The sequence below is a fragment of the Ruminococcus sp. AF17-22AC genome, assembly GCF_003460065.1.
Taxonomy (GTDB): Bacteria; Bacillota; Clostridia; order Lachnospirales; family Lachnospiraceae; genus Blautia_A.
On the sequence record NZ_QRXT01000003.1, the window covers coordinates 57,672 to 425,877 of the forward strand.

The following is a 368,206-nucleotide window of genomic DNA, read 5'->3' on the forward strand; positions in this document are numbered from 1 at the left end:
GGAATCAGCTGCTGCGATAAATGTGGACAAGGTGCAGGAGAAAATGAATCTGGTGTGGAAAAAACGGTGACGACCGGAAGTGTCCAAATGGAAAAAACAAATTCAGACGCGGTTGAGATCTACGTTGATGGAAGCTACCATGTTGGCACGAAAGAATTTTCTTACGGAATGGTTGTTCTGATCGACGGAAAAGAGGAAAAATTTTCTCAGAAGATGACAGACCCGGAGCTTGCACAGATGCGAAATGTAGCAGGTGAGATCAAAGGAAGCGAAGCCGCGATGCAGTATGCACTGGATCACAGAATTCCTTCTATTATTATATATCATGATTATCAGGGAATCGCGAGCTGGTGTAACGGGGACTGGAAAGCCAACAAACCGGGGACAATCGCATATCGTGATTTTTATCAGAAGGCAAAAGAAAAGGTACACATCGAATTTCGGAAGGTCAAAGGTCATTCCAACGACAAATACAACGATATGGTTGATGAACTTGCAAAAGAAGCACTTGGAATCCATTGACAAAATCCGCTTAAAAGACTTATACTATCACTGTCTCCGGTATAACCGGAGAACATGTACTTTTTGAGGAGGATAAAATCATGAAAAACAACAGCAGTATCAAAACCGTTGTTGCCGTCGGAATCGGCGCAGCACTGTTCTTTGTACTGGGACGTTTTGTTGCAATACCAAGCCCGGTACCGAACACAAACATCAGCCTTCAGTATGCAGTACTTGCACTTCTGGCTGCAATGTACGGCCCGGTAGCAGGTGGTCTGATCGGCTTCATCGGTCATGCACTGATCGACCTGTCATGGGGCGGAAGCCCGTGGTGGAGCTGGGTAATCACTTCCGCATTCGTTGGTGTGGTTATCGGCCTGTTTGCCAAGAAACTGAACGTTCAGGAAGGCGAATTCGGTAAAGGCAAAGTTGCTGTATTCGTAGTTTCCAACGTGATCGCACATGTGATCGGCTGGGTAGTTGTAGCTCCGGTACTTGACATCCTTATTTATGCAGAGCCTGCAAACAAGGTATTTGCTCAGGGTGTATTTGCCGCAGTTTCCAACACAGTTACAGGTGTGGTTGTAGGCGGACTTCTGATTCTGGCATACACAAAGACCATTGCAAAGAAAGGTTCCCTCGATCAGGAATAAGATATGATGACAAAGCCTTCTCATGTAGCTTTAATGGCTTGTGAAAAGGCTTTTTCTATGCTGTTGTTTTGGATTGTTTTATTTATGATAATAAATTTGAGGTGTTTAAATGACTGAAAAAAAATCCCCTGTTATTTCATTCAAAGATTTTTCATTCCAGTACCGGGCGCAGAAGAAGCCTACACTGACAGGAATCAATCTGGATATTTATCCGGGCGAAAAGGTGCTGATAGCAGGACCGTCCGGCAGTGGCAAGAGTACGCTTGCAGGATGCATTAATGGTCTGAATCCTTTTTCCAATCCGGGAGAATGTAAAGGTACGCTGACCGTGGATGGTGTGGATGCACCGCACAGCAGTATTTTTGACCTGTCTGCCCACGTGGGAACGGTTTTGCAGGATCCGGACGGACAGTTTATAGGACTGACAGTAGGTGAAGACATTGCTTTTGCACTGGAAAACAGTTGTACACCTCAGGATGAAATGCATGCGATCACCCGTCATGTCGCAGAGCTTGTCGGAATCGAAAATCATCTGGATTATGCACCACACGAGCTGTCCGGTGGACAGAAGCAGAGGGTCAGCCTTGCGGGTGTTATGGTTGATCAGGTCAAAATCCTTCTATTTGATGAGCCACTGGCAAACCTTGATCCGGCAGCCGGCAAGCAGGCAATCGAGCTGATTGATGAAATTCAGAAAAAAACAGGCACGACGGTTCTGATCATTGAACATCGCCTTGAGGATGTACTCTGGCGAAACGTGGACCGTATCGTGCTGGTCAATGACGGAACGATTCTTGCGGATCTGACACCGGACGAGCTTCTTTCTACGAGCCTGCTCAGTGACAATGGTATCCGTGAGCCGCTTTATGTGACAGCAATGCGTTACGCAGGGATTGAAATTACGAAGGAAAAGAAACCGGCACATGTAGATTCTGTTGTACTGGATGGGACGGATCGTAAGAAACTTAAGGAATGGTTTGAAGCACAGCCGCTTCCGAAAGATGAAGGAGAGCGTGAAAAGCTTCTGGAAGTGAAGCATTTAAATTTCGGATATACGAAAGGGCAGCAGACACTTCGAAATGTCAGCCTGTCGATTGACAAGGGAGAGATGGTCAGTATTGTAGGACGAAACGGTGCCGGTAAATCGACGTTTTCCAAGCTGATCTGCGGATTTGAAGATCCGGATTCCGGGGAAGTGATGTTCCACGGCAAAGATCTTCTGAAAGAAAATATCCGCCATCGTGCAAAATATATCGGATATGTTATGCAGAATCCAAATCAGATGATTTCCAAAACTATGATCTATGATGAGGTGGCGTTGAGCCTTCAAAAGGCTGGGCTGCCTGATGCGGAGATTCGTCAGAAGGTAGAAGATACTCTGAAAATCTGCGGACTTTATCCGTTTCGTAACTGGCCGGTATCAGCACTTAGTTTCGGACAGAAAAAGCGTGTGACGATCGCAAGTGTGCTGGTGCAGGATCCGGAACTGATCATTCTGGATGAGCCGACGGCAGGACAGGATTTCAAACATTATACAGAAATCATGGAGTTTTTGCGTAAGCTGAATGAACGTGGCGTGACGGTTGTGATGATCACTCATGATATGCATCTGATGCTGGAGTATACACCGCGTGCACTGGTATTCTCAGATGGACAGCTCATTGCGGACCGCAGGGCTTCGGAAGTTCTGTGTGATCCGGAACTGATCGAGAGAGCAGCACTGAAAGAAACCAGTCTGTTTACGCTGGCAAATCAGTGTGAGATCACACCGCCGGAAGCATTTGTAGAAAGATTTATCGGAGAAGACAGGGAGGTGCGCAGCAATGGCCGCTAAGACTGTTTTGAATTATCTGGATCGCGACAGCGTTGTACATAAGATGACAGGAACCACAAAGCTGGCCTTTTTCCTGTTGTTCACGTTCGCAAGTATGATCACATACAACACATGGGTGCTGCTAGGGTTGTTCGCAGTAAGTCTTGTTGCATTCAAACTCAGCAAGATCAAATACCGGGAAGTCCGTTTTATGATGATCTTTATGCTTGTTTTTCTGCTCCTGAATAATTTGTTCATTTTCTTATTTGATCCGAATCAGGGAACGAATCTGTATGGAACGAGACATGTGCTCTGTCATCTTTTCTGGAGATACGATGTGACGGCGGAGCAGCTGTTTTATATGCTGAATATTTCACTGAAATATTTTGTGGCGCTGCCGGTAGCAATTTTGTTTATCTCGGCGACGAATCCAAGTGAATTTGCAGCGAGCCTGAACAGTATCGGAATCTCCTATAAAGTAGGATATTCTGTGGCAATCGCACTTCGCTATATTCCAGATATCCAGAGAGATTATCACAGTATCAGTCAGGCGCAGCAGGCGAGAGGCGTGGAGCTCGGAAAGAATGAGCATTTCTTCTCACGATTGAAAAACTCGGTCAATATCCTGCTTCCGCTGATCCTGACGAGCCTGAACCGGATCGATACTATTTCCAATGCCATGGAGCTTCGTGGATTCGGAAAGAATAAGAAACGTACATGGTACACCAGAAGACCATTTGCTGTAGGGGATTTTGTGGCACTTGGGATCGGTGTGGTGCTGCTGGTGGTGAGCCTTATAGTAACCATTAAGTTTGGACGATTCTACAATCCTTTCTAGGGGACTGCCCTGGAATCCGTCAATTTACATTGACATGTAAAGAAGACCGCAAAGGGGAACTCGCCGTTCCCCTCTGCACACCCCTGGGCTTTTTAAGCCTCCGAGGGTGTATAAGTATGCAGGAATATGAGAAATGCCAGAATCCCTGGTCTCCGTATGGGGAAGGGAATTCTGGTATTTTTTCATTCTATGGGTGTGAGGTGACTGAGAGAGAAGTAAGTAGTGGAGGAGTCAACGGAATTTGGGAAGATGAATTGCCCCGTGGATGGGAAAGGCGTCAGGGGATCAATGAAATTGAGAGGATGAATTGCCCTGTGGATAGGAAAGGTGTCAGGGGATCCACGAAATTGAGAGGATGAATTGCCCTGTGGATGGAAAGGTGTCAGGGGATCAACGAAATTGAGAGGATGAATTGCCCTGTGGATGGAAAGGCGTCAGGGGATCAATGAAATTGAGAGGATGAATTGCCCTGTGGATAGGAAAGGTGTCAGGAAGTCAATGGAATCTAGGAAAAATGGATGACTTAGAGAAGAATAAATCTGACAAGAGTCAACGGGGCGCATGAAAATGGATGATCTGGAGAAGAGTAAGTCTGACAAAGGTCAACGGAATACATGAAAAGGGATGACTTAGACTACGGAAACTTGCTTGAAAGTCATTGAAGCAGGAGCTGGAAGATGACTCGGTTTGTGGGAGCGGAGTTCCAGGTCAACCAAATTTGTGGAGAAGAGCAGGAGACCAGGAAAATAACAGCAGAGTAGCAGCAGAATAAATATCAGAACAATGCCGACTAATTACTGACATAGTAACCAGCAGAATGAAAAAACAGCAGGACATCTTCTCCATAAGGCAGAGAAGAATCCCGCTATTTTTATATACAGCAATATCATTTATACGAAAAATTGCTGATCTGAAACACCAGGAGAATTTTTCTAAGGGTGCTACATAAGAAAAAGTCTCCGTCTTACATTTCGCCCAGGGGTTGCAAGGGGACTGGCAAGTCCCTTTGCGGTTTTTCTTTACACTTGCAAGTGTAAACTGGCGGGTTACAGGGAAGTACCCTGTGAAACTGGCGGGTTACAGGGAAGTACCCAGTGCTGCCTTCTTTACCTGAGTCAGTGCTTTGGACACTGCAGGAATAGAGATCACGATCACGGTGATGATTCCTTCTGCAAGCAGGTAGCTGTAGTTATATACGATCGGGTAGATAGCTGTGAGTGATTTCGGGAAATTATCCGGCATGTAGCTCATCCAGTACAGGTATCCGCCGAGTGCGTGGAAAAATCCTCGTGCGATCACAGCTGCGATGTAACCTTTCAGAAGGCCGTGGCTCTGTTTTGCAAAGAAGCCGGCAATACCAAGAGCGGCGAATGCAAGGATGTAATCACAGCATACCTGGAAAAAGGAAAGTACATATGGTTCCTGAATGAACTGCAGGATTCCGTAAGCAAGACCAACGGTGATGCCGGTGCCTACGCCATACCAGTTAGCAACCAGTACGATGAAAAGCATACTGCAGAGTGTGACGCTTCCGCCCCATGGAAGGGTGAAGATTTTAAGATAAGAAGTAACAAAGGCAAGCGCCATTGCTACAGCACAGAAAACAAGCTGTCTTGTTGTGAGTTTTTTCTTTTCTGAATTTTTGCCTGCAAAGTAGATTGCGGCGAGGAACAGAACGATTCCTGCGATGATCGCAATGGCATATCCGGCTGTTGTCAGTCCGCCTTCGCTTGTTACCATAAAGCTGAACATAAAATAAGACCTCCCTCGTCTTCGACTGAAAACAAAAGAGATCATAAAATATCACGCCTCCCCGTAACCGGGTAAAATGCACTTCAAATCATCTAACGCATCCCTACGCTGGCATTATCCAAATCAGGTTATGGGTCGAAGTTACAAACTTCCTCTCAGCCTGTGATACAAGCTCCCCTGTCATCAATCTGTATGTAATTTGAAATGTCTGAATAAACAGTATTCATCAGACAAGCCTATTATAAACAAACATGCTGTAACCGTCAAGTACTGCGGGAGGGTATGACAATGAATCTTAGATTATTTAAAGTTTTTGACTTTAAACCCCAAAAGTGCTTGTGTTTAAGGGGTAATATGGGCTATACTGAGATAGTATCTGCCCGGAGTTTTTTTGGGTATGTGAGAAATGGAAGAGGGTTTAAAGTATGATCGTTAATTTGATAGAGAAAGTATATAGTTTTTTGTGGGGGGATCTGGTGCAGATTCCACTGCCGGGCGGCAGCACTCTGGGGATTTCGCTTCTAATTATATTATTGATTCCCACAGGAATTTATTTTACAATTCGGACGCGTTTTCTGCCGATCCGGTTATTTCCGGATATGGTGCAGGCACTGGTCGAGAAGAAACAAGATAAAAACAGTTTGTCTTCATTTCAGACACTGATCGTTTCGACGGCAACCCGTGTCGGTATGGGAAATCTGGTCGGTGTTGTCGCGGCGATTTCAGCAGGCGGCGCCGGTGCGGTTTTCTGGATGTGGGTGACGGCAATTATCGGTTCATCGACAGCTTTTATTGAAGCGACGCTGGCACAGCTATACAAAGAAAAAGACCCACTGTACGGTGGTTACCGCGGCGGTCCGGCGTATTATATTCATGCATATGTAGAAGAAAAACAAAAGAAAAAGAGAAACAAAGTGGTAATTTCTGTGTTGTTTGCAATCTCCGGTCTGATCTGCTGGTGCGGTATCAGTCAGGTGATCAGTAATTCCGTTGTCTCTTCTTTTAAAAATGCATTTTCAATTCCGCCGATCTATACGACGGTAGTACTCGTTGCTGTGGCTGCTGTGATCGTGCTTCGTAAAGATGCGACAGTTAAGATTCTGGATATGGTAGTGCCGGTCATGGCGGTATGCTATTTTGCAATCACGATTCTGATCATTGTGATGAATATTGGAAGTCTGCCAGGTGTTTTTGCAAGAATTTTTGCGGAAGCATTTGGATTCCGACAGGCTGCAGCAGGTGGTTTTGGCGCAGTTCTTATGAATGGAATCAAACGTGGATTGTTTTCGAATGAAGCAGGTTCCGGGTCTGCTCCGTGTGCGGCAGCAGCAGCGGAATGTGATCAGCCGGTCAAAGCCGGACTGGTTCAGGCGCTCGGTGTATTTGTCGATACGATCGTGATCTGCAGCTGTACAGCATTTATTATGCTGCTCGCACCGGAAGAGAAAGTTGTCGGACTTTCCGGAATGGATCTTCTGCAGACGGCTATGGAACATCATCTTGGGCGGTTTGGCGTGATCTTTATTGCGGCAACGCTGTTTTTATTCAGTTTTTCAACATTCCTTGGCATCCTGTTTTATGCGAGAAGCAATGTTGCATACCTTTTCGGAGATAACTGGGCTTCGCAGACTGCATACAAAGTACTGGCGCTTGTGATGTTGTTTATCGGCGGTCTTGCAGCTTACACATTTGTGTGGGATCTGGGTGATGTCGGAATCGGACTGATGACGATCTTTAATATTATCATTTTGTATCCGCAGGGCGAGAAAGCTCTGAAAGAACTCAAAGAATACGAAAGAGCAAAGAAAAAAGAATCCCCCACTCAGTGATGAGAGAGGGATTCTTTTGAGGTTAAAATCAATAATAATCAACTGCTGTCACAACTTCGCTTCCAGAAGTGAAGTCTGTTGTAACGGAGAAGTCGTTGTAGGAATAAACACCACCTACTTCGTTGCCGTTTGCATCATATGCCGGCTCATACTCGATCGGTGTACCGTATGCATCCATGAAGGAAGTGAAAGAATTTCCTACAGAGGAAGAAGCATCTCCTGAAGAAGTACTTGTACTGGAAGCGCCTGTATCAGAGCCTGAGTCAGTACCGGCAGATGCATCAGAGGAAGTGCCGTCTGCAGAAGCCGATCCGTCAGAAGTAGTTCCATCGGTTGTAGTTCCGTTTGCAGCTGTTGTGCCTGCAGCAGCGCCATCAGCGGAAGCGGCAGGAGTTACGGTCGGGGCCGGTGTAGCGGTAGGAGCAGGAGTGGCTGTAGGAGCCGGTGTAGCGGTGACTTCTGCTTCTGGTGTTATGGATACAGCTTGGCTGTCAGCAGGATCTTCTGCGGAAAAACCACAGCCCGCCATGGTGATCGATGCGGCAGCGATTGCTGAAAAAAGCAAAATGTTTCTTTTTTTCATAAGATAATCTCCCTTACTTAATAAATAATATATACCTCCCATTATGCGTTCTTTTTTCAACTTGTCAATATAATATGGAAAAAGTTTAGAAATAAAACACAAAATGTACATAAGAGGTTATTGTTGGCAGGTAATATTCCGCGAGGTGTTTTGCCATGAATATGGCAAAATCCCGAGACATACAGGGCAAAATGCCATCACCGAAGGTGATTTGAAACGCATTTTGACCAGGTTACTGTGAACGGAGTGAACAGTAATCATAAAAGAATCCAGCCGTAACGCCAGGGAAGACTTGCCGACAACTGTCGGAAATGATATATTAGTAGAGAATGCAGGAGGTAGGGATATGTTTAAAGAAATCGGAGACGAGCGGACGTTTAATGGAATATTGGACCAGATCACGGATAATATCCAGAGCGGACGTCTGAAAGCGGGGGATGCGCTTCCGGCAGAACGAACGATGGCAGAGACAATGGGAGTGTCCCGACCGGCAGTACGTGAGGCTCTCAGAGCGCTGGAACTTCTTGGAATCATCAAACCGGTACCGGGCGGCGGTAATTATATAGCAGATGATCTTGATAGCTGGCTCATCGGGCCGTTATCGATTCTTTTTAAATTGAACAATGGTTATATCAGACAGAACCAGCAGCTTCGTGCAGCACTCGAAAGAGAATCGGAGATCCTTGCAGCAAGGAAATGTACACCACTGGATGCAGCAGAACTTCTGCGTATTCTGGCTCGGATGGATATGGCAGAGGATGAGAAGAGTCGCGGAGAGATTGATAAAGAATTACACACAAAGATTGCAAAGATTGCCAACAATCCGATGATCTTCAGCGTGCTTACGGCGGCAGATCAGCTTACAGAGAATACAATTTCCGGAATCCGGGATTATATTATGCAGAAAGATCACTCGGAAGTGCAGATCGATGAGCAGCATCGTCGGCTTGTAGAGGCGATAATAAATAACGATGACAGACAGGCAGAACTCTGCATGTCAGAACATATGGATACGATTGAAAAATGCATAGATGAAATGCAGCAAAAATAAACCGCAGAGATATGCAGGAGGAAAATAAGATGGATTATGCCAAAGAATCACTGAGACTGCACAAAGAATGGAAGGGCAAGATTGAAGTCGTTACACGTGTACCGGCAGAAAATAAAGAAGACCTTTCTCTGGCCTATACACCGGGCGTAGCACAGCCATGTCTGGAAATCCAGAAGGATATTAATAAATCTTATGAACTTACCAGAAGATGGAACATGTGTCTGGTCGTTACAGATGGCTCCGCAATCCTCGGACTTGGCAACATCGGACCGGAAGCCGGAATGCCGGTTATGGAGGGCAAATGTGCACTCTTTAAAGCATTTGGTGATGTTGATGCTTTTCCTCTGTGTATCAAGAGCAATGATGTTGATGAGATCGTTAATACAATCTATCTGATCTCCGGGTCTTTTGGAGGTATCAACCTCGAAGATATTTCTGCTCCGAGATGTTTTGAAATCGAAAAGAAACTGAAAGAAAAATGTGACATTCCGGTATTCCATGATGACCAGCATGGAACTGCAATCGTCGTGGCTGCCGGTCTTACTAATGCACTTCGTTATGTACACAAAGAGTTTTCCGAGGCAAAAGTTGTGATCAACGGAGCAGGTTCCGCAGGTATTTCTATCTGCCGTCTCCTTCTTGCGCTGGGAATCGGTGACGTGATCCTTGTTGACCGCAACGGTATCCTGGCACCGGGTGAAGAATGGATGAATCCGGCACAGAAAGAAATGGCAGAGATCACAAACAAAGAGCGTCTGCACGGCGATTTGAAGACTGCCATGAAAGGCAGAGATATTTTTGTCGGTGTATCTGCACCGAATATCGTAACTTCGGAGATGGTAAGCACGATGGCAGATGATGCAATCGTATTTGCAATGGCAAACCCGACACCGGAAATCATGCCGGATGAAGCAAAAAAAGGCGGCGCGAAGGTTGTGGCAACCGGACGTTCCGACTTCCCGAACCAGATCAATAACGTACTGGTATTTCCGGGTGTATTCCGTGGTGCATTTGATGTGCGGGCAAGTGATATCAATGAAGAGATGAAGATTGCCGCATCAAAAGCAATTGCGGCACTGATCAGTGATGAAGAGCTGAGTGCGGACAACATCATTCCGAAGGCTTTTGACAAGCGTGTCGGACCGGCAGTAGCTAAAGCTGTTGCAGAGGCTGCCGGAAGAACAGGTGTTGCACGCATCTGATTTAATAAAGAAGGGACAGACTTTAGAATGAACAACTGGGAAAAAAATATCCGCAAGGTAGTTCCGTATACACCGGGTGAGCAGCCGAACCAGCCGGATATGATCAAATTAAATACAAACGAAAATCCATATCCTCCGGCACCGGGTGTAGCAGAGGTGCTTAAAAATACAGAGACAGATGCACTGAGACTTTATCCGGATCCTGCCGCAAAGGATCTGGTTCATGCGATCGCGGCTGAATATGGCATTTTGGATGAGCAGGTGTTTGTAGGCGTCGGTTCAGATGATGTGCTTGCAATGAGCTTTCTGACATTTTTTAACAGTGAAAAACCGATCCTCTTTCCAGATATTACGTATTCTTTCTACGATGTATGGGCAGATCTGTTTCAGATTCCGTACGAGCGTCCGGAACTGGACGAACACTTCCATATAAAGAAAGAAGATTATTTCCGTGAAAACGGCGGCATTATTTTTCCAAATCCAAATGCACCGACCGGTGTGTCTCTGCCGCTTGATGAGATAGAAGAAATTATCTTACATAATCAGGATGTGATTGTGATCGTAGATGAAGCATATGTAGATTTTGGTACAGAATCAGCACTTTCCCTGATCGATAAATACGAGAATCTGCTGGTCGTTCAGACATTTTCCAAATCAAGATCCATGGCAGGTATGCGTATCGGATTTGCAATGGGAAGCCCGAAACTGATCGCTTATCTGAATGATGTGAAATATTCGTTCAACTCTTATACGATGAACCGCACATCGATTGAAGCAGGCGTGGCTGCGATCAAAGATCAGGCATATTTTCGTGAGACCTGCGATAAAATCATAGAGACAAGAGAATGGACAAAGCAGGAACTGAGAAACCTTGGCTTTACTTTTGAAGACTCAAAAGCCAACTTCATTTTTGCGTCCCATGTGAACTGTCCGGCAAAACAGCTGTTTCAGGCACTGCGGGAACAGCACATTTATGTACGTTATTTTCCGGGTGGAAGAACAGATAATCACCTGCGCATTACAATCGGAACAAGAAAAGAAATGCAGACTTTCCTTGATTTCGTAAAAGAGTATTTCAAAAAGGAGAATTTATGGAAGTTTTAGTTCAGTGGTTTACGGATAACCTGTCACAGCATATTTCAAAGGAATTGATCATATTTATCATTTCCATGATCCCGATCCTGGAGCTTCGAGGAGGGCTTCTGGCTGCATCACTTCTGAAAGTATCAGCAGCAAAAGCCATCCCAATCTGTATTATGGGAAATATTATTCCGATTCCGTTTATTCTGCTCTTTATCCGTCAGATTTTTAAACTGATGAAAAAAACAAAGGTTTTCCGCGGACTGATCGAAAGACTGGAAAATCGTGCCATGGGAAAGAGCGACCAGATTAAACGATATGAATTCCTCGGACTACTTTTGTTTGTGGGAGTACCGCTTCCGGGAACCGGTGCATGGACGGGTTCTCTGATTGCTTCACTTCTGGAAGTCGACATCAAGAAATCATCTATTGCAATTTTGTGTGGACTGATCATGGCAACTGTGATCATGTATGTGGTTTCTTACGGAATCGTAGGCAACCTGATCCACTAAAAATTACTGTGATCGGGATTTTGCCATTATTCATGGCAAAACACCTCGCGGAATACTACCTGTGAACAGTAACATCTAAACTTCTGTTCTATCTGCTGGACAGAAGTTTCAAGTTGTGATAAAATATCTTCAAGTATCCAAAAGAAAACTCTTTCAGAGTTTTCTTTTGGCATTCTGAAATTCATGTCGAGTCAGACAGATATTCCTGAATAACTGGTATCAAATAAATAGGCCTTGAAAAGACTGAGAGGATTTTTATATGAGAGAAAAATATGAATCATTGTCCCTTGCTACATTAAAAGACCTTGCAAAGGCAAGAGGATTGAAGGGGATTTCTACTTTGAGAAAGCCGGAACTGATAGAGCGCATGCTCGAAGAAGACGAAAAGGAAAAGGCGTCTGCAGGCAGTGCGGAATCTAAGAATACTGAACACAGACAGGAAGAGTCCGCCAGAGAAGAAAACCGTGTTCGGGAACCACGTGCTTCTTATGATACATCAGAGAGAAAAAATTATCAGGAACGTACAGAGTACACCTACAAGAATCCGGCGGAGACAGCCCAGCTTGACAGCGGCGAGAAAGCAAATGGCATTCTGGAAGTACTTCCGGATGGATATGGATTTATTCGCTGTGCCAATTATCTGCCGGGTGAGAATGACATTTATGTATCTCCGTCCCAGATCAGACGTTTTAACTTAAAGACAGGAGATATCGTTCAGGGAAGCATCCGCATCAAGACACAGGGGGAGAAGTTCAGTGCGCTTCTCTATGTAAATTCCATCAATGGTTTCCCGCCGAGCGAAGGACAGAGAAGATATAATTTTGAAGATATGACCCCGATCTTCCCGAATGAGCGTCTGCGTATGGAGCGTCCGGGCGGTACAGTCGCAATGCGTATCATGGATCTGTTAAGTCCGATCGGTAAGGGACAGCGAGGCATGATCGTTTCTCCTCCGAAAGCAGGTAAGACGACACTTTTAAAGGATGTTGCAAAGTCTATTCTTAAGAATAATCCGTCCATGCATCTGATCATTCTTCTGATCGATGAGCGTCCGGAGGAAGTTACCGATATCAAAGAAGAAATCAAAGGCGATAACGTTGAAGTTATTTATTCTACATTTGACGAGCTTCCGGAGCACCACAGACGCGTTTCTGAGATGGTGGTTGAGCGTGCGCGCCGTCTGGTAGAGCATAAGCAGGAAGTAACGATCCTTCTTGATTCCATCACAAGACTTGCCAGAGCATACAATCTCTGCGTGACACCGAGCGGAAGGACACTGTCCGGCGGTCTTGATCCGGCAGCGCTTCACATGCCGAAGAGGTTTTTTGGTGCAGCCCGTAATATGAGAGAAGGCGGAAGTCTGACGATCCTTGCAACAGCACTCGTCGATACCGGAAGCAAGATGGACGATGTTATTTACGAGGAATTCAAGGGAACCGGTAACATGGAACTTGTACTTGACCGTAAATTACAGGAAAAGAGAGTTTTCCCGGCAATCGACATTCAGAAATCCGGAACGAGACGTGAGGACCTGCTTCTGACGAAGGACGAGCAGGAAGCCGTGTATAACATGCGCCGTGCACTCAACAGCCTCAAGGCAGAAGACGCGGTAGAACAGATTCTGAACATGTTTTCACGTACCAAAAACAATGCCGAATTTATACAGACTGCAAAAAAACAGAAATTTTTATAAACAGCTTGCATTTGCATATTGAGTGTGTTATAATCAGAAAGCTGCGAAATAGTAAATTCGTCAAATTAATACGAATAGAAAATAGAAGAATTATAGAGAGGTGAAAATCATGCGTGAAGGAATCCATCCAAACTACTATCAGGCAACTGTAACCTGCAACTGCGGAAACACATTTGTAACAGGATCTACTAAGAAAGATATCCATGTAGAAATCTGCTCCAAATGTCATCCATTCTATACAGGACAGCAGAAAGCAGCTCAGGCTCGCGGACGTATTGATAAGTTCAACAAGAAATACGGCTTAAACAAATAATCAGACAAGATAACGAAACAAGAGACAGGTTGAGGTTGGGGAAATCTCAGCCTGTTTTTGCTTTTCTGCCAAAATATGCAGGAGAAGCTGCCGGTGGCAGGTTCTTTGTAAGAGAATATATTTTTTATGGAGTGATATATGAAACCATCGAATATCGGCGGTCAGGCGGTAATGGAAGGCATTATGATGCGGCATAAGGATAAATATGCTGTTGCAGTGCGACGTCCTGATAAAGAAATAGAAATAAAAGTAGAAGACTATAAATGTACCTTCGGTAGAGCCGGATTTCTGAAATGGCCGATCATCCGCGGTGTGGTAAGTTTTGTGGATGGTCTGGTTGTTGGCACGAAATGTCTGATGTATTCTGCAGAGATTGCAGGAGATGAAGAAGACGAAAAAGAAGCAGCCAAAAACGCTGCACTTTCCGAAGAAGAACTTTCCGCAAAGAAAGCCAAAGAAGCGAAGCAGTTCCAGTGGCTTCTTTACATAACTGTGGCAATTTCAATCATATTTTCCATAGCTGCATTTATGTTGCTGCCATATGCACTGGCGAGTCTTCTCCGCAGGATCGGAGCATCCGAATTCGGAGTGACGGTTGCCGAAGCATTTGTGAAGCTTGCGCTTTTCCTTGGGTATATGTTCCTGATCTCCAGAATGAAGGATATCCAGAGAACTTTTATGTATCATGGAGCAGAGCATAAGTGTATCAACTGTGTGGAACACGGACTTCCGCTTACGGTCGAAAACGTTATGGCAAGTTCCAGACAGCACAAACGCTGCGGTACAAGCTTTCTGTTTCTGGTCATGCTGGTAAGTATCTGCCTTCATTTTGTGTTTGTACTTGTTCCGGTTTACTGGGTGCGTCTTTTCGGACGTCTTCTGATGGTGCCGGTCGTATCCGGTATTTCCTTTGAGATCATCCAGTGGGCCGGCAGAACCGACACGAAATTTGCAGACATGATGAGCAAACCGGGTCTTGCAATGCAGAAGCTGACAACGAAAGAACCGACTGCCGATATGGTTGAAGTAGCAATTAAGGCAGTTGAAGCGGTTTTTGACTGGAAAGATTACCTGAAAAGAGAATTCGACTGGGTTGACCCGGAAGAAAATAATGGAGAAGAACATGCGGACATATAAAAAGGTACTGGAGGATGGAATACATCTTCTGGATGCGGCCGCGATCGAAGAAGCCGGGTTGGACGCCTGGCTTCTTCTGGAGTATGCGGCAGATATCAACCGTGCCTGGTATTATGCACATATGGATGAAATGCTGGATAAAAAGACAGAATCACGTTATCTGGAGATGTGTGCCAAACGTGCACAGCATATTCCATTGCAGCATATTACCGGCAGGGCTTATTTTATGGGATATGAATTCTGCGTAGATGAGCGTGTGCTTGTGCCAAGACAGGATACGGAAGTACTGGTTGAAACGGCACTTACTCATTTGAAGGAATGCCGTGCGCCAAAGATTCTTGACATGTGCACCGGATCAGGCTGTATTTTACTAAGTTTTCTGATGGAGAGACCGGATGCAGTGGGAACCGGTGTGGATATATCGGAGGGGGCACTTGCTGTTGCAAAGCAGAACAGAGTACACCTGCAGCTTGAAGATCGTGCAGAATTTGTGCAGAGTGATCTGTTTTCCGGTGGCTATTTTAAGAAAAACAGTGGAAATACAGTCACAGAATATGATATGCTTATCTCGAATCCGCCCTATATCCCGTCGGGAGAAATTCCGGGGCTTATGGAGGAGGTGCGTTCCCATGATCCGGTGCTTGCGCTGGACGGGAAAGAGGACGGACTGTTTTTTTACAGAGAGATCACCGCACAGGCAGGGAAATATCTGCGAGCGGGCGGCTGGCTGATGTATGAGATCGGCTGTGATCAGGGAGAGTCCGTTTCGAAAATCATGAAGACAGATAATTTTATCAATGTAGAAGTGATACAGGATCTGGCAGGACTGGACAGAGTTGTGATCGGACAGAAAAAGTAAATACAGGAGGAACAGGATGTTTGATAAATTAGAGGATCTGCTTGTTCGTTTTGAGGAAGTTCTGAATGAGCTTGGTGAACCGGGAGTGACTGACAATCAGGAGCGTTTTCAGAAGCTGATGAAAGAACAGAGCGAACTGCAGCCTATTGTAGATACCTATAAAGAATACAAAGAAAATAAAGAAACCATTCAGGACAGCTTATCGATGCTGGAAGAAGAAAAGGATGAAGAAATGCGTGAAATGCTGAAAGAAGAACTTTCTGATGCAAAAAAACGTGTGGAAGAACTGGAAAAAGAATTAAAGATTCTTCTTCTTCCGAAAGACCCGAATGACAGCAAGAACGTTATTGTTGAGATCCGTGCAGGTGCCGGCGGAGATGAGGCAGCCCTGTTTGCAGCGGAGATTTACCGTATGTATGTCAAATATGCAGAATCACGTCGCTGGAAGACAGAGATGATGAGCCTCAATGAGAACGGCATCGGTGGATTTAAAGAAGTTACCTTTATGATCCAGGGGCAGGGCGCATATTCCAGACTGAAATATGAGAGTGGTGTGCACCGTGTACAGAGAGTTCCGGAGACAGAATCCGGCGGACGTATCCATACATCCACCTGCACCGTTGCAATCATGCCGGAGGCAGAGGAGATTGACTTCCATCTGGATATGAATGACTGCAAATTCGATGTGTTCCGTGCATCAGGAAACGGTGGACAGTGTGTCAACACCACAGATTCTGCGGTACGTCTGACACATATCCCGACAGGAATCGTAATTTCCTGTCAGGATGAAAAATCACAGCTTAAAAACAAGGATAAGGCGCTGAAAGTTCTGCGTTCCCGTCTGTATGAGATGGAACTTGCGAAGCAGCATGATGCAGAGGCAGAAGCGAGAAGAAGCCAGATCGGTACCGGAGACCGCTCTGAGAAGATCCGTACCTACAATTTTCCGCAGGGTCGTGTGACGGATCATCGTATCAAACTGACACTGCACCGTCTGGATGCGATTCTCGGCGGAGATCTGGATGAGATACTCGACAGTCTGATTGCAGCGGATCAGGCAGCAAAACTCAGTACTTTAAATGAAGAACAGTAAAAGAATGTAATATGTATGTGTAAATGATGTGGGAAAATATTTACACTATGTAACAGGAGGGAATTTACATGAAAAAAACAGCATTGGTAATCATGGCAGCAGGAATCGGAAGTCGCTTCGGAAAGGGCATCAAGCAGCTTGCACCGGTAGGACCGAATGGTGAGATCATTATGGATTATTCCATTCATGACGCGCTGGAGGCAGGATTTAATAAAGTTGTCTTTATTATCCGTAAGGATCTGGAAGAAGAATTCCGCCGTGTCATCGGAGAAAGAATCGAAAAGATCACAGAAGTAGAATATGCATTCCAGTCACTTGAGAATCTTCCGGATGGATTCAGCAAACCGGCAGACCGTACCAAACCATGGGGAACCGGCCAGGCAGTCCTTGCCGCACGGGAAGTGCTGGATGAGCCTTTTGTTGTAATCAATGCAGACGATTACTATGGAAAGGAAGCATATGTAAAAGTACATGAATATCTGGTACAGGAACAGCCGCAGGATGATAAAATCCATATCTGTATGGCAGGATTCCGCCTTGGAAACACACTGAGTGATAACGGAAGTGTTACACGTGGTGTGTGCCACATCGAAAATGGTGCACTGACAGGTGTTACAGAGACACATAATATCTTTAAGACTGCTGAAGGCGCTGAAACACGCAGCGATGACGGTACAGTAGAGAAACTGGATGTTAAGAGCCTGGTTTCCATGAATATGTGGGGACTTACTCCGGCATTTATGGATACACTGGAAAAAGGTTTTGTTGAATTTCTTGAGGATCTGAAGCCAGAAGATATTAAGAAAGAATACCTTCTTCCGGTTATGATCGACGAGCTGATCCAGAAGGGAGCAGCAACTGTCGATGTACTGGAGAGCAGGGACACCTGGTTCGGTGTAACTTATCAGGAAGACAAGGCTTCTGTGACAGAGGCTTTTGCTGAACTGGTCAAAAAAGGAGTTTATCCGGCTGATCTTTACAAATAAGCAGGACAACGCATTAGATATGCGCGGATAAGGAGGAAAATAATGGGCAAATATTTTGGAACAGATGGTTTTCGTGGGGAAGCAAATATACAGTTAACAGTAGATCATGCTTTCAAAGTCGGCAGATATGTTGGCTGGTATTATGGTCGTGAACACAAAGCCAAAATTGTAATCGGCAAAGACACCAGACGCAGCAGTTATATGTTTGAATATGCGTTGGTTGCCGGTCTGACTGCTTCCGGAGCAGACGCGTATCTGCTTCACGTAACGACAACACCGAGCGTTTCCTATGCAGTCCGCACAGAGGATTTTGACTGTGGAATTATGATCTCTGCAAGCCATAATCCATTTTACGATAATGGAATCAAGCTTCTGAACGGCAACGGACAGAAGATCGAAGCAGAAGTAGAGGCAAGAATCGAGGCATATCTGGATGGCAAGATCGAAGATCTTCCATATGCAACACGCGAAGATATCGGACGTACCGTGGATTATGCTTCCGGACGTAACCGTTATATCGGTTATCTGATTTCTATTCCGTGCCGTGACTTCAAAAACATTAAAGTCGGACTGGATTGTTCCAACGGAAGTTCTTCTGCAATCGCAAAAAGTGTATTTGACGCACTTCGTGCAAAGACTTATGTGATCAACAATGATCCGGACGGAACCAACATCAATCGTGGCTGTGGTTCCACGCATATCGAAGTACTGCAGAAATATGTGGTTGAGAATGGGCTGGATGTCGGTTTTGCCTATGACGGAGATGCAGACCGCTGTATTGCGGTAGACCATAAGGGAAATATCATTGATGGTGACAAGATTTTGTATGTATGTGGTAAATTCCTGAAATCACAGGGCAAATTAAACGGCAATACTGTTGTTACGACCGTTATGTCCAACATGGGACTTTATAAAGCATTTGAAAGTGAAGACATCAACTATGAGCAGACTGCCGTAGGTGACAAATACGTAGCAGAAAATATGCTCGAGAACAATTACAGTATTGGTGGCGAGCAGTCCGGACACGTGATTTTCAGCCGTTATGCAGCTACCGGTGACGGAATCCTGACTTCTCTTATGATCATGGAAGCCTGCGTAGAGCAGAAAGCAACTCTCTGTGATCTTGCAAAAGAGATGAAAGTATATCCGCAGATCCTGCGCAATGTGCGTGTAGCCGATAAGAAAACTGCAAGAGAGAACCCGAAGGTTGTCGAAGCAGTAGAAGCAGCTGCAAGAGCACTGAGTACAGAAGGACGTATTCTTGTAAGGGAAAGTGGTACAGAGCCGCTGATCCGTGTCATGGTAGAAGCCGGAACAGAGGAAATCTGTGCAGAGCACGTAAATAATGTAGTACGTGTCATGGAAGAAGAAGGACTTATTGTAGAATAAAGGATATTGATGAATAAAAAAAATATTATAAAAATGGGAACAGCCGGTCTCTGTATGCTCATGCTGACCGGCTGCGGGGGGCAGAATAAGAAGACTTACGACCAGGCTGTAACAGATCTTGAGCAGGGAAGTTATGACTATGCGCTGGAAGGTTACAAGTCTTCGATCACTGCCGGATATAAAAGTGCGCAGTCGTATCGTGGGGCAGGTATAGCAAGCCTTCATCTCGGCAATTACCAGGATGCGATCGACTATCTCACCAGTGGACTGAATGATGAAAAAGCAGGCAAAACATTGAAAAAGGACATGCTTGCTTATCGTGCGACTGCAGAGATGAAATCAGGGCTTTTTGATGCTGCAATGGCAGACTGCCAGACCATCGCCGAAGATTACGCGATGGATGCAGACACGTATTATCTGACTGGCTGTGTGGCACTTGCCATGGATTCTTATGATGAGGCATCCACTAATTTTACTGATGCGTATGATGCCGATGCGTCCTATGAGATGGCGATCGAGATCTATGAGGCATATCTCGAAAAAGACATGGAGGCAGACGGTACACGTTATCTGGAGACTGCATTACAGACAGAAGCCAAAACTGCAGACGATTACTGCGACCGGGGAAAAGCTTATTACTATATGCAGGATTACAGCAATGCAAAGAAAGAACTGACAGAAGCGGTCAACAAAAAGAGCACAGAGGGAATCCTGCTTCTCGGTATGGTTTATAAAGCACAGGGCGATACAGCCAATGCACGCGCCATGTACCAGCAGTATATTGAGACGGAGGGAAGCTCTCCGGCAAAAGGTTACAATGGTCTTGCACTCTGTGATATTGATGACGGCAATTACGATAATGCACTGACAGATATCACAAATGGTCTTGCAGACGCTTCTACAGAGGAAATGCAGGATCTTCTGTATAATGAAGTTGTGGTTTATGAGAAAAAACTGGATTTTGCCACAGCATTGAGTAAGATACAGGAGTATCTCAAGATGTTCCCGGATGATGAAAATGCATCCAAAGAGCTTATTTTCCTTCAGTCGAGAAACGGAGGCTGAGTATGCAGTTTTACGAGTTTAAAGATATAGAAGAACGGGTCGTTCTGATCGGCGTGCAGACAAGCGAAGACGAGGATGTCGCCGTATCTCTTGACGAGCTGGAAGAACTGGCAGAGACTGCCGGTGCAGTGACTGTGGCAAAGGTGATACAGAATCGTGAGGCAGTCCACCCGGGTACCTATATCGGCAAGGGTAAGATCGAAGAAGTTGCGGCACTTATTCAGGCATATGACGCAAACGGTGTGATCTGTGATGATGAACTTTCGCCGGCGCAGCTCAATAATCTTGAGCGTGAACTGGACTGCAAAGTAATGGATCGTACACTTCTGATTCTTGATATATTTGCGGCGCGTGCAGTAAGCAGTGAGGGAAAAATCCAGGTCGAGCTGGCACAGCTCCGCTATCGCGCGGCGCGTCTTGTCGGCTTACGTGAATCTCTGTCCAGACTCGGTGGTGGAATCGGTACGCGAGGACCCGGTGAAAAAAAACTGGAAACAGACCGACGTCTGATCCGAACCAGAATTTCAGCACTGAAAGCCGAGTTATTTCAGGTTGAGAAGCACAGAGAACTGATCCGCGGTAAAAGAAGTCGCGGCAATTTAAAGACTGCAGCGATTGTCGGCTACACGAATGCCGGTAAATCTACTCTTTTAAATACGCTGACCGGAGCAGGAATCTTGGCAGAGGACAAGTTATTTGCGACACTTGATCCGACGACAAGAGTACTGGAATTAAAAGACGGGCAGCAGATCCTTCTGACCGACACTGTAGGGTTTATACGGAAGCTGCCGCATCACCTTGTAGAAGCCTTTAAAAGCACGCTGGAGGAGGCAAAGTATGCCGACTATATCATTCATGTCGTAGACGCGTCAAATCCGCAGGCAGAGCTTCAGATGCACACAGTATACGAGACACTTCGTGAACTCGGTGCAACCGGAAAAAAGATCATCACTCTTCTGAACAAGCAGGATCAGGTAAAAGATATCCAGATCCGGGATCTTCAGGCAGATTATACTGTAAAGTGTTCTGCACGTACAGGAGAAGGTCTGGAAGAGTTTAAAGACGTTCTTGCAAAAATTCTTGCTGAGAGCCAGATTTATCTGGAAGAATTATTTTCTTACAAAGAGGCAGGAAAAATTCAGCTGATACGTGAATATGGAAGCCTTATTTCAGAGGAATATACAGCCGACGGAATAGCCGTAAAAGCCCGTGTTCCTGCGGAAATCTTCGTTTCCGTGCTCCCTGAAAGTCACTGAAAATACAAATAAAAAAGTTTTTTGGATAACACCATATAGTTGTGAAAATGATGAAATGACACAATATATGGTGTTTTTTGTGTATTGACGAAACGAAGAGAGTTTGCTACAATAGGTCTACAGCGCATAAATCATATGGGAACATGTGGTCGTAAATAGATACAGATGCAGCAGTAGAGGGAGGTTTGATTTAGGTATGTTTCAGGTAGTTAAGCGTGATGGTGAGATCGCGGAATTTCAGATGTCAAAAATCACTGCAGCGATTGATAAAGCATTCGATGCCAAAGAAAAAGTTTACAGCAAGGATATGATCGATCTGATGGCACTCCGTGTGACCGCAGATTTTCAGAATAAGATTACAGACGGCAAAGTAACAGTGGAAGATATTCAGGACAGTGTAGAGAATGTTCTGATCCAGGCCGGTTACAGTGATGTGGCAAAGGCTTATATCCTTTACCGCAAGCAGAGAGAAAAGATCCGTAACATGAAATCCACAATCCTCGATTACAAGGAAATCGTAGACAGTTACGTAAAGGTTGAAGACTGGCGGGTAAAAGAAAACTCCACCGTAACTTATTCTGTCGGAGGGCTGATCTTAAGCAACTCCGGTGCTGTAACCGCAAATTACTGGCTTTCCGAGATCTATGACAATGAGATCGCAGAGGCGCACAGAAATGCAGACATTCACATTCATGACCTGTCCATGCTGACCGGCTACTGTGCAGGATGGTCCCTGAAACAGCTGATTCAGGAAGGTCTTGGCGGAATCGAGGGCAAGATTACTTCCGCACCGGCGAAGCATCTGAGTGTACTGTGCAATCAGATGGTTAATTTCCTCGGCATCATGCAGAATGAATGGGCCGGTGCACAGGCGTTTTCTTCTTTTGATACTTACCTTGCACCATTTGTCAAGGTGGATAACTTAAGCTATCATGAGGTAAAAAAATGCATTGAAGCATTTATCTATGGTGTCAATACACCGAGCCGCTGGGGTACACAGGCACCATTTTCCAACATCACTCTGGACTGGACGGTTCCGGATGATCTTGCAGAGCTTCCTGCAATCGTTGGCGGCAGGGAAATGGACTTCAAGTACAAAGACTGCAAGAAAGAGATGGATATGGTCAATAAGGCATTTATCGAGACGATGATCGAGGGAGATGCCAACGGACGTGGTTTCCAGTATCCGATTCCGACCTACTCCATCACGAAGGAATTTGACTGGTCCGATACAGAGAATAACCGTCTGTTATTTGAAATGACTGCGAAATACGGAACACCGTATTTTTCCAACTATATCAACAGTGATATGAAACCGAGCGATATCCGCAGCATGTGCTGTCGTCTCCGTCTTGATCTTCGTGAACTGCGTAAAAAGAGCGGCGGCTTCTTTGGCTCCGGTGAGAGCACCGGTTCCGTTGGTGTCGTAACGATCAACATGCCGCGTATCGCATATCAGTCAAAGACTCCGGAAGAGTTTTACCGCAGACTGGATCGTCTGATGGATATTTCAGCGAGATCTCTTCATATCAAACGAGAGGTCATCACGAAACTTCTGAATGAAGGTCTGTATCCGTACACCAAACGTTATCTGGGAAGCTTCGATAATCATTTCTCCACCATTGGTCTGGTCGGAATGAACGAGGCAGGACTGAATGCAAAATGGCTTGGCTGCGATATGAGCGATGAGCGTACGCAGAAATTCACAAAAGAAGTACTGACACATATGCGTAACCGCCTTTCTGATTACCAGGAAGAATATCCGGGTGAACTGTTCAATCTGGAGGCAACTCCGGCAGAGTCCACTGCATACCGCCTGGCAAAACATGACCGTAAACGCTGGCCGGATATCCGTACCGCAGGAAGCAAGGGTGATACTCCGTATTACACCAACAGTTCCCATCTTCCGGTGGAATTCAGCTCCGATATCTTTGATGCACTGGATATTCAGGATGAGCTTCAGACTCTGTATACATCCGGTACTGTATTCCATGCGTTCCTCGGTGAAAAACTTCCGGACTGGAAAGCTGCTGCATCTCTTGTACGTAAGATCGCAGAGAACTACAAGCTTCCGTATTATACGATTTCTCCGACCTACTCTGTATGTAAGGAGCATGGCTATTTAAGCGGTGAGCATTTTACCTGCCCGAAATGCGGTAAAAAAGCAGAAGTTTACAGCCGTATCACCGGATATTACCGCCCAGTACAGAACTGGAACGACGGTAAGGCACAGGAGTACAAGAACCGTACATTATATGATGTGCTTCATTCCAAACTTAAGAAAGTTCATACAAGTATGGTGACACTGACTGACGATGATGTAAAGATCGAACCGTTGGAAACGCATAAATATTTGTTTACTACAAGTACCTGTCCGAACTGCCGCATGGCAAAGAAGATGCTGGAGGGTGAAGACCTTGAGATCATCGATGCAGAGAAAAATCCTGATATGGCACGTCAGTTTGGAATCATGCAGGCACCGACGCTGGTTATTACCGATGGTGAACACCTTAAGAAATATGTAAATGCATCCAATATCCAGAAATATGTGGATGAAGAGCTGGATGCCTGATCCGCTGTGTGGATAAGCATAAGGAAATAATACTTAATGAAAGAATATGAATCCTCGTGGGGCAAGAGTGCTTCACGGGGACCTTTTTACGTTACAGGAAATTACTCCGTAATGTTTCTGCAAAGGTTTACATTTAGAAAAAACGTGAGTATAATGATATTCATTGGTATATTATGCAATATAGACTAATTTTTATGCGAGGGACGAGGAGAGAGAATAATGATTAAACAGAACATAGTATTTATTGAAAATAAAGCAGGAAGTCTTCAGAAAGTAACCGGTCTTCTGGCAGAAGCAGGTATCGATATTTATGGATTTGCATGCTTTGATGCACCGGAATTTGCGCTTTTTCGTATGGTGACAAACCAGGCAGACGAAGCAGAAAAAATCCTCACAGAGAACGGATATATGAACCGTGTGACAGAAGTTATCGCCGTAGATCTCAAGGATGAAGTCGGCGGACTGAACACAGTACTGCAGGTACTTGGCAACTGTAATGTAAATCTGGATTATATTTATACATCCTATCACAGAGGAAACAGTCTTCCGATCATGATTCTTCAGACAGACGATGTATTTGTAACCGAAAATGTGCTGAGCAATAATGGATTCCATGTATTAAATTCTCTGGAGGGCTGAAACCGTCATGAATAAATCCGCTTTTCAGAAGGGATTGAAAGATGGAATACCGATCGGACTTGGGTATTTTGCAGTCTCTTTTACGTTTGGTATTATGGCAATACAGGCGGGCTTGAGTGCATGGCAGGCTGTACTGATCTCTCTTACCAATCTGACATCAGCAGGGCAGTTTGCTGGTATCGGGATCATTGCTGCCGGTGGTTCACTCTGGGAGATGGCACTGACTCAGCTGGTCATCAATCTTCGGTACTGTCTGATGTCTTTTTCACTGTCACAGAAACTGGAAAAGGGTGTAGGAAACGGTTACCGTCTGACAGTTGCTTTTGGTGTGACTGACGAGATTTTTGGTGTCAGTGCAAGCCAAGAGGGAAGAATCAGTCCATGGTATAATTATGGTGTGATGTGTGTGGCAATTCCGGGATGGACACTCGGAACTCTTGCCGGTGCCATATCGGGAAATCTGCTTCCGGATTTTCTGGTCAGTGCACTGAGCGTTGCAATCTATGGCATGTTCCTTGCCGTCATTATTCCGCCGGCAAAGAAGAACCGTGCCGTGCTTGGTGTTGTGATCGGTGCTATGGCACTAAGCACCCTGTTTGCAACGGTACCTGTACTGAATAAAGTATCGACCGGTTTTGTGATCATCATCACGACCGTACTTGTGGCAGGAATTGCAGCATATTTCTGTCCGATCGAAGAAAAGAAGGAGGCAGACTGATATGAAACCGAATGTATATATCTATATTCTGGTGATGGCAGGTGTGACCTATCTGATTCGTATGCTTCCGCTTGTACTTTTTAAGAAAGAGATCACCAGTCCTTATATAAAATCTTTCTTATATTATGTGCCGTATGCCTGCCTTGCCGCAATGACATTTCCGGCAATTCTGACTGCGACAGCAGGCGGTATTATTTCCGGTGCTGCGGGACTGATCGTAGCACTGATCGTGGCATATCGTGAAAAAAGTCTTCTTACGGTTGCATTGTTTGCATGTGCGGCAGTGTTTGTGGCAGAGAGGATCATGGGATTTTTGATGTGAATAATATAGTAGGAAAATATTCCGGCTTTGCCTCTGGCAGGGCCGGATTTTTTACGTTACAGGAAATTACTTCGTAATGTTTATATACGAAAAATGTGCTCCTTTTTCGAAAATAGTTAGTTCGGACAAATATTCTTGACAAAACGGGGTAGTCTGAACTAACATAAGTATAGATATGGCTAACTGAAAAAATTAGTCAAAAATCGAGGGAAAAAGGAGAAACGTATGTTTTTGGAAATAAGAGGAATCAAAAAGTCATTCGGTTCAGGTGACAGCAAAGTCGATGTGCTGCGTGGTCTGGATCTGGATATTGCGAAGGGAGAGTTCTGTGTTCTTCTGGGACCGTCCGGTTCCGGTAAGTCCACGCTTTTAAATATTATCGGCGGAATCGAAAGTGCCGATGATGGCAGCATCTCCATTGAGGGAGAACGACTTGCCGACATGAAAGAAAAGAAGCTGTCACAGTACCGCAGAAAACATCTGGGCTATATCTTCCAGATGTACAACCTGATCCCAAATCTTACTGTGCGTGAAAATATCGAGGTCGGGGCATATTTGAGTGACCGTCCACTGGATGTGGATGAACTTCTGCATACACTGGGACTTTTTGAACATCAGAGAAAACTTCCGAACCAGCTGTCAGGAGGCCAGCAGCAAAGAACGGCAATTGGCCGTGCCATCGTAAAGAACCCGGATATCCTGCTTTGCGATGAGCCTACGGGTGCACTTGATTACAATACATCCAAGGAAATTCTGAAACTGATCGAAACCGTTAATCAGAAATATGGAAATACGGTCGTCATGGTTACGCATAATGATGCAATCAAAGATATGGCGGATTGTGTAGTCAAGCTTCGAGACGGTATGATCCGTAAGAATTATCAGAATGAACATAAGATTCCTGCGATGGATCTTGACTGGTAAGGGGGCGATAATATGAAAAGTCCTCTCAGAAAAAGGATTCCCCGTGAACTCAAAGGAGAAATCGGAAAGTATCTGGTTGTTTTTATCCTAATGGTCGCAACGATCGGACTTGTTTCCGGTTTTCTGGTTGCAGATGGAAGTATGATTCATGCATACAATGAAGGCTTTGAGAAATATAACATCGAAGATGGCAATTTCCGTCTCGGAGAGCGTCTGTATCGTGGACAGAAAGAGGCAATCGAAGATGAAGGCATTAAAGTCTATGAGAGCTATTATATAGAAGATTCTCTTTCAAATGGCAGTACGATGCGTTTCTTTAAAAACCGTACAGATGTCAACAAAGTCTGCCTGATGGAAGGCAAACTGGCAGAAAAAACAGGCGAAATTGTGATCGACCGTATGTATGCGGATAATAATAATCTGAAAGTCGGAGATACGATCGATGACGGTACAAAGAGCTGGAAGATCACCGGGCTGGTTGCTTTATCTGATTACAGCTGTCTGTTTCAGAACAACAGTGATACCATGTTTGATGCCGTAAAATTTGGTGTCGGTGTTGTGACAGAAGAAGAATTTGATACTCTGGATCAGGATAAACTGCAGTACAATTATGCATGGGTATATGATAAGAAACCACAGACAGAGCTTGAGGAAAAAGAAGTTTCTGAAGACTTGATGAAAGCAATGGGCAAAGTTGTTACACTGGAAAGTTTTGTGCCACAGTATCAGAACCAGGCGATCATCTTTACCGGTGATGACATGGGAAGTGACAAAGCAATGATTGCAATGCTTCTTTATATCATTATTGTGATCATGGCATTTGTATTTGGAATCACGACCAGCAATACGATTGCAAAAGAAGCCGGTGTGATCGGAACACTCCGTGCATCCGGTTATACGCGGGGAGAACTGGTTCGTCATTACATGACACTGCCGGTTATCGTAACGCTTATAGGGGCACTGGTCGGAAATATTCTGGGTTATACCGTATTCAAATATGTATGCGCCGATATGTATTATGGAAGTTACAGTCTTCCGACCTATAAGACAATCTGGAATGCAGAAGCATTTGTTCTGACAACAGTGGTGCCTGTGGCGATCATGTTTGTAGTTAATTATGCAATCCTGCATCACAAACTGAAACTGTCACCGCTTAAATTTCTGCGAAGGGATCTTTCAACAAGAAAGCAGAAACGTGCTCTTTATTTAAGTCCGAAACTGAAAATATTTTACAGATTCCGTCTGCGTGTGATATTCCAGAATATCAGCAATTATCTGGTGCTCTTTGTGGGTGTTGTTTTTGCAAATCTGCTTCTGATGTTCGGACTTCTGCTTCCGTCGGCACTGGATCACTATCAACTGGAGATTCAGAATAATATGCTGGCAAAATATCAGTATATGCTTTCGGTTCCGGTCAGTGTGATGGGTGGAAGCAATAAGCTTGAGGGAATGCTGGATATGTTTCTTTTTTCTCATGATACAGAGACAGATAATGAAGATGCGGAGGAGTTCAGTGCATATTCATTGAATACACTTCCGGGCAAATACAAAAGCGAAGAAGTTACTATCTATGGAGTCCACGATGACAGTAAGTATATTGACGCGGATTTTTCAGACGGTGTTTACATCTCGCAGGCATATGCGGACAAGTTTTTGCTGAAGATCGGGGACTCGATCACTCTTAAGGAAAAATATGAGGATGATGAGTATACGTTTAAGATCGGTGGGATCTATGATTATGATGGCGGGCTTTGTATCTTTATGCCGCAGGAGGAGCTGAATCAGATGTTTGATCTGGGAGATGATTACTTCAGTGGTTATTTCAGCAACAGCGAGATTACGGATATAGACAGCAGTTATATCGGTTCGGTGATAGATCTGGATGCCTTGACCAAGATTTCCAGACAGCTCAACGTATCAATGGGAAGTATGATGGGACTGGTCAATGGGTTTGCAATCGCAATCTACATGATCCTGATCTATCTGTTGTCCAAGATCATTATCGAAAAAAATGCACAGTCGATCTCAATGACAAAGATTCTGGGTTATACCAATGGTGAGATCAGCAGACTGTATATTATGTCAACGTCAATTGTCGTAGTTCTCTGTCTCCTTATCAGCATGCCTATTGAGGCTGCTGCCATGAAGGTGCTGTTCCGGGAAGTGATGCTGCAGAGTATTTCCGGATGGATTGCTCTGTGGATCGATCCGATGATTTATGTGAAGATGTTTGGGGCTGGATTTGTAACTTATGCCGTAGTAGCACTTCTGGAATATCGCAGGATACGTAAAGTACCGATGGGCGAAGCACTCAAGAATGCAGAATAAAATTTAGGTTTTTTAGAAAAATCCCCACTTTATATTGTTAACGCGCTAAATAGCTGTTATAATAACGATAAATTTGTTTATATAGAGAGGGAACGATACATATGAATCAATTGGATATACTCAGAGAAAGTCTCGGACAGTGTGATGAGATTCTTCTGGATGCACTTCTTATGCGTAACAGAATCGTAGAAGACATCATGGTTTACAAAGAAGCAAATGATATTCCGATCCTGCAGCCGGAGCAGGAAGCGAAGCAGAGAGAATGGCTGAACCGCAGAATGGAAGGCAAACGCCATAAAGATGAAGTGACAGCTGTTTTTGAAGAAATTACCAGAAACAGTAAAAAGATTCAGGCACGTAAGCTGTTTGATTACAATATTGTTCTGATCGGATTTATGGGTGCCGGTAAATCCACAATCTCTGATTTCCTGAGAACTGTTTTTGCAATGGAAGTTGTAGAGATGGATCAGATCATCGCGGAGAGAGAAGGCATGTCCATCTCCGATATTTTTGAGACCTACGGAGAAGAATACTTCCGTAATCTTGAGACAGAACTTCTTATTGAAATGCAGTCCAGGAGCAATGTGGTCATCTCCTGCGGTGGTGGTGTACCGATGAGAGAGCGCAATGTAGTTGAGATGAAGAAAAACGGCCGTGTCGTTCTTCTTACCGCAAAACCGGAGACAATCTTAAACCGTGTCAAAGACAACCATGACAGACCGCTTCTCGAGGGAAATAAGAATGTTTCTTTTATTGGTGACCTTATGGAAAAACGTCGTGAGAAATATCAGGCAGCAGCTGATATCGTTATCGAGACAGACGGTAAGGATAAGCTTGAGATCTGTGAAGAACTTGTACACAGACTTCGTGCACTTGACTCACAGAGTGGACAGTAAGTAACATACAGAGATATATTGGTTGAGAATATCCTGCGCGGTGTCAATAGCACAAATTTGATAAAATAAAAAGCAGATCTCAAAAAAGTCCAGACGCGTGTCGTCTGGACTTTTTTTGAACGCAAAAATTGAATGGTGCATCAAAAAACAGTCCATTTTGTTTAAAATATCCATATGGTATTATAATCTCATCAAAAAGCTATACGAAATAGCTAAAGAGCGAAAACAAAAATGGGAGGTTTCTTTTATGAAGAAAAAATTAGTTTTAGCAATGGCAGCAACAATGGCAATCACATCCTGTGCAGTTCCTGTATTTGCAGATGATGCAGCAGCCGAAGGCGGAAAAATCGGTATCTCAATGCCGACTCAGTCTCTGGAGCGTTGGAACAGAGATGGTTCTTATCTGGAAGAACAGTTTAAGGCAGCTGGATTCGATGTTGAGCTGACATACTCTGATAATGAAACAGACCGTCAGGTAAATGATATCCAGAACCTGATCTCCGACGGAGTTAACCTCCTGGTAGTTGCAGCTATCGATGGTGAAGCACTTAACACAGTTATGGATGAAGCAGCAGATGCAGGAATCCCGGTTATCGCTTATGACCGTCTGATCAAATCCGATGCAGTTTCCTACTACATCTCCTTCGATAACTATACAGTAGGTACTCTGCAGGGTCAGTACGTAATTGATGCTCTGGATCTTGACAATGCAGGTGATAAAACCTACAACATCGAGTTCACAGCAGGTGACCCGGCTGATAACAATGCAGGATACTTCTTCAACGGTGCTTATGACACTCTGAAACCGTATCTGGATGCAGGCACACTGAATGTAGTTTCCGGACAGACTGATTTCGATTCCGTAGCAACAGCAGCATGGGATACACAGACAGCTCTGGAAAGAATGCAGAACATCCTCGCTTCTTACTATGCAGACGGAACACAGCTTGATGTAGCTCTTTGCTCCAATGACTCTACAGCACTTGGTGTTACACAGGCTATCGAATCTGACTATGCAGGCAAAAACGACGTTCTGATCACAGGACAGGATGGTGACGAAGCTAACCTTGCAAACATCGTTGATGGAAAACAGTCCATGACAGTTTACAAAGCAGTTGCAAACGAAGCAGTTGTTACTCTTGACCTTGCAGAAGCAATGCTGAAAGGTGACACAATTGATGATTCTCTGATCACAAACTCCAAATGGGATTTCGATTGTGCATATGATACAGAATCCTATGAAACATCCGAAGGACATAAATGCCCATCCTTCCTGCTTGTTCCTACAGTTGTAACTAAGGACAACCTGAAAGAAGAACTTGTTGACACAGGATACTATACACAGGACGATGACGGATACCTTCATCCGGCAGAATGATGACTGAGTAGAGTCAGATAGATATCAAAAATATAAGAACTTGAATTTTAAGGGCGGGGTGAAAAGCCCCGCCCTCTTTTTGGAAAGGGGGCGCCATTTTGGCAGACAATATTTTGGTAATGGATCACATTACAAAAGAGTTCCCCGGTGTCAAAGCTCTGGACAATGTAAATCTTGAAGTCCAGCGAGGAGAGATTCACGCGCTGATCGGTGAAAACGGTGCGGGAAAATCCACACTGATGAACGTTTTAAGTGGTCAGTATCCATATGGAAGTTATACAGGTACCGTTACCTATGAAGGTGAGGAATGTAAGTTCAAAAACTTAAATGACAGTGAAGCAAAAGGTATTGTTATCATTCATCAGGAACTTGCGCTGATTCCGTTGCTTTCTATTGGAGAGAATATGTTTCTCGGAAACGAGATTAAGAATAAAAGAGGCAGCATTGACTGGGACAGAACATACAGTGAAGCAGAAAAACATATGGCACAGGTTGGCCTTCATGAATCTGCACAGACACTGATCAAAGATATCGGAACAGGTAAACAGCAGCTGGTAGAGATCGCAAAGGCATTCTCAAAGAAGGTTAAACTTCTGATCCTTGACGAGCCGACTTCTTCCCTGAATGATGAAGATGCAAAAATGCTTCTTGATCTTCTGATGGAATTTAAGAAAAACGGGCTGACCTCTATCATCATCACACATAAACTGAATGAGATCATTTACTGTGCAGACCGCTGTACGATCATTCGAGATGGTACTACGATCGAGACACTGACAAAAGGTGTAGATGATTTAAGTGAAGACCGCATCATCAAAGGTATGGTTGGCCGTTCCATGGATGACCGTTATCCGTCAAGAAAGCATAAAGTCAGCAACGAAGTTATGCTGGAAGTTAAAAACTGGACGGTTCACCATCCGCTTTATCCGGAAAAAATTGTCGATGACAGTATTTCCTGTAAAGTACATAAAGGAGAGGTTGTCGGTTTCTCAGGATTGCAGGGTGCAGGACGTACGGAATTTGCAATGTCTGTATTCGGAAAGAGTTACGGAAGCAATATCTCCGGAGAACTTTATATCAAAGGCGAGAAGGTAAATCTCAAAAATCCGCAGGAGGCAATCCGTCACGGACTTTCTTATGTAACAGAAGACCGTAAGACAAACGGACTGATTCTCGGAGAATCCATTCGTTTTAATACAACTCTTGCACGACTTTCCAAAGTCTGTGAAAAAGGCATCATCAACACAGATATGGAAGTGCATATGGCTGATGAGATGACAAAGGAAATGGGCACCAAAACTCCTTCCAATGAGCAGAAGATAGGTAACCTTTCCGGTGGTAACCAGCAGAAAGCACTGCTTGGTAAATGGATGTTTACAGAGCCGGATATCCTTATTCTGGATGAGCCGACGCGAGGTATCGATGTAGGTGCAAAATATGATATTTACTGCCTGATCAACAAAATGGTAGAAGAAGGAAAATCAGTTATCATGATTTCTTCCGAAATGCCGGAACTTCTCGGTATGTGTGACCGTATCTATGTTATGAGTGAGGGCCGTATAGCAGGTGAATTTACTGCAGAAGAGGCAACTCAGGAACGTATCATGGCTTCGATCATGCAGGAGCAGAATAAAAAGTAAGGCGGCTGAATGAAATTTCTACCGGGAAAGGGGTAAGAAAATGAAATTTAATGTAAAAGACTTCTTAAGAAAATATACAATGGTCATTGCACTGGTGATCGTATTTATCCTGTTCTGTGGACTGACAAACGGAAGACTTCTGTATGCACAGAACATGTCAAACTTAATGCTTCAGAATGGTTATGTACTTGTCCTTGCCTGTGGTATGTTGTTATGTATCTTAACAGGTGGTAACATCGACCTTTCTGTAGGTGCTGTTATCTGTCTGGTTGGTGGTCTTGCAGCTGTTATGATCAGCAACAAAGGCATGAACCCATATCTGACAATCCTCATCTGTCTGGTAGTTGGTCTTCTGGTAGGTATATGGCAGGGTTATTGGATCGGTTACAAACGTATTCCTCCATTTATCACAACACTTGCAGGTATGTTCATCTTCCGTGGATTCGGACGTCTGATCCTGGATAACAAGACTGTATCTATCCAGAACAAAGATTTCCTGAAAGTATTTACATCCTATATCAACATTCCTGGACTTGATGATACTGCAAACTATTCCGCACTGATCGTTGGTGTTGTAGTAGCTGTTTATGTAATCTTTAATGTTATTCGTTCCAGAGCAAACAAAGCGAAAAAAGGATATCGTCAGAATACAGCATTTTCTGATTACAGCAAAGCAGTGATCATTGCAGTTGTTATCCTGTGGTACTGCTACAAACTGTTCCAGTACAAAGGTATCTCCGTTATGTTCATCTGGGTAGTTGCAATCTGCCTGATTTACAGTTTCATTACATCCAAAACAGCATTCGGACGTTATTTCTACGCAATCGGCGGTAATGAGAAAGCTACACAGCTTTCCGGTATTGATACAAACAAAGTTTACTTTATTGCATACGTAAACATGGGACTTCTTGCAGGTCTTGCAGGTCTTCTCTGTGCAGCACGTGTAGGTTCTGTAAACGGTAGTACAGGTACATCCTTTGAGATGGATGCAATCGGTTCCTGTTTCATCGGTGGTGCTTCCGCATACGGCGGCAGCGGTACTGTAGGCGGTGTAGTAATCGGTGCTCTTCTCCTTGGTGTCATCAACATGGGTATGTCAATCATGGGTATCGGTGATTCCTGGCAGTACGTAGTAAAAGGTGCCGTACTTCTGATTGCAGTTGTATTCGATGTATTATCCAACAGAAAGAATGGATAATGAAAATCAGATGAATGTTAAGGGTCATTGCGTGTGGCGCAATGGCCCTTTTGAAGTATCAGAAAAAATGTGATACACTGATAGAAAGAAAAATAATCAGAAAGAATGGAAACTATGAAAAAATCTACACTGACAATCTTTTGCATATTGGCTGGGTGTATCTTTTTTCTCTCGGGAATCTGGATCTATTTTCAGAAAAATCTGGATCGGGTCGAGCTGGGAGAAGGAGAGCGTGCTACAGCCTACCAGCGGCATTATCTGATGATCGCCAACGATAAGGATACCGGCATGTGGCAGTCAGTCTATGAAAGCGCCTCAAAAGAAGCAGAAAGCAAAGATGCATATGTGGAACTGCTCTCTCCGGAACAGATGAATGGATACTCGCAGGCGGATTGCCTTAAGATCGGGATCGCCTCAAAAGTGGATGGAATCATTCTGGAGGCGGACGGAAGTAAAGAAGAACAGCATCTGATCACAGAGGCATTGAAGGATGGAATCCCGGTTGTTACAGTTATGACAGATGATACTGCGACGAGCCGCATCAGCTTTGTCGGACTGAACAGTTATCAGATGGGAAGTGCCTATACAGAACAGATTCAGGGGATGCTGAAAGATAAAGGTTCTACAAGTGTGATGTTTTTATCGACATCCAGCTCAAAAACGCAGGAAACAAATCTTGTTTATTCTCAGGTCAAAAAAGAACTGGAATCCCGGAAAAAAACAGGACAGTCGGTAGATCTGACGGAATACTGTGTGGACAGCAGTGCAGACTTTGATACAGAAGAATTTGTGCGGGATATGTTTGTCAGTGATGAAAGCCTTCCGGATGTGATTGTCTGTATGGATGAGGTTGTAACAGAATGTGTCTGTCAGGCACTGGTAGACTATAATCAGGTTGGTAATGTAAAAGTAATCGGATATTATTATTCTAATGTAACCCTGAATGCGATCGATAAGGGAATTATTTCTTCTGCAATTGCTCTTGATATGGAAGAAATCGGAAGGTACAGCATCAATGCACTGGACGAATATATATCTTTTGGACATAGCAATAACTATTATAGTGTTGACCAGCATGTGATCACGAAGGAAAACACCAGGGAATACAGGACGGAGGATGAGAAATGAAAGATGAAAAAGAATTCTCCGCTGTAAAAAATTCCATACAGACCAGACTGAGTGGAGTTATGCTTCTGGTCCTGATTTTTGCGCTTGGTATCAATGTGTTTATTTTTGCCCAGATCCGTACGGCGGTGGGAAGAATTGATGCGGTTTTTTCCAGCAATACGGCTATAAATGAGCTTTCAGATTCTATTGAACAGGTGGAAAGTACCGTTTATGAATATCTGAATACAAACAGTTCGCAGGCGCTGGAAAATTATTACCGCTATGAACAGAATTACAGGAATCTGCTCGAAGACCTGAATGACCGAAATCTGGATAATGAAGCAAAAATGCTTGAAAAAAATATCCGAAGGATGTCAGAAACTTATCTGGATCAGACAAATGAAACGGTACAGGCAAAGCGAGGCAGAAATGTTGAGAAGTACAAGACCTCCTATGAGGAAGAACATGAACTGTATGAATATATCAATTCATATAGCTATAACCTGAATAATCTGCGGTTCAAGATGAACTCTGCAAACTATCAGCTCCTTTTATCGGCGATGAATGTATTGTACAAAATGTGTATCGCGGTCATGCTGGTGGTTTATGCACTTGGCCTTGTAGTAACGACACTTCTGGTACGCAACATGATCCGGCCGCTTACCGCACTGTCCAATACGGCACATGAAGTGGCGATGGGAAATTTAAATGTCCCGCAGCTTCCGGTTGTGGTAGAGGATGAAGTTGGAATTGTAACCCGAAGCTTTAACCAGATGCTGGAAAGTATCCGTCAGAATATTGAGCAGCTGAAAGACAGTATGGAGCGTCAGGCACAGATGAAAGAACGGGAGCTTCTTATGGAAACACATCTTAAAGAAGCACAGCTCAAATATCTGCAGGCACAGATCAACCCGCATTTTCTGTTTAACAGTCTCAATGCAGGAGCGCAGCTTGCCATGATGGGAGATGCAGACAAGACAGGTATTTTTCTGGAAAAAATGGCAGATTTTTTCCGATATAATGTACGCAAGATGGAAGAAGATGCGATGCTCTGGGAAGAAGTAGAGGCTGTTGATAACTATATTTATATTCTGAATGTCCGTTTTGCGGGCGACATTACTTATATCAAAGAAGTAGATGAAGGAATCGAAAATATCCGTATTCCGAGTATGATCCTTCAGCCACTTGTTGAAAATGCGGTGCAGCATGGTATTCATGACTGTATGGAAACAGGATGGATCCGGATGTCGATTCATCAGAATGAAGATATGCTGGATATTACGATCAGTGACAATGGCGCCGGAATGACAGAAGAAATGATTGCAAAAGTAATGTCAGGAAGTGCTTCACAGGATAATGAAGATCGTTTTTCGACGGGAATTGCAGTTCGAAATGTAATCGACAGGCTGCAGCTTTATTATAAACAAAAAGAGTTTTTTACGATTGAAAGTGATGGTCCGGATACCGGAACCACAGTTCATATTATGATTCCTGTTGAAAAAGATGACACGGAGATTCCAAAAGACGGAGAATAGAAATCAGACAACAGAAGGTAAGCAAAAGGGGAAATGAGAGTATGTATCGAATCTTGGTAGCAGATGATGAGGGAATTATGCTGGAAGCATTCAAAAGTGTCATAGCCGGTGCATTTGGAGAGGAATGTGTCGTTGAGACTGCAAAGACCGGAAGGGCAGTTACAGAGATTGCCGAGACTTTCCATCCGGATGTGGTGTTTATGGATATTCATATGCCCGGAATCAACGGTATTCAGGCAATGAGGGAGATACGGAAATTTAATACCACAGCACTGTTTTATGTAGTATCGGCATATGACAAATTTGATTATGCAAAAGAAGCAATCGATCTGGGTGTAGAACGTTATCTGACGAAACCAATACCCAGAGCAAAGATTATTGCGGCTGTAGAGGAGGCAATTGGAAAAGTTGATGCAAAACGAAATCAGAGAAGCAATCTCTTAAAGATTCAGGAAAAACTGGAGACGGTTATTCCGGTTGTGGAGAGCAGCTTTGTCGGAAGTCTGCTTTTTCAGCAGGAAATGCAGGCGGCAGATTATTACCAGCAGCTTCTGGACATTGAAGACAGTCAGGGATATGTCATGATCCTGCAGTTTGGTCAGTCTTATGAGAATGGCAGACTGGTCAGCCAGGTCGGCATGAATGTAAAAGCACAGGAATTTTACGGAGAAATTCGGGATATTGTGAAATCTTATTTTTCCTGTGCAGTTGGTTCTATCATGTCCAACCGTATTCCAATCGTTGTTCCGTGTCCGATTTCGGCAAATTCTTATGAGGAGAGAATCGACCTTGTAGAAAGTTCGAGGAGTCTGATCTCGAAGCTTGAGGGAAGGATTGAGGCAAAATTCCGAATCGGTATCGGAAGGGTGCGGGAAATGCAGGAAATGGAGCGCTCTTACCGTGAGGCACTTCGTGCATTGAACGGAAGCAAGAGCCGCGTGATACATATTGAAGACCTTTCTCAGAATGGTGTATATGATGAAGAATTTCCGGTAGAAATGGAAAAAAGTATTTTTCGCTATCTGGAAGAAGGGAAAGAAAAGGAATGCGTACAGGAGATGAATGACTTCTTTGACTGGATGCTGGCGCATTATGCGGAGGACATGAACAACATCCGTCTGAAAGTACTGGAATATATTATATGGGGCGAAAAGAAAGCATTTGAGGCGGGCGCAGTCAATTATGGATTCAGTTATCGCCGCGACTATCTGGACGTGGCGATGGCCTGCAAAAACTATGAAGAACTCCGTAAATGGTTCCTTGATAAAATGGTCAATGCCTGCCGGGCAATCCGGGATCAGAAGGAAGAACGATCCAATTCTGCAGCAAAGAAAGCAATGCTGTATATTCAGGAAAACTACAGTAAAGATATTTCACTTGACGATGTTTCGGGCCTTGTGAATATCAGTCCGTATTATTTCAGTAAGATTTTTAAAGAAGAGACCGGTGAAAATTTTATTGAATATCTGACGAAGATCCGTATTGAAAAAGCGAAGGAACTTCTTGTAAAACCGGATATCAGTATCAAGGAAGCCGGAATACGGAGTGGTTATACAGATCCGAACTATTTCAGCAGAATTTTTAAGAAACAGACGGATATGACACCAAGTGAATATAAAACGAGGTATGGGGAATGAAAAGAAAAACAGGTATTTTTCTGATAATTGGAGTGTTGGTGTTGATTCTTCTGACCGGATGCGGAACCGGAACAGAAGAAACTGCCAGTGAAGATTCAAAAGAAGATGATAAACTTCAGATTGGGCTGAGTTTTGATTCTTTTGTTATTGAGCGATGGCTGCGTGACCGCGATATGTTTGTATCGACTGCACAGGGGCTGGGGGCAGAAGTAAATGTGCAGGTCGCCGGCGGTGTTGTGGATGAGCAGATTTCTCAGATCGAGTATTTTATCCAGAAGAAGATGGATGTGATCGCAATCATCCCGATTGACGGTGACGCACTGTATGATGTTGTGAAAGAAGCAAAGAGCAAGGGGATTTATGTTATCTGCTATGACAGAATCACACCTAATGTAAATGCAGACCTGTATATCACGATCGACAATGAGATGGTTGGAACGCTGATGGGAGAATCTCTGATCAAAGCCTGCCCTGATGGTGGAAATATCTTTGCCATTTACGGGTCTCCGACTGATAAGAATGTAGAGGAAGTTGAGAAGGGCTTTAAAGAAGCCTTAAAAGACAGTAATCTGGATATAGTTTACAGTGGGTACTGTGATAACTGGCTGGCAGAGCTGGCGGCTGCACATGTAAATAAAGGACTGGAGATTACGGATGATGTTGTCGGGGTTATGTGTGGAAATGATGACCTTGCAAGCCAGGCGGTAAAAGTGCTGTCAGAGAACCGTCTTGCCGGACAGGTGGCTGTTGTAGCACAGGATGCGGACCTTGCAGCATGCCAGCGGATCGTGGAAGGTACCCAGACAATGACGGTGTACAAATCAATCGAGCAGGAAGCTTCAACGGCGGCAGAACTTGCCGTCAGACTTGGAAACGGAGAGGATATCAGTAAGGAAAAAAATGGGATTTCCGTTAAAGAGACTTTCAATGACGGTTCGAATGACATACCGTATTACAAGATCACACCTGTGGCCGTGACCGCGGAGAATATGGATGAAGTGATCATAGATGGGGGATTCCATACAAGAGAGGATGTATATCTGAATGTGAAGTGAGATCGCAGTCGGTGTATAAATGTGTTGGCCTTCGGTTTCAGCAGATGATTTTGTAAAGCTGAAAGTGCTAAATATAAGAATGTGCGTCTCGTATCTGATCTGTCAGGACGGTTCAAAGATCTGGAAGTACTAAGAGAAGAAAAGCTTACAAAAACGCTCCGAAAAAATGACAAACTCGCTATCGCTCAGACAGTGTCATTTTTCGAAGCAATGTAATCTTTTATTCTCTAAGTACTTCGAGCAGATCTTTTCAAGTCCTGTAAATCAGATACGAGACGCTTTTTCTTTGTATTTAGACATTGTTCAGAGGGGAAAGTGAGAGCCGGAGAGTCAGAAAGTGATAGTCGAAGGAAGACCTGAATTTGCTATGTGAGGGGAGAAGGGGAATACAGTAAAAAAGAGTATCCTGTCTGGGTTATGCAGGCCTTGAGAAAATTCGAAGATATACTTTGGAAATAAAATACTACTTTGTCCATCAAAATGACACTGTTTGAGTGTAAGCGAGTTTGGCATTTTGATGGACGTTTTTTGTAGGATTTTCTTTCCTTAGTATATCCGAATTTTTGAAACCGCCTGTAGAAATCAGACAGGATACTACTTTTTTGGAACTATATTACTATTCTTCAATACCATCCATGTAAGAATTATAGATTGCAGGATCAATCACTTCCCTGATCGATTCATACACACCCTTTGATGCATCACGGATTTCTTTCCGTGTCTTATCGGACAGTGTAATAATCTCTGTTCCGCTTTCTTCGATCGTTGCAATCTTATCTGCAATTCGTGCATCAGACTGTTCTCTTGCATACTCTGTAGCAAGCTGTGCAGCCTCCGTCATGATTTCCTGCTCATCCTTTGGAAGGTCTTTAAAGAACTCATCATTGACAATCAGGGAAATAAGATGCGGCAGATGATTCGTCTCTACGACGTAATCCTGCTGCTCATACAGATTGTTGGAAACAATGACTTCATACGGGTTTTCCTGCGCATCAATCGTGTGCTGCTGCAGACCGATATACACCTCACTGAAACTCATCGGAGTCGGGTTTGCACCAAGCGCTTTCCAGAATGCCAGATGATAACTGTTTTCCATGGTACGGATCTTCTGACCCTTGAAATCTGCAAAACTGTTGACTGGTTTATTTGTACTCATAACACGGAATCCCTGATCTGCCATACCAAGCAGATGATAGCCGCCGTCTGTATAAACATCACTGATCAGACTGTAAAATTCCGGATCATCGATCTTTTTACGGCAGTCATCCAGAGAATCGAACACGCATGGAAGGTCAAAGACTGCCAGATCACTCATGAAAGAAACCTGCGGAGCTGTATTCTGTACGACAAACGGGATATCACCGTCGGAACAGGTCTCCAGGAGGTCACGGTCGCCTCCGAGTGTGGAGTTTGCGTATACCTGAATTTTCATTTTGCCATTACTTAAGTCAGAAACTTCCTCGGCGAATTTTTCTGCAAAAAGCTGTGTGACGGTATCTTCGGGGCTTGCAGTTGCCAGTGGCCAGGAATAACGCTGCACTTCCTCATCGGAAGAACCACATCCGGCAAGAACAACGCTTAAGATTCCGGCAGCTGCCAGCACCGGAACCGCACGGAGGATGCGACGCTTTTTTATGTCTGTAGTAGCTGTAGTAAATTTTTTCATGTCTTTCCTCCTATAAGATTCCAATAGAAAGTGCCGGGATGAAGGTGATCAGCAGGAGTGCAACAAGGAAGAAGGCGATCATTGGCATGGCTTTCTTTGCAATCTGCATAACCGGAACATCCGTCAGAGAACTTGCAACAAACAGGTTAACACCGATTGGCGGAGTAACAAATCCGATCGCAAGGTTGACAACCATGATAACACCAAACTGGATCGGGTTCATTCCGATGGCTTCTACGATCGGCAGAAGAATCGGTGTAAGGATCAGGATTGCCGGTGTGGTATCCATGACCATACCGACGATCAGCAGGAATACGTTGATGATCAGCAGGATCGCAACCGGGCTGTGGAAGTTGTTCAGGATAAATTCACTGACAGTCTGTGGTACCTGCATCAGAGTAAGGACTCTGGAAAAGGCGGTAGATGCTGCCAGAATGAAAAGAATCGGTGTAAAGGTACGGATTGCCTCCACAAGGATCGGCCAGATATCACGGATCTTGATACTCTTGTATACAAACAGGCTGATGATCAGTGCATAGAATACAGAGATAACGGCGGCCTCAGTCGGAGAAGCAACACCGGTATAAATACATCCGAGAATGATGACCGGACTTAAAAGGGCGAAGAAACTTTCTTTCAGAACCTTCAGAAGACCTTTGTCGTGAAGCATCTGTACTTCGCTGTGAATCTTTTCTTTGTCTTCACCGTAGCGTTTGCAGTGATAGATGGCATAGACCATAAGGAGTGCGCCGATCATCAGTCCCGGGATGATACCTGCAAGGAACAGATCACTGACAGAGGCACCGGAAGCCATACCATACATGATAAACGGAATACTCGGTGGAATGATAACACCGAGACCGCCGGCTACGGCTACGATCGCAGTAGAAAACGTAAGGTCATATCCCAGCATTGTAAGGATCGGGATCGTCATACTTCCGACCGCGGCAACAGTTGCAGGAGCAGAACCGGAGATCGCACCATAGAAAAGGCAGGTGACGATAACAGCACACGGCATACCAGCGGTGAACTTTCCGAGGAAGTATGCAAAAACATCAAACAGTTTTTTGGAAATACCACCTTTTGCCATGATGATACCGGAAAGGACAAACATCGGAACCGCAAGGAGCGGGAAAGAGTCCAGACCGCCGAACATGGCACGGATCAGATATTTGGCACCGACAGTAAAGGACGGATCAAACACGGACGGAAGAACAGATGTAATCCCAAGAGTGATGGATACCGGAACTGCGATGACCAGTAAGGCTACAAAGATAATAAATAAAACTACGACTGGCATTAGCGTTCCTCCTCATTCGAATTTTTGATGGTATTGATACGGTTGTCGATACCGGATTCCAGCGCATTTTCGCCGAGTGATTCGGCATTTGCCTGGATGAAGGACTCAGGAGTATTGCGTTCCGGATGAGCCGGATCAAATACATTTTCGCCGCGTGCAACACGGAACTCTATGATCCAGCGTTGCAGGACACGGAAGGCAACCAGAACAAAGGAGACAAGAGGTGCTGCCTGTACATAATACATTGGAATACCACAAGCCGGTGAAAGCTGTCCACTGTGAACAGAAGACATCATATAAGACCAGGCAAATGGAATCATATAGATGAAAAAGATCAGCTCAAAAGTATGGTTGACTACTTTAAATAAAGCTTTACCACGACGGGGAAAAATCGCAACGAACTGCTCGATTTTGATAGAAAGACATTTTTTGCTGCAGTAGCTGACGCTCAAAAATCCACACCAGATAAAGAGGTATCTGGTAAGTTCCTCAGACCAGGACAGGGACATGCCAAGAACATATCTGCAAAAGACCTGGACACCCATGATCAGCGTCATGGCGATCAGGAAAAGAACAAGGATAAATTCTTCGAGGTTCTCGTCCAGCCAGTGAAGTATTTTTTTCATGAAGGACCTCCCTTAAAAATTAAGTATAGATATTTTTTCACGAATAACTGTTTAACGCTTTACAGTTATAAAAAACACCGGTACTTTTATTTTAAATAAAAATACCGGCATTTTCAAGAAGTAATTATAGCTGCATTACATTGCGCTATGAAGAAGTCCAAGGACTGTATTCAGATCATTTACTCCCATCTGTCCCGGTGCGGAGGCTTTCTTTGCAGCACCAAAGGTCATGGAAGAACCGAATACTTCACCGCAGAGACGGCTGATAACGCCGGTACCTGCCATTGACATGGTGATGATCGGTCTGTCTGCATAGTTTGTGGTCATTTCTTCTGTAGCAGCGAGAAGTGTCAGAACGTCTTTTTTATTCTGAGGCATAACTGCAATCTTCGGAATATCAGCGTTCATATCCTGCATCTTGCGGAGACGATAGATGATATCTGCTTTTGCAGGAGTTTTGAAGAAGTCATGGTTGGAAGCGATGACTTTGACTCCGGCTGCGTGAGCACCGTCGATGATTTTTTTTACGATATCATCTCCGGTAAAGATTTCAACATCAACGAGATCTACATATCCGGTCTGTGCAGCTTTGATGTTCAGTTCAGCATAAGCTTCCGGTTCGATAGCTTTTTCGCCACCTTCTTTGGAAGTACGGAAAGTCATAAGAAGCGGGATGTTTCCAAGAATCTCGCGAAGGTTTTTCAGTACATCTTCTACTTTTGCAAAATCAAATACACCTTCAAACCAGTCTACACGCCATTCAACAACGTCGATCGGAATAGAATCAAATGTTTTTGCTTCTTCAATGATGTCTTCTTTTGTGACGCCAACGATCGGAACGATGATCTTCGGTGCGCCTGTACCAATCTCAATGTCACGGATTTTAACTGTATTCATGATGATTTCCTTTCTTTTTGAATTTTCACCCTGATATTATTTTAATTGTCTGCCTCAGCAAGAGCAACCATTTTTTTGTAACGAATGTTTACAAAGAGACCAAGTACAACACCTGCTGCAGTAAGTACGATGTTCATGATCATAACCTGAGAAGGCTGCATTTTGGATGCTGCTGTCAGGATTGTGTAGTTACACAGAGAAGATGCAATCATAACAAGTGCTGTAACAGTTCCTTTGATCTTAGGGAACAACATGTTGCATACGGATGTTGCAATCTGAAGAAGTCCGCCTGCACCTGCCCATCCGATGATAAATGCACCGGCGATCATCAGTGTCTGGCTCTGGCCTGTAAGAACAACGATCAGAGTTGCAAGGCAGATAACCGGGTAGATAACGATGAAACGAACATCTTTGATTTTTCTTGTAAGGAGAGCAGTTACTACAAGTGCGATCAGAGTACCTGCAGAGTAGTATGTCTGCATGATGGACGGATCAGCCCAGCCAACATTTTCTTTTGCAAAGTTCTGTGCACAGTTCAGCCATAACTGGAAAGTACCTGTACATGTGAATCCGATCAGGATCATTGCGATGGATTCGAAAGAGAAATGTGTGTGTTTCAGGCTGTCGATAAGTCCTTCTTTTTTGCCGGCTGCTTTTTGGTCAGCATCCGGAAGCGGAAACAGGAATACAAGTACAAAAAGTATGATATAGATAATACCGCATCCGTAGAACAGGCGGTTGTAGGAAGTAAGTCCTGCAGCTGTTGTAGCTACTGTAGCGCCCAGTACGAATGGAAGAAGCATCTGTGCGATTGCGATGAAGAATTTGATTCCCATAGTTGCAACGCCTGGAGCTTTGTAGATGATCTCGGAAACTGCCGGGTAGATACCTGTATCAAGGAAGGAGTTTGCGATACCACCGAGGATTGCACATACATAAGCGATGGTGTAACCACCGTTTGTTCCGGCATTAAATGCAAGTGCAAGACCGATCAGGTAGATTGCATAAGAAGCACTTCCGATTGCTGTGGAAATGCGGCGGCCAAGTTTGTCTGAGAGCGGTCCTGCGAATGGAAGTGCGATCAGACGGCCGAGACCGAGTGCAGCAGAGATTGCTGTGATTGCCATTGCCTCAACGCCCCATGCGCCTGCAAGCGCGTCCTTAATAACTGCTTGTCCCAGAATAGAGCATCCAACACCGTGGATGAAGTAGTTCAAGTACAAAATCAATGCACTTGGCAGATATTTCTTGTTCATGTTGTTCTCCTTTTCTTAAAAAGTGATTTCGGTTTTCTTTGGGTTCTGTCACAAACTTTAGAAATGCCGTGGTGAATTGTGTTAAAAAAATAACATTTAACTGTATTTTAACAGGTACAATGCATGTGGTCTAATGCTTTTAAAGGGAAAAACTAATGCATTGAATGCATTAATGGTGGTGTGGTATAATAATCAGAAAAGGTAATACGGGGAATTACCGGAATATGGGAGATTATATACAGGAGGAGAAGGAAATGACACTGAATCAGATTCTGTATTTTCAAAAAGTAGCAAGACTGGAAAACTATCATCAGGCAGCGGAAGAACTCTATATTTCACAGCCGTCTTTGAGCCGTTCCATGGCGGCGTTAGAGAGTGAACTCGGTGTGGCTCTTTTTGAAAAGAAAGGCAGAGGAGTGACGCTTACAAAAGCAGGATACCTTTTTCTGGAGCATGCAGACCGGATCGCGGGTGACTGCGATGTAGCGGTCGGTAAGATGCAGGAGCTTTCTTCAGATGGCGGGAAGATTGATATCGGTTATATTTTTCCGCTTGCGGGGCATTATATTCCACATAAAGTACGAAAATTTTTAAATAAAGAAGAAAACAAAAATGTGGTGTTCAATTTCTGGCAGAATCATACACCGGCAATCGCTGCAAAGGTGCGGACCGGCGAGCTTGACGTTGGATTTGGCGGCTATCTTCAGAAAGATGATATGGAATTTTTTCCACTCAGTGCTCAGGAGCTGGTTATCATTACACCGAAACAGCATCCACTTGCCGGAATAAGGGAAGTACCGCTTGCAGAACTGAATCATTATCCGGTAATTGGCTATGAGAAGGAATCCTGGATGGGGACGTATGCAAAACATCTATATAAGAAATATCAGGTCAGTCCAAATATGATTGTAGAATGTCCGGATGAATATTCGATCGTATCTCTTGTAAGGGAAAATTTCGGAATCGCACTGATGCCAAGGACGGATATATTGGAGCAGGCAGAGGGAATCAATATTCACAGTTTGAAGGGACTGGAAATCTATCGTCAGGTATTTATGTTCTGGATGAAAGACCGTTACCGGCTGCCGGCTGTTGAGCGTTTTATTGAATATATGAAGACACAGCAGGATGAAGATGCGAATGATACCGAAAACGTATCAAAAATTTATCTGAAAGATATTGTTAATTTTTAATACAAAGAGTTATGATAATTGTGTCACAAACAAAGGATTGCCACTCGAGTTTATGAATGTTATTTGTGAATGTTACTTACTGATAAGGAGATAATTTCATGAAGAGTGAATACCCAAAGATTTTTGAACCGATCACAATTAAAAGAACTACAATTAAAAACCGTATTGCAATGACCCCGATGGGAACCAACTACGGTGAGACAAGCGGTGAGATGAGTAACCGTCATATGAATTATTACTCACTCCGTGCAAAAGGCGGCACAGGTCTTATCATTCTCGAGAATGCAAATATCGAATATCCGGCAGGATCCAATGGTACAAGCCAGATCCGTATTGACCATGACAGCTTTATGCCGCGCTATTATCAGCTCGTAGAAAACCTTCATAAGAATGGTGCTACAGTCGCAATTCAGGTAAACCATGCCGGTGCTTCCGCATCTTCATCAAGAACCGGAATGGAAACAGTTTCTTCTTCGAACATCCCGACAAAAGCCGGCGGCGAAACACCGCGTCCGATGACAAAAGAAGAAATCCTTACAACTGTTAAAAAATATGGAGAGGCTGCAAAGCGTGTTCAGGCAATCGGATTTGACGCAATCGAGATTCACTGTGGACATTCCTATCTGATGAGCCAGTTCATATCCCCTTACTATAATAAGAGAACAGACGAGTTCGGCGGTTCTGTAGAAAACCGTCTGCGTTTCCCTCGTATGGTACTTGAAGAAGTACGTAAAAATGTAGGACCGTGGTTCCCGATCATCGTTCGTATCTCTGCAGAAGAGAGAGTACCGGGTGGAAATACTCTGGAAGATACACTGGAATATCTGGAGTATATCGATGAGTTTATTGATATGTACGATGTTTCCTGCGGTCTGAATCCATCTCTTCAGTATCAGATCGACTCCAACTATCTTCCGGATGGATGGAGATCTTATATGGCAAGAGCCGTAAAAGATAAATTTAAGAAACCGGTTATCAATGCAGGTAACTACCGTGATCCTGAAGTTGTCGAGAAAATTCTCGAGAGCGGCGACGTAGATATCGTCGGAATGGGACGTGGTCTTATCGCAGACCCGAACTGGGTAAAAAAAGTAGAAAACGGCGAGGAAGATATTATTCGTAAATGTATCTCATGTAACGTGGGATGTGCCGGAAACCGTATCGGTGTAAATCGTCCGATCCGTTGTACAGTTAACCCGGCTGTACCGGAAGGCGATATTTATAAAGCACTCAAAGTTAACAAAAACTGCAATGTTGTAGTTGTAGGTGGTGGTACAGCGGGGCTGGAAGCTGCATGTACAGCGGCAGAAGTCGGATGCAACGTATTCGTTCTGGAAAAGAAGGATCACCTTGGAGGTCTCTCCACGTTTATTTCAGACCTTCCGAGCAAGACCCGTATGAAAGATTTTCCGAAATATCTGGAAGCACGCGCTGCCAGACTGAAAAATCTTTATGTTTTCCTGAATACAGAAGCAACTGTCGAAAAAGTAAAACAGTTTAAGCCGGACATCGTTGTAAATGCAACCGGTTCTGTACCGCTTGTTCCACCGATCAAAGGTCTCAAAGAAAACATCGAGGCCGGAAACGTGGCTACAATTTTTGATATGATCAACAACCTGAATGCAGGCAAATACCCGGATGAAGCATGCAAGGACAAAAAAGTCGTTGTTGTCGGCGGCGGATCCGTAGGACTTGATGTAATCGAATATTTTGCACCTCGCGGAGCAGAATGTACGATCATTGATATGCTTCCTCAGATTGGTATGCTTGCAGACCCGATCACCAAATGCTCCATGCGTGAAACACATGACAAATATGGCGTGAAGGAATATGTAAACACAGCACTTCAGGAAGTAAAAGAAAATGCATTTACTGTAAAACTTCCGGACGGACAGATTAAGGATATGGAATTCGATCTTGGCTTCAACTGCCTTGGAATGCGTTCCAACAACCCGGTACTTCCGGAACTTGAAGAAGCATTTAAGGATACAGACACTTATGTATACACCATCGGTGATTCCGTACGTGCCCGCCGTATTATGGAAGGAACCATGGAAGGCCGTGCAATCCTGAACGTGCTGGAATCCCAGGGATACCTGCACTTAGAGCCACTTGAATAAATGATATCAAGGGAGAAAAGGTCCAAATGTCGGTCATGCCTGCATGGCAAGACATTTGAACTTGGATCCCGCTCAAACATGAGAAAGCAGCGATTTATGAAATATAAAGAAAAGAGGAAAAAATCATGCCAAACGTAACAGGACATACAGAATTAGTAGGATTAATGGCTTACCCGATCCGTCATACACAGTCACCGACAACACACAACCTTGCATACGACAAAAACGGTGATGACGTTATTCAGCTTGCATTCGAAGTAGACAACGATTCCCTGAAAGACGCTGTTCAGAGTATCCGCGCTCTCAAAATGCTCGGCTCCAACATCTCCATGCCAAACAAAACTGTTGTTCATAAATATCTGGACGAAGTTGACGAAGCAGCAAAATTATGTGGTGCGATCAACACAGTTGTAAACATGCGTGATGAAAACGGACAGGTTACCGGAAAGCTTAAAGGCTACAACACTGACGGTATGGGATACTGGCAGGGACTCAAAGAAGAAGGCATTGATTTCAAAGGAATGAAGATGGTTCTGATCGGAACCGGCGGAGCTGCAACTGCAATCGCTGTACGTGGTGCCCTTGACGGAATCGCAGAGATTGAAATCTTCAACATTAAAGATAAATTCTACAGCCGTGGAGAAGAAATCGTTGATCTGATCAACAAAAACACAAACTGCAAGGCTACTATGAATGACCTTGCAGATCATGATCTCCTCAAAGAAAAAATGCACGCAGCAGATCTTTTCTGTGATGCAACAGGTGTAGGTATGCACCCGCTGGAAGACCTTTCCAACATCCCGGATACTTCTTTCTTCAAGAAAGATCTGATCGTAACAGATACTGTTTATGCACCACGCGAAACTGTTATGATGAAACAGGCAAAAGAAGCAGGATGTGAAAAAGTTTACAATGGTATGAGCATGATGCTGTTTCAGGCACTGATTGCCATCAAACTTTACACAGGAAAAGACACACCGGTAGATTACATGAAAGAAAAACTTGGAATCTAAGTAATCTCAGATTCTGAACATATTTTTGAAGACTCTCCCTTGAGTCGTGTAATTCCATAAGGACTGCGCACTGGCATGAGACCGGTGCGCGGTTTTTTTATGTAATAGGAAATTACTCCGCAATGTTCCTATTACATAAAAATTATGCGCTGAAAGCTGTTGACATCTGATTCACAGGAGAATACTATGAAATCTATCGGTGCTTTTTGGGGGGAGGATAATTCAAATGATAAAACTTGTTGTCAGTGATGTAGACGGTACTCTGGTGAAGGATGGAACGCTGGAAATCAATCCGGAGTACATGGATGTTATAAAGAAACTGAGAAAAAAAGGAATTTACTTTGCAGTATGCTCGGGCAGACAGTACAGCAGCGAAAGCCAGCTTTTTGCGCCGGTAAAAGACCAGATCTTTTTTGTATCAGATGGTGGAACATTGATCCGTACATCAGAAAAAATACTGAAAATCCACACGCTGCCGGACGAGATCTGGAAGAACATGGCCAAGATGGTTAAGACAGAGCTGCCGGAATGTGATTATTTTATTTCGGGACCAGACAGATGCTTTGCAGAAAATTCCAAAAGCAAGATGTTCCGCTGGCTCAGGGATTCCTATGGATATGATATCCGTGAGGTTCCGGATATGATGCATCTTGAAGGTGAGCAGATCATGAAGATCGCAGTGTATCATCAGGAACGATGCGAAGAATTGTGTGCACCGGTTTTTACACCATACTGGAAAGACAAGATAAATCTTGCAGCAGCCGGAAAAGAGTGGATGGACGGAACACCGCTTGGTGCCGATAAACGAAGTGCGGTGGCATTTCTTCAGGAATATCTGGGGATATCGCCGGAAGAAACCTGCACCTTTGGGGATAACATCAATGATATCGCGATGCTGAAAGATTCTGGATTCAGCTATGCAGTGGCAAATGCCAGAGAAGAAGTGCGCATGGCAGCAAAAGCCGTATGCCCGTCTTATGCAGAAGATGGTGTGTTGAGTGTATTGAAAACGTTGCTGTAAGCAACTGCCGGATAAAGATTGCGGGAATGTAGTTTTATGTCAATTTATGCCAAATGCCGTATATAAAAACCATGACGAAACATGATAAAACACAGCCTTGCTTTATCACTTTAAATCGTGTATAATAAACCACATGTAGAGGCGAGAGGAAATTGCCAAATTTTTAGACGCGGAAAGGAAAATGGATTATGTCAAAACATATCACAGGACACACCGGATTATTATGTTTACTTGGAAGCCCGGTTGCACACAGCGTTTCCCCGGAAATGCACAACGAAGCATGCGATCAGCTCGGGCTGGATTATACATATCTTGCATTTGACGTACCGGAGGATAAAATGCCGGAAGCTGTTCAGGGACTTCGCACAATGGGAGCCAGAGGCTGGAACATTACCATGCCGGGCAAGAACATCATGTGCAAACTTGCTGACAAAGTATCTCCTGCATCCGAGATCTCCGGAGCATGTAATACGATCGTCAACGACAATGGTGTACTGACAGCTTATACGACAGACGGCGTTGGATTTATGAGAGCGGTTGCCGAAAATGGTGTCGACATCATCGGTAAAAAGATGACACTTCTCGGTGCCGGCGGAGCTGCAACAGCAATTCTTGTACAGGCTGCACTGGATGGCGTGGCTGAGATCAACGTATTCAACGTAAGAGACAATTTCTTCAGCAGAGCAGAAGAAATCGTTGCCAGATTGAATGAACGGACAGAGTGCAAAGTTACTCTGCATGATTACGATGATCCGGAAATCCTCCGTGCATCCATCGCAGAGAGTGCGATCCTTGTAAACGGTACTTCCGTAGGTATGGCGCCGAATGTGGACAGAACAATCATCACTGATACCAGCATGTTCCACAAAGATTTGTTTGTATTTGACGTAATCTATAATCCGCAGGAGACAAGACTTCTCCGTGAAGCAAAAGAAGCCGGCTGCAAGACCGGAAACGGTATGTACATGCTTCTGTATCAGGGAGCTGCTTCCTTCAAGCTCTGGACCGGAGAAGATATGCCGGTAGAGATCATCAAAGAAAAATATTTTTCATAAAAATTATAAGAATAGCAGGATATCTGCTCCATATGAGAGAAGAATCCTGCTGTTTTCTTATTTGAAGCATACGAATCTAAGCTATTGGTATAATCTAATAGCTTTTGAAAATCTAATGTTGCCATTTTGAATCCGAAGAATAACCGGGTACGTTTTTGCCATGCACAGGTATCTTGTCCACATATTATGAAGTATTTTAAATAAAAAAGAAACCCCTTATCCCCTCATGAATGAGGGGGCAGGGGAGCTGAAGCACAGCCGCTCTGTGAAGAATTATTCTAAAATAATCAGAGTTCCATTAATCCCAGTCACTTTCTGCTTCTGCCAGTTTGCATTGCAGAGTCTTTTCGAGATCGGTAAAAGCTGGCAGAAAACTGTCGCGTATCAGCATGATCATTTCATCAATTTCAGCTTCGTTATATATATGGACAGATGTATTTCTTTTCTTTAACATTAATAGCCAGACAGACGAATCATTTATAAAGCCAACTTTATAAGCAAGCTGCAGAAGCTCTCTTGGAGAACCGGTATCAGAGCCCTGTACACCATGTAGTCTCATAATTTCCTGCAGAGCTTTCCATGCAAGTTCAAAAGATAAATTAAATTGGCCGATAATGCCTGTACGATAAATGTCATTAGTTTCGGCTAATTTAAAATCAGCGTTTTTCAGTATGGACAGACAATTTGAAAAATTATCAAGTTTTTTCATAGATTACGACACCGTCCTTTTTAATTTCTTTTTTCAGTTCATCTGAAATCTGAGAATCAGCCTGAATTATATCAAAAATCAAAAGAGAATTTATTTTTTCTTTAACATCCCAATAGAAATCTTCAAAATTTCCACCATATACAGCTATGTCAATATCACTTCTTTCGGTATTTGTTCCTCTTGCACGGGAACCGAACAGAATGATTTTTGTAATTGAATATTTACGGGCCAGTGCAGAGAGTTCCCGAAAAACTCTGTCCGGTAAATTATACTTCATTCAACTGCCTCCTGATGATATGACCTGTTTAAGAAAGTATATAAAATTATATTCTATTTTTCAAGAGAAGATACATCAATCTCCCCGTCAAACACAGTAGTTGCCGGACCGGTCATGTATACGAGATTTTCCTGGCGGTTCCACAGGATCTGCAGGTCGCCGCCGAGCAGTTTTACGGTAACCGGCTTGTCTTCATCTACCAGACCGTTAAGGGTGGATGCAACAGCGACTGCACAAGCACCTGTACCGCAGGCAAGTGTCTCGCCGGAACCGCGTTCCCAGACACGCATCTGCAGGGTGTGGCGGTCAATGACTTTTACAAACTCGGTATTGATACGATCCGGGAAATTAATGTGATTTTCGAATTTCGGACCGAGTTTTTCGATGTCAAGGTTTTTCAGCTCATCCATGTATACGATCGCATGTGGGTTTCCCATAGAGACAGCAGTGATATGGTAAGTTTCGCCATCCACATGCAGAGGTTCATTGATTACCTGTTCTTTGGTAGAAACAACAGGAATTTGTCTGGAAGTCAGAATCGGTGCGCCCATATTGACTTTTACGAGGGCAACCTTACCATCTTTGCCGAGAGTAAGATCAAGATATTTGATTCCGCTTTTTGTGGCAACGGAAATACTTGTCTTATTGACAATGCCGTAGTCGTAAGCATATTTTGCGACACAGCGGATGCCGTTTCCGCACATGGCGCCCTGAGAACCGTCGAGATTGTACATGTCCATTTCGCAGTCTGCGATGTCGGATGGTTTGATCAGAATCAGTCCGTCCGAACCGATACCGAAATGACGGTCACTGACAAATTTTGCGACGGCAGACGGATTGGAGACGGTCTCCTCAAAACAGTTTACATATACGTAATCGTTGCCGATACCATGCATTTTTGTAAATTTCATAAAATAAATCCTCCTATTTAAATTAATATTCTCCCTGATATAATACTTCCCTTTTTTCTTACGAGTTTCCAGTATAACCCCAAAATGTTATGTCTTTGTGAAACTAAGTTAAAATTTTTCCAGTCATTTTAGAAACGGAATATAAACAAACCTTAAACCAGTTTCTGCATCTCCGGGAATGGTCCGAGACTCCTTTTCAGAATTCCGGTTACCTGAGCGATCAAAAGACCATAGTTTGTGATCGGCACACCCTGATCACGGCAGCAGGCAATGCGATATTTCATTTCGCGTTCATTCAGCATACAGCCACCGCAGTGAACAACCATTTTATAGGAAGAAACATCGTCAGGAAATTCCGTGCCGGAAGTAAATTCAAACACAGGTTTCTTTCCTGTATAGTTCCGAATCCAGTTCGGAATCTTGCAGGTTCCGATGTCTCCGCACTGGCGATGGTGTGTACAGCCCTCTGCTATCAGAATACGGTCGTCGTCCTGAATGGAAGAAAGTGCAGCAACACCTTCAAGCTGTGTTTCCAGTTCGCCTTTGTATCTTGAAAAAAGAATCGAAAACGAAGTTAAGGTGATGTTTTCAGGCACGTCTTTCGAAACACGGGCAAAAGCCTGACTGTCTGTAACGACCAGCTTCGGACAGACACCCTGCGCCAGAAAATGATCCAGAGTACTTTTTAACTCGGTATCCCGCACAACGAGCGACAGCGCTCCCCGTTCCAGAATATCGCGGATCGTCTGCTGCTGCGGCAGGATCAGACGGCCTTTTGGTGCGGCTTTGTCGATTGGGACAACAAGAATAACGAGATCCAGTGGCTCGATCAGATCCTGAATCAGCGGATATTTATGCGTGTCCTCAGGTTTCAGCGTGGCGATTTTTTCTTTTAATTCCTGAATATTCATGCCATCTGCGGCACTGACCAGAACTTCACCTGGCCGGACGGACATGGCAAGATCTTTGATTTCTTCGCCGGAAAGCAGGTCAATTTTATTATATACGACAAGATATGGAATTCCTTTTTTGTGAAAGCGGTGGATCAGAGCAAGCTCTTCTTCACCTTTACCGGTCGTACTGTCGACAACCAGAATCGCAATGTCGGTTTTATTCAGTACCTGATAGCTTTTGCGGACGCGAAGTGCACCAAGTTCTCCCTCATCGTCAATCCCGGGAGTGTCAATGATCATGACAGGGCCAAGCGGCAGAAGTTCCATGGTCTTATATACGGGATCAGTTGTTGTACCCCGGACAGACGAAACGATGGCGAGATCCTGCCCGGTCACGGCATTGATGACGCTTGATTTTCCGGCATTTCTTTTTCCGAAAAAACTGATATGTACCCGTTCGGATGCGGGTGTCTGATTCATTCCCATAGAGCAGTCCCCCTTATATCTGTCAATATAGTGACAACCAAAATTCCAGAACAACAGAAATTTAACACAATAAAATATGAAAGAATATTTCTTATTATATAAGACTTTGGGCGTTTTAACAAGGTAAAAAGGGAATGCATAAAAAAATTTGTATACTTATAAAAGAAAGTAGTGCTTGTAATTTTGAAATAGTGTGATACAATAAGAAAAATGAAAAGAAATTATGCATTTTCATGCATAAATATTCTCAGTGAAAATCGAGGAGGAAGAGAAGATGAACTTAAAGAAAATTACAGCAATTATGATTGGTGCAGTTATGGCTGTTTCTATGGCAGTTCCGGCAATGGCTGATGATAAGGTAGAGACTGTTACAGATGGCAAGCTTACAGTTGCAACAAGCCCGGACTTCGCACCATATGAATTCTATTCAATCGACGAAGATGGCAACCCGACACTTTCCGGATTTGATATGGATCTGGCTCAGTACATCGCAGACAAGATGGGACTGGAACTGGAAGTAGTTCCGATGGACTTCGACGGTGTATTAAGCGAGCTTTCACAGAAAAACGTTGACCTTGGCATGGCAGGTCTTTCACCGGACCCGGCTCGTGCAGATGCTATGGAGTTCTCAGATCTGTATTACAAGGGCGGACAGTCTTTCGTAACAGTAAAAGACAAAGCTGATCAGTTCAAGACTCTTGAAGATGCAAACAACAAAGATTACTCTATCGGAGCACAGACCGGTTCTATCCAGCTTGATCTTGCAAACGAAAATACTCCGGATGCAGATATCGTATCTCTGCCGAAGGTTACAGACCTTATCACAGAGCTTCTGACAGGTAAAATGGATGGCGCATTCATTGAGACAGCTGTAGCAGAAAGCTATCAGAAAAACTATCCGGATCTTGAGATCGTATGCGACGTACCATATGATACAGAAGGTTCTGCAATCGGTGTTTGTAAAGGAAATGAAGAACTTCTCAAAGCTGTAAACGAAGCAATCGCAGATGCTCTTGATGATGGTTCCATGGACAAATTCATCGCAGATGCAACAGAGCTTGCAGCAGGTCAGACATATGAAGGAACACTGGACGCAAACGGCGCAGTTCCGGAAGCAGACGACGCTGAATAATCCAGACCGATTTTGAGTCATATAAAGTGATACAGAGAGCCCGCCACTGGCTGCTTCTCTCGCATACTTTGGCATAAATAATGGATTCCTGCCCGTTTGGTGGCAGGAATCCATATTGTCGTTCCAAGGTAATATTTATATGGTGGATAAAAGTAACCTGTGACAGAGGATTATTGTTTATCTGTCCGTTATTTTCTGCTATAATACATAAGAATTAACGATATCATGAAAGGAGTTTTTATGGACAGTTTTATTAAATTATCCAATTTTGGCAAAATTGCCCCATATGCACAGTTATTCAGACAGGGCCTCCTTGTAACCGTATTGCTGTCAATGTTTACGGTTGCCATCGGTTTTGTACTTGCGCTGATTCTTGCGCTGATGCGTATGTCAAACATTCGTCCGTTCCGTGCCCTTGCGGTAGACCGTAATGGACATCTGAGAGAGGGAGGACCGCTGGTGTGGCTGTCCAAATTCAATCCCCTTTCTTTTATAGCAACTGCTTATGTGGAAATCCTTCGTTCCACCCCGGTACTGGTACAGATTTTTATCATCTACTACGGTGTGTTCGGAATGATCGATCTTCCGTCTTTCCAGATGTTTGGATTTATTAAGTTCAATCGTTTCTTCCCGGGTGTTGTTGCACTTGGTATGAACTCCGGCGCATATCTCTGTGAGATCATCCGTGCCGGAATCCAGTCTATCGATCAGGGACAGACAGAAGCTGCACGTTCTCTGGGGCTTTCCCAGACTATGAACCTGCGTTATATCATTCTTCCGCAGGCACTCAAAAATATCCTTCCGGCGATCGCAAATGAGTTTGTTGTTATCATCAAGGAATCTGCAATTACCTACACCATCGGTGTTCAGGATATTATGTCTGCCGTAAACGCAGTCAAGGGAGCAACCTTTATTATCATCGAGCCGCTGCTTGTTGCGACAGCAATTTATTTCTGTCTGTGCTTCCCGACCTCCAAACTGATTGCATATTTTGAAAGGAGAATGAGCCATGGCGACAAGCGATAGTCTGATTCAGGTAAGAAACCTTAAGAAACATTATCACAGAGGCGCGATCAAGGCTCTGGATGGTGTAACCGCAGATATTAATAAAGGTGATGTTATGGTAGTGATCGGACCTTCCGGATCCGGTAAATCTACTTTTCTCCGAAGTCTGAACCTCCTTGAAGAGCCGACAGACGGTGAGATCATTTTTAACGGCGTAGATATCACAAAGAAAAAATATGTCGATGCTTCCGGAAAGAAAGTAAAATTGGACATCGACAGCCTCCGTCAGAAGATGGGCATGGTTTTCCAGCATTTTAACCTGTTCCCACATATGACGATCCTGGATAATATGACACTTGCACCGATGAAAGTAAAGGGTGTTTCAAAAGAAGAAGCGGAGAAAAAAGCACTGGAGCTTCTGGACCGTGTCGGTCTTGCTGACCGTGCAAATGCATATCCGATCCAGCTTTCCGGTGGTCAGAAGCAGCGTGTGGCAATCGTAAGGGCCCTTGCGATGGAGCCTGACGTTATGCTGTTTGACGAACCGACTTCTGCTCTTGATCCGGAGATGGTCGGTGAAGTTCTGGATGTTATGAAAGAGCTTGCCAAAGAAGGCATGACCATGGTGGTCGTAACACATGAGATGGGATTCGCACGTGAGGTAGGAAACCGTGTGCTCTTTATGGCAGACGGTAAACTTCTTGTAGATGGAACACCGGAGGAAATTTTCGAAAATCCGACGAATCCGCGTCTGCAGGAATTTTTATCTAAGGTGCTGTAAAATAAAAAAGGTGACCGGAAAATCCTGGTTGCCTTTTTGAGTTTATACAACAGGAAGTCAGAAAGTATGAAACGGGCTTATCCGATTGGTTTTTAATCTACAGAAAGAAGGTACGATACTATGACAGCAGAAAAACAGTCTGCATTGCAGACAATTGAGGAAAAGCGCGATCTGATTACAGGAATCGCCGATAAAATCTGGGAATTTGCAGAGCTTTCCCTGCAGGAGTTCAAATCCGCAGCCGCTTACTGCGAAGCACTGGAAAAAGAGGGCTTTGAGGTAGAGCGTGGAACCTGTAATATCGAGACTGCATTTGCGGCATCCTACGGACATGGTCGTCCGTATATCGGCATTTTGGCAGAGTATGATGCACTTTCCGGACTTTCACAGGAAGCAGGGTTGATTGAGCGTAAAGCGATCCAGGAAGGCGGCAATGGTCACGGATGCGGACATAATCTTCTGGGTGCCGGTGCGTTTGCGGCGGCACTTGGCGTCAAAGCATATCTGGAAAAAAATGAAATGGAAGGAACTGTGATTCTTTATGGATGCCCGGGTGAAGAGGGTGGCGCGGCAAAAGCGTTTATGGCGCGTGACGGTCTCTGGAAAAAGCTGGATGCAGCACTTACCTGGCATCCGGAAGATGTCAATGAGGTAGCAACCGGTTCTTCAAACTCCTGCATTCAGACGCAGTATAAGTTTACAGGAACGGCTTCTCATGCAGCAGGAGCACCTGAGATGGGAAGGAGCGCCCTTGATGCAGTGGAGCTTATGAATATCGGGGTACAGTTCCTGAGAGAGCATATGAGCAGTAAGGCGCGCATCCATTATGCAATCACAGATGCCGGCGGATGCAGTCCGAATGTTGTACAGCCAAAGGCGAGCGTTTTATATATGGTGCGTTCCAATCATGTGGCAGAAGCTGTGGAGCTTCAGAAACGTGTGGACAAGATTGCCGAAGGTGCGGCTCTTATGACAGAGACGACTTTTGAGAAAAAATTTATTGACGGTCTGGCAGACACGGTAAGTAACTTTGCGCTGGAGCGCGTTCTTTATAAAAACTTTGAGGAGCTTGGTGTCCCGCAGTATACCGAAGAAGAAAATAAATATGCGGATGCGCTGGCAGAAACTTATGATCACAGCGCAATTCCGGGAGTGGCAGCCGAAAACGATGAGGCGGCAAGAGAAGCGGTAGAAAAGATGCAGAAGGAGTATGGTCATGCAATGAATGCATTCCTTGCACCACTTTATCAGAAGGATGCGTTCAATGCCGGTTCTACTGATGTAGGTGATGTAAGCTGGCTGACACCGACGGCACAGATCCATGTGGCAGCATGGCCGAATGGATGCCCGGGACACAGCTGGCAGAATGTTTCCTGTGACTGCACCGAGATTGGACACAAAGCAGTAATCCATGCGGGTAAGGTGATTGCAGCGACTGCAATCGATCTGTTTGAAGATCACAGCCTTCTGGATGAAGCAAGAGCAGAGTTTGAAAAACGTACAAAATCCGGATTCGTATGCCCGATTCCGGCAGATGCCGTACCGGTAATTCCGGATTAAATCTGGATACAAAAAGGCCGATTTCCTGATGTATATGAATACACGGGAAACCGGCTTCTTTTATTATTCGGATGTGTCCTGCTTTTCGTGCAGGGCACTTAATTTTTTCATTTCTTTGTAGCAATATTTGATAATTTCTTTACGGGTGATGATTCCGATAAAGGATCCCTTGTCATCGACGACAGGAACATAGTTCTGATTGATGGCACGGTCCAGCAGGTCTTCCATATCTGCATCAGCATGTACCGGCTTATAAGTGGCACGTCGCGGAATCGCCATGATCGAAACATTTTCCATTTCTTTGAGATCAGTGCTGTTGATATTGAGGAGCTTGATTCCCCATAAGAGGTCTCCCTCGGAGATCGTTCCGGTGTACTTTCCTTCTTTATTCAGAATCGGGATACAGGAGAACTTGCGGTGCTCCATCTTTTCAACAGTCTGTCGCAGAGTCTCGTCTTCATATATATAAGCTACATCACTTTTCGGTGTCAGAAAAAATAAAATATTCACAGTTGGTACCTCTGTCTTTCCTATATGTTTACTGATAAATGTTCAGGTCAGTTGCTACTGATATGATAGTATGAAGGTACCTGTCTGTCAATAATTCAATTATTAAAATTTGGTGAATTTTTACTATAGAAGGACTGCTTTAAAGTCAATCTTATGGCAAAATGTCGGCTTATGTCCTGATTACAGCAGATTTACTCCTGTTTCCGCAGCAGTCTCTGTGACTTCTTCCGGCCACAAGGATACATGAACTTCGCCGATGTGTGCTTTACGAAGGAAGAACATACAGATACGGGACTGTCCGATTCCGCCGCCGATAGTATATGGCAGTTCTTTATTCATGATTGCTTTCTGGAATGGAAGCTCTCTGCGGTCATCGCAGCCTGCCTCTGTAAGCTGGCGGTCGAGTGCTTTCTCGTCTACACGGATACCCATGGAAGAAAGTTCAAGAGCGATATCCAGTACCGGGTAGTAAACGAGAATGTCGCCGTTCAGTTCCCAGTCGTCATAGTCCGGGGCACGTCCGTCGTGGCGTTCACCATTGCTTAAGGTCTTACCTACCTGCATAAGGAAGACCGCACCTTTTTCTTTGACAATCTTGTATTCTCTTTCCTTCGGAGTGAGATCCGGATACATGTCAACCAGTTCCTGTGTGGAAACAAAAGCGATCTCTTTCGGAAGGATTTCCTCGATATAGTCATACTGTACAGCCATGTATTTCTCTGTTTTGCGAAGAACACTGTAGATAGAACGTACCGTGTTGATCAGAGTTTCCATAGTGCGTTCTTCTTTAGTAATAATCTTCTCCCAGTCCCACTGGTCAACGTATACAGAATGGATGTTGTCCAGATCTTCGTCACGGCGGATCGCGATCATATCTGTATAAAGTCCTTCACCATGAGCAAAACCATATTTCTTAAGTGCATAACGTTTCCATTTTGCAAGGGAATGCACGATCTCAGCGTTTTCGTCCTGACCTTTGATGTCGAAGCTTACCGGGCGCTCCACACCATTCAGATTGTCGTTCAGGCCGGATGACGGGGATACAAAAACCGGAGCAGAAACACGGAGAAGATTGAGCTTCTGAGCCAGAGTCTGCTGGAAAAAGTCTTTGACTGTTTTAATTGCAACCTGCGTATCATGCAGATTCAGATCTGAATGATAGCCGGCAGGAATTTTAATTTGTTCCATAATAGCCTCCTCAAATTTAATAGAAACATTATAGCAAGAAAAATATGGGATTGCAATTTTAACCTTGTAAGATTTATGGAAAAAGGCTACAATAATACATACAGCGATAAGATGAGGGGGTGTTGTCTATGAGATGTCCTTTATGTGACGGATCTGTTGTGAATGGAAGATGTAAAGACTGTGGTATGCCGTACCGTAACGATGAGATTTTATATCATTTGAATGAAAGCCGAAGAGATCATTACCAGCATGCGTCTGATAAGGCGCGTAAGATCATGCGCGAACAGCAGAGACCGCAGGACACACCGAAGAGAATGAACGGTGCTGCGAAGAGTGCGGCCGGCCGGACAACTGTATCCAGACAGGCAATTCAGGACCAGCAGAAAAAGATCCGTCAGGATGCAATGCAGAAGATGTCTGCGCCGCGAAATACTGCCGGAACGACGGAGAGATACACCAGAAAGCCGAAGAAACGTTCGAAATTTGTATGGGTATGGATACTTTTTATTCTTGTGATGTCACTTGCACCGGCATTTGGCGATTTTAAAGACATGATTCAGGATGTTGTGAACAGCCAGTCGGACAGTGGGAATACATATACAGATACCGAAGAGCTGGATACATATTTTTCTGCCGAGCAGGATGATGATGGATATATGTTTTATTCACTTGCAGCCGGGAATGGTCCGGTAACAGCAGGTGTGCAGATCGAAGCAGGAAGATACGGAATCTATACCATTGATGAGAAAGCAGTGGTTGTAGTTACTTCCAAAGACGGAACGAAAAAAGAGCGTTATCCGCTGAAAACAGGCGATGACACCTTGCTTGTGATGCTGGATGAGGGTGATACGATCGAGGTGCAGTCCGAAGATGATCCAAATGCAAGCATCTATCTGATGGAATGGGTAAACTGAAATAGTGTTTTAACTGATTCTTTTTTGGTAAGATTTCAGACAATAAAAATTGAAATTCACTCTTTTATTTCACATGATATTGTGCTATACTCTCATATGCAACACAATATATGGGGAGAAAGTAATGGGGAGCAAGAAACCTCATAAAAGCAGCAAACAGGAGAGACAAGGTATGATCTATGTAATCAAAAAAGATGGAACAAGAGAAGAATTTGATCCACAGAAAATAGTGAAAGCGGTAAACAAGTCAGCCGCACGAATTCTTTATACATTTTCTCAAGAGGAGAAGGATTTTATCTGCCGTTTTGCGCAGGAGCATGCAGATTCCCTCGGCAAAAACGAGATTGAGATCCAGGAAATGCACAATATCGTAGAAGGCGCTCTGGAGCGTGTAAACCCGGCAGTTGCCAAGAGTTATCGTGATTACCGCAATTACAAACTTGATTTCATCCATATGATGGATGATGTATATACCAAGAGTCAGGCAATCCGTTATATCGGTGACAAGAGCAATGCCAATACAGACAGTGCGCTTGTAGCTACAAAGCGAAGCCTGATCTTTAACGAACTAAATAAGGAACTTTACAGAAAATTCTTTATGAACCGCAATGAACTGCAGGCATGTAAGGACGGTTATATTTATATTCATGACCAGTCTGCACGTCTGGATACGATGAACTGTTGTCTGTTTGATGTGGGTGCAGTCCTGCGTGGCGGATTTGAGATGGGAAATGTCTGGTACAACGAACCAAAGACTCTGGATACCGCATTTGATGTTATGGGAGATATCATCTTAAGTACAGCGGCACAGCAGTATGGTGGATTTACTGTACCGGAAGTGGATAAGATCCTCGGACCTTATGCGCAGAAGAGCTATGACAAATATATCAGTGAATTTTTGAAATATGCTGATGAGAGCTGGAGCGGCAGAGAAGAAAAAGCAATCGAGTATGCGCTTGACAAGGTGCGCAGAGACTTTGACCAGGGATGGCAGGGAATTGAGTACAAGCTCAATACTGTAGGTTCTTCCCGTGGAGACTATCCGTTTGTCACAGTGACACTTGGTCTTGGAACCGGTCAGTTCGAGAAGATGTGTAATATTTCTCTTCTTGAAGTGCACAAGGGCGGACAGGGCAAGAAAGGCCACAAGAAACCGGTACTGTTTCCGAAGATTGTTTTCCTCTATGATGAGAACCTTCACGGACCGGGCAAAGCGTGTGAAGATATTTTTGAAGCAGGTGTAGACTGTTCTGCAAAGACAATGTATCCGGACTGGCTTTCTCTTACCGGTAAAGGCTATATCGCCAGCATGTACAAGCAGTACGGCAAGGTGATCAGTCCGATGGGATGTCGTGCTTTCTTAAGCCCATGGTATGAGCGGGGCGGCATGTATCCGGCTGATGATCAGGATAAGCCGGTATTTGTCGGACGTTTCAATATTGGTGCAGTCAGCCTTCATCTTCCGATGATCCTTGCAAAAGCAAGAGCGGAAAGCAGAGATTTTTATGAGGTGCTGGATTTCTATTTACAGATGATCCGTAACCTGCATATTCGTACGTATGAATACCTGGGACAGATGCGTGCATCCACGAACCCGCTGGCATACTGTGAGGGCGGTTTCTATGGAGGACATCTGAAACCGAACGAAAAGATCGGTAAACTTCTGAAACCGATGACAGCTTCCTTTGGTATCACCGCACTGAATGAGCTGCAGGAACTTTATAATGGCAAATCTATTCGTGAGGACGGCCAGTTCGCGCTGGAAGTACTGAAATATATCAATGACAAGGTAAATCAGTTCAAGCAGGAGGATGGTTACCTCTATGCAATCTACGGCACACCGGCTGAGAGTCTCTGCGGTCTGCAGGTTGAGCAGTTCCGCAAGATGTACGGAATCGTAGAAGGCGTATCCGACAGACCGTATGTGAGCAACAGTTTCCACTGCCATGTAACAGAGGATGTGACTCCAATCGAGAAACAGGATCTGGAAGGACGCTTCTGGGAACTCTGTAATGGTGGTAAGATCCAGTATGTACGTTATCCGATCGGCTACAATAAAGAAGCCATCCGGACACTGATCCGCAGAGCAATGGACCTCGGATATTATGAGGGAGTCAATCTTTCTCTGGCATATTGTGACGACTGCGGTCATCAGGAACTTGAGATGGACGTCTGCCCGGTATGCGGCTCCCGCAACCTGACAAAGATCGATCGTATGAATGGTTATCTTTCCTACAGCCGTGTGCATGGTGATACACGACTGAATGAAGCAAAGATGGCAGAAATCGCCGAAAGAAAGTCGATGTAAAATGGTAACTATTCAGAAGGTAGTATCCCGCGAGGCGTTTTGGCATGTTTTTTGCCAAAATCCCGAGACATATAAGGCAAAATGCCATCACGAAGGTGATTTGGAATGCATTTTGACTCGTAACTGTGAGGGTACTGAACAGTTACGTAAAATGCAAATAATGAGGAGCATATCAGGAAATTGATATGCTCCTTTTTGCTGGCGTTATTTTTTCTTAGGTGTTACCGGTGGCAGGTCGCAGTAATAAGCGATGCCGAGTGGTGTCACGAGAAGCGGATGAACCGGGCGGTAGACCGGAAGGCCGAGCTTCTTTTCGAATACAGTGGTGAATTCACGAAAGCTTGCAGAACCGCCAACGACATAAACTGCCGGAACCTGATATCCGTGGAGGAATTTCTCTGTGATCGTAGCCATTTTTTCGATTACGGCTTTGATGACAGGGAAGATTTCGTCTTCTTTTTCCGGAGTGGTCTTGAGGACTTCGGCTTCTTCGTATGGGATGCGGTAATGTCCGGCAACGGTCATAGTCATATGGCTGCCGCCTGTGGCTTCGTCGTCTGTGTAGATGACTTTGCCATCTTTGAGGATGCTGATGCCGGTTGTACCGCCACCGACATCGACAACAGCTCCATCGGTGATCTTCAGCACAGCAGCAGCGGCTGTCGGTTCGTCTACGATGTTGGTGACTTCAAACCCGGCACCTTCAAGTACATATCCGATGCTTTTGACGCTACCTTCGGAAACTCCCGGAGGGATCGCAGCAGCGGCATAAGGAAGTTCAACACCAAGTCTCTCTTCCAGTTCTGCTTTGAGCCTGGTGACAAGCTGGACGGATTCATAATAGTTTACGATCACACCATCCTGAATCGCATGAGACGGTGCGGAAATACCTGCGATTGGGCGATTATTCGTATCGACAACGGCAAGGACTGTATTGGCAGTACCAAGGTCGACACCCACTTTCAGGCGTCCCCGGAATTTCTTGCATTCGCCGGATTCTACCAGCTCTGCAAAATTAGATAAAGTTCGGTTTTTCAGTTCCATGTATGTAGCTCCAATGCTGTTTATTTGATGATTGTACCTGTTTTTTCACGATAACCGTCTCTTGCATGGGCGATGTCGGTGATGATAGTGCGGTGACCGCTGCCTTTGGATGCAAAGGATACGGCTGCTTCGATCTTTGGAAGCATGGAACCTGCAGTGAACTGATTTTCTGCGATATATTTGTTGGCATCGTCCACAGAAACAGTATCCAGCAGAGTCTCATTGTCTGTATCTTTGTTGAGGCTGACTTTTTCGACGCTGGTGAGGATCAGAAGTGTATCTGCATCAAGTTCTTCTGCAAGAAGCTCACTGGCAAGGTCTTTTTCGATGATGGCACTTGCACCGTGAAGGTCGATGCCCTGCTCCATAACCGGGATTCCGCCGCCGCCGGCAGCGATAACAACCTGTCCTGCATTTGCAAGAGTGCGGATGGTTTCGAGCTCGATAATTTTCTGCGGTTTAGGTGCTGCAAGGATTCTGCGGTATTCACCTTTGGCAGTCTCTGTAACGAAGTTACCTTTTTCCTCTTCGGATTCAGCTTCTTCGGAATTAAGAACTCGTCCGATGATTTTTTCCGGTTCGCCAAATGCTTCATCATATGGATCGATGACAACCTGTGTCAGGATAGTTGCAACCGGCTTGTAGATACCGCGGGAAAGTAATTCTGCGCGGATCGCGTTCTGAAGGTCATAGCCGATATAACCCTGACTCATGGCAGAGCATACAGACATCGGAGCAAAGGTATAGTCCGGATGTGCTTTTCCGAATTCATTCATTGCGGTATGGATCATGCCGACCTGTGGTCCGTTGCTGTGGGAAATGACAACATTTGCGCCTTCTTCAACAAGGTCTGCAATTGCTTTTGCTGCTTCACGGGTAGCCGTTTTCTGTTCAGGAAGTGTTGTGCCAAGGGCTTTGTGACCAAGAGCAACAACAACTGTTTTTTCGCTCATATGGATTCCTCGTTTCTTTTCATTTTTGCTGTAAATGAAGCTGTTTTCTATAATTTTCTATTATAAAAGAATGGAACCGGAATTGCAATGGAATTAAGGTAAAAAGATAGAAACCGTTACTGTTCACAGGTAACTAGAAACCTTGTGGCGTACGTGCTATACTGAGAGAAAATAAGGGGGTGCAGTATGAATTATAAAATCAGTAATTCAAAATTATCTGTAGAAATTTCCTCAAAAGGAGGAGAACTTCGTTCTATACAGGATGCAGAAGGAAAAGAATATCTGTGGCAGGGAGATGCGGATTCATGGACGGACAGAGGGCCGAATCTTTTTCCGTATATCGGGCGGATGACGGACGGACAGTATCGTTATCAGGGAAAGACGTATCATATGTATATCCATGGATTTTTGCCATATATGGAGATGAATCTGGTGGAGAAAAAAGAAGACGAGCTGGTTCTCAGGCTTCAGAATACACCGGAGACGGAGCTGTGTTATCCGTTTTTGTTTGAACTGGATATTTGCTGGAAACTGATAGAAGATACGCTTCAGATTACATATTATGTCAGAAATAAAGATATAAAGACGATGTATTTCGGTATTGGCGGTCATCCGGGATTCTGCGTGCCGATTGCGGATGGACTGGCATTTGAAGATTATCGCATTGATTTTGGAGAAAATGCGCAGTTGAGCCAGGTGGTTTTGTCAGATGACTGTTTTGTGACGGAAAATACGGTGCCGGTGCCGCTTGTTGATGATCGTTATCTGCCGTTGCAGCATGGATTGTTTGACAGAGATGCGATCGTTTTGAATGAGATGCCGAAAAGCCTTATGATTGAGAGCAAAAAAGACTGTCGGAAGATTCGCGTGGTTTATGAGGATATGAATTATCTCGGAATCTGGCACTGGCCAAAAATGGAAGTAAACTATGTCTGCATTGAGCCGTGGAGTTCTCTGCCATCCCGAAAAGGAATCACAGAAGATCTGGAGACACAGCCGAATCTGCTTCATCTGGACAGTGGTTGTGAATACAGAAATACATGGAGCATTACCATAGAAAAGTAAAAAATGAAAAGAGCAAAGGAAAAGCCGCCTGTACGCAGGCGGCTTGTTTCCTTAACTTTTTGAGGGGGGAGATAGAGAGTGGTTATTCATCTATCCAATACCTATTATAAGCAGGAAATATGTTTAAACTGTGTACTAAATCTAAAAGAAAAATAAAACTTCTAAAGAAAATTTAAAGAAACTCTTTAATTTTTACAGGCTCTTGTAGCCTGGACCGAAACGTGCTAAAGTGTGCTTATCTGAATTTCAGTTCTTTGAAATTCATAACTTTCAATCGTCATTTCGACAATGATCCCATGAAGAATGCAATGTGAAAGGGGAAATGCCTATGGACTGAGGAACAATGCCGGTGTTTTATTATTTGAAACTATTTGACAGAAGTTTTTTGAAGTGAAAAGGAGTTCTTTATGAAAAACAGAATAATGAGAAAAATAGCGGCGGCAGGTATGGCAGTTTTCCTTGTCGGGATGTCGGCGGGAAGCGGATATATGTGGAAAGATGTGTCAGTTTATGCGGCGGAGGCAGGGCAGAGGAAAGAGGCGTGCATAGACGCAGGGGACAGTATGAAGCAAAGTGCGGGGACGGAGAAGCCTGCAGTGAGAGAAGATAAAGAAACAGTCAGTGAAGCGAACGAAATGAATGTAATGGAAAATGTAACAGAGGAAATTGTGGGCGCATCAGAGACTGTGGGTATAGAATCAATTCTGGACGAAGCAGAACTCCCGGATAATGCATTGCCGCGGATTGGAAGCGAAGATTCAGAGGAAATTTCAGACAATCTATTTTCGGAAAATGAAAATGCGGATTCATTTTCTGATAGCAGTGGTGATACAGATACAAATTTACAGGCAGATCTGAGCCTGTCAGTTCAGGCTGAGGATGATACGATAAAAGCCGGAAGCGATCTGGTATATACGATAACTGCCGAAAACACAGGGGAATGCGACCTTAAGGATCTGAGGATCAGCTACAATTTTTCAGAGAAAGGTCTGTCCGGAGAGTGGTCGGAAGGAGCAAAAGATGCAGTGGGAAATACTGCATATATAGAGAAACTTGAGGCAAGTGCGACGAAGATTGTGTATCTGACGGTGCATCTGCCAGAGGAAAGGACAACGGCCGTTTCTTTAGCGCTGACAGCAGCAGCCGGTAAAGTATCAGGAGATAATGATACAGGAGAAGCAGAAGAAATCGTAAAAAATGCAGAGCTGGTAACGCAGATTCAGGCGTTGCAGGCTACATTTGAAGTGACCAAAACTGCAGACCGTTCTATGGCAGTTCCGGGGGATGAGATCCGTTTTCTGATCTGTATCAGAAATACCGGAGAGCGCACATTGCATTCAATTGTTACGACGGAGCGTTTTCAGCTTGGAAATGTACCGGTGAGATTTCTGGAAAAAGATGGTGTCAGACTGAATAAATCCAAAACAAAGGCAAAGATTGAGCAGATCGAACCCGGGGAAGCTTTCGGTCTGGAGGCGGTCGTGACACTGCCGGAAGGTCTGGAAGACCAGAATCTGGTCAATGAAGTTTCGGTGACGACTCTGGAAACAGGGGAGCAGACAAAAATTGCACAATCTGAAATACAGGTAAAAGCAGCGGAAGAAGAAAAACAGAAAGAGACAAATGCCGATATTGATGGAGAGATGGGAAGTGAGCAGGATGAGAGCAGGCCGGCATCCACACATCCAAAAACCGGAGATCCATATCAGCCTTTTCTGTGGCTTTTTATGATCCCCGGTTCTGTGCTGGCTGTCGGTTGGCTCCGCAGCCGGATGTGAAATTTTAAAATATTTGCTTTATCAGCAGAAATTAAAGGATGTCGATGTGCTCACCGGCAAGTGCTTTGTTCATGCTGCGGACAGCACAGAATTTACCGCACATGCTGCAGGTATCGCTGTGGTCATCTTCCGGCAGACGGTCATCGCGGATTGCTTTGGCAGTTTCCGGATCGAGTGCACATGCAAACTGAGCATCCCAGTCGAGGACACGGCGTGCATCTGCCATTTTATCATCAATGTCTCTGGCATGTGGGATCCCTTTTGCAATATCAGCAGCGTGTGCAGCGATTTTTGAAGCAATAATGCCCTGTTTTACGTCTTCTACATTAGGAAGAGCGAGATGCTCTGCAGGTGTGACATAGCAGAGGAATGCTGCACCATTCATTGCGGCAACGGCACCACCGATGGCAGCTGTGATGTGGTCATAACCAGGTGCGATATCGGTAACAAGAGGTCCGAGTACATAGAAAGGAGCACCCATGCAGATGGTCTGCTGAACTTTCATGTTTGCAGCAACCTGATCGAGCGGAACGTGTCCCGGACCTTCAACCATAACCTGAACATTGTGAGCCCATGCACGTTTGGTGAGTTCACCCAGACGGACAAGCTCTTCGATCTGGCAGACATCTGTGGCATCAGCCAGACATCCTGGACGGCAGGCATCACCGAGAGAGATAGTAACGTCATGTTCTTCGCAGATATTAAGGATTTCATCGAAATATTCATAGAACGGGTTTTCTTCGCCGGTCATGCTCATCCATGCAAAGACAAGGCTTCCGCCACGGCTTACGATATTCATTTTACGTTTGTGTTTTTTGATCTGTTCGATGGTTTTTCTGGTAATTCCACAGTGAAGTGTGACAAAGTCTACACCGTCTTCAGCGTGGAGACGGATGACATCAATGAAATCATGAGCAGTCAGTTCAGAGAGATCACGCTGGTAGTGGATCACGCTGTCGTACACCGGAACGGTTCCGATCATGGCAGGACATTCGTGTGTAAGTTTCTGACGGAATGGCTGTGTGTTGCCGTGACTGGAAAGATCCATGATTGCTTCTGCACCGAGATCAACGGCTTTCATGACTTTCTGCATTTCGATATCGTAATCCTTGCAGTCTCTGGAGACACCGAGGTTTACGTTGATCTTTGTGCGGAGCATGCTGCCGACACCTTCCGGATTCAGGCAGGTATGGTGTTTGTTGGCACAGATCGCAACTTTGCCTTCTGCGACCAGTTCCATCAATTTCTCAACCGGCATATGTTCTTTTTCTGCAACGGTTTTGATCTGCGGAGTTACAATCCCTTTGCGGGCAGCATCCATCTGTGTTGTGTAAGTTGTCATATAATATTTTCTCCTTTTATGTAAATGATAAGTGTTTGCATTGAGAGACGATAAATCCTGTGGTGGATTATCGTTAATTGATTCGTCCGAGCGTGTGATCAAGGGGACCGGAACCATGACCGAGGTTCATCTGCGATTTCAGAGCATCAGTGAGATACTGTTTGGAACGACGCACAGAAGCTTCGAGAGAAAAACCTCTGGCGAGGTTCGTGGCAATTGCGCTTGAAAGTGTGCAGCCGGTACCGTGAGTGTTTGGATTATCGACGCGTTCACCATGTATCCAGGTACTATGTCCGTTCGCATAAAGAAGATCGTTGGCATCATTAATACAGTGTCCGCCTTTCAGAAGGACGGAAACATGGAATGTTCCATAAAGTGCACGCGCTGCGTTTTCCATAGAAGCGGCATCTGTGATCTGCATTCCGGTGAGGGCTTCTGCCTCTGGAATATTTGGGGTGATGACCTCGGCGAGTGGAAAAAGCTCTTTCTGGAGAGTTTCTTCTGCGTCTTTGTTCATCAGGCGATGACCACTGGTAGATACCATGACGGGATCCAGAACGATGTGGCGGGCCTGATACTGACGCAGCTTGGAAGCTACGTGTCGCATGATTTCAGAAGAAGAGAGCATTCCGATTTTGACGGCATCCGGAAAAATATCAGTAAAAATGCAATCGAGCTGATTATCGAGAAATTCAGACGATGTTTCCTGAATGCCGTAAACACCGGTCGTATTCTGTGCAGTCAGGGCGGTGATCGCGCTCATTGCATAAACACCGTTCATAATCATTGTCTTGATGTCGGCCTGGATACCTGCACCACCGCTGCAGTCACTGCCGGCAATTGTTAATACAGTTTTCATAATGTTTTTGTCCTTATCATGTTTAGATATATTCAAAAGCTATATCGTTTTCAGCTGTTCGAGCAAACGTCTGACAGCGGAAGTTTTGTCTGCTGGTTTGAAAAGTCCGCTGATGACAGCTGCTCCGGCAATTCCGCTTCCGGCAAGGTATGGAAGATTGTCACTGTTTACACCGCCGATCGCCACGACAGGAATCTTTACGGCCTGACAGATCGCTTTCAGGGTTTCGATGGGAAGCTGTGATACATTGGTTTTGGTCGTACTTCCAAAGATGGCACCGCATCCGAGATAATCAGCTCCGGCAGCTTCGGCGGCAAGAGCTTCTTCAACATTATGGGCACTCCCGCCAATAATGAAATCTTTTCCAAGAAGATTTCGTGCTTTCTGGATGCCCATATCGGAAAGACCAACGTGAACACCGGAAGCACCGGATTTCTTTGCAAGATCCGGGCGGTCATTGATGATCAGAGGAACCTGATAACGATCACATAAATCTTTCAGAAGAGATGCTTCTGTCAGGATTTCTTCATCGGACATATGCTTTTCACGAAGCTGTACACAGGTAACGCCTGCTTTCAGAAGCTCTTCTGTGACAGAGACCAGTGTTTCACCTGGTTTCAGCCAGCTCCGGTCAGTGACAGCATATAAATTTAATTGTCTGGCATTGATTTTCATAGATTTGTCTCCGTGTCAAAAATTTTTTCTTCCAGTACATCAAAAAGCTGTGTATGGAAAGTTCCGATACCACCATGGACGGCATCTGTCCGCTGTCCGGCACAATAAGCGACCTCTCTCCAGAGAGTTCCGGCGGCACAGGCTGCATCAAACGGTGAATCTGCGGTGCACAGGAATAAAGTGCAAAGTGCGGAAAGCATGCATCCACCGCCTGTAATGCGGCAGATTCTGGAATCACCGCCAGTAAGAAGCTGCGTGTTTTCTCCATCAGAGACAACGTCCATAGCTCCGGTGATCAGAACAGTTGTCCGAAAGAGATTTGCGGTTTGCTTTGCAGTAGAACAGACATCTGATTCGGTAAGATGCAGGGCACTTTCAACTCCACCATGGGAGCCGGGAGTAACACTGTCAGAAAAAAGGGCACAGAGAACGGCCGCTTCTTCCTGATTACAGCGGATCAGATCCGGGTATACCTGATCGAGCAGTTTTTTTATAGCTTTCTGACGAAAGATGCTGGCTCCGACACCGACCGGATCCAGTACTACGGGATGCCCGAGAACATTGGCTTCTTTTCCGGCATGGATACAGGCTTTGATTTTTGCATCGTCAGGAACTCCGGTGTTCAGGAGAGTTCCCTGACAAAAGCCCGTGATCTCTGCCGCTTCTTTGTCATCCTGCCCCATAACGGCACTTCCGCCGGCGGCCAGAAGAAGATTGGCAACATCCTGCATAGTCACCGGATTGGTGAGACAGTGGATTTTGGGCGCTTTCCTGCGGATATTTTGAAAAATTACTTCTATATTAGTAACGTGCGGCATAGATTATCTCCTGACTGTATGAAGTATCTGGCTTTTTTCAAAAACGCGAAGCAGTACAAAAGCGAGGACACTTCCTGCGAAGGTTGAGATAAAAAATGGAAGCATATACACTGTGAATCCAGCCGGTGCAAGTCCCATAAGCAGTTTTGCGACAGGGTATGCGGCAAGTCCGCCGAGAATGCCGGTTCCGAGTGCTTCAGCAGCACAGGTAGGAGCAAGTTTTCCGGTCAGGCGGAATACCAGTCCGCAGCACAGTGCACCGAACATACTTCCCGGGAAAGCAAGCAGGCTTCCGATGCCGAGAAGATTACGGATCAGGCTTGCGCAGAATGCGATTCCGACACCCCACCATGGACCGAGGATGACGGCGGCAAATACATTGACCATGTGCTGGACAGGGGCGCACTTGCTTCCGGCAACCGGGACGCTGATCAGACTTCCGGCAACTGCAGCAGCAGTCAGAACGCCGGCAATGGCAAGTTTCTGGGTTGATGTTGTTTCATTTTGGTTCATAATAACCTCCTGTTTTTCCTGAGGATAGATGGCAACAAAAAAGAAGATACCGCGCAGGTACCTTCTCAACTTGTCTGATATCAAAAAGAAAATCCAGATGGAAACTCTTTATGGGCATTCGGTATATCCCTACGTTGGCATTATCCAAATCAGGTTAAGGGTCGAAACGAAGAAGTTTCCTCTCAGCCGGCTTAAGGCCAACTCCCCTGTTTTTATTTACAGATATATTATATAGCCGGAAATGACAGATGGCAAGAAAAAAATCTGCTGCATTGAAAATAGAATGCACTTGTGCTATTCTGTAATGGAATATATCCGTTGGGAGAAACGGAGTAAATAACACATATATCCCGAGGCAGAGGAGGAAAATATGAAAGTATCAACACTATTAGAAGGTTTGGAATATATCTGCTGTCAGGGCAGTACAGAACAGGAAGTTACTACCGTTGTGTATGACTCCCGCAAAGTAGAAGAAAATTCGTTGTTTATCTGCATCCGTGGTGCGGTTGTGGACGGACACAAATTTGTACCGGATGTCATCGAAAAAGGTGCAAAAACTCTGATCGTTGAAGAAGAAGTTGAGGCTCCTTCAGATGTAACAGTGATCAAAGTTGCGGACACCCGTTATGCGATGGCATTTATTTCTGCGGCATATTTCGGTCATCCGGCAAAAGAACTCAAAACTATTGGAATTACCGGAACAAAAGGAAAGACAACGACAACTTACATGGTAAAATCGATTCTGGAAAATGCCGGTTATAAAGTTGGTCTGATTGGAACAATCGAGGCAATCATCGGAGATAAGCATATTCCGGCACACAATACGACACCGGAATCATATCTGGTTCAGGAATATTTTCGCAAGATGGCAGATGCCGGCTGTGACTGTGTAGTTATGGAGGTTTCATCACAGGGACTGATGCTTCACCGTACACAGGGATTTGTTTTTGACTATGGTATTTTTACAAACATTGAACCGGACCATATCGGACCAAATGAGCATAAGGATTTTGACGATTATTTAAGATGCAAATCCATGCTGCTCCGTCAGTGTAAAGTCGGAATAGTCAATCGCGATGATGAACATTTCGAGAGGATCATCGAGGGACATACCTGCACACTTGAGACTTACGGATTTTCTCCGGAGGCAGATCTGCGGGCCGAGGATGCACATATGGTAGGTGGCAGAGGCTATCTTGGAATTTCCTATCAGCTCAAAGGTCTGATGGAGTTTCCGGTAGAGATCGACATTCCGGGTAAATTCAGCATTTACAATTCTCTGACAGCAATTGCAATCTGTCGTCATTTTAATGTTTCACAGGAAAACATCATTAAGGCGCTGAAAGTTGCAAAAGTAAAAGGTCGTATCGAGATGATCAAAGTATCTGATGAATTTACATTGATGATCGATTATGCACACAATGCGATGGCACTGGAGAGCCTTCTGACGACACTTCGTGAATATCATCCGCATCGTCTTGTATGTATGTTTGGATGTGGAGGAAACCGTGCAAAATCCCGCCGCTATGAGATGGGGGAAGTTTCCGGAAGACTTGCAGATCTGACGATCATCACATCCGATAACCCGAGATATGAGGAGCCACAGGATATCATCAATGATATTAAGATCGGTATTTCAAAGACAGACGGCAAATATGTCGAGATCTGCGACCGTAAGGAAGCAATCGCATATGCGATCCACCACGGAGAACCGGGGGATATCATCGTTCTTGCAGGAAAAGGCCATGAGGATTATCAGGAGATCAAAGGCAAGAAATACCCGATGGATGAGAGAGTGCTGATCGAAGAAATCCTTCAGGAGGATAAAGAAAGAGCAGAAAAATAAATGACTTATGCGGATATTATCGTGGACATATCCCACGAAAAAGTTGACCGCAGTTTTCAGTATAAAGTTCCTGAAGAACTGCAGTACAAACTGCAGGTGGGAATGGTGGTGACGATTCCTTTTGGAAACGGAAACCACGAACGAAAGGGCTATGTGATCGGTCTTTCAGATACACCGGCATTTGATACATCACGTATGAAAGAACTTACGGGTATCTGCAGCAGTGAAGAAACTACGGAGGAGAGGCTGATTGCGCTTGCCGTGTGGATGAAAAAACAGTATGGCTCCACCATGGTTCAGGCACTGAAAACCGTTCTCCCCGTGAGAGAAAAGGTCAAAGCCAAAGAAAAACGATATATCATATTGAATGTCAGCGAAGAAGAGGCGGAAAAAATTGCAGGGAAGCTGGAGAGTGGACGATGTAAGGCAAGGGCAAGGCTTGTGCGGGCGCTTCTTGAGGAAAAGAAACTCGATTATACAAAAGCATCCAAAGAATTTGGTATGACTGCCTCTGTTCTTCGTCTGCTTGCGGATGAGGGAATTGTTCAGGTTGTGCAGGATGAAGTTTACCGCATGACTGTAGACGGGGCGAACATTCCGCATGAGGAACTTTCAATTCTTACAGAACCGCAGCAGGAAGCTTTTGACCAGATTCAGGAAGAATGGAAAGCAGACCCTCCCCGGCCGGTTCTGATTCATGGAGTCACCGGAAGCGGCAAGACACAGGTTTATATGAAACTGATCCGTCAGGTGATCGATGAGGGAAAACAGGTTATTGTGCTTGTTCCGGAGATTGCGCTGACATATCAGACAGTTCGGAGATTTTACGGCTGGTTTGGTGAAAAGGTTTCCGTACTGAATTCCCGTCTGTCCGCCGGAGAACGCTACGACCAGTTCAAAAGAGCCAAGCGCGGTGAGATCCAGATCATGGTAGGACCGCGTTCGGCGTTGTTTACACCGTTTTCAAATCTCGGTCTTATTATTATAGATGAAGAACATGAGCAGTCCTACAAGAGCGAAAACAGTCCGAGGTATCATGCGAGAGAGACTGCACTTTACCGTGCACAGATGGAAAATGCCCGCCTTGTCCTCGGTTCGGCGACACCGTCGCTGGAAGCCTATACGAAAGCGAAGAATGGTGAGTTCCGTCTTGTAAAGCTTAAAGCCCGGTTTGAAGACCGACCGCTTCCGAAGGTAAGCGTTGTAGATCTCAGAGAAGAATTGCGGGAGGGAAATCGTTCGGTTTTGAGCCGCAGTCTGACAAATGCTATCGAAAACCGACTGGAATGCGGAGAACAGGCAATTCTTTTTCTGAACAGGAGAGGGTATGCAGGATTTGTTTCCTGCCGTTCCTGTGGTGAAGTTCTGAAATGCCCACATTGTGATGTGGCTTTGACGGAGCACAATAATGGCAGACTGGTCTGTCACTATTGCGGATATGAACAGCCACGGGTGGAAAAATGTCCGGTATGCGGTTCGCCTTATATCGGAGGATTTAAGGCAGGAACGCAGCAGATCGAGCAGGTTCTGCACAAGAATTTCCCAAAAGCGCGTATCCTTCGTATGGACTATGACACGACCAGAGCAAAAGGCAGCTACGAAAAGATATTGTCTTCATTTGCAGCGCATGCGGCTGACATCCTCGTCGGTACGCAGATGATCGTCAAAGGACACGATTTTCCGGACGTAACACTGGTAGGGGCGCTTGCAGCAGATCTTTCCTTAAATGCAGCAGATTACCGTTGTGCGGAGCGGACGTTTCAGCTTCTGACACAGGCGGTAGGCAGATCGGGACGTGGAACGAAGCCGGGTGAGGCAATCATTCAGAGCTATCATCCGGACCATTACAGTATCCGGACCGCGGCAGAACAGGATTATGAAGCGTTTTATCAGGAAGAAATGGCATACCGCATGCTGATGGATTATCCGCCGGCGGCGCATATGCTTTCCGTGCTGGTATCAGGCGAGAATGAAGAGCTTCTGGAGCAGGGAATGGATTATCTTGCGAAGTTTGTGGAGCGGATCGCTTCCAGATATCGGATCCATGTGATTGGCCCTGCGTATGCGGCGGTTGGAAAAGTAAATGATATTTACCGTAAGGTTCTGTATCTCAAGCACCGGGATGAACGCATCCTAATGGATATCAAAGATAAAACAGAAAAGTACATTGAATTAAATTCCGGATTCAGGAGACTGTATATACAGTTTGATTACACTTAGGGTTAGAAAGTAGAAAATTACATAAGATAAAAAAGAGAGGAAGAAATAAAAATGGCAATCAGAGTAATCAGAACAGAAGAAGACCCGGTTCTGCGCAAGATCAGCAGACCGGTAAAAGAAGTAACACCGAAGATCATAACTTTGATCGACGATATGCTTGATACAATGTACGAGGCAATGGGCGTTGGTCTTGCAGCACCGCAGGTCGGCATCCTGAAACGTATCGTTGTAATCGATATCGGCGAGGGACCGATCGTTCTGATCAATCCGGAGATTCTGGAAACTTCCGGAGAGCAGACCGGCGATGAGGGCTGCTTAAGTGTTCCGGGAATGGCTGGTCAGGTAACAAGACCAAACTATGTAAAAGTAAAAGCCATGGATGAGGACATGAATGAAGTGATTTATGAGGGAACCGAGCTTCTGGCACGTGCATTCTGCCATGAGATCGACCACCTCGACGGAAAAATGTATACCGACCTGGTTGAGGGCGAACTGCACAGAACCAGTTATGACGAAGAAGACTGAGCTGGTATTTACAAGCAGACCCGTGTATTACGGAGAAAAGAGGAGCAGACTACTATATGAAGATTGTTTATATGGGAACACCGGACTTTGCAGTGCCGCCGCTTGCCGCACTTGTAAAAAACGGATATGAGGTTACCGCTGTAGTAACGCAGCCGGACAAACCAAAAGGAAGAGGAAAGACACTTCTGCCGACTCCTGTCAAGGAAGAGGCAATGAAACATGACATCCCGGTCTATCAGCCGCTTAAGGTACGTGATCCGGAATTTGTAGAAACATTAAAAGAACTTGAGCCGGATATGATCGTGGTTGCTGCATTTGGCCAGATTATTCCAAAGACGATTCTGGATATGCCCAAATATGGATGTCTGAATATCCATGCATCCCTTCTTCCGAAATACAGAGGAGCCGCACCGATTCAGCAGGCTGTGATTGACGGAGAAAAAGAATCTGGGGTGACGATTATGAAAATGGGTGTCGGACTGGACACCGGAGATATGATCTCCCAGGGAATCGTACCGCTTGCTGCGGATGAAACGGGTGGAAGCCTCTTTGACAAACTGGCAGAGGAAGGCGCTGAACTTCTGATCCGTACGATCCCGTCTATCGTGGATGGAACTGCGGTCTATACGAAACAGCCGGAAGAAAGCCCGACTCCGTATGCGGCAATGATCAGTAAAAAAATGGGGCTGATGGATTTTTCAAAGAGTGCCACAGAGCTGGAGCGACTGGTGCGTGGAATGAATCCATGGCCGAGCGCCTATACTTTCCTGAACGGAAAGACACTGAAGGTGTGGAAATGCTCTGTTGAAAGTGAAAATTGTGGAAAAGAGGCACCGGGAACCATCACCGGTGTGGATAAAAAAGGAATTCATGTAGCCTGTGGAACAGACAAGCTGGTTCTTGAAGAAGTACAACTGGAAGGCAAGAAGCGGATGGAGACAGATGCTTTTCTTCGCGGCTATCAGGTAACAGAAGGTATTATGCTGAAAGATCATAAGGAGTGATGCGGATGTACGGATATGGTTATGGATATTACGGATTCGACTGGACTTATATACTGCTGATTATCGGAATGCTGCTGTCACTTGCTGCATCCGCAAGGCTGAAGAGTACTTTTTCCTGTTACAGGAGAATACGGAGTGCTTCAGGGCTTACCGGTGCAGAAACAGCAAAAAGAATCCTGCAGGCAGCCGGTATCACAGATGTGCATGTACGTGCAATTTCCGGAAGTCTGACGGACCATTATGATCCGCGGACAAAAACAGTAAGCCTTTCCGAAGATATTTACGGACAGACTTCACTGGCGGCTGTGGGTGTTGCTGCCCATGAATGCGGACATGCCATTCAGCATGCGATTGGTTATGCACCGCTTGAATTCCGAAGTGCGATTGTTCCGGTGGCAAACTTTGGAAGTACACTTTCCTGGCCGCTTTTTCTGATCGGGCTTTTTTCAGGAATCCGTCCGCTGGTGACAGCAGGTATTGTACTTTTTTCACTGGCAGTACTGTTTCAGCTTGTGACACTTCCTGTTGAGATCAATGCATCCTCACGTGCATTAAAGATGCTGCAGAGTACCGGAATCCTCGGGACAGACGAGACACGCGGGGCAAGAAAGGTACTGACCGCAGCTGCAATGACTTATGTGGCAGCGCTGGCAGCTTCCATATTACAGCTTTTAAGACTTTTGATACTTGCAGGAGGACGAAGAAGGGATGACTAACGGAATTAATACGAGAGAGATGATACTGGAGATTCTTCTTCAGATCAATGAAGAGGGAGAACACAGTCACATTGCAATTCGCAATGCACTCTCCAAATATCAGTTCCTTCCCAAACAGGAGAGAGCTTTTATCACAAGAGTGTGCGAGGGAACACTGGAATACAGAATACAGATTGATTATATTATTAATTCCTTTTCGAAAATTCCTGTTGATAAAATGAAAGCACCAATACGTGAAATATTACGAAGTGCTATCTATCAGATGAAATTCATGGATCGTGTGCCGGACAGTGCCGTCTGCAATGAGGCGGTAAAACTTGCACAGAAAAAAGGTTTTTATAATCTGAAACCTTTTGTAAACGGCGTTCTTCGGACTGCGGCAAGACAGATGAATGAACTGGAATACCCGTCAAGAGAAGAGAATCTTGTCCGTTATCTGTCCGTTCGTTATTCCATGCCGGAGGAGCTGGTAAACCGCTGGCTGGAAGATTATGGTGAGGAAACTGCCGAAAAAATACTTGCAGATTTCCTTAAAGAAAAACCAGTGACCATTCGCTGCCGTACATATTTGAATTCTGTTGATAAAATTTGCGACAGCCTGAAAAATCAGGGAGTTACCGTCGAACCGGCGCCATATCTTCCTTATGCAAAGCGCATTTCAGGATACAATCATATCCTGGCGCTTGATGCATTTATTCAGGGGAAAATCCTTGTACAGGATGTAAGTTCCATGCTTGTGGCGGAGATTGCAAACCCGTCCAGAGGAGATTATGTCATTGACATGTGTGCTGCACCGGGCGGAAAGAGTCTTCATATGGGAGATAAGATGGAAGGGTTTGGTACAGTAGATGCCCGTGATATCAGTCAATACAAGGTGAATCTGATCGAGGAAAATATTCAGAGAACCGGTTCTATCAATGTGCAGGCAAAAGTGCAGGATGCCACACTGTTTGATGTAGAATCCGAATGTAAGGCAGATATTGTTCTTGCAGATGTACCATGCTCCGGCTATGGTGTGATAGGCAAAAAACCGGAGATCAAATACCGTTCTACTGCTCAGAAGGAGGATGAACTGGTCATTCTCCAGAGAACAATCCTTGATAAGGCGGCAGAGTATGTGAAACCGCGCGGAGTGCTGATCTTCAGTACCTGCACGATCGCAAAAGAAGAAAACGAAGATAATATGATGTGGTTTATGAATAACCATCCATTTAAGCTTGAAAGCATAGATGACTGTATTCCGGAAGAACTTCGCTCTGAGACGACTGCACTTGGTTATCTGCAGCTGCTTCCGGGAGTGCATGGAACAGATGGCTTCTTTATTGCAAAATTCAGAAGGAAATAATTATGACAGATATTAAATCAATGAATATGGAGGAGCTGAAAGAGCTTATGACGCAGATCGGTGAAAAACCGTTCCGCGCAAAGCAGATCTATGGCTGGCTGCATGAGCATCTTGTTACCTCCTATGATGAAATGGCAAATATTCCGAAGAGTCTGAAGGAAAAACTGAAAGATTATCCTATTACAGCCCTGGAAGAGCTGGATGTACAGACTTCAAAAGTAGACGGAACCAGAAAGTATCTGTTTCGTCTTTCGGATGGAAATATGATTGAAAGTGTCCTGATGCGTTATAAGTATGGAAATTCTGTCTGCATTTCTTCTCAGGCAGGATGTCGCATGGGCTGCCGTTTTTGTGCATCTACGATCGGTGGTCTGACGAGAAATCTTCTTCCGTCGGAGATGCTGGATCAGATTTACAGGATACAGACTTCCATCGGAGAGCGTATTTCCAATGTGGTGGTGATGGGAACCGGTGAGCCGCTTGATAATTATGATAATCTTCTCAGATTTATCCATATTCTGACAGAAGACGGAGGAATTCATATCAGTCAGCGAAATCTTACGGTATCTACCTGCGGGCTGGTTCCGAGAATTTATGAGCTGGCAGATGAAAAGCTCCAGATGACACTTGCAGTATCGCTTCATGCACCGAACGATGAAAAGAGACGGGAACTGATGCCGATCGCCAACAAATATTCCGTGGATGAACTTCTTGAAGCATGCCGATATTATTTTGACAAGACAGGACGCAGGATCACTTTTGAATACAGTCTGGTGGCCGGTGTGAATGACAGTAAAGAAAATGCACAGGAACTGGCCGGCCGCCTGAAAGGCCTGAACTGTCATGTAAACCTGATTCCGGTCAATCCGGTGAGGGAGCGTTCTTTCGTGCGTTCGACCCGTCAGGCAGTGGAGAATTTCAAAATAAATCTTGAAAAATGCGGAATTAATGGTACTATTAGAAGGGAAATGGGCAGCGATATTGACGGTGCCTGTGGGCAGCTAAGAAAAAGATACATGGAAAAAACAGAAAGTGAGAAGTGACATGAGGGTATATTCAGCTACGGATGTAGGCCAGAGAAGGAAAATGAATCAGGACTATGTGTTCGTTTCCGAAAACCCGGTTGGAAATCTTCCGAATCTGTTTGTCGTCGCTGATGGAATGGGCGGACATAATGCAGGGGATTATGCATCCTCACATGCAGTTCAGACTTTAGTGGACGAGATTCGAAGAGACGCGGATTTCAACCCAATCAAAGTGATTCGTCATGCCATCGAGACTGCAAATACGAAGATTCTGGACCGTTCCCGAAGTGATGAAAATCTGCGGGGAATGGGTACAACCATGGTAGTCTGCACGATCGTGGGACATTATGCATATGTGGCCAATGTCGGAGACAGTCGTCTGTATGTGGTACAGGGGGAGATACATCAGGTAACAAAAGATCACTCCCTTGTACAGGAAATGGTCCGCATGGGTGAGATTAAACCAGAGGAAGCCAGAAACCATCCGGATAAAAACATTATTACAAGAGCACTTGGTGCAGAGCGTACCGTAGATATTGACTTTTTTGACCTGAAACTGGAACCGGACAGTACGATCCTTATGTGTTCCGATGGTCTGAGCAATATGGTAGAGGACAGTGAAATCGAAAAAATCATACTGAACCAGACAGAAGAACTGCCGCAGAAGGGTGAAAGACTTCTGAGAGAAGCCAACCAGAACGGTGGTAAGGATAACATAGCAGTCATACTGGTAGAACCATTCACGAATGAGGTGGAAAAATGTTAAAAACAGGAATGATCATAGCAGAGCGCTATGAAATCTTAGGGAAGATCGGCACCGGTGGGATGGCCGATGTATATAAGGCAAAAGATCACAAACTGAACCGTTTTGTAGCGGTTAAAGTATTAAAACCGGAATTTCGGGAGGATACTACATTTATCCGTAAATTCCGCAGTGAAGCGCAGGCAGCTGCAGGACTGACACATCCGAATATTGTCAATGTGTTTGATGTAGGGGATGACGAGGGAGTTTATTACATTGTAATGGAGCTTATTGAAGGTATCACTCTGAAAGAATACATTGCCAAAAAAGGCAAACTCTCTATTAAAGAAGCAACCAGCATTGCCATTCAGGTATCCATGGGACTGGAAGCTGCGCATAACCACGGAATTGTACATCGTGACGTAAAACCGCAGAATATCATTATTTCAACAGATGGCAAAGTCAAGGTTACTGATTTCGGAATTGCAAGAGCAGCGTCCTCCAATACTATCAGTTCCAATGTTATGGGGTCTGTACATTACAGCTCACCGGAACAGGTACGTGGCGGATATAGTGACGAAAAAAGTGATATCTATTCACTTGGTATTACTTTATATGAAATGGTTACCGGACGTGTTCCGTTTGACGGAGACACAACGGTGGCAATCGCAATCAAACATCTTCAGGAAGAAATGGTTCCGCCGAGCGTGTATGCGGAAGAACTGCCATACAGCCTTGAGCAGATTATCCTTAAATGTACACAGAAGAGTGTAAACCGTCGTTACGGCAAGATGGAAGATGTGATTGCAGACCTGAAGCATTCTCTGATCGAACCGCAGGGAGATTTCGTTAAATTATCTTCTGTAGATAATGAGGCAAAGACTGTTGTGATTTCTGATGAAGAACTCGGAGAGATCAAGCACAGTCCGAAGAAACGTACATCAGACATCGCACAGCTTGAAGATGAGGAATACGACACTGATTATGATGACGGTGAAGATGATTATGATGACGATGGTGATTATCGCCGTAAGCGTTCCTCCGATAAGAAATCCAGGAAGAAACATAAAGCACCAAATACCGGTCTTACGATCCTTGCACTTCTTGCAGGTGCGGCTGTTCTGGTTGCTGCAATCTTCTTTATCGGCAAAGCAGCCGGTATCATTGGCGGTGACAGCAGTGCAGACACTTCACAGACAGGACAGAATACCGATGCTTCGACAGATGAAGAAGGAATGGTGGTTGTTCCGGATCTGGTAGGCAAGACTGAAGAAGAAGCAGCTGCACTTCTTGAAAAAGAAAAACTCGGCAAGCAGATGATGGGAGAAGAAAGCTCCACACAGGAAAAGGGACGCATCTCTTCTCAGAATATCGCAGCCGGAACAAAGGTTGAGCAGTATACAACTCTGAAATACTACATCAGCAAGGGACAGCAGGCTGTTACAATGCCTGACCTTTCAGGAGAGAGCGGAGTGGATGCAAAACAGACACTGGAAGATCTCGGACTTAAAGTAAATATTCAGAAAGCATACAGTGAAGATGATGGAAGTGGTTATCCGCTGGTAAATCCGGGATATGTAGATTCTTATACACCGGAAGCTGGAAGCAGTGTAAGTGCAGGCGATGAAGTAACTCTGGTTGTCAGCCGTGGTCTTGATTATGGCAACAGTGTATCCGTACCGAGTGTTATCGGCATGACAGAAAACGATGCGATCACTACACTTGGCAAATGGATCGATGTTCAGGTAACAGAGCAGCAGAGTACAGATGTGGCAGCAGGAGAAGTTATTTCTCAGAATCCGGAAGCTGATACGACAGCAGATCCGGATCAGCCGATCACAATCGTAGTCAGCAGTGGTAATGAGGCACCGGCAGCGCAGACAGATAATACAGCTTCTGCAGCAGATACTCAGACAGATAATACGGCAGCAACACAGTCAGCAGCTGATACAAGCGCACAGCAGAGTGCTGCTGTGGCAAATGGTGAAGTATGGAAATGTACACAGACTTTAAATACACCAACCGGTTATCAGGGCGGAGCAATTCGTCTGGAACTGATTCAGGAAGTAAATGGAGAGATGACATCTACACAGGTTGTGGACGGAGAAAAACTTACTTTCCCATATACACTGGATATCACCGGTGCACCGGGAGTCAGTGCCGGTACATTGTATGTATCTGAACAGATAAATGGTACCTACCAGCAGCTTGGACAGTACCCGATCACTTTCCAGAAAGCCGAGTAATCCATGCAGGGAAAAATCATAAAAGGAATTGCCGGTTTCTATTATGTATACGGAGAGGATGAGATGCTTTATGAATGTAAGGCAAAAGGAATCTTCCGTAAAGATAACCAGAAACCGCTGGTAGGCGATAATGTGGAGATTACAGTTCTTGATGAACAGGAACACACCGGAAATCTGATCAGGATTCTTCCACGTAAGAATTCGCTGATCCGTCCGGCTGTGGCAAATGTGGATCAGGCATTTGTGATCTTTGCAATGGAAAATCCAAAACCGAATTTTATGCTTCTGGACCGTTTCCTGATCATGATGGAACAGTCAGATGTTCCGGCAGTGATCTGTTTTAATAAAAAAGATCTTGCATCGGAGCAGGAAGTGACAGAGCTTTATGAAACTTACAAAAACTGCGGTTATCATGTGATTCTGTCCAGTGCCCTCGAAAAGGAGGGGCTGGAGGAAATCCATGAGATTCTGAAAGGAAAGACAACTGTAGTTGCCGGGCCGTCCGGAGTCGGAAAATCATCACTGACCAATCTTTTACAGGGAGAGGTGCAGATGGAGACGGGTGAGATCAGTAAGAAACTGAAAAGAGGACGTCATACGACACGCCACTCGCAGGTTATTCCTGTCGGAGAAGATACGTTTCTTATGGATACGCCGGGATTTTCTTCCCTGTATCTGACAGATATGGAAGAGCAGGATCTGAAAGATTATTTTCCGGAGTTTCGAAAATATGATGAAGAATGCAGATTTCAGGGATGCAGGCATATTCATGAACCGGGATGCAGAGTAAAAGAAGCATTCGAGGACGGAAAGATCAGCAGCATCCGATATGAAGATTATCTTAGTTTATATGAAGAATTAAAAGAGAAAAGGAGATATTAAATGGAGTATCGATTGTGCCCCTCAATTTTGTCCGCAGACTTTAATCGCCTGGGAGAACAGATTCAGACTCTTGAAAGGGCCGGAGTCAAATGGCTTCACATTGATGTAATGGACGGAGATTTTGTACCAAGTATTTCATTCGGAATGCCGGTGATCAAATCAATCCGCAAAGAATCCAGAATGTTTTTTGATGTACATCTGATGGTTTCTGCACCGGAGCGCTACATTCAGGATTTCGTAGAATGTGGAGCGGATTCTATCACAGTACATGCAGAGGCCTGTGAAGATCTTGAAAGGGCAATTGAACTGATCAAGGATGCCGGTGTAAAAGTCGGAGTATCCATAAAGCCTGCTACACCGGTTAATGACATCAGTCACCTTCTGGAAGATGTTGATATGGTACTGATTATGACAGTACAGCCGGGATTCGGTGGACAGAAATATCTGACAGAGTGTACAGAAAAGATTGAAGAACTGAAAGAAATTATTGACAGAGAAGAGCTGAATGTTGATATAGAGGTAGATGGCGGAATCAATGATGAAACGATCGAAACCGCTATGAAAGCAGGGGCAAATGTTCTTGTTGCAGGTTCTTATGTATTCAACGGTGATCTGGAGTCCAACGTGCATAAGATCCAGAAAAGAATGAAAGAGATCAGCGAAAAGATCGATTGAGGAACAATATGAAAGATGTGATCATCGTAAGCGGGGGCAATATCCAGAGAGATTTTGCCCTCGATTTTTTACAGAAAAATAAAAAAGAAAATGCATGCCTGATTGCAGCAGACAAAGGGGTGGAATTTTTTGTCGGAACAGACTGGGTACCGGATGTAGCTGTTGGAGATTTTGACAGTCTTTCTTCTGCCGGAGAGAAGTACCTGAATACTTTGAAGGAAACAGAAATCGTACGTCTGAAACCGGAAAAAGATGATTCTGATACGCAGTCTGCGGTGAACTTTGCAATTGACAGAGGGGCGAAAAACATCACGATTTTTGGAGCAACCGGTAATCGAATCGACCATCTGATTGCAAATTTCGGACTGCTGGTGCTTGGCAGAGAGCGTGGCGCAGATATCACGCTGATCGATCAGTGGAATTATATGAAACTGATAGAGAGTGGCACTGTGCTTAAGAAGAAAACGCAGTTTGGAAAATATGTGTCATTTTTTTCTCTTGAGGGCGATATGCCGGGGCTGACGCTTGTGGGATTTAAGTATCCGCTTAATCACTATCATCTCAGAGTTTCGGACAGTGGACTGACTGTCAGCAATGAGATCGAAGCGGAAGAAGCAGTCGTGTCATTTGATGGAAAAACTCTTCTGATGCTGATGACAAGAGACTGACAACAGAACGGAGTGGAAAAAGCTTTGACAGAATATGAGCTGATACGTTCCAGAAGAAAATCTCTGGCGATTCAGGTAAAGCCGGATGGCGGCGTGATCGTACGGGCACCGCTTCGTCTGGCGAAATATAGGATAGAGAGAGTTATAACGGAGCATGAAGACTGGATTCGGATGCAGCAGAAAAAGGTTGAAAAATACAGAGAACAGATACATATCATTACAGAAGAAGAGCAGCAAAATGGTATACTACGGGCAAAGGAAATTTTTCCGGAGCGTACGGCATATTTTGCGAAGCGTATGGGAGTTACGTATAACCGCATTACGATCCGGGAGCAGAAGACCCGGTGGGGAAGCTGCAGTTCGGCCGGAAATCTGAATTTTAACTGGAAACTGGTTCTGATTCCGCCTGAACTTCTGGATTATGTAGTTGTTCATGAACTTGCGCACCGCAAAGAGATGAATCACTCGCCGCGTTTCTGGGCAGTAGTCGAAAAAGAACTGCCGGATTACCGCGATCGGCGGGAAAAATTAAAAATACTGGGAAGACAACTGGGATGACCCATTAGGAAAAGAGGGAGAATATGCCGGGAACAATTATCTGCTATGGAGATTCAAATACGTATGGTTATGATCCACATGATCAGATGGAAGGACGCTATCCGAAGGATGTCCGCTGGACTGGAATCCTTGAGACGGAGACATCCTGGAAGATTGAGAATCACGGAGTGAATGGAAGAAGTATTCCACATACTGTAAGCACTGTGAAGTTTGCCTGTGATCAGGTAAGGGACTGGCACAGACGTCCGAATTCGGTGTGGCTCTGGGTAATGCTCGGGACAAATGATCTTCTTGAGAATCCGGATTTTACAGCGGCAGATGTGGCAAAACGTATGGAACGTTTCCTGAAAAGGCTTATGGAGGAAGCGGGGCTTGCAAGCCGTAAAATGAAACTCCGGCTGATTGCGCCTCCTGCGATGCAGGAAGGAGCGTGGGTGGACCGGCCGGAACTTCTTACGGAATCCCGGAATCTCGGAAAAGAATATCAGAGGATCGCGCGTCGGGTAGGTGTTGCTTTTACAGATGCAAGTGGGTGGGAAATTCCGACCATTTATGATGGAGTGCATTTTACGGAGGAAGGACACCGGATGTTTGCCGAAAAGATCCGCGAGGAGATAAAGATATAAAATGAAAAGCAGAGAAAGAGGAGCAGTATGGTAAAGGTAGATCTGATCACAGGATTTCTCGGATCGGGAAAGACTACATTTATAAAACAATATGCGCGCTATCTGATGGAACAGGGACAGAATATCGGGATACTGGAAAATGATTTCGGGGCGATCAATGTAGATATGATGCTCCTCCGGGAACTGGAAGGCGCGAACTGCGAACTGGAAATGGTTGCGGGCGGATGTGATAAAGACTGTTATCGGAGACGTTTTCGCACAAAACTTATCGCAATGGGAATGTGTGGATATGACCGTGTGCTGATCGAACCGTCAGGGATTTTTGATGTTGATGATTTTTTTGACGCATTGAACGAGGAACCCCTTGATAAATGGTATCAGATCGGAAATGTCATTACCGTGGTGGATGCGTGTCTGGAAGAAAATCTTTCAGAAGGTGCGGACTATATTCTGGCATCGGAAGCGGCAAATGCGGGCTGCATTTTGCTGAGCCGTACGCAGCAGGCATCAGAGGGACAGATAAAGGCAACGGTTGCGCATATCAACCGTGCTTTAGAGAAAATTCACTGCAAAAGAGCTTTGAAAGATGAAGTGATCTGTGGAGACTGGGAAGATTTTTCCGAAAAAGATTACAAAAAAATTTTGGAATCCGGTTATCAGGTCGAAGATTATGAAAAAATGTATATAGAGCAGGACGAGATCTTCCAGTCACTGTTTTTGATGGACGAAGGAATTTCTCCAATGAAAGCCAAAGAGGCGGTAAGGGAGATTTTTGGAGACCCAGAATGCGGACAAGTCTTCCGTATCAAGGGATTTTTGAAAGACGAAAATGTATGGCAGGAGCTGAATGCGACAGTCCATGAGCTGACTATGCATCCGCTGGAAGCAGGGCAGGATGTGCTGATTGTCATAGGCGAACAGATGAATGAAGAAAAGATACGAGGATATTTGAAAAAATGAGTGTAAGAGTTTTATTTACAGATCTTGATGGAACATTATTAAACGATGCAAAAGAAGTTACCCCGGGAAATCAGGCGGCTATCGATGAGGCCCTCGCAAAGGGACACAAGATCGTGGTCTGCACGGGAAGACCGCTTGCAAGTGCCAAGGTCTGTGCTGCAAAGGCGGGACTTGATAAAGAAGGCTGTTACGTGATCTGTTTTAATGGCGGACAGATTTATGATCCATATCATGAAAAAACCGTTTATGGTAAGACTTTTTCGAAAGAAATTGCAGTGAAGATCATAAATGAGGCACTGAAACGTGATCTGCACATTCAGGGATATAATGATACAGAGATTCTTGCTGTACGGGATACGGAGGAATTAAGAAAGTATTCGGCTGTGAACCACCTTCCATATAAAATTGTGGCGGATGCGGCGGCAGTGGTACCGAAAGATCCATATAAGCTTATTGCAATCTCTTCCTCAGGAGCAGAGGAAAGAGCTAAAAATCTGAAATTTCAGAGAGAAGTAATTGAACCGCTGACAGGAGAAGTGCACAGCTTTTTTTCCAATGACCGTTATCAGGAGATTGTCCCGGAAGGTATTTCAAAAGGCTTTGCGGTCAGATGGTTCTGCGATTATGTGGACGTACCGATTGAAAATTCCGTTGCAGCCGGAGATGCGCAGAACGACATTGAAATGCTGAAAGCTGCTCATGTCGGTGCCGTTATGTGTAATGCATATCCGGGTATCGCAGAATATGGAAATTATGTTACTGAGCATGACAATAATCATGATGGTGTGGCAGAGATCATACGTAAGTTTATTCTGAGAGAAGACTGAAAGCCGGACAGGAGGGAGATATGGACTTTTCTTCCGGTGTGTGATAAAATTGTATGAGTATAAATTTCAAATAATAAAATACGAAATGGAGAAATATAGAAAATGAAACTTGGAATCGTAGGTCTGCCAAACGTAGGCAAAAGTACACTGTTTAATTCACTGACAAAAGCAGGAGCAGAATCCGCAAACTATCCGTTCTGTACCATCGACCCAAACGTCGGTGTGGTTACTGTTCCGGACGAAAGACTGAAACTGCTCGGAGATTTTTACCACTCTAAGAAGGTGACACCGGCTGTTATCGAATTTGTTGATATCGCGGGTCTGGTAAAGGGTGCATCCAAGGGTGAGGGTCTTGGCAACCAGTTCCTTGCAAATATCCGTGAAGTAGATGCAATCGTACATGTAGTGCGCTGCTTTGAAGATCCGAATGTCATTCACGTAGACGGAAGTATTGATCCGCTTCGCGACATTGAGACGATCAATCTTGAGCTGATTTTCTCTGATATCGAAATTCTTGAAAGAAGAATTGCAAAAGTAACCAAGACTGCACGTATGGATAAGGAAGCTGCCAAAGAGCTTGATTTCCTTCAGAAAGTCAAGAAACATCTGGAAGACGGTAATATGGCGATCACTATGGAACTTGAGAGTGAGGATGAAGAAGGATGGATGGGAACATACAATCTTCTTACATGGAAACCGGTGATCTATGCCGCAAATGTAAGCGAAGATGATTTGGCAGATGACGGTGCGTCCAACGATTATGTACAGGCAGTAAGAAAGTACGCAGCAGAGCAGAAGAGCGAAGTTTTCGTAATCTGTGCAGAGATCGAAGAAGAAATTTCCGAGCTGGATGATGACGAAAAGAAAATGTTCCTCGAGGATCTCGGACTGAAAGAATCCGGTCTTGAGAAGCTGGTAAAAGCAAGCTACAGTCTTCTGGGACTGATGAGCTTTCTGACATCCGGAGAAGATGAGACACGTGCGTGGACGATCAAAACCGGAACAAAAGCACCTCAGGCAGCAGGTAAGATCCACACAGACTTTGAAAGAGGATTCATTAAGGCAGAAGTTGTCAATTATCAGGATCTTCTTGACTGTGGTTCCTATGCAGGTGCAAGAGAAAAAGGTCTTGTACGTATGGAAGGTAAAGAATACATCGTGCAGGATGGTGATGTGATACTGTTCAGATTCAATGTATAATGGATTGCAGATAAAGGATCTTGGTTAAGATCCGGAATAAGGGAAGGTGTTTTATGAATCTTTCAATTCGATTTCCTAATATCAGTGCTTATTTTGAGGGGATGAATAAGTCGTTTACGGTTTTCGGATTTGAGATCACAGTATATGGGATACTGGTAGCGGTTGGAATGCTTTTCGGACTTGCAGTTATAATGCTTCAGGTCAGAAAGCATAAAGAAAACCCGAATCTCTATCTGGGAATGGTACTTATCTCACTGATCGGCGGGTTGATCGGTGCAAGATTGTATTATCTTGCATTTTCGTGGGAGTCTTTCAGCGGAAAGCCATGGACAGAACTCATCAATATCCGTGGGGGCGGACTTGCAATATATGGAGGGATCTTCGGCGGCGCGCTGGCAGGATTTATTTACTGTAAGATACGTAAAGTTTCTTTTGGGCAAATGGCAGATACTGTCAGTATAGGATTGCTGACAGGGCAGATAATAGGTGTATGGGGAAATGCATTTAACAGAGAGGCCTTTGGTGAGTACACAGACAGTCTGTTTGCAATGCAGATTCCACTGGAATCGGTCCACAGCAGCGCAGTGACCAAACAGATGAGGGACAATCTGGTGATGGTACTTGATGAACCTTTTATACAGGTACATCCGCTGTTTCTCTATGAGAGTATCTGGTGCCTTCTTCTGCTGATCGTTCTTTTGATCCTTGGCAGAAGAAAAAGTTTTCAGGGAGAAATTTTTCTTTGTTATCTTGCCGGATACGGACTGGGTAAATGTGGAATCGAGTGGCTCCGCACGGACAGCCTGTATATTCCGGGAACTAAAATATCCGTTTCCCTTCTTGTATCTGCAGTGCTCTTTCTGGTCTGTGGAGTGACGGCTTCGGTACGTCATATCCTCTCCAGAAAACGAAATGCACTTCGCAGCCGCAGGAGAGAGGAGGCATATGTGCCGGACGAAAACACAGATGAAAGCAGACTCGGGAATGTTCAGAACTTTGAAAATGTTCAGGATGAATTTAAAGAAATTCTGGACAGGCCGGAGACTTCGGCACCTTCAGAGCAGACTGAACCGGAAGATCAAAAGCAGGAAGGATCTTCAGAAACAGCTTCCGCTCAGCCGGAAACTGGATCGGATCATGATCAAACTGAATAAATGAGCAAAAGGTTCTCCATGTTTATGACGTGGGGAGCTTTTTTTGTGTAACAGGAAATTACTCCGTAATGTTCCTGTTACACAAAAACGCTCCGCGAGGATGCGACCAGATGCATGAGGAATATGTCTGCTAAAGCAGACTGCATCTGGCGCGCAAAGCGTAGCAAGTCCCTCAAAGATTGAGGGATTCAGGGAGTTTGAAGCGGACTTGTCCGCTTTGTTCTAACAGAACCAAAATAATACTTTCAAAGTACTGAATTGTTTGGAAAAAATCTACGATTCCCACTTGTAATTTAGGGGTAAATAGGGTAGAATGGCAATATAAGTGGTAGAAAGTGGTGAATAGTGGTGGCAGATGGAGGGAATGTGGCAGATTCCACCGTTTCCATCCGAGGATACGAAGGGGAGAATCGTATCTGAGAGAGTAGGTGAGTAAAATGTTCATGGGCGAATACAATCATACAATCGACGCGAAGGGGCGTCTGATCATCCCTTCCAAGTTCAGGGAACTCCTGGGAGAAGAGTTCGTACTGACCAAGGGACTTGATGGTTGTCTTTCTATTTATCCGATGGACGAATGGAAAGCCTTTGAAGAAAAACTCAGAGCCTTACCACTTACAAATAAAAACGCCAGAACCTTCACACGTTTCTTTGTAGCAGGTGCGACAAACTGTGAACTGGACAAGCAGGGGAGAATCCTTGTACCACAGACGTTACGGGAATTTGCTGGTCTGGAAAAAGACGTTGTACTTACCGGAAATCTGAACCGCATTGAAGTTTGGAGCAAAGAAAAGTGGAGCGAGAACTGCGATTATGATGATATGGACAGTATCGCAGAGGGAATGCAGGATATGGGTATCATCATCTAAGCATTACGCCGGAAAGAAATCCCACAGGAGACGGATATGGAATTTAAACACAAATCTGTATTACTGGATGAAACCATTGAAGGTCTGAGTATCAGACCAGATGGCATCTACGTGGATGGAACTCTGGGAGGAGCGGGGCACGCAAGTGAAGTGTGTCAGAGACTTTCTGCCAAGGGGAGATTTATTGGCATAGATCAGGACCAAGATGCGATAATTGCTGCGAGTGAAAGACTGGCTGCCTATGAGGACAGAGTGACGATCATTCGCAGCAATTATTGTTACATGGTAAATGAACTTAAGAATCTGGGCATTCAGAAAGTCGATGGAATCGTTCTTGATCTGGGAGTTTCATCTTATCAGCTGGATAACGAAGAACGTGGCTTTACCTACAGGGTAGATGCACCGCTTGACATGAGAATGGATCAGAGACAGAGTCGCACAGCTGCTGACATTGTCAATGGCTACGACGAAAAAGAACTTTACCGGATCATTCGTGATTACGGAGAAGATAAATTTGCAAAAAATATTGCGAAGCATATTGTGGCTGCGAGAGCAAAGGCACCGATTCAGACAACCGGAGAACTGACAGAGATTATCCGTCAGTCCATTCCGATGAAGATTCAGGCGACCGGAGGGCATCCTGCAAAGAGAACTTTCCAGGCAATCCGAATCGAACTGAACCGTGAACTGGATGTCCTTCGAGAATCCCTGGATGGTATGATTGATCTGCTTGATGATGGCGGAAGAATCTGCATCATCACTTTCCATTCACTGGAGGACAGGATCGTAAAGACGATTTTCCGCAAAAATGAAAACCCGTGCACATGTCCGCCGGATTTCCCGGTATGTGTATGTGGTAAGGAATCCAAAGGAAAAGTCATTACAAGAAAACCAATCCTGCCAAGTAAGGTCGAGATGGAAGAAAATCCGCGATCAAAAAGTGCAAAGCTGAGAATTTTTGAGCGAAGATATAAGAAATAGAAGTAAGAAGTAATTTAGATAGAAAGTTGTGAGTCAGAGATGGAGAGGACAAACAGAGCGGTCACATCCAGAAAAAACAGAACAAACGCAGGAAATGTCCGCGGAATGTACGTGGACGGAAATGCCGCACGGAGACTTCAGGAAGTACCTGCAAGAAAATATCAGACAGCAGGAGTGCAGACAGCCAAACGTGTCCGCGAGGAACGCGCAGCAGAGAAATCCCGTCAGCTCAGCCGGGAGACACAGAGAAACAGAGAGAAAGCAAAGAGTATGGGACGTGGTTTTGTACTGTTCCTTGCAGTTGTCAGTGTGGCAGTACTTTTTTGTTGTGTGAATTATCTGCAGCTCAAATCAGATCTTACAGGCAAAATGAAGACTGTCGCAGTTCTGGAGACAGAATTATCTCAGGTAAAAGAAGATAACAATGCATACGAAAGTCAGGTGACTTCTGATGTAGACCTGAACACCATCAAAAAACTCGCAATCGGTCGTCTGGGTATGAATTATCCGACAGATGACCAGAAAAAGACATACAGCATGCCGAGTAACAGTTATGTAAGACAGTATCAGGATGTGCATTAAACAAGAGGTGAGAATTTGAGTAATACCAGACAGAGGAATCACAGGAAACCTCAGAAAAAAATTAATCACTTGATGAGAGGAAAGCTAGTAGGACTATTTGCAGTAGTGTTACTAGCTTTAGTTTGTTTGCTGGGGCGAATCACATACATCAATGCTACAAGCGGGCAAAAATACAAGAAACAGGTGCTGACACAGGCGCAGCAGAAATACGAGAGCAATGTGCTTCCGGCCAAACGTGGTGATATTTACGACCGGAACGGCAACATTCTTGCAACGAGCCAGAAGGTTTACAATGTGATTCTGGATTGCAAAACCGTCAATTCCGATGAGGATTATGTAGAGCCTACCGTGAGGGCGCTGGTGGATGTTCTTGGGCTGGACGAAAAAGATATTCGTTCGAAGCTTTCGGCAGAAGATACAAAAAACAGCCAGTACCAGATAATCAAAAAACAGATTTCCATGGATGAAAAGAAAGCATTTGAAGATTATCAGACACCGGGAGAGGACAGCGAACTCTCAGATGCACAGAAAGCAGAGCGTAGCAATGTCAAGGGCGTATGGTTTGAAGAAGATTATCTTCGTACTTATCCTTTTAATGATCTTGCATGCGATACAGTAGGATTTACTCTGGCACGTGACACCGCCGATGTAGGTCTGGAAAGCTACTATAACAGTACTCTGATGGGCGCTGATGGCCGCCAGTATGGATATATCAATGACAATTCCGATGTAGAGCAGACAATCATCGATCCAAAAGACGGACAGAGTATAGTCACTTCACTGGATGTCGGTGCACAGCAGATTGTTGAAAAATATGTCAATGGATTTAAAACTGCAATGGGAGCTAAGAATATCGGTGTGATCGCAATGAAGCCTTCGACGGGTGAAATCATTGCCATGGATGGCGGTGACCGTTATGATCTGAATAATCCGCGTGATCTGTCCGGTAAACACAGTGAAGAAGAAATCGCCGCGATGAATGATGAGGAGACGGTAGAAGCGCTGAACTCCATGTGGAGCAATTTCTGCATTACCGAAACCTATGAGCCCGGATCTGTAGTAAAACCGATCGTCATGGCAGGGGCGCTTGAAAAGGGTAGAATTTCTGAGTCAGATACATTCAACTGTGACGGTGGACAGACATTTGGTGCAAATGGTGATACATACATCAAGTGTGCGGTATGGCCGGATGCGCATGGTACAGAAGCGCTTCGTGATGTAATCGCGAACTCCTGTAATGATGCAATGATGCAGATCGCAGCCAAAATGGGAACGGAACAGTTCCTGAAAGCGCAGACGTTATTTAATTTCGGATCCCGTACCGGTATCGATCTTCCAAATGAAGGTTCCGGTGTAATTCATACAGAAGAGACAATGGGAGAGACCGAGCTTGCCTGCTCTGCATTTGGACAGGGATTTACCTGTACGATGCTCCAGGAGATCAATGCGATGTGTTCGGTTATTAACGGCGGTTCCTATTATCAGCCGCATCTCGTGACAGAAATTCGTGACAGCAGCGGTTCCACGGTCAAAAAGATCGATCCGATTTTGATGAAACAGACTGTATCTTCTGAGATTTCCGCAGATATCCGTTCTTACATGGAAGCCAGTGTGCAGGAAGGTACCAGCCGTACGTCTAAGGTAGAGGGATACAGTTCAGGCGGTAAGACCGGTACAGCAGAAAAACTTCCGCGAGGCAACGGCAAATATCTGGTTTCTTTTATTACATTTGCACCGGTAGATGATCCGCAGGTACTTCTCTATGTCGTTGTAGATGAACCAAATGCAGAAGATCAGGCAGACAGTAAATATCCACAGTATATCGCACAGGGTATTCTTTCAGAACTTCTTCCGTACCTGAATGTCGCTCCGGATGAATCCGAAGACGGAAGTGTACCGGAGACAGAACTCTGGGAAAAATTCAAAGGAAATCTGGTAGATGTATCCGGAAGTAGTGTAGATGAACAGGGGAATCTCGTAGACGGAAACGGAAACCGTGTGGATCTGGAAGGCAACCGTATCGATGAGAATGGCTATCTGTTGGATGACAACGGAGAACATAAGCTTGACGATAACGGCGAGTATATTTTATCTACACACATTATCACATCGACGGGCGATTCATCGTCCGGAGACACACTGAAAGAGGCAATTTCCGATACAAATGTACCGGCCCCTCCGGAAGAGGATGAGTCCGAAACAACAGAGAACAATGATATGGAAAGTGAAGGAATTACCAACGAAGAGGCCGGACTTGACTAAATAAAATAACAGAAGTATCCTCCGGGAACGTGTCATATATTATTATGACATTGCCCGGGGGATTTTTTGTGCAAAAAAAGAATGCATTTTATAAAAGAAATTATACGTTTCACAAAAGAAAAGTATGGATCGTCTTTTTACTTTGCATGGCGATGACGGCGGGACTCATTGGAAGGCTAGTCTATCTGATGGGATTCCGATCGGATTATTATTATGAAAAAGCAGAGAATCTGCATGAGAGGGAGCGTGACATCAAGGCTGCAAGAGGAAAGATCCTGGATACGACCGGAAAAGTACTTGCGGCGAACAAAACTGTATGTACGGTCTCGGTGATACACAGTCAGATAAAAGAGCCGGAAAAAGTCATCCACCTGCTTACGGAAAAACTGGGGATATCGGAAGAAACTGTGCGCAAAAGGGTGGAAAAAGTTTCTTCCATCGAGCGGATCAAAACAAATGTGGAGAAAGAGACCGGTGATGAAATCCGAAATGCCGGACTTGCCGGGATAAAAGTGGATGAAGACTATAAGCGTTATTATCCGCTTGGGGATCTGGCGTCCAAGGTATTGGGATTTACCGGCGGTGATAATCAGGGCATTATCGGACTGGAAGCAGAGTATGATGAAATCCTGAAAGGAGAAGCAGGCAAGATTCTGACGACAACAGATGCCAGAGGGATTGAACTGGACGGAATCGGTGAAAACAGAGAAGAGCCACAGCAGGGATACAATCTTCGGATCAGCTTGGATGCATGTATTCAGGAATATACGGAACAGGCAGCAAAAAAAGTTATGGAAGAAAAACAGGCAGAGCGCGTTTCTATTCTGCTTATGAATCCGCAAAATGGAGAAATTTATGCCTGTGTCAATGTGCCGGAGTTTGACCTGAATGAGCCGTTTACACTGAATACAGATGTCAGTACTGATAGAATGAGTGAGAAAGAAAAACAGGATCTGCTCAATCAGATGTGGAGGAATCCATGTCTGAACGATACGTATGAGCCGGGTTCCACATTTAAGATCATCACGATGTCTGCCGGACTTGCAGCAGGTGTCGTTTCTGTCAATGATTCTTTTTACTGCCCGGGCTATAAGCTGGTAGAAGACCGGCGAATCCATTGTGCAAACCGGCGGGGGCACGGAGCACAGAACTTCATACAGGGAGCGGAAAATTCCTGTAATCCTGTGTTTATTGAAGTGGGACTGCGCCTCGGAGCAGAAAGATACTACAGCTATTTCCGACAGTTTGGTCTTTTGAAGAAAACTGGCATTGACCTTCCGGGTGAAGCGGGAACGATTATGCATAAGATGGAAAATATGGGAGAGGTGGAACTGGCAACGGTTTCTTTTGGTCAGTCATTTCAGATCACACCTATCCAGCTTGCAACAACCGTATGTTCCCTGATCAACGGAGGACGCCGCATCACTCCGCATTTTGGAGTGGCAGTTGAGAATCCCGGTGGAGAAACAGTCAGAGAACTTGAACACCCGGTGGAGACAGGAATCCTTCCGGAAGATATTTCGGCAACTGTGCGTATGATACTGGAAAAAGTCGTATCCGAAGGTTCAGGCAAAAATGCTGCAATTGAGGGGTACCGGATCGGGGGTAAAACTGCAACTTCCCAGACACTTCCACGAAGCGCAAACCGTTATATTTCCTCATTTCTCGGATTTGCACCTGCCGATGATCCGAAGGTGCTGGCACTCTGCATTATCCATGATCCGCAGGGAATCTATTATGGAGGCACGATCGCGGCACCGGTCGTACGGAGCATTTTTGAAAATGTACTTCCATATCTTGGAATCGAACGGCAAAAAACAGTGGAAATCACAGACAGTCCGGCACGTGAGGGTTGATAAATCTACGTAAAAGCCGTATAATCAAACGTGATAAAAAACGAAAGAATGATAAGAGGTGTGAGGATGAATATTCAAGTTGTATTCCCGGTACTGATCTCATTTGTAATCAGTGTGATTCTGGGACCGATCGTCATCCCGTTTCTGAGAAGACTCAAGATGGGACAGACAGAGCGTGTAGAAGGTGTACAGTCACATTTAAAGAAGGCAGGTACTCCGACCATGGGAGGTGTGATCTTCCTGATCGCAGCCGTGGTGACGACCCTTTTTTATGCAAAAGATTATCCGAACGTGATTCCGGTACTGTTTCTGACACTGGGATTTGGTATCATCGGTTTTCTGGATGATTATCTCAAGGTAGTACTGAGACGTTCTGATGGTCTTCTGGCATGGCAGAAATTCGGTCTTCAGGTTGTTGTAACCGGAATCTTTGTATATTATATACTGAACTATACAAATGTGGATCTTGCGATGCGTATCCCGTTCTGGCCGAATCATTATCTGAATCTTGGCTGGCTGGCGATCCCGGTTCTTTTCTTTGCTGTGATCGGTACCGTAAACGGTGTAAACTTTACAGACGGACTTGACGGTCTGGCATCCAGCGTAACGCTGATCGTTGCAGTTTTCTTTACTGTTGTTTCCATTGGTATGGGAAGTGGTATCGAGCCGGTGACAGGAGCGGTAGTCGGAGGACTGATGGGATTCCTTCTGTTCAATGTATATCCGGCAAGAGTTTTTATGGGTGATACAGGATCTCTGGCTTTGGGCGGATTTGTTGCAGGTGCTGCTTACATGATGCAGATGCCGCTGTTTATTCTGCTGATCGGACTGATCTATCTTGTAGAAGTGCTGTCTGTTATGATTCAGGTTACGTATTTTAAGGCAACTCACGGAAAACGTATCTTTAAGATGGCGCCGATCCATCATCACTTTGAATTGTGTGGATGGTCAGAGACAAGAATTGTTGCCGTATTTTCTGTGATCACCGCAGTTATGTGTCTGATCGCACTTCTGGCAATGTAAATGTCACAAGGAGGAATTATTATGAATTTACAGGGAAAAAAGGTGCTTGTATTCGGTTCCGGCAAAAGCGGGATCGGTGCAGCCGAGCTTCTCGGACAGGTTGGTGCAGAGCCGATCATCTATGATGGAAATGCAGACCTCGACAAAGAGGCTGTAGTACATAAAGTAAAACACTGTAAAGATATCAGCGTATATGCGGGAGAGCTTCCGGAAGAAGTAAGAAAAGCACTGGATCTGGTTGTATTAAGTCCCGGTGTACCGACTGATATCCCGATCGTAAAGAGCTTTTATGAGCAGGGGCTTCCGGTCTGGGGAGAAGTCGAGCTTGCTTATCGCACAGGTAAGGGAAGAGTGCTTGCAATTACCGGAACAAACGGTAAGACAACGACAACTGCACTGCTTGGTAAGATCATGAGAGATGCAGAAGATTCTGTTTTTGTTGTCGGAAACATCGGTACTCCATATACTTCCAAAGCACTGGAGATGCAGGATAATACTACGACAGTAGCGGAGATCAGCAGTTTTCAGCTTGAGACAATCGAAGAATTTGCACCGAAGGTCAGCGCAATCCTTAATATCACCGAAGACCATCTGAACAGACATCATACGATGGAAGAATATATTCGTGTAAAAGAACTGATCGTTAAGAACCAGACAGCGGATGATTTCTGTATCCTGAACTATGAAGATCCGGTCCTTCGTGAGTTTGGTCAGAATATTACTCCGAAGGTTGTATATTTCTCAAGTGTACGTAAGCTTGAAGAGGGAATTTATCTGGATGGTGATCAGATCATCCTGAAAACTTCTGAAGAAGAGATTCCGCTGGTGCATACCGGAGAGCTCAAACTTCTCGGACAGCACAATTTCGAAAACGTCATGGCTGCATCTGCAATGGCATATTATGCAGGTGTTCCGGTGGAGAGCATCCGTAAGAGCATCTGTGAATTTACTGCAGTGGAGCATCGTATCGAATATGTAACAGAGAAAAATGGTGTTGCATATTATAACGATTCCAAGGGAACCAATCCGGATGCTGCAATCAAAGGCATTCAGGCAATGAACCGTCCGACACTTCTGATCGGCGGCGGTTATGACAAAGGTTCCAGCTATGATGAATGGCTGAATGCCTTCGACGGCAAAGTACGTTATCTGGTATTGATCGGCCAGACACGCGATAAGATCAAAGAGGCAGCAGAGCGCCTCGGTGTATGTCCGTGCATCTTATGTGAAAACCTTGAAGAGGCAGTAAAGGTATGTGCAGAAAAGGCAAATCCGGGAGATGCCGTTCTTCTTTCACCGGCATGTGCAAGCTGGGGACAGTTTGACAACTATGAACAGCGCGGAGATATGTTTAAAGAATATGTCAGAAACCTGTAATCGCTGTGGCAGGGCAATAAATATTGATTTCATAAGACCAGATTCCGCTTGGAAATGAACGGGATCTGGTCTTTTGCATATAATAACAGCAAGAGTCCCTGAGGGAGTGGAATGTTTGGATGAAATTCACGTAATCGGGGGAAACTGTCTTCATGGAAATATAACCGTTCAGGGTTCTAAAAATACGGTGCTGCCGTTGATGGCGGGAGCGCTTCTTTATCGTGGCATCAATGTACTGAAAGCCTGTCCGCGAATTACGGATGTTTTTTATATGGAAGAAATTTTACGCGCGCTGGGGGCGGAAACATGGTGGGAAGACCATGATTTGTATCTGGACTGTACCCATGCAGACGGAAGTCATGTGCCGGAAATATACAGCGGCAGGATGCGCAGTTCAATCATTCTTCTGGGACCGATTCTTGCCAGAAATCAGCAGGCGGAGATAGGCTATCCGGGCGGCTGTGTGATCGGGAAGCGACCGGTGGATCTTCATCTTTATGTATTAAGGCGTTTTGGGGCGGAAATAAAAGAAGAAGAGAAAAAAATAACGGTCTCCTGTAAAAAGCTTTGCGGGACGGAAATTGTTTTTTCGAAAAGGAGTGTCGGGGCAACAGAACAGGCGATTCTGTGTGCGACGCTTTCAAAAGGTACTACCACGCTTCGAAACTGTGCCAGAGAGCCGGAAATCGTATGGCTCTGCCGTTTTCTGAATGCAATGGGGGCAAAGATCGAAGGAGCAGGAGAGGATTGTATCTGCATCGAGGGAACAGAAAAACTTTGTGGTACGAAGATGCAGATTCCGGCGGACCGGATCGTGACCGGTACGTATATCTGCGCAGCCGCCGCTACCAGAGGACACATCGTGATCGAGAATGCACCGGAGGGGGAACTGGATACCTTCCTTCAAGTATATAGGAAAATGGGTGGACAATATGAATGGAACAGTGGTAAACTAATAGCGGACGGAAGCCGGGTATGTTTTTCCCTTCCGTTTCTGGAGACAGAGGTCTATCCGGGATTCCCCACAGATTTGCAGTCACCGCTTCTGGCGGTTCTGGCAACTGTTCCCGGTAAAAGTATAATAAAAGAAAATATATTTGAAAACCGTTTTAAGGTCTGCCATGAACTACGCAAAATGGGCGCAGATATTCGGGTGGACGGAAACACAGCAATTGTCTGCGGAGGAAAGCTGCATGGAAACTGTGTTTATGCAGAGGAACTGCGGGGAGGCGCGGCACTTCTGGTGGCGGCGCTTGCAGCAGAGGGAAGTTCTGTGATACGCGACTGTTCTTTTATCCGGCGCGGATATGAGGACATAGGCGGCGACTTTAAGAAATTAGGCGGTTTGATAACAGAGGATACAGGTACTGTTTTTTATGAGAACATCCAATTATAAAAAATTTAAATTAACAAAAAGTGCAGCGAAAAAGACCGGGCTGGCAGTTGGGGCAATTCTGCTCACCGGGATTATTTTTTTCTTTTCTTTTTTTCATGTAACGCATGTCGAAGTTATGGAAAATACCCACTACAGCAAGAAAGAGCTGAAGAAAATGATTCTGACAGGGGCATTTTCCTCGAATTCAATACTGGCGCCGATCACATGCTCCAAAGCAAAAGTGGAGAATGTGCCATATGTGGAATCGTATTCTGTAAGCCGTTCCGGAAGAAATTCCATCGTGATCGGTGTGAAAGAAAAAAACGTAGTCGGCTGTATTCCATATCTTGACAGTTATATTTACTTTGACCGTAATGGCAAATTTATTGAAAGCAGCAGGACGAGAGATGAATCTGTACCGTATTTCGAGGGCATTACCGTCAAGAAGACTGTTATGAATGAGAAGATTCCAATCAAGGATACAGTACTGAATACAGCAGTTGCGTTATCCACAATCTTTGCAAAAAATGACATGATACCGGATTATATTGAACTGGATGAAGATTACTCGATTAATCTGATATACGGTGATATTACGGTAAAACTTGGCAAGGACCGCTATCTGGAGGATAAAATGAGTCGGACGATTGCAATCCTTCCGCAGATCACCGGTGAGAAGGGAATCCTTCATATGGAGAATGTCACGGAATCTTCCAAGACCGTTACCTTTGAGAAGGAAGAGGAAGAAGTGACAGCCGAGAACTGGACAGGCGGTTACGACGAGAATGGCGATTATACCGGTGACGGTGAATATGATGAGAATGGCAAATACGTCGGAGCGAAACCGAAGACAGAGCTTGATTATGCAAAAGAAAACTGGATTGGTGGCTATGATGAAGAAGGCGATTATACAGGTTCCGGTGAATATGACGCGGATCTGAACTACGTTGGCGCAGAACCGACACAGGAACTGATCGACAGTTTCGGAGACTGGAAGGGCGGCTACAACGAATCCGGCGGCTTCGACGGTGTCAGCGAGTATGACCGGGACGGCAATTATGTAGGGCCGATGCCGGACAATGCGGGAAACAGCGGTACGGATTCCACCGACAGTTCTGATGGGTCTGAAAACGATAACTCGGATGAAACGGATGAAGACCAGGATTATTCAGAAGATGACAGTTACAGCGATGAGTCTTACGGAGAGTATGATGGATGGGATTCCGGATACTCAGATGAAAGTGATTACGAATAGCCGTACATGGCGAATAATCGTGAAAAAAGTATAAAAAAACCAAAATAGTGGTTGATTAATTCAAAAAAAAAATATATGATATATCTATATGTAGCCTGATACGCTAATGTCAGGAAAATAAAGGAGGAAGTACATTGTTAGAGATTATGTCGAATGAAGCTGAGTCCTCCGCTAAGATTATTGTAATCGGCGTGGGCGGAGCTGGAAATAATGCAGTAAACAGAATGGTTGAAGAAGCCATCGGAGGAGTTGAATTTGTTGGTGTAAACACTGATAAACAGGCTCTGACACTTTGCAAGGCTCCAACAGTACTTCAGATTGGTGAAAAGATTACAAAGGGTCTCGGCGCAGGCGCACAGCCGGAAGTTGGCCAGAAGGCAGCCGAGGAGAGCATAGAAGAAGTTAAACAGTTGATTGAAGGCGCTGACATGGTATTCGTTACCTGTGGTATGGGCGGTGGTACCGGTACAGGTGCTGCTCCGGTAATCGCAGCAGCAGCCAAAGAAATGGGAATCCTCACCGTAGGTGTTGTTACGAAACCTTTCCGTTTCGAAGCAAAGACACGTATGAACAATGCTCTTTCCGGAATCGAAAATCTGAAGAAAGCTGTTGATACACTGATCGTCATCCCGAATGACAAATTACTGGAGATCGTAGATCGCCGTACAACGATGCCGGAAGCACTCCGCAAAGCAGACGAAGTTCTGCAGCAGGCAGTTCAGGGCATCACAGACCTGATCAATCTGCCGGCACTGATCAACCTTGACTTTGCCGATGTACAGACAGTTATGACAGATAAAGGTATTGCGCATATCGGTATCGGAGAAGCAAGAGGAGACGACAAAGCCATGGAAGCTGTTCAGCAGGCAGTAGCTTCCCCGCTTCTTGAGACAACCATCAAGGGAGCAACTCATGTTATCATCAATATTTCCGGTGATATTTCTCTTATGGATGCAAACGATGCAGCAAGCTATGTACAGGAACTGACAGGCGAAGATGCAAACATCATCTTTGGTGCCATGTATGATGATTCTGTTGCAGATTATGCAAGAATCACAGTTATTGCTACCGGATTATCCGATACAACAGCAAAGGCAACTCCATTTGGAAGCAGAAGTAATACGACACCATTTACCGTACGTAAATCCACAACAGGTTCTGCAGCTCCGGCTGGCAATATGACTATGCCAAGCTTCAGCCTTCCGACTATGAACAGTGGTTCTTACACAGGTAAAGTCCCGACCAGCACTGTACAGAAAAAGGACATCCAGATCCCGGATTTCTTAAGAAACAGATAAATCAATTCGACAGACAAAGAGACGCTGTATCAACAGCGTCTCTTTTTTTTGGCATTACATCATGGTATTTGATTTTCAGCATTTACAGGCAAAGGTGCTGCATTTTGTTTCGTTACAGCCATCGGTACTGCATCCCGTTACATCAATGGCGGAGGCGGTGCAGTTACATTTGTTGTTGTAGGTGCATTCCTGTGCTTTGCAGTCAATGTTGATCTTTTCGCAGCCGCAGTGTTCGGCACCGCTGTTTTGCATGGCAGCTGTCGTACGGTCGCGGAAGCTTCCGCAGCTTGTTTCATCAGCACGGTGTGCGTTGTCACCGGTGATTTCGATATCACCGCGGGAACAGAGTTTGTTGTCGTTGTAGATACATTTTGTTGCAGAACAGTTCAGAATAGTCATGTTTGTAACCTCCTTGATCAGATAAAATAACATAATCATAAAGATCCATGCAAAAAGTAGTATTTGCAGGTCGAAGAAAAATATACAAAAAATAATATAATAAAAACTTGACATCATATAAAAGACATGATATCTTATACAAGTACGTGGAGAAAACAAAGCAGAGTTACACTCTCACCTCAGCGCACGTGTTGATGCGGCTCGGGTTTATATATCGCAGCACAGCAGTTAATGCTGTAGACGTCACATGATTTTTTGTGCGTCTGGATATAGTAGAGTGTGGAGTCTGTCCATACTCTTTTTTGTTTTCGCAAACGCAGAGGGTGACTTGAGAGTCAGGTTTATCATTTACAGGTATGGAGGTGTACTACAATTAGCAATTTAATGATTAACGAACAGATCAGAGACAAAGAAGTACGTTTGATCGGACCGGACGGAGCACAGCTCGGTATCGTGTCTTCCAGAGAAGCATTTGCAAAGGCACAGGAGGCCGGACTGGATCTTGTAAAGATCGCGCCACAGGCAAAACCACCGGTGTGCAAGATTATCGACTACGGTAAATATCGTTATGAGCTTTCCCGTAAGGAAAAAGAAGCTAAGAAAAAACAGAAAACAATCGACATCAAGGAAGTACGTCTTTCTCCTAACATTGATACAAACGACCTGAAGACAAAAGTCAATGCAGCGAGAAAATTCCTCTCCAAGGGCGACCGCGTAAAAGTCACATTACGTTTCCGTGGAAGAGAGATGGCACATATGTCAAGCAGCAAACATGTTCTGGATGATTTTGCAGAACTTCTCACAGACATCGCAGTCGTAGAGAAAGCTCCGAAGATCGAAGGAAGAAGCATGACCATGTTCCTCAGTGAAAAGCGTTAAGCAGTTATCAGAGATAACGTGTTTCACACACATATTTATGATAATATAAAATAAAAAACAGAACCACGAATTAAGGAGGATTTTATTATGCCTAAGATTAAAACCTGTAGAGCAGCAGCAAAACGTTTCAAAAAAACCGGAACCGGAAAAATCATGAGAAATAAAGCTTACAAGAGCCATATCTTAACAAAGAAATCTCAGAAGAGAAAGAGAAATCTGAGAAAAGCTACTGTTGTAGATTCTACAAACCTTAAGAACATTAAGAAAGCACTGCCTTATTTATAATAAGCAGCAGACGATATCGGAAGACGAACAGGAGGAAAATAAGAAATGGCAAGAATTAAAGGCGGATTAAACGCAAAGAAAAGACATAACCGTACATTAAAACTGGCAAAGGGTTACAGAGGAGCCCGTTCCAAACAGTATAGAGTAGCAAAACAGTCTGTAATGAGAGCACTTGCAAGCTCCTATGCAGGACGTAAACAGAAAAAACGTCAGTTCAGACAGCTCTGGATCGCTCGTATCAACGCAGCAGCAAGAATGAACGGACTTTCCTACAGCAAAATGATGCACGGACTGAAAGTTGCAAACGTTGACATCAACAGAAAAATGCTTGCAGAACTTGCAGTAAACGATGCAGAAGGATTTGCAGCACTTGCTGAAATTGCTAAAAAAGCAGTTGCATAATAGCTGATTATATGAATAAAAGACCACAGCGCCGCGATCGGACTGCGGTCTTTTTTATAACTAAAAATGTCCGTATAAGAAAGACAGTAGTTTTTGCTGAATAAACAAATCCTAAAGAAATTCTAAAATTTTGCTTGCAATCGTAGAAACTGAATGCTATAATCAACTACATTAAAGCTTTAGCAAATGAAAGTAAAGCGAGCTGATTATAAGATAGGAGGATCTTATTATGAAAAATATGAAAAAAGTACTTGCTGTAACAGCAGCAGTAGCCATGACAGCAACAATGATGCCGACGGCTGTATTTGCGGATGATGCGGAGACATTCAAGATCGGTGTAATCGGACCTATGACAGGTGACAACGCACAGTATGGTCTTGGTGTATACCACGCAGCACAGGTTGCAGCAGAGGAAATCAACGCAAACGGTGGATTCAACGGATACAACGTAGAAATTCTTGACGCAGGTGATGATCAGGCTGACCCGGAGAAGGCAGTAAACGCATACAATGACCTTCTTGACAAAGGAATGCAGATGCTTTGCGGAACTGTAACATCCGGTTCCTGTATTGCAGTCGGAGCAGAAGCAGCAGAAAGCACATTCATGTTTACACCATCTGCAACAGCAGTGGACAGTATTACAGCAGGAAGCAACGAATTCCGTATGTGCTTCACAGACCCTGCACAGGGAACAAAATCCGCACAGTACATCGGTGAGCATAGTCTTGCTACAAAGGTAGCAGTTCTCTATGATTCATCCGCAGACTACAACTCAGGTATCAACGATGCGTTCGTTGCAGCAGCAGAAGAAAACGGTCTGGAAATTGTAGCTGATGAAGCATACACAGCAGACAGCAACACAGACTTCTCTGTACAGCTTAAGAAAATCAAAGACAGCGGTGCAGAACTTCTGTTCCTTCCTAACTACTATGCAGACAATGCTCTGATTCTTCAGCAGGCACATGATGCAGGTATGGACGACGTTAAGAAATTCGGTGTAGACGGTATGGACGGTATCCTCGGAGTAGAAAACTTCGATACATCTCTTGCAGAAGGCGTTATGCTTCTGACACCATTCTCTGCTACATCAGAAGATGAGAAATCTCAGGCATTCGTTAAAGCATACGAAGATGCTAACAAAGATGAGGTTCCGAACCAGTTCGCAGCAGATACATATGATGTACTCTATGCAATGAAAGCAGCGGCAGATGCAGCTGAGATCACACCGGATATGTCCAACGAAGACATCAGCGCAGCTATGTCTGAGGCAATGCTGAGTGTAGAGCTTGATGGTCTTACAGGTAAAGCAAAATGGACAGAAGACGGCGAGTGCGATAAAGAGCCAAAAGCTTTCGAAATCCAGGACGGCGCTTACGTAGAAATGGAATAATCAGATTAAAATAATGTAATCAGAGGACGGGGGACGGTTGCCTGTTATCACAGGGCCGTTCCCCTTTCTTGCACTAATATGACAACTATTTAAAGAGGTGCATTATGAGTTTTTTATCCTATTTAAAAGATGGAATCAGTCTGGGCAGTATCTATGCAATCATTGCCCTGGGGTATACAATGGTATATGGTATCGCTAAAATGCTGAACTTCGCTCATGGTGATGTCATCATGGTCGGTGCATATGTGATCCTTACCGCTGTTACCAGAGGAGGCATGTCTCCGGTGCTGGCTGTTGCACTTTCTGTAATCTTCTGTACCGTTCTTGGTATGGTGATCGAGAAAGTAGCGTACAGCCCGCTTCGTAAGGCGTCATCCAACCTGGCTGTACTGATCACAGCGATTGGTGTCAGCTATTTGCTTCAGAACCTGGCACTTTTGATCTTCGGTGCAGATGCCAAGAGTTTTGTAACTGTTATTGATGTACCGTCGGTGTCTTTATTTGACGGACAGCTTGTTATTAAGGGAATTACGATCGTAACAATCCTGAGTTGTATTGTGATTATGGCCGGTCTGATGCTTTTTGTACAGAAGACAAAACCGGGACGTGCCATGCAGGCCGTTTCTGAAGACCGTGACGCAGCACAGCTCATGGGTGTCAATGTCAATGCGACAATTTCGATGACATTTGCAATCGGTTCCGGACTTGCAGCAATCGCAGGACTTCTTCTCTGTCAGACCTATCCGACACTGACTCCGTATACAGGCGCCATGCCTGGTATCAAGGCATTCGTAGCAGCTGTATTTGGTGGTATCGGATCCATTCCGGGAGCCATGGTCGGCGGTATTCTTCTCGGCGTGATCGAAATCTTCGGTAAAGCCTATATTTCTTCTCAGGTTGCAGATGCGATCTGTTTTGCGGTTCTGATCGTGGTACTTCTTGTAAAACCTACCGGACTGTTCGGAAAGAACATCCAGGAGAAAGTATAAGGGGTGGTCAGAATGAAAAAAACAATGAACAAAACAACAAAAAACAATTTTATCAACTATGGAATTGTAATCGCAATTTTTGTGATTGTAGAGATCCTTTCCGGAACAGGAAACCTCTCAAGACTTCTTACAGGTCTGCTGGTTCCGCTTTGCGTTTATACGATTGCGGCAATCTCTCTGAACCTGGTTGTAGGTTTTTCCGGTGAGCTGAGCCTTGGCCATGCAGGATTCATGTGCGTTGGTGCATATTCCAGTGCATTATTTTCTCACATTGCAAGTGATATCCCGCAGGTGCCGAGATTTATCCTTGCAATTCTGATCGGTGCAGCAGTAGCAGCAGTGTTTGGTGTGATCATCGGTATCCCGGTACTTCGCCTTCGTGGTGACTACCTCGCAATCGTAACGCTGGCATTCGGCGAGATTATCAAAAACCTGATCAATATCCTGTATGTCGGTTTTGATGAAAACGGACTTCATGTTGCAACAAGTTCTGCAAATCTCAAGCTTGCAGCAGGCGGCAAACAGATCCTCAAAGGTGCACTTGGTATTTCAGGAACAGGTGCTCTTTATAAAGACGTAAAGCATTATTTCTTCCCGATCGGAATCATTCTGGTATTGCTTACACTGTTTATCGTACAGAACCTGGTAAACTCCAGAAGCGGACGTGCGATCATGGCAACCAGAGATAACCGTATTGCGGCAGAATCTGTAGGTATTGATGTGACGAAGTTCAAACTTCTTGCATTTACTATTTCAGCAGCTCTTGCAGGTGTTGCAGGCGTACTGTATGCACATAACCTTTCTATGTTAAAGGTATCCGGATTTGACTACAATATGTCTATCCTGATTCTGGTATATGTCGTGCTTGGTGGAATCGGAAACTTAAGAGGTTCTATGATCGCAACGATCATCCTCTATGCACTTCCGGAACTCCTCCGTGGATTTGCAAACTACCGTATGCTGATCTATGCGATTGTCCTGATCGTTATGATGCTCTTTAACTGGGCACCGGCAGCAAGAAACTGGAGAGCACGTGTCATGGAAAAAATCAGAGGCACTAAGAATAAAAAGGAGGCAGCTTAACTATGGCAATGTTAGAGGTAAATCATCTGGCTATCCAGTTCGGCGGTCTTCGTGCAGTTGACGGATTTAATGTATCCATCGAAAAAGGTCAGCTGTATGGTCTGATCGGACCGAACGGTGCCGGTAAAACAACAATTTTCAACCTTCTTACAGGTGTATACAAACCGACAGAAGGTATCATCAAGCTTGACGGACAGGATATCACAGGAAAGAGTACGATCGAGATCAACAAAGCCGGTATCGCGCGTACTTTCCAGAACATTCGCCTGTTTAAGGATATGCCGGTTCTTGACAATGTTAAGGTCGGACTTCATAACCATCATTCGTACTCTACACTGACCGGAATCTTAAGACTTCCGAAATACCACAAAGTAGAAAAAGAAATGAACGAAAAAGCAATGGAGATCCTTAAGGTATTTGATCTCGACAAAGAAGCGGATACACTTGCAGGAAACCTTCCATATGGTAAGCAGCGTAAGCTCGAAATCGCCAGGGCGCTGGCTACCAATCCGAAGCTTCTTCTGCTGGATGAGCCGGCAGCAGGTATGAACCCGAATGAAACACAGGAACTGATGGATACTATCCGTTTTGTACAGAAACATTTTGGTATGACCATTCTTCTGATCGAGCATGATATGAAACTGGTTGGAGGTATCTGTGAAGAAGTAACCGTACTGAACTTCGGACAGGTGCTTGCACAGGGCGAAACACTGAAGGTTCTGAAAGATCCGGCAGTTGTTACTGCATATCTGGGAGAATAGGAGGAAGATCAAATGTCAATGTTGGAAGTAAAAGATCTCCAGGTTTATTATGGTGTCATTCAGGCGTTGAAGGGGATTTCCTTTCATGTAGAACAGGGAGAAGTTATCGCACTGATCGGTGCAAACGGAGCAGGTAAAACAACGACACTGCAGACACTGACCGGAATCATTCCGGCAAAAGCAGGAAGCATCAGCTTTGGAGGCAAAGATCTTACAAAGACACCTGCACATAAGATTGTTGAGATGGGTATGGCGCATGTTCCGGAAGGAAGACGTGTCTTTGCAGATATGTCTGTATACGAAAACCTTCTGATGGGAGCCTACACAAGAAAAGATAAAAATGAGATTGCACAGAGTCTTGAAATGGTATACAAGAGATTCCCACGTCTGAAAGAACGTACAGGACAGCGTGCCGGTACACTTTCCGGTGGTGAGCAGCAGATGCTGGCTATGGGACGTGCTCTGATGAGCAAACCAAAGATCATTCTGATGGATGAGCCATCCATGGGTCTGTCCCCGATCTTTGTAAATGAGATCTTTGATATTATCAAAGAAGTAAGTGAAAGTGGCACAACCGTTCTTCTGGTTGAGCAGAACGCAAAGAAAGCCCTTTCTATTGCTGACAGAGCGTATGTTCTTGAGACAGGAAGTATCACTCTGGAAGGAAAAGCAGATGATCTGCTTCATGATGAATCTGTCCAGAAAGCATATCTGGGAGAATAAGGAGGAATCGATATGGATCAGGTTGTAATCACAATTGCAAGACAGTATGGAAGCGGTGGACGTACCGTTGGTAAAATGCTGGCAGAACGTCTGGGAATATCTTTTTATGACAAACAGATCATTCAGATGGCATCTGATGAGAGCGGAATAGATGTGAAGCTTTTTGGAAAAGTTGAGGCCGGCGACAAAGTCAAAAGTTCTCTTTTCGGAAGTAAAGACAGCATTTACAAAGGTGGGCTGCATCAGCCGGGCAGCAAGGATTTCATCTCTGATGAAAACCTGTTTAATTATCAGGCGAAGGTAGTGAATGATCTTGCGGAAAAAGAATCCTACGTTATCGTAGGACGCTGCGTAAACTATGTATTTAAAGATCGTCCGAATACATTACGCGTATTCATCCATGCGCCTTGGGAATTTCGTGTGGAGAAGGCTTCTGAGAAGATTTCCGGATCAAGAGAAGATGTCGAGAAATTCCTTCTCAAAGACGACAAACGCAAACAGGATTATTACCGTAAGTTTGCGGGCGGTATCTGGAACGATGCGACAAACTACGATCTCTGTCTGAACAGCGGAAAGCTTGGATTTGAGAAATGTGTGGATGCGATCGAGGCACAGCTTAAGATTATGTTGAATAAATAGTAACTATTCAGAAGGTAGTATCCCGCGAGGCGTTTTGGCATGTTTTTTGCCAAAATCCCGAGACCTATAAGGCAAAATGCCATCACCGAAGGTGATTTGGAATGCATTTTGGCTCGTAACTGTGAGGGTACTGAACAGTTACAATAAATAAAGAAAATGGCACTGGAGGCTTTTTATCTTCCGGTGCTTTTTTTGTGCATTCTTTCATATACTGAACAGAGCCTGAATCTGAAAATCAAAGAAAGCCCGGGAACCTTAATGAAAAAAAGAAAAGTATGTGTTTTACTGATTTTGATAGTGGTATTTGTGCTTGCTGTCGGCTGGAAGCGTACAGATCCGGAAGTTCGGCGTACTTCCGGAAAAGCGATCGCAGCAAATATAGCAGGTCAGGGGATGCTCAGGCTGGTAGAACAGTCCGTGGAACATCCAAAAGCTGCACTGACTTTTGATGACGGACCGGATGCACGGTATACCAGCGTGCTGCTTGACGGACTGCGCGCAAGAAATATAAAAGTCTCATTTTTTCTTCTGGGTGAAAAGGTAGAGCAGAATCCGGATCTGGTCAGACGTATGCAGGAGGAGGGACATCTGGTCGGAAATCATACTTATCATCACGTTCAGCTTGATAAACTGAGTGATGCAAAAGCGAGAGAAGAAATCTTAAAGACGAACAACCTGATCTATGAAACAACGGGAAGATATCCGCAGTATATGCGTCCTCCGTTCGGGGCGTGGAAAAAGAATCTGGAACTGCGTGTGGAGATGATGCCGGTATTCTGGACGATTGACACGCTGGACTGGAAGGTACAGAATACTGAACAGATCATAAAGACTGTAGAGGAAAAGATAAAAGATGGTTCTATCATTCTGATGCATGATGAATATAAGACGACAGTAGAAGCAGCACTCAGACTTGCGGACAGTCTGAAAGAAAAAGGGTATGAGCTTGTCAAGGTAGATGAGCTGATTATGCCGTAGCTTCCTGAGAATATTATAGACAGAAAACAACTGTTTGGGTTTTGATTGCTTTTTGTGGAGATTTTCGTTATACTATTTATCAGAGACCGGTGTTATCCGGAGAAGAAAAAAGGAGCGATACACATGGGACGTATTTTTGATATGGACAATAAATTTTTCAGGTTTATGAGTAAGGTGGCGGATCTGTGTATTCTGAATATTATCTGTGTGGTCTGTTGTATTCCGGTCATTACCGCAGGTGCATCGATTACAGCCATGTACTATGTGACACTGAAAATGGTACGTAATGAAGAAGCGTACATTTTAAGAAGCTTTTTTAAATCTTTTAAGCAGAATTTCAAACAGGCAACGATCATTAATCTGATCATGCTGCTGATCGGTGTGGTCCTTTATGTAGACCTGAATGTGTCAAAAGCAATGCAGGGAGGAGCCGGACAGATCTTTCAAATTATCTTTATGGCATTTGTGCTGATTTATTTTATCCTGTTTTTGTATGTATATCCGGTGCTTGCCAGATTCTATAACACGATCAAAAATACGATCAAAAATGCTTTGTTTATGGCAATCCGACATTTTCCGTATACGGTTGTCATGGTAATTATTGCTGTATGCCCGCTGTTGCTTCTGCTTGTGAAAAGTTATCAGATACAGTCGACACTGTTTGTGCTGTTTCTGCTTATGGGATTTGCACTGATCGCATATTGTAATTCCTATTTCCTTGCGAAGATTTTTGACAACTATATGCCAAAAGAAGAAGCCGGGCAGGAAAGTGCAGGCGAGTCTGTATGAGTGAAAAGACGGTTGCAGGGCAGAGTATAAGAAACTGGAACGGCAAGCCGTATCATTCTCTGGACTATATGCTTAAGCAGACGTTTGGCGAAAAAGTCTACAAAGTTACTCTGAATGGCGGCATGTCCTGTCCGAACCGGGACGGTAAGCTGGGAAGCCGGGGCTGTATTTTCTGCAGTGCCGGAGGAAGCGGCGATTTTGCAGCAGATCCGACGTTTTCCATAACCGATCAGATTGACAGCCAGATCGAGATGCTTCGTGCGAAACGTCCGATTCACAAATATATTGCTTATTTTCAGGCATACACGAATACGTATGCACCGGTCGTATACCTTCGGAAGATTTTTTCGGAGGCAATCCGGCATCCTTCCGTAGTAGCATTGTCCATCGGGACAAGACCGGACTGCATCGGAGATGAGGTTCTTGCACTTCTGGATGAGCTTAATCAGATCAAGCCGGTGTGGATCGAACTGGGACTTCAGACGATACATGAGCGGACTGCCGCTTATATCCGAAGAGGATACCCGCTTTCCTGTTTTGAGGAGACAGTACATCGGCTCAGATCACATGGAATACAGGTTATCGTTCATACGATACTGGGACTTCCGGGAGAATCTGATGCAGATATCCTCGGGACGATGGACTATCTGAACGGAAGGGATATACAGGGTATCAAGCTGCAGCTGCTGCATGTACTTCGTGGGACGGATCTGGCGGATGATTATCTCGCCGGGAAGTTTCATGTTTACGAAAGAGAAGAGTATCTGAATCTGCTGATTGAGTGTCTGGAACATCTGGATCCTTCAATCGTGATTCACAGGATGACGGGAGACGGACCGGCGGATCTTCTGATTGCGCCTCTGTGGGCAAGCCGTAAGAGAGAAGTTTTGAATCTTCTGCATCATGAGATGAAGATACGGGGAAACTGGCAGGGCAGACAGTTCAGACATCAGACAGTATGAGAAGTATGAGAAAGAGGTGACTGAAATGGCAGAACCATTCACAACGTACAAGCTGATCGTCTTATATATGGCGAAACATGCAAAGGAAACACTGACAAATTCTCAGATTTCAGAATTTATACTTGACCGTGAATACACGGATTATTTTCAACTGCAAAAGGTGCTTTCGGAGCTGACCGAAACAGAATTACTCCGGAAACGTACAATCTCCAACAGCTCCTATTACGAACTGACGGAAGAAGGAGCGAAGACACTTTCTTATTTTGAGAAGGAGCTGTCCGGAGAAATCAAAAATGAAATAAAAGAATATCTGCAAAGTCATGGCGGACAGAGGCAGGAACGCATCCTGACACCGGCAGATTATTATACGACACCACAGGGCGCACATGCAGTGCGCTGTCAGATCATTGAGAAAGAATCGACGGTTCTGGATCTGACACTGGTAGCTCCGGGAAAAGAAGCGGCACAGGCCATCTGCAGTAACTGGCCGAAAAAGAGTCAGGAGATTTATGAGAACCTGATGGGCGAGCTGATCTGAGCTTCTCAGGCAATGAGAAAGGTAAATAATGATAAGCAAAAGGCGGGGAATTCATTCCCTGCCTTTAATTCTGTGCATATAAGCCTTGATCTCTTTCTCATAGCCAAGGTCTCCCGGTTCATAGAAACGCTCTCCCTGGATTTCGTCCGGGAGATACTGCTGTTCGACATAGTGGTTCGGATAGCTGTGGGCATATTTATAACCGATACCTTTGCCGAGTTTTTCGTGCCCGCCGTAATGTGCATCCTGCAAGTGAACCGGTACAGTGGTGCGTGTGCGTTTTACGGAATCCATTGCGGCAAAGATCGCATTGACTGCGGAATTACTCTTCGGGGCGCATGCCATATAGGTGACTGCCTGAGAGAGAATGATCTGTGATTCCGGCATACCGACACGCTCAACGGCCTGTGCTGCGGCAACTGCGACAGAAAGCGCCTGCGGGTCTGCGTTTCCGATATCTTCGGAGGCAAGGATCATGATACGCCGTGCAATAAACTTGATATCTTCGCCGGCGTAGAGCATTTTGGCAAGATAGTAAACTGCAGCATCCGGATCGGAACCACGCATACTCTTGATAAAGGCGGAAATGATGTCGTAGTGGTTATCACCTTTTTTATCATACTGGACAACGCGCTTCTGGATACATTCCGAAGCAACTTCCAGCGTCAGGTGGATATGTCCGTCAGTACTCTTCGGGGTGGTGAGGATGCCAAGCTCAACAGCGTTTAATGCGCTTCTTGCATCACCACCTGCCATATCGGCGAGAAAATCAAGAGCATCATTGTCGATCACAGCACCGTAATTGCCCATGCCCCTGTCACAGTCGTTGACTGCACGGAGAAGCAGCGTACGGATATTTTCGGTACTCAGGGCTTTCAGTTCAAAGATGATGGAACGGGAAAGAAGAGCCCCGTTGACCTCAAAGTATGGATTTTCGGTCGTAGCCCCGATGAGAATGATTGTTCCGTCCTCTACAAAAGGAAGAAGATAATCCTGCTGTCCCTTATTGAAGCGGTGGATCTCATCGATAAAAAGGATGGTCTTGCGTCCGTACATCCCAAGATTATTCTGCGCTTCCTGTACAACCTGCTCCATGTCTTTCTTGCCGGCAACGGTGGCATTGATCTGGGTAAAATTGGCACTGGTCGTATTGGCAATGACTTTGGCGAGAGTTGTCTTGCCTGTGCCGGGCGGACCGTAAAAGATGACAGAAGTCAGCTTATCGGCTTTGATAGCACGGTATAATAATTTGTCTTTGCCGACGATATGTTCCTGGCCGACCACTTCATCCAGCGTCGTCGGACGAAGACGGGAAGCCAGAGGTGATTCACGGTCAAGGGTTTTTGATTTGGCATATTCAAACAGATCCATAAGAGATCCTCCATTCTATTACATAAATGCGTACATTTGTTCTTATTATACTTTAGACTGATAAAAAATTCAACAGAGTATCTACAAAATGAAAAAAAGGTAGTATACTGGTTATTGTTTACAGACAGCATACAAGAAAGACGAGGACAGATGAAATGAGATACGAAACCGTGATGGATCTGCATACACATACAATTGCAAGCGGTCACGCATATAATACGCTGCGCGAAATGGCAAAAGCAGCAGCAGACAGGGGACTTGAGATTCTGGGAATTACAGAACATGCGCCGATGATGCCGGGAACCTGCTATAATTATTATTTTCATAATCTGAAGACAGTTCCGAGGGAACTTTACGGAATACGACTTTTGCTGGGAGCGGAGCTTAATATCCTGAATCCACAAGGTGAGGTTGATCTGAAGGAAGAGGAACTTCGGGGAATAGACATCGGAATCGCCAGTCTTCATCTGCCGTGTATGAAACCGGGCTCACGTGAAGAGAATACAAGTGCCTATCTGAATGTGATGAAGAATCCATATGTCAATATTATTGGACATCCGGATGACGGGCGCTATGAAGTGGATTATGAAGCTCTCGTACAGGGGGCAAAGGAATATGGTAAGATTCTGGAAGTAAACAATCATTCACTTGTACCGACTTCATTTCGGCAGAATGCAAGGGAAAATGATGTAAAGATGCTTAAATTCTGTATGAAATATCAGGTCCCGGTCGTGATGGACAGTGATGCACATTTTGACACACACATTGCGGAATTTGATGCGGCAAGGGGACTTTTGGAAGAACTGGATTTTCCGGAGGAGCTGGTTGTGAATCGTTCTGTGAATGCATTGAGGGGATATATTAATGCGTTAAAATAGTCCTTGCTTTTCGTATGTTAAAGTGTTAAAATACGATGTATATGAATAAGACACAAAACAGAAAACAAGACTAAAACAAAATGGAACTAAAGGAGAAGGGATCATGGGTAAAAAAATCAGAACAGAAGAGGTTGACCATTTATTTGAAGCAATCCTTTGTCTGAAGAATAAAGAAGAGTGTTATACATTTTTTGAGGATGTATGTACGATTAACGAGCTTCTTTCTCTGTCACAGCGTTTTGAAGTTGCAAAGATGCTGACAGACAAGCGCACATATCTGGATATTTCTGAAAAGACCGGTGCTTCTACCGCGACGATCAGCCGTGTAAACCGTTCTTTGAATTACGGAAACGACGGTTATGAGATGGTATTTGCCAGAATGAAAGAAAAAGAAGCAGAAGGCAAGACAGAAGAATAAACGACATAATCAAAGAAAGATCACATAAGAAAAAGAGGAACAGATTATGGAGCAATGTAAACTCCGATAACCTGTTCCTTTTCTATTGTCTGTCTGAACTGTTCAGAAGTTGTTTTATTTCCGGGAGGTCATATACTGATAGACATCCGCGGAAATCTTTTGGATGGTTTCCTGTGCGCTTGAATTGTTCCGGATGTTGTTTGAGAGTACACAGATGACATAGGGATGCTCCTTGTCAAAAACAATCGCAATGTCGTTTTCGACTACACCGAGACCGTCACCTGCAGAAAGTTCACCGGTTTTGTTGGCGGTTTCCACACCGGACGGAATGCCGGATGGGATTTTGCCGGTGCGTGTCTGAGCTTTCAGAAGTGTCAGCATGTCGGAGGAAGCATCTGCGTTTACCATGCTTCCGCTGTAAATGTCAGACAGGAGACGGCAGCAGTCGGAGGCACTTGTATAATTGTCATCGGTCGGGTTGGAAGCCAGAAATTCCCGCCCGAGATGTGTAGATGCATATCCGTGTTCCTGACAGAATTCATTTAAGACAGATGCGCCTTTCTGGAAATCCCCGCCGCCAAGTCTGCGTGCAAGCTCATTTGCGGCGTCGTTGTCACTGACCGTGATCATCTGGGTCAGGAGAGATTTCAGACTGTTTTCATAATCAGAAGAAGGTTCCGTCGCTCCGCCAGTGTAAACAAGTTTATCGAAGACAGCAGCCATGATGAAAGCTTTGATCACACTGGCAGACTGCATGGATACTTCCGCATTTACAGTACTGTAAGCATGGTCGCTCAGATCCATGGCAGCAATTGCCCAGGTTTCATTAGCTGCTTCAAGTGGATCGACATAAGTCTTTTCAAGTGTATCGGTCAGATCGGAAAGATGTTTTCCTGATCCGGTGAGATCAGATGCAACGATGTTGAAGTACTCATCAATTCCGTCGGCGATTCCTTTTGCCATTGTTTCGTGGTGGGAAGTATCGGTGATGTACATGTCATCACTTTCATTGCTCATAAATCCCATTTCCAGGATCGCAACAGGTACAGTACTCCAGTTGGTACCGGTCATATTGTCAGCAGAGATCACGCCTTTGTTGGCAAGTCCGGTGGCAGAACAGTAGCTGTTTATGACACATTCGGCCAGAGTATTACTTTTTTCGATAAGGTCTGTATCAAGATACTGGTTGGCGCTGGTCGGTGCCATAGTAAGTGCTCCGGCAGCGGATGCGCTGTTGTCGCTGTTTGCATGGATGCGGACGGTAATATCTGCACCCTCAGAGGTGGCAAATTCCGCACGTTCTTTGTTGCTGATCGCTTTATCGTTGTCTTCTCGTGTCATGACGACTTTATATCCGCGGGAAGTCAGTTCCTTTTCAAGAATCAGAGATACCTGTAGATTTACTTCGTATTCCGGAACTTTGGAATAGTTGCCGGTGGTGCCGGTCGTCGCTTTGTTTTTGGTCTGGGAAGAGCCGGGAGCCATCGGTTCCTGTGCGCTCATGTCGACCCAGCTGCCCTGATGTCCCGGATCGATACATACGGTAAAGCCTGAGTTATCGGAAGTGGCGCGGGAGGCTGTATTTGCGGCTGACCAGTCAATTCCGGAAGAAACAGTATCTTCGTCGCCTTCTGAACTGTCAGAATCCGAACTGTCCGCATCATCGGCTGAATCAGTGGAATCTCCGCTGCCAAACACAGATGAAGAGGGAGCTTTGATCATAGCCTGTCCCTGCTCACTTTCATAAGTAGTTTCTGCTGAAGCCCAGATCGTAGCCGGAAGCAGAAAAATCAGGCATCCGGCGAGAAAAAGGGATAAAAATTTTCGCATTTTTGTATCCTCCTGATGAATTAATTTTACAGAAAGTAGTTTCATATATGATATAATATAATAAAAAATTTGACAAGAACAGTTAAGCGTTTGTCGAAAGAAAAAAGGGGGCTATACTATGAGGAAGAATCGTAAATGGATGAAACAGGCAGTGAGATCTCTGCTGGTGCTGATGCTTACATTTGTTCTGGCAGTACCGGTTATGGCAGAGGCAAAAGCAGTTGACTATTGTGCAGAAGATATGAATACGTATTCGGTTGCTGTTGCGAGCGGTTATCTGGCACTTCGTAATGCACAGGCATATAACGATGCCAATGAGATCGGGAAACTGTACAGCGGAGACACGGTAGATGTGATGAATGCAAGTGACAGTACTTACTGGTATGTTTATTCTCCGAAGCTTGATAAGTATGGTTATACGAACTGTAATTATCTTGCAAATTCTGCATACGAATGCAATGTCCGTGTACAGAGCGGTTATCTGGCACTTCGTACAGAAAAAGCGTTCAAATCTTCTAACGAGATCGGGAAGCTGTATACCGGAGATACTGTACAGATTGCGGATTCCAGCGACAGTTCCTACTGGTTGGTATATGCACCCGGACTTGGCAAGGGTGGATATGTGAATAAGGATTATCTTGTTGACGCAGTCAGTGTGATCCGTAAGACCGTTAAGGTAACGAGCGGATATCTTGCTCTTCGAAGTGAGATGGCATATGATGACGAGAATGAAATCGGCAGACTGAACACCGGTGATATCGTACAGATTGCAGATTCCAGTGACAGTACTTACTGGAGAGTGTACTCTGAACGACTTGGAAAATTTGGTTACGTAAATAAAAATTACCTGCAGTGATGCAGGTAATTTTTTGCAGAAAGCAGGAAAGTTAAGTTCTGCATATTATTTCTTGGATTTGTGTTTCGGATCATGATCCGTCGAAGCACGAAGATCGTCGATCATCTGTTCAATGAGCATCTTTTTGACATAAACGTCAAAGCTTAAGAGACAGATAAAGGAAAATAACTTAAGAAAATCTTTGTCTTCTTCCGGCGCATCCTCAAAAGTCTCCTGTGCAATCTCATAACGTTCCAGCAGTTCTTTTTGGAGGGCCTCAATCTGGCCTTTTTCCATACTGAATACTTCTGTGTAAATAGAAGTAAGATCCATGTTTCCTTCTGATTTAAAGTATTTGTCGGTCAGCGGTCCGAGCAGTGTCTGGATATCGTTGATCGACAGAATGTTTTTAAAGTAGTAGATAAAGATCAGGACCAGCAGATGCTCTTTGGAATAACGCTTCTTCTCGGGGGAAGGGAGCAGATTATTCTTTGCGTAGTTGTTGATCATGGTCTTGGTGAGGATTTTGTCGTCTTTATAACGCTTTGAATGTGCAAGCTGTGCTTCCATAAAGGTGGTTACCTGATCCATATAAAGATCTATATTCGGAATGTCCTCTGGCTTCACATAGCCGATTCCGGAAACGCGTTCCAGAATATTGCGAATCATAGATTCTGTAGTTACTGACATATATTCATCTCCTTTGCCTGGATGAGCAGGCAGAATGTTGATTCATCACCTATAGGCTTTATTATATAGTTTTAAATACTACTTGTAAATGGTTTTTTTAAAATTCCTTTACCCCGTGAGGGCTTTCATGTATAATAACAAAAGACATGAAAACATCAGTTCGACATACTGAACTGACCAATGAGAGACAGGAGAAATCTGATGAGCATATATGATACATTAAATGACCGCCAGAGGGAGGCGGTTTTCTATACAGAAGGACCGCTTCTGATTCTTGCAGGAGCAGGGTCAGGAAAGACCAGAGTACTGACACACAGGATCGCATATCTGATTGTGGAGAAAGGAATCAATCCGTGGAATATACTTGCGATCACATTTACAAATAAGGCTGCGCACGAAATGCGTGAGCGTGTCGACCGGATCGCAGGCAACGTCGGTGGAGGCAGTGTGTGGGTATCCACTTTCCATTCTACATGTGTGCGCATTCTGAGACGTCATATCGATCGCCTTGGTTATGATAATAATTTTACGATCTATGATGCAGATGACCAGAAAACCCTGATGAAAGAAATCTGCCGCAAGATGAACATCGACACAAAGAAAGTTAAGGAACGCGCACTTCTGGCGCAGATTTCCCATGCGAAGGATGAGCTTCTGAATCCGGATGAGATGGAGATGAATGCCGGAGCAGATTTTAATCAGAAAAGAGCTGCGCAGGTTTATCGTGAATATCAGGCGGCGCTTCGAAGAAATAATGCGCTCGATTTTGATGATCTGATCGTAAAAACTGTTGAGCTGTTTCAGAACTGCGATGATGTACTGCAGACTTATCAGGAGCGGTTCCGATATATCATGGTTGATGAGTATCAGGACACGAATACTGCACAGTTTAAGTTTGTAAGCCTTCTTGCATCCAGATATGAAAATCTTTGTGTAGTAGGTGATGATGACCAGTCTATTTACAAGTTCCGCGGAGCCAATATCGGCAACATTCTGGGATTCGAGAAAGTATTTCCGAATGCAAAAGTCATCCGCCTTGAGCAGAATTATCGTTCCACACAGAATATTCTTAATGCGGCAAACGGTGTGATCTCCAATAATACCGAACGTAAAGAAAAGACTCTCTGGACGGAGAATCCGGAAGGAGAGAAGATACATTTCCGTCAGTTTATGAACGGCTATGAAGAAGCAGAATATGTTGTGGGTGATATTGCGAAGCGCCACCGTGACGGCACGGCAGATTACCATGACTGCGCAGTACTTTACCGTACAAATGCCCAGTCACGACTTTTTGAAGAAAAATGTCTGCTTGCCAATATTCCGTACAAGATCGTCGGTGGTGTAAATTTCTATGCACGAAAAGAAATCAAAGATCTTCTGTGTTATTTAAAGACTGTAGACAATGCAGCGGATGATCTTGCCGTACGGCGTATCTTAAATGTACCGAAGCGTGGCATTGGTGCAACGACTGTCGGCAGGGTGCAGGATTATGCGGATATGATGAATATCAGTTTTTATGATGCCCTTCGTGTGGCGGAGGAGGTTCCGTCAATCGGAAGAAGTCTGTCAAAGATCGAGGGCTTTGTGACTTTTATTCAGTCATTAAAGAGCAAAGCACAGGCATATTCTGTGTCAGAACTTCTTGAAGAGATCATTGACCTGACCGGTTATGTGGATGAACTCAAAGCCGAGGATACTGATGAGGCAAGAGCAAGAATCGAAAATATTGATGAACTGATTTCCAAGACGGTTTCTTATGAAGAAGCCATGAAGGATGAAGAACGCGAAGCGACTCTGTCCGGCTTCCTTGAGGAAATTGCCCTGATAGCGGAGATTGATTCAGTTGATGAAAATCAGGATTATGTGATTCTGATGACCCTTCACAGTGCAAAGGGACTGGAGTTTCCGTATGTTTATCTTGCCGGTATGGAAGACGGGATGTTTCCGGGCAGCATGAGTATCTTTTCGGGAGATCCTTCCGACATGGAAGAAGAGCGTCGCTTGTGTTATGTAGGTATTACCCGTGCAATGAAAGAACTGACACTGACCAGTGCGCAGCAGCGTATGGTACGTGGGGAGACGCAGTATAACCGTGTATCCAGGTTTGTGAGGGAGATTCCGCGTGAACTGGTAGAACTCGGAAATACTGTGCAGGAGCGCAAACCGAAGATGCCGGAGACGAAATCTTCACTGAACAGTTATCTTCAGATGAAGAAGAATTTCCATACGAAGGCATTTCAGCCACAGAACTTCAAAGTGACCAAAGCGGATTCCCTTGATTACGGAGTCGGTGATACCGTGCGCCATGTCAAATTCGGTGTTGGCATCGTTAAAGATATCGTAGAAGGCGGCAGAGATTATGAGGTTACCGTAGATTTTGACCGCTTTGGTACAAAAAAAATGTTTGCAGCATTTGCAAAGCTGAAAAGAATATAACTTTTTTCTTAAGAATTCTTAATGTTTTCGTACTTTAGTTGCCTCACCTGTCAGGGAATGCTATACTGTTTTATATGAAAAACGAAGGGAGTACATTATGCAAAAGCTTTTAAAAGGTCTTACGAGAATACTCCCTGCTTATGGAGTTTTTCCGGTTATATTTTCTTTTGTATTTAATTGTCTTGTCTATTCAGGTTCAAGGATGATCGCAGGCGGATGGTATCATCACAATATCGAGACAGGCGTGGACAGAAGATTCCCTTTTGTCCCGGAGTTTCTGGTGATCTATTTTGGCTGTTATGTCTTCTGGGCTGTCAATTACATTCTTATTGCAAGGCAGGATCGGCGCAGTGTCTATCAGTTTTTTACAGGAGATTTTATATCGAGATGTATCTGCCTTGTGTTTTTTCTTGCATTTCCAACGACAAATACAAGACCGGTGATCACAGGGGGCGGTTTGTGGAATCAGGCAGCTCTGTGGCTGTATTCGATTGACGCGGCAGACAATCTATTTCCATCCATCCACTGTCTGGTAAGTTGGTTCTGTTATCTGGGAATCCGTGGCAGGAAAGAAATTCCGCGCTGGTATCAGAGAGTGTCCATGGTAATTGCGATTCTGGTATTTGTATCCACACTTCTTACGAAACAGCATGTGATCGTAGACGTGGCAGGAGGAATCCTTCTTGCTGAATCCTGTTTCTTCATCGGAAGAAAGACAGATCTCTACAGGATATACGAAAGATTCGGCAGCAGGATCGAACAGAAAATTCGCAGGCTGACAGAAGGGTGAGCTACTTATGAAAAAAAATAAAAAAGTGATCTTCAACGGGGTCTTTCTGGTGACTGTATTTGCACTTACCATCTACGGAGTATTTCATGGAGAAGATCTTGAATCTATGATGGATGCCATACGCAGTGCAGATAAGCGCTGGCTTGCACCCGGGCTTGCGCTGGTCGCATTTTTTATCTGGGGTGAATCGATCATTATATGGTATATGATGCGTTCGTATGGAATCAAAGTAAAAAAGAAAACATGCTTTCTTTTTTCATCGGTGGGTTTTTTCTTCAGTTGTATCACACCGTCTGCAAGTGGCGGACAGCCGATGCAGGCATACTACATGAAAAAGAAAAATATACCCATACCGGTATCCGCCGTGATTCTTATGATAATTACGATTACATACAAACTGGTGCTTGTTGTGATCGGAATCGGCGTGGCGGTATTTGGAAGAGGATTTTTACATCAGTATCTTGAAGGGATACTTCCGGTATTTTATCTTGGACTTGCGCTGAATATTTTCTGTGTGACTTTTATGACAATACTGGTATTTCATCCGCTCCTTGCAAGAAGCTTTATGGTATGGGGACTTAAGATACTGGAGAAGCTTCACATTCTCCGCAGGAAAGACGGAAGACTTAAGAAGCTGGAAGACTCTATGGATGCATACAGAGATACGGCGGCGTATCTCAAAACTCATTCAAAAGTGATCGCAAATGTAATTGGGATTACCTTTGTACAGAGAATGGCAATGTTTGCGGTGACCTGGTTTGTATACAGATCCTTTTCGCTGTCGGGAACAGGATTCTGGACGGTGCTGTTTCTGCAGGCGGTGATTTCTGTTTCTGTTGATATGCTTCCTCTTCCGGGTGGCATGGGAATCAGTGAAACACTGTTTCTGACGATTTTTACACCGGTTTTTGGAACACTGCTTTTACCGGGAATGGTTCTCAGCAGAGGACTTGGATATTATGGGGAGCTTTTGATCAGTGCTCTTTTTACCATCGTGGCACAGCTTACGATCGGACAGGAGCATGACAGCAAAGAGAAGGAGAGTTACGAATGATAGGATTTTATGATTATACGGTAGTGGTTACATATATCAGTCTTGTTTCTTCGATAGTGGGTATGTTCTGTGCAATCGATGGGAAACTTACGGTGGCAGTTTTCTGTCTGGCATTCTCCGGACTGTGTGATATGTTTGACGGAAAAATAGCGAGAACAAAGAAAGACAGGACAGACGACGAGAAATCCTTTGGCATTCAGATAGATTCTCTGTGTGATATTGTCTGTTTCGGAATTTTTCCGATCATCCTTGGATACAAACTTGGCATGTGCAAGCTTTACAGTGTTGTTATACTTGCGTTCTATGGTCTGGCAGGCGTGATCCGTCTGGCATATTTTAATGTAATGGAAGCAAAGAGACAGAGTGAGACAAGCGAAAACCGTAAATATTATCAGGGACTTCCGATCACCTCGATGGCTGTGATCATGCCGTTTCTGTTTGTGGCATCTATGTTTTTTCCGGGATTCCGTTATTTTGTAGGATTGCTCCATGCTGCAATGCTGATCGTTGGATTTTTGTTTATACTTAATTTCCGTTTCCGTAAACCGACAAATAAAGAACTGGTTGTTCTGGTTTCGGTTGTGGCAGTAGCAGTCTTCTTTATTCTTTTCTATAAGGAAGCATGGTGGGCTCGTCATGGTGTTGTGACAAAACTGAAAGGAGTGGCTCCGTGAGCAGCTATACAGCAGACAGACAGGGACATATCTGTAAAAATGATTCCGGGCAGGACCGCCTTCTTGAGAAGATGTACGGCTGTGCACCTGGCAGGGCAGTATTAAAGCCACTGGTAAATCCGGTTTTATCTGAGCTTGGCGGCAGGATCCTTGATTCGCGTCTTTCGGCTCTGGCAGTACCGGCATTTATCCGTCATGCCGGAATCGACATGCGGGATTATGAAAAGAGAAAGTTCCGGTCGTACAATGACTTCTTTACAAGAAGGATCCGCGAGGGTGCGAGGCCGGTCAGTATGGTACCGGAGCATTTTGTAAGTCCGTGTGACAGCCGGGTGAGCGTCTATCCGATTGATGAAAATTGCCGGGTGAAAATTAAACACACCCCGTATACGGTTGCGGAACTTCTGAAGAATCCGGTACTTGCGAAGCGTTACGAGGGCGGTTATCTCTGGGTATTTCGACTCTGTGTAGATGATTACCATCGATATATTTATATTGATGATGGTTTTGAATCAAGGAGAGTGCACATTGATGGTGCGTTGCACACCGTTAATCCGGTGGCAAACGATGTTTATCCGATCTATAAAGAAAATACAAGAGAATATGCGCTGCTTAAAACTGTCAATTTCGGCACGGTCCTTATGATGGAAGTGGGTGCCCTGATGGTTGGCAGAATCGAGAATGTTCCGCTTCGGGGCAGAGTGAAGCGTGGTAAAGAAAAAGGCAATTTTGCTTTCGGAGGTTCTACGATCGTACTGATGACGCAGAAGGATCGTGTATTGCCGGATCCGGATATTTTCCTGAATTCCGAAAAAGGAATCGAAACAAGAGTACATCTGGGAGAAAAAATCGGTGTATCAGAAGTAAAAGATGATGGTGGTTACATCGGCGAAAATTTATGAGAAGATATGGTAAAATGAAGGAATTCGTGGTATACTATGACCTATAAATGAGTTTGAACGAGAGGAAGGTGCCCATCATGAATCTGAATCATTTATTACAGAACGAAAAAATTGAAGATTTACTTGCTGCCTTAAAGAAAAAAGAGGACGAAAAAGACAAAAATACAGTCCTTTGGGTACTGGCGATCATCGGTGCTGTTGCAGCAGTAGCAGGTATTGCGTTTGCAGTATATCGTTTCTTCGCTCCGGATTATCTGGAAGATTTTGAAGAGGATTTCGATGATGATTTTGATGATTATTTCGAAGACGAGGAAAAGTAAGAGTAGCATGAATCAGCAGCTCCGGCAGATAACCGGGGCTGTTTTACTGCTCTGTCAAAGACAGAGCAGCACGCTCCGCGAGGATGCGACTAGATGCAAGTGGAATATGTCTGCTAAAGCAGACTGCATCTAGCGCGCAAAGCATAACAAGTCACTCAAAGATTGAAGTAGTTGTGTAGTTTGAGGAGACTTTTCTGCTTTGATTTAAAATAGATGAGGAATAATTGAAATGAAAAAAGGTGAAATTTACGAAGGTGTAATAGAAAAGGTGGACTTTCCGAATAAAGGTTATGTCTGTATCGACGATCAGAAAGTGCTGATCAAAAACGGAATTCCGGGACAGAAGGTATGCTTTATGATCCAGAAAAAACGTTCCGGCAGAGCGCAGGGACGAATCCTTGAAGTCCTGGAAAAATCTCCTCTTGAGACAAGAGAGGCGGAGTGCAGCAATTTTCCGGCATGTGGTGGCTGCATGTATCAGACGATGTCTTATGAGAATCAGCTGGCAATGAAAGAAACACAGATAAAAGAACTGCTGGAGGATGCACTGGTACAGGGTGGTCAGGTAGATGAGAACGGTCTGGCGGATTTCGAATGGGAAGGCATCCATGGAAGTCCGATTGAGTTTGGCTATCGTAACAAGATGGAATTCTCTTTTGGAGATGAGTACAAAGACGGTCCACTTTCTCTGGGACTGCACAAGAAGGGTAGCACTTATGACATCTTAAATACGGATGACTGTAAATTGGTGCATAAGGATATGACTGATATTCTGACCTGTGTACGTGAGTTTTTCAGAGAAAAAGGAGCTTCTTATTACAGAAAACTGCAGCACACAGGCTATCTCCGACATCTGATGCTGCGCCGTGGTGTAACATCAGGTGAGATTCTTGTACATCTTGTTACGACCACGCAGGAGGAATATGATCTGGAACCACTGAAAGAACAGCTTCTGGCCCTTCCGCTGGAAGGAAAAATCGTCGGGATCATGCACATTCTCAATGATTCTCTATCAGATGTCGTGCAGAGCGATGAGACAAGAATTCTTTATGGACAGGACTATTTCTACGAGACGCTGCTCGGACTGAAATTCCGAATCAGTACCTTTTCTTTCTTCCAGCCGAATTCCCTGGCGGCGGAAGTACTTTATAATATTGTAAGAGAATACATTCAGAATACCAGCGGTATGGAGGTATTTGACCTTTACAGTGGTACTGGTACGATCGCACAGCTTCTTGCGCCGGTGGCAAAAGAGGTGATCGGAGTAGAAATCGTAGAGGATGCAGTGGAAGCTGCAAGAGAAAATGCAAAGCTGAACGGGCTGGATAATTGCCGTTTCATTGCAGGCGATGTTCTGAAAGTTCTGGATGACCTGACGGAAAAGCCGGATGTGATCGTGCTGGATCCGCCGCGTGATGGTATTCATCCGAAAGCACTGCCGAAGATCCTTTCCTACGGTGTGAACCGTATCGTATATGTTTCCTGTAAGGCAACCAGTCTCGCACGTGACCTGGAGGCATTTCTTGCAGCAGGCTATCGTCTGGAAAAGGCATGCTGCGTAGATCAGTTCTGTGAAACAGTATGGACCGAAGCAGTGGCCCTGCTTGTAAAAGAATAGAAAATTCCCGGAGTATCTGGATGGTATTCCGGGATTTTTTACGTTATAGGAAATTATTACGTAACCAAATATCTGATAAAATTCTTGAAAATTTATCGGAAATATATTGACATATGTGACCGGAATGTTATAATACAATCAAACATATGAATGATTGTTCATATGAAAGAGCGAGAGAAAAGAATAAGCATATAAAAGGAGAATCCCACTATGAAGAAATCTTACAAAATCGAAGTTGACTGTGCAAACTGTGCAAACAAAATGGAAGAAGCAGCAAAGAACACTGCAGGTGTTAAGGATGCAGCCGTAAACTTTATGATGCTGAAAATGAACGTAGAATTCGAAGAAGGACAGGATCCGAAGAGTGTTATGAAAGAAGTCCTCAAGAATTGCAAGAAGGTTGAAGACGACTGCGAAATTTATTTATAAGAATGAACCTGATTGCTCTGCTGCGGCTGCGGCAGAGCGATTTTCAAAAAGGAGAGAAAAGAGATGAATAAAAAGCAGAAAAAAATGATGACACGTATTATCATAGCAGCGGTACTACTGGTCGTTCTGCATTTCATTCCGATTACAGGAATTCCGAGATTCATCTGTTATCTGGCGATTTATCTGGAAATCGGATATGATATTTTGAAAAAAGCTTTCAAAGGAATCAAAAACGGGCAGGTGTTTGACGAAAACTTCCTGATGGCGATTGCCACAGTCGGCGCTTTCGGACTGGCAGTTTATGAGAAGAGTGGAGATTATAATGAGGCAATCGCCGTTATGCTCTTTTACCAGATAGGTGAACTTTTCCAGAGCTATGCAGTAGGCAAAAGCCGTCGCAACATCAGTGAACTGATGGATATCCGTCCGGATTATGCAAATATCGAAAAAGACGGCAAACTGGAACAGGTTGATCCGGATGAAGTCGAGATCGGTTCCATGATCGTAGTACAGCCGGGTGAAAAAGTTCCGATCGACGGTGTGATCATTGAAGGAAGTACAACTCTGAATACAAGTGCCCTGACCGGTGAGAGTCTTCCGAGAAATGCAAAACCGGGAGATGAGATCATCAGCGGATGTATCAATATGACAGGTGTGCTGAGAATTCGTACTACAAAAGAGTTTGGTGAATCTACTGTATCCAGGATTCTGGAACTTGTCGAGAATTCCAGTTCCCGTAAATCCAGATCCGAAAACTTTATTTCAAAATTTGCACGATATTATACGCCGGCAGTCTGCTATGGTGCGCTGGCCCTTGCGTTACTGCCGCCGATTGTAAATCTTCTTTTCCTCCACAATCCTGCGCAGTGGGGACAGTGGGTCTACCGTGCGCTGACCTTCCTGGTAATCAGTTGCCCGTGTGCACTTGTTATCAGTATTCCGCTCAGTTTCTTTGCGGGAATCGGTGGTGCAAGCAATGCCGGTGTCCTGGTCAAAGGATCAAACTATCTGGAAACACTGGCGCAGACGAAATATGTTGTATTTGACAAGACAGGTACTCTGACAAAAGGTGTGTTTGAAGTTGCCGGTGTGCATCACAATACTATGGAAGAAGCAAAAATCCTTGAATATGCCGCACTTGCAGAAAGCTTTTCCACACATCCGATCAGCCGCAGCCTGAAAACTGCTTATGGCAAAGAAATTGATCAGAATCGTGTAACAGATGTAGAAGAAATCAGTGGAAATGGTGTTACCGCAAAAGTAGACGGAGTTTCTGTGGCAGTCGGCAATGCAAAACTGATGAAACGTATCGGAGTAGAAGCAGTCGAATGTCATCAGGTAGGAACGGTCATTCATGTGGCAATCAACGGTGCTTATGCAGGACATATCCTGATCGCTGATGTGCCGAAACCGACATCAAAAGAGGCAATCGCAAATCTTAAGAAACACGGCATCAAAGAGACAGTCATGCTGACCGGAGACATCGATAAAGTTGCTCAGCAGGTAGCAGGTGAACTGGGCGTGGACCGTGTATACAGTGAACTTCTGCCGGCTGATAAAGTAACAAAGGTAGAAGAACTCCTTGCAAAAAAGACAGCGAAAGAAAAACTTGCCTTTGTTGGTGACGGTATCAACGATGCACCGGTACTTTCCAGAGCCGATATCGGTATTGCAATGGGAGCGCTTGGCTCAGATGCTGCGATCGAAGCCGCTGATGTCGTCCTGATGGATGATGATCCGCAAAAAATCGTCAAAGCAATCCGCATTGCGAAGAAATGCATGCGTATTGTTTATGAAAATATTTATTTTGCAATCGGTATCAAGGTTATCTGCCTGATTCTCGGCGCAGTTGGTATTGCCAACATGTGGGTTGCAATCTTTGCTGATGTCGGAGTTATGGTAATTGCTGTCCTGAACGCGATAAGAACCCTTTTTGTAAAGAAATTGTAACTACAGGTTACAAAGATGGGTTGAAAGAAAGAGAGATATATATGACAGAAGAAAGAGAAGAATTAAGCTGTGAATGTCAGGAAATCCATGAAGACCTTCTGAAGATCGTAAATGAGACCATGCCGGACGAGGAAGAATTGTATGATCTGGCAGATCTGTTCAAGGTATTTGCAGACTCTACCCGTATCCGCATTCTGTTCGTGTTATTTGAATCAGAAGTGTGTGTCTGCGATCTTGCGAAAGTCCTGAATATGACACAGTCTGCAGTTTCCCATCAGCTTCGCATCCTGAAGCAGAACAAGCTGGTGAAGAACCGCAGAGAAGGAAAATCTATTTTTTATTCCCTTGCAGATGATCATGTACGAACGATCATCTCAATGGGAAGAGAACATATTCTGGAGTAAAGTATGGATTATTTGTCAAAGAATGTAGCGGCAAATTTAAAAAGAATAAGAAAGTCAAAATGCATGAGTCTGGACCAGACCGCAGAACAGACCGGAGTCAGCAAAAGCATGCTTGCACAGATAGAGAGAGGGACTGCCAATCCCTCTCTTGGCGTACTCGGAAAGGTCACAAGTGGACTTCGAATCGAATTTCAGGAGTTGATACAGCCGCCCCGGGAAGACTGTCTCCTTGTAACTCCACAGGAACTGCTGCCGACCAAAGAGCTGGAAGGGCAATACCGGGTATGGACCTGTCTGCCGTATGAAGACACAAGACTTGTAGAGGTATACCGGATCGAAGTGGAGCCGGGCGGGGTTTATGTCAGCGGAAGCCATGGCGAAAAGACACGGGAGTATCTGGCGGTCACGGAAGGAGAACTGACAGTGGAATGCCACGGGCAGAGTTATTGCATTCATAAAGACCAGATATTTAAATTTGAGACCGACCAGGAGCATGTATATAAAAATACAGGCAGCCAGAAAGCCTGTTGCACTTGCTTTTTCCTTGATTATCATGGAAAATAGAAGAAAGCACCGGAAGGTTATTTATGTCCGAAAGAAACATCAGAACAGAAAAGGGGACAGCATATGATAAAAGCAGTTATATTTGATCTGGATAATACATTATACAGCTATGATGCGAATCATATTTACGGTATGGAAGCACTGGCAGGCTACTGCAGGGAAACATTCGGCATAACAGAAGAGGAGACGCGTGAATATTACAGAAAAGCCGGATATATTATGGCGAACAGGATCGGTACAGATACCGCTGCGATCCACAGCCGTATGCTGCGTCTGCAATGTATGATGGAACTGCTGGAAAAGCCTCTTTTTCCGCATGTACAGAAGATGTACCATATTTACTGGGATGCATTTCTTCAGCATATAGAACCAAATCCGGGAGTCCTGGATTTCCTTATGGAACTCAGAAAAAGAAAGATACGCATCGGAATCGGTACAGATATGACAGCCTATATCCAGTACAAAAAACTCGAAGCGATCGGTGCGGAGGTCTATATTGATTTTATGGTTACCAGTGAAGAAGCCGGTGTGGAGAAACCACATTATCATTTATTTGAACTCTGCGTGGAAAAAGCAGGTGTCCGGGCGGAAGAGTGTGTATTCATCGGAGATAATGTGAAGAAAGACATAGAAGGTGCATGGGAGAGCGGCCTTAGAGGTATCTGGTATACGCAGGAAAAAGAACCAACGGAACGCAGATATTTCCCGACACTGCGCTCATTTACAGAAATTAATGTGGATGATTTCCTTACGCAGCAATAAGAGTGCAGAATGGTCGGGAAAAGAAAATGGAATAATATAGAAAAACGTTTTGTACAATATAATGCACAGAATGAATGGCTGTAAATATAACCTGAAAATTCAAAAAGTCTTTTAAAATCAGCAAAAATCTTTTTTATAAAAATACTATTGACAAACAATACTGTCAGTGATATTGTAATGTTGTACAAAATAATACACGAAAAATTAAGCAAAGGCGCTTACCGGAAACGGAAATCTGCCTTTGCTTTTTTTATTTTAAGGATACAGGGAGGAATCAGCCATGAAATTAAAAGACACAGGATTAACTTTTCAGGACATCAAAGACAAAGTAAACAAGTATATGATCGAGACTTATGAGCGTTTTGATTTTCTTGCTGAAACAGCAGAAGGCATGTATATCTATGATGAGAATGGAACACCATATCTTGACTTTTATGCAGGTATTGCAGTAAACAGCGCAGGAAACTGTAACCCGAAAGTAGTGGCAGCGGTAAAAGACCAGGTAGAAGACATCATGCATACATTCAACTATCCATACACGATTCCGCAGGCATTACTTGCCGAGAAAGTGTGCGAGACGATCGGCATGGACAAGATCTTTTATCAGAACTCCGGTACAGAAGCAAACGAAGCGATGATCAAAATGGCACGTAAATATGGCATAGAAAAATACGGACCGAACCGTTACCATATCGTAACTGCAAAGATGGGCTTCCATGGAAGAACCTTCGGTGCCATGTCCGCAACCGGTCAGCCGGGAAACGGATGCCAGGTTGGTTTCGGACCGATGACATACGGATTCTCCTATGCACCGTATAATGATCTGCAGGCATTTAAAGATGCATGTACCGAAAACACCATTGCAATCATGGTTGAGCCGGTACAGGGAGAAGGCGGTGTACATCCTGCAACAATGGAATTTATGCAGGGACTTCGTAAATTCTGTGATGAGAATGATATGCTTCTTCTGATCGATGAGGTACAGACCGGATGGTGCAGAACCGGTGCAGTAATGTCTTATATGAACTACAGAATCAAACCAGATATCGTTTCCATGGCGAAAGCACTTGGCGGCGGCATGCCGATCGGTGCGATCTGTGCGACAGCAGAAGTTGCAAAAGCATTTTCGGCAGGTTCCCACGGAACTACATTCGGCGGACATCCGGTAAGCTGTGCGGCAGCACTTGCAGAAGTTAACGAACTTCTTGACAGAGATCTTGCAGGAAATGCGAAAAAAGTCGGTGACTACTTTGCATCCAAACTGGAAAAACTTCCACATGTAAAAGAAGTAAGACATCAGGGACTTCTGGTTGGTGTGGAATTTGATGATACAATCGGTGGTGTAGATGTAAAACACGGCTGCCTGGATCGCAAACTTCTGATCACAGCGATCGGAGCACATATCATCCGTATGATTCCACCGCTTATCGTGACAGAAGAAGACTGCGACAAAGCAGTTGCGATCATTGAAGATACGATCAAATCCCTGGAAAAATAAATAAGAACGAAAAAGTGACAAGGGCGTCGCGGATCATTATAAGTGGTTCGCGCGCTTTTTTTGTAATAGGAAATTACTCCGTAATGTTCCTATTACAAAAAATGCTCCGCGAGGATGCGACCAGATGCATGAGGAATATGTCTGCTGAAGCAGACTGCATCTGGCGCGCAAAGCGTAACAAGTCCCTCAAAGATTGAGGGATTCAGGGAGTTTGAAGCGGACTTGTCCGCTTTGTTCCTATTAAGAGGAAATGAATAACAAAATTCGTGTGAGAGGAAATCGGTATGAGACATCTGGTAATAACGATTGGCTGTGAATACGGCGCCAAAGGTAATGCCATAGGCAGAAAAATAGCAGAAGACCTCAATATCAAATTTTATAATCGTGAACTCGTGGACGAGATCATCGAAGAGGTCGGAATACCAAAAGAAATTATGGAAAAAGTTGAAGAAGGCGGCACGATCGCAGGTAAAGGTGCAGAGGGTGATGTCAGAGGATCCTTTTCAAAATATGCGGATCTGACAGATCGTGCGATTCATGTGCAGAAGCAGATTATCCGCAAACTGGCAGAGAAAGAATCCTGTGTGATCATCGGACGTTCTGCGGATTATATTCTCAAAGATTCCGATAAGATCAATCTTCTGAGGGCATTTATCTATGCTCCGGATGATGTAAGAATTCACAACATTATGGAGAGCCATAATCTTACAGAGAAGGATGCCAGAATTCTGCTTCTGGAAAAAGATAAACGATATCACAAACGTCATCTGGCACTGACAGGAAGCAACCGTGGTGACCGTCACAATCGAAATATCCTGATTGACAGCTCTTATCTTGGGATAGAGGGAACAGCAGATTACATCGAGGAACTTGTCAGAAGAAAATTCGGAAGCGGGGAGGAATGAGTCTATGGGACAGAAAAAATCAGAATTTGATAAAGTATTCAGTGCATGGGATATTCTTGTGATCGCTTTCGGAGCTATGATTGGCTGGGGCTGGGTCGTATCTTCCGGAACATGGATCGATGCAGGCGGTGTTGTCGGTGCAGCACTTGCATTTGCGATCGGTGGTGTCATGATCTTTTTTGTCGGTCTTACATACGCAGAACTGACGGCTGCCATGCCACAGTGTGGCGGGGAACATGTATTCAGTTACAAGGCAATGGGGGCGACGGGTTCTTTTATCTGTACATGGGCAATCGTTCTCGGATATGTCGGTGTTACCTGTTTTGAGGCATGTGCATTTCCGACGATCATTACCTATCTGTGGCCGGGATTCCTCAAAGGTTATCTTTATACGGTAGCAGGATTTGATATTTATGCATCCTGGCTGATCGTGGCAATTATCGTAGCATTTTTCATTATGATGATCAATATCCTGGGGGCAAAAACAGCAGCAGTACTCCAGACTGTTCTGACCTGCATAATCGGTGGCGCAGGAATCCTTCTGATCGTAGCATCAGTGATTAACGGTAATGTAGACAATCTGCAGGGACAGATGTTTATGGGTGAAACAACGGGAACAATGGCAAAAAATGTATTGAAAGTTGCCGTTATCACACCGTTTTTCTTTATTGGTTTTGATGTTATCCCGCAGGCGGCAGAAGAAATCAATGTACCGCTTAAAAAGATAGGTAAGATGATGATCCTGTCTGTTGTACTGGCAGTTGTATTTTATTCTTTCGTAATCTTATCTGTAGGATATGTCCTGAACCCGGCGGAAATAGCACTTTCCCAGAGTACGACAGGCCTTGTTACCGCGGATGCCATGGCGAAAGCTTTTGGAACATCCGTGATGGCGAAAGTCATCATTGTAGGCGGTATGTGTGGTATCGTGACTTCATGGAACTCCTTTATGATCGGTGGTTCCCGTGCTTTATACTCCATGGCAGAATCCTACATGATTCCGAAGGTGTTTGCAAAACTTCATCCGAAGCACAAAACACCGGTAAATGCACTGATTCTGATCGGTATTCTTACCATGCTTGCTCCTTTTGCAGGACGTGTCATGATGGTGTGGATCTGTGACGCAGGAAACTTCGGCTGCTGTCTTGCATACTGTATGGTTTCGATTTCATTCCTGATTCTTCGGAAAAAAGAACCGGATATGCCAAGACCTTACCGTGTTCCGGCGTACAAATTTGTCGGAACCATGGCGGTGATCCTTTCTGGATGTATGGTACTCGTATACTGTATTCCTGGTTCCGGCGGTACTCTGATCATGCAGGAATGGATGATGGTTGGTGCGTGGAGCCTGCTCGGAATTGTGTTCTTTGCAGTCTGCAAACTGAAATATAAAGAAAAATTCGGCAGTCTTATTGAGATCATTTCTGATGAGGATGCAGCATCTCTGATGCCGGAGGCTGATGATAAAGAACTTGATCTGGTTATTGATGCAGCAATTGATCGTGTACTCTCGAGAATGCCGGCATGACGTCAGATAAAAATAGATATAAAATGAGAAAAGAGGCAGATTATGAATCCGTTTGAATTTTTTATACCACAGAATATTATCGTTGGGGCAGGTACGCTTGTGCGGCTTCCGGAATGTGCACAGAAACTGGGAGGAACCCATGCCATGCTGCTGTCAGGACCGACACTTCGTAAGATGGGAATTGTGGATAAAGCAGCAAAATATCTCGAAGATGCCGGCATGAAGGTGGATATCTTTACGGAAATAGAAGCAAACCCGTCAGTAACGACTGTAGAAAAGGCAACAACTGCATTTAAAGAAGCCGGGGCAGATTTTATTGTGGCGCTGGGCGGCGGCTCTCCAATGGATGTTGCCAAGGCTGTCGGTGTAACCGCAAAATACGGTGGCAGCATTACAGAATATGAAGGGGCACATAAAGTACCTGGAAAAATTATCCCACTCATTGCGATCCCGACGACAGCAGGCACCGGTTCAGAGGTCACTGCGTTTTCGGTTATCACAGATCACAGCAGAGATTATAAACTGACAGTATTCAGTTATGAACTTTTTCCTTCTTATGCAATACTGGATCCGGAGCTTCTGACATCTGCGCCGGCCTCTGTGGCGGCAGCATGTGGAATCGACGCATTTATTCATGCAGAAGAGGCATATGTTTCTACAGCAGCCTCTCCGTTTTCGGATGCCATGGCTGAGAAAGCGATGGAACTGATCGGTAAAAATATCCGCCGGTTTGTCGCAAGACGTACAGATCTGGAGGCAGCAGAGGCAATGCTGACCGGTTCACTTTTTGCCGGAATTGCTTTTTCCTTTGCCCGTCTTGGAAATGTACATGCAATGAGCCATCCGGTAAGTGCTTTCTTTGATGTACCACATGGAGTGGCAAACGCAGTACTGCTTCCGGTGATCGCAGAATACAATGCACTGGCAGATCATGGCAGATATCTGACCATCTATAATTATATCAGTCCGATTCCGGCATATGAGGATGAATTTGAGCCGTTGATGCTGGTAGATGCAATCCGTGAACTGAATAAAGATATCGGAATTCCGGAGGATCTGACAACAGCGATCCGTCAGGCGGCAAAAGGCAGAGAAGTTTCTGATGAAGAAATCGAAAGCAAGATCGATGCCATGGCAGATGATGCGATGAAGAGCGGAAACATTGCCGTCAATCCAAGAGCTTCACAGAAGCGGGACATCGTAAAACTTTATCATAAGGCAATATAATAAGAGGGAAGAATGCCGAGGCATTTTTGAAAAGTATTTTTGTGACATGCAGATATATTTCATGTGAGATGTATCTGCATGTTTTGTTCTTGCAGGAAAGACATGGGAGATGGTATACTTTTGTCGATAAGATAGAAAAAAGTTCACAGGGGGGAAAACATGGAGCTTTTTGAATTTTATAATAAAATAGAAGAATATCAGAATCAGAAAAACAATATTTTGGCTACGGTGCTTGAAGGGGAAAACAGCGGAAGCCGCTATTTCTTTTCAAAGGGAGACCTTATCACAGTGTACGGTGACGGTGCGATCCCGGATGAACAATTAAAAGAGATCGCACAGGCACAGCAGAGCCGGATCACAGAGGCTGATGGTCAGAAAGTATTTGTGGAAGCATTGAAACAGCCGGCGCATCTGGTGATCTGTGGGGCAGGACATGTATCGCAGCAGGTGATCCTGCTTGCAGCCAAAGTCGGTTTTCATGTGACAGTACTGGAAGACCGTCCGAGTTTTGCCGGAGAAGCAAGAAGAATGGGGGCGGATCGGGTGATCTGCGACAGTTTTGAGCATGGACTTGATCAGATTCCGGACAGAGAAGATACGTATTTCCTGGTTGTGACCAGAGGACACCGGTATGATAAGGAATGTCTGGACATTATATTGAAAAAACCACACTGCTATGTTGGTATGATGGCGAGCCGTGGACGTGCGGCACTTCTTAAGAAACAGATGGAAGAAGAAGGTATCGACAGGAAACTGCTGGATGGAATCCATACGCCGGTAGGTATGCCGATTAATGCCGAGACACCCGAAGAGATTGCGATATCTATCGTATCTGAACTCATTCATGAAAAGAACAGTCTTCGCAAAACAAGCGGATACAAAAAAGACCTGATGGAATACCTGACCGGAAGAAAGAAAGCAGAAAACGGAATGGCACTTGCAACGATCATTGAAAGACGGGGATCGGCACCGAGGGAAATCGGGACAAAGATGCTGGTCCTTGCCGATGGAACGCTCATCGGCACGATCGGCGGCGGCTGTATGGAGAGCGAAGTGCAGCATCAGTGTCTGCGCCTTATTCATGACGGAGACAGAAAAGGAAGAATCTTTAAAGTAGATATGACCGTTTCCGAGGCAGAGGAAGAGGGGCTTGTCTGCGGCGGTACCATACAGGTATTTCTGGAAGTTCTGTAGATTTCTTTGAGGCGAAACATTTGTTCGAAAATAATAAAATTTAAAATACAACTATATACAGAACTGTGCTATAATACATGTATTCAATAAAAGAGATACGTAATCGCAGGGAAAGCAGAAGATATTTTCCTGTGAAGAGAATATGGAGGATGAAGATATGAAGAAAAGAAACTTAATGGTTGCGTTACTTTGCAGCATGTGTCTGGCAGTCAGCTCTCCTGTCCCGGCAATGGCTGACGGCACGAAGGTCGTAACGCTTGGTGCAGACCTTACACAGGATCAGAAGAATACAATGATGAACTACTTTAAGGCAGATTCCAGTCAGGTACAGGTCATCACTGTTACAAATCAGGATGAGCGCGATCTTCTCGGTAATTATGTTCCGAGTGAACAGATCGGAACAAGAACTTTAAGCTGTGCTTACGTAAAACCTACCCAGTCAGGCGGTATCAAGGTTCGTACCGCGAACCTCAATTACGTAACCTGTAATATGATCGCGACAGCACTTTCTACAGCAGGTGTTAACAACTGTGAAGTTGTTGCGGCATGCCCGTACGAAGTATCTGGTACAGGTGCGCTTACCGGTGTCATGAAAGCATACGAATCTGCAAGCGGACAGGCTCTGGATTCCACAAAGAAAGACCTGGCTGCGAAAGAAGTCGTTGTTACAGGAAATGTCGGACAGCAGGTTGGCCAGGACAATGCAACCAATATCATCAATCAGGCGAAAATGCAAATCATCGGTGACAATATTCAGAATGCTGATGAGATCTACAACATTGTAAACAACATTGCTGTTCAGAACGGAATCACTTTAAGCCAGGATGAGCTTGACACGATCGTTTCCCTTCTGCAGCAGATCGCACAGCAGAACTATGACATTCAGGAAATGAAGAAAACTCTGGAAGATATCCAGCAGAATCTTGAAGACAGCAAGAACGGAACTTCTTCTGATGACAGTTCAGATGACGATGCAGTGGATGAAGGCGAGGACATTACACAGGACGTTGACAGCGGGGCGCTTGGAGATGATGTTAAACAGACTTCCACAGAGGATGCTAATCTTGCAAAAGATACAGGTGCAGATACCAACCAGACCGAGAATACAGATTCTTCCGATGACAGCGGAGATTATAATATTCCGGAAGCAACAGGTGATGGAACAGACGCAGGAACAGACGAATCCGGTGAAGGTACAGATGAAACGGCAGACAATACAGAAGATACTTTAAATACAGATGATCTTTCCGAAGAAAGCAAGGCAAAATTTGACCAGGCGAAACTCTTCTGCAAGGGTGAGTATGAAGGCGATCTTGCAGTACTTCAGTCTGTAGTAGAGAATGTGACAGAGCCGCCGGTAACACTGGATCAGGATGTTGCAGAAAAACTCAGCCAGAAGGTTCTGGAAACTTATCTGAATATTCTGAAAGATGCAGGCGCTACCTATGTACCGGATGGAACAGAAGTTTATCTGTCCACTGAGCTTAATATGATGAATAAGGAATTAAAGACGATCTTCAGCACGGAGACAGATCCGGCAGAAGATGATATTCTCTACAGCGTAGATCCGGAAGTGCGACAGAAGATGTATGACGATACACTGAATTTCTTCGTAAAACTTTATGGAGAAGATGTTCAGACAGATACTACAGAAGAGAGTACAGATACGCAGAATGTGTCTGAAGATACTGCTTCCGGGGAGAATACAGAAGAATACACTGAGGATTATACAGAATAAATCTGGCTGATCTTACAGGTCAATGCAAAAAGGATGCTTCGGCATCCTTTTTTGCTTTATAGGAAATTACTCTGTAATTTTCCAATAAAGCAAAAACGCTCCGCGAGGATGTGACCAGATGCAAGAGGAATATGTCTGCTAAAGCAGACTGCATCTGGCACGCAAAGCGTAACAAGTCCATCAAAGATTGAGGGATGCAGGGAGTTTGAAGGGGACTTGTCCGCTTTGTTCTCTTCTATGAACAGACTGTGAAAAAGTGGAAATTCCTGTCTGGTTGTGGTAAAATAGAAGAAGTTTTTATCTTAAACAGGTATAAATGGATGTAAAAGGAAGAAAAGTTCCGAAAGGAGATACGATATGAGTCTGGCAGTGGTTACACTGAAAAAAGGAGAAGGACGTTTTTTGAAGTCCGGCGGAATGTGGGTATTTGACAATGAGATCGCATCAGTCATGGGAAGCTTTGTAAACGGAGATATTGTGCTTGTACATGATTTTGACGGTTATCCGCTCGGCAGAGGGTTTATCAACAGAAATTCCAAGATTACCATTCGCCTTCTGACAAGAAATGAAAACCAGAAGATTGATGAAGACTTCTTTGAGAAACGTGTACGCGATGCGTGGGAATACCGCAAAAAAGTTACGGATACTTCAAGCTGCCGTGTAATTTTTGGCGAGGCAGACTTTTTCCCGGGACTTGTCGTTGATAAGTTTGAGGATGTGCTGGTCGTGCAGTCTCTTGCACTCGGAATAGACCGCTGGAAAGAACTGATTCTGGATCTTATTAAGAAAGTTCTCTCTGAGGACGGTATTACAATTCGCGGTGTTTATGAGCGAAGCGATGCAAAAGTCCGTAAACAGGAAGGTATGGAACTGTACAAGGGATTTATCGGAGAAGAATTTCCGACACTTGTCGAGATTCAGGAAAACGGTGTCAGATATCAGGTCGATGTCAAAGACGGACAGAAGACAGGATTTTTCCTTGATCAGAAATATAATCGTCTTGCGATCCAGAAGCTGTGTAAAGATGCGCGAGTACTGGACTGCTTCACACATACCGGTTCCTTTGCACTGAATGCAGGAATCGCCGGCGCGAAAGAAGTGACCGGAGTAGATGCATCTGAGCTTGCTGTTCACCAGGCACAGGAAAATGCGAAACTGAACGGTCTGGACAAAACCGTGAAATTTATATGCGAGGATGTCTTTGAATTGCTTCCGAAGCTTGAAGAGCAGGAAGAAAAGTATGATGTGGTCATTCTTGATCCACCGGCATTTACGAAATCCCGCAGTTCTGTCAAGAATGCAGTCAAAGGTTACCGTGAGATCAACCTTCGTGGAATGAAACTGGTAAAAGACGGTGGGTTCCTTGCGACCTGTTCCTGTTCCCATTTTATGGAATATGAGCTGTTTACAAAAACAATCGGCCAGGCGGCGAGAAGTGCACACAAGAGACTTCGTCAGGTAGAATACCGTACACAGGCACCGGATCATCCGATCTTGTGGTCTTCCGACGAATCCTATTACCTGAAATTCTATATCTTCCAGGTATGTGATGAGAAATAATCAGAGAAAATATAAAGTAGAAACAGATCACATAAAGGCAAAAGAATATAAGAAAGAAGGACTCACATGAGAGATAAGTTTAACAGATTTATGCAGGGGCGCTATGGAGTAGATGCGTTTGCACGTTTTACGATGGGTGTGGCACTTGTTGCGATCATCCTTTCGATTTTTTTCCGCAGCGGAAGCAGAATGGGGGCACTTCTTGATACGGTAGGACTTCTTGTTCTGCTGTATACATATTACCGCATGCTTTCCAGAGATATCCAGAAAAGATATCAGGAAAATGAAAAGTATCTTGCTGCAACTGCAAAAATCAGACAGCGTTTCAACAGAGAAAAGAGTATGATGAATCAGAGAAAGACACATCATATTTATTCATGTCCGGGATGCGGTCAGAAGATCCGTATACCGAGAGGTAAGGGCAAGATTGAGATCGAATGCCCGAAATGCCACACGAAATTTGTTAAAAGAAGCTAACAAAACAGGTCGGCGCGACAGAGGGAGGAGACACAGTGTTTGGATATGTGGTAATGAACAAACCGGAAATCAAATTCAAAGATTTTGATATGTACCGTTCTTTTTACTGCGGACTGTGCCGGGAGCTGAAAGAGCGTTACGGTCTCAGCGGACAGATTACTTTAACCTATGATATGACCTTTGTGATTCTTCTGCTCAGCGGACTTTATGAGCCGCCGACAAAGAAAGGATCGACGCGCTGCATTGTACATCCGGTGCGCAGACAGCCGGTCAGAAAAAATGCGATTACTGAATATGCCGCGGATATGAATATTTTTCTGACTTATTACAAATGCAAAGATGACTGGAATGACGAAAGAAGTATTCCGGGATTTGCTTTCGGCAAACTGCTGGAAGGCAAAGAAAAGAAGAGCGAAAAACTCTGGGGCAAAAAGGTGCAGACGATTGTGTCCTGTCTGGATGAACTGTCTGCGCTCGAAAAAGAAAATGCGACAGATATCGATCGTGTGTCCGGCTGTTTTGGCAGGATTATGGCAGAAATCTTTGCATACAGAGAAGATGTCTGGGAACCGACTCTTCGACGTATGGGATTTTATTTCGGTAAGTTCATTTATTTGCTGGATGCCTATGATGATGTGGAAGAGGATGTCAAAAAAGGAAATTACAATCCATTTTCAAAAGATTATATAATAAAGGGGTTCGATGACCGGGTAAAGAATATGCTTATGATGATGATGGCAGAAACCTGCCGGGAATTCGAGAAACTTCCTATTATAAAATATACCGATATTCTTCGGAATATCCTGTATTCCGGAGTGTGGTGCAGATTTGAGACCGTTTCCGGAAAGCGGAAGAAAGAACAGGAGAAAGAACATGTTTGATCCATATAGTGTGCTGGGTATTTCCAGAGATGCCTCAGATGAAGAAATAAAAAAAGCATATCGTAAACTCAGCCGCAAATACCATCCGGATGCGAATATCAACAACCCGAACAAGGCGCAGGCGGAAGAGAAATTTAAAGAAGTACAGCAGGCTTACGAGCAGATCATGAAAGAAAAGGAGTACGGGACTTCCGGAAATTACAATTCCTATGGGGGATTCGGCGGCTTTGGCGGTCAGAGCCAGAGTACGTATCAGGATGAAGAAGCCATTCGCAGACAGGCAGCGGCAAACTACATCCAGAGTCAGCATTTTCAGGAGGCAATGAACGTACTTTCTTCCCTGAGTCAGAGAAACGGGCAGTGGTATTATCTGTCGGCAATGGCGAATATGGGGCTTGGTAATAATGTAAATGCAATGAACGATGCACGTACGGCAGTCAATATGGAGCCGGATAATATGCAGTACCGGATGCTTCTTCAGAGAATGGAAGGCGGAGGAAGCTGGTATCAGGAACAGCAGAATCCATTCGGCGGAATGCCGGTGGATGGAAGTGATTACTGCATGAAGCTGTGTCTTGCAAATATGTTCTGTGGTATGTGCTGCCCGGGCAGTGGTATATTTTGCTGCTGATCAGTTACTGTTGACTTCGTTCGCGGCAACCTGGTCAAAATCCTGCCATAAAAAAATTGACATTTCATAAGAGTGATATTATTATAATGAATGTATTGCTGTACTAAAGTGCTATTGCATCAAAGGACAGTAAGGGAAGATAATTACAGGAGGAAATCATAATGAGTATTCGTATTGGTATTTTAGGATATGGCAACCTTGGCAGAGGAGTAGAATGTGCAGTCAAACACAATCCGGATCTGGAACTTGTTGCCGTATTTACACGTCGTGATCCTGCATCAGTAAAGATTCTTACAGATACAGCAAAAGTATATCATGTAGATGAAGCAGAAAAAATGAAAGATAAAATCGATGTTCTGATTCTCTGCGGGGGAAGTGCTACAGACCTTCCGGTTCAGACACCGAAATATGCACAGTGGTTCAATGTTGTTGACAGCTTTGATACCCATGCAAGAATTCCAGAGCATTTTGCAAATGTAGACAAAGCAGCTTCCGAGAGTGATCATGTCGGAATTATTTCTGTAGGCTGGGATCCGGGAATGTTCTCCCTCAACAGAATGTATGCAAATGCAATCCTGACAAACGGTAAAGATTATACATTCTGGGGCAAAGGTGTGAGCCAGGGACATTCTGATGCAATCCGTCGTATTGATGGTGTCAAAGACGGCAAACAGTACACTGTTCCGGTTGAAGCAGCACTTGAAGCAGTCAGAAGCGGAAAGAATCCGGAGCTGACTACCAGACAGAAACATACAAGAGAATGCTTCGTAGTAGCAGAGGAAGGCGCAGATCTCGCACGCATCGAGCAGGAGATTAAGACTATGCCGAACTACTTCGACGAGTATGACACAACCGTACATTTCATTTCCGAAGAAGAACTGAAACGTGATCACAGTGGTATTCCGCACGGTGGATTCGTAATCCGTACCGGCAAGACCGGCTGGAACGATGAAAATAACCATGTGATCGAGTACAGCCTGAAACTGGATTCCAACCCGGAATTTACTTCTTCCGTTATTGTTGCTTATGCAAGAGCTGCATATCGCATGAGTCAGGAAGGACAGAAGGGATGCAAGACTGTATTTGATGTTGCACCGGCATATTTAAGTGCACTTGATGGTGCAGAATTAAGAAAACATCTTCTTTAATTCTTGTCTGGAAGATACTCGCACAGATTAAAAAGTGAAATATTACAAAAGGGTGAGGCCGCTGGTTTCATCCTTTTGTTTTTATTATGTTTGAAACGTTAAAACTGGAACGATTAACAGTGCTTTACATTTTTTGTTGACGGAAAGAAAAACATGCGATATAATACCTACATAATATTGTAACAAGATTGTAAAAAGTAAGCATTTTTGTTTACAGAAAGAGGTTATGGGTATGGGAAAGGTATGCAAAAAGTCATGGATCGTGGGCATATTTTTAGGAGTAATGCTTTTTGCAGCAGGCTTTGCGTTTCAGGCGACAACTGTAGATACGCAGGCGGCAACGAACGGGTTCCGGACAATAAGTGGAAAGACATACTATTATAAGAATGGAAAGATAGTAAAGGGCTGGCTCACTCTTAATGGTAAGAAATATTATCTGAACAGAAGTACCGGCGTGCTCTATAAAGGCTGGATGAGAAGTGCAAAAGGAGTTTTACGCTATTATGATTCCAGAACCGGAGCAATGTATACCGGTTTTCAGAAAGTAGCCGGAAAGTATTATTACTTTAATAAAAAGACAGGATTTTCAGTCGGTGGATTTGTAAAATTCGGAAATAATTTTTACAGATATTTCAATACCAAAACTTATACGATGGCGACAGGCTGGATGACAAATAACAAGAACCAGAAATGGTACTTTGGAAGTGATGGTAAGATGTACAGAAGTCTTAATAAGATTGGCAGTTATTACTATTACTTCGACGGAAAGACCGGAGCAGCAAGAGATGGTTTTGTGAAATCCTCAGCGGGTAATGTCAGATTTTTCCGCAGAAAATATTACCGGATGGCGACTGGCTGGCTGACAAATGGCAAAGGCCAGAAAAGATATTTCAAAAGTAATGGTGTAATGGTGGCAGGCAAGTATAAAGTAGACGGCAGTACATATTACTTTAATAAGAGTACAGGTATTGCAACCGGAGGATGGGTGACAATCGATGGAAGCAAATACTATTTTGATACAAAAACATTCAAAATGGTTACCGGCTCCAAAACAATCAATGGTGTCAGCTACCAGTTCAGTTCTACCGGTGCAATGATTTATGACGGTTCTTCAGATTCTGAAGCAGTGGATACATCATATTTCAAAAATGACCCGAAGCCTGTTGGACAGACCGGATCGAAGACAATCAAGAATTATCTGGCAGGTGCACTGAAGCCTGTAGGCCAGGCGCTTTATATCTGGGGCGGCGGCTGGTATGATTCCACGCTGAAGGGTGTGAAGTCAAACTGGCAGAAATTTTATCTGAGTCAGAGCAGCAGCTACAATTATAACAATTATCGTGATCTGAGTACGGCTAACAGAGCAAAAGGGCTTGACTGTTCCGGATTTGTAGGATGGGCTGCATATCAGGTTATGCAGACAAGAAGCAATGTTGGATATGGATATACGGTTGTTTCCGGAGATATCGGCAACTATTATAGAAAGACACTGGGGTGGGGAACAGTTGTAAATCAGAATTACTTATCCCAGCACAATTACAAATTATATCCGGGAGATATCGGATACGATGACGGACATACATGGATCGTCCTCGGACAGTGTTCTGACAGGAGTGCAGTGATCGTACATTCTACACCGGATGCCGGTGTGCAGATCGCAGGTACCCCGACACCAGAAGGTAAATCCAGCAGCCAGGCTGCAGCGCTTGCGAAGAAGTACATGTCCAGATATGCAGGATACAAGAAATATGAGTATCATACTACTACAGGTAATTTTATCCGTCGTGGTAATTACATGAGATGGTATCCGGCTACACTTTCTGATCCGGATGGATTCAAAAGCAAGACAGCCGATCAGATTCTTAAAATCATGTTTGGCTTTTAAGTTTAAATAAGAAGTAAATATTACAAAGAGATTTCCTGAATATGGAAATCTCTTTCTTATGTAATAGGAAATTACTCCGTAATGTTCCTATTACATAAAAACGCTCCGCGAGGATGCGACCAGATGCATGAGGAACATGTCTGCTGAAGCAGACTGCATCTGGCGCGCAAAGCGTAACAAGTCCCTCAAAGATTGAGGGATTCAGGGAGTTTGAAGCGGACTTGTCCGCTTTGTTTTTTGCATAGTTTTTAATAAATGTTACAAAATATTAAACTTTTTAATGAATCCTACTTGCAATCGTAAGAAGTATATGTTAATATGTATAAGAACTTGAAAAAGATATTTCGTAAATGTTACAGAATATAGCAATTAAGATTATGAGGTGAGAAACATGAAGAAACGAATTGTTTGCCTGACGTTAGCGTTAATGATGACAGCAACACAGGTAGTCAGCGTAAGCGCATCACGAGAAGAGGAACTGAGAGAGGAACAGGCCGCAACAAGCGCACAGCTTGATGCAACATATGCCCAGATCGATCAGCTTTATTCTGCCAAGCAGCAGTTGCAGGATGAGATCAATACACTGGATGCAAATCTTGTAAACGTCATGGTTTCCATTCAGACATTAGAGGGAGATATCAGCAACAAGCAGGCTGATATCGAACAGACACAGGCAGATCTTCAGAAAGCACAGAATGCCAAAGACAAACAGTACGCAGCAATGAAACAGCGTATTCAGTATCTGTACGAAAAAGGTGGAAGCGATGCATGGTTCCAGATGATGATGAGTGCAGATAATCTTTCAGATCTTCTGACAAAAGCAGAATATACACAGAAGATGTATGATTACGACAGAAAGAGCCTTGAGACATATGCTAATACGATCGAACAGGTTACAAACCTCGGAAATCAGTACCAGCAGGAGAAATCCGAACTGGAAGGCATGAAACAGGAATATGAAGCTGAATCTGCAAATCTTCAGACTCAGATTGATACAAAGAAAGCCAGCTCTGCAGACTGCGATAATGAAATTGCATATGCACAGGAAATGGCAAATGAGTATGCAAACCTGATTCAGGAACAGCAGGCAGAGATTGAACAGCTTGAGGCAGAACGTATTGCAGCCGAGGAGGAAGCAAGACGTCAGGCAGAGGCAGAAGCCGCTGCAGCCGCTGCAGCAGCAGAGGAAGCTGCTGGACAGGATGATGGGGAAACTCAGGAAGATCAGACTGTATATGACGAAGATGGTAATGAAGTAGATGCTGATGAAGCAGCAGAAAACGGAGATACCGTATATGATAAAGATGGCAATGAAGTAGATCCGAGCGAAGTGACAAGCAGTGATGATGGTGTGGAGTATGATGAATACGGTAACGTAATCGACAGCGACAACACAGTTGATCCTGACAGTGTAAGCTCTTCATCAGGCAGTTCATCCAGTTCAGGCTCAGGATCTTCAATCGTAGATTATGCAACACAGTTTGTTGGTAATCCGTATGTATGGGGCGGTACAAGCCTTACAGGCGGTGCTGACTGTTCTGGTTTTACACAGAGCGTTTATGCACAGTTTGGTTACAGCCTTCCTAGAACATCTTATGAGCAGCAGAACTGGGGAACAGAGGTTTCTTATGCAGATGCTCAGCCGGGCGACCTGATCTGCTATGGTGGACACGTTGCAATTTACATGGGTAACGGACAGATTGTACATGCATCTAACTCCAGAGATGGTATCAAGATCAGCAATGATGCTACTTACAGAACAATCCTTTCTGTAAGAAGACCTTCATAAATAAAGAGCAAAGGCAGTTCCTTCGGGAACTGCTTTTTTTCTTGACTTTCGATAAATTAAGTATTAAAATGAGACAAAGCGCAACGGAGCACTTAATAGTTCCGTGCGCTCTTTTTTTGTTTCAGATAAATTCTGGAACGATTCACTTATGGTGATATGTTCCGAAAGGACATATGGATGAAAAATATACATTTCAGGAGGAAACGAAAATGAGAAAGAGCAAAATGTGGAGAATGATGACAGTTGCTGCAGTGGCAGCGTCCATGACATGTGGACTATTTGGAGTACAGAGCGTCAGCGCAGATGACAAGAAAACTCTGAAAGTTGCAATGGAATGCGGATATGCACCATATAATTGGACACAGCCGGATGATTCCAACGGTGCTGTCCAGATTTCCGGAAGTTCCGATTACGCATATGGATATGACGTTATGATGGCAAAGAAGATTGCCGATGAACTCGGATATGATCTTGAGATCGTAAAACTTGACTGGGATTCTCTTGTACCGGCTGTACAGTCAGGACAGGTTGACTGTGTAATTGCAGGACAGTCTATCACAAAAGAGCGTCAGCAGATGGTTGATTTTACAGATCCATACTATTATGCATCCATCATCACTCTTGTTAAAAATGACGGTGATTATAAAGATGCAGCAAGCGTAGAAGATCTCAAAGGAGCAACAGTGACATCTCAGCAGAATACGATCTGGTATGATTCCTGCCTGCCGCAGATCCCGGATGGCAACATCCTTCCGGCACAGGAAAGTGCACCGGCTATGCTGGTAGCGCTTGAAGCCGGCAAATGTGATGCGGTTGTAACAGATATGCCTACAGGAAAAGCAGCATGCGTAGCTTATCCTGATTTCAAACTTCTTGATTTCACAGGAACAGACGGAGAATTCGAAGTATCTGATGAAGACATCAACATCGGTATTTCCCTGAAAAAAGGAAACGATGAACTCAAAGATGCGATCAACGGTGTCTTAAGTGAGATGACAGAGGATGATTTCAATAAAATGATGGATGAGGCTATTTCTGTACAGCCACTTTCCGAATCATAAAGGAGGAGCAAAATGCTGCCTGAGAGTTTTGGGGGAAGAATCATCTATCTTCTTCAGCAATATGGTTCTTCTTTTGCGAAGGGAGCCGGAGTCAGCATGTGGCTGGCGCTGGTGGGAACGCTTTTTGGATGCATCATTGGTTTTCTGGTTGGTATCGTGCAGACGATCCCGGTTGATAAGAATGATTCAACAGCCAAAAAGATCCTGATTAAAATTGTGAAATTTATTCTTGCCTGCTATGTGGAGTTCTTCCGTGGAACTCCGATGATGGCACAGGCGATGTTTATTTACTTCGGTAGTGCGGCTGTGTTTAATATCAATATGTCCATGTGGTTTGCGGCAATCTTTATCGTGTCGATCAACACAGGTGCATATATGGCAGAGACTGTCCGTGGAGGAATCCTTTCAATCGATCCGGGACAGACAGAAGGTGCAAAAGCAATCGGTATGACACATGTACAGACTATGATCAATGTCATTCTTCCGCAGGCACTTCGAAATATTATGCCACAGATCGGCAACAACCTGATCATCAACATCAAAGATACCTGCGTACTTTCCATTATCGGTACAGTTGAACTGTTCTATACGACCAAAGGTGTGGCAGGTGCACTTTATACATACTTTGAATCATTCACGATTGCGATGATCATTTACTTCATCATGACCTTTACCTGTTCCCGTATCCTGCGTGTGCTGGAACACAAGATGGACGGACCGGATAACTACGATCTGGCCACAGCGGATACACTGACACATACCAGCGGTATGTATTCTTACAGAGAAAGGAAGGATGACAGAGAATGAGTGAGACAATCCTTGAAGTACAGCATCTGGGAAAATCCTTCGGAAACAACGAAATCTTAAAAGATATTGATTTCTCTGTAAAACCAAAGGACGTTACCTGCATCATCGGACCGTCAGGTTCCGGAAAATCCACTTTGCTTCGCTGCATGAATCTTCTGGAGACACCATCCTGCGGTGAGATCCGTTATCACGGAACAAATATCATGGACAAGCATGTAAACGTTCCTGAATACCGTTCAAAGGTCGGCATGGTATTTCAGAACTTTAACCTCTTTAATAATATGACTGTTCTTAAGAACTGCACGGTCGGACAGGAAAAAGTCCTGAAAAAGAGCAAAGAAGAAGCGCACAGAAATGCGATGATGTATCTGGAAAAAGTTGGTATGGCACCGTATATCAATGCGAAACCGAAACAGCTTTCCGGCGGACAGAAGCAGAGAGTTGCGATCGCGAGAGCACTTGCGATGGAACCGGAGATCCTGCTCTTTGATGAGCCCACTTCCGCATTGGATCCGCAGATGGTCGGAGAGGTGCTGGAAGTTATGCGGACACTTGCAAAAGACGGTCTGACGATGATCATTGTCACACATGAGATGGCATTTGCCAGAGATGTGGCGAAGCACGTAATCTTCATGGGTGATGGAGTCATCGTAGAAGAAGGTACGTCTCAGCAGATCTTTGAAAATCCGCAGAAAGAACTGACAAAAGAATTTTTAAGCCGTTTCAGAAACGCATAAAGTTAAGATGTTTAGATAAAACAACCCTTCCTGTTGTTCAGCGTTCAACAGGAAGGGTTGTTTTTCGGTTAATAAGAATTGGCGGTATGATTTTATGCGTTGGTTCGACAGACAGAGTTGGTTTTCTTTTATGCCGTTCTTCAATCTGGTTATTCAGAATGTCCATGGCAGATAAAGCGATTTTGTCAATCTGCTGTCCGACAGTACTGATCGGGATGATTGCTTCTCTTGAAACGGGAGAGTCATCGAAACCAATAATCTTGTAATCATCAGGCAGGCAGCCATACTTCTGAATCAGATGGTTGAGCATAATGTTGGCGAAGGTATCGTTCGGAAGAAAAATCCCTTTTGTTTTCCCTTTATATTTGGTATCGATTGTTTCAAGAAGGTCTTTAAGGATCCGGGATGTTTCATCATAAGTATGTCCGGTATCTGTAAGAATCATTTCATGAGGAATGTTGTATTCCTTGCAGATATCAGAAAATCCCTGAATACGTTCATAGGATGGTGTCTGCCTGGAAATATCTGCATTGATATGGACCAGGATATCAGCACCTGTTTTGGCAAGAAGACTGGTTGCCTGCACACCACCCATATAGTTGTCTGTGTTGACACTGCTCACATACTGATCTTCACGCTCAATCGTTACGATTGGAATATTATAAGAAGCAAGTTCTATGGAAGGAATTGTATGACTCAGAATGATCATTCCTTCGATTTTGTATGCAAGAAGTTCCTGTATATATTTTCGTTCGGTTGATTCGTGATCATCTCCGGTGAATACGAGAAACTTATATCCGAAAGAGTCGTAGGTCTTCAGTATCTGATTCAAGATTTCTGAATAGTAGTGCATATAAAGGTTCGGAATAATGATTCCTATAAACTCTGTTTTTCCGTTCGCGAGTATTCTCGCGACTTTGTTTTCCTTATAGTTTAATTTTTCAAGAGCAGTTGCAATGATCTGCTGGTTTTCCAGGGTAAGAGAGTCCGGATTATTAAAATATCTGGAAATGGTTGTTTTGGAAAAACCGGTATATTTGGCGATGTCACTGAAAGTTATATTTTTTTTACCCATATCAGGTTCCTTTCGATAAAATAAAATTTTACCATGTTATAGTGAGAAGTCAATTACTTTTATGATAACAGTATAGCAGAAATTTCAAAACAGAACAATGAAAATAATCAACAGAAACGGTTAAGTAACCGGTTTTGTAAAAACTTTACAAAGTCGAGATATGAAATTTGTATAAAGCAATGAAATTGCGTATGATGGTTGACTTGATAGCATTGCTGTGATATTATCAAACCATAAAGTAACCGGTAACTTTACCGGTAACGTAGAACGAGCACAGGGAAAAGGAGGAGCACATGAAGAAAGCGAAACTGATTTTTCTTGCCGGTCTGGCTATGGCAGTCAGTCTTACAGGATGTCAGAAAAAAGAAGTAAAGCCCGGCGATGTGGCAGGATATGATGAGGGCGAACAGTATCTTTCAATCTGGGTCCACAGTATTGAGGATACTCTGGAAGGACAGGTTTACAGGGAATCTGTAGACAGCTTTAATGAGAAATATAATGGTAAATATTTCGCAGATATTGAATTTATTCCGAGAAATGACAGTGGAGGCGGTTATTCAGATAAGGTAAATTCTTCTGTACTGTCAGGAGGGCTTCCGGATGTGCTTACCCTGGACGGACCGAATGTGGCAGCTTATGCAGCGAACGGGATCATACAGCCACTTGCAGAGCTGACAGAGGAAGAAAGAGGAGAATATCTGGAATCCATTCTGGAACAGGGTACTTATAATGATAAGCTTTATGCACTTGGAGTTATGGAATCCAGTGTAGGGCTTTATTATAACAAAGATATTCTTGAAGAGGCCGGAATTGAGGTTCCGGATGCAGATCATCCGTGGACGACATCAGAATTTATGGATATTCTGGCTAAGCTGAAACCGCTGATGGATGAGAAGAATGGTTATCCGATCGACATGACATTCCCGGTAGGTGAAGCAAGTATTTATTATTATGCCCCATTTATCTGGGCAAATGGTGGAAACCTGGTAAGTGAAGACGGATTGACAGTGGATGGATACTTTAATTCGGAGAAGAATGTTGAGGTCATGAATTATTTCCACCAGATTGTAGAGAACAAATACATGTCTGAAGCTCCAATAGAGAATCTGTTTGAAAGTGGAAGAGCGGCTTTCAAATTTGACGGGGCGTGGGAAGTCAACACAATCTACGAGAACTATCCGGATGTGAATCTTGGCGTTGCACCATATGTAGTTGGTGATGACTGGGATGGTGAAAGATATACACCGACAGGATCCTGGGCATTTGCAGCATCCTCAGAGACGGACAATATTGAAGGTGCAACAGAACTGGTCAAATGGATGAGTGGTGTGGAAAGTGGTGTAAGAATCTGGAATGAAGCAAAATCACTTCCGTCTACATACAAAGCGTTTGAACAGATTGATATATTCCAGACAGATGAAAACTACAATGCTCTGTATCAACAGTTAAGTAAATACGGACACCCGAGACCAAAAACTCCTGTATATCCACAGGTAAGTACATCTTTCCAGCAGGCACTTGAAAGTGTTGGACTGGGCGGTAAAGATGCGCAGGCAGAACTGGATAAATCTGTAGAAAGGATTAACGCGAAACTGGAACGTTATACGAGAGAATAATGAAGAAAAAAGAATCAATTTTAGGAATGGCTTTCTTTGGGCCGGCACTGGTACTTCTTACGCTGTTTTTATTTCTGCCGATGGTGCTGACACTGGTGTTCAGTTTTACCGATTACTTTGCACTGAATCCGGATATGACACACTTTGTAGGCCTGGAAAACTATATAAACATTTTTAAAGACGAATTATTTGTAAAATCATTTTTTAACACGGTAAAATTTGTACTTATTATCGTACCGTGTCAGTGCATCGGAGCACTTGTTCTGGCACTTGCGATCAACAAAGTCACACATTGTAAGAAATATTTCAAAGTAGCCTTTTTTATTCCGGTTGTAATGTCTCTGGCAGTTGTATCTACACTCTGGATGGACATCTACAGTCCGGAAGGAATCCTGAATACACTGCTTGCTCATCTGGGAATCAGTGCACAGCCATTTATTCACAGTGCGAAACAGGCACTTCCATCCATCGCAGTTATGAGTGTATGGCAGGGTGTCGGATATCAGATGATCATCTTCCTTGGTGGACTCCAGAATATTAATCCGGCACTTTATGAAGCAGCAGAAATGGATCATGCAAGTGGATGGCAGAAATTTAAAGACATTACACTTCCGGAACTGAAACCTCTCTGCGTTTTCGTTTTTATCACCGTTACAATCGGTGCGTTCCGTATGCTGGTACAGCCGATGGTCATGACAGGTGGAGGACCGGATCACTCAACATACACACTTGTATATGATATTTATGAAACCGGTACAATGAACTGGGAGATGGGACTTGCATCAACAATGGCAATTGTATTTACAATATTTGTTGTTATCCTGACGATCATACAGAATGTACTGACCAAAGGAAAGGAGGAGAAAAAACATGTTAACAAAAAAGCAAAAAACATTTAACTGGATTCTGGCAGTTGTTTTGCTGCTACTCTCTGTATTCTTTCTGTTTCCGGTTATCTGGATGCTTGCAAACTCCTTTAAACCAGATGCAGCGATCACAGCAGATATGAATTCCATAGCAGCATTTATTCCTCCTGCTTTAAATGGAAATTATTTTGAAAACTATATTACGATTCTGACAGATACCAATTTCCTTCGTTACATGATTAATACTCTGGGATATGCGGCACTGCTGATCGTACTTGGGGTTATTGTCAACGGACTTGCAGGCTATGCACTTGCAAAGATTAACTTTCCATTCCGCGACCAGTGGCTTTTGATCATCATGATGCTTCTGATCGTACCGACAGAAACCGTTATCACGATACACTTTCTGATCATTGCAAAAGCAGGACTACTGAATACCGTGCTTGGATATGTACTTCCAATGATCGTGAATCCGTTTAATATCTTTCTGTTCCGACAGGTTTTCGTAAGTCTGCCGGATGATGTTTATGAGGCGGCACAGCTTGACTTCTGCAGTCCGGTAAAATATTTCTTTACCATGGTATTGCCAATGTCAAAGACAGTCGTTGCAACTGTCAGTGTGTTTACATTCCTTGGAGTATGGAATGACTATCTCTGGCCGTCACTTGTATTTACATCCAGTGATCTTCTGACCGCGCAGATTGGTCTGAACTCCATAACATCCAATGACAATACAACAATGGGACAGACACTTGCAGTGATCACACTGATCACAATCCCTGTTATTATTATTTATGCACTGTTCTCCAAACAGATTGTAGAAGGTGTAACATCAACTGGTTCCAAGGAGGGTTAATGAATTATGAGTTTTATAGAATTTAAACATATCGGAAAAAAATATGCAGGAGCAGAACACAAATCAGTAGATGATTTTAATCTTAATATAGAAGAAAAAGAATTTATCGCATTTGTAGGACCGTCTGGATGTGGAAAATCCACAACACTTCGTATGATTGCCGGATTCGAAGAGATTACAGAAGGAGATCTGTATATTGACGGCAAAAGAGTGAACGAGACAGCACCGAGAGACCGTGGTATTGCGATGGTATTCCAGAACTATGCCCTGTATCCGCATATGACAGTAGAAAAAAATATCGGATACGGGCTGAAGAACATGAAGATGCCAGCAGACCAGATCAAGAAAAAAGTAGACTGGGCAATTGATATCCTGGGACTGCAGGAATTCCGTTACAGAAAACCGAAGAATCTTTCTGGAGGTCAGAGACAGAGGGTTGCACTGGGACGTGCAATAGTAAAAAATCAGAAGGTATTTCTGATGGATGAGCCACTGTCCAATCTGGATGCAAAACTTCGTGTCAGCATGAGAACAGAGATCAGCAAGCTGCATCGTGAAATGGGTGCAACGACGATCTATGTTACACATGACCAGGTTGAAGCCATGACTATGGCTGATCGTATCGTTATCATGAAAGAGGGCGTGATCCAGCAGGTTGGAAAACCAATGGAATTATATGATCATCCGGTAAATAAATTTGTTGCGGGATTTATAGGATCCCCGCAGATGAACTTCTTTGATGTTACCTTAAAAGGAAACGAAGTAACATTTGAAGACGGAAATAAACTGATGCTTCCGGAAGCTATTCTTAAGAAACTGAATGGTAAAGAAGGCGAGATGACACTTGGTATCCGTGGAGAGGATCTTAAAATGGATGCGCAGAACCTGGAACTTTATAAAGAAAATAAAATGAAAGCTGTGATCACAGATACAGAAGTCATGGGAAATGAGAATAACCTGTACTTCCAGTTCGGAGGCTGCCAGGCAGTTGCACGAGTTTCTAAATATGAGATCAGCCAGGTTGGAGATGAAATTGAATTTGTATTTATGCCATCCAAGATTCATTTCTTTGATAAAGAAACTGAGATGAATTATTTATAGGAGTGATGTTGATAATGAAAGAAGCAAAGATTTTTTTAGGGACAATAGAAAGAGTAAAAGATTTTGTCAATGCTGTGACGCGTCTGGACTGTGATGTAGACATCGTGTCCGGAAGATATGTGATCGATGCAAAGTCAATCATGGGAATTTTCAGTGTAGATCTGTCCAAAGCTGTTGATCTGAGAATTCATGCAGAAGGTGCAGAAGCAGAAAAAGCAATGGAAGTAATCAGTCCATTCATAGAAAAATAGAAAGTGAGCAGAATATGCAGAAAATATATGTAAAACCGAAAGACTACTGGATGAATGACCCGAATGGATTTATATATTACAAAGGTATGTATCATCTTTTTTACCAGTGTTTCCCGTATGCGCCGCGCTGGGGACGGATGCACTGGGGACATGTTGTCAGCAAAGATCTGGTGAACTGGGAAGAACAGGGGATTGCACTGTTTCCAAGCAAAACAGATGACCGGAGTGGATGTTTTTCCGGAAGCGCCATTGAAGAAGACGGCAAAATGCAGCTGTATTATACCGGTGTGAATTATCTTACAGAAAATCCAGAGGATATCAATTTGTGTGTGGATGAACATTTTGTTTCCGCACAGCTTAAGATAACCTCAGAAGATGGCTTTCATTTTGATAATATTAAAGAAAAAAAGACGGTGATTCCAGTCATTTATGATGAGGGGATCGGAGATGCACGCCACACAAGAGACCCGAAAGTCTGGAAAGACGGTGAGAGATGGTACATGGTACTTGGAAGCACCATTGAAGACAAACAGGGAAAACTTTTGTTCTTTACAAGTACAGATGGAGAAGAATGGAAATTTGCGAATTCTGTAACCAGAGAAAACTTCGGCTGGATGTGGGAATGTCCGGATTATTTTGAAGTAGATAACAGGCAGGTAGTAATCTTTTCACCGATGCAGTTATTTAAAGACGGAAAAGCAGATGATGCACAGACCGTCTGTATGCAGGTGCAATTTGATAAAGATACCTGTGCGATGGAACTGCCGGAAGAATATCAGTTTCTGGATTATGGAACAGACCTTTATGCACCACAGAGCACCCTCGATGAGGAGGGAAGAAGAATCCTGACTGCGTGGCTTCGCATGCCGGAGCCGGTGGATGGGAAATGGCAGGGAATGATGTGTATTCCACGTGTTGTAGAAGTAAAAGACAATCATATCTATTTCCGCGTTCATCCGAATGTTCAGGCGGCATATACAAAAGAAATCTCTACACCATCTGAGGCGGACGAAAGTGGATATCGTCTGAGATTTTCCCTGGAGGATGGGGATAAAGTAGATGTCGGAGGATATGTGATTTCCAGAAAAGGGGATAAAATCTGTACTGACAGAAGCTGCCTTTTTGGAAAATATCCGAATCACAGAGTGAAATTTGAGACACCGGAGATGAAAGGATTTGAAATCGAAGTGTATGTGAATCCGAACCAGATCAGTGTTTTTGTGAACGATGGTGAAGCGGTGATTACCAATGCCGTGTATGATCTTGAAGAAAAGATTGAAGCAGATGTAGCGATAACAATAGAAACAATAGAGTGAATTTTTTAAATACAATAAACGTTGCAGGAAGTGAGCGCTTTCATTTTCTACAACGTTTTTTATTGAAAAATATTTCACCGGTACTTACTTTTGTTGAAATTTTCTGTGGAAATCAGCTATAATGATGGTAGCTGATTTCTACAGAAAATTAGCAGAAAACTACCAGGAAAATCAGGAGGAATCAGAAATGAAAGTTGGATTTATCGGACTTGGAATCATGGGGAAACCGATGTGTAAAAACCTGATCAAGGCAGGTTATGAAATGGTAGTCACCACACATAATAAAGAAACTCTGAAAGAGATGGAAGCGTTTGGTGCGAAGACCGTAACATGCGGACGTGAAGTGGCAGAAGAGGCGAATGTGATTATTACAATGCTTCCGAATTCTCCGCAGGTGCGTGAAGTGGCACTTGGTAAAGACGGAATTATCGAAGGTGCTAAAGAAGGAAGTGTTCTGATCGACATGAGTTCGATCGATCCTACGGAAAGCAGGGCAATTGCAGCAGAACTTGCAAAAAATGGGATTGAGATGCTGGATGCACCGGTTTCCGGTGGCGAGCCAAAAGCAATCGATGGAACGATTTCTGTAATGGCAGGTGGTAAGAAAGAAATTTTTGATAAATATTATGATCTGATGATGACCATGGCAGGATCTGTTGTATATGTTGGACCAATTGGCTCAGGCAACGTTGCAAAACTGGCAAATCAGATCATCGTAGCTGTCAATATTGCGGCGGTATCCGAAGCGCTGACACTTGCCAAAAAAGCCGGAACAGATCCGGAGCTTGTGTATCAGGCGATCCGTGGCGGTCTTGCGGGTTCCACGGTTCTGGATGCAAAGGCACCGATGATGATGGATCGAAATTTCAAACCGGGATTTCGCATTGAACTGCATATTAAGGATCTGAATAACGCTTTGAATGCCGGACATGCAGTGAACGCGCCGCTTCCGCTTACGAGTGAACTGATGGAGATCATGCAGGCACTCAAAGCGGACGGACACGAGAAAGAAGACCACTCCAGTATTGTGAAATTCTACGAAAAAATTTCAAATACAACGGTTACAAGAGAATGACCGTCAGAGACCAGAAGCCGGATGTGAATTTTCCCGTCCGGCTTTACGATTTTTTTTGTCGGTGTACATTTTTTCATCGGCAAGATTGATGTAGTCATTGAGTGAGAAGACAGAATCATCTGCAACCACAAATCCGATGCTTGCCTCGATTGGGAATGCCATACGGCTGTTTCTGGAAAGCGTGGCGAGTGAATCCAGAAGATTTTGTTTAAGGTTTTGCAGCTGTGTCTGATCATAGTCCGGTATCACACATACAAATTCATCTCCGCCATAGCGCATGGAGACAGAATTGTCAGGGCAGTGCTGCCGGATGACAGATGCGATACTGCTGATTGCAAGATTTCCCATATCATGTCCGAAAGTGTCGTTGATATATTTCAGATGATCGGCATCAATAAACATGATTCCGGCAGAACGGGATTCACCCATGCATTTCTGAAATGATGGAAGAGCTAATTTTTCGTAAGCCATACGGTTATAAAGTCCGGTAAGCGAATCGTGAATATAGAGCTGTGACAGCTGCTTCGTCTTTTTTCTCAGAATTAGCTTTCCGTAGAGCGCCTCTATGGCAGTTACAAAAGTGCGCAGTGTCTCAAAAAGAAACTGATGCTCTGTCAGATAATCACAGTTTTCGAGAATCAGATAACCTATTTCACGTTCACGGAAATGCACAGCGGCAAAAAGGTAAATATGTGCAGTTTCTGAATTGTCCGCATCGGGAAGAAGCTCTCCTTTTGACAAATCTATCTGAACAGATTTGTCGGCAGATGTATGGGGATAAACGACAGCCATGCGGTCGGGGTAGCCGATACTTTTATAGATGTCATCCGGAACTTCGGGGAGACTGTCCACATTTTCGAGCATAAAGATATCCGGATTCATGAGCAGATACAGGCTTCCGCATTCATGTCTGGTGAGCCAGGTATGCAGATGGTCTGCCAGTTCAGTGAAACTGTTGCAGTCAAGAAGAAAACGATCCAGTTCCATCATCCAGTTGAGCATATTTCCCTGACGGACTTCTGCCATGATCTGACTGGAAACATATTTTCCGGGATCAGCAGGAAAGAGGGAGGTGCACCCACTGCTTTCGCGGTATATACAACGGGTAGGCGAAAACACCTGTGAAGATTTAGCGGTGCCATTCCAGACATCAGCAAGAAGCCCCAGTGCATTATACATAATATGCGCTTTGGAAAATTCAACAGTCGTGATAGGCGGATAAAAGTTTATGGCCCTTGTGGCATTGTCGAATCCGGTTACAAGAAAGTTGTCCGGAACAGAAAATCCTGCTTCCTGTGCTGCAAGACAGACGCCGGCAGCAATGTTATCGTTGGCACACACAAAAGCATCAGGAAGAAGCTCTTTGTCCTGAAATGCAGCAAAAGCTCTGAGGCCTGTCTCGACTTCATAATTATGTTCATATATGCGGTTCGGATCGAAAGGGATGCCATGTTTGTTGAGTGTATCCCTGTAGGCAAGAAAACGTTGCTGATTTTCATAATTTCCGATGATTCCGCCGACATAATTGAGCTTTGTGCAGCCATGTTCAGCGATCAGATGTTCCACCAGAGAGCAGGTTGCATGGTAGTCGTCAATTCCGGAGAAGTAAAGATCCGGTACTTTATCCAGAAGAGAAATGACAGGAACCGAGGCTCTTCGGGCGCGGATTATGATTTCTTCCTTAAGTTCATGATCGGAAATAAGAGCAAGATCCAGAAGAATTCCATCGAAGTCTGACAGGCGGGGAAGTCGAAAAATGTTATATTCTCCGATATTATAGCTTTGATCCTGACTGAAATTTCCAAAACAGTGAAAAATATATAAATCTATATCAGAATGATGGTCAGAGATATAGCGGCGATATCCATGAAGCCATTCATGAGTAAGATATCGGGCCTGGCCATTTGTGATAAATGCGATTTTTTTCATGCTAATACTCCCGCAGAATGATAATTGTATTTATTATACCAAAATTTGACGAAAAAACCAGATTTTTGTGCAATTATATACAAAAAAGAGCGGCCTGTGAAAGCCGCCGGATTTTGTTTTATTTTGGCTCTTTGCCGGCGGCGAAGACCATCATCATTTCATTGGTAAGGCTGCTGTCGTTATCCTGACCGATGATTTTGTCGCGGTCAAACCATTGTGCTACGGAAAGTTCTTCGTGATCTACGGTCAGCGTGTCATCGCCGTCTACATCGCAGAAAAATCCAAAGAGCAGAGTGCCGGAGAAGGACCATGGCTGACTTTTATAGTAACGGAGATTTTTGACTTTCAGACCGACTTCTTCCATAACTTCCCTGTGAACGGTTTGTTCGATTGTTTCGCCGATTTCTGCGAAGCCGGCGATCAGAGCGTATTGTTTGAAGCTTCTGCCTTCATATTTGGAACAGATGATCTTGTCACCGTTGGTGATACCGACGATCACAGCCGGCATCAGAACCGGATATTCCTGGCGTCCACAGGAAGGACAGTACATCATACGTTCCCCCTTGTCATGTATCATCGGCTGACCACAGCATCCACAGAAACGGCGGTTACGATACCAGAACCAGAGCTGATATCCGGTGATCACTGCGAAAGAGATATACTGTGGCTGTACATAACGGAGTTCACGGTTTTCATAAAAACCATAGCCTGGCAGCAGAGCAGTGTTCAGATCCGGAATCAGGTAAAAACGTTCCTCGTCAATAGAGAAAAGATAAATATAATTTTCATATAGATCGGCTACTTTGTCTTCCAGCTCGCGAAAGCGTGGAAGTGTGATAACATCGGAACTGTCCTCTTTGCGGAAAAAACTCTTTCCATTTTCGTAGGCAAGAATGATACTGTTTTCATCCGGTGCGACCGGTTTATATTCATTGTGATAAGTGTGCGGGGCAATATCCTGAATCATAAAAAATCCTCCTTTGGTTGCCTGGCCTGTATCTGTCGGAACACAGGACGGAAAATATAATTCAGTATAGGACATATGCAGAAAAAAAGCAATGCTGCTGTGAACGGAGTGAACAGTAACAAATCTGGTGTATTGACTCGACAAAATTACCAATGTGAAAGGCAGAAAAACAATAGCAGAACAGAGCGTTTTCCTGAATACATAAAATGATAAAAATTTGACAAAATGTTATGCGGGTTATTGACAGCAAACTGGCATCGTGTTATTATGATGTCAGTATAATTCCATATTGAACATATGAAGTGCAGATTGTTGTCCGCGTAGCAATCTGAAGAGGGAATCAGGTGCAAGTCCTGAGCGATCCGGTCACTGTAACAGAGGAGCGACTTTTCATTATCCCATTGTACATAGTATGAGAAGGGGAAAGGAAGCGATGATGCTGAAGTCAGGAAACCTGCTTTGTATGGCGAGGTTAAACTTCCGTGTAAAGTGTAACAACCAACTTAGGGTATCCGCAACCCAAAGCGTTGTCTGCTGATTGGAAGCAGGCATTTTTTTATGGAATTCGCCTGTTCGTATGAATTATACCTATGCGTTTGTGGTTTTGCCACCACAGACCAGAACCCTTTAGGGGTATGATTAAATGGCAGGCGGTACTACTCCGGATGCATTCGTTCCCTCCGCATATTTGAACGGATTCATTGTCTACCCCGGAGCAGTATCGCAAATCCTCTAAAATAAGTTTCGAAGATGACCAGTTCGGCAGTGCCGTGACTGGATTTTTTTATATAACGAGGTGAAAGTAAATGGAAAAACCATATTGGGAAGGGAAACACTATGCTTTTTTCAGCAATAAGGAATGTGAATATTTTCCGTGCCATGCAGGCGCAGATCCGGAGAACTTTAACTGTCTGTTCTGCTACTGTCCGCTGTATGCACTGGGAGATAAATGTGGCGGGAATTTCAGAATGACCGAGAAGGGAATTAAAGACTGCACGAACTGTCAGCTGCCGCACAAAGCACAGAACTACGGGTACGTAACAGGGAAATATAGCGAGCTGGCGGAACTGATGAAGAAGATACGAGAAAACGAAATAGAGTAAGAAGAATGACGATAAAGTCATACTGCCTACTTGTAAAGGAATATGCGTTCTGTTTACTGAACACGCTGCGTTTCCGAATTTCATACATGCGCTTATTAGCGATTGCTCCGCATAACTCGCTGTCGCTCAGACAGATGCTCTGCAACCGCAGCTAGCATGTACGAAATTTACGGAAGCCTTGCTGAGTTCCGTAAATAGAACGCATATTCTTTCAAGATAGCAGTATACTTTATCTGTTTTTTGACGAGTTCTATTTCTTTACTAAACACGTAATGTATTTTCACGTCCAGCTCCTTTTCCCCACAACCGGGAAGGCCTCGCCGGCCAGCAGCCGAAGGCTGCGGTCCACCCACGGGGCGTGGTGGTATCACAAAGATGATACAGAAAATAAGAGAAGAGGAATGAATGGTATAAAATTATAATAGTCTATAGGTGAAAAGGATATTTGCTTAAAATTATTAAATATTCCTATACACAGAAAAAGGAACAGTCTCCTGACATTTAATCCGGAAATGCAGCGTGTCAACAAGTCAGGAGACTGTTCGCTTTTTCGTTATATATATATATTATATATCTATTCCTACCTCTCACTCAGTATCATCTTCAACCGGGGGATATCATTATTCAATATCATTTTTTCGGGAAACATCATCTCATGTACAAACTCTGCCCCATAAGTAAAATCCCCGATATGTTCTGCTCCATGGCTGTCGCTCGACAGCACGATCGGAATCTCATACTTCATACAATACTTCAGGATCTCACGGTTATTTTCTTTCGTATCCCCACGATATCCGTCGGGCATCAGCGAAGCTTCGTTAATCTCAAAAATCACCCCATATTCCTTTGCACCGAAAGCCAGCGTTTCATAATCTACCGGAAAGGCAGGATTATCACAATGGCCAAGCACCTTTACACAGGGATGCCTCATTGCATTCAGATAAGCACTCGTATTTTCCTCGACAGAACCACTCTTATAATTCTGCGCATGCATACTTGCGATTGCATAATCCAGTTCGCTGAGCAGTTCGTCATTCAGATCCAGATGCCCCTCCGTATCCAGAATATTTAATTCTGCTCCAAATAAAAGCTCAATCCCAAATCTTTTTTTCGGCGCGTAGGTAAGACTCCTGAAATAAGAAGAAGTTCCTGCGGCAAGTGTTCCCGGACCGTGATCCGTGATGCCGAGCAGTTTCAGTCCTTTTTTAGAAGCAGCTTTTGCCATGTCTGAGATGGTACAGGACGTTCCGTGTCCGCTTGCAATCGAATGCGTATGTATATCAGAAAGATACATCAAAAATCCCCCTTTCAAGGAATTAATTTTTTATATAATTCGAACTGTCAATACAATATAAAATCTTCTAAAACCAGTATGGCAGTATGTTCTTGAAAAGTCAACCCGAAAATCAGACTTCAAACAAAAACCAACATAAAACCAACAAAAACCACAACAAAAACCTCGTAAAAAACAAATAAATAATGTTGGATTTTGTTGACATATAAAAGCTTGTAAGGTATAATGACTTTATATGAATCGTGGCGTCCCAGCGCCTTCTGATACATATGAGATATGGCGTTTTTTAGACACCATGAGAAAGGAGAAGTGTGGAGATGTTTAATACCACAGACATTCCAAAATCATCCAGAATCCCGAAGCTGATCGAAGCACTTTATGCAAAGATGCCGGTGATCGAATCTGCCAGAGCAAAACTGATTACGGAATCCTATAAGGCTACCGAAGGGCAGCCGGTGATTACCAGACGCGCGGAAGCTTTTGCTCACATTCTCCGGAATATTCCGATTATCATTCGTGATAATGAGCTGATCGTAGGAAGCAGCACGATCGCACCGAGAGGATGCCAGACATTCCCGGAATTTTCTTACCAGTGGCTGGAGGATGAACTGGATACTGTTGCAACAAGAACAGCGGATCCGTTTTACATTGCTGAAGAGACCAAAGCAGAGCTGAGAGAAGTACATAAATACTGGAAGGGCAAAACCTCCAGCGAACTTGCTACATCCTATATGGCTCCTGAGGCAATTAAAGCAATTGAGCACAACATTTTTACGCCGGGTAACTATTTCTACAACGGTGTAGGGCATGTAACTGTTAAATATGAAGAAGTTCTTGCAATCGGTTATAAAGGCATCATTGATAAAGCCCGTGCAGAGCTGGAGAAATGTCAGGTTGGCGATGGTAATTATGCAAAGAAGAGCCATTTCCTTAATGCTGTGATCGTTTCCTGCCAGGCAGTTATCGAGTATGCAGAGCGTTATGCTGAACTGGCATCTCAGATGGCCGCAGAATGTACAGACCCGGTACGTAAACAGGAACTTTTACAGATCTCAGAGAACTGCAGCCGTGTACCGGCAAACGGAGCGACCAGCTTCTACGAGGCATGTCAGTCTTTCTGGTTCGTACAGCAGCTTCTGCAGGTTGAATCCAGCGGACATTCTATTTCACCGGGACGTTTTGACCAGTATATGTATCCTTATTACAAAGCAGACATTGATAAGGGTGTTATTACCAGAGAAGCAGCGCAGGAACTCCTTGACTGTATCTGGGTCAAACTCAACGACCTTAACAAAGTACGTGATGCTGCATCTGCAGAGGGGTTTGCAGGCTACAGCCTTTTCCAGAACCTGATCGTAGGCGGACAGGACAAATACGGAAACGACGTGACAAACGATCTTTCTGTTATGTGTATCCTTGCATCCATGCATGTACATCTGCCGATGCCGTCTCTGTCCATCCGAGTATGGAACGGTTCACCGCATGAACTGCTGATCAAGGCAGCTGAGCTTACCAGAACCGGCATCGGACTTCCGGCATATTACAATGATGAAGTTATTATTCCGGCATTACAGAACAGAGGACTTACTCTGGAAGATGCGAGAGAATACAATATCATCGGATGTGTAGAACCACAGAAAGCAGGTAAGACAGACGGATGGCACGATGCAGCGTTCTTCAACATGTGCCGCCCGCTTGAACTCGTATTTTCCAATGGTATGGACAAGGGCGAACTGGTTGGTATCCAGACCGGTGATGTTACAAAAATGACAACATTCGAAGAATTCTTTGATGCATACAAGAAACAAATGGAATACTGCATTTCCCTGATGGTCAATGCCGACAATGCGATTGACGTGGCACATTCGGAGAGGGTACCGCTTCCATATGAATCCTGTATGGTAGATGATTGTCTCAGCAGAGGCCTTTCCGTACAGGAAGGCGGAGCTGTTTATAACTTTACCGGTCCGCAGGGATTCGGTATTGCGAATATGGCTGACTCTTTATATGCGATCCGTAAACTTGTATACGAAGATAAGAAAGTCTCCATGGAAGAGTACAAACAGGCTCTGGCATGGAACTATGACAAAGGTCTGGATCAGCAGTCCGTTTCTGATATGTCGGAAATGATTCTTAAGGGAATGCAGGACGCAGGCATGGCAGTAAATACGGACACTGCAAAGGCAGTTCTTCAGACTGTTATGAGACTGAAACCTACCGAAGATCAGCTTCGCAGATTTACAGAGATCCATCATATGATCGATGAAGTTCCGAAGTTTGGTAATGCAATCGACGATGTGGATTATTTTGCAAGAGATGTTGCTTATACATACAGCCGCCCGCTGCAGAAATACATGAATCCACGTGGCGGTCATTATCAGGCAGGACTTTACCCGGTATCTGCAAACGTACCGCTTGGCGGACAGACAGGAGCTACACCGGATGGACGTTATGCACATACACCGGTAGCTGATGGCGTTTCACCATCCGCAGGAAAGGATGTCAAGGGACCAACTGCAGCAGCAACTTCTGTTTCCCGACTGGATCACTTCATTGTATCCAACGGAACACTGTTTAACCAGAAGTTCCATCCGTCTGCACTTGCAGGCAGAGAGGGACTGGAAAAATTTGTTGCACTGATCCGTACCTTCTTTGATCAGAAGGGTATGCATATGCAGTTCAACGTAGTTGACAGAGAGACATTACTTGATGCTCAGAAGCATCCGGAAAATTACGCACACCTGGTTGTACGCGTTGCCGGATACAGCGCATTGTTTACAACTCTGTCACGTTCCCTTCAGGACGATATCATCAGACGTACAGAACAGGGATTTTGATTGCAAACTCAGATGTGCGGCAGGTAAAGAAAGAATCTGCGATGTGCTTGCACAAAAGCAGATGAATTCTTTATCTGACATAGGAATGGTTCCCTCAACCGAGATGAAGCATAGCGTAATCGAGGCTGCACATCTGAAAAGAGGTAAACTATGAACTATTTAAAGACAAAAGGTCGTATTTTCGATATCCAGCGTTATTCTGTTCATGATGGTCCGGGAATCCGTACGATCGTTTTTCTGAAAGGCTGTGTACTTCGGTGCCGCTGGTGCTGTAATCCGGAATCACAGGAATACAAAATCCAGACGATGAAAGTACTTGGTGAGGATAAAGTGATCGGCAGGGATGTGACTGTAGAAGAAATGATCAAGGTTGTTGAGGAGGACAGGCCATATTACCGGCGCTCCGGAGGAGGACTTACTCTTTCCGGAGGCGAGAGCCTCTGCCAGCCTGAATTTGCGAGGGATCTTCTCCGCGCAGCCAAGGAACATGGGCTCAATACTGCGCTCGAGAGTATGGCATGTGCTCCGTTTGAGACGATCGAGACGATTTTGCCGTATCTTGATCTTTATCTGATGGACATCAAACATACCAATCCGGCGAAACACAAGGAGTTTACCGGCAGACCGAATGATCTGATGATGGAAAATGCCCGCAAGGTTGCACTTTCGGGTAAATGCAAACTTATCATCCGCGTTCCGGTTATTCCGACGTTTAATGATACGATCGAGGAAATCCAGGGAATTGCACGTTTTGCCGATACCCTTCCGGGTGTGGAACAGCTTCACCTGCTTCCGTATCACCGCCTTGGACAGGATAAGTACATCGGTCTTGGCAGACCATATTTAATGGAAGGAATCCTGCCACCGACGAAAGAACATATGGAGACATTGAAGAAAGCGGCAGAATCCGTAAGTTCTTTACACGTTCAGATTGGTGGATGATCGAAAAACAACAAAAACAACATTTTTTTCACAACAAAAACAACAAGAAACAACGATAAATTCTTGACAATCTCGTTTATAGGGAGTAAAATCTCCTTAGAAATAAAATAAAACACCTGCGGCTGTCTTTTGCTGTATATATAGCAGAAGGACAGCAGCAAAACCAAATTGCTTTAGGAGGAAAATAAGCATGGTAAACGAATTTGAAATCAAAAAACAGATCTGTGACATCGGAAGACGTATCTACAACCGTAACATGGTTGCAGCAAACGACGGAAACATCTCCGTTAAACTGAATGACAACGAATTCCTCTGCACACCAACAGGTGTATCCAAAGGATTTATGACACCAGAGTTCATCTGTAAAGTAGATGCTCAGGGTAACGTAATCCAGGCTAACCCGGGATTCAAACCATCTTCTGAGATCAAAATGCATATGAGAGTATATCAGAAGAGACCAGACGTAGGATCTGTAGTACATGCTCATCCAATCTATGCTACATCCTTCGCTATCGCTGGTATCCCGCTTACACAGCCGATCATGCCGGAAGCAGTTATCGCTCTTGGATGCGTTCCGATCGCTGAGTACGGTACACCTTCCACAATGGAAATTCCGGACAACCTTGAAAAATATCTTCCATACTTCGATGCAGTTCTTCTTGAGAACCACGGAGCTCTTACATGGAGCACAGACCTGAACGCTGCATACATGAAGATGGAATCTGTAGAATTCTACGCACAGCTTCTGTATCAGAGCAAGCTGCTCGGCGGCCCGAAGGAATTCGATAAAGAAAACATCAAGAAACTGTATGAAATCCGTCGTAAATTTGGTATGCCAGGAAAACATCCTGCAAGCCTTTGCCAGAACAAAGACGGTGTTAACTGTCATAACTGCGGCGGTGCTTGCCACAATGAAGATTACAAACAGTTCCCGGGATATCAGTATGATTTTGTTGGTGGTGACTGTTCAAAAGAAGCAGCTCCGGCAGCTGGAAACGCTGATGCAGAACTGGTTGCAAACATCACAAAACAGGTTATGGCACAGCTTGGACTGAAATAATCTAAAAACCAGATAAGGTAGACATTAAAGGAGGACAATCTCATGCCAATCAGTGAGAGCATGGTACAGGATATTGTACAGGAAGTAATGGCAAAAATGCAGATTGCAGATGCTCCGACAGGAAAACATGGCGTTTTCAAAGAAATGAATGATGCGATCGAAGCTGCTAAAAAAGCAGAACTGATCGTTAAGAAAATGTCCATGGATCAGAGAGAAAAAATCATCACCTGCATCCGTAAAAAAATCAAAGAAAATGCAGAAGTTATGGCTCGTATGGGTGTTGATGAGACAGGAATGGGTAACGTAGGGGACAAGATCCTGAAACATCATCTGGTAGCAGACAAGACACCTGGTACTGAAGATATCACAACAACTGCATGGTCAGGAGACAGAGGACTGACTCTGATCGAGATGGGACCGTTTGGTGTAATCGGTGCGATCACACCATGTACCAACCCGAGTGAAACAGTACTCTGTAACACAATCGGTATGCTGGCAGGCGGAAATACAGTAGTATTTAACCCGCATCCGGCAGCAATCAAAACCTCTATTTTCGCAATCAATCTGGTAAACGAAGCTTCTCTTGAAGCAGGCGGCCCGGACAACATTGCCGTAACAGTAGAGAAACCTACTCTTGAAACAAGCAATATCATGATGAAACATAAAGATATTCCGCTGATCGCTGCAACAGGCGGCCCTGGTGTTGTTACAGCAGTTCTTTCCTCAGGTAAGAGAGGAATCGGAGCTGGTGCAGGTAACCCACCGGCAGTTGTTGATGAGACAGCAGATATCCGTAAAGCAGCTCAGGACATTGTAAATGGATGTACATTCGACAACAACCTTCCATGTATCGCAGAGAAGGAAGTTGTAGCTGTATCTTCTGTAGTAGATGAACTGATGCACTACATGCTGACAGAAAATGACTGTTACCTCGCTTCCAAAGAAGAGCAGGACAAACTGACAGAAGTTGTTCTGGCAGGCGGCAAACTGAACCGTAAATGTGTTGGACGTGACGCTAAGACACTTCTTTCCATGATCGGAGTAAACGCACCGGCAAATACCCGCTGCATCATCTTCGAAGGACCGAAGGAACATCCGCTGATCACAACAGAGCTTATGATGCCGATCCTTGGTATTGTAAGAGCAAGAGATTTCGATGATGCTGTAGAACAGGCTGTATGGCTTGAGCATGGCAACCGTCATTCAGCACACATCCATTCCAAAAACATTGATAATATTACCAAATATGCGAAAGCAATCGACACAGCGATCCTTGTTAAGAACGGCCCGTCCTATTCTGCACTTGGATTCGGTGGAGAAGGATACTGTACATTTACAATCGCAAGTCGTACAGGTGAAGGACTTACAAGTGCAAGCACCTTTACAAAGAGAAGACGCTGCGTAATGTCTGACAGCCTTTGCATTCGCTAATCAGGAGGAAAGTTTAAAATGGATATGAACAATGTAAATATTGAAGAAATTGTAAAACAGGTTCTCTCCGGAATGACCGGAACAGCACCTGCAGCAGCTCAGACAGCTGCACCGGCAGCTCCGGCTCAGGGTGGAATCCCGAAAACAGCAAGAGTTGCAATGATGACAGAAAAGAAACACTTCGAACTTCAGGAGTATCCGCTTCCGGAAGTCGGTGACGACGATATCCTTGTTAAAGTAGAAGGCTGTGGCGTTTGTGGTACAGATGCTCACGAATACAAAAATGACCCATTCAATCTGATCCCGGTTGTTCTCGGACACGAAGGAACAGGTGAGATCGTAGCTATGGGTAAAAACGTTAAAGTTGATACAGCTGGTAAACCGGTTAAGATCGGTGATAAAGTTGTTACATGTATGATCTTCAAAGATGATCCGGAAATCACAATGTTCGACCTCAACAAGAAAAACGTTGGCGGCGCTGATGTTTACGGACTTCTTCCGGATGATGATGTTAAATTCAACGGATGGTTCGCTGATTACATCTTCATCAGAGGCGGAAAATTCGGTTCCACATTCTTCAACGTAAGTGATCTGGATCTGGATTCCCGTATCCTTATCGAGCCATGTGCAGTACTTGTACATGCAGTAGAAAGAGCAAAAACAACAGGTATCCTCAAATTCAACAGCAGAGTTGTTGTACAGGGATGCGGACCGATCGGTCTGATCTGTATCGCAGTTCTTCACACCATGGGTGTTCAGAACATCTGCGCAGTAGACGGAAATGCAAAACGTCTTGAATTTGCCAAGAAGATGGGTGCTAACACAACAGTAGATTTCACACAGTTCCAGGGTATCGAAGCTCTTACAGAGGGCGTTAAAGCAGCTCAGGACGGACATCTTGCAGACTTTGCATTCCAGTGCACAGGTAACCCGCATGCACATGCAAACATCTACAAATTCATCCGCAACGGCGGTGGACTTTGCGAACTTGGATTCTTCATCAATGGTGGAGATGCAACAATCAACCCGCACTTCGACCTTTGCTCCAAAGAAATCAACCTTGTTGGTTCCTGGGTATACAACCTCAGAGACTATGCAACAACATTTGATTTCCTGAAGAGAGCAAAAGCAATCGGACTGCCGATGTCTGATCTGATCACACACAAATTCCCGCTTGAGCAGATCAACGAAGCACTTGAGACAAACCTGGCTATGACAGGTCTTAAGATTGCCGTAGTAAATAAATAATCCGGAAATATAAAGGAGAGGCAAAATGGCAGAAGCTGTAGGAATTTTGGAAGTGTTCGGGCTGGCGACAGCCTTTGTAGCGGCAGATGCCGGTTGTAAGGCGGCAAATGTCCGCCTGGAGGTGTTCGACAAGAACAAGCCTGCAAACGCAGACAGCCTGCCAGTACCGCTTCTGGTATGCATCAAATTCCGCGGAAGCGTCGAGGACGTTACCGCCGCTGTGGAAGCAGGAATGGCAGAAGCAAACCGGAGAACTGGTGTAGTGCAGCACTACGTAATACCAAATCCGACAGAGGATACGGTAAAGATGCTGAAAATCAGCGCCCTGGATAAAAGCTGATGGCTGATATCCCGGTATGAATATTTGAACAAGTATAAACAATGATTCAGGAGGAAGAAACAATGGCACAGGAAGCTTTAGGAATGGTAGAGACCAGAGGACTGACAGCAGCAATCGAAGCAGCAGATGCAATGACAAAAGCAGCAGAAGTAGCACTGGTAGGAACAGAGAAAATCGGATCCGGACTGGTAACAGTTATGGTTCGCGGTGATGTCGGAGCAGTTAAAGCAGCAGTAGAGAGCGGCAGCGCAGCAGCATCCAGACTTGGTGAGCTTGTTGCAACACACGTAATTCCGAGACCACACAATGATGTAGAAAAAATTCTTCCTACAATAAAATAATGCATCCAGCATTAAAGGAGTTCGCTCATGAGTAAAGCATATGGTTTTATAGAGATCACTGGTGTCGTAGCGGCGATCAATGCGCTCGATATCATGTGCAAAACTGCAGACGTTGAGCTGGCGTCATGGGAACGTAAGCTGGGCGGACGACTTGTCACTCTTATTGTAGAAGGCGATGTATCAGCAGTCAACGAAGCCGTTGAAGCTGCTGTTGCAAACGCTATTAAGAAACCGGCGAGTTATGCAGTGATTGCACGACCACACGAGGAAATTGTCAAACTCGTGGAGTTAAGTGCAAGCCGTTGGAAGAAAAAAACAGACGAAACAAAACCAGACAATAAATAATCAATTTTCATTTTATCCACAAGGAGGAAAAAATCATGACACAGGAAGCTTTAGGAATGGTAGAAACCAGAGGACTTACAGCAGCAATCGAAGCAGCAGACCAGATGTGCAAAGCAGCTAACGTAGCACTTGTTGGAACAGAAAAAATCGGATCCGGACTGGTAACAGTTATGGTTCGTGGAGATGTAGGAGCTGTTAAATCTGCAGTAGAAAGCGGAAGCGCAGCAGCATCCAGACTTGGTGAGCTCGTAGCTACACACGTAATCCCGAGACCACACACAGACGTAGAAAAAATTCTTCCGGTTCTGAAATAATTTTAGTACATAAATTTATTCCGGTAAATGGAAGAAAGCAGGTGTATTCTTGGAATCAAAAAACATTGAACTGATTACAAAAATGGTTATCGATGCCATTAATCAGAATGAAGAAAAAGGAAACGGCTTCATGGTTCCAATCGGAGTATCTGCAAGACATGTTCATCTGACACAGGAACACGTAGAAACATTATTTGGACCAGGTTATCAGCTTACAAAGAAAAAAGACCTGATGGGCGGACAGTTTGCATCAAACGAAACTGTTACCATCATCGGCCTGAAACTTCGTGCGATCGAGAATGTTCGCGTTCTCGGACCTGTCCGCAGTGCCACACAGGTTGAGGTATCTGCTACAGATGCCATCAAACTCGGCATGAATGTTCCGGTTCGTATGTCCGGTGATATTGCAGGAAGTGCACCGATCGCAATCGTCGGACCGAAAGGCGCCATCTATCTGAAAGAGGGATGTATCGTGGCTATGCGTCACATTCATATGTCTCCGGCAGATGCGCAGGCAGCCGGTGTCAAAAACGGCGATATCGTTTCTGTTAAGGCAGATAACGAGCGTGGAACTATCTTTAATCAGGTTGCTATCCGTGTAGACGACAGCTTTACACTGGAAATGCACATTGATACAGATGAAGCAAATGCAGCAAAGATTGCCACAGGCAATACAGTTACCATCATAAAATAATATCCCTCTGAATCAGCCGGTGGCGAAAGTCACCGGCATTAGGGGTTAAATGATAATGCGGAGGCACACACATGATAGTAGGTAAAGTAGTTGGAAGTATTGTTTCCACTCGTAAAAGTGACAAGTTGATAGGACAGAAATTCATGATCGTGGAGCCGGTGCATCATATGAAAACTGACTTATCCCAGATAGTTGCAATCGATATCATCGGTGCAGGTATCGGGGAATATGTGTTGGTGGCACAAGGAAGCGCGGCCAGAATCGGCTGCGGCGAAGAAACAGCACCGATCGATGCGGCAATAGTCGGTATCGTCGATGATGGTGCAGGATTGGAGTAACGCCATGGAAATCAAAGATTTACAGAAAATTATGCAGGACAATGGTGTTGTAGGTGCAGGTGGTGCCGGATTCCCGTCATATGCCAAGCTTACAGACAAGGCTGACACAATTCTTCTGAACTGTGCAGAATGTGAACCATTGCTGAAACTTCACAGACAGTTACTTGAGAAGCATGCATATGAGATCATGAAGACATTCCACATGGTTATGGAGACCGTTGGTGCTTCACAGGCAATCATCGGAATCAAGAAATCATATGTACAGACGATTAAAGCACTGCAGCAGAACATTGAAGAATTCCCTGGTCTGAAGATTCATCTTCTTGATGAAGTGTACCCGATGGGTGACGAAGTTGTGCTGATCTATGAAGCTACCGGACGTGTCTGCAGACCTGGCGGACTGCCGATTGAGCAGGGCGTCATTGTATTCAACGTAGAGACTATTTATAACGTATATCAGGCAATGGAAGCACAGAAGCCTGTTACAGAAAAATATGTTTCTGTTGTAGCAGAAGTTGAAAATCCGGTAACAGTAAAAGTTCCGCTGGGCTGTACTTTGGATGAAGTAGTAGCACAGGCCGGTAACATTACAACCAAAGATCCTGTTTACTTTGTAGGCGGCCCGATGATGGGACGCATCGGTAACGGTTCAGATCCGGTTACCAAAACAACAAACGCAGTTCTGGTTCTTCCAAGAGATCATCAGATCGTTATGAAGAAACAGAGAACATCTGCAATCGATTTAAAACGTGCAGCATCTATCTGCTGCCAGTGTAACACCTGTACGGACCTCTGCCCGAGACATAACCTCGGACATCCGATCGATCCGGCCCGCTTTATGAGAGCAGCATCTGCTGGTGATTTCAGAGATGTGAATCCATATATCGATTCCGCATTCTGCAGTTCCTGCGGTGTATGTGAGATGTATGCATGCCCACAGAGTCTTGCTCCGAGAACACTTCTCGCAGATATGAAGGGCGGACTTCGTAAAGCAGGTATCAGACCTCCTCAGGGAGTACAGCCGGTTCCGGTACAGCCTTCAAGAGAATATCGTAAGGTTCCGGAAGAACGACTGATGGCACGTTTGGGACTGACCAAATATGATAAGGACGCACCGATGGACGAGAACGTTGTTCCTGCATCCAAGGTTAAGATCCTTTTAAGCCAGCATATCGGCGCACCGGCACAGGCAATTGTGAAGACAGGCGATATGGTAACAAAAGGCCAGATGATCGCGCAGCATGCTGACGGATTAAGCGTAAGCATCCATGCAAGTATCTCCGGTAAAGTAACAGAAGTAACAGACCGCCACATCATAATTGCAGCAAAGTAGAAAGGACGTGCAGAAAATGAGTAAAGCAATCGGAATGATTGAATTTAAAACGACTGCCACAGGTATCACAGCAGCAGATGCCATGGTAAAGACATCTGAGGTCGAGATTGTCGAGGCACAGACCGTATGTCCGGGCAAATATATTGCAATTATCACAGGCGATTTAAGTGCAGTAAAAGCCGCTGTTGACGCAGCAGTAACTACTTACGAGGACAAATGTATCGACAGCTTTGTACTTGGTAATCCTCATGAGTCCCTGTTCCCGGCTATGTACGGAACAACTCAGATTGAAGGAATCAGTGCTCTGGGTATCCTTGAGACATATGATGCTGCATCTATCATCGAAGCAGCAGACCAGGCAGCAAAAACAGCAATCGTAGACGTTATCGAATTACGTATTGCAAAAGGTATGTGTGGAAAATCCTACATGCTTCTTACCGGTGAGGTTTCTGCAGTAGAAGCTTCTATTGAGAAAGCTAAGAATCTCGTTGCATCCAAGGGAATGTATCTGGATTCCTCAGTAATCGCTCATCCAGATCAGAGAATGATCGATTCTATTCTTTAATTAAAATAAATGTTCTCAAAAGGGGGCAAAGTAAATGCTGGCATTAGAAAGACGGAATTTAATTCTTGAGAAATTACAGACAGAAAAAAGAGTCGTTGTAAGTGAACTCAGCCAACTGTATGAAGTTTCTGAAGAAACAATCCGCCGTGATCTGGACAAGCTCGAAAAAGAAGGACTTGCAACCAAAAGTTACGGTGGTGCTGTCATAAAAGAGGATGTAAGTATTGACTTGCCCTTTAATATTCGAAAGAACCAGAATGTAAGCGGTAAACAGAAGATGGCTGAACTTGCAGCCTCCCTTGTAAAAGAAGGCGACCATATTTTCCTTGATGCGAGTACGACGGCAGTTTTTGTTGCCAAAGCGCTCAAAGAAAAAGAACGCCTGACCGTGATCACAAATTCCATGGAGATCCTTCTTGAATTATCAGATGTTTCCGGCTGGAATATTATTTCCACCGGTGGTGTTATGAAAGAAGGATATCTTGCTTTCCTCGGTTCCAGAACTGAGGAAGCAATCCGATCCTATTTTGTAGATAAGGTAATTATCTCCTGCAAAGCGCTGGATCATGAATGGGGAATCATGGAGTCGCAGGAAGCATTTGGAACAACCAAGAAGGCAATGATCGCATCCGGCCGTGAGAAGATTCTGGTAGTAGACAGTACAAAATTTGATCAGACCGCATTTTCCGTTGCGGGAAAACTGCGGGATATAGATGTGATTGTGACCGATCGGAAGCCATCAGATAAATGGCTGGCACATTTTGCCGATGAAGGCGTGGAGTGCCGTTATCCGGGTATGCAGTCATAGAAAAGGAGCAACAGATATGAAGACCTTTGGAATGAAAACTGTCATTCATTTTGGAGACAACGCTCTGGATCGTCTGAGAGAGATACCATACAAGAGAGTACTCATCATTACGGATCCTTTTGTAGTGCAGAGCAAAATGATTGACCTGATTACAGAGCCTTTGGCAAAGGGTGGCATTGAGTACGACATTTTCAGTAATGTAGTTCCGGATGCGCCAGTAGATAAGGTGGCAGACGGTGTTAAGAAATTTTTAAGCTATCAGCCGGAAGCAGTTATTGCAGTAGGCGGTGGATCTGCTATCGATTCCTCCAAGGCAATTCGTGAGTTTGCACTGAAGATCAACCATTACAGCGACGTTGGTCTGATTGCCGTTCCTACAACAAGCGGAACAGGTTCAGAGGTTACATCCTTTGCAGTCGTAAACGACACCGAAGCCAAGGTAAAATATCCACTTATTTCACCAAGTCTGACAGCAGATGAGGCAATTCTCGATGCAGAATTAGTAAAAAGCGTACCTCCGGCTATCACAGCTGACACAGGTATGGACGTATTTACACATGCACTGGAATCTTATGTAAGTACCGATCATAATGAATTTTCAGCAGCACTTGCTGAAAAAGCAATGGAAATCTGTGGCGTATTCCTCCTGAGAGCTTATCTTGACGGAAGTGATATGCACGCAAGACAGAAAATGCATGTAGCATCCTGTCTGGCAGGTCTTTCTTTCAATACAGCAGGCCTCGGAATCACACACAGTATGGCGCATCAGCTCGGTGCACAGTTCCATATTCCTCATGGACGTGCAAATGCAATGCTTCTGCCGCACATTGTAGAATTTAATGCGAATATCAACAAACGAAGCAGAAGTCAGAAGACATATCTTCCTTCCGTAGAAAGATATGCATCCGTCGCACATATCCTGGGACTGAGCAATTATAATCAGGTGATGAGCGTACGTTCTCTCGTAAACTGGATTCAGTTTATGCAGAAAGAAATGAATATCCCGATGACGATTCAGGAAATCGGAACGATCAGCCCGGATGAATATTTCGGAGCAATCGACAAGATGGCAGATGCAGCGCTTGCGGATGCATGCACAACAAACAATCCGAGAATCCCGACAAAAGAGGATATTATGAAGATTTACAAAAAACTCTGGTCTTTCTAAGGACCGGGTGAGCAGGAGATGCCGGAATGAACATTTACAGCAAAAATGGAGATAAGGGGACAACAAATCTTGTCCACACAAAAAATGTCTCAAAGTCTGATGACCGCGTTCGGCTGTTTGGGGACCTTGATGAATTGAATAGCTATCTGGGTCTTGTCAAGACGATGATCGATGAAACGGACACGATCCGTATGCTCGAGAAGGTGCAGATGACCTTGCTTATGATCATGGATGGAGTGGCAGATCCTTTTAACAGAGAATATAAGGTAGACGATGACAAAACAGAGCTTCTGGAAGAAGAAATCTCCCGTCTTGAGGAACTTTTTCCCCACAGTATGGAGATGCGTCTTCCGGGGCAGTGCCGTCTGTCGGCGGAGATAGATGTGGCAAGAACTGTGGCACGACGCGCGGAGAGAGCACTGGCTGCAGTTAGTGTCAAATTTGGTGCAGATAACGGGGCCAAAAAATATATGAACCGTCTGGCAGATTATCTTTATACACTTGCCAGATATGCCGATGCAAAAAACAGTGGAAAAGCATCTGCTGTTGTGGAAAAATCAGCAGAAATTGCTGTGCACGGTGGAAAAGATGAGGTCAGAACCATGGAAACAAATCAGACAGGTACAGTAAATGAGACTGTCATTCAGGAAGTACTCAGAAAAATGGGGATTCAGGGAAGAATTTCTCTGGACAGCGCGAAACGCCTGATCGAGAAGATTGAACAGGAAGCAGAGCGCCGCGGCAAAAAGGCCGTAATCGCAGTCTGTGGACCGGATGGAAATCCGATTGCTGTACACGTGATGGATGGAGCTTTTCTGGTAAGCTTTGATGTGGCAACCAAGAAAGCATATACTTCTGTTGCAGTCAAGATGTCCACGCAGGAGCTAAGTGTACTTGCACAGCCGGGTGGAACATTCTATGGTGTAGACAAGATGGATAACGGTAAGATCGTAATCTTTGGAGGCGGTGTTCCGCTCAAAGTTGGAGATACGATTATCGGGGGCCTGGGTATCAGCGGTGGAACCGGTGAAGAAGACCACAGCCTTGCCGAATATGGATTATCTGTACTGAATGAAGTACTTTAAAAGGACCCCTTCGGGGGTCCCTTTTTTGCATTGCATATCGAGGAGGCACCGGTGGCGCGTCCGCTGATTATGCTTTCTTATATTTTCCGGGAGTGATTCCCTTATATTTCTTAAAAGTCCGGATAAAATAACTGAGATCGTTAAAACCGTTGCGGTAGGCAATTTCTGTGATCGAATCATCTGTAGTGGAGAGCTGGTAACATGCATGTTCGATTCGCTGGTGATTCAGATAATCCATTGGTGTCTGATGTGTCATTTCCGAAAAGAATCTGCAGAAATACTTCGGCGACATCGACACAGAAGCAGAAAGCTGCTGCAAAGTAAGCGGAGAAGCATAGTTGTGTTCGATGAAATCCAGGACCTGTTTGAGCTGCAGGATTCTCTTGTAATCCCGCCTTGTACGTGTGACACTTTCAAGATAGTAATGATTACCAAAAACAAGGCCGAAAAAGTGGTAAAATTGTCCAATCACGGTCATTTCGTAGCCGACAGGCTTTTTCCAGAGCGCATCAAAAAGACTGTTTACAACATCACAGATATCTGGATGCTTCGGTGAAAAGTGATGATAGATCATGATTTCCTGGTGCAGGATTTTCTGTATATATCCGGCACAGGCCGAGTTGTTTTTCAAAAAGAAGTTACCGTCAAAGACAATACACTGGTAGACACAATCATCAGGAATCCCGCTGTGCAGGATGCCGCTGTGCACAAAAATGATATCCCCCGGCATCGCGATGAAGCTTTTTTCGTTTAAAGTGACGGTGAGTGAACCTTTCAGGATTCGGATGATTTCATATTCGACATGCCAGTGGTAAGACATGACATAGCGAGGATGGTTCGATTCAATATGGTGAAATTCAAAAGGAAAGTCATAAGTTCCTCTGAGACGGGCTTCGTTACGGTCAAGATCGTGCAAAATAAGTTCCTCCCTGTGCTGAGTTTATAGATTTTTTACAAAATAATTAAAAAAAGTGAATATTGTACTGTTTTTTGCTATTATATCACAAGTAATTCTGCTTTGGCAATTGTATACTATGAAATATAGGAAACAATGAAGTTTTTTAGTGAAAACTTCTTGAAAACAATCTATTTCATAAATTAAATGGAGGTAATCAATCATGGCAAAGAGCAGATTAGTAGGCAGCTATCCGGTTATCGGTATCAGACCAACCATCGATGGTCGTAGAGGAGCCCTTGACGTAAGAGGATCTCTTGAAGAACAGACAATGAACATGGCTAAGTCCGCTGCAAAGCTTTTCGAAGAAAATTTAAAATATTCTAACGGAGAACCGGTTCAGGTTGTTATTGCTGATACCACAATCGGACGTGTTGGTGAAAGCGCAGCATGTGCTGATAAATTCCGTAAAGCAGGCGTAGACATCACACTTACAGTTACACCTTGCTGGTGCTACGGTGCAGAGACAATGGACATGGATCCGCAGACAATCAAAGCTGTATGGGGATTCAATGGAACAGAAAGACCAGGAGCAGTTTACCTTGCATCCGTTCTTGCTACACATGCACAGAAAGGTCTTCCGGCATTCGGTATCTATGGACATGATGTTCAGGAAGCTGATGACACATCTATCCCGGATGACGTTAAAGAAAAATTACTGAGATTTGGCCGCGCAGCAGTTGCAGCAGCATCCATGAGAGGTAAATCTTACCTGCAGATCGGTTCTGTTACAATGGGTATCGGCGGATCTATCATTGATTCCGATTTCATCGAATCCTATCTTGGAATGCGTGTTGAATCCGTTGACGAGGTAGAAATCATCCGTCGTATGACAGAAGGTATCTACGATCACGCAGAATTCGAAAAAGCTCTCAAATGGGCAAAAGAAACATGTAAGATCGGTTGGGATAAAAACCCAGAAGAACTGCAGTTCTCTCCAGAAAAGAAAGAAGAGCAGTTTGAATTCGTAGTTAAGATGGCAGTTATCATCAAAGAGCTGATGAACGGCTGCGATAATCTTGACCCGGCATTCTCCGAAGAAGCAATCGGACACAACGCTCTGGCAGCTGGTTTCCAGGGACAGAGACAGTGGACAGACTTCTATCCAAACGGTGACTTCGCAGAAGCTATGCTGAACACATCCTTCGACTGGAACGGAGCTCGTGAGCCATACATCCTCGCTACAGAGAATGACGTTCTTAATGGTCTTGGAATGATGTTCATGAAACTTCTTACAAACAGAGCTCAGATCTTCGCTGACGTTCGTACATACTGGAGCCCGGAGGCTGTTAAGAAAGCTACAGGATATGACCTTGAAGGCGTAGCTAAAGAAGCTGGCGGATTCCTTCACCTGATCAACTCCGGTGCTGCATGCCTCGACGCTAACGGCGAAGCAAAAGATGAAAACGGCAATGCTGTTATGAAACAGTGGTGGGATATCACAGAAGAAGACCAGAAAGCAATCATGGATAACACAGAATGGTGTATGGCCGACAACGGATACTTCCGTGGAGGCGGATACTCCAGCCGTTATGAAACAAAAGCTCAGATGCCTGCAACAATGATCCGTCTGAACCTTGTAAAAGGACTTGGACCGGTTCTGCAGATCGCTGAAGGATGGACAGTAGCTCTTCCGGCAGAAGTATCTGACAAACTCTGGAAACGTACAGACTACACATGGCCGTGTACATGGTTCGCTCCAAGATGCGATGGCAAAGAGGGACCGTTCAAAACAGCTTATGATGTAATGAACAACTGGGGAGCTAACCACGGTGCTATCTCCTACGGACATATCGGAGCTGACCTGATCACAATGTGCTCTATGCTTCGTATCCCGGTATCCATGCACAACGTACCGGAAAAAGATATCTATCGTCCGGCAGCATGGAATGCATTCGGAATGGATAAAGAAGGTGCAGACTTCCGTGCATGCAAGAACTACGGACCACTGTACAAATAATAAAACAGGCTTTATTTGAAACGCCATGATAAACGCAATGACCTCGGAGAATCCTCCGGGGTCGTTGTATTTCAGGGAGAGATTTGTTTAAATTATAAATAGAAATATGCTATAGTAAACATAGAACAAAATGAACTGCTACAAGTATAAGGTATAGAATAAATGCTTACAGTTTCAAAACTGAATAAAGAAATATTTACAAAAGATATAAAATGTGTCTCTCTGGGAAAACTAAGTTCTGAAGTTGCTGAATTTATATTAAAGAAAAGACCAGACTTGACGGATATCATTTCAGCAAAGCAGGAAATAATTTTCTGGGCTAATCGTGTTGCGCATACAGAACGTCATAAGAATGATTTTATGTCTGATGTAGAATATCAAGAATGTTTTGAAAAGATTCCAGAGATTATTCAAAAACCGGATTATATAAGTATTCATCCCAAAGACGATAGTATTTCGTTCATTAAAGAGTTTTCGGCACATATCTCAGTCGCAGTGAGAATTTCGGGAGATGGGAAGCTCTCATATAGAACAATGTATCCTTTAATGGATGCACAATTATCTCATTACATCGATAAAGGACGTGCATGGAAATATTTACCAGATAAAAATATTTGACTTTCAGGGAGAATAGAATATAATAAACATATAAGAATATAAACAAATAAAATCTGAGGACGGAACAGGCAGCCGTCGCGCCATATGGGTCTTAAAAGAGATGTAGGATTGTCACCCTACCTATTTTATTTGTTTATTAAGAGCTGTTGCCATACGGATGTAAAGAATCTGAGTGGTGGCAGCTCTTTTTTTGTGTCGAAAAACATCAGTTTTTTATTTCTTTTTTATGACAAAAAAGGATTATCATTGTGCTGTGTCTGTGATATGATAAGTTCAGGATTTCAAAAAGATATAACTTTAAGAAAAATACGGAAGATGTATGGAGTGAAGGGGAGAAAACAAAATGAAGAAACTGGCAAAAAGTCTTCTGGTCATTTTGGTGGGACTGTTTATGAGCGTCAATGTCATGGCAGACGTGCAGACAGGTAAGACAGAACCGGATTACAGCACAGACTATTATATGATCGTGGAATCAAAGGCAGGAGGAATTGATTTTTATTCACAGCCGGATTTTGATTCGACGAAGCTGAATGATGAGCAGATACCAAATGGTACAGCACTTCATATTACAGGAGAGGTTGAAGATAAAGAGAATAACCGGACATGGGGATATACAGAATATCACAAGATGAAAGGTTATGCACCGCTGGATGAATGCCGTCCGGCGCAGTCCCGGAAGGAAGCCATTGACTCAGAACTGTATATTGCAGGAAAGGATCATGTAAATTATAGTGCGGATTATGATGTAAAAGCTTATGCAGAAGAAGGCACGCAGAAGCTTTATCAGGGACCGGGAGAGAAATACGGCGAAGTTCCGGGTGTGCGTGATATCGAGAATGGCGAAATACTTCATATTACTGAAGATGCCGAAATGGTTGATGGTAGTTACTGGGGTGTGACAACGGTAGATGGAACTGAGGGTTGGATGGATCTGGAGAAAACAGAAGAATGGCTGAAAGAACATCCGGAAGCGCAGAAAGAAAGCGTTGATGCTGAACCGGTGACAGAAGAGGCAGTTGATGCAGGAGCGGCAACAGAAAATGCAGTCGGCGCAGAGCCGGTCGAGGATTCAGGAGTGGCAGCAGCTTCGAAAACAACGGAAAAATCAGCGACGGCAACCACACCGAAAGCGACCGCGACACCGAAAGTGATCGCAACTCCGAAACCGACCGAGACACCGGCACCGACCGCAACAACTGAGCCGACAGAGACCCCGGCGCCGACCGTAACAACTGAGCCGACAGAGAACCCAGTGTCGACCGCAGCTACCGGGCCGACTGAGACACCGGAAGTAACAGCGACAGTTGAACCGGAAAAAGAAAATACAGAAGCTGCACAGGATGCGACAGATGCCGAGAGCCGTCAGGCTTCCGGACAGGATGTCAGAAGCACATCCAGCCACTGGTACCAGAATCCGTTTATCTGGATTATTGCGGCAGCAGTTCTGGCAGTAGCAGGATTATTGATCTATCATTATAAGAAACGATAAGAAGTCATGATGATTCATAAGTTTACAGAGGAGAGGCCTGAAAAGGCTTCTCTTTTTGCATTAAAAATGAATTTTCGGTGAGAGTTGTTGACATGCGTTGCACTTACTAAAACTGGAATCAACGGATTCTGGGACTTCCGTTGACTCTGATGGAAGTTGCTTATGCTTGAAGCATCCAATTTTAGTGTTTGCAATGCCTCGGAATAGACTTACTACAATATAAGTCATCCAATTTTAGTGTTTGCAATGCCTCGGAATAGACTTACTACAATATAAATCATCCGATTTCAGTGTTTGCGATGACTTGAAATACACTTGCTACGATATAAGTCATCCGATTTATTGAGATTTTGTGGACTCAATTTCAACTTACTATGGCTTAGGGTATTTGTTTAGCATAATTTTGCGGACCAAGATAGTACTTGCTATTATCAGAGTCATTCACGGCCGGAAATTTGGTTACCTCGTATTGTACTTACTATTATCAGAGTCATTCACAGCCTGAGATTTGGTTACCTTGTATAGTAGATACTATTATAAGAGTCAACGACAGGCCTGAGATGTGGTTACCTTGTATTATACTTGCCATCATATAGACTATCCAGATGGCCTGATTTGGGCTGCCACCTGGAACTATGGATTATCCAAAAGGTCAGTTTTAATATTAGGTAGGAAAATATTCTACATAAATGTGAAATTTCATGCAATTTTAGTTCAAATAAATACGATTTATTGACATGAAATGTAAGTCATGGTAAATTTATCATATCTATTTTCCAATAGGCTAATTGTGACATAAAGTACTTTATGTTGAATAAAAAAATGAAAGAGATGACATTGTGGCATTAAGACGAGAGAGAATGAGGCTTGGTGATCTGCTCATCAGGCAGGACGTTCTTACCGAAGAAAAACTGAAAAAAGCACTGGAACTGCAGAAAGGAACCGGCAAAAAGATCGGTGAAGTTCTTGTAGAGAATGGCTTTATCACTGAAGAAATGATTGCCAGGGCGCTTCAGACGCAGCTCGGACTTAAGATGATCGAACTTACCGGTGTGACGATTCCGAAGGAAGTCCGTAGCCTGGTCAGTGTCAACCTTCTTAAAAAATACCAGTGTATTCCTTTTGAACTTGACCCGTACAATGCGAATATTCTGCATCTTGCGATGGCTGATCCGATGGACATGGCAGCAATCGATGATATTTCAATCGTCACGAACCTGCAGGTGGAACCATATATTGCGACACCGCGTGACATACTGGCGGCAATCGACCGCTGCTATGGTGCGTCCGAAAACATGGATGCTGCGAGACGATTTACACGTGAACGAGAGCAGCTTCGTGGAAATGTGGAAGAGGCAACAGAGACCGATGTCAGTGATGCCCCGATCGTACAGTTGGTACGTTCCCTGATCGAGCAGGCGGTACGACAGAGAGCCAGCGATATTCATATCGAAGCGTTGGAGACAAAAGTTCGTGTGCGTTACCGTATTGACGGTGCTCTCTATGAAAAAATGGTCTACGACAACAGTCTCCTTCCGGCAATCTCCACCCGTATCAAGATTATGGGCGGGATGGACATTTCGGAAAAAAGAAAGCCGCAGGACGGACGTATGTCCGTTATGGTTGACCGCCGGGAATACGATATCCGTATTTCTTCGATTCCGACTGTTCACGGCGAGAAGATTGTTATGCGTATCTCTTCGAAACTGAATCTGACCAGAGATATTAAAGAACTCGGTCTGGATCAGAAAGAGATGGCAACTCTGCAACACATGCTTGCAAAGCCGTATGGAATCATGTTTGTTACCGGACCTACTGGAAGTGGTAAATCTACGACATTGTATACAGCACTCAGTGCCTTAAATAAAGAAGCTGTCAATATTGTAACAGTTGAAGATCCTGTCGAGGCAGATCTTGAGGGCATCAACCAGATTCAGGTAAACAACAAAGTTGATCTGACTTTTGCATCAGCGCTTCGTTCCATCCTGCGTCAGGATCCGGATATCATTATGATAGGTGAAATCCGAGATCAGGAGACTGCTTCGATTGCAGTACAGGCTTCCATCACCGGTCACCTAGTTGTTTCGACCATGCATACCAACAATGCAGTCGGTACGCTGAACCGTATGGCTGATATGGGAGTTGCCCGTTATCTGATCTCCGATGCGATCATCGGTGTTATTGCACAGAGACTTGTCCGCAAGCTCTGTCCGCACTGCCGTAAAAAACACCCTGCAACAGATAAAGAAAAACTTATTCTGAAACGTTCTCTTGCAGAAGAAGTTGAGATTTATGAGCCGGGTGGCTGCAAACTCTGTAATAATACAGGCTATTTCGGAAGAACCGGTGTATTTGAGATCATGGAGGTCAATGAAGAGATGCGTAAGCTGATCGCAGACGATGCAACGACTGAGGAAATGATTGCAGCAGCCAAGAAGAACGGCATGCATACACTTCGTGAGAATGGCATCCGCTATGTACTCGAGGGAGTTACTTCTATCGGCGAAATGCTGAAGGCTTCTTATGAAGAATAAGATGTATCGTTATTGTGGGCAGAATGAACAGCAATAATTCATCTGCACAGAGAAATGCAGTATGAACTGAAAAATTATAGAAATCAGGTAGTAATTCATGTATGATCTGAAAGATCTTTTACAGAGATCCATAGAAGAAAATGCGTCTGACGTCCACTTTACCGTGGGCAAACCGCCATGTTACCGTATCGATGGCGTCTTAAGTGCCATCGAGGGTGAAAGGCTGATGCCGGATACTCTGAAAGAGCTTCTTCTTCCGATTATGGAAGAGCGGCACAAAGAAGAGTTAAAGCGCGACGGTCAGACCGACTTTGCCTACGCCATAGCTGGGGTGGGCCGTTTTCGTGTCAATGTTTTTCAGCAGAGAGGCACGCTGGCATCCGTTATGCGATGCCTTCCGTTTGAGATTCCCGAGCCACAGAGTCTCGGTATCCCAAAAGAAGTAGTAGAGGTCACGAACCGTAAGAGGGGACTTGTCCTTGTTACCGGGCCTACCGGAAGCGGTAAATCCACGACATTGGCATCCCTGCTTCATGTAATTAACCAGAAATATCCTTATCATATTATTACACTGGAGGATCCGATCGAGTATCTTCACCGGCATGACAAATCCATTGTCAACCAGCGTGAGATCGGAAGTGATTCCGGAAGCTATGGAGCAGCGCTCCGTGCGGCTTTACGTGAAGACCCGGATGTCATTCTGGTCGGAGAGATGCGGGATCTTGAGACCATTTCGACTGCGATCACAGCGGCGGAGACAGGACATCTCGTATTTTCGACACTGCATACGATCGGAGCGGACAAAACCATCGACAGAATTATCGATGTATTTCCGCCGGATCAGCAGCAGCAGATCCGTATCCAGCTTGCGGCAGTCCTCGAATGCGTGGTTTCCCAGCAGCTCATCCGTAAGGAACATGGAGGCAGGGTAGCTGCACTGGAAGTATTGTTTGCAAACAATGCGGTCCGCAATCTGATCCGTGAGGGTAAGACTTTCCAGATTCCGTCTGTCATGCAGACAAGCAGGAGAGCCGGGATGATCACGATGGATGATGCCTTATATGATCTCTTTATAAGAGGTGAGATCAGTCAGGATGCGGTAGTGACTTATGCACAGGATCCGGTTGCGATGAACCGTAAGGTGAATTTTGAGATTTAACAGAAAGGACTGAGCAGATGCCCGGTTATACTTATGTTGCCGTCGATGAAAAAGGCAAAGAAAAACGTGGCAGAATGGACGCGGAAAACCGTGATGCGGTTTCACAGCAGCTAAAAAAAGACGGGCTTTTCCCTGTTGAGATCAAAGAACAGGGAGCTTTAAATAAAGACATTGATTTTTCCATCGGAAAGAAAGTCAAGCCACGAGACTTAAGTGTGTTCTGCCGGCAGTTTGTCAGCATTACGCAGGCAGGTGTGCCCATGAAAGAAGCGCTGCAGATGATGACAGAGCAGACAGAAAACAAATGGCTGAAGAAAGCGACTGCCGATGTACTGGTCAATGTAGAAAAGGGTAATACACTGGCAGATTCCATGGCATCGATTCCGGATATTTTCCCGCCGATGCTGGTCAATATGGTGGCGGCAGGTGAATCCTCCGGTAGTCTGGAAATGTCATTTAACCGAATGGCAACACATTTTGAAAAAGAAGCGAAGCTAAAGGCAACGATCCGCAAGGCGACGATCTATCCGATCATTTTGATCTGCGCGGTTATCGGTGTTATTGCGGTTATGCTTTTGTATGTTATTCCGATTTTTATTGATATGTTTGCAGATCTCGATATCGAGATGCCGGCGCTGACGATGGGCGTTATGAATGTCAGCAAATGGACGGCCAGTCACTGGTATGTGATCCTTGCGGTAGTTGCAGCGGTGGTTATTATTTACAGGCTGATCTATGGGACAGAGCAGGGAAGACTGAAAATCGACTACATCAAGATGAAGATCCCACTCTTTGGTAAGCTGACCGTCAAGTCTGCGTGTGCGCAGTTTGCGCGTACGATGAGTACTCTGATGGCGGCAGGTATTTCCACGACGGAATGCCTCGACACTGTGTCAAAGATCATCAACAACATTCATTATAAGAATGCTTTACAGAAGGCAAAAGAAGAAGTAATGAAAGGTATTCCGCTGTCTGAGCCGCTTGCGGCAAGTGAAGTGTTTCCTCCGATGGTCTGCCATATGACCGGAATCGGTGAAGAAACCGGTAATATGGAAGAAATGCTCAGCAAACTGGCGGATTACTACGACGAAGAAGTCGAGATCACGACACAGAGCGTCCTTGCGGCAATGGAACCGCTGATCATCGTATTTATGGCACTGATCGTCGGTACACTGGTCATCGCCGTGCTTATGCCGATTAGATCGATGTATGATGGTCTTGGCTCGCTGTAATGCACTTGCGATTGGGAACCGCGTTAAAAGTTTCCGCATAATTTTCAGGATGTGGCGCAGGAATTGCATGGGGGTCCTGTGTTCATCATAAATTTCCCGGTGGCTGAATGAGAGTTAGGGGAAATACAATATAAACGAAGGAGATGTATCAAAAATGTTTAAACTTCTTAACAAAAAGAAAAACAACAAAGGTTTTACATTTGTAGAACTTGTAATCGCAATCGCTATTCTTGCAATCCTGGTAGGACTTCTTGCACCTCAGTATACAAAATATGTTGAGAAATCAAGAAAAGCTGCAGATGCTTCCAATATGGATGAAATCGTAAAAGTAATCAAAGTTTTTGCAGCAGATCCGGATAATGATCTTCCGGCAGGCAAGTATACTGTTACTATTCCGTCTTCCAGTAGTGGAACAACTCAAGTTAGTAATATTACCAACGAACTGAAAACTGAACTTAATTCTGCTATTCCGAAGTGGGCATCTACTACAACTAAATCTAAAAAATGGAAAAGTGATGGTACTGCTTCCGATATCACAGCAGAAGTTGAGGTAAACAAAGACGGTGGCACATCTGTAAATTATGGACCAGATACTTCAAGCTTTAAAACTTATATGGAAAGTAAAACAGCTAACTCTTCAGCTGCCACAGCAGACGGAAAATAAAAACAGCTTAAATTACTGAAACATCAGTAGTATTTATCTGCTTACTAAACAAACACACCCCCTGAAAGGAATTCCCTATGCTTCTTTTCCTCGATTCAATTCCATACATTATAATCTTTATATTTGGAATCGTGATCGGCAGCTTCCTGAATGTCTGTATTTACAGGCTTCCGCTGCATGAGTCCATCATTACGGCGCCCTCCCACTGTATGACCTGTGGGAGGAAGCTTCGATGGTACGACATGGTTCCTGTATTCAGCTGGATCGTACTGGGTGGAAAATGTCGTAACTGTAAATCAAAGATTTCTGTGCAGTATCCGATCATAGAGGCACTGAACGGTGTTCTTTATGTACTGGTATGTGCAGTCAATGGACTGAACTGGTCAAGTCTTTTGTATTGTCTGATGACATCGGCACTTCTGACACTCAGCCTGATCGACTGGCGCACATATGAAATTCCCTTTGGGATCAATGTATTTCTGTTTTTTATCGGTATCGCAGCAACCGTATCAGACCGGGGAAATCTGATTTCCCATCTGATCGGTGCTGTCTGCGTCAGCGCTTTTCTGGAAATTTTGTTCCTGTTAAGCGGCGGCAGGGCGATCGGCGGCGGTGATATCAAGCTTATGGCAGCCTGCGGGCTGATCCTCGGATGGAAACAGATCATTCTTGCATTTTTGCTTGGATGTATCATTGGTTCAGTCGTACATACAATCCGCATTAAGGTAAGCGGTGCCGGCCATATGCTGGCAATGGGACCGTATCTTTCTGCCGGAATTTTTCTGGCGGCACTATGGGGCAATGCATGGATCGGCTGGTATCTTTCCCTTCTGGGTCTGTAACAGCTATTTATAACTGAGAGAAATACTTTCGGTTATAAAAATATACTTTCTGTGAGATACAGAAACTATATTTTTGTGACTGAATGCCAGAATAAAAAAGAATCTTCGGATTTTAATCGTATAAACGGAGGAAACCTGAAAATGGCGAAAATTTTGACGATAGAAATTGATACAGCACAGCTTCGTGTGGCAGAGGTTGACAGCCGCGGCCAGCATATTTATCACTGTTTTGTACTGCCTGTTCCGCAGGGAGCCGTAGATGACGGACAGATTCGTGATACAAAAAGCCTCGGAAAACTTCTGAAAGCAGAACTTATCAGACGGGGAATCAAAACCAAAAAGGTATTTTTTGCGGCAGGTTCTTCAAGGATAGCCAGCAGGGAGGTCCGTATTCCGTTTGTCAAGAAAGACAAGATTCAAAACATTATCCAGGAAAATGCAACGGATTATTTCCCGATTGATATTTCCGGCTACGTACTTTCCTATAGTATTATTGATATTGAATCAAAGGAACAGGAGACAGGAGGTGCTGTTCGCCAGTATCATCTGATGGTCTATGCGGCACCGACGGCGATCTCGACTGCCTTCCGTGAATTTGCAGAGGTTGCAGGCCTTAATATGACAGGTATCGGATTTACCGGTGACAGCGTTTATTCCGCAGTCAAGACGACTTTTGCGGATGGATTACATATGCTGGTCAAGATTGAGTTTGATTCAACCAGTATCAGTATCATCAAAAACGGAGAACTTACACTGCAGCGAAACATCAACTATGGTGTCGACAGTGCGGTCGAGACAGTACGTTCCTTTCCTCAGTTTGGTGAAGATCTGAGTCAGCAGGATGCTCTGGCAGTACTGCACGATGAGCACTGTATTCAGGACACGCTGAACTGGGCAGGCTACACAGGAACAGATCCGCAGGAAGAACTGCTCGAAAATGCCCGCGCAGAAGTGACTGAGAGTTTCCGTTATTTGATCGGCAACGTTTCACGAATTATGGATTATTATACTTCCCGTAATGCAGATGCGATATTTCTTTCCATTTCAATCTGCGGTCTTGGTGCGGGAATCAAGGGAATGAACCGTCTGCTTTCCAACGAACTCGGACAGAACGTGGAAATACTTTACGCGATCCGCGGCTGTACATGTCCGGATTTCCCGGAAGGAGAGGGAATCTATCTTTATACATCCGTTTTTGCGGCAACACGTTCCGGTGTAAACCTTATGGAAAAGGTAACCCGCAAAAAGAAAGAAAACAAGGATTCTTTAAGTGGTGCGATCCTGATCTGCGCAGTAGGTGTGGCAGCCGGTGTGGCACTGACGGTGGCAGGTGTGGCAAGCCGTGTATATCAGCAGCATCAGCAGGATTACCTCAATCAGCGAATCGATGAGGAAAGCTCTATTGAAGAAATTTACAATGCATACAATACTGCGCAGGAGCAGTTTAATAACTATCAGAATATGTACCAGTACACCAACACCCCGAATGAAGGGCTGAAGGAATTTCTTGAAGAAATGGAACAGAAGATGCCGTCCGACATCACACTGGAGACATTCAGTTCTGACGGTTCACAGGTCAGCTTCACTATGCGTGTTTCAAGTAAATCTGCAGCAGCGAATGCCCTGATGCAGCTTCGTACCTTCGAAAGCCTTGCGACAGTCACGACGACAGGACTTGAGGAGGATGAGGCCGGAACTGTGGCGATGAGTGTGATCTGTACCTATGCAAATCCGGCACCACTGGATAATACCGAAGAATAAGGAGGCAGACGGGACATGAACATTTCCATGCGTGACAAAAAATTATTACTGATGTTTTCCGGTGTAGCGGTATTCGGACTGGGCTGGTTTTTCGGGTATCGTCCGCAGATGGAGGAAGCAGCGAATATCGAGGCGGCAAACAAACCACTCGAAGAACGTCTGTCCAATCTTCTGGAGCTTGCGAAAAACAAAGATTTTTATATCAGCGAGACAGAGAGTGCCCAGAGCAAAATCAACGAATATGTAGCGAAATTTCCTTCCGATGTAAAAGAAGAAAACGGCATCGTACTTGCACAGAATATAGAAAATAATATCGGAATGCAGATTTCCAATGTCGGAATCGCGACCAAAGAGTTTGTAGCTTCAATCGACGGAAGTACAGAAGAAGAGATCGCAGAGCAGAACGCGACAATGTCAGAGCAGGCAAATGCACAGACGCAGGAGCAGATTGATGAGATTGAAGGTACGGACAGTCAGGCGGCCGAAGATCTTCAGAATGCTTCAGACGCGGCAGCAGCACAGGCGGACAGTACTTCACAGACACCGGTGCTTTACCGTACACAGGATACCATGCAGTTTACCGGAACATATGAGAATCTGAAAGATGTAATCGCATATCTTGCAGAGCAGACCGGAAGACTTACGGTAGATAATATGAATGCATCCTACGATACCTCTACCGGCTATCTGACAGGAAGTATTGTAGTCAACATGTTTTCCATGACGGGAACAGGAAACAGCTATACAGAACCGGATGCCGGTCAGGTGGCATACGGAACCGGCAATCTGTTCGGAACGCTTGAACAGGCGGCAGCGGCAAATGCAGATCAGGCATCTGAAGGAGATGGCAGTGACGGCCAGAGTGACAACGGTCAGGAAGGAGAAAATACAGACGAAACAGCAGCTCCTGCTGATGGTCAGGGTCAGTCATAATATGCATGTATGTTAGAGGGGAAAATATAAGCCCCTCTATCTGTCTATATATCGATACTTCATTCTGGAAAGGAGTGGCAGCAGCCCTATGAATGAGCAAAAAAGAAAAAATCCGAATGCCGGAATGACGCTTCTTGAGGTCATTATCGCAGTCAGTATTTTTTCCATAACGGCAATTGTACTCCTGCAGGGATTTGTTACTTCCAGCCGGATCAACCGCAAATCAAATCTTTATCTGGAAGCAACGACAGCAGCGCAGAACATCATGGAGGAAGTCAAGGCAAAAACTTTCGAGGAAGTTTCACTGGCATTTAACTATCCGTTTGATTTAAATGGTGATACAAGAATCAGTTTTTTGAATCCACAGAAAGATAAGATAAAAAGCGGGGAACTTGGAATACGTGAAGTCCTGAAAGCTTCCGGAAATGGCGGAACAACTTATAATTCCGTCAGTCAGTACAGGGATGGAATGGATGAATCCAAAGTGACGGCATCGGTGATCTCGACAGATGGCGGCAAGACTTATAAGTTTAATCCGCGAAAAAAAGGTTCCAATGCATCGAAATATTATTTCGAATTAACGAATGTGACAGTGAATCATGAGAGTTTTGATGCGCTGGTAGAGTTTGATGGAAGCGAAAGTTCCGGATACAAAGAAAAGACTGTCACCGGTACAGGAACCGGAAAGAACGATTATCTTGCACCGAAGATTTCTGATATGGACAGCAAGACAAATGCATTTCTGATCATGCCGCGTAACTGGGATGAAGATGCCATGCAGCAGATGGTGGCAGGACAGAAAAGTGCCGCGATCGATAAAATGAATACGGATGCCGGAAATAATGCGGCAGACAGTGATACCTATCAGCCACTGGACTGGAAGGATGTCTACAAATATACAAAGAGAACGCTGTATATCAAGATCGAGGAGAGTGGCGGAACGGTCAGGGCTGAGGCAAGATATGTCTTAAGCGCGTACGACTATAAGAAATCCGGTGGAACAAAGTATGAAACCATGAGCCTCTGCCCATGTGGCGGCAAAGGTGAAGACGAAGATGTTCCGGGATGTTTCTGTACATACAAGAGTGCATATGTACCATTTTACAGCTCTGAGACGGGGGAAGCACTGAAAAATATTTTTATTTTTTATTATCCGAACTACAATTCAACCAGTGCGACAAATCCATATGACAAGATCATACTGGATAACACGACAAACTATGAAGTCAATTTTCATGTGACGAAGCAGAGAGATGAGGCAAATAATGTACCGACTTCTGCGCAGGAAGCACAGTATCGTATGTCTCTGACTGTCAATGAGAATCCGGCTGCGAGAAACAAGAGCAACTGGAATACAAACCCGAGTCTTTATAAGGCCGTTACAAAACTTCGCACAAACCTTGATTACAACATCAGCGATATGAATGAAGTGCTGAACCGTCCGAAGATCAGCCAGATGTCCCTGACTTATCAGGCGGTCAATGATAAAGGCACCAAAGGGGCGAAGGTGACAAATGCATCAGCAAAGAAAGTACTGGACTGTAACAGTCTGGATGACCGGGAAGCGGAAGACCGCATTTATACTGCCAAGGTAAGCGTATATAAAGCGGGAGCTGCCGCAAAGAATTTTCCTGACAGCGATCTTGTTGTGACGCTGGACGGAGCAAAAGAAGACTAGACCTCCGGGGAGGAAACAATGAGAAACATCACAAAGACAAAAAGACAGCAGAATCAGGGCTTTTCACTTTTTACCGTACTGATCGCGGTTTCTTTTGTGGGAATTCTTGGGCTTTTGGTGCTTTATATTGCACTTGCAAACTTTAATATGAAAGTTACGGATCTGAAAGGCAAGGATAGTTTTTACACGGCTGAGCGCGCGTTGGAGGAAATCCGTACCGGTCTTCAGGAAGATGTGGGCAATGCCATGTCCAAAGCATATACGCAGGTGCTCGAAACTTATAATAAAGAGAACCGTTCACAGGATTCTTCCATGGACAGGCAGCGCCAGAACGATTTTCAGGATCGTTTTATCAAGGAACTTATGCGGACTCTCCGTGTGTCGAAGACAGAAGATAATATTTATAATATGGAGAGACTCCGCGGATATGTGGATCTGGAGTATGACGAATTAAAAGAATCTCTGATCATCACCAATCCGGCCGGAAGTGCCCCTTTGATGAAAGCAGTCAAAAATGTCGGCAAAAATACAGAGAATAATGGAGTCCTTCTGAAAAATCTTAAGGTAATCTATGTAGATGAAAAGGGACACGCAGCCATCATCTGTACGGACATAAGGCTTCTTGTTCCGGAAGTTCAGTTTCCGACGCCGTCTACTCTGCCGGATCTTATGAATATGATCGTTGTAGCGGATAAGGGAATTATCTGTGAGGGAAATGAGAGTACACCTACTTCCATCAACGGAAGTATTTATGCAGGCAACCTGCCTGCCGCAGCGACAACTGATCCTGATACCAGTATCCAGGTCACATCCGGGGCAAGCCTGAATGTGGAATCCGGAGACAAAGTTGTATGTAAAGGTGAGATCAGCGTAGGGTTGAATTCTACATTTACCAGTGGGGGAAGTGTCAATCTGTGGGCACGTGGACTGAATGCAGCTTCTGTAAAGAATGTCACTCTTTCCGGAACGACATATTTTGCAGATGATCTTACGATCGCAGGCAAAAATAACAATGTGAAGATCAGTGGTAATTATTATGGATATGGTTCTTATGAATCTGCAACTTCGGATGACTGTGTGGCGAAAGACCAGTATATACAGTCTGGCCTGAGCGGAGCGGCTTTGAGCAGTGCAATCGTTGTCAATGGCAAGAATACGACACTGGATCTTTCCGATACACAGAAACTGATGATTGCCGGACGAAATTATATTGCAAGTTCAAAAGTAAAAGCAAATGACCGGACCAATACCAATGACGTGGTTACGGGCGAGAGTCTGACTGTTAAGGGTACGCAGCTTGCCTACCTTGCACCGGCTGAAATTCTCGGAGCATCCGGAAATCCAATGACTTATGATGACTATCTGACACATTTAAACGGTGCCGATGAGATTTCCGTAAACTGGGATACTGCAGTTGAAGCATGGGGAGGCAGGACTCTTCGTGAAATCGGTGTTGACAGCACTGAACCGGTGCAGGCTGTTTTTTATAATGATAACAGCGCGACGGGATATGTTTATTTTTATCTGAATTTTACAGATGCACAGAAGTCAGCAGATTTTATGCAGATGTATTATCAGAACAATCCGACTATCAAGATAAATATGGACAAATATCTTTCTTTCTATTTCGGAGGGGAAGATTCCGGAATTACGGTGAAAGATGCAGATTCTTATCTGCGTTATATCACCAACGGAAATGTGCTCTCCTACAGTGGAGCGGATACACAGGGAAGCCTTGAGGAGGCGACCGGCGTCAATCCAGGCGAAAAGATCCTCCAGGAAGAGGTGGGTTATCAGAATAGCTGGTATGCGCTGAACCGTAAGATGATCACCAGTTATGACCTTCTGAATAAAGAAGTCAAAGAAGACGGCGGCGGAACGATGCATGATGAAACGGATAGTGACCGCAGTGTATATGACAATCTTGTAAATGAGAAAAAAATGGTCTCATATATTAAGGATACTGTAAAAGATGGTACAGGGAAATACGTGTTTACTGCCAGTGATGAAGACGGCGGTCTTCAGGCAATTATGTATGACAACGGAGAAACAGGTGTAAATAAGACACTGAAAATCAGTGAAAATGATGCTGACAAACTTCGTCTTGTAGTCTGTACCGGAGATGTTGAAATTGAAGCAGGAGTGAAATTCCAGGGAATCATTATGGCGAAGGGTACGATTACTCTGAAGTCAGGGGCGCAGCTTGAATCTGCACCGCTGGAAGCTGCCAGAGTATTTCAGGCACAGATGAGCTCATATGGAGATAAAGACAGTATCAAACCGCAGGATTTCTTCTGGGAAGGTGACAAATACGTACTCGGAAATTCAGCTTCCTCAGGAAAGAAAGATACTTTGAATGGTTCGGATACATACAGCATAGCGGATTGTGTATCTTATGAGAACTGGAAGAAAGAATAAATATACAGAAAAGAAGGAGGTGAGGGCAGCATGAAGAACAAAAACAAGGGCTTTACACTGGTGGAAATGATCATTGTCATCAGTATTTTTGCCATTCTTCTTGGAATCATCGTGCCTTCTCTTAATTCGATTCTGGGCTTTCGGGTAAACCGGGCTGCCAATTCGATCGCGGCAGCTCTGGATAAGACAAAGACAGAGGCTTCCAATCGTCTGGTCGGCGAGATGAAGCTGGAAAAAAGAGAAGACGGTTATTATATCAGTTATTATCTGGACCGCGGCAAAGTGAGCGGTGAGTCAAACGTAAAGCAGGATCAGCCGGAAAAGATTGCTCCGGCAAAAACAATGATCAGTTATACAACCAGTTCCGGTACAACGCAGGAGCTTGGTGCAGGTGACAGCATTGTGATCACATATGACCGCGCAACCGGTGCATTCCTTCCGCTGCAGGAAAAAACGTGGACGCAGAAAGAAATTCTTTCTGTGCTGGCAGCAGGCGAGGATATCCCACTTACAAGAACAGGGGAGTACTGTACACAGATTACAGTCAGTGGCGGCAGCCGTTACAAGAGACTGAGTCTGATTCAGGAGACCGGCAAGTATGAGATAACTTCCGGACATAATTAATTCTGTGTGAAGCAGATACATTTTGTATGAATTGCGATTTTGTGATTTTTTGGAGGAGAAGATCCCATGAAGATAAGAAGAATAAAAAATACAGCAGAAAAATTCAGAAATCGAATCGCGAAGATGCAGACGGATAATCGTGGACTGACATTGATCGAACTGATTATTACGGTTGCGATCATTGCGATTTTTTCCGGTGTGGTACTGACCTTTATTACGACCGGAAGCAATACATACAGAAGTACATCCAGCAGTGCGAAGGTACAGATGGAGACACAGGAACTGATCGACAGAATGGAAGATATGATCATTGACACCAACAGAAGTCTTTATTATGCGAATGGTACAGGTGAGAATATCGGATCCGCAATCAAAAATGATATCAAACAGAGCGGCACAGGAAACAGTGACGGAAACAAGACTTTCATCGTCTGCAACGAATACAAAAATAACGATGGAAACACCAGCCAGTACATCTGCGATGTGATCGACTGGGATAAAGAAGATGCGACTGTTTATTACAGTCAGAGAGAATATACAGCTTCAAGCAGTTCTGACGGGGCAGGAAAAGATGATACAGAAACAGCAGCATTTTCTGCGGATGAGGGAGATGCAGCAGTATTTTCTCCGGATGAAGAAGATGACGGAGAGCAAAATGTGCGTAATGCCCGTACAAAGGTGAAGCGTTCTGTCCTTGCAACAGGTATTCTTGATTTCCGTGCCGATCTTACCAGAGTGGAATCCGACAATATCGTGCGTTTCCAGCTCAGCACAGAAAACGGAAAAAAAGAGATTGAGACACTGCACAGTGTCAGTCTTCGAAATAAAGTAAAAGTAAAGAAACCGGCAGATTCCGTTGAAGATACAGAGCCGACTGATGTGGGAATCCGTATTTCCTATGTACCGGCATCCATGGATCCGGGTACTTCCGATAACCTTGCCTATGATCTGACAGGAAACGGCAGCATTGATCCGTCAACGATTACCTGGACGGTAGTACGCGACGGACAGAACGGAAGCTTCCCGGGCGAGGATCATACCAACAGCAGGCTTACAATCAACGGAAATGCTTCAGGATCAATCACGGTCAAAGTTTCGGCGAAGACAAGTTCCGGCAAATGGATCGAGTCCGCACCGGTAACAATCCAGATTACGGCAAAAGCCGCTCCGACCCCGACCGCGGCACCGGAGCCGACCGCGACACCGGTCCCGACAAGTACACCGGTGCCGACTGCAACACCGGCACCAACAAGTACGCCGGTGCCGACACCAGTCCCGACAGATGGGGAGATTATTTTGGGTGGTGATGCTAAGTATGATACAGTTATAGCCGGTGAAACTTATCAGTGTACAATCTATCATGATCATGGTTTCCGTTTTAAACCAAAGGATAGTGGTCAGAATTATTCGGTAACATGGTCTTTGAAAGGGAAACCGGCAGGCATTTCAATGGGAGGCGGTCAGAATACGGATCAAACAGTTTCTGTAGATGTGAATGCAGTAAATGGCTTTGTTTTGTGTGCTGATTATGTAAATAAGGACAATGGAAAGACTGTGCATGTTGAAAGAGAATTTAAAGTATCATCGAAGACAAAGCTTCAGCTCTGGGATGAAGACAATCATCAGATAGTAGAGAATGATGAGGTCACTGTAACGAAATCTTATCAGCTACGTGCATTAGTTGAGGTCTATGATGCGAGTGGAAATGCATCAGATGTTCCAATTGTAGCAAATAAAGCAGAAACGACTGTACAGGCAAACAATCAGACAATGAATCTGTCAGCAGATGGCCAGGGATGGATATACGCACCAACGAAACCGGAAGATGTACGGATTACGCTTCAGTTGCGTAAATATACTGGAACTTTCTGGAGTGCAAACAACAATTTCCCAACAGATAATGCGAATTATAATGCAGCGTTTAATGTAAAAGCAGTACTTCCTGCATATCATGCGGAGATTGTTGGTCCGGATAAGATTGGATATAACGAATCAGCAGAATTTTATCTTTCATTGACAGATATGGATGGAAATCCGGTTGATGCAAAGGTCACATGGAGTGGAAATTATAATGGAACCGGTGGGAATATGACTCCAAATGAGACAAAAACAGGAATAAATAATAAAGTCAGGTTTGACCCATATAATAAGCGGCAGGCGGCTACTTATCCAGTGTTTGCTACATATAAAATTCTGGATGCAGAAGTGACAGTTACAAAAAATATTACCGTTACAAATAAATGAGAAAGTTTGTTGGCTTTTTCGTTTGAGGTGTATTTGACGAGAATTGTTTTGGCAAAATCAGGAGGGCAATTTTATACATGAAATTCAAACATAAAAAACTATTGATCTCCGGCACGGCGGTGGCTGCGGCCGGTGTACTGGGGGCGGGCGCGCTTTTGCAGTCTGTCCTTTCGGTGCAGGCGTCATCTGAGATGATGCCCGGTATTGAAACCATTGTAAGCGAAAGCACCGAGGAGGATCCTTTTCGTATACTGGAACTGGTTGATTCCAGTGATGATGCGGAAATCGGTTATTACATATCGGGGCAGGAACCAAGTCTGAAATTATATCAGTATCAATACACGGATGCGGACGGGAATACGCACACAGTACATTTTTCTACAATAAAAGATGCACTGAGTAAGCTCCCGGAGAAGCAGAGAACGGAATTTGTCATGAATGTCCGTCTGAATGACTCCGGACAGATTGATGAAAGTATAAGCACCGGAATCAAAAAGATAAAAGATGTAACAGGTGATGATTCGAGTAAGTATCCTTTGTCAGGGTCAGACTATCAGGAAAAATATTTCCTTTCAGACAGTGACGATGCATCAGACTGGACGAAGGTAGATCTGACGGATTTTGACGGCAATTCCCGTACCGATACAGTACAGGTAAAAGGTTCCTATGTCGAGAATACTTCCGGTACCGGTGATTACACAAAAGGCGATCAGGAATATTACCCGATCCGAAAAGACGTTGATGCCGATAACCAGCAGTCAGAAAAATTCCGCGAAAACATCCAGAGCTTTGAAGAATCGACAGGCAGCGATGCGCGAGGTGCTTATTATCTGGAGTTTGAAGAAGTATCGAATACCAAAATCAATAATGCACTTGCGGATGAGAATGACAAAGGACAGAAATCTCTTCTTCCGGAATACGATTATGCGAATGGCAGATACGGATATTATGAGAATGTCTACACTTCTCTGACAAAAGAAATTGCAGAGCAAATCGACAACAAAGATTATCAGTTCCCCGGAGAAAAACCGAATAAAGTAGATGAAAGCAAGGCTGTTCTTGTACGGGATATTCCGGGTGAAGCAGTGGAGACGACGAGTACCGTATCGGATAACAGAGGCTTTGAAGGGGAAAACGGTCAGGCAGCAACGGATGCAGAGAATCCCGGTACAGAAGGTTCCGGGAATAATGATTTTTCCAGCGGAGAAGATGCGTTTGGATCTGATGAAAGTGATTCTTATGGCAGCAGTGATGGGGGAACTTCTGATTCCGGTGAGGACAGCTCCGAAGATATTACGTTTGACAATTCCTATGAAAACAATGAGAACGGCAGTTTTTCAGGTGATGAAAGTGGCGTCGATGCACAGTCTTTCGGCGGACAGCCGGAATTTGTACAGCAGTCTTATGTAAGAACAGTGGAATTATCAGATACAGAAGAGGTATTTAGCGGCAGCGATGCATTCTCAGATTCTGAATCAGAAATTTCTAATGACGGATCTTCTTCTGTGGATGTTCAGCCAGAAAGCGAAGAAGAGTGGAACGAGTACAGTGAGCCGGATACTTCCGACAATATTTCTGTACAGGATACAGATGAAACAGGTATGGATGCCGATGCTTTTTTTCAGTCAATTCTCGGCGATATCAAAAATGCGCAGGAAGCCGGAACACAGGCAGATCCGTATGTATATCTCGGTGAAAATATTGACCAATATCCGAACTACAAATATACAGTTATCGGTGATCTTGCTTATGTAAAAGCAAATGCGACAGATCTTGCGAAGAACCCGGATGCGGAACTTACTGATGGCAGTATTGTGCTGGACAATGATGAGTATTGGTACTATCAGGAAGTGAACGGAAAACTTACCAGATCTGAAATCTCTATTGTAACCGGTCGAAGTGCCGTTCCTTATAATGAAATTCAGGAAATTTCAAATGAACTTTCCTATAACTATTATTACCGCGTATCAAAAGTATATTTCTGCTGTAAATCAAATGACACAGAAGGTGAGGCTGCGCTTCCGTACAGTTATTTCGGATGGTATTATCCAAACTATCCGGACAATCAGGATGTGTACCTTCCGGTTTCTGATGGAGACGTGGCAACGCATTATGTGTCAGCGGCAACTTACAGTCTGACTCTGGGCACCGGAAACTATGATTTTGCACCTGGCGGTGATACCGCTGTCTCTGTTCAGGTAAACAGCTTTTATTATCAGGGCGGCTATACAAACAATGACTGGTTCAAAAAATATGTTTTCCATCTGAATCCAAAAGTTGATGCTGACAGTGAAGATGGGGAATTTGAGAATTTTGGCATCGAAGTTGATACAAAGCTGGCTTCGGATGGTACCTCAGATATATATGCACCGGCAGTTTCCGGGGGAAGTTCAGGCGGAAATGATACTGCGGCAAATTTCGCGCAGGATGAAGAGCAGGCGATTACATTTGAACCGGAAGATACATTTGGAGATGACACAACAGAGCAGACAGATGTCAGCGAAGAAGTTCCGGAATCCGGTGATACAGAAGATGGTGCCGGTGAGGATGAAACGGACATCGATGTACAGGAGAATACAGATGAATCAGAGAACATTGATGCAGAAGACATTGATACACAGGATGATGAATCTGTTGATGTGCAGGCACAGGATGACGGAGTCAGTGTATCAGACAGTTTTGCAGATACACTTGATAAGTATGACCTGATCTATGTAAACGGTACTCTTTCGGCTGATGTGGCAGCTGCGATTGCAGCGACTTCCATTCCGTGTGTTGTCAACGCTTCCAGAGTGAATGAGAAAGCATTTACCGATGCTTTTTCGAAGTTTGTGAGGAATGAGACAGAAGATGCAGACGGACATTATATAAATACATATATGTACTTTTTCAAAAATATGTTTGCAGGAACTGACGGTGATTACAATCTTGTAAATACTTCTTTCCATACAAATTTTAATGGAAATCTGGCTTCTGAGGAAAACATTACTTATGATCCTGACGATACCATGCATGGATTTGAAGAGATTATCAAATACATCAATAGCGAAAACCAGTACCGTAAGCTGGAAAATAATAATTCAGAACAGACGAATCTGGATGATGGAAGCGATACTTCTACACAGAAAATAGAGCCTCTTGGAAGAGAAATCTCACAGGCAAGGGCAATTGAATACATCATTAATTACAAATATCAGAGAAGTACTCTGGTAAAAGAAAACCTCAAAGTACTGGAAATTATGCCATATACGGGAAATGAGATGCTGGATAAAGAAAATGTGAAGAAATGGGTGGCTGGTCCAGACCGTAAGATCAAAAGTGTAACGGCCTGCTGCAGTGAGACTGCAAAGGAAGATGATAAAGCTGAGAATATGATTGACGGAGATCCAAACACGAGATGGCATACTTTGTGGAACAATGAAGATGGTCACAGCAAAAATAATCCGCCGTATTTTACGGTAACTTTTGACGGGGCTCAGGATATTCGGGGATTCTTTTATCAGAACCGTACATATCAGGGAAATGGCAGCCAGAATGGTGTTCCTGTGGAGTACAAAGCTGAGTTATACTCAGATGTGAACGGACAGAAGCTGATTGATACGGTAACCGGATTAACGAACATTACAACAGATAATCAGGGTAAAGTGACTGCGCTACAGTTCGGAAAGACGATCAGATCAGTACAGAGTATGAAAATCACATTTCTGAGAACGCTGGATAGTAATGGAGGAAACGGAAATAATGCCAAGTATGGTTCCTGTTCAGAATTCGGAGTCATTTATGCAGACAGTGGAACAGATGTAAATATCGGAGCAACAATTACTCCTATGACAGCAGCAGAATTTGTCGGACATATTGATGATATCGGCTCGGAATACGATATGGTGTTCATCGGCAATCAGAAAAAAAATGCAAACAGCCTGATTACGGGAAGTGGAGAGTACAGATATGCTCATGTAGGTGATTCAAAAAGTATTATTGCAAATAACAATCTTGCGAAAATGCTGGGTCAGCTTGATACAGATTATGCGCAGGGTTCATGGTCCGATGGGAAACTCCGGTACGCACCGCTCAGTACATACAATGAAGATGGATCCGGATATTTCCGCGGATCCGGAAATGATATAACAAAGCAGCAGTACAATTCACTGATGGATTTTGTAAAGAGTGGTTATCCGGTGGTGCTGGCATCCGGACTTGTAGATGGTGATAAGCCGAATGCAAAGGAAGTAGATTCTGCTTCGTATTATTACCAGTTCATAAAGGACGCACTGAAATATGAAAATGTAGCTACGAATAAAGAACTGGAAAGCGGAGCAAAAGATCTCAGCTTCTTTATGAATCTGGCAAAGCCGGTAATCAAATTTGATGAGAACGGAGGCAAACCGAAGGAACCGCAGCGGCTGGGAACTGCCGGCACATTCAAGACACCTGTGGATCTCAGTGATACAGGATATATTGACGGGGAGCTGAAATATACTTTTACGGTAGAAAATGATTCTGATGCAGCCCCGGCAACGACAACTTATGACTGTAAACTTTACCTGGATCTGAACTTTGACGGTAATCTTTCAAAGAAAGAATCGCAGGACAAATATATGGTCGTGCAGGATGAAGACGGAAATGTCCTTTCACAGAAAGATTATGGTAGCGGAGATATGCGTTATGAACTGAAGCTTGGAAAGAAATATACCGTTACCAGAAAAATTCCGTCAGATTACTATAAGCTGATTACCTGGAAACTGGAACTGACAAGCAACCGTAACACCTATATCCATACTTCTGAGATTGGCTATGCAAAACAGCAGAAACCGGATGGGGTTGCGAAACAGACGATCAATGTTCTGCAGCTTGTTCCACAGGATAATTCAGTAAATCGTTCAAATCCATGTACATGGACACTTGCGGATAGCAGCACTTTTAAGAATCTGATAGCCGGAGTGCAGGACTTCAATATCAATGTAATTTCCAGAAATGTTACAGACATTAATAATGGAAATGTTCTGGATAAAAACGGACAGAAAACAACCTTTGCAAATCTGCTGGATGATCAGCAGATGCTGATCATAGGATTCCAGGATGTGTATCAGGATATTTCCATAGATGCGGTGCAGGAGATCCTGAAATTTATCCGATCCGGAAAGAGTGTTATTTTTGCACATGACACGACTTCTTATATCAATACTGATCATCAAAAAATATACGGCCAGATTGCAAGGGACGGTTACAATTCAAATGGAACAGTAAACAGCGGCGGAAGCATTGGTCTTTATGACGACAGCTGGCTGTGGAATACTGCAAGAAATGAAAACTGGGGACTGTCGCTGAATACAATTCTCCGTTCGGTAGTAGGTATGGACCGCTATGGTATTACTTCTGATGCAACGATTGGAAATCAGACGGTTTCTGAACTGCTCAAAAAAGGCAAACCATTGTCAGATGGAAGTGTGGACTTTAAGACATTGCTTACGCTGGCAGGTGATGTGGCATATAAAAACGGTGATAAATCAAAGAGCTATGCACAGACACAGGGATATACAAATGCAATGTTGGACGGTAAAACGCTCGGTACGGGAGATACACTGACAACAAGGGCAACAAAGGTAAATGATGGTGCGATCACGCAGTATCCTTATGTGATTGGCGACAGTATTACCATTGCAGAGACACACGGACAGTATTATCAGCTTGGGATGGAGCAGGATCGAGATATCAATGATCAGAGCGATGGAATGAACGATGTGGTTGCCTGGTATTGTCTGACGGATAACTATTATAATAATTCACCAAATGATGTTCGAAATAATTATTATCTGTACAGTAAGGGGAATGTTATTTATACCGGAGCAGGACATCGGCGGGTACAGAATGATGATGAAATCAAACTGTTTATCAATACGATCGTGGCAGCGGCAAACGTTACTGCGGTAAAACCGGAAGTAAACTTTGTAAAAACACTGAATCCGGCAGCAGAGACAGAGCGCACCAGATTTTATATGACAGACCAGACATCATGGGATTCTGATGAAGCAAATACACTGGAAGAAAATATGGATTTCTACATCAATGTCAGGGATTACAATATGGTAAGTGCTGATTTAAGTCAGGAAGAACTCGATAAACAGGAGATGACTGTTCAGTTTTACATTGAAGATGAAAATGGCAGTGTAGAAGACGGATGCCCGACCACGAAGAATGTATCTGATATTACAGCGCAGATCGGAAGTCTGAGCGGTTATGGAAATATCGGTACAATTGAGAGTGGCAGTGATGGCAAATTCCATCTGTCCCAGAACAGTGCCTACGCGTTGAAAGTTTCTGATATCGAACAGTATCTGCGAAACCAGAATGGCAGCAATGGATATAAAGAGTCCTGTAAGTTGTATGCGAAAGTTTCCAGTACTGTATATCTGTACGGTCAGGAACATACAAGTACCGTATGGTCATCCATCGACCTGAAACAGCGTCAGCTTTTCGAACTGGATTAAAGAATTATGGATGTTTCTCCGTAGTTTAGGGGAAACATCCATTTTTTGTCGAATGATTTTTCTTGATTTTTGAGTACAAAGCGTGCTATAATTCTTACATCTTAAATTCTAAGCCCGTCAGGGCATTCTAAAATGTTTCAATTCTGAAACAGAAACCCAATAAAGTGGAAATCTATTAAGATCTAATCAGACGAAAGGAAGCCTGCCTATGCAAACAAAACTTCAGAAATATTTTCCTATGCTCAGAAGCAGGGAGGAAATCTTGAGAGAAATTGATGAGAATGTGAAACTTACAGAACAATTTTATAGCTGGAGGGAGGCACAGAGACAGGAGTTTCTGGATTTTTGCACAGGAGTGCGTGGAATCAAAATGTTGTATGATTCTTTTTTTAAAGAAGTCATGAATCCGGAAACAGTGCCTGAGCGACTCGAAGAATTCCTTGGTATTCTTCTGAATCAAAAAGTAAAGATTATAGAAATCCTGCCGGGAGATTCCACGAGAATTGCAGATGAGCAGTCACTGCTGATCATGGACATACTGGTGCGCTTTGAAGATGGAACATATTGTAATGTGGAAGTGCAGAAGATCGGTTATGCATTTCCGGGAGAACGGAGTGCGTGTTATTCCTCAGATTTGCTGCTTCGTCAGTACAAAAAAGCTCGCAGTGTAAAGAAAGATCACTTTACATATAAGGATGTAAAGGGCGTGTATACGATTGTGCTGATGGAAAAAAGTCCTGCGGTTTTTCAGAAATATCCAGATGAGTATATACATATTTTTATGCAGAAAGCAGATACAGGACTGGAGATGGATTTGTTGCAGAAATATATTTTTATACCCCTTGACATCTTTAAGAAGAATGTAGAAAATAAAGGTATCAAGAACAAAATGGACGGATGGCTGACATTTCTGGGGATGGATGATGCGGAGAAAATCATCGAGCTGATAAATACCTATCCGGAATTCAGAGAGATGTATGAGCATGTGTATTACATATGCCGGAATGTGGAGGATGTAATGGGGATATTTTCAGAGGAATTAAGAATTATGGATCGGAACACAGTGAGGTACATGGTAGATGAAATGCAGGAGACGATAGACGAACAGAAAGAGACGATAGATGAACAGAAAGAAATGCTGGCTGAACGTGACAGGAAGTTAGAAGAAAATATCTGCGAAATGCAGGAAATGCAAGAAAGTATTGAAGAATTAAAAAAGCAGATAGAATTGCTTCAAAAATAAAAAGTCTCTAACAGAACAATTTTACAGCTGGAGAAAGGCGCAGAAAATAAAACCCCGGGGATTCGAAATAGATCCCCGGGGTTTTTGAAAAAAGATGGCCGATAATTAGTTGTTGATGACAACACCCTTCTGCAGCATAATGTTTGCATACAGAGCTTTTTCGCTTGTGGAAATGATGCAGTAAGCTGTTTTTGCTTCATCATAGAATGCGAAACGCTCGATGTTTCCTACAGTAGCGTCTCCTCTGTCATCATATTTGCGGATGATTTCTTTGTATGTATCCCAGATCGGGGTTTCTACATCATCGCCAGGCATTACTTCCATCAGGTTTACCGGATGTTCTACATAAGTATCCAGTGGGAAAACTTTCAGGATTGCTTCCAGGATTTCCGGAACACCATGTCCGTCGCAGCGGATTGTGATAGCGTTTTTACCCATGGATTCTACCGGGAAGTTACCATCAGCGATAACAAGACGATCGCTGTGTCCCATTTCACATAATACTTTTAATAATTCTGGTGATAAGATTTCAGGAATACCTTTTAACATGTCGTTTATGCCTCCGTTCAGATAATTTGATTTCTCGCCGGCGCAGTCTTTTAAAATACGCCTTTCTATATTCAATTTACCTGTAATTACTGTACAATGCAAGGGAAAATTTTCCGATAAAAGATAAATATTTTACGGTTGACAGAATGCGGGAGGCGATGTATGATTAACTCAAAACGGAAACGTTTCGGTTTTGGAATTTTCCGATCAATCACAAGTAGTAAAACAAAAAATATACATATATCATTAAGGAGGAAAAAGTTATGCCACTTGTTACATCAAAAGAAATGCTGTTAAAAGCTCAGGAAGGTGGATATGCAGTCGGAGCATTTAATGCAGAGAATATGGAAATGGTGAAAGCCATTATTCAGGCAGCAGAAGAACTGAAAGCACCGGTTATGATCCAGACAACTCCATCTACTATAAAGTACGGTACTGTGGATACCTATGCAGCAATCGTTGCAGCAGAAGCTAAAAAAGCATCTGTTCCGGTATGCCTTCATCTTGATCACGGCAGCAGTTTTGAACTGGCTATGCAGGCAATCCATGCAGGATATACTTCTGTTATGATCGACGGATCCAAACTGGACTTCGAGGCAAACATTGCAGAGACAAAACGTGTAGCAGATGTAGCAAATGCACTGGATATTCCATGTGAAGCAGAGCTTGGTAAAGTCGGCGGCAAGGAAGATGATCTTGAAGCAGAAGCTGACACCAATACAGATCCGCAGGAAGCAAAAGAATTTGTTGAGCGTACAGGTGTTACTTCTCTGGCAGTTGCAATCGGAACAGCACATGGTTTCTATGTAGGTACACCGGTTCTTGATAAAGAACGTTTAAGTGAGATCCGCGAAGTTGTTGATATTCCGCTGGTTCTTCACGGAGCATCCGGACTCAGTGACGAAGATGTAAGCGACTGCGTAAAACGTGGTATCTGCAAAGTAAACTTTGCGACAGAACTTCGTGCAGCTTACTCCAAAGCAGTCAAAGAACTTCTTGAAGAAAAACCGGATACCATTGATCCGAAAGCTTATGGCAAGACAGCAATCGCAGCAGTGAAAGAACTGGTTATGGCAAGAATGAAAGTCTGCGGATGCGACGGTAAAGCAGAATAAAAGCAGAAGGCAGTGAGGCGAAATGGCAGCGACCATGAAGGATATAGCCAGACGGACAGGACTTGGGCTGGCTACGATTTCTTCCTATTTTAACGGAGGAAATGTCCGCGAAAAAAACAGAATAAAGATTGAGGAAGCTATCGAAGAACTTCATTACGAAGTCAATGAGGTGGCAAGAGGTTTAAAGACGAACGCGACCAGAACGATTGGCGTTGTCATTCCGGAGCTGAACAATACTTTCTGTGCCGAGATCATCACCGGTATGGAGGATATCCTGCGAAGTCATGGTTATGCGACGATCGTCTGCGACTGCCGAACCGATAAGAAACTGGAACAGGAGGCAGTTGAATTCCTGACTCGCAGGCGTGTGGACGGTATCATCAACATGCCGGTTGATGAAGAGGGAAACCACCTGAAAAGGTTTCAGAAGACGGGTAAACCGATCGTTTTGATTGATCGAAAGATTCAGGGTATCAACTGTGACAGTGTGCTGGTTGATAATAAAAAAGCCGCTGAAGATGCAGTCCGGTATTTTATCGAGAGAGGACACCGAAATATTGGGATCATTGGCGGACCGGAAGAAGTTTTTACTGCACAGGAGCGTATGGCGGGATATTATAAAGCACTGGAAAGTGCCGGGATCCCGGTGAGTGAATCTCTGATCTGGCATGGAGACTATACGATTCAGGGCGGTGTCCGGGGACTTGAAGAACTTGTACAGAATAATCCGGAGATGACAGCAGTGTTTGTGACGAACTATGAAATGACTATGGGGGCCATGATCGGAGTAAACGAACTGGGCATCCGGATTCCGGAGCAGCTGTCGATGATCGGGTTTGACAACCTGCAGTTTGCGAGAGCATGTAATCCGAAGCTGACGATCGTAGCGCAGCCGACGGACGGCATTGCAAAAGAAGTTGCAAAGGTTATGCTGAATCATCTGGAAAATACCGGCGAGGCATCTGGAGAGCTTTTTAGTGAGAAACTTGAGACCGAGATCATTGCCGGAAAATCCGTAAGGGTTTTAGCATGAACATCTGATAAAGAGAAGGAACTCCGGGCAGCCGGAGAAATGGGAGCAGCAAAATGATGAAATCATATTTACTTGGAATCGACATCGGAACAAGTGCCTGTAAGGTGGCGGTGTTTGATAAAGAGGGCAAAGTCCTTGCCGCAGCCAATGGCGACTATCCGGTATACTATCCACAGGAAGGCTGGGCGGAGCAGAATCCGGAGGAATGGTGGAGTGCTGTATGCAGGGCAACGAAAGAAACCGTGCAGAAAGCAGGCATTGATCCGGCGGAGATTGCCGGAGTCGGCATTGACGGACAGAGCTGGTCGGCCATCGCGCTCGACAAAGAGGGCAAAGTACTTACCAATACACCGATCTGGATGGACACCCGTGCGCAGGAAATCTGTGAACGGCTGAATAAGGAAATCGGTGAGGATAAAATCTTTGAAGTTGCAGGAAATTCACTTCAGCCGTCTTATACGACAGCAAAGATCATCTGGTACAAAGAAAATCTTCCGGAGGTTTATGAAAAGATCGACAAGATCCTCCAGTCCAACAGTTTTATCGCCTTTAAGCTGACAGGCGCGATCACACAGGATATGTCTCAGGGATACGGCCTTCACTGTTTCGATATGAAGAAGGGATGCTGGGACGAAGAGATGTGCAGACGCCTCGGAATTCCGATGGAATTTTTGCCGGAGATCTGCGAATGTGACCATGTCGTAGGTAGCGTGACAGCAAAAGCAGCCGCAGAGTGCGGACTCGCAGAAGGAACCCCGGTTGTAGCAGGTGGTCTGGATGCAGCCTGTGGAACTCTGGGTGCCGGTGTCATTCATCCGGGAGAAACACAGGAACAGGGCGGACAGGCAGGTGGAATGAGCATCTGCATTGATGAATACAAAGCAGATCCACGACTGATCCTTGGGTATCATGTCATTCCGGGTAAATGGCTTTTGCAGGGCGGAACGACCGGTGGCGGCGGAGTGATGCGCTGGTTTGAACGTGAATTTGCCGATTATGAGCGAATGATGAAGGAACAGACAGGAGCATCTTCTTTGAATCAGCTCAATGAGATTGCAGAAAAAATCAATCCGGGCAGTGACGGGGTCGTATTCCTTCCATATATGTCCGGTGAGCGTTCCCCAATCTGGAATCCATATGCAAAAGGTGTTTTCTACGGACTTGATTTTGCAAAGACCAAAGGCCATATGGTACGTGCCTGCATGGAAGGCGTGGCACTTTCTCTGCGCCACAATCTTGAGGTGGCAGAGGCAGCCGGAGCAAATGCAGAAGTCTTAAGAGCAATGGGCGGTTCTGCGAATTCTCTTCTCTGGACACAGATCAAATCCGATATCACAGGAAAACCGATCGTTGTACCGGCGTCCGATACAGCAACAACGCTTGGAGCCGCACTCCTTGCAGGTGTCGGAGTCGGACTTTACAAAGATTATGATGAAGCCGTTTCCATCACTGTAAAAGAAACACGTCGCCATGAGCCAAACCCGGAGAATAAAGAAGTGTATGATAAGACTTATGAGACGTATCTTGAACTTTACAAGTCTCTGGCACATATGATGACAAAGTGATTTAATGATTTTGGGCAAATTGAATGTTTAATAGAAGTTTTTTCTGAAAAACCTTGATTGTTTTTATAAAAAACGCAGGGGGAGCTCGAGGGGGCGGCGCACGCACCCTCGGTATTTCCTCCTTTCACGAAAGGAGTAATATATTATGAAAGCAGCAGTAGTAGTTGCAAATGAAGATGTACAGTATCAGGAAATTGAAGAACCAAAGGTAACAAAAGGTGCCGTAAAGATCAAAGTCAGATATTCCGGTATCTGCGGATCTGACATCCCGCGTGTTCTGAATCATGGCGTTCATTTTTATCCGATCGTTCTCGGTCATGAATTTTCCGGTGATGTAGTAGAAGTCGGTGAAGGTGTAACAAAGGTAAAAGTCGGCGACCGTGTATCCGGAGCACCACTTCTTCCATGCATGAAATGTGACGACTGCCAGCAGGGCAACTTCTCCCTTTGCAAACATTACAGTTTTATCGGTTCCAGACAGCAGGGAAGCAACGCAGATTATGTTGTAGTTCCGGAGCAGAATGCAGTTCCGTTTGACAAGAGCGTTTCCTATGAGCAGGGCGCAATGTTTGAGCCTGCAACTGTGGCTATCCATGGTGTATTCCAGAACGATTATCATGGCGGAGAGTATGTAGCAATCCTCGGCGGCGGTACAGTCGGAATGTTCACCATGCAGTGGACTAAAATCTTCGGATCAAAGAAAGTTGTTGTATTCGATATCAGCGATGAGCGTCTTGATCTTGCAAAACGTCTTGGTGCAGATGAAGTCATCAATACAAAAGAAGAAGGTTACATGGAAAAAGCAATGGCGATCACCGGCGGCAAAGGATACGGATTTGTATTCGAGACAGCAGGACAGGTTCCGACCATGCATATGGCCTTCGAACTTGCTGCAAACAAAGCTCATGTATGCTTTATCGGTACTCCACATGAGAATTTGACCTTCACACCTGCGCAGTGGGAAAACATGAATCGTAAAGAGTTCAAACTGACCGGTTCCTGGATGTCCTACAGTGCACCATTCCCGGGACGTGAATGGGATCTGACAGCACATTATTTTGCAACAGGCCAGCTTAAATTTGATCCGGGCTTCGTTTACAAAAAGATCCCGATGAGTCAGGCACAGGAAGCATTCCAGTTATTTAAGACACCGGGACTTGTAAAAGGAAAGATTCTCTTATCAAACGAGGAAGAGTGAAAATGATACTGACAGTGACATTGAATGCCGCAATCGACAAAAGATATGTGGTAGATGATTTTAAAACAGGCGAAGTCAACCGTGTCCGGGAATGTTCTTATGTTCCCGGCGGTAAAGGTCTGAATGTATCCAAACCGGCATCCATTTACGGGGCAGAGGTTGTTGCCACCGGATTTGTGGGCGGCCATGCAGGAAACTATATCGAAGATGCGCTGAAACCATTCGGCATCAAAGGTGATTTTTATCATGTGAATGCAGAGAGCAGGTCCTGCATCAATATCTGGGATGAGGTAAATCATGTGCAGACAGAATTTCTGGAGCCGGGATTTACACTGACAGAAGAAGATTTTGCCGGATTCGAAAAGAAATTCAGAGAACTGGTAAAAGATGCAGACGTTGTATCCATGTCCGGCAGTGTGCCAAAAGGACTTGACGGAACAGCATACCAGAGACTGGTCAGGATCGTAAAAGAAGCCGGCAGACCGGTAATCCTTGATACGAGCGGTAAGCTCTTGGAGATGGGCATCGAGGCATGCCCGACACTGATCAAACCAAACATTGATGAGATCCGTATGCTGACCGGTAAACACTGCGATGACATTCAGGATATCATTGATGCGGCAAAAACGATTCACGCAAATGGCGTGGAGATCGTTGCGGTTTCACTTGGCGCAGACGGTTCGCTGGCAGTAGGGGAGGAAGGAATCTTCCGTGCAATCGTTCCGAAGATCAATGCAGTCAATACTGTAGGATGTGGTGATTCCATGATCGCCGGATTTGCACTGGGCTTAAGCGAGGGACTTTCTCTCGAAGAAACATTAAGAAGAGCAAGCGCAATCTCCGCGGCAGCAGCGATGCGTGAAGAGACTGGATTTTTTGTAATGGAAGATATGGAAAAACTGTTACCGCAGATTGTTATACAAAGCCTTTAAGAAAACGAAAACTATATAATCAAAATCAGGAGGAAATAAAAATGGCAGAATTTATCGATCCGGCAATCGTGCCGAAAGTAACACTTCCGTCAGGAGAAGAAGTACCATGTATGGGTATGGGAACATTTGGTTCTGACAGGGTAAGCGCAGAAGATGTATCTGCAGCAGTTGCAGGAGCAATCCGCAGCGGATATCGTATGTTTGACTGCGCAGCATGCTATGGAAATGAGCATCAGATCGGTGAAGTTTTTGAAGCAGCGATCAAAGAAGGCGTCGTAGAAAGAAAAGACCTCTTCATCATGACAAAAGTATGGAATGACATGCACAGAAAAGTAGAAGAAGCATGCACAAAGAGCATTCAGGATCTGAAATGTGACTATGTGGATCTGTACTTCATTCACTGGCCATTCCCGAATTACCATGCACCATTTTGTGATGTAGATTCCAGAAATCCGGATTCCAGACCGTTCAGCGTAGAAGAATTCATGGATACCTACCGTCAGTGTGAAGAGCTGGTAGAAAAAGGAAAAATCCGTTACATCGGTATTTCCAACATGACGATTCCGAAGCTTGAGGCTGTTCTTCCGTTAATGAAGATCAAACCGGCAGCATGTGAACTGGAGCTTCATCCATGCTTCCAGCAGCAGGAGCAGTATGACTATCTTGTTGCACACAACATCCAGCCGGTAGGCTATATGCCGCTTGGTTCACCGAGAAGACCGGAAAGAGATATCTGCCCGGAAGATGTTGCTGATATGCAGACACCGGAAATGCAGGAGATTGCAAAAGCACATGGTGTTCATCCGGCATTGATTGCTCTGAAATGGGCTCATCAGAGAGGAGAAATCTCCATTCCATTCTCAGTACATAACTATGTAAGCAATCTGAAATGCGTCACAGAAGATCCGCTGACCGATGAGGAAATGGCAAAGATCGGTACACTCGAAAAAGGAAACAGACTGGTTAAAGGCCAGGTATTTCTGTGGGAAGGCGCAAAAGACTGGCATGATCTGTGGGATGAAGAGGGATATATTGTAAAATAAGGGAACTGCCCTCAGACCCGTTAAATAATTTGACAATTAAAAAAAACTCGCGAGGGGAGGGCGCTCACAGTTGCGAAGGCCGCTCTCCCCTCGCGCACCCCGCCTGGCCACGCAAAGCAAGCGCCCGTGTGGGGTATTTTATTGGGAAAATAACATGGTGGAATTGTATTTTTTTTAACAAAACTCCCACATTTCCTGTACCCAAACACCCCAAATCATGTTACAATAAAATACTGGGAAATATCCAGAAGTACATGAATTGATATAGATGGGGGAGCAAAATACATGTATCGAATACTACTCGTAGATGACGAAATCCTTGTTCGTGATGCCATCAAAGAAAACATCGACTGGAAAAGTCTGGACTGCGAACTTGTGGGTGACTGCGAAAACGGCAAACAGGCATCAGAATTTGTAAAAGAACATCCCGTGGATATTGTTCTGACCGATATCCTCATGCCATATATGGACGGTATGGAACTCAGTAAATTTCTGCATGACAATTATCCGGATGTCGTGATCGTGATATTCAGCGGCTTCGGCGAATTTGAATACGCCAAAAAGGCCATCCAGTATGGTGTCAGCGAATACCTTCTGAAACCGGTGACTGCCATGGAACTTACCGGTGTGATCAATAAAATGAAAGAAAAAGTCGATCAGCTTCGCAGTGAAAAAAACAAAATGAACAAGCTGACCGAAAATTCAGAGAAATACCGCAAAAATGCACAGGTGATCCGTTCTAAAAACATGGAGGCTCTGGTCAATTGTACCACCGATGTGAGCAAAAGCATCCAGCGCCTTGCAGAGATGGGAATCGACATTTCTGCAATCAGCTATCGTGTGGCTCTTTTTGATATCGACCTTTATTCAGGAATGTATGAACTGGATACCGAAAAACAGCAGGAAAGTGCACTCATGGCATTTGTTCTCTACAATATCAGTGATGAGATCGTGACACGTGAAGAAGCAGGATTTGCATATCAGGAAGGTAACAATCGTGTCGGAATTCTGTTTCAGGAAAAATGGAGCCGCAACTTCACCGAAAAGACAAGAGAAATCTGTCGGGAAATTCAGAATAAGACCAAAGAAGTTATGGGATTTGACGTATCTATGGGAATCGGTAAATGGGTGAAGAAACCGGAAGAACTGGTACAGTCCCACAACATGGCGCAGGATACCCTGCAGTATCGCTATCTCCTGGGCGGAAATCTGCTTATTGATATGGAAGAAAAACATCCGGTACAGGAAATATCGATAGATGAACCGCTTTCTGTTTTGAAAGAAGCATTAAAAACCGGACAGGAAGACCTGGCTCTTCAGACGCTTGTATCAATTGAAGATTTGATTCGTAATGCACTTATGCAAAAAAGCCGTGCCTGTATGTATCTTCAGCAGGTTATACGAACCATGGACAATGCCTGCGAAGATGTTTCAGCAGATATGGAGCAGATCCGGGAAGGCCGAGATGAACTGATCCGCGAGATCACTGATCAGAAGTTTTTCGGAGAGGCATGCGAAGTAGTTGCCCGCCATACAAAACGTGTGATCAGTATTCTTTCTGCAATGAATACGTCAAGCAGTGAGCGTCAGGCACGTCTTGCAATCGACTATATACAGAAAAATTACATGGTTCCGGATCTCAGCCTGAACAGTATCTGTTCTTATTTAAATATCAGCACCAGTTATTTCAGTACCATATTTAAAGAAGAAACCGGTGAGACCTTTACGGAAGTTCTGATCCGTACCCGTATGGAGAAGGCAAAGGAACTTCTGGAAAATACTACGATGAAAAACTATGAGATTGCTGAAAAAGTCGGATTTTCCGATCCTCACTATTTCGGTATTTCGTTTAAAAAGATGACAGGCTATACACCGACAGAATATGCAAGGGAGAAACGCCGATGAAAAAAAAGAATCTGTCAGCAAGATTTATCGGAAGATTCAGCAGTATTCAGAGTGTTATTTTTGCGACGGTAGCCGTTCTGGTTCTGAGTGCCGTTGTAATCGTGACAGGTGTCTCGATGCGTTTTACAAATACTTCTATTTTTGAAAACTCTTCACAGTATACACAGACAATCATCCAGCAGATGAACCAGAACATTGACTCCTACATCGATTACATGGAAAATATTGCCTATCTGATTTCGAGCAACGAGGATGTCCAGGACTATCTTTTTTCGGACGAAATTGACAGCGAGGGACGTTATCGTATCCTGAAACAGTTTGAGACTATTCTGGACAGCCGAAGCGATATTCGAAATGTAGGAATCATCAGTAAAAGCGGCAGGATGCTTATTAATAATGGAAGCAAATCTGTTAATCATGATCTGAATCTCAATACACAGGAATGGTATACGCAGGCGCTGAACAGTCCGGAAGGGCCGACACTGACCTCTTCTCATGTGCAGCATATTATCAGTGGGGAACGTCCGTGGGTGATCACTTTAAGCCGTGGAATCCGTGATCGCAGCGGCAGCGGAGAAAAAGAGGGCGTCTTTTTTATTGATCTGAATTACAGTGCGATCAGTGGACTTTGCGACCAGAGTACAGTAGGAACAAAAGGATATGCATTTATCCTTGATGCAAAGGGAAATATTGTCTATCATCCACAGCAGCAGCAGCTTTATAACGAACTTCAGACGGAGAATATCAGTCTGATCATGGATACAGACGATGATACAGTACTGACCGGAACCGGGAATAATGGAAAATTATATTCCATTTCCAGATCGGATAAAACCGGATGGACCGTTGTTGACTGCACCAATGTCCGCGAACTACTCAGCAAAAGCCGTCAGGCGCAGAGTATCTATGTGCTGACAGCGGTCGTTCTGGTGATTGTGGCGCTCCTTTTTTCCAGATTTATGGCAAGAAGTATTACACTTCCAATTCAGAAACTGCGTGATTCCATGAAAAAAGTTCAGGAAGGAGATTTCAGCGTTTCTGATGTTGTTGTGGATTCCAGAAATGAAATCGGCAGTCTGACAAAATCATTTGATGTGATGACACACCGTATTCAGGAACTGATGGAGCAGAATGTACATGAGCAGGAGCAGAAGCGAAAGAGCGAGCTGAAAGCACTTCAGTCTCAGATCAACCCACATTTCCTTTACAACACGCTGGATTCTATCATCTGGATGGCAGAAGGAAAGAAAAATGAGGAGGTTGTCCTGATGACGGCTTCACTTGCAAGGCTTCTTCGCCAGAGTATAAGTAACGAGGATGAGGTTGTTCCGATTGCCAATGAAGTAGAATATGCACGTGGCTATCTGACAATCCAGAAAATGCGTTACAAAGATAAACTGGAATTCCAGATTGATGTAGATCCTTCCATATTACATATCCCACTGATCAAACTGGTGCTTCAGCCGATTATTGAGAATGCGATTTACCATGGTCTGAAGTACAAAGAGAGCAAAGGACTTCTTATTATAAAGGGATTTCCGAAAGACGGAAATGCTGTTCTTCAGGTCATTGACGATGGTGTCGGAATGGATGAAGAAACGCTGGCTCATATTTATGACCGCCACAAAGTAAATTATCATTCAAACGGAGTTGGCGTATATAATGTACAGAAGCGGCTGAAACTTTATTACGGTGAAGATTACGGCATTACTTACGAGAGTGTGGTGGGCAAAGGCACGACAGCAACGATCACGATTCCGGGCAGACAGGAGGGACAGAAATGATAAAAAAGAAAAAATGGCTGAGTATCTGCCTTGTGATCTGCCTGATTGGCGGGATTGGAGGCGCAGCCTGGTACCGCCAGAAAAAAATTGAAGAAAGAAGAATGTCCCTTGTTTATATTCCAAAAGTTGAGGACAGCACGAATGATTTCTGGAAAGCACTGATTCTCGGAACCAAAATGGCAGCCAAAGAATATAATGCCGATATTGAGATCAAAGCACCGACAGAGGAAAATGATATTGAGCGGCAGAATGAACTTCTGAAAGAAGCTATTTCTGAAGAACCGGATGCAATCCTTTTTTCACCATCCAGTTTTACAGAATCCAATGATCTTCTGAAAGAGGCAAAAGAAAAAGGTATCTGCATCAGCTTTATCGATTCTTATACCGAGGAGAAGGTACAGAATCTGACGGTAGCGACAGATAACCTCGAGGCAGGAGAAAAACTGGGGAAATTTGCGGCAACACTTCTTGATCCGGATGATCAGATCGCGATTGTTGCTCATGTCAAAGGAGTATCAACTGCAGTCGAGCGTGAAGAAGGCTTCCGCAAAGGTCTCGGAGATCTGGCAAAAAATATTGTTGAAGTAGTTTACTGCGATTCCCAGTATGAGAAATCACGTAAACTTACGCAGGAGCTTATGGAAAAATATCCAAATCTCAAGATGGTTGCCGGAATGAATGAGTATTCGTCTGTCGGAGCGGCGCGGGCAGTAAAAGCGGCCGGAGCCAAAGACAGAATCCAGGTAGTCGGCGTCGACAGTTCACAGGAGGCTGTTCAGCTTATGGAAAACGGAGTATTTAAAGGCCTTGTTGTACAGAAAGCTTTTAAGATGGGTTATATTGGTGTAAAAGAGACCATTCTGATGCTCCGCGGTAAGAGCTATGAGAAAGATGTAAATTCCGGGTGCGAACTTGTGACACCGGATAATATGTATGACAGTGAAATCGAAAAACTGCTGTTTCCGTTCAATACATTGAAGCTTTCCTAGTAAAATAGTAAAAAAAATATAAAAAGGGTTAAATATTTATGGACGAACCGTAAATATTTAACCTTTTTTTGTAAGATTTTCCATTACAATTGTGCGGTATTCACGGTATTATATAGAAAACGCAAGATGTGTGTGTAAAACTTTTAAGGAGGGCGAAAAATTGGAAAAGCTGAAACAAAATCCAATCGTGAAAAAACTCGGCCTGAACAGGATCTTACTTGTCTGCATCCTGATTCTGATGTTCGTAGTTTTCAAGGTGGTTCTCGGAAGTAAGTTCCCTGTTGGAGACAGTATCAAGTCCACACTGAACTATGTATATTTCCTTGGCTTCCTGTCACTTGGTGTCACATTCGTAATCGCAACAGGAGGAATCGATTTCTCCATCGGACCGGTAATGTTCTGTTGTGCACTCGTTTCCGGTTACTGCATGACAAGCTACAAGGTTCCATGCGCAGCAGCAATGGTAATCTGTGTACTGATCGGTCTTGCATTTGGTATCTTTAACGGATGGCTGGTATCTTACTTATCAGTTCCGCCATTCATCGTATCCATGGCTTCCATGAATATTGCAAAAGGTATCGCATCTGTATTCACAAAAACACAGTCCGTAAGCTGGCCGCTGGCAAGTGACCCGACAAACGGCTGGTTCCGTAACATTGTATCTTATAAAGGATTTCCGGTAGGTCTGGTGATCTTCCTCGGAGCAGCAATTATCTGTGGAATCATTCTTTACAATACCAAACCTGGACGTTACATCCTCTGCCTCGGATCCAACACAGAAGCCGTAAGACTTTCTGGTGTAGATACAAAGAAATGGAACATGCTTTCATATGTAATCTGCGGCGTTTTAGTTGGAATTGGAGCACTGTTTTTCGTAGCTACATATACAACCGTTCAGCCTGGTTATGGCGATCAGTACAACAACGAAGCAATTGCTGGTTGTGTAATGGGTGGTACATCCATGGTTGGTGGACTTGCTTCCATCGGCGGTACTGTAATCGGTGTATTTATTATCTCTCTTCTGCAGCAGGGAATCATGGCATTTGGTCTTGGTAAAGGACAGCAGATGATCATCACAGGTATCATCGTAATCGTAGCTGTATATGCCGACGTTTCTGCAAGACGTAGAAAGAACTGATCGAAAGGGAGGATGAAACAATGGGTGACGTTATTTTAACAATGAAGGATATTGATAAGTCCTTTCCTGGTGTTCATGCCCTGGATCACGTTAATTTCGAAGTAAGACGCGGCGAAGTACATGCACTTATGGGAGAGAACGGTGCCGGTAAATCAACACTGATGAAAGTTCTTACCGGTATTTATCAGAAGGATTCCGGTACTATTACATACAAAGGTCAGGAAGTGGCTTTCCACAATACACGTGAGGCACAGGACAATGGTATCGTAATCGTACATCAGGAATTAAACATGGTCGGTGACCTGACCGTTGCACAGAACATCTTTATCGGACGTGAGCCGAAAAAGGGTATCCGTGTAGACGATAAGAAAATGATCGAAGATTCAAAGAAATTATTCAAGGATCTGAACATCGAGATCGACCCAAGAGAAAAGATGAGCAACTTAACAGTTGGTAAACAGCAGATGTGTGAGATTGCAAAAGCTATTTCCCACAAAGCAGAAGTTATCATCTTCGATGAGCCGTCAGCAGCTCTTACAGAAAAAGAAATCGCTGACCTGTTCGTAATCATCAGAGATCTTCGTGAGAAGAACCTCGGTATCGTATATATCTCACATCGTATGGATGAGATCAAAGTCATCACAGACCGTGTAACAGTCATGCGAGATGGTGGATATGTAGGAACTCTGATTACAAAAGACAGTACAAAAGAAGACATCATCAACATGATGGTTGGTCGTGTTATTTATGAAGATCCTAAGGAACACAGCATGGTAGCACCGGATGCACCGGTGGTTCTTAGAGTAGAAAACCTGAATGCAGGTAAGATGGTTCAGGACGTAAGCTTCGAACTGAGAAAAGGTGAGATCCTTGGCTTCTCCGGTCTGATGGGTGCAGGACGTACCGAAACTGCAAGAGCACTGTTTGGAGCCGATCCGAAACAGAGCGGAAAGATTTCCATCATGGACAAACAGAGCGGCCAGCTCAAAGAAGTAACTATCAACAGCCCACAGGATGCTGTTAAATATGGTATCGGTTATCTGTCTGAGGACAGAAGAAGATATGGTGTTGTTGTTCAGAAATCTGTAAATGAAAACACAACACTGGCAACGATGGAGCAGTTCACAAGCGGAATCTTCATCAACAAAGCAAAAGAAAAAGAAGTTTCTGAGAAATACATCAAAGAACTTGCTACAAAGACACCGAACGGAGATCAGTTGGTAGTGAACCTTTCCGGTGGTAACCAGCAGAAAGTCGTTATTGCGAAGTGGCTTACCCGCGACAGTGATATCCTGATCTTCGATGAGCCGACAAGAGGTATCGATGTCGGTGCGAAGAACGAAATTTACAAGTTAATGAGTAAACTGGCAGCAGAAGGAAAATCTATTATCATGATTTCTTCTGAAATGACAGAGATTCTCCGTATGAGTGACCGTATCATTGTAATGTGTGAAGGTAAAGTGACAGGAAATATTGATATTTCTGAGGCAACACAGGAACACATCATGGATAAGGCAACAAGAAATATCGATTAAGGGGAGGACAGTCATGACTAAGAAGAAAAAAAGTATTATAAGTGATCAGAGATTTATTGTTTTACTTGTTATCATTGCACTGTCTGCAGTCTTCTCTATTATGAGTAAGGAGTTCAGACAGTATACAACACTTTTAAGTATGTTGGACTTTTCTTACTATGATCTTCTGATGGCAATCGGTGTTACATTCCCGCTTATCACTGGTGGTGTAGACCTGTCAATCGGAACCGGCATGGTGTGTTACGCACTGATCGCCGGAACAATGGTAAGAAGTCACGGATGGCCGGTAGCAGCAGCTATGGTACTTTGTCTGGTACTGGGAATTGCGATCGGAGCACTGAATGGTGTCCTGATCGGAATTATGAACCTGCCGCCATTCCTTGCAACTCTTTGTACATGTATGATCACCCGTGGTGCCGGCTCTCTCTGCAGTGCTACACCATGGCCGGGACTTACACAGGATGGTGGATGGTTCCACACAATCTTCAAGATTACAGTTGGTACAGGAAGAAGCGCTTCCCGTTACCCGATCGGTTTCCTGTGGATGATCATTCTGGTACTTCTGATGGAATTCGTTCTGAACCATACAAAATTCGGACGTTACACCATCGCAATCGGTTCCAACAAAGAAGCAGCAGCTCTTTCAGGAATCAACGTAAAATTCTACCATGTAATGGTTTATGTAGTATGTGGTCTGTTTGTAGGTCTTGCAGCTATCGCTTATGCAGCAGTTACACCTACTGTACAGCCGGGTACCGGTGCCGGACTTGAAATGGATGCGATCGGCGGTGTATTCGTCGGTGGTGTTGCAGCAACCGGTGGTTACGGTTCTGTAATCGGTACATTTGTTGGTATCTTTGTCATCATGCTTCTGAAAACAGGTCTTCCATATGTCGGCCTGCAGGCAAACTGGCAGCAGATCATCACAGGTCTTGTACTTATCATCGCAGTCCTGATCGATATCATCAAAGAAAAGAAAAAAGCTGCTATGTAAGCAGTATAAAATCAAAGCGGATATCAGTAATCCGCTTTGACAACCAAAATTCCATAAGGATGTGGGGCGTCAGAAATTTCCTACTGACGTATCATCATAATAAAAAACTATATAATTTATAAGGAGGAAGTAAATTATGAATTTCAAAAAAGTAGTAGCATTAAGCATCTGTGCAGCAATGGTAGCAGGTATGTCTGCATCAACAGTTATGGCCGCTGATCTTCCGGATCAGTTCAAAGATCTCAAAGCAAACGAAGCTTATGAGTTCCCAATGATGGTTAAATCTTTCCAGTCCACATACTGGGATGCAGCTCAGGAAGGTATGAAGAAGGCTGCTGAAGAACTTGGTGTTACTTATACAGCACAGGGACCGAACAGTGAGTCCGATATCGCTGACCAGGTTAACATGGTTAACACAGCAATCGCTTCCAACCCGGCTGGATTAGGTCTGGCAGCTTGTGATACATCTTCTGTACTTGACGCTCTTAAGGATTGCGCTGACAAAGGAATCCCGGTTGTAACATTTGATACAGGTATCGCAGATGCTCCGGAAGGATCTATCGCTTGCGAAGTTTGTACAGACAACGCACAGGCTGGTTCCGTAGCAGCAGAAAATATGTATAATGCAATCAAAGATGTTGTAGCTAACGCTGATGGACAGGTTGTTATCGGTGAAGTTAACCAGGATGCTACAGCTCAGAACATTCAGCAGCGTGGTGGCGGATTCATCGACAAAATGATCGAACTGCTTCAGGCTGATGGCAAAACAGTAGCAGTTGCAGGTAACGAATTCTATGTAAACGCAGCTAAAGGTGCTGATGCAACAGAAGCTGACGCAGATGTTGTTATCCAGGTAGCTGTTCCGGCACAGACAACTGTAGAGCTTTGCTCCAATGAAGCTCAGGCTATCCTTTCCAAAGAAAACTGCATCGCTATCTTCGGTTCCAACCAGACAGCAGCAGAAGGTGTTCTTGCAGCTAACGCAAACCTGAACGTTCTTGGTTCTGATGCAGCTAACGGCGACGTTATCGGTGTTGGTTTCGATGCTGGTTCTATCATCAAAGCAGCAGTTCAGGATGGAACATTCCTTGGTGCAGTTACACAGTCTCCTCTGATGATGGGCTACTATGCAATCTACGCTCTGACAGCAGCAGCTAACGGACAGGAACTTGAAGATGTTCCTACAGATGGTTACTGGTATGATTCCACAAACATGGACGACGAGACAATCGCTCCAAACCTGTACGACTAATACGAATGCAGGCTCGAAACAGAAAGACGATGACTGCTTGCAGTCTTAAGTAAAGGTTGTTTCCCCCCAGGGCATTGCCCTGGGGGTTTTTAAATACCAGAATGAAATGCAGCTCGATTATACGATGTTGAGCGCGGCAAATAAAGACACTTTTTTTCACAAACAAGGTTCTTAACATCTGTATTTTTTTAGGATAATATGTTATTATCAAATGTGAAAGAACCCTTTTAGATACAGCGTTTTGCACAAATAAAACAGCTGTACACATCTTACATATTCAGGAGGATTTTACAATGGCAACTTATTATGCAGCAGTAGATATGGGTGCATCCAGTGGACGTCTGATCCTTGGCCATATGGAAAACGGAAAGATCGAACTCGAAGAAATCCATCGTTTTGAAAACGGAATGGTTAAGAAAGACGGCGAGCTCTGCTGGGAATTTGACCGTATCTTCAAAGAAATCGTAACAGGTCTTAAGAAATGCAAAGAGATCGGCAAGATCCCGGTAAGCATGGGCGTAGATACCTGGGGTGTTGACTTTGTCCTTCTAGACAAAGACGAAAAAGTAATCGGAAATACAGTAGGATATCGTGACCATCGTACAGAGGGTATGGACGAAGAAGTTTACAAGACTATTTCTCTCGAAGAACTGTATGCAAGAACCGGTATCCAGAAAGCCATCTTCAATACTGTATATCAGTTAATGGCAGTTAAGAAAAAACATCCGGAATATCTTGAGCAGGCTGAAGCACTGCTTCATGTACCGGATTACTTCCACTATCTGCTGACAGGCCAGAAGACATGCGAATATACAGAAGCTACTACCGGTCAGCTTGTAAATGCAGAAACAAAAGACTGGGATTATGAAATTATCGACAGACTCGGATATCCGAGAAGAATTTTCCAGAAACTGATCATGCCTGGAACAAGCATTGGACATCTTACAGAAGAACTTCAGAAAGAAGTCGGATTTGATGTAGAAGTAGTTGCACCGGCAACTCACGACACAGGATCTGCTGTACTTGCAGTACCGGCAAATGACGATGACTTTATCTACATCAGCTCCGGTACATGGTCTCTGATGGGTATCGAAAGAAAGACTCCGGACTGCTCACCGAAGAGCTGTGAACTGAACTTCACAAACGAAGGTGGATACGCAGGTCGTTTCCGTTACCTCAAGAACATCATGGGCCTCTGGATGATCCAGTCTGTACGTCATGAAGTAAATGATAAATACAGTTTTGCAGAGATCTGCGCAATGGCAGAAGAAGCAAAGGATTTCCCGTCCAGAGTAGATGCAAATGACGAGTGTTTCCTTTCTCCTGAGAACATGACAGAAGAAGTCAAAGACTACTGCCGCAGAACAGGACAGAAAGTTCCGGAAACAATGGGTGAGATCGCAACTGTTATCTACACCAGTCTTGCAGAATGCTATGCAAAGACAGCAAAAGAACTGGAAGAAAGCACAGGAAGAACCTATAGCCGTATTCATGTAGTAGGCGGTGGTTCAAACGCAGGATACCTCAACGAACTGACAGCAAAAGCAACAGGCAAAGAAGTTCATGCAGGTCCTGGTGAAGCAACTGCAATCGGTAACATTACCGCACAGATGCTTAAAGCCGGAGAGTTTAAATCCATCGAGGAAGCTCGTACAACAATCCACGAGTCCTTTGGAATTAAAATCTATAAATAAGCAAACCAATATTTTATTTAACAATCAATAGGAGGTTTTACTATGTTAGTAAACACAAAAGCAAAAGTCGGTGTATTCTCTATTGCTTTAGGCGCATACCTGCCTCAGTTCCCGTCACTGGTACCTGAGTTTGAAGCACAGTATGAAGCCTTCAAAAAAACAATTCCGGATACAGTAGAAATCATTGACGGAGGAATGGTTACAACAAAAGAGCAGTCAATGGAAGCCGGAGATAAATTCCGTGCAGCAGACGTTGACCTTGTATTCCTTCAGATGCTGACTTATGCGACATCTTACAATATGCTTCCTGCAATCCGCGACCTGGATGTACCGGTTGTTCTGGTAAACGTTCAGAAACTGAAAGCACTGGATTATGATCACACAGATATCGCTGCATGGCTTGGCGAAGGTTATGCTTGTGGTGCTGTTGGAGAAGCTGTTGCCGATCTTGAGAGAGCAGGCAAGAGACATGCCGTTATCACCGGTGTTGTAGAAGGCGGAGATCCGGCTGTTCAGGCAGAGATCGAAGACTGGTGTAAAGCAGCTCAGGTAAGAAGAAGATTTCGTGATACTAACATCGCTCAGATCGGAAGACCATATCCGGGTATGATGGATCTTTATATTGATGAGACAAACCTGTACAACAGAATGTTCCTGTACACCAAGCAGTTTGACTGGGAAAAAATGTGGGCAATCGCTGATGATATTACAGATGAAGAAGCAATCCGTGCAAAAGCACAGGATATTCTTGATACTTTCGACATCGAAGGCGGCGGCACAATCGAAAAAGTATGGGATATGGCAAAATACGTTGTTGCATTCGAGAAATGGGTAAAAGACGAGCATCTTAGCATGGTTGCTTCCCATTACGACGGATTTGCACAGGGTAAAGCAGGTGTCCTTGACAGTATGCTGATCCCGGCATTCTCCATGCTGATCAAACAGGGTACAGCATGCGCTGTTGAAGGTGATATGAAAGTTGCTATGGCAATGAGTATCCTCAAGACAATTTCCGGTACAGGCCAGCTTTCTGAAATGTACTCCATCGACTTCAATGATGATATCTGCATCATCGGACATTCCGGAAGTGGAGATGCTGATATTTCCGATAAGAAACCTACCATGAAAATCGTTCCGGTATTCCACGGCAAAACAGGCGGCGGATACCTGACACAGTTCTATCCATATACAGGTCCGGTTACCTATCTTGCAATCACACAGGATGGCGACGGACACTTCAAATTTGTTGTTGCAGAAGGCGTAAACGAAGAGGGACCGATCCTTTCCTTCGGTGATACCAACATGAGAACTCGTTTCACATGTGGTGCAAGAGAATTCGTAAATCGTTGGAGCGAAGCCGGCCCGACACATCATATGGCAGCTGCAACAGGAAGACATATCGACACAATTCTGAAGGTTGCCAAGATCTTCAATATACCTGTTGATATCGTTACAAGATAAGATTTGCCTACCATTGTATTACACATATTCATATTCAAAAAGGAGATCGCTTTTTAAGCGGTCTCCTTTTTTGCAGGTATTCGTATTTCGACTTCTGTGCCGCGGCCGGGCTCGCTGGAATAAGTAAGTCCGTAGTCTGGTCCGTACAGAATCTGAAGACGACGGTGCGTATTGTAAATTGCAATGTTTGTTCCTCCGGAAGTACTGTTTCCGTTTCCGGAGAGAATTGTCGGAAGAATTCCCGGAGAAATTCCCACGCCATCATCTGAAATTAGAAGAACAATGTCGTTGCCTTCCATCCAGCCGGTGAGGACAATGGTTCCTGATTTATCATCTGTTTCAAGGATTCCGTGAAGAACGGAGTTTTCGATGATCGGCTGAAGTGTCAGTTTCGGAATGCTGTATTCCAGAAGCTCATCCGGAATATCTGAAATAAAGGAAATGCTGTCATGGTAACGCATGTTCTGAATCAACAGATAGATTGAGACATGTTCCGTTTCTTTGGCAATGGTACTCATGCTTTGCTTGCGGCTGAGTGTCAGCTTATAAAAACGTGACAGGCTCTGAACCGCATTGGAAACTTCGTCGGTGCGCCCCTGCTGTGCGAGCCAGTTGATCATATCCATTGTATTGTAAAGAAAATGTGGATTGATCTGAGCCTGCAGTGAGTGAAACTCTGCAATACGAAGCTCTTCGGCAGATTTTGCCTGTTCTTCCATCAGCTGATCCATTTTTCGTGTCATATAGTTGTATGTATCAATCAGATCACCGATTTCATCATGATAGACGGGGCTTGCCATCGGACTTAACGTGCCTTTTCGTACTTTGCTCATTTGATGGATGACGGAAGAAATACGGTTTGTGATCGATCGCGCCATAAAATGGGCCAGGAACAGGGCACAGATCAGAAATACGAGATACATAAGTACATACTGAACCATAATCCCATTACTCTGTGCAATCAGCGGACCGGACGGAAGAACTGTCACCATAAACCATCCTGGCTGTTTGATATTGTAAAATCCGGCATAAACCTTTGTGTCAAGAATATCACGCTCGATAAAATTGTTGGAAGACATAAAAGAGTCTTCAATTGTCTCGTAGTTCAGCAGATAAATTCCGGAAAGGGATTCATCAGAAGAAGCAACCACCGCATTTCGTTCATTGATGATATAGGAAACACTTCCATCAATCGGGAGGTTGTCTTTCAGCATATTGCGCAGGTGGCTGGACGAAGTGTATAAGGCTATGTATGCCTGACGTGCCTGCCCCTGATAATAAAAAGTAGTAGAAGTGATATATGCCATATCCCCGTAGCTTTCCTTTTCCCGTTCACCCAGATAAAATTCCGGACAGAAGAGCGAACTCTGCTGGGTACCCTGAAAGATACCGTACCAGTAAGTGCCGCGGGCTTTGCTCATCGGAGAAAAATAATCTTTTGTCAGATCATCGTTGAAAAGTCGTACGGACTGCGGCGGAAAGTCCATATAGATCTGGATTCCGGTGATAAGATCAGAAGAAACGAGATCTTTGGCATATTCCTGAAAGTCTTTGGCGGAATCCGTTTCAAGAAACATCTGAAACGGGGAATTAACCGGCTGATGGAACAATGTCTGGAAAAATTTTTGCTCCGCAATTCCATCATGTGCATCGATAACTTTCTGTACAATCTCTTCCACATAAGGTGCGGTCTGGGCACTGGTGTCCTGTTCCTGTTGGATCGTATAAGAGACAACCATGTCGTATAGTCTGCTGTAAAAGAAACCTGCCATCATAATGACCGGGATTGTGGCGGTAATCATCAGAACCAGTGTGAATTTGGAGCTGAGCTTCATGTCACCATAAGCCAGCCGGAGTCTTTGTAAAAATTTCATTGTGTATTCCGCTCCCTGTATTCAGAAGGTGAAAATCCGCTGTATTTCTTGAAACTTTTGCCGAAATAGTTGCCGTCACTGTAGCCGACCCGGGAAGAGATATCAGAGATCTTAAACCGGGCATCTTTGAGAAGCTGCTTTGCTTTTTCCATGCGGTATTCCGTCAGGTACTGGTTCAGAGTCTGACCAGTCTCACTCTTAAAAAAGGTACACACATAAGAAGTAGACAGGAAGACGTGTTCGCTGATATCTTTGACGGAAAGCGTCTCATGCATATAATTCTGACTGATATAATCTTTGATCAGAAAGATGGTTGGATTTTCCTGTGAGGAAGATTCTGCCTTGCGGAAAAACTCAGAAGTTTTATCCACGAGTGTCTGATGCAATTCAGGGAAAGTGAAACAGTCGTCAATTGTTTCAGCAATGCTTTCCACATTACCGGAACCTGCAATTTTTTGCTGATGACGTGCATCTTCCAGACAGAGAAAAAGTTTGTAATACATGTCTTTGACCGGATTCTGCAGGAAACGGTGATTTTTAAAAAAGTTCTGATACAGCGTATCCAGAAACTTTTTGGCACCATCAGCATCCTGACGTGAAAGAATATCCGCAAAGGAACCGGCAGGAGTATCTGCAAACACATTGGTCTGTACATCCGGGATATTTTCCAGAGATTCTGATGTCAGGAGGGAATTTTCCGGGAAGAAATATCCGCTCTGCAAAAGGATAACTGCGGAAGTATAAGTCTGGTAGGCTTTTGGCAGTCCATACACGGTATCGCCGACAGCAATAGTATAGCGGCCGTATTTTTCAAAATGGCTGCACAGGTATTCTCCGGCTGCATGAATCTGGTGGGAAGACGGAGCTTCCTGCGAAAAAAGAAAATAGACCAGATACTGCATTTTCTTTTCGAGATAGATACATTTCGTACGGAATGGTGCAAGGAAGTCAAGAAAATCCTGACAGAAGTCAGCCATCGATGGTACATTGGATTCCAGAAAAAGATCAGTCTTTACAATGAATGCTGTGAAATAAGTACTGTTGTTCATTGTGATGCCAAGTTCAGAAGTCAGGCCTGCGATGGTCTGGCTGTTTGCTCCGTATGGAAGTGTGAGCTGCAGGGCAAGCCGGGAGGCTGTCTCCATGGAGTGCAGCGTTTCTCCGCGGCGGGAATGGACTTTCTGTTGATAAAGCTCCCGGGCATCTCTGATCGCGTCTTCTATTTCGGAAAGACTGAATGGTTTTTCGATGTAGTTGACTGCTTTGAGCTTAATAGCAGCTTTGAGATATTCTTTGTCAGAGTAGCCGCTCATAAAAATGGCAACACTGTCCGGAAGAAGCTTTTCCAGACGTTCCAGCATGGTGATGCCGTCCATGCGGGGCATGCGGACATCACACAGGATGATCTCCGGTTTGTAAAGTCTGGCAGTTTCCAATCCGTGTACACCATCATCGGCCTGAATCACCTCATCGATTCCGAGAGATGACCAGTCCAGAGAGGAGATCACACCGGTGCGGGTGAGCTCTTCATCATCTACGATCAGTAATTTCATGGTTTTCTCCTTGATAGTGAAAAAGCTGTTACTGTTGGATCTTTTTTAATATCTGCTCACAGATCTGTGCGGAACATGGTTCATGAATCTCATTAAAAAGCAGATTGACGCGGTCGCGTTCGGTTTTCCAGTGAGAATCCTCTGTGAGAAGGGCATCCAGAAAACTCTGGAAAGTATCTGGTTTGGGGCCGGGAGTGACTTCGTCATAATCGAAATTCATACCACGTCCGTTCAGATATTCTTTCCGGTCATATGGAAGAAAGATCATTGATTTGTCAGTCAAAAGATAATCAATATAAATGCTTGAATAATCCGTGATCAGGCAGTCAAAAATATTGAGGATTCCGGTGACATCCTCTGCCTGTTCGTTCCCGAGGAAACGGATTCTTTTTCCGAGATATGGCGCAGCAGATCCCTGTTCGGCAATGTGTGTACGGATAAAAAGAAGTATCTTATGTTCTTCGAGAAATGCCTCCATCCGGTTCAGGTCAAAATCATCGAACGGGAAAAGCCGTACCTGGCCGTAGTCGCGGAAGGTCGGTGCATAAAGAACCGTTCGTTCAAATTCCGGGATATCCGGATAAATCCCGGAGAGGATCAAGGCAGGATCATTTGGCTGAAACATGCCGTCGTTTCGCGGCTGTCCCCATACTTTGATCAGATTTTCGGAAATATCAAAACTCTTTGCCATAAGTGGTACAAGCGCATGTGAAGTTGTGAGAACGTACGTATAGTTTTCGGAAAAAATCTTCCGGAAATAGATACGCGACATCTTTTTGAGGTTCGGATCGAGCAGTGCGATCTTTTTCAGCGGTACGCCGTGCCAGAGATTGACGATGAGCCTGTTTTTGCCGAGTCCGCTCGCATAGGCAGGGAGTCCGGCAGAAGTAAACCACACACCGGCGTTCAGAACATATCGGATCCCGGATGCGCTTTCAGTCTCGATAAAGTACTGGCTGCCGTATTCGGCGGAGAGCTCTGCGCGAAGCTTCGGATCATTGATGACAAATCGCGGTGTGATCTCCGGGAGATTCTCTTTTACATATTCAAAAAGATAACGGGAATTATAGTTATAATGCCGGTTATCCGTAGAGGAAAAAATCCAAATATACGGATCCGGTTTCTTTTTTGCAAAGTGCTTCAGAAATTCTGCAAGCACGAGACTTCTGATTTTACTCAAGTTAATGCGTCCTTTCTGAATGAGAAATGTGTGTGCAGTCTTCAATCAGTGCTTCGGTCTGAGCTGCAGATGCAGCATTGATCCTGTCGAAATCAATCTGAACCGGCTGGACCTTTCCTTCAGCAAAAAGCTGCATTCCGTGAAGAATACCTTCTTCAGAATTATCGACAAGAGTTCCCTGATATTCCGTCATAAAACCGTGGCAGCCGTTGACATCGCAGGTCATAAGCGGAAGTCCAAGTGAGGCAGCTTCCATAAGTACGATCGGGCGCCCTTCATAAAAAGAAGAAAGCAGAAACAGGTTGCAGTTTTTCAGAACCGGCATAGGATTCTGCATGGAGTAGATCAAAATAATATGATCAGATGCAGCGAGGCTTTTGGCATGTGCAACAGCATCCTCATAGAGCGTACCAACGCCGCCGATGATGATCAGCCAGGTATCCGGATGTGAAGCCTGGTAGGTGTTGAATGCATTCATCAGACGGACATGGCCTTTTTCCGGAGAATAGCGGCCGATGCTGATAAATTTTGTATCATTGCCTGACAGAACAGTGGAAAGCTGATCGACAGAAACAGTGGATTTCGTTGTTTCCTGAAAAGCGAGCATTTCCTCGCTGCGCTTAATTACACTTTGATAGTCATGACAGTTGTTGACTACGGTAACTTTGGCCGGATCTGCGCCAATGCCATGGATAGTGGAATCGAGAATATCTTCGCTTACAGTAACGATATGGTCATATTTCTGATAAGCTTCTCGAAGAAGATAGATATTCTGGTTTCCTTTTGTGCGGATCTCATCGGCCATATCATTGTGAACCCAGATCGTCCGTCCACATGGTGATTCCTCAAAAAGTGAAGTGATGTAAGCTTCGTAACCATTGTAATGGATCACGGCAGAAAAATCAGTACTGCCGAAATGTTTTTTCCATTCGCGTTGGTAAGCAATATGGATCCGTCTGTTGATAGAATTAGTGTTTGCACCGCGCATTTTGCGCATCAGTGAAAAACCGGTAAGTACATCCATATTCATTTCGCTGGATAATGGATAGATACCAATATGATCCGGAATACGCTCCATTCTTTCAGGATGATCTTTGACAGAAATCAGACGGAAAGACAAAAAGTAGTTATATTTTGTAAGATCCAGCTCGTGGAGCATCGCGTACAGTGCACTGGTGATACCGTTCTGATCGAGGTCACCACCGTAGAGCAGGATGTTTTTCTTACCATTTCCGGTATATTTTTTCTGGCGGCAGCAGTCTTCGTGAAGGAATACCTGTCGGCAGATTTTTTCGGCACCGTGCCCATCTTCATAAGAGGCATATTTCTCCATAAATGCTTCATCCGGGGTGCCGCCGTCAGCATGTGCATATGGAATGACTTCGGCAGCATCTTCTGTATAATGGAACGGATAAGTCTCAATGTCTTCATACATTCCGCGGGTGCTTTCGTATTCCGCACGGTCGTAGGCAAAGAAGATGACTTTTTTGCCGGTGTTTGCATAATCATAAAAAACACTGGAATAATCCGTGATCAGTACATCACAGAGATTTAAGCCTTCATAGGTATCCCAGTCGGTCGGGAAAGCGCGGATATGACGGTAACCGTCAAAAGCTTCGGAACCATGAAGGAAAGGATGCAATTTAATAAGAAGAATCTCGTCATCCTTTAACTGGCTGTCCCAGAGAGCGAGATTGGCAGAAAGTGTTTCCATGTATTCCTGACGTTCTACCTGATTAAAAATACCGCGGTAGGTCGGAAAGTAAGTAAGCAGTGTCTTACCGGCGAAACCGGCGCGCTCTTTCATAGAAAGATCAGGTTTCTGACGGAAAATATCGTTGCGCGGATAGCCTTCGCGAAGTACGGTACCTCTGTACAGACTGTCGAGCATGTAGGCTCCGGACATTTTTTCTTCCATGAAGCGGTTCGGAAAGACAATATAGTTGGAATCCAGAAGGTTACGGAGAACATTTCCCATCGTCACCATCTCCGGACGGTTGTCACGGCCCATTTTCTTAAGTGGGGTACCATGCCAGGTGTTCAGATAGATCTGTCCTTCTTTTTTGACAAATCTGCCGGGAAAAGAGGAATCGTTGACCAGATAACCGGCGCGGCTTAAGGCACGGTAATAGGAGACAGATCCTGTATGCACAAAAGAAACTCCCTGAATGGAGTTTTTACGCAGCTTTTCTTTGATTTCGGATTCGGCATTTTTACGTACCGAAAGTACGAGGTTGAAATTTTTGTATGGTTCTCTGGATAACTCCTTTAATAAGGAAAGGATATTACTCTCGAGAGCACCGCCGCTTCTGGATTCAAGAAGAATCATGCGGGGATCAAGAGAATTATTTTCATAAAAGGAGTTATAAAAAGGATACCAGCTTCCGTTTTTTAATTTTTTTTTGACTTTATTGAGAAAGCTCATTTGTCCGGATTCCCTTCAAATTTAATATATTAAATATAACAAAAGCCAAAACTTATGTCAATCTTACACGAAGGCAGGCGGGGGTAACTGGAAAAAATTCACATAGAAACAGTGAAATTTTATACATATGCAGTAAAATTTTGCCTAAAACAGGAAAATATATTACCCTGATTCGAAATATTTTCCTGTTTAGGGTAAAAGATTTTACTGTTATAATAACATCAGATTTAAGAAAAGGGAGGAAAGAGCCGTGTCTGAATATGTTCTTGAACTTAAAGGCATAACAAAGATTTTCCCGGGCGTTAAGGCACTGAACAACGTACAGTTCCAGTTAAAACCGGGTGAAGTTCACGCACTTATGGGCGAAAACGGCGCTGGTAAATCTACATTTATTAAAGTTATTACCGGTGTACATAAGGCAGAAGAAGGCGAAATGTTCTTAAATGGTCAGAAGGTTGACTTCAAAGGACCAAAAGATGCACAGGCAGCAGGTATCGCAGCCGTATATCAGCATCCGACATCCTATCCGCATCTGACTGTTGCAGAAAATATTTTCATGGGACATGAGATCATCAAAAACAGAATGATCCAGTGGAAAGCCATGAACACAGAAGCAAACAAACTTCTCAAACAGCTGGATGCAGATTTTGATGCAACAGCAGAGATGGGTACTTTAAGTGTTGCTCAGCAGCAGATGGTTGAGATTGCAAAGGCGATGTCCACTAACGCAAGAATCATCATTCTTGATGAGCCTACTGCAGCACTGACAAGATCCGAATCCGAGAAGCTTTATACACTGGTTGACAAATTAAAAGCTGACGGTGTTTCCATTATCTTCATTTCCCACCGTTTTGAAGATATGTATCGTCTGGCATCCAGAGTTACTGTATTCCGTGATTCCCAGTACATCGGAACATACGATGTTGACGGAATTACAAATGCAGACCTGATCAAAGCAATGGTTGGTCGTGAGATCAAAGATCTGTTCCCGAAACCGGAAGTAAAACTCGGAGACGAGATGCTGAAAGTTGAGAATCTTTCCAGAACAGGTTACTTCAAAGATGTATCCTTCAGCGTTCGCGCCGGCGAGATCCTCGGACTTACCGGTCTGGTAGGTGCAGGACGTACAGAAACAGTAGAAGCTGTCTGTGGTATCACTCAGCCGGATTCCGGTAAAGTATATCTGGAAGGTAAAGAAGTTCATATCAAAAAACCATCTGATGCAATGGAAAAAGGTATCATTCTCCTTCCGGAAGACCGTCAGAAAGAAGGTCTGATCATGAGTTGGGGACTTGGAAGAAACGTAACACTTCCTACCATCAGCAAATATGCGAAGAGCGGAATCAATGACGAAAAGACAGAGCGTGATCTTGCCAAGAAACTTCTCGAAGAAGTTGATACAAAGGCAGTTGATATCTTCCAGCCGGCAAGCTCTCTTTCCGGTGGTAACCAGCAGAAAGTTGTTGTTGCCAAGGCATTAAGTCAGGAAATGAAAGTTGTTATCATGGATGAGCCTACCAAAGGTGTAGACGTAGGTGCAAAAGCTGAAATCTATGCAATCATGGGAGATCTTGCAAAGAAAGGATATGCAATCATCCTGATTTCTTCCGAAATGCCTGAGATCCTCGGTATGGCAGACCGTATTGTCGTTATGTGTAACGGACGTAAGACCGGTGAACTGAACCGTGGCGAAGCAACACAGGAAAGAATCCTCGAACTTGCTATGGAAAAAGGACATACAGGGGGTGCTGAATAATGGAAAAGAAATCAGTTATGAAAAAGATCACAGGCTCCCGTGAAGCACTGCTTGCGATTGTCCTGATCGTTCTTTTTGTAATCATCACAGCAATTAACCCATCATTCCTGACTCCTAAGTCACTGATGGATATGCTGAAAAACAATGCAGTAACAATGGTAATGTCACTTGGTATGCTGTGTGTAATGCTTGTTGGCGGTATCGATATTTCTATCATGTCAACACTTGCACTTTCCGGTATGAGCATTGGTATGCTTCTGAAATATGAACATATCTCCAGCACATTCCTCGCATTCGTGATCGCAATTGCAATCGGTATCGTCTGCGGAGCAGTCGTTGGTCTGATCATCTCCAGAGCAGATGTACCACCGATCATTGCAACCATGGGCTTCATGTACATCTACCGTGCACTTGGTTATCAGGTATCTCACGGTGGTGAATGGGCAAGTGCAGCAGCACTTGGTGAATTCAAAAATTTCGCAACAACAAAATTCCTCGGATTAAACTGTGTTATCTGGGTAATTATTGTATGCTATGTATTCTTCTTCTGGTTTATGAAATGGACCAGAACAGGCCGTATGATCTATGCAGTCGGAAGTAACCCGAGTGCAGCAGAAGTATCCGGTATCAATGTAAAAAATATCAAATTACTTGTTTATACAATCATGGGTCTTCTCGCAGGTCTCGGCGGTGCACTTCAGGTTTCTGTATATGCATCCGCAATGCCTGATATGCAGTACGGCGGTGAGATGGACGTTATCGCAGCCTGCGTTATCGGTGGTGTAAGCATGAACGGTGGACGTGGTACAGTAGTAGGTGCTTTACTCGGATCCCTGATCCTTGCAACAATCGCAAAAGCACTTCCGCTGATCCCATTCTTCAACCAGTTATGGCTGAATACCATCAAGGGTGTTATCATCCTCGTCGTAGTAGTAATGAACGTAATCCTGCAGCGTATCGCTGATAAGAATGCACTGAAAGGAAGGGAGATGTAATCATGGCTGGAAAATCTGGAAGAAGTATTAATAATGTGCCGGAAAGCCCAGTGAAGAAAATGATCTTCTCCTGGGAGGGAATATTGGTTCTGCTGTTTATTGCGGTCAATATTTTCTGTGCAATGTTTTCTGAATATTATAACATGAGCAGTCTGCTTCGTCAGATGCCTGTTTATCTGGCAGAAGTATTCATGATGTTGCCGATGGCATACATCCTGGTACTTGGCGAGATCGATATCTCTGTAGGTGCGATCGTTTGCCTTTCTGCAACAATGAGCTGTATTGTCTGCAATACAAATGCTCCGTTTATCGTAGTAGTGATCACAGCACTTGGTGTTGGTACTATCTGCGGTGCGATCAACGGCTTTATCCTCACTAAATTCCAGGAACTGCCGCCAATGATCGTTACACTTGCAACACAGATTATCTTCCGTGGTATTTCCGAGATCGTACTTGGAAGCGGCGGTAGTATTTCTGCAAGCAACACAGATGGTTTCCGTGCAATCAGCGGAAAAGTCGGAGATGTTCCATACATCCTGTTCCTCGTTGTTATTCTTTCTGTAATCTTCGCCGTAATCTTAGGCAAGAGCACATTTGGACGTCGTGTATATGCAATCGGTACCAACCGTCTTACAGCATATTATTCAGGTGTTCATGTACAGAAAATCCGTTTCATCATCTACACCATCATGGGTACAGTTTCCGGACTGTGCGCACTGTTCCTGGTTTCTTCTTCATACGGTGCAAACACAACAACCGGTAACGGATTTGAAATGGATGCCATCGCAATGGCAGTATTTGGAGGTATCTCCTCTACAGGTGGTAAAGGTAATATCGCAGGTGGATTTATTTCCGCATTCATCATCGTTTGCCTCCGTGTAGGTCTTGGTCAGAGAAACGTCAATGCACAGGTTATCCTGCTGATCATCGGTGTTCTTCTGATCGCAGCAGTAGCTCTTCCGAACATTATCGGAAATGCAAAAAAAGCATTAAGCATGAAGAAAAACTAAATAAAGTAGTACAATAATCATGTAAGTAGCTGCTCTTTTGTAGCAGAAGAGCAGTTGCAAATAAAAAACTATATTTTTCCAAGGGAGGAAAACAAAATGAACAAAAAAGTAATTAGCGCACTTCTTTGTGGAGCAATGGTACTTGGCTGTGCAGCACCTGTAATGGCTGCTGACAAAGCCGGAGACGGACAGAAGATCGCACTGGTTGGTAAATCAGCTGGTAACGCATTCTTCGAAATCGCTGCAAAAGCATTCAAAGACACAGCAGAAGCTGAAGGTGCAACTGTAGATGTTGTTTACCCGGAAGCTGCAACAGCAGATGCTCAGATCAAAGTTCTTGACAACCTGATCTCCCAGCAGCCAGATGCAATCTGCATCTCCGCAAACGACGTTAACGCTCTTCAGGCTAAACTGGAAGAAGCTATGGACGCTGGAATCAAAGTATCCTCTTTCGACTCCGCTCCGAATAAAGACAGCCGTCAGGTATTCGTAAACCAGGCTGGTACACAGGCAGTTGGACAGGCTCTTATGGATGCAGTTCTTGATATCTCCGGTGGAGAAGGACAGTTCGCTATCCTTTCTGCAACATCTCAGTCTGCAAACCAGAACGCTTGGATCGACGCTATGAAATCCATCATGGAAGGCGATGAGAAATACAGCAAACTGGAACTTGTAGAAGTAGCTTATGGTGATGACGAACCTCAGAAATCTACAGACCAGACAGCAGCTCTTCTTCAGAACTACCCAGATCTGAAAGTTATCTGTGCACCTACAACAGTTGGTATCGCTGCAGCAGCTAAATACCTTCAGGACAACGAATCTGCTTGCAAACTGACAGGTCTTGGACTTCCGTCTGAAATGCAGGAGTACACAGGTGATGACGATGCACATTCCTGCCCATACTTCTATCTGTGGGATATGGAAGGCCTTGGAAAACTTTCCGCATATGCAACAATGGCACTTGTAAAAGGTGACATCACTGGTGCAGTTGATGAAACATTCACAGCTGGCGACATGGGTGAATTCACAATCACAACAGCTGATGACGAAGGAACAGAAATCGTTCTTGGTGAGCCACTTCAGTTCACACCAGAAAACGTTGCTGACTACGCTAAACTGTACTAATCAGCACCTTTAGAGAAGCTAAAGTTTTTCTGAATATGATAAATCCTTAAAAACAGGGCGGAGCCGTAAGGCTCCGTCTTGTTTTGTTTCGCTTATATTGCTTTATCCCACCTGCGCGTGTTAAAATAAGACCAGCAGTAACATAACGATATCAGGAGGAAACATGCAGCAGACTCTTTTGGATCATTTGAGAATCATAACAGAAGAAGAACAGCAGATACTGGATGGTGTGGCGAAGGTGGATAAAGACCTTTATACATCCGGTAAGGATTTCATTGTAGACAGTGCGAAGATGCTGAACGAAGGTAAACTGATCGCCGTGCGTACGCACACTCGTTTTGTCCATTTTCCGGCACACAGACATAATTTTATCGAGGTGCTTTATGTCTGTCAGGGACAGCTGACCAATATCATCGGCGGCAGGGAAGTCGTGATAAGGCAGGGGGAACTTCTTTTCCTGAATCAGTATACAAGACATGAAATCCTTCCGGCAGGGGAGGAAGATATTGCAATCAACTTTATGATTCTTCCGGAATTTTTTGATGTGGCATATACAATGGCGGGAAATAATAATGTTCTTGCTGATTTCCTTGTGAATGTGCTGCGTCAGGATGATGAAAGGGGAGAATACCTTCATTTCAAGGTGGCAGAGGTATTGCAGATTCAGAACCTTCTCGAAAATATGATCTATTCACTTGTAACCGGCAAGGGTGACCAGAACCGCATCAATCAGACAACAATGGGACTTATTTTCTTGTATCTTCTGGAGTCTGTGCAGTATGCAGAAATGCGACTTCCGAATCAGTACGAAAATATGATCGCAATGACTACTCTGGACTATATTGAGCAGCAGTACAGGACAGCAACGCTTACAGAGCTTTGTGAGCAGCTGCATCTGCCGATGCACATGCTGAGCAAGATGATCAAGAAAAATACAGGCTTCAATTTTAAAGAACTTTTGCAGCGCAAGAGATTGAACAAGGCAGTTGAGCTGATGTGTGAGACGGATCTTCCAATCAGCGATATCATTGCGGCAGTCGGTTACGAAAATGGCAGCTATTTTCATCGTGTATTTAAAGAACGATATCATACGACACCACGTGCGTTCCGTGTGGCAAACGACAAAGAAAAACGCGTACGTCTGTAAAAATCAGCAGTACCCGGCTGCAAATTCAGAAATAAAATAACTTTGCAGAATATAAAAAGGGACACACAGTTACGAAGAAAACCGATACTGCGATGTCCCTTTGGATTTTATTTTATCATTTGTAATGGACTGGAATGTCCGGAAATTATGTAGAACCCGAATGCAGAGAAACTGCCGTTCTGAATTGCTTTGCTCACTTCTCTTTCGTGTCCTGTTCTTTTGTACATAATTTAAAATCTGCGCTTAGTATATCACATGGCAAGGTTTTTGACAAGCTCGATATCTGACGCTTTTACTTTGAGATTTGTTTCTATTACTTTTCCCTCAGCGGTTGTGATCTTGATTTCGATCAGTGTGTCTTCTTTGACAGCAGTACCTGCTGCCTGAAGAAACTTCGGGAATTTCGGATGATTCTGGGTGAATGTTGCCCAGGAATTTTTAAGCTGCATTAAATTTCCAAGATTCATGTAAGTACCTCCGTTAATTCTGATAATTGATCTGTTCGCCCTGAATGACCGGATAGCAGATCAGAGCATCGCCATCCAGATTTTCTCTGTGCATATCGACAGCACTGATCTGGTGGTTTTCATAGGTTGTATAATAATAGATCCCCTTTGTGACATTACAGCAGGAAGTATAAAGCGTAATCTCATATTTTCCATCAGCGACTTCGCAGCATCCGCGCTGCTGATCCACGGAACCGAGAATGTGAAAGAACTGGCTTACGCTTTCTATTTCGGAATCGCCTGAAAAAGCGTTCATCTTTGTGAAAGCAACCCGGACAAAACGGGATGCGGAAGAAAGATCTCCCGGAAGACCGAGCGCTCCCATTCCGCGGCTGTATGCAGTGAGAGCAAGTTCATCGGAAAAAGTATTTACAGGCTGTTTCGGAGACAAGTGCATAAAATTGTTCAGCTGGAACATCTGCTGTGGAAAAGGCGGGTTGTTGGTGAGCACACCGATCGGATTTTCATAAATATGGAGTCCGTCTGCCATGGATTCCACCGTGATAGAACCGGTCTGATCAGAAATGATCCAGTGAAGCTGCGCAAGCGGAAACTGCTCACTGAACGGAGTGTCAACCAGAGTCATGCGCTCAAGAAGTGTCTGTACTTCGGATAAAGTAGCACACTGGCTTAAAATCCATGGGATAAATTCAAACTGAGCAACATTGTCCCTGTCAGATGTAACATTTGCATAAGCGGCATTTCCGACGAAGTTTAATCCTGCCATGCCGACACCTTTTTCGTTGATGGCATCATAATAGAGGGGGTAGTTTCCTGCAACATGAGCCATACCGATGATCGCGTAGTGAGTGGCCATTTCGCCGGCATGCCGGAAAGAAAAAGGATAATTTCGTGGTGTGATGGCAATCTGGTCACCATAGGAAAACTCATAGTCCAGAGTTCTTCCAAAATAAAAATCTTTTGTCTGATAAGTTGCGGCAGTACACATAAAACATTTCCTCCTTAAAAGTCAAAATCTGCATAGTCCTCCGGCAGAAAACGGTGATAGATGATATGACAGCCTTCGTCTTTAAAACAATAGTAATAAGGATCTTCGCTGTTGTCAGCAAAACGGATCAGGCGGTCAAATTCACCATTGTTCATTTCTTCGGTGATAATGTTCTCTGAATAAGTATGGAACAGATCCAGAATTTCATTCATAGTACAGCCATGTTTTCCGACTAATTCCACAAGCTGGTGGATAAATTCATTTGGTGCGGTGTTGTCATGCACATATACGGTGCCTTCCTGCGGAATATGGAAACAGAAACGGTCGCCTTTATGACTGACTTCAATCTGTCCGAGTTTTGAAGTGACAGATTCCGGAAGTGTATCGAGTCGTATCTGCATTTCGTCTGCATTACTGCTGGTATCAAAGAAATGATTCAGGGAAGAAAGCGGATAATAAAGTCGTATATCTTCTTTAAAAAAGCCAAGCTTAGCCTGTTCTTCTTTGACGATATCAATCAGATTTCGTTCAAGTTTATCATAACCCATAACGGGACCTCCTTTATAAGATGAGCTGCTGCTTACAGCATAAACAGCACAGAGTTAAAATACTGCAACATATTGTAGCAGATTCGATTGGAAAATACCAGAGTCGTTAAGGCAAATAATAAGTCCGTTTGGAAAAATTGTTACTGCACTTCCGGATCATTCAACAAAATATTACCCCAAAAGTTCGTTGACAGTGTGAGTATGGGCAGAGTATTATGAAAAAAAGGTTAATTTTTAAAAATTAAAATATCAAGGAGGAAAACAAGATGAAGATTATTATGGGAGCAGATCCGGCGGGATTTGAACTGAAAAACGCAATCAAAGAGGATCTGTTAAAGAGAGGATACGAGATCATGGACATTGATCCGGACGAGCCGGTGCTGTTTCAGGAGGCGGCGAAAGCAGTTGCGAGAGGTGTCCAGAGCAAAGAGTATGAGCGTGGGATTGCCATTTGTGGAACCGGAATGGGAGTAAGCATTATCTGTAATAAGCACAGAGGTGTTTATGCGGCATTATGCGAAAGTATTTATCAGGCCAGAAGGGCAAAAGTTGTCAATAACACCAATGTACTCTGCATGGGTGGATTTATCATTGGCAATGAGATGGGGCGTGAAATGGCACGCGCATGGCTGGAAGCCGAGCACATGGTAGGACTGGATCCTGAGATGGCAAGAATCGTTGAGAAAGAATTTGATGAGCTGGTCGAGTTTGAAAATGAGATGTACGGGGATGTTAGATAGTGATTTGTCTAAAATGCACAAAATGCATATGCTGAATATGTTGAAATATACAGAAAGCACAAAAGAAATGACGGAAGCGGTTGACAAACTGATTTGCTTGTCCTATAATACCAAATATAGAAACCGGTTACATTTACGGAGTGACCTGGAGGACAGCGTATGAGTAACTTGACGATTATGGATATTGCAAGAGAAGCAGGGGTTTCCAAAGCAACTGTTTCCAGAGTAATAAATAATTCAGGAGCAGTAAGCCCAAGGACAAAAGAACGGGTGTTGGAGATTATTAAAGAAAATAAGTTTTCTCCATCTGCTACTGCACGTAATCTTTCAAAAGGTACTTCATCAGCAATCGGTTTTGTTGTCCCGGAGATAGATAACCCTTTCTTTGGTGAGATACTTCGGGGTGTAACAGAAATCACAGACAAAAATAATCTGACACTGATCTGTTGTAACACAGACGATGAACGGGAGAAAGACCGCAGGGCACTGGATCTTTTCAAAGAGAACCGTGTCAGAGGAATCCTGTATACACCGGCGGTTGATTACACGGACAAGAAAGACCGGAAGAACCTGATCCGGACATTTGATGAAATCAATGTACCGGTGATCGTTATGGATCGAAATATCAATCTTCCAAATGTAGACGGAGTTTATTTCAACGATTATCAGGGTATATATGAAGCAACGAAGGCACTGATCGGGGCAGGACATACAAAGATCGGAATCATAAATGCTGATCTTGAAAAGCCTCTGGCAAGAGACAGACAGAAGGGATTTACAGAGGCCATGGAGCAGGCCGGCATTCCAATCAGAGAAGATTATATTTTTGCAGGCGATTTCCATGCAACAAAATCATACCACTTATCCAAAGAGCTTCTGGCTATGGAAGACAGACCGACGGCAGTGATTACATGTAATAACCGCACGACGTTGGGTTTTCTGAAGGCATTGTCAGAGAGAGGTGAATCAGTACCGGATGATATCGTATGTTTCGGGCTGGATCGTATTGAAACGCTGGAGCTTCTGGGAAATAACTACAATTTTATCGAACGTGATGCCATGAAGATGGGACGTGAAGCGATCAAACTTCTGATCAACAGAATGGCATTTCCGGACAGACCTAAAATGGAAGTGGTTTTGGATACGAAACTAATTATCAATAAATTATAAAAAATATATGCAAATACGGAATTATCTTATTTGCATATAATTTTTACACAAAATAGAAACCGGTTACACAATTAAATAAAACAAAAAATGCCGTAAAATAAGCACTTTTTTTGCATGAAATTGGAAACGATTACAAAACAGGAGGTATAAAGGTGAACGACAGATTTAAAGAACTGAGCACACAGTGCATGAAAGAACTGACAGAAGTATTTGAACGCATGGATGACTCAAATGTAAGAGAACTTCTGGAAGAGATTAAAAAGACACCGAGAATTTTTCTTCTGGCAGCAGGACGTGAGGGACTTGCAACAAAGTCTTTTGCAATGAGACTGATGCATCTCGGCAAAGAGTCTTTCTGGATCTGGGATGATACAACTCCATCCATAGGAGAGGGCGACCTGATGATCTGTGCATGTGGTTCCGCAAATGTAGGACATGAAAACTATGTGGCAGATATGGCAAAGAAGAATGGTGCAAAACTTGCACTGATCACACCTTCTTCTGAAGGATTTTTACTTTCCATTGCAGATATGGTAGTAAATGTTCCGGCAGCAGCTTATAAGGCAGTAGGAGATTTCGTACCATCCGAGCAGCTGATGGGAAATCTGTTTGAGCAGACATTATTTATTTTCTACGACATTCTGGTAATGATGCTTCGTGAAGAAATGGACATCAAACCGGAAGAGATGGTCGCACGCCACAGAAATGTGGAATAACTGAGAACCCTTTGGGGAAACGCGGTAAACGCGGTTTTTACAATTATAAACTTTCAATTAAAAGGAGGAAGCAACATGAAAGCAAAGAAGGTAGCAGCAGTAGCATTAACAGCAGCCATGACCGTATCAATGGCAGCATCTGTGAATGTATTCGCAGCAGACGGATATGATCCGGCAGATTTCAAATCCGACAAAGATTCATCCGAATGGACAATTGCAGTTGTAACAAAAGACAACACAGCAAACTGGTTCAAACGTATGGAAGTTGGAGTAAATGAGTTCGGCGAAGAAACCGGAATCAACGTAATCCAGAAAGGACCTGCAAATGCAGACGCAGCGTCTCAGGTTCAGGTTATTGACGATATGATCAACCAGGGTGTTGACGCTCTCTGCGTAGTTCCGATCGACCCGGGCGCAATTGAAGCATCCCTGAAAAACGCAATGGACAAAGGTATCGTTGTTGTAACACATGAAGCATCCAACCAGGTAAATACACTGTATGATACTGAAGCATTTACAGCAGAGGATTTCGGTGCAGCTCTTATGGATGCACTTGCAGCTGACATGGGCGAAGAAGGAAAATATGCTGAAATGGTTGCTTACACAACAAGTACTACACATATGGAATATGCAAATGCAGAGAAAAAACGTCAGGAAGAAGCTTATCCGAACATGGAACTGATCAATGACGGCGCTGTTCCGACATGTGAATCTGAAGAAAGTATTGATACAGCTTATGAGCGTGCAAAAGAAGTTCTTAAAGCTAACCCGGATCTGAAAGGATTCACAGGTGTTGCTTCTACTGACTGCCCAGGTATCGCAAAAGCAGTTGAAGAACTTGGTCTTGATGTAAAAGTTGTTGGTGTTGGTACTCCTAACGAATTTAAACCATATGTAGAATCTGGCACAATCTCCACAATCAAACTGTGGGATCCAAAAGATTCCGGATATATCATGTGCAAAGTTGCTTCCATGATTCTTGGCGGCGAAACAATTGAAGAAGGCGCAGATCTTGGTCTTGACGGATACAACAGCATCACAATCAGCGAAGGTGATAACAAGTGCATCATCGGACAGGCTGACCTTACAATCACAAAAGACAACATTAATGACTATGACTTCTGATTTTCAAATCAGTCAGTAACCCGTAGATAAGTAAATTTATGCATATTGTTACAGTTCAGACCGTAAATCTGGACTGTAACAATATTTTTGCAAAAAATTCAGAAAAAAACCAAAAATTCCATTAGTTTTATTCGTTTAAATAGGAAAGGAAAGGCAGGATGATAGGATGGAAAATATTCTTTCAGTAAAACAGATAAAGAAGTCATTCGGCGGAGTACATGCATTGAAAGGGGTTGACCTTACAATCAAAAAAGGCGAGACACATTGTCTGGCAGGAGAAAATGGTTGTGGTAAGTCAACAATAATCAAGGTAATCTCCGGATTTTATAAACCGGACGGAGGAAGTATCGAAGTAGACGGAAAAGCGTATCCGGTTATGACACCGGCAGAAGCAATCAAAGCAGGAATCCAGGTAATTTATCAGGATTTTTCCATCTTCCCAAACCTGACTGTTATTGAAAACCTGGCATTCAATCAGGTGCTTGCTAATAAGAAAAAATTCGTAAACAAAAAAGAATTCAGAAGAATTGCAGAAGAGGCAGTTGCCAAGATTAATTTTGATGTAGATCTGGATGCACTGGTAGAAACACTTCCGGTTGCAGACAAGCAGCTGATCGCCATTTCAAGAGCGCTTCTTGACAATGCAAAACTGATCATCATGGATGAACCGACAACAGCCCTTACCAAAAAAGAAGTAAAACGTCTGTTTGAAATCATTGCACAGCTTAAAGAAAATGGCGTAACAATTCTTTTTGTTTCTCATAAGCTGGACGAGGTATTCGAAATCTCTGACAGTATTACAATCATGAGAAACGGCGAAAATGTCATCAGTTGTCCGACTTCAGAAATGACAGAAGAGAAATTTACTTATTATATGACCGGACGTCATTTTGAGGACAAACAGGATGATACAGGTGAAAAGAAAATCGGAAAAACTGTTCTGGAGGTAGATAAATTATCTGCTCCGGGATTTGAAAATATCAGCTTTGATCTTCATGAAGGAGAAATCCTTGGAATTACCGGACAGCTGGGATCAGGACGAACAGAGCTGTCGCTGGCTCTTTCCGGAATGCTGAAACCAACAGAAGGAACCATCAAACTGGAAGGCAAAGATGTAAACTTTAAATCTGTAACTCAGGCACAGAAGATGGGTATTTCGCTTGTGCCGGAAGACAGACTGACAGAAGGCCTGTTCCTTCCACAGTCTATTGTAGACAATATCACAGTTACCAGACTGGATGATATCGCGACAGCAGGCGGAATTGTAAATAAAGAAAAAGTCCTGAAAGAATCTGCAGACTGGGTTAAAGATCTGGGTGTTGCAACAAAAGACCACACTTTCCCGGTAGCAACACTTTCCGGTGGTAACCAGCAGAAAGTTGTGCTGGCACGTGCACTTGCAACAAGTCCGAAGGTTCTGATCCTGAACGGACCGACCGTTGGTGTTGATATCGGTGCAAAATACGATATTCACAATCTGCTTAAGAAACTGGCAGCACAGGGTATGGCCGTTATCGTTGTATCCGATGATACTGCAGAAGTCATTGCCACATGTGACCGTGTTGTGATCATGCAGGGTGGATGCATTACAGGAAGACTTGAAAAATCTGAACTGACTGAGCAGAATCTTGCTGCGGCAGCAAACTAAGGAAAGGGAGTGAAATATAAATGAAAGGATTCAACTGGAAAAAAATCACCAAACAGTCCGAATTTTATGTATTTCTGATCATTGTTGTTTTATCAGTCATTATTCAGATTCGTTCCGGATTGTTCTTTGCAAATAACAATATTGTGGATATCATGAGATCCATGATCGTACCATGTATTTATGCTTTATGTGCGTTTCTCGCATTTATCAGTACAGGACCTGATGTTTCGTTCCCTCTGATCGCTGCACTGAGCAGTTACCTTGCAATTACTATTACATACAAAACAGGATATGACGGACCTTGGATCGTAGTATTTATCATTGGTATGTTCTTTGGAGCTCTGATGGGAGCTCTCAACGGATTTATCATTGTAAAATACAAATTCTCGAGCCTGATCGTAACACTTGGTACTTCATCTATTTTCAGTGGTCTTCTCCTTGGTGCATTCGAGGCAGAACGTATGGATCTTCCGGATACACTTCAGAGATTTGGAAAAGTGTCTCTGCTTACCGTAAAAAATGCAAAAACAGGGCTTGGATCTACTCTTCCGATGACGTTTCTGCTCATGGTAGTACTTTACATTATTGTATATTTCATCCTGAATTATACGATGGTTGGCCGAGGCGTATATGCTATCGGTGGTGATGAGATTTCAGCAGAAAGAGCCGGATTTGCCGTAAAGAAAATCCGTTTTGGTATTTTTGTAGTAAATGGTATGCTGGCAGCAGTAGCTGGTCTTTCCTATGCAGTTATGTCCATGAGATATCTTCCGACTGAGTATTCAGGGGCAGAAATGGATGTTATCGCTGCAATCATTCTTGGTGGTACAAGACTGAACGGTGGTGTGGGAACTCTGAAAGGATGTATCCTCGGTACCTTACTTCTTACCATGGTATCAAACAGTCTGATCCTTCTCGGAATCTCTGTTTACTGGCAGAAAGTATTTATCGGTGCGATCATTATCATTGGTACTGCAATTTCCGTAATGCAGAGCCATAATGTAAAGATCGGCAAGGCAAAAACAGGAAAGAAGGAGGCAGCATAAAATGAAAAAAGCAAAAAAGATTGATGGAAATATTTTAAGACTGCTTGCTATTTTTGTTATCATCATTGCAGTTTCCGGTATTACAAAAGGAACAAGTTTCCTGAATGTAGGCAATTTACAGTCCATGGCAAAGACACTTACCGAATATGGCCTGATGGCGGTCGGCTGTGGTATTACAATGATTTCCGGAGGTATCGACCTTTCTACTGTTTATATTGCAAACCTTTGTGGAATCGTTGCCGGTCTGACCATGAATGAGTCAGGCTCCAGCATTGTAGTTGCAATTATCGTAGCACTTATTGTTGGTGCTGCCTGCGGTATCTTCAACGGATTCCTTGTATCTGTACTGAAAATCCCGGCAATGCTTGCAACACTTGGTACTTATCAGTTATACATGGGTATCGCGATCGTAGCTTCCAAGGGAAGTACTGTAAGCGGCGTGCCGACTGTATACAGCTCTTTTGCATATATGACAGTTGCAGGAATCCCAATGCCGTTTATCGTATTCATCCTTATGATCGTTGTTATTTCCTTTATTATGGGAAAAACAAAATTCGGCAAACGTGTACATCTCGTAGGAACAAATGAAAAGGCATCTAAGTTTGCTGGTATCAATAATGTATCTGTTCTGATCCGTGCATACATGCTTTCCGGTATCGTATCAGCAGTTGCAGGTCTTCTGAGTCTTTCCAGAATCAACTCTGCAAAAGCCGATTTCGGTAGCAGCTACACAATGCAGACAATCCTTATTTCAGTACTCGGCGGAATTAATCCGGATGGTGGATTTGGTTCTATTCCGGGTGTTGCAATCGCAGTTCTGATTCTTCAGATGCTGTCTTCTTATCTGAATATGTTCCCGAGCATCAGTAACTACTATCGTGACCTGATCTGGGGAGTTGCACTGATCGCAGTTCTTATCATGAACTTCACGATCGAGAAGAGAAGAATGGCAAAATTAAGCCAGAAATAAGGCTGAGCATTCAGTTACAGAAAATGGAGGATAATATGAAGCAACCTAAGATTTTAGTTGTGGGAAGCATCAATATGGATCTCTTTGTGGAAGGTGCAAATGCAATTCCGGGATACGGAGAATCCATTCGATGCAGACATTATGGTTATGCTCCTGGCGGCAAAGGCTCCAATCAGGCCTTTGCCGTTGCTAAACAGGGAGCGGACGTTGTATTTGTAGGCTGTATCGGAGATGATGAAAACGGAAAACAGGTAAAAGCATCTCTGGATAAGGCCGGTGTAAACACAGATTATCTGGTGGTAGATCCTGAGACACAGACAGGACTGGCACTGATGCTGCTGGATGATCGGACTGGCAGATATGTATCCTATGTAGCTATGGGTGGTAATGATCGGTTAAGTCCGGATGCTGTCAGAAAAGCAATGGATGAAAATGAATTTGATATGGTAGTCATGCAGCTTGAAATGCCGCTTGAAACAGTTTACCAGACCTATGAATTGGCCAGGGAAAAAGGAATACCGGTATTTCTGGATGCAGGGCCGGCTATGAAGATTCCGCTGGAACGATTAAAAGGTCTTTTTATTTTATCGCCAAATGAAGCAGAAACAGAAGCCCTTACCGGAATCTGTATCGACAGCAATGAAAATGCGCTCAAAGCAGCAAAATGGCTGTATGATGAGGTAAGTCCTCAGTATGTCATCCTGAAGATGGGAGAAAGAGGTGCTCTGCTTTATAATGGAACAGAGGCAAAATTTATCGAGTGCTTTAAGGTAAAAGCAGTAGATTCCACAGCAGCAGGAGATACTTTCGGTGCTGCACTGGCAATCAGACTCTGCAAAGGCAGCAAGATTGAAGATGCGATTCTTTTTGCACATGCGGCAGCAGGCATCTGCGTATCAAGACTGGGTGCACAGACATCCATACCGACAGAGGAAGAAGTAGAGAACTTTCTGACAGAAAGAATCGGAGGTGTACTGTAATGAGAAAAGGTTATGTTTCACCTTCGCTGATGTGTGTGGATCTGATGAATGTGCAGAGCGATATTGAGAAACTTGAAAAAGTCGGTGTGGATTATTTTCATGTTGACATGATGGATAATCATTTTGTTCCGAATATCACATTGAGTACAGATTTTATTAAAGCATTAAAGAAGATCAGCAAAACACCGCTGGATATCCATATGATGATCGAACATCCGGAGCAGACTATCCCCGAACTGACCTGCTGTGACGAAAATGATATTATCTGTATCCACTATGAATCAACACTTCATCCGCAGAAAGTACTGGCATCCATCAGAGCGATGGGGGTTAAAGCCGGAATAGCAATCAATCCGGCGACACCGGTATGTGTACTGGAAGACATTCTTCCGGATGTGGACATGGTTCTGTGTATGACAGTAAATCCCGGATTTGCGGGACAGAAACTGATCCCGGCAACTCTGGATAAGATTACCAGAATACGTAAATTACTGAATGAAAAAGGATATTCCGAAGTACTGATTGAGGCAGATGGAAATGTAAGCTTTGAAAATGCAGTCAAAATGCATGCGGCCGGAGCAGACATATATGTTGCCGGCACATCCAGCATTTTCTCAAAGGCAGGCACACTGGAAGAAAATCTCGAAAAATTCAGAAAGATCATAGGAGAATAAAAATATGAAGGCAGAAGATTATGCAGAGTCTGCAGCACTTGTGACAGAAGAATGCACTAAAGCACTGAAAGCAATTGAGCCGGAAAAAGTTCTGGAATATCTGGAAATGCTCACAGTGGCAAGAAAGGTATTTTTTGTAGGCGTAGGCAGAGTGCTTCTGTCACTCGAGGCAATGGCAAAAAGATATGCACATCTTGGCATTGATACAGTGATCGTCGGACAGATCACCGAGCCGGCAATCACAAAAGATGATGTGCTGATCGTTGGTTCCGGAAGCGGCGAGACCATGTTTCCGGCAGGAATTGCAGGAAAAGCCAAAGCAATCGGAGCCAAAGTGATTCATATAGGAAGTAATCCAAACAGCGGACTGAAAGATGTGGCAGATTTATTTGTGCGTATTCCTGTTGAAAGCCGTGCAAAAGCACCGGATGAAATCCATTCCGAACAGCCTATGACATCACTTTTTGAACAGAGTCTTCTTCTTTTCGGAGATACGACAGCGTTGATGCTTGTGAGGGACAAACATCTGGAACTTGACAAACTTTGGGAATACCACGCAAATCTTGAATAGGAGAAAAACATGAAATTACAGATTGCATTGGATGATGTTACTTTGGAAGGTGCTTTGGAACTGGTAAAAAAGGTCAGAGATTATATTGATATTATTGAGATCGGCACACCTTTTGTATACGAATATGGAATGCAGGCTGTCCGGACTATGAAAGAGCATTTTCCGGACAAAGAGATACTGGCTGATATGAAGATCATGGATGCCGGTTATTATGAGGCAGAAGAAGCGCTGAAAGCAGGGGCGGATTATGTTACAGTACTTGGTGTAACCGATAATCTGACGATACAGGGATGCAAAGAGGCAGCAGAAAAATACGGTAAAGAAATCGTTGTTGATATGATCTGTGTGGAAAACATGGAAGAAAGAATTGCAAAACTGGAAGAGATTGGTGTCCATGGACTCGCTGTTCATACAGGCACAGATCAGCAGGCAATCGGAAGAACGCCTCTGGACGATCTGAAGGTCATGAGTGCCGCAGCCCAAAAAGCAAAGATCTCTGTTGCAGGCGGCATCCATGCAGATACAGTAAAAGATTATATCGAATATCATCCTGATGTGCTGATCGTAGGAGGCGGCATCTGCCATGCAGAGGATCCGGCAGCGGCAGCAAAAGAAATTTATATGCAGTTACAATAAAAGGAGACAGTCATGGCAGAGACTATTTTAAAGAGTATACTTCAGGAACTTACAGAAAATGAAAAAAGAGTTTCACAGGATGAAATGGAGAAATTTGCCGACGCGATCCTGAAAGCTGACAGAATTTTTGTTGCAGGTGCAGGACGTTCCGGATTTGTGGCACGTGCTTTTGCCAACAGATTGATGCATATGGGTCTGACTGTATTTTTTGTCGGAGAACCGACGACACCGGCGATTAAGGCAGGCGATCTTCTTGTTGTCGGCTCCGGAAGCGGAGAGACAGGAAGCCTTGTGGTAATGGCACAGAAGGCAAAGAAGATTGGGGCATCTGTTATTACAGTTACCATACATCCGGAAGCTTCGATCGGAAAACTTTCCGAGGCGTGGATCTGCATTCCGGGTGCAACCCCAAAGAGTAATCTGGAAGATACGGTGAAGTCTGTACAGCCTATGGGAAATGCTTTTGAGCAGATGACCTGGCTTGTATACGATGCCGTGATCATGATCCTGATGAAAAAAACAGGAAGAACAGAAGAAGAAATGTTTAAATTGCATGCGAATCTTGAATAAAAACGGGCAGGAAAGATATGAAAGCAATCATTTTTGACATGGATGGTGTCCTGATAAATACAGAACCACTGCATTTTAAGTGCTGGAAAGTTCTTATGGAAGAAGATGGAATAAATCTGACGTATGATATTTATAAGCCATGCATCGGTTCGACAAGAGAATATCTGATACAGTTGCTTGAAGAAAGATTTGGAAAATTAAAAAGAGATCCGGATGAACTTCTGAAAAAAATGCAGCAGAAGAAAAAAGAAATTGTTGAGCGTGATGGTTTTCCTTTTCTTTCAGGGGTGAAAGAAGCTGTAAGTAAACTTAAAGAGGCAGGGTATCTTCTGGCTGTTGCATCTTCCTCTCCCACAGATGTAATAGAAGAAACTCTGAATGTACTGGATGTACGTGATTGTTTCCAGAGCATAACAAGCGGCAGAGAAGTTGCCGAGCCAAAACCGGCACCAGATGTATTTCTGCGTGCAATGGAAAAACTGGGGGTAAGCCCACAGGAATGCCTGATCATTGAAGATTCTACAAATGGCGGAAAGGCAGCAAAAGCCGCCGGAGCAAAATGTGTATGGTATCATAATCCGGACTCCGGTGATCAGAATATTCCATATGCAGAGCTGGAGATTGGTGAATGGAATGTAGAAAATGTCAATAAGCTCATTCAGATTATGAAAGAAAACTAATGGTGCTATGGATACCGGCGGAAGATGAAAATCTATCCACCGGTATTTTTGAGCTGTAAAACTTTTTAATATGAAAGTTTTCTGCGTATATCTATTGTATTTTTATGTATATTCGTGTAAAATGAAAGCAATTTAGCTTTGTAAAGTATGAACGCGTGATACACCTGAAGAAATATAAGTATCACGGTCGAATAGTGCGAGATGGAGGAAGAGAGAAAATGGCAGATCATGAAATGATGAATCTGGAAGAGATGGGCAGCCTGCGGGACAGCATGGAACTGCTTGGGGAAGAACTGATGAATGGTCACCGGATCAACCCGAATCTGTATGTAGAATATGATGTCAAAAGAGGTCTCCGTGACTCAGCAGGTAAAGGTGTCCTGACAGGACTTACCGAGATTTCCGATGTTACAGGATATGATCTGGTAAATGGGCGTAAGATTCCGGCACACGGCAGACTTTATTATCAGGGATATAATGTAAACGATATCGTAGATGGACTGAAAGGCCGCAAATTCGGCTTCGAAGAAACAATCTATCTTTTATTATTCGGAAGACTTCCTTCTGAAAAAGATATGCAGATGTTCAAAAACGTTATGGAAAACTTCGAGACACTTTCAGGACGTTTTGTTCGAGATGTTGTTATGAAAGCATCCAACAGTGATATCATGAATGCAATGCAGAGATGTATTCTGACATTGTATACCTACGATTCAAAAGCAGAAGATATTTCCGCAGAGAATGTTCTTCGCCAGAGTATTGAGATGATTGCGAAGCTTCCGCTCATTGCGGTATATTCCTATCATTCCTACAGACATTTCCGTAAAGATGAGACGCTGTTTATCCGTAATCCTCAGAGGGGACTGTCCCTCGCGGAAAACATCCTTCTGATGCTCCGTCCGGATGGCAAATACACTGAACTGGAAGCGAAGGTTCTGGATATTGCACTCATTCTTCATGCAGAGCATGGTGGTGGTAACAACTCTACATTTACTACGCATGTAGTTACTTCATCCGGCACCGATACGTATTCTTCTATTGCAGCATCCATCGGTTCTCTGAAGGGACCTCGTCATGGTGGTGCAAACCTGAAAGTGCAGAATATGTTCGAGGACATCAAGGCAAACGTAAAAGACTGGTCCGATGAGAAAGAAGTGGAAAATTATCTCCGTAAGATCCTTGATAAAGAGGCATTTGACCATACCGGTCTGATCTATGGTATGGGACATGCAGTTTATACACTTTCCGATCCACGTGAAGTGATCCTCAAGAGATTTGCCAGAGAACTTGCTCAGGAAAAGGGCATGATGAAAGAATTTGCATTGTATGAACTGGTAGAACGTCTGGGTGGAAGACTTGTTATGGAGCAGCGCAGACTTTTCAAAAATGTCTGTGCAAACGTAGACTTTTACAGCGGTTTCGTATATACTATGCTTGGAATCCCAAAAGAGCTGTTTACTCCGATTTTCGCCATTGCGCGTATTCCTGGATGGAGTGCACATCGTCTTGAAGAAATCCTTAATGCAAGCAAGATCATCCGTCCTGCATACAAATACGTAGGACATCATGCAGGCTTTGTTCCGTATGAAGAAAGAACACCGGAAGAAGGCTGTGAGGAAGTTTTAAGAGATCTGGAAAAAGGAGCAGCAACAGAAGCAGCAGGAGAAACGGGAGAAAATACTGAGAAAGAGGCGCCTGAAGCTGCAAAAGAGCGCTCTGAGGAGAAGGAATAAATGAAACAGGTAATTTTAACAGGGGATCGTCCTACAGGAAGACTTCATGTAGGACATTACGTAGGATCACTGAAGGAACGTGTGAAACTTCAGAACTCCGGTGATTACGATGAAGTTTATATTATGATCGCAGATGCACAGGCATTGACAGACAATGCAGAGCATCCGGAAAAAGTACGTCAGAATATCATTCAGGTTGCACTGGATTATCTGGCATGCGGAATCGATCCGGCGAAATCTACGATTTTTATCCAGTCCATGGTACCGGAACTGACAGAGCTTACATTTTATTATATGAATCTTGTTACAGTGGCACGTGTACAGCGTAACCCTACCGTAAAATCCGAGATTCAGATGAGAAATTTTGAAGCCAGCATTCCTGTTGGATTTTTCTGTTACCCGATCAGCCAGGCAGCAGACATCACCGCTTTCCGTGCAACACATGTACCGGTTGGCGAGGATCAGATGCCGATGATCGAGCAGTGCAAAGAAATTGTACACAAATTCAATACTGTTTACGGTGAGACACTGACCGATCCGAAGATCGTGCTTCCGTCCAATAAAGCATGCTTACGTCTGCCTGGTATCGACGGCAAAGCTAAAATGAGTAAATCTCTCGGCAACTGTATCTACCTTTCTGATGAAGAAGCCGATGTTAAGAAAAAGATTATGTCCATGTTTACCGATCCGAACCATCTTCGTGTGCAGGATCCGGGACGTGTGGAAGGCAACCCGGTATTTATTTATCTGGAAGCATTCTGCAGGGACGAATATTTCCCGGAATTCCTTCCGGAATATCAGAACCTGGAAGAACTCGAGGATCATTACCGCAGAGGCGGTCTTGGTGATGTAAAAGTCAAGAAATTCCTGAATAATGTTATGCAGGCAGAGCTTTCACCGATCCGTGCAAGACGTAAAGAATGGGAACAGCGTATCCCGGATGTACTCGATATCCTCAGAGAGGGAAGCAAGGTCGCACAAGCAAAAGCCGCTGAGACACTGAATGATGTTAAGGCATCCATGCGTATCAACTATTTTGACAGTGATCAGTCTGACATGTACCAGAAATAAAATTTCACAACGATAAATGAAATAAATGCTATAGAAAGCAACTGTTTTGGACAACCATCTGAAACAGTTGCTTTTTTTGCTTTGAAACATAAAAAAAATGTTGTTTTGTGTGGATTTTATTTTTGAAAAATGTTGTTTCATGCTGAGTTTGAGGAAAATTACCTTGACTTTATATTAACAAAATAGTACAATTTAGTATAAGGCATTATAGCGAAAGTGAGGAGCTGTCAATGGCAAGTGAACATAGCGATAAGATCAGAATCGTACAGGAGACGGTAGCAGGTAAGGAAATTACCTTTGCGCATGTAATGGGCGGGCCGGCTCCAATCATATATCAGAAACTCGGACTGAATCCGCAGGTGGATTATGGTTCATCTGCAATTGGGATCATGAATATGACACCGTCAGAATCTGCGGTCATTGCATCCGATATTGCAGTAAAGAGCGGTAACGTTTATCTTGGATTTGCAGACCGTTTTACAGGAACTATGATTATTACGGGAGAGATTTCCGATGTCATGTCTGCGATGACAGAAGTTGTGGAGTATTTCCGTGATACGCTGGGATATGTAGTCTGTGACATCACGAAGAGATAGGAAGTACAGCATGGAAGAACGTATAACGAGAGAGGAACTTCTCGAGAGACTGTTTCATGACGATTATGAAAATCTTAAAGGAAAGAAACTTCGACTGACACGGGTACGGGTTCCGGGTAAATCCCTTGATTTTGCACATGTATTCACCCCATCGGATGGTTCTGTTTATGAGAATCTTGCGCTTCATATCGGAGTACATGAAGGTGAAGACCACAGAGGAGAAACTATCGGGATCATGCGTGTGACACCGTGGGAGGCCATTGTGGTTGCGACGGATGTGGCGGTAAAGGCTGCACATGTTGAAGTTGGATTTATGGATCGTTTCAGCGGAGCGCTGATCATAACAGGCGGGTTCTCTCAGGTAATGACAGCAGTCGAAGAAGTTGTGAGATTTTTCCGCGACGAACTACATTTTGATGTCTGTAAAATCCACAGAAGCTGAAACAGGACAGGATGAAAGAATGAAAAAAATCTTTTTAATGGGACGAAGTGAGGCTGGCAAGACTTCTCTGACACAGGCATTGAAGGGAGAAGAGCTGCACTACCACAAGACTCAGTATACAAATACAAAAGAAGATACGATAGATTCTCCGGGTGAATACGCGGAGTCCAAGCATTTCAGCGTGGGACTTGCGTGCTTTTCTTTTGAGGCCGATGTCATTGCGATCGTGCAGGCGGCGAACGAGCCGTTTAACCTGTTCAGCGATGGCAGCAGGAACTTTCTTCTGAGACCATTGATCGGGATCATCACGAAGGTGGATTCTCCTCATGCCAATCTTCCGATGGTGCGTCAGTGGATGGAAAACATGGGCTGCGAGCGTATCTTTGAGGTTAATAACGTAACACGTGAGGGAATTGACGAGCTGATGGAATATCTGAAGGATGATCTTCCGAAGCTGACACTGGAGCAGGCGAAGTTTAAGCAGAGCCTTGGGCTGAACGAATGGCAGCCATTGCCGGAAGGTGTGGAATATCCGGAAGATATTCGATAAGACATGACAGAAAGACATACAGAGATGTGTGTCTTTTTTTGTCAGAAAGTCAGGCAGAGGCGGGAAAGGAGAAACAGATATTATGAATACTACTATTGGATTTGCAACGATCGGAACGAGTAAAATTACACGGAAATTTTTAAGTGCAGCAAAAGAATGTGCAGGATTTAAGCTTGCAGCGGTATATTCCCGTGATATTAAAAAAGCAGAACAATTTGCCGAGGAGCAGGGAGCAGAGCGGTTTTATGATAGTCTGGACATGCTTGCGGCAGCTAAGGATGTGGAGGCGGTTTATGTTGCCAGCCCCAATTATATGCATTATAAACATGTGATGAAACTTCTGAAAGCAGGTAAGCATGTGTTTTGCGAGAAAGCAATTGCATCTAATTATGCGGAAGCAGAAGAAATGTTCCGTACAGCGCAGGAAAGACATCTGGTGCTTCTGGAAGCTGTTCGTCCGGTCTTTGATCCGGGAATGCAGGCAATAAAAAATAATCTGTATAAGCTGGGCACAATTCGAAAAGCGAATATTTCTTACTGCCAGTATTCCAGCCGCTATGACAGCTTCAAAGAAGGACAGGAGCACAATATATTCAGCAGAGAATGTTCCGCCGGGGCATTGATGGATATTGGTGTTTATTGTGTGCACACATTGCTGTACCTTTTGGGAATGCCGGAGAAAATCAGCGGTTTTGCTGTTATGCTTCGAAGTGGCGTGGACGGGGCAGGAGATATCCTCGCGAAGTATCAGGACAAGATTGCAGAAGTATCGTATTCAAAGATTACAGATTCAGGCCTGCCAAATGAAATCCAGGGTGAGAACGGAATGCTTCTTTTTCAGGGGACGAATGACTGTCCGGAAAATGTCAGGATTGTTTACCGGGACGGAACCGGGGAAGTTCTTTATCACAGAGAACCATTGAATGACATGAAATATGAGCTGGAATATTTTATAAAAATGATCCGAAGGGAAGAAAATGCCGAAAGTCATACAGAACGTTCACTGAATGCCATGAAACTTATGGATGAACTGAGACGGCAGTGTGGTATTACGTTTCCGGCGGATGAGAGATAATGGAATATATGCGAAATCAGAAAAGATCTTGTGGTGATTAAACCATGAGATCTTTTTTATGTAATAGGAAATTACTCCGTAATGTTCCTGTTACATAAAATCGCTCCGCGAGGATATGTGAAAGAAATGAAAACTTTTCAGAAATAAAACATAAAATATGGTAATAAATATCAAAAATAAATAATAAAAAGATGCAAAACATAGAAAAAATATACGTATAGCATAAAAATATTGACCGTATTTATGAAAAATGATATGTTTTATATGAAAAATGAAACGAAAAATGAAAGAAAAAATGAAATCATAAAGGGGGAGATAAGATGGTGAAAGTCGGAATTATAGGCTGTGGAAAGATTGCACAGGTTCGTCATATTCCGGAATATCTGGATAATCCGAATGCAAAACTGACTGGCCTTTATGATCTGAATCTGCAGCGTGCAAAAGACCTTGCTGAAAAATATAATTGCAAGTCTTATGAAAGTGTTGAGGAAATGCTGGCAGATCCGGAAATTGATGCAGTCAGTGTATGTGTGGCAAATCATGTACATGCCGAGATTACGATTGCTGCATTAAAAGCAGGAAAACATGTACTTTGTGAAAAACCGATGGCAACAAAATTAAAAGACTGTCAGATGATGGTGGATACAGCAGAGCAGATGGGTAAGAAACTCATGATCGGACAGAATCAGAGATTTGCCAAAGCTCATGCAGAAGCAAGAAAACTCATCGAACATGGAGATATCGGTAAGGTTCTTACTTTCAAAACAACATTCGGACATGGCGGCCCGGAAACCTGGAGCGTAGATGCTGGCCCACAGAACTGGTTCTTCGATAAAAAGAGAGCTGCTATGGGAGCTATGGCAGACCTTGGTGTACATAAGACAGACCTTATCCAGTACCTGCTTGATGATACAGTAGAAGAAACAACTGCGAAAGTGACGACACTGGATAAGAAAGACAGTAATGGAAATCTGATCGGTGTAGATGACAATGCAATCTGTATTTACAGAATGAAGAGCGGAATCATCGGAACGATGACCGCCAGCTGGACTTATTATGGTGAGGAAGATAATTCCACGATTATCTATGGAACAGAGGGAATGCTCAAGATTTATCATAATCCGAAATATTGCATCGAACTGATTCGTAAAGACGGTGGAAAAGTTTTCTACGATATCGACCAGATTCAGACAAATGATAATCAGACAAAATCAGGAATCATTGATGCGTTTGTAGAGTCTGTAGAAAATGATATAGAACCTGCTGTTTCAGGAAAGAGTGTCCTGAGTGCAATGAAAGCTATTTTCGGCAGTCTGAAATCAAGCGAGCTTGGAAGAACTGTTCGCGTGGATGAGGAGGAATTAGAGTGAAGATAGGATTAGTCAGTGCAATACTGGAAGATTACGATTTCAAAAAGATGATCGATACGGTTTCTGAGATCGGTTACGAATGTGTGGAAGTTGCATGCTGGCCGAAAGCAAAAGCAGAGCGCAGATACGCGGGTGTCAGCCACATTGATGTAGCAAATCTGGGAGACAAAGAAGCAGAAGAAATCCTTTCTTATTGCAAAGAAAAGAATGTGGAGATTTCCGCGCTGGCATTTTATCCGAACACCATGGACGGAAATCTGAAAAAAAGAGCTGCCAACATCGAACACTTATATAAAGTGATCGATGCAAGCAAAAAACTCGGAATTAACCTTGTTACAACTTTTATCGGAAGAGACCAGACAAAAACAGTAGAAGAAAATCTGGAGCTGGTAAAAGAAATCTGGATTCCGATCGTACGTTATGCAGAAGAAAAGAAAGTGCGCATTGCGATTGAAAACTGTCCGATGCTTTTTGACGGAGATCAGTGGCCGGGTGGACAGAACCTGATGACAACACCGGTGATCTGGAGAAAAGTTTTTGAGATTCTGGACAGTGATTACATCGGAATCAATTATGATCCGTCTCATTTTGTATGGCAGATGATTGATTATATCCAGCCGCTTTATGAGTTTAAGGACAAAATTTTCCACGTGCATTACAAAGATATCAAGCTTTTCAAAGACAAACTGAAAGAGTGCGGTACGATGGCATATCCGCTTCAGTATATGAAACCGAAACTTCCGGGACTGGGAGATGTAGACTGGGGCAAATACGTGTCCGCATTAACAGACATTGGATTTGAAGGATATACATGCATAGAAATCGAAGACAAATCTTTTGAAGGATCCGAAGAAAGAGTGCTGGACAGCCTGAAGCTTTCGCTCAGATACATGAGACAGTTTGTGATCTGAAAAATAATTGAAACATTAAATAATGAAATAATGCGGAGAAGCCGCTTATTAAAAACAAAAACATTCCAAAAGGAGGAAATGAATTATGAAGAAAACAGTAGTTTGCATGCTGATCGCTGCTATGACAATGGGTAGTATGGTTACTCCTGTATTTGCAGACGGAGATGGAGATGCTACACACATTTATGTGCTGACAGCTCCGGAAGATCATGGCTGGACCGGCTCCGTAGCAACATTTGCAAAAGAAAAAATTGAAGAAGTAAATGATGATGGCACATACAGTGCAGAACTGATCACATCTGCAGATGCAGCAGAGCAGATCGTTAACATCGAAGATATCATCGCAGCAGGTGAAGACAACATTGCAGTTGTAATTCAGCCAATCGATGACACTGTTCAGTCTGCAATCCAGCAGCTGGTTGATGCAGAAATCCCATACGTAGCATTTGACCGTATCATCGATGGTGTGGCTGACAGCGCAGTATCCAATGTAAAAGGTGACAATGAAGGTATCGGAGCAGCATGTGCAGCTTACTATACAGAGCAGGGTATGAAACCTGGTGATGCAGTTTATGTATATGAAGGAGATACTTCTTCTGTAACAACTCTCCGTGATGAAGGATTCACAAAGTATCTTACCGGAGAACTGGAATACGATGGAAAAACAATTGCAGACGATGCAAAATGGTCTGAAGACGATCTGAAATCTATCACATATTCAGGTGCTATGAACTGGAGCCGTTCTGATACAAAGACAGCCTATGAATCTCTGCTCGGAGATGCATCCAACGCAGATATCAAATGGTTCTATGCAGAAGACGATGAACTTGCAATGGGTATCCTTGAAGCTCTTCAGGGCGGCGGAATCGACGATGCAACAAAAGAAAAATTCCTCGGAAATACACCTTATCTGACAGGCTGTGGCGGACTGGATGAGCTTTATGCAGTACTTCGTGGTGAATCCTTCACAGATATCGCAGATCAGTTTGGTGGTATTGTATCTGTAACTTACAGCCCTGCAATGATCCAGACAGCAATCCAGGATATGGTTGATTATCTGGATGGAAAAGATGTAGAACAGGATCACGTAATTGCCTGCGAAATCGTAAATAAGGACAACGTAAAAGATTATCCTTCTTTCTAAATCGAGCATTTTTTGTGATATAATTCTTTTTAATAAGACAGAAATGGCGAAGGGAACTGAAAAGTTCCCTTCTGTCAGATAATTAAGTGAATGTGTATCAGAGCAGTGTATCAAAAAGTCCGACAGACCGGGCGGGGAGGCGAGAATTATGAGTTTATTGCAGATGAGGAATATCTGTAAGTCCTTCAGTGGGATTCCTGTACTGAAAAACGTACAGCTTACAGTAGAACAAGGAGAAGTGCATGCACTTCTCGGTGAGAATGGTGCGGGAAAATCAACACTTATGAATGTTTTGACAGGTGTATTTCCGCGAGATAAAGGCGAAATCGAATTTGATGGAACCGAATTAAAAAATATTACGATCAGGCAGTCCGAAAATATGGGAATTGCTTTTGTACATCAGGAATTAAATTTGTTTAATGATCTGAAAGTTTATGAAAATATATTCCTTCAGAAAGAATACACAACAAAACTGGGCCGCCTGAATAAGAAAAAGATGATTCAGGAGGCAGAGAGACTGTTTCATGAACTGGGAGTGGATATTGATCCGACACAGCAGGTTTCCAAACTGAAAACGAGCCAGAAACAGTTGCTTGAAATATCAAAAGCGCTGTTTTTTAAAGCAAAACTTCTGATTCTGGATGAGCCGACAACATCCTTAAACAATGGTGAGGTGGCACATCTGTTTGAAATCGTAAACAATTTAAAGAAAAAGGGAACTTCCTTTATCTTTATTTCACATAAAATGCCGGAGATTTTCCGTCTGTCAGACCGATATACCGTATTCCGAAACGGAGAATTTATAGGTTCTGGAAATATCAAAGATACTACACCGGAAGACGTTACACGTATGATGGTTGGGGAGAAATACTCGGATCAGGATGTATACGAAAAACGACCACTCGGCGATACGATCCTGGAACTGAAGAATTTCAGCGGAGAAGGTTTTCGCAATATAAATCTGACGGTAAAAAAAGGCAGCATCGTCGGACTGACCGGACTTCAGGGTGCCGGAAGCAGTGAACTGATGCAGTGTATGTTTGGTGTGACGAGAGCCTACAGCGGCGAAATGCGTGCAATGGGTAAAGTCATGCGGGATCATTCCATCCATACAGCAATGAAAGACCAGATTGCTATGCTGGCATCCAACAGAAAAGAAAATTCTGTAATTCCGGATATGAGTATTCTGGAGAACATGTATCTGTCAGAACATACGCTTTCTGCATGGAAACCGGCTATCTCCAAAAAGAAAGAGATTAAAAATTACAAAAAATATAAAGAAATGCTGAATATCAAGGCAAATTCCTGCGAAGACCTGATCACTTCCTTAAGTGGTGGAAATCAGCAGAAAGTTTTTCTTGCACGCTGGCTGAATACAGATGCGGAAATCCTTCTTCTGGATAATCCGACACAGGGAATAGATGTAGGCGCAAAAGCGGAAATCTACAAACTGATCCTGGAACTTGCAAAGCAGGGCAAAACGATTCTGATCAATACTTTGGAAATACCGGAGATCCAGAAGGTTGCCGATTACTGTGCAGTATTTTATAACGGAGAGATTATCAAGATTCTGGAACATCAGGAAATCGACGAGATGACAGTTATGATGTATTCAACAAATGCAGCACAGGCAGAGGAGGGAAAATAAAATGAGTAAAAAGAATACAACAGTTCCTGGACGTGTGGCAGGATTTTTGGGAGAAAACAGTTATATCATTGTTTTTGTAGCGATTTTTATTGTATATGCACTGACAACAAACGGACTGACCTGGAGCGGTATGATGAATGTATTTCGCCATTCCGCAGTAATCGGTATCATTGGTCTTGGTATGGGACTTATCTGTATCACAGGTGAAATCGACCTTTCTGTAGGATCTATGCTGGCTCTGGATGGTGGATTTTCCGTTATCATTTTTAACATGACAAACAGCATTGTGCTTACATTCTTATTTGCAGTTCTGTTTGGCGCATTCTGCGGACTGATCAATGGTGTGATGGTCGGATGGATCCAGATGCCTGCATTTATCGTAACTCTGGCAACAATGCTGATCTATCGTTCTTTTGCGCAGTATTTCTGCCAGCATGTGGATAAAGCCCTGATCGGCGGCGGGAGTTCTGTGTATAAGATGGCAAACAGCCAGTCTTCTTATCAGACGCTTTATAATTTTGGTAATGGAAAAGTATCTACGATCCCGATCGTTGGTCTGATCCTTATTATCATGACACTTGTTTTTGTATATATCACAACAAGCACGAAATACGGTAAAAAAGTTTATGCAGTAGGAAGCAATATGAAAGGTGCGCAGATGGCAGGAATCAATACAGCGGCTGTAAAAATTTCTGTATTTGTGATTGCAGGTGCGCTTGTTGGCATCGGTGCTTTCTTATGGATTGCCATGAATGCTTCTGCTGACCCGGCAACCACAGGAAACAGCTATGAAATGTATGCGATCGCAGCAGCAGTACTTGGCGGAATCAGCATGTCAGGTGGTAAAGGAAAATGCCTCGGAATCCTGTTTGGTGCAATGTCCTATACGATCATTGACAAGATTATTGTGTCCCTTAAAATGGATTCTCTTATCAATAATGCAATCAAGGGAATTATCCTTCTGATCGTCATCATGGTACAGATCGTGGGACCTCAGATCAAACAGAAATTTAAGAAAGCAGAATGAAATCTCTGTTAAACAGGCGAAAAATACTTTATACTTAATAATAGAAATAATTTAGAAAACCTGAAAAAGAGAGAAAATATGAAGAAGATAACTGTTTCATTAATTGCGGAAAAAGCGCAGGTATCACCGGCAACGGTATCGAGAGTCCTGAATCACAGAGAACTGGTAAAAGAGCCGACGATACGACGGGTAGAGGAAGCGATGCGTTCTCTGGGCTGTCAGATAGAAAATACAGTCACAGTTTCGAAGGAGACACAGCCGTTGATCGTTCTGAACATTCCGGGAATCGAGAATGTATTTTATCAGGAGATCATCCGGGGCGCGAGAGTATCTGCAAAGGCACATGGATGCCATCTGCTGATCCATGAATCACATCTGAATAAAGGCAATCTGCTGGATTTCTGCAATCTTCTGCGGAGAGTGGATGCAGCAGGCGTGATTCTTCTGAATCGTGTTTCGGAAGAGGGCCTGAATCAGATACGGGTGATCGCTCCGCTGGTACAGTGCTGTGAATATAATGAACATGCGGATTACCCGTATGTCAGTATTGATGACACCAGAGCTGCAGAACTTGCAACGGAATATCTTCTGTCAAATGGAGGAAGTAAGATCGCGCTGATCAACGGACCGGGAAACTTCAAATATGCAAGAAGACGTCAGGAAGGATTTATGAATGCACTTCGTAATGCGGAGGTCATGATCCCGAAGCAGTGGATCGTGCAGCTGCCGGAAGTAAGTTACGAGATGGCTTATGCAGCGGTGTGCAGACTTCTGAATTCTGACAGCAGACCGAATGCATTTTTTACCATATCCGATGTTTTTGCAGCGGCAGTGATCCGTGCGGCGAAGCGTTTTCATCTTCATGTACCGCGGGATATTCTGGTGGTTGGATTTGATAATATTGAGTTATCCTCTATGACGTCACCTTCGATCACAACTGTGAATCAGCCGAAATTTCAGATGGGTTATACAGCATGTGAAATGCTTCTGGAACTGATCGAGGATCCACAGGAGGAGATGAAATCTCTTTTGCTTGATACAGAACTGGTGATCAGAGAATCAACATAATAAGAGAATTTATTAACAGAATATATGAATTTGCAGAAAAACACCGGAGCAGGTTAAAATCTGTTCCGGTGTTTTCTTGAATATGTGTGCATTCTTAAGATATCATATCTGATCCTCAGATGCAGTAGCACATATTATAGAAATATTACACATTTTCTATTTTATAAGAATCACATTCCGTCTTTCAGGACCTCATAATCCCTGAGCACTTTTTCAATCACAGTTCCTTTGATAAAGTGAAGCAGGGGCTTTTTGATAAGACCGACTCCCGGAAAATCAATTTCCAGAGGTGATTTGCCGTCCATCAGCTTCACGCTGCTGCTTAAAAGCTCGCGGATGTCATAAACGCTTCCCCATACCTCCGGTACACCGCGGTCAACACCGAGAAGTCCATAAACGGCTTCCATAGCAGTTCTGACAGAGTATTCTGTGGTGAAGACAGTGTCACGTGGTGTATCTGCAAACTGACCGAGGAATGCGAAGTTTACACATCCATCCGGGATAACGTCCGGGCGGTCGCCTTTTGTTCTTGGCATGAAGAATGCAGTGATATAAGGCATCATGGTCGGAACGCATACGGCACTGTTTTCTGCAAGATCTTCAATCTGGTCTTCCGGCACACCGAGGTGGTAAAGCCATTCTTCGGTAATTTCTTTTCCGGTGCAGTCTTTCATCGGTTTCTTGATATAATCACCAGGTACATCTGTAAATAAACCATAAACCCATACGCAGACTTTATCTTTGTCCTGATCTTTGAACTGTCCCTGACGGTTGATCGTCCAGCTTAAAAGCCATTTGGAATCCTGACAGCTTACGATACCGCCGGTAACAACTTTGCCGGTGCGTGGATCACGTTTGCAGATATCCGTGATATAAGGAATGATTTTGTCATCCAGTGTGGTGATGGTTGCAGATTCCCAGTTGGTCTTGCTGATATCGGAGCAGAATTTTTCCGGATGTCCGAAAGATGGATCCTGTGCTGCGATATTTTTCCAGAGGGACCAGCAGCCGCTTGTACGGACTTCTGCATCACCGTTTGGCGCATGGTTCTGATCACCGTAGATCGTACCTTCTGTACAGCTTCCGTTTGTGACAAATACGAGGTCGTTTTCAGTAAGGACGATGCCTTTTTCGACTCCGTTTACTTTGCATTCGATCGCAGATGCAATTTTTTTGCCTTCTTTGAATTCGAAGATAACGTTGGTGACTTCGGTATTGAACTGAAAATCCACGCCTGCAGTTTCCAGATATTTCTGCATCGGAAGAATCAGGGATTCGTACTGATTGTATTTGGTGAATTTCAGGGCACTGAAATCCGGAAGTCCTGCAATGTGATGGATGAAACGCTGGAAATATAGCTTCATTTCTAACGCACTGTGCCAGTTTTCGAATGCGAACATGGTTCTCCAGTACAGCCAGAAGGTGGAATTAAATACTTCATCGTCGAAAACATCTTCGATGGTCTTATCATAGAGGTCTTCATCTTTTGTCATGAAGAGTTTCATGATCTCCATGCAGCCTTTCTGGCTTAAATTGAATTTACCGTCTGTGTGGGCATCTTTGCCACGGTTTACAGTTGCACGGCAGAGAGAATAATTCGGGTCATGCTTATTCAGCCAGTAATATTCATCCAGTACGGAAACATCCGGCGTTTCGATTGAAGGGATGCTGCGGAACAGATCCCAGAGGCATTCAAAATGGTTTTCCATTTCACGGCCGCCTCTCATGACGTAACCGCGTGTAGGATCAAAGATTCCGTCACAGGCACCGCCGGCAATGTCCATGGCTTCCAGAATGTGGATATGGGAACCGGGCATCTGTGCATCGCGGACGAGGAAGCAGGCAGCAGCGAGAGAAGCAAGTCCGCTTCCTACGATGTATGCATGTTTGTCGTCAACGCCTTCCGGCTTTTCCGGACGGGCGAAAGCCTCGTAGTTTCCGTTTGTATAATAGATACCTTTACTGTTTTTTTCGTATTTTCCGCGTTCTGTGTTGCGGTAGTCGGAGTTTACAGAATTTTTTGATGAAGCTGATTTGTTTGGGGCCTTTGAAGTGACTGGATTACATTTGGAATTTTTGGCGAGGACGGCAGCAACACCTGCTCCGGCTACAAGGGCAACACCAAGTTTTAGACTTTTTTTGGACATATAAAAAACCACCTTTCATTTATTTATGATGATCTGTTGTTCTGTTGTTCTGTTTCTGTCTCCTATAGTATTGCCATTTGCTGTTCAATTCAATTGACAAAAAATGCCGGATGAGCAAAATCTTATCATTTGGATACATTTGTAAAGTTTTTGATAGAATTTGTAATATTTCCCTGGATGGTGGTGCACATATTGTTGCAGATGGAAGTGTAATCATCTTTCATGCCCTGGTGAATCCAGTCGAGCATGATCCCGACAAAACTGTATTTATAAAAATCAGCGATAAAATTTTTCTGTGCATCGGAAAGCATGGTTTCTTTTGACTGCTCCAGTACAACACCCATAATGAGATCATGTGTGAGATGGAAAAGATAGTTTTCAATCTGTTCACGGCTTACAGCATGATAAGCATTTATAATGAAGGCTTTGTTTTCGTAGACTGCTTCAAAAATCTGCAAAAGCCCTTCCTGCCATGTTTCGTATGTTTTTTTACCCTGCAGGGCTTTAGTGGATTCTTCCAGACATGCCCACTCTACGAGATCATAGATGTCCCTGAAATGATAATAAAAGGCCATACGGCTGATTCCGCAGTCGGCGGTCAGGTCGTTGATCGTGATTTTGTTTAAAGGTTTCTGGAGCATAAGTTTTTTCAGAGACTCCATAAGAGCTTTTTTGGTAATGTTGGACATGGCATATTCTCCATTTCTGTGTTGGGAGTGTGGAAGTGAACAGTAACTGCTTATCATTATAATAGGAGAATTGAATGGAAGCAAGGTTGACAGGAATTGACGCTGGTGAGAAAATAAAATATCAGATGTGAAATGACTCCACCTCTGTAGGTGGCGGGCAATAAATCAGTATCAGTGGAGACACAATAAAAATCTACAGAGGAGGGAGATTGATGAGTGGATTAAAAATAAAACGGGGCTGGATGCAAAAAACAGTTGTCGTCTGGTTTGGAGCACTTTTATGCTGCCTGTTGTGGGGAAGTGCATTTCCGTGTATAAAAATAGGATACAGGCTTTTTGAAGTCGATGCGGCAGACACCGCGTCACAGATTCTTTTTGCCGGATGCAGATTCACGCTGGCAGGAATTCTGGCGGTTGGAATTGGAAGTGTGATGGAAGGCAGTTTTTTGTGGCCGGAAAAAAAGGCGGTAAAAGAAATTGTCTGGCTGAGTCTTCTTCAGACGATCATTCAGTACTTTTTCTTTTATATGGGACTTGCGCATACCAGTGGAGTAAAAGCTTCTATCATAGAAGCCATAAATGTGTTCATTGCAATTCTGGTGGCAGGTGTTTTGTTTCATCAGGAAAAGATCACATCAAGAAAAATCGTTGGATGTGTTCTGGGTTTTGCAGGAGTCGTTCTGATAAATCTGAACGGGATGAATTTTCAGTTCAGCCTGGCAGGAGAGGGGGCAATTTTCTTTTCTACGATCGCTTATGCATTTTCTTCTGTATTTGTAAAGAAATTTTCACAGAAATTTAATCCGGTTATGCTCAGTGCTTATCAGTTTATCATTGGTGGGATAGTGCTTATGGCAACAGGATGTGCTATGGGTGGACATATTATAAAAGTGACATCGGCAGGAATCGGACTGCTGATTTATCTGGCAATGGTTTCGGCAGTAGCTTATTCGCTCTGGGGAATCCTTCTGAAATATAATCCTGTTTCGAAAGTTACAGTATTTGGATTTATGAATCCTGTATTTGGAGTTCTTCTTTCGGCGCTTCTGCTGGGAGAAACAGATCAGGCATCCGGGCTGTTGGGACTGCTTTCACTCTTTCTTGTGTGCGTTGGAATTTATGTGGTAAATAGTGGAAACCGTTCATAGATAATAATCTGCAATGTATAGCGTAAAAAAATTGTAAAAAAATCGGAAATAACTGTTGACATGCAAAGGGCATTATAGTAAAATAACCCAATGTGACATAGTGCGATAACACTTAAGCCAAAGCCCCGGCAAAGGTGTTTTTATCAGCGGTTTCGGACATTTCCGCAGTATATAGATTTGCGCTGTTCACCAGGAAATTTTATACATGATATTACGGGAGACCGTGATTAAACAAACTATCGTTGATAAATAACAGGAGGTAAAACCATGCAGACTTATATGGCTAATCCAGATAAAATCGAAAGAAAATGGTATGTAGTTGACGCTGAAGGCTGTACACTGGGCCGTCTGGCATCTGGTGTTGCTAGCGTTTTAAGAGGAAAGAACAAACCTCAGTTTACACCACACGTTGATACAGGTGATTATGTAATCATCGTTAACGCTGACAAAGTAAAAGTTACTGGTAAGAAAATGGACCAGAAGATTTATTATCATCACTCCGACTATGTTGGTGGAATGAAAGAGACCACATTAAAAGAAATGATGGCTAAGAAACCGGAAAAGGTTGTTGAGCTGGCAGTTAAAGGTATGCTTCCAAAAGGACCTCTGGGAAGAACCATGTACAAGAAACTTTTCGTTTATGCCGGACCAGAGCACAAACATGAAGCTCAGAAACCGGAAACCTTAACATTTTAATAGGAGGTAGGAGACATTGGCTAGCGCAAAATTCTACGGAACAGGAAGAAGAAAAAAATCAATCGCAAGAGTTTACCTTACACCTGGTACAGGCAAAATCACAATTAATAAAAGAGATATCGACGAATACTTCGGATTAGAGACTCTGAAAGTTATCGTTCGTCAGCCATTTGCTGCAACAGAAACAGAAGGCAAATTTGACGTTCTCGTTAACGTAACAGGCGGCGGATACACAGGACAGGCTGGTGCCATCAGACATGGTGTTGCAAGAGCCCTTCTTGAAGCAGACGCTGAATACAGACCAGTTCTTAAAGCTGCTGGATTCCTTACTCGTGATCCACGTATGAAAGAACGTAAGAAATACGGTCTCAAAGCAGCTCGTAGAGCACCTCAGTTCTCTAAACGATAATCAGGAACGAAGAAGAGCAGAGCTTTTCAAGTTTGTTATCAAATACGGAAATCATCAGGCCCCGGAATCTTTGGTTCCGGGGTTTTTCTAAAAACATTCCAATTATTTCTAATATCTCTAATATCTCTATTCCCCAAAAAAATTATTACCGGTTAGTAACGATTAAATTTAAGAAATCTTGAAGCTGACTCATCAAATCCGCGACGCTTGAATGATCCGGACAGGAGCATTTGCAGAGCTGCTCCACGAAGTAATGTGGATGTAATGACCTGGAAAAAAGTAGATACAGGATAGACCAACAGAAATTCAGGTGAGAAATGACCTGTAAATAAGTAAGTTTGTTAAAAGTACACGAAAATCACGGCTGTGAATGACCATAGTATGGGAAAATACATGCAAAGTCAACAAAATACTTGTAAACTGGATGGTCTGAAGATGAGTATGTATTGAACAGGTCAAAAAATGAATGTAAATCAGATGATCTATAGAAGAGTAAGTGCTATGGAAGTCCATAAAAGTGCCGGAAATGGTGTGCTACGGGAAGAGGAAGTTATCTGAAAGTCACCGAACATGTTTATAATGGAAAATCGGATGATTTACGTAGGAGTAAGCCTAAAACAAGTCAACACGATTCATGTAAAAATGACTGCAATTCAGATGTATTTTAAATAAATCAATGAAATAATCAAGCTTTCATATATTTATGTGTTCATTCTAATTTGAATCTCTAATGTTCTACAGAATCACAATAAAAATAAAGGAGGGACACCACATGTATGGATTAAAACAGAAATTATTAGAGGAAGAAAAGTGTTTGAAAGAGATTCTGAGCGGAATTGGGGAGCCGAAGGCAGATGCGCTGGAAGGGACTTTACGAATTTCAATGGACAAGAATAAAGTACGTTACTTTCATCATTTTCCGAATGAAAATAATAAGAAAAAGGATATCTATATTTCAAAGGTAGACAAAGAACTTCCGATCAGACTGGCGCAAAATACATATGACAATAAACTGCGCAATCTGGTGAAGAAACGTCTGGAGCAGCTTCGAAGACTTTTGAAGGATTATGAGGATAATGAAATTGAACAATTATATACGAAAGAACATCCTGAGAGACAGAAGCTGATTCAGCCAGTGCGACCAACATGGGAACAGCGTTTAAATGAATGGGAAAAAGAAGCGTACAGGAGTAAAGCGTTTGCTGAAAATATTCCGATCATAACAACTGCAAAAGGGGAGCGTGTACGCTCAAAATCAGAGAAGATTCTGGCAGACTATTTTTATCATGCAGGCATTTCGTATAAATACGAGCATCCAATTTTCCTGAAAGGATTTGGCATAGTTTATCCGGATTTTACATTTTTATCCCGGAAAACAGGAGAAGAAATCTACTGGGAACATGATGGGAGAATGGATGATCCTGAGTATGCAAGAAATGCTATCAGGAAGATTGAAACTTACGAGAAAAATGGGATTTTTCCAGGACAAAAGTTGATTCTGACATTTGAGACCTTGCAGGATGGATTGGATATGAAAGTTGTGGAGAGTCTTGTAAAGGAATATCTGTTATAGTGTAGATACCGTTACAGCAGATGATTTTGAAAATTATTTGAAGTATTGTAAAATGTTGTTGTGGCTTTGGAGTGCATATGTAATAATTCAGGTAGGAGTAATATTGTATTTGACTACGATAAGAATATGAGTATGCAGAAAACTGAAATTCAAATCCAGAATTAAGGTAAAGGGGAACATATGAGAAAAGAAGCTACGATTGAGCAATGGAAAGAATTGTATGAAGTTGCAACCAGAATAAAAGAAATGAAGCCATGGAATAAATTCTGGGATCTGGACATTATCGGAATACGGGAGGGGAACGAAGAAGATACAACATTTTACAGTATACTGGGACATGGTGGGGACTGTTATGGGATTGTTGTATATGAAGGATATGAAGGACTAAATGATTTCATGATGCTTACAATGCAGGAGCAGCTAAATCTGCCGATAGAGTATGTTATGTTTTCGCAAAATAATCTAACATGTTATTGGGGTAACAGAGAGGAATTAACGGATAAACAGAGAAAAATATCAAAGAAATGGGATATAAATACAGAGGAAAGAACCAATGGTTATATTTTCAGTCTTTTGAGGCAGGGTATTATCCCTATAATCTGAATCAGGATGAAGTTATTCGAATGACTAATTATTTTCTTAATCTGGAATTAGCATTGCAACAATATGAAAGTGTACAGGTTGATGTGGATTTCGAAAAGGGTGAAATGTACTATTTTGAGTTTGGAGAAGATAAAAAGTCATGGAATTTTGGTGCTAAACCACTACCATTTTCATCATTCCAATTTGGAAATCTGATTATTACAGATGAGGAATTGATGGCAGATTTGAGAAAAGCATCAAAATGTAATGCTGTTTTAGAAGCAGATATAGCAATTCTTGGAGTTTCGGTGAATGATAAAAAATATAAGCGACCTGCTAATCCGGCGACTTGCATGATTGCGGATGCTAAATCTGGAATGATGCTGAAATGTGAATTGCAGCAACCGGAGGATGATACCATTGTTTCTCTGGCAGAAGAATTGATAGGATTTATTTTTCAGTATGGTGCACCAAAAGAAGTGAGAGTATCGAATATTTTAGTTGAAGCTGGAGTGCAGCAAATCTGCCAGATATGTGGGATTAAATTAAGACGGGTAAAAAAATTGCCGATTATAGAAGAGTTTTGCGAAGGAATGAGGAGATTTATGTAAAAAGGAAAGTCGACTGTACGGACCGGCAGAATATGAATGACCTGGGAAAAGGATATGACAGAGCAGGTAAATACAAATTCAGGATAGACCTGTCTAATGAAAAAAAGTAAGAGTTGTTCAGCTTTGTAACTACGGTTTGGGAATGACCTGTGGGAGGGGAAGCCTAGCTGCGACCAACAGAAATTCATGTGAAAAATGACCTGTAAATCAGTAAGTTTGTTAAAAGTACACGAAAATCACGGCTGTGAATGACTATAGTATGGGAAAGTACATGCAAAGTCAACAAAATCCTTGTAAACTGGATGGTCCAGGGAAGGGTAAGTGCAAAGTGAGTCAAAAACTGATCTGGGATTGGATGGTCCAGGGAAGGGTAAGTGCAAAGTGAGTCAAAAACTGCCTTGAAATTGGATACCCTAAGAATGAGTAAATAGATGCTAAGTCCACAAATCACAGACAGAGCCATTACAGAAAAGTCCAATTGAAAATCTCCTCTTGACCTTCCGGCGGATTTGCGGTATAGTTCTCTACACTTTGCAAGAAAAGGAGCGAGACTTATGACTTTTTATCAGGAACTTCAGCTGAGTTCGGTGGGTTCGAAACAACTGATCAAAAATACCGCAGACCCAAAGGAGAAACGCCGCCATATTCTGATCTATAATTTCAAGGTATACCTTGTGATGGCATTCTGTGTGGCGGTGGTGACGCTGTACACAAATCTGACCGGAAGTGACAACAGCGTTGTGGGAGTAACAGTACTGCTTGCTGTGCTTGTGCTCAGGCAGGCGGATTTCGGAATCAAAACGACACATGGACTGGTCAGCATTATGGGGATTTTTGTGATTCTTATGATTGCGCCGCGATTTTCCAACACCCTTAATCCGATCGGGGCATTTGCGGTAAATACAGCAGCCATCCTTCTTCTGATGATATTGGGATGTCATAATGTGATCATGTATAATCATTCGACGTTTGTGCTGGGATATCTTTTGCTGCTGGGATATGACGTGACCGGTGCGGAATACATAAAGAGAGTCGAAGGACTTGCAGTCGGAATGGTTCTCTGTATGATTATCTTTTATAAAAATCAGAAAAACCGTCCGTACAGAAGAAGTTTTCCGGATCTGTTCCGTGAATTTGACCTTCATTCTGCAAGAGGCAGATGGTATCTGAAATTGACACTGATCGTTTCAAGTGCAATGCTGATTGTGTCTCTTTTGGGGTTGCCGAGAGCAATGTGGGCAGGAATTGCCTGTATGTCCGTGTGCCTTCCTTTTACAGATGACTGCATCGCCAGGTCAGGAAAAAGATGGCAGTTTAACATTGTCGGATGTGTATTGTTTATCGCACTATACCTGATTTTACCGGAATCTATGTACCCGTATATCGGAATGATCGGAGGAATCGGTGTCGGCTATTCAGCAGGTTACGCATGGCAGACCGCGTTTAATACATTCGGAGCACTTTCGATTGCAGCAGGTCTGTTTGGGATGCCGATGGCAGTAGCGCTTCGAGTCGGAATGAATGTGTTCGGCGCATTTTACACAGTAATCTGTAACAAAGTGATTGACAGACTGACAGACGCTTGTGGAGAAAGAAAAGACGCAGAAGCCTGAAACTGGGGCCAGGAAAATCGTAGTTGAAATTACATGCGATATGTGAGAATATTAAAAGAAAGTATGAAGAGCTGTTCACAAGTTATGGACAGCTCTTCAGTATAATATGGTAACTATTCAGAAGGTAGTATCCCGAGAGGTGATTGGGAATGCATTTTGACTCGTGACTGTGAGGGTACTGAACAGTTACATAATATGAAAATACAACACTAAAATACAACACGAACAGGAAGGAACCTCGTATGAAAAGAATAAAACGTCATCTCAGCCTGCTTTTGTTTCTTCTGATGCTGTGCAGTGCCATAAACGGGACAGACTCGAATCTCTTGCCCATCGATTTGGCCACAACAAAAACTGTACAGGCAGCATCGACTTCTTCCGGCAAAACTGCGACACGGTTTACCGGATGGAGAGGAAAGGGGCTCAGAAGAAGATACTACAAAAACGGAAGAATTCTGACGGGATTTTGTAAAATAGGAAGTGATTATTATTTTTTTGATTCGAAAGGCCGGATAAAAACCGGTTGGCAGTATGCCAGAAATCGTTACCGCCTTTTTCATAAAGCAACAGGAAAGATGGTAAGAAATCGTATTTATCATGGAAGAAGAATTGATAAATATGGCGCATGGACACCGGTAGTTGTACTTGATCCGGGACATTCCGGAAATGTGGCGCGTGGCTATGAACCACTGGGACCTGGATCTTCGGAGAAGAAAGCAAAGGATAATTCCGGGACAGATGGAGTGGTAACCGGGGTCGAGGAATATGCACTTACTTTAAATATAGCGAAGAAGCTGCAGGCAGTTCTCATAAGACAGGGCTGCAAAGTAATTCTGACACGCAAAGACAATCGGACGGCATTAAGCTGCGCACAGAGAGCACAAATTGCAAACAGAGCAAAAGCAAATGTATATCTGCGTATTCACGCAAATGGTGTGGATTCTTCCAGTGTGACCGGAGCCATGACAATCTGCGTGACCAGAAGAAATCGATTTGTTTCATCAAGTATGTATAAACAATCTTATAATCTTTCAAAAGCTGTCCTGAATGCCTATGTAAAAGAGACCGGATGCCGCAAAGAATATATCTGGGAGACGGATACAATGAGCGGAAACAACTGGAGTAAGGTACCGACGACACTGATCGAACTTGGATATATGTCCAATCCGGCGGAAGACCGCCGTATGCAGAATGCGGCCTACCAGAAAAAGATGGTAAATGGGATGGCAAATGGAATCAAAGCGTATTTACTGGGACAGTGATGTCTCTGAATGCATATAAAAATAAACAGGAGGTATGCCTGCAACTACGCCAAAGAGAGTTGAGAAGATTCTGAAAAGCGCAGGAAGAATAAGAAAAGTGCGGCGGGTGGGAATATCTGCCTGTAGTGCACTTTTTCTTGACAGAAATACTTTGACTTGCTAAAATTTTAAAAGATATAAAGATTAAAGGGCGTTGATTTTGATCTGAATCAACGCTTCTTTTATGTTAGGGAGGTAAAAGAGATGTTAAAAGTATGGATTGCAGGTGCCGGCGGACAGATCGGACGTGCACTGAATGATGTACTGGATCCGATGCAGATTGAGGCACTGAATACGGATGTCAATGAATTGGATATTACGGACACAGATGAAGTTATCAATTTCGGTACTGTCAACAGACCGGATGTGATCATCAACTGTACAGGTATCACAGATACTGATGAGTGTGAGGAAAATCCGGAACATGCATACCGTGTCAATGCACTTGGTGCAAGAAACTTAAGTATCGTTGCACGTAAATGTGGATCAAAAATCGTTCAGCTTTCTACAGATGACGTATTTGACGGACAGAGTAAGAAACCGTATACAGAGTTTGATGATACGAATCCGCTGACTGTATATGGCAGATCTAAAAGAGCCGGCGAAAATTATGTAAAAGAATTTACACACAAACACTTTGTCATCCGCAGTAACTGGGTATACGGACACGGTGGACGCAACTTTGTAAACCGTGTACTGGAAGCGGCAGAGTCCGGAAAAGCACTTTCTGTGGCATCAGACCAGTTTGGTTCTCCAACCAGCGCCAAAGATCTTGCAAGAATGATTCTGTATCTGATCAGCACAAATGAATATGGAACATATCACGTGACCTGCAGCGGTATCTGTAACCGTTATGAGTTTGCACAGGAGATATTAAGACTTGCCGGCAAAACAATCGAACTTAAAGCTGTTCCTACCGAGCAGTCAGACCTTTCATCTGTCAGACCGCCATATGCAGTTCTGGACAATTTTATTCTTCGTATTATTGAAATGTATGATATGCCGGAATGGAAAGAGTCCCTGAAAGAATACATGGATGAGAGAACGGAGGGTTAAAATGAAAGAAAAAAACACACAAGCAAAAACTCCGAACAAAAAAGCGATAGGGCTGACGACCAAGATCTTTATCGCGCTGATCGCGGGAGCAATTCTTGGTATCGTGCTCTGCTATCTGGTTCCGGACAGCAGTTTCAAAAAAGATGTAATTATTGAAGGTGTTCTCTATGTCATTGGACAGGGATTTATCCGTCTGATGAAGATGCTGGTTGTACCGCTGGTATTCTGCTCTCTGGTCTGCGGAAGTATGGCAATTGGAGATACAAAAAAACTCGGTACGGTGGGTGTGAGAACCCTGGTATTTTATCTTGCAACTACAGCAATGGCAGTTTGCGTTGCACTTGGTGTCGGTAATCTGATCAATCCTGGTGTCGGCCTTGATATGAGCGCGATTCAGTCTTCGGCAGCTTCTGTAGAAACCATGGAAGCAACATCGCTTACCGATACGATCCTGAATATCATTCCGGACAACCCGATCAATTCTCTGGCAAGCGGAAGCATGCTTCAGGTTATCGTATTTGCATTGATCGTCGGTGTGATTCTTGCAAAAATGGGCGAGCGTGCAGAGACAGTTGCAAACTTCTTCAGCCAGTTTAATGATATCATGATGGAAATGACCATGATGATCATGAGCCTTGCCCCAATCGGTGTATTCTGTCTGATCAGCCGTACATTTGCGAATATCGGTTTCAGTGCATTTATCCCGCTGGCGAAGTATATGATCGGTGTATTGCTGGCACTGGCTATTCAGTGTTTCGGCGTATATCAGATCCTGCTCAAGGTCTTTACAGGTCTGAATCCGATTCGGTTCATCAAGAAATTTTTCCCGGTTATGGCATTCGCATTTTCTACTGCAACGTCTAATGCGACCATTCCTATGTCTATTGATACGCTGTCCAAAAAAGTCGGCGTATCCAAGAAGATTTCGTCCTTTACTATTCCGCTGGGTGCGACCATCAACATGGATGGTACTTCCATCATGCAGGGTGTGGCTGTAGTTTTTGCAGCCCAGGCATTCGGTATTCATTTAAGTCCGATGGATTACGTGACGGTTATCGGAACTGCAACACTTGCCTCTGTAGGTACGGCAGGTGTTCCGAGCGTTGGTCTTGTAACCCTGACTATGGTATTTAACTCCGTAGGCCTTCCGGTTGAGGCAATCGGTCTCATCATGGGTATTGACCGTATCCTGGATATGACCAGAACTGCAGTCAACATTACAGGTGATGCTGTCTGCACAACTATCGTTGCACATCAGAATGGCGCGCTGGACAAAAAAGTATTTAACGAAACAGCATAATCTTTTTACATTGATTTCAGCAAAAACGGCTGTACACAGGAAGTGTGCGGCCGTTTTTTGCACCATATGTGCAAAATAGATGGATTTGGTGAATAACGCAAACACAAAACAGGTTGCATTCGTCACAGAGCTTCGGCTATAATACGAGAGAGCCGGATTACCGAGGAATAAATTCCGGCAGGAATCCACACATATCACTTTAACGAAAGCGAGAATAAATATGAGTATATTGAATGTTGAACATCTGACACATGGCTTTGGTGACAGAGCAATCTTCGCAGATGTTTCTTTCAGACTCCTGAAAGGAGAGCATATCGGACTTGTCGGCGCGAATGGCGAAGGTAAGTCTACTTTTATGAGTATTGTTACCGGAAAACTGATGCCGGATGAGGGCAAGGTAGAATGGGCCAAAAACGTCCGCGCAGGTTATCTCGATCAGCATGCGGTTCTGGAAAAAGGAATGACGATCCAGGAAGTGCTGAAATCTGCTTTTGACCCGCTCCTTCAGAAAGAACAGAGAATGAATGAAATCTGTGATCTTCTCGGAAGTGCGGATGAAGAAGAAATGAATGTCCTGATGGAAGAACTGGGAACAATTCAGGATGAACTGACATTACATGATTTTTATGTCATTGATTCCAAAGTCGAAGAAGTTGCAAGAGCACTCGGGCTTCTGGATCTGGGACTTGACCGTGATGTTACAGACCTGAGTGGCGGACAGAGAACAAAAGTCCTTCTTGGCAAACTCCTTCTGGAAAAACCGGATATCCTGCTTCTGGATGAGCCGACCAACTATCTTGATGAAGAACATATTGCGTGGCTGAAACGCTATCTTCTTGATTATGAAAACGCATTTATTCTGATCTCACATGATATCCCGTTTCTCAATGAGGTAGTAAATATCATCTATCATATGGAGAATCAGGAACTGAACCGTTATGTCGGCGACTACGATCATTTCCAGGAAGTGTATGCAGTGAAGAAAGCACAGCTGGAAGCGGCATACCGTCGTCAGCAGCAGGAAATCAGCGAACTGAAAGATTTTGTTGCAAGAAACAAAGCACGTGTTTCCACCAGAAACATGGCGATGTCCCGTCAGAAAAAGCTGGACAAGATGAATGTGATCGAGCTGGCAGCAGAAAAGCCGAAGCCGGAGTTTAATTTCCGTTATGGACGTACTCCGGGAAAAATGCTGTTTGAGACGCATGACCTTGTGATCGGTTATGATGAGCCGCTGTCCAGACCATTGAATTTTACCATGGAGCGTGGACAGAAGATCGCACTGGTCGGAACAAACGGAATCGGAAAAACGACACTTTTAAAGAGTATTCTCGGACTGATCCCGGCACTCAAAGGAAACTGCGAACGAGGTGAAAATCTGGAACTTGGCTATTTTGAGCAAGAAGTAAAAGGCGACAATAAGACAACCTGTATCGAGGAACTCTGGCAGGAATTTCCGTCTTATACACAGTATGAGATCCGTTCAGCCCTTGCGAAATGCGGACTGACTACCAAACATATCGAGAGCCAGGTACGTGTCTTAAGTGGTGGTGAGCAGGCGAAGGTACGTCTGTGCAAGCTTGTAAACAGAGACACAAATGTCCTGCTTCTGGATGAGCCGACCAACCACCTTGATGTAGATGCAAAGGATGCGCTGAAAAGTGCACTTAAGGAATACAGGGGCAGTATCCTTCTGATCTGCCATGAACCGGAGTTTTATCAGGATGTGGTAAATGAGGTCTGGGATATGAGCAAGTGGACCACCAAAATCTTTTAAGTACGGGGAAGGCCTTTATGCATAAAGAAATCAACCACAGAATAAGGAAACATTTTAACGAGGGAATCTACAATGTTGCCAGATACAAAGAAGCAAAGATGAGATAACAGAGAAAACAGAATGTAAATAAAAGTAAGGGCGGGATTATTTCCTGCCCTTGCTCAATGTACTGTTATGATAATCGGAAGAGAAGGTAACATCACGTCCGAACCATGCCGGCGGTGTGTAGGAATTCGCTGCTTCTTCGGATGGAAATTCTACTTCTGCCAGAAGCAGTCCCTCATAATCTTTATGAAAAACGTCGAGCTCGATCGTCAGACCGTTTTTTTCCGGAATCAGATAACGTGTCTTGGAGATGACAAGACCGTCTGCCTTAGATTTCAGATGTTCATAGGCCTCCTGCGTCAGCGGAAGATTATATTCCTCTCTGGCCATGAGGCCTTTTGATTTGTAAGTGAGAAAATAATCGTCATCCTGTCTGCGGATGCGAACGACAGGTGAAGTACAGAGATATCCCTGCTCGATCTTATGAAACGGATAAGATGCAAGATCTGCCGGAAGCTGTTCTTTTTCTATCAGATATTTTCTTTCGATTTCCATAGTAAAACTCCTTGATAAATTATGATATTTTCAGATTTAGTATATCCCTTTTGGACGTGAAATGCTATACTGAATGACAGAATGGCAATAAAACAACGGGCAGGCAGCAAAGCCAATATGTCAATAAGGGAGGAATTTTTTATGAGCAAAAAAGTATATATTTTTCTGGCAGACGGATTTGAAGACATTGAAGGACTGACTGTAGTCGATCTGATGCGCCGCGCACAGATCGATATAAAGACAGTTTCTATTAAGGACATCAGGGACATCACCACTTCTCACGGAATCCATATGCAGACAGATCTTGTTTTTAAAGAAACCGATTTTTCTGATGCGGACATGCTTGTAATCCCGGGTGGCATGCCGGGCACAAAATATCTCGGAGAATATCAGCCGCTCTGTGACCTCCTGACAGATTTTTATAAACAGGGCAAAAAGGTCGCAGCCATCTGTGCAGCACCGACCGTATTTGCCGCACTGGGATTTCTTGAGGGCAGAAAAGCGACCGCATATCCATCCTGCATGGACGGATTAAAAGGAGCAGAGCGTTCTCTGGACAGTGTTGTCATCGACGGCAATGTCACAACGAGCCGCGGCCTCGGAACGGCGGTTGACTTCGCGCTCAGCCTGATTGGACAGCTTCTAGGTGAAAAAACAGCGGATGAAATTGCGGAATCCGTGGTATATAGCCGAAAATAAAGGAAAAACAAGGCTTTTTCATAAAAAAATACTGGTGTTTTTAAAGACATTGTGCTATACTACGATAATGACTGTAATTGTATCTCATTATATGGAGATACAGTTGCCTGATGCCGCCAGAAGGCGCAGGAATAAAGGAAAAGTTAGAATATAAGTAACTGCAGAAGTACAGAACGGTTACAATATAAGAGATCTAACCTGAAAATTAAGGAGGAACAGGAAACATGAGTTTACAGGTGGAAAAACTGGAAAAAAACATGGCGAAACTGACAATCGAGGTTTCTGCTGAAGATTTAGAGAAAGCTATGCAGGCTGCATACCAGAAAGCAAAAGGAAGAATCACTCTTCCTGGCTTCCGTAAAGGTAAAGCACCGAGAAAAATGATCGAGCAGATGTACGGAAAAGGAATCTTCCTTGAAGACGCTGCAAACGCTCTTATTCCGGAGCACTACAGCAAAGCACTGGAAGAATGTGATCTTGAAATCGTTTCCCAGCCGGAAATCGATGTAACACAGGCTGAGCCAGAAAAAGCATTCATCTTCACAGCAGAAGTTGCTGTTAAACCGGAAGTTACTCTTGGTGAGTACAAAGGTGTAGAAGTTCCGAAGTCTGAGACAGAAGTAACAGACGAAGACGTTGATGCTGAGCTGAAGAAAGAGCAGGAGAAAAACTCCAGAACAGTTACAGTTGAAGACCGTGGAGCAGAAAACGGCGACATCACAACAATCGACTTCGAAGGATTTGTTGAAGGAGAAGCATTTGAAGGCGGCAAAGGTACAGATTACCCGCTGACACTTGGTTCCAATTCTTTCATCCCGGGATTCGAAGATCAGCTCGTTGGCTCCAAAGCAGGTGATCACGTAGAAGTTAAGGTTACATTCCCGGAAGAATATCAGGCAAAAGAGCTTGCAGGCAAAGAAGCTGTATTCCAGTGTGACGTTAAGAAAGTAGAAGCAAAAGAGCTTCCGGAACTTGACGATGATTTCGCACAGGACGTTTCTGAATTTGACACTCTTGCAGAGTACAAAGAAGACGTTAAGAAAAACCTGACAGAAAAGAAAGAAAAAGCTGCACGTACTGCAAAAGAAAATGCAGCAGTAGATAAAGCAATCGAAAACGCTGAGATGGATATTCCGGACGCTATGCTGAATACACAGGTTCGTCAGATGCTGGATGATTTCTCAAGAAGAATGCAGTCTCAGGGACTTACCATGGAACAGTACTTCCAGTTTACAGGAATGACTCTTGACAAGATGCAGGAAGAAATGAAACCGCAGGCTCTCAAGAGAATCCAGACAAGACTTGTTCTTGAAAAGATCGCAGAAGTTGAAAACATTCAGCCAACAGAAGAAGAAGTTGAAGAAGAATTCAAGAAAATGGCTGATGCATACAAGATGGAAGTGGAGAAGATCAAAGAACTGCTTGGTGACCGCGAGTTAGAGCAGATGAAGAAAGATATGGCTGTACAGAAAGCCGTAACTCTCATTGCTGACGAAGCAAAGGAAGCCTGAGCAGACGTTAGATCCTGAACCACTGGAATCGACGAATGGAGGCATTTATATATGAGTTTAGTACCATATGTCATTGAACAGACAAGCAGAGGAGAAAGAAGCTATGACATTTACTCCCGTCTTCTGAAAGACCGTATTATCTTTCTTGGAGAGGAAGTAAATGATGTAAGTGCAAGCATTATCGTGGCACAGCTTCTGTTTCTTGAGGCAGAGGATCCGAGCAAGGATATTCAGTTATATATCAACAGCCCGGGTGGTTCTGTAACTGCAGGCATGGCTATTTATGATACCATGAAATACATTAAGTGTGATGTTTCTACAATCTGTCTCGGAATGGCAGCCAGCATGGGAGCTTTCCTTCTGGCAGGCGGAACAAAGGGCAAGAGATATGCCCTGCCACACTCAACGATCATGATTCATCAGCCGTCAGGCGGAGCACAGGGTCAGGCAACCGAGATTCAGATCGTGGCTGATCACATTGCCCAGACGAAACGGACTTTGAATGAGATCCTGGCAGAAAACACAGGACAGCCTTACGAAGTAGTGGAAAAAGACACAGACCGCGATAATTATATGACTGCTGAAGAAGCAAAGGCATACGGACTGATCGATGGTGTTGTCGAGCATAAATAAAGCAGACAGAAGGAACCTCTTTTCAGGGGGTTCCTTTTGTGCCATATCAAACTGAAAGGAAACGAGAACTATTTATGGCAGAAAAAATGAGAGAAGGAAAAGTCAGATGCTCTTTTTGTCACAAATCTGAGGATCAGGTACGTAAGCTGATCGCAGGACCGGATGGTGTTTTTATCTGTGACGAATGCATTGGTATCTGCTCGGAAATTATGGAAGAGGAACTGGCTCAGTATGATACGGAGGATGTTTATGATTCAGACATCAACCTTTTAAAACCTGAGGAGATCCATAAGATTCTGGACGATTATGTCATTGGACAGGACGAAGCTAAGAAAGCTCTGTCTGTGGCTGTATATAATCATTACAAGAGAATTACAGCATCCAAAAATCTGGATGTGGAGTTACAGAAAAGCAACATTCTGATGCTTGGACCGACAGGATCCGGTAAGACACTGCTTGCGCAGACACTTGCCAGACTTCTGAATGTGCCTTTCGCAATCGCAGATGCAACCACACTTACCGAAGCAGGTTATGTTGGCGAAGATGTTGAGAACATTCTTCTGAAGATCATTCAGGCAGCAGATTATGATATCGAACGTGCGCAGTACGGTATCATCTACATCGATGAGATCGACAAGATCACACGTAAATCCGAGAACGCATCCATCACCAGAGATGTATCCGGTGAAGGTGTACAGCAGGCACTCCTGAAGATCCTTGAAGGTACAGTTGCAAGCGTTCCGCCGCAGGGTGGACGTAAACATCCGCATCAGGAGTTTATTCAGATTGATACCACCAACATCCTGTTTATCTGCGGTGGTGCATTTGACGGTATCGAAAAGACGATTGAAGCACGTCAGGACACCAAGTCCATTGGATTCGGTGCAGATGTTTCTGTACAGGAAGAAAGAAACATCGGAGAAGTCCTGAAGGACGTTATGCCGGAAGACTTTATCAAATATGGCCTGATTCCGGAGTTTATCGGTCGTGTTCCGATCGTAGTTACTTTAGATGGACTGGATGAGGAAGCACTGATCCGTATCCTTAAAGAGCCTAAGAACTCTCTGACCAGACAGTATCATAAATTATTCGAGCTGGATGGAGTAGAGCTTGAATTTGAGGAAGATGCCCTCAAAGAAGTAGCGAGAAAATCTCTGGAGCGCAAGACCGGTGCCAGAGGACTTCGTTCCATCATGGAGAAATCTCTGATGGATCTGATGTACCGTACTCCTTCCGACAATACGATATGTAAGTGCATCATCACAAAAGATGCAGTAGACGGAACCGGAGAACCGGAAGTGGTTCATGGGGAACAGCCTGCCATGCAGCAAAATACCACAAGAAGAAATTCCCGTTCCAGAAAGACAGGAAAGCCGGAGACGGCCTAAAGAAGGGATTGAAAATAGATGAAACAGCCAATCAGCATTCTTCCGGCAATCGCTCTGCGCGGCACAACGATCCTTCCGGAAATGATCGTTCACTTTGATGTGAGCAGAGAACGTTCAATCAAAGCGATAGAGGCGGCAATGCTTCATGATCAGAAGATTTTTCTGGTTACACAGAAAGATTCTGAGATGGAATCTCCGAAGTTATCAGATCTGTATCAGGTGGGAACTGTTGCCTATATCAAGCAGGTAGTAAAACTTCCGCAGGATCTGCTCAGAGTGCTGGTAGAAGGAATTGAACGTGCAGAACTTCTAAGTCTTGATCAGGAGGAGCCGTTTCTGAAAGCAGAGACGGCACTTTTTGAGCCTGACAGTACGAAATATACGAAATCTCTGAATGAAGCAATGTTCCGGAGTATTCAGGAACTCTTTCAGAGATATTGCATGGAAAGCGGAAAAATCAGCAAAGATCTGGCAGCAAAAATCCTGAACATTGAGGATATCGATCAGCTGATCACACAGGTCTCGGTAAATGTTCCGCTGAGTTATCAGAACAAACAAAAAATCCTCGAGGCAGTCAGCCTTGAAGATCGCTATGAGGTACTTGCTGCAATCCTCACAAATGAGATCGAAGTGTTCCAGGTCGGACACGATCTGCAGCGCAAGCTTAAATCCCGTGTGGATAAGAATCAGAGAGATTATATTCTGCGAGAGCAGCTTAAAGTCATCCGTGAGGAACTGGGAGAGGAAAGTACCAGTGATACCGCGGAAGAATACCGCCAAAAAGTTGGTGAACTTCAGGCTTCTCAGGAAGTTAAAGACAAACTGAACAAAGAAATTGACCGTTTTAAGAGCATGAACAGCAGTGCAGCAGAAAGCAGTGTGCTGAGCACTTATATCGAGACACTTCTTGCGCTTCCGTGGGACAAAAAGTCTGAAGATTCCACAGACTTAAAGAAGGCCTGGGAAATTCTCGAAGAAGGACATTACGGGCTCAAAGATGTCAAGGAACGCATCATGGAATTCCTTGCTGTCCGTAAGCTGACAGGTGGCGGCAAGAGCCCGATCCTCTGTCTTGTAGGCCCTCCGGGAACAGGTAAGACCTCCATTGCGAAGTCTGTAGCAGAGGCATTGAATAAAAAATACGTCCGCATCTGTCTCGGCGGTGTCCGTGATGAGGCGGAGATCCGCGGACACAGAAAGACTTATGTAGGTGCTATGCCGGGACGTATCACGGAAGCACTTTCACAGGCAGGTGTCAGCAATCCGCTGATGCTTCTTGATGAGATTGATAAGACAAGCAGTGACTATAAAGGTGATACTTCTGCAGCACTTCTCGAAGTGCTTGATCCGGAGCAGAACAACCGCTTCAATGACCATTATGTAGAGGTTCCTCAGGATCTTTCCGAAGTATTATTTATTGCGACCGCAAATGATATGGACAGTATTCCGAGACCACTTCTTGACCGTATGGAAGTCATCGAGATCTCAGGTTATACTGAAAACGAAAAAGAACACATTGCGAAAGAGCATCTGATCCCGAAACAGTTGGAAGTAAACGGTATTCCGAAAGGAGCACTGACGATCCAGCCGTCTGCACTTCGCAAGATTATCACACTCTACACCCGCGAGGCAGGTGTGCGTGGACTGGAGCGTAAGATCGGTCAGATCTGCCGTAAGGCGGCTCGTGAGATCATGGAAAATAACCAGAAGAAGATCACGGTCAAAGGCAAAAACCTTGAAGATTTTCTCGGCAAAGCCAGATACAGTTATCTGATGGCAAATAAGAAAGACGAAGTCGGAATTGCCAGAGGACTTGCATGGACACAGGTCGGTGGTGATACACTTCAGATCGAGGTCAATGTCATGCCGGGCAAGGGAGAACTTGTACTTACCGGACAGCTCGGAGATGTTATGAAAGAATCTGCTCAGGCAGGTATTTCTTACATTCGTTCTGTAGCATCCGATTATGATATTTCGCCGGAATTTTTCCAGGAAAATGATATTCACGTACATATTCCGGAAGGGGCAGTTCCGAAAGACGGACCTTCTGCGGGTATTACCATGGCGACAGCTATGCTTTCTGCGATCATCGGAAGAGAAGTGCGCGCAGATGTAGCAATGACCGGTGAAATCACACTCCGTGGTCATGTACTTCCGATCGGCGGACTGAAAGAAAAACTTCTTGCAGCCAAATACGCCAAGATCAGGCAGGTACTTGTACCGAAGCAGAACAAACCGGATATTCAGGAGATGGACGATGAGATCCTTGACGGTCTGAAAATCTCCTTTGTAGAAAATATGAATGAAGTGCTTCACGAGGCACTTGCGAATTGACAGAAGTAACTTGCAGAGACTTGAACAGTTATCGAAAGAGGACTTTATGGTTATAAAAAGCGCAGTTTTAGATATCGTATGCGGAATCACAAGTAAGATTCCGGATACCGGTTTGCCGGAAGTGGCTTTTGCCGGCAAATCCAACGTCGGCAAATCTTCACTGATCAATGGTCTGATGAACCGGAAGGCACTGGCGCGTACCAGTGCACAGCCGGGCAAGACACAGACGATCAATTTTTATAAGATCAATGATGAATTGGATCTGGTCGATCTTCCGGGATATGGATATGCCCGTGTGACACCGGCAGAAAAAGAAAAATGGGGAAAGATGATCGAGAATTATCTGCATACTTCCCGTAATCTCAAAGCCGTTTTTCTTCTGATCGATATCCGTCATGATCCGTCTGCAAATGACAGACAGATGTATGAATGGATCCTTCATAATGGCTATGAGCCGATAATTATTGCAACGAAACTGGATAAACTGAAACGCAGTCAGGTTCAGAAGAATCTGAAGGCGATAAGAGAAGGCCTTCAGTTAAGAAAAGGAACAACTGTGATTCCGTATTCTGCTGAGACAAAGCAGGGAAGAGATGAAATCTGGGAACTGATCGAATCTCTGACCGGTGGCGAACCTTCCGAGGAAGCCTGAAAGGACTAAAAAGATGGGAATCATCAAAGCAGCAAAACTTGCATTTGACTATTTGAGATATGATGAAGATGGAAATGTCGAAGATACGCAGAGAGCGGTTGACGGCGTTGACCTTGATATACAACCGGGTGAATTTGTTGCAGTGCTTGGACATAACGGCTCAGGCAAATCTACGTTTGCTAAGCACATCAATGCGTTGTTGCTCCCGACAGAGGGAACCATCTGGATCGACGGAATCGACACGGCGAAAGAGCCGGAACTCTGGAAGGTACGGCAAAAAGCAGGTATGGTATTTCAGAATCCGGATAACCAGATCATTGGTACCGTGGTTGAGGAAGATGTGGGATTCGGACCGGAAAATATGGGGATATCTACAGGAGATATCTGGAAACGTGTGGATGAAAGCCTTGCAAAGACAGGAATGACTGCATATCGTCATCATTCACCGAATAAGCTTTCAGGTGGACAGAAGCAGCGTGTGGCGATCGCAGGTGTCATGGCGATGCGTCCGCAGTGTATCGTTCTGGATGAACCGACTGCCATGCTGGATCCGAACGGACGAAAAGAAGTACTGGAAGCAGTTCATCAGCTGAATCGTCAGGAAAATGTGACGGTCGTTCTGATCACACACTACATGGAAGAAGTGATCGATGCCGATCGTGTGGTTGTCATGGATGACGGTCATGTCGTGATGGAGGGAACTCCGAAGGAGATCTTTTCACAGGTGGAGACACTGAAGAAATATCGTCTGGATGTGCCGCAGGTAACGCTGCTTGCACATGAACTGAAACAGTCCGGTGTAGACATTCCGGATGGAATCCTTACTACGGAAGAGTTGGTAAATGCCTTATGTCAATAGAACTGAAAAACGTAACTTACACATACAGCCCGGGAACTTCTTATGAGATCCACGCACTGAAAGACATTAATCTGAACATTCCGGATGGACAGTTTATCGGTGTGATCGGACACACAGGAAGTGGGAAATCTACATTGATCCAGCATCTGAACGCATTGATTAAGCCGACTTCCGGCACAGTATCATACAATGGTGAGGATGTCTGGGCAGAAAACTACAACAGAAGAGCACTTCGAAGTGAAGTCGGACTTGTTTTCCAGTATCCGGAACATCAGCTTTTTGAGAGCGATGTTCTTTCGGATGTCTGCTATGGACCGATGAATCAGGGCAAAAGCAGAGAAGAAGCTGAGGAAGAAGCAAGAAAAGCACTTCTTCAGGTAGGCTTCAAAGAAAAAAAATTTGACAAATCTCCATTTGATCTGTCCGGCGGACAGAAAAAGCGTGTGGCGATCGCCGGTGTTCTTGCAATGAATCCGAAGATCCTGATTCTGGATGAGCCGACTGCAGGACTTGATCCGAAGGGAAGGGATGAGATCCTTGACCAGATTGCAGAACTTCATAAAGTCCGTGGAATCACGATCATTCTGGTTTCACACAGCATGGAAGACGTTGCGAAATATGTAGAACGTCTGATAGTGGTAAATCACGGTAAGATTGCATTTGACGATACTCCGAAAAAGGTTTTTGCGCATTACAAAGAGCTGGAAGAGATGGGACTTGCAGCACCGCAGATCACCTATATCATGCATGCTTTGAAAGAAAAAGGACTTCCGGTAGATCCTTCTGATACAACTGTTGAGGAAGCGAGAGCGGATATCCTGCGTGCGCTTAAGAAAATGAACTCTCCTTTACTGAAAGGAGGGGTTCTGAATGATTAGAGATATTACAATCGGACAGTATTATCCGGCAAAGTCCCCGATCCATAAGCTGGATCCACGAACAAAACTTGCCGGTACACTGATTTTTATTATATCGGTATTTTTATTTCATACTGTAGTCGGATATGCGGTAGCGACCGTATTTCTGGCAGGAATGATATTGATTTCCACAGTTCCGGTGAAGTTTATTTTCAAGGGACTGAAAGCAATCTTTATGATCCTGCTGATCACGATGGTGTTTAATATTCTTCTGACACCGGGTGAGGCGATCGTTACGCTTGGAATTTTCAAGATCACAAAAGAAGGTATTACAATGGCAGTCCGCATGGCAATCCGACTGATCTATCTGGTAATCGGCTCCTCGCTTATGACACTGACGACTACCCCGAATCAGCTGACCGACGGACTGGAAAAAAGCCTTCGTCCACTGAATAAGATCCATGTTCCGGTACATGAGATCGCAATGATGATGTCGATTGCACTTCGTTTTATTCCTATTCTTCTGGAAGAAACGGACAAGATCATGAAAGCACAGATCGCGCGAGGCGCAGATTTTGAAAATGGAAATCTGATCCAGAAAGTAAAAAATATGGTACCGCTTCTGGTACCGCTGTTTATTTCGGCTTTCCGCCGTGCAAATGATCTTGCAATGGCGATGGAAGCGAGATGTTATCACGGGGGCGATCACCGTACCCAGATGAAACCGCTGAAATATAAGAAACGAGACCATATTGCATACCTGATCCTGTTTGCGTATCTTGCAGTAGCGATCGGATTTCGTGTGGCCGGGTTATAAAATAAGGATGGTTCTTGCTGTAAAAGGCGGGAGCCATTTTTACCATAAATGGAGGACAAGATGAAAAGAGTTGGACTTGTAGTTGCCTATGACGGAACGAATTACAGTGGATGGCAGATTCAGCCAAACGGAATCACGATTCAGGGTGTGCTTAATGATACACTTTCTGACCTTCTCGGAGAAAAGATTGAGATCATGGGTGCAAGCCGTACCGACGCGGGTGTCCATGCACTCGGAAATGTAGCTGTGTTTGATACGAATACACGCATTCCGGGAGAAAAGATTTCCTATGCACTGAATCAGAGACTGCCGGAAGATATCCGTATTCAGTTATCAGAAGAAGTGGAACCGGATTTTCATCCGAGATACTGCGACAGTGAAAAAACATATGAATACCGGATACTGAACCGTAAATTCCCGGTGCCGACAGAGCGTTTGTATTCTTATTTTTATCATTATAAACTTGATGTAGATAAGATGCGGGAAGCAACCTCTTATCTGATCGGACGACATGATTTTGCAAGTTTCTGTGGAACAGGTGCGCAGGTAAAATCCACAGTCCGTACCATTACAGGAATTGATGTGTGGAGAGACGGTGACATTGTGACGATTCGTGTAAAGGGAGAGGGATTTCTTTACAATATGGTTCGCATCATTGCCGGAACACTGATTCAGGTCGGAAACGGGCAGTATCCGCCGGAACGTGTGAAAAAGATCCTCGATGCCTGCGACCGTTCTGTATCCGGACCGACCGCGCCGGCACACGGACTGACACTGATAGGAATTGAATTTTTTGACTGAAAATAAAATTTAATTATTATATGCATTGAAAGAAGACGGATTTTTATGTCCGTCTTTTTTGCGTTTTTATGTATGTGGTTATAACCACGTCTTTATAGTGAGATGTATATTATATTGGATTCACAAAGAAACTATACAGAGAGACCATAAGGAGGTTTAACCATGGATAAAAAAGAAAATAAGATGTTTTGCTTTCAGTGTCAGGAAACTGCAGGCTGCAGCGGATGTACAGTATCAGGGGTATGTGGAAAGAAACCGGATGTTGCAGCTATGCAGGATCTGCTGGTCTATGTGACAAAAGGCATTTCAGCAGTGACCACACAGCTTCGAAGCGAAGGAAAAGAAATAGATGATAATGTCAATCATCAAATTATTGTGAATCTGTTTACAACAATCACAAATGCAAATTTTGATAAAGAATCTATCATTACACGAATCAAAGAAACGCTGGAGATCAAAGAAGAACTTCTGAAAAAAGTCGAAAACAGAGATGGTCTCCCGGAAGCTGCATTCTGGAACGGTACAGAAGATACTTTTGAAGATAAAGCTTCGCGCGTAGGAATTCTTGCCACAGAGAATGAAGATATCCGAAGTCTTCGAGAACTGATCACTTACGGTCTGAAAGGACTGGCAGCCTATGCGAAACATGCAGCAGCACTTGCGCATACGGATGAGGAAATCGACGCGTTTCTCCAGAAAGCACTTGCGGCAACAGCGGATGATGCTCTCTTGGCAGAAGAACTTACCGCATTGACTCTCGAGACAGGAAAGTTCGGTGTTCGTGTGATGGAACTTCTTGACAAGGCTAATACAGCAGCTTACGGAAATCCTGAGATCACAAAGGTCAATATCGGAGTCGGCAAAAATCCGGGTATCCTTGTTTCGGGACATGACCTGCATGATTTGGAAATGCTTCTTGAACAGACGCAGGGAACGGGTGTGGATATCTACACTCATTCCGAAATGCTTCCGGCGCATTACTATCCGGCGTTCAAAAAATATCCGAATTTTATCGGAAATTATGGAAATGCATGGTGGAAACAGAAAGAGGAGTTTGAGAGTTTCCATGGTCCGATCCTGATGACAACGAACTGCATCGTTCCGCCAAAGGACAGCTACAAAGACCGTATGTATACGACGGGTGCAGCTTCTTATCCGGGATGCACCCATATTCCGGGCGGTGTCGGAGAAGAAAAAGATTTTTCAGAAATCATTGCTAAGGCGAAGCAGTGTCAGGCGCCGGAAGAGATCGAACATGGTGAGATCATCGGTGGGTTTGCACATGCGCAGGTCTTCGCGCTGGCAGATAAGATCGTAGAAGCAGTAAAATCCGGAGCAATCCGCAAATTTGTCGTAATGGCAGGCTGCGACGGACGTGCAAAGTCCCGAAATTATTATACTGATTTTGCAAAAGGACTGCCGAAAGATACTGTAATTCTTACTGCAGGATGTGCAAAATATAAATACAATAAGCTGAATCTCGGAGATATCGGTGGCATTCCGAGAGTTCTGGATGCAGGACAGTGCAACGATTCCTATTCACTTGCAGTCATTGCACTGAAACTGAAAGAAATTTTTGAACTGAACGATATCAATGAGCTTCCAATCGTCTACAATATTGCATGGTATGAGCAGAAAGCGGTCATCGTCCTTCTGGCGCTTCTCGCGCTTGGAGTCAAAAATATCCATCTCGGACCGACACTGCCGGCATTCCTTTCTCCGAATGTAGCAAAGATTCTGGTAGATAACTTCGGAATCAGTGGAATCGGGACAGTAGAAGAGGATCTTGCAAACCTGATTGGATAAAGAAAGAACTGCTTTGAAAGGCTGTAATAAATAAAAAGTGTTGATTTTTGCCGCTATTATCACACTGGCAGTCAACATCACTCGCTATTTCACCGGTGAATAAAGATGCCGAAGCTGTTTGTCAGGAGACGACACCGATTCAGGAAAAACTGGATAAACTCGGAAAACAGATCACAGTACTTGGTGCTTCTGCCGCAGCTATTGTTTTTGCCATCGAAGTGATCCAGTTTGTGATGAACGGACAGTTAAACTTTATGCTCCAGCATTTCAAAAACTTCCTTGGTGCAGTTGTATTTGAAACGGTTCCGCTTTCTGTGGGAATGTGGGGAAAGATGCTCCTGACTGCTTTTACAGTTATCATTCTGAATGAAGTAGTAAAAGCAGTAAAGAGACTGTTTGGACGTAAATAAAGAAAAGAAATTGTATATCTGAGAAAGAAATCAGAGACACTTATATGCAATGATCGTTACCGTGCCCTTGCCGGGGTAGCGCTTCATTGAATATCTTTTAGGGAAAGCTTCGATCAGTTCCGGAAGTTTGACATAACCGTAGGTACGGGCATCGAAATCCGGTCTGGCACGTTTGATATACTGACCGGCAGAACTTACATTGACATAACCGTCATCATCCTGGTATTTGTCCCAGGCGATACGAAGAAGCTTGTGGATCTCTTTGAGCTCTTTTGCTTTGCGGCGTTCTTCGGCACTTTCCTGCGCATTGCGTTTTGCAGTTTCTGCCGGTTTCTGAACGGCGGCAGTCTGCGTATCCGTATCTTTGCTTAAGTTTTCAAGATAGACAAATTCGTCACAGGCATTGCGGAAAGGTTCCGGTGTCTTTTTTTCACCGACTCCCATAACGAAGACTCCGGATTCACGAAGTTTGATCGCGAGAGGTGTGTAGTCACTGTCACTTGCGACAATGACAAAGGCATCGTAAATGCCGCTGTGGAGAAGATCAAGCGTATCAATAACGAGTGCCATGTCTGTCGCATTTTTGCCGGCAACATAGTCAAACTGCTGTTCCGCTTTGATTGCAAGACGTTTTAATTCATTTTCCCAGTTTTTGAGAGAACCTTTGCGCCAGTTACCGTAAGCACGTTTGACGACGATACGGCCATTTGTTGAGATTTCCTGTATAACAGATTCCAGTTTGGAAAGCTGTGTATTATCAGCATCTATCAGCATTGCAATATTTTTGAGATTTTTCATAGAAATAAGTCTCCTCGTAATATGTAAACATTATTAATAAAACTATATCATTTTCTGAAATCTTTTTCCAGATGGATTCCGGGAAATCTGGATTTATTCACAGAAATGTGGTAAGATCGAGGGAATACAGACAGGGGGAATCTATATGATTACATTTTTGGCATCCCTTTTTATTAAGGATCGCCGCAATTACAATTCGCCGGAAGTCCGGCAGGCATATGGCGTTTTAAGTGGTGCAGTCGGAATTGGACTGAATATTCTGCTTTTTCTTGGCAAATGGATTGCAGGAACGGTGAGTGGTTCTATTGCTATTACGGCAGATGCGTTTAACAACCTGTCGGATGCGGGCTCTTCGATCATTACGTTAATCGGTTTTCGGCTTTCCGGACAGGAGCCTGATCCGGAGCATCCATTCGGACATGGCAGGATGGAATATATTTCCGGACTTTTGGTATCGGTAGCAATACTTGTCATGGGATTCGAACTCATCTGGTCATCACTTGGTAAACTGCGTTCCCCGGAACCGATTGAGAGCAGTGCACTGGTATGTGTGATTCTGATCGCATCCATTCTTGTGAAAGTATATATGTTTTTTTATAATCGTTCACTGAGTAAAAAACTGGATAGTGCAGCAATGAAAGCAACATCTGTTGACAGTTTGAGCGACACTGTGGCAACGACACTTGTTCTGATCGCCACACTGATCAGCAAATATACGGGACTGCTTCTTGATGGCTGGTTCGGAATTCTGGTAGGATGCTTTATTCTTTATACAGGTGGTTCTACACTGAAAGAAACCATTGACCTTCTTATCGGACAGCCGCCGAAGCAGGAATTTATCAATGAAATTCGTGAAATCGTTCTGGGACATTCGATGGTTCATGGTGTACATGATCTGATCGTTCATGATTATGGTCCGGGACGTGTGATGATCTCACTTCACGCAGAAGTGGATGTGAACGGAAATATTCAGGATATCCACGAACAGATCGATCATATTGAACATGAACTGCAGGAAAAACTGCATTGTTCCGCAACGATCCATATGGATCCGATTGTGACAGATGATGAGGAAGTTCTTGCGATGAAGGCAAAAGTAGAAGAGATGGTACATTTTCTGGATGAATCCTTCAGTATGCATGATTTCCGAATGGTAAAAGGTTCGACCAGAACAAATCTGATCTTTGATGTGGAGGTTCCGAGAAAAACTTCCTATACAGACAACGAGATCGTGAATTGGCTGAAAGAGCGGATACACGAACTGCCGGGAAGCAAGTATTTCGCGGTGATACAGATTGATCATGAATACTATTAAGTAAAGAAATTGACAGATAAAAATAATCTGGTATAATTAAATAATCGAGATGTTATTTAGTGCGCTAACATGAGAAACCGCACCTTGAAAGGAAACGACAGAGAACTTCAAAGATGAAGATGGTTGTTGTTTCCTTTTTTGCTGCACGCGTATAGTGGAAGTGCCGGTAACATGTCCGCTGATTTTATCAGGGCTCGAACGAGAGAGGAGAAAAGGAGAAACTAAATGGAAACAAAAGAAAAAAACACTGCAACACCGTATGATCTTGACGGTAAGCCACCGCTGAAACTTGCGATTCCGCTTGGATTACAGCATGTTCTGGCAATGTTTGTCGGAAACCTGACCCCACTTCTGATCATCACAGGAGTCTGTGGTATCGAATCAGGAAGTGCCCTGCAGGTAGCGCTTTTGCAGAATGCCATGCTGGTAGCAGGTATCGTTACATTGATTCAGATCTACACGATCGGACCTGTTGGTGGTAAACTTCCGATCGTTATGGGAACAAGTTCCGGATTTATCGGTGTCTGCAAAAGCGTGGCAGTTACGATGGGAAGCGGAGTTGCCGGTTATGGAGCAATTTTGGCAGCCAGCTTTATCGGTGGTCTGTTTGAAACCGTACTTGGAGGTTTCTTAAAGCCACTGCGTAAATTTTTCCCTGCAGTTGTAACTGGTACAGTTGTACTGTCTATCGGACTTTCACTGATTTCTGTCGGAATCGGTTCTTTCGGCGGTGGAAGTACAGCACCGGATTATGGTTCTCTCGAAAATCTTTTTGTAGGTACGGTAGTTCTGGTTGTGATCATAGCACTGAAACACGGCACAAAGGGATTCACCAGTTTTTCATCGATTTTGCTGGGCATCATTGTAGGATATATTTTGGTATCCATCATGGCAATGGTGTTGCCGACTACTTTTACATACACCGATGAAACAGGTGCTGTTGTTGAAGCAACAAAGTCCTGGGTAGTCAACTGGAGTAAGGTAGCAGACGCATCCTGGTTTGCAATTCCGAAGATCATGCCGGTCAAATGGGTATTTGATGCAAAAGCAATTGTTCCGATCTGTATCATGTTTGTCGTTACCGCTGTTGAAACAGTTGGTGATATTTCTGGTATTACAGAAGGTGGTCTTGGCCGTGAGGCTACTGACAAAGAGCTTTCCGGTGGTGTTATGTGTGATGGTCTTGGATCTTCTTTTGCAGCACTGCTTGGTGTTCTTCCGAATACTTCTTTCAGCCAGAACGTTGGTCTGGTTGCCATGAATAAGGTCGTGAACCGTTATTCAATCGGAATCGGCGGTATTTTCCTGATCGCATGTGGTCTGTTTCCGAAGCTTGCAGCACTGATTTCCATTATGCCGCAGAGTGTACTGGGTGGCGCAGCGGTTATGATGTTCTCATCAATCGTAATCAGTGGTATTCAGCTTATCACAAAATGGCCACTGTCTCCGAGAAATGTGACGATTGTGTCTGTTGCACTTGGTGTTGGCTATGGACTTGGCTCCAATTCAGCCGTACTTGCACAGCTTCCGGAAAGTATTAATCTGATCTTTGGTGGTTCAGGTATCGTGCCGGCAGCGCTGTTTGCGATTATTCTGAATATCATCCTTCCGAAAGATGAAAAGACGGAAGTGGAGATGGCAGAAGAGATACTGGCAAATGAAAAAGCAAAAGAGAAAAAGTAAATAAAAGAGAGTAGTTTATGAGAACGGGCAGGGATGACGAAAAAATATCCCTGCCTTTTAATATAGATAAGCCATGGATGAAACGTGCTGTGTTTTTGGATTTCTCTGCTCATTTATTAATCACTGCTTTTGCAAACTCGCACCTGAAGGTGCTCAGATAGTGCAACGCAGTGATAATTAGAGCATTCGAAATCTCAAAAGCCTCGCAGGTTTCTTACATGGCTTATCTATATTGCAGGCAGGGGAAATTTACGGGTATCCCTGACGGTTGAATCAAAAGGGGAGTGCTGTGTGAAAAGTGGAAGAAAAGCAACGGAAATAGCGGCTTTCAAGAATTCCCGATGCCGGAAAGAGCATCGGGAGCAGTAATGTTGAAGGTATTTTAAAACTTCATATTTTATGAAATTTCATGTGGATCAGTCCGACGGCATCAGCGAGTACCCATCCGATTGGAATTGCCATCCAGATACCAATCTCACCGATATAAGCAGAGAGGAGATAGGCGAGGGCAACGCGTGTTCCAAGGGATATCACGGTCAGGACAACGGACATGCCGGGTTTTTTGACTGCGCGGTAATATCCGTACAGAAGGAAAAGGCATCCTATTCCGCAGTAAAAAGATCCCTCTACTCTGTGTAATAAAAGTAGAGTAAGCATTGCAGAAATCCTGCACCGGAAGATAGGCAAAGGTGTCAATCTTGACGGCAGCGGCGAATGCTGCCATAACAACAGGATCGAAACTGTTGACAAGTCCCTGTACCATCAGAATTCCGAAATTCATGATGGACTGCTGGATACAGGTCATTGAGGAAAGATTGCCGATGTCTCCTAAGATCTGCCGGTTAAATCATGATACATTTTAGTTACCTCATCCAGGTTTTGAAAATATAATACAGGGTTCACACTTTTTTGTGAACCGCAATAATGATTATATCATAAAAAAGAATCCGGTAAGATTTGAGATTTACATTCTTTAGCGTTTGAATATAAGAAAAATCAGAAAAATCTATATAATGTATACAATTTTAAAATATCAACAAATTTTAAAGTAAAAAAAAATAATATTTGGTTAATCTGTTTCTGTACTCAGTGCTATACTTCTAACCGTAAAAAGTAAACAGAACTTAACAAAACCTCCTTTCACAAAACAAAGTTGAAGGCTGCTAAGCATCAGATTTTTGGAGGAAAAGACAAATGAATACTTTAAAAGCTGAAAAAAGAAGCATGGACGTTAAGGCAAAAAGACTGAGAAGAGAAGGATACGTTACAGGTAATGTATTCGGTCGTGAGATCGAAGGTTCCATCCCGGTAAAAATGCTGAAGACGGAGGTTGACAAACTGTTAAAGACTGACCACAAAGGAAGTCAGGTTATGCTTGAGGTAGATGGTCAGACATACGATGCACTGATTAAAGAGGTTGATTTTAACCCACTGGCAGGCAGAGTTGATGAGATTGATTTCCAGGCACTGGTAAGCAATGAAAAAGTACATTCTGTTGCTGAAATCGTGATTGTAAACCATGACAAAGTAGCAGATGGTGTTCTTCAGGAAAACATGGAAGAAGTAAATTATAAAGCTTATCCGTCAGCACTGGTTGACAAAGTAGAAGTCGATGTAGCCGGTCTGAAGGTCGGTGACACGATCCGTGTCAAAGATCTGAGCCTTGCAAAAGACAAAGATATCGACATTAAAGATGATCTGGAAGCTGTAGTACTGACAGTTGTTGCAGTTCATAACGGAGCAGTACCGGAAACAGAGACACCTGAGGAAGCAGAGACAGAAGAAGCAAAGTAATCTGCCTGATCAGAAACTCACACCAACAAAATATATGATAAAAGTTCCCTCCTGTAGAGTTGGTTCACAGGAGGGATTTTTTTATGTAATAGGAAATTACTCCGTAATGTTCCTATTACACAAAAACGCTCCGCGAGGATGCGACCAGATGCATGAGGAATATGTCTGCTGAAGCAGACGGCATCTGGCGCGCAAAGCGTAGCAAGTCCCTCAAAGATTGAGGAATTCAGGGAGTTTGAAGCGGACTTGTCCGCTTTGTTCTACGGGCGGGGAAGGGGATTGGATGACCGGGGGAAGAGTAAGTTAAGTGAAAGTCCGCAGAATATGTAGCACCGGTTGACTAGGAGAAAAGCAAGTTACCAGAGAGGTACCGGAATTCGTAGCATCGGTTGACTAGGAGAAAAGCAAGTTACCAGGAGGTCAACAGAATTTGTAAAAAAGGATGACTATACAAGGAGTAAGTAAGAGGAGAGTACCCAAAATCGTTCAAATCGGATGCCTGTGAAATAGGAAAGTCATCTGGGAGTCAATGGAAGCTCCGAAAATGGATGACTTGATCCAGAGTTACACAAAACCAAGTCAACCAAACCGATTTTTCTGTCATTTTCTTTACGTGGAACGATGATACATTCAAGACCGTTTTCAGGCAGTTTTTCGGATATAATTTAATTGTAGATTCCGGTGACGAGGCTTATCGGCTCCTTGCCCACATAACGACAGGGATATTAAGTGCAACGGCAAAAAATACTATCATAATTCTATAACAGTCATAAACAAAGGTAACGAAAAAGACAATTCTTAAATGGAATGACAGTATAAATGAAAAAGTTGTAAATAAGCGTTTAGTGAAATTTTGTCGGAAAAAGAAGAACGAATTTGTTTGTTATATATGATATTTACTGTTAACATTATGGGAGCGGGAAAACAGAAAAATAAATTGAAATACGTAATGATACGTGTTAAAATAAAGGAGGATATGAATTGCCAATGACGCCAAGGGAGATGATAAAGCTCCTGAAAGAAAATGGATATGAAACAATAAGTCAAAATGGTTCACATATGAAAATGAAAAATGTACATACTGGAAAATCTGTAATTGTTCCATATCATTCAAAAGATTTAAAGAAAGGTCTGGAACAGGCAATTCTTAAACAGGCGGGAATCAGATAGTTTTGTTGTGTGAATGGAGGCTTACGTATGAACAAACGTTTATTTTATCCGGCAGTTTTTCATAGAGCAGAAGAAGGCGGATTCTGGGTAACATTTCCGGATATTCCGGAATGTATGACACAGGGAGAAGATATGCAGGAAGCATATGAGATGGCAGCAGATGCACTGGGCTTATCTTTGACTACAATAGATAATGAGGGAGAAACGCTTCCGAAGGCATCTTCTGCAGATGAAATTACAGTGGAAGATGGTATACTTGTAATTGTTGAATTTGATATAGCAGAATACCGGCGAAAGAACCGTTCCAGAGCTGTAAAGAAAACACTCAGTATTCCAGAATGGCTTAATGAAGCTGCCATACGTGAAAACCTGAATTTTTCTCAGGTTCTTCAGGATGCGTTGATGGCAAAGCTTGGGATGAACAGATAAATCAGTCAGCACTCTTTATGGGTGCTGATTTTTTATGTAATAGGAAATTACTCCGTAATGTTCCTATTACACAAAAACGCTCCGCGAGGATGCGACCAGATGCATGAGGAATATGTCTGCTGAAGCAGACGGCATCTGGCGCGCAAAGCGTAACAAGTCCCTCAAAGATTGAGGGATTCAGGGAGTTTGAAGCGGACTTGTCCGCTTTGTTCTTTACAGTCAGCTTACCCGCTATGCGGGTAGATATTTATTTTTGTAACATTTTTCCTGCTCAAATGTTATATTGTTGAAAGAGATAAAAATGCCGGTGGAAAAAGCGGGCAGAAAGGCAGCTGCCGGTGCAGAATTTCGGAAAGGGGGAAAACAGATGTGGATAATGAGCTTTTTATGAAGTTATATGGCGCATATCAAAAAGAATTATATCTGTATTTGTATTCCCTTTGCAGGAACCGGCATCAGGCAGAGGATCTGTTGCATGAGACATTTTTGAAAGCGCTTCTGGCGTTGCCGGACGGACATACAAATATGCGGGCATGGCTTTATATGGTTGCGAGGAATCTGTTTTATAATCAGCAGAAAAAGAGGTCAAAAGAGATTCTCAGTAAGGAACAAAATGTTGTGCCGGAAAATTGCGAAAAAGGAGACCTGCTCGAAAACATTCTTGCTGAAGAAAGCAGGCGAATGCTTTACCGGGCACTTCAGAACCTGGATTTAAAAAAACGCGAGATCATTCAGATGCAGTATTTCGGCGGAATGTCGCAGAAAGAGATTGCCGCAGTTTTACATATTACTCCGGAGAATGTCCGTGTGTTGGCATATCGGGCAAAGAAAGAATTGAAGAAAGACTTAGAAGAGTTAAAAGGAGAATAGGCAGATAAGTGAAAAGCGTAAAAAATAGTATGAAATATGTAAGTAGAATTAGATAGAAATATAGTTGGCAGAGAGGAGGACGTGAAATGACATATCGCGAGTTATTGAGGCTATATAAGCAGGGAAAGTTGGAAGACAGCGCAAAAAAACAGATAGAAGCGGAAATCGAAAAACAAGATGCAATCAGTGAATTTCTTTATGAAGAGGGAGAGATACCTGATTTTTCTGATTTGGAGAATGAACAGGGATGTTTCAATGGGTTGAATGACGAAACTCAGAAGACAGAACGACAAAATAGTAAAAACGATAACAGCATAGAAGAACAACAGAGAAATCAGCCGGAGAAGCAAGAGGAAGCTTTTAACGAGCAGTTCATGAAGGAAATCCGGCACTCTATCCGCAAGGCTTTTATCAAAATGGGAACAATCGTAGGGGCTGTTGTTTTGATATTTGTGCTCTGCGCAGTCTTTATCCTTCCGAAAGCAGTCTCAAAATTTTATTACGATCCAAACGAAGCAGCAGGAGCGTATGAAGGAATGACGACGACCAGAATGTCGCTGGATCTTTCCGTATATTCGGAATTGTATCTGCCGGGAAATTACCGTGATCAGGTAAATGCAGTTTCCAGAGGCTATGGCGAATACGATATCGTTATCCCGCAGACTTACACATGGACAGGACGATTTACTTCCGTCAGCGGCCGACTGGTGCGAGGCAAACTTACTTTGTATGATAACAATATTCTGAGCCGTCCGGCGCTGATGTTTTACCTTCCGGGAGATGAGAATGCATGGGAAGCATGGGAGACAGATGAGAACGGAAAGGAAACAAAAGTGGATACAGAGGCTCGCAAACAGGAGAGTATTCAGTATTCAAAAGAAGAAATTTCCGGATACAACGATAATGACTGGTACACGGCATTTGTTTCCATAAACGAACTTATGGACTACAAAGATTTTATCGACTGGTTTGAAAAAATTTCTGATAAGAAAGATCTGGAGTGGGGAAATCTCTGGTGTGCAGTTCACACAGAAGAAGAGGACGGTTACTGCGGTGAGCCAAACATTGGTTTCTGCCCGTATGCATCAGGTTCAGGCATGAGTTGGGACAAAGAAAAATATCCGTATCTGTCGCTTCTGGATAATGCAGATTCTTATAATGAGGCAGAAGTGACCGATGCAGATATCATGCAGACACATTTTACCAGTATGCTTTCCTATATGCAGGATCATGAGGACATCCTTTCCATGATGGGGCAGTCAACTGATTATCAGGAAGACTATCAGAATATGATTGATTATGTAAAGAAAAACGGCCTGAAGATCCACGGCTTTGCAATCAGTACAAAGAAGAAGACTCTTCTTGAATTATATAAGGAAGATGTGGTATCTTATATTCAGACAACACCACAAAATTAGAGAAGAAATGCAGACATATACGTTGGTGTGTGTCTGCATTTCTGCATTTTAAGAGAAATAAGATGCAGAATACTTCATATTTGTGGCTACCAGCAAAGATGTTTACAATAAGGGAGGGCGGCACCATGGGAATTACAGAAATGTTGGATGAATTGAAAAGCAAAGCATGTCGTGACGAGAAGCTTCGGGCAGAACTTCTGGAAACAAGGAAAGATGCACAGCCTCTCAGCGCATTTTGTCGGAAATGCAGAGAACTGGGATATGAGATCTACGATATGGATCTGATCACTGCAGGTGAAGAATTTTATGCTACGATGCGCAGGAGCACTAATGGCGGTGGCGAGAACTCACCAATGCTTGAAGGCGAGGATGATTTTTACGAATTATTCTTTGCAGGACTGGAGTAAATTATGAATATATGTATCTATGGCGCTTCCAGTGCGCAGCTGGAGCAGATTTATTATGACAAAACAGAAGAACTCGGAAAAATGATGGCGAAGCGTGGACACGGGCTGGTGTTTGGCGGCGGCGCGACAGGAATGATGGGATCAGCGGCGCGAGGTGTGGATGTCGAAGGCGGTTATATTCTTGGTATTGCACCACGATTTTTTGATAAACCGGGTGTTCTGTATCAGAACTGCAGTGAATTTATTTTTACAGATACCATGCGTGAGCGCAAAAAACTTCTCGAGGAGCGCTCTGATGCAACAATCGTTACACCAGGCGGAATCGGAACCTATGAAGAATTTTTTGAGATCCTGACGCTTAAAAGTCTGCACAGACTGGATCGCCCGATCGTTCTCTACAATATCAACGGCTACTATGACGGAATGGAAGTTCTGTTGCGCCATACAGCTGATGAGAAATTCATGGATCCGTCCAATCTGAAACTCTGTGAATTTATGGATGATCCGGAGCAGATCTTGTCTTACATAGAAAATTACAGGTAACCGGTTAATGGGGATGAAAAAGGAATACAACAGAAAGCAGGTAAAAAATGATCTGGAAAGAGCTAAACGACAATTTGATTTTTCATAATTTAAAGGCATCCGACAATATAGAGGTGCTGCAGCTCATGGGAGATGCCATGATACAGGAAGGGTATGGAGAAGAAGGGTTCACAGAGGCTGTTCTGAAAAGAGAAAAGGATTATCCGACAGGGCTGGATGTGAACGGGATTGGAGTGGCAATTCCACATACAGACGCGGAACATGTAAAAAAAGAAGGTATTTCAATTGCAGTGCTGAATCCGCCAATTGAATTTGATGCAATGGGGGAGGAAGACTGCCGGATTCCGGTGAAAATTGTGATCATGTTTACTGTGGCCGGAAAAGATAAGCATATTGACCGACTGCTGCAGGTCCTTGATATGATCAAGGATGAAGAAATCCTGCAAGGACTGCTTGATGCGAAGAATAAAAAAGAAATCCGAACAGTAATACAAAAAAGAGAGAAGTCAGATATAAACTGACTGCATTAAATTTTACTTACCGAAGAGAGAGATTATTATGAAAAATCCGTTACATTATCAATTATCTGAATACGACTGTGGACCGACTTCCATGATGAATGCGCTTGCCTATCTGTTCGAGCGGGAGGAGATCCCTCCGGAGGCAGTCCGAAATACGATGCTTTACTGTCTGGACTGCCACAGCAAAGAAGGAATCCCAGGCAAAAGAGGCACTTCCAGAGCAGCGATGATGTTCCTCAGCAATTGGCTGAACGAATACGGAGACCTCGGCATCATGTCTGTGAGCAGTGAATATCTGTCAGGACGGAGCGTGTACATAGATGGAGAAAGTCGCATCAATCATGCGCTGAATCATGGGGGTGTGGCGGTAGTGCGTCTGTATCTTGAGGAAGAGCATTATGTTTTGATGACTGGAATACAGAATGAAAATATTCTTCTCTTCGATCCGTATTACTGGGATAAACCATATGAACAGAAAGATATTCTGATGGATGATAAACATCCTAAGGAATACAACCGCATAGTGCCGTTTAAGTACTTTAATCAGGAAAACAAAGAAACAATATACGCTCTTGGTCCGGTGGAGGAACGTGAGGCGGTTCTGATATTCAACGAAAAGACGAAGACCGTACCGGAGGAAGTAATTGAGTACTTTATCTGAGGAATAAAAAAGGATTTCCGAATCTATGGAGATGTGAATGAACCATAGAACGGGAATCCTTTTGAGGTTATTGATAAATTATTTATTTACCTGCAGCAACTGCGGTCTGACGTACATTTGGAATGGAAATCAGGATCGGGTAAAGGATACAGGAAATAACAAGTCCGCCGGTACCCTGAATGATGTTTGCAGGGATGCTGGCAGCTGCGCCTGCTCCGTAGATGAAGAATTCACATACGAAATATCCGCCTGCAACGAGGATGATGTCTGCAACACCGCCAAGAATGACTGCAATGTAGCGGCTCTTCTGGTTTTTACCGATTTTCTGATAAAGAAGTCCGGCAGCAAGTGCAACAAGACCTTTTATCACGAAAGTAATCGGAACATAAATGAAATATCCACCGATCAGGTCAGAAAGTGCAGATCCGATACCGCCTGCAAGGAAGCCCCAGACCGGTCCGAGAATTACACCGGAGAGGATCACGATAGCGTCCCCCGGGTGAATGTATCCACCGGTTCCCGGAGTAGGGATGCGGATGGACATGGTTGCCACGCAGGAAAGTGCAGCAAACAAAGCTGCGAGAATTAATTTTTTCAGATTGTTATTCATAGTAAATGAGCCTCTTTTCTATTGGTGTAAATTCTATTTCATGCTGTCGCAGAAGAGTTTTTCCATGCTTGCTTTAAGTGGAACACCAAGTCTGGCGAGCGTTCCGTCCAGAGCTGCAAAGACTTCACGAACATTGTAGTAATCAGCATTGTTTCCCATATGTCCGATGCGGATGACTTTGCCTGCAAGTACATCAAAAGAACCTGCAAGCATGATGTTGTAGTCATTTCTGACACCATCAAGGATTGCTTTGGCGGTGGTTCCTTCCGGGATCTCAAATACAGTAACAGTGCTGGAAAAACCACTCTTAAGATAAAGGTTCAGGCCGGCACCGGTGATTGCTTTGCGGGAAGCTTCGGCGATTTTTTCATGTCGTGTCAGGATGTCCGGGTCGGCTGCAATGTTGTCGATCGCGGCACGGAGTCCGTAGATATCACTGATCGGCATGGTGTATGGGAACCATTTTTCTTCGTAATAATGTGCAAAAGTCGTCAGATTTGCGTAGAAAGATGCAATTGGTGTCTTACGGTCTGTCATGGCTTTTTTTGCATCATTACTGATCACTACGAAGGTGAGTCCCGGAGGTGCGGAAACAACTTTCTGGGAACCGCCGCACATAATGTCAATCTGCCAGTCAGAGATACGCATCGGTTCGCCGAAAGAAGCAGATACGGAATCGACAACTGTCATGATGCCGTATTTCTTAAGAAGCGGACAGATTGCGGAAACATCGTTCAGCATACCGCTTGGTGTATCTCCATGGACAACGGTTGCGTATTTGTAATCATGATTTTCTTTGAGGAAGTTTTCGAGTTCCTGTACGTCAAGGGTTTCACGGTAATCTCTGGAGTAGAGCTCCGGACATCCGCCGTACATGGAAACAAAATCTGCGAATCCTTTGCCATAGATGCCGTTGTCCAGAACGAGGACACGGTCACCTGGTTCGGTCATGGACGCACAGGCGGCTTCCAGTCCGAGGATTCCCTCTCCGCCGAGGATGAGTGTTTCGTTGTCGGTGTGGAGAAGCCGGCTGATCTCTTCGCAGGTTTCCTTATAAAATTCTACGAAGTTTTCGTCAAGATCAGGGTTGGTACATTCTCTGCTGCGGGCGAGACGCACGTTTTCGGCAACCTGTGTCGGGCCCGGTGTCATAATTTTATACATAAGATCAAGTCCTTTTTCTTATTATTTTTTTAATCCGGTGTAACTGTTCAGTACCTTCACAGTTACGAGCCAAAATGCATTCCAGATCACCTTTGGTGATGGCATTTTGACTTGTATGTCTCGGGATTTTGACATATACATGTCAAAACACCTCGCGGGATATTACTTGAATTTACGTAAACCGACTCTTTTAGCAGCAACGTTCAGAGGTGCGATCACAACAAGTGTGATGACTGCTGCAACACCAATCTGTACGAGGTTTCCCGGAATGGAAGCAACCGGTGCAAGTGGATTACCGTAGATTACGACTTCCGCGATATAGTATCCTGCAACTTTGATTACGCAGGCTGCGATGAGTGCGATTACATACCACTTGAAGTTCTGGTGTTTTTCGTCTTCGGTAAATCTGCCTACGGTGAAGCCCATGAGAGCAACGATTACAAAAGTAAATGGAGCCCATAAAGTCCAACCGGAAAGCAGGTCAAACAGTCCCATTCCGACACCACCTGCGATCGCTCCGGTCTTTTTGCCGAAGATGATCGCGCCGATAAACAGCGGAACATTGCCGAGATGGATAAGTCCTCCGTTGGCTGCAATCGGAAGACGGACGTTGATGAATGCTGTAAAGATGTAAGTAAGAGCTACAAAGATAGCGGTCACGGTAAGAAACTGAACGGAAGAAGTAATCTCACGCTCAGCTGCTGCTGTCTGTACGTTTGTGTTTGCCATGATAATTATTCCTTTCCCGGGAAGTAATATAAAACCTCCCTATTTCTTATGTTTTTTGATTGTGTATACTTTACAATAGAACTGTACATGAATAAAGAGGCAATTTGAAGAAAAAATAAGGGGACAGTTTGCGGTACCCAAATGTGAATGACCTTGTTGGTATTTGTACTTGTTTAGACCATCTATTTTCGGTGTACTTTTTGACTACCAGGATACTTGCTTTTATTTAGACCATCTTTTTTCGACGGATTTATTGACTTTCGGAGTACTTACTTCTATTTAAATCATCTGTTTTACTCGGATTTTGTGGACTTTGTTTGTACTTACTGTTGCTGGAGTCATTGGTAGCTTGAGAATTCGTGGACTTGTTCTGGACTTGCTTTTTTGGTGGTCATTTTTGACACGAAAATTTGTTGGTTTAATTTGTATTTGGTTGTTTGGGAGGCATTGACAGACCGTAGATTTATAGTTGAGATGAACAGGACGACATGGTATGATAATCTAAGATCAAAACAGATTTTTATACAAAATGAAAATATGAAACAGCTTACAAATAAAACAGATTACGGAGGAAAAACGTGAAAAAAATATTGTCTCCGATGGAAAAAATTCGATTTCCGGAAAGTGAAGAGCTTCCGGAGGGAGTGAAAGAAATCGACGTAAAGGACACATTCGGATATTGTACCGAACTTTATCCGGATGTTGAATACGCAGAGCACAGTGGCAGGAAGCTGCATCTTCAGATCATGGCACCGCTCGTTTATGGAAAAGATCTAAAATGGCCGCTGATCGTATATGTACAGGGATCTTCCTGGCATAAGCAGAAATTGTTTCAGAGTCTTCCGACACTGGTCAGGATGTGCGAAAGAGGATATGCCGTGGCAATTGTGGAGCACAGAGAAAGCGAGCTGGCACCATTTCCCGCTCAGGTGATAGACATCAAAGCTGCAATTCGTTTTTTGAGGATGAATGGAGCACATTATGGCATCAATGTGAGCAAAGTGGTACTCTGGGGCGATTCAAGCGGGGCACATACAGCGCTGATGGCTGGAATTACCGGAGATGCGGAGTATCTTCCGGAAAAATATCCACAGACAACAACAGAAGTGGACTGCATCATAGACTGGTTTGGGCCGACAGATCTTATGGCAGCATCACAGTATCCGTCTGCAATCGATCATGATTCAGCCAAAAGTCCGTCAGGAGTACTGATTGGCGGAAAAACACTTCATGATCATCCGGAGGATGCTTATCCGGCAAATCCTGTGGTGCATCTGCACCGCAATCGAAAAACACCGCCTGTTCTTATTATGCATGGTGGCAGTGACCCGCTGGTTCCGTTTAATCAGTCCTGTATTTTATATGAGGCTTTAAAACGGATGGATAAGGATGTGGAGTTTGTCAAGCTCAGGAATGCCGGACATGGATGGGGTGGTTTTATGAGTGAGGCGGCACTGGATATAGTAGAAGAATTTATAAAGAAGAAAATTAATTAAAAATACAGGGAGAACGAAATGGAACAGGAAACACAGACACCACACAAACGAAGAGTACGATATAAGGGGAAATATCCGCGCAAATTTGAGGAAAAATATAAAGAGCTGAATCCGGAGAAATATAAGGATACGATCGAACATGTCATCAGTAAGGGCAACACTCCGGCAGGAATGCATATTTCCATCATGGTAAAGGAAATCCTTGATTTCCTGAAGATCCAGCCGGGCGAGACAGGATTTGATGCGACACTTGGCTATGGCGGACATACAAAAGCAATGATGGAATGCCTGCATGGTGAAGGCCATATGTATGCAACAGATGTGGATCCGGAGGAATCAGCAAAGACCCGTAAGCGTCTGGCAGAGCAGGGCTTTGGAGAGGACATTCTGACGGTTAAACTTCAGAATTTCTGTACGATCGATGAGATTGCAAAAGAAGCCGGTGGATTTGATTTTATTCTTGCAGATCTTGGGGTATCGTCCATGCAGATTGACAATCCGAAGCGTGGTTTTTCTTTCCGCGCAGACGGACCGCTTGATCTTCGACTGAATCAGGAAAAGGGAATCAGCGCGGCAGAGAGACTTGATACGATCAGCAGAGATGAACTTGCCGGAATGCTTTATGAAAATTCCGATGAGCCATATTGTGAGGAGATTGCAAAAGCAATTACGGACGAGATCCGCAGGGGAAATCGTGTAGATACTACGACAAAATTGCGTGAGATTATCGAGAAGACGCTTTCTTTTATTCCGGAAAAAGAACGTAAAGATACCGTCCGCAAGACCTGCCAGAGAGTATTCCAGGCGCTGCGTATCGACGTGAATCGTGAGTTTGAGGTTCTGTATGAATTTATGGAAAAACTGCCGGATGCTCTCAAACCGGGCGGACGTGTGGCAATCCTGACGTTCCATTCAGGAGAAGACAAGCTTGTAAAGAAAGCACTTAAGGCCGGCTATAAAGCAGGAATCTATTCCGACTATGCCAAAGATGTGATTCGCCCTTCCGCGCAGGAATGTGCCCAGAACGGCAGAGCCAGATCCACAAAAATGCGCTGGGCGGTTAAGGCATGAGTACGTCCTATATGCAAAAATGAAGATTCTGTGAAGCGAATCAAAAGTATTGACAGTAAAACAAAGAATTATCACAATAAACCTATCATAAAGATATGTTAAATAAGACTGTTACAGTAGATAAACTATTGTGACAGTCTTTTGTTTTGACTTCATCAGAAAGGAAACAAAATGAAACATCAGAAAATATACGTTAATGGAATGACCTGTATTAACTGTCAGAACAGAATTGCATCCACACTGCAGCAGACCAGTGGAATCAAAGAAGCTTCCGTCAGCTAGAAATTGCAATCATCGCAGTCATATTTTTCCTTTTGCAGCGTTTGGGAATTCTGAACCGTCTGGCGCCGGGAAAGCTTGCGGACAGTGAGATGGGATATGGAGCATTGTTTGTGATTGGACTGATCACTTCCGTACACTGTATAGCCATGTGCGGTGGAATTAATTTATCACAGACTTTGTCAAGTGAAAAAAATGGCTCAATGTTCCGTAATTCACTGCAATACAACATTGGACGTGTGATTTCTTATTCCATGATTGGAGGTATACTTGCTGGATGGGAATGATCACAGGAAAAATTCATGTGGAAAGTTGAGAAATAGATTATGAAAAAGTAATTGCAGCGGGGATCAGAAGACAAACATAAGAATGCTCTTTTGGGTAGAAAATATTATACAGAAATGCTATACTTGAAAAAAATCAGGCATTATGCGGCAACTGGAAAGATATCAGACAGGAGCAGCTAAAGACTTTAACGGAAAGAGGATTCTTACGGCAGAGTTACTTTGAAAGGATTAGATACGATGTTTTCACATAAAGAAGAATATGCCTTAAACAAATTATTGTCGGAATATGTTTCTCTGTATCATATAGACCTCAATTCAGGAAAATATGAAATTCTGAGGATAGCATCCAATACGAATGCCAGATTGATTGCAGAACAGGTGCAGTCAATTCCGGCTTTTGATGAATATGCTCAACAATATGCCGAAGCATTTATACTGAAAGAGGACAGAGAAGAATTTCTGGACTGGCATTTATGCAAAAATATGAAAAAACGACTTCTTGAGAACGAGAAGATTACATATCATTATCACAGCGTTTCAAAAGAAGGAAAAGACAGTTATTATGAAGCCTACGCAGTAAAAGAGAATGTGGACAAAAGCAAATTTTATATTTTTCTGGGATACCGGAATATAGACAGTATTCTTTATAAAGAGAAAGCAATTCAGGAGAAACTTCAGAGAGCACTGGATGAAACAAGAGTAAGCAATGAGATTATATCGTCCATTGCAAAAACATATCAGTATATTTCAAGAATCGATATTGAAGCGGACTGGTTTGAGGAAATATCCAACAGAGACAGGATACACATGAAATTTCTGAAAGGCGGATGCGTATCTCAGGGTAACAAAAAAATCTGCAAAGACGTTGTTGCAGAGGAATATCAGGAAGCTTTTCTCAAATTTGCGGATCTTTCCACACTTCCGGAGCGGATGAAAAAGGAAGAAACAATTGCGATGGAATACCGGATGAAAGACGGAAACTGGCACAAACTCCGTTTTATCGAAAAAAAACGAGATAAAAACGGAAAGCTGACACATGTTCTCTGTGCGATAAGAAGTGTCAGTGATGCAAAGAAAAAGGAGCAGATGCTGATTTCACAGGTAGCAGAAGCCAAAAAGGATGCTGCTCTGAAAGCCAGATTTTTATCGAATATGAGTCATGACATCCGTACACCGTTAAACGGAATCATGGGTATGCTCGATCAGGCAAACCATTACCCGGATAATCTTGAAATGCAGCAGAAATTCAGAGATAAGATGATGGAATCATCAAAATACCTGCTTTCTCTTGTGAATAATATTCTGGAGATGAATAAGCTGGAAGCAGAGGAGTATACAGACAAGGAAATCTCGTTTAATCTTGCAGATGTGCTGAAGCAGGCGAATACTGAAAGGCAGATACTGGCGGAGAAGAAAAATGTTTCTTATATAGTAGATTGGGAAAATTCAGATTTAACATATGTGAATCTGAGTGGGAATCCTGTGTATCTGGAAAGATTACTTGCCGCGGTTTCAGATAATGCAGTGAAGTTCACGAATCCGGGAGGCTGTGTAAAGGTATGGTGTAAACAAAAGAAAGCGGATAACGAACATGTGCTGTGTGAGTTCGGTTGTGCGGATAACGGAATCGGTATGAGTGAGGAGTTTATCGGGCATGCATTTGAGATGTTTTCGCAGGAAAATCAAACCAGCAGAACACAGTATGAGGGCTCCGGCCTGGGACTTTCAATTGCAAAGAAGATTGTCGGGTATCTTGGCGGTAAGATAGAACTGGAGAGCAGAAAGGGAGTCGGAACGACCGTGATCATGACAGTTCCGTTCAGAATCGGTATAACAGAGCCATTTAAAAAAAGAACAGTGCGTGAGGGAATATCTTTAGAAGGAAAACGTGCACTTGTTGCAGAGGACAATGAACTGAACATGGAAATTGTAAAATTTATGCTGGAAGATCATGGAATCATAGTGGATTGTGCAGAAGACGGTCTGGAAGCTGTAAAAAAATTCGAAGAAAATGAACCGGGATATTATGATGTGATTTACATGGATATCATGATGCCAAATATGAACGGATGGGATGCGACCAGAAAAATCCGCTCCATGCAAAGACCAGATGCAGGAACGATTCCAATCATAGCAATGAGTGCAAACGCATTTGCCGAAGATATCATCAACAGCCGGATTTCCGGCATGAACCGCCATATTGCAAAGCCGCTTGATGCGGAAAGCGTTCTGAATGTATTCAAAGAATGTATCAACATCAGCGAAAATAAAGAAAAAAATAAGTAATTGCAATTCTGTGCTATACTGAAAATATTTTATTTTACTACAAAAACCCAACTCACAGGAGAATATACATGAACAATTTATTATACCAGATCCACCGCCCGGGCGCCTCTGCATTTACGCACAGCGGGAAATTTCATGCAGATGATGTTTTTTCGGCGGCATTATTATTATATCTGAACCCGGAAATTATGATCACACGCGGCAATCGTGTACCGGAAGACTTTGACGGGATTGTATTTGATATCGGAAGAGGACAATACGATCATCACCAGAAAGACAGCAGGATCCGCGAAAACGGTATTCCGTACGCTGCATTTGGTCTTTTATGGGAAGAGCTTGGTGCAGACATCCTTGGGGAAGAACTTGCGCAGAAATTCGACGAATCCTTCGTGCAGCCACTTGATAACAATGACAATACAGGTGAAAAGAACGAGCTTGCCACACTGATCGGCAATTTCAACCCGACATGGGACGCAGAAGGAAGCAATGACGAAGCATTTTTTCAGGCGGTAAGTGTTGCAGGGATGATTCTGGAAAATAAATTCGAACGTTTCAGAGGAAACGAACGCGCGGACAAACGTGTAGAAGAAATTTATGCCCACCATGAACAGGCAGTGCATGACAGAGAAAAACACAGAGATGATGCACGGATTCTGATTCTTCCGGAATTTGTGCCGTGCCAGAAATTTCTCTCCGAAACGGAAATTGCATTTGTGATCTTTCCATCAAACAGAGGCGGCTATTGTATTCAGCCACAGAAAAAAGAATATTCCATGAATTATAAATGCAACTTTCCGGTGGAGTGGCTTGGACTTGAAAACGAAGAACTGGCAGCAGCGACCGGATTAAAATCGGCGGGCTTTTGTCATAAAGGCGGCTTCCTTATGACAACAGGAGAGCTTGCTGATGCTGTGCAGGCATGCCATATCAGCATGGAACAGTTTCAGGAAAAACCGGTGATCGTAAACTTAGGCGGAACAGAAGAAGCGGATGAACTTCTCGTACAGTTACCGGGAGTATCATCTGCAAAAGTGGTACATCTCGAGTTCCCTGAGCTTCCGGAGCTTGAAATTCAGGGAATATATGGCGAGGCGGCACTGGAGAAGCAGGAGTGGAAATGCCTGATCAAAGAACAGGTGAAGAAAATTCTGAAATACAAACCAGAGGCAGTTTTTGCGGGAGAAAATCTGTTTGCCGCATATCCGATCGTGCATTCACTTCGAAAAAAACACATACCGGTACTGACTCTGGTGCAAAAAGACGGGAAGAAGCTGATTGTGCGGATTCCGTCAGGATCATAAGGAAATATTAACGTATTCTCTTCTTTATCAGCGGTCCGATGATCATGGCGAGGATCATTTTTACCAGATCAGCCGGTATGAAAGGGATTACGCAGACTGCAAGGGCCGCTTTGAAAGTGTAATTTGCGACTAGGCAGAACCATATGGTTCCGAAAAGGTAACATACGATGGTTCCGACGATCATGCCGATAAGCTGGATCCATGGTTTACGGCAGTTGTCGATTACCAGTCCGGCAATGACTGCCATTACGATAAATCCGATGATATATCCGCCTGTAGGACCTGCCAGCTTGGACGGACCGCCTGTGAATCCGGAGAATACCGGGAGACCGACGAGACCGAGCAGAAGGTAGATCAGATAGCTGATGGTTCCTTTTTTCCATCCGAGAAGATACAGGGACAAATAGATTGCCAGATTAGTGAATGAGATCGGAACCGGTCCGATGGGGATGGACAATGGAGCAAGAATGCAGGTGACCGCTGCCATCAGTGCGGTCATGGTTATTTCGTAGGTTTTGCTGCGGGGTGCAGTAATGCTTTGTGTCTGGTTCATGTTAAAAATTCTCCTTCCAAAGTTTGTCGGTTATGCGGATTCAATTTCATAAGTAAATCCGGCATCTGTGATAGTTTTCAGAGTATCTTCGATTCCCTGACCGCCTTCTGTCAGATAACCTGAGGCAAAGATAGAGTCGACTACACTGAGCAGTTTCTTTTCTTCCCCTTTGAAATATACTTCTCTTCCGGCGGCACAGCGGATATCTGCTTTTGGTACGAGAAGTCTTGCAAGACAGAGGACTTTCATGCAGTATTCGGTTGTCAGTACGGAGATATCGGCATCTCCGAGCGGAGTTCCTTTAATCGGCAGGAGGAAGTTGATTGGCAGTGCTTCCGGCTGGATTTCGCGGAGTTCAAGAAGCATGTCAACTACATCTTCTTTACTTTCGCCCATGCCAATGATTCCGCCGCTGCAGATTTCGAATCCAAGTCCCTGCAGCATGTGGATATTCTGTACACGTTGCTCAAAAGTATGTGTACTGCAGATATTATGATAATAAGAACGGCTGCTGTTCAGATTGTGATTTATTCGGTCCAGGCCGGCTTCTTTGAGCATTCGGGCCTGTTTTTCTGTCAGAAAACCGATGGAGCAGCAGAGATGTGTTCCATGTTCTTTCATCTTACGGATTCGGCGGGCAAGTTCTTCAATTTCTTTATCTGTAAATTTCATACCGCTCAGACCGATGCAGTGTCTGGATAAATGATAATCGTTTACAAAGTCATTATCCTGATACAGCTTATCTTCATCTACCCATTTGTATTTATCAATATCTGCGGTAGAGCGACATGACTGTGCGCAGTAAGCGCAATCCTGGGAACAGTTTCCGCTGCGGGCGTTAGTAAGAATATGAATACTCACACGATTTCCCTTATATTGATATCGTAAACTCTTCGCGCGATCGATCAGCGCATCCAGTTCTTTGTCAGGAGTATTCAGGATGGCGATCGCATCCTCTCTGGAAAGAGCCGGTGTTTCTGTTTCATAAAATTCGGAACTCATAAATTTTCCTTTCATTTGTCACAGGCTCTCCCCACTGCCTTCTGGCAGGGGGAAAAGCCCTTTGATTTTTGCTACGGGTATCACTTTAACACATAAAAGTATGAAATGTCAACCATATAACAAAAATAGGTTTACAATTAGAACCAAATTACGTAGAAATGCAATTTGTTTAATTAGCACTCATCTCTTGATAATGAAAGTAGTTAATGGGAAGCGAACTTTTGGATATGATGAACCAATAATTTATAAGCGTGTATAATTAAATGGGGAATGTATCTGTCAGTAGGGCTTATAAACGTAACTTACCTCTCGGAAGTGCCTGCTTTACAGGGATTTGGTTGTTACTGTTCACAGGTAACATTTGGTTTGATTTAGATGCTGAAGTGAAAAGTTTATTTCCACTTTGAAAAATGTAATTTATAAAGTGGCATTTACTCTTACAAAAAAAGGTAAATGTCGCTTTTTTGTTATCTCAAAGTTGCATTAAGTGTTCTGTAAGTTATTTTCTATAGATGTTCGCTGATAGTAGGCATCTATGATATCCTGTAAAGTAATCGTATTCATTTTTTCTTCGGCATCCTTTTGAATTTCATTGTAAAATCCCTGCAAAGATAACTGAATGTTAATGCCAACGCCACACTCTGGATTGGTATGAGTATCTAAATGAAGCAAAGGTTTATCACCTTCAACTGCTTTATAAATATCCAGCAATGTAATCTGATCTGCTGGTTTTGAAAGAGAAGGACGGGCATGTCCGGCTACACTGGTCATAAGTCCCGCTTTTTTTAGTTTTAACATAAGCTGGCGCACAAAGCCGGGATTTGTATGGACACTTTCTGCAATTGAGGCACTGGAGAGGGATTTTTCCTGGTTGATAGCAATCAGAACCATCACATGAACAGTATCACTTAATTTCGTTGAGTATTTCATGATAAGAAGCTCCTTGTAGTATGATATACTAATCTTGTTTTCACGTTTTTGGGGTGAAAATATTTCTGGTTTGTTGAAAACATTCTAAGTTTTCAACAGTTTTTTTTATGTGTTGATAAACTGTACATTTTTTTATGTTTTGATGATTGTAAATAATATAATTACAACTATAATGAAATTTAAAGGAAAAGTCAACATAGTAATAAAACTTACGGAGGATTGTATAATATGCTGATTGTGGACAAATTAAAAGGAAATTTATATACCAGAATCAAAAAACATATGACTAAAAAAATGTATCACCTTTATTATCGTGAAAACAGGGAAGCTTCACAGTCTAAAGAAGAATATGAAGCAAATTTATTAAGAGCATACCGACATTTAGACGCATGCAGATTCAAAAATAAGGGATGGCCATGTCCAACATGCCCAAGTTGCTGTTTTTGTGGAAAAGATTATGAAACTATGACTGAGGTAATGGATTTTGCCCGGGAATGGATGAAAGAGAATCCGGACAAAGCCAGATTTATGAAACCACCCAAATTCTTGCATAAACATTGATTATTATATGATGCGATAAAATGTTCGCAAAGGAGAGCTTATGGAATACAAAAATCAAACAGAAAATCGTGCATTTCAGGAAATGTTGCAGGCAGCAGTAAAACGGCTGCAAAATCGTTCCGGAGAGGATATTGCTGCAAAAAGTGGGGCTGTTTTTCATAGTAGCCGAAATGTGCTTGAAGTACTGAGTTTTTATGAAACGATTGAAATTCAACTCCCTGAGTTTCGTATTAACTCAAATATGGATGAATGGCATTATCTGATATTGCTGCATTATCTGGATATGGCCGATGGAACAGAAGGCTCACAGAAGCTCATTACTTTTGGTAACCTGAAAGATGGATTGATTCGAGGAACCAAGTTTGACCGGACTGCAGAGCAGAAACTGGAAAAACTTTTGCAGGACAAAGAGCCTGAGAAAATTCAGAAAGCATGTACAAGTCTGGGTGCAGAATTCACAGAGACAAAGGCGGATCTGTGTGCTGTTTTTCCAGTTCTGCCAAGATATTCGGTAACTTTAAAGATATGGTTTGCGGATGAAGAATTTCCTGCATCGGGAAAACTATTTCTTCAAGATCATGCCGATCATTATCTGAGTGTAGAAGATGCAGTAACAGTCGGAGAAATCTTGCTACAAAAATTATCGGAAGCATTTTCTTCCCTCTGATCATGAATCAGAAAACTTTCCAGTCCGGCTTTGATAAATTTGTCAATTGTTGTCTGAATTTGTTTCCAGTCATTACAGTGATTGCGGAGCATCAGTCTGTTGATGGAAAGGCAGCCGTTCATTTGAAAATAAAAAACCGATTCTGCCTGTTCAAAGGTTAGGAGGCTGTGTGACATAAGCCAGGTCACATAGCCTTCTTTTGTATTTTCTGCTAATTTTTCCAGAAGAATAGGGGCAATTGCATCATCCAGAAACAGTGTCCTGTATTGTGATTCCATCTGTATTTTCTGACAGAACGGATAGGAACAGCTTTTTTGATTTAGACAGAATAAATGATCTACAGTTGTTAACATATCCTGAGTCATATCATTAAAAATATCTGATAATACATCATGGATATCGTAGTAATGAAGATAAAAAGTGCCACGGTTGATTTCAGCATTTTTGCAGATCTCTGTAACTGTAATTTTCGTAAAACTTTTCTGCTTTAACAATTCTAAGAACGTATCTTTTATGGTTTGCCTGGTATAGCGGGTACGGCGATCTTGTTTTCTGGTTTTTTCTGACATTATATACTCCTGTATTATTTGGTATCATATGATTCCTCAACAATTTTTCTGATGTGTTGAGCAGCTATACAAATCTCACAGATTGATTATTGTAATTTATATAGTAACAACTATAATAAGATTTAAAGAAAAAGTCAACAGATTGTTCAGAATATTAGGAGGAAAAACATGGGACATGTAATTGCGATATCAGGAAAAGGCGGCGTAGGAAAAACTACACTTTGTGGATTATTGATCCAGTATTTGTGTGAAAGTGGGAAATGTCCGGTTCTGGCCGTGGATGCAGATGCGAATGCCAATTTAAATGAAGTGCTTGGTGTGGAGCCGGAGATCACACTTGGAGAGTTGAGAGAAGAAATTGAGCGGGCAGGAGTTGATCCACGATATCAGATTCCGGCAGGAATGACAAAACAGGCTTATCTGGAAATGCGTCTTTCCGATGCAATTGCAGAAGAAGACGATTATGATTTGATGGTAATGGGGCGAACCCAGGGACAGGGCTGCTATTGTTTTGTAAATGGTCTTGTGCAGACCCAGGTTCAGAAACTGCAAAGCCATTATCCATATATTGTGGTTGATAACGAAGCAGGTATGGAACATATCAGCAGAGGAATCCTGCCAATGATGGAAGTGGCGATTCTTGTAAGTGACTGTTCCAGAAGAGGTGTTCAGGCAGCCGGACGTATTGCAAAGCTGATGAAGGAGTTAAACTTTAAACCACAGAAAACTGGATTAATCGTGAATCGTGTTCCAGATGGAAAACTGGACACCGGAACTCTGGAAGAAATCCGAAATCAGGGACTGGAACTGTTAGGGATTGTACCACATGATGACCAGGTATATCAGTATGACTGTGCTGGAAAGCCAATCATACGGCTTCCGAAAGATTCTCCTGTAAGAAGTGCACTGGGAGAAATTGTAAAGAAGTTAGGATTGTGAGTTGGAGGATTGAAAGTTTGAAGATTGAGTGAACAGAAATATTATCTGATTTGATATAACCAATTGCAAAGAAAGGAAAATCTTCATGAGAAACCATTGGACAGAAATAGAAAAATATTTAGAAGACCAGAAGATAGCGCAGGAACTGATTGGAGAACTGAGAGATTTTCACATGCGTTATGAGGTAGAGGATCAGGTAAAGGAACGGGTAGAAAAACCGGATATCCTGTTTTATGGGAAAAAGATTCTGGAAATGTCAACAGCAGCGCTTCTTCAGGGAGATAATCTGTTACTTTCCGGTGCGAAAGCTACAGGAAAAAATGTACTATGTGAGACACTGGCATGGATATTCGGAAGACCGGAATACGACATTTCTTTTCATGTAAATACAGACAGTGCCGATCTGATTGGAACGGATACCTTTATAAATAATGAGGTTCGCCTTCGGAAAGGCCCCATTTACCAATGCGCGGAATTTGGAGGATTTGGAATCCTGGACGAAATCAATATGGCAAAAAATGATGCGGTTTCTGTACTGCATGCCACGCTGGATCATCGGCGCAGAATCGATATTCCAGGATATAACAGGATTTTACTTCATCCGGCAACACGATTTATCGGCACGATGAATTATGGTTACGCAGGTACCAGAGAGCTAAATGAAGCATTGGTTTCAAGGTTTATGGTAATCGATATGCCTGAAATGGATGAGGATAGTGTCCTTTTTGTATTAAGGCAACATTTTCCAGATGGGGAAAAAAGTGCATTGAAAGCTTTTGCAGGACTGTTTCTGGATTTGCAGATCAAAGCTTATCATGGAGAAATCTCAACGAAATCTCTTGACCTGAGAGGATTGGTTTCTGCTGTAAAAGCAACAAGAAGCGGACTTTCTCCAATTGATGCAATCCAGATGGGAATCATAAATAAAAGTTTTGATGTATTTGAAAAAGAGATCGTAGAAGATGTGGTTTCTACCAGAATCCCATCTTCCTGGACCGGAAAAGACATATGGGGGTAAACTTGTATGGAGGATGTCAGATGGCCGGCGGAACAACTGGAAGAACATCATCTGGAGATCAGCAATCGTATCAGAAATCTTTTTTGGACAGTCAGTGGTGATTATGATACGGAATTTGAACCGGACACAGAAAAATATGTTTATTCAAAACAAACGGTTCTATATGAGGCAGTGAAGCAGGGTGCCTTTGCACGATATTTTGACCAGAAGAAACTTGGCATGTATTTGATGAAAAAAATACATTTTTCTGCCGGAGAAGATATGCTTTTGCCTCTTGCTGGATTATGCATGGATGCTGCAGTGAATCGTTTTATCATTCGAGAACGTTTGGGAACAAAGGAAATCAGAGAACAGGCGTTCAGAGAATTGGAAAAGGACGAGAAAGAGCAGGTATCAGACAAAGCTGGAACAGACCTGATTCACAGGATTAGGCTTCTGTATATAAGGCATGTTCTGGAGAACACAGACGATGAGGGAATGGATCCACAGGCAGAGATTGCATTGTACAAGATTCTTTCTCTGAAGGATGCAGAAAATACGGAAGATGTCATAAACGTGATAGATGAGATTTATAATCATGTTCTGGATCCCTCTTTTGAAAAAAAGAATGGAAATCTGGAGAAGATTCTGAATTTACCGGATATGGCATTGGCCAATGACGCGTGGCAGGAATGCATGACGGATGAACAGATGGAAGACATCATTCAAAAATATCTTTCTAATCTCAAAAAAAAGATGATGAGTCTGGATATCAGAAACAAAAAGAAAAAAAGATTTTATTTCTCTCCGGAAAATGAAGAAGTTCCGGAAAGCTCGGAGAATATAAATCCACAGGCAGTGCGACGGATACGGGAATATGTGGAACTGAATTACGGAAAATCGTATCTAAGTGAAGCGGAGCAGGCCAGAGTCAACCGGAAATTTTGTACAGGAATCCACAAAAACTGTATTCTGTATCTTACAGATGGAATTTTACAAAACCCTGTGATAAAAAATAATCAATACCGTTTTTCTCAGCTGCAGTTTGAAAAAAATAAAGCCTATTATGGAAATAATCACTGGATCATCAAAAGAAATATTTCTGTGTTGGCAGAGTCACTGAAACGGGCATTTATAATCCGAAAGGATGATTTTGTCAGCAGATCTGATGCAGGGCAGCTTGTTCCTGAGAGGTTATGGAAAATTGGAAGAACAGACGATGACAAGTTATTTAATAGAAAAAAAAGATCTGATGATTCTGAGTTTGTAATAGACGTCCTGATTGATTCCAGTGGTTCCCAGGCTGACAGACAGGCTCAGGTAGCGGCTCAGGGATATATTATCAGTGAAGCATTAAGCCAGGCAGGAATTCCTCATCGGGTGACAGGATACTGTGCTTTCTGGGGATATACAGTAATTCAGAGATTTCGGGATTATGAAGATCCAAGGGAAACAAATGAAAGAATCTTTCAATTTCGGGCGTATGCCAATAACAGAGATGGGCTTGCACTGAAAACAGTCTGTTCCTCTCTCATGGAGCGACCGGAAAAAAATAAGATTTTAATCGTATTAAGTGATGGAAAACCCTGTGATATGAGCATACAACGACCAGGAACCCGCCAGCCCAAGATCTATGACGGAGAAGGAGCTGTGAAAGATACTGCATATGAGGTGCGTCGAGCCAGAAATCAGGGAATTTTCGTAATTGGTATTTTTGTAGGGAATGAAGGAGAACTCTCCGTGGAAAAGAGAATCTATGGAAAAGATTTTGCCTATATTCGTAATATCAGCAATTTTTCCCGTATAGTAGGAACTTTTTTGCGAAGACAAATTGATATGGAATGAAAATGGAGGAATCACTATGGGTAAAATTGAATTTTCCAATTGCCAGGATGTAAGAAATCAGAAAAAGATACAGGAATTAGACTGTCCACGCTGTCATGAACCGGGAGGCATTGAAGCCTTTGTGAAAGACGGGATACTTGCAGAGGACGGAGTATGTGATAACTGCGGATATATTCTTTCAGAAGGAACAGAACTGGAGGAAGTGGAGTAAGACAGTTTGAAGTATGGTCATATGTAATTCTTATTATTTAGAAAAAAGAAGAGGAGTAAATATAGAGATGAAAATAGCAGTTTGTGGAAAATTTGGTAATTGATTCCGATGAATCTAATTATGGTCTACACCGGCAGCTAGGTATGAAGCTTCCCAGAGATTTTACAGACTATTTCGGTGGTAAGCAAAATGTTTTAAATGATATGATGTTATCAAAATTTACTCATCAGTTTTTTGAGGAAACCTGGACTATAGATGATATACCGGAAGATTATTATAGTCTGAAGGACGGTGTAAAACTGATGACCAGTGGAAAAATCCATCAGGCAAATGAAGGGTGTTCTTGTGCTATGGGAACTGTTATGACTCAATTTATCCAAAATCTCAGGCTTACAGAAGACCAATTTGCGCTAATGGATATGGAGGCTGGTATTGAACACTTTGGACGTGGAATTGATAACGGTGTAGATTTGATATTGATAATTATAGATCCATCCTATGAATCCCTACAGCTTTCCAAAAAAATCGGGGAATTATCGGAAAGTATTAGAAAACCATTTTATTACGTTCTCAATAAAGTAACAAAAGAGAATCAGGAAATGATGTATGAAGCTGTATGGAATTCAAGTCGAGTCGCTGTATCTCTTAGTGCGGATACTAGTATTATGAGAGAGGGACTGATGGGGAAAGAACTATCAGAAAAACCAGATGCTATTGAAAACTTAACAGAATTTCTACTTTCTATTTAAAGAATGAGGAGATTTACTGTGGATATATAATAAAAGAAAACCAGATTATACAGCTGTAATTTGTAAAATTAGATCCGCTTGATGCAAGAAAAAAGCAGTGATATACTGAAATAAAAGATATTTATAAAATAATAAAAACCTGGAACTAAATTGTGTGATTGAACAGTTACAAAGAATGCAATTTTTGCGGAGGGTATAGGATGATACAGATTGCAGTTGTGGAAGATGAAGAAATTTACGTAAAACAATTAACAGAGTATATCCGGAAATATCAAACGGAAAGGGGAAGATCAATAAAGGTTACAGTATTTGGTGATGGAGAAGATATCACAGAGAATTACAGTGGCGGTTTTGACATTATTCTGATGGATATCCAAATGCAGTTTATGGACGGTATGACAGCAGCAGAAAAAATCCGTCAGATGGATCAGAAAGTAATTATCATGTTTATCACAAATATGATCCAATATGCAGTACGTGGATATGAAGTTGATGCAATGGATTATGTAGTAAAACCAGTTGAGTATTTTTCTTTTTCGCAGAAAATGGATAAAGCAATTGGACGTATTCGTTCTGAAGCAAAGGAATTTCTTATGATTACGATTGGAGAAGGAATCGTAAAAACAGATATAGCAGATATCTATTTTATTGAAGGACAGGGACATAATGCAGTTTTTCATACTTTAAGAGGGGATTACAGTTCCAGAGTTACGTTAAAGGAACTGGAAGAAAAATTGATAGTTCATAATTTCTTCCGGTGCGCCAAGGGGTATCTGGTAAACATGAATCATGTAGAAGGCATTGTTGGTTCTGACTGTGTGATTCATAGTGTACATATACCAGTCAGCAGAACTAGAAAAAAGGAATTTATGAATAAACTTTTGCAAAATCTGAACATGGATTAATTTTGTTGGGCGGATAACGGAGGAAGTTATGTTATATCAGGATATTCCAAGAATTTATACAGCAATTGCGGAGTGGGGAGCGTGTCTGGTTTATCTCTATATGTTGAAAAGAGAAAAAATGAAATCTGCACATTTTCTTATTGGTGTGTTGCTTATGCTGGCATTGCAGTGTGCTTTTCTGGTTGCGACAGGTAATGTATCAGAGGTTTTATGGATTCCCTGTATGATTATTGCTGTTGCTATAATGTATGTATTTCTTATGGTTGGAGGAAGCATGAAACCTCTTGGGGCAGGATATTGCTGTGCCAGAGCATTTGTGTTGGCAGAGTTTGTTGCTTCTCTGCAGTGGCAGATTGTATCTATTGTACAGGTGAGAGGAATTCAAAGTTTCTGGACTGAAATTTTGATTACGATTATAATTTTCGGTGGTTGTTTTGTCATTGATATTTATCTGGAAAGGGATTATCTGAAACAGGATTATCTTCAGCAGATGACTGTAAAAGAAGTTGTAGCAGCAGCAATCATGGCAGTTACAATCTTTGCGTTCAGTAATCTGAGTTTTTTGAGTGAAAATGTACCATTTGCAAGCAAAGAACGTGCAGACATTTTTTCTATGAGAACCCTGATTGATTTTGGAGGAATTGCAATCCTGCATGCTTATCAGAGCAGGATTAGTGAGTATATTGCCGAAAAAGAACTTTCAGCAATGAATGTGATCCTGAAAAGTCAATATGAGCAGTATCGAAATTATCAGGACAGTCTGGATCTCATACAGATGAAATATCATGACTTGAAGCATCAGATCACAGCACTTCGTGCAGAATCAGACGAAGAAAAACGTAAAAAATGGATTGATGCAATGGAGGAAGAAGTCTCTGCCTTTGAAAATATGAGCAAAACAGGTAATCAGGTGTTGGATACAATTCTTGCAGCTAAAATTTTTCATTGTCGAAAAAATTACATACAGATTACCTGTGTAGCGGATGGTAAGTTACTGGATTTTATACATGTAACAGATTTGTGTTCCATTTTTGGAAATGCATTGGATAATGCAATTGAACATGTAATTATGATACCGGAAGTGGAAAAAAGACTGATTCATCTGACGGTATCTGCAAAAAAGAGTTTTGTTTTTATTAAAATAGAAAATTATTGTGAAGATAAAATTCAGAAAAATGAAAATGATCTGATTACAACAACAAAAGTAGATCGACAAAACCATGGATTTGGATTAAAAAGCATTCGTACTGCTGTGGAGAAATATAATGGTTCTGTGGATTTTGGAGTGGATCAGAACTGGTTTGAATTAAAGATTCTTTTACCCAGAGTAATGTAAAGCTCTGGGTGTTTTTTTGCATTTCATGCCATATTTTTGCATGTTGTGCCAAAACCGGCACGATAAAAAAGATATGATATAGTAAGGTCAACAGGAAACAGTTCCTGAAATTACAGGACAGATAAAAAGGAGGAGAAGAGAATGATCAGTGTTGAAATGGAAGACGTCCTGGCGGTATTACAGTTGTGCAAACCGTATATTATCGGTATTGTTGCTGCACTTGTAATTGGAATCGTAATTATGATCGCGTGCCGCAGGATGTGCAGGGACAAAAAATTTCTGATAAGAAGGGAAGCTGCGATCGCAATGGTTCTTGCAGTTGTTGTCTGCGTGAATATGATCTGTTTTGGACCAATGGCTACGTTGATTGGACTTGCAACGGGAAATGGAACTTTAAGCGATGAAACAAATGAAGAAGCTGCGGAAGCAGCAGAAGAAATTATGGAAGACGGAATTGTTCTTCTGAAGAATGAAAGCCTGCTTCCTTTAAATGAAACAAAAAAACTGAATATTTTTGGCTGGGAATCTATTAATCCGGCTTACGGAGGAGCTGGCTCAGGAGGAATCAATGATCTGTATGATATTGTCAGCCTGAATCAGGGACTTGAAAATGCAGGATTTTCTATTAATCAGGATCTTGTTGATTTTTATAATAATTATGGTGCAGATAATCCGGAAATGTCAATTCAGAAACAGAGCTGGACATTACCTGAGCCACCGGCAGATACATACAGTGATGAGCTTATTAAAAGTGCGAAAGAGTATTCTGATGTAGCAGTTGTGGTTCTTTCCAGAAAAGCAGGTGAAGGTCATAACGATATTCCGATGGATGTAAGCAAAGCAGCTTATGACAATAACTCTGATGCGTATGACGATTTCCCGGAAGGAGAGCATTATTTACAGCTTTCCCAGACAGAAAAAGACATGGTAGACATGGTCTGTGATAATTTTGATGATGTTATTGTCCTTTATAATGGCGCAAACCAGTTTGAACTTGGATTTACAGATGAATATCCACAGATTAAGTCTGTTGTATGGTGTCCTGGAACTGGAAATGTGGGATTTAATGCACTTGGTAAAGTATTTTCAGGTGAAGTCAATCCTTCCGGAAAAACACCGGATACATTTATTTATGATATGACGACTGCTCCGTGGTGGAATAATGCAGAAAAAACGGAGTATACAAATCTGGCAGATATGGCCGTTGAAGGAATGAACGCAGGAACTGCGCAGGTGTATGCTCCGGCATTTACCAATTATGTGGAAGGTATTTATGTAGGATACAAGTACTATGAAACAGCTGCACAGGAAGGTGCGATTGATTACGATAAGACTGTACAGTATCCATTTGGATATGGCCTGAGTTATACGGAATTTGAACAGAAAATGGATGAACTGGAGGAAAAAGACGGACAGATTTCTGTAGATGTAGAAGTAACCAACACAGGAGATGTTGCCGGAAAAGATGTAGTAGAAGTGTATTATAAACCGCCATATACAAATGGGGGAATTGAGAAATCTTCTGCAAATCTGATCGAGTTTGAAAAAACAAATCTGCTTCAGCCAGGAGAATCTCAGACTGTTACAGTTACATTCAGTATAGAAGATATGGCCTCTTATGATGAGAATAATGCAAAAGCGTATGTTCTTGAAAAAGGCGATTATGTGATTTCTATCAACAGCGATTCACACACTGTGCTGGATCAGAAAACTTATACTGTAGATAAAGATGTAGTATATAAGGGAGAAAATAAAAGATCATCAGATGATACTGCAGCAACAAATGTATTTGAAGATGCAAAAGGCGATGTGACATATTTATCACGAGCAGATCATTTTGCAAATTATGAAGAGGCTACAGCAGCGCCGGCATCTGCAGAGCTGGGTGAGCCATATGTTTCCGAATATCATCTGAACAGCAACTTTGACAAGACTACATACCTCAATGATGAGGATGTAATGCCGACAACGGGAGCAGATAATGGACTTACATTAGCTGATATGCGTGATGCTGATTATGACGATCCTCGTTGGGAAAAACTTCTGGATCAGCTTACCGTTGATGAAATGGCAAATATGATTGCAATGGCTGGTTATCAGACAGCAGCCATGGATTCTGTGGGAAAAGTGGCTACACTTGATTTCGATGGACCAGCAGCAATTAATAACAACTTTACAGGAGTTGGTTCTATTGGATTTCCAATTGAAGTTGTGGTTGCTTCCACATGGAATAAGGAACTTGCACAGGCCTGGGGTGAATGCATGGGCAAGATCAGTCAGGAAATGGGCGCAGAGGGCTGGTATGCACCAGGTATGAATACTCATAGAACCGCATTTGGAGCAAGAAACTATGAATACTTTTCAGAAGATGGAGTTCTTGCAGGAAATATGGGAGCAAAAGCAGTAGAAGGAGCAAGAAAATATGGAGTTTATTCTTATATTAAACATTTTGCTCTGTATGAAGGAAATGCCAAAATGGTAAGTGCCTGGTCGAATGAGCAGGCAATCCGGGAAATCTATCTGAAACCATTTGAAATTTCTGTAAAACAGGGTGGCGCAAATGCAGTTATGGTTTCCTGGAGCTTCCTTGGAGATAAATGGACTGGAGAATGCAGTAACCTTATGAATACAGTCCTCAGAGAGGAATGGGGATTCAGGGGAATGGCGCTTACAGACTTCTTCCGAAACAATGGTCATGGATTTATGAATGCAGATGCAGCTTTGGCAAATGGAGTAGATGTAATGTTGTCCACATTCAACGGAGAAGAGAACAATGTAGCCAATCCGGAGCATCCGACATCTGTACTTCAGATGAGAAATGCCTGCAAAAATGTCATGTATACAGTTGTAAGCAGCTGGGCTTATGATGGAGAACACGAAGAAACAGGTATGGAAAACTGGAAAAAAGCAGGAATTGGTATCGATATTGTAATAGTACTTTTCATGGCAGGAATGGAAGTACTGGTAATCAGAGGATATAAGAAAAGAAAGAATGCTGAATAAGGATGAAAGTGGGATGGAAAACAGTTATGAAACAGCAAAAATTGGTTGAAAAGATGACAATAGAAGAAAAGGCAGCAATCCTCAGTGGAAAAACTGTCTGGCAGACCAGAGAAATTGACAGGCTTTCCATCCCGTCCATCTTTCTTTCAGATGGACCGCATGGAATCAGAAAACAGGCAGGAGCAGGAGATCATTTGGGACTGAATGCATCCTTGAATGCAACTTGTTTTCCCACAGCAGCAACGATAGCAAACAGCTGGAATCAGGATTTGGGGGAAGAGATTGGACAGGCTCTTGGAGAGGAAGCAGCAAGTTTGGATGTAAATATCCTGCTTGGTCCGGGATTAAATATTAAAAGAAGCCCATTATGTGGAAGAAATTTTGAATATTTTTCAGAAGATCCATATCTTTCCGGGAAGATGGCAGCGTCATATATTCGTGGAATACAGAGTAAAGGCGTTTATGCCTGCCCGAAGCATCTGGCGGTTAACAGTCAGGAACTTCGGAGAATGGCAATGGACGCAGTTGTTGACGAACGGACATTAAGAGAAATATATCTGACCGGTTTTGAGATGGCTGTTAAAGAAGGACACGCAAAAGCAATCATGAGCAGTTACAACCAGATTAATGGGATTTATGCTAATGAGGACAAACATCTTTTGACAGATATCTTGCGCAAAGAATGGGGATTTGATGGAATTGTAGTGACAGACTGGGGCGGAAGCAATGACCATGTGAAAGGTGTTGCTGCCGGCTCAAATCTGGAGATGCCGTCCTGTGGGTACGATTCTGCAAGGGAAGTGATTGCTGCTGTCCGAAATGGAAAGCTGAAGGAAGCGGATTTGGATGAAAGAGTTGGAGAACTGGTGGATGCAGTGATGGAACTGACATCAGGGAAGAAGCTTTCAGATAAAAACTTTGACAGAAACGCACATCATCAACTGGCAAGGAAAGCAGCAGCAGAAAGCATGATTCTTCTGAAAAATGAAAAACAGATTCTTCCGCTGGATACCAAAAAATCCATCGCTGTTATTGGAGATTTTGCTTTTTCACCCAGATATCAGGGAGCAGGATCTTCTATGGTCAATCCTACAAAAGTAGAAGATATGTCATCGATTTTGCAACAATATGATCTGAATATTCTAGGGATGACAAGAGGCTATCATAGAAATGGAGATGTAGATGAGAATGACAGAAAGTTTGCATTAAATTTGTCTATGAATGCGGATATTGTGATTTTCTGCTTTGGTCTTGATGAGATCAGTGAATCAGAAGGATTGGACAGAACTCATATGCGTATTCCGCAGGATCAGATCGATCTTCTGCAGGATATCAGTAAGGTGAATGAAAATGTTATTGGAATACTGAGTGCAGGATCTGCGATAGAAATGCCATGGCATACCTGCTGCAAAGCGATTTTGCATGGTTATCTGAATGGACAGGCGGGCGCTTCTGCAACATTGGATATTCTGACCGGAAAAGTGAATCCATCAGGAAGACTGGCAGAAACATATCCCATATCTTATGAACAGACACCGGCATTCCGATATTATCCAAGTAATGAGAAAACATCGGAATACCGAGAGAGTGTTTATGTGGGATATCGCTATTATGATACTTCAAAAGTCCGGGTGCAATACCCATTTGGCTTTGGGCTTTCCTATACAGAATTTACATATTCTGATCTTATCATAGAAGAGGATGGAATCAAAGTTTCGGTTACTAATACAGGTGACAGAGATGGAGCAGAGGTTGTTCAGATGTATGTAGGACTTCCTAATGCAATCGTGTTCAGACCGGAAAAAGAACTGAAAGGATTTGTAAAAGTTTATCTGAAGGCGGGAGAAAGCAGACAGGTCAGAATTCCCTTTGATGATAAGACATTCCGCTATTGGAATATAAAAACAGGACAGTGGGAAATAGAAACAGGAACTTATCAGATTATGGTAGGAGCCAGTGTTGCAGATATTCGTTTAACAGGTATGACTGAGAGAACAGGAAATAGTAAAGGGTATCCGTATAATCCGGCAAAAATGCCTTACTATTATACAGGAATCGTGCAGAAAATATCAGATGAGGAATTTCGTGAACTTCTTGGCCATGAGATACCGAACGGAAGATGGAGTGGAAATCTGGGAATCAATGATGCAATCTGTCAGATGTATTATGCAAAAAGCCGACTTGCAAGACTGATATATAGATGTCTCACAAAAATGAAAAAGAAGAGTGAGGCACAGGGAAAGCCGGATCTCAATATTCTTTTTATTTACAATATGCCGTTTCGGGGGATTGCCAAGATGACCGGCGGGGCAGTCAGTATGGAAATGGTATATGGAATTGTCGATGCTGTAAATGGTCACTTTATGCTTGGAGTAAAAAAAATAGTTGGCGGATATTTCAGAAACAGAAGAAATAATAAGAAATATGAAAAATTATTAAAAGGAGCCGGAGGGAAGTGCAGATGAATCATATAAAAAATATATGGAAATGTTTTGAAGAGAATCATTCTGCTATCGCAAAATGGCTTTACCAGATATTCTATTTTGTTATATTCAGTATGGGCGTGACAGTCTTTCAGTATCTTGTATTTACATTTTTACCAGGAATTTTGGGAATTGGTCTGGCTGGTACAGAATTTATGTGGCCAAAGGTTTCCATGAATCTGTTTGGAGTAAAATTCACATGGAGCTTGCTGGGGTATAACGTATTGCGTGATGCAACAGGGAATATACTGATCGGTGGTGGACTTGGCTATTTTATCAGTTATGAATTGGGCTCATTTCTTGCACAGTGTATCAATTTTCCACTTCAGAGAAATATTACTTTTAAAAGCCATGGAAATCCTGTATATCAGGCAATCTGGTATTTTATTGCTTGGGTGGTGATTTCACTGATTTGTAATGGATTTAATAATCTGTGGATGCCAGTTGCAGCTGCATATGTGGCACCGGCAGTCTATAACATGCTTGTGACAATTATCACAGGTGGAGTTTCTATGGTGATTTTTTTCTTTGTGTTTAAAATTATTTTCCCAGAGGGGAAGGCTGAATAGAAGAGGTTGAATGCAAGAGTTATTGCAACCCGGGTATATCACGCTAAATATAAAGTGTTTTGAGAGAGTAAATGCAATTATAAGATAGAAGTTACAGTTGAAATAGGCTATACTTAGAATGCAGACAGATGAACATCAGAAGCTTTTTAACATCAAAATAAGACGGCTGGCATGAATCTTGCAGGACTAAATGCAACCCGTCTGAAGAGATGAAAACTGCTTCTCTCAGGCATTATATTTGGGCGTTTGTTATTTTATAAGATCAGGCTTGAGGTGGATCTGGTCAGCGGGAACTGATCGAAGATCCATGAGACTCATCAGTTTTGCATCAAGCAGAAGAAGAGCCAGCTGGAATGGAGTGCAGCTATTCAGGCTGGCTCTTGCCGTACTGTTGATGTGATTCATCATAAGGTTTACTTTCTGTTCAGTAAGAGAGTCAAAAGAAGTTCCTTTTGGGAGGATATAACGTATAAACTCATGATTCTTTTCCAGGCGTCCTTTCTGCCAGAAGGACATGGGGTCGCAGTAAAAGACCTTTGTAAGGACATCCTGCCGGTGCGGCATCTCAAATAATGAAGGATCCAGGAAAGAACTCCCGTTGTCTGTCAGTATTATCGGAAACAGCTGTGAATAAGTCTGTGGGCCAAGTTCAGACAGCAGGAGATCAAAAACATCCTGAACATATTTTCTGCGGTCACCAGGCAAGAGAAAAAGAAGCATCAGGGAACAGTTCCGAAAGAACAGAGTAAGGAGGACAGGACCGGATTTGGTGTATCAAGATGCTTCTTTTTGCGTTTTTTGTAGCGGACTTTTCTGGGAAGATCAAGGTTCTATGATTGCATTTACTTTTTCAATTAACAGTTCACAGAATGTTCATAACTAATTAGCACTCACCTCTTGATAATGGAAGTCGATTTTTGTCCTGTCTTGTGTATCCTAGAAGTGCCTGTTTTACAGGCTTTCCGGGGCATATGCTGCTCGTTTTTATAAAATGAATCTGAGGAGGAACCATACATGCATGAGTATGAAATCTTTATTGAAGAAATAAATCCGTGTGGAGGAGAAAAATACAGTAAAAAGTCTTTAATTGAGGCAGAAGCAGACAGTCCGGAAGCTTATGTAAAGGAAAATGGAAGATTTCCGGTTTTGGAATCCACACATAATGAAAGCGGAGATGTTGTAATAGTAACAGGAGATAATCAAGGCTCTTTTGTACGATATACTTTTACGGAATAAGAGGGCGTGAATGCAAGGAAAATTTTGTTTGACTTTTTGAAAAAGAGGAAATATAATTATAAGAAACGAGTAGCAAGTAAGCGTAAATCCAGTTTACCGGCTACTCGTTTTCATTTTGAAAAATGAATATCGCCATGAAAAAGTGTGTAGCGTGTCAGCGTAAGTCCAGATTATATGACAAGGTGCGCACTTTTTTTGTGTCAAAAAGAAAGGAGTTAAAAAATGGCGGAAAGCAACAAGATGAAGGAGATGCAGGTAAATAAGCTGATGGTCCAGATGGGAATCCCGATGATCATATCTATGGCATTGCAGGCAGTCTATAACATTGTAGACAGTGCATTTGTGGGAAATATGAGAGTAGGCAGTGAAGCAGCACTAAATGCGTTGACGCTGGTATTTCCGGTGCAGATGCTTATGGTGGCTGTGGGGATTGGAACCGGTGTAGGAACCAATGCACTTCTTGCAAGGACACTTGGACAGGGAAACAATAAAAAAGCTGCAAAGGTAGCAGGAAACAGTCTGTTTCTGGGAGTGCTCATTTATGTGGTCTGTTTATTGTTTGGTATCTTTGGGGTGAAAGCATATATTTCATCACAGACAGTAGATACAGAAGTATTGGAGATGGGAGTCAGCTATCTGAGGATATGCTGCGTAATCTCTTTTGGTATTATTTTCTTTTCTTTATTTGAAAAGTTATTACAGGCAACAGGCCGTTCTCTTTATTCCACAATTGGCCAGGTGGTTGGAGCAGTTGTAAATATCATCCTTGATCCGATCATGATCTATGGTATTGGACCTTGCCCGGAAATGGGAGTGAAAGGTGCAGCTTATGCAACTGTAATTGGTCAGGTAGCATCTGCAGTATTACTGCTTATCTTTCATATCAAATTCAATAAGGAATTCGAGCATGGGGCAAAATACATGAAGCCGGCTGGCGGGATTATCAAGGAAATCTATGCAATCGGACTTCCGGCAATCATTGCGCAGGCGCTGATGTCCATTATGGTTTATGTAATGAATCTGATTCTGAAATTCAATCCATCAGCGCAGACAGCCTATGGATTGTTTTATAAAGTTCAGCAGTTTGTACTGTTTCTCGCTTTTGGTCTGCGAGATGCGATCACTCCGATCATTGCATTTGCTTATGGAATGAGAAGCAAGAAGAGGATTCAGGCTGGAATCAAATATGGTCTGATCTATACAATTGTGCTAATGATTCTGGGAATTGCAATCACAGAGATTTTCCCCGGAGCATTTGCAACATTGTTTAATGCGGGACAGTCAAGAGAATATTTTATCGAAGCAATGAGAATAATCTCAGTCAGCTTTTTGTTTGCCGGAATCAATATTGCTTATCAGGGTATTTACCAGGCACTGGATGGTGGTATAGAGTCCCTTGTTATTTCGCTTTTGAGACAGTTCATTATTATACTGCCGCTGGCCGGAATTTTTTCCATGTTTGTCAGAAATGGACAGATGAGAGTTTCTCTGATCTGGTGGGCATTTCCGATTACTGAAATAATTTCATGCCTTGTAGGCTATATATTTTTAAAGAGAATCAGAAAAAATAAAGTAGATGTTTTGAACTAAGGAGAAATCAGAGATGGAAAAAAGAATCATTACAATCAGCAGAGAATTTGGAAGTGGCGGACGCTTTATCGGAGAAGAAGTAGCGAAGAAACTTGGAATTGCTTATTATGATAAAAATATCATTAATGAGATTGCAGAGAAGTCTGGTTTATCACCGGAGTATGTTCAGAAGAATGCGGAATTATCTCCGAAAAAAGGCTTGTTTGCATATGCATTTGCCGGACGTGATATCACAGGAAAATCACTGGAAGACATCGTGTATGAGGCACAGAGAGAGGTTATTTTAGAACTGGCTGATAAGGAATCTTGCGTGATTATTGGAAGAAATGCAGATTATATTCTGAAGGATAGGGCTGATGTGCTGAATGTATTTATCCATGGGGATATGCCGGAAAAAATACAGCGAATTATGGGCTTATATAATGTAGAAGAGAAGGAAGCTGTCAAAATGATGGCAGATACAGATAAAAGGCGTATGACGAATTATAATTTTTACACGGATCAGAAATGGGGAAAAGCGAGCAATTATACGCTGTGTCTGAACAGCTCACAGCTTGGATATGACAGATGTGAAGCAATAATTATGGAGTGTGCAAAATAAAAGTTGTTGCGAAAATGAGAATGAGATGTCTAAAATGAACCTGCCGGAATCCTAACAGCACTTGACATGATGAATGATGGTAACGATTGGATTGTAGACATTGACTTGGAAAAGTTCTTTGACACGGTAAACCATGACAAGCTTATGACTACAATAGGCAGAACTATTAAAGATGGAGATGTTATCTCTATCATAAGGAAATATCTTGTCAGCGGAATCATGATTGACGACGAATATGAGGATTCTATTGTGGGAACACCGCAAGGAGGAAATCTCTCGCCGTTGTTGGCAAATATTATGCTCAATGAACTTGATAAGGAAATGGAAAAGCGAGGGCTTAAGGTCAACATGACTAAGAGCAAAGTAGACAGACCAAGCGGACTGAAATACCTTGGATTTGGATTCTACTATGACACAAGAGCGCATCAGTTTAAGGCGAAACCACATGCACAATCAGTAGCGAAGTTTAAGAACAGAATGAGAAAACTCACTTGCCGTAGTTGGGGCGTTAGCAACAGCTACAAGGTGGAAAAGCTCAATCAGCTTATCAGAGGGTGGATTAACTACTTCAAGATAGGAAGTATGAAAACACTCTGCAAAGAACTTGACAGTAATATCAGGTACAGACTTCGTATGTGCATTTGGAAACATTGGAAAACACCACAAAACCGTGCTGAGAATCTGATAAAACTTGGAATGAATAAAGAAGATGCATACTCGATAGCATACACAGGAGCGAGGATAGCCCATGTATGTAGCGGGGCATTGAATTATGTAATTACCAACAAAAGATTAGCCTCATTTGGATTAGTCTCAATGTTAGATTACTACACCGAAAGGTGTGTCACTTGCTAAGTTGATTGAACCGCCGTGTACCGAACGGTACGCACGGTGGTGTGAGAGGTCGAAATATCTCATTCACAAGATGAGATATTTCTCCTACTCGATTTACTTGACAAAGCTACTTGACCCTTTGGTTAGTTCCGAACGCATAGCCCCGGGAGTAATTATTAAGGAGATGAGATTTTATATTGAATGTGATTAAGTAAAGAGCAATCATTTCGATTGTCTTCAGAAATTATAATGATTTCTACCTTTGGGTGATTTACGATTTCAGGCCAGAAAGATTCTGCAGGTTCTTGCAATACCCCTAAAATGGGAGTCTGCCCATCCAAAAGGTTTAGGATTTTTCTCCGAAATAAAGCTGCGTCTGCTTCATGTGGACCAAGCTCATCCATAACAATTAAAGAGCAGTCAGAACACATGGAAAGAATATTGCATCCAAGGCGATCAAAGGTATCGGCAGTGTGTTCATCTGTTTTTCCGCATAAAAACAAAAGATTAGATTCGTTTGGGAGCTCCTTCTCTTTTAGATGGTACATATGAACTGAATACTGATCCTTCAGATAGTTTTTTGTGCGGACAGTCAGGAATCCATCAGAGGTTTTCTTATAATCATCTAATATCTTTTGGATCAATGTAGATTTTCCAATGTGTTTTTTACCAGTTAAAAATATATGTTGAGTCATAGTAAAGTCCCATTTCATTTTATAATAGTTCTATAGTCAGGTCGTATTGTTTTGTTTCGAACATCCCAGAGAATTCTTCCATAAGTGGAATCAGTTATTTCCTTGATCTGCCCATCTTTGTTTAAGTGAGATTGAATCCATTGCATGATTTTATTTGCGTTTTCCTGTGTATATTCTTCAGAAGGAAGCATGTGCTCCATGAGGGAATCAATATATTGTTCATCCGGAGTTACCCAGGTTTCACGATGGAGTTTTTCATAGCTTGTTTCAGGATTATATCCAAGCAGAAATAATATATTGAAAAGAGAGAAAAACCATCGCCCATTCCATTGGGGTGCTGTTTGTTTGCCAAATACTTCCTGTAAGATCTGTTCCCTGAGTGAATTTCGTCTGTCAAGATGCGTGATATTACAGCACCATGCCCTGCTCATTTCCATAGATTTTATCAGTCCGTCCATATTGTGGATTGCAGGTGTCATGGAACTGAATACCAAATCAAATGCATGCGTATACCCCGATTTATCAATATCTAATGTCTGAAAATTACATGTATAGAGTATAGCGTTATTTAATCCTTCATTTTGGATATGTTCCATTCCGTGTTTAACCATTTTATCAGAAATATCCAGCCCCACTACTTTGTGTACATATTTGGCAAATGCAGCAGCAAACCGTCCGGGACCGCATCCAATATCTGCGACATCATAATTTTTTTCAAGAAGTCCTTTGGAATCCAGGTAGTTTATTGCGCTGATGACACGTTCATCACCTTTTTCTTTCTTTTTGCGTGCGTCTTCCCAAAAGTCTGCACGTTTATTCCATCTTTCTATAGCCCGCTCAGGTAATTCTGCAGGCTCAGATTCCTGCAGAGAAATAAAATAATCCAATATAGAGTCCATGTATCATTTCTCCTAAAATACTTTTGGTGAGCTATTTACCGGTAAACAGATAGTTCGTTCACGGTCATAGCGGTCGTGTGTAGTTATCACATCCATTTCAATATCGTAAACAGATTGTAAGGTTTCAGATGTAATGATTTCTTTGGGAGAGCCGAATCCCATAACCTTTCCGGATTTCATGAGAAGAACTTTGTTTCCCACGGAAAAGGGATGCTCAGGACTATGTGTTGACATAATAATGCAATAGCCCTGATTGGCCAGCCCTGAAATTACTTCCATGAGAAGTTGATGATTGGCATAATCCAGATTGGCGGCTGGCTCGTCCATGATGAAGATTTTTGCAGACTGACAGATTGCACGGGCAATTAAAACCAATTGCCTTTGTCCTCCGCTTAAGGAAGTATATTTCCTGTTGGCAAGAGGCAGGGCATTTACTTTCTCCAAGGCGGCAAAAGCTGCTTCCTGATCAGGCTCTTTTGGGGTTTCAAATGCGGAGAAATGAGAAGCACGCCCCATAATTACCATATCAAGAACTGTATAGGCAAATACTGGGGAATGATATTGGGGAATATATGCAATCATATTTGCCAGTGTTTTGGTTGTAAAGTCACTAATATTTTTTCCGGCTATCTTTATTTTTCCATTAGAAACAGGAAGGGAACCTAATATCATGCGGAACAGAGTGGTCTTTCCGCAACCATTAGGGCCAAGCAGACAAAGCACATCACCATAGTCTGCGCTGCAGCTGATACCCTTTAAAATATCACCATTGCCGTAACCGCCAAAAACATTTTCAATTTCCAGAAGCATATAATTACGCGCGCTCCTTTCGTTTGATGATAAGATAGATAAAGAAGGGGGCGCCCATGATACTTGTGACAACGCCAAGTGGAAGTTCCATGGACAAAAGGGAACGGGAAATATCATCAACAAGTATCAGGTATCCGCCGCCAAGGATCGCACTTGCAGGTATCAGCCTTCTGTAATCAACGCCAACCAGTGCACGTGCCAGATGGGGAATCATCAGCCCGACCCATCCGATCAATCCTCCAAGACAGACTGCAGCGGCGCTGAGTAATGTGGAAGCGACTATAAAAATCAGACGATATTTACGCACATTGATTCCTAAGCTTTTGGCTTCTTCTTCATCCAAAGTCAGCAGATTGATCTGCCATCGAAAAATAAAAATCAGACTTAATCCAATGATCATTGGAAGAACACTCCAGGAAAAGGATTTGGTTGTGGTTTTGGTTAAGCTGCCCATAAGCCAGAAAGTAATTTGCTGGAGAACATCATTGGGGTCTGCGACATATTTGATCATTGTGACACCGGCATTGCAGAGTGACATGATCATAGTTCCGGTCAGAACAAGACTGAGAGTCTGGGAATGTGCGGATTTTCGGCTGATAAGATAGGATGCGGCTACTGCGGCCACACCACCTGCAAAAGCAGAAAGCTGAATCATCCAGTTGGAAGCGCCGTTTAAAATTGCAAAAGCAGCTCCGAGACTTGCACCGGAAGAAACTCCAAGGATATCCGGAGATACCAGTGGATTGCGAAATATTCCCTGATAGGTTGCACCTGCTACCGAGAGGGAGGCACCAATAAATAAAGCAGACAGAATACGGGGCAGACGGATATTCCAGAATATGGTAACTGCCTGGGGTAAGATATCTCCTTTAAAACCAAATTTTGATAAAAATGCATTTAGTACCTGCACTGGTGTAAGCGGATAATATCCCACCCAGAATGAGAGTACTATAATGATAAACAAAAGTACCAGCATAACCGCCAACAGCAGAACATATCGTCTTTGCCGGGCAGCGGCGGCATTTTTTTCATTAGCTGTCAGATTCATAATCATTCATCCTTGTAACTTGACTAATCAAATTTACGGTGTTATACTCAGAAAAATCGAATTGTTTTTAAAAACTATTCGCATATACATTATAATACTTAAAAATTGTATAGTCAATTTCAATAAGCGTCAATTATGAGTAATGCGGAGAAAAGAAAGGAGAGAGTTTATGAAAAAGCACAGACAACTTTTGGCTCTGCTTATATGTCTGGTGATGTCAGTCAGTCTTTTAACAGGATATTCTGAAACGAAAGCTGCTACTGAAGAGCCGACGCAGAGTGCGGAGCAGGAAACTGCTGAAACCCGTGAGATCACAGACATGGCAGGAAGAAAAGTAACTGTCCCAGCAGCAGAAAATATTGAATCTGTTTTTTCAACAGGTCCGGTAGCTGCAATTTTTCTGTACATGGTTGCACCGGATAAGCTTCTTGGGTGGAATTATGAACTGAATGATGTTGAGAAATCTATTATTCTGGACAAATATCAGGATCTTCCTAATTTTGGAATGGGTGATGCTGTCAATTATGAAGCAGTAATTGCTGCCAATCCTACAATTGCTATTAATAGTGGAAAGATTAATGATGCAATGGTTTCTGATTGCGATGCGTTATCAGAAAGCCTTGGAATTCCGGTTGTTGCAGTAGACAACGAACTTAATAATTCTGCGGAAGCTTTTCGTTTTATGGGCGAACTTCTTGGTGTAGAAGATCATGCAGAAGAGCTTGCCCAGTATGCGGAGCAGGTATTTACTGATATTAATGCACTTTCAGATATTCCAGAAGAAAAGAAAGTCAGTGTATACTTCGGTAATGGAGAGGATTCACTGGAAACTGCACCCAGAGGGTCCCAGCATGCACAGATTCTTGATGCCATCAATGCAGTCAATGTTGCAGATCTGGAATTGGGAGATGGATCTCGTGTTCAGATTTCAGCAGAACAGCTTCTTGCATGGGATCCGGATGTGATTGTTGTAAATGGTGAACCAAAGGCAGATAAAAGTGGAAGTTCTGCAGCAGAAGATATCCTGAGCAATCCTGATTATGCTTCATTAAAAGCAGTACAGGACCAAAAGGTTTATGGAACTCCTAATGCACCGTTTAGCTGGGTGGATCGTCCGGCAGGACCAAATCGCCTGATCGGTATGCGATGGTTCTCAGCATTGATTTATCCGGAATATATTAAATGTGATATCAATGAAGAAATACATAAATTTTTCGATCTTTTTTATCATGTTGATCTGTCCGATGAACAGTTGGAAAATGTTCTGAAAGGAACTTTATAAAGGTTAGGCATGGACGTGGAAAAGGGCTATACAATAAATAAAAAAAAACGCTGGTTCCGGTAAATACCGGTTCCAGCGTTTCTTTTTATAATTTTCGGATCATTGCGCTTCCATGCAGATCGCATACAGGATCTGCAAACAGATGGTTTTTCAGACAGAATTCCCCGACCGCTTTTCGACATCCGGAAAACTGTGTACTGTACACATCGTGGATCAGGAGAACTCCTCCGGTGGCCAGGCGTTCATAGAACAGAGGAAGTGCAGCAGCAGTTGGAGCATAGAGATCCGCGTCCAGAGATACAAAACAAAAAGTTTCATCTCTAACATCGGAAAAGGTATCCGGAAACCATCCTTTGTGGATCACAGTACGTGTAGGATCAGGCATAACATGAAGAACAGAGTCAATATCAGTAGAAGAAAAATCACCTGTTTTGGCACGGGACAGATTACCGGAGGCTTCTATTGTGATATCCTTTTCTGAAAAGCCCTCAAAAGTATCAAAAAGATGGATTTTTCGGTCTGGAAAGGCTGCACTGATCAGGGAAGAAAATTCACCTCGGAAAACCCCCAGTTCGGCAACATTTCCCGGAATATCCAATTGATAGATCTGCTCAGATAAAAGACGCATAACAGCAACCCGTGGGTCAAACATGCGAAGGACGGAGGGATCACGAAAAGGTCCGTGATAACCCAGGTTTTCCATCTGTTTTATCATAGAATTACGCCGTTCTTCATCCAGAACTCCCAGGATGACCAGATCCGGGAGAAGTGCTGCTGCAGCATCCGGAGAACAGACTGGAATATTCCCAATATATGATCCGTGTTTATGGGGGTCATTATCAGCAAAGCACAGGAGCTGACATGGACTGTTGAGAAGTCTTGCTGTCATTTGTCCAATTTGTCCGGCACCAAATATTACAGTTTTATATACTGATTTTGCCATCATTTTGATGTAGCCTTTCTGTCAGCACGAACCTGGATCATCTGTCCTGTGATGGAGATGGCGATTTCAGCCGGTGTTTCTGCTTTGATCTCCAGTCCTATAGGTGAGATGATACGGTTTAAATCTTGTTCATTAATGTTGTATTCTTCAATCAGACGGCGAAATACAGCAGCCTTTTTTGCGCGGCTTCCAATGACGCCTATATAGCATGCAGGTGTAGCGAGAAGCTGTGCCTGTACAATGGTATCATAGGAATGTCCGCGTGTCATGACGCAACAATAATCAGAAGCTGTGATAGAAACATACTGCTCCAGATGGTTGAAATCACAAAGTATTGTTTCAACTGCTCCTGGGAAAAGAGCAGGATCTGTAAATTCCGGCCGGTCATCCAGGACAACACAGCGAAAATCAACGCTTGCAAGTATCGGTACAAGTTTCTGTGAAACATGGCCACCGCCAAATACATAGACAGTTCCGGAAGTTTCGATCTGCTCAGAAAACAGATCATAATCTTCACTGCGATAGCGGAATGGCTGTGCAGATAAGGATGATAATATGGAAGAAGGAACATCAGCATTTCCGATCAGACCATAACAAGGGCTGTAAAGACTCATGCCGGATGTTGCATGAAGATCGCAGATCAGCCAGAAATCCTTTCGTTCCTCATATGATTTTTCAGCAGTTTCCGTGATTTCCATAACAATCGGATCATTATGATCAAGATACTGGAAAAAGACGGTAACATCACCACCACAGATCATACCGATATTTTCGACATCCTTACGGTTCAGCCGGAATTCATGCTGGCAGGATTCCTTTTTTTCAAGAATATCCAATGCCATACATTCAGCACGATATTCTACAGCTCCACCTCCGATGGTTCCGGAAATTCTGCCGCTTTTTCCGACCAGCATGCGGGAACCGGCACCTCTTGGTGTAGACCCTGAGGATGCTGTAACGGAAACAAGTACAAGATCGTTTTCCTCTAGGAATTGTTGTTTTATTGTCTGAAATAATGTTCTCATATAATAAAATACCTCCTAACTAAATTAAGTGATTTTTCTGCTCCAGTTGTGTATGTCTGCCTGGACTAAAGCGTGATATGGCAGAGCGACTGTATCATGTCCTGCAGTTTGCGGGCTTGTTCTAACTGCTGCTCATGAGCTTTGCAAGCTTCCGGACTTTTGCATTTACTCATGCTGTCGGCAAATCTTTTTTCTATGGTTACACGTTGTGTTTCCTGAATCAGTTTATCAGCCAGAAATACAATAGCTGCTTCATCCAGCTTGGTTTCCAGCAGACCATGGTGCTGTGAAATAATCTGGCTGATCTCAGGATAACCTAACTGTAAGAAAAGTTCACCGCCTGTTTTGGTGTGATGCCTCTGAAGTCTGGCAATATCATGCAGAAGTGCACCGGAGCGAACAAGCTTCTGATCAAAGATATAACCATTGGATTCCAACATATTGCATAAACAACAGGCAAGTTCAGTAACAGCATCACTGTGAGCCTGTACATGACGGGGCAGAGAAACCGCATTGCGAAGCCTGAAGCATAGCCCGTCATTTAATTCAGGATGAGGCAGTATATAATTGGGATCAGAGAAAGAAATATTATTTCTTTCATTCACTTCCAGATGATAGTAAGAGCCACAGGGAAGACGAAACCGCTGCCTGCTGTACATACCGGAATGTAATGCATATATATAAGAAGAGATTACATCTGTATGAGCTACCACTGCAATATCACCTTCAGAAGCGCAAAGAATCTTATGAACTGCCTGCGAAAAGCGAAAACCAGATGCAGCAGGAGTTTCTGCTCCCGGGATCGGATGATCAGGGTTATTTTCACGGGCTTTATAAATGTCCGGCCATCTCTGGCGTATTTTATCAAAAGAAAGGCCATCCCATTCTCCCAGATTTCGTTCTGACAGATCAGAAACAATTATATGTGGAAGCTCAGGTGCCATATGGCCTGCTGTCTCAACAGCTCTTAACAAAGGACTGCAGTATATCCTTGATATTTTATCGGACAATTCTTCATTAAGAAGGACTGCCTGCAAGTGTCCAAGCATGGATAGAGAGAAATCTGTCTGTCCCACACAGTAAGAATGTTCATCCGGATACTGTGGTTTTCCATGCCGGACCAGATAAAGGTTACGCATTAAAAAATCCTCTGAAACAGTTTTCAAATATTTTTTCTGAACAGTTACGAGTTTCTTCTGAAAAACGAGCATATCGTTTCAGAAATTCTTCACCGTACGGAGTCAGTTCGCTGTGACTTCCGTTTACACCGCCCTGACTTCTGCTGACCAGTGGTTCATGGAGCTGTGATTCCAAGGTACGGATCAGGTTCCAGCTGGTGGAGTAGGAAATGTGCATGTGCTCACAGGCATCGCGGACAGATCCTGTTTCCTGGATCAGTGTGAGAAGCGAATAAAGCTGCTCATCAAAGAATACTTTTTCCTTTGCCAGCAGAATATGTATTTCTGAACGGATGAGACTCTGGTTATGGGCGCGAAGAAGTTCAGCATAATCCTCCGGTGTATCAGCATCGTGAATGATACCTGGATCATCTACATTCAGAAAGTACATGGGTGTGCCGCAGTTTCCTACAGCACCTTCAAGACCTGAGCTGCCGTCATCACTTAAGATGGAATCAATAAGTGTGGAACGGATCAGAAGCGGATGGCCGGGATTACCGTCACAGACCGGAGTTACAAGGGGATAACCCAGAGAGAGCATCTGCGTGACTGTCCGGGCCGTAAACAGTGGAACATCCACAGGCGTAAAGAGTACCGTGTCAACTTTATCTTTCAGATATTCCAGTCCGATCCGGACAGAATCAAACATATGAGTTGATGCATAATCTTCATTTCGAAGAAAGATTACATTATTGGAAGCAAGGTGACGTTCCAAAACATCTGCCCTGTATCCTGTCACTACAACTATTTTAGAGATTCCGGCCTGCCGGAAATTGTTGATCACGCGCTGTGCAATGGAAATAGATCCAAGCTGAAGCATGGGTTTAAAGTCTCCCATTCGCGAGGATTTCCCTGCGGCAACGATGAGCGCACCTGTCTGCATGACTGCCACCTCCTTGAGAAATATTGTGTAAAATTAATAATATTATACCATATAAAACAGAAAAATAGTGAAAATTTTAAATAAAACATAAGAAAAAACTTAAAATAGTGCGAAAATAGCCAAGTTTTAATTATTTGCAATTTGCATAATTGTGCAAGAATATGATAGTATGAATATATACAAAATGACGTAAACAGGAGAACTTTTCTATGGATGAGGTTTTTGAAATTACCGCAAAGGAAGTTACCATACAGGTAAGAGATGAACGCACGGGAGTGGAATACAGCCGGACGCTTCCAATCGATTATTACGAGAATGCGAATGTTCTGAAGCTTAGCGGTGAGAATCTGGACGGGAGCAGTTCTTCCATTGTTTTCTATTCTGCCCGAGGAATGGAAAGACTCAAAGATCTGACAGGCAAGGGTGCGGATCATGATCCATGCGGAACACATAAGCCCGAAGATCAATAACATTGAAGCTTATATTTTCTATAGGAGGGATGCAGCATGATTAAAAAGACATTGAAGATCAATGGTGTCGAGAGGATCCTTATTCTTGATAAGGACGAGACACTGGCACAGGTTCTCCGTAATCATCTTCTTCTTACAGGATGTAAGATCGGCTGTGGGGAAGGCCATTGCGGAGCCTGTAATGTTATTATGAACGGAAAAGTTACAAGATCCTGTATCTACAAGATGAGCCGTGTTCCGGACAATGCAGAGATCACAACGATCGAAGGTGTGGGAACAATCTCTGATATGCATCCGATCCAGGTTGCATGGATGGCATATGGATGTGCACAGTGTGGTTTCTGTTCACCAGGTTTTATTATTTCAGCAAAGGTTCTTCTCGATAATAATCCGAGTCCGACCCGCGAGGAGGTAAGAGACTGGTTTAACAAACAGCGCAATCTCTGCCGTTGTACAGGTTACAAGCCGCTTATCGATGCGACTATGGCGGCAGCAGCAGTTATGCGTGGCGAGATGACCAAAGAAGACCTTGTATTTAAGCAGACCGGTGATTCTATCGTCGGTACAAACTATATTCGTCCATCAGCGGCACAGAAGGTAACAGGTACCTGGGATTTCGGTGCAGATGATGCATTAAAGATGCCGGAGGGAACCCTTCGTCTTGCACTTACGCAGGCAAAGGTTTCTCACGCAAATATCCTCAGTATCGATACAACAGAAGCAGAGAGTATGCCGGGAGTTGTTCGTGTTATTACAGCGAAGGACATTAAGGCAGCAGGCGGAACCAACAAGATCAATGGTCTTGTAATGCTTCCGAAACACAATAAGACAGATGGATTTGAGCGTCCTGTACTCTGTGACGAAAAGATATTCCAGTTTGGTGATGCGATCGCGATCGTAGCTGCCGACACAGAAGAGCATGCACGTGCAGCAGCAGATGCAGTTAAGGTGGAGATCGAAGAACTTCCTGCATATATGAATGCAATGGATGCGATCGCACCGGATGCAGCAGAGATCCATCCTGGTACTCCAAACGCATTCTTTGAGACAAACTGTATCAAGGGACCAGACTTTGACTGGGACAGCATTCCGGATTCACAGCAGGTTGAGATCGAGTCCTACTGTTCACGTCAGCCACATCTTCACCTTGAACCGGACTGTGGTTATGGCTATATTGATGAAGACGGCATGATAACTGTTCATTCCAAATCCATCGGTATCCATCTCCATATGCCGATGATCGCTGATGGTATCGGTGTTCCGCTGGAGAACCTGAGACTTGTTCAGAACCATGCCGGAGGAACCTTTGGATACAAGTTCTCTCCGACAAATGAAGCTCTGATCGGTGCAGCTGTCAAGATTCTTGAGCGTCCGGTATCGCTGGTATTCAATCAGTTCCAGAATATTACCTATACAGGAAAGAGATCTCCTGCATTTATGAATATCAAACTTGCAGCAGACGAAAATGGTAAACTCCTTGCACTCTGGGGCAATAACTATGTGGATCATGGTCCATACTCAGAATTTGGAGATCTGCTCACAATGAGACTTTCTCAGTTCACCGGTGCCGGTTATGGAATCAATTCTATCCGCAATAAATCAACAACAGTATTTACAAACCATGCATGGGGATCTGCTTTTCGTGCTTACGGCTCTCCGCAGTCTTACATGGGATCCGAGATTGCGATCGACGTTCTGGCAGCCAAGATGGGAATCGATCCGTTTGATATGCGTGAGATGAACTGTTACAAGGAATCAGAAGGAACTACGATCCCGACCGGTTATCCGCCGGAAGTATACTGCGAGGAAGATCTGTTCAAGACAGCACGTCCGCTGTATGAAGCAGCCAAGAAACGTGTTGCTGAGAAGAATGCAGCTTCTGATGGCAAGATCAAATATGGTATCGGCGTATCTCTTGGTGTATATGGCTGTGGTCTTGATGGTGTGGATACATCCAATGCATTTGCAGAACTGAATCCGGATGGAACAGTTACAATGTATGCTGCATGGGAAGATCATGGACAGGGTGCCGACATGGGGGTTCTTGTATCCTCTCATGAAACACTTCGTCAGGCCGGAATCAGACCGGAACAGATCAAACTTGTTATGAATGACACCAAGACATGTCCTAATGCAGGTCCTGCAGGTGGATCACGTTCACAGGTTATGTCAGGTAATGCATGTCGTCTGGCAGCAGAAAACCTTGTGGCAGCTATGAAGAAAGAAGACGGAACCTTCCGTACTTATGATGAGATGGTGGCTGAAGGTCTTGCAACAAAATATGAAGGTAACTGGGTGACAACCTTCTGTGCAGATCATCCGATCGATCAGGATACAGCACAGGGTGATCCGTTTGCAACCTACATGTACACGATCTTCCTTCCGGAAGTTGCTGTTAATACAGAAACAGGTAAAGTTAAAGTTGAAAAATTCACCTGTGTGGCTGACGTAGGTACGATCATGAACAGACTTCTTGTAGAAGGCAACTTCTACGGTGGTCTTGTACAGGGTATCGGTCTTGCTCTTACAGAAGATTTCGAGGATCTGAACCATGATACTTCTCTGAAGAACTGTGGTATTCCGTATCCAAATGATGCGCCGGATGATATTGAACTTCATTTCAATGAAACATATCGCCCAAGCGGTCCTTACGGTGCTGCCGGCTGTGGTGAGGCTCCGCTGGATGCTCCTCATCCTGCGATCCTGAATGCAATCTACAATGCTACAGGCGCACGTATCACACGTGTTCCTGCCCGTCCGGAAAAGGTTCTTGCAGCATTAAAGGAACTTGAGAAATAATTCTCAGTATAATTTTATCATATGATATAATAAGGGGAGACGGGAGACTGTCTCCCCTTTGGAAATGAAAGGAGTATCGGGTTATGACATATATACAGGAGAGAGGTTCCACTCATGTTTATCACGTAAATCGAATGTCAAAGGAAGAGATGGATCATATGATCAGCCTCTGTGTTCATGAACAGCCGGCGTACTGTGTTGCAGCCTGTCCTTTCAAAGCAGATACAAAAGAAATGCTGTTTTATGCTGCAAAAGGAAATTTTAAGAAAGCTCTGGGGATCTATGAGAAGATCACACCATTTCCCATGATCCTCTGTAGCGGCTGTACTGCACCCTGTGAGGAGAAATGCAGGCTTTGTGAGCTGGGTGATGGCATATCCATACGTGAAGTAGAGCGTGCCATTGTCCGATATGGGGAACCTGGAAAACGGAGCAGTGTATTTCGTATCAGAAAGAAGAAAAAGGCAGCAATCTTTGGTTCTGGATTATTTCCACTGTTTCTTGCAGGGGAACTGGAAAAGAAAATGTATCCTACGACAATTTATTGTAAGGAAGAAGATTATGAAAGCTATATTGCAGCGGCAGCCGGACATCTTTTGGAATCAGACCGCAGCAATGAAGCGAAACGTCTGAAATCTATGGATCTTTCTTTTGAATTTGGATGCAGTCTGAATCTTCCGTTTATCAGAGAAAAAATGGAACTGGCAGATGTGGTCTGCGCATCAGAAGAAGTGGCAAAAATGTTAGCTCCGGAAGAAGCAGCAGATGTCGGGATTATGTTAAGAGAACAGGCAAAGATTGTCAGCGGACCTGCGGAATCTGTGATGGATGCGGCTTTTGCCGCAAAGCGGGCAGCTCTGACAGTAGATCTTCTGGTACAGAATTTATCGCCGCACAGCAACAGAGGCAGTGAAGGAGCAGTGACGACAAAGCTTTACACGAACATGGAAGGAATCCATGTATCGAATAAGATTTTCTGTGGTCAGGATGGATATTCAAAAGAAGAAGCTGTAGAAGAAGCAAAACGATGTATTCAGTGTCATTGTGACGAATGCATGAAAGGCTGTGTGTATTTAAGTGAATATCAAAAACATCCTGGTCTATTAGCCCGTGAGATTTATAATAATACGCAGATTATCATGGGAGATCATCCGATGAACAAACCGATGAATGCCTGTGCCCTCTGTGGACAGTGTACGGTGATCTGTCCGAATGGATTTGATATGAGTCAGGTGTGCAAGTCAGCAAGAGAAAATATGGTATCCACAGATAAGATGCCGCTGGCGCCACATGAATTTGCACTGATGGACATGTTATTTTCAAATTCGGAGGCTTTTTTAAGCAGACCCCAGCCGGGATATGAAACTTGCAGATATGTATTTTTCCCGGGCTGTCAGGCAGGTGCGATAGCGCCGGATGTGGTTATGCAGGCATACGAAGATTTAAGTAATCGGGTAGCTGGAGGCGTTGCTCTGATGCTGGGATGCTGTGGTGCAATCAGCGAATGGGCGGGTCGCTATGAAATGACAGAAAAAGTAAATGAGCAGCTGAAACAGGAACTGGCCAGGCTTGGTGATCCGATCATCATTGCAGGCTGTCCAAGCTGCATGAAGCAGCTAAAAGAAAGTATTGGAGCACATGTTATAGGAATCTGGGAAATTTTGAGAGAAATCGGACTTCCACAGCAGGCGAAAGGACTGGAGATACCGGTTGCCATACATGATGCCTGTGGTGCCAGAGGGGATGCACAGACACAGGATATGATACGACAACTTTTGTCGGATATGGGATGTATCGTTGAAGATACAGAATATTCCAGAGATTTGTCTCCATGTTGTGGATATGGAGGTCTGACGGCATATGCCAATAAAGATATGGCAGCGAAAATGACAGAAAAGTGTCTGGAACGTTCCGATGCACCATATATTACATACTGCATGGCATGCAGAGACCGATTTGCCAGAGAGGGAAGAGAATCCCGACATATACTTGAACTTCTGTATGGGGCAAATGCCAGCAACATGCCTGATATCAGTGAGAAACGCTACAACAGGCTCATATTGAAACAGACACTTTTAAAAAACATCTGGAATGAGGAACCGATCATGGAGAAAAAAGACTATACTGTTGCCTATACAGAGGAGGCAATCCATATGATGGATGAGCGCATGATACTGAAAAGTGATGTGGAACGTGTGTTATCAGATTACAGAGAAAATCAGGAAGCAATCCTGGATGAAGAAACAAAAGAACTGGTGACAAGAAGCAGACTGGGAAATGTCACATTCTGGGTGCGGTTTGTGGAAACAGAAGACGGATATCTGGTACACAGAGCATACAGTCATCGAATGAATATTATGAAAAGGGTGGGACAGTAATGGCAGTAGAAAGAACATATTATACGATTGATCCGGAAGGAAAGCTGACCTGCATGAAATGTAAGATTCCTCTTGTAAAAGGAAAAGCAAAATTTATGTATCTGGAAAATGGGTTTCCTGTGGAAATGCCTGTCTGTCCAAAGTGTGGGTTTGTGTATGTTCCGGAAGAACTCGCACTTGGAAAAGTGCTCGCGGTGGAGCGTGCACTGGAGGATAAATAGATGAACAGGCATCCGGGAGGGGAAGCGCAGACGCTTCATCTTCTGGAGAACATAGAATGGAAAAAAGAAATGAAAGCACTGGATCTTGGAGCAGGAGAAGGAGACACGGTACGAATCCTGAAATCATTTGGGATGGATGCACATGGTGTGGATCTTTTCCCACGGGGCAGTGATGTGGAAACAGGAGATTTTCTGCATTTGCAGTATCCATCAGACAGTATAGATCTTTGCATCAGCCAGTGTGCATTTTTTGTCAGCAGAGATCAGAAAAATGCACTATCTGAATGTTGGCGCGTTTTAAAAAAGGGAGGTTTTCTTTTATTATCAGATCTGGATACCGGAAATCTTTTGGAAATGGCAGAACAGACAGGGTTTACCATTCTCCGACAGGAGGATCAGACGTTACTTTGGCTGGAATATTATCTGGAAGCAATCTGGAATGATTCGTTCCGCTGCGAAGAGTATAAGCTTCTGCAGAAAGAATATAAAGGAAAGAAGCTGCGCTATACCATGTTGGTTGGCAGAAAGGAGTAACATATGGATCTCTATGAAAGAATCATAGAACTTAGCAGTATGGGGTATCATTGTTCTCAGATGATTATGATTTTGACACTGGAAACGATAGGGGAAGAGAATCCACAGCTTGTAAAGGCTTTGGGAGGTCTTGGCGGCGGCATCGGTTACTGTGGAGATACCTGTGGCTGCCTGACAGGAGGAGCCTGTGCGATAGGTTTGTTCCTTGGCAATCTGGCTCCGCAGGAGAAAGAAGATATACAGATGAAACCGGCTGTGCAGGAATTATATCAGTGGTTCCATAAGAAGACCGAAGAAGAGTTTGGTGCTTTTTATTGTAAGGATATTACTTCCAATCTGGATTGGGGAATTGTCATGGAGCGCTGTCCTGCGCTGATTGGAGAGACTTATACGAAAGTGATAGAAATACTGACAGAACGGGGAATATTGGAACTATGATTACGCTGGGTAAAACAAAAAGTGTATGTCCGATATGTATGAAAGTACTTACGGCTAAAAAATGTATCGGTGAAGATGGCATTTATCTGGTGAAAGAATGTGATATCCACGGAAAGTTTCAGACACTGATCTGGGAAGGAACGGCAGCAGAGTATCTTTCCTGGGGGAGAGAAAACCTGTCTGCGGAAACTCCTGTAAATCCCAAAATCAAAGAGAAATCTTGCCCGGATAATTGTGGACTCTGTGAGGAGCACGAACGAAAAGGCTGTTGTATGATACTGGAAGTGACAAAGCGCTGCAATATGCACTGCCCGGTCTGCTTTGCTTCGGCAGGGGAATGTCTGGAAAACGGTGATCTTTCAATTGACGAAATAGAAAAGCAATATGATTTTCTGATGGATCATGGGGGACCATTCAATATACAGCTCTCAGGAGGAGAACCAACCATGCGGGAGGATCTTCCGGAGATCATACATATGGGAAGAGAAAAGGGGTTCACATTTTTTCAATTGAATACCAATGGAATCCGTCTTGCGCAGGAAGCAGGATACGCCAGAAAATTAAAAAAAGCAGGACTGAATACGGTATTTCTTCAATTTGACGGTGTCACAGATGACGTGTATCAGACATTGCGCGGACGTTCTATGATGGAACTGAAAGAAAAGGCTGTGTTAAACTGTTCGGAAGCGGAACTGGGAATTGCCCTGGTACCTGTCATTGCTCCAGGAGTAAATGACATGCAGGTTGGAGATATCCTGAAGTTTGCGATGGATCATATGCCATTTGTAAGAGGAGTACATTTCCAGCCGATCAGCTATTTTGGCAGATGTTCTCAGCAACGTCCACAAGCTCCGATTACCATACCAAAGATGTTGAAGCAGATTGAGGAACAGACAGACGGGCTTATGAAAAGTGATGATTTTGCTGGTGGTGGAGCAGAGAACCCATACTGTTCTTTTCATGCAAGTTATCTGAAAAAAGGTGAGAGGGAACTGAAACTTCTGGAAAAGAAATCAGGCAGAGGATGTTGTTGTACTACCAGCGATGATTCCAGGCAGTATGTGGAAAATCAGTGGAGCTATAGCACAAAAAAATTTGATGATGGAGAAATGACACAGACAGATGCGCTGGATGAATTCCTGATCCGGGTTCATAATGAAACCTTTGCGGTATCAGGGATGATTTTTCAGGATGCATGGAATCTGGATCTTGAACGTCTGAAAAGATGTTATATCTGCGAGGTGGATTCTGATTATGGAATGGTGCCGTTTTGTGCATATAATCTGACGAATTCGAAAGGAATATATTTATACAGAAAGTGAAACGATCAAATATAGATGCAATGATCTGTAAGCAGGAAGGCATTACAGAGATTACAAGAGATGAAATACACAGAATGCAGCTGGAGAAATTAAATATTGTACTGAAGAAAGAAAAAGAACGAGAGGGTTTTTATCGAGATTTGCCGGAAAGACTGGAGAGCCTGACAGATCTGAGAAGCCTTCCTTTTACAACAGAAACAGATCTGGCACGAGATGGAGGCAGGATGCTGATTTGCTCCCAGGGGGAAGTACAGAAAGTGATATCAGAACAGACAAGCGGAACTACCGGTGCCGGTAAACGTGTATTCTATACAGAGGGAGACTGTGAACACACCATAGAACTTTTTATGGCAGGTCTGGGTGAATTTATTTATCCTGGTAGTATAACGATGGTGGCTATGCCATTTTCAGGTCCTTTTGGATTGGGAGAACTGATCGCGGAGGCAATCAGACGTCTGGGAGCAAAACCTCTTTCAACCGGAACAGGAAGAACTTATGGCGAACTAAACAGGATTCTGGAAGAGGAGCAGCCGGATACGTATGTGGGAATGCCGACTGCATTGCTTTCCATGCTTAGAATGTGCGGAAAAGGCAGTATAAAAAGAGCACTGGTATCCGGAGATGCCTGTCCGCAAGCTGTCATGAAAGCAATCGAAGAAATTCTGCAAACACGACTTTGGCCACACTATGGTTCCAGAGAGATGGGGCTTGGAGGTGCCATTTGCTGCACGGCGCATGATGGCATGCATATGCGAGAAAACCATTGTATTACAGAGATTATAGATGAGAACGGAAATGTGCTGCCGGACGGTGAGTGGGGAGAACTGGTAATCACAACCATTGGAATGGAAGCACAGCCGTTGATTCGATATCGAACCGGTGACTGGACAAGGATCATTCCGGGAAGATGCCTCTGTGGAAGTGAAATAAAACGCCTGGACTTTGTAAAGCGGATGGATCCATTGGGAAGTATCAGAGAGATGGATGAATTGCTGTTTGAGATTCCGGAACTGGTAGATTATTGTGTGAAAATTGTAGATGGAAAAAAGGAAATTACAGCGCTTTTTACATCGGACAATGGAGAAGAACGAATCAGGAGTGTTTTGGAAGAGAAGGATATTCGTTCATGGAACTGCAGAAAAGTAAAGTGGGAAGATCTGGCACTGTATCCTGGCAAACGAGTTACAAGGCAGTGATTTCGTGGTATCATGGAATCACTGCCTTGTCTGTTATTCAGAATAGTATGGACAATCTTCCTGGATGCATTCGCGATTATCTTTGCAGTATTTACACGTTATAGAAGACAACGGAATGTTTACAGAACAAAACTGACTGTAAAAATGAACAGCTTCTTCAATGGCAATTCTGCTGGTTCGTTTGCAGCAGCGAGGTCCACCAACATCTGCCAGTCTAGATAAAATAATGGAAACAAGTTTTTGAGGAAACGGCCATGCATCTTTGTGAAGTGGACTGGATCCAGTCATAACGGACATGAAAATACCGGCTCCGGCAGCAGCTCCGCAGACACCCCAGTAACCACAGGTACCGCCCGGAACCTGCTTTGCTCTTTTACAGATCTCAGATAATGCAGCATCGTAATCCATATGTTCTCCATTATTGCGAAACGCTGTCAGAAGAACGCATGGGACAATTGCATGATGCTCCGGTCCATGCATATGTACAGATGGAAGATCCATAATTTTTTCCAGAAGAAGCAAAGCATCTTTTTCTGTACTGTCCCTGAGTGTCGTGATTACCGGAGCATATGTGCCATAGCTATGACAGGCATCACAGATAAAGTGACCATTTTCACAGACCGCATTGGTTAATTGTTCTTTATGGCAGATGCTGCACGTCTGAATAGAGCTTTCAGCACGATACGTAATAGGAGCACCACAAATCAGACATCCGGAAAAATATTCTGCTTCACCACAACAACAGGAATTATTCGTATGATCCATTTGATTCACCTCCGAAGAATTTATTTTAATAGTGTTAACGATGTAATAAGTATAACATAGAATGAAAAAGTAATGATATAGCATCTTGACAATCATGTTACTTTGGGTATATGATTTGATCCAATAAAGGGGAGTAACCTGCGCTTAACAATTTGCGTTTGTGATGTCGTCAGTACGGTGGAAGCATCCGGTATCATAAGGAAATGGTGAGACTTTTATTGCATTTTTATTATGCAATGAAGGTCTCCTTTTTTTATATTTTTTTATCAAAGAGGTCTTTCATTGAATAAGAAATCCAGGTAGTAAATACTTAGAAACAAGGAGGCGAAAGTGATGAAGGAAATTTATCAGCAGACGGTAGAAGAGGTTCTTGAAAGGGTGAATGGGAAGAAATCTGGGCTTACGAGTGAACAGGTGAAAAGATCCAGAGAAAAATGTGGGTGGAATGAACTTACAGAAGGAAAGAAGAAAGGCATCCTGCAGATTTTCTTTGAACAGTATAAGGATTTTCTGGTGCTGATCCTGATCGCATCGGCAGTGATATCCGGTATGCTTGGAGATGTGGAAAGTGCAGCAGTTATCGTGATCGTTATTACGATCAATGCGATTTTGGGAACCGTGCAGACCGTAAAGGCTGAGCAGTCTCTGCAGAGTTTAAAGAAGCTTGCCGGTCCGGAGGCAAAAGTATTGCGAGATGGTGTGGCGGTACAGCTTCCGGCAAGAGAACTGGTTGTAGGAGATGTGATCCTTCTTGAAGCAGGTGATATGATCCCTGCGGATGGAAGATTGATTGAAAATGCAAGTCTTAAGGTCGATGAAAGTGCTCTTACCGGAGAAAGTCTTGCGGTTGAAAAGAGTATGGATATTATTTTGGAGGAAGCACCGCTTGGTGATCGGACAAATATGCTGTTTTCCGGAAGCTTTGTCACATATGGGCGTGGCAGAGCGGTTGTAACGAATGTAGGAATGCAGACAGAGGTTGGAAAGATTGCGGGACTTCTGAAATCGACTTCGGAAAAACAGACGCCACTTCAGGCGAATCTGGATGATTTTGGAAAGAAGCTTTCCATTCTGATCCTGATATTTTGCGGAATTCTGTTTGCGATCAGTGTATTCCGCGGTGAGAAGATCAGCAGTGCATTTATGTTTGCAGTAGCACTTGCAGTCGCAGCGATTCCGGAAGCTTTAAGCTCCATCGTGACGATCGTCCTTTCTTTCGGAACACAGAAGATGGCAAAGGAGCACGCGATCATTCGTAAGCTCCAGGCTGTGGAAGGTCTTGGAAGCGTTTCTGTTATCTGCTCGGATAAGACCGGAACACTCACACAGAACAAAATGACAGTAGAAGATTATTATATTGATGGAAAAAGAATCACAGCAGATGCAATTGATGTAGCAGATCCGGCGCAGAGATGTCTTTTGGACTACAGCATTTTATGTAATGATTCAACAAATGAAAATGGAGTGGAGATCGGAGATCCGACGGAAACGGCATTGATCAATCTGGGCAGCCGGTACGGAATCGAGGCTGCAGGTGTAAGAAAGCTTTATCAAAGAGAAGGAGAGCTTCCCTTTGACAGTGACCGTAAGATGATGTCAACACTTCACAGAATTGATGGTGAGAACCGGATGATCGTAAAAGGTGCGGTTGACCGGCTTCTGGAGCTGACAGACAGAATCTGGACAAAGGACGGAGTTCGGGAAATCACAGAAGCAGATAAAGAAAAGATCCAGCGCCAGAATCAGGAATTTTCAATGGAAGGGTTACGGGTACTGGCATTTACCTATCGTGAAATTCCGGAGAAGCATGTATTGACGACAGAAGATGAGAACCATCTGGTATTTCTTGGTCTGATCGCTATGATGGATCCGCCGAGGGAAGAATCAAAGGCTGCAGTTGCAGAATGTATAAAAGCGGGGATCCGGCCGGTCATGATCACTGGAGATCATAAGATCACAGCAGCTGCAATTGCAAAGAGAATCGGAATTTTACACGATCTGTCGGAGGCCTGCGAGGGCGCTGATATTGAAAATATGAGTGATGAGCAGCTGAAGGAGTTTGTCCCGAATATTTCTGTGTATGCAAGAGTGTCACCGGAGCACAAGATCCGTATTGTCCGTGCATGGCAGGAGAAGGGGATGATCGTGGCAATGACCGGAGACGGTGTGAATGATGCTCCGGCATTGAAGCAGGCAGATATTGGTGTTGCAATGGGAGTGACCGGAACAGAGGTCGCAAAGGATGCTGCAGCAATGGTGCTTACAGATGATAATTTTGCAACAATTGTAAAAGCAGTGGAAAATGGACGAAATTTATATCAGAATATCAAGTATGCGATCCAGTTTCTTCTGTCAGGAAACTTTGGTGCGATCCTGGCAGTTCTTTGTGCATCCCTGGCAGGACTTCCGGTTCCCTTTGCACCGGTACATCTGCTGTTTATCAATCTTTTGACAGACAGCCTTCCGGCGATCGCATTAGGCGTGGAGCCGCACAGCAGTGAGGTGATGAATGAGAAACCAAGATCAGCAGACGAGTCAATACTGACAAAGGATTTTCTTGGTAAAATCGGTCTGGAAGGCCTGGTAATCGGTATGATGACGATGATAGGATTTTTGACAGGATATAACCAGAATGGTGCACTGCTTGGCAGTACTTATGCCTTCGGAACACTTTGTCTGGCACGTTTGTTCCATGGATTCAACTGCAAATCGGATCATCCGGTTATCTTTACAAAACGTTTCTTTAATAATAAATGGCTTCAGGGAGCATTTGCACTTGGGGCAGTACTCATTACCGTTGTACTGACGGTTCCGGGATTTCATCTCCTGTTTAAAGTAGAGACGCTGGATCTGATGCAGCTTGGCTGTGTATATCTGTATGCGTTTGCAAGTCTTCCAATCATTCAGCTGCTTAAATGGATACGTATGAAATTAAGAAAAAGAGGAGAAAGATAGTGGATTTAAGCAAAATTGCTATAAAAAAAATCAGGGAGCTTATTGTGTTTACAGCATTTCTTGTGGTTGTCCTGTGGAAATTTGATGTGGTGCTCGATGTGCTGAAAGCAATATGGGGGATCCTGTTTCCCTTTGTACTTGGCGGAGCAATCGCATTTGTGACCAACGTGCCAATGAGCTTTTTGGAAAAGAAAATTTTCGGAAGAGTAAAAAAAGAAAATAAGATAGTCGTAAAACTGGCAAGACCGATAAGTCTGCTCCTTACAATCATATTGGCGGTTGGTGTAATCGTACTGGTGATGTTCGGGGTGATTCCGCAGCTTACGCGGACAATGGGAACCCTGATGATGAGTATTGCAGATTTTATTCCGCAGATGCAAAGCTGGATCCGTGAATTCTCTCATAATAACCAGGAAATCATGAAGCTGGTAGATCAGGTACAGTTTAATCCGGACCAGGCAATCAAGTGGGGGATAAGTCTTCTTGGAAATGGTGCAGGAAATATGATGAATACCACAATGTCGGCAGTTGGTTCCATAGTCAGTGGATTAGCGACCTTTTTTATTGCTTTTTCGTTTGCCTGCTATGTTCTTTTTCAGAAAGAAAAACTGCATGTGCAGATCCGAAAAGTAGTTTTTGCCTTTCTTCCAAAGAAAAAGGCAGATGCTTTTCTTAAAATTTGTTCTCTGACTTATCGGACATTTGCGAATTTTCTTGCAGGTCAGTGTCTGGAAGCTGTGATCCTCGGATGCATGTTTGTGGTGATACTGAGTATTTTGGGGATGCCATATGCACTTTTGATCGGAGTTTTGATTGCGTTTACTGCATTGATTCCGGTTTTCGGGGCCTTTATCGGATGTGCAGTGGGAAGTTTTTTGATCTTTATGGTAAATCCGAAACAGGCAATTTTATTTATTATAGTATTTCTGGTGCTGCAGCAGATCGAGGGAAATCTGATCTATCCTCATGTTGTGGGTGAATCTGTAGGGCTCCCGTCAATCTGGGTTCTTGCAGCAGTTACGATCGGTGGAAACCTTATGGGAATTGTGGGTATGCTTGTTTTTATTCCGCTGCTTTCCGTGTTCTATACTATTTTTCGGGAATTCGTATATCTGCGCCTGAAAAAAAAGCATATTAAACAGGTGACAAAGACAGAAATAGAGGAATATACGGTGGAGGAAATTGTAAATAGTGACATACCAGAAGGGAAATGATATGATGGACTTGTATTGGGATAGTTAAGAAAAAACTTATATTTAAGGGGGGAGTTACTATGTGGTTTGTGTTTGCCTTGCTGTCTGCTGTATTTGCGGCGCTGACCTCCATACTGGCCAAGGTAGGTATTACCGGTGTTAATTCGAATCTTGCAACAGCGATTCGAACGATGGTGGTGCTTGTCATGGCATGGGGAATGGTTTTCCTCACAAATACACAAGGTGGAATCACTGCGATCAGTAAAAAAAGCTGGCTGTTTCTGATACTTTCAGGTTTGGCAACAGGTGCCTCATGGTTATGTTATTATCGTGCTCTGCAGATAGGAGATGCATCTAGGGTTGTGCCGATAGACAAGTTGAGCGTTGTGATCACGCTGGTACTGGCATTTATTTTTTTACACGAGAAATTTACAGCAAAATCGCTGATCGGATGTATTTTGATTGGTATGGGGACATTATTGATGGTTTTGTAAAAAGGCATAAGAAAACTATACACAAAAGGAGAGGGCTATGAAAACACGAAAGAAAATTTCAGCAAGGCTTCTGGTAATCATGCTTGTTGCCACATTACTGCTTCCCTTTACATGGAATGTTCCGGTGGAGGCAGCCGAGACAAAACAGATCGATGTTTTGTTCAGCCATGATACACATTCTCATTTGAACAGCTTTTCAACCATCGTAGATGGAGAACAAAAAGAGGTTGGTGGATTTGCAAGGATCAAAACCCTGATTGATGAAAAGAAGCAGGAAAATCCGGACACCCTGGTGCTGGATGGCGGTGATTTTTCCATGGGAACCCTGATCCAGACCGTATACGATACGGAGGCGGCAGAGCTTCGAATGCTGGGATATCTGGGGTATGATGTGACGACTTTGGGGAATCATGAATATGATTATCGTTCAAAGGGACTGGCAAATATGCTGGAGGCTGCGAAGGATTCCGGTGAGACAGTGCCGGCACTGGTGGTGTGCAATGTGGACTGGGGCAGCATGGAGCAGGATGGACTAAACGATGGTCAGAAGCAGATCCGGTCGGCATTTGAAGCCTACGGCGTGAAGGACTATGTGGTAATTCAAAAGGGAGATGTAAAGACTGCAGTAGTCGGTGTGTTCGGTAAGGATGCCCTGGAATGTGCACCGACCTGTGAATTAAAGTTCAAGGATCCGGTTGAGGCCGTAAAACAGACGGTAGAAGAGATCAGAAAAAATGAAAAAGTGGATATGATCGTCTGTGTGTCCCATGGAGGAACCTGGGAGGATGAGAACAAATCGGAGGATGAGATCCTTGCAAAAGAGGTGCCGGATATCGATCTGATCATCAGCGGACATACACACTCAGAGCTGAAAGAGGCAATTCAGCATGGGAACACATATATCGTATCCTGCGGTGAATACGGAAGAAATCTGGGATCACTTTCCATGACACAGAAACAGGACGGACGGTGGGAGCTGACATCCTATGAGCTGATCCCTGTTTCTGAGGAGGTAAAACCGGACCGGGCGACACAGGAACAGATCGATGCCCTGATGGATACGGTGGATAAGAATTATCTTGCCGATTTTGGCTATACAAGAGAAGAGGTTCTTGCTGAAAATGATGTTGAATTCAACAGTCTGGAAGAAATGGGTACGATGCACGAAGAGTTGAATCTTGGTGATATCATATCCGATGCATACATATATGCAGTGGAGAATTCCGAGTATTATGATGGTGATCCGGTTGATGTAGCCGTTGTTCCAAGCGGAACCGTGCGGGATACATACACAAAGGGCGATATCACAGTAGAGGATGTTTTTAATTCCTTTTCACTGGGGATCGGAAAGGACGGTGTTGCCGGATATCCGCTGATCAGTGCATACCTGACCGGAAAGGAGCTGAAGCTGGCAGCGGAGGTGGACGCTTCTGTATCGGATTTTATGACAACGGCAAGGTTATATTGCAGTGGATTGAATTTTGCATACAATCCACATCGGATGATCCTGAATAAGGTGACAGATTGTTATCTCACCAGGGCAGACGGAGAGCGGATCGAGATCCAGGATGACAAGCTGTATCATGTTGTGACAGATCTGTATACCGGCCAGATGCTTGGTTCTGTGATGAAAATGTCCTATGGACTGCTGTCTCTTGAACCGAAGGACAGGGATGGGAATCCCATTGAAAATCTGGAAGATCAGGCGATCATGGAGGGTGACAGGGAATTAAAGGCCTGGGATGCGATCGCAAGATATATGCAGTCCTTTGAGGATACAGACGGCGACGGAATTGCCAATGTGCCGGAATATTATGAGACGACACATGGACGTAAGGTTGTGGAGGACAGCAGAAATATCATTGATCTGGTGAAGCAGCCGAATAAGTTTTCGGCAATGATCGCAGGTATTTGTCTGATCTTTATAGTGATCATTGTGCTTGTGGTATTTCTGATCCGAAGGATGATCCGCAGGAGCAAAGTCAGAAAAGGAAAGAAAAATTCAAAATAAATATACGGCTGAGAAGAAAGCTGTCGCTTTAGCGGTTAATAGAGGATAATCAAAGTTCTTGAGGGTTTGCCAAACTTGTTGAGGGTCTTTTATGAGGGGCAAACTTGAGGGGCGAAAATGAGGGTCTGGCGGAAGCCAGACCCCTTTAATGTAAGAACGTTATTATTCGACGGGATATGGGATACCGTGATCGTTAAGTAATGCCTGTAGTAATTGAATGTATTCATTTTTTCGTTCAATTTCAATCCAGTTTCTGTTAAAGCGGCTGATCAGAAAATAGCACAACTCAACAGTGAGCTGAGCACACAGAAAATCATTCAAAAGCACTGTGATTCTTACCATCTCTGCCGTAAAGTGATTGAAGATTGCAAATCTGCTAAAGATCCAAAAGCTTACCGCACCAAGCATCAGGCAGAATACCATCTCCACGATTCACTAAAAAAAGAGCTTCAGAATCTCGGTGTTACCAAAATCCCAAGCTCTGATAAAATCAAAAAACGAATTGAAAATCTTGAATCTGAACAGACTGCTTCTGTCCGGGAAAAGCAGGGGTTACAGGAAAAGCAAAAGCTGTTAAATACCATTCAGCAAAATTTTAATGTACTGCTCGATGCTCCAGAAATGCAACCTCCTCTGTCAGAAAAAGAAAACACTCTATAAAATGAAGAGGTATCATCTTGAGGTACCTCTTCCAGTTTCATTTTACGCTGCCAGTATATCCCTTTTTACAAATAATTTTATGCATTTGGGGATAGGATATCCTGCCAAGGCCATTTTTCTTGCTTCTTCTATTTCCTGTTCTTTTTGTTTTACTGCCAGCTGATGTTGCCGTTCTCGGGCAATTTCCATGGTTTCAGGAATTTGCTCTTCTGAAATGGAAAGATATTTCTGGATTGTTTTAGGTGATGAATGTAATAATAACGCTATCCAATTGATCTGCTCCGCAGTCGACGTACGAATGTCACAGAACCCTACTTTGCCGCCCTTCCAATGGAAGAGCGAGCTGCTGTAAAATATCTCATTTCCGACATGTACAACCAATATATTACGTACGTGGATAAGTATTTTCCCAACGCAGTCCCTGTTGTAGACTCTTTCCACGTCATTCAGTGGATCATCCGAAAAGTTGATAATTACATCCGGCTGCTTCTTAAAAAGTACCGCCAACGAGATAGAGAACTCCAAGAAAAACTCTCTCAACAGCAGAAAAAAACCGTGTCATTTCCTGTTTCTGATGAAGTGTACATTCTGCAAAAATACCGCTGGCTGATCCTGTCAAATCAATCAAATATTCTCTATCATTCTGATCTTCGTATGGATCCTCATTTTCATGTGCTGATGAATACATACGATTATGAAAGCTGGCTGTTTCGGATTGCTCCAAATCTAAAGGACTATCGCAATCTTAAGTAACTCTATATCCAATTCAACGCCCGAAATGCTGGAAACCCTGTTTCTGCACGCAAAGAACTCACAGAATTAATCCAGGTCTACATGAAATCCGGTCATGAAATCTTTCGGGAATTTGCTTCTCTTTTGGAAAAATACCAGGATCCTATCATTAATTCTTTTATCATGGTAGAAAAAATCGGAAACGGAAAAATATATGACACCCGTTTATCAAATGGTCCCATTGAATCATTAAACAGAAAAATCAAAGATTTAAAACGCTTAGGGCGTGGTTTCCGCAATTTTAAGCACTTTAGGAACAGATTTCTTTATGCAACAAGGGCTCTGCCTGTCTTAAACGGCGTTTCTGATTATAACCCTGTATCTTATCTTGAAAACGACGAATTTTAGGAGGAAAATTTCATGGAAAACTATTGCGCATTCAGTAAAAATCATAAATGCCTCAACTGGACTGATTATGAACTCACAAGATATGAACTAGAAGAAGCCGGCTCTTTATGCCAGGCAAAGAAAATGAGTGTTACACCAAAATCAAATGAAATGGTGTAAAAATGGTGTAAAATCAAGAAAATCGAGTGCGAAAGTAAGTGAGAATCCCCTGTGAAGTCCATAAAATCAAGGCTTCACAAATTCTTGGTTGAATGAAAAAGTAACTTCCACCATATATTGGCACAGGTAAAATAAGACCTTTTT

General features: G+C 43.6%; 330 protein-coding genes, 3 pseudogenes and 3 riboswitches (1 of these 336 running past the window's edge). Of the genes and pseudogenes, 274 read left to right on the forward strand and 59 right to left on the reverse strand.

Annotated features, from left to right (window positions below):
* The 4 genes from DWW86_RS05565 to DWW86_RS05580 all read left to right on the forward strand — a co-directional run.
* Positions 1–522 carry the 3' portion of a ribonuclease H1 domain-containing protein gene (locus DWW86_RS05565; protein WP_117942510.1) on the forward strand. The gene continues 147 nt to the left of window position 1, outside the view, so only the last 522 of its 669 coding nucleotides appear in the window; its start codon lies beyond the left edge, outside the window; its stop codon occupies positions 520–522.
* A gap of 80 nt (positions 523–602) precedes the next feature.
* The gene (locus tag DWW86_RS05570; RefSeq protein WP_117942511.1) at positions 603–1,154 is read left to right on the forward strand and encodes an ECF-type riboflavin transporter substrate-binding protein; all 552 of its coding nucleotides are present in this window, start codon (positions 603–605) and stop codon (positions 1,152–1,154) included.
* A 109-nt stretch (positions 1,155–1,263) separates the two neighbouring features.
* Entirely contained in the window at positions 1,264–2,988 is a 1,725-nt protein-coding gene (locus DWW86_RS05575) for an ABC transporter ATP-binding protein (protein ID WP_117942512.1), read from the forward strand.
* Positions 2,978–3,805 (forward strand): energy-coupling factor transporter transmembrane component T family protein, encoded by an 828-nt coding sequence (locus DWW86_RS05580; RefSeq protein ID WP_117942513.1) that lies wholly within the window; start codon positions 2,978–2,980, stop codon positions 3,803–3,805. Before DWW86_RS05575 ends, DWW86_RS05580 begins: the two co-directional genes overlap by 11 nt.
* A 1,077-nt stretch (positions 3,806–4,882) precedes the next feature.
* Here the strand turns inward: DWW86_RS05580 and DWW86_RS05590 are convergent.
* A complete protein-coding gene (locus tag DWW86_RS05590) occupies positions 4,883–5,557 on the reverse strand; it encodes an energy-coupled thiamine transporter ThiT (protein WP_072522086.1) in 675 nt (224 codons plus the stop codon).
* An 83-nt stretch (positions 5,558–5,640) separates the two neighbouring features.
* A riboswitch (TPP riboswitch) is annotated at positions 5,641–5,746 on the reverse strand.
* Between the two features lie 236 nt (positions 5,747–5,982).
* Here DWW86_RS05590 and DWW86_RS05595 point away from each other — a divergent pair.
* Positions 5,983–7,386: an alanine/glycine:cation symporter family protein gene (locus DWW86_RS05595; RefSeq protein ID WP_117942515.1), complete on the forward strand. Its 1,404-nt coding sequence runs from the start codon at positions 5,983–5,985 to the stop codon at positions 7,384–7,386.
* Positions 7,387–7,414: 28 nt separating this feature from the next.
* Here the strand turns inward: DWW86_RS05595 and DWW86_RS05600 are convergent, their stop codons facing one another.
* On the reverse strand, positions 7,415–7,969 hold the full coding sequence (locus tag DWW86_RS05600; protein WP_117942516.1) for a hypothetical protein: 555 nt from the start codon (positions 7,967–7,969) through the stop codon (positions 7,415–7,417).
* A 346-nt stretch (positions 7,970–8,315) separates the two neighbouring features.
* Between DWW86_RS05600 and DWW86_RS05605 the strand changes: the two genes are divergently transcribed.
* From DWW86_RS05605 to DWW86_RS05735, 27 genes are all read left to right on the forward strand, one after another.
* Positions 8,316–9,020, forward strand: coding sequence for a FadR/GntR family transcriptional regulator (locus tag DWW86_RS05605; protein ID WP_117942517.1), 705 nt, complete (start codon positions 8,316–8,318; stop codon positions 9,018–9,020).
* A gap of 29 nt (positions 9,021–9,049) precedes the next feature.
* Positions 9,050–10,222 carry an NAD(P)-dependent malic enzyme gene (locus DWW86_RS05610; protein ID WP_117942518.1) on the forward strand — a complete coding sequence of 391 codons (1,173 nt, stop codon included), beginning with the start codon at positions 9,050–9,052 and terminating at the stop codon, positions 10,220–10,222.
* A gap of 27 nt (positions 10,223–10,249) precedes the next feature.
* Positions 10,250–11,326, forward strand: a complete 1,077-nt coding sequence (gene hisC, locus DWW86_RS05615) for a histidinol-phosphate transaminase (RefSeq protein WP_117942519.1) — start codon at positions 10,250–10,252, stop codon at positions 11,324–11,326.
* The gene (locus DWW86_RS05620; protein ID WP_072522080.1) at positions 11,314–11,814 is read left to right on the forward strand and encodes a COG2426 family protein; all 501 of its coding nucleotides are present in this window, start codon (positions 11,314–11,316) and stop codon (positions 11,812–11,814) included. Before hisC ends, DWW86_RS05620 begins: the two co-directional genes overlap by 13 nt.
* Before the next feature lie 259 nt (positions 11,815–12,073).
* Positions 12,074–13,507, forward strand: coding sequence for a transcription termination factor Rho (gene rho / locus DWW86_RS05625; protein WP_072522079.1), 1,434 nt, complete (start codon positions 12,074–12,076; stop codon positions 13,505–13,507).
* 109 nt (positions 13,508–13,616) lie between these two features.
* The gene (rpmE, locus tag DWW86_RS05630) at positions 13,617–13,820 is read left to right on the forward strand and encodes a 50S ribosomal protein L31 (RefSeq protein WP_015541906.1); all 204 of its coding nucleotides are present in this window, start codon (positions 13,617–13,619) and stop codon (positions 13,818–13,820) included.
* A gap of 138 nt (positions 13,821–13,958) precedes the next feature.
* Positions 13,959–14,957, forward strand: a complete 999-nt coding sequence (locus DWW86_RS05635; RefSeq protein WP_117942520.1) for a DUF1385 domain-containing protein — start codon at positions 13,959–13,961, stop codon at positions 14,955–14,957.
* The gene (gene prmC / locus DWW86_RS05640; protein ID WP_117942521.1) at positions 14,944–15,816 is read left to right on the forward strand and encodes a peptide chain release factor N(5)-glutamine methyltransferase; all 873 of its coding nucleotides are present in this window, start codon (positions 14,944–14,946) and stop codon (positions 15,814–15,816) included. The genes DWW86_RS05635 and prmC overlap by 14 nt, the downstream gene beginning before the upstream one ends.
* Positions 15,817–15,832: 16 nt before the next feature.
* Positions 15,833–16,909, forward strand: a complete 1,077-nt coding sequence (prfA, locus tag DWW86_RS05645) for a peptide chain release factor 1 (protein WP_117942522.1) — start codon at positions 15,833–15,835, stop codon at positions 16,907–16,909.
* A 68-nt stretch (positions 16,910–16,977) separates the two neighbouring features.
* Positions 16,978–17,895, forward strand: coding sequence for a nucleotidyltransferase family protein (locus DWW86_RS05650; RefSeq protein WP_117942523.1), 918 nt, complete (start codon positions 16,978–16,980; stop codon positions 17,893–17,895).
* A gap of 42 nt (positions 17,896–17,937) precedes the next feature.
* Positions 17,938–19,284 (forward strand): phosphoglucosamine mutase, encoded by a 1,347-nt coding sequence (glmM, locus tag DWW86_RS05655; protein WP_117942524.1) that lies wholly within the window; start codon positions 17,938–17,940, stop codon positions 19,282–19,284.
* A gap of 9 nt (positions 19,285–19,293) precedes the next feature.
* Positions 19,294–20,349: a tetratricopeptide repeat protein gene (locus DWW86_RS05660; protein WP_286187654.1), complete on the forward strand. Its 1,056-nt coding sequence runs from the start codon at positions 19,294–19,296 to the stop codon at positions 20,347–20,349.
* Positions 20,350–20,351: 2 nt separating this feature from the next.
* Positions 20,352–21,605 (forward strand): GTPase HflX, encoded by a 1,254-nt coding sequence (gene hflX, locus DWW86_RS05665; RefSeq protein WP_117942525.1) that lies wholly within the window; start codon positions 20,352–20,354, stop codon positions 21,603–21,605.
* A 196-nt stretch (positions 21,606–21,801) separates the two neighbouring features.
* Positions 21,802–24,177: a ribonucleoside triphosphate reductase gene (locus DWW86_RS05670; protein ID WP_072522071.1), complete on the forward strand. Its 2,376-nt coding sequence runs from the start codon at positions 21,802–21,804 to the stop codon at positions 24,175–24,177.
* Positions 24,178–24,396: 219 nt separating this feature from the next.
* Positions 24,397–24,816, forward strand: a complete 420-nt coding sequence (locus DWW86_RS05675; protein ID WP_117942526.1) for an ACT domain-containing protein — start codon at positions 24,397–24,399, stop codon at positions 24,814–24,816.
* A gap of 7 nt (positions 24,817–24,823) precedes the next feature.
* Complete coding sequence (locus DWW86_RS05680; RefSeq protein WP_117942527.1) at positions 24,824–25,534, forward strand: AzlC family ABC transporter permease; 711 nt, start codon at positions 24,824–24,826, stop codon at positions 25,532–25,534.
* A 1-nt stretch (position 25,535) separates the two neighbouring features.
* The gene (locus tag DWW86_RS05685) at positions 25,536–25,856 is read left to right on the forward strand and encodes an AzlD domain-containing protein (RefSeq protein WP_117942528.1); all 321 of its coding nucleotides are present in this window, start codon (positions 25,536–25,538) and stop codon (positions 25,854–25,856) included.
* A gap of 225 nt (positions 25,857–26,081) precedes the next feature.
* Positions 26,082–26,780 carry an ABC transporter ATP-binding protein gene (locus DWW86_RS05690; protein WP_117942529.1) on the forward strand — a complete coding sequence of 233 codons (699 nt, stop codon included), beginning with the start codon at positions 26,082–26,084 and terminating at the stop codon, positions 26,778–26,780.
* Between the two features lie 12 nt (positions 26,781–26,792).
* Positions 26,793–29,108, forward strand: coding sequence for an ABC transporter permease (locus DWW86_RS05695; protein ID WP_117942530.1), 2,316 nt, complete (start codon positions 26,793–26,795; stop codon positions 29,106–29,108).
* 101 nt (positions 29,109–29,209) lie between these two features.
* Positions 29,210–30,004, forward strand: coding sequence for a shikimate kinase (locus DWW86_RS05700; protein ID WP_117942531.1), 795 nt, complete (start codon positions 29,210–29,212; stop codon positions 30,002–30,004).
* Positions 30,005–30,251: 247 nt separating this feature from the next.
* Positions 30,252–31,382, forward strand: a complete 1,131-nt coding sequence (locus tag DWW86_RS05705) for a substrate-binding domain-containing protein (protein ID WP_117942532.1) — start codon at positions 30,252–30,254, stop codon at positions 31,380–31,382.
* Between the two features lie 98 nt (positions 31,383–31,480).
* Complete coding sequence (locus tag DWW86_RS05710) at positions 31,481–33,022, forward strand: ATP-binding cassette domain-containing protein (RefSeq protein WP_117942533.1); 1,542 nt, start codon at positions 31,481–31,483, stop codon at positions 33,020–33,022.
* A 40-nt stretch (positions 33,023–33,062) separates the two neighbouring features.
* Positions 33,063–34,220, forward strand: a complete 1,158-nt coding sequence (locus DWW86_RS05715) for an ABC transporter permease subunit (protein WP_117942534.1) — start codon at positions 33,063–33,065, stop codon at positions 34,218–34,220.
* 114 nt (positions 34,221–34,334) lie between these two features.
* Complete coding sequence (locus DWW86_RS05720) at positions 34,335–35,348, forward strand: substrate-binding domain-containing protein (protein ID WP_117942535.1); 1,014 nt, start codon at positions 34,335–34,337, stop codon at positions 35,346–35,348.
* Positions 35,345–36,862, forward strand: a complete 1,518-nt coding sequence (locus DWW86_RS05725) for a sensor histidine kinase (protein WP_117942536.1) — start codon at positions 35,345–35,347, stop codon at positions 36,860–36,862. The genes DWW86_RS05720 and DWW86_RS05725 overlap by 4 nt, the downstream gene beginning before the upstream one ends.
* 41 nt (positions 36,863–36,903) lie before the next feature.
* Positions 36,904–38,499, forward strand: a complete 1,596-nt coding sequence (locus DWW86_RS05730; RefSeq protein ID WP_117942537.1) for a response regulator — start codon at positions 36,904–36,906, stop codon at positions 38,497–38,499.
* Entirely contained in the window at positions 38,496–39,554 is a 1,059-nt protein-coding gene (locus DWW86_RS05735) for a substrate-binding domain-containing protein (RefSeq protein WP_117942538.1), read from the forward strand. Before DWW86_RS05730 ends, DWW86_RS05735 begins: the two co-directional genes overlap by 4 nt.
* 616 nt (positions 39,555–40,170) lie before the next feature.
* On the opposite strand, the gene DWW86_RS05740 is transcribed toward DWW86_RS05735, so the two are convergent.
* From DWW86_RS05740 to DWW86_RS05760, 5 genes are all read right to left on the reverse strand, one after another.
* A complete protein-coding gene (locus DWW86_RS05740; RefSeq protein ID WP_181985313.1) occupies positions 40,171–41,220 on the reverse strand; it encodes a TRAP transporter substrate-binding protein in 1,050 nt (349 codons plus the stop codon).
* A gap of 10 nt (positions 41,221–41,230) precedes the next feature.
* Complete coding sequence (locus DWW86_RS05745) at positions 41,231–42,520, reverse strand: TRAP transporter large permease (protein WP_117942539.1); 1,290 nt, start codon at positions 42,518–42,520, stop codon at positions 41,231–41,233.
* Entirely contained in the window at positions 42,520–43,146 is a 627-nt protein-coding gene (locus DWW86_RS05750; protein ID WP_072522056.1) for a TRAP transporter small permease, read from the reverse strand. The genes DWW86_RS05745 and DWW86_RS05750 overlap by 1 nt, the downstream gene beginning before the upstream one ends.
* Before the next feature lie 135 nt (positions 43,147–43,281).
* The gene (aroD, locus tag DWW86_RS05755) at positions 43,282–44,046 is read right to left on the reverse strand and encodes a type I 3-dehydroquinate dehydratase (RefSeq protein ID WP_502696636.1); all 765 of its coding nucleotides are present in this window, start codon (positions 44,044–44,046) and stop codon (positions 43,282–43,284) included.
* Between the two features lie 38 nt (positions 44,047–44,084).
* Complete coding sequence (locus DWW86_RS05760) at positions 44,085–45,299, reverse strand: MFS transporter (protein ID WP_117942541.1); 1,215 nt, start codon at positions 45,297–45,299, stop codon at positions 44,085–44,087.
* Positions 45,300–45,553: 254 nt separating this feature from the next.
* On the opposite strand from DWW86_RS05760, the gene DWW86_RS05765 reads away from it, so the two are divergent.
* From DWW86_RS05765 to aroE, 5 genes are all read left to right on the forward strand, one after another.
* The gene (locus DWW86_RS05765; RefSeq protein ID WP_072522053.1) at positions 45,554–46,492 is read left to right on the forward strand and encodes a LysR family transcriptional regulator; all 939 of its coding nucleotides are present in this window, start codon (positions 45,554–45,556) and stop codon (positions 46,490–46,492) included.
* Between the two features lie 98 nt (positions 46,493–46,590).
* On the forward strand, positions 46,591–48,612 hold the full coding sequence (locus DWW86_RS05770) for an oxidoreductase (RefSeq protein ID WP_072522052.1): 2,022 nt from the start codon (positions 46,591–46,593) through the stop codon (positions 48,610–48,612).
* Positions 48,613–48,734: 122 nt separating this feature from the next.
* The gene (locus tag DWW86_RS05775; RefSeq protein ID WP_334290851.1) at positions 48,735–49,625 is read left to right on the forward strand and encodes a quinate/shikimate dehydrogenase; all 891 of its coding nucleotides are present in this window, start codon (positions 48,735–48,737) and stop codon (positions 49,623–49,625) included.
* Positions 49,626–49,851: 226 nt separating this feature from the next.
* Positions 49,852–50,646 carry a Cof-type HAD-IIB family hydrolase gene (locus DWW86_RS05780; RefSeq protein WP_117942542.1) on the forward strand — a complete coding sequence of 265 codons (795 nt, stop codon included), beginning with the start codon at positions 49,852–49,854 and terminating at the stop codon, positions 50,644–50,646.
* A 188-nt stretch (positions 50,647–50,834) separates the two neighbouring features.
* Positions 50,835–51,701: a shikimate dehydrogenase gene (gene aroE / locus DWW86_RS05785; protein ID WP_117942543.1), complete on the forward strand. Its 867-nt coding sequence runs from the start codon at positions 50,835–50,837 to the stop codon at positions 51,699–51,701.
* A 298-nt stretch (positions 51,702–51,999) separates the two neighbouring features.
* On the opposite strand, the gene DWW86_RS05790 is transcribed toward aroE, so the two are convergent.
* The 4 genes from DWW86_RS05790 to hydF form a co-directional block, all read right to left on the reverse strand.
* Positions 52,000–52,410, reverse strand: a complete 411-nt coding sequence (locus tag DWW86_RS05790; RefSeq protein WP_117942544.1) for an HI0074 family nucleotidyltransferase substrate-binding subunit — start codon at positions 52,408–52,410, stop codon at positions 52,000–52,002.
* Positions 52,397–52,687 carry a nucleotidyltransferase family protein gene (locus tag DWW86_RS05795; RefSeq protein WP_015541940.1) on the reverse strand — a complete coding sequence of 97 codons (291 nt, stop codon included), beginning with the start codon at positions 52,685–52,687 and terminating at the stop codon, positions 52,397–52,399. The genes DWW86_RS05790 and DWW86_RS05795 overlap by 14 nt, the downstream gene beginning before the upstream one ends.
* A 53-nt stretch (positions 52,688–52,740) precedes the next feature.
* Positions 52,741–53,598, reverse strand: coding sequence for a diaminopimelate epimerase (gene dapF, locus DWW86_RS05800; protein ID WP_072522037.1), 858 nt, complete (start codon positions 53,596–53,598; stop codon positions 52,741–52,743).
* A 152-nt stretch (positions 53,599–53,750) separates the two neighbouring features.
* Complete coding sequence (hydF, locus tag DWW86_RS05805; protein WP_117942545.1) at positions 53,751–54,977, reverse strand: [FeFe] hydrogenase H-cluster maturation GTPase HydF; 1,227 nt, start codon at positions 54,975–54,977, stop codon at positions 53,751–53,753.
* A 274-nt stretch (positions 54,978–55,251) separates the two neighbouring features.
* Here hydF and DWW86_RS05810 point away from each other — a divergent pair, with 274 nt between their 5' ends.
* From DWW86_RS05810 to DWW86_RS05825, 4 genes are all read left to right on the forward strand, one after another.
* On the forward strand, positions 55,252–56,109 hold the full coding sequence (locus DWW86_RS05810) for a transporter substrate-binding domain-containing protein (protein ID WP_072522035.1): 858 nt from the start codon (positions 55,252–55,254) through the stop codon (positions 56,107–56,109).
* A gap of 240 nt (positions 56,110–56,349) precedes the next feature.
* The gene (locus tag DWW86_RS05815) at positions 56,350–57,135 is read left to right on the forward strand and encodes an amino acid ABC transporter permease (RefSeq protein ID WP_015541944.1); all 786 of its coding nucleotides are present in this window, start codon (positions 56,350–56,352) and stop codon (positions 57,133–57,135) included.
* Position 57,136: 1 nt separating this feature from the next.
* The gene (locus DWW86_RS05820) at positions 57,137–57,895 is read left to right on the forward strand and encodes an amino acid ABC transporter ATP-binding protein (protein ID WP_207650014.1); all 759 of its coding nucleotides are present in this window, start codon (positions 57,137–57,139) and stop codon (positions 57,893–57,895) included.
* Between the two features lie 120 nt (positions 57,896–58,015).
* Positions 58,016–59,455, forward strand: a complete 1,440-nt coding sequence (locus DWW86_RS05825; protein ID WP_117942546.1) for a M20 family metallopeptidase — start codon at positions 58,016–58,018, stop codon at positions 59,453–59,455.
* 63 nt (positions 59,456–59,518) lie between these two features.
* On the opposite strand, the gene DWW86_RS05830 is transcribed toward DWW86_RS05825, so the two are convergent.
* Together DWW86_RS05830 and asnA are read right to left on the reverse strand one after the other, a co-directional pair.
* On the reverse strand, positions 59,519–59,965 hold the full coding sequence (locus DWW86_RS05830) for a CBS domain-containing protein (RefSeq protein WP_117942547.1): 447 nt from the start codon (positions 59,963–59,965) through the stop codon (positions 59,519–59,521).
* Positions 59,966–60,145: 180 nt separating this feature from the next.
* Entirely contained in the window at positions 60,146–61,153 is a 1,008-nt protein-coding gene (gene asnA, locus DWW86_RS05835) for an aspartate--ammonia ligase (RefSeq protein ID WP_117942548.1), read from the reverse strand.
* Positions 61,154–61,281: 128 nt separating this feature from the next.
* Between asnA and DWW86_RS05840 the strand changes: the two genes are divergently transcribed.
* Both DWW86_RS05840 and nrdD read left to right on the forward strand, forming a co-directional pair.
* A complete protein-coding gene (locus tag DWW86_RS05840) occupies positions 61,282–62,067 on the forward strand; it encodes a hypothetical protein (RefSeq protein WP_117942549.1) in 786 nt (261 codons plus the stop codon).
* A 172-nt stretch (positions 62,068–62,239) separates the two neighbouring features.
* Positions 62,240–64,375: an anaerobic ribonucleoside-triphosphate reductase gene (gene nrdD / locus DWW86_RS05845; RefSeq protein WP_117942550.1), complete on the forward strand. Its 2,136-nt coding sequence runs from the start codon at positions 62,240–62,242 to the stop codon at positions 64,373–64,375.
* 204 nt (positions 64,376–64,579) lie between these two features.
* Here nrdD and eutJ read toward each other — a convergent pair whose 3' ends face one another.
* The gene (eutJ, locus tag DWW86_RS05850; RefSeq protein ID WP_072522024.1) at positions 64,580–65,419 is read right to left on the reverse strand and encodes an ethanolamine utilization protein EutJ; all 840 of its coding nucleotides are present in this window, start codon (positions 65,417–65,419) and stop codon (positions 64,580–64,582) included.
* Positions 65,420–65,439: 20 nt separating this feature from the next.
* Complete coding sequence (gene arcC / locus DWW86_RS05855; RefSeq protein ID WP_072522023.1) at positions 65,440–66,372, reverse strand: carbamate kinase; 933 nt, start codon at positions 66,370–66,372, stop codon at positions 65,440–65,442.
* A 186-nt stretch (positions 66,373–66,558) separates the two neighbouring features.
* Between arcC and DWW86_RS05860 the strand changes: the two genes are divergently transcribed.
* Positions 66,559–67,437 (forward strand): aldose 1-epimerase family protein, encoded by an 879-nt coding sequence (locus DWW86_RS05860; RefSeq protein ID WP_117942551.1) that lies wholly within the window; start codon positions 66,559–66,561, stop codon positions 67,435–67,437.
* A gap of 407 nt (positions 67,438–67,844) precedes the next feature.
* On the forward strand, positions 67,845–69,215 hold the full coding sequence (locus tag DWW86_RS05865) for a COG1470 family protein (RefSeq protein ID WP_117942552.1): 1,371 nt from the start codon (positions 67,845–67,847) through the stop codon (positions 69,213–69,215).
* A gap of 31 nt (positions 69,216–69,246) precedes the next feature.
* Here DWW86_RS05865 and thiC read toward each other — a convergent pair whose 3' ends face one another.
* The 5 genes from thiC to thiW form a co-directional block, all read right to left on the reverse strand.
* Complete coding sequence (gene thiC, locus DWW86_RS05870) at positions 69,247–70,557, reverse strand: phosphomethylpyrimidine synthase ThiC (protein ID WP_117942553.1); 1,311 nt, start codon at positions 70,555–70,557, stop codon at positions 69,247–69,249.
* A gap of 73 nt (positions 70,558–70,630) precedes the next feature.
* Positions 70,631–71,416 carry a bifunctional hydroxymethylpyrimidine kinase/phosphomethylpyrimidine kinase gene (gene thiD, locus DWW86_RS05875; protein ID WP_117942554.1) on the reverse strand — a complete coding sequence of 262 codons (786 nt, stop codon included), beginning with the start codon at positions 71,414–71,416 and terminating at the stop codon, positions 70,631–70,633.
* A gap of 39 nt (positions 71,417–71,455) precedes the next feature.
* Positions 71,456–72,091, reverse strand: coding sequence for a thiamine phosphate synthase (thiE, locus tag DWW86_RS05880; RefSeq protein WP_072522018.1), 636 nt, complete (start codon positions 72,089–72,091; stop codon positions 71,456–71,458).
* Positions 72,088–72,909, reverse strand: a complete 822-nt coding sequence (thiM, locus tag DWW86_RS05885) for a hydroxyethylthiazole kinase (RefSeq protein WP_117942555.1) — start codon at positions 72,907–72,909, stop codon at positions 72,088–72,090. Before thiM ends, thiE begins: the two co-directional genes overlap by 4 nt.
* A 3-nt stretch (positions 72,910–72,912) precedes the next feature.
* Positions 72,913–73,422 (reverse strand): energy coupling factor transporter S component ThiW, encoded by a 510-nt coding sequence (gene thiW, locus DWW86_RS05890; RefSeq protein WP_072522016.1) that lies wholly within the window; start codon positions 73,420–73,422, stop codon positions 72,913–72,915.
* 109 nt (positions 73,423–73,531) lie between these two features.
* Positions 73,532–73,640: riboswitch (TPP riboswitch) on the reverse strand.
* 152 nt (positions 73,641–73,792) lie between these two features.
* Between thiW and DWW86_RS05895 the strand changes: the two genes are divergently transcribed.
* The 28 genes from DWW86_RS05895 to ftsZ all read left to right on the forward strand — a co-directional run bounded on the left by DWW86_RS05895 (position 73,793) and on the right by ftsZ (position 105,519).
* Positions 73,793–75,268, forward strand: a complete 1,476-nt coding sequence (locus DWW86_RS05895; RefSeq protein WP_117942556.1) for a UDP-N-acetylmuramoyl-L-alanyl-D-glutamate--2,6-diaminopimelate ligase — start codon at positions 73,793–73,795, stop codon at positions 75,266–75,268.
* Positions 75,269–77,488, forward strand: coding sequence for a replication restart helicase PriA (gene priA, locus DWW86_RS05900; RefSeq protein WP_117942557.1), 2,220 nt, complete (start codon positions 75,269–75,271; stop codon positions 77,486–77,488).
* Between the two features lie 51 nt (positions 77,489–77,539).
* Complete coding sequence (gene def, locus DWW86_RS05905) at positions 77,540–78,013, forward strand: peptide deformylase (protein ID WP_072522013.1); 474 nt, start codon at positions 77,540–77,542, stop codon at positions 78,011–78,013.
* 56 nt (positions 78,014–78,069) lie between these two features.
* Positions 78,070–79,017, forward strand: coding sequence for a methionyl-tRNA formyltransferase (gene fmt / locus DWW86_RS05910; protein ID WP_072522012.1), 948 nt, complete (start codon positions 78,070–78,072; stop codon positions 79,015–79,017).
* 5 nt (positions 79,018–79,022) lie between these two features.
* The gene (locus DWW86_RS05915; protein WP_117942558.1) at positions 79,023–79,733 is read left to right on the forward strand and encodes a zinc metallopeptidase; all 711 of its coding nucleotides are present in this window, start codon (positions 79,023–79,025) and stop codon (positions 79,731–79,733) included.
* Entirely contained in the window at positions 79,726–81,078 is a 1,353-nt protein-coding gene (rsmB, locus tag DWW86_RS05920) for a 16S rRNA (cytosine(967)-C(5))-methyltransferase RsmB (protein WP_072522011.1), read from the forward strand. The genes DWW86_RS05915 and rsmB overlap by 8 nt, the downstream gene beginning before the upstream one ends.
* Before the next feature lie 2 nt (positions 81,079–81,080).
* Positions 81,081–82,121, forward strand: coding sequence for a dual-specificity RNA methyltransferase RlmN (gene rlmN, locus DWW86_RS05925; RefSeq protein WP_072522010.1), 1,041 nt, complete (start codon positions 81,081–81,083; stop codon positions 82,119–82,121).
* A 1-nt stretch (position 82,122) separates the two neighbouring features.
* Complete coding sequence (locus DWW86_RS05930; RefSeq protein WP_117942559.1) at positions 82,123–82,869, forward strand: Stp1/IreP family PP2C-type Ser/Thr phosphatase; 747 nt, start codon at positions 82,123–82,125, stop codon at positions 82,867–82,869.
* Complete coding sequence (gene pknB, locus DWW86_RS05935) at positions 82,863–85,091, forward strand: Stk1 family PASTA domain-containing Ser/Thr kinase (RefSeq protein WP_117942560.1); 2,229 nt, start codon at positions 82,863–82,865, stop codon at positions 85,089–85,091. The genes DWW86_RS05930 and pknB overlap by 7 nt, the downstream gene beginning before the upstream one ends.
* Positions 85,092–85,094: 3 nt before the next feature.
* A complete protein-coding gene (gene rsgA / locus DWW86_RS05940; RefSeq protein ID WP_117942561.1) occupies positions 85,095–85,973 on the forward strand; it encodes a ribosome small subunit-dependent GTPase A in 879 nt (292 codons plus the stop codon).
* The gene (gene rpe, locus DWW86_RS05945; RefSeq protein WP_072522006.1) at positions 85,974–86,648 is read left to right on the forward strand and encodes a ribulose-phosphate 3-epimerase; all 675 of its coding nucleotides are present in this window, start codon (positions 85,974–85,976) and stop codon (positions 86,646–86,648) included.
* Positions 86,649–86,656: 8 nt separating this feature from the next.
* Positions 86,657–87,316: a thiamine diphosphokinase gene (locus DWW86_RS05950; protein WP_117942562.1), complete on the forward strand. Its 660-nt coding sequence runs from the start codon at positions 86,657–86,659 to the stop codon at positions 87,314–87,316.
* Positions 87,317–87,340: 24 nt separating this feature from the next.
* On the forward strand, positions 87,341–87,874 hold the full coding sequence (locus DWW86_RS05955; protein WP_117942695.1) for a M48 family metallopeptidase: 534 nt from the start codon (positions 87,341–87,343) through the stop codon (positions 87,872–87,874).
* Positions 87,875–87,897: 23 nt separating this feature from the next.
* The gene (locus DWW86_RS05960) at positions 87,898–88,500 is read left to right on the forward strand and encodes a GDSL-type esterase/lipase family protein (RefSeq protein WP_117942563.1); all 603 of its coding nucleotides are present in this window, start codon (positions 87,898–87,900) and stop codon (positions 88,498–88,500) included.
* A gap of 27 nt (positions 88,501–88,527) precedes the next feature.
* Positions 88,528–89,460 (forward strand): GTP-binding protein, encoded by a 933-nt coding sequence (locus DWW86_RS05965; protein ID WP_117942564.1) that lies wholly within the window; start codon positions 88,528–88,530, stop codon positions 89,458–89,460.
* Positions 89,457–90,287, forward strand: coding sequence for an HAD family hydrolase (locus DWW86_RS05970; RefSeq protein ID WP_117942565.1), 831 nt, complete (start codon positions 89,457–89,459; stop codon positions 90,285–90,287). Before DWW86_RS05965 ends, DWW86_RS05970 begins: the two co-directional genes overlap by 4 nt.
* A 102-nt stretch (positions 90,288–90,389) precedes the next feature.
* Positions 90,390–91,487, forward strand: a complete 1,098-nt coding sequence (gene ychF, locus DWW86_RS05975) for a redox-regulated ATPase YchF (RefSeq protein WP_072522001.1) — start codon at positions 90,390–90,392, stop codon at positions 91,485–91,487.
* 53 nt (positions 91,488–91,540) lie between these two features.
* A complete protein-coding gene (lgt, locus tag DWW86_RS05980; protein ID WP_117942566.1) occupies positions 91,541–92,641 on the forward strand; it encodes a prolipoprotein diacylglyceryl transferase in 1,101 nt (366 codons plus the stop codon).
* A 437-nt stretch (positions 92,642–93,078) separates the two neighbouring features.
* Positions 93,079–93,510: a division/cell wall cluster transcriptional repressor MraZ gene (mraZ, locus tag DWW86_RS05985; RefSeq protein ID WP_015541975.1), complete on the forward strand. Its 432-nt coding sequence runs from the start codon at positions 93,079–93,081 to the stop codon at positions 93,508–93,510.
* A 36-nt stretch (positions 93,511–93,546) separates the two neighbouring features.
* Complete coding sequence (gene rsmH / locus DWW86_RS05990; protein WP_072521999.1) at positions 93,547–94,491, forward strand: 16S rRNA (cytosine(1402)-N(4))-methyltransferase RsmH; 945 nt, start codon at positions 93,547–93,549, stop codon at positions 94,489–94,491.
* A 39-nt stretch (positions 94,492–94,530) separates the two neighbouring features.
* Entirely contained in the window at positions 94,531–95,073 is a 543-nt protein-coding gene (locus DWW86_RS05995) for a hypothetical protein (RefSeq protein WP_083585504.1), read from the forward strand.
* Positions 95,074–95,178: 105 nt separating this feature from the next.
* Positions 95,179–97,335 (forward strand): penicillin-binding transpeptidase domain-containing protein, encoded by a 2,157-nt coding sequence (locus DWW86_RS06000; RefSeq protein ID WP_286187658.1) that lies wholly within the window; start codon positions 95,179–95,181, stop codon positions 97,333–97,335.
* A gap of 68 nt (positions 97,336–97,403) precedes the next feature.
* Positions 97,404–99,191: a peptidoglycan D,D-transpeptidase FtsI family protein gene (locus DWW86_RS06005; protein ID WP_502696635.1), complete on the forward strand. Its 1,788-nt coding sequence runs from the start codon at positions 97,404–97,406 to the stop codon at positions 99,189–99,191.
* Between the two features lie 66 nt (positions 99,192–99,257).
* Complete coding sequence (mraY, locus tag DWW86_RS06010) at positions 99,258–100,214, forward strand: phospho-N-acetylmuramoyl-pentapeptide-transferase (RefSeq protein WP_117942568.1); 957 nt, start codon at positions 99,258–99,260, stop codon at positions 100,212–100,214.
* A 21-nt stretch (positions 100,215–100,235) separates the two neighbouring features.
* A complete protein-coding gene (gene murD / locus DWW86_RS06015; protein ID WP_117942569.1) occupies positions 100,236–101,591 on the forward strand; it encodes a UDP-N-acetylmuramoyl-L-alanine--D-glutamate ligase in 1,356 nt (451 codons plus the stop codon).
* 115 nt (positions 101,592–101,706) lie between these two features.
* Entirely contained in the window at positions 101,707–102,987 is a 1,281-nt protein-coding gene (murA, locus tag DWW86_RS06020; RefSeq protein ID WP_117942570.1) for a UDP-N-acetylglucosamine 1-carboxyvinyltransferase, read from the forward strand.
* Complete coding sequence (locus DWW86_RS06025; protein WP_117942571.1) at positions 102,968–104,221, forward strand: cell division protein FtsQ/DivIB; 1,254 nt, start codon at positions 102,968–102,970, stop codon at positions 104,219–104,221. Before murA ends, DWW86_RS06025 begins: the two co-directional genes overlap by 20 nt.
* A gap of 134 nt (positions 104,222–104,355) precedes the next feature.
* Positions 104,356–105,519, forward strand: coding sequence for a cell division protein FtsZ (gene ftsZ, locus DWW86_RS06030; RefSeq protein ID WP_330392822.1), 1,164 nt, complete (start codon positions 104,356–104,358; stop codon positions 105,517–105,519).
* A gap of 75 nt (positions 105,520–105,594) precedes the next feature.
* On the opposite strand, the gene DWW86_RS06035 is transcribed toward ftsZ, so the two are convergent.
* Entirely contained in the window at positions 105,595–105,918 is a 324-nt protein-coding gene (locus DWW86_RS06035; protein WP_072521993.1) for a DUF1540 domain-containing protein, read from the reverse strand.
* 384 nt (positions 105,919–106,302) lie between these two features.
* Between DWW86_RS06035 and infC the strand changes: the two genes are divergently transcribed.
* The 13 genes from infC to DWW86_RS06100 all read left to right on the forward strand — a co-directional run bounded on the left by infC (position 106,303) and on the right by DWW86_RS06100 (position 116,336).
* Positions 106,303–106,797 (forward strand): translation initiation factor IF-3, encoded by a 495-nt coding sequence (gene infC, locus DWW86_RS06040; RefSeq protein WP_015541984.1) that lies wholly within the window; start codon positions 106,303–106,305, stop codon positions 106,795–106,797.
* A gap of 87 nt (positions 106,798–106,884) precedes the next feature.
* Positions 106,885–107,082, forward strand: coding sequence for a 50S ribosomal protein L35 (gene rpmI / locus DWW86_RS06045; protein ID WP_015541985.1), 198 nt, complete (start codon positions 106,885–106,887; stop codon positions 107,080–107,082).
* Between the two features lie 45 nt (positions 107,083–107,127).
* On the forward strand, positions 107,128–107,484 hold the full coding sequence (gene rplT, locus DWW86_RS06050; RefSeq protein WP_015541986.1) for a 50S ribosomal protein L20: 357 nt from the start codon (positions 107,128–107,130) through the stop codon (positions 107,482–107,484).
* A gap of 229 nt (positions 107,485–107,713) precedes the next feature.
* Positions 107,714–108,874, forward strand: coding sequence for an ABC transporter substrate-binding protein (locus tag DWW86_RS06055; protein WP_072521992.1), 1,161 nt, complete (start codon positions 107,714–107,716; stop codon positions 108,872–108,874).
* 104 nt (positions 108,875–108,978) lie between these two features.
* Positions 108,979–109,863, forward strand: a complete 885-nt coding sequence (locus DWW86_RS06060) for a branched-chain amino acid ABC transporter permease (RefSeq protein ID WP_015541988.1) — start codon at positions 108,979–108,981, stop codon at positions 109,861–109,863.
* 12 nt (positions 109,864–109,875) lie between these two features.
* Positions 109,876–110,946: a branched-chain amino acid ABC transporter permease gene (locus DWW86_RS06065; protein WP_117942697.1), complete on the forward strand. Its 1,071-nt coding sequence runs from the start codon at positions 109,876–109,878 to the stop codon at positions 110,944–110,946.
* Between the two features lie 2 nt (positions 110,947–110,948).
* Complete coding sequence (locus DWW86_RS06070; RefSeq protein WP_072521991.1) at positions 110,949–111,707, forward strand: ABC transporter ATP-binding protein; 759 nt, start codon at positions 110,949–110,951, stop codon at positions 111,705–111,707.
* A 12-nt stretch (positions 111,708–111,719) separates the two neighbouring features.
* Positions 111,720–112,430, forward strand: a complete 711-nt coding sequence (locus DWW86_RS06075; RefSeq protein WP_117942572.1) for an ABC transporter ATP-binding protein — start codon at positions 111,720–111,722, stop codon at positions 112,428–112,430.
* 12 nt (positions 112,431–112,442) lie between these two features.
* The gene (locus DWW86_RS06080; protein WP_072521989.1) at positions 112,443–113,069 is read left to right on the forward strand and encodes a cytidylate kinase-like family protein; all 627 of its coding nucleotides are present in this window, start codon (positions 112,443–112,445) and stop codon (positions 113,067–113,069) included.
* A gap of 258 nt (positions 113,070–113,327) precedes the next feature.
* On the forward strand, positions 113,328–114,047 hold the full coding sequence (locus tag DWW86_RS06085) for a polysaccharide deacetylase family protein (RefSeq protein ID WP_117942698.1): 720 nt from the start codon (positions 113,328–113,330) through the stop codon (positions 114,045–114,047).
* A 123-nt stretch (positions 114,048–114,170) separates the two neighbouring features.
* Positions 114,171–114,836: a YesL family protein gene (locus DWW86_RS06090; protein WP_072521988.1), complete on the forward strand. Its 666-nt coding sequence runs from the start codon at positions 114,171–114,173 to the stop codon at positions 114,834–114,836.
* Entirely contained in the window at positions 114,833–115,798 is a 966-nt protein-coding gene (mnmL, locus tag DWW86_RS06095; protein WP_181985314.1) for a tRNA modification radical SAM protein MnmL/YtqA, read from the forward strand. Before DWW86_RS06090 ends, mnmL begins: the two co-directional genes overlap by 4 nt.
* A 25-nt stretch (positions 115,799–115,823) precedes the next feature.
* Entirely contained in the window at positions 115,824–116,336 is a 513-nt protein-coding gene (locus tag DWW86_RS06100; RefSeq protein WP_072521987.1) for a DUF4364 family protein, read from the forward strand.
* 51 nt (positions 116,337–116,387) lie between these two features.
* Here DWW86_RS06100 and DWW86_RS06105 read toward each other — a convergent pair whose 3' ends face one another.
* Complete coding sequence (locus DWW86_RS06105; protein WP_117942573.1) at positions 116,388–117,707, reverse strand: replication-associated recombination protein A; 1,320 nt, start codon at positions 117,705–117,707, stop codon at positions 116,388–116,390.
* A gap of 155 nt (positions 117,708–117,862) precedes the next feature.
* On the opposite strand from DWW86_RS06105, the gene DWW86_RS06110 reads away from it, so the two are divergent.
* Together DWW86_RS06110 and DWW86_RS06115 are read left to right on the forward strand one after the other, a co-directional pair.
* A complete protein-coding gene (locus DWW86_RS06110; RefSeq protein WP_072521985.1) occupies positions 117,863–118,585 on the forward strand; it encodes a phosphatase in 723 nt (240 codons plus the stop codon).
* Between the two features lie 103 nt (positions 118,586–118,688).
* A complete protein-coding gene (locus tag DWW86_RS06115) occupies positions 118,689–119,003 on the forward strand; it encodes a YerC/YecD family TrpR-related protein (protein ID WP_015541997.1) in 315 nt (104 codons plus the stop codon).
* 114 nt (positions 119,004–119,117) lie between these two features.
* Here the strand turns inward: DWW86_RS06115 and DWW86_RS06120 are convergent, their stop codons facing one another.
* On the reverse strand, positions 119,118–120,833 hold the full coding sequence (locus DWW86_RS06120) for a serine hydrolase (RefSeq protein WP_117942574.1): 1,716 nt from the start codon (positions 120,831–120,833) through the stop codon (positions 119,118–119,120).
* 118 nt (positions 120,834–120,951) lie between these two features.
* On the opposite strand from DWW86_RS06120, the gene DWW86_RS06125 reads away from it, so the two are divergent.
* Positions 120,952–121,689, forward strand: coding sequence for an SH3 domain-containing protein (locus DWW86_RS06125; RefSeq protein ID WP_072521983.1), 738 nt, complete (start codon positions 120,952–120,954; stop codon positions 121,687–121,689).
* A 45-nt stretch (positions 121,690–121,734) separates the two neighbouring features.
* On the opposite strand, the gene DWW86_RS06130 is transcribed toward DWW86_RS06125, so the two are convergent.
* Positions 121,735–122,358: a DUF1836 domain-containing protein gene (locus DWW86_RS06130; protein WP_072521982.1), complete on the reverse strand. Its 624-nt coding sequence runs from the start codon at positions 122,356–122,358 to the stop codon at positions 121,735–121,737.
* A 201-nt stretch (positions 122,359–122,559) separates the two neighbouring features.
* Between DWW86_RS06130 and pcrA the strand changes: the two genes are divergently transcribed.
* The 28 genes from pcrA (at position 122,560) to DWW86_RS06270 (ending at position 153,327) form a co-directional block, all read left to right on the forward strand.
* A complete protein-coding gene (gene pcrA / locus DWW86_RS06135) occupies positions 122,560–124,794 on the forward strand; it encodes a DNA helicase PcrA (RefSeq protein ID WP_117942575.1) in 2,235 nt (744 codons plus the stop codon).
* Positions 124,795–124,891: 97 nt separating this feature from the next.
* The gene (locus DWW86_RS06140) at positions 124,892–125,584 is read left to right on the forward strand and encodes a phosphatase PAP2 family protein (protein WP_117942576.1); all 693 of its coding nucleotides are present in this window, start codon (positions 124,892–124,894) and stop codon (positions 125,582–125,584) included.
* A gap of 7 nt (positions 125,585–125,591) precedes the next feature.
* Complete coding sequence (locus DWW86_RS06145; protein WP_072521979.1) at positions 125,592–126,638, forward strand: lysylphosphatidylglycerol synthase transmembrane domain-containing protein; 1,047 nt, start codon at positions 125,592–125,594, stop codon at positions 126,636–126,638.
* Positions 126,635–127,312: a CDP-alcohol phosphatidyltransferase family protein gene (locus tag DWW86_RS06150; protein WP_117942577.1), complete on the forward strand. Its 678-nt coding sequence runs from the start codon at positions 126,635–126,637 to the stop codon at positions 127,310–127,312. The genes DWW86_RS06145 and DWW86_RS06150 overlap by 4 nt, the downstream gene beginning before the upstream one ends.
* Positions 127,309–128,214, forward strand: coding sequence for a phosphatidylserine decarboxylase (locus tag DWW86_RS06155; RefSeq protein ID WP_286187659.1), 906 nt, complete (start codon positions 127,309–127,311; stop codon positions 128,212–128,214). Before DWW86_RS06150 ends, DWW86_RS06155 begins: the two co-directional genes overlap by 4 nt.
* A gap of 77 nt (positions 128,215–128,291) precedes the next feature.
* A complete protein-coding gene (locus DWW86_RS06160) occupies positions 128,292–128,534 on the forward strand; it encodes a hypothetical protein (protein WP_072521976.1) in 243 nt (80 codons plus the stop codon).
* A 229-nt stretch (positions 128,535–128,763) separates the two neighbouring features.
* Positions 128,764–130,152, forward strand: coding sequence for a 23S rRNA (uracil(1939)-C(5))-methyltransferase RlmD (gene rlmD / locus DWW86_RS06165; protein ID WP_117942579.1), 1,389 nt, complete (start codon positions 128,764–128,766; stop codon positions 130,150–130,152).
* A 210-nt stretch (positions 130,153–130,362) separates the two neighbouring features.
* Positions 130,363–130,581 (forward strand): cation transporter, encoded by a 219-nt coding sequence (locus tag DWW86_RS06170; protein WP_072521974.1) that lies wholly within the window; start codon positions 130,363–130,365, stop codon positions 130,579–130,581.
* A gap of 63 nt (positions 130,582–130,644) precedes the next feature.
* The gene (locus DWW86_RS06175) at positions 130,645–132,531 is read left to right on the forward strand and encodes a heavy metal translocating P-type ATPase (RefSeq protein WP_117942580.1); all 1,887 of its coding nucleotides are present in this window, start codon (positions 130,645–130,647) and stop codon (positions 132,529–132,531) included.
* 41 nt (positions 132,532–132,572) lie between these two features.
* Positions 132,573–132,935 carry an ArsR/SmtB family transcription factor gene (locus DWW86_RS06180; RefSeq protein ID WP_072521972.1) on the forward strand — a complete coding sequence of 121 codons (363 nt, stop codon included), beginning with the start codon at positions 132,573–132,575 and terminating at the stop codon, positions 132,933–132,935.
* A gap of 3 nt (positions 132,936–132,938) precedes the next feature.
* Complete coding sequence (locus tag DWW86_RS06185; RefSeq protein WP_117942581.1) at positions 132,939–133,499, forward strand: helix-turn-helix domain-containing protein; 561 nt, start codon at positions 132,939–132,941, stop codon at positions 133,497–133,499.
* Positions 133,500–133,562: 63 nt separating this feature from the next.
* Positions 133,563–134,261 (forward strand): HAD family hydrolase, encoded by a 699-nt coding sequence (locus DWW86_RS06190; protein WP_072521970.1) that lies wholly within the window; start codon positions 133,563–133,565, stop codon positions 134,259–134,261.
* 280 nt (positions 134,262–134,541) lie between these two features.
* A complete protein-coding gene (locus DWW86_RS06195; RefSeq protein ID WP_117942582.1) occupies positions 134,542–135,759 on the forward strand; it encodes an aspartate aminotransferase family protein in 1,218 nt (405 codons plus the stop codon).
* A gap of 284 nt (positions 135,760–136,043) precedes the next feature.
* Positions 136,044–136,664 (forward strand): cytidylate kinase-like family protein, encoded by a 621-nt coding sequence (locus tag DWW86_RS06200; protein ID WP_072521968.1) that lies wholly within the window; start codon positions 136,044–136,046, stop codon positions 136,662–136,664.
* Positions 136,665–136,668: 4 nt separating this feature from the next.
* Entirely contained in the window at positions 136,669–138,192 is a 1,524-nt protein-coding gene (locus DWW86_RS06205; protein WP_117942583.1) for an APC family permease, read from the forward strand.
* A 42-nt stretch (positions 138,193–138,234) separates the two neighbouring features.
* A complete protein-coding gene (locus DWW86_RS06210) occupies positions 138,235–139,419 on the forward strand; it encodes an iron-containing alcohol dehydrogenase (protein WP_117942584.1) in 1,185 nt (394 codons plus the stop codon).
* A 159-nt stretch (positions 139,420–139,578) separates the two neighbouring features.
* Positions 139,579–140,613 (forward strand): XdhC family protein, encoded by a 1,035-nt coding sequence (locus tag DWW86_RS06215; protein ID WP_117942585.1) that lies wholly within the window; start codon positions 139,579–139,581, stop codon positions 140,611–140,613.
* A gap of 157 nt (positions 140,614–140,770) precedes the next feature.
* Positions 140,771–142,351, forward strand: a complete 1,581-nt coding sequence (locus tag DWW86_RS06220; protein ID WP_286187660.1) for a DUF1002 domain-containing protein — start codon at positions 140,771–140,773, stop codon at positions 142,349–142,351.
* 357 nt (positions 142,352–142,708) lie between these two features.
* Positions 142,709–143,911, forward strand: a complete 1,203-nt coding sequence (locus DWW86_RS06225; RefSeq protein WP_117942587.1) for a class I SAM-dependent rRNA methyltransferase — start codon at positions 142,709–142,711, stop codon at positions 143,909–143,911.
* Between the two features lie 66 nt (positions 143,912–143,977).
* Positions 143,978–144,388 carry a hypothetical protein gene (locus DWW86_RS06230; RefSeq protein ID WP_072521964.1) on the forward strand — a complete coding sequence of 137 codons (411 nt, stop codon included), beginning with the start codon at positions 143,978–143,980 and terminating at the stop codon, positions 144,386–144,388.
* Between the two features lie 35 nt (positions 144,389–144,423).
* Positions 144,424–145,269 (forward strand): DUF5685 family protein, encoded by an 846-nt coding sequence (locus tag DWW86_RS06235; RefSeq protein WP_072521963.1) that lies wholly within the window; start codon positions 144,424–144,426, stop codon positions 145,267–145,269.
* Entirely contained in the window at positions 145,262–145,900 is a 639-nt protein-coding gene (locus DWW86_RS06240) for a DnaJ domain-containing protein (protein ID WP_117942588.1), read from the forward strand. The genes DWW86_RS06235 and DWW86_RS06240 overlap by 8 nt, the downstream gene beginning before the upstream one ends.
* Positions 145,901–146,061: 161 nt before the next feature.
* Positions 146,062–147,048, forward strand: coding sequence for a diaminopimelate dehydrogenase (locus DWW86_RS06245; RefSeq protein ID WP_072521961.1), 987 nt, complete (start codon positions 146,062–146,064; stop codon positions 147,046–147,048).
* Positions 147,049–147,280: 232 nt separating this feature from the next.
* On the forward strand, positions 147,281–148,933 hold the full coding sequence (locus tag DWW86_RS06250) for an N-acetylmuramoyl-L-alanine amidase family protein (RefSeq protein WP_117942589.1): 1,653 nt from the start codon (positions 147,281–147,283) through the stop codon (positions 148,931–148,933).
* A gap of 391 nt (positions 148,934–149,324) precedes the next feature.
* Positions 149,325–150,722 (forward strand): C40 family peptidase, encoded by a 1,398-nt coding sequence (locus DWW86_RS06255; protein WP_117942590.1) that lies wholly within the window; start codon positions 149,325–149,327, stop codon positions 150,720–150,722.
* A 209-nt stretch (positions 150,723–150,931) separates the two neighbouring features.
* Entirely contained in the window at positions 150,932–151,783 is an 852-nt protein-coding gene (locus DWW86_RS06260; protein ID WP_083585500.1) for a transporter substrate-binding domain-containing protein, read from the forward strand.
* A 12-nt stretch (positions 151,784–151,795) separates the two neighbouring features.
* Entirely contained in the window at positions 151,796–152,590 is a 795-nt protein-coding gene (locus DWW86_RS06265) for an amino acid ABC transporter permease (protein WP_117942591.1), read from the forward strand.
* Positions 152,587–153,327, forward strand: a complete 741-nt coding sequence (locus DWW86_RS06270; RefSeq protein ID WP_072521956.1) for an amino acid ABC transporter ATP-binding protein — start codon at positions 152,587–152,589, stop codon at positions 153,325–153,327. The genes DWW86_RS06265 and DWW86_RS06270 overlap by 4 nt, the downstream gene beginning before the upstream one ends.
* Before the next feature lie 37 nt (positions 153,328–153,364).
* Here DWW86_RS06270 and DWW86_RS06275 read toward each other — a convergent pair whose 3' ends face one another.
* Positions 153,365–154,402, reverse strand: coding sequence for a LacI family DNA-binding transcriptional regulator (locus DWW86_RS06275; RefSeq protein ID WP_117942592.1), 1,038 nt, complete (start codon positions 154,400–154,402; stop codon positions 153,365–153,367).
* 293 nt (positions 154,403–154,695) lie between these two features.
* On the opposite strand from DWW86_RS06275, the gene DWW86_RS06280 reads away from it, so the two are divergent.
* The 7 genes from DWW86_RS06280 (at position 154,696) to garR (ending at position 161,483) form a co-directional block, all read left to right on the forward strand.
* Positions 154,696–156,018, forward strand: a complete 1,323-nt coding sequence (locus DWW86_RS06280) for an ABC transporter substrate-binding protein (protein ID WP_072521954.1) — start codon at positions 154,696–154,698, stop codon at positions 156,016–156,018.
* Positions 156,018–156,917 carry a carbohydrate ABC transporter permease gene (locus DWW86_RS06285; protein ID WP_117942593.1) on the forward strand — a complete coding sequence of 300 codons (900 nt, stop codon included), beginning with the start codon at positions 156,018–156,020 and terminating at the stop codon, positions 156,915–156,917. Before DWW86_RS06280 ends, DWW86_RS06285 begins: the two co-directional genes overlap by 1 nt.
* Positions 156,889–157,740 (forward strand): carbohydrate ABC transporter permease, encoded by an 852-nt coding sequence (locus DWW86_RS06290; protein WP_117942594.1) that lies wholly within the window; start codon positions 156,889–156,891, stop codon positions 157,738–157,740. Before DWW86_RS06285 ends, DWW86_RS06290 begins: the two co-directional genes overlap by 29 nt.
* A gap of 6 nt (positions 157,741–157,746) precedes the next feature.
* Positions 157,747–158,841, forward strand: coding sequence for an ABC transporter ATP-binding protein (locus tag DWW86_RS06295; protein ID WP_005427758.1), 1,095 nt, complete (start codon positions 157,747–157,749; stop codon positions 158,839–158,841).
* Positions 158,842–158,855: 14 nt separating this feature from the next.
* Positions 158,856–159,092, forward strand: coding sequence for an HPr family phosphocarrier protein (locus tag DWW86_RS06300; protein ID WP_117942595.1), 237 nt, complete (start codon positions 158,856–158,858; stop codon positions 159,090–159,092).
* Between the two features lie 14 nt (positions 159,093–159,106).
* Entirely contained in the window at positions 159,107–160,408 is a 1,302-nt protein-coding gene (locus tag DWW86_RS06305) for a glycoside hydrolase family 32 protein (protein ID WP_117942596.1), read from the forward strand.
* Between the two features lie 124 nt (positions 160,409–160,532).
* Complete coding sequence (gene garR / locus DWW86_RS06310; protein ID WP_117942700.1) at positions 160,533–161,483, forward strand: 2-hydroxy-3-oxopropionate reductase; 951 nt, start codon at positions 160,533–160,535, stop codon at positions 161,481–161,483.
* Positions 161,484–161,486: 3 nt separating this feature from the next.
* Here garR and DWW86_RS06315 read toward each other — a convergent pair whose 3' ends face one another.
* Entirely contained in the window at positions 161,487–163,412 is a 1,926-nt protein-coding gene (locus DWW86_RS06315) for a GGDEF domain-containing protein (protein WP_117942597.1), read from the reverse strand.
* A 118-nt stretch (positions 163,413–163,530) separates the two neighbouring features.
* Positions 163,531–164,379 carry an NAD(+) diphosphatase gene (gene nudC, locus DWW86_RS06320; protein ID WP_117942701.1) on the reverse strand — a complete coding sequence of 283 codons (849 nt, stop codon included), beginning with the start codon at positions 164,377–164,379 and terminating at the stop codon, positions 163,531–163,533.
* A gap of 283 nt (positions 164,380–164,662) precedes the next feature.
* Positions 164,663–164,855: riboswitch (cobalamin riboswitch) on the forward strand.
* Positions 164,856–165,185: 330 nt separating this feature from the next.
* Between nudC and DWW86_RS06325 the strand changes: the two genes are divergently transcribed.
* Positions 165,186–165,482 (forward strand): cysteine-rich small domain-containing protein, encoded by a 297-nt coding sequence (locus DWW86_RS06325; protein ID WP_117942598.1) that lies wholly within the window; start codon positions 165,186–165,188, stop codon positions 165,480–165,482.
* 580 nt (positions 165,483–166,062) lie between these two features.
* Here the strand turns inward: DWW86_RS06325 and DWW86_RS06330 are convergent.
* Complete coding sequence (locus DWW86_RS06330; protein WP_117942599.1) at positions 166,063–166,776, reverse strand: phosphatase; 714 nt, start codon at positions 166,774–166,776, stop codon at positions 166,063–166,065.
* 317 nt (positions 166,777–167,093) lie between these two features.
* On the opposite strand from DWW86_RS06330, the gene DWW86_RS06335 reads away from it, so the two are divergent.
* The 16 genes from DWW86_RS06335 to DWW86_RS06410 all read left to right on the forward strand — a co-directional run bounded on the left by DWW86_RS06335 (position 167,094) and on the right by DWW86_RS06410 (position 181,625).
* Entirely contained in the window at positions 167,094–169,613 is a 2,520-nt protein-coding gene (locus tag DWW86_RS06335; protein ID WP_117942600.1) for a glycyl radical protein, read from the forward strand.
* Positions 169,614–169,763: 150 nt separating this feature from the next.
* Positions 169,764–170,555 carry a glycyl-radical enzyme activating protein gene (locus DWW86_RS06340; protein WP_072521945.1) on the forward strand — a complete coding sequence of 264 codons (792 nt, stop codon included), beginning with the start codon at positions 169,764–169,766 and terminating at the stop codon, positions 170,553–170,555.
* Between the two features lie 190 nt (positions 170,556–170,745).
* Complete coding sequence (locus DWW86_RS06345; RefSeq protein WP_015542037.1) at positions 170,746–171,615, forward strand: class II aldolase/adducin family protein; 870 nt, start codon at positions 170,746–170,748, stop codon at positions 171,613–171,615.
* 42 nt (positions 171,616–171,657) lie between these two features.
* Complete coding sequence (locus tag DWW86_RS06350; RefSeq protein ID WP_072521944.1) at positions 171,658–173,046, forward strand: aldehyde dehydrogenase family protein; 1,389 nt, start codon at positions 171,658–171,660, stop codon at positions 173,044–173,046.
* Between the two features lie 18 nt (positions 173,047–173,064).
* The gene (locus DWW86_RS06355; protein WP_072521943.1) at positions 173,065–174,294 is read left to right on the forward strand and encodes a zinc-dependent alcohol dehydrogenase; all 1,230 of its coding nucleotides are present in this window, start codon (positions 173,065–173,067) and stop codon (positions 174,292–174,294) included.
* A gap of 25 nt (positions 174,295–174,319) precedes the next feature.
* On the forward strand, positions 174,320–174,634 hold the full coding sequence (locus tag DWW86_RS06360) for a BMC domain-containing protein (RefSeq protein WP_005427726.1): 315 nt from the start codon (positions 174,320–174,322) through the stop codon (positions 174,632–174,634).
* Positions 174,635–174,696: 62 nt separating this feature from the next.
* Positions 174,697–174,975 (forward strand): BMC domain-containing protein, encoded by a 279-nt coding sequence (locus DWW86_RS06365; RefSeq protein WP_015542040.1) that lies wholly within the window; start codon positions 174,697–174,699, stop codon positions 174,973–174,975.
* Between the two features lie 27 nt (positions 174,976–175,002).
* Complete coding sequence (locus tag DWW86_RS06370) at positions 175,003–175,320, forward strand: BMC domain-containing protein (protein ID WP_072521942.1); 318 nt, start codon at positions 175,003–175,005, stop codon at positions 175,318–175,320.
* Positions 175,321–175,355: 35 nt separating this feature from the next.
* Positions 175,356–175,634: a BMC domain-containing protein gene (locus tag DWW86_RS06375; protein WP_005427721.1), complete on the forward strand. Its 279-nt coding sequence runs from the start codon at positions 175,356–175,358 to the stop codon at positions 175,632–175,634.
* Between the two features lie 82 nt (positions 175,635–175,716).
* Positions 175,717–176,328: a phosphate propanoyltransferase gene (locus DWW86_RS06380; protein ID WP_408609891.1), complete on the forward strand. Its 612-nt coding sequence runs from the start codon at positions 175,717–175,719 to the stop codon at positions 176,326–176,328.
* A gap of 71 nt (positions 176,329–176,399) precedes the next feature.
* Positions 176,400–176,666, forward strand: a complete 267-nt coding sequence (locus DWW86_RS06385; RefSeq protein WP_015542042.1) for a EutN/CcmL family microcompartment protein — start codon at positions 176,400–176,402, stop codon at positions 176,664–176,666.
* Between the two features lie 4 nt (positions 176,667–176,670).
* Positions 176,671–177,999 (forward strand): 4Fe-4S dicluster domain-containing protein, encoded by a 1,329-nt coding sequence (locus DWW86_RS06390; protein ID WP_072521940.1) that lies wholly within the window; start codon positions 176,671–176,673, stop codon positions 177,997–177,999.
* 16 nt (positions 178,000–178,015) lie between these two features.
* The gene (locus DWW86_RS06395) at positions 178,016–178,564 is read left to right on the forward strand and encodes a BMC domain-containing protein (RefSeq protein ID WP_015542044.1); all 549 of its coding nucleotides are present in this window, start codon (positions 178,016–178,018) and stop codon (positions 178,562–178,564) included.
* A gap of 34 nt (positions 178,565–178,598) precedes the next feature.
* Entirely contained in the window at positions 178,599–179,372 is a 774-nt protein-coding gene (locus DWW86_RS06400) for a DeoR/GlpR family DNA-binding transcription regulator (protein ID WP_072521939.1), read from the forward strand.
* A gap of 16 nt (positions 179,373–179,388) precedes the next feature.
* The gene (locus DWW86_RS06405; protein ID WP_072521938.1) at positions 179,389–180,540 is read left to right on the forward strand and encodes a 1-propanol dehydrogenase PduQ; all 1,152 of its coding nucleotides are present in this window, start codon (positions 179,389–179,391) and stop codon (positions 180,538–180,540) included.
* A gap of 26 nt (positions 180,541–180,566) precedes the next feature.
* The gene (locus DWW86_RS06410; RefSeq protein WP_117942601.1) at positions 180,567–181,625 is read left to right on the forward strand and encodes a cob(I)yrinic acid a,c-diamide adenosyltransferase; all 1,059 of its coding nucleotides are present in this window, start codon (positions 180,567–180,569) and stop codon (positions 181,623–181,625) included.
* Positions 181,626–181,692: 67 nt separating this feature from the next.
* Here the strand turns inward: DWW86_RS06410 and DWW86_RS06415 are convergent, their stop codons facing one another.
* Positions 181,693–182,541, reverse strand: coding sequence for a helix-turn-helix transcriptional regulator (locus DWW86_RS06415; protein WP_072521936.1), 849 nt, complete (start codon positions 182,539–182,541; stop codon positions 181,693–181,695).
* 202 nt (positions 182,542–182,743) lie between these two features.
* Between DWW86_RS06415 and DWW86_RS06420 the strand changes: the two genes are divergently transcribed.
* The 16 genes from DWW86_RS06420 (at position 182,744) to DWW86_RS06495 (ending at position 210,467) form a co-directional block, all read left to right on the forward strand.
* Complete coding sequence (locus DWW86_RS06420) at positions 182,744–184,540, forward strand: L-fucose isomerase (RefSeq protein ID WP_015542048.1); 1,797 nt, start codon at positions 182,744–182,746, stop codon at positions 184,538–184,540.
* A 162-nt stretch (positions 184,541–184,702) separates the two neighbouring features.
* The gene (locus DWW86_RS06425; RefSeq protein ID WP_072521935.1) at positions 184,703–185,158 is read left to right on the forward strand and encodes a PBECR3 domain-containing polyvalent protein; all 456 of its coding nucleotides are present in this window, start codon (positions 184,703–184,705) and stop codon (positions 185,156–185,158) included.
* A 343-nt stretch (positions 185,159–185,501) separates the two neighbouring features.
* Positions 185,502–186,647, forward strand: coding sequence for a hypothetical protein (locus tag DWW86_RS06430; RefSeq protein ID WP_117942602.1), 1,146 nt, complete (start codon positions 185,502–185,504; stop codon positions 186,645–186,647).
* 839 nt (positions 186,648–187,486) lie between these two features.
* Positions 187,487–189,181, forward strand: coding sequence for a GspE/PulE family protein (locus DWW86_RS06435; protein ID WP_117942603.1), 1,695 nt, complete (start codon positions 187,487–187,489; stop codon positions 189,179–189,181).
* Positions 189,182–189,278: 97 nt separating this feature from the next.
* Positions 189,279–190,340, forward strand: coding sequence for a type IV pilus twitching motility protein PilT (locus DWW86_RS06440; protein ID WP_117942604.1), 1,062 nt, complete (start codon positions 189,279–189,281; stop codon positions 190,338–190,340).
* A 17-nt stretch (positions 190,341–190,357) separates the two neighbouring features.
* A complete protein-coding gene (locus DWW86_RS06445) occupies positions 190,358–191,572 on the forward strand; it encodes a type II secretion system F family protein (protein WP_117942605.1) in 1,215 nt (404 codons plus the stop codon).
* 154 nt (positions 191,573–191,726) lie between these two features.
* A complete protein-coding gene (locus DWW86_RS06450) occupies positions 191,727–192,236 on the forward strand; it encodes a type II secretion system protein (RefSeq protein WP_117942606.1) in 510 nt (169 codons plus the stop codon).
* 77 nt (positions 192,237–192,313) lie between these two features.
* Entirely contained in the window at positions 192,314–193,078 is a 765-nt protein-coding gene (locus DWW86_RS06455) for a prepilin peptidase (protein WP_117942607.1), read from the forward strand.
* 141 nt (positions 193,079–193,219) lie between these two features.
* Positions 193,220–194,839, forward strand: coding sequence for a type IV pilus biogenesis protein PilM (locus DWW86_RS06460; protein ID WP_117942608.1), 1,620 nt, complete (start codon positions 193,220–193,222; stop codon positions 194,837–194,839).
* Positions 194,840–194,854: 15 nt separating this feature from the next.
* Positions 194,855–195,772 (forward strand): hypothetical protein, encoded by a 918-nt coding sequence (locus tag DWW86_RS06465; protein WP_117942609.1) that lies wholly within the window; start codon positions 194,855–194,857, stop codon positions 195,770–195,772.
* An 88-nt stretch (positions 195,773–195,860) separates the two neighbouring features.
* Positions 195,861–197,450 carry a type IV pilus modification PilV family protein gene (locus tag DWW86_RS06470; protein ID WP_117942610.1) on the forward strand — a complete coding sequence of 530 codons (1,590 nt, stop codon included), beginning with the start codon at positions 195,861–195,863 and terminating at the stop codon, positions 197,448–197,450.
* An 18-nt stretch (positions 197,451–197,468) separates the two neighbouring features.
* Positions 197,469–199,868, forward strand: coding sequence for a type IV pilus modification PilV family protein (locus DWW86_RS06475; RefSeq protein ID WP_117942611.1), 2,400 nt, complete (start codon positions 197,469–197,471; stop codon positions 199,866–199,868).
* A 30-nt stretch (positions 199,869–199,898) separates the two neighbouring features.
* Positions 199,899–200,492, forward strand: a complete 594-nt coding sequence (locus tag DWW86_RS06480) for a prepilin-type N-terminal cleavage/methylation domain-containing protein (RefSeq protein ID WP_117942612.1) — start codon at positions 199,899–199,901, stop codon at positions 200,490–200,492.
* Positions 200,493–200,558: 66 nt separating this feature from the next.
* The gene (locus DWW86_RS06485; RefSeq protein ID WP_117942613.1) at positions 200,559–202,736 is read left to right on the forward strand and encodes a PilW family protein; all 2,178 of its coding nucleotides are present in this window, start codon (positions 200,559–200,561) and stop codon (positions 202,734–202,736) included.
* A 77-nt stretch (positions 202,737–202,813) separates the two neighbouring features.
* The gene (locus DWW86_RS06490; RefSeq protein WP_117942614.1) at positions 202,814–209,224 is read left to right on the forward strand and encodes a discoidin domain-containing protein; all 6,411 of its coding nucleotides are present in this window, start codon (positions 202,814–202,816) and stop codon (positions 209,222–209,224) included.
* A 208-nt stretch (positions 209,225–209,432) separates the two neighbouring features.
* Positions 209,433–210,467: a PD-(D/E)XK nuclease family transposase gene (locus DWW86_RS06495; RefSeq protein ID WP_117942615.1), complete on the forward strand. Its 1,035-nt coding sequence runs from the start codon at positions 209,433–209,435 to the stop codon at positions 210,465–210,467.
* A 105-nt stretch (positions 210,468–210,572) separates the two neighbouring features.
* On the opposite strand, the gene DWW86_RS06500 is transcribed toward DWW86_RS06495, so the two are convergent.
* The gene (locus tag DWW86_RS06500) at positions 210,573–211,016 is read right to left on the reverse strand and encodes an RbsD/FucU family protein (protein WP_015542067.1); all 444 of its coding nucleotides are present in this window, start codon (positions 211,014–211,016) and stop codon (positions 210,573–210,575) included.
* Positions 211,017–211,279: 263 nt separating this feature from the next.
* Here DWW86_RS06500 and DWW86_RS06505 point away from each other — a divergent pair, with 263 nt between their 5' ends.
* The 15 genes from DWW86_RS06505 (at position 211,280) to DWW86_RS06575 (ending at position 230,654) form a co-directional block, all read left to right on the forward strand.
* Positions 211,280–212,131: a class II fructose-bisphosphate aldolase gene (locus DWW86_RS06505; protein WP_072521921.1), complete on the forward strand. Its 852-nt coding sequence runs from the start codon at positions 211,280–211,282 to the stop codon at positions 212,129–212,131.
* 22 nt (positions 212,132–212,153) lie between these two features.
* The gene (locus tag DWW86_RS06510; protein WP_117942616.1) at positions 212,154–213,164 is read left to right on the forward strand and encodes a LacI family DNA-binding transcriptional regulator; all 1,011 of its coding nucleotides are present in this window, start codon (positions 212,154–212,156) and stop codon (positions 213,162–213,164) included.
* Between the two features lie 56 nt (positions 213,165–213,220).
* Entirely contained in the window at positions 213,221–214,729 is a 1,509-nt protein-coding gene (gene xylB, locus DWW86_RS06515) for a xylulokinase (protein WP_117942702.1), read from the forward strand.
* 145 nt (positions 214,730–214,874) lie between these two features.
* Entirely contained in the window at positions 214,875–215,927 is a 1,053-nt protein-coding gene (locus tag DWW86_RS06520) for a galactitol-1-phosphate 5-dehydrogenase (RefSeq protein ID WP_072521919.1), read from the forward strand.
* Between the two features lie 2 nt (positions 215,928–215,929).
* Complete coding sequence (gene pfkB, locus DWW86_RS06525; RefSeq protein ID WP_117942617.1) at positions 215,930–216,859, forward strand: 1-phosphofructokinase; 930 nt, start codon at positions 215,930–215,932, stop codon at positions 216,857–216,859.
* A gap of 41 nt (positions 216,860–216,900) precedes the next feature.
* On the forward strand, positions 216,901–217,902 hold the full coding sequence (locus tag DWW86_RS06530) for an aldo/keto reductase (protein ID WP_072521917.1): 1,002 nt from the start codon (positions 216,901–216,903) through the stop codon (positions 217,900–217,902).
* A 285-nt stretch (positions 217,903–218,187) separates the two neighbouring features.
* Positions 218,188–219,807 carry a response regulator gene (locus DWW86_RS06535; RefSeq protein ID WP_117942618.1) on the forward strand — a complete coding sequence of 540 codons (1,620 nt, stop codon included), beginning with the start codon at positions 218,188–218,190 and terminating at the stop codon, positions 219,805–219,807.
* Entirely contained in the window at positions 219,804–221,591 is a 1,788-nt protein-coding gene (locus DWW86_RS06540) for a cache domain-containing sensor histidine kinase (RefSeq protein ID WP_072521915.1), read from the forward strand. The genes DWW86_RS06535 and DWW86_RS06540 overlap by 4 nt, the downstream gene beginning before the upstream one ends.
* A complete protein-coding gene (locus DWW86_RS06545; protein WP_072521914.1) occupies positions 221,588–222,580 on the forward strand; it encodes a substrate-binding domain-containing protein in 993 nt (330 codons plus the stop codon). The genes DWW86_RS06540 and DWW86_RS06545 overlap by 4 nt, the downstream gene beginning before the upstream one ends.
* Before the next feature lie 160 nt (positions 222,581–222,740).
* On the forward strand, positions 222,741–223,718 hold the full coding sequence (locus DWW86_RS06550; RefSeq protein WP_072521913.1) for an ABC transporter permease: 978 nt from the start codon (positions 222,741–222,743) through the stop codon (positions 223,716–223,718).
* A 20-nt stretch (positions 223,719–223,738) separates the two neighbouring features.
* Entirely contained in the window at positions 223,739–225,253 is a 1,515-nt protein-coding gene (locus DWW86_RS06555; RefSeq protein ID WP_117942619.1) for a sugar ABC transporter ATP-binding protein, read from the forward strand.
* Positions 225,254–225,266: 13 nt separating this feature from the next.
* Complete coding sequence (locus DWW86_RS06560) at positions 225,267–226,247, forward strand: ABC transporter permease (RefSeq protein ID WP_117942620.1); 981 nt, start codon at positions 225,267–225,269, stop codon at positions 226,245–226,247.
* Positions 226,248–226,383: 136 nt separating this feature from the next.
* Positions 226,384–227,499 (forward strand): substrate-binding domain-containing protein, encoded by a 1,116-nt coding sequence (locus DWW86_RS06565; RefSeq protein WP_015542079.1) that lies wholly within the window; start codon positions 226,384–226,386, stop codon positions 227,497–227,499.
* A 293-nt stretch (positions 227,500–227,792) separates the two neighbouring features.
* Positions 227,793–229,193 (forward strand): rhamnulokinase, encoded by a 1,401-nt coding sequence (gene rhaB, locus DWW86_RS06570; RefSeq protein WP_117942621.1) that lies wholly within the window; start codon positions 227,793–227,795, stop codon positions 229,191–229,193.
* Positions 229,194–229,235: 42 nt separating this feature from the next.
* Positions 229,236–230,654, forward strand: a complete 1,419-nt coding sequence (locus DWW86_RS06575) for an arabinose isomerase (RefSeq protein WP_072521898.1) — start codon at positions 229,236–229,238, stop codon at positions 230,652–230,654.
* Between the two features lie 53 nt (positions 230,655–230,707).
* Here the strand turns inward: DWW86_RS06575 and DWW86_RS06580 are convergent, their stop codons facing one another.
* Genes DWW86_RS06580 through DWW86_RS06595 form a run of 4 tightly spaced genes read right to left on the reverse strand, consistent with a single transcriptional unit; the run spans position 230,708 to position 237,686 of the window.
* Positions 230,708–232,528 carry a sensor histidine kinase gene (locus DWW86_RS06580; protein ID WP_117942622.1) on the reverse strand — a complete coding sequence of 607 codons (1,821 nt, stop codon included), beginning with the start codon at positions 232,526–232,528 and terminating at the stop codon, positions 230,708–230,710.
* A complete protein-coding gene (locus DWW86_RS06585) occupies positions 232,525–234,081 on the reverse strand; it encodes a response regulator transcription factor (RefSeq protein WP_117942623.1) in 1,557 nt (518 codons plus the stop codon). The genes DWW86_RS06580 and DWW86_RS06585 overlap by 4 nt, the downstream gene beginning before the upstream one ends.
* 28 nt (positions 234,082–234,109) lie before the next feature.
* Complete coding sequence (locus DWW86_RS06590; RefSeq protein WP_117942624.1) at positions 234,110–235,261, reverse strand: CDP-glycerol glycerophosphotransferase family protein; 1,152 nt, start codon at positions 235,259–235,261, stop codon at positions 234,110–234,112.
* Between the two features lies 1 nt (position 235,262).
* The gene (locus tag DWW86_RS06595) at positions 235,263–237,686 is read right to left on the reverse strand and encodes a CDP-glycerol glycerophosphotransferase family protein (RefSeq protein WP_117942625.1); all 2,424 of its coding nucleotides are present in this window, start codon (positions 237,684–237,686) and stop codon (positions 235,263–235,265) included.
* A gap of 250 nt (positions 237,687–237,936) precedes the next feature.
* Here DWW86_RS06595 and DWW86_RS06600 point away from each other — a divergent pair, with 250 nt between their 5' ends.
* From DWW86_RS06600 to DWW86_RS06620, 5 genes are all read left to right on the forward strand, one after another.
* Positions 237,937–239,442: a sugar ABC transporter ATP-binding protein gene (locus DWW86_RS06600; protein ID WP_117942626.1), complete on the forward strand. Its 1,506-nt coding sequence runs from the start codon at positions 237,937–237,939 to the stop codon at positions 239,440–239,442.
* On the forward strand, positions 239,442–240,437 hold the full coding sequence (locus DWW86_RS06605; protein WP_015542086.1) for an ABC transporter permease: 996 nt from the start codon (positions 239,442–239,444) through the stop codon (positions 240,435–240,437). The genes DWW86_RS06600 and DWW86_RS06605 overlap by 1 nt, the downstream gene beginning before the upstream one ends.
* A gap of 2 nt (positions 240,438–240,439) precedes the next feature.
* Entirely contained in the window at positions 240,440–241,447 is a 1,008-nt protein-coding gene (locus DWW86_RS06610; protein WP_117942627.1) for an ABC transporter permease, read from the forward strand.
* A 96-nt stretch (positions 241,448–241,543) separates the two neighbouring features.
* Positions 241,544–242,572 carry a substrate-binding domain-containing protein gene (locus DWW86_RS06615; RefSeq protein WP_117942628.1) on the forward strand — a complete coding sequence of 343 codons (1,029 nt, stop codon included), beginning with the start codon at positions 241,544–241,546 and terminating at the stop codon, positions 242,570–242,572.
* 163 nt (positions 242,573–242,735) lie between these two features.
* Complete coding sequence (locus tag DWW86_RS06620; RefSeq protein ID WP_117942629.1) at positions 242,736–243,719, forward strand: AraC family transcriptional regulator; 984 nt, start codon at positions 242,736–242,738, stop codon at positions 243,717–243,719.
* Between the two features lie 251 nt (positions 243,720–243,970).
* Here DWW86_RS06620 and DWW86_RS06625 read toward each other — a convergent pair whose 3' ends face one another.
* The 3 genes from DWW86_RS06625 to DWW86_RS06635 are packed head-to-tail and all read right to left on the reverse strand — an operon-like array spanning position 243,971 to position 245,722.
* Positions 243,971–244,186, reverse strand: coding sequence for a hypothetical protein (locus DWW86_RS06625; protein WP_117942630.1), 216 nt, complete (start codon positions 244,184–244,186; stop codon positions 243,971–243,973).
* Positions 244,187–244,199: 13 nt separating this feature from the next.
* Entirely contained in the window at positions 244,200–245,174 is a 975-nt protein-coding gene (bsh, locus tag DWW86_RS06630) for a choloylglycine hydrolase (RefSeq protein ID WP_117942631.1), read from the reverse strand.
* Positions 245,175–245,188: 14 nt separating this feature from the next.
* Positions 245,189–245,722, reverse strand: coding sequence for a DUF3877 family protein (locus tag DWW86_RS06635; protein ID WP_117942632.1), 534 nt, complete (start codon positions 245,720–245,722; stop codon positions 245,189–245,191).
* Positions 245,723–245,988: 266 nt separating this feature from the next.
* On the opposite strand from DWW86_RS06635, the gene DWW86_RS06640 reads away from it, so the two are divergent.
* The 25 genes from DWW86_RS06640 to DWW86_RS06760 all read left to right on the forward strand — a co-directional run bounded on the left by DWW86_RS06640 (position 245,989) and on the right by DWW86_RS06760 (position 269,883).
* A complete protein-coding gene (locus DWW86_RS06640; RefSeq protein ID WP_117942633.1) occupies positions 245,989–246,462 on the forward strand; it encodes an RpiB/LacA/LacB family sugar-phosphate isomerase in 474 nt (157 codons plus the stop codon).
* Positions 246,463–246,621: 159 nt separating this feature from the next.
* Complete coding sequence (locus tag DWW86_RS06645) at positions 246,622–247,632, forward strand: LacI family DNA-binding transcriptional regulator (protein ID WP_117942634.1); 1,011 nt, start codon at positions 246,622–246,624, stop codon at positions 247,630–247,632.
* Between the two features lie 152 nt (positions 247,633–247,784).
* Entirely contained in the window at positions 247,785–248,348 is a 564-nt protein-coding gene (hxlB, locus tag DWW86_RS06650) for a 6-phospho-3-hexuloisomerase (RefSeq protein WP_286187661.1), read from the forward strand.
* A 75-nt stretch (positions 248,349–248,423) separates the two neighbouring features.
* Entirely contained in the window at positions 248,424–249,473 is a 1,050-nt protein-coding gene (locus tag DWW86_RS06655; RefSeq protein WP_117942635.1) for a substrate-binding domain-containing protein, read from the forward strand.
* Between the two features lie 166 nt (positions 249,474–249,639).
* The gene (locus DWW86_RS06660) at positions 249,640–251,121 is read left to right on the forward strand and encodes a sugar ABC transporter ATP-binding protein (protein ID WP_117942636.1); all 1,482 of its coding nucleotides are present in this window, start codon (positions 249,640–249,642) and stop codon (positions 251,119–251,121) included.
* Positions 251,122–251,141: 20 nt separating this feature from the next.
* The gene (locus DWW86_RS06665; protein ID WP_117942637.1) at positions 251,142–252,167 is read left to right on the forward strand and encodes an ABC transporter permease; all 1,026 of its coding nucleotides are present in this window, start codon (positions 251,142–251,144) and stop codon (positions 252,165–252,167) included.
* Position 252,168: 1 nt separating this feature from the next.
* Entirely contained in the window at positions 252,169–253,137 is a 969-nt protein-coding gene (locus DWW86_RS06670) for an ABC transporter permease (protein ID WP_072521881.1), read from the forward strand.
* A 35-nt stretch (positions 253,138–253,172) separates the two neighbouring features.
* Complete coding sequence (locus DWW86_RS06675; protein WP_117942638.1) at positions 253,173–254,117, forward strand: ribokinase; 945 nt, start codon at positions 253,173–253,175, stop codon at positions 254,115–254,117.
* Positions 254,117–254,791, forward strand: coding sequence for a ribulose-phosphate 3-epimerase (rpe, locus tag DWW86_RS06680; protein WP_015542100.1), 675 nt, complete (start codon positions 254,117–254,119; stop codon positions 254,789–254,791). The genes DWW86_RS06675 and rpe (DWW86_RS06680) overlap by 1 nt, the downstream gene beginning before the upstream one ends.
* Before the next feature lie 4 nt (positions 254,792–254,795).
* Positions 254,796–255,362, forward strand: a complete 567-nt coding sequence (gene hxlB, locus DWW86_RS06685; protein ID WP_117942639.1) for a 6-phospho-3-hexuloisomerase — start codon at positions 254,796–254,798, stop codon at positions 255,360–255,362.
* A gap of 9 nt (positions 255,363–255,371) precedes the next feature.
* Entirely contained in the window at positions 255,372–255,998 is a 627-nt protein-coding gene (hxlA, locus tag DWW86_RS06690; RefSeq protein ID WP_072521878.1) for a 3-hexulose-6-phosphate synthase, read from the forward strand.
* Positions 255,999–256,010: 12 nt separating this feature from the next.
* On the forward strand, positions 256,011–256,568 hold the full coding sequence (gene hxlB / locus DWW86_RS06695) for a 6-phospho-3-hexuloisomerase (protein ID WP_117942640.1): 558 nt from the start codon (positions 256,011–256,013) through the stop codon (positions 256,566–256,568).
* 17 nt (positions 256,569–256,585) lie between these two features.
* Positions 256,586–257,248: an HAD family hydrolase gene (locus DWW86_RS06700; protein WP_117942641.1), complete on the forward strand. Its 663-nt coding sequence runs from the start codon at positions 256,586–256,588 to the stop codon at positions 257,246–257,248.
* 218 nt (positions 257,249–257,466) lie between these two features.
* Positions 257,467–258,981: a citrate/2-methylcitrate synthase gene (locus tag DWW86_RS06705; protein WP_117942642.1), complete on the forward strand. Its 1,515-nt coding sequence runs from the start codon at positions 257,467–257,469 to the stop codon at positions 258,979–258,981.
* Positions 258,982–260,052, forward strand: coding sequence for a tryptophan--tRNA ligase (trpS, locus tag DWW86_RS06710; protein WP_117942643.1), 1,071 nt, complete (start codon positions 258,982–258,984; stop codon positions 260,050–260,052).
* A 230-nt stretch (positions 260,053–260,282) separates the two neighbouring features.
* On the forward strand, positions 260,283–260,648 hold the full coding sequence (locus tag DWW86_RS06715) for a BMC domain-containing protein (protein WP_072521873.1): 366 nt from the start codon (positions 260,283–260,285) through the stop codon (positions 260,646–260,648).
* A gap of 10 nt (positions 260,649–260,658) precedes the next feature.
* Positions 260,659–261,090 (forward strand): BMC domain-containing protein, encoded by a 432-nt coding sequence (locus DWW86_RS06720; protein WP_117942644.1) that lies wholly within the window; start codon positions 260,659–260,661, stop codon positions 261,088–261,090.
* A 19-nt stretch (positions 261,091–261,109) separates the two neighbouring features.
* Positions 261,110–261,640: a EutP/PduV family microcompartment system protein gene (locus DWW86_RS06725; protein WP_117942703.1), complete on the forward strand. Its 531-nt coding sequence runs from the start codon at positions 261,110–261,112 to the stop codon at positions 261,638–261,640.
* Between the two features lie 82 nt (positions 261,641–261,722).
* A complete protein-coding gene (locus DWW86_RS06730) occupies positions 261,723–262,715 on the forward strand; it encodes a Gfo/Idh/MocA family protein (protein ID WP_117942645.1) in 993 nt (330 codons plus the stop codon).
* A 320-nt stretch (positions 262,716–263,035) separates the two neighbouring features.
* A complete protein-coding gene (locus tag DWW86_RS06735; protein ID WP_117942646.1) occupies positions 263,036–264,085 on the forward strand; it encodes a Gfo/Idh/MocA family protein in 1,050 nt (349 codons plus the stop codon).
* A complete protein-coding gene (locus DWW86_RS06740) occupies positions 264,082–264,996 on the forward strand; it encodes a sugar phosphate isomerase/epimerase family protein (protein ID WP_072521869.1) in 915 nt (304 codons plus the stop codon). Before DWW86_RS06735 ends, DWW86_RS06740 begins: the two co-directional genes overlap by 4 nt.
* A gap of 85 nt (positions 264,997–265,081) precedes the next feature.
* A complete protein-coding gene (locus DWW86_RS06745; protein ID WP_072521868.1) occupies positions 265,082–266,140 on the forward strand; it encodes a substrate-binding domain-containing protein in 1,059 nt (352 codons plus the stop codon).
* A 148-nt stretch (positions 266,141–266,288) separates the two neighbouring features.
* Positions 266,289–267,788: a sugar ABC transporter ATP-binding protein gene (locus tag DWW86_RS06750; protein ID WP_117942647.1), complete on the forward strand. Its 1,500-nt coding sequence runs from the start codon at positions 266,289–266,291 to the stop codon at positions 267,786–267,788.
* 1 nt (position 267,789) lies between these two features.
* Positions 267,790–268,815 carry an ABC transporter permease gene (locus DWW86_RS06755; protein WP_072521866.1) on the forward strand — a complete coding sequence of 342 codons (1,026 nt, stop codon included), beginning with the start codon at positions 267,790–267,792 and terminating at the stop codon, positions 268,813–268,815.
* A gap of 78 nt (positions 268,816–268,893) precedes the next feature.
* Complete coding sequence (locus DWW86_RS06760) at positions 268,894–269,883, forward strand: LacI family DNA-binding transcriptional regulator (RefSeq protein ID WP_072521865.1); 990 nt, start codon at positions 268,894–268,896, stop codon at positions 269,881–269,883.
* 170 nt (positions 269,884–270,053) lie between these two features.
* Here the strand turns inward: DWW86_RS06760 and DWW86_RS06765 are convergent, their stop codons facing one another.
* A complete protein-coding gene (locus DWW86_RS06765) occupies positions 270,054–271,838 on the reverse strand; it encodes an oleate hydratase (protein WP_502696637.1) in 1,785 nt (594 codons plus the stop codon).
* A gap of 317 nt (positions 271,839–272,155) precedes the next feature.
* Complete coding sequence (locus DWW86_RS06770; protein WP_117942649.1) at positions 272,156–272,719, reverse strand: TetR/AcrR family transcriptional regulator; 564 nt, start codon at positions 272,717–272,719, stop codon at positions 272,156–272,158.
* Between the two features lie 212 nt (positions 272,720–272,931).
* Between DWW86_RS06770 and DWW86_RS06775 the strand changes: the two genes are divergently transcribed.
* The 11 genes and pseudogenes from DWW86_RS06775 to DWW86_RS06820 all read left to right on the forward strand — a co-directional run bounded on the left by DWW86_RS06775 (position 272,932) and on the right by DWW86_RS06820 (position 284,785).
* Positions 272,932–273,867: a DMT family transporter gene (locus tag DWW86_RS06775; RefSeq protein WP_286187662.1), complete on the forward strand. Its 936-nt coding sequence runs from the start codon at positions 272,932–272,934 to the stop codon at positions 273,865–273,867.
* 267 nt (positions 273,868–274,134) lie between these two features.
* On the forward strand, positions 274,135–274,563 hold the full coding sequence (gene rplM / locus DWW86_RS06780; protein ID WP_015542118.1) for a 50S ribosomal protein L13: 429 nt from the start codon (positions 274,135–274,137) through the stop codon (positions 274,561–274,563).
* A gap of 16 nt (positions 274,564–274,579) precedes the next feature.
* Positions 274,580–274,972: a 30S ribosomal protein S9 gene (gene rpsI, locus DWW86_RS06785; RefSeq protein ID WP_072521862.1), complete on the forward strand. Its 393-nt coding sequence runs from the start codon at positions 274,580–274,582 to the stop codon at positions 274,970–274,972.
* Between the two features lie 772 nt (positions 274,973–275,744).
* Positions 275,745–276,545 carry a hypothetical protein gene (locus tag DWW86_RS06790; protein ID WP_117942650.1) on the forward strand — a complete coding sequence of 267 codons (801 nt, stop codon included), beginning with the start codon at positions 275,745–275,747 and terminating at the stop codon, positions 276,543–276,545.
* Positions 276,546–276,791: 246 nt separating this feature from the next.
* A pseudogene (locus DWW86_RS17310) lies at positions 276,792–277,198 on the forward strand (DUF7309 domain-containing protein); the annotation flags it as partial.
* Positions 277,199–277,363: 165 nt separating this feature from the next.
* Positions 277,364–277,738 carry a DUF6930 domain-containing protein gene (locus DWW86_RS17315; protein WP_502696638.1) on the forward strand — a complete coding sequence of 125 codons (375 nt, stop codon included), beginning with the start codon at positions 277,364–277,366 and terminating at the stop codon, positions 277,736–277,738.
* A gap of 554 nt (positions 277,739–278,292) precedes the next feature.
* Positions 278,293–279,351 (forward strand): FUSC family protein, encoded by a 1,059-nt coding sequence (locus tag DWW86_RS06800; protein WP_117942651.1) that lies wholly within the window; start codon positions 278,293–278,295, stop codon positions 279,349–279,351.
* 242 nt (positions 279,352–279,593) lie between these two features.
* Positions 279,594–280,613, forward strand: a complete 1,020-nt coding sequence (locus tag DWW86_RS06805; RefSeq protein ID WP_117942652.1) for an N-acetylmuramoyl-L-alanine amidase family protein — start codon at positions 279,594–279,596, stop codon at positions 280,611–280,613.
* 243 nt (positions 280,614–280,856) lie between these two features.
* Positions 280,857–281,708 (forward strand): dTDP-4-dehydrorhamnose reductase, encoded by an 852-nt coding sequence (gene rfbD / locus DWW86_RS06810; RefSeq protein WP_117942653.1) that lies wholly within the window; start codon positions 280,857–280,859, stop codon positions 281,706–281,708.
* A 1-nt stretch (position 281,709) separates the two neighbouring features.
* Positions 281,710–283,008 (forward strand): dicarboxylate/amino acid:cation symporter, encoded by a 1,299-nt coding sequence (locus DWW86_RS06815; RefSeq protein ID WP_117942654.1) that lies wholly within the window; start codon positions 281,710–281,712, stop codon positions 283,006–283,008.
* A 220-nt stretch (positions 283,009–283,228) separates the two neighbouring features.
* Entirely contained in the window at positions 283,229–284,785 is a 1,557-nt protein-coding gene (locus DWW86_RS06820) for an ABC-F family ATP-binding cassette domain-containing protein (protein WP_117942655.1), read from the forward strand.
* Between the two features lie 144 nt (positions 284,786–284,929).
* Here DWW86_RS06820 and DWW86_RS06830 read toward each other — a convergent pair whose 3' ends face one another.
* Positions 284,930–285,385: a CYTH domain-containing protein gene (locus DWW86_RS06830; RefSeq protein WP_117942656.1), complete on the reverse strand. Its 456-nt coding sequence runs from the start codon at positions 285,383–285,385 to the stop codon at positions 284,930–284,932.
* 141 nt (positions 285,386–285,526) lie between these two features.
* Here DWW86_RS06830 and DWW86_RS06835 point away from each other — a divergent pair, with 141 nt between their 5' ends.
* From DWW86_RS06835 to DWW86_RS06890, 12 genes are all read left to right on the forward strand, one after another.
* The gene (locus DWW86_RS06835; protein WP_072521855.1) at positions 285,527–286,084 is read left to right on the forward strand and encodes a DJ-1 family glyoxalase III; all 558 of its coding nucleotides are present in this window, start codon (positions 285,527–285,529) and stop codon (positions 286,082–286,084) included.
* Between the two features lie 224 nt (positions 286,085–286,308).
* On the forward strand, positions 286,309–287,595 hold the full coding sequence (gene tig, locus DWW86_RS06840) for a trigger factor (RefSeq protein WP_117942657.1): 1,287 nt from the start codon (positions 286,309–286,311) through the stop codon (positions 287,593–287,595).
* A gap of 51 nt (positions 287,596–287,646) precedes the next feature.
* Positions 287,647–288,228, forward strand: a complete 582-nt coding sequence (gene clpP / locus DWW86_RS06845) for an ATP-dependent Clp endopeptidase proteolytic subunit ClpP (RefSeq protein WP_015542128.1) — start codon at positions 287,647–287,649, stop codon at positions 288,226–288,228.
* A gap of 74 nt (positions 288,229–288,302) precedes the next feature.
* Positions 288,303–289,616 carry an ATP-dependent Clp protease ATP-binding subunit ClpX gene (gene clpX, locus DWW86_RS06850; RefSeq protein ID WP_072521853.1) on the forward strand — a complete coding sequence of 438 codons (1,314 nt, stop codon included), beginning with the start codon at positions 288,303–288,305 and terminating at the stop codon, positions 289,614–289,616.
* An 18-nt stretch (positions 289,617–289,634) separates the two neighbouring features.
* On the forward strand, positions 289,635–291,950 hold the full coding sequence (gene lon / locus DWW86_RS06855; protein WP_117942658.1) for an endopeptidase La: 2,316 nt from the start codon (positions 289,635–289,637) through the stop codon (positions 291,948–291,950).
* Positions 291,951–291,996: 46 nt separating this feature from the next.
* Positions 291,997–292,602, forward strand: coding sequence for a ribosome biogenesis GTP-binding protein YihA/YsxC (gene yihA, locus DWW86_RS06860; protein WP_072521851.1), 606 nt, complete (start codon positions 291,997–291,999; stop codon positions 292,600–292,602).
* 13 nt (positions 292,603–292,615) lie between these two features.
* Positions 292,616–293,461 (forward strand): energy-coupling factor transporter ATPase, encoded by an 846-nt coding sequence (locus tag DWW86_RS06865; RefSeq protein WP_072521850.1) that lies wholly within the window; start codon positions 292,616–292,618, stop codon positions 293,459–293,461.
* Positions 293,452–294,339 carry an energy-coupling factor transporter ATPase gene (locus DWW86_RS06870; protein ID WP_117942659.1) on the forward strand — a complete coding sequence of 296 codons (888 nt, stop codon included), beginning with the start codon at positions 293,452–293,454 and terminating at the stop codon, positions 294,337–294,339. The genes DWW86_RS06865 and DWW86_RS06870 overlap by 10 nt, the downstream gene beginning before the upstream one ends.
* On the forward strand, positions 294,332–295,135 hold the full coding sequence (locus DWW86_RS06875; RefSeq protein ID WP_072521848.1) for an energy-coupling factor transporter transmembrane component T family protein: 804 nt from the start codon (positions 294,332–294,334) through the stop codon (positions 295,133–295,135). The genes DWW86_RS06870 and DWW86_RS06875 overlap by 8 nt, the downstream gene beginning before the upstream one ends.
* Positions 295,136–295,195: 60 nt before the next feature.
* Entirely contained in the window at positions 295,196–295,936 is a 741-nt protein-coding gene (truA, locus tag DWW86_RS06880) for a tRNA pseudouridine(38-40) synthase TruA (RefSeq protein ID WP_072521847.1), read from the forward strand.
* A gap of 162 nt (positions 295,937–296,098) precedes the next feature.
* Positions 296,099–297,742 (forward strand): hydroxylamine reductase, encoded by a 1,644-nt coding sequence (gene hcp, locus DWW86_RS06885; RefSeq protein WP_117942660.1) that lies wholly within the window; start codon positions 296,099–296,101, stop codon positions 297,740–297,742.
* A 47-nt stretch (positions 297,743–297,789) separates the two neighbouring features.
* Entirely contained in the window at positions 297,790–298,152 is a 363-nt protein-coding gene (locus DWW86_RS06890; RefSeq protein ID WP_117942661.1) for a hypothetical protein, read from the forward strand.
* 30 nt (positions 298,153–298,182) lie between these two features.
* On the opposite strand, the gene DWW86_RS06895 is transcribed toward DWW86_RS06890, so the two are convergent.
* Positions 298,183–298,950, reverse strand: a complete 768-nt coding sequence (locus tag DWW86_RS06895) for an NYN domain-containing protein (protein ID WP_072521844.1) — start codon at positions 298,948–298,950, stop codon at positions 298,183–298,185.
* Between the two features lie 145 nt (positions 298,951–299,095).
* Here DWW86_RS06895 and DWW86_RS06900 point away from each other — a divergent pair, with 145 nt between their 5' ends.
* Positions 299,096–300,265 (forward strand): cation diffusion facilitator family transporter, encoded by a 1,170-nt coding sequence (locus tag DWW86_RS06900; protein ID WP_072521843.1) that lies wholly within the window; start codon positions 299,096–299,098, stop codon positions 300,263–300,265.
* Positions 300,266–300,490: 225 nt separating this feature from the next.
* The gene (locus tag DWW86_RS06905; protein ID WP_072521842.1) at positions 300,491–301,948 is read left to right on the forward strand and encodes a uracil-xanthine permease family protein; all 1,458 of its coding nucleotides are present in this window, start codon (positions 300,491–300,493) and stop codon (positions 301,946–301,948) included.
* Positions 301,949–302,338: 390 nt separating this feature from the next.
* On the opposite strand, the pseudogene DWW86_RS06910 reads toward DWW86_RS06905, so the two are convergent.
* Positions 302,339–302,792 (reverse strand): annotated as a pseudogene (locus DWW86_RS06910) (MATE family efflux transporter); the annotation flags it as partial.
* Positions 302,793–303,142: 350 nt separating this feature from the next.
* Between DWW86_RS06910 and DWW86_RS06915 the strand changes: the two are divergent.
* From DWW86_RS06915 to DWW86_RS06960, 9 genes are all read left to right on the forward strand, one after another.
* Positions 303,143–303,742 carry a 50S ribosomal protein L25 gene (locus tag DWW86_RS06915; RefSeq protein WP_117942662.1) on the forward strand — a complete coding sequence of 200 codons (600 nt, stop codon included), beginning with the start codon at positions 303,143–303,145 and terminating at the stop codon, positions 303,740–303,742.
* 987 nt (positions 303,743–304,729) lie between these two features.
* Positions 304,730–304,912: a type II toxin-antitoxin system HicA family toxin gene (locus DWW86_RS06925; RefSeq protein WP_330392898.1), complete on the forward strand. Its 183-nt coding sequence runs from the start codon at positions 304,730–304,732 to the stop codon at positions 304,910–304,912.
* Positions 304,913–304,939: 27 nt separating this feature from the next.
* Positions 304,940–305,341 carry a type II toxin-antitoxin system HicB family antitoxin gene (locus DWW86_RS06930; protein WP_072521837.1) on the forward strand — a complete coding sequence of 134 codons (402 nt, stop codon included), beginning with the start codon at positions 304,940–304,942 and terminating at the stop codon, positions 305,339–305,341.
* A gap of 369 nt (positions 305,342–305,710) precedes the next feature.
* The gene (locus DWW86_RS06935) at positions 305,711–306,211 is read left to right on the forward strand and encodes an RNA polymerase sigma factor (RefSeq protein ID WP_286187665.1); all 501 of its coding nucleotides are present in this window, start codon (positions 305,711–305,713) and stop codon (positions 306,209–306,211) included.
* A gap of 86 nt (positions 306,212–306,297) precedes the next feature.
* Entirely contained in the window at positions 306,298–307,629 is a 1,332-nt protein-coding gene (locus tag DWW86_RS06940) for an anti-sigma factor C-terminal domain-containing protein (RefSeq protein ID WP_117942664.1), read from the forward strand.
* A 125-nt stretch (positions 307,630–307,754) separates the two neighbouring features.
* Complete coding sequence (locus DWW86_RS06945) at positions 307,755–308,036, forward strand: hypothetical protein (RefSeq protein ID WP_072521834.1); 282 nt, start codon at positions 307,755–307,757, stop codon at positions 308,034–308,036.
* A 3-nt stretch (positions 308,037–308,039) separates the two neighbouring features.
* Positions 308,040–308,579 (forward strand): LOG family protein, encoded by a 540-nt coding sequence (locus tag DWW86_RS06950; RefSeq protein WP_072521833.1) that lies wholly within the window; start codon positions 308,040–308,042, stop codon positions 308,577–308,579.
* Between the two features lie 47 nt (positions 308,580–308,626).
* A complete protein-coding gene (locus DWW86_RS06955) occupies positions 308,627–309,100 on the forward strand; it encodes a PTS sugar transporter subunit IIA (protein WP_072521832.1) in 474 nt (157 codons plus the stop codon).
* 37 nt (positions 309,101–309,137) lie between these two features.
* Entirely contained in the window at positions 309,138–309,761 is a 624-nt protein-coding gene (locus DWW86_RS06960; protein WP_117942665.1) for a C39 family peptidase, read from the forward strand.
* A gap of 82 nt (positions 309,762–309,843) precedes the next feature.
* Here DWW86_RS06960 and DWW86_RS06965 read toward each other — a convergent pair whose 3' ends face one another.
* The 3 genes from DWW86_RS06965 to DWW86_RS06975 form a co-directional block, all read right to left on the reverse strand.
* Positions 309,844–310,371, reverse strand: a complete 528-nt coding sequence (locus DWW86_RS06965; RefSeq protein WP_072521830.1) for an ECF transporter S component — start codon at positions 310,369–310,371, stop codon at positions 309,844–309,846.
* 33 nt (positions 310,372–310,404) lie between these two features.
* Positions 310,405–311,535, reverse strand: a complete 1,131-nt coding sequence (locus DWW86_RS06970) for a pyridoxal-phosphate-dependent aminotransferase family protein (RefSeq protein WP_117942666.1) — start codon at positions 311,533–311,535, stop codon at positions 310,405–310,407.
* Positions 311,536–311,697: 162 nt separating this feature from the next.
* Positions 311,698–312,264 (reverse strand): ECF transporter S component, encoded by a 567-nt coding sequence (locus DWW86_RS06975; RefSeq protein WP_072521828.1) that lies wholly within the window; start codon positions 312,262–312,264, stop codon positions 311,698–311,700.
* A 578-nt stretch (positions 312,265–312,842) separates the two neighbouring features.
* Here DWW86_RS06975 and DWW86_RS06980 point away from each other — a divergent pair.
* From DWW86_RS06980 to DWW86_RS07005, 6 genes are all read left to right on the forward strand, one after another.
* Complete coding sequence (locus DWW86_RS06980) at positions 312,843–313,760, forward strand: alpha/beta hydrolase (RefSeq protein WP_286187666.1); 918 nt, start codon at positions 312,843–312,845, stop codon at positions 313,758–313,760.
* A gap of 18 nt (positions 313,761–313,778) precedes the next feature.
* A complete protein-coding gene (gene rsmH / locus DWW86_RS06985; protein WP_072521827.1) occupies positions 313,779–314,831 on the forward strand; it encodes a 16S rRNA (cytosine(1402)-N(4))-methyltransferase RsmH in 1,053 nt (350 codons plus the stop codon).
* 171 nt (positions 314,832–315,002) lie between these two features.
* The gene (locus DWW86_RS06990; RefSeq protein WP_117942667.1) at positions 315,003–315,113 is read left to right on the forward strand and encodes a cation transporter; all 111 of its coding nucleotides are present in this window, start codon (positions 315,003–315,005) and stop codon (positions 315,111–315,113) included.
* A gap of 32 nt (positions 315,114–315,145) precedes the next feature.
* Positions 315,146–315,397: a sulfite exporter TauE/SafE family protein gene (locus DWW86_RS06995; protein ID WP_117942668.1), complete on the forward strand. Its 252-nt coding sequence runs from the start codon at positions 315,146–315,148 to the stop codon at positions 315,395–315,397.
* 219 nt (positions 315,398–315,616) lie between these two features.
* Positions 315,617–317,683 (forward strand): hybrid sensor histidine kinase/response regulator, encoded by a 2,067-nt coding sequence (locus DWW86_RS07000; RefSeq protein WP_117942669.1) that lies wholly within the window; start codon positions 315,617–315,619, stop codon positions 317,681–317,683.
* 68 nt (positions 317,684–317,751) lie between these two features.
* Positions 317,752–318,984, forward strand: a complete 1,233-nt coding sequence (locus DWW86_RS07005) for an MYG1 family protein (protein ID WP_117942670.1) — start codon at positions 317,752–317,754, stop codon at positions 318,982–318,984.
* 7 nt (positions 318,985–318,991) lie between these two features.
* Here DWW86_RS07005 and DWW86_RS07010 read toward each other — a convergent pair whose 3' ends face one another.
* The 3 genes from DWW86_RS07010 to DWW86_RS07020 all read right to left on the reverse strand — a co-directional run bounded on the left by DWW86_RS07010 (position 318,992) and on the right by DWW86_RS07020 (position 321,469).
* On the reverse strand, positions 318,992–319,537 hold the full coding sequence (locus DWW86_RS07010) for a biotin transporter BioY (RefSeq protein WP_072521822.1): 546 nt from the start codon (positions 319,535–319,537) through the stop codon (positions 318,992–318,994).
* 30 nt (positions 319,538–319,567) lie between these two features.
* On the reverse strand, positions 319,568–320,554 hold the full coding sequence (bioB, locus tag DWW86_RS07015; protein ID WP_331475077.1) for a biotin synthase BioB: 987 nt from the start codon (positions 320,552–320,554) through the stop codon (positions 319,568–319,570).
* 468 nt (positions 320,555–321,022) lie between these two features.
* Entirely contained in the window at positions 321,023–321,469 is a 447-nt protein-coding gene (locus DWW86_RS07020; protein WP_117942671.1) for an Rrf2 family transcriptional regulator, read from the reverse strand.
* 228 nt (positions 321,470–321,697) lie between these two features.
* On the opposite strand from DWW86_RS07020, the gene DWW86_RS07025 reads away from it, so the two are divergent.
* Both DWW86_RS07025 and DWW86_RS07030 read left to right on the forward strand, forming a co-directional pair.
* The gene (locus DWW86_RS07025; RefSeq protein ID WP_015542172.1) at positions 321,698–322,030 is read left to right on the forward strand and encodes a nitrous oxide-stimulated promoter family protein; all 333 of its coding nucleotides are present in this window, start codon (positions 321,698–321,700) and stop codon (positions 322,028–322,030) included.
* Positions 322,031–322,070: 40 nt separating this feature from the next.
* A complete protein-coding gene (locus tag DWW86_RS07030; protein WP_117942672.1) occupies positions 322,071–322,697 on the forward strand; it encodes a DUF3786 domain-containing protein in 627 nt (208 codons plus the stop codon).
* Here DWW86_RS07030 and DWW86_RS07035 read toward each other — a convergent pair.
* Positions 322,619–323,266 carry a TetR/AcrR family transcriptional regulator gene (locus DWW86_RS07035; protein ID WP_117942673.1) on the reverse strand — a complete coding sequence of 216 codons (648 nt, stop codon included), beginning with the start codon at positions 323,264–323,266 and terminating at the stop codon, positions 322,619–322,621. The two genes, DWW86_RS07030 and DWW86_RS07035, sit on opposite strands and share 79 nt — an antisense overlap.
* A 168-nt stretch (positions 323,267–323,434) precedes the next feature.
* Between DWW86_RS07035 and DWW86_RS07040 the strand changes: the two genes are divergently transcribed.
* The 10 genes from DWW86_RS07040 to DWW86_RS07085 all read left to right on the forward strand — a co-directional run bounded on the left by DWW86_RS07040 (position 323,435) and on the right by DWW86_RS07085 (position 336,303).
* Positions 323,435–324,205, forward strand: a complete 771-nt coding sequence (locus DWW86_RS07040; RefSeq protein ID WP_117942674.1) for an ATP-binding protein — start codon at positions 323,435–323,437, stop codon at positions 324,203–324,205.
* Between the two features lie 85 nt (positions 324,206–324,290).
* Entirely contained in the window at positions 324,291–325,223 is a 933-nt protein-coding gene (locus DWW86_RS07045) for an AAA family ATPase (protein WP_072521817.1), read from the forward strand.
* Positions 325,224–325,229: 6 nt separating this feature from the next.
* The gene (locus DWW86_RS07050) at positions 325,230–327,047 is read left to right on the forward strand and encodes a cobaltochelatase CobT-related protein (protein WP_117942675.1); all 1,818 of its coding nucleotides are present in this window, start codon (positions 325,230–325,232) and stop codon (positions 327,045–327,047) included.
* A 16-nt stretch (positions 327,048–327,063) separates the two neighbouring features.
* Positions 327,064–327,258 (forward strand): hypothetical protein, encoded by a 195-nt coding sequence (locus DWW86_RS07055; protein WP_072521815.1) that lies wholly within the window; start codon positions 327,064–327,066, stop codon positions 327,256–327,258.
* Between the two features lie 83 nt (positions 327,259–327,341).
* Positions 327,342–328,007 carry an ATP-binding protein gene (locus DWW86_RS07060; RefSeq protein WP_286187667.1) on the forward strand — a complete coding sequence of 222 codons (666 nt, stop codon included), beginning with the start codon at positions 327,342–327,344 and terminating at the stop codon, positions 328,005–328,007.
* Between the two features lie 200 nt (positions 328,008–328,207).
* Positions 328,208–328,912, forward strand: a complete 705-nt coding sequence (locus DWW86_RS07065) for a LytR/AlgR family response regulator transcription factor (RefSeq protein ID WP_117942676.1) — start codon at positions 328,208–328,210, stop codon at positions 328,910–328,912.
* Between the two features lie 28 nt (positions 328,913–328,940).
* Positions 328,941–330,248 (forward strand): ATP-binding protein, encoded by a 1,308-nt coding sequence (locus DWW86_RS07070; RefSeq protein WP_015542181.1) that lies wholly within the window; start codon positions 328,941–328,943, stop codon positions 330,246–330,248.
* Between the two features lie 141 nt (positions 330,249–330,389).
* Complete coding sequence (locus DWW86_RS07075; protein ID WP_117942677.1) at positions 330,390–333,251, forward strand: glycoside hydrolase family 3 C-terminal domain-containing protein; 2,862 nt, start codon at positions 330,390–330,392, stop codon at positions 333,249–333,251.
* A gap of 26 nt (positions 333,252–333,277) precedes the next feature.
* On the forward strand, positions 333,278–335,716 hold the full coding sequence (locus DWW86_RS07080; protein ID WP_181985315.1) for a glycoside hydrolase family 3 C-terminal domain-containing protein: 2,439 nt from the start codon (positions 333,278–333,280) through the stop codon (positions 335,714–335,716).
* Positions 335,713–336,303, forward strand: coding sequence for a hypothetical protein (locus DWW86_RS07085; protein ID WP_072521810.1), 591 nt, complete (start codon positions 335,713–335,715; stop codon positions 336,301–336,303). Before DWW86_RS07080 ends, DWW86_RS07085 begins: the two co-directional genes overlap by 4 nt.
* A 249-nt stretch (positions 336,304–336,552) precedes the next feature.
* Here DWW86_RS07085 and DWW86_RS07090 read toward each other — a convergent pair whose 3' ends face one another.
* The gene (locus tag DWW86_RS07090) at positions 336,553–337,023 is read right to left on the reverse strand and encodes a hypothetical protein (RefSeq protein ID WP_181985316.1); all 471 of its coding nucleotides are present in this window, start codon (positions 337,021–337,023) and stop codon (positions 336,553–336,555) included.
* A 294-nt stretch (positions 337,024–337,317) separates the two neighbouring features.
* On the opposite strand from DWW86_RS07090, the gene DWW86_RS07095 reads away from it, so the two are divergent.
* From DWW86_RS07095 to DWW86_RS07110, 4 genes are all read left to right on the forward strand, one after another.
* Positions 337,318–337,539, forward strand: a complete 222-nt coding sequence (locus DWW86_RS07095; RefSeq protein WP_015542162.1) for a hypothetical protein — start codon at positions 337,318–337,320, stop codon at positions 337,537–337,539.
* A gap of 222 nt (positions 337,540–337,761) precedes the next feature.
* Entirely contained in the window at positions 337,762–339,129 is a 1,368-nt protein-coding gene (locus tag DWW86_RS07100) for an MATE family efflux transporter (RefSeq protein WP_117942679.1), read from the forward strand.
* A 13-nt stretch (positions 339,130–339,142) separates the two neighbouring features.
* Entirely contained in the window at positions 339,143–339,730 is a 588-nt protein-coding gene (locus DWW86_RS07105) for a cytidylate kinase-like family protein (RefSeq protein ID WP_117942680.1), read from the forward strand.
* 66 nt (positions 339,731–339,796) lie between these two features.
* On the forward strand, positions 339,797–340,585 hold the full coding sequence (locus DWW86_RS07110) for a group II intron maturase-specific domain-containing protein (protein ID WP_072521806.1): 789 nt from the start codon (positions 339,797–339,799) through the stop codon (positions 340,583–340,585).
* 155 nt (positions 340,586–340,740) lie between these two features.
* On the opposite strand, the gene DWW86_RS07115 is transcribed toward DWW86_RS07110, so the two are convergent.
* The 4 genes from DWW86_RS07115 to DWW86_RS07130 are packed head-to-tail and all read right to left on the reverse strand — an operon-like array spanning position 340,741 to position 344,016.
* Positions 340,741–341,259 (reverse strand): nucleoside-triphosphatase, encoded by a 519-nt coding sequence (locus DWW86_RS07115; protein WP_225877019.1) that lies wholly within the window; start codon positions 341,257–341,259, stop codon positions 340,741–340,743.
* Positions 341,260–341,273: 14 nt separating this feature from the next.
* Positions 341,274–342,158: a class I SAM-dependent methyltransferase gene (locus DWW86_RS07120; RefSeq protein WP_015542409.1), complete on the reverse strand. Its 885-nt coding sequence runs from the start codon at positions 342,156–342,158 to the stop codon at positions 341,274–341,276.
* Positions 342,159–342,170: 12 nt separating this feature from the next.
* On the reverse strand, positions 342,171–342,968 hold the full coding sequence (locus tag DWW86_RS07125; protein ID WP_072521805.1) for an ABC transporter ATP-binding protein: 798 nt from the start codon (positions 342,966–342,968) through the stop codon (positions 342,171–342,173).
* Positions 342,969–342,972: 4 nt separating this feature from the next.
* On the reverse strand, positions 342,973–344,016 hold the full coding sequence (locus DWW86_RS07130) for a FecCD family ABC transporter permease (protein ID WP_117942681.1): 1,044 nt from the start codon (positions 344,014–344,016) through the stop codon (positions 342,973–342,975).
* A 169-nt stretch (positions 344,017–344,185) separates the two neighbouring features.
* Here DWW86_RS07130 and DWW86_RS07135 point away from each other — a divergent pair, with 169 nt between their 5' ends.
* A complete protein-coding gene (locus tag DWW86_RS07135; RefSeq protein WP_072521803.1) occupies positions 344,186–345,298 on the forward strand; it encodes an ABC transporter substrate-binding protein in 1,113 nt (370 codons plus the stop codon).
* A gap of 85 nt (positions 345,299–345,383) precedes the next feature.
* Here the strand turns inward: DWW86_RS07135 and DWW86_RS07140 are convergent, their stop codons facing one another.
* From DWW86_RS07140 to DWW86_RS07155, 4 genes are all read right to left on the reverse strand, one after another.
* Positions 345,384–346,187 (reverse strand): TylF/MycF/NovP-related O-methyltransferase, encoded by an 804-nt coding sequence (locus DWW86_RS07140; RefSeq protein WP_286187668.1) that lies wholly within the window; start codon positions 346,185–346,187, stop codon positions 345,384–345,386.
* Positions 346,188–346,240: 53 nt separating this feature from the next.
* Positions 346,241–347,266 carry an XdhC family protein gene (locus DWW86_RS07145; RefSeq protein ID WP_117942683.1) on the reverse strand — a complete coding sequence of 342 codons (1,026 nt, stop codon included), beginning with the start codon at positions 347,264–347,266 and terminating at the stop codon, positions 346,241–346,243.
* Between the two features lie 65 nt (positions 347,267–347,331).
* Entirely contained in the window at positions 347,332–348,405 is a 1,074-nt protein-coding gene (locus DWW86_RS07150) for a histidine phosphatase family protein (RefSeq protein ID WP_117942684.1), read from the reverse strand.
* Positions 348,398–349,327, reverse strand: coding sequence for an NTP transferase domain-containing protein (locus DWW86_RS07155; RefSeq protein ID WP_015542416.1), 930 nt, complete (start codon positions 349,325–349,327; stop codon positions 348,398–348,400). The genes DWW86_RS07150 and DWW86_RS07155 overlap by 8 nt, the downstream gene beginning before the upstream one ends.
* Positions 349,328–349,536: 209 nt before the next feature.
* Between DWW86_RS07155 and DWW86_RS07160 the strand changes: the two genes are divergently transcribed.
* The 8 genes from DWW86_RS07160 (at position 349,537) to DWW86_RS07195 (ending at position 358,685) form a co-directional block, all read left to right on the forward strand.
* Positions 349,537–349,797 (forward strand): hypothetical protein, encoded by a 261-nt coding sequence (locus DWW86_RS07160; protein WP_015542417.1) that lies wholly within the window; start codon positions 349,537–349,539, stop codon positions 349,795–349,797.
* Positions 349,798–349,833: 36 nt separating this feature from the next.
* Complete coding sequence (locus DWW86_RS07165; protein WP_117942685.1) at positions 349,834–352,596, forward strand: molybdopterin-dependent aldehyde oxidoreductase; 2,763 nt, start codon at positions 349,834–349,836, stop codon at positions 352,594–352,596.
* Positions 352,597–352,679: 83 nt separating this feature from the next.
* Positions 352,680–354,974: a pyridine nucleotide-disulfide oxidoreductase/dicluster-binding protein gene (locus DWW86_RS07170; RefSeq protein WP_117942686.1), complete on the forward strand. Its 2,295-nt coding sequence runs from the start codon at positions 352,680–352,682 to the stop codon at positions 354,972–354,974.
* Positions 354,974–355,195 (forward strand): DVU_1557 family redox protein, encoded by a 222-nt coding sequence (locus DWW86_RS07175; protein ID WP_117942687.1) that lies wholly within the window; start codon positions 354,974–354,976, stop codon positions 355,193–355,195. Before DWW86_RS07170 ends, DWW86_RS07175 begins: the two co-directional genes overlap by 1 nt.
* Entirely contained in the window at positions 355,196–355,729 is a 534-nt protein-coding gene (locus DWW86_RS07180; protein WP_072521797.1) for a class I SAM-dependent methyltransferase, read from the forward strand.
* A gap of 3 nt (positions 355,730–355,732) precedes the next feature.
* Entirely contained in the window at positions 355,733–356,167 is a 435-nt protein-coding gene (locus DWW86_RS07185; RefSeq protein WP_072521796.1) for a DVU_1555 family C-GCAxxG-C-C protein, read from the forward strand.
* Positions 356,164–357,489 (forward strand): radical SAM (seleno)protein TrsS, encoded by a 1,326-nt coding sequence (gene trsS / locus DWW86_RS07190; protein WP_117942688.1) that lies wholly within the window; start codon positions 356,164–356,166, stop codon positions 357,487–357,489. The genes DWW86_RS07185 and trsS overlap by 4 nt, the downstream gene beginning before the upstream one ends.
* Complete coding sequence (locus DWW86_RS07195; protein WP_235816051.1) at positions 357,486–358,685, forward strand: DVU_1553 family AMP-dependent CoA ligase; 1,200 nt, start codon at positions 357,486–357,488, stop codon at positions 358,683–358,685. The genes trsS and DWW86_RS07195 overlap by 4 nt, the downstream gene beginning before the upstream one ends.
* A 33-nt stretch (positions 358,686–358,718) precedes the next feature.
* Here DWW86_RS07195 and DWW86_RS07200 read toward each other — a convergent pair whose 3' ends face one another.
* A complete protein-coding gene (locus tag DWW86_RS07200) occupies positions 358,719–359,450 on the reverse strand; it encodes a DUF5714 domain-containing protein (protein WP_015542421.1) in 732 nt (243 codons plus the stop codon).
* A 333-nt stretch (positions 359,451–359,783) separates the two neighbouring features.
* Here DWW86_RS07200 and DWW86_RS07205 point away from each other — a divergent pair, with 333 nt between their 5' ends.
* The 7 genes and pseudogenes from DWW86_RS07205 (at position 359,784) to DWW86_RS16965 (ending at position 368,062) form a co-directional block, all read left to right on the forward strand.
* Entirely contained in the window at positions 359,784–362,405 is a 2,622-nt protein-coding gene (locus tag DWW86_RS07205; RefSeq protein WP_117942689.1) for a cation-translocating P-type ATPase, read from the forward strand.
* The gene (locus tag DWW86_RS07210; protein WP_286187669.1) at positions 362,405–363,619 is read left to right on the forward strand and encodes an AI-2E family transporter; all 1,215 of its coding nucleotides are present in this window, start codon (positions 362,405–362,407) and stop codon (positions 363,617–363,619) included. Before DWW86_RS07205 ends, DWW86_RS07210 begins: the two co-directional genes overlap by 1 nt.
* Before the next feature lie 59 nt (positions 363,620–363,678).
* Complete coding sequence (locus tag DWW86_RS07215; RefSeq protein WP_005427490.1) at positions 363,679–364,092, forward strand: EamA family transporter; 414 nt, start codon at positions 363,679–363,681, stop codon at positions 364,090–364,092.
* A 37-nt stretch (positions 364,093–364,129) separates the two neighbouring features.
* Positions 364,130–366,103 carry a bifunctional metallophosphatase/5'-nucleotidase gene (locus DWW86_RS07220; protein WP_117942690.1) on the forward strand — a complete coding sequence of 658 codons (1,974 nt, stop codon included), beginning with the start codon at positions 364,130–364,132 and terminating at the stop codon, positions 366,101–366,103.
* A gap of 213 nt (positions 366,104–366,316) precedes the next feature.
* Complete coding sequence (locus tag DWW86_RS07225) at positions 366,317–366,763, forward strand: hypothetical protein (protein ID WP_286187670.1); 447 nt, start codon at positions 366,317–366,319, stop codon at positions 366,761–366,763.
* A 276-nt stretch (positions 366,764–367,039) separates the two neighbouring features.
* Positions 367,040–367,903: pseudogene (locus DWW86_RS17320) on the forward strand (ISL3 family transposase).
* Between the two features lie 12 nt (positions 367,904–367,915).
* Positions 367,916–368,062 carry a mobility-associated LCxxNW protein gene (locus DWW86_RS16965; protein WP_143143540.1) on the forward strand — a complete coding sequence of 49 codons (147 nt, stop codon included), beginning with the start codon at positions 367,916–367,918 and terminating at the stop codon, positions 368,060–368,062.
* Positions 368,063–368,206: the final 144 nt, after the last annotated feature.

What these genes read in the sequence shown, in the direction of transcription:
- DWW86_RS07010 (WP_072521822.1), bottom strand. Translation starts at nt 319,537, where the DNA reads ATGAACCAGACACAAAGCATTACTGCACCCCGCAGCAAAACCTACGAA.
- DWW86_RS05620 (WP_072522080.1), top strand. Translation starts at nt 11,314, where the DNA reads ATGGAAGTTTTAGTTCAGTGGTTTACGGATAACCTGTCACAGCATATT.
- DWW86_RS05575 (WP_117942512.1), top strand. Translation starts at nt 1,264, where the DNA reads ATGACTGAAAAAAAATCCCCTGTTATTTCATTCAAAGATTTTTCATTC.
- DWW86_RS06395 (WP_015542044.1), top strand. Translation starts at nt 178,016, where the DNA reads ATGAGTAAAGCAATCGGAATGATTGAATTTAAAACGACTGCCACAGGT.
- DWW86_RS05685 (WP_117942528.1), top strand. Translation starts at nt 25,536, where the DNA reads ATGAAACCGAATGTATATATCTATATTCTGGTGATGGCAGGTGTGACC.
- DWW86_RS07020 (WP_117942671.1), bottom strand. Translation starts at nt 321,469, where the DNA reads ATGAAATACTCAACGAAATTAAGTGATACTGTTCATGTGATGGTTCTG.
- DWW86_RS06260 (WP_083585500.1), top strand. Translation starts at nt 150,932, where the DNA reads ATGAGAAAGAGCAAAATGTGGAGAATGATGACAGTTGCTGCAGTGGCA.
- DWW86_RS06585 (WP_117942623.1), bottom strand. Translation starts at nt 234,081, where the DNA reads ATGAAATTACTGATCGTAGATGATGAAGAGCTCACCCGCACCGGTGTG.
- mraZ (WP_015541975.1), top strand. Translation starts at nt 93,079, where the DNA reads ATGTTCATGGGCGAATACAATCATACAATCGACGCGAAGGGGCGTCTG.
- tig (WP_117942657.1), top strand. Translation starts at nt 286,309, where the DNA reads ATGAGTTTACAGGTGGAAAAACTGGAAAAAAACATGGCGAAACTGACA.
- DWW86_RS06930 (WP_072521837.1), top strand. Translation starts at nt 304,940, where the DNA reads ATGAACAAACGTTTATTTTATCCGGCAGTTTTTCATAGAGCAGAAGAA.
- DWW86_RS05960 (WP_117942563.1), top strand. Translation starts at nt 87,898, where the DNA reads ATGCCGGGAACAATTATCTGCTATGGAGATTCAAATACGTATGGTTAT.
- DWW86_RS06870 (WP_117942659.1), top strand. Translation starts at nt 293,452, where the DNA reads ATGTCAATAGAACTGAAAAACGTAACTTACACATACAGCCCGGGAACT.
- DWW86_RS06675 (WP_117942638.1), top strand. Translation starts at nt 253,173, where the DNA reads ATGAAGCAACCTAAGATTTTAGTTGTGGGAAGCATCAATATGGATCTC.
- DWW86_RS07065 (WP_117942676.1), top strand. Translation starts at nt 328,208, where the DNA reads ATGATACAGATTGCAGTTGTGGAAGATGAAGAAATTTACGTAAAACAA.
- DWW86_RS06595 (WP_117942625.1), bottom strand. Translation starts at nt 237,686, where the DNA reads ATGAGCTTTCTCAATAAAGTCAAAAAAAAATTAAAAAACGGAAGCTGG.
- DWW86_RS05860 (WP_117942551.1), top strand. Translation starts at nt 66,559, where the DNA reads ATGAATTATAAAATCAGTAATTCAAAATTATCTGTAGAAATTTCCTCA.
- DWW86_RS06625 (WP_117942630.1), bottom strand. Translation starts at nt 244,186, where the DNA reads ATGAATCTTGGAAATTTAATGCAGCTTAAAAATTCCTGGGCAACATTC.
- DWW86_RS05740 (WP_181985313.1), bottom strand. Translation starts at nt 41,220, where the DNA reads ATGAAAAAATTTACTACAGCTACTACAGACATAAAAAAGCGTCGCATC.
- DWW86_RS05950 (WP_117942562.1), top strand. Translation starts at nt 86,657, where the DNA reads ATGAAAGATGTGATCATCGTAAGCGGGGGCAATATCCAGAGAGATTTT.
- DWW86_RS07175 (WP_117942687.1), top strand. Translation starts at nt 354,974, where the DNA reads ATGGCAGTAGAAAGAACATATTATACGATTGATCCGGAAGGAAAGCTG.
- DWW86_RS06325 (WP_117942598.1), top strand. Translation starts at nt 165,186, where the DNA reads ATGGAAAAACCATATTGGGAAGGGAAACACTATGCTTTTTTCAGCAAT.
- DWW86_RS06490 (WP_117942614.1), top strand. Translation starts at nt 202,814, where the DNA reads ATGAAATTCAAACATAAAAAACTATTGATCTCCGGCACGGCGGTGGCT.
- DWW86_RS06305 (WP_117942596.1), top strand. Translation starts at nt 159,107, where the DNA reads ATGCAGAAAATATATGTAAAACCGAAAGACTACTGGATGAATGACCCG.
- thiD (WP_117942554.1), bottom strand. Translation starts at nt 71,416, where the DNA reads ATGAAAACTGTATTAACAATTGCCGGCAGTGACTGCAGCGGTGGTGCA.
- DWW86_RS06620 (WP_117942629.1), top strand. Translation starts at nt 242,736, where the DNA reads ATGCAGCAGACTCTTTTGGATCATTTGAGAATCATAACAGAAGAAGAA.
- DWW86_RS06970 (WP_117942666.1), bottom strand. Translation starts at nt 311,535, where the DNA reads ATGTATAAAATTATGACACCGGGCCCGACACAGGTTGCCGAAAACGTG.
- DWW86_RS07130 (WP_117942681.1), bottom strand. Translation starts at nt 344,016, where the DNA reads ATGAATCTGACAGCTAATGAAAAAAATGCCGCCGCTGCCCGGCAAAGA.
- DWW86_RS06450 (WP_117942606.1), top strand. Translation starts at nt 191,727, where the DNA reads ATGTTTAAACTTCTTAACAAAAAGAAAAACAACAAAGGTTTTACATTT.
- lgt (WP_117942566.1), top strand. Translation starts at nt 91,541, where the DNA reads ATGAATCTTTCAATTCGATTTCCTAATATCAGTGCTTATTTTGAGGGG.
- DWW86_RS06195 (WP_117942582.1), top strand. Translation starts at nt 134,542, where the DNA reads ATGAAATTAAAAGACACAGGATTAACTTTTCAGGACATCAAAGACAAA.
- DWW86_RS06075 (WP_117942572.1), top strand. Translation starts at nt 111,720, where the DNA reads ATGTCAATGTTGGAAGTAAAAGATCTCCAGGTTTATTATGGTGTCATT.
- infC (WP_015541984.1), top strand. Translation starts at nt 106,303, where the DNA reads ATGATTAACGAACAGATCAGAGACAAAGAAGTACGTTTGATCGGACCG.
- DWW86_RS06815 (WP_117942654.1), top strand. Translation starts at nt 281,710, where the DNA reads ATGAAAGAAAAAAACACACAAGCAAAAACTCCGAACAAAAAAGCGATA.
- DWW86_RS05965 (WP_117942564.1), top strand. Translation starts at nt 88,528, where the DNA reads ATGGTAAAGGTAGATCTGATCACAGGATTTCTCGGATCGGGAAAGACT.
- DWW86_RS07170 (WP_117942686.1), top strand. Translation starts at nt 352,680, where the DNA reads ATGACATATATACAGGAGAGAGGTTCCACTCATGTTTATCACGTAAAT.
- DWW86_RS06545 (WP_072521914.1), top strand. Translation starts at nt 221,588, where the DNA reads ATGATAAAAAAGAAAAAATGGCTGAGTATCTGCCTTGTGATCTGCCTG.
- DWW86_RS06750 (WP_117942647.1), top strand. Translation starts at nt 266,289, where the DNA reads ATGAGTTTATTGCAGATGAGGAATATCTGTAAGTCCTTCAGTGGGATT.
- DWW86_RS06210 (WP_117942584.1), top strand. Translation starts at nt 138,235, where the DNA reads ATGAATCCGTTTGAATTTTTTATACCACAGAATATTATCGTTGGGGCA.
- DWW86_RS06460 (WP_117942608.1), top strand. Translation starts at nt 193,220, where the DNA reads ATGGCGAAAATTTTGACGATAGAAATTGATACAGCACAGCTTCGTGTG.
- DWW86_RS05610 (WP_117942518.1), top strand. Translation starts at nt 9,050, where the DNA reads ATGGATTATGCCAAAGAATCACTGAGACTGCACAAAGAATGGAAGGGC.
- DWW86_RS06655 (WP_117942635.1), top strand. Translation starts at nt 248,424, where the DNA reads ATGAAAGCAAAGAAGGTAGCAGCAGTAGCATTAACAGCAGCCATGACC.
- garR (WP_117942700.1), top strand. Translation starts at nt 160,533, where the DNA reads ATGGTAGCTGATTTCTACAGAAAATTAGCAGAAAACTACCAGGAAAAT.
- thiC (WP_117942553.1), bottom strand. Translation starts at nt 70,557, where the DNA reads ATGACAACTTACACAACACAGATGGATGCTGCCCGCAAAGGGATTGTA.
- DWW86_RS06390 (WP_072521940.1), top strand. Translation starts at nt 176,671, where the DNA reads ATGGAAATCAAAGATTTACAGAAAATTATGCAGGACAATGGTGTTGTA.
- DWW86_RS06105 (WP_117942573.1), bottom strand. Translation starts at nt 117,707, where the DNA reads ATGGATCTGTTTGAATATGCCAAATCAAAAACCCTTGACCGTGAATCA.
- DWW86_RS06230 (WP_072521964.1), top strand. Translation starts at nt 143,978, where the DNA reads ATGAGAGATAAGTTTAACAGATTTATGCAGGGGCGCTATGGAGTAGAT.
- DWW86_RS06440 (WP_117942604.1), top strand. Translation starts at nt 189,279, where the DNA reads ATGTATGATCTGAAAGATCTTTTACAGAGATCCATAGAAGAAAATGCG.
- DWW86_RS05730 (WP_117942537.1), top strand. Translation starts at nt 36,904, where the DNA reads ATGTATCGAATCTTGGTAGCAGATGATGAGGGAATTATGCTGGAAGCA.
- DWW86_RS06905 (WP_072521842.1), top strand. Translation starts at nt 300,491, where the DNA reads ATGGAAACAAAAGAAAAAAACACTGCAACACCGTATGATCTTGACGGT.
- lon (WP_117942658.1), top strand. Translation starts at nt 289,635, where the DNA reads ATGAAACAGCCAATCAGCATTCTTCCGGCAATCGCTCTGCGCGGCACA.
- DWW86_RS05795 (WP_015541940.1), bottom strand. Translation starts at nt 52,687, where the DNA reads ATGAAGTATAATTTACCGGACAGAGTTTTTCGGGAACTCTCTGCACTG.
- DWW86_RS05790 (WP_117942544.1), bottom strand. Translation starts at nt 52,410, where the DNA reads ATGAAAAAACTTGATAATTTTTCAAATTGTCTGTCCATACTGAAAAAC.
- DWW86_RS06175 (WP_117942580.1), top strand. Translation starts at nt 130,645, where the DNA reads ATGAATAAAAAGCAGAAAAAAATGATGACACGTATTATCATAGCAGCG.
- DWW86_RS06190 (WP_072521970.1), top strand. Translation starts at nt 133,563, where the DNA reads ATGATAAAAGCAGTTATATTTGATCTGGATAATACATTATACAGCTAT.
- DWW86_RS05670 (WP_072522071.1), top strand. Translation starts at nt 21,802, where the DNA reads ATGTTTCAGGTAGTTAAGCGTGATGGTGAGATCGCGGAATTTCAGATG.
- DWW86_RS07035 (WP_117942673.1), bottom strand. Translation starts at nt 323,266, where the DNA reads ATGTCAGAAAAAACCAGAAAACAAGATCGCCGTACCCGCTATACCAGG.
- DWW86_RS06110 (WP_072521985.1), top strand. Translation starts at nt 117,863, where the DNA reads ATGAGATACGAAACCGTGATGGATCTGCATACACATACAATTGCAAGC.
- DWW86_RS05660 (WP_286187654.1), top strand. Translation starts at nt 19,294, where the DNA reads ATGAATAAAAAAAATATTATAAAAATGGGAACAGCCGGTCTCTGTATG.
- DWW86_RS06365 (WP_015542040.1), top strand. Translation starts at nt 174,697, where the DNA reads ATGGCACAGGAAGCTTTAGGAATGGTAGAGACCAGAGGACTGACAGCA.
- rpmI (WP_015541985.1), top strand. Translation starts at nt 106,885, where the DNA reads ATGCCTAAGATTAAAACCTGTAGAGCAGCAGCAAAACGTTTCAAAAAA.
- DWW86_RS07040 (WP_117942674.1), top strand. Translation starts at nt 323,435, where the DNA reads ATGGGACATGTAATTGCGATATCAGGAAAAGGCGGCGTAGGAAAAACT.
- DWW86_RS05780 (WP_117942542.1), top strand. Translation starts at nt 49,852, where the DNA reads ATGATAAAACTTGTTGTCAGTGATGTAGACGGTACTCTGGTGAAGGAT.
- DWW86_RS07030 (WP_117942672.1), top strand. Translation starts at nt 322,071, where the DNA reads ATGGAATACAAAAATCAAACAGAAAATCGTGCATTTCAGGAAATGTTG.
- DWW86_RS07050 (WP_117942675.1), top strand. Translation starts at nt 325,230, where the DNA reads ATGGAGGATGTCAGATGGCCGGCGGAACAACTGGAAGAACATCATCTG.
- DWW86_RS07215 (WP_005427490.1), top strand. Translation starts at nt 363,679, where the DNA reads ATGTGGTTTGTGTTTGCCTTGCTGTCTGCTGTATTTGCGGCGCTGACC.
- DWW86_RS06090 (WP_072521988.1), top strand. Translation starts at nt 114,171, where the DNA reads ATGGGACGTATTTTTGATATGGACAATAAATTTTTCAGGTTTATGAGT.
- DWW86_RS05745 (WP_117942539.1), bottom strand. Translation starts at nt 42,520, where the DNA reads ATGCCAGTCGTAGTTTTATTTATTATCTTTGTAGCCTTACTGGTCATC.
- DWW86_RS06430 (WP_117942602.1), top strand. Translation starts at nt 185,502, where the DNA reads ATGAAGAAACTGGCAAAAAGTCTTCTGGTCATTTTGGTGGGACTGTTT.
- DWW86_RS06065 (WP_117942697.1), top strand. Translation starts at nt 109,876, where the DNA reads ATGAAAAAAACAATGAACAAAACAACAAAAAACAATTTTATCAACTAT.
- DWW86_RS06500 (WP_015542067.1), bottom strand. Translation starts at nt 211,016, where the DNA reads ATGTTAAAAGGTATTCCTGAAATCTTATCACCAGAATTATTAAAAGTA.
- DWW86_RS07205 (WP_117942689.1), top strand. Translation starts at nt 359,784, where the DNA reads ATGAAGGAAATTTATCAGCAGACGGTAGAAGAGGTTCTTGAAAGGGTG.
- rsgA (WP_117942561.1), top strand. Translation starts at nt 85,095, where the DNA reads ATGCAGGGAAAAATCATAAAAGGAATTGCCGGTTTCTATTATGTATAC.
- DWW86_RS06270 (WP_072521956.1), top strand. Translation starts at nt 152,587, where the DNA reads ATGAGTGAGACAATCCTTGAAGTACAGCATCTGGGAAAATCCTTCGGA.
- murD (WP_117942569.1), top strand. Translation starts at nt 100,236, where the DNA reads ATGAATTTACAGGGAAAAAAGGTGCTTGTATTCGGTTCCGGCAAAAGC.
- DWW86_RS05760 (WP_117942541.1), bottom strand. Translation starts at nt 45,299, where the DNA reads ATGAACAAGAAATATCTGCCAAGTGCATTGATTTTGTACTTGAACTAC.
- DWW86_RS06370 (WP_072521942.1), top strand. Translation starts at nt 175,003, where the DNA reads ATGAGTAAAGCATATGGTTTTATAGAGATCACTGGTGTCGTAGCGGCG.
- DWW86_RS06505 (WP_072521921.1), top strand. Translation starts at nt 211,280, where the DNA reads ATGCCACTTGTTACATCAAAAGAAATGCTGTTAAAAGCTCAGGAAGGT.
- DWW86_RS06360 (WP_005427726.1), top strand. Translation starts at nt 174,320, where the DNA reads ATGGCAGAAGCTGTAGGAATTTTGGAAGTGTTCGGGCTGGCGACAGCC.
- trpS (WP_117942643.1), top strand. Translation starts at nt 258,982, where the DNA reads ATGAAACAGGTAATTTTAACAGGGGATCGTCCTACAGGAAGACTTCAT.
- DWW86_RS06915 (WP_117942662.1), top strand. Translation starts at nt 303,143, where the DNA reads ATGAATACTTTAAAAGCTGAAAAAAGAAGCATGGACGTTAAGGCAAAA.
- DWW86_RS06520 (WP_072521919.1), top strand. Translation starts at nt 214,875, where the DNA reads ATGAAAGCAGCAGTAGTAGTTGCAAATGAAGATGTACAGTATCAGGAA.
- DWW86_RS06085 (WP_117942698.1), top strand. Translation starts at nt 113,328, where the DNA reads ATGAAAAAAAGAAAAGTATGTGTTTTACTGATTTTGATAGTGGTATTT.
- yihA (WP_072521851.1), top strand. Translation starts at nt 291,997, where the DNA reads ATGGTTATAAAAAGCGCAGTTTTAGATATCGTATGCGGAATCACAAGT.
- DWW86_RS07120 (WP_015542409.1), bottom strand. Translation starts at nt 342,158, where the DNA reads ATGGACTCTATATTGGATTATTTTATTTCTCTGCAGGAATCTGAGCCT.
- DWW86_RS06975 (WP_072521828.1), bottom strand. Translation starts at nt 312,264, where the DNA reads ATGGCAAACACAAACGTACAGACAGCAGCAGCTGAGCGTGAGATTACT.
- DWW86_RS06405 (WP_072521938.1), top strand. Translation starts at nt 179,389, where the DNA reads ATGAAGACCTTTGGAATGAAAACTGTCATTCATTTTGGAGACAACGCT.
- DWW86_RS06805 (WP_117942652.1), top strand. Translation starts at nt 279,594, where the DNA reads ATGAAAAGAATAAAACGTCATCTCAGCCTGCTTTTGTTTCTTCTGATG.
- DWW86_RS07090 (WP_181985316.1), bottom strand. Translation starts at nt 337,023, where the DNA reads ATGCTTCTTTTTCTCTTGCCTGGTGACCGCAGAAAATATGTTCAGGAT.
- DWW86_RS07200 (WP_015542421.1), bottom strand. Translation starts at nt 359,450, where the DNA reads ATGGATCATACGAATAATTCCTGTTGTTGTGGTGAAGCAGAATATTTT.
- pfkB (WP_117942617.1), top strand. Translation starts at nt 215,930, where the DNA reads ATGATACTGACAGTGACATTGAATGCCGCAATCGACAAAAGATATGTG.
- DWW86_RS06420 (WP_015542048.1), top strand. Translation starts at nt 182,744, where the DNA reads ATGGCAAAGAGCAGATTAGTAGGCAGCTATCCGGTTATCGGTATCAGA.
- DWW86_RS06070 (WP_072521991.1), top strand. Translation starts at nt 110,949, where the DNA reads ATGGCAATGTTAGAGGTAAATCATCTGGCTATCCAGTTCGGCGGTCTT.
- DWW86_RS05675 (WP_117942526.1), top strand. Translation starts at nt 24,397, where the DNA reads ATGATTAAACAGAACATAGTATTTATTGAAAATAAAGCAGGAAGTCTT.
- DWW86_RS05765 (WP_072522053.1), top strand. Translation starts at nt 45,554, where the DNA reads ATGACACTGAATCAGATTCTGTATTTTCAAAAAGTAGCAAGACTGGAA.
- DWW86_RS06775 (WP_286187662.1), top strand. Translation starts at nt 272,932, where the DNA reads ATGAGTGGATTAAAAATAAAACGGGGCTGGATGCAAAAAACAGTTGTC.
- DWW86_RS06185 (WP_117942581.1), top strand. Translation starts at nt 132,939, where the DNA reads ATGGATTATTTGTCAAAGAATGTAGCGGCAAATTTAAAAAGAATAAGA.
- DWW86_RS06530 (WP_072521917.1), top strand. Translation starts at nt 216,901, where the DNA reads ATGGCAGAATTTATCGATCCGGCAATCGTGCCGAAAGTAACACTTCCG.
- DWW86_RS06510 (WP_117942616.1), top strand. Translation starts at nt 212,154, where the DNA reads ATGGCAGCGACCATGAAGGATATAGCCAGACGGACAGGACTTGGGCTG.
- DWW86_RS06580 (WP_117942622.1), bottom strand. Translation starts at nt 232,528, where the DNA reads ATGAAATTTTTACAAAGACTCCGGCTGGCTTATGGTGACATGAAGCTC.
- clpX (WP_072521853.1), top strand. Translation starts at nt 288,303, where the DNA reads ATGGCAGAAAAAATGAGAGAAGGAAAAGTCAGATGCTCTTTTTGTCAC.
- DWW86_RS07045 (WP_072521817.1), top strand. Translation starts at nt 324,291, where the DNA reads ATGAGAAACCATTGGACAGAAATAGAAAAATATTTAGAAGACCAGAAG.
- DWW86_RS06955 (WP_072521832.1), top strand. Translation starts at nt 308,627, where the DNA reads ATGATCTGGAAAGAGCTAAACGACAATTTGATTTTTCATAATTTAAAG.
- DWW86_RS06875 (WP_072521848.1), top strand. Translation starts at nt 294,332, where the DNA reads ATGATTAGAGATATTACAATCGGACAGTATTATCCGGCAAAGTCCCCG.
- DWW86_RS06160 (WP_072521976.1), top strand. Translation starts at nt 128,292, where the DNA reads ATGAATCTGAATCATTTATTACAGAACGAAAAAATTGAAGATTTACTT.
- rsmB (WP_072522011.1), top strand. Translation starts at nt 79,726, where the DNA reads ATGACTAACGGAATTAATACGAGAGAGATGATACTGGAGATTCTTCTT.
- DWW86_RS07075 (WP_117942677.1), top strand. Translation starts at nt 330,390, where the DNA reads ATGATCAGTGTTGAAATGGAAGACGTCCTGGCGGTATTACAGTTGTGC.
- DWW86_RS06730 (WP_117942645.1), top strand. Translation starts at nt 261,723, where the DNA reads ATGAATACTACTATTGGATTTGCAACGATCGGAACGAGTAAAATTACA.
- DWW86_RS05930 (WP_117942559.1), top strand. Translation starts at nt 82,123, where the DNA reads ATGAGGGTATATTCAGCTACGGATGTAGGCCAGAGAAGGAAAATGAAT.
- DWW86_RS06835 (WP_072521855.1), top strand. Translation starts at nt 285,527, where the DNA reads ATGAGCAAAAAAGTATATATTTTTCTGGCAGACGGATTTGAAGACATT.
- DWW86_RS07095 (WP_015542162.1), top strand. Translation starts at nt 337,318, where the DNA reads ATGCATGAGTATGAAATCTTTATTGAAGAAATAAATCCGTGTGGAGGA.
- DWW86_RS06115 (WP_015541997.1), top strand. Translation starts at nt 118,689, where the DNA reads ATGGGTAAAAAAATCAGAACAGAAGAGGTTGACCATTTATTTGAAGCA.
- def (WP_072522013.1), top strand. Translation starts at nt 77,540, where the DNA reads ATGGCAATCAGAGTAATCAGAACAGAAGAAGACCCGGTTCTGCGCAAG.
- ychF (WP_072522001.1), top strand. Translation starts at nt 90,390, where the DNA reads ATGAAACTTGGAATCGTAGGTCTGCCAAACGTAGGCAAAAGTACACTG.
- DWW86_RS06280 (WP_072521954.1), top strand. Translation starts at nt 154,696, where the DNA reads ATGAAGAAAGCGAAACTGATTTTTCTTGCCGGTCTGGCTATGGCAGTC.
- DWW86_RS06645 (WP_117942634.1), top strand. Translation starts at nt 246,622, where the DNA reads ATGAGTAACTTGACGATTATGGATATTGCAAGAGAAGCAGGGGTTTCC.
- DWW86_RS06275 (WP_117942592.1), bottom strand. Translation starts at nt 154,402, where the DNA reads ATGGGTAAAAAAAATATAACTTTCAGTGACATCGCCAAATATACCGGT.
- rlmD (WP_117942579.1), top strand. Translation starts at nt 128,764, where the DNA reads ATGAAAAAAGGTGAAATTTACGAAGGTGTAATAGAAAAGGTGGACTTT.
- DWW86_RS05840 (WP_117942549.1), top strand. Translation starts at nt 61,282, where the DNA reads ATGAGATGTCCTTTATGTGACGGATCTGTTGTGAATGGAAGATGTAAA.
- DWW86_RS05720 (WP_117942535.1), top strand. Translation starts at nt 34,335, where the DNA reads ATGAAAAAATCTACACTGACAATCTTTTGCATATTGGCTGGGTGTATC.
- DWW86_RS06025 (WP_117942571.1), top strand. Translation starts at nt 102,968, where the DNA reads ATGAGAACATCCAATTATAAAAAATTTAAATTAACAAAAAGTGCAGCG.
- DWW86_RS05700 (WP_117942531.1), top strand. Translation starts at nt 29,210, where the DNA reads ATGAATCAATTGGATATACTCAGAGAAAGTCTCGGACAGTGTGATGAG.
- DWW86_RS05735 (WP_117942538.1), top strand. Translation starts at nt 38,496, where the DNA reads ATGAAAAGAAAAACAGGTATTTTTCTGATAATTGGAGTGTTGGTGTTG.
- DWW86_RS06495 (WP_117942615.1), top strand. Translation starts at nt 209,433, where the DNA reads ATGCAAACAAAACTTCAGAAATATTTTCCTATGCTCAGAAGCAGGGAG.
- DWW86_RS06220 (WP_286187660.1), top strand. Translation starts at nt 140,771, where the DNA reads ATGAAGAAAAGAAACTTAATGGTTGCGTTACTTTGCAGCATGTGTCTG.
- DWW86_RS06670 (WP_072521881.1), top strand. Translation starts at nt 252,169, where the DNA reads ATGAAAAAAGCAAAAAAGATTGATGGAAATATTTTAAGACTGCTTGCT.
- DWW86_RS06180 (WP_072521972.1), top strand. Translation starts at nt 132,573, where the DNA reads ATGACAGAAGAAAGAGAAGAATTAAGCTGTGAATGTCAGGAAATCCAT.
- DWW86_RS05970 (WP_117942565.1), top strand. Translation starts at nt 89,457, where the DNA reads ATGAGTGTAAGAGTTTTATTTACAGATCTTGATGGAACATTATTAAAC.
- DWW86_RS06445 (WP_117942605.1), top strand. Translation starts at nt 190,358, where the DNA reads ATGCCCGGTTATACTTATGTTGCCGTCGATGAAAAAGGCAAAGAAAAA.
- DWW86_RS06400 (WP_072521939.1), top strand. Translation starts at nt 178,599, where the DNA reads ATGCTGGCATTAGAAAGACGGAATTTAATTCTTGAGAAATTACAGACA.
- DWW86_RS05825 (WP_117942546.1), top strand. Translation starts at nt 58,016, where the DNA reads ATGACAGCAGAAAAACAGTCTGCATTGCAGACAATTGAGGAAAAGCGC.
- DWW86_RS05590 (WP_072522086.1), bottom strand. Translation starts at nt 5,557, where the DNA reads ATGTTCAGCTTTATGGTAACAAGCGAAGGCGGACTGACAACAGCCGGA.
- DWW86_RS07180 (WP_072521797.1), top strand. Translation starts at nt 355,196, where the DNA reads ATGAACAGGCATCCGGGAGGGGAAGCGCAGACGCTTCATCTTCTGGAG.
- DWW86_RS05815 (WP_015541944.1), top strand. Translation starts at nt 56,350, where the DNA reads ATGGACAGTTTTATTAAATTATCCAATTTTGGCAAAATTGCCCCATAT.
- DWW86_RS05605 (WP_117942517.1), top strand. Translation starts at nt 8,316, where the DNA reads ATGTTTAAAGAAATCGGAGACGAGCGGACGTTTAATGGAATATTGGAC.
- DWW86_RS07155 (WP_015542416.1), bottom strand. Translation starts at nt 349,327, where the DNA reads ATGCAGACAGGTGCGCTCATCGTTGCCGCAGGGAAATCCTCGCGAATG.
- thiM (WP_117942555.1), bottom strand. Translation starts at nt 72,909, where the DNA reads ATGCCGCACGTTACTAATATAGAAGTAATTTTTCAAAATATCCGCAGG.
- DWW86_RS06895 (WP_072521844.1), bottom strand. Translation starts at nt 298,950, where the DNA reads ATGAAAAATCTCAAAAATATTGCAATGCTGATAGATGCTGATAATACA.
- bsh (WP_117942631.1), bottom strand. Translation starts at nt 245,174, where the DNA reads ATGTGTACTGCCGCAACTTATCAGACAAAAGATTTTTATTTTGGAAGA.
- DWW86_RS06060 (WP_015541988.1), top strand. Translation starts at nt 108,979, where the DNA reads ATGAGTTTTTTATCCTATTTAAAAGATGGAATCAGTCTGGGCAGTATC.
- bioB (WP_331475077.1), bottom strand. Translation starts at nt 320,554, where the DNA reads ATGAAAGGAAAATTTATGAGTTCCGAATTTTATGAAACAGAAACACCG.
- asnA (WP_117942548.1), bottom strand. Translation starts at nt 61,153, where the DNA reads ATGGAACAAATTAAAATTCCTGCCGGCTATCATTCAGATCTGAATCTG.
- DWW86_RS06315 (WP_117942597.1), bottom strand. Translation starts at nt 163,412, where the DNA reads ATGAAAAAAATCGCATTTATCACAAATGGCCAGGCCCGATATCTTACT.
- DWW86_RS06100 (WP_072521987.1), top strand. Translation starts at nt 115,824, where the DNA reads ATGGCAGAACCATTCACAACGTACAAGCTGATCGTCTTATATATGGCG.
- glmM (WP_117942524.1), top strand. Translation starts at nt 17,938, where the DNA reads ATGGGCAAATATTTTGGAACAGATGGTTTTCGTGGGGAAGCAAATATA.
- DWW86_RS06925 (WP_330392898.1), top strand. Translation starts at nt 304,730, where the DNA reads ATGACGCCAAGGGAGATGATAAAGCTCCTGAAAGAAAATGGATATGAA.
- DWW86_RS06140 (WP_117942576.1), top strand. Translation starts at nt 124,892, where the DNA reads ATGCAAAAGCTTTTAAAAGGTCTTACGAGAATACTCCCTGCTTATGGA.
- eutJ (WP_072522024.1), bottom strand. Translation starts at nt 65,419, where the DNA reads ATGGAACTGAAAAACCGAACTTTATCTAATTTTGCAGAGCTGGTAGAA.
- DWW86_RS05595 (WP_117942515.1), top strand. Translation starts at nt 5,983, where the DNA reads ATGATCGTTAATTTGATAGAGAAAGTATATAGTTTTTTGTGGGGGGAT.
- DWW86_RS07125 (WP_072521805.1), bottom strand. Translation starts at nt 342,968, where the DNA reads ATGCTTCTGGAAATTGAAAATGTTTTTGGCGGTTACGGCAATGGTGAT.
- DWW86_RS06820 (WP_117942655.1), top strand. Translation starts at nt 283,229, where the DNA reads ATGAGTATATTGAATGTTGAACATCTGACACATGGCTTTGGTGACAGA.
- rhaB (WP_117942621.1), top strand. Translation starts at nt 227,793, where the DNA reads ATGGCAACTTATTATGCAGCAGTAGATATGGGTGCATCCAGTGGACGT.
- DWW86_RS06470 (WP_117942610.1), top strand. Translation starts at nt 195,861, where the DNA reads ATGAATGAGCAAAAAAGAAAAAATCCGAATGCCGGAATGACGCTTCTT.
- DWW86_RS06565 (WP_015542079.1), top strand. Translation starts at nt 226,384, where the DNA reads ATGAATTTCAAAAAAGTAGTAGCATTAAGCATCTGTGCAGCAATGGTA.
- DWW86_RS06610 (WP_117942627.1), top strand. Translation starts at nt 240,440, where the DNA reads ATGGCTGGAAAATCTGGAAGAAGTATTAATAATGTGCCGGAAAGCCCA.
- pcrA (WP_117942575.1), top strand. Translation starts at nt 122,560, where the DNA reads ATGAGCATATATGATACATTAAATGACCGCCAGAGGGAGGCGGTTTTC.
- DWW86_RS05915 (WP_117942558.1), top strand. Translation starts at nt 79,023, where the DNA reads ATGTACGGATATGGTTATGGATATTACGGATTCGACTGGACTTATATA.
- DWW86_RS06055 (WP_072521992.1), top strand. Translation starts at nt 107,714, where the DNA reads ATGAAAAATATGAAAAAAGTACTTGCTGTAACAGCAGCAGTAGCCATG.
- DWW86_RS06660 (WP_117942636.1), top strand. Translation starts at nt 249,640, where the DNA reads ATGGAAAATATTCTTTCAGTAAAACAGATAAAGAAGTCATTCGGCGGA.
- DWW86_RS07085 (WP_072521810.1), top strand. Translation starts at nt 335,713, where the DNA reads ATGAATCATATAAAAAATATATGGAAATGTTTTGAAGAGAATCATTCT.
- pknB (WP_117942560.1), top strand. Translation starts at nt 82,863, where the DNA reads ATGTTAAAAACAGGAATGATCATAGCAGAGCGCTATGAAATCTTAGGG.
- rpe (WP_015542100.1), top strand. Translation starts at nt 254,117, where the DNA reads ATGAGAAAAGGTTATGTTTCACCTTCGCTGATGTGTGTGGATCTGATG.
- clpP (WP_015542128.1), top strand. Translation starts at nt 287,647, where the DNA reads ATGAGTTTAGTACCATATGTCATTGAACAGACAAGCAGAGGAGAAAGA.
- DWW86_RS07100 (WP_117942679.1), top strand. Translation starts at nt 337,762, where the DNA reads ATGGCGGAAAGCAACAAGATGAAGGAGATGCAGGTAAATAAGCTGATG.
- prfA (WP_117942522.1), top strand. Translation starts at nt 15,833, where the DNA reads ATGTTTGATAAATTAGAGGATCTGCTTGTTCGTTTTGAGGAAGTTCTG.
- DWW86_RS06345 (WP_015542037.1), top strand. Translation starts at nt 170,746, where the DNA reads ATGGTAAACGAATTTGAAATCAAAAAACAGATCTGTGACATCGGAAGA.
- DWW86_RS06300 (WP_117942595.1), top strand. Translation starts at nt 158,856, where the DNA reads ATGAAAGAAGCAAAGATTTTTTTAGGGACAATAGAAAGAGTAAAAGAT.
- DWW86_RS05600 (WP_117942516.1), bottom strand. Translation starts at nt 7,969, where the DNA reads ATGAAAAAAAGAAACATTTTGCTTTTTTCAGCAATCGCTGCCGCATCG.
- DWW86_RS06410 (WP_117942601.1), top strand. Translation starts at nt 180,567, where the DNA reads ATGAACATTTACAGCAAAAATGGAGATAAGGGGACAACAAATCTTGTC.
- DWW86_RS06865 (WP_072521850.1), top strand. Translation starts at nt 292,616, where the DNA reads ATGGGAATCATCAAAGCAGCAAAACTTGCATTTGACTATTTGAGATAT.
- DWW86_RS07140 (WP_286187668.1), bottom strand. Translation starts at nt 346,187, where the DNA reads ATGACAGCAAGACTTCTCAACAGTCCATGTCAGCTCCTGTGCTTTGCT.
- DWW86_RS06640 (WP_117942633.1), top strand. Translation starts at nt 245,989, where the DNA reads ATGAAGATTATTATGGGAGCAGATCCGGCGGGATTTGAACTGAAAAAC.
- DWW86_RS06335 (WP_117942600.1), top strand. Translation starts at nt 167,094, where the DNA reads ATGTTTAATACCACAGACATTCCAAAATCATCCAGAATCCCGAAGCTG.
- DWW86_RS06475 (WP_117942611.1), top strand. Translation starts at nt 197,469, where the DNA reads ATGAGAAACATCACAAAGACAAAAAGACAGCAGAATCAGGGCTTTTCA.
- DWW86_RS05690 (WP_117942529.1), top strand. Translation starts at nt 26,082, where the DNA reads ATGTTTTTGGAAATAAGAGGAATCAAAAAGTCATTCGGTTCAGGTGAC.
- DWW86_RS07105 (WP_117942680.1), top strand. Translation starts at nt 339,143, where the DNA reads ATGGAAAAAAGAATCATTACAATCAGCAGAGAATTTGGAAGTGGCGGA.
- DWW86_RS06480 (WP_117942612.1), top strand. Translation starts at nt 199,899, where the DNA reads ATGAAGAACAAAAACAAGGGCTTTACACTGGTGGAAATGATCATTGTC.
- rlmN (WP_072522010.1), top strand. Translation starts at nt 81,081, where the DNA reads ATGACAGATATTAAATCAATGAATATGGAGGAGCTGAAAGAGCTTATG.
- nrdD (WP_117942550.1), top strand. Translation starts at nt 62,240, where the DNA reads ATGATCTATGTAATCAAAAAAGATGGAACAAGAGAAGAATTTGATCCA.
- truA (WP_072521847.1), top strand. Translation starts at nt 295,196, where the DNA reads ATGAAAAGAGTTGGACTTGTAGTTGCCTATGACGGAACGAATTACAGT.
- rplM (WP_015542118.1), top strand. Translation starts at nt 274,135, where the DNA reads ATGCAGACTTATATGGCTAATCCAGATAAAATCGAAAGAAAATGGTAT.
- DWW86_RS07165 (WP_117942685.1), top strand. Translation starts at nt 349,834, where the DNA reads ATGATTAAAAAGACATTGAAGATCAATGGTGTCGAGAGGATCCTTATT.
- DWW86_RS06945 (WP_072521834.1), top strand. Translation starts at nt 307,755, where the DNA reads ATGGGAATTACAGAAATGTTGGATGAATTGAAAAGCAAAGCATGTCGT.
- trsS (WP_117942688.1), top strand. Translation starts at nt 356,164, where the DNA reads ATGATTACGCTGGGTAAAACAAAAAGTGTATGTCCGATATGTATGAAA.
- DWW86_RS06355 (WP_072521943.1), top strand. Translation starts at nt 173,065, where the DNA reads ATGGATATGAACAATGTAAATATTGAAGAAATTGTAAAACAGGTTCTC.
- fmt (WP_072522012.1), top strand. Translation starts at nt 78,070, where the DNA reads ATGAAGATTGTTTATATGGGAACACCGGACTTTGCAGTGCCGCCGCTT.
- DWW86_RS06770 (WP_117942649.1), bottom strand. Translation starts at nt 272,719, where the DNA reads ATGTCCAACATTACCAAAAAAGCTCTTATGGAGTCTCTGAAAAAACTT.
- DWW86_RS07110 (WP_072521806.1), top strand. Translation starts at nt 339,797, where the DNA reads ATGATGAATGATGGTAACGATTGGATTGTAGACATTGACTTGGAAAAG.
- DWW86_RS05650 (WP_117942523.1), top strand. Translation starts at nt 16,978, where the DNA reads ATGAAAAAAACAGCATTGGTAATCATGGCAGCAGGAATCGGAAGTCGC.
- DWW86_RS05695 (WP_117942530.1), top strand. Translation starts at nt 26,793, where the DNA reads ATGAAAAGTCCTCTCAGAAAAAGGATTCCCCGTGAACTCAAAGGAGAA.
- xylB (WP_117942702.1), top strand. Translation starts at nt 213,221, where the DNA reads ATGAAATCATATTTACTTGGAATCGACATCGGAACAAGTGCCTGTAAG.
- DWW86_RS05725 (WP_117942536.1), top strand. Translation starts at nt 35,345, where the DNA reads ATGAAAGATGAAAAAGAATTCTCCGCTGTAAAAAATTCCATACAGACC.
- DWW86_RS06950 (WP_072521833.1), top strand. Translation starts at nt 308,040, where the DNA reads ATGAATATATGTATCTATGGCGCTTCCAGTGCGCAGCTGGAGCAGATT.
- DWW86_RS06790 (WP_117942650.1), top strand. Translation starts at nt 275,745, where the DNA reads ATGTATGGATTAAAACAGAAATTATTAGAGGAAGAAAAGTGTTTGAAA.
- rfbD (WP_117942653.1), top strand. Translation starts at nt 280,857, where the DNA reads ATGTTAAAAGTATGGATTGCAGGTGCCGGCGGACAGATCGGACGTGCA.
- DWW86_RS06755 (WP_072521866.1), top strand. Translation starts at nt 267,790, where the DNA reads ATGAGTAAAAAGAATACAACAGTTCCTGGACGTGTGGCAGGATTTTTG.
- DWW86_RS06215 (WP_117942585.1), top strand. Translation starts at nt 139,579, where the DNA reads ATGGAGCTTTTTGAATTTTATAATAAAATAGAAGAATATCAGAATCAG.
- DWW86_RS06170 (WP_072521974.1), top strand. Translation starts at nt 130,363, where the DNA reads ATGAAGAAATCTTACAAAATCGAAGTTGACTGTGCAAACTGTGCAAAC.
- DWW86_RS06125 (WP_072521983.1), top strand. Translation starts at nt 120,952, where the DNA reads ATGAGGAAGAATCGTAAATGGATGAAACAGGCAGTGAGATCTCTGCTG.
- DWW86_RS06375 (WP_005427721.1), top strand. Translation starts at nt 175,356, where the DNA reads ATGACACAGGAAGCTTTAGGAATGGTAGAAACCAGAGGACTTACAGCA.
- DWW86_RS06425 (WP_072521935.1), top strand. Translation starts at nt 184,703, where the DNA reads ATGCTTACAGTTTCAAAACTGAATAAAGAAATATTTACAAAAGATATA.
- DWW86_RS05750 (WP_072522056.1), bottom strand. Translation starts at nt 43,146, where the DNA reads ATGAAAAAAATACTTCACTGGCTGGACGAGAACCTCGAAGAATTTATC.
- aroE (WP_117942543.1), top strand. Translation starts at nt 50,835, where the DNA reads ATGTCAAAACATATCACAGGACACACCGGATTATTATGTTTACTTGGA.
- DWW86_RS07005 (WP_117942670.1), top strand. Translation starts at nt 317,752, where the DNA reads ATGAACAATTTATTATACCAGATCCACCGCCCGGGCGCCTCTGCATTT.
- DWW86_RS07025 (WP_015542172.1), top strand. Translation starts at nt 321,698, where the DNA reads ATGCTGATTGTGGACAAATTAAAAGGAAATTTATATACCAGAATCAAA.
- DWW86_RS06760 (WP_072521865.1), top strand. Translation starts at nt 268,894, where the DNA reads ATGAAGAAGATAACTGTTTCATTAATTGCGGAAAAAGCGCAGGTATCA.
- priA (WP_117942557.1), top strand. Translation starts at nt 75,269, where the DNA reads ATGACTTATGCGGATATTATCGTGGACATATCCCACGAAAAAGTTGAC.
- DWW86_RS06245 (WP_072521961.1), top strand. Translation starts at nt 146,062, where the DNA reads ATGAGTATTCGTATTGGTATTTTAGGATATGGCAACCTTGGCAGAGGA.
- rsmH (WP_072521827.1), top strand. Translation starts at nt 313,779, where the DNA reads ATGGAACAGGAAACACAGACACCACACAAACGAAGAGTACGATATAAG.
- DWW86_RS07220 (WP_117942690.1), top strand. Translation starts at nt 364,130, where the DNA reads ATGAAAACACGAAAGAAAATTTCAGCAAGGCTTCTGGTAATCATGCTT.
- DWW86_RS16965 (WP_143143540.1), top strand. Translation starts at nt 367,916, where the DNA reads ATGGAAAACTATTGCGCATTCAGTAAAAATCATAAATGCCTCAACTGG.
- DWW86_RS06540 (WP_072521915.1), top strand. Translation starts at nt 219,804, where the DNA reads ATGAAAAAAAAGAATCTGTCAGCAAGATTTATCGGAAGATTCAGCAGT.
- nudC (WP_117942701.1), bottom strand. Translation starts at nt 164,379, where the DNA reads ATGATTCAGGATATTGCCCCGCACACTTATCACAATGAATATAAACCG.
- DWW86_RS06130 (WP_072521982.1), bottom strand. Translation starts at nt 122,358, where the DNA reads ATGTCAGTAACTACAGAATCTATGATTCGCAATATTCTGGAACGCGTT.
- DWW86_RS06035 (WP_072521993.1), bottom strand. Translation starts at nt 105,918, where the DNA reads ATGACTATTCTGAACTGTTCTGCAACAAAATGTATCTACAACGACAAC.
- DWW86_RS06330 (WP_117942599.1), bottom strand. Translation starts at nt 166,776, where the DNA reads ATGTATCTTTCTGATATACATACGCATTCGATTGCAAGCGGACACGGA.
- rsmH (WP_072521999.1), top strand. Translation starts at nt 93,547, where the DNA reads ATGGAATTTAAACACAAATCTGTATTACTGGATGAAACCATTGAAGGT.
- DWW86_RS06830 (WP_117942656.1), bottom strand. Translation starts at nt 285,385, where the DNA reads ATGGAAATCGAAAGAAAATATCTGATAGAAAAAGAACAGCTTCCGGCA.
- DWW86_RS06700 (WP_117942641.1), top strand. Translation starts at nt 256,586, where the DNA reads ATGAAAGCAATCATTTTTGACATGGATGGTGTCCTGATAAATACAGAA.
- DWW86_RS06575 (WP_072521898.1), top strand. Translation starts at nt 229,236, where the DNA reads ATGTTAGTAAACACAAAAGCAAAAGTCGGTGTATTCTCTATTGCTTTA.
- thiE (WP_072522018.1), bottom strand. Translation starts at nt 72,091, where the DNA reads ATGAAAATCAATGCCAGACAATTAAATTTATATGCTGTCACTGACCGG.
- hcp (WP_117942660.1), top strand. Translation starts at nt 296,099, where the DNA reads ATGGATAAAAAAGAAAATAAGATGTTTTGCTTTCAGTGTCAGGAAACT.
- thiW (WP_072522016.1), bottom strand. Translation starts at nt 73,422, where the DNA reads ATGAACCAAAATGAAACAACATCAACCCAGAAACTTGCCATTGCCGGC.
- DWW86_RS05810 (WP_072522035.1), top strand. Translation starts at nt 55,252, where the DNA reads ATGAACTTAAAGAAAATTACAGCAATTATGATTGGTGCAGTTATGGCT.
- DWW86_RS07055 (WP_072521815.1), top strand. Translation starts at nt 327,064, where the DNA reads ATGGGTAAAATTGAATTTTCCAATTGCCAGGATGTAAGAAATCAGAAA.
- DWW86_RS06200 (WP_072521968.1), top strand. Translation starts at nt 136,044, where the DNA reads ATGAGACATCTGGTAATAACGATTGGCTGTGAATACGGCGCCAAAGGT.
- DWW86_RS05705 (WP_117942532.1), top strand. Translation starts at nt 30,252, where the DNA reads ATGAAGAAAAAATTAGTTTTAGCAATGGCAGCAACAATGGCAATCACA.
- DWW86_RS06150 (WP_117942577.1), top strand. Translation starts at nt 126,635, where the DNA reads ATGATAGGATTTTATGATTATACGGTAGTGGTTACATATATCAGTCTT.
- DWW86_RS07150 (WP_117942684.1), bottom strand. Translation starts at nt 348,405, where the DNA reads ATGCGTAACCTTTATCTGGTCCGGCATGGAAAACCACAGTATCCGGAT.
- DWW86_RS06965 (WP_072521830.1), bottom strand. Translation starts at nt 310,371, where the DNA reads ATGAATAACAATCTGAAAAAATTAATTCTCGCAGCTTTGTTTGCTGCA.
- DWW86_RS07080 (WP_181985315.1), top strand. Translation starts at nt 333,278, where the DNA reads ATGAAACAGCAAAAATTGGTTGAAAAGATGACAATAGAAGAAAAGGCA.
- DWW86_RS06205 (WP_117942583.1), top strand. Translation starts at nt 136,669, where the DNA reads ATGGGACAGAAAAAATCAGAATTTGATAAAGTATTCAGTGCATGGGAT.
- DWW86_RS06605 (WP_015542086.1), top strand. Translation starts at nt 239,442, where the DNA reads ATGGAAAAGAAATCAGTTATGAAAAAGATCACAGGCTCCCGTGAAGCA.
- DWW86_RS07160 (WP_015542417.1), top strand. Translation starts at nt 349,537, where the DNA reads ATGGATGAGGTTTTTGAAATTACCGCAAAGGAAGTTACCATACAGGTA.
- DWW86_RS06940 (WP_117942664.1), top strand. Translation starts at nt 306,298, where the DNA reads ATGACATATCGCGAGTTATTGAGGCTATATAAGCAGGGAAAGTTGGAA.
- DWW86_RS06290 (WP_117942594.1), top strand. Translation starts at nt 156,889, where the DNA reads ATGTTAACAAAAAAGCAAAAAACATTTAACTGGATTCTGGCAGTTGTT.
- DWW86_RS06465 (WP_117942609.1), top strand. Translation starts at nt 194,855, where the DNA reads ATGAACATTTCCATGCGTGACAAAAAATTATTACTGATGTTTTCCGGT.
- hxlB (WP_117942639.1), top strand. Translation starts at nt 254,796, where the DNA reads ATGAAGGCAGAAGATTATGCAGAGTCTGCAGCACTTGTGACAGAAGAA.
- DWW86_RS05680 (WP_117942527.1), top strand. Translation starts at nt 24,824, where the DNA reads ATGAATAAATCCGCTTTTCAGAAGGGATTGAAAGATGGAATACCGATC.
- DWW86_RS05995 (WP_083585504.1), top strand. Translation starts at nt 94,531, where the DNA reads ATGGAGAGGACAAACAGAGCGGTCACATCCAGAAAAAACAGAACAAAC.
- DWW86_RS17315 (WP_502696638.1), top strand. Translation starts at nt 277,364, where the DNA reads ATGGCAGATTTGAGAAAAGCATCAAAATGTAATGCTGTTTTAGAAGCA.
- DWW86_RS07135 (WP_072521803.1), top strand. Translation starts at nt 344,186, where the DNA reads ATGAAAAAGCACAGACAACTTTTGGCTCTGCTTATATGTCTGGTGATG.
- DWW86_RS06240 (WP_117942588.1), top strand. Translation starts at nt 145,262, where the DNA reads ATGTTTGATCCATATAGTGTGCTGGGTATTTCCAGAGATGCCTCAGAT.
- rpmE (WP_015541906.1), top strand. Translation starts at nt 13,617, where the DNA reads ATGCGTGAAGGAATCCATCCAAACTACTATCAGGCAACTGTAACCTGC.
- dapF (WP_072522037.1), bottom strand. Translation starts at nt 53,598, where the DNA reads ATGAAATTTACAAAAATGCATGGTATCGGCAACGATTACGTATATGTA.
- DWW86_RS06225 (WP_117942587.1), top strand. Translation starts at nt 142,709, where the DNA reads ATGAGTCTGGCAGTGGTTACACTGAAAAAAGGAGAAGGACGTTTTTTG.
- DWW86_RS06340 (WP_072521945.1), top strand. Translation starts at nt 169,764, where the DNA reads ATGAACTATTTAAAGACAAAAGGTCGTATTTTCGATATCCAGCGTTAT.
- DWW86_RS05570 (WP_117942511.1), top strand. Translation starts at nt 603, where the DNA reads ATGAAAAACAACAGCAGTATCAAAACCGTTGTTGCCGTCGGAATCGGC.
- hisC (WP_117942519.1), top strand. Translation starts at nt 10,250, where the DNA reads ATGAACAACTGGGAAAAAAATATCCGCAAGGTAGTTCCGTATACACCG.
- DWW86_RS05580 (WP_117942513.1), top strand. Translation starts at nt 2,978, where the DNA reads ATGGCCGCTAAGACTGTTTTGAATTATCTGGATCGCGACAGCGTTGTA.
- DWW86_RS06285 (WP_117942593.1), top strand. Translation starts at nt 156,018, where the DNA reads ATGAAGAAAAAAGAATCAATTTTAGGAATGGCTTTCTTTGGGCCGGCA.
- DWW86_RS05895 (WP_117942556.1), top strand. Translation starts at nt 73,793, where the DNA reads ATGAAAGTATCAACACTATTAGAAGGTTTGGAATATATCTGCTGTCAG.
- rpe (WP_072522006.1), top strand. Translation starts at nt 85,974, where the DNA reads ATGGAGTATCGATTGTGCCCCTCAATTTTGTCCGCAGACTTTAATCGC.
- DWW86_RS07185 (WP_072521796.1), top strand. Translation starts at nt 355,733, where the DNA reads ATGGATCTCTATGAAAGAATCATAGAACTTAGCAGTATGGGGTATCAT.
- hflX (WP_117942525.1), top strand. Translation starts at nt 20,352, where the DNA reads ATGCAGTTTTACGAGTTTAAAGATATAGAAGAACGGGTCGTTCTGATC.
- DWW86_RS06725 (WP_117942703.1), top strand. Translation starts at nt 261,110, where the DNA reads ATGAAAAAAATCTTTTTAATGGGACGAAGTGAGGCTGGCAAGACTTCT.
- mraY (WP_117942568.1), top strand. Translation starts at nt 99,258, where the DNA reads ATGAATATTCAAGTTGTATTCCCGGTACTGATCTCATTTGTAATCAGT.
- DWW86_RS06120 (WP_117942574.1), bottom strand. Translation starts at nt 120,833, where the DNA reads ATGCGAAAATTTTTATCCCTTTTTCTCGCCGGATGCCTGATTTTTCTG.
- DWW86_RS06900 (WP_072521843.1), top strand. Translation starts at nt 299,096, where the DNA reads ATGATTACATTTTTGGCATCCCTTTTTATTAAGGATCGCCGCAATTAC.
- DWW86_RS06635 (WP_117942632.1), bottom strand. Translation starts at nt 245,722, where the DNA reads ATGGGTTATGATAAACTTGAACGAAATCTGATTGATATCGTCAAAGAA.
- DWW86_RS06535 (WP_117942618.1), top strand. Translation starts at nt 218,188, where the DNA reads ATGTATCGAATACTACTCGTAGATGACGAAATCCTTGTTCGTGATGCC.
- DWW86_RS06615 (WP_117942628.1), top strand. Translation starts at nt 241,544, where the DNA reads ATGAACAAAAAAGTAATTAGCGCACTTCTTTGTGGAGCAATGGTACTT.
- DWW86_RS06455 (WP_117942607.1), top strand. Translation starts at nt 192,314, where the DNA reads ATGCTTCTTTTCCTCGATTCAATTCCATACATTATAATCTTTATATTT.
- arcC (WP_072522023.1), bottom strand. Translation starts at nt 66,372, where the DNA reads ATGAGCGAAAAAACAGTTGTTGTTGCTCTTGGTCACAAAGCCCTTGGC.
- DWW86_RS06735 (WP_117942646.1), top strand. Translation starts at nt 263,036, where the DNA reads ATGGTGAAAGTCGGAATTATAGGCTGTGGAAAGATTGCACAGGTTCGT.
- DWW86_RS06265 (WP_117942591.1), top strand. Translation starts at nt 151,796, where the DNA reads ATGCTGCCTGAGAGTTTTGGGGGAAGAATCATCTATCTTCTTCAGCAA.
- DWW86_RS06800 (WP_117942651.1), top strand. Translation starts at nt 278,293, where the DNA reads ATGACTTTTTATCAGGAACTTCAGCTGAGTTCGGTGGGTTCGAAACAA.
- DWW86_RS06665 (WP_117942637.1), top strand. Translation starts at nt 251,142, where the DNA reads ATGAAAGGATTCAACTGGAAAAAAATCACCAAACAGTCCGAATTTTAT.
- DWW86_RS06350 (WP_072521944.1), top strand. Translation starts at nt 171,658, where the DNA reads ATGCCAATCAGTGAGAGCATGGTACAGGATATTGTACAGGAAGTAATG.
- DWW86_RS06385 (WP_015542042.1), top strand. Translation starts at nt 176,400, where the DNA reads ATGATAGTAGGTAAAGTAGTTGGAAGTATTGTTTCCACTCGTAAAAGT.
- DWW86_RS07070 (WP_015542181.1), top strand. Translation starts at nt 328,941, where the DNA reads ATGTTATATCAGGATATTCCAAGAATTTATACAGCAATTGCGGAGTGG.
- DWW86_RS06715 (WP_072521873.1), top strand. Translation starts at nt 260,283, where the DNA reads ATGGCAAGTGAACATAGCGATAAGATCAGAATCGTACAGGAGACGGTA.
- DWW86_RS05635 (WP_117942520.1), top strand. Translation starts at nt 13,959, where the DNA reads ATGAAACCATCGAATATCGGCGGTCAGGCGGTAATGGAAGGCATTATG.
- DWW86_RS07115 (WP_225877019.1), bottom strand. Translation starts at nt 341,259, where the DNA reads ATGACTCAACATATATTTTTAACTGGTAAAAAACACATTGGAAAATCT.
- DWW86_RS06485 (WP_117942613.1), top strand. Translation starts at nt 200,559, where the DNA reads ATGAAGATAAGAAGAATAAAAAATACAGCAGAAAAATTCAGAAATCGA.
- hxlA (WP_072521878.1), top strand. Translation starts at nt 255,372, where the DNA reads ATGAAATTACAGATTGCATTGGATGATGTTACTTTGGAAGGTGCTTTG.
- hydF (WP_117942545.1), bottom strand. Translation starts at nt 54,977, where the DNA reads ATGGGAATGAATCAGACACCCGCATCCGAACGGGTACATATCAGTTTT.
- DWW86_RS06250 (WP_117942589.1), top strand. Translation starts at nt 147,281, where the DNA reads ATGGGAAAGGTATGCAAAAAGTCATGGATCGTGGGCATATTTTTAGGA.
- DWW86_RS06705 (WP_117942642.1), top strand. Translation starts at nt 257,467, where the DNA reads ATGGCAGATCATGAAATGATGAATCTGGAAGAGATGGGCAGCCTGCGG.
- mnmL (WP_181985314.1), top strand. Translation starts at nt 114,833, where the DNA reads ATGAGTGAAAAGACGGTTGCAGGGCAGAGTATAAGAAACTGGAACGGC.
- DWW86_RS06080 (WP_072521989.1), top strand. Translation starts at nt 112,443, where the DNA reads ATGGATCAGGTTGTAATCACAATTGCAAGACAGTATGGAAGCGGTGGA.
- hxlB (WP_117942640.1), top strand. Translation starts at nt 256,011, where the DNA reads ATGGCAGAGACTATTTTAAAGAGTATACTTCAGGAACTTACAGAAAAT.
- DWW86_RS06295 (WP_005427758.1), top strand. Translation starts at nt 157,747, where the DNA reads ATGAGTTTTATAGAATTTAAACATATCGGAAAAAAATATGCAGGAGCA.
- DWW86_RS06145 (WP_072521979.1), top strand. Translation starts at nt 125,592, where the DNA reads ATGAAAAAAAATAAAAAAGTGATCTTCAACGGGGTCTTTCTGGTGACT.
- DWW86_RS06255 (WP_117942590.1), top strand. Translation starts at nt 149,325, where the DNA reads ATGAAGAAACGAATTGTTTGCCTGACGTTAGCGTTAATGATGACAGCA.
- rplT (WP_015541986.1), top strand. Translation starts at nt 107,128, where the DNA reads ATGGCAAGAATTAAAGGCGGATTAAACGCAAAGAAAAGACATAACCGT.
- DWW86_RS07145 (WP_117942683.1), bottom strand. Translation starts at nt 347,266, where the DNA reads ATGAGAACATTATTTCAGACAATAAAACAACAATTCCTAGAGGAAAAC.
- DWW86_RS06560 (WP_117942620.1), top strand. Translation starts at nt 225,267, where the DNA reads ATGACTAAGAAGAAAAAAAGTATTATAAGTGATCAGAGATTTATTGTT.
- prmC (WP_117942521.1), top strand. Translation starts at nt 14,944, where the DNA reads ATGCGGACATATAAAAAGGTACTGGAGGATGGAATACATCTTCTGGAT.
- DWW86_RS05865 (WP_117942552.1), top strand. Translation starts at nt 67,845, where the DNA reads ATGAAAAACAGAATAATGAGAAAAATAGCGGCGGCAGGTATGGCAGTT.
- DWW86_RS06960 (WP_117942665.1), top strand. Translation starts at nt 309,138, where the DNA reads ATGAAAAATCCGTTACATTATCAATTATCTGAATACGACTGTGGACCG.
- DWW86_RS06555 (WP_117942619.1), top strand. Translation starts at nt 223,739, where the DNA reads ATGGGTGACGTTATTTTAACAATGAAGGATATTGATAAGTCCTTTCCT.
- DWW86_RS06720 (WP_117942644.1), top strand. Translation starts at nt 260,659, where the DNA reads ATGGAAGAACGTATAACGAGAGAGGAACTTCTCGAGAGACTGTTTCAT.
- DWW86_RS05770 (WP_072522052.1), top strand. Translation starts at nt 46,591, where the DNA reads ATGAAGAGTGAATACCCAAAGATTTTTGAACCGATCACAATTAAAAGA.
- DWW86_RS06990 (WP_117942667.1), top strand. Translation starts at nt 315,003, where the DNA reads ATGAAACATCAGAAAATATACGTTAATGGAATGACCTGTATTAACTGT.
- DWW86_RS06380 (WP_408609891.1), top strand. Translation starts at nt 175,717, where the DNA reads ATGGTTATCGATGCCATTAATCAGAATGAAGAAAAAGGAAACGGCTTC.
- DWW86_RS05715 (WP_117942534.1), top strand. Translation starts at nt 33,063, where the DNA reads ATGAAATTTAATGTAAAAGACTTCTTAAGAAAATATACAATGGTCATT.
- rho (WP_072522079.1), top strand. Translation starts at nt 12,074, where the DNA reads ATGAGAGAAAAATATGAATCATTGTCCCTTGCTACATTAAAAGACCTT.
- DWW86_RS06745 (WP_072521868.1), top strand. Translation starts at nt 265,082, where the DNA reads ATGAAGAAAACAGTAGTTTGCATGCTGATCGCTGCTATGACAATGGGT.